The sequence below is a fragment of the Rubrobacter tropicus genome, assembly GCF_011492945.1.
GTDB classification, from domain to species: Bacteria; Actinomycetota; Rubrobacteria; order Rubrobacterales; family Rubrobacteraceae; genus Rubrobacter_D; species Rubrobacter_D tropicus.
On record NZ_CP045119.1, the window covers coordinates 2,339,295 to 2,796,196 of the forward strand.

Sequence of the window (456,902 nt, forward strand, 5' to 3'; positions counted from 1 at the left end):
AACCGTTGGTCGCCCGCCCGAGCCACCTGGCCGCACGGACGAAGGTCGCCCCATAGAGCGCGTCAAAGTACCAACCCTTATCGAGAAACGTGTGTACCGGCGCGAACCTGCGCGCCAGCGCCCCTGATCGCTCGGGTTTCTGGACGTAGAGCGCGTAGGCGAGGCCTATGCCCAGCAACGCCACGAGGACCGACACCCCGCCGAGGGCGAAGCTGAAGGAGTGCTCTTCGAGGTCGAGGGTCCGCGTCGCGAACTCGCTCGGCGTGACGAAGGCGGAGAAGTAGTCCCGGATCGGGAGCCCGAAGCCCTCCGGAATACCGACCCAGCCGCTCACTACGGAGAGGAAGGCCAGGATCAGCATCGGGCCCGTCATGATGCCGGGCGACTCGGTGGCGTTTCGCGCGGCCTCCGTCCGGGGTTCCCCGGTGAAGGCCACGAAGATCGCGCGGAAGATGTAGAACGCCGTAAGGAAGACGGTCAACAATGCCATGGCGAAGAGGACGTAGAGGTGCTCCTCATAAGCTGAAGCGACTATGGCGTCCTTGGACCAGAAGCCCGCGAACGGGAAGATCCCCGAGAGCGAGAGCCCTGCCAGGATCATCGCCCAGAACGTGATCGGCATCCTGCGCCTCAACCCGCCCATCTCGAACATGTTGTACGAGTCCATCGCGTAGATGATGCTGCCCGCGCACAGGAAGAGCAGCGCCTTGAAGAAGGCGTGGTTGTAGAGGTGGAAGACGCCCGCCGTGTACGAGCCGATCCCGAGCCCGAGCATCATGTACCCGAGCTGGGAGACGGTCGAGTAGGCGATGACCCGCTTGATGTCCTTCTTGACCAGCGCCATCGTCCCGGCCATCAAGGCCGTGAACCCACCGATGTACGCCACGACGAGCATCGCCGCCGGGCTCTGCACGAAGATGTCGAAGGTCCGGGCCACCAGGTAGACCCCGGCCGCGACCATCGTCGCCGCGTGGATGAGCGCGGAGACCGGCGTCGGGCCCTCCATGGCGTCGGGCAACCAGACGTGAAGCGGGAACTGGGCGCTCTTGCCGATGGCCCCCACAAAGACCATCACCACGGCCGCCGTGAACAGCGAGCCTCCGATAAAGCCCGCCTGGGCCGCCTGCGAGATGTCCTCGAAGCCGACCGACCCGGTCGTTGCCCAGAAGATGATTATGCCAACGAAAAGCGCAGCATCCCCGACCCTCGTCACAATGAAAGCCTTCTGCGCCGCGTCGCGGGCCGAGGGCTTCTCGTACCAGTGGCCGACCAAAAGGTACGAGCAGACGCCGACAAGCTCCCAGAAGATGTAGAGCTGGATAAAGTTGGGCGCCAAGACCAGGCCGAGCATCGAGGCCGTGAAAAGGTTGAGGACGGCGTAGAACCAGGCGAAGCGCTTGTCGCCCTCCATAAAGGCGCCTGAGTAGAGCTGGATCATGAGGCTGACCAGGCACACCACCACGAGCATCACGGCCGCCAGGCCGTCGATGTAGACACCCATCGAGAACGAGCCGCCCGCGCCCAGGTCTATCCAGGGCTTGGAGAACGCGATGGGGTCGCCGTCGGCGCCACCGGGGAGCCACCCGGCCACCCACGCGAGCGCGAAGGCCGAGAAGACGAGCGAGATCGTCACCCCGAGGATCGCGACGTACTGGGCGTTCTCCTTCAGGACGCGCCCGAAGAGCACGAGCACCAGAAAGACCAGCGCCGGAAGCGCGGGAATCGCGGTGATTATCAGTTGTTGGCCTACCGTCTCCACTAACCTGTCACCTTTCTAACCCCTCATCGAGGTGACTTCGTCCACGTTCACGGTCCTTCTGGACCGAAACACGGCCAGCACTATAGCAAGCCCCACCGCTATTTCCGCCGCGGCGATGGCTATGACGAGAACCGCGTAGCTGACCCCGAGACCTCCGGCGTTCGGCAGAAAATCCGCGAAGGCGACGAGCGTGAGGTTGACGCCGTTTATCATCAACTCGACGCACATGAAGATGACCACGGCGTTCCTGCGCACCAGCGCCCCCCACGCCCCGATGGCGAACATGATCGCCCCGACGATGAGGTAGGCCTCGAGCGCGGGGGAAGCCAGAAGCGCGTCGAGCACGGCCTGGACCTGCGGCGGCACCTGCGGCATTACTCCTCCACCCCCCGGTCAACACCCGTGCCGACCTTCCTGCGGCTCACCACGATGGCGGCGACGATGGCGACCAGCAGCAGCACCGAGACTACCTGGAAGAGCAGCGTGAAGATCTCCGACCCCGGCGCGACCCCGAGAAGCTGACGCCCGAGCTGGCCCACCTGCCGCGGCCCGTTCCCCGGCGCCACTGAACCCCAGTCCTCGATAAACAGCACGTAAGACAGGAACGCCCCGACACCGGCGGCCACGCACAAACCGGCCCAGAACTGGCGGTTGATGATCGTGCGGTAGCGCTTCACCTGCGGCCTCTGGGTGAACATGATGCCGAACAGGATCACCACGGTAACCGCGCCGACGTAGATCAAGACCTGAAACGCCGCGAGCGCCGGCGCGTTCAACATGACGAAGAACCCCGAAACCCCGAGGAAAGACCCCGACATGAACAGCGCCGAGTGGACCACGTTCCGGCTGACGACGACCCCGAAGGCGGAGACGAGCACCATCCCCGCCAAAAACCCGAACGCGATGGTCAAGCCGCCGCCTCTTTCTTCGGCGCCTTCTTCGCGACCTTGGGCTTCTTTTTGACCGCGGGCTTGGGGTCTATCGTCGGGTCCACGGGGCGCTCGCCGAACTGGCGGGCGAGTTCCAGGCGGTTGTAAGCCTGCGCCTCGAACTCCTCTGTGTGGTAGATGCAGTTGACCGGGCAGACCTCGACGCACAGGGAGCAGTACATGCAGCGGGAGTCGTCAATGACGAAGCCGACCGCGTAGGGTTTCGCCTTGCCTGAGCCGTCGGCGTCGCGTTTCTCCTGTTCGATGGAGATGCAGTGGTCCGGGCAGATGCGCATGCACTGGAGGCAGGCTATGCAGCGGTCCATGTCCACCGTGAGCATCCCGCGGCTCCGCTCCGGGAGGTCGCGCTTGTACTCGGGGTACTGGCGGGTGATCTTGTTCTGAAAGAGGTGGCGGATGGTTACCCCCATCCCCTTCAGGATTCCCTGTCCTACCTGCGGCATACCATCACTCCTAGTTGCCCGGGATCACGAGCATCGCGCCGGCCGTGACGAACAGCCAGACGAGGGTTATAGGGACGAGCACCTTCCAGCCGAGGTCCATGAGCTGGTCCATCCTGAGGCGCGGCAGGCTCCAACGGATCCACTGGAACGTGAACATTATGAGCGCCGTCTTGAGCCCGAACCACAACCAGTTGAAGGCCCCGAGGTCGAGGAACGGCAGCGGCGGCTGCCAGCCGCCGAGGAAGAGCGTCACGTTGATGGCGGACATCAGGCCCATCGAGGCGAACTCGGCGGCCTGGATCAGCGCCCACGTCATCCCCGAGTACTCGACCATGAAGCCGCCGACGATCTCGCTCTCGCCCTCCGGCAAGTCGAACGGCACGCGCTTCACCTCGGCGAGCCCTGCGATGTAGAAGGTGAGGAACATCGGCAACTGCGGCAGGAAGTACCACGTCCAGAACGTGCTCCCCTGGGAGTTCACGACGTCCACGAACGAGAGGCTCCCGGTGAGCATGATGACCCCGAGGAGGCTCAGGATCAGGGGCACCTCGTAAGAGATCATCTGCGCGGCACCCCTCAACGCCCCGAGCAACGAGAACGTCGAGCGGCTCCCGTACCCGGCCATAACGACGCCCAAAGCTCCTATCGAGGTGACCGCCACGAAGAAGAGTATCCCTACGTTCAGGTTCGCCACAACCGCGTCGGGCGCGAACGGTACGACCATCCACACGAGCGCTGCGGGCAGGAACATCGCGATCGGCGCCCCGAGAAAGACCCACAAATCGGACCGTCCCGGATGGACGTTTTCCTTCGTGAACAGCTTGAACACGTCCGCCGCCGGCTGCAAGAGCCCGCGCGGCCCAACCCTGTTCGGCCCGTACCTCAGATGAATGTAAGCGGACGCCTTCCGCTCTGCCATCGTCAGGATCGCAGCCAGGTTCAACACCAGGAAGAGCACCGCCCCGAAGGAGACGAAGAGCCGGATCGGCTCCGTTTCGAGCAGGTTCAGAACGGTCTGCATCTACTTGTCCCAGCCGCCGGAGACCGGGTCGACGAGGCCCATGATCGGCATGATGTCGGGCAAATAATGCCCCGGGATGACCTCCTGCAACAACTGCATGTTGCAGAAGCTCGGGTCCCTGTAATGGACCCTGTAAGGGGTGTCCGACCCGTCGGAGACGATGTGGACGGCGAACTCCCCGCGCGGGCTCTCCACCCGCCCGAACCCGTCGCCCTCCTTCGGCCGCAGCCTGCGCCCAAGATCCCCCATCACGGCGCCCTCTGGCATCTTCTCCAGGCACTGCTTTATGAGCCTGATGCTCTGCAGGCACTCCGCGATGCGCACCCGGTACGAGGCCTCGACGTCGCCCGCGGTGTCGGTGATGACGTCGAACTCGAGTTCGGGGTAGATGCTGTACGGGTAGTCGCGGCGGAGGTCGAAGTCGACGCCGGTGCAGCGGAGGGGCGGGCCCGTCAGGCCCATCTCGACGGCCTTCTCCGGGGTCATCTTGCCGACCCCGCGGGTGCGGGAGATAAAGATCTCGTTGCCCTGAATCAGGTCGACGAAGTCGTTCTTAAACCTCGACTCCAGGCCCTCGATGTAGTCCCAGATCTTCTGAGGGATGTCCGGCGGAAGGTCGGCCTTCACACCGCCTATCCTGATGTAGTGGAACATCATCCTGGCCCCGGTTACGGCCTCGAAGATGGTCTGTATCCGCTCCCGCTCCCTGAAGGCGTACAGTATCGGGGTGAAAGCCCCGAGCTCCAGCATCAAAAAACCGATGGAAGGGATGTGGCTCGCCAGGCGCATCAGCTCGCACATCAAAACCCGGATGTACTCGGCCCGGGGTGGGATCTCCACGTCCAGCAAGTCTTCCACCGCCAGGACGTAGCCGTGCTCGTTGTGCATGTTGGCGAAGTAGTCGAGGCGATCCGTCAGTGGAATGACAGCCGGGTACATGCGGTTCTCGGCGATCTTCTCCTGACAGCGGTGCAAATATCCCATCACGGGGTCGCACCTGACGACGGTCTCGCCGTCGAGCTCCAGGATGAGCCGCAGAAGGCCGTGCATGGCCGGGTGCTGCGGGCCCATGTTCATGTCTATGGTTTCGAGGCCGAACTCGTCGCGGACGTCGGGGGTCGCCAGACGGCCGGTTGGCGGCTCTGAGAGCGCGCTCTGCTGCTCGGCGCGGCGTTCTTCGCTAATCATCCTCTACCTCAGTCCCTCGAAGGTGCGCCTGGTCGAGATCTCGAAGCTCTTCAGGAGCGGGTGGTGGTCGAAGTGGTCCTGCCACATGTAAAGCCGCCTCAGGTCCGGATGCCCGGCGAACGCGACCCCGAACATGTCGTAGGCCTCCCGCTCGTGCCAGTTGGCCGTCGGGTAGATCGCCGTGGCCGTCCCTATGACCGGCTCGTCCCCCTCGACGGTGGTCTTCAGGTTCACCCGCGCCCCGCGAAAGTCTATCAGCGCGTAGGTGATCTCGAACGACCCGACCCTGTCCACCACCGTGATGAACGAAAGGTGAGGTATCCCGAGCACCTCCTTCGCGGTGGCGAGCACAGCCGGAACGTCCCCGGGCGCGGCGACGACCCTGACGGCATCCCCAACGATCTCGGACTCCAGCAACCCGTGCCGGCTCCCGAAGCCGTCCAGATAACGCTTGAGCCGGTCTTCCAGCGTCCCCTCCGGCATCGTGAAAGCCATCCTCAGGCCTTCCCGCCGCCGGTCTCGCCGTCGGCCGAGCCCGCCTTTTCCGCCTCGGCCTTCGCGGCGGCCTCCTTCTCGGCGGCCTTGCGGGCCCGCTCTTCTTCCTTCAGTTTCTTCTTGACCTCGTCCGGGACCCAGCCGACGTCCGTCTGGGAGGCGGGCGGCATCCCCTCGCGCTCGAAGACGTAGGTGCGCTTGAGCGGCCTTATGCCCTCCAGGCGCGGGGCCTTGCCCTCGCTGATGCCGGAGTACTCGCGCTCGGGGAGGTACTCGTTGATCGAACCGTCCTCGTTCACCAGCGCCGGACGGACCTTCTCGATACCGACCTGCTGGTCGCGCTCTATCTTCTTCTGGAGCGTCATGATGCCGAAGATAAGGGCTTCGGGTCTTGGCGGACAACCCGGGACGTAGACGTCGACCGGGATAACCCTGTCCGCCCCCATCAGGACGGAGTAGCCGTCCAGAAACGGGCCGCCGGAGATGGCGCAGGCGCCCATCGCTATCACCCACTTGGGCTCGGGCATCTGCTCGTAGAGGCGGGTCATGCGCTCGGCCATCTTGGTCGAGACGGTGCCCGAGACGATCATGACGTCGGCCTGGCGCGGGGAGGCCGTGAAGAACCCCGCCCCGAAGCGGTCGAGGTCGTTGTGGGCCATACCCGTGCTCATCATCTCGATGGCGCAACAGGCGAGGCCGAACTGGAGCGGCCACAGCGAGTTCTTGCGCGCCCAGTTGAAGAGTTTGTCCGTGCTCGTCGTGACGATGTTCGGCTCTTTGAACTGCTGCATTACACCCATTTAAGGGCCCCCTTCTTCCAGGCGTAGGCGAGGCCGACGGTCAGGATGGAGACGAAGATCACCATCTCCACGAAACCGTAGAGCCCGAGGTCCTGGTAGACCACGGCCCACGGATACAAAAACGCCGCCTCCACATCGAAGATGAGGAAGAGCAGCGCGAAGACGTAGTAGCGAACCGGGAAAGGGCGCCAGGGGTCCGTGACGGTGGACTCCCCCGTCTCGTAAGTCTGGGCCTTCGTCCAGGACTTGCGGCTTGGGGAGATCAGGCGCGCCAGGACCAGGACCGTGGCTATAAAACCGGAGATCAAGAGCATAAAGATCCCCACGTACAGGTAGAGCATCCCGTAAGAAGTTCCCTCCTGCAACAGACCTAGACTCAAACCGACCCTTTCTACCCGAGAACTGCCCGCAATATACTCGTGTCGGAAAAAACTTTCAAGGAGGCACTAACGGTAGCAAGCGGATGTTAAAGACCCGGGGCCGCCGCCCGCGCGAACCGGACGAGGATCGCCGTCGCCCTTCTCCGGCGGCGCCCTCTTCTATTGACAGGGTTTCCGCATTGGTTAGACTGCCTGTCGGGGAAGCTGGAGTCAAAAAGGGGAGCCGCCTTGGCCTACGTCATAACCGAAGCGTGTATCGGCACGAAGAACACGGCTTGCGTGGGGGCATGCCCGGTCGACTGCATCTACGATGCCGATGACCACTTCGTGATCAACCCGGCCGAGTGCATCGACTGCTCCATGTGCATGCCGGAATGCCCGGTCGAGGCGATCTACCCCGGCGACGAGGTCCCCGAAGACATGCAGCGTTACGTCACGAGGGCGGCCGAGTTCGACTACTCGACGACCGCGCCGGGCGTCGAGGTCAACTAGCCGATCATGGCCGAGATAAAGCAGCGCAGCCTCGAAGAAGTAAAAGCATTGAGCGTCGAGGAGGCCGTGGAGATCATGCGCCAGGCCGGCATCGTCGGCGCGGGCGGCGGCGGTTTTCCGACCTACTTCAAGTACAAATCCCCGCTGCCGCACCTGATCGTGAACGCCACGGAGAGCGAGCCGGGCTACTGGGGCGACAAGCTCCTACACAAGCAGTACCTCGAGGAGTTCCTCTCGCTCTTCGAGGCGATGAAGGCGATCTTCGGGTTCGAGCAGATCTCGATGGGCGTCCACGAGAAGGACCGGGAATGGTTCGCCGACTACGCCGAGCACGCGGACGACGGCGTCTTCGATATCCGCTACGTGCCGAACACCTACGCCCTGGGCGAGGAGAAGACCCTCGTCAAGCACGCCACCGAAGCGAGGGTGCCCCGGTTCGTGGACACCCCGGACGGCATGAGGCGCCCGGGGATGCCGCCAGACGTCGGCAAGGTCATCAACAACACGGAGACCCTTCTCAACGTCTACAACGCGCTCTTCCTCGGCAGACCCCTGACCACCAAGTTCTTCACGCTCTACGGCGAGGAGATCGAGACGAAGGTTTACGAGACGCCGATAGGCGCGTCGGTGGGCGAGGTGCTCGGGATTGCGGGTCTCGACGTCGAGAACTCGGGCCACCTCTCGGTCCTGGACGGCGGGCCTTACCTGCACGACGTGAGCATCGAGGAGGTGGGAAACGGCGACGCCTACGTGCGCCGGATGACCAACGCGCTCTTCGTTATCCGTCGTGGCAGGAAGGGCAAGGAGTACGCCGGGATAGCGACGGAGGTTCCCGAGGAGGGAACCGTCTCCCTGGTCGGCAAGATCTCGGGCGTCAACCTGCCCCTCGGCGGCGGCCTGTTGAAGCCGGCGACGCCGCTCGTCTCGGAGGGCGAGGAGGTCGAGTACGGGCAGAAGATAGGAGAACCCGTCGACGAGGGCTTCTCCATCGGCGTCTGGGCGAGCGTTGGCGGTGAGATCTCCTCCATAGAGAACGACGTAGTCGCCATCTCCGGCGGCGCGATCCCGCAGGAGGAGGCCGAAGCCGAGGCCGAGCCAACCATGGCCGGCGGCGACTCGCCGAGGGGCGAGGCCGAGCCCTTCTCGGAGGCCGATTCGAGCAGGTAGGAGTAAGGCATCAGGTTTCAGGCTTCAGGGGTGCGGTACACAGCTTAGAGCCCGACATCGCCACCATGATTGGCTTCGGAGAAGGCAGCTTGTGCGCGGCGGCCTCGCCCTACGACCCTTCAAAACCTGATGCCTGTAGCCTGAAACCTGATGCCTCACTCTTGGCGGCTCTTGCCGTTGCGGCCGATTATCTGGACGAACTGCACGATCATCTGCCTGTAGGCTTCTAGGGTCTCGGTGACTACGTACTCGTTCGGGCCGTGATGTCCGCCTCCGACCGGCCCGAACTCGACCCCAGCCACGCCGGCGCGCTGGAAGTAAACGATATCGCTGGCCCCGTGGCGGCCGACGCCGACGGGGTTTCCCCGGAAATGGCGGGCGGCGACCTCGCGGAGGGTCTTGACGTAAGGATTCCTGCGGGAGACGTAGGTCGGTTCGCGGCCGAAGAGGATCTCGACCTCGGCCGGCATGTCTACTGACCGGATCTGACGCGCTATCTCCTTCGGGTCCTGGCCCGGCAGGTAGCGGATGTCCAGGTCGTAGGTGCAGCGGTCGGGGACGCGGTTGAGCACGTCGCCGCCGATGATCCTGGCGAGGTTCACGCTCGGGTACGGGAAGAGGTCCGACCTCTCGGTGGCGAACGGCAGTTCCAAAACCCGCCGGTAGTGCTCGTAGGCCAGGAGCGCCGCGTTCTTGCCGAGCCAGGGCTGGGAGCCGTGGGCGCTCTTGCCCTTGAGCGTGATCCGAAGGTCGAGCACGCCCTTCGCCTGCGTGCCGATGTGGAAGTCCGTGGGCTCGCCCGTGATCAGAAAGTCCCCGACGTGTCCGTGGCCGATCAGGACCTCCGCCCCGTTCGGCCCCCCGTGCTCCTGCTCCTCGTCAGGAACTATTAGGAGCTCGACGGTGGCCTCGCATCCGAGCGACCTCAAATCCTCGACGGCGTACATCATCGCGGCGAGGGCGCCCTTCATGTCGTAGACGCCGCGGCCGTAGAGCTCCTCCTGCTCCTCCCTGGCCTCGAACTGCCCCTCTTCCCCCGGGACGACGTCGACGTGGCCGTGCAGCAGGATCTTCGGCTCCCCCGACCCGACGCGCACGACGAGCGACGTCAGCTCACCCTGGGCACCCGCCCCGCCGTAGCGCATCGTCTCCAGCCCCCGCGCCCCGAACCACCCGTTTATGAAGTCCATGGCGGACTGGGCGACCCCAGGCGTATACGACCTGTAGCGAACGAGCTGCCGCGTCAGCGCGAGCACCTCCGTCTTGTTCTCGACTAGCGCCAGATCCCGCCTCCAAAGTGCCCAGGCCGTTGACAGCGAGAGTCTACACGCTCCGGCTCCTCCCTGCGGTCGTCGCGCACGCTCGCTTCGCGAGCTTGTCAGCCCGCTCCGCGGGCTTCGCTCTCAGCTTGTCAGCTTCTTGCCACGCAATGCCTGACCGGGCAGCGCTTTACGAAGCGGTTCGAGTACCTGGAAGCGTAACTTGTACAGACGACTAGCTGACGGGCTGAAAGTCCCCGAAGGGGACGTGCTGACGAGGCGCGGAGCGCCGGGCTGACAAGCGGAGCCCGTTAGGGCGTGGCGTGCTGCGAGGAGCGAAGCGACGAGCCGGCTTCGAAGGCCACGGTCGCGCCGAGGTGCGTGAGCTTCTCTTCGAAGAGTTCGTAGCCACGCAGGATGTGGTTCGCCCCGTCTACTACGGTGGTGCCGTCGGCGGTGAGGCCCGCCATCACGAGGGCGGCGCCTCCGCGGAGGTCGGGCGCCTGGACGATGGTGCCGGAGAGGCGCCGCGGGCCACGAACCAGCGCCCGGTGGCCGCCGAAGAGGTCTATACCGGCGTCCATCCGGTTGAGCTCTTCGGCGACCTGGAGGCGGTTCTCGTAGACGTTTTCGGTGAGGATTGAGGTCCCTGAGACCTGGGTCAGGAGCACGAGCATCTGGGCCTGGAGGTCCGTGGCGAAGCCGGGGAACGGCAGCGTGGAGAGGTCGACGCCGGAGAGCATCGTCGTATCGCCGACCCGCGCCCGGATGCCGGGTGTGCCGGGAGAGGCCTCTATCTCCACCCCCATCGCGCGGAGCTTGTCGAGCTCCATCTTGAGGTGCTCGGGCATCGCGTTCCTGACGAGCACGTCGCCGCCGGTCGCCGCGGCGGCCATCAGGAAGGTGCCCGCCTCGATCCGGTCGGGCATGACGGTCCATTCGGTCGGGGCCAGCTCGTCGACGCCCTCGACGACGACGCGGCCCGTGCCGGCGCCCATCACGTTCGCGCCCATCGAGTTGAGCATGTCCGCTATGGCCACGATCTCGGGCTCCCTGGCGGCGTTCTCGATGATCGTGATGCCGTCGGCGAGCACGGAGGCCATCATGACGTTCTCCGTCGCCCCCACGCTCGGGTACTCGAAGATGATCTCGGTTCCCCTCAGGCCCCCGTGCGCGGTCGCCTTGATGAAGCCGTGATCCAGCTCCACCTCGGCCCCGAGCTTCCTCAGCCCGTCCACGTGGAAGTTGAACTTCCTGAAGCCCAGGTTGCAGCCGCCCGGCGCCGAGACCTCGGCCTCCCCGAACCTCGCCACGAGCGGCCCGAGCACGACCAGGCTCGCCCGCATCTGGCGCACGAGCTCGTAGGGGGCCGTGTAAGAGTCGAGGCTGGTCGCGTCTATCTCCAGCGTGTGCCCGGAGAACGAGGTCTTGACCCCGAGCTCGTCGAGCAGCGAGATCATGGTCCAGATGTCCTTGATGCGCGGCACGCCGTGGAGCACCGTCTTGCCCGGCGCAAGAAGCGCCGCCGCAACGAACTTCAGGGCCGCGTTCTTGGCCCCCGAGACCTCGACCTCGCCCTCGAGCCGCGCCCCGCCCTCGACGTAAAACCTCTCGGACACTGGTCCCCCCTTGGTGTCTCCCAAACTCGCGGCCCGCAAGGGGCCCTCATCTCGTCACACTATGCCCGCGGAATGTCACAAAACGGCTACAACCGCGTTAAGTCTCTTTAGATGGGCGTTCTAGCCCTGGCCGTACCTGCCGGACACGCGCAGGAGGTTCTCCCCCATCTTGCGTTTGCGGTCGATCTCGGCGCGGACCCTGTCGGCGTCCTCCTCGTCTTCCGGCACTTCGGAGTACTCGCGTTCGGCCTCCTCGACCTGGTTGCCGGCCGCGTCGGTGTCGATCTCCTCCGCCGCCACCGCCTCCTCGACCAGAACCTGGACCAGGTTCTCTGAGACCTTGAAGAAGCCGTCGGAGGTGGCGAAGACGTGCAGCTCCTCGCCCTCCCTGATGCGGACGTCCCCGATCTCGGCCGTCGAGACGAGCGGGGCGTGGTCGACCATCACCCCGACGTCGCCGTCCGCTATGCGAGCGACTACCAGGTCGGCCTCGCCGTCGTAGACCATCTTCTCGGGCGTGATGATCCGGCAAAAAAGCTGCCGGCCCCCGTCCCCCTGCTGGCGCTCTTCCGACACCTAGCTCTCCTCGCCGGACTCGTCGGCCTCCCCCTGGCCATTCTCGGACTCCTCCTCGCCTTCCTCCGAGTCCTCGTCGGAGAGCGTCTTCGCCTTCTCGACGGCCTCGTCGATGCCGCCCACGAGGTAGAAGGCCTGTTCGGGCAACTCGTCGTGGCGGCCCTCGACGACCTCCTTGAACGAGCGCACCGTCTCGTCCAGCTCAACGAACTTGCCCTCCTGGCCCGTGAACTGCTCGGCCACGAAGAACGGCTGGGAGAGGAAGCGCTGCAGGCGCCTCGCCCGGCCCACGATCACCTTGTCCTCCTCGGAGAGCTCGTCGATGCCGAGGATGGCGATGATGTCCTGGAGCTCCTTGTAGCGCTGCAGGATGTTCTGCACCTGCTGGGCCACCTGGTAGTGCTCGTCACCCACGATGGAGGGGTCGAGGATCGTCGAGGAGCTGGTCAGCGGGTCGACCGCAGGATAGATGCCCTGGGCGGCGAGGGACCTCGAGAGCTCCACCGTCGAGTCGAGGTGGGCGAACACCGTGAAGGGGGCCGGGTCGGTGAAGTCGTCGGCGGGGACGTAGACGGCCTGGAAAGAGGTGATCGAGCCCTGCTTGGTCGAGGTGATCCTCTCCTGCAAGGCGCCCATCTCGGTACCCAGGGTGGGCTGGTAGCCGACCTCGGAGGGCATCCTGCCCATCAGCGCCGAGACCTCGTTGCCAGACTGGACGAAGCGGAAGATGTTGTCCACGAAAAAGAGCACGTCCTGGCCGAGCTCCTCGCGGAAGTACTCGGCGAGGGTCACGCCGGTCAGGGCGACCCTGAAGCGGGCGCCGGGCGGCTCGTTCATCTGGCCGAAGACGAGGCCCACGTTCGGGAGGATGCCGGCCTCCTGGAACTCGCCGTAGAGGTCGTTCCCCTCGCGCGTGCGCTCGCCGACGCCCGCGAAGACCGAGGTGCCCTCGTACTGAAGCGCGATGTTGTTGATCAGCTCCTGGATGACGACCGTCTTGCCGACGCCGGCGCCGCCGAACAGGCCGGCCTTGCCGCCGCGGCGGACCGGGCAGAGAAGGTCTATGACCTTGATGCCGGTGACGAACTGCTCCGTCTGGGTCGCGAGGTCCTCGAAGCGGGGCGAAGGGCGGTGGATCGGCCACTGCGCGTCCGGCTCCTCGATTGGGCCCTGCTCGTCCACCGGCTCGCCGAGGACGTCGATCACGCGCCCGAGAACGTTCTTGCCGACGGGTATGGCTATGGGCTGGCCGGTGTCGGTAACGTCGAGGCCCCGCTTGAGGCCGTCGGTCGAGGACATGGCGACCGTGCGGACCATGTCGTCGCCGAGGAGCTGCTGGACCTCGAGGGTGAGCTTGGTCTCCTCGCCGTTCACGTCCAGGGGTACGGTGAGGGCGTTGTAGATCTCGGGTATCGTCTCGGCCGGGAACCGGACGTCGACGACCGGCCCCTTTACCTCGACGACCGTCCCGACGCCGGCCCCGGCTTCACCGCCGCCGTTCCGCTCCTGCCTCTCGGCGGGCCGGCCGTCGGGGGCTCCGTTGCCGGTCTCGCCGGCCTCGACGGCGCCCTCACGGTTTCCGAAGGTTGTGCGGTTGAACTCCTGGCCGCTCTCGCTCATCTTTGCTGCGTCCTCTCTCTAGCCTGCGGCGAGGGCGTCCGCGCCCGCCGCGATCTCGATGATCTCGCCCGTGATCTGGGCCTGCCGCGCCTTGTTCATCTGGAGCGTCAAACTCTTGGCGAGGTCGTTGGCGTTGTCGGTTGCGTTCTTCATGGCCGTCATGCGCGCCCCGTGCTCGCCCGCCGCCCCTTCGAGCAGCGCCTGCCACACCATCGTCTCCACGTAGCGCGGCACGAGCTTCTTGAGCACCGTCTCGGGGTCGGGCACGTACTCCATGTAGGCGAGGTTGTCGTCGCGCTCCTCGTCCTCGCCGTTCTCCTCTTCCTCGGCGACCGGGATCAGGCGCTTGAGCACCGGACGCTGGGAGAGGGCGCTCTCGAAGCGGTTGTAGATCAGGTAGATCTCGTCGGCCTTCTCGTCCTCGAAGAGCCCGGTCAGGGCCCGCCCGATCTCGCGCGCCTGCTCGTAGGTAGGGCTGTCGGTGTAGCCGGTGTACACGTGGTCGAGCTCGACGTTGCGGAACCGGAAGAAGGCGACGGACTTGCGCCCGCTTGCGACCTGCCCGAGCTCCGCCTCCCGCCCCTTTTCGGCCCGAAACTGTGCCGTGCGTCGTAGAACTTGCGCGTTGAAGCCGCCGGCGAGCCCCCGGTCGGCGGTAAGGGTGGCGACGACGATGCGGCGGACCTCCCTGCCGGCGAGCAGCGGGCTGTCCCCGCTCGCGCTGCGGGCGACGTCGCGCATCATCTGCTCGACATTGTCCGCGTAGGGACGGGCCTTCTTCACACGCGCCTCGGCCTTGCGGAACTTCACCGCGGAGACCGTCTGAAGAGCCTCCGTGACCTTGGCTATGTTCTTGACCGAGCCAATCTGCCGTTTGAGATCCCGGAGGCTAGCCAAACCCTAGCTCCCCTCGTCCTCGGAGTCGTCCGACCCGTCGCCCGAAGAGCCGTTCGCGCTCGCGTCGACGATGCTGCTCGTCTGGGGCTCATAGTTCTCGTTGAAACGCTTGGTCGCCTCTTCGAGACCCTCGCGCGTCTCGTCGGTGACCTGCTGCTCGTCGCGGATGGACTGCAGGATCTCGGCGTGGCTGTCGCGCAGGTAGTCGCGGTACTGGCCCTCCCAGTCCGGGACGTCGTTCGAGTCCACGTCGTCGAGGTAGCCGTTGGCGGCGGCGAAGATCACGGCGACCTGCTCCTCCACCGGTATCGGCTCGCGCTCGTCCTGCTTGAGCATGGCCGTGAGGCGCTCGCCGCGGTTGAGGGTCTGCTGGGTCGCCCGGTCGAGGTCGCTCCCGAACTGGGCAAAGCTCGCCAGCTCCTGGTACTGATTCAGGTCGAGGCGCAGGGTCCCGGCGACGCTCTTCATTGCCTTGATCTGGGCCGAAGAACCAACCCGGCTCACCGAGTTGCCCGTGTCGATGGCGGGCCGCTGGCCCGCGTTGAACAGGTCGGAGTCCAGGAAGATCTGGCCGTCCGTGATCGAGATGACGTTGGTCGGGATGTACGCCGAGATGTCCCCCGCTTTGGTCTCGATGACCGGCAGCGCCGTAAGCGAACCTCCACCCGCGTCGTCCGAGAGCTTGGCCGCCCGCTCCAGGAGGCGCGAGTGCAGGTAGAACACGTCCCCCGGGTACGCCTCGCGGCCCGGCGGGCGCCTCAAGAGCAACATCATCTGCCGGTAGGCGACGGCGTGCTTGGAGAGGTCGTCGTAGATCACCAGCGCGTCCTCGCCCCGGTTCATGAAGTACTCGCCGATGGCGCATCCCGCGTACGGGGCCAAATACTGCAGCGTCGCCGACTGGGAAGCGGAGGCGTTGACGACCGTGGTGTAGTCCATGGCGCCCGCCTCTTCGAGCGAGGCGACGATGCCGGCGACCGTCGAGTCCTTCTGGCCGACGGCGACGTAGATGCACTTCACGTCCTGGTCGGCCTGGTTGATGATGGTGTCGACCAGAATCGAGGTCTTGCCCGTCTTGCGGTCCCCGATCACCAGCTCCCGCTGCCCGCGGCCTATCGGGATCATCGAGTCTATCGCCTTCACGCCGGTCTGTAGCGGCTGCTTGACCGGCTGGCGCTTGATGATGCCGGGCGCCACGACCTCGACCGGGACCTGCTCCTCGGCCTCGATCTCGCCCTTCCCGTCCATCGGACGGCCGAGCGCGTCTATGACCCGTCCCAAGACACCCTGGCCGACGGGCACGCTCGCCAGGCGCTCCGTGCGCCGGACCGTGTTGCCCTCCTGGATGTGGGTGTCGTCGCCGGCGATGATGACGCCGACGTTGTCCTCTTCCAGGTTGAGGGCGAGGCCCGTGATCTTGTTCCCGCGGGCATCCTCGAACTCGAGCATCTCCTGGTACATGACGTTGGTCAGGCCGTGGACGCGCGCGATGCCGTCCCCCACCTCCAGGACCTGCCCTACCTCCTCGGTGCGGACCCGGTTCTCGTAATCGGTAATAGCGCCTTTGAGTATGGAGGAGATCTCCTCCGGCCTGAGCCTACCCACTAAACAACACTCCTCTCGAGCATGCCCTCCCGGAGGCTCTCTAGCCGCCCCCGTATGCTTCCATCCATCATCTGTCCGCCGAACCGGAAGACCGCGCCGCCCAACAGATGCGGGTCGACCCGCGTCTCCAGGATGACCTCCCGGCCCTCCAACACCTTGCCCAGCCTCTCCCTCAGGTTGTTCATCGCGTCGTCCGAAAGCTCGACGGCGGTGGTTACCTCCACCTCGACGCGGCCCATGTGCTCCTTGACGAGGTCCTCGTAGCGCCGCGTGACGTCCTCGAAGATCCCCTCCCGCCCGTTGTCCACGAGCACCTTGAGGAAGTTGCGGGTGGAGAGCTGCATACCCTCCGTGAGCGCGTCTATGGCCCGGCGCTTCTCGCGTTCTGGGACCTGCCCGCCGTAGAAGAAGAGCCTGAGCTCCTCGCTACCTTCCAGCGCCTCGGAGAACTCGTTCATGTTCTCGAGGACCTGCTCCAGCTCTTCGCGTTCGCGGGCGGCCTCGAAGAGGGCTTCGGCGTAGGTGGAGGCGGCGCTCAAGCGGTGCTTCTCCCGTTGCCCGTCGAAGAAGCGGCGACCTCGGCTTCGAGGTCGTCGAGGGCCTGGGCGACGAGGCGCTCGTGCTCGTCGTGGTCGACCGTTCGGCCGAGGACCTGCTCAGAGGCCTGGATCACCATCCCGGCGACCTCGCTGCGGACCTCGCGTATGGCGCTCTCGCGCTCGCGGCCGATCTCGTCGCGGGCCCTTTGTATGATCTTGTCGCCCTCCTCGCGGGCCTCCCTCTTCGTCCGCTCGCGCTGGGCGTCGGCCTGCTTGCGGGCGTCTTCCAGGATGCGGCGGCCCTCGCCGCGGGCCTCCTCGATCTGGCGCCGGTACTCGGCCAGGAGTTCCCTGGCCTCCTCGCGCGTCTTCTGGGCCTCGTCGATGGCGCCCTCGATCTCCTTCTGGCGCCTGTCGATCTGCTCCCGGATCGGCGGGTAGACGTAGCGTATGACCAGCACCAGCAAGATCGCGAAAGTGACGATCTCCCAGAAGAGCAGGCTCGTCTTGATCAGGTCAAAGATGCCCGTTGGGTCAAGCATGTGTTCTCCTTACCTAGCCTCGGGCGCCCCGGCCATTAAGCCGGAAGGATCCCGAGCCCGATGAGCAGGGCGAAGGCGAGGCCGAAGAGCGCCTGCGCCTCGACCAGGCCGATGCCGACGAACAGCCACGTCCTCGAAAGCTCGAACGCCTCCGGCTGGCGGTGGATCGACGCGATGGTCTGCCCGAACAGGTAGCCCATCCCGATTCCCGAACCGATCACCGCGGTTCCAGCGGCCACTCCGAACCCTATTGCTTCCATGTTACCTCTCCTCTCTGTTTGTTTTCTTCCTCATCCTGCCGCCGCTAGTGTTCCGTGCGGTACAGGGCGATCTCGATATAAACCTGCGTCAGGATAGCGAAAATGTAGGCCTGCAACACGGCGACGAAGATTTCGAAAGCATACAGCACTATCGCCATCGGAACGGAGACGGCGGCCATGAAGGTTCCGAAGTACAGGATAAAGCTCAGAAAGATGAAGATGAGCAGGTGCCCGGCCAGGATGTTGGCGTAGAGCCGCATGGCGAGCGTCAGCGGCTTGGACAGCTCAGAAATCCACTCGATCACGAACATGAACGGTACGAAGACGATCTTTAGCGGCAGCCCCGGCGGCACGAACGCCGCGACATACCCGCCGAGCCCGTTGCGCCGGATGCCGACGTACTGGGTGATGATGAACGTAAGCAGCGCCAACGCCAGCGTGAACGTGATGCTGGCGGTGACGGGGTAACTGTTCGGGACGAGACCTATAAGGTTGAGCACGAGCAGGAAGACGAAGAGCGTGAGGGTGTATGGGAAGAACTTTCTGCCCTCCTCGCCCATCTGCCCGCCGAGGCTGTTCCGGCCGAAGCCGTAGATCTCCTCGACCAGCACCTGATACGCCCCCGGACGGTTCTTGAGCAACCTGCTCCCGACGAACATGATGAGGAACGTGACCGCGGCCCCGATCCACAAGAACACCACGGCCTTGGTTATGGAGATGTCGATCCCGAAGAGCGACAGCTCGACGAACACGTGCTGCCCCGCCTCGAAGGTGTGGATGATCTCCTTCCGCACCTCTTCCGCGCTTACCTGCGCCAACGTGAGCGTATTGCTCAAACCTCTGTCCTCCGTTCTACTCCCCCGTGCCCGGATCGGACAGCGGAATTCTCGCCGGCCATCTTAGCGGGCGCGCCCACCAAAAGCACGACGTTCTCTATCACGTAAACCCCCGCGAACCCGCAAAGCAGCGGCACCGCGGGCAATGAACCGAGGTATATCGGGACCCCGAGTGCCACCGCCGCAAACGCGAGCCGCCCGAAGTACACGGCGAGCCCGAGCACTATCCTGTCCCCCGAAAGCCCCCCGCCAAGCAGCGCGGCCGTCACGGCTATGGACGTGAAACACACCACGCCGACGCCGACGCCATACAGGTAAGCACCCGCGTGTAATCCACCGAAGTAGTACCAGATCGTCCCGGTTGCGAAAAGCGAGAGCACACCCGCCACTGCCGCCCCCCCGGCGGCCAATCGCCAGTGTGTACTCAACCGCCTCCCACCTGCTTCAAGGCCGTGAAGAGGTAGTAAAGCGCCGCCCCGAAACCGACCAGCATCCCAAGCAGCAAGAAGAGCGGCAACGTCCCAACCAGCCAGTCCAGCCCGTACCCGCCCGCCGTGAAGACCGCGATGATGAACATGAAAGCGAACCCGATATGGAAGAAGCGGGCGTAGTTTTGGTTCGAGTCGTTCCGTTGGGAATCGGTGTTCGGCATCGCCGGAATCATACCCTACGGCCGAAATCGTTGCAAAGAGTTTCAAGCTTTCCGGCACGCGCCCGCCCCCACACCCTTCACCCTCGCCATCGGGACCCGGAAAGGCGAGGAAATCCGCGGTTCCGTCGTCCCATCATCCATCCCAGTCACCCCGATCTCCCTCCAAAACCTGAAGTTGTAACAACATGATACTCCCTTATTGACATTGCGTCAATAGACACTGTGTCAATAAGGGAGTAGATTGTCCATCGTGAGAGGAGAAGGCGAAAGACGGGGCGGGGTTCAGAGAAGGCGGAGGAGTCCCGAGGAGGCCGAGCGGGCCATCCTGGCGGCGGCGAGGTCTTTTCTGTCCGAGCGCCCTTTTCGGGAGATGAAGGTGGAGGACGTCATGGCGCGCACGGGGTTGTCGCGGCCGGCGTTCTACGCGTACTTCAAGGACCGTTACGAGTTGGTGACGCGGCTGTTGGAAGGCATCGGCGGGTTGTTGTTCGCGGTAGACCGGCGGTGGCTGGTCGGCGATCCGGGCGTGGGACGGGAAGAGTCGCGCGAGATCCTGCGGGACGCGTTACGGGGAGGAGCGGAGACCTTCGGGCGTTACGGGCCGGTGTTGCGGGCCATCTCGGAGGCGGCGAGTTACGACGGGCGGGTCGAAGAGATGTACAGGTTCGGGTTGATCCAACGCCTCACCGAGGCGGTCGCGGCCAGGATCTCGCGCGACGTCGAGGCGGGCATCTCGCCGGAGGGCCTCGTCCCGGAGGAGACCGCCAGGGCGCTGGTGCTCATGACCGAGCGGTACCTGATCGACGCTTATGGGCGGCCTTCGGACCGGGACCGCGTCCCCGACGCCACGGTCATCAGGACGCTGGAGACGATCTGGCTCAGCACGCTCTACGGTCCGGAGATGACGCGGCCGTGATGACGAAGATCCGCCTTTCGTCCGGACAAACCCTCGCCCCACTCGAGGGCGGATTGCCGTGAGCCACTACCTTTTCGTCGCCGGTTTTTGCCTGCTGCTGGTCCACGAGATGGACGCGGTACGGCTCGAAGAGTGGAAGATCTTCCCGCTCCTCTGCGGGATGCGGGAGGAGTCGGGTTACGTCACGTTCGCCGCCCTGCACGTCCCTATCTACGCGCTCTTGTTGCTAGGGCTTCTCACAGCGGCTTGCGTAAGGATTGATCCTTCCACAAGCCGGGCTTCAGGCTACAGGTTTCAGGCATCAGGAAGGATTTAGTGGACGGACGGTGGTCGCCAACCGGGGACCTTCGGACGAGGTGGATCAATACTCATGAACTCCGCTATCAGAGATGACGGCGCGAACGATGCCTTGATCCTCGGGCTCGACGCGTTCTTCGTAGTCCACGTCGTCCTACACATGGTCTTTCGCAACCACCCGGAGAACCGGTCCGGGTCGCCCTTTTCGTGGGCCCTCATTTTGGGCGCCGGTGCCTGCGGAACGGCCGATCTGCTCGTCTCACTCGCCATTTGGAGCGGGTTTCGGAAGTTAAAACTTCCGAAACCCGCGCCATCAGCTATCAGGCCGCTCCGGCTTCGCCTCCGCTTTCAGCGGTCGGCTTCTTGCTCCTGTTGATTGGCTGAAAGCTGATGGCTGACCGCTAATAGCTTTCCACGTTGTGGTTCCCCCTATTGGTCGGCGCCTGCCCAAGCCAGGGCGTCCTCCAACCGGTCGTTGCCCCAGAAGAGCTCGCCGCCAACCACGAAGCTCGGCGCCCCGAAGATACCGAGTTCCGAGGCCCTTCGAGTTTGCTCGCGCAGGCGTTGCCTGTTGGCGGGAGCATGGGCTTCATCGAAGATGCGCGCGCCCGGCAACCCCAGCGAGTCGAGTATCGAACGGACCTCGTCGGCCTCCCCGATCTCGCGGTCATCGGCGAAGTTGGCCCGGAAGACCGCCCGCGCGAAGTCGGGAAGCCAGGGTTCCTTCGTCTTCCCCGCGAAGCAGGCGACCCTGGCGGCGGCCACGCCGCTGCGGGGGAAGCGCGAGGGCCTCGCGAACGGTATGCCGTATTTCGAGCACAGGCGCTCCATGTCCCGCCACATGTAGCGGCCCTTTGCGGGATAGACGTTGAACGGCGAGTCGTCCCACCCCTGCTCAGCGAAGATGGGGCCCAGTAGAAACGGCTCCCAGACGACCGGCACGCCTGCGCGGGCGGCTGCCGCCCCGATCCTGGCGGCAGAAACGTACGAGTACGTGCTACCGAACTCGAACCAGAAGTTCAGCTCAACCGCGTCCACGCATCCCCCGACGGGCTCGGACTTCGCTGTCCCGCTAGGACGTGGTCCGGGACTCGAACCTGACCATCCGCAAACCGCCCTCCGCGGCGAGTTCCATCGCGAGTGGGTCGGGGTATCCGCCGGCGTAGCGGACCTCCTCGATGCCGGCGTTCATGATCATCTTCACGCACATCAGGCAGGGCTGGTGGGTGCAGTAGATGGAGGCTCCGGTCACGGAGACGCCGTGGTATGCGGCCTGGATGATGGCGTTCTGCTCGGCGTGGAGGGTGCGCTGGCAGCTCTCGCGGCCGTCCACGATGCGGATGAGGCACCCGACGTCGTCGCAGTGGGGCATTCCGGACGGGGAGCCGTTGTAGCCGGTGGTGAGGATGCGTTTGTCGCGCACGATCACGGCGCCCACGGCGAGCCGCGGGCACGTCGAACGGGTCGCCACCTCATGCGAGATCCTCATGAAGTACTCGTCCCACGACGGACGCGCCCTCTTCAGCGCCTCGTGCTCGTGGGAGGTGTCCACCCGCGGGTCCCTAAAGCGTTCCATAAAGCCTGTCCCCCGCGTCGCCGAGACCGGGAACTATAAAGGAGCGTTCGTCGAGTTCCGGGTCCACGGCCGCGGCGTAGAAGTTGACGTCCGGGTGCTCGCGGGTCACGCGTTCGACGCCCGGTTCGGCGGCGACGGCGTGGAGGCAGGAAATCCAGGCCGCCCCCTCCTCCTTGAGCTTGTCGATGGTCGCCGACAGGCTGCCGCCCGTGGCGAGCATCGGGTCGAGGACGAGGACCAGGTAGTCCTCAAGGTTTCTCGGCAGGTTGACGTAGTACTCGACGGGAAGCGCCGTCTCCTCGTCGCGCCGGAGGCCCATGAAGCCGACGGTCGCGCGCGGCAGCAGGGCCAGGGCGCCGTCGAGCATCCCGAGGCCCGCGCGCAGTACCGGCACGAGGCACACGGGGCCGGAGATCTGCTCGACCTCCGTCTCGACGAGCGGGGTCCTGATCCTCTCCGGGCGGGTCGGCATCCTCCTCGTCGCCTCCGCGACCATTATGAGGGCGAGCTCGCGCATCGCCTGCCTGAAGTCCGTCGTGGGCGTCCGCTCGTCGCGCAGGACGGCGAGCTTGTGGCGGCTTAGAGGACCGTCTACGACGAAGAGGTTCTTGGCTTCACTCATAGAGCGGGAAGGCGTCGGTGAGCTGCGCGACCCGGTCGCGGAGGCCGTCCGTCTCGCCGCGGGCGGTGGCGCAGACTACGGCCGAGATCTCGCGCATCTCATCGGGCCCCATCCCCCGCGTGGTCATGGCGGGGGTCCCGAGCCTGATGCCGCTCGTTACGGTCGGGGGCTCCGGGTCGTTGGGGACCATGTTCTTGTTGCACGTGACCCCAACGGCCTCCAGCGACTGCTCGAGCTCGTGCCCGTTGACCCCGGCGTCCCGGAGGTCCACCAGCACCAGGTGGTTGTCCGTGCCGCCGGAGACGAGGTTCAGGCCGCCTTCGAGGAGGCCCTCCGCCAGCGCGCGGGCGTTCTCGACGACGCGGGCAGAATATTCTTTGAACTCCGGCTGAAGGGCCTCGCCGAAGGCGACGGCCTTGCCGGCGACCGCGTGCATCAGGGGGCCGCCCTGCATTCCCGGGAAGACGCGGCTGTTCACCTTTTTGGCGAACTCTTCGCGGCACAGGATCATGCCTCCCCTCGCGCCCCTCAAGGTCTTGTGCGTGGTCGTGGTGACTATCTCGCAGTGCGGCACGGGAGAAGGGTGGACGCCGGCCGCCACGAGCCCCGCGATGTGGGCCATGTCCGTCAGGAAGTAGGCGCCCACCTCGTCTGCGATGGCGCGGAACTTCTCGAAATCTATGATCCGCGGGTAGGCGCTGGCGCCGGCGAGGACCATTTTGGGCCTCTCCCTGAGCGCGATCTGACGCACCTCGTCGTAGTCTATGTAGCCGTCCTCGCCCACGCCGTAGTGGGAAAAGTCGTAGGTCCTGCCGCTGAAGTTGATCTTCATCCCGTGCGTCAGGTGCCCCCCGTGCGCGAGGTCCATAGAAAGGACCTTGTCGCCGGGATCTATCAGGGCCGCGTAGGCCGCCTCGTTGGCCTGGCTGCCGGAGTGGGGCTGCACGTTGGCGTGCTCGGCCCCGAAGAGCTCCTTCGCCCGCTCTATCGCGAGGACCTCGACCTTGTCGACCTGCTCGCAGCCGCCGTAGTAGCGCTTGCCGGGGTAGCCCTCCGCGTACTTGTTCGTGAGCACGGAACCCTGGGCCGCGAGCACGGCCGGGGAGGCAAAGTTCTCGCTCGCTATAAGCTCTATCGTCGTCCGCTGGCGTTCGAGTTCCCCGTCTAGCGCCTCCTGGACCTGCCGGTCCACGACCTCCGTGTAAGGTCCTGTCATGGTCTACCTCCGCTCGGGGTTGGGGACGTCGAACGCTTCTCGCGGGCTTCGTTCCCCCGGAGTATAGAGGCTGCCCGCTACGCCCTCAAACGGCCGCGGCGGGGCCCGGAGCAAACGGTGGGAACCCCAGGCCCGGCCGAAGAGAGGTTAGCCCGGGACGTAGGCGAACGTGTCGGGGTTCGGGCCGGTTCGGCCGTCCTCACCCCTGTCGAGCGCCGTGATGGCCCCCATGTCGTCGGGGTCGAGCTCGAAGTCGAAGAGCTCGAAGTTCTCCTTCATGCGCGAGGGCGTCACGGATTTCGGGAACACGATGTCGCCCCGCTGGACGTGCCAGCGCAAGACGGCCTGCGCGGGCGTCTTGTCGGCCTTCTCGGCGATCCGGGTGATGGTCGGGTCTTCGAGCACCCCGCCCTGCGCGATCGGGGACCACGCCTCCGTGGCGATCCCGTGCTCCCGACCGTAACCGCGCACCGCGTCGTTGGCAAGGTACGGGTGGACCTCTATCTGGTTCACTGCCGGCACGGTCTCGGTCTCGGCGGCCAGCCGCTCCAGGTGCTCGACCTGGAAGTTGGAGACGCCGATCGAGCGCGCCCGGCCGTCGCCCTTGAACTCCTCCAGGGTCTTCCAGGTAGAGACGTAGTCGCCGTCGTAGAGCGTCGGCAGGGGCCAGTGGATGAGGAACAGGTCCACGTAGTCGAAGCCGAGCTCCGAGAGCGTCCTGTCGAACGCCTCGCGGGCGTCACCGGGCTCGTGGAAGGAGTTGTTCAGCTTGCTGGTTACGAAGACGTCGCCACGGTCGAGGCCCGAGGCCCGGACAGCCTCACCGACTTCCTTCTCGTTGCCGTACATCTCGGCTGTATCGATGTGCCTGTAGCCGATATCGAGCGCCTCGCCGACCGCCCGCGCGGTGTCCTTCGGCTCGATCTGGAAGACCCCGAAACCGAGCTGCGGGATGGTGTTGCCGTCGTTGAGAGTGATGGTGGGAACAGGGTTCACGGTCGTCTAGCTCCTTTGTTGATGATATGTAGCTGTAAACCGAAACGACACAGATTACCCCCATCGGCCCGTCATCAAACGCGGCGGCTCCCGCCTGGGACCATCCAGTCACGCTAACCTGGCAGGCCGCTGATCGCCCCTCGAAGCGTCTCGTCGGTGAACCCCTCCGACGCGCGCAGGAGTCGAGCCCCGCCGCCCGTCAGGTCCACGACGGCCGACGCCTCGCCGCTTCCGGGGCTGCCTTGCAACACGAAATCTACGGCAGCGAGCACCCGCGCGTCCACATCGCCGAGAGAGCGCGGAGCCGGACCACCCGACGGGTTCGCGCTCGTCGCGTGGAGGGGCTCGCCATACGCGCGCAACACGTCAACCACGGCGCCGGCCGGGACCCGGACCCCCACGGCCCCCCCTCCGCGCCGGTCTAGCACCAGCGTGAGCGGGCCGGGCCAGTAACGTTCGGCGAGCGACCGGGCCAGCGGGGGCACGTTCGCCGCGAGCGAGAACGCCTCCCCGGCCGACCCGCAGAGCAGGGCGAGCGGTTTGCCGGGGTCGCTGCCCTTGATCTCGTTCAGCCGCCACGCCTCCGCCGCCACCAGCCCGACCACGGTCTCGGTCGGCGCCAGGACCACCCCGCCGTCACGCAGAACCCGCGCCGCCTCCCCGGCCGAACCCGTCTTCACCCTTCCCACCTCAAGAGCGCCACCCGCGGCGTCCCCGCGAGGTCTTCGCGTAAACCCAGCGGCACGAAACCCGCGTCCCCACCAAGCTCCAGAACGGCTTTTCCCTGCCCGTCCCCCACCTCCAGCACCACGTCAGCACCGTTTCTTAGCAGCGGCGGCGCCTCATCGAAGATGCGCCGGTAGAAGAGAAGGCCGTCCGGCCCGCCATCGAGGGCCACACCGGGGTCCCATTCCCGCACCTCGGGGGCGAGCTCCTCGATGCCGCCCGCCTCGACGTAGGGCGGGTTGGAGACGAGGAGGTCCACCCCGTCCTGCAAGAATTCGAGCCCGTCGAAGAGGTCCGCGCGGTGGAAACTGACGGAGGCGCCGTTTTGATCGGCGTTCCTTCTGGCCGCCTCCAGAGCCTGCGCCGAGAGGTCGGTGGCGTATACGGTCGTCCGCGGCCTCTCCTGAGCTATGGAGATCGCGATGGCGCCGGTGCCCGTGCCGACGTCGAGGACGGCGCCGGCCCCGCCGCGGCCATCGAGGCATTCGAGGGCGACATCCACCACGCTCTCGGTGTCGGGGCGTGGGATCAGGGTCTCTTCGTTCAGTTGGAGTACGAGGTTTCGGAAGTACGCGCGCCCGAGTATCCGCTGAACGGGCTCCCGGTTGGCGCGGCGTTCGATCCAGGCCGCGTAAAGCCGCGCCTGCTCGTCTGTAAGCGGCGGGTCGTGAAAAGGGATCTCACCACGCCGGACGCCGAGTAGCTCAGAGAGCAGAACCTCGGCGGAAGCCCCGGGCTCGGGGACGCCGGCCCGCCGGAGTTCCAGAGCTGCTTCGCGCGAGGCGTCCCTGGCACGGAGGCCGGTCGGCATGGTTCAGCCGGGCGTTCCGGCGGCCTCGGCGGCGAGCTTCTCGGAGCGCTCCTTGGCTGCCAAAGCCCGGGTGAACTCCTCGAGATCCCCGCCCAGGGTGGCCTCCAGGTTGTGGGAGGTTACGCCGACGCGGTGGTCCGTGATGCGCCCCTGCGGGAAGTTGTAGGTTCGGACCTTCGCCGAGCGGTCTCCCGTGCCGACCTGCGCCTGGCGGAGGGCGCCCTCCTGCTGGGCCCGCTCCTGCATCTCCCGTTCGAGCAGACGGCTCTTCAGGATCTTCATCGCCTGCTCCTTGTTCTGGAGCTGGCTCTTCTCGTTCTGGCACGTCACGACGAGCCCCGTGGGCTTGTGCGTGATCCGCACCGCCGAGTCCGTCGTGTTCACGCTCTGGCCGCCGGGCCCGCTGGAGCGGTAGACGTCTATCTCGAGGTCGCCCGAGTTGATCTGAACGTCCACGTCCTCGGCCTCGGGAAGAACCGCCACCGTCGCCGTGGACGTGTGTATTCGTCCCTGGCTCTCGGTCTTGGGGACGCGCTGGACCCGGTGCGTGCCGCCCTCGTGCTTGAAGACGGAGAAGGCCCCGTCGCCCTGGACCTCGAGGGAGACCTCCCGGTAGCCACCGACTTCGGCGGGGCTTGAGGAGAGGGTGTCGTGCTTAAAGCGCAGACGCTCGGCGTAGCGGGAGTACATCTCCATAAGCTCGCCCGCGAAGAGGGCCGCCTCGTCGCCGCCGGCGCCGGCCCGGATCTCGATGATCACGTCCTTATCGTCGTTCGGGTCGCGGTCGATGAGCTCCGTCCGGATCTTCTCGGAGAGCTCCGCTATCTTCTCCTCCGCCTCCCGCGCCTCGGCCGCGTAGAACTCCCGCTCCTCGGCGTCCTCGGCCTGCGGAACCAGCTCCCTGGCCTCCCGCTCGGCCTCGACGGCGTCGAGCAGCTCCTGGCTCATCTCGGCCCCGCGGCGCATCTTCGAGTGCTCCTTGGCGACCTCGGCGTAGTGGCGCTGGTCGTTGAAGATGTTCGGGTCGGAGAGCTCTTTGGTCAGCGCCTCGTAGCGGCCGAGGGTCTCCTCGGCCAGCTTGACGACTTGACCGTCCATCAGATCACCAGCTTGTTCGTCGCCTCGTTCGGCTCTATCTTCGACTGTTCTTCCATCGAAAGCACCTTCTTCAAAGACGCCATCGCCACCTCGACCATGTCGTCCGATGGCTCACGCGTCGTAAGCTTCTGCATCTGCAGCCCCGGCCAGACCAGTATCTTCACCAGCGGGCTCTTCTCGTTGCGCGCGCTCCACATGATGAACTCGAAGGCGATACCCGCCACGAGCGGGATGACCACCACCCGGCTCGCGATCATGTAGAGCCAGCCCTCCACGCCGAGCAGGGAGAACGCCAGGATCGAGAGGACGAGCACGTACAAGACGAAGCTCGTGCCGCAGCGGACGTGGCTCGTGTCGTACTTGTGCGAGTTTTCGGGCACCAGTTCCTCGCCGTTCTCGTAGACCTTTATGGCCTTGTGCTCGGCGCCGTGGTAGGCGAAGAAGCGTTTTATGTCTTTGCTGATCCAGGTGATCCCGACGATGTACAGGATAAAGATCCCGATCCTGATAACGCCCTCGATCAGGTTGAAGACGACCGGGTTCTGAATGTTGGTCCCGAGCAGCGCCCCGAGGCCTTTGGTTCCGAAGACGGGCGCCACGAGGAACAGTCCGAACCCGAGCACGAGCGCGAAGAGCATGGTCCCCGCGATCTCCTTCTTCGAGAGCTCCTCTTCTTCCCCGAGCGCGATGTTCGTGGAGAGCGTCAACGCCTTCATCCCGAGCCAGAGCGTCTCCCCGAGGGAGAGCGCGCCCCGCACTATGGGAAGCCTGAACAGCTTGCTCTTGCGGGTGACGGAGCGGAAGGGTTCGGCCCGAAGCTCCACGTTGCCCTCGGGCGCGCGGACGGCCATCCCCCAGAAGTTGGGGGAGCGCATCAGCACGCCCTCCATTATGGCCTGGCCGCCGACCCTCAAAGGGCCTCCCTACTGATTGCTCTGGCGGGCCCTGCGACGGTTCTCGAACCGCTGCACCCGGCCGCCGGTGTCCACTATGCGCTGCTTGCCGGTGTAAAAGGGGTGGCTGGCGCTGGAGATGTCCAGCTCGACCAGCGGGTACTCGTTGCCGTCCTCCCAGGTGATCGTGCGGCTCGTCTCGATGGTCGAGCGGCTGAGGATCGAGAAGTCGGCGCTGTTGTCGCGGAAGACGACCGGCCTGTACTCCGGGTGGATACCTTTTTTCATGGCAGTTTCCTTTTCTCTTCTTCGTCTCTACGGTCCTACAGTTTAACCACGAAAAAGGGAGAGGTCCGAAAAACCCCGGACCCTCCCCTTGATGCCCCTAGCCGCGGACGCGCTGGATCTCGCGCAGGAACTCGGCGTTGGAGCGGGTCTCCTTGAGCTTCTGGATCAGAAGCTCTATCTTCTGCGCCCCGTCGAGGGCGTTGAGGATGCCCCGCACCTGCCAGACCCGCTGGGCCTCGGCCGGCTCCATGAGCAGCTCTTCCTTACGCGTAGAAGAGTCCTCGATGTTGATGGCCGGGTAGATCCTGCGGTTCGCCAGCCTGCGCTCCAGGTGGATCTCCATGTTGCCCGTGCCCTTGAACTCCTCGTAGATCACCTCGTCCATCCGGCTCCCGGTCTCGACGAGCGCGCTCGCGAGTATCGTCAAAGACCCGCCGTCCTCGATGTTCCGCGCGGCCCCGAAGAACCGCTTGGGCGGATACAGCGCCGCGGAGTCCACGCCACCGGACAGGATGCGTCCGCTAGCCGGGGCGGCCAGGTTGTAGGCCCTGGCGAGCCGGGTGATGGAGTCCAGGATCACGACGACGTCCTCGCCCTCCTCGACCAATCGCCTCACCCGCTCCAGCAGGAGCTCGGCCACGGCTATGTGGTTGTCGGCGGGCTGGTCGAAGGTAGAGGCGACGACGGTCGCCTCCTTGACGCTGCGCTGCCAGTCGGTTACCTCCTCGGGCCGCTCGTCGGCGAGCAGGACGAAAAGCTTCGCCTCCGGGTAGTTGGCGGCGATGGACTGGGCGATCTGCTTGAGGATCGTCGTCTTGCCGGCCTTGGGCGGGGAGACGATAAGCCCGCGCTGTCCCTTGCCTATCGGGGTGATGAGGTCCATGACGCGCGGGGCTATGTCGTTGGGCTTCCACTCCAGGCGCAGGCGCTCCTGCGGGAAGAGCGGGGTCAGGTCGTCGAAGTTCTGGCGGCGGCGTCCCTTCTGGGGCTCCTCGCCGTTTACCGTCTCGATGCGGACCATCGCCGGGTACTTCTCGCCCTCGCGCGCCGGCCGGATCTGGCCGACTACGTGGTCGCCGCGGCGGAGGTTGAAGCGCTTGATCTGGCTGGTCGAGACGTAGACGTCGCCCCTGCTCTGGCTGTACCCGCCGGTCCTGAGGAAACCGAACCCGTCGGGCAACACGTCGAGGATGCCGCTCTGGACGTTCTCCTCGCCGCCGCGCTTCTCCTGCTGGCCGTCCCGGCCCTGCTGCTGCTTCTGCTCGGGGCGCTTGCGGTCCTCCCGGCGCTCCTCGCGCCGGCCTTCCTGACGCTGCGGGCGTCGCTGCTCGGGGGCCGGCTGGGCCTCGTCGGCCGTCTCCTCGGCGGGGGCGAGGGGCGCCTGGGGCTCGGGGAGCGTGGCGGTGGCGGTGTTCCCGTTGCCGGCCGGCGCCTCTGCCACCTCGGGGGCGCCGCCGTTGGTCGTCTCCGTCGTTTGCTGGCCGGCCTGCTCGGTGGCGACCTGGTAGATCATCTCGGCGAGCTCGGGCTTGCGGTACTTGCGGTACTGCTTGATACCGAGCTGGGAGGCGATCTGGTGCAGATCACTCAGGCGCTTGCGCTCCAGGGTTGCTTTTTCGGTCATGCTGATGCTCCACCCTTCTTGTTTTGCGATGCGGGTACGGCTGTTGCGGAATCGGTGCTCGTCTTTTTCAAAGCTGGAATCCCTTGCGCCCGGCTACGGGCTCCAGGGCGTGAATGGTGTCCATAAATCTTACCACACTGGGCTCCGTGGACATCACCACCGTGTGCGTCCTCGCCCCGCCCCGGAAGTACCTGACCCCGTTCAGGATCTCGCCCGAGGTGATGCCCGTGGCGGCGAAGACCACGTCGTCTTCCCGGATCAGGTCGTCGAGGGTGAGCTTTTTCTCCGGGTCGTCGAAGCCGTACTCCCTGAGCTTGTCCACCTGCGAGCGCTGCGTCGGCCACATCCTCGCCTGCATCTCGCCGCCCAGGCACTTCATTATAGCCGCGGCCAGGATGCCTTCCGGTGCGCCGCCTATACCGACTATGGCGTGGACCTCGGCGCCCCTCATTCCTACCGCTATGGCCGGCGTCAGATCCCCTTCGGGCCGGATCTGGATTCTGGCCCCGGTCTCCCGGATCTCGCCGATCAGGTTCTCGTGCCTGTCGCGGTCGAGCACGGCGACCGTGGTCTCCTCGGGCCGGCGGCCGATCGCCTCCGCTACGGCCCTCACGTTCTCGGCGACGGGCGCGTCTATGTCTATGGCCCCCTTCGCCCCCGGCCCCACTATGAGCTTGCTCATGTACATGTCCGGCGTCCTCAGGATGCCGCCCCTCGGGGCCGCCGCGACGGCGGAGATCGAACCCTCCTGTCCCCGGATGAGCAACTGCAGCCCCTCCACGGGCTCGACCGCGAGGTCGACCGGCAAACCGCCGGCCCCCAGCACGTCGCCCACGTTCAGGGCCCCCGGCCCGCTCCGCGGGGCGCTGACCCTGCCCTTCTCGTCCAGGCGCTCCTCGCGCAGGCTCGCGACCTCGCCTTCGTTCGAGACGCCGCTCAAGCCCTCGCCGAAGGTCTCCATGGCGAGGGTGTAAGCGCCCTCCGGATCGCCGGAACCTTCGAGGCGGGCCACCTGCAAGGCCACCATCTCGGTAACGGCCGCGTACTCGACGGCCACGGATGCTATGGACCCCTGGCGGGGATCGACCTCTCTAATGGGTTCTCACCAGACCTCCCGTGCCGGCCAAGGTGTCCCGCCTAAAACGGGCGCCTTTGATGGCAGGATCTGCTCGGAAACGTCGCGGAGCGGCTCTTTACCTCTCGGGGATCGGAACCAGCGTATCGGACTTCAAAAGTATACACGGTCCTTTGCGGTAAGACCACCGGGGCCTTCCCATCATCCCACCGCCCCGCGCGCCAGCCGCAACAACTCCCCGTCGAGCCCCTCCCCGACGGGATCGTTGTCGCAGTACAGCACCGGCCTGCCCTCCTCCGCGCCGCGCCGGGTGATCACGTCGATGGCCGCCGCCTTTATTTCCGTGAGATACGCGTCGACGGGCGGCATGCCGTCGAGGTCCGCGGCGAGCCGCCTCCTGTCCGAGAGGTTGCCCGACGCGGCCGCCACCTCGCACCCGTACCGGGTCTCCAGGTGACGCGCGAGCTTGTTCAGCACGGATTCCGGGGCCGTCGAGACGTAGGCGAGGCGCAACCCCGAAACGTCGCCCACGGGCCTGGGCCTGAAGACCGTCGGAACGACGGGAAGGTCGGGCCGGATCTCCCGCACCCGCTCGATAAGGTCCCGCACCTTCTCCTCGCCCGCCATGGGCTCCTCGCTCATCGTCAAGAGCAGGAGGTCGGAGATCATGAGCCGGTAGGCGCCGAGGTAGCCCGCTACGTACTCGGGGTCCTGGTGGGCTCCCGCGACGAGTATCCTTGCGTCTACCCGGACCGGGGGCATCGCAGCGCCCGATCCGTCGAAGAGAGTAACGCCGGTCCGGAGGTCGTTGGCGATACCGGCTCCTTCTAGCACGTTGGAGACGAACGGCTCCCCGGCGAGCCCGCCGCCGCATCTGCGGCACCCGACGGTCGTAACCCGGCTCAGCGCCGCCGTCTCGTAGTAGTCGCTCGCCGCGTGCGCCCCCCGCTCCAGCGCTTCGAGAAGATAGGCGCTCCCGACCTCCAGCTTGTGGCCTTCGATCACCTCGGGCCGCGGCGGTCCCCCGCGCCCCATCGAGACCACCCCAGGATCGAAGCCCTCCCGCGCCAGAAGGCGCGCCAGATACCCGGAGACGGCGGTCTTCCCTACCCGCTTGCCCGTGCCGACCACGGCAAGAGAGGGTTTCGTCGATACGTCGCGCAGTTTCGGCGGCCTGAGCTCGAAGTCGCTGCCGACGTAGCGGGCGCCCTCCGCCAGGGAGAGGGAGGCTATCCGCATCCTTTCGCGGTAGCCGATGACGGGCTCGTCGGAGAGGTCCACCACGACGTCCACCGCGTGTTCGGAGAGCGCCCGGGCGACGGCGGAGACCGGATCGTCCCCGTGGACGAGGGGCAGGCCGTAGTCCGTGCCCTCTTTCAGCTTCTCCGTGCCGCCGAGAAAGGCCGCCGCCACACCCACAGCACCCATCGATCCTTCGACGCTGCGCATGGCATCCAACACGACGGGCGGGTAGTGCTCGCCGTCGATCAAAAAGAGCGCCCGCACGTAAGAGGCCGGGGCTTACTCGCCGAGGGCGACTTCGGGGTCGGCGCCGACGTCCGCGTCGATCCTGTCTTCGTAGCGGACGTACTCGTGGGTGACCGAGTCGAAGTCGACCGTCAGCTCCCGCTGCTTGAACGGGTACTTGCGAAAGACCTTCACCCGCCCGTCCTCGATCTCGATGATGTTGTAGCAGGGCCGCGTGTTGCCCCGCAGGCGCGTCGTGGAGGCCGTGCCGGCGTTGACTATAAAGAAGTCCTCAAGCTTCCAGGAGTAAGGGACGTGCTTGTGGCCCGAGAGGACCAGGTCGACGCCCACATCGTCCAGAAGTTCGAGCACGTCGCCCGCGTCGAAGATGATGTTCCGTTCGCGGCCGGTGCCGGGGATCGGGATGAGGTGGTGGTGGATCACGAAGATCTTGAGCCGGCCTTCCGCGTTCGCGAACGACTCGTGGATGAACCCGTAATGCTCCCGCCCAACCCGCCCATCGTTCAGATCGGGCTCGGACGAGTCTATGCCCACCATCACCGCGTTGTCGAACTCGATGCAGGAGTACCGCTCCCCGAAGAGCCGCTCGAAGTGCACGTACCCGACGTTGCGCGAGTCGTGGTTGCCCGGGATGACCATCACGTTCGGGCAGTCGAAGCGCTGGATGTACTCGGCCGCGATCTCGAACTCCTGCCTGTAACCCGCGTTCGTCAGGTCGCCAGAGACCACGACGGCCGCCGGTTCGAGGTCGTTTATCTCCAGGATCGAGCGCTCCAGAAGGTCCGGGATAAAATACGGGCTTCCGCAGTGGATGTCGCTGATCTGGCAGATCGTCAACCGGCCGCCTGTGCTCATGGTCTCCCCGTCGCTAGTATTTCCTGGTAACGCCCAAAAAAGTATACAGCTATCAGCAGCCAGCTATCAGCCACCTCGCGAAACTCGTCGCCCGACCTCGCGACCGCCAGTTCCACCAAGGACGGCGCCGGTCGCTGCCGACAACCGCCTCCCCCACACTAGCTGATAGCTGAGGGCTGACAGCTACTAGCTACATCTTCTCCGGGGCCGCGACGCCGACGAGGTCGAGCCCCGTGCGCAGCACGGTCTTCGTCGCGGCGCACAGGGCGAGCCGTCGGGCGCGCAGGTCGGCGTCGTCGACGAGGACTCGATGCACCGTGTAGAACTGGTGGAAGCGGTTGGCTAGCGTCTCCAGGTAGGTCGGGATCGGGTGAACCTCCCGCCGAGCCGCCGCGTTCTCCACCACCCGGGGAAAGTCGAGGAGCTCCAGCACGAGTTGGCGCTCCTCGGGGGCGAGCTCGCCGGCCGGGAAGTCCTCCACGTCTGTCGGGCTTGCCCCGGCCCGCTCGAAGATGCTGGCTATGCGGGCGTGGGCGTACTGGACGTAGAAGACCGGGTTCTCGTCTGACTGGTTCACGGCGAGCTCGAGGTCGAAGTTGATCTCGCTCTTGTGCGAAGACCGGACGTAGAAGTAGCGCGCAACGTCCTCCCCGACTTCGTCGAGCAGCTCGTCCAGCGTCACGACGTTGCCGGCCCGTCGGCTGAACTTGACCTGCCCCCCCTCGCGCACGAGCTTTACGAGCCGGACGAGCTCGACCTCGTAGAAGTCCTCCGGGAGCCCGAGCGCGAGCAGCCCTGCCCTTATGCGGGGCGGGTAGCCAGCGTGGTCCGCGCCAAGCACGTCGACGGCCGTGGCGAAGCCGCGCTCGTGCTTGTTGCGGTGGTAGGCGACGTCCGGGGCCATATAGGTGTAGGAGCCGTCCTGTTTGCGGAGGACCCTGTCCTTGTCGTCCCCGAGCTTGGAGGAGTCGAGCCAGAGGGCGCCTTCGCTCTCGTAGACGTGGCCGGACTTCTCAAGCTCGGAGATCAGGTCCTCTATCTCCCCGGACTCGTAGAGGTCCTTCTCGTTGAAGTAATTGTCGAACCGCACGCGCACCCTGGCGAGGGTACGCTCGATGTCGTCCATGCACCAGCGGGTCGCGAACGCCTGTATCTCAGGCAGCGCCTTCTCCGGCGGCATATCCAGGTAGACCTCGCCCCGCTCGTCCGCGAGGGCCCGGGCTATCTCGCGCACGTACTCGCCGGGGTACAGCGCGTCCGGGTCGGCGACGGACCACTCCCTGCCGTGGATGTCGGCGTACTGGGAGGCCACGGACTCTCCGAGGACGCGGATCTGGTTCCCACCGTCGTTGAAGTAGTACTCCCTGTAAACCGGTCTTCCCGCTGCCTCGAGTATCCTGGCGAGCGAGTCCCCGTAAGCGGCCTGCCGCCCGTGCCCGACGTGCATGGGCCCCGTCGGGTTGGCGCTGACGTACTCCAGCATGAAGGGCCTCCCCTCGGGCTCCCTCCGGCCGTAGCGCTCCCCCGCCGCGAGCAACGCCCCGACCTCCCCGCAGAGGACCTCGTCCGCGAGCCGGAAGTTCACGAACCCGGGCCCCGCGACCCCGGCCTCCCGCACGTAAGGCGCGTCGAGCGCCCCGACCAGGTTCTCCGCGACTTCCCTGGGATTACGCCTGAACACCCTGGCGTTGGCGAGCGCCACGTTGGTCGCGAAGTCTCCGTGCTCGGGGTCGTTCGGCCGCTCGACGTGGACGGTCTCTAAGTCAAGGTCGTAGACCTTCTTCACGGCCGCCCGCACGTCTCCCGCCAGACGCCCCTCGAAACTCACCGGCCGCCCCCGGGAAATCCGTCAACCAACTCGTCTATCTGCAAACGCATATAGGTGATTCTAGCAGTCAGCACGGCGCCTTTGGCGCCTTTCAGCACGCTTCGGCCTTCGGCCTCGCTCTCGGCCCGTCAGCTTCTTGCCGCGCGGGGCGTTACCAGGATGCGCCGTACGCAACGTTTCGGACGACTCGGAGGCGTGACGGATCGAGACGACTTGGCTGAAAGCCGCGAAGCGGCGTGCTGATAGCGACGCCGGAGGCGCCTCACCAATGGTATCTCTCGCCGCGCTCTATCTTGACGGCGCGGTAGAGCTGTTCCAGGAGCACGACCCTTGCGAGGGCGTGGGGGAGCGTGATCTCCCCGAACGACCACACCTCGTCGGCCCCGCCGATTATCCCCTGCGAGAGGCCCAGGGGGCCTCCTACCAGCAACGTCAGGTCGCTTCGGCCCGCGACGCCGAGGGAGGCGAGCCTCTGGGACACCTTCTCGGAGGAGAGGCTCTTGCCGCGTTCGCGGTCGAGCGCGACGACGTGGGACCCGGCCGGGATGCGCCGAAAGATGCGTTCCGCTTCGGTGGCCAGCACCTCGGTTGGCGAGCGGCGGTTCATGTCTTCTTCGGGGACTTCGATCGTTTCGACGGCGAAGTGGCGGCGCAGGCGTTTGGCGTAGTCGGCGCAGCCGTCGGCGGGCCAGCCCTTGAGTTTGCCCACGGCGACGATGGTGGCGCGACGGATCACTCGAAGCCGAAGAGCCGGCCGGCGCCATCTCCGCGCGCGTAGCGGTAGGTGTACTCGGGGATCTCGATCGGTGCTCCTACCTCGATCCAGGGCGTCGGGTGGTTCGCGATGGCGGCCCGCACCCGCACGCCGCCGTAGCCCCCCTCCCTGAGTGCGCCGTGTACGGTCCCGCACGCCCTGGCCGGGGAGTTGTTCGTCTTCGACAGGTGCGCGAGGACCAGGTCTTTTAGCCCGTGCGGGGCGAGCGCCAGGGCGGCCTGGGCCGACTGGCGGTTGGAGAGGTGCCCGTTGGGGGAGGAGATCCTGCGCTTCAGGTGCGCCGAGTACGGACCCCGCGCGAGCCACTCGGGGTCGTGGTTCGCTTCGAGGACGACGGCTTCTGCCCCTCGCAGCCAGCCGAGCGTCTCCGGCCCGACCTCGCCGAGATCCGTCGCCACGGCGAGGTCGCGGCCGTCGCCGGAGATACGGACGCCACAGGTGGTCGAGTCGTGCGGCACGTCGAAGAAGGTGACCGTCATCCCGCCGACCTCGAACGGCTCTCCGGGTCCGACCGGCGCGACGGTCATGGGACCCAGTTTCGAACCCGTCCGTACTTCAGAGGCCGCGAAGACTGGAACGCCGAAGTCCCTCGAAAGCGCCGGCGCGCCGCAGGTGTGGTCCGAATGGTCGTGCGTGAGCAGGACGGCGTCCACGTCGTGGAGCGTCCTGCCGACGCGGGCGAGAAGTTTCTCCAGGCGCCGCCGCGAGAGGCCGGCATCGACCAGCAGGCCGCCCTCTCCGCATTCGACGTACGCGGCGTTGCCGGAGCTACCGCTGGAAAGGACGCTCAACCGCAAGCCCGCACCATGCCCTCCGTCGGGATCAGGACGGACGAAATCTTAGCACGGGCGTGCGGAGGTTCAGGTCTGCGACTCTACCAGCTCGCCCTGCACTATCAGGCGGTCTTCGTAGTCCGGCAGGGTGCAGGTCTGAAGCGTTACGAGAGATTTGCCTTCTACGGCGTTCATCACCCCGACGTCGTTCGGGCCGACTACCGTTCGCTTCGTCACGCGGTAGAGGAACTCCCTGCCTGCGGCGTCGGTCAGCCGGATCTCGTCCCCCTCCTCCAACTCGTCCAGCCGGAAGAAGACGTAATCCGAAGGGGTCCCCGGGTACCCGATTCGGTGCCCCGCGATGAACACGTTCGCCCCGTCCTGCCAGGGATACCCCGAGGCAGGTATGTGCACGGTCCCGTCCCTGAGCTTCTCCTCGGAGACGGTGTCGAAGGCGGGCACGCCCTCCAACCCTATCTTCGGGATGTCGATGGAGAGGGTCTTGTCCTTCGGCCCTCCGGGGTTCCGTCCGAAGTTGAACGGCGTAACCACGGGGATGGCGCCTGCGGATGAGTCGGACGAGATCAGCTTCGGCGGCTTCGGGTCTCCCTCGGAGTAGAAGTCCCTGTATTCGGGCGCCTCGACGCCGTCTGCACCGGCCGTCTCCACGTTCACCGCCGAAGCGACCTTCAAGACGCCCACGTTGAAGGACGCGCCCTCGGGTATCGCCGAGCCATCTTCGTTGTAGATCTCCCACGCTTCGCGCTCCTTGTCGTAGCGGAAGCCCACTTCCCTATCGTTGTAGACGCCTCCCCCGCCGCCGGGGTTCCAGTTCTGGGTGACGGAGAGCCTCGCGTCCGGTTTGCCGTTCACGAGGGGGTCATCGAGGTAGGTTCCGCTCTCCGAGGTGTTGTCGGGCGTGGAGCGGTGGACGAAACGCTCGGGCTCGGGCGGGATGACCACCTGGAACGTCGCCCCGCCGGGCACCGGCGCCAGGTCCTGGTTGAAGATCGCCCACTTCCGGGCTCCGGGCTCGAACCACACGCCGATGTTATGACCGTACTCTTCCCCACCCCCGCGGGCCCCGGTCGGCGTGGCGAAGACGACGGCGTTCGGGTCGCCGTTGAGGGCCGGATCGTCCAGGTACGTGTAGTCGCCCTTGCTGTTCTCTTGCGTGGCGCTGTGTACGAACCTCGTGCTCTCCGAAGGCTTCGAGGCCGCGGTCTCGGTCGTCCCCTTGGCCCCGGTCTCGCCGCTTGCCGCCTTCTCGATCTGCTCCGGGCTCCCGCCCGCGGCGGCCTTCTTCTCCGGCTTCGCGGCCGTGTCCCGCGCCCGGCGGGATCGTCCCCCCGCCGCCGGATGCTTCCGGGCCGCAGGACTGCGCGAGGAGCAGCACGAAGAGGAGCAGGGCGATAGTCGCCCTGCTCCCCCGGTCGGAACGACGGTTCACGAACACCGTGTTCCTTTGCGGCGTCGGGTTAGACCCGGCCGAAGCTGTTCCTGTCACGGTACTCTTCGCCGCCGGTCTCCATCATGCCGCCCATTATGAACGGGGAGACGGCCGCGAGGACCTCGTCCATGGTGAGCGCGGCCGGGAACGCCTCGACGGCGGCCGGAAGACCGCTTATGAGGTTGGTCACGGCGACCACGTGCTCGCCCTCGACGCCCGCGATGCTGCCGGCGGCGGCCAGCAGCTCACCCTCCTGGATCAGCGGGGCGGCGCCAAGGTAGGCGCCGACGCCGACGGGCTCCAGCGTGGCGGCCGTCTCCAGAACGGCGGCCTGGCTGACGAGCGACTCGTCCGGGAAGACGAACTCCGGCTTCGCGACCGGGGTGGCCCCCCGCTCCTCCAGCGCGGCGATTATGGCGTCGACGTGCTGAACCTCGTGGTCGTAGAGCGCCTCGACGACGGCCAAAGCGTCGCCGGAGAGCACGCCGGCGTCCAGCGCCAGGCCGTAGTACTCGGCCTCCAGGTACTCAAGCGTGAGGGCGAAGTTGAAGATCTCCACGTCGCCACCGCCGCCGGCGGAAGCGCTGGCGCTCGCCGAAGCGCTGGCGCTCGCGGAAGCGCTGGCGCTAGAGTAGTCCTGGGCTGACGCTGTGCGCGAAAGGAGCAACGAGCCACCCGCCGCGCCCGCGCCGGCCGCCGCGAGGGTCTTGAAGAAGTCCCTCCGGCTCTTGGGCCGCGACGCGAACTCCTCCGCGCCCGGCACCTTTACAGTATGCTTCTGCATCTTTAGCTATCCTCCCTTAAATCCCGAACGGTGCCACGGCGTCCTGAACGGCGGCCAGAGGCAGCGCCTCTTCGAAGGCGACGTCGTTCGGCGGCACGACCAGGTTCATTATGTTGATAGCGCAGCGGTGCTGGCACTCGGCGTTGTGGATGGAGATCGCCGCGGCAAGTATGTCCTTGCTCTCGAGCGCGACGGCGGCCGACTGGTATGCCCCGATTCCCACAGGCTCGAGCGTCGCCGCGTAGCCCAGGAACGTGGCCGCATCGGCGGTGGCGTCCTCCGGGAACGTGAAGGCGGGCTCGGCTGGCACCTCGGCACCGAGGTCGCCGAGGGTAGCCGCTATGGCCTCCGCGTGGGCGAACTCGTGGTCCCTGATGACCGCGATCTGGTCGAGGAAGGTGTCCACGAACAGGCCCGAGTCGGCGCCTATCGCGTAGAAGTTGCCCTCCAAGAGCTCTAGCTGGTAGGCGAACTGCAGAATCCCCGCGTCCCCCAGGGGCACGTAGCCCTCGTGCGTGGCCTGAGCCTGCCGCACGGCGACACCGAAGCCGCCGATCCCGGCCGCCGACAGCGCGGCACCCGCCCACGCCGCGGTCTTCAAGAAGTTACGCCGCGATGTCTCCCGATCAAGGGCGATCAGGCCGCGACTCTCTACTTCACTCATCTTCCTCCCTTTCCGTCTTCCCTGGCTTGCATCTCTTGCAACTCTCTTTGCGTCGTACGCCCCCTTCTACGGAAGCCTCCGGGCGACGGATCACCGCACCGCAATGTTTTTGCAAGCTTCCCGCAACACTTCTCAATCGAGACCTGTAAGAGCTCTTCCTGGTAATGTGTCGAATTATGCAGCGACGCTACACAATTCGACACATCGGCGCGTGCCCGTTCGTGATCCGTTCGGGCGACAGTCTCGTAGCTCTCGTACAATGTTTTTCGTGGCGAACCAGAACAGGCAGTACACGGTCCTCGCGGACGAGGACCTCATGTCGCTCCTCGAAGACGGGGACGCGGGCGCGTTTGCCGCGCTCTACGACCGCCACAGCCGGGCGGCCTACTCCCTCTCTTACAGGATGATGGGCGACAGGCAGGCGGCAGAGGACCTGACGCAGGACGCCTTTCTCAAGGTGTGGCGGTCTGCGGGCGGTTACAGGTCCGAGCGCGGGAGCGTGCGGACCTGGATCCTCTCCATCGTCCACAACCGCGGCATAGACCAGCTGCGCTCTCTGGCGAGCCGCCGCAGGACCCAGGATAGGGTGGAGCAGTCAGCCCCGAGGTCCCAGCCGAGCGAGGCCTTCGCCGAGACCTGGCGCAATCGCCAGCGCGAGCAGATCCGGGAGGCTCTCGACACGCTCCCGGCCGAACAACTAAAGATCCTGGAGCTGGCGTACTTCTCCGGCTACACGCACGTGGAGATCTCCAACCTCCTGGACATACCGCTCGGAACGGTCAAGGGCCGGATGCGCCTGGGGCTGAAGAAGATAAGGGACTACTTCGGACAGAAAGACATGGCGGTGCCCAGGTGAGCCCCATGGACGACAGGAGCTTCGACGACCTCAAGGAGGCCTACGTTCTCGGCGCGTTGCCGGAAGGTGAGCGGGCGACCGTGGAGGCGTATCTCGCCCTGCACCCAGAGCGCCAGGCGGAGGTCGAGGACCTGATGGGGGTGGCCGGCTTGCTTGCTTTGTCCGCGCCCGAGCACGATCCTCCCGCCGACCTTCGCAGCAGAGTTATGAGCGTGGTCGAATCCGAGGCCACCCCGCGCCGCGCCGACCGGGACCGTCCCGCCTCCTCCTGGCTCGGCCGGTTCGCCGACCTCCGCAACGTCGCCCTCGGGGCGGCGGCCGTGCTGCTGGTGGGCCTGCTGTCCTGGAACGTGCTGCTGCAGGGAGACGTACGCGACTTGCGCGGGGAGGTCGAGGAGGCGCGCAGCGCGGGCCAGGCGCAGGAGGCAAGAGAGATAGAGCTGGGGGAGCCTGGGCCGAGCAGGGTTCGCGCGCCGAGGTTACGGCGCTCAAAGACGACCGGGCCATCCTCGTCGTCGAGGACATGCCCCCATGCCCGAAGGCCGGACGGGACAGGTCTGGGTAATCCACGACGAGGTGCCGGAGCCGGGCGGCCTGCTCGAGCCGTCGGGCAACATGGCGGCGACCGCCATCACGGCCCCCCTCGAAGGTGCCGACGCCATCGCGGTAACCGTCGAGCCCGCCGGCGGCTCCGACGAGCCGACCACGGACCCGGTTCTGATCAAAGAACTGTAAGGCGTTTGCAAAGAGGTTGGGCTTCTTTGCAAGGCTATCAGCTATCAGCTTTCAGCTATCAGCAAGAGCAAGAAAGGCTGATAGCCGAGAGCGGAGGCGAAGCCGGAGCGGGCCGATCGCTGACGGCGCGGATCGCGGTGGCATTGAGCCACCGCGATCCGCTTTAAAACCGCTGGGTCATCGCTTTTCGCAGGACTCTCTGCGGGAGTTTATTTTTGGGCGAGCCGGGTAGACACAGACGTAGGGAGAGAGAGAACAGGTGAAAGGAGCAAAATGTCCGTAGCACGCATAACCGAGCTAAGCGCGACCTCGCAGACCAGCTTTGAGGACGCCATCCAGCAGGCCATCAGCCGCGCCACTTCGACGCTTCGCGGTGTCGAGGGGGCCTGGATCAAGGACCAGAACGTTCTTATCCAGGACGGCAACATAACCGGCTACAAGGTGAACCTCGAGGTCACCTTCGTTCTGGAGGATGGCTCCTAAAGAAGACGCGAGACTGAACCTTCGCCCCGGCCTGGCGGCCGGGGCTTTTTACTGCCCGCCAGAGGATGGGCACGGGGGGTGATCCGGGACGCCGGACGCGGGGATGGTTTTCGCGGCGCCGCTCGCGGCGGTCCTTGGCGCTTACGTCGGCCATCGCCTGCGCTTTCCGGCCGGCTCGTTCACGGGCGCGATGGCCGGTGTCGGGCTCCTGCTCGCCCTTCTCGGGTTCCCTGAGGTCGAGACCCCGCCCCCGCTCAACCAGATGCTGCAGGTTCTGGTCGGCGTCCTGGTCGGGTTGAGGATCTCCCGCGATTCGCTGGCAGCCGGCGCGAGGACGCTCTTCCCGGCGGCCGTCCTGGCCGCGGTCTTCCTGCTCTCCGGCGTGGCCGCGGCGGCCGCCGCGGTCGGCCTGACGGGGATGTCGCCCGTAACGGCGCTCTTCGCCGCCGCCCCGGGCGGCCTCACGGAGATGGCGACCATCGGCGTCGGCCTCGGCGCCGACGGCCCCGCGGTCGCCGCCATCCACCTCTCGCGCCTGCTGCTCGTGATCTTCGCCGCGAACCTGCTCCTCGCCCGCGCAAGGCCCAACCCGGACGAACCGGCGGGGAAAGAAGACGGGCGCGCGCCGGGTCCGCGAACCGGAGGCGCTCTATTCCGGCTCGGCCTGATCGCCGGCGCGGGCCTTACCGGGGGAATTCTCGGCCTCGCGCTGACGCCGTTGCCGGCTGGCGGCGTGCTCGGGGCGCTGCTTGGTTCCGGGCTGGCGCGCGTCTCCGTCCGGGGTTCGTCCCGGAGCGGGGGTATAACCTGCTGGTCCAGGTCTCGGGCGGGGCATCATAGGCCTCGGGTTCTCCGCCGAGTTCTTCGGCACGCTCGTCCAGCTCGCGGGCGTGGCCCTGATCGTGAACGCCGCGCAGATGCTCGTCTGGGCGTTGGCCGCGTACATCCTGGTCAGGGCCTTCCGATTCGACCCCGATACCGCCACCTTCGCGGCGGCCCCGGGCGGCATGGGCACGCTGCTCTCCATAACCGGCGAAACGGACGCGGACCTCGTCAGTGTGGCTTTTACGCACCTCTTCCGCCTCAGCGCGACCATCGTGGTCGTACCGCTCCTGGTCGCGACGATGTTGGCATAGAGACCGCGTCGTCAGCGGCTGCAAGACCGTACGGGATCAGCGCGCGGACGCCATGCGGAGGGCGAGTGCCCGCATGTGGCGGTCGTCGGTTCCGCAGCATCCTCCGAGAACCCGCAGGCCGAATTCTTCGTGGATCTCCCACATCCCGTCGGCGAAGCTCTCCGGGTCGTCGCCTTCGGGGTGATCGAGTCGGACGAGTTCCTGGGTGCTCAGGGGGGAGGCGTTTGCCTTGAACTCGTTGAGCCGGCGGGACACGAGATCCGAGAACACGGCCTCCTCCCGCAAGGCCCCGGCGGCTATGGAAGGGTGAACGCAGCTGATCGAGTAGAAGAGCGGCGCCGGCGAAGCCGCCGCGTCTATCCGCTCGATGGCCGAGTGGAGCGGCGTGCCGTCGAGCACTCTTCCGTCCCGTTCGAGCACGAAGCTGACCACGTAAGGCAGCCCCGTGTCGCCCATCGCCTGGCCGGCGCCGAGGGCCTCCTCGACCTCGGGGAAGGTCGGCGCGTACAGGAAGTCCACGCCGGCGCGGGCCAGCTCGTCGGCCTGAAGGCCATGATATTCGCGGGCTTCCGCTGCGGACAATGACTCCTCGGGACGGTAGGCATCCCCGCTCGGACCTATCACCCCGGCGACGAATACGGGCCGGTATTTCGAGTCGGCCCGGATCCCACGGTGCATCGCGGCGGCGTCGCGGTTGAGGCGGCGGACCGCCTCGGCGCCGCCGAGGCCGGCCCGGCGCGCGAAGTTGAGGCTTGCCCTGAAAGTCGGGGTGCCGATGATGACGGGCAGGCCGCAAGAGCGGGCGGCGTCGACGTAGCCCTCGAAGATCCGGCGCAGCACCGGGCCGCCGGCCGGGTCGTCGACGAGGGCGGCCACCTGGACGTGCGGAGGCAGCTGGATGCCGGTCTCGAACATCACGCGCGTCTCGATCCCACCGTCGGTCAGCATCAGGGCGCCTCTCCGAACCGCCCTCTCGAAATCGCCCATGGCCCGAAATCTACACGCTTCGGGCGCCCGAGGCGACCCGCCTCTTGTTTATCGGCAGCAAAACAGAGTCCGGTGTCACGTCATTGCGTCGGAACGCGGACGGCTCTGTCGGCGCCCGCCTTCGATGTGGGGTTTGATGTCGAGGATGGGCGTGCCGTCCAGCATGTCGAGCCTCCTGACGTCGATGTTCGCGCCCCTGACCCCGAGCACCTCCAGTACCGACATCCCGACCGGGTTGGGCCTGATCGGAGAACAGAGGCTGAACACGCCCATCTCCCTGCCGTCCTGGCCGGACTTCTGCCGGAGAAACCTGGGAGAGAATCCAGGGCTACGGTGGAAGCCGAAGATCACGACTATGCGCTGGCCCGGCTCGACATCTCGAAGCCCCTCAGAATACTCGTCCTCGATAACCAGCGTCCCCTCCACGTCGGAGACGCTCCAGTGGCGGGGGATCTCTTCTGCATCCGTACGGACGAAGCCGATGGGCCTGAATTCGATGCTCATACCACGTCCCTTCGCGTTCGCTTCGACGCTGACCCGCTTTAGCTCAAGGTACAGCACGCGGCAGGATCGTCCAGCCCCGATGCGATCCTCCCGCGCCGGCGTGGTGGCAGACGAGGACGTCGAGACCCCGCCGATAACCTGGCGGAACGCTTTGCTAAGGTCGAGGTCCTTCGGTAACAGGCAAGGTCTCGAACCGGGTAGTTAGCTGGCTACTCGGTTGCGAGCCAGTCCAGCACGACGGCGGCGGTCCAGGACTGGTCGTCGGAGCCGAGGGGTTCGCCGGTGAAGGGCTCGTAGTATTCGGCGAAGTGGCCGGCGGAGAACTCGTCCAGCGCGGTGCTTCTGAGGTCCTCGGCCCGTTCGTGCTCGCCGGCGCGCAGGAGCGACCACCAGATCAACCACACAGCGACGGGCCACACGGGCCCCCGCCAGTAGCTGCGCGGGTGGAAGCCCGGCTGGTTGGGGCTGGTAGAGGGCGGCAGCGCACGCCGCAAGGCAGGATGACCGAGAAAGTCGGGCGAGTAGAGGGTCTCCATCGTCCCGGCCAGCCGTTTTGGGGGCAGGGAGCCGGCTATCAGGGGGGCGAAGCCCGCCACCGTGCGGGCATGAATCGGCGTTCCCGCCAGCACGTCGTGGTCCAGGCACAGGTTCGTCCCGGGGTCCAGGCGGGACTCCAGACCCTTCCGGCCGCGTTCGATCCAGGCCGAAACCTCGTCCCGTTCCGTTACGCATTCTCCAAGGACCTCGCAGATCTCGAGCAGGGCCTCGTTGGCGGCGACGAGGATGGCGCTGAAGAGCACGTCCTTGACCAGGAAGGGGTGGGAACCGTAGATTTTGGCCTCGTCGCAGCGGGTCTCCTTGATCTTCTCGACCAGCCAGATGTAGCGGGCGTACTCGCGGTCCGTGGGACGCTCCGAAGGGTCGTCCACGTGCCCGAGGTCCCTGCGCCTGTACGGCGGAAGGTCGCCGACCTCAACTGCCCTAAGCGGCGCGTCCCAGCGGGGGGAGTTGTCCGTCCCGCTCTCCCAGGGGTGGTAGATCGTGACGAGGCCCGAGCCTTCCGGGTCGCGGGCCGTCGCCAGGTAACGGTGCCAGCGCAGGAGCTTCGGGTAGATCTCGCGCAGAAAAGAGTGCGCCGCGTCCCTATCCCCCCTCGGGGCGGTCTTCCAGATCCTGATCGCCCCGAGGGCCTGGGTCGGGGGCTGGCACAGGGCGCTCGTGTAAGGGGGCGCGGGCGGCGCGTCGGGAAAGAGCCCGGCGCTTACCCAGTGCTCTGGCCCCGGGAAGTAACTCTCCGCCGGGGCGTGCGGGTTGAAGACGATGTGCGGCACCTTGCCGTTCTTCCACTGGTGCTCGAAGAGCCCGAGTAGCTCCCGGGCGGCCCTGCCGGTGTCCAGGTGCGCGAGGCCGACGGCTATAAATCCGGCGTCCCAACTCCACTGGTGCGGGTATAACTGGGGCGCCGCCCGCGTCCACCCACCCATGTCGTTCAGGCGCAACACGTCTGCGGCTTTCCGGAACAGGTTGAGGGAAGCCGCGGCTCGCATGAAGTCTCAATGCTAACAGAACCGCCCCAAAATGGGCGTTCGGATACGGCGAACCGGGTCCAGGCGTTGTATCTTCTTTGCATGATCCGAGTCGGATACCCGGCCCAGAACCTGACGCTCCCGGCGACCACGAACCGCACGCTGCGGCTGGCCGGCCTCGAGGACGCTGAGAAGGTCCGCGCCCTCGTCTGGGAGAACCTGCTCGGGCTCGAAACCATCATCCGCTGGAACGCGGAGCGGGGCTTGCGGTTGTTCAGGATCGGGCAGGGCCTGATCCCCTTCGCCTCCCACCCGGCCTTCCCCTACGACTGGGCGAGGGAGCACGGCGACGACCTGCGCGAACTCGGCGGCCTCGCCCGCACTCTAGGCGTCCGCCTGAGCATGCACCCGGCCCAGTTCATCAACCCCGGCAGCCCGAACCCCCAGACCGCCGAACGCAGCCTGGAAGAGCTGCGCTACGCCTCCCGGGTCTTCGACCTGCTCGGGAGCGAAGACGCCGTGGTGGTGCTGCACCTCGGCGGCGCGTACGATGACAGGCCAGCGGCCGTCAGCAGGTTCGTCGAGGCGCTGCGGCCGGAGCCGGAGATCCTGCGCTACCTGGCACTCGAGAACGACGAGAGGATCTGGACGGTCGCCGAGATCCTGCAGGCGTCCGGACCTCTCGGTATTCCGGCGATCGTGGACAACCTCCACCACCGCTTGAACCCCGGCGGCCTGACGCTCGGGGAGGCCCTGGACCTCGCGCTGCCAACCTGGGAGGCGAGGGGGTCCAGGCCCAAGATACACCTCTCCAGTCAGGACCCGAAGAAACGCCCCGGAGCCCACGCCTACTCTATCGAACCGGATGACTGGGAGACCGTGGTCGGAGCGTTGGACGGAAGGGAGACGGACGTGATGGTGGAGGCCAAGGGCAAGGAGCTCGCCGCTTTGGGCGTCGCGGCGGGCCAGGAGAGGAGAACCGTTGCATCAGAACCCTGACAGCGATGAGATCCGGGACATCCTGTCCACGTCGAGGACGGTCGCGGTCGTCGGGCTCTCGGACAGGCCCTACCGGACGAGCCACGCAATCGCCCGCGCCCTGCAGGCTTTCGGGTTCGAGATCTTCCCGGTGAACCCCCACCTTTCGGGCCCGGTTCTCGGCGAGACGCCGTTCTCGAAGGTGCAGGAGATCCCGGAGAGGGTGGACATCGTCGACGTGTTCCGCAGGAGCGAGGAGGTAATGCCTGTGGCCAGGGACGCCGTGGCCGCGGGCGCCAGGGTCCTCTGGATGCAATCGGGTATCGTCAACGAAGAGGCCGCCGCCTACGCCCGGCAACAAGGCCTGACGGTCGTCATGGACCGCTGCATAAAGGTGGATTACGCCTCGCTGGTAGGACGTTAGCCCCGATTACGCATCGGCCGATCCGGGTAGGTCTACGATGCCGTGCGCGGGCTAGCGCGTCTGATTCGGGAGGAGAGGGTACATGGCCAGTATCTGCGTTTTTGACGTCAACGAGACGCTGCTAGACCTCGGGGCGCTAGACCCGCGCTTCGAGCGGGTCTTCGGCGACGCCGCGGTCCGGCGGGAGTGGTTCCAGCAGGTACTCCAGTCGGCATTCGTCGCGACGATAACGGGGGCGTACTCGGACTTTGGAACCATCGGCGGCGCCGCGCTCCAGATGACGGCCGCGCGGCGCGGAGTGAAGGTTTCGGAGGAGGACCAACAACACATCCTCGCCGGCATGCGCGAGCTGCCGCCCCACCCCGAGGCGCCAGACGCGCTCGACCGCCTGCGCGACGCCGGCATCAGGCTCGCCGCGCTCACCAACTCGACGGAGGAGGTCGCGAACACCCAGCTCTCCAACGCCGGCCTCGCCGACCGCTTCGAGCAGATACTCTCCGCCGACACCGTACAGCGCCTGAAACCCGCGCCCGAACCCTACCGCGCCGCCGCAGAGAGCCTGGGCGTCGGCGTGGAGGACGTCAGACTAGTCGCGGCCCACGCCTGGGACGTGGCCGGCGCCATGAGGGCCGGCTGCGCCGCCGCCTTCGTCGCCAGGCCCGGCATGGTGCTCGACCCGCTCGCCCCGGCGCCAGAGGTCGTGGGATCCGACCTGAACGAGGTCGCCTCCCTCATTATCGCGGCCGACGCGTAAGGGCCAACAGCCGAAGCTCCGGGTATGGATTGCCCCCCTTTCGATATGTTCTTCTACGGCACGCTCATGCGCGGACAACGCAACCACGCTTACTGCCACGGCGCCTTGCGGGCGCGAAACGCGACCGTGCGGGGCTCCCTCTACGACCTGCCCGAGGGATACCCTGCCCTGGTGGTGCTCGAAGAAGACGTCCTGGCCGTCGGAACCGCAAACCCCATACGCGATGCCAGTGAGGCCCGCTTCAGGACGCGGCCGGACGGCATACCGGCCCTCGAACAACCCACCGTCTCCGGGGAGCTGTACACCTTCGACGACGCGGGGGAGCGTCTACGGGCCCTCGACCGGCTAGAAGGGTTCGTGCCGGGGGACCCCACCAGCCCCTACGAACGCGTCCTCATACCCGCCCATGCGGAAGACGGGACGCTCACCTTCGCATGGTCTTACGTCGTGCGGCATCCGACCGGCAGGCACCTACCCGGGGGCCACTGGCCCGCCTGACGAAGCAGGGCGAGCTATCAGCAATTAGCCCTCTTCGGCCTGCTCCGCAGGCCTCCGCTTTCAGCGGTCAGCTTTTTGCCCTCGCTGAAAGCTCTAAGAACTCGTTCCCTGGTCGTCGGCGTCCACCACCTCTTCGCGGATGATGCGGCGTCGGATTTTGGTTCGACCGCCCTCCTGAAAGGTCTCGGTCTCCTCGGTCTGGCGGGTGGTCGATGGCGTCGACCCGGACGAGCTTTCCGACGACGAACCGCCCGTAGCGCCGGACGAACCCGTGTCTCCGTACCGGCTCTCGGTCCCTTCCGAGCTTCCGCGCTCCTCGGTATACCCTTCGGACCTTGAGGAAGATTCACTGGAACCCTGATACGCGGCGGTCCCTGCGCTCCCCGCGGATGCCGCGTCCGAGTCCCGGCGTTCACCGTACTCTGTATCCACGCCGGAAGAACCGCTCGCGTCGTCCCGGGTGTCGTAGTTCGACGACTCGCGGTCCCTATCGCCAGAATCGTACGACGACGAGCCCTGATCCGAGTACCCCCGGTCGCCCTCGTCGCGGTCCGAGGTCCCGGAAGCCGCGCCGCCGTAAGGGCCGCGCTCGGACCCGCTTCCGAGGGATTCGAGGCCGAAATGGCTGCGGATGCGCTCCTCGTATTCCCTGGTCACTTCGTCGTCGTCGCTAAAGTTTGGGGCGTCCTTGACGTGGTCCTTCGACTCGGAGACCTCTATGGTCCTGTCGTTCTCGTTGATTCGGATGATCTCGGTTGGGATCAGGGTGGACTTGGTCCCGAAGAAGCCCATCTTGACGCCGATGTACTCCTCGTTGTCCGACTCGTCCACGAAAAGGTCGTCTACCTTCCCGATCTTGCTTCCCGCGTTGTCGTAGACGGTGTAACCTTCGTACTTCTCCTCGAGCTCCCGCAGACGCTCTTCGCTGGCCACTTTGCTCCTCCTCTATAAACCTCTATCCACCATGTCTTGCGTACCCGCGGCGAGTCCGTGGCTAAACATCTCAAACTCGCCCACCCGGCACCCTTGCTAGACTTTGGCCGGGAGCTCTTCCGGGGGTGTGAACGTGGCTTTTGACGGATCGGAGAACGCGAGGGTCTTGTCGGTTGACGTTGGCTCGTCCTCGGTGCGCGCCGCCCTGCACGACGCCAGGGGCGACGCAATCGAAGAATCGGCCGTCAAGTTCGACCACGAGTTCGACTACACCCCCGACGGCGGCGCCACCGCGGACGCCGACGAACTCCTCGACCTGGTGGCCCGCGCGATAGACGGCGCCCTCTCCCGCGCCGGCGACGCCAGCATCTTGTGCGTGGCAACCGGCACTTTCTGGCACTCGGTGCTCGGCGTCGGCGGAGACGGGGGCCCGACCACCCCCATCCTGACCTGGGCCGACCGCCGGGCGGCCGGCGCCGCCGGAGGCCTGCGCGAACGGCTCGACGAGACCGCCGTGCACCGGCGGACCGGCGCCCCCCTCCACTCCAGTTACTGGCCCGCCAAGCTCCTCTGGCTCCGCCAGGCGGACCCGGCCGCGTTCCGCAGGACGAGGCGGTGGGTCTCCCCCGCCGACTACTTCTACGCGCGCCTCTTCGGCAGATCCCCCACCATCGGCACCTCGATGGCCTCGGCCACGGGCCTTTTCGACCAGAACGCGAAGCGCTGGGATGCCGAGACCCTGGAAGCCCTCCCCGTGTACGAGGCGCAACTCCCCGACCTTTCGGACGAGCCGCTGACAGGGCTCAAAGGCGAATGGGCCGAGCGCTGGCCCGCGCTAAAGGATGTGCCGTGGTTCCAGGCCGCGGGGGACGGCGCTTGCTCGAACATTGGAAGTGGCTGCACCGGCGGCGACCGGCTCGCGTTGATGGTCGGCACGAGCGGCGCTATGAGGGTGCTGTGGCGGGCTGACAGGGTCGAGATACCGCCCGGCCCGTGGTGCTACAGGGCGGACGCGAGCCGCTTCGTCATGGGCGGGGCGCTCTCTGACGGGGGCAACCTCGTCGGCTGGCTCAGGGACACCCTCCGCCTGCCGGATCCCGACGAGACGGAGAAGCTGCTGGCCGAGATGGAACCGGACGCCCACGGCCTAACTTTCCTCCCGATCCTGAACGGCGAACGCGGCCCCTCCTGGGCCGACAAGGCCAACGGGACCATCTCGGGCCTCTCCATGAGCAACACGCCGCTGGAGATCCTGCGCGCCGCCATGGAAGCCGTCGCCCACCGCTTCGCCCTCATAGCCGAGATCCTCCAAGAAGCCTCCCCCACCGACAAACGGGTGATAGCCACGGGAGGCGGCCTCCTCAACTCCCCGACCTGGACCCAGATAATGGCCGACGCCCTGGGCCGCCCCGTGACCATCTCGGCCGTCGAAGAGGCCTCCAGCCGCGGCGCCACCCTTCTCGCCCTCGAAGCCCTCGGCGGTCCCCGCATAGAAGAAACAGAAGCCCCCCTGGGTGAGACCTTCGAGCCGGACCCGGCGAGGCACGAAACCTACAGCAACGCCCTCGAACGCCAACGCCGCCTGTACGAAGCAGTGTTGTCTTAGCTTTCAGCCGTCAGCTTTCAGCGGTCAGCCAGTCGTCTGCGGCGGAGGTCAGCCTGTGACCACGAAGGACAAAGTCAAGCGCATAGAGAGGGCGGTCATCCCTCGGAGAAAGCTGAGGGCTGACCGCTGAAAGCGCGAACGCGCCAGCGTTCGCTAGCGCTCGCCCATCGGCACGTAATCGGTCTGGCGGGGGCCGGTGTAGATCTGACGCGGGCGGGCGATCCTGAACTCCTCGTCGTTCATGAGCTCCATCCACTGGGCCGTCCAGCCGGGGGTCCGTCCGATGGCGAACATGACGGTGAAAGCGTCGGTCGGGATGCCCATCGCCTCGTAGATGATCCCGGACCAGTAGTCCACGTTCGGGTAGAGCTTGCGGTCGGTGAAGTACTCGTCGTCGAGCGCCCGCTTCTCGAGCTCTATGGCGACGTCGAGGAGCGGGCTGCTCTTGCCGGTCGCCTCCAAAACCTCGTCGACGTGGCCGCGGATGATGCGGGCGCGCGGGTCGTAGTTCTTGTAGACCCTGTGCCCGAAGCCCATCAGCCGCTCGTTGCCGTCCTTGACGCTCTGCAGGAAGTCGGGGATGTTGTCCGCGGACTTGATGCGCTCGAGCATCTTTAGGACCGCCACGTTGGCCCCGCCGTGCGAGGGTCCGTAGAGCCCGGCCACGCCCGCGGCTACGGAGGTGAAGGGGTCGTTTATCGCGCTGCCCACCACCCTCACGGCCGCGGCCGAGCAGTTCTGCTCGTGGTCGGCGTGGAGGATGAAGAGGACGTCCAGAGCCTTCTCTATCCTGGGGTCGGGCTCGTAGCGGGGCTCGGCCATCTTGAAGAGCATGGAGAGGAAGTTGCCCGTGTACGTCAGGTCGTTGTCCGGGTAAACGTAGGGCAGGCCGAGGCTGTGGCGGTAGGCGAAGGCGGCGAGGGTGGGCATCTTGGCGATCAGGCGCACGGCCGAGACGTAGCGCTGGAACTCGTCGGAGGTGTCCCTCGCCTCCGGGTAGAAGGTCGAGAGCGCGCCGACGCTCGCGAGCAGCATGCCCATGGGGTTCGCGTCGTGGCGAAAGCCGTCCATGAAGCGCTTGATCATCTCGTGAACGTAGGTGTGGTGGGTGATGTCGTAGACCCACTCGTCGTACTCTTTCTGCGTTGGCAGGTGCCCGTGAAGCACCAGGTACGAGACCTCCAGGAAGTTGGAGTGCTCGGTGAGCTGCTCGATCGGGATGCCCCTGTGCTCCAGGATGCCCTTCTCGCCGTCGATGTAGGTGACCGCACTCCGGCAACTCGCCGTGTTGGTGAAGCCGGGGTCGTAGGTCATCAGGCCGAAGTCCTCGTCGTCGGTCTTGATCTGGCGCAGGTCCATCGCCTTGACGGTCCCGTCCTTGATCTCGACGTCGTAACTCTTGCCCGTCCTGTTGTCCGTGATCGACAGGCTCTCAACACCCGAAGCCGTGCCCGCCCGACCGTTCCCCGTGCTCTGCGACTCTTCGCTCAAGTGAGCCCCTTTCTAAATACCAAGGCCAGATTATATATGTTTACTTCGCATATATGTATGCGCGACCGTTGCCCCTCGCTCCCCGGCATTATCCCCCAACGCGGGGCAAAGGAAAAGGTTGCGCCGCCCGCGGGCCGAAACCCGCCATCGTCCCCGTCGTATACGTGGGTGGCGTTCCGAGAGAAGGAGTAGGCGTGGACAGGGACAACTACGGGATCCAGGAGGAGAGGGACCTTCGCGTCCCCCACTCCCCCGGACTGACGAGCCCGGCCGACGAGCGCTCGTGGTCGGCGCTGGCGCATCTGAGCGCGTACCTGAACATCTTCACCGGTTTTCTGGGTCCGGTGGCGGCGTTCGTGGTGTGGCTCGTCTACAGGGAACGTTCGTCTGTGATCGCCCACCACGCGATGCGGGCCGTGATCTACCAGTCCGTCTGGATCGGCGGCCTCTTCATAGGGTGGTCCGTCACCTTCTTCCTTACGGCATTCGTTATAGGCCTCGTGTTCTGGCCCGTCATGATCCTGCTGACCCTCGGCTTCTTTGCCCACGCGTCCTACGAGGCTTACCGGGCTTACACGGACGTTCGTTCCTACCACTGAAACGGTTCGCAAAGAGGTCGGGCCTCTTTGCGAGCTGTCAGCTTTCAGCAAGAGCAAAAAAGCTGATGGCTGAAAGCGGAGGCGAAGCCGGAGCGCGCTGATAGCTGACCGCGCGGATCGCGGTGGCTCAAGGCCACCGCGATCCGCTTTAGACCCGGCGTTTTCAGGCAGCGGGTGGTGATGCGGCCCTCCGCGGGGTTTAATTGTGGCCGGTCCACGACCCCACGGAGAGCGGCCAGCATGGGCGAGATGCACGAGTACGTCGAAAACCCGGAAGACCAGAAGCGGGAGGACCCGCCCGCGACGGGCGTGGCCTCGCGCCGGGTCGAGCCGGGCAGGGAGGAGGAGTTCGAGGCCTGGATCTCCGGCATCCTCGCCGCGGTCAAGGAGTTCCCCGGCTACCTCGGCTCCGACGTCCTGCGCCCGAGCAACTCCGAGGACGACGAGTACAGCATCATCTACCGCTTCGACCACGCCAGCAACCTCGAACGGTGGGAGGCCTCCGACGAGCGCCGCCGCTGGCTGGACAAGGCCGAGCCCCTGGTGCGGGAGCAGACGGTCCGCAGGCTCACCGGGCTCGAGACCTGGTTCACCCTGCCGTCCAAAGAGGGCCAGCCGGCCCCGCCGCGCTACAAGATGGCCGTCGTTACGTGGCTCGCCGTCTTTCCGACGGTCCTCATCATCTTCACCCTCTTCGGCCCGCTCCTGAACCTGCTGCCGACGGTGCTGCGGACGCTCCTCTTCACGCTAACCATGGTCAGCCTCATGACCTACGTTATCATGCCGCGCATGACCCGCCTCTTCTCGTTCTGGCTCTATCCGAAAGAGTAGCGGCCGTCAGCCTAGAGCGGTCAGCGATCAGCCCGCTCCGGCTTCGCCTCCGCTCTCAGAAGTCAGCTGTTTTGCTCTTGGCTGAGAGCTGATGGCTTTGCAAAGATGTTCATACTCTTTGCAAAGCCACTTTGAATCCGTCAGAACGCGGCGCGACACGGCGGTAAGTACTGCGGCCGGATCGACGCCAGAGCTGGCGTCGATCCGGCGGTTACCTATTCTCTTGCGCTAATCGTTCCCAGACGTGAGCGGGCCGGGGACGGCTAGGGGTTTGATCGCGCCTATGGTGTGGGTGCTGGAGCTGAACCCGGGATCCCTGCCCGGGTAGATCTGGAGCTGGCAGGAGATGGCCTCGACGGGGTACTTGTTCTTGAGTAGGGTGCAGACGCCCCGGCTGAGGGTCTCCCAGTAGACGCCTTCCCTGGCGTTGTCGTGCATGTAGTTTATGGCGTCGGTCCTGAGGCTCCGGAAGTCGGGGATCTCGTCCGTCGCTATCCCCGGGTCGTAGCGGTAGTGAAAGAACATGTTTAGCGTCTGCCCTTCGGCCTCGAACCCGTTGACCTGGAACATAAAATCTCGCTTGACCTGGACGACGGCCGGCGGGGCCTGTTCCCGACCGGAAGGGCCGTCCGTCCCCCCCAGGAAAGCAGGTTCCACAAACCGCACCGTCAGGAGCGCCAGCGCTGCGACGGCCACCAACACTACGACGTTCCGTTCCTTCATAAGGCGCATTCTAATCGTCCAACGAAATTCCCGCCTCCCCGGGGAGTTGCTGCTTCGAGCTCCACCAACGTGTCTGTGGCGCCGGGAGCGAGGCGGCGGCCGGAGCCGCCACGTCCGCCGAAGCCTTCGATGTGGGCGTCCGTCACACCTTGCCGTTTCTGGCGGCGCCGAGCTCACCGGAGAGCCACTCATTGAACTCGCGGCGCGTCTCGGCTATGGCGTGGCGCTGCTCTTCGAGCGGGGGCAGGTCGCCGTGGTCGAAGCCGAGGAGTTCGCCGCGTCCGGCCCGGATCTCCCCCCGCTTCGATTCGGTCGCCGCAGCGTCGACGGAGCCATCGTCCCCGACGACCACGCCGTATTCACGCTCGGCTGATTCGGCACTGACGAGGTCCCAGCGCAGGTCCTTGGCAACGGCATCGGGGTCGCGTTCGAGGGGATCGCCGACCCCGCCCGCGCCGGCCGTCTCGAAGACGAGGCGGTCGCCCTCGTAGACTGGCACGTCGCGCACCTTGGACGGCATCTCTACAGTCTCTCCGCTCGATCGGATCAGGGTCTTCCTGGAAGACGCGCCGGGTTTGCCGCCGGCGACGCCGTAGGGGAAGGTGGCCGCCCGGTCGTCCTGGTAGGTGATCGCACCGTCGGCGAGGAAACGATAGACCTTCTTGATCCCGCACCCGCCCCGGAACTGGCCGGCCCCGCAGGAATCCGGTCGCACCGAGTACTCGTCCACGAGCATCGGGTAGTAGGTCTCCATGTACTCTGCGGGGACTGCCATGAACTCGGGCCACCACGAATGCCCGTCCAGCCCGTCCTTGCCCGGTATAGCGGGTATTCCCCCGTACAGAATCTCCATGGTCTGAAACGGCTCGCCGTCTTTCTTGACACCGGAGTAGACGAAGTTCGGGCTCGTGCCGTAGGAGCCGGAGACGTTGAACCCGATGGCCTTCGCGTAGACCGCCCCGAGCACGTCGAAGAGGCGGGCCATTACAACGAGGCGATTAGAGAGCGGAGCCGGCGCCTTGGGGCGGAGGACGGAGCCTTCGGGGATGTTCACGTGGATCACGTCGGCGTAGCCGTCGTTGAAGAGGATGGTCGGGTCGACGGCGGAGATCAGGAAGACCCCGGCGAACATCTGGAACATCTCCTTGTTGAGGAGGAAGTTCACGGGCCCCGGGACCTGATCGTCGGTGCCCGCCCAGTCGAGGTGCAGGCTGTCTCCCTCGCGCCACATCGCGAGCTTGAGCTTTATGGGACCGTTGCCGAGGCCGTCGTCGTCGGTGAAGTCCTCGAACTCGAAGCGCCGTCCTTCCGGGATTAGCTGCCGGATCAGGCCGATAATGCTCGTCCGAGTCCGCGCCAACAACGCGTCGCACGCCTCGAGGTACGTGCCCTTTCCGAACCGGTCGCAGATGTCCTTTACTCTTTGCGCGCCCGCCGCCGTTCCTGCCGCTATGGCCATGACGTCGGCGCGGGTCTCTCGGGGGTGCGGGAGTTGTGGCAGAAGAAGCGGAGGACCTCCTCGTTGAGCTTGCCGCCGTCGTAGAGCTTGACGGGGGCATGCGGACGCCCTCCTCGAAGATCGAACGCGCGTCGATGGGGATGGAGCCCGCGGTGGACCCCCCAACGTCCATCAGGTTGCCCCACTGCAGGGCGTATCCGATGTGATCGCCCGTGTGGAAGATCGGGCGCACAAGCAGGATGTCGGGCAGGTGCGAGGTGCTCCCCTCCATCATGTACGGATCGTTAAGGGCTATGACATCCCCGTCTTTGAGGTCTTCGGCTTTATACGGAGAATTGTCCAGAACGGTGTCGACGGGGCTGCCGAACTGGCCGACGATCATGCGCCCCTTCTTGTCCGCTATGAGGGGGAACTCGTCGGCCTGTTCCCGGATGACGGGGCTAACCGCGGTGGTTACGAGGACGCGGTCCATCTCGTGGCGGATGTTCTTGAGGGCGTTCTCTATGATGTCGAGCGTTACGTGGTCTATATCGTGGTCGCGGACGAAGTCCGGGAGGGTTCCCTCATGCAGCACCATCTCTTTAAGCCTCCTCGATCAGGATGTTCCCGAAACGGTCCACTTCGCCCTTGTAGCCCGGCTCGATGACGGTCGTCGTGTCGTCCTGCACCACGACGGCGGGGCCGGAGATCTCATGCCCCGGCCTGAGTTTGTTCCGGTCGAGAATGGGCGTGTCGACCCAACCGCCGAAATACCCTTGCTCCGTCCGCATCAGTGCGTCCGAAACGTCGCTACCGGCCCCGTTCTTGCTCTCGGAGAGCGTCACGCCCTTTATGGTGCCCCGCCCGATGACCCGCACGGTGGCTATCTCCAGCGGCGAGTCGGGCAGCTCGAAGTTGTAGCGCTGGGTGTGGGCCTCCTCGAAGCGCGTCCGCAGGAACGTCGAGTCTTCGCCGGAGAGCTCGTCGAGCTCGAAGCGGCAGGGGATCTGGATGTTCTGCAGGTAGTAGCGGCAGTCCGCGTACAGGTCGAAGCGCTTCTGGTCTTCGGGGACGCCCTCGCCGTCTAGCCACTCGTTCGCCTGGGAGACGAGCCCCTCCACGGTGGTCTTCAGCTCTCGGGCCGGCGTCTCTTCCGCGGTGCGCAGGTAGGTCTCGGGGAACTCGTTCTGGATGTCCGAGGAGAGGAAGCCGAAGGCGCTCATGACGCCGGGGGTAGGCGGGACGACGACTGGGTGGGACCGGATCAGGCGCCCCAGCGCGCACGCGTGCATCGGACCGGCACCGCCGAACGCGACGAGCCCGAACTCGCGAGGGTCGTGCCCCCGCTCGACGCTGACGACCCGGAGCGCCGCGTGCATGTTCTCGTTGACGATCTCGAGGATCGCCTCCGCGGCCTCCTCCACGCTCATCTTCAGCGGCTTTGCGACCGTCTGCACGGCCTTCCTGGCCGCCTCCTCGTCCAGCTCCAGCGTTCCTCCGAGGGCGACGCCCGGCGGGATGCGGTGAAGCACCACGTTCGCGTCGGTAACCGTCGGGGCCTCGCCGCCGCGGCCGTAGGCGGCAGGGCCGGGGTCCGCGCCTGCGCTCGCCGGTCCCACCTGCAGGGCGCCGCTCGCGGAGAGGAAGGCTATCGAGCCGCCGCCGGCGCCGACGCTGTGGACGTCCGCCGAGGGGACCTTGAAGCGGAAGTAGCCGAGGGAGATCTCGCGCTGCAGCGGCGTCTGGCCGTCCAGGCACAAGGCCACATCCGTGCTCGTCCCGCCCATGTCCAGGGTGAGGATGTCCGGGACCCCGATCTCACGCGCCAGGTACGCCGAGCCCGTAACGCCACCGGAAGGTCCGGACAGGGCGATCTGTATGGGCCGCTCGGCCACGGCCTCCGTGCTCATCGACCCGCCGTCTGAGCGGACTATGGAGAGCCGTCCCCCGAATCGTTTCTCTTTCATGGACGACTCGAACCCGCGCATGTACGTGATCGTGCGCGGCTGCACGGCCGTGTTGACCACCGTCGTCAGCGTCCGCTCGTACTCACCGTACTCCTGCCCGATGTCCGCCGAGATGGAGACCGGCAGGTCCGGGTACGCTTTTCGGGCGACGTCGCGGGCCTTCCGCTCGTGGGCCGGGTTCACGTAAGAGTTGAGAAAGCCGATGGCGAGCGACTCCACGCCACCGTCCACGAGCCTCTCGACGGCCTCGCGCACCTCGTCCTCGTCGAGTTCTGAGATGGCGGAGCCGTCGGCGGTCATCCGTTCGGAGATGCCGATCGTGTCGGTCGGATCGGCGGGCGGGTCGGGTTTCTGGAGGGCCATCCAGCCGTAGAGGGGCCCCGGCGTCCAGGCGCGGGCGAGGTACAGGATCTGCTCGTGCCCCTTCGTCGTCAGGAGCCCCACACGGGAACCAGTGTTCGTCAGGATCATGTTCGTCACCACGGTCGTCCCATGAAAGAGCAACCGCAGGTCCGAAAACCCTATACCGACCTTCTCGCAAGCCCGCTCCATCCCCTCGACGACCCCCCGCGAAGGGTCGTCCGGCGTCGAGAGGACCTTGCCTTCGGTTAGTTCACCCGTTCCCTCATCGAAGACCAGCACGTCCGTGAAAGTTCCCCCGACGTCTACCGCGACGTTGTACATGATCGCTCCCTTCGGTCGCTTAGCGGTCAGCTATCAGCGCTGATAGCTGACCGCTCAAAAATTCCCCGCTTTGTAGACCTGTCCCGGCAGTTCCTTCCCGAGTCGCTCCGCCAACCACTCGGCCACGCCGATCAACGACTCTAGATCGATCCCCGTCTCGTGCCCCATCCCGTGCAGCAGGTAGACGAGGTCTTCGGTGGCAATGTTGCCCGTCGCGCGTGGGGCGAATGGGCAGCCGCCGGTTCCGCCGACGGAGGCGTCGAGGACCCTCGCCCCGCTCTCGACGGCCGCCGCCGCGTTAGCGATACCCGTGTTGCGGGTGTCGTGGAAGTGGCAGCCGGCGGTTACGCCCATCTGCGCGACCCCGGCGACGAGATCCCGCACCTGGGTCGGAACGCCGACCCCGATGGTGTCGGCCAGGACTACTTCGTCGGGGTGCGCTTCGGAGACCTTTTCGGCTATCTTCAGGACGTGAGCGGGCTCGACCTTTCCCTCGAACGGGTCGCCGAAGGCGGCGGAGAGCGTTATGGAGACCCGGACGCCGTCGAGCCGCGCCCGCTCCACGAGCCTACCCGCGAGGGCCGTGGCTTCTTCCACGGTGGTGTTCTGGTTCTTTCTGGCGAAGGTCTCCGTGACCGGGAAGGCGTAGCGGACCTCGTCAACCCCGGCCTCCACAGCACGCTCGTATCCCCTCTCGTTCAGCACCAGCCCCGCGTAGACGGTGCCCTCGTGGCGGTCGAGGCCGTTCATGACCTCTTCCGCGCCGGCCATCTGCGGGACGCGCTTCGGGTTTACGAAGCTCGCGGCCTCGACGCGCGGGAGGCCTGCGGCGGAGAGCCGGTCGCAGAGTTCGGCCCGGGTCTCGGGCGTCAGGATCTTCTTCTCGTTCTGGAGGCCGTCTCGGGGGCCGACGTCCACGATCTCGACGTACACTAGACGACGCCTCCGGCGCGCAACTTCTCGCGTTCTTCGTCGTTTAGCCCGAGCAGCCCGCCGTAGATTTCGTCGTTGTGCTGGCCGAGGGCCGGGCCCGTCCAGCGGACCTCGCCGGGGGTCTCCGTGAGGCGCGGGACGACGTTCTGCATCGGGAACGGCCCGATCTCGGGGTCCTCCACCTCGACGATGTTCTCCCGCGCGGCGTAGTGCGGGTCCTCGACCATGTCCGCCGCCGTGAAGACCTTGCCCGCCGGAACACCGGCCTCGGCCATCGCTTCCAGGACCTGGTCTCCGCTGCGCTCCTTCGTCCAGGTGGAGATCCTGGCATCCAGCTCCTCCATGTTCTCGCCCCTGGCGTGGTGAGTCGCGTACTTCTCGTCCTCGGCCCACTCGGGATGGCCGACGGCTTTCGCGAGCCGCCTGAAGACGTTGTCCGCGTTGCCGGCTATGAGGACGTAGTCCTCGTCCTTTGTGGGGTAGATGTTCGACGGCGCCACGAAGGGCAGGACGGTGCCGGTGCGACCCCTCGTGTGGCCCGTCAGGACGTGCTCGGGGATGGTGCTCTCCATGAGGGCGAGCACGGCCTCGTAGATCCCGACGTCGACCACCTGCCCCCGCCCCGAATGCGCCTCGCGGTGGTAGAGGGCGGTCAGAGCGCCCAGGGCGCCGAAGGTGGCGGCCAGGGAGTCGCCCAACGACACGCCGGTTCGGGGTGGGCCTGATCCGGGAAACCCGTAACGTGCCGGATCCCCCCATGGCCTCCCCGATAGACCCGAACCCCGCCTGCTCCCTGTACGGCCCCGTCTGCCCGAACCCGGAGACCCTGACCATGACGAGGCCCGGGTTCGTAGCCGCCAGATCTCCGTACCCGAGCCCCCACTTCTCCATGGTGCCCGGCCTGAAGTTCTCGACGAGCACGTCCGCCTCGGCGATTAGCCTGCGCGCGAGCTCCTGCCCCTCTTCTTCCCTGAGGTTCAGCGTGACGCTCTTCTTGTTGCGGGCGATGATGGGCCACCAGAGGGTCCGCCCCTCCTTCCGATGGCGGCCCCACTCGCGCATCGGGTCGCCCTTGCCCGGCGCCTCGACTTTGATCACCTCGGCGCCGAAGTCTCCCAGAAGCTGGCCGCAGAAGGGTCCGGCGAGAAGGCTGCCCATCTCGACGACGCGCAGCCCTTCGAGCGGGCGCCCGCCGTTTGACCCCTCATCCATCCGCGTCCTCCTCCAGCGCCCTTATGACGAAGTCCCGGCCCTCGTAGACGTGCTCGCGCATGACGATCTCGGCCCGCTCGGCGTCGCCGGCCTCCAAAGCGCCCGCGATCTGGCGGTGGTAGTGGTTTGAGATCACGTGCTCGTGGGGCGTGTACCAGTAGAAGGCCTTGAAGACGAGCGGCACCTGAACCGTGCGCTGGATGAGCTGCTCCAGGCGCGGGTTGCGGCCCGCGGCGGCGATGATCCCGTGAAACTCCCCGTTCGCCCCGACGAGCCACCGGATCTCCTCCTCGTGGCTCAGGAACTGCCCGCGATCCTGCCGCTCCATTTGCCCGGCAAGATCCCAGAGTCTGTCTAGCTCTTCCCTGTTTATGCGGCTGGCCGCCCGCCGCGCCGCGTGCCCTTCGAGAACGGCGCGCAGATCGTAGATCTCCCACACGTCCTGCACGCTGAACGAACGGACCGCAGCCCCCTTGTTCGGCTCGATCTCGACGAGCCCCTCCGCCTCCAACATGGTCAAGGCCTGCCGGATGGGCGTCCTGCTTACCCTCAACCTCTCCGCGAGCTGCTCCTCGACCAACCGCTCGTTCGGAGCGTACTCCCCCTCCAGAATAGAACGCCGCAGAGTCTCGAAGACCCGCGAGGGCCCCGAACTCCTCTGGCTCTTCCTCACCACCCCGAAAGCACCATGATCGTCTCGCTCCCTTTTGTATACAATCTAGTGACCTCCGGCTTTTGTGTCAAGTGTTGTTTTCGGAATCTCTGGCATAGTCATTCTTCAAGCCCGACGAGAACGGCGCCGCCCGGCGCGAGCGAGCCCTCTTTGTAGGGGAGGGATTTGACCCGCCCGGCGTGCGGGGCGGTGAAGGGTTGCTCCATCTTCATGGCTTCGAGGACCAGCAGGAGTTGCCCCTCCTCGACCTCGTCGCCGACCGAGACCAGAACCCGTACCACCGTGCCTGGCATGGGGGCGACGAGGCCGGCGGCGGTAGTCCCAGAGGCCGAGTCCTCCACGCCCGGAGGCCCGGGCTTCCCGAAAGGATAGGTCTCTCCGCCGTACGAAACGAAGATCATCCCATCCTCAGCGGAAACGCGGGCGGAGACGGGCGAATCATCGATCACCACGCGCAGGTCCGGCGGCCCGGCGTGACGTACGTCCACGACGGTTTCGTTGCCGTCGAGGCGCAGCAGGAGCCGTTTGCCACCGGCCCGTTCGGCGAGGACTTCGTGGGTGTGTGGTCCCGCCGCGTAGCGCAGGCGGGTCGCGCCGAGGAGGCGCCAGGGTCCGGCCGAGAAGGGATCTGTGGAGGTGGGCGGGCGCGAGAGTTCCGCGGCGGCGGCCAGAAGTAGGGCTTCGCGGGGAATGGGTTTATTGGCCGGCGGTTCTGATAGGCGGTGCCTCTCCAGAAAGCCGGTCGTCGTCTCGCCGGCGGCGAAGGCCGGGTGGGCTGCGATGCGGCGCAGGAGCGGGAGGTTGGTGGTGGGACCGGAGACCTCGTAGTCGGCCAGGGATGAGCGGAGGCGGCGGACGGCCGTGGGACGGTCGGGGGCCCAGACGATCAGCTTCGCGAGCATCGGGTCGTAGTCGAGGGGGACCTCGTCGCCGGGCGCGACGCCCGCGTCGTTGCGGACGCCGGGGCCTTGGGGCGGGTTGAAATCCAGCAGCCGGCCGCCCGACGGGAGGCCGTTCTCGTCTTCGGCGTAGAGGCGGACCTCGATGGCGCTGCCGCGGGGGGAGATCTCCGCCTGCGGGATCGGGAGCTTCTCTCCGGCGGCGACCGCCAGCTGGAGGTGGACGAGATCGAGGCCCGTCACCAGTTCCGTTACCGGGTGCTCCACCTGCAGGCGGGCGTTCATCTCCAGGAAGTAGAAGTCGTCGCCGGCTTCGCCCCTCTGGAGCAGGAACTCGACCGTGCCCGCGTTGCGGTAGCCGGCCTCCCGGGCCAGGCGGACGGCGGCCGCGCAGATCTCGGCCCTGAGTTCCGGGTCGAGGGCCGGGGACGGGGCCTCCTCGACCACCTTCTGATGGCGGCGTTGGATCGAGCACTCCCTCTCGCCGAGGTGGAGGACGTTGCCGTACCCGTCCCCGACCACCTGCACCTCGACGTGCCTGGGGTCCTGTATGAGCTTCTCCAGGAACACTGACCCATCGCCGAAGGCTGCTTCGGCCTCCCTGCTCGCCCCCCGGACGGCCTCCGCGAAGTCCTCCGGCCGGGAGACGGCCCGCATCCCGCGCCCGCCGCCGCCCGCGCTCGCCTTTACGAGGACCGGGTAGCCGATGTTTTCGGCCTCCTCCGCGAGCCTCTGCTCGTCAGCCCCTTCCCCATCGAACCCCGGCACCGTCGGGACGTCGGCCCGGCGCGCGAGCTCCTTTGCCCGAACCTTGTCCCCTACGAGGTCCATCGCCTCCGGAGAGGGCCCGACCCATACGGCGCCCGCCCCCTCTGCGGCCCGCGCGAAGGCGGCGCTCTCGGCGAGAAACCCGTACCCCGGGTGGACGGCCTCGGCCCCGCATTCGCGGATAACGGAGACCATGCTATCGACGTTCAGGTAGCTCTCCGCGGCCGGGGCGGGGCCGACGTGGTGCGCCTCGTCGGCCAGGCGGCGGTGCAGGGCCTCGGCGTCGGCGGTAGAGTAGACGGCCACGCTCCTGACGCCGAGCTCGCGGCAGGCCCGGATTATGCGGACGGCTATCTCGCCCCGGTTGGCGATGAGGAGCTTTCCGAAGCTCACGGCGTCCCTCTCCAGCGTGGTTCGCGCTTCTCCAGGAAGGCGGACAATCCCTCCTGCCCCTCCTCGCCGGTACGAAGTTCGGAGATCACGCGCGACATCAGGCCGGGCGCGTCCATCGGCTCCAGGCTCTCCAGTTGCCGCAAAAGGGCCTTTACGGACGCCTGGGCGTGGGGGCCTCCCGCCAGCAGTTCTCCGACCTTCCCCTCGACGGCGGCGTCGAGCTCTTGTGGTGCGACCGACTCGTGGACGAGCCCGATCTCGCGCGCCCGCGCCGCGTCGAAGCGTTCCCCGGTCAGGAAAAGGGAGCGGGCGTGGGAGGCTCCTATCTTGCGCGCCACGAACGGGGCTATGGTGGCGGGCGCGATCCCAAGCCTCACCTCCGAGAACGCGAACCGCGTCCGCTCCTCGGCCACCACGACGTCGGCGGCCGCCACAAGCCCCGCCCCGCCGCCCATCGCCGCGCCCCGGACCTTCGCGATCACCGGCTTCGGACACTCGTCCACGGCCCGAAACATTGCCCCGAGCATTCGGGCGTCCTCCAGGTTCTCCTCGTATGAGAGGCCGGCCGTGTCCCGCATGTACCCGATATCCGCCCCGGCGCAGAACGAGCGCCCCTCTCCCGACAGGACCACCACGCGCGCTCGCTCGCTCTCGGAGAGGTCATCGAAGCAGCGTGTAAGTTCCCGGATCAGGCCCTTGTTCAGCGCGTTGTGCGAGTCCGGCCTGTTCAGGGATACGGTCGTGACGGCCCCCGCGCTAGTTACCTTCAAGTGCTCGTACTCTCGCATCGTCTCCTCCCTACCAGCTACTCCGTCTGGCGACGTATGTCCGGTTTCACGCGGTCGCCTGGACCTCTCTGATGTAGCGGTGCCAGGGCGTCAGGACCTCGCACCCGCCGGCGGTCACGGCGACCGTGTGCTCGTACTGGGCAGAGAGCGACCCGTCGGCGGTGGCGACGGTCCAGCCGTCTCCGAGGAACCTTATCTCCGGGGACCCTTCGTTCAGCATCGGCTCGATAGTAAAGGTCATGCCTTCCCGCAGGCGAAGGCCGCGCCCGCGGCGCCCGAAATGGTTTACGTGCGGCTCCTCGTGCAGCTTTCTCCCAACGCCGTGCCCGCCGAGTTCCCTCACCACCCCGTACCCGTGCCGCTCCGCCAGCTCTTGAATAGCCGCCCCGACGTCCCCGAGCCGCGCGCCGGGCCTCACCTCGGCGACACCCGCCTCCAGGCACTCCCTGGCGACGCCAAGCAGCCTTCCCGCCCGCGGCGACGCTTCACCGACGGCGTACGTGTAGCAGGCGTCGCCCATCCAGCCGTCGAGCAGGGCCCCGACGTCGATGCCGACGACGTCCCCGTTACGCAGCCGCCTGGGGGACGGGATACCGTGCACCACCTGCTCGTTCACCGAGGCGCAGACGGTACCGGGAAAGGGCGGAACCGAAGGAGACGGCCGGTAGCCCTCGTACGGCGACACGGCGCCGTGCGAAGCCAGGAACTCCCCCACGACCCGGTCGAGTTCATCCAGCCGGACGCCCGTACGGACGAGAGGCCGCAGCATCCCGAGAGCCCGGGCGACCAGGTCCCCCGCGCGCCTCATGCCCTCGATCTCCCGCCCACTACGCAGAGTCACCATATCTTCCGGGCACCTTCCTGAAGCCTGTAGCCTGAAACCTGAAGCCTAAAAACTCACATCCTGAAAATGCCGAACCTGGTCACTTCGGGCGGCGCGTTCGCGGCGGCGGAGAGGCCGAGGGCGAGGACCATGCGGGTGTCGAGCGGGTCAACGACGCCGTCGTCCCAGAGGCGGGCGGTGGAGTGGTAGGGGTTGCCTTCCAGTTCGTACTTTTCGAGGATCGGACGCCGGAACTCGTCGCGCTCCTCATCGGTCATCTCCTTGCCCTCGCGTCTGAAGTTGTCTTCCTGAACCGTAAGGAGCACGTTCGCCGCCTGCTGGCCGCCCATGACGCTGATGCGGGCGTTCGGCCACATCCAGAGGAAGCGGGGCCCGTAGGCCCGGCCGCACATGCCGTAGTTGCCGGCGCCGAAAGAGCCGCCTATCACGACCGTGAACTTCGGGACGCCCGCGTTGGCGACCGCCATAACCAGTTTCGCCCCGTCCTTGGCGATGCCGCCCGCCTCGTACTCCTTACCGACCATGAACCCCGTGATGTTCTGCAAAAAGACGAGCGGTATGCCCCTGGAGCAGCACAGCTCCACAAAGTGTGCGCCTTTCAGCGCGCTCTCGGAGAACAGGATGCCGTTGTTTGCGACGATACCCACCGGGTGGCCCATGATCCTGGCGAAGCCGCAGACGAGCGTCTCGCCGTAGAGCGGCTTGAACTCGTGCAGGCGGCTGCCGTCCACGACGCGGCCTATGACTTCCCGAACGTCGTACCCGCGGCGGTAGTCGACGGGAACCACGCCGTAGAGCTCGGAAGGGTCGTGGGCCGGCTCCTCCGGCTCTTCGACCGTCCAGGGGGTCCTTTTCTCCCGGTTCAGGTTCTCGACGATCTGGCGCACGATGGCTACGGCGTGCTCGTCGTTCTCCGCGAAGTGGTCCGCCACGCCAGAACTTCTGGTGTGCACGTCCGCCCCGCCCAGCTCTTCGGCCGTCACCTCCTCGCCGGTGGCCGCCTTCACGAGCGGGGGTCCGCCCAGGAAGATCGTACCCGTCCCCTTCACTATGACGACCTCGTCGCTCATCGCCGGCACGTAGGCCCCGCCGGCGGTACAGGAGCCCATGACCGCCGAGATCTGGGGTATCCCGGCGGCGCTCATCCTCGCCTGGTTGTAGAAGATGCGCCCGAAGTGGTCCCTGTCGGGGAAGACCTCGTCCTGCAGCGGCAGGAAGGCCCCGCCCGAGTCGACCAGGTACACGCAAGGCAGGTGGTTCTGTTCGGCGACCTCCTGCGCCCTGAGGTGCTTTTTTACCGTGATCGGATAGTACGTCCCGCCCTTCACCGTCGCGTCGTTCGCCACGACGACGACCTCCCGCCCCGAAACGCGCCCCACGCCGGTCACCAGGCCGGCGGCCGGCACCCGGCCGTCGTACATCCCGTGGGCGGCGAGCGGGGAGAGTTCCAGGAAGGCGGTCCCGGGGTCCAGAAGGAGGTCCACGCGATCGCGCACCGGCAGCTTGCCCCGGTCTTCGTGGCGCGACCGGGCTTTCTCTCCGCCTCCTCGGCGAGCTTCGGCGGAACGGTTACGAAGGTCTTCCAGGAGTCCTTCAAAGGCTTCGGCGTTCTCGCGGTAGGCGTCGCCGCGCGGGTCCACGTGAGTCCCGAGCTTCGTCATGCTCCACTTTGCGCGCGGGCGAGGTGCATCCGTCCATGGTATCCGCGCCGGATACCGGGCGCCACCGCGTCTACTGCGCCGTCAGCTTCGTCTTGACCTCTTCGGGGCTCTCGGTCAGGAGGGAGCGGGCTATGATCTGGCGGTTGATCTCGCTGGTTCCCTCACCTATCTCGTTGATCTTGACCTGCCGCCAGTACCTCGCCACCGCGCTCCCCTCCATGAACCCCTCCCCGCCCCAGATCTGCACGGCCTGATCCGCGGCCCGCTTCGCGGTCTCCGAGGCAAAGACCTTCGCCATGCTCGCCTCACGCCCGAAGGGTCTTCCCTGATCCTTCATCCACGCGGCCTTGAGAACCATGTTCCTGGCGATCTCGACCTCCATCGCCATGTCGGCCAGCTTGAACTGGATCGCCTGGAACTCGGCTATCGCCCTGCCGAACTGATGCCGCTCCTTCGCCCGCGACAGCGCCTCGTCGAGGCAAGCCTGCGCCAACCCCACGGACAACGCTCCGACCGCCACCCGGCCCGCGTCGAGGGTCTGGAGAAACTGGGAGAAGCCGCGTCCGCGTTCGCCGAGGGTGTTCTCTTCCGGCACGCGGCAGCCCTCGAAGTAGAGCTGGCGCTGGTCCGAGGCCCGCCAGCCGAGCTTCTCGTAGCCGGGGCCGCGGGAGAAACCGGGGGTGCTTTGGGGGAGGATGATGGCGGTGAGCTCGGGCTTGCCGTTCTCGCGCAGGCCCGTTCTGGCGATGGCCGTGACGCCCGCCGTGATGTCCGTACCGCCGTTCGTGATCCACTTCTTCGACCCGTTCACGACCCACTCGCCGCCCTCGATCTCGGCCGTCGTCTCCGTCCCGCCGGCGTCCGTCCCGGCGTTCTCCTCCGTCAAGCCGAACGCCCAGAGGCTCTCGCCCGAGGCGCAAGGGGCGAGGTACCTCTCCTTCTGCTCGGGCGTTCCGTAGGCCGCGAGCGGGGCGCAGCCCAGGGAGATGTGGGCCTCCATGGTGATGCCGACGGAAGTGTCGGCCCGGGAGATCTCCTCCAGCGCCAGGTTGTACCCCACGAAGTCCCCTCCGGAGCCGCCGTACTCCTCCGGCAGCGTCAGGCCCATGAGGCCGAGCCGGGCCATCTCGGCGACGATGTCGTATGGAAATTTCTGCTCGCGGTCGAGCTGGGCGGCGCGGGGCGCTATCTCGGTCCGGGCGAAATCCCTCGCCAGGTCTCGCCAGCGAAGCTGCCCTTCTGTGGGATCGAAGTTCATGGTCCTCCTCTTCCCTGGTGCGCACCGAATAATAGCAGCGGCTCCTGCGGACCGGCGTAACCAAACGTTAGTCCAGCCGTACTAAAGGGTAGTAACGTCCTGGACCGCAAGTAGTCAAGATACAGGAGGTAGAAGACAATGGGCGCAATCCTAGGCGCTATCATCATAGGCGGCATCGCTGGCGCGCTGGCAAAACTAATTATGCCCGGCGACGATCCGGGTGGCATCATAGTGACCATTTTGATCGGGATAGCGGGGGCATTCGTCGGGAGCTTCATCACGGTCAACCTTCTTGGTATGGGCGGCGGTGGGTTCATCTGGTCGATCATCGTGGCCACCATTGGCGCGATCATTCTCCTAGCGATCTACCGTCTGATCGTGGGCCGCAGAACCGCGAGGTAGTTAAACCGCAGCACTATCTGGGGGCCGGAGCCGAATGGTTCCGGCCCTTGCTGTGCCTGAGACACTTCCGCGCGGCGGACGCTGGTCGCGCTATCTTGACGCTGGGAAGATCGGTCGCGAGAGGGACTGGTGCCGGATGGCTTCGGCTCGTGAGGCCACGTTCGGGTTGCTCCTGTCGCCCGGCATGACCAGGGTCTTCCGCAACCCGGCTCAAGAGTGCCCCTGCGGACGGAAGCCCGTCCCTGGTGAACGTGGTAGTGACTTCGGCGGGTTGAGCCTGCTCGAGTAAGTCGAACGCGCCTCGCGGTTCAGCCTCCTGCCGTCCGGCTCAGAGCATGCTTTTCCACCGCGGCCTCCCGGAGCTTGTATTTCTGGATCTTGCCGCTTGCGGTCATGGGGTAGGCTTCGACGAAGTCTATGTAGCGCGGGATCTTGTGGCGCGAGATCTTACCCTCACAAAACTCCTGCACCCCTTCTACCGTAAGGTCCGAACCGGAACGTTTCTTCACGGCGGCGGCGACCTGCTCGCCGTACTTCTCGTCGGGGACGCCGTAGACCTGGACGTCGCTTATCTCGGGGTGGGTGTAGAGATATTCCTCGACCTCGCGCGGGTAGATGTTCTCGCCGCCGCGGATGATCATGTCCTTCGCCCGGCCCGTGATCTTGACGTACCCGCCCTCGTCCATCTCCGCGAGGTCGCCCGTCCTCAGCCAGCCGTCCTCGTCCAGGACCTCGGCCGTCTTGTCTTCCATCTTGTAGTAGCCGCGCATCACGTGGTACCCGCGCGTCCAGAGCTCGCCCTGCTCGCCTGGCCCGGCGTCTTCGTCGGTCTCTATGCTGACGATGCGGACCTCCACGTCGGGGAGGGCGCGGCCCACGGTGGATACCCGGATCTCGAGCGGGTCGTCGGTGCGGGTCTGGGTGATGACGGGGCTCGACTCGGTCTGGCCGTAGGCTATGGTGATCTCGTCGGCCCCCATCACGTCCACGACCTTCTTCATGACCTCCATCGGACACGGGGACCCGGCCATGATCCCGGTCCGCAACGAGGAGGTCTCGTACTTTTCGAAGTTCGGGTGATCCAGCTCCGCGATGAACATCGTCGGAACACCCAGGAGCGCCGTGCACCGCTCTTCGTGGACCGCCTGCAGGACGGTCTCCGGGTCGAAGCTCTCGACGGGCACCATCGTCCCCTCGTGGGTGACGGTGTTTAGCGTGCCGAGCACGCACCCGAAGCAGTGGAAGAACGGCACGGGTATGCAGACCCTGTCCTCCGGCCCGAGCCTCATGCACTCCCCGATGTAAAAGGCGTTCTTGACTATGTTCGCGTGGGTGAGCTGCACGCCCTTCGGGAAGCCGGTGGTCCCAGAGGTGTACTGCATGTTGATCACCTCGTCCGCCGAAAGCGTCCCCTGCCTCTCCCGCACCTCCTCCACGCCCACAGCCCCCCGCAAAAAGTCCCCGAAACCCATAACGGCCCCCGAGGTCTCCCCGCCCATGAGCACCACGTGCTTCAGAAAGGGCAGCCTCTCCGATGAGACCTCCCCGTCCGCCGCGTCACCCAGCTCGGGCACGGCCTCCCGCAAGACCTGCAGGAAGTCCGCGTCCTTTACGCCCGGGGTCAGGAAGAGAGCGGCGGCGTCGGATTGCTTCAGTACGTACTCGAGCTCCGTCGAACGGTAGGCCGGGTTCACGGTGACGAGGACGGCGCCTATCTTGCCCGTCGCGAACTGGAGCGTCACCCACTCGGGGACGTTCTGCCCCCACACGGCGACGTGGTCTCCCTTGCGGATGCCCAGCGCCATCAAGGCCCCCGCGCACCGCTCCACGGCCTCCCCGAACTCCGCGTAGGAGAGGCGCAAACCCCGGTCGGCGTAGACGAGGGCGTCGTGGTCCGGACGCCTTCCCCTCACAAGGTCGAGCAACCCCCCGACGGTCAAGCCCTCGATCTCCTCCGGCCGCACGCGCCGCTCCTCTCCTCGGTCCCCACCGACACCCCGCAGTGTAGCAACCGCGCGAACAGCCAGTCAGCCCGGCGCTCCGCGCCTCGTCAGCACGCTTTAGCCTTCGGCTTCCGCTTTCAGCCTGTCAGCTAGTCGTCTGTGTACAAGCGCCACACGGCATTCGAACCGTTGCGCAAGGCGCTGCCAGGTAGGACTTTGGGAGGCCGAAAGCTGACCGCTGAAAGCGAGGGCTGCGCAGCAGGCCGAAGCGTGCTGAGAGCGGAGCCCGACAGGGCGGAGCGGGCTGACTGGCTGACATGCTACTCGTGGTCGCGCCTGGCGGCGGTGGAGCTTTGCGGGACTATGACCTTCAGGGCGTTTCCCGCCACCGAGAAGTCCTGTGGGGTCCTGGCTACGAGCTCGCCGTCTATGTTGACGGAGAGTTCGGGGTCAGTCTCGAGGCGCACGCGGGTCGTTCGGTACTGGCTCACGCTCTCGTTGCGGATAAAGTCCCCGCTCTTGAGGTAGCGGGCCACGCCGAACATGTCGCGGTGGCGTCCGAGCTGGATCGCGTACACGTCCAGGCTCTTGTCGTCTATGCCCGAGCCCGGCGCGACGACCATCCCCCCACCGTAAAACTTGCCGTTGCCGACGGCCACCTGCAGGAGCCTGTCGTGCTCGACGGTCTCGTGGTCCCCGTCGGGGAAGACGAGCCTCGCCGAGAAAGGCTCGTGGGTCATGAAGGCCTTTATGGCCGCCACCGGGTACGCCAGCGCCCCGATGGTCTTCTTCGCCCACGGCGTAAGCGCCTGCGTCGCCCCCACGCCGAGGCCCACGGAGGCGACGTTCACGAAATAGTTGTCCCCCGCCAGGCCGAGGTCCACGTCGACGACCTTGCCGTTCGCGACCGTGTCGCAGGCCCCGTCCACCTCCGAGGGTATATCCAGCGTGCGCGCGAAGTCGTTGGCCGTGCCGAGCGGGAGTAGTCCCAGGGTTACGTGGTGGTGGGCCAGAAAGTCCACGACAGAGCTGACCGACCCGTCGCCGCCGCCCAGGATCAGGGTCTCGTAACCCGACCCGTCGCTCAAGACCTCGCGCACCGTCTCGGGCAACCTCACGGGGTCCCTGATCGGGTAGGTCGCCCCGAGCGGCACGTTCAACTCCTGCAGCCGGTCGAGCGCCCGGAAGAAAACCCGCTCCCCACTACGCGACCGGGTATTGACGATGAGGGCGGCCCGCCCGTGCCCCCGCTGTTGCGTAGAACGATCCATAAAACCATCATACGCACCATCATCCACGACGTTTCCGTCGCGGAGCCGGTCAGCCCGCTCCGGCTTCGCCTCCGCTCGTCAGCACGCTTCGGCCTGCTTCGCAGCCCTCGCTCTCAGCCTGTCAGCTTCTTGCTGACTAGCTGAAGTGCTGACCGGCTGACAAGCTCTAAATCCCCGAAACTACTTGCTTTGCGCGTGGGATAGCCGGTGCGCCCATGCTCAGTTCCGTGACCCCGAGCTCGACGAGGCGCGGGATCATGGCGGGCTCGCCAGCGGCCTCCCCGCAAACACCCACCGGGATGCCGGCGGTGCCCGCGGCGTCGCACGTCATCTTTATGAGCTTCAGGACGGCGGGATGGTCGGCGCTCTGGAGGTGGCGGAGCTTTTCGTTGCCGCGGTCGGCGGCCAGGGTGTACTGGACCAGGTCGTTGGTGCCGATGGAGAAGAAGGCGGCCTCGCGGGCGAGCTCCGCGGCGCCGAGGGCGGCCGCGGGCGTCTCGATCATGACCCCCACCTCGACGGGCCCTGTCGGCACGCCTTCCGCTTCGAGTTCCTCCTGGCACGTGCCCAGTATCCTTTTGGCGGCCCGGAACTCCGTCGCGTCGACGACCATCGGGAACATCACCTTCAGGTTGCCGTGGGCGGCGGACCGCAGCGCCGCGCGCAGTTGCGGCCCGAAGAGCTCGGGGACTTCCAGGCTCATGCGGATGCCACGCCAGCCGAGGAAAGGGTTCTCCTCCTCGGGCTGATCTACGCCGGGCAGGCTCTTGTCCCCGCCGACGTCGAGGGTGCGCAGGATCACGGGCCGGTCCCCGAAGGCCCGCGCCACGGCCGAATACGCCTCGTACTGCTCCTCCTCGGAAGGCAACTCGTCCCGCTCCATGAACAGGAACTCCGTCCGAAAGAGCCCGACGCCCTCGGCCCCCCATTCGAGCGCCCCTTCCGCCTCCGACGCGGACCCGAGGTTCGCCGCCACCTCGATGCGCCGGCCGTCGGCCGTGCGGGCCTCGACGTGCCGATACTCGTAGAGCGTGGCCTGCTCTTCCTCTCTTCGCGACCGGAGCTCCTCGAACGCGGCGAGCGTCTCTGGGTCCGGGTTCGCGACGGCGACTCCCGCGCCGCCGTCCACGGCCACCGTCCCGGCGTTTAAAGCCGCTTCCAAAGCGTCGCCGACGCCCACGACGGCGGGGATGCCCATGGAGCGGGCCATGATCGAGACGTGCGAGGTCCGAGACCCGCCGGCGGTTACGAAAGCGAGGGCCATGCCCCTGGGTATTCTCGCGGTATCCGAGGGCGCCAGGTTGCGGGCGAGGATCACGCTCGGCGTCCTCAGCGCTTCCAGGCCCATCGCGCCGCCCCCCATGATCTCGACCGCTATCTGGCGGGCCACGTCGCGCACGTCGTCGGCCCTGGCGGCCAGGTACTCGTCTTCCAGGGCCGCGAGCCCGCCCGCGTACTCCTCGCCGACCGCCAGGACGGCGGCCTCGGGGCTCTCCAGGTTGCGGAGCCTCTCCTCGACGCCTTCCAGGAGCTCGGGGTCGTCGGCCATCTCGGCGTGGACCTCGAAGATGGCGGCCTCTTCCTCACCGATATCGCCCTTCAGGTTCTCGCCCGTCTCCCTGAGCCTCCCTGCCACGGCCTCGACCGCGGCCCGGAAACGGGCGAGTTCTTCGTCAAAAGAACCTTCGGGTATGCGCGTGCGCTCCGGCTCGACCTCGCCTCCAAGGTGCACGTAGGCCGGGCCGAAGGCAACCCCCTCGGACGCTCCCACGCCGGCAAACTCGACGGCCAATCAGTGTCCTTCCGTCGCTATGAGGTTCGCCACCGCTTCCGCGGCCTCGTCGGCGTCATCGCCCTCGGCCCGGACGGTCACCCGCTCCCCCTTCCGGGCGAACCCCGTGACCTTCATTATGCTCTTCGCGTTGACCTCGCGGGTTCCCTTAACCAGTTCTATGCGCGACGAGAACTGCTTGGCGGCCTTCACCAACTGCGCCGCCGGCCTCCCGTGGATACCCGCATCGGCGCCAACCGTGGTCTCTCTTTCGGCCATGCAACCGCTCCTCTCGCCTCCCGAACGTCCGAAGCATCATAACCCACGGCCGGAAGGAGGCGTAAGTAACGCGGCCGGATTCCGGTGTGGCGTTCGTGCTTTACTTCGCGCGAAGCGGCGAGAGGAGATCGGATGCAGAGGGGTACGCACGAAGCGGTGCCGGATAAACGCAACGAGGGCGTGCTCGTGTACATAAACGGCGAGTTCTTCCCGAGGGCGGAGGCCAGGATCTCCGTCTTTGACTCCGGTTTTCTCGTGGGCGACGGCGTCTGGGAGGGCATCCGGCTGCACGAAGGGGACTTCGCCTTTCTGGATCAGCACCTCGACCGACTCTTTCAGGGCGCCAAAGCCATCGGGATCGAGATCGGGCTGACCCGCCAGCAACTGGCCGACGCGCTTCGCGAAACGGTCCGGCGCAACGGCATGACGAACGACGTCCACATACGCCTCATGGTGACCCGCGGGGACAAGAAGACCCCCTCGCAGGACCCGCGCCTGGTGGTCGGCGGCCCGAACGTGGTGATCATCGCGGAGCACAAAAAGGCCGACCCCGAGGTCAAGGAGCAGGGCGTCAGCCTCTTTACTTCGACCGTAAGGCGTCCCCCGCCCGACACCCTCGACCAGAGGCTCAACTGCCACAGCAAGCTGCACGAGGTGGTCGCGCTGCTCCAGGCGCTCGAAGCCGGCGCGGACGAGGCGCTCATGCTCGACCCGACGGGTGCGGTCGCGACCTGCAACGCTACCAACTTCTTCATCGTTCGCCGCGGGGAGGTCTGGACCTCGACGGGCCAATACTCCCTGAACGGCATCACCCGGCGCATGATCGTCGAGCTCTGCAAGGAAGACGAAATCCCCGTCTCGGAGCGCCCCTTCTCCCTGACCGAGGTCTACGACGCCGACGAGGCCTTCGTAACGGGCACCTTCGGCGGCCTCACACCCGTAATAAAGGTGGACGGAAGGACGATAGGCGAGGGAGGACCGGGACCGATGACCCGGCGCCTGCACGGGCTCTACGCCGAAGCCGTCTCCCGCTCGGTCTCGCGGGGTTAGCCCGTGCCGGACTGCCTGAAATTGAGCGTCTGGTCGGGGCCCCGCAACGTCTCTACCGCCCTCATGTACTCGTTCCGGCAAAGACCGGACACGCTGGTGGTGGACGAGCCACTCTACGGGCACTACTTGAAGGTCACACGCGCCGACCATCCCGGAGACGAAGAGGTCCTTGCGGTCATGGATCAAGACGGCGACCGCGTGGTCCAAGAGGTGATCCTCGGTCCCTGCGAGATGTCCGTTCACTTCTTCAAGAACATGGCCCACCACCTGACCGACCTGGACCGCGGGTTTCTTAATAGCACCACGAACGTCCTCCTTACCCGCGACCCGGCCGAGATGCTCCCCTCCCTGGCCCGGCAACTCCCGAACCCGACCATGCGCGACACCGGGTTGCTGCAGCAAGTGGAGATCCTGGACCACGCCTTACGCCACGACGATGTCCCGGTCGTCCTGGACGCGAAGCAGCTCCTACTCGACCCGCCGGGCGTCCTGCGCCGGGTTTGCGGGAGGCTGGGCATACCCTTCTACGAGGAGATGCTCCGCTGGCCCGCCGGCCCCAAGCCCGAGGACGGCGTCTGGGCCAAACACTGGTACGCTAACGTCCACGCCTCGACCGGCTTCTCGTCCTACCAGCCCAAATCGGACGCCTTCCCGCAGAGGCTCGTGCCCCTACTCGAAGAATGCATTCCCCTCTACGAGCGGTTGAGCCGATACGCTGTCCCGGCCGAGACCAGCGTCTAGAGCGGTCAGCTATCAGCCCGCTCCGGCCTTACGGCCTGCGCTCTCAGCCATCGGCTTTTTGTCCCCGGCTGAAAGCTGACCGCTGATAGCTGATAGCTTCGCAAGCAGGTTCACCCTCTCTGCAAACCGCTTCAGGCCAGAACAACCCGGCCTACAGAACCCCCGGCGTATTTTTCCCGGGGTACATCCCCTTCTCCGTGATCACGAGGTCGACCGGCACGTCGTGCCGGTCGACGGGGACTTTCTCCACGACCTGGACCTCGAACGCCACCGAGACGCGCGGGGCTCTCCGCGGCAGCCCGCCCGCGAGCAGACGGTCGTAGAAGCCGCCGCCGTACCCCAGTCGCCCACCCATCCGGTCGAAGGCGACGCCGGGGATCAGGGCAAAATCGACGGAGCCGGCATCTGCAAACGGACAACGCTCCGGCACCGGCTCGCGTATACCCCAAGGTCCGGGTGACAGGTCCCGCGCGGTGTCGCGCACCTGGTAGAGGCCGAGGTCGCCGCGCTCGACCCTGGGGAGCAGCAGGGTCTTTCCGTCGTCGAGGACGCGCCCGAGGAACTCGTCGGTCCCGAGTTCGGTTCCGAAGGAAGCGTAGGCAAGGACGACGCCGGAGCGTTCGTAGGCCGGGAGATCCCGGACGTTCGAAAGGATCGTCCTGCCGAACGCGGCGCGTTCTCTCTCGCACAGAGCCTCGCGGCGGCGCAGGACCGACTGCCTCAGGGCGGCTTTGGCCTCGGTGGTCGCGTGGTTACGCAAGCGTTGCGCGGGCGGCCTGGAGAGCGTTGTGGAGCAACATCGCCCGCGTCATCGGCCCCACGCCGCCCGGGACGGGGGTTATGGCGGAGGCTTTCGGCTCCACCTCGTCGAAGCGCACGTCTCCGGCGAGGCCGCCCTCTTGCTTTCTGTGGATGCCGACGTCGACCACGACCGCGCCTTCCTTGACGTGCTCGGCCCCCACCATCTCTCGTTGGCCCGAGGCTACGATGAGTATGTCAGCCCTCGAAGCTACTTCGGCCAGACCCCGGGTGCGCGAGTGGCAGACGGTCACCGTCGCGTTCTCGCGCAGGAGGAGTTGGGCCATGGGTTTGCCGACGAGGTTGGAGCGGCCCAGCACCACCGCTTCGCGGCCTTCGAGCGGGAGGTCGTGGCGGCGGAGGAGCTGGATGATCCCGTGCGGCGTGCAGGGCATGAGGGATGGCAAGCCCATGGAGAGCCTTCCGGCGCTCTCCGGGTTCAGGCCGTCGACGTCCTTTTCGGGCCTTATCCGGGAGATCAGGGGCAGCGGGTCGAGCCCTTCCGGCAGCGGCAACTGGACTATAAAGCCCGAGACCGCGGGGTCGTGGTTGAGTTCGTCGACCAGGTCGGTGAGCCTCTGCTGGGTGACGCCGGCCGGGAACCTGTGGACCCTGGAGGCCATGCCGACCTGCGAGGCATCGGCCTCCTTGCCGCCCACGTAGGTGGCGGAGGCGGGGTCGTCGCCCACCAGCACGACATCGAGCCGCACCGACCGGCCGGCGGCCTCTAGCTCTTCGATCCCTGCGGCGACCTCGGCCTTTATCTCCGCGGCGGTCGCCTTACCGTCAAGAATCCGGGCCATCATCCTCCGAAATAGTCTCGTATGCCCTGTCCGTTCTGGCCGCCATAACGAAGTCGTTGCGGTGCAGGCCGCCGATCGCGTGCGTCCACCACGCTACCGTCACCCTCCCCCACTCCGTCAGGAGGGCGGGATGATGCCCCGCCTCCTCGGCCAACGCGCCGACCCTGTTCGTGAAGGCGAGCGCGGAGGCGAAATCCGCAAACCGGAACTCCCGCTTCAGGGAGTCGACGCCGCCGCGGTCCACCACGCACCAGCCGGGGACTTCGAGGAGGAGTCGTTCCACTTCTTTTACGTCCAGGGCGGGTACGCCGCCCCGGCACGGGACGCACCTCTCGCCCGCGAGCCCGCCCACGGTTCTTCCTCCGTCGTCGCGATTACGGTCACGTCGAATCTTACAGGTTCGCCCCCCACCCGTTCGGCGGCACGACCGGGCGCGGACCCGGTAGACTATCCGGAAGGACGAAAGTGGGTGGGACGGGATGGCGACGAATGGCCACGGGGAACGTCCGGGTCGCCGCAGGCTCGATAGGGCGCTAGCGCGGGTCAGCGATGCGCCGCTGCGCGAGGGAAACGGGCTTCACCTGCTCAAGAACGGTCCCGACACCTACGAGGACTGGCTCGCGGCCATCGCGCGGGCAGAGCGGTGGGTTCACCTGGACAACTACATCTTCCAGGCCGATGAGATCGGGCACAGGTTCGCCGCGGCGCTCGGGTCCAAAGCGGAATCGGGCGTTCGGGTGCGCGTGCTCTACGACTGGTTCGGCTGCCTGGACGTACCGCGCTCCTTCTGGAAAGGTCTGCGGAGGGCCGGCGCCGAGGTGCGCCCGGTCAACCCGCCCGCCTTCGGGTACCCGCTCGGCGTCATCAGGCGCGACCACCGCAAGCTTCTGGTGGTCGACGGCGAGTACGCCTCGACCGGAGGGGTGTGCATAGCCGACGGCTGGATGGTCCGCTCACCGGAGAACGGCCTGCCCTACAGGGACACCGCCGTGAGCGTCAGGGGGCCTGCCGTGGCCGACCTCGACCTCGCCTTCGCAGGCCTCTGGGACGAGAGCGGCGCGGCACCGCTGCCGGAGGAAGAGAGGCCCGGGGCCGGGGGCATAGCCAGGTCCGGCGACGGGGCGGCGCGGGTGGTCATCCAGGAGCCGCAGAAGCTGCGGACGCTCCGTTTTCTCCAGCTCCTGACCGCGGGTGTCGAGGAGAGGTTGTGGATCACGGACCCCTACTTCCTCTCCATGCCGATCCTCACCCAGTCCCTGATGGCCGCGGCCGGCGACGGGGTGGACGTGCGCGTCCTCACGCCCGCCACGAACGACCTGCCCTGGATCGGCGCCCTCTCCCGGACCGGCTACAGGCAGTTCCTCGAAGCGGGGGTACGCATCTTTGAGTACGCCGGGCCCATGATCCACGCCAAAACCGTCGTAGCCGACGGTTGGTACTCCAAGGTCGGCTCGACCAACCTCAACTTCAGCAGCCTCTCGGCCAACTGGGAGATAGACCTCGTCGTCGAAGACGCGGGCTTCGCGGCCCAGATGGAGGCGCTCTTCGAGCAGGACCTCGCCAACGCCAGGGAGGTCAACCTCGTCCGCTCGGGCCGCACCCGGGAAGTGCAGCCCGAGCGGCCGATGCGGGCCTCGGACCGCCGCGCCCGCCGCGGCGTGGCCGGGACCGGCTCCGGCGCGGGCGCGACCGCCTTCCGCGTCGGCAATGCCGCCCTCAGAAAAGGCAGCGTCCCGCTCCAGACCCACGAACGGACCCTGGCGGGCGCCATCAGCGGCGCCGTCCTGCTCTCCTCCCTCCTCACCCTCCGCTTCCCCCGCATCCTCGCCTGGCCCCTGGCCCTCCTCGGCTCGGTCTTCGGAGGCCTCGGCGTAATACGAGCCCTTCGCGCCAGCCTCTCCCGCGACGGGCGCGAGTAAGCGCTGGACTCAGAGAAGCGCGTGGTGTACGAGATCCCTCAAGGAAGAGTGCCAACCGGACTGCGCCGGTAACCTCCGGCGGGCGTCCCCGAGGTTTTCGGCCAACGGCCTGCAAACCGCGCTGTCAGCCATCAGCACGCTCCGGCCCGCCGCCATCAACGGTCAGCTTTTTTGTTCTGGCTGAAAGCTGGCCGCTGATGGCTGAATGCTCTAATTGACCTCGATAAATCCGTCGGGGCAGATCACGGCGGCGCCGTTCCCGCGCTCGTAGCACCGGGTCCAGTCGCGGGTGGTCGCGTCCGGGGCCGATCCCTCGGCCAGCGCGTCGCCGAGCTCGGGGGTTACTCGCGCGTAGCCGCGCGAACGCGCCCAGGCGCCGAGGTCCGCCGCGGGGCGCAGTCGGCCCGCGCTGGTCAACACGGAGCCGCGGGGCACCAGCTGCAGGCCGGCCTCGAGGCGGGCGAGGGAGGGTGAGATCTGCCCGGCCGCTGAGATGAGGCGGGCGACCGCCGGCCGCTTCCCGGTTGCCGAGGCGGCGTCGGTGGGCGCCACGAGGCCAACGGATACGACGAGCAGGATCAGCAGAGCCAAAACGGCAGCGAGGTGCCTGGTGCGGGTGGTCATAGTTTGCGGTGCTCCTTTCCAGACGCGGACCGTGAAGTTCGTAAGGACGGCCATCTGTCATCCGAAGGACCGTGCCGTCCTTCCCGACACACTTGTCGACGCTTCCGGCCGCGCCCTTAAGCCCCCGACTCACATGTGACGCAGTGGGACAACGCCACGCCGCACCCCGCTTTAGGCACGCCCCGACTTCGCCTCCGCACTCAGCCATCGGCCCTTTTGCTCTTGGCTGAAAGCCGATGGCTCTACAAAGTATCCTTCGTCCCGAGCCCGGCCTCGCGGGCCCGGACGATTGCCTGGGGGCGGTCGGTAACCTGGAGCTTGGTGAAGATGCTCGATACGTAGTTGCGCACGGTCTTTGGGCTCAGGTAGAGGCGGGTGGCTATGGCCGTATTGGTGTAGCCCCCCGCCATGAGAGAGAGGATCTCGCGCTCCCGCTCGGTAAGGTTCGGGAAAGCGTGCGAGGGACCGGTTTTGCGGCCCCTTTCGGGGCTGGCGAAGTATTCCGTCAGGCGGCTTGTGATCGTGGGCCCGAAGATGGCCTCCCCGTCCGCGACTGCGTGGATCGCGCGCAGCGTCTGGGCACCGTCGGAGCCCTTGAGCAGGTAGCCGTGGGCCCCGGCGCGCATGGCGGCCAAGACCGAGTCGTCGTCCTCGAACATCGTGAGCATGAGGATGGCGGTGCCGGGGCTCGTTTCCAAGATGCGGCGCGTCGCCTCTATGCCCGTCGTGTTGGGCATGTTGAGGTCCATCAGGATCACGTCAGGCCGTAACTCCAGCGCCCGAGCGATCGCCTCATCACCATCCGTCGCCTCCCCGACGAGCTCGGTTTCGGGGTCGGCCCCGAGTATGGCGCGCATCCCCCGGCGGAAGACCGGGTGGTCGTCGGCGACGAGAACACGGATGCGTTTGTTTGGTCTATCCATCATCCCTCCTCGGGCAGCGGGAGCCTGGCCCGTACCCTGGTGCCACCCTCGGGGAGCTCCTCCACGTCCAGGCTCCCGCCGAGCTCGGTCGCCCGCTCGCGCATGGACGTCAGGCCCACCCCGGCGTGCCCGGAAGGACCGGCATGCGGGTCGGGCATCCCGACACCGTCGTCGCTGACTTCCACGCGCAGTGCGCCGTCCCCGTCGAGCGCGAGGGAGACGGTGCTCGACCGGGCCCCGGCGTGGCGGGCGACGTTGGTCAGGGCTTCCTGGGCTATGCGGTAGGCGGCGACCTCGACGGCCGCAGACAGGGAGGGTAGTCTCTCCGGCGCCTCTACCGCGACACGCAAGCCCTTCGCGTCGTACTGGGCCGCGGTCTCGCGCAGGGCGCCGAGGAGGCCGAGGTCGTCGAGGGCGGGGGGCCTGAGCCCGTAGACCAGCCGCCTGATGTCCGTGACCGCGTTCTGGGCGTCCGACTTCAGGTCGAGCAGGAGTTCCTCGGCGGCGTCGGGGTCCCGCCTCATGAGCGCCCGGACGGCGTCCACGGTTAGCGCCTGGCTGGAGAGCTGGGGGCCGAGGCCGTCGTGCAGGTCGCGCCTGAGGCGGCGGCGCTCCTCCTCGCGCGCCTCGACGAGCCGCTCGCGCGAGCGCTGGAGGTCGGCGGAGAGGCGCAGCGCCTCGTCGGTCATGATGGCGGCGTGGGCCGGGGCCCCGATCTGGTGCGCCAGGTCCTCCAGAAGCCGGCGCTCCGCGTCGGGGAACCCCTCCTGCCCGGCCCGCGGCCCGAGCACCAGCCGGCCGACCGTCTCTCCCCCGTAGACGAGCGGCAGGCGGAGCGGGTTTTCCACCGGACTACCGGCGACCGCCGCGGTCTCGAACCTGTCTTCTCGCCTGAGTTGTATCTCGGCATACGGAAGCTTCAGGGCATCCCGCACCGTCCGGGTGACGGCGGGCAGCACGGCGTCGGGGGCGAGCCTCGATTCGAGGCGAGATCCCAGTCGCGAGAGTACCGCGTAGGGGTCGTCCCGGTCGCCGTAGAGCAGCCTGTTGACGTCCCGCTGAAGCCGCTCGCGCAACGGCTGGAAGAGCACGGCGACGAGCCCCGCCGCGAGGATAGAGACCAGGAGGTTGCCCCTCACCTGCAGCATCACGCCGAGCCCACCGACCACCAGGACGTAGAGGCCGACCACGCTCGCGGTCAGGGCCCCGTAGACCAGCGTGCGCCTGATGATGAGGTCTATATCGAAGAGGTGGTGGCGCAAGATGGCGATGCCGATGGAGAGCGGGATGAGGAGCAGGGCAGCGTAGATGAAAAGGTACCCGGTCAGGAACGCAGCAAGCGTCCCCGGCGACGTGGGAACAGAGGCGAACGCGCTCACACCCAGGTTCGTGCCTATGAATATGGCAAGCGCCACCGAGATGCCGAAGACAACCCACTTGATCTGCTGCCGCTGCTTCGCGTCGGAGACGCGCCGGTAGCGGTAGGCCTGGGAGTAGAGCGCGGTGCCAAGCGCGGCCGGCCACACCACGGCCTGTGCCCAGAGATACCAGGCGCCCGGGTCCAGGTGCCAGCCGGGGAAGAAATACGGGGGCAACTGCCAGGCGATCCAGGCGAGCGCCACCCAGCGGGTCCATCTGGGCACGAACCGCCCGTCCGGGAAGAGGTACAAAAACAGGCCGAAGGAGGCAGACCCGAAGAAGTGGAGAAAGGCAACAGGTATCCCCCAGGCGGGGTGGCGGACCACAAGCGCCCCCAGGGTGAAGGCGAAGGTCGCCGTCCCGAACGTGAGCAGCGTAAGGGAGACGAACAGCCCCATGCGGCTGTCGGACCTGCGCCAGAAGATGAGGGCCGCGACCGCGAACCACGCCATGGCGAAGACGACGTCCAGCGCGACGAAGTAGGCCGCGAACGAGCCGGGCGAGAGGCCGAGATCCTCCAGGGCGTCAAGACCGGCGGGCGGGAGCTGCCCCGTGGTGCATCGGGCGGTCGGGCACGGCTCGTGCAGCAGCGCGAACTCGACCGGCAAGCCCGCGACGAAGAGCGAGACGGCCAGGGCGGCCACGATCCCCCACGTCGCGCGGGCAAGGACCAGAGAACGCCCGCCGAGGGGCCTGGCCGTGGAGGAGTCGGGGGGCAGAGGACTCGCCCCGGCTCTGCCGGGATGCACGCCCGTCAGCTTCATTCTCCTGTTCATTCCGCCTTCATGGTGCCACGCGGGCCCTCTCCACACCACGTCCCCGCGACGATTCCACGGCACGTTCTCCATAGGTAGCCTTGTAAGAGAGCCGGCCCCGGGTGAAGGTGAGGATCACCACCGCGAGCACCACGAGTACCGCCACCGGGACCAGCATCGCCGCGGGCCCTGAGACCAGCTCGGAGGTAAACCTCGCGTCCCCCGAGCCGGTCGCCGAGTTGAAGGAGCTGTGGAAGAGCGCCACGATGAGCACGCTGCGCCGGGCGCGGTTGTAGATCCACATGATGACCACCCGGAAGAACACCGCGATTATCGTGAGCAACGCCACCTGAACTGCGATGCCAACGACGAAGGGCACGAACCCGCCGCGAGGAACATCCAGCAAGACGAGGGGCAGGTGCATCAGGGCGAAGGCGGGCGCCACCAGCAGGCTCGCAAGCAAAGGTCCGCGGCGCTCTTGCAGCGCGTTCTGCATAAAGCCCGTCCAGCCGGCCTCCTCGAAGAGTTGGATCAGCACCAGCGGTACCAGTATCTCCGGCAGGAACACGGAGACCAGGAGCGGCCACTTCCGCACGAGCGCCTCAAGCGGCGACAGGCCGAGGAACGCGCTCGACACGAGCAGCGTGGCGGCCAGGGGGCCGAGCAGCGCGAGCAAGTACCAGCGGATACCTACCCGCCACCTGAGACACCGGGCCAGCAGGTCCCGCACACCATCCCTACCGCCCGTGGCGACCGTCACCAGGAGAGCCGGCAGGGCGAGCGCCAGGACCGAGGCAGCGGAAGTAACCATCATCAGCGACGGTTCTACCGGTATAGAGATAAGGCCCATCTCCGAAAGGATTACGGGAGAGAAGACGGTCCATCCGATAGCGTAAGCCATGAGCAGGAAGGTCGTCACCGGGTGGCGGGCAACCACGCGCCGGAGCGGAGAGGGTGCGGCGGAAGGTTGGTTGGCGGTGGTCGTGGACATAGTGCGCTGCCTCCCTCGGTCCGGGGGCTGGCTATCGAGCCCTCGGTTGGGTCTTGCCCGTTGTGTCTGCCAGCACTTGCCTGGGTCGGCGCGAGAGGTTGCGCGTCCCGTAGACGAGTACCGCGGCGACGGCGGCAACCCACAGTGCGATGGCTCCCACCAGGTAGACGTGCGTGTTTCGGGCCAAGGCCTCAGCCAGGCTCGCGGGCTCGGCCGAATACTCGGGTATGGTCTTCCACAGCTCCCCAGAGGCGTTCATGACGGCGTGGAAGAAGATGGCCATGAGCACGCTTCCCCCCGTGGAGTTGAACACTCAGGTGATGAGGACCGCGAACGGGACTATGTAGGCCAGGAATAGGACGAAGGGCAGGTTGCTGTAGTGAGTGTCGGGGTTAAAGAACACCGGAAGGTGCCACAGGGTCCACATCACCCCCAGTATCACGCTCGAGATAAGGGCGTTGTAGCGTGCCTGCAGCGCGGGAAGGGCGTAGCCCCTCCAGCCCACCTCCTCGCCCAGCGCGACGGTGATCAGCATGTACACGGACACAAAAAGCACCGTGGGCAGCGCCCCGATCAGCAACCCGAGACTCGGCGGCTGCCCACCCAGGGCCACCTGCAACGCGATCGCGCCCAGCGTGATCACGAGCGGGCCCAGGATGGCGACGCCGTACCAGACGGGCGCCACGCGCCAGCGCACGACCCGGCCGAGCAGGGACCGCAATCCGGCCCGTCCGCCCTCCTGGGCGGTAACCACTATGGCCGCGACCATGGGGCCGAAGGCGCCGAGGAAGGTTGCCGGTACGGGGAGTGACGAGATCAGGCCCCGCGCTTCGAGCGCCGCTGGCACCCACAAGACCCAGGTGCACGCGAAGGCCAACACGAAGTACTTCAGCGGGAAGGCCCTCGTTGCAGCCGCGGCGCGGGCCGGTGTTGCGGTGGTGGTCGCCATCGCTGTCACTCCTTTCCTTCTCGGTTTTCTGATCCAGGATCGCCGCGCCCGGGTTGGATCGCGCGGCGATCCGGAGGAGGTTGGTTATTGCACTCTGGGTTGGGCTCGGACGCCTACCTTCTCAGTCGAGAGTCCGCGCAGGACGCTGTAGGCCATCCACGCCCCGCCCATCACCAGAAGCACCGCCCCCGTGGGCACCGTTGGCGGGGTGCTGTCGGCGCCGATAGGCAGGATTATGTACACCTGTCCCAGCAGGGGAAGGGCGGAGCCAGCGACCCAGAGGGCTCCTGCCCACTTGGGCAGCGTCCTAGAGCGCCAGACCGCCGCGCCCAGCAGCACGTTGCCCACCAACATCAGCAGTACACCCACCCCCATGGTTGGCAGAAGTGCGGTATCTGCGAGGATGTCGGGCAGCTTCTCATACTCCTCTATGCCCGACAGGATCGCCTGCCCCTGCTTCGGCGCGGCGAAGATAGAGACCCCGCCGACCATCAGGAACAAGAGGGTGCCCAGGACAGTGATGACCATCCCCACCAACCCCATGCTTCCGGCGCGGCTTCTGATGAGGTAGGCGCCCAAGGCAAACGTGCCGAAAATCACCAAGATCAGGCCAAGCCCGCTGGCGAAGAGGTGCTTCAGCAAGTAGAAGTCGGTGGTGACGTAGCGAGCCCAGGCCGCGGGGTGGGTGTTGGGGTCGGGCTGGGGGTTCAGGCTCGAAAAGAAGGTAAGCGCCCCGTAGAGGGGCAAGCCAAGCAATCCTACGCCAATCCACCTGGTCGTGTTCGGTGCGCTCATCTGTGGCTCCCTTCCGTGGCTGCCGGCTCTTCGTTTGAGATGCTGGCAGCTTACGGCGAGGAGAGTCCCACCGTCACGAGGCAGGTGTCACAACCAGGGGGACATATTGTCACAACGGCGCCTTGCGCGTGCTTCGAACGCTGGCATCATACCCATGGCGCGCTAACGACGGCGTCCAGGATGGATTCGTGGTCGTAGCCGGTGGTGTTGCCCATCATCACCACGCCGAGCGACTCGCCGGGGTGGATACGCATCACGTTCCAGAACCCGGCCCCGCCGCCCAAGTGCTCGACGTAGAAGGGACGCCGCTCCCCGGCCTCGTGCGCCCGGTACCAGCCAAGCCCGAAGTCCCGCTTGCCTCCCCTGGGCGTGACCCTTTGCATCTCGGCGACCGCGCCCGTTGACAGCAGCCGCGTGCCGCCCACCTCGCCGCCGTTCAGGTGAAGCCGGACGAACCGGGCGGCCTCGGCTACGCCGCCCACCAGCCCGCCGTAGGCCGGTCCCTTGACGTAAAAGGGGTTAAAGGAGACGTATCTTCCCTGCCGGGCTCCCACAATGCCCCCAGGCAGCGCCGCCCTGAAGAGCGGGGTTAGCGGTTTCCAGAGGGGGTGGTAGCCGGTGGCGGCATCACTGGCCGGTTCGGGGTAGGTGAAGCCGGTGCGGTCCATCCCGAGGGGGGTGAGTACCTCCTCCCGCACGTATCTCTCGTAGCCCGCGCCCGAGACCGCGGAGATTACCTCCCCAAGCACCAGATATCCGAGGTTGGAGTAGCCGGCCCGCTCGCCGGGGGCGAACTTCAGCCTGCGGTGCCCGGCGAGAAGGCGGTTGACGAAGGCGCCGTTGTCTGAGGCCGGAGCATCGGCCGGCCTGACCCACCTGATCGGCAGCGGGTTGGCGAGCCCGGAGCTGTGGTTCAGGAGGTGGCGGACGGTCACGGGGACGGGCTGCGACACCACCTTGAAACCCCGGAAGTACTCGTCGGCCGGGGCGTCGAGGTCGAGGTCGCCCGCGTCGGCGAGCCGCATCACCGCCGTCGCGGTCACGATCTTCGTCATCGAGAACCACAGGTAGCTCGTCGATGGGCCGGCCGGGGCCAACGTGGCGAGGTCCGCGAGCCCGAAACCCCTCGCCCAGACGACCCGCCCTGCCTTCACCACCGCGATCGACAATCCCGGCACGCCCTCCGCGCGGATCTTCTCTTCGATAAACGCCTCGAGCGCACCCGTCTCTGCCGGAGATTCGGCTCCTTGTGGTCCATTCTCGGCCATAAGCTCCCACCTCCTCGGGCAACGGGTGCCCGGCTGGCTGGCGTCTGGTAGCGGACCCGAGCTTCATCACTTTACCCCGACCCGGGCGGCCCGTAGCCGGCGGCGACCAGGGGCCGCCCGACCCGTGCGTATCTACCGGGCCGGTTGCGCGTGGCGTTCGGTCGGGGGAAGATTGGAACCGCCGGCGACGGGCCGGCGTCAGACGACGAAAGGATCTCCATGCCCGGAACCGTTGGACCAGGGCGGCAGAACGATTCCTCCGACGCGCGTCGGGAGGAGATCGTGGGCGTGCTCGTCGACGCTTTTTCGGAGCTGATGGACGCCGACCCGGACGCGTTCCGGCAGAAGTTCCGGAAGATGGCGGCAGGTCCTTTCGCGTTCTATCGCGGGAGCGCTTGCCTGTTTTACGCGGACGTGGGGCGCGAGGAGGACCGCTGGGCGGGCGAGCGAACCAGCAGGGTCTGGATCCAGGGCGATCTGCACGCCGAGAACTTCGGCACCTACATGGACGGCGACGGCGTCTTCGTCTTCGACGTCAACGACTTCGACGAGGCATACCTCGGCCACTTCACCTGGGACATCAAGCGCATGGCCGCAAGCGTCGCCCTGCTCGCGTGGATGAAGGCCATCTCCGACGAAGACATCGCGCGGCTCATCGAGACCTACGTCCGGGCCTACGTCGAGCAGGTGCGTTACTTTGTGGACTCCGACCGGGATCACGAGTACTCGCTTAGGCTGGAGACCACGGACGGCGAGGTCAAGGAGATACTGCTAGAGACCCGCCTCAACACCCGCGTGGATTTGCTCGACAAAACAACCCTGATCGACGGCAACTTCGAACGGAAGTTCCGGCGCGGCCCCGGCGTGCGCGACCTCGACGACGCCGAACGGGCCAGAGTGCAGGCCGCCTACGAGGCGTACCTGGAGACGATCCCGGACGCCAAGCGGTTCCGCAGCCTCACTTACGAAGTAAAGGACATCGTCGGCCGCAAGGGCTTCGGCATCGGCTCCGCCGGCCTCCCCGCGTACAACATCCTGGTCGAAGGCCCGACCCAGGCCCTGGAGAACGACGTGGTCCTCTCGATGAAGCAGGGCAACGTCGCGGCGCCGAGCAGGATCGTCGACGACGAACGCACAAGGGGATACTTCAAGCACCACGGCCACCGCACGGCCGTCTCCCAGCGCGCGCTTCAGGCCCACGCCGACCCCTGGCTCGGCTACACCGAGATAGACGGGGTAGGCTTCGTCGTCTCTGAGCTCTCCCCCTACGTCGAGGACCTCGACTGGGCCGACCTCACCGAGCCCGAGCAGATGTCCCCGGTGCTCGACTACCTCGGCCGGGCGACGGCCAAGGTCCACTGCGTCGCGGACAAGGACTCCGACCCCGCCATCGTAGATTTCCAGACCGAGGACGAGATCGTCGAGGCCATCGCCGGCAAGGAGGACGAGTTCGTCAAAGAGATGGTCGACTTCGGCGCCCGCTACTCCGAGACCGCCCGCGACGACCACCGCCTCTTCGTAGACGCCTTCCGCAACGGCCGGATCCCGGGCCTGTAGGGCCGGTGACGCGCCGCGTGGGAAACGAGACGGGCTGGTCCTGAACGCGGTCCACCCTTTGACGCGACTCGGCGAGGTTGCCGGCCACCTTCTCTTCCAGACTCCGGGTCAAGTCCTTATGCAACCCGCTATGACTGTTAAGCGCGACGGTCCATCCCGCTACAGGACGAGGTCGATCAGGTAAGGACCCTGCGAGCGCAGCCCGGCATCGAGCTGGCGGCTGAACTCCTCCGCCGTCGCGGCGCGTCCCGCCTCCACGCCCATGCCGCGGGCCATGGCGACCCAGTCGAGCGCCGGACGGTCGAGCTCCATCATGTCGTGGGCCTTTCGGCCGGCGTCTCCGGCGCCCACGTTCGCGAGCTCCCCCTTGAGGATCGCGTACGATCGGTTGTCGAGGATGACGTTGGTGACGTCGAGCCCTTCGCGAGCCTGGGTCCACAGGGCCTGCACCGTGTACATCGCGCTGCCGTCTGCCTGCAGGCAGACCACCTTCCTGTCCGGGCACGCGATGGCCGCCCCGGTGGCGAGCGGCGGGCCTATCCCGATCGCGCCGCCGGTGACCTGCAGGTAGTCGTGGGGGGCCGCGCCCCGCGTCCCCGAGATGAACGCCGACGCGCCCGTGAGCGCCTCGTCCACCACGACAGCGCTCTCCGGCAACAGGGCCGCCACCGCGGCGGCGGCCGTGTGGAAGTTGACCGGGCCGCCGGGCGAAGGTGTCTCCGGCGCCTGGGGGGGCGTCTCTTTTCGGGCGTCGAGCTCGTCGGCGAGGGCTTCGAGCGCCCCTACCACGTCCTCGGCTGGGGTGGCGAGCGTGCCGACGTCGCACTGCCGCGGGCTCAACTCGCTCGGCTTATCCGGGTAGGCGAAGAACGCCACAGGCGCCGTGGCCCCGACGAGCAGCAGATTACTCGTACCGGCGAGGGTCGCGAGGGCTTCGTCCACGGGGTAGGGCAGGAAATCGACGGCGACGCGTCCCGCGCCGCGCTCGACCCGCGCGTTGAGCGTCTGGGCGACGAGCCGCGCGCCCGTGCCCGCCGCGATCCTCCCCGCCAGCGTCAAGCCCGGCTCGCGCAACGCGGGACCGCCCAAAAAAAGGACCGTGGGCTCGCCGGAACGCAGGGCCCGCGCGGCGGCGGAGATCTTCTCGGGCGCCACCGCGGCGCGCGCCTCGACGGGTGGCAGCGGCGCCGGCCCGTCGGCCTGTTCCCAGGAGACGTCGGCGGGGAGTATTAGCGTCGAGATCCTACCCGGCGGCGTCAAGGCCGCCGCCACGGCAGCCGCCCCGTCACCGGCGACCGAGCGGCTGTCGGTCGAGGTCCGTACCCAGTGCGAGAAGGGCCGCGCCACGCCCTCGACGTCGGAGGTGAGGGGCGCGTCGAACTTTTTGTGGTAGGTCGCGTGGTCGCCGACGATGTTGACCATCGGGGTGTCGGCGCGTCGCGCGTTGTGAACGTTGGCCAGACCGTTGGCGAGCCCCGGACCCAGATGCAGCAGGGTCGAGGCGGGTTTATCCGCCATCCGCGCGTAGCCGTCGGCGGCACCCGTCACCACGCCCTCGAACAGCCCGAGCACGCACCGCAGGCCCCCGACCCGGTCGAGGGCCGCCACGAAGTGCATCTCAGAGGTACCCGGGTTGGCGAAGCACACCTCTACCCCGGCGCCGGTCAACGTCCTTGCCAGGCTCTCAGCACCGTTCATCCCTTTGCTCCTCCCTCGCGTATCTCGGAGGGAAGCATACCAACCTCCGCGGGACTCATAGAAGCCGGCAAAAATCCGCGAGGCGCTCCTCGGCCCAGAAGCGTCCCCCTTCTCGGCCGAGACGAAGGCGACGTGCCCGCCGTGCGCCGGCGTCGCCTTCACGACAAAGGGATTATCCGCGGCCCCCGGACGCAGCAGGAGGCCGCAGGGCACGAGGGGATCGTCCCTGGCGTGGATGATGAGGGCGGGCAACCGTATCTGAGGGACGAGGGGCAGGGCGCTCGCCCGGGCGTAGTAATCATCGGCATCGGCGAAGCCGCCGTGCGGGGCGGTGTACAGCTCGTCGAAGTCGCGGACCGTGCGCAGCCGCTCAAGCCCCCGGGTATCGTAGAGTGCCGGGTACAACATCTTCTTGCGCTCGACGAGCCGGCGCAGGCCGCGCACGAAAGCCCACTGGTACGGGCGATTCTGGGTCCTCCCCAGGTTCTCTACGGTAGCCTTCAAGTCCAACGAAGGCGAGACCGCGCACACGCCCAAAAGCGCCGCCGGGGCTTCCTCGCCCATCTCGCCGGCCATCTTCAGGGCCAGGTTCCCGCCCATCGAGAAGCCCGCGACGACGATGCGCGTACGCCCGTCGCGTTCAACGAGCTCGCGCACCACCGCGGCGAGGTCATGGGACATCCCGCTGTGGTAAAGCGTGGGCGTCAGGGCCTCCGTCCCCCCCCAGTTGCGCTGGTTGAGGCGGACCACGTCGGCGCCGGCCCGGTGGACCAGGCCGGCGGCGCCGAGGACGTAGGGGGCGTCGGCGCTCCCGCCGAGGCCGTGCACGAGTATCACGGTAACCCGGCCCGTCCCCGCCCCGTGCCAGCGGCAGCGGGCGAGGAGTCGCACGCCCGGCTCGACCTCGAACAGGCGCACCTCGTCCGGTTGGGCGCGGTAGCTCCGCGGCCACGCCCAGCGGGCGAGCGTCTGGGCGTGGCCGTTGGCGAGCAGGGGATGCGGCCTGAACGGCTCCGCCGCGAGCACGCGCGCGGCCTCGCGCGGACGGTCTTCTGCGCCCCCGAAGGTCGCCCCTCCGTCGCGGTTCATGCGCGAGCTGTCCCCCGCGCTACCGTTCCCTCTCGACGCGGTTCAGCGCATCTTCGGACACCTGTCCGGGTACGGGCAGGGATACCTCCGGGGGGAGCTCCAGCCGCAGGTCCGCCTCGCGGTCGACGCGGAGCTCGCCGCGGGCGAGCCGGCACGCGAGCACGTGACCGCCGGCGTCCCTCTTTTCGGTTATGAAGTGGAAGTGGTAACCCGGGACGTTCAAGCCCCTGGCATGGTCGGGGAAGCGGAAGCCCACGAGGCTGCCCCGCACGTCGCGCAGTTCGAAGGTGGGCTGGCCCTCGACGACCTCGGCGAGCGGCGGGTAGGGCCTGCGCTGCCGGGGCACGCTGCGCGTCTTGACGCGACCGAAGAGCCCGTCCACCCGAACGGCGCAGCAGGCGGCCGTCCCGCCGACGAGCCCGTCCACGTGGGCGCAGAGATCTGCCAGGTCCATCGGCGCGGGTAGCATTTGGGGCGGTCCCGGCTCGAAGAACGTCACGACCGCGAACGGCGTCCGCGCCCGGCCGTCGATCGGGTACGCCAGCCCGTCGGCCTTTATCTGGTAGAAGGCGCCGTCGAGGGCGACCATCTCGCCGTCCAGCGCGTCGAGCGTTCCGAGGCCGAAATCCCCGCGGTCTTCCAGCTCCGCGAAGCTGACGTCGCCCTCGTAGCTACCATCGAGCAGTGCCTCGATGGTCGAGGTCTGGAAGAGCGAGTGGTGGGGCCGCTCCTCCCCCACCAGGTCCCGCTTCGTGAGGTATTCGACGTGCAGCGCGCCCACAAGCGCGGCGTCTACGGGCATCTGGCTCCCCTCGGGTCGGCGGGCAGGAGCGTAGAAACGTTGGGCACGGGCATCAGCCAAAAGCGGCGACGCCGGCCTCCGCCACCTCGTGGTCCTCGTCAACCGTGCCCCCGCTCACTCCTATCGCGCCGGCCACCTCACCGTCGCGCATCAGCGGGATGCCTCCGGCGAAGATGACGATCCGGCCGCCGTTCGTCGTGTTGATGCCGAAGAGGGGCTGGCCGGGCTGGGCCATCTCGCCGATCTTCCTCGTGGTAAGCCCCCTCCCGGCCGAGGTAAAAGCCTTGTCTATGGCGATGTCGGTGCTCGCCACCCAGGCCCCGTCCATCCTGTGGAAGGCCACGAGGTTCCTTCCGGCGTCCATCACGGCTATATTCATCGGCTGGCCCATCTGCCTGGCCTTGTCCTCGGCGGCAGAAAGGATTCTCTGAGCTTCTTCGAGCGTGATCACCGCGTTGTCTCCTCCCCGAGTACGGACACGTCATCCACTACTCTCTGTAGTCGAACGGATCCATCATAGCCCATCATGCCTTTTCCCTTGTCCGGCAACCTTATCGGACTCACCCGTTCGTCGTCGAGATGGACAACCGCCTGGCTTATCCCATCATCTTGACTGGACAGAAAATACATGCCCGGCAGTTCACCAGTCCAAAGCGACGAGCTTCTTGTGGGCGTTGTGCCACGAGTTCGTCCTCCACGACCCACCTCCTCGTGGCCCGCAACGGCGCCGGCTTGCCCTTACCCGAGATCTCCTACCGCAAGCCCAGATTCGCGAGCCGCTCGTGCGTGGGGTCCGAATCGTAGCCGCGGTCTAGGTAGACGCTAGTCTCTTCGGGCAGCCCGCCGAGCGTCTCGAACACCGCCTCCGGGGTGGGGACCAAGTAGGGAGAGTCGGGTGTGCATTTGTTCTAGAATTTACACATGCTCGCGCCGATCTTGGCCACCAAACTCTATGTGCCCCCGGCGCAGCACGGAGCCGTCCTCCGCCCACGCCTGATCGGGCGCCTCAACGAGGGTCTGCACCGCAGGCTGACCCTCGTCTGTGCCCCCGCCGGCTTCGGTAAGACCACGCTAATCGGCGAGTGGATCGCCGGTTGCGGGCGGCCCGCCGCCTGGCTCTCGCTGGAAGAAGGTGACGGCGACCCCGCGCGCTTTCTGGCCTACCTCGTCGCCGCTTTGCGGGCGGTCGCTGCGGGTATCGGGGAAGGGATCTTAGACGCGCTCCGATCGCCCCAGCCACCGCCGACCGAACCGCTTCTGACGGCCCTGCTCAATGAGATCGCGGCCGTAGAGGACGATTTCTTCCTCGTGCTCGACGACTACCACCTTGTTGATGCCAAAGCGGTAGACGATGCCATCGCCTTCCTGCTCGAGCACGTGCCCCCGGAAATGCACCTCATCATCGCCACCCGGGAGGACCCGCGCCTGCCACTGGCCCGGCTGCGCGCCCGGGGCCAGTTGAGCGAGCTGCGCGCCGGGGACCTGCGTTTTAACCCCTCCGAGGCGGCCGCGTTCCTCAAGGGGGAGATGGGCCTGGACCTCTCGGCGGAGGACATCGCCGCGCTGGAAACCCGCACGGAGGGTTGGATCGCCGGCCTGCAATTGGCGGCGCTCTCGATGCGGGGGCGGGAGGACGTGTCCGGGTTCATCAGGGCTTTCGCCGGAGACAACCGGTTCGTCGTGGATTACCTGGTCGAGGAGGTCCTGCAGCGCCAGCCCGAACGCATCCGGAGCTTCTTGCTCCGGACCTCCATCCTCGAGAGGTTGAGTGGCGCGCTGTGCGATGCCGTCACCGGTCAGGAGGAAGGCAGTGGAATGCTGGAGGTCCTGGAGCGGGGCAACTTCTTTGTCGTTCCGCTGGACGACAAGCGCCACTGGTTTCGCTACCACCACCTCTTTGCCGACGTACTCTTTGCGCATTTAATGGCGGAGCGGCCAGATCAGGTACCCACACTGCACCGGCGGGCGAGCGAGTGGTACGAGCAAAACGGTCTGCGCGCCGATGCTATCCGCCACGCGCTGGCCGCCGAGGATTTCGAGCGGGCGGCGGACCTGGTCGAGCTGGCAGTGCCGGCCATGCGCAGGAGTAGGCAGGAGGCCACGTTGCTCGCCTGGCTCAAGGCGCTCCCCGACGAATTGTTCCACGTCAGGCCCGTGCTCAACGTTCACTATGCCGGGACGTTACTTCAGAGTGGCGAGCTTGATGGCGTTGAGGCCCGATTGCGGGACGCCGAACGGTGGCTGGACGAGAGCGCAGACTTGCGTGGGCGGCCGGAAGCCTCATCGGCCCGGATGGTTGTGATGCACGAAGGGGCGTATCGCCGCCTCCCGGGTTCGATCGCCATGTACCGTGCCGGACTGGCTCTGGTTCTGGGCGATGTGCCAGAGTCCGTGACATACGCCCGGCGGGCGCTCGACCTCGCAACCGAGGATGACCATTTCCGGCGCGGAGCGGCTGCGGCGCTCCTGGGGCTCGCATCCTGGACGAACGGGGACCTCGAAGCAGCCCACCGGTCGTACGCAGATGGCATGGCCCATTTGCAGATGGCCGGGTACATCTCCGACGCGGTCGGGGGCTCGATCGCCCTGGCCGATATACGGATCGCGCAGGGCCGTCTCCGCGAGGCGATGCGCACCTACGAGCACGCGTTGCACCTCGCGGCGGAGCAGGGCGAGCCTGTGATGCGGGGAACGGCGGACATGTACGTGGGAATGGGCGAGATCCACCGTGAGCGGAACGACCTGGAAGCCGCCACGCAGCACCTGCTGAGAAGCAAGGAGCAGGGCGAGCACACCGGGTTCCCCCAAAACCCGTATCGCTGGCACGTCGCGATGGCTCGGATACAGGAGGCCGAAGGAGATCTGGACGGCGCCCTCGACCTGCTCCAGGAGGCAGAGCGCCTGTACGTGAGTGATTTCTACCCAAATGTGCGCCCCATAGCGGCGTTGAAGGCACGGGTGTGGGCCGCGCAGGGTAGGTTGGGTGAAGCCCTCGACTGGGCGCGTGAGAAGGGCCCATCCGTGGAGGACGACCTCAGCTACGTGCGCGAGTTCGAGCACATCACCCTGGCCAGGGTGCTCATCGCCGAGCATAGGTGCGACCGGGCAGACCGCTCCATACTCGAGGCAACGGGACTCCTACAGCGCCTCCTGCAAGCAGCGGAAGAAGGAGAGAGGCCAGGAAGGGTCATCGAAATCCTGGTGCTGCAGGCGCTCGCCCATCATGTGCAAGGCGACACCCCTGCTGCGCTCGTGCCACTGGAACGCGCCCTGACCCTGGCCGAGCCGGAGGGCTACGTCCGGGTCTTCGTGGACGAAGGTAGGCCGATGGCCCGACTGTTGTTTGAAGCAGCCGCCCACGGGATTTTGCCGGACTATGCAGGCAGGTTGCTGGCTGCGCTCGAAGCCGAGGAGGACAGGAGCGAAGACCAATCTCATCCGCCGCCTGCCCTACCTGCCCAGTCTCTTGCCGAACCACTAAGCCAACGCGAGTTAGAAGTGCTGCGACTCATCGCTCAGGGACTCTCGAACCGTGAGATCGGCGAGCGGCTTTTCCTCGCCCTCATTACCGTCAAAGGGCACAACCGGAACATCTTTCGCAAACTCCAGGTTCGGAGGCGCACCGAAGCCGTAGCGCGCGCCCGCGAGCTGGGCCTGTTGTAGCCCGAACCCCGTTCGCCCGCAAACTCGGATCCGGAAAGGCGCGCAAGCGGTTCATAACAGTACCTCCGAACCCTACTTTGGTATCTGTTCGCCAATACCGTGTCGCGGCTACGCTCCTTTACGTGGAACAACGGCCACGGAAGGTGCGGGGTGATGGCAAACGAACTCGATCGCCCGATGGTCTACCAGATCAGGCTCAAGGGCCACCTGGGTCCCAAATGGGCAGACTGGTTCGGGGACGTGACCATCACGCTGGAAGACGACGGCGAGACGCTTTTGACCTGCCCGGTTGTGGATCAGGCCGCGCTGCACGGGTTGCTAAGGAAGATACGTGATCTGGGGATGCCCTTGATCTTTGCCATTCGCGTCAAACCCCCCTAGGCGAATGCCCCCGACGTCAAACAGTAAGTCGAGAGAGGAGAACGAAAATGGCGACCAACGGAAAAATGAGCCCTCAAAAGATCGCAAGAGTTACGGGCGTATTGTTCCTGATCACGTACGTCACCTCGATCCCCGCGGCGCTCGTCCTTTACGTCCCTGTGCTGGACAACCCCAACTACATCGTCGGTGGTGGCGGCGCCGACGACGGCGTGGCCTTGGGCGCGTTCTTGGAGCTGATCCTCATCATCGCGAACATCGGCACCGCCATCGTGCTCTATCCCGTCGTCAAACGGGTGAACGAGATCCTCGCTCTGGGCTATGTCACGGCTCGTGTGGTTGAGTGCGCCTTTATCGCCGTCGGCCTCATAAGCCTCCTTTCGGTGGTGACCTTGCGGAAGGAGGCCGCGGGCGCGGATGCCGGCTCGCTCGTCGCGGTCGGCCAGTCGCTGGTCGCGCTCCACGACTGGACGTTCGTGCTCGGACCGGGCTTCGTCGTAGGCGTGGGGAACGGGCTGATACTGGGCTACCTGATGTACAAGTCCGCCCTGGTGCCACGGGGCATGGCAATGCTGGGGCTCATCGGAGGTCCCCTGATCATCGCTTCGGGGTCGCAATCGTGTTCGGGGTCATCGAGGCAGGCTCTGTGTGGCAGGTCATCTCGACCATCCCGAGTTCTTCTGGGAGCTGTCGCTTGGCATCTGGCTCATCGTCAAAGGATTCAATCCATCTGCGGTTGCTTCCCTGTCTACCGATCCCGATGATGGCGTTTTGACGAGCGTTGACCAGCCCGCCGCCGTCCCTTCCAACGGTCATGTCGCTTCTAAGGTGTAGCGCCACGTAGCGCGAACGAAGGGCCGAGGCTGCTGCGCACCGGCCCTTCTCCTTAACCTCCACCCCTACCCAAAGGAGTGCACTCTCTATGTCCGAAGTATCTACCTTCAGGCTCTACTTGTTGAGGGCCATGTACTTGTTCACGGTCGTCGGTTTGGCGATCGAAAAGTTGCCGGCGCTACTCCATCCCGCGAACCTGTCACCCGGGGACAGCGTGATTCTCAGCGTGCTCGGCGCGACCGCGCTCCTGGCGGTGCTGGGAATCCGTTATCCGATCAAGATGCTGCCACTGCTTCTCTTCGAGTTTGTTTGGAAGTCCATCTGGATCCTGGTTTTCGGGCTGCCCCAATTGCTTTCCGGTGGGCTGGATCCGAACGTAAGCTTCGGGGGGACAGAGACGCTGACCGCCTGTCTCGTGGGCGTCGTGTTAGTTCCGCTCGTGATGCCTTGGGGCTACGCGCTCGAACACTATTTGAGTGCGTCTGGAGATCGGTGGGGCAAGCAGGCGACCGTACGACCGCCGCTCCCGAGGGATAAACCGAAGATCGCGGCCTAATCAAAGAAAGGAGTCCGGATGAATCCTCAAAAGATCGCAAGAGTAACCGGCGTATTGTTCTTGATCACCATCGTCCTCTCGATCCCGGCGCAGTTCGTCCTGTACGGCCCCGTGCTGAACGACCCCGACTACGTCGTCGGCGCCGGCGCCGACGCCCTCGTGCATTGGGGGGCGTTGCTCGAAGTGATTACCGCCCTCGCCTGTATCGGCACCGCCGTCGTGCTGTTTCCGATCGTCAAGCGGCAGAACGAAGCAGTCGCCCTTGGCTACGTCACCGTTCGTGTCCTCGAAGCCGGCGTCATCGTCGCCGGCATCGTCAGCATCGTTTCGGTGGTGACGTTGCGGCAGGACTTTGCGGGGGCCGCGGGCGCGGATGCCGCCTCGCTGCTCGCGGCCGGCAAGACGCTTGTTGCGTTCCATGACGCGACCTTCCTGCTAGGTCCCGGCATCCTTGCCGGCCTCGGAAACGGGGTTTTGTTGGGCTACCTGATGTACAGCTCCAGGCTCGTTCCACGCTACCTTGCCGTGTTGGGGCTCGTCGGCGGCCCCCTGGTCTCCGCTTCGGGGATCGCGATGCTGCTCGGGCTCTACGGGCCAGTCTCCATCTGGGCGGTAATCGCAACGGTCCCTGAGTTCTTTTGGGAGCTATTGCTTGGCATCTGGCTCATCGTGAGAGGATTCGATCCATCGGCCGCGATCCTTTCCGAGCCTGACAAAACAGACCCGAAGGAGACAGGCAAGAAGAGCTTATCAGTAGCGTAGAAGAACCGATCTGGCGCGGCCCCATGAGGCACGCGGGGCCGCGCCGGACCGATCTTGGAGGAAACTCATGACTGCGATGGCAAACACGAGATACGGAGCACCCGATGTTCTTGTATCGACGGAGGTAGAGAAACCTGTACCCAAGGACGACAAGGTGCAAGAGACGAATAGGCACGAACTCCGGTACGACGTCGTGGTGGTAGGCGGAGGCTCTGCGGGTCTGAGCGCCGCGCTGGTCTTGGGCCGCTCGCGCAGGCGGACGCTGGTACTGGACTCTGGTGAGCCACGCAACGCCCCTTCTTCCGGCGTCCACGGCTTTTTCTCCAGAGACGGGATCCCGCCGGAAGAGTTACTCGAGGTAGGTCGGGAGCAGTTGGAGCCGTACCCGAGCGTCGAGGTGTGCTCAACGCGGGTTACCGGCACCAGCGGTGACAACGGCGACTTCGAGGTAACCCTGGAGAACCGGACGGTCGTGAGAGCTCGCAAGCTCCTGCTAGCGACCGGCGTCGTCGATGAGCTGCCCGAGAAGCCGGGTTTCACGGAGCTCTGGGGACGGGGCGTCTACCACTGCCCGTACTGCCACGGCTGGGAGGTCCGCGACAGGCCACTCGCGGTCCTAAACTCCGGCGAGGGGGCGGCGGAACGCGCGGCCTTCATCCGCAACTGGAGCCGCGACCTCGTGCTACTCACCGACGGACCCACGAACCTGAACGAAGAAGGGCGACGGACGCTCCGCGCCCTCGACATACCGGTGAGGGAAGAGAGGATCTCGCACCTGGAAGGCGGAGCGGCCGGAGGCTTGAGGCGCATCCACTTCGAGGACGGTTCCCCACTGGAGCGCGAGGGCCTCTTCTACGTGCCGCCACAGCGCCAGGGCTCCGGGCTGGCCAAGATGCTCGGCTGCGAGATCGTGGCGATGGGCCAGGCGCCGGCCGGCGTGAAGAGTGACCCGGCGACGCGGGAGACGACCGTGGCGGGGGTGTACGTCGCCGGTGACGGGGGCAACGCCGTCCAGAGCGCGCTGCTTGCCGCGGCATCCGGGGCCAAAGCGGCGTTCTTCATGAACCACGCCCTCGTGGCCGACGAGGTTGCCGCAGCGGTCGGCGCAGCGACGTGATCTCCACCGCGGGTCTGGCACCATCTCCCATCCATTGGGACCTCGTGCCCACCGACGCCTTCGCAACAGGTTCCCGTGCTCCTCGCTGGGACAACATCACTTCTCGGTCCGCGAGCGGGACGAGTCGAAACAGATAAGAGAACTCGTCTCACGGAGTCTGCGAGGGCTTCGGGTGTCGGCGTAGGCCGCTAGATGCTCGCCGGTGAGGGTGGAGCGGGCGGCGACGAGGTCGGCGAGTGTGTCCTCGAAGACGACCCGGCCGCCGTCGTGGCCGGCGCCGGGGCCGAGATCGATGATCCAGTCGGCGTGCGCCATGATCGCCTGGTGGTGCTCGATGACGATGACCGACCTGCCGGAGTCGACGAGCAGGCCGAGCAGTTGCTCGACGTCGGCCAGGTGTAGGCCGCTGGTCGGCTCGTCGAGGACGTAGACGCCGCCCTTCGCGGCCATGCGGGTGGCCAGCTTGAGCCGCTGCCGCTCGCCGCCGGACAGCGTGGTTAGCGGCTGGCCGAGGCCGAGGTAGCCCAACCCGCGATCTCCACGAACGAGTCGATGAGGTGTTGCAGGCCGGTGAGCAGCGGGGACACCGACGGCTGGTCGACGCGGCGGACCCATTCGGCCAGGCCGCTGATCACATCCCGTACGCGACCCACCCCGACGACTATGTCGCCACGGTCCTCGCCTTCATCTCGCGCGGGCCGATGTTCTGATTATGGTGGAAGACGTTGTCGGGGTCGTACTTGGCTTTCACGCCCGCCAGCCGGTCGTAGACGGCGTCTCCGTAAGCCTCGCGGACCCGGTCGGGGTCTTCGTCGCCGCCGAGGAAATTGACGTAGACGCCTTCGCGGAAGCGGCCGAGGGCGGCGAAGAATCCCCTCGTCCAAGCGGTGTCCTGGTCGCCGAAGTTCTCGCCGGGCAGCCACACAGCGTCGAGGGTGATCGCGTGCGACGCCTGGCGGTTCCCGAACGCCGTCCCGCCCTCGGCCGCTCGGCTCACCGCTCCCTTTAAATGGAACATCGCCACGTACGACCGCGGCGACGAGCAGGAGAACGCGTGCTCGGCGATCACGTCGATGAGGTCGTCGCGGAGCTCGGGGAGGTGGGTGGCCTTCCAGTAGTAGTTCCAACCGTGGACGACGGCCGAGTCGAGCGAGCTCTGCCATCCCACGTACGGCGTGGGCCCGACCAGGTCGAGGAGGGGAGTCCGGGATGCGCGGAGCGGGCGGAGTACCCGCTCACCGTCCTCGATCGGCCCGGCGTAGCAGGTACCGACCATCACCACCGGGCGCCAGTGCAGGTCCTCGGGGATGCCCGGTAGCGGCGGCGCGGCGCCGAACCTCACGACCGTGCCGAGCTCGTCGGGAGCGTCGCGGACGAAGTCGCGGTAGAAGCGGAGAACCTCCCCGGCGTCGGCCGCGTCCCAGAGGATGGGGCCGGCCAGGACGGCGGGCCCGACGGAGTGGAGGCGGAACTCGAACGAGGTGACCACGCCGAAGTTGCCGCCGCCGCCTCGCAACGCCCAGAACAGGTCGGGGTGCTCGTCCTCGGACGCCCGCAGCAGCTCGCCGTCGGCCGTCACGACCTCGGCGGCGAGTAGGTTGTCGACCGTGAGACCGTACTTGCGCATCAGCCAGCCGATGCCGCCGCCGAGGGTGAGTCCGGCGACGCCGGTGTGGCTCACGATTCCGCCGGTGGTGGCCAGACCGTGCAGCTGCGTCTCGTGATCGACGTCGCCCCACAGCGCACCACCCTGCACCCAGGCCCTGCGGTCGGCGGGATCGACCCGCACGGCCCGCATCGCCGAGAGGTCGATGACGATCCCGTCGTCGCAAACGGCGGTGCCCGCCACGTTGTGGCCCCCGCCTCGTATGGCGATCTCCAGATCGTGGTCGCGGGCGAAACGCACGGCCGCGACCACGTCGGCGGTCCCGATGCATCGGGCGATCAGGCGCGGGCGCCGGTCGATGGCACCGTTCCAGATTGCACGGGCGAGGTCGTAGTCGGCGTGGTCGGCACTGATGAGCCAGCCTCGGAACCCGTCGATCTCCACGACGGGTGGCTCCCTGCTCCCGCGTCCGACTTCCGCGGTTGTCGGTGTCGTCATCGTGTACTCCTCTCGACGGCCACATTAGACTACCGCGGGCCGCGGCTGTATAGTCAAGAATCTGGACTTCACAACCGAAGGCGGGTGCGCAATACTGGCTTCGTGAGGACGTACGGCCAATACTGCCCCATCGCCCGTGGCGCCGAGATCTTCGCCGAGCGCTGGACACCGCTGATCATCCGCAACCTGTACCTTGGCTGCGGAAGCTTCAGTGAGATCCTGGAGGGCGTGCCCGGACTTTCCCGCACGTTGCTCTCAGAGCGGCTCAAGCAACTCGAACGCCTCAGAATCGTCGAGTCGGCACCCAAACCCCGGGGGCGTGGGAGCCACTACCAGCTCACGCCCGCCGGTCATGACCTCTTCAAGGTCTGTGCGTCGCTCGGCGAGTGGGGCGCCCGCTGGCTCGAGATCGCTCCCGAGCACCTGGATCCGTTTGTGGCCCTGTGGTCGATGTGCAACGCGCTCCGCCGGGACGAGCTCCCCGATCGGCGCGTCGTCATCCGCTTCGACTTCACCGGCCGCCCGCGCCGCGAGCGCTATTGGCTACTCATCGACCTCGGAGACACCGAGATCTGCAAGAAGTACCCCGGCCTCGACGAGGATCTCTATATCACGGCGGAAGCCGAAGCCTTCGTCAAATGGCACGCCGGCCAGCTCACCTGGGCCGCGGCCACTCGCGACCGCCGCATCCAACTCCACGGCCCCTCGTGGCTTGTCCGAGCCTTCCCGACCTGGAACGCCCGCAGCATGTTCGCTGACATCAAGCCGATCTCCCTAAGAGCCGCGAGTGGCCCAGGCTGAGCATCTTCGACGAAGTTGCAGCTCGACGACCCGGTTCTGCTCGCCAGCGTGGCGAGAAGGCGGTAGATGACGCGGGCGTGCCGTCCCGAAGCGTTGGGGGCGCGAGTGGATCCCGACCCGACCGTGTTTTCGGCACCCACAGGTTCGATAACTGGGCAACCTCTTTGATGTCAGCGGCTTGCCTGCTGATGCGCCTCTGGTACCCGCCGGACCATCGCCAGGTTAGCTTGCCCTTGGAGGGCCATCGTGAGTGGTGCGGGGTCCGGCGGACCAGGATGTGCCAAGCGGCAACAGGACTGAGCGCCGCAGAGCGCCGATAGGTGAACGACCGACGTGCACGTCCCGGCACCACCGGGTGTAACCCCACTGTCTGCGCCGACTGATGAATTTCGAGTTCTCCCGATCTCTAGGTGAAATGCTCGCTCTTCGTCCGAGCCACTTCAAAGCCGAGGGTGTCGCGGTAGAAGGCCAGACGGTTCTGAGTTGGGTGCGGACCCGTGGCTCGTCGCGGCCGGCGCCCGCAGGAGGGCACCGTAACGGGCAGGCTCCGCGCGGCTTGTGGATGATCGCTGCGATGAAGCCGCGTCGGCCAATCGGTATCGAAGTTGCGACCGTCTAGTATGATACGGCACCATGAAAAACCGAGACGGCATGCTGGCGAAAGGGCTCAGCCTCCTGGAGACATTGGGTGGACACCCCGAAGGTGCGGGCGTCAGCCAGGTGGCCCAAGAAACGTCTTTGCCGGTGAGCACCACTTACAGGTTGTTGAACGAGTTGGTGGATTGGGGCTTCGCGACGTTCGACCGGGAGACCCGACGCTACCATCTGGGCCTGAAGGTTTTCGAGCTGAGCAGCCGGGTGAGCCTGACCAGGAGCCTCTCGGAGACGGCGTTGCCGGTGATGCGGAGGCTGGCCGAATCGACCGGCGAGTCGGCCTTCTTGGGCGTGCGCACGGGGACCGACGCCCTGCTCGTCGAAAGGGTGGCGGGCCCTGGACGGGTCCAAGTCAACGGCGTCATTGGCGGCCGCACGCCCCTCCACCGGCTGGCGCAAGGGAAGGCCATCCTGGCCTTCCTGCCCAAACATGAGCGCGAAGAGGTCATCGACCGGATGACCTTGGAGCCCGAGACACCCAAAACCATCACCGACAAGGAGATTCTGCGCCGGGATCTCGAGACCACCCGAAAGCAGGGATGGGCGATGGTAGACGAGGAGAACGAGGAGGGCGTACGGGCTATCGCGGCCCCGGTGACCGACGCACGAGACCGGCCGCTGGCCGCGATCGCGATCGCGGCCCCCGCGTTCCGCTCCTCGGTGCGGGACCTGAAGGCCCACGTGCCGTTGCTCCTGGAAGCCGTGCGCGAGATAGAGCTGCAACTTCCTCCGAGCAGCGAACTCGTGACGTCCAGTTAGCCCTCCCCCACCTCCGAGGCGTTCGGAGTACCGGCGCGGAGGGCCCCTTGCGACTCGATTCAGGATCCTCACGGCGCACCGCCGGGGCGCCTATCCGGCGATGATCTCAAGAGACCGGGCCGATCGGAGGGCCGCGCCGGGTCTGCGCGCGGTCCTTCGCGCTGGCGCTCCAACCAGCGTAGCATCACGTACGACCGCCTCCTCAAAGCGTACGCAGAAATGGGCCACACGAGCCCCCTCCCGTTTGCGACGACCGCCCGAAAATGCGATAATGCTCACGCAACAGAATGTATTTTCACTAGATGGAAATAAGGGGGTTTCAGTGACTCAGACCGATCCGCTGATGGAGACCGCGGGGGCGGTCAGAACAGGCATCATCGACTGCGATGTGCATCCGTCGCCGCGAAGCATGGACGAGATCCGGGGGTACATGCCGATGCCGTGGAAAGACCGCTACCAGGGCGGTGGACGCGGCTTCTACAGCAACCCCGTGCATGGAAGCAGGCTGGATGCCGTGCCTCCGGGCGGCGGGCCCGCAGGCTCGGATCCCGGCTTTCTGCGGGAGCAGTTGACGGAGGCATACGGCACGGCGCACGCGATCTTGTTGCCTCGTGCCTTCTGCAACATGCACCCCGACCCGGACTACGGTACCGCAATAGCCGCGGCGTTCAACGATTGGCTCGCCGAGACGTGGCTCGGGGAGTACAACCACGACGGGCTGTTCAAGGGTTCGATCACCGTTGCCCACCAGGATCCGCAGGCGGCGGCGCGCGAGATCGATCGTTGGGCGGATCACCCGCACTTCGTGCAGGTGATGACCGACTCCGGCGCCCGGGCGCCGTTCGGCCAGCGGCAGTATTACCCGATCTACGAGGCCTGCGAGCGCAACGGCCTGCCGCTCGCCATTCATCCCGGCACGGACGGCATGGGCGTCAACGTCCAGCCGAGTCCCGGCTACCCGACCCGCTACATCGAGTGGCACACGTGCCTCTCCTTGAGCTTCCAGGCGCACCTCGTTAGCTTTGTGACCGAGGGCGTCTTCGAGCGCTTTCCCGGTTTTCGGGTCGTCCTGGTCGAGGGTGGCGTGTCGTGGCTGCCCGCGCTGACCTGGCGCATGGACGCTGAGTGGAAAGCGTTGCGCTCGGAGGTGCCGTGGCTGACGCGTCCCCCGAGCGAGTACGTGAAGGACCACGTGCGGCTCACGACCCAGCCGCTGGAGCGCCCGGATTCCGACAAGCACCTGCTCAACGTGTTCGAGGCGATGGACGCCGGGAGCGTCCTCATGTTCGCGAGCGACTACCCGCACTGGGACTTCGACTCCCCTACGCACGCCTTCCCCAAGATGCCCGACGAGCTGCGCGAGCGCATCTTTTCCGAGAACGCTCGTTCGTTCTACGGGCTGGGCTAAGTGGGCCGCCACGTCGTCGGACGGGTCGGCGAGTTGCCGCCCGGGGACCGCAAGGTGGTCGAGGTCGAGGGCCGTTCGATAGGCCTCTTCAACGTGAACGGGCGCTTCCACGCACTTAAGAACTCCTGCCCCCACCAGGCCGCGCCCTTGTGTCTGGGCTCCGTGAAGGGCATGACCATGCCGGGTAAGCCCGGCGAGTACGTCTGGGACAGGGAAGGAGAGATCCTGCGCTGCCCCTGGCACGGCTGGGAGTTCGACATCCTCACCGGACGCAGCGTCTTCAACCCGCACAAGACGCGGGTGCGAAGCTACGAGGTGACCGTGGAGCCGCCCGCGGAATTCGGCGATGAGGAGCGCGTGGAGACCTACCCCGTCTCCGTGGAGGACGGGCTCGTCGTCGTTCACCTGTAGCGGAGGGGCGGGACGTGGATTATCTGCGTCCCGCCCCTTGCCTCTCGTGTTACTCGACGACCACGACCTCGTGGTCGGTCACCGACGGGATGTCGATGGTGGCCCAACCGTCTTTGACATGCCCCTCCGTCTCATGGCCCGACACCAGCAAACGCACCCGGCCCGCGTCGACGCCTTCCGGGAGGCGGACGCGTGCCTTCAGGGGGCCCACTGGCACCAGTTCGTCGAGCAGCGCCGGCCAGGCGCCGGCGTTCGTGAGGTTGACCAGGTGGAGTACGAGGCGTCCCGGTTGCCCGTAGGGGTGGCAGTCGATTAGGCCCGGTCCCTCCACGCTCAAGGGGATGGCGTCGCCGGCCGCCCAGCGGACCAGGTTCGCGAGGAGGCGGGCGTGATCCGGGTGGCCGTCGCGACCAAAGCAGCGGTCCAGGTCCGCCGGGGCGTAGGCCACCCGTCCGCCGGCGGATTCGTTGAGGACGAGGCCAGGGACCCCGCTTGTCGGGTGGCGCATCCAGGAGAGCTCGGGCGGAAAGATCGGGAAGGGCGGCACGAAGGCGAGCGACGTCGCGGCGGCCGGGTCGGCGCCGACCACCTCGATCCTGCCTGCGAACGGCAGCAGGTCCGTCTCCTCGAAGCCCGAAAACGCGGGGCGGCGTTTGTCTCGAACCACAGGTTCGTCCCCCGTGGCGGGTCCGTCCACGCCGGCCCGGAGCTCGGGGCTTATACGCAGGTAGCTGTGCTTGGACCAGGTCTCCCAACTCGGGTCGGCCGCCCCCGCGGAACCGTGGTGGGCGCCTGTGGCATGCGCGCCGAAGAGGTCAGATAGGGCGAAGTCTCCCCTCCTGTCGCCCCACTCGTCGTAGAGGCTGCTCTCCCCCGTCGCGACCAGGCCGCCGCCGCCCTCGACGAAGCGGCGTATGTCCGCGCACTGCTCGTCCGAGAGGGAGCCGACGTTCGGGAGGACGAGGACGTCGAGGCGCCCGGCGTCCCGCCCGACGTGGTCGGCGTGGACCGGGACGTACGGGATGCGGGCGCGGATGAGGGCGTTCACGACACCTCGGTAGGGCAGCGTTACGCGATCCTCGACCTCGTCTTGGCCGTAAAAATCCGTGTTGCGCTGGGTCCACACGACGCCGACGTTCGCGAGGGGCTTGCGGTCGATCAGGTGCTCTTCGTTCTCCTCGTGCCACCGGAAGAGGGGCTCCGCCGTCTTGTACTGGCGACGGTCCTCGTGGTAGGCGCCGATGTGGTGCCACCAGGGCTGTATGCCGCCGGCGAAGCCCTCGAGGGCCCACAGGCGGGCCTCCGGTTCAGGCTTGCTGCCGACGCGGAAGGTCGGCTGGCCCTGTCCGTACAGGGCCGTGCTCTCCGGGATCAGCCTGTCCCAGCCGAAGAGGCCGTGGATAAGCTTCCCGGCGTCGGCGTTGCCCTGAAAGCCCCTCGGGTCGCGGCGACCCTGGTAGTCGAGGAAGAAGATCTCCGTTCGCTCGCAGATGGCCTTGTGGTCCCGGAAGCGCTCGCTCTGGACCTCTATTTCGCCGGCGTTCATGCCGATCCAGAGGCAGTCCGGACCACCGGCGGCCTTGGTGACGCGATTGTTGAGCTCCCAGACCTCCACTCTCCGGGCGTAGTTCCAGAGGATCCAGCGCCGGTAGGCGTCGCTGCCCCAGTCCTTCTTCTCGGGCAGGGCGTACCCCGTTGCGTCGCGGAACCCCCTCGCGCAGTTTTCGCAGTGGCAGATGTTCTCGCGCGGCAGGCCGCTCCAGCTGTTGTCCGCGAAGCCTTCGGGGTGGTTCCGCTCTATTACCTCCTCGAGGATGCCCGGCAGGTACTCCTCGTAGTACGGGCTGTTGACGCAGGAGACGTAGAGGTCTCCAGCCCTGTAGGGGCGCCCCTCGGCGTCGACGGTGAACCAGTCCGGGTGCTCGACGTAGAAGCGCTCGTCGGCCCGGTTGGAGTCCATCCGGGCGACGACGACGAGGCCCTCCTCCCTGGCGGCGGCGCAGATCTCGCCGTAGAGGTCGCGGTCGCCGAGGTGCTCGGCGCGGTGGTGGAGCGGGTACCTGCTCGGGTAGTAGGCGACGATGCCGCCGGCGTTTACGATGACGCCCTGGATACGCGTGCGTCTCCAGTATGCTCGCCACCACCCTTCGTCGTAGCGGACGGGGTCTACCTCGGTGAGGTTCGTTTGTCCCCATCGGTAGGTGCTCCTGTACCAGGGGACGCCGCCTTCTCCGCTCATCCGTCGAGCTCCTTGAGCGCTTCCCCGGCGCCCGAGAGGTTCTCCAGCTTCATCTCGGAGTACTTGCGGCTCAAGACCACGCCCTGCGCCCCGCCCTCGAAGGCCGCGAGCACGGCGGCCTTGACCTGCCCGGGGTACTCCTGGTGATGTCGGAGCCCGTCGTCATGTCGGCGTTAATCCCTGGGATCCTTTAGTCTTGAACCCCGGCGGCTCGGCTCGTTGCCCCTTCCGACGGGTATGTCTATGTCTATGCCCGGGTAGATCGCGCACCTACCCCCGACACCGGCCACGGCCCGCGCCGTCTCCCGCCGCACGTACTCGGCCGAGAAGCCGGTCTTGGGGAGATCCTGGCAGGGGGCCTCCTCCAGGTTCAGGAGCTTCATCATCAGGGGTAGACCTCTTCGGGGAGGCGTCCGCGAAGAGGGACTGGCAGATGTTGTGGATCCAGGTGTAGAACCTCGGCCCCGCGCAGTTGTCGTAGGTAACGACCTTGATGAAGTCGGAGAAGCGGGCCATCTCCTCGTAGTCCTGATCCGCCCGGTAGAAGGGGCTGAAGGAGATGTTGTGGTAGACGTGCCAACCCACCTCGACGTCGGGGTCGCAGGCCTTCGCGACGCCGTAGATGTCGCGGTAGAGTTGGCGCTGGCTCTCGGTCCAGAGCGTCTGCCAGCCGAGCAGCTCCGGGTACTGGAGGAGCAGGCGCCAGAAGGTCACGAACGCGCCGTCGGCCGGCCGCTCGCCGCCTGCCACCCGCTCGTTCCACTCGACGACCTTGCGGTAGCCTTCCTGGGCGCGGCCGGGGTCGATGCCGCGCTCCCCGCCTATCTCGCGGCAGTACTTGCAGAAGCAGGTGACGAGCTCCGGGGCGGTCGGGGCCTGCATGAGCATGTTGAGGGGGCCGGGGCGCTCCGAGCACCACGCTATGCCGTCGAGGTCGTAGCTCTTGACGTAGTCCTCGACTATGCTCAAATGCCAGTTGCGGTAGTCGGGGTTGTTGAAGCATGGCCTCAGGGTAGGCCGGTTGTAGGGGTCGACCTCCAGGCACTTCGGGAAGTTGGGGTAGTTCCTCAGCTCCTGGGCGTAGCCGGATTCCTCTATCCAGGCGACGGACTTCATGCCTCGGCGCCTGGCCTCGGGGATCACCTCTTCAAAGATGTCCCACTTGGGGTGTTCGGCGGCTCGTCCCGCCGCCCCGAGGACGGTATTGCCGTAAAACTCGGGGTGGACCGTGGCGTAGTTGCCCCCCTTCCAGTCGGGGTCGTACTCCTGCTCGCCGTGATCGGGAAGCGGGTGGCCCGGTATCTGCCTGCCGCCTGTGCCCCGGGTCCAGGTCGGCGTGGCGAGGAAAAGCGCGTTTACCCCGGCCCGCTCCTGGAAGGCGTCGAGCACGGGCCCCACGCCCTCATCCACGAACGACACGGCCCCTACCTGTATCGCGACGTAACGTTCAGCCAAGACCCTCTCCTTTTCACTAAGGACTACTACTATCGACCCGGCAACATCCCGAACTGCAACTTCCCAGACTGCCCGCCGACGCCCCTTTCGGTTTCGCTCTCGCCGGGGCAGAGCCTATCCAGCCCCGCAGGAGAGCCCTCACTTCCGTCCCATGGCTCCTCGGGCTCTAGGCGGTGACGGCCTAGCCCTTCAGGCCGGTCATGGTGATCCCCTGGACAAAGTACTTCTGGGCGAACAGGTAGACGATCAGGACCGGGATCACGCTGACGGTGGCAGCGGCCATCAGGAGGCTGACCTGGGTGAAGTACTCGCCCTGAAACTGCGCGAGGGCCACGGGAAGCGTTTGGAGGTCCTGGGAGTTGAGGAAGATCAGGGGCCCGAACAGGTCATTCCAGGATTCGAGGAACGTAAACACGCCGATGGCGGCGAGCGCGGGCTTGGTCTGCGGTAGCATTATCCTCCAGTAGATAGCGAACGTCGAGGCCCCGTCGATGCGCGCGGCGTCCTCGAGGTCCTTGGGCATGGTCTTGAAGTACTGCCTCATGAGGAAGGTCGCGAAGACCGGGGTCAGCACCCGCGGCACCCACAAAGGCAGGTGCGTGTCTATCCAGCCGAGCTCCCTGAAGACTATGTACTGCGGGATCAGGTACACGATGCTCGGTATGATGGCCGTCGCCAGCAGGAGGGTGAACACGAGGTCGCGCCCCGCGAACTCCAGGCGTGCGAACGCGTAGCCGGCCAGGGAAGAGGTAAGGAGTATCCCAACTACGTTCAGGAAGGCGAGCTTCGCGCTGTTGTAGAAGAACACCGGTATGATCCCGAACACGTCCACGTAGTTCTGCCACCGGATCTCCGTCGGGAAGAAGCTCGGGGGGATGACCAACACCTCGGACTCGGGCTTGAGCGAGGAGACGAACATCCAGATCAGCGGCAACAGGAAGACCACCGCGAGGACGATCATCAGCGCGTAGTACGCGACGTTCGCGATGGCGACCCCCAGGCTGCTCTTCGCACTCCTCCCTCGCCTTACCGCCGCGGGGTTTACCTTTTGCTGTGGGGTTTCCGTCATCGCTTGATAGCCCCTCTCTTCCGGGCATCCGTCTCTCGCCTACTCATAGAACACCCACCTCTTCTGGAGCTTCCACTGGACGAGCGTGACCGCCGCGATAAGCACGAACAGGAGCCATGCCATCGCCGAGGCGTAGCCCAGGTTGCCGAAGGCGAAGCCCCTCTCGTAGAGGTAGTAGATGTAGACGCTGGTCGCGTGGTTTGGCCCCCCTTCGGTCATGACGTAGATGAGCCCGAACACCTGAAATGAGATGATGAACTGCGTGATGGTGAGGAAGAAGAAGTGCGGCGTGAGCAGCGGCAGGGTCACGTTGCGCACGCGGTGCCAGGCACGCGCGCCGTCGATCTTCGCCGCCTCGTAGAGTTCCTCGGGTATGCCCTGCAGACCGGCAAGAAGTATCACCATCGGGTACCCCACCCCCTGCCACACGCTCACCGTTATCACGGCCGGCATCGCCCACCGCGAGTCCGAAAGCCACGCCGGACCCTCTATCCCCACCGTCTGGAGCAAACCGTTGAGCACCCCCTGGTCCGGGCTGTAAAAGTAGAACCACACGAAGCCTACGGCGACCACGTTCGTCACGAACGGCGCGAAAAACGCTGTGCGGAAGAACGAAACACCCCGTATTTGCCGATTGCAGAGCAGGGCCAGAATGAAAGACACCAGTATTGTGAGCGGCACGTACCCTAGAGTGAAGACGCACGTGTTCACGAACGTCTGGTAGAAGAGCGGATCCTTCGTCAGCATCTCTACGAAGTTCCCCAGCCCGATGAACTCGGGAGGATTAAGACCGTCCCACTGGGTGAAGGACGCGTACATGGAGACCAGAATCGGGAAGAACTGGAAGCCCAACACGCCGACCACGACCGGCGCTATGAAAAGCCATCCTTCCAGATCCCGGGACGACCTGAGCCGCGAGACCGTCCGCGAGAACCGCGACGCGCTCCTTTCTTCCGGGTTGTTCGCGACCGCCATGTTGGCTTCCTTTCGCTCGCGGGCGTGTCGACGCGGGTTCGGACCTAGCCTGTCAGGAGGTCGTCTATCCTCGGCTTCACGGAGGAGAGGACATCTTGGGCCGACGCCTCGCAGTTGTAGACCTCGTCGAGGGCCGGACGGTAGATGTTGCGCGCCTCCCCGGTCGCGTTGGTCTGGTTGGTAGCCGTCAGGTGGTCGGCCGCCTCCGCGAAGAGGTTTATGTTTTGCGGCGGGTCGTCCGTCGCGGTGATCGTGTCCGCGGCCTCCCTATTTATGGGGATGAATGCCCTACCGTCGGCCAGGATCTTGCCGGCCTCTGGACCGCCCAGGAACTTCAACAGCTTCCACGCGCCGTCCGGGTTCTTGGCCCCCTGGGGCACGGAGAAGATGATGACGCTCGCCTCCGTCTTCTGCTCGACCTTAGCGGGCGGGGGCGCCACATCCCAGGCGAAGTCCGTAACCGTCTGCCGCAGGTACGGCACGATGCCGTAGGTGCCGAAAATCATGGCCACCTTGCCCTGCGCGAAGAGCTGGCTGTCTATGGACTCCTGCTGCAACTGCGACCACGGGGGCTGCACCCCATGCTTGCACGTCAGGTCGGTGGCCCATTGCACGGCCTCGACGGCCTTCGGCGAAGAGAGGGTGAACTCCTTGCCGTTCTCAGAGTAGATCCCCGGGGCAAACCCGTTGTTGACCGTGAAGGTCTGCTCGTAGCCGGTGTCGAAGTAGATAAGCGTCCCGTAGTGGTCGTCCTCGACGGTCAACTCCCTGGCCGAGTTCAGGAGGTCGTCCCAGGACCAGTTTTTGCCCGTCCACTCCGACGGGGGCAGCGCCACACCCGCCTCCTCGAACATGTCCACGTTGTAGAAGATCAGGCGGGGTTCGATCCCGACAGTCCACGCGGTGTGGCTGCCGTCCGGCTGCTCGCCGAAGGTGAAGGAGGGTTGAATGTACTCACTCCGGTCGAGGTTATCCTTCTCGATGTACTCGCTGAGGTCGAGCAGGGCCCCGTCGTTGGAGTAGCCCCTGACGAAGTCGTCGTTTATCCGCATCACGTCCGGTCCCGTGCCGCTCGAGAGCATCGTGCGCTGCTTGGTGTCGTAGGCGTCGCCCTGCGGAGCAGGCTGCATGACGACCTTCATGCCGCTCTTCTTCTCGAAAGCTTTCAGAGCCTCCGCCAGCGGGGTGCCTTCAGTCTGCTCCCAGTTCATGAAGGTGACCTCGTTGGCGTTGGATCCCGCGCCCCCGCCGCACCCGGCCAGGGCGAAGGACCCCGCCGCCAACCCCATGCCCTTCAGGAAACGACTCCGCGTGATCTCTTTCCCGTAGATGCTCATCGACCGGCTCCTCCGTCCATCGCGTCTTCCCCTGTCCTCAACGTCCCGTCCCCTTTCCGTACACCAAAAACCTCCCCCAACAAAGGCTTCCCGTTTCTGCCGCCCTCCTCGTTCGTCCCACCCACCGGCGCTCCGTGGCCGAGACGCGCGCTGCACTTTTCGGCCTGCCGGCTCACCCCAGGCCCTAATTCGCTCAAGATGCGCTCGTAACCGATCCTCGTGGAGGGACCCGAGACGCTGATCGCCCCCACGCAGATGCCCACGTAGTTCAAGATGGGTGCCGCCGCGCACCGCACGCCCTCCTCCCTCTCCTCGTCATCCACCGCGAAGCCCCGCTGCCGGGTGACCTCCAGCTCCCGAAGCAAATCCTCCTCCGTGGTCAAGGTGCGGTCCGTCGCAGGCTCAAGCTCCGTCCGGGCCAGGTAGTTCTCCAGCTGCATCTGCGAAAAGTTCGCCAGAATCGCCTTGCCGGCTGCCGTGCAGTAGAGCGGCGCCCTGTGTCCTACCTGGGTAAAGATGCTGACCGTCTGCGGGCTCTTGGACTGCTCGATATAGACGATCTCGTCGGTGCCGTAGGGCAGGATGAGGTTGCTCGTCTCCCCCGTCTTGGCGGTGAGCTTGCGAAGGAGGGGCAGGGCCACGCGCCTCAGGTCGAAGTGGCGGTTGGTGGTAGACCGCGCCGCGACCTCGAGCACTTTGGGACCGGGGCCGTAGCGCCTCGTCTTCGGGTCCTGATCCGCGTACCCCCGACGCACCATCGTCTGCAGCAACCGATGCACCGTCGTCAGCGAGATCCCCAACCCACCGCCCAGCTCGGAGAGGCTCACCGCGTCGTCGGCCCCCGCCAAAGTCTCCAGCAGATCGAAGGTTCGATCCACGGATCTCGTCATTTTTTCATTGTATGGAAACGCATTCCACTCCTCCCTGGCGGCACTGTAAATCCGTTCACGGGCCGTGTCAAGGGGATGAGGGGAAGGCGGCGGGGCCGCCCGGGTGTTAGCGGGAGATCAGGTCCTCAATCTGCTCCATCTGCCCGTCCGTGAGGGGTCCAAACTGCAGGGCGTCGGCGTTCTCCTCGATCTGCTCGACGGTCTTGAAGCCGGGTATGGGCACGGTGTTCTTGCTCCTGGCCCAGAGCCAGCCGAGGGCCCCTTGCGCAAGGGTACGCCCGTCGCTGGTGAGCACGTCTCGGATGTTCTGGAGTCTTTCGAGTCGCTCCGCCGCGTCCCCTTCCCGGAAATCCCAGCCGCTGCGCACGTCGGTCTCGGGCAGGCTAGTGTCGCGGTCGAACTTCCCGGTGAGAAGGCCCATGCCCAGCGGCCCCCGGTTCAGGCTCGCGAGGTCGTGTTGCTCGCAGACGGCGAGCGTCTCCTCGTTTCCTTCGAGCACGTTCAAGCGTTGCTGCATGGCGGCGCAGTGGAACCCTTCGGCGAAAGCGCGTGCGCGGTCCGGGTCGTCGGTGCTCCACCCGTAGGCCCGGATCTTGCCGTCGTCGACGAGCTCCTCGAGGACGCCGAGCACCTCGGGGACGCGCTCCAGGTCGAGGTCGCCGATGTGGAGCTGGTAGAGGTCTATCCTGTCGGTGCCGAGCCGCCTGAGGCTCGCCTCGCATTCTCTCCTCACGGAGTCACGGTCGGCCCGCCGGCCCGACTCTTCTTTCGTCTCCTCGTCGAAGACCATGCCGAACTTCGTGGCGATCACTACCTCGTCACGTTTGCCCTCGAGTGCCCTGGCGAGCACCCGCTCGCTGTGGCCAGCACCGTAGACGGCGGCGGTGTCGACAAAGTTGACGCCCATCTCAAGCGCCTGGTGGACGGCCCGGATCGAGACCCCGTCGTCGACCTCGCCCCACCCCCGCTGCTTGCCGCCCCGGTAGATCGGGCCCCGATGGCCCAGCAGCCGATCCCCATGGCGCTCACCTCGATGCCGCTGCGCCCCAACTTCCGCGTGAACATCCCAGCCTCCTCCCCGCGACGACGTCCCGCAAGACCCCGCGCGCTCGTACTTCCCTTACCCCAACCACAAGCCGAAGAACGACCCACCCCGGCCGACCGCGCAACATCAAGGTCTCCTCCCAACGGCGGCCCGGCCGAACAATAGTGCAATAATAGACTATTTAAGAGTTACAAGCAACGATATTTGTTCATATAATTGACAAATAGCCGTATCGTGTCTAACCTGGGCGTTCGACGAATGATCGGTCTGGGGAAGGACGAGCGCATGAGAATCGCAGGCGAGGACGAGGGGCGCAGCCGCGGACGAATCGTCGAACTGCTCCGCAAGAATGGGCCGCTGACGCGGGCGGATCTAGCCCGTTCGGCGGGCGTGTCGCGGTCGACGGCCTCGACCGTCGTCGGTTCGCTTCTGGCTTCAGGGGTGGCCGTCGAGGTCGGCGGCGGGGCGAAGCGGGGCGGCGGGCAGGCGCACGCGGGGCGTCCCGGCGTGCCGGTCAGTCTCAACCCGGAGGCGGGGGCCGCGGTGGGCGTGGTCTTCGGCCACCGTCACCTGCGCGCCGTCGTGGCGGACCTGTCGCACGCGATACTAGCGGAGGCCGAGGCGAAGCTGCCTGTCGACCACGACGCGGCGGGGGCCCTGGACCGGGCCGGGGACCTCGTCGCCAGGGCGCTCGATGAGGCCGGCACCGCGCGAGACAAGATCGTCGGCGTCGGCGTGGGCTTTCCCGGTCCGCTCGACCGGGCCACCGGCGTGGTGCAGTCGTCGAGCATCTCCCCCAGCTGGGTTGGCCGGCGACCGGCCGAGGAGTTGGGTAGGCGGCTTGGCCTGCCCGTCCACCTGGACAACGACGCGAACCTGGCGGCGCTCGCCGAGCTGCTCTGGGGCGCCGCCAGGGGAACGTCGGACGCCGTTTGCGTGGTGCTCTCCGAGCACATCGGCGCCGGTCTTATACTGGGCGACGGCGTCTACCGGGGGACGCTCGGGGCGGCCGGGGAGATCGGGCACCTCACCGTCGACGAGCGCGGGCCCATATGCCGCTGCGGCAACCGCGGCTGTTTGGAGACCCTCGCCTCCGTCCCGGCCGTGGTGGACCTCTTGCGTCCGGTCCACGGGCCCGACCTGACCATAGAGAACGTACTGGAGCATACCGCCGAAGGCGACGCGGCCTGCCGGCGGGCCGTGGGAGACGCCGGGCGCCTCGTGGGCGCCGCCCTGGCCGGCGTCTGCAACCTGCTAAACCCGGAGCGGGTGATCGTGGGGGGCATGCTCAGCGAGGCGGGCGACGTTCTGCTGGATCCGTTGCGGGCCTCGCTGCGACGGCACGCGCTTCCCGTCGCCGCCACGGCCGAGGTCGTCCGGGCAGGCCTGGGCACCAGGACGCGCGCTCTCGGGGCGGTGGCGCTGGCGCTGCGCGAGACGGACACATTCGTCTCGCTGCCAGAGGCCCCTCCGTCTTCGACCGACGTACTCGCGGATCCCGCGTAAAGCCAAAAGTACAAGAAAATGGAGGAGAACGGCTTGGCAACGGGAGCTGGAACGCGAAGGGACGGCGAGGGAGTCCGCGGCGGGGACAAGTTGAGCCGCCAGGAGTTCTTGAGGCTCACCGGTGTTGGTCTGGCAGGTGCGACCTTGCTCGGAGGCGCGGGATGCGGGAGGGGCGGCGAGCGGGGAGGCGAGCAAAGGATCGTCTTTTCTCACGGTCCCGACGATACCGGGGTCCTGGAGAAGCAGATAGCCCGGTTCAACAGGCAGCACGAGGGCGGGATCCAGGTGGAGTGGAGGCAGATGCCCGCGGACGGCACGGCGCACTTCAACGAGCTGCTCACCGAGCTCCAGGCCGGCGGCGGCAACATAGACGTCATGAGCGGGGACGTGATCTGGCCGGCGCAGTTCGCCGCGAACGGCTGGATCGAGGACCTCTCCGACCGCTTCCCCGAAAGCGAACGCCGGAGGTTTCTCCAGGGGCCGATCGAGGCCAACACCTACGATGGCAAGCTCTACGGCGTACCCTGGTACACGGACGCGGGACTCCTCTACTACCGCAAGGATCTGCTGGAAAACAGCGGGTTCGCAGGTCCCCCGAAGACGTGGAACGAGCTCAAGGAGCAGGCGAGCAAGACGATGGCCGACTCGCGCATCAAGAACGGTTTCGTCTTCCAGGGAGCCAACTACGAGGGCGGCGTGGTCAGCGGCCTGGAGTTCATCTGGAACGCCGGGGGGGACGTCCTGGACCGGAGCGATCCTGGCAGGGTGGTGATCGACAACCCGGACTCTGTCGCGGGCCTTGGTGCCTACCGCGGACTGGTGGAGGACGGCGTCTCCCCCGAGGGCGTGTCGATCTACACGGGTGACGAGACGGACGGCATATTCTTACGGGGCGAGGCCATCTTCCACCGCGAATGGCCCTATATGTACGGGCTGCTCTCCGATCCCGCCACGTCGGAGGTGAGGCCCGGGCAGGTTGGCATCGCGAAGCTGCCGGTGTCCGTCGAAGGGCTGACCAGCTACACGGGGCTGGGCGGGTGGAACCTGTTCATCAACTCGGCCTCCGAGAAGGTGGACGCCGCCTGGACCTTCATTGAGTTCCTGAGCGCGCCAGAGCAGCAGAAGGAGAGGGCCCTGGAGGCGACCCGCCTTCCGGCCATCGCCGAGCTATACGAGGACGAGGAGATCCTGGACAAAGTCCCGGTTATCGCCCTGGGCAGCGAGGCCATCCAGAGTTCCCGTCCGCGCCCGGTCAGCCCCTACTACTCGGACATGTCGCTGGAGATGGCCGAGCAGTTCAACGCCTGCCTGAAGGGCGAGGTCTCCCCGCAAGAGGCCGTGGGGACGCTTCAAGAGCAACTGCAGAACATCGCCGACCAGGCGTCGTAGTCCGCGAGCGGTCCGGGCCTCGGTGCTGGGCACCGCGATCCGCTGCAAAAGTCGGGCGATAGTCGCGCCAATACGAGAAGAGAGGGGCGCGTTGTCCGAACTCGGCAGCTTTTTGGAGGGAGTTCGGCGGCCTCGAGAGGCGGACGGCGTACTGGACGGTGCTGCCGGCGCTCCTGGTCATCTCGATCGTGGCCTTCTTGCCGATCATGGACGCCATAGTCCTGAGCCCGAGGGCGGGCAGGGGCGCCGCCGCACTCGACCGTGGACGCCGGCACCCGCACCTTGATGGCATTCGTTTCCATACGTAAGGAGAAGATCTTGGTCGAAGAGCACGAAATGAAACCCGTTACCGCGAAGGAATACTCGGCACTCGGGGCCGCACGACTTGTGCGTCGGACCCCGTCGGGGGTGCGGCTCGAGGTGGGTCAGAATCGAAGAGACGAGCGACGGGCTGGAGATCTCCACGGGAACCGCGTTCGCTCGCGTCGGATTAGACCCACTGCGCGTGGGCTTCGGAGACGCCCGGTCCTCCCGCAGCTACCGCAGGCGTAGCCCGAACCGTCGTGTGCCGCGAGGTCCTCCAGCTCCTTGCGGTAGATGATGTCTTCGTAGGAGCGGGAGGAGAGGAGCAGGCGGGTCGGCACGTCGCCGCCGGCGGCCTCGCGGTGCCGGATCATGGCCATCAGCGGCACCACGCCGGAACCGCCGCCGACCAGCAACAGCGGCCCGCCGTCAGCGGTCTCCCAGACGAAGTAGCCCCCGACGGGGCCCCTCAGCTCCAGCCTGTCCCCCGCCACGAGCACGTCCGTGAGGTAGGGCGAGACCTCGCCGTCCTCCAGGCGGTCGACCGTCAGCACGAGCCTCCCGCCGTCCTCGGGGGCGGAGGCTATGGAGTAGCTCCTCTGGGCCCGGTAGCCGTCGGGCGCGGTGAGCCTCACGTCCACGTGCTGGCCGGCCCTGTGGCCCTCCCACCCCGGGACCGCGAGCACCAGGCTCTTGGTCCTCGGGGTCTCGGGCACGACGTCGACGACTTCGGCGAGGCGCCAGGAGATCCCGCGCGGCTGGGCGGCCGCCACGCTAGTCCCCCCAGTAGCGCTGCTCGCGCCAGGGGTCGCCGTGGTTGTGGTAGCCCAGGGATTCCCAGAAGCCGGGGACGTCGTGGGCGGTTAGCCGCAACCCCCTCACCCACTTGGCGCTCTTCCAGAAGTACAGGTGAGGGACCAGGAGGCGGGCCGGCCCGCCGTGCTCGGGCTCCAGGGGCTCGCCGTCGTAGGCAAAAGCGACCCACGCCCTGCCCCCCGTCACCTCCTCCAGGGGCAGGTTGGTGGTGTAGTCGCCGTCGCAGTAGGCCGTGACGTACTCGGCGGCCGTCTCCGCCCCTTCCAGCAGCGTGTCCACCGAGACGCCCTCCCAGCGCGTGCCTAGCTTGGACCATTTTGTGACGCAGTGGATGTCCGCGGTGATCCCCTCGGAGGGCAGCGCCCTGAACTCCTCCCACGTCCACCGCTTCGGCTCGTCCACCTCCCCGACGACGGAGAAGTCCCACTCCGAGAGCGGGGTGCGGGGCGTGGGCCCGCGGAGAGGACCGGGAAGCCGCTCTCGAGGTACTGGCCCGGGGGCAGCCTCTCGTCATGTTTCCTGCTACGGCCCAGAAAGCCTCGAAAGAGGCATGGCGAAGGCTAAAGGACGCCCACGCGCCGTGCCTCTCGCACGGCGCGTCCGGCTTCACCTGTCCAGGGCTCACCGTGGCCGGGCAGGAGCGTCACCACGCCCGTGCCAGCCAGGTGCTCGAGTGAAGCCAGCGCCCGCTCGCTGTCGGCGGTCGCCCCCCGCGCGACGATCCTGGGACCCCGGGTGTCGGTGTAGGGGTCGTGCGTTACCAGCGCGTCGCCCGTGATGACCACTTCGCGCTCGGGAAAGTGAAGCGAGACGTGGCCCAAAGTGTGGCCAGGGGTGAACAGGACCCGGGGGGAGCCTGGCACGTCGAGGGTCTCTTCGTCTCCGAAGCGGCGCACCTCGCAGATGGGCCCCACGCGCGGCGCCCCGGCCCGGACCAGCGAGGACACTATCGGCAGGTTGTCGCGGCTCAGATAGGAGAGCGGGCTGCGCTCGGTCATATACATCCACGGCCGCTTGGTCAGAGGCGCGTCGTTCTCGTGGACCCAGACGGGGATGCCGAGTTCCGCCCTGGCCCGCTCTGCGAAGCCGATGTGGTCGAAGTGGGCGTGCGTGAGCACGAGCGCCTCGACGTCGCGGGGAGCGCGGCCGATTTCCTTCAGGGCTCCCAACAAGGAGTGCCAGGATGATGGTAGGCCTGCGTCGACCAAGGTAAGGTGGCCGTCTTCCTCCACGATGTACCAGTTGACGAAGTACTCGCCTACCCGGTGGACGCCGTCGGCTATGTCGCGGTGCAGCATCGTTTCCTCCTCCTGCCACGTGGCTCCCGGGCTATCGGTCTTGTCGGTCGAGCCTCCACCCCCGCGGTGCTGCGGTGGCACCGCGGGGGTCGGTAGTTAGGGAAGCCGCGTCGAGCGCTTCGCTCAAGCCCGCGCGCGAGCTGCAGCGTGCTTAGCGGCCCACTCGATGGCGTGGTCGGCGACCTCCTCCCAGCCCGGGGCTCCGGGGAAGTGCGGGCGGGCGAGGTACTCCTGGAACTCCGTGACGGCCTTAGAGCCCGAGTACTTCTCGGCGTTGTGGCGGCCCACGTTCGGGGGGATGATGTGGTCGTGCTCGAAGGTGATGAACAAGAGCGGCGCGCGGTCGTCGTTCGCGAAGTCGACCGTGGTCGGCGCGTCGCAGTGCAGGCTCGCGAAGGCGGCCTCTCTGAGCACGGTGACGGCGCAGGGGACGTGGTAGCGCTCGTAGATCTCGTCGGACTCCTCCTGCGAGAGCGTGTTGGCGAACGCGTAGTGGAACTCGTTTCGGTTGAGCGGGACTGCGGAGTGGCGCTTGAAGGGGTTGCGCAGCGCCGGCAGCGTCGCCCGAAGCGTCGAGAGGGGCAGGTCGGGCACGCCCTTCACAGTCCCCGCGGCGACGCCGACGCCGGCCGCGCCGAGCCCCCGGTCGAGCAGGACCTGCAGGACCGTGCCGCCAAGGGAGTGGCCCATTATGATCGGCGGCTTGTCTAGCTCGCCGATGATGCGAGTGTAGTGGTCGACGATCTGGTCGATGTCGAGTTCGGCGATCGGGGAAGGATCGGCGTTCAGCGCTTCGACCTCGCCCTCCATGCCCGGCCAGTTCGGGGCGAGGACCTTGTAGCCGCGGCCTTCGAAACGGTCGGCCCACTTCTCCCAGCTGCGGCCCGTCAGCCACAGCCCGTGGATCAGGACAACGGTGTCGGGGACGGCCTTGTCGGGGGCGGTGTTCGCCTGTTGGTCGATGGTCACGCCATCTCCTTTCTGGTGGTCGGTGGACGCGGCGTCCCCGAACCCGCGAGCCGCGGGGACGCGTCACCAAACGACATGTGGTCAGCGTGAGCTCCACGCGGCCGAGTTCACTTGGGAAGCGGCCTTTTCGATGAGCGCAGCCACGGCTGCCGGCTGCGACAGATAAATCGAATGGCTGCCCGCGACCTCCTCGACGGTCGAACCCGCTCGCGCGGACATCGAGCGCTGGGCCTGTGGTGGAATCATCCGGTCTTCGGTAGCGACGAGGTACCAGCTCGGCTTGTTCTGCCACGCCGGCTCGCTGATCGTGCCGCTCAGGGCTTCTACGCCCCACGGCACCTGCGAGTCGGCCATGAACGCGGCTTCTTCGGCACCCAAGTCGCCCGCGAATGAAGCATGGAATTTTTCCCGGTCGAGGAACAGGAAGCCGTCCTGCGGCGGCAGGATCGGCGGCACAGGCGCGCCGGGCGGCGGGTCGGCGATGAGCGTCTCAACCGACTCGCCCGCGTCGGGCGTGAAGGCCGCGATGTAGACCAGTCCCGCCACTTTGGGATCATTACCCGCCTCGGTGACCACCATTCCGCCATACGAATGGCCAACGAGAATCACCGGTTCGCTCTGCGCGCCGACGATCATCTTGGTCGCGGCGACGTCGCCTTCGAGCGAGAGCGTCGGGTTCTGGACGATCCTGACGCTGTAATCGTCCTTCAGGAGGCTATAAACACCCTTCCAACCAGAGCCGTCAACGAAACCGCCGTGGACGAGGACGATGGCGTGGGGAGTAGCCGGACCCGAAGGGTTGGTGTCGGCGGTTTCGGTGGTCATTGTGTCCTCCTTGTGGCGGTGTATCGCCGGTTGGGGCCGGAGTTGATGTCAGCCAGCGGCAGGCCGGGATGCCTGATGGAGAGTTCCTTCCTCCGGCGCCGGCAGATCCTTGCCTTCCATGAATGCCAGCAGGTCTGCGTTAAGCCGGTCCTTGTGCGTGTCGGCAAGGCCGTGGGGCGCGCCTTCATAGATTCTCAGGATCGAGTTCCTGATTAGCTTCGATGAGGCGAGAGCCGAGGCGACAATCGGTACGACCTGGTCGTCGTCGCCGTGGATGATGAGGGTCGGCACATCGAACTTCTTGAGGTCCTCCGTAAAGTTCGTCTCCGAGAACGCCTTAATGCAATCTAGTTCGTTCTTGAGACCACCCGCCATCCCCTGCAACCAGAAGGCGTCGCGGATGCCCTGGGACACACTGGCTCCCGGCCTGTTGGCGCCGTAGAACGGCTCGGTGAGGTCTTTGAAGAACTGCGAGCGGTTGGCGGCCACGCCTGCGCGGATGTCGTCGAATACTTCGATCGGCAGGCCGTCGGGATTGGCCTCCGTCTTGAGCATCAGCGGCGGGACCGCGCCCACCAGCACGACCTTCGCTACGCGTGAGGTACCGTGGCGTCCGATGTAACGGGTCACCTCTCCCCCTCCGGTGGAGTGGCCGATGAGGACGGTGTCTCTCAGGTCGAGCATCTCGATGAGTTCCGCGAGGTCGTCGGCGTAGGTGTCCATCTCATTACCGCCCCAGGGCTGGCCCGAGCGTCCGTGGCCGCGACGGTCGTGGGCGATCGCGCGGAAGTCGTTTGAGGCCAGAAAGACCATCTGCGACTCCCAGGCGTCGGCGCTCAAGGGCCAGCCATGACTGAACACCACGGGCTGTCCCGATCCCCAATCTTTGTAGTAGATCTCGGTGCCATCTTGTGTCGCGATCGTGCTCAATGTCCTGCCTCCTCTCTCACGAGCGGAAGTCCTTCACTTCTTGCCCGCCTGGCTTCCCGCTTCACCGACGTTAGCCTCTACAGGTCTCTCGGTTTGCTCCACCTCCTTTGGATCCAACTTACGTCGGCGCTCAATCTACAGACTGGCTTGCCCCGCGGCCGGGGGCGTCTTGGGCGTCGATGAGATCGGCGCCGGCGGTGGCGTGGGCGGCGGTGTCGATGAGGTCGGCGACCGCGCCGGGCCGGGATACGGCGACGGCGTGGGAGGCGTCGATCTCGACGGTCGTCGAGCCGGCCCGGTCGGCCATGAAGCGCATGGAGTCGGCCGGGATGGCCAGGTCCCGGGTGGTCACCAGGGTCCAGGACGGGATCGCCTTCCAGGCGGCCTTGGTGGCGACGTCCTCCAGCGCGGAGGCGGCGATGGGTCGCTGCGTGGCCGCCATCAGCTCGGCGACCTCCGGGGCGACGTCGGCGGCGAACACCTCGCGGAACCGGTCTCGCCGGATGTACAGGTCCGCGCCGGTCTCGCCGCCGGCGAGGGGGAACGGCACGGGGTCGAGCGCGGGCCCGAGCTCGCCGCCCGGGAACTTGGCGGCCAGCTCGGCGGTGCTCTCGCCGACCTCCAGGTTGAAGCTAGCGATGTACACGAGGGCCGCGACGCCGGGGGCGCCGTCCGCGGCCTCGCTCATGACCGAGCCGCCGTAGGAGTGGCCGGCGACCACGACCGGACCGGACAGGCTGTCCAGGACGCTGCGCAGGTGGGCGGCGTCCTCCTGCAGGCCGCGCAGCGGGTTCGCGACGGCGGTGACCGTGTAACCGCGGCGCTGGAGGTCGGCGATCACGCCGTTCCAGCTCGCCGACTCGGCGAAGGCGCCATGCACGAGGACGACGGTGGGCCGGGATACGTCTCGTGGGATTGTGCTCATGATTTCCTCCGTCTGGGTAGCTTCGTTGTCGCCTCTGAGGGCTGCTCGTTTTGTCTCCTTTTTCTTGGGCGGGGTCATCAACTCGGTCGCCCGCTCGGCCTCCAGCCACAGCTCGAACTCGGGGGAATCCTCGAGCGAGAAGCCCTCCATGAACTCGCCCTGGTAGAGTTTTGGCTCCCCTCGCAGGCTGCCGATCAGATTCTGGTGCCCCGCGACACCGGCATTCCTACCTCCTAGTGAGGTTATCCTTCTCCCCAGTCCTTGTAGTAGATCTCGGTGCCGTATCGCGTAGTGATCGTGCTCAACGTTTCGCCTTCTATCCGGGATGTCGTCTACTTCGTAGTCCGTCTGGCTTCCTACTCCGCCGGTGTGAGCTTCTGTGGATTTCGTGGCTGATCTCGCCTCCTCGGGGCGCAGGTCAGATCATCGCCCAATGTACAGAGCGGCCCACCATGCGGCATCGGACATACGACTCCTACTGCGTCGCTGTAATAGGCGCCATGCAGAGAATGCCTAAGTCAGATGGCTTAGATTAGTGCTTTAGGACAAAGCGTCGAGCGCGTTGCGGAGCTGGCCGCGGGAGGTGATGCCGAGCTTGGGGAAGGCGCGGTAGAGGTGGGCGCCCACGGTGCGGTGAGAGAGGTAGAGCTGCTGGCCGATCTCGCGGTTGGAGAGACCCGAGGCGGCCATGCGCGCGATCTGCAGCTCCTGAGGCGTAAGCTCCTGCAGAGCTCTGGCTACAGATTTGGGCGTCACGACGCCGGCACTGCGTAGCTCGTGGCAAGCCCGCTCGGTCCAGGGTGGCATACCGAGCGCCTCGAAAGCGTCCCGAGCGAGGCGCAGCGGCTCCCGCGACTCTATCACGCGCCGCTGGCGCCTGAGCCACGTGCCGTAAGCGAGTTGCAGCCGCGCGCGGGCGAAGGGCCAGCGCGTCAGGTCAGCGCCCAGAGCAGCCTCAAAGAGAGCTTCCGCCGCTCCGTCCTCGGCCAGCATCGCCCGTGCGTACTCGAGCGAGATCCGCAGACACGGCGAGGGTTTCGGATCGGCGACTGCCTCCGCTTGTTTAAGTACGGCGAGCGCATCGGCCTGGCGCCCGCTGTGGAGTGCGGCCTCCGCCAGGTCCCCGACCGCCCAGAACTTCTTCCGGTAGTGCTCCGCCGGATCGTTCGGGTCGAACATGCGGATCAGGTGTCCGTAGGCGTCTTCGTAACGCCCAATGCCCATCGCCGCGATGCCGCGCGCGAGCTGAACGTCTCTGAACACCGCCCGGGCACGCAGCGGCAGCAATGCACGCTCGGCCTCGGCAGTTAGGGCCTCCGCTTCGTCGAAGTCGCCGCGCAGCCCCGCGAGCAGCGCACTGGTAGCCCGCGCGCTCGCCGCGAACAGCGGTAGACCGCTCTTGGTCGCGAGCCGGAGGCCCTCCTCCGCGTCGGGAACTGCGAGGTCGAGGCGGCCAAGCTGGAGGGCCACCATCGCGCGCGACACGAGGGCCTGCGCCAGCAAAGAGAGCCGTCCCTGCGCGCGCAACCCGGGGATCGCCGCCGTCAGGGCGTCCACGGCGAACTCAAAGTCCCCGACCGCGTACCCGGCGTGCCCGAGCGCGTGTGCGGAGATGGGGTCGCCCCAGCCCGACGCGGGCCGGGACAGGAGTCCCAGGACGCGCTCCGTGTCTGCGGAGGTTCCCACCATGGCGAGGACGGCGAGCCGTTGCGGATCGCCATCGGGGGCGTCCATGCGCCGTGCCTCTGCGGCGAGAAGCTCCCGCTGGTCCTTACTCCGGCCGAGCGCCCAAGATTTGGCCGCGGCACGCCGGAGGAGGTTCAAGGCGAGGTCGGGATCGCGATGCCTGGTCTGCTCTACGATCTCTAGCACCCGATCTACGTTCACAGAGTCCCCGGGTACGCCGAAGTCGAACGACTCGCGGATCAAGATCGCCCGCTGGCGATCTACCGTGTCCAGCGCCAGCGGCTCGGCTTCGCCAACAAAACCAAGCGCGATTCCAGTCCTGCCCATCTCGAAGGCCAGCTCCGCCGCGTCGAGCAGCCGCCGCCCACGAGCCAGAGGATCTACGCTCAACCCGGCGCCGCGCTCAAGCGCGGCGATGGCCGCGTCTATCGCCCCGCGGCGTCGAGCCCGCGTGGCCGTGGCCTCGAGCTCCGCGGAGATCTCTCGGTCGGGACCGAGCAGCGACGCAGCACGATGCCAGACGCTCCGGTCGGGCTGACCGGTGAGCGTTGCGGCCAGTGCAGCGTGCGCGGCCTGGCGCTCGGACGGGGTAGCGGCCTGGCGGATCGCTGTCCGCACCAAAGGGTGGCGGAAGCGCATCCCGCTCCCATCCGAGTCGAGGAGTCGCGTGGACACGGCTGGCGCCATCACCTCGACCGTCACCTCGCGTCCTACAAGGCCGGAAGCAGCTTCCAGCGTCTCGGAGAGGCTTGCGCTGTCATTGAGCGCGGCGACGAGCAGCACCGTCCGGGTAATCTCGGGAAGTCCGACCGTGCGGGCCGCGAACGTCTGCTCCAGACGCTCCGTCAGCGGCAACGGCGCTGGCAGCGGCGATCGTCCATCGAGTTCTTTTGGTCCCAGTGGGACCGGCAGCTCGACCAGCGCGAGCGGGTTGCCGGAGGCTTCATCGCGCAGCCGCTCTCGGACAGCCGGTGCGAGGTGCGGGGCGTGCGCTTCGAGCAGTGCCTCCGCAGCCGCGTCGTCGAGGCCGCCGAGCCGCAACTGGGGCAGCCCTGCCTCGTCGAAAACGCTCTCCACGCCCTCTCGGATGGCTACGAGCACGCCGATCGGCTCGTGCTCGACGCGCCGGGCGACGAAGGCGAGCACCTCGACGGTGGACCGATCTAACCACTGCGCATCATCCACCACGACCAACAGCGGAGACTGCTCGGCAGCGTCGGAGAGCAACTCTAGCACGGCAAGAGCGATCAGGAACCGGTCGGGAGCCGTATCTTCAATGATGCCAAAGGCTGCCAAAAGCGCCTTCTTCTGCGGCGCGGGCAAACGCTCGGAATGATCGAGCACTGGCAGTACGAGTTGATGCAACCCCGCGAACGGCAGGCGCGCCTCGGACTGCACTCCGGTGGTGCGTATCACCTGCATTCCCGCGGCCTTCGCGCGCCGATTCGCCGCCGTCACAAGGGTAGACTTGCCGATGCCCGGCGCGCCACGCACGAGCAGCGTGGCGCCACGCTCGCGAACCCCGTCAACAAGTTCTTCGAGCCGGGCTAGCTCTCGCTCGCGGCCTATCACCGGATCTCCGGCACCACCGCGCGGAGCGATCAAAGACGTTGCCATAGCGATGAAGATTGTAATAGCCCTCACGAAAACGCGCCACACCGAAGTCTCACCCTTGGATGAATAATCTGACTCCATAGATACCTATCTCTGGCCACCCCCACTGCTGCCGTATGGTTCGGATCTGCTACTTCACGAAGCGCCAGTCGTCGTTCGCGGGCCGCAAAACGGAAGACCAGATTGGCGGCCGCGAACCGAGGTCGGAGGAGGGAAACGGCCGCTCGTACAATCCTGGAAAGTAGGTTTCGGGTGTACGGAGACCCGCACGAAAGTCTCATCGACGTGGAGCGCGTAGAGCTCGACCCGCTCTACGGTGGCTTCTCCGGCGTCGTGGTGGAGCTCCTGCGCGAAGGCGCCTTCTCGGAAGGCCGGCTAACGCGTGAGGGCGCCCGCCAAAGTAGCGAAGATCCCCGCATGGCAAGATGGAACCGGCCGCGTTAGGGCGGCCACGATAGGGACAGGAGGTGGACGATGCACGTCTCCGATCAGGGAGGGTTGCTGCGAGCCCGAGGGGAGAACGAGGAGCGGGTCACGCCCCTGGAGCTGTTCTTCGACCTGGTCTTCGTCTTCGCCCTCACCCAGGTGACCGGCTTCCTCGTCGATCACCTCACGTGGTTGGGTATGTTGCAGGCCGCCGCGCTGCTCACGGTGCTGTGGTCGTCGTGGGCGAGTTACTCGTGGCTGACCAACGCCGTACCAGCCGAGGAGGCGATCCCCGCGCGGTTGGTGATCTTTGCCGCGATGGCGGCCATGTTTATGGCCTCGCTCGCCGTCCCCGGAGCCTTCGACGATTACGGGGTGCTCTTCGGCTCAACCTACTTCGTGGTGCAGCTCTTGCACCAGCTCCTGTACGCGCTCGCCACCGGCGGCGATCCTGAACAACATCGGGCCGTCCTACGGCTCGCGCCCGGCCTCTTGGTGGGCCCGACGCTGCTCGTCGTGGCCGGCTTCCTCGACGGCCTCGCCCAGGGAGCGCTCTGGGCCGCGGCGCTCGCTGTAGGCTACGGCGTGGCTTTCGTTCGCAGCGTCTCGGGCTTCAGGGTCCATGCCGGGCACTTCGCCGAGCGCCACGGCCTCATAATCATCATAGCCCTGGGCGAATCCATCGTGGCGGTAGGCGTCGGGGCTTCGGGGGTAGGGCTCGGGGCCGGGGTGCTCCTCGCCTCCGGGCTCGGCATCGTGCTCGCAGCGGCCCTGTGGTGGGCCTACTTCGACCTCGCAAGGCTGTCTGCCGAGCGGAGACTCTCCGCGGCCCGGGGAGAGGGGCGGGTGAGGCTGGCGCGAGACTCCTACAGCTACCTGCACCTGCCGATGGTGGCCGGGATAGTCTTCGCCGCCCTCGGCATCGAGCAGACCCTGGCCCACGTCGGGGACCCGCTGGGTACTATCCCGGCCGTGGCGCTGTGCGGCGGCGTCGCGCTCTACCTCCTCGGGCACAACGCCTTCAGGCTGCGCGCCGAGGGCAGCGTGGGCGTCCCCAGGCTGGTGGTGACGATCCTGTGCTGCGTGCTCATCCTCGTGGCGGTTTCGGTCCCCTCCCTCATCACTTTCGCCGTCCTCACGGTGCTGCTGTGCGGGCTGGCCGCCTTCGAGACGGCGACCTCTCGCGAGTTTCGGCGCGAGCTCCGTGCGCGATAGTTGCCGCAGAACGCGGCTTATCCATCCAACCTCGGATGACACACCCCGTCCTGTGATATTCCCCGCCCTATGTGTCAAATGTTAGCCCTGAGCTCTATGAAATAAGAGTAGTGCCTGTTGGGGGGAGATAGCAGGCGATTCCTTCCTGGGAGCGTACTCCTCCAGCCTGAGCACTTTCAGCCACCCGCCTTCGTCGAGGTCGTCCAGGTCGAAAAGCCTTGGATGCCTTGAGCCCTGGAAGGCGCGCAGGATCGGTTAGCGCCGGCCACCTGGCCCGCGCCTTCCGGGAGCGGGCGGGCCCACGCGACGAGTCTTCACGGCCGTCTCACAAACGAACCAGCATGTTGCGGAACCGCACCCTCTCCTCTGGGTCAAGACCTGCCGTGGGCTCGTCGACGATCAGGAGCCGCGGGTCGTTGAGGAGCGCCCGGGCGATGCCGACCCTCTGGCGCATCCCGCCCGAGTACCTGCCTAGAGGCCGCTTCCGCGCCTCGCTTAAATTGACCAGCTCCAGCAGCTCGTCGATCCGCGCCCGCGCCGCGCGGACGGAGAGCCCCTTCACCGCCGCCAGGTAGGAGAGGAACTCGGGGGCGGTCAGCTTCGGGTAGACCCCGAAGTCCTGGGGCAGATATCCCAAGACCGGTCCGGGGGGCGTCGTTCCATCTCATCGGCCACGGTGCCGTCCAGGAGGCCACCGGCGGCCCGGATCGGCAACGCCGCTCCTCAGCATGGGCGCACGGGTCCGCTCAGCGCCCGGCGGTGCCGAGGTCGTCGAGCGTCTCGCGGTCGGGCCCGTCAGGCGAACGCGGCGAGGGCGACGAGGCTCACCGCCGACAATCCCGCTCGTACGACGTGCGAGTACTCCCAACGGTCGCGCAGGTCAGTCCAATTCATCGGGCGATTTTCGTCCTGATGCGCGCCCGCTGACGCGAACGAGAAGAACCCCGCGCTGAAGCCGCCCAGTCTCTCGTCCTCGAGCCAGAACTTGTTGACCGGGTGTGTCAAGATCCAGTATGCCGCGTGCATGCCGACGAGGCCGAGCAGCGCCACGAGCGTCAGCCAGAAGTCCGCGGTTCCCGATGGAGTCGCGAACAAGAGGATGGCCGTGGAGATGATGGCAAGAGGCTCACAAACACCTGCGATGGTGAAGCCCGGATAATAGATGGGCTGCATCGCGATGTAAGCGTCTCTGGAGAGCCGCAGCTTTCCGGGGAACTCGAGGGCGTGGGCGAGCGCCGGAGTCATCGCGAAAACCACGAGTAGCAAAGTCAAGATTCGCAAAGCGTCGAACATCGAAATAGCCTCCTCTTGTCGGGCCGACGTGGCCTCGAGTCGGATAACGACGTCGTTACACGATCGTCAGATGCGAGGGAAGCTCCAGGGCGTCAAAGACCCCGTAGTGATCACTACCGCGTGCTCGGTCATAGGCACACTCCGTTCGAATTCGTCGCCCACACCACGCGCGTGTCGCTCCTTCCCTGTTCGTTGGTGGCCTTCGCCAGGTGGCCGTCTTGGCCCATGCTCGTCAGCCGACGAGCCTGTAGTGCAACTCGGCCATCCCGTTGGAGAAGGCGCGGGTGCCAAGCAGCGCGAACGAAGCGTTGGGCGGTCGGTCGAACAGCGGCTTGCCGTCGCCGAGCACGACCGGAACGACGGTCAGGATCAGCTCCTCGATCAGGCCCGCGTCGGCGAACTGCGACGCCACGTTTCCGCCGCCGACGAGCCATACCGCGCGATCACCCGCGGAGGCAACAACGTCGCCGTAGATCTCCTCGACGCTCGCATCGACAACCCGGACATCGACGCCCTCACCCCCGGGCACGGGTAGATCTCGCGAGCTCAAGACCCAGTAGGGCTTGCCCGCGTACGGCCAGGCTTCATCACGGAAGTGCTCGACGACAAACTCGTAGGTCGTCGAGCCGCTTATGAGTGCGCCGACGCCGTCGTAGAACTGCTCGTAGCCACCGCCCTCCCCCATCGGTCCGGGTTCCGCGTCCGGCGCGTCGTACGTGCCCTCGAACTGCAGGAGCCACTCGAGACCGTCGTCCGGGTCGGCGAGGTAGCCGTCGAGGCTGGTCGCGCCGTAGTAGAGGGCTCGCTTCACTCGCGCGTTCACGGTGCGCCACCATCCTTTCGGGCGTCGAGCGCGCGGGCGGTCTGCTCCAGGTGCTCCTGCGACGGCTCGGCATCGTAGGCGTCATGGTAGTTCCACCACTCATAGGGCGGCGTCTGCGGGTATCCCTCCGGCGAGTCCTCCCATTCCTCCTGGCGGCCGAGCGCCGTCATGTCGAGGTAGCTCCAGGTCGTGCCCATCGCCTCGTCGCCGCGGCCATTGATGAAGTATGTGCGGAAGATCCTGTCACCCTCTCGGATGAAGGCGTTGTGCCCGTGCCAGTCGCGGACGCCGAAGTCCGAGTCGAAGTCGGAGTCTTCGGGGATCGTGTACCAGGGGATGTGGCCCCATCCGTGGCGCTCCTTGAGGCGCTGGATGTCGGCCTGGGGGGCGCGCGAGGCGAACGCGAGCGTCGTGTCCCGTGCGTTCAGGTGTGCGGGGTGCGGCGTCACCTGGTCGGCGCCGAACGAGCAGCCCACGCAGCCCCGCTCCGGGTAGGAGCCGCCCTCCGCGTAGGTGGTGACCTCCGGCCCGTAGAAGAAGCGGTAGACGACGAGCTGGCGACGCCCTTCGAACAGGTCGAGCAGGCTCGCCGGGCCGTTCGGACCCTCGAAGCGGTAGTCCTTCTCCACGGCCATCCACGGCATCCGACGGCGCTCGGCGGCCAGCGCGTCGCGGGCGCGGGTCAGCTCCTTCTCCTTCACCAGCATCTGCTCCCAGGCGACGTGCCACTCCTGCGGCGAAACGGTCGGTGGTGTATTCATCATGGCGTTCTCCTTCCTGTTCGGGTCCAGGCTCGTGCGGCAGCTCCCGGGTGAGACGTGGATCTTCGAGGCTCTTGGTCTTCCGAAATCGTCCCGTCTTGCGTAGACCCAGTCGTGGAAGTCTGCGACGCACCGTTGGGGCAGCCGTGAGGATCACCCGCCCCATCTCGTCATTGCAGTAAGGGAAGTGCCACTGATCCGGCTACTCCATCACCCCGTCCAGCGACAGGAATTCGGCTGCGATCACCTTCCTCATGGAGATTTCCTTCGTTAGGTTCTGCATCTCGTCTTCTTTCATTGAGCTGCCTTCGATGGTGTCGTCGACCGGGCAAAAAGACATCCACCAAAAGGTAGATTTAGGTGGGTAGAGTGAAACCTCGCCGTAATGTGCGGGACGCATGGCGGGACCCGGGCTGGCCGCGGAGGCCGGCCTGTGGCACAAGCCGGCCGATCGGTCGAGCGCGCCGTTGGAGGTATCAGTCCGGGTCATCGCGGACGCGGCGGTAGCGCTCGTAGATGACGCGCGAGCCGAACGTCCTGGTCTCGACCAGGTCGAGCGGGACGTCCTCGGTGACCGGCGGCAAGAACGGCGTGCCGCCACCGACGACGACCGGATAGCGGAACATGCGCAGCTCATCGACAAGACCGAGCTCGACCGCCTGCGCGGCCAGGCCGGCGCCGCCGATCTCGACGTCCTTGTCGGTCGCGTCGAGCGCCGCGGCGACCTCCTCGGCCAGTGACGCCTTGGAGAGCCGGGCGTTGCCCCGGACGCCGTCGAGCGTGCGGCTGAAGACGACCTTCGGGATCGCGCACCAGACGTCGGCGAACGCGGCCCCGAGCTCGTTGTCGCGCAGCGACGGATCCGTCTCCCACACCAGCATCGTCTCGTAGAGCCTGCGGCCGAGTAGAATCCCGCCGAGCTCGCGTACCTCTGCGAGGTGGAAACGGAACAGCTCGTCGCTGGGCGCCGTCCACCCGAACGCGCCCTCACGGTCGGCGATGAAGCCGTCCACCGAAACGCTCATCGAGTAGATCAGCACGGCTTCAGACCGTCGGGCCGGAGCGACCGAAGATGGTCGGTGGTGAGGTCCACCCTGATGCTCGACATCGGGCTCTCCTTCCTTCTGCGGTGCGGACCCGCCAAGCCCCCGCGGGAGCGGACGCCCGCGATCTCATCGCCGTGGACCCCCAACCGCCCGCCAGCGGGGTACCCGGGGTGTATGATCGCGAGCCTCGCCATGGCCCCATTATCCGCGAAGACCGCGGTTTCGCACCCCCAAAGACCACGCGCGGGTCGGCCAAAGCGCTTCGTCGCCGGCCCCCGCCACCGTTAGTCCCGCCATGCGTCGCAGGGTTCATGGCGGGGTTTGGTGGAGTCTCCCCCTCGAGTCCGAAGCGCAGGGTCCACACCTCACTATGCCGGATGCTTTCCACACGGACGAGTGTACGGTCGGTCCCCGACGCCCGGTAGTGAGATTCGTCGTGAGGTCGGCATGACAAATGTCACCCGAGCCGGCAGACCCTGCCAAACGCCGCCCTTCACCGCGGGCAAAGAAAGGCGCCGTAACCTGGGTCTCCCCGTGGCCTTCCCCGGTCCCGTCATGCGTCTCGCACATTGGTTCTGTCGAAATCGCCGAGGTAGTCTGGCATCAATCCTTCTCCTCTGCTGTTCGACGGTCTTCGGATCGCGTTGCGTCCGCTGCCTCGAAGTGCGCCAGCTGGTCGGCACGCGCTCTCTCGAAAGCGGGGCGGGCGAGGGCGCGCCTCAGATAGCCACGCAGGGCCGGATGGTTTTCCAGCTTGCCGAGATCGTTCGGGATGCGGAGCACGTCCGCCATCAGGATGTCGGCGATGGTGAAGCGCGAAGCGGCAAGCCATTCGCGGCCTTCGAGCACCCGTTCGAGCATATCGAAACGCCGCATCATCCAGTCGTGGAGTGGATTCTCCGGTGCGCCCAACACCTTGACGAACCACCACGGCACGGTGACCATCTCCACCGAGTTGAGCGCCGAGACGAGCCACTGCGTCACCTCCGCCTCGCCCCTGGGGTCGCGCGGCATCAGCGTCTCGCTCTTCCGTCCGAGATGCAGCAGGCCCGCACCGCTCTCGAACATGACTATGTCGCCGTCCTCGAGAAACGGAACCTGTCCGAACGGCTGACGCGCGAGATGCTCGGGACCTCGATCTTCGAAGGGAACGGTGCGCACCGCGTAGTCGAGCCCCGCTTCCTCTAGCGCCCAGCGCAGCCGGATGTCGCGGACGCGGCCGCGCGGGCCCTCCGGCACCCAGTCATAGGTCCAGACCGTTAGATCGTCTCCGGCGATACGCTGATCGGACATCGGCTCGTCCTCCTCTCATCTTCCCCATACGTTTGCTTCTTTGCATTCGAGGTCTCGGTCCCTCGAAGACGTACCCCTTCTCGACCTCGACGGCCGGCAGGCGCTCGCGCTCGCCGGTCAGCCGTGCTGACGCTCCTCCCGCTGCCGGACCAGTTCCTCGACCGCGCTCGGGAGGGTCGTCTCGAAGTCGATCAGCTTCGCCCACGTCGGGGTCACGACGATGCGGACCATGCCGTCGTGGTAGAGCGAACGCACCTCCGCCTCCCACTCGACCCGTTGCTCGGGGGTCATCTCGTAGGTGCTGGTCGCCCCGAGATACTCGTCCGGGATGCCATCGACGAAGTCCAGCTCGGCCCGGCCGCGGATGAGCAAGATCTTGGGCGGGTGCACCTCGGTGTCGATCGTCAGGGCTACCGCCGGGTTTTCGCGCAGGGCCGGGAGCTTCGGCGCGTTCTTCGACGTGCACATGACGATTTGCGAGCCGTTCCAGGTGAACCCGATCGGGACATTGCGGGGCGTGCCGTCCTTGGCGACGTAGGCCAAGCGGGTCAGGTCGCGGGCCAACAGTTCCCGGCCGATCGGTCGGTTCAGGACCTCGGCGATCTCGTTCGGTTGCACGGTTATTCCTCCCGTTGTCGTTCTCGGTCTGTTACACGCCATCGACCACACCCGAATAGGCTACTGGCGCGCCGCGTTTCGGTGTAGTGAGGTTCGTCATGGATTCCACGTGACGGAAGTCATGCGGCCATCGGCGGGGTCGGACGGCACGGTCGGGGCGAATGCCCTCGGTAACCGAGGTATCCGGTGTACCGCAATCCGCTACAACCAGCCCTTCCGCTCGGCGAAGCGGGCGGCCTCCACCCGGTTCCTAACGCCCAGCTTCTTTATGGCGGTCGAAAGGTAGTTGCGCACGGTCCCCTCCGAGAGGTAGAGCCCGTCCGCGATGTCGCCTATCGTCGCTCCGTCGGCCGAGGCCGCGAGTACGTCGCGCTCCCTCTCCGTCAGGGGGTTGCCGCCCTCGCTCAGGGCGGAGGCGGCCAGGCCGGGATCAACCACCCGCTCGTCTTTCACGACGCGGCGGATGGCGGTGGCGAGCTCCGTGGCGGGGGCGTCTTTGAGCAGGAAGCCCACGGCGCCCGCCTCCATCGCCCTTTTCAGGTAGCCGGCCCGCCCGAAGGTCGTCAGGATGATGACGCGGCAAGCCGGAAGCCGCTCTTTGAGTTCCACCGCCGCCGAGAGGCCGTCGCCTCCCGGCATCTCGATGTCCAGCAGGGCCACGTCGGGGAAGGCGTCGAGCGCCGCCGGGAGCACCTCGTCCCCGCGGGCGGCCTCGGCGACTATCTCTATGTCTTCCTCCATCGAGAGGAGGGCCGAGAGAGCCCCGCGCACCATCGCCTGGTCCTCCGCAAGCAGCACCCTGACGTTCATGCTTCGCCGTCCTCCTCCCAGGCGTGTCCGTTGGCCTGAGCCGGCACGCGCCCGCCGTCCTTCTCCCGAACGCCTCTTCCGAGCGGCAGATCGGCGCGGAGGCGGAACCCCCGTCGGGCAACGGCCCGGCTTCGAAGCGCCCGCCGCTTGCCTCCACGCGCTCGTCGAGGCCGGCGAGGCCGTTGCCCCCCGTCCCGCTACCGGCACCACTCGGACCGCGTCCGTTGTCCCTCACCTCCGCGCGGATCAGGTCGCCGTCCTGGGTCAGCCGGATCTCGCACCTCTTGGCGCGGCTGTGGCGGACCACGTTCGTGACCCCTTCGCGCACCGTCCAGGTCAAGATGGCCCGGATATCGGTGGGCAGGGCGCCGACCCCGTTGTGGACCCGGCAAGAGATCCCGGCCGCCTCCAGCATCTCGCGGGCGCCGGCCAGTTCCTCCTCGAGCGAGGGGCTGCGATAACCAGACACCGCCTCCCTGACCTCGCGAAGCGCCCCACGCGCTATGGCCTGGATGTCGCGCACCTCCTTCGCGGCCCCGGACCCCTCCCCGGCGTCGGCGAGGAGCCTGCCCGCGAGTTCGCTCTTGAGCGTGATCGAGGAGAGGCTGTGGCCGAGCAGGTCGTGCAGGTCGCGCGCGAACCGCAGCCGCTCCTCCGAGACGGCCAGGCGTGCGATCTCCTGGCGCGCCTCGTGCAGCTCGCGGACCGTCACCACGAGCCGGCTCACCACGATCATGCCGACCCCGTTCGTCAAGAAGGGGACGAGGTTCACCCAGTTGTCCGCGACCGTCCCCCATCCCGACCGTGCCCCGTAGAAGACGACCGCGAGGGTTGCGGAGAGCAGCACGCCCCACGCCGCGTGCCGCACCGGAAGCGTCACGGCGCACGCGACGACGACGTACATGAAACGCCACGGGATGCCGTGCCCGTACACGATCTCGACGTACAGGGCGAAGATGGTCAAGACCGCGATGAGGCCGAGGCGCGCCCGCAGTTCCCGGAGCGTCAACCCGGGATCGGGACACGGGTAGCGCAACATGAGCCAGACGAAGGGCACCGCGAACACCGCCAGCGAGACCAGGAAAACCAACGTCTGCGTCTGGGAGAGGCCCGCCCCGAGCACCCCGGACACGAAGCCGGCGGAGAAGAACAGCCACAGCGCCGCGAAGAGCAGCCAGGCATAAGGTATCAGCCACCCAAACGTTGGGGTGTCGCGAGAGAGTCCGGTTCTCTGGTTGTTTGCCGTCTGGCTCATTCCGCCCCTTCCGAGGCGCCGACCCCCGAGCGCGCCCACCCGGCGGTTCCCGCGCTATCGTCCTCCCCCAGCGGTAGCATCACGCGCAGACCGAAACCTCCGCCGGGCAGCGGTCCCGCTTCGAACTGCCCACCGCTCGCCCGTACGCGCTCGGCGAGGCCGGCGAGCCCGCTGCCGCCCACCCCGTCGTCCGCGCGCCTCTCGCGGAGACCAGAACCGTCGTCCCTAACCTCGGCCCGAACCCGGCCTCCGGTCCGCGTCAGCCGTATGTCGCATCGCTTCGCGCGACTGTGGCGGACCACGTTCGTCGCCCCTTCCCTTACCACCCAGGTAAGGATACCCTCCGTGTTGCCCGGCAGGGACTCGACCTCCTTGCGCGCGCGACAGGAGATGCCGGCCGCCTCCAGCATCGCGCAGGCCCCCGCGAGCTCTTCGTCCAGGGATGGCCTCCGGTAGCCGGAGACCGCCTCTCGCACCTCCTTGAGCGCTCCCCTCGCCACGCCCTGCAGGCCGCGTACCTCTTCGATGGCTTTCCGGTTCTCGGGGGTCTCGGGCAGCAGGCGCTCCGCGAGCTCGCTCTTCAGGGTTATGAGGGAGAGGCTGTGGCCGAGGAGGTCGTGGAGGTCCCTGGCGAAACGCAGCCGCTCCTCCGAGACGGCCAGGCGTGCCAGCTCTTCCCTGGCGGCCTTGAGCTGGGCGACAGCGGCGACCTGGCCGACGAAGGTGGTGGACCAGAGGCCGATGGCGATCGCCGGGGCCGCGAGCCACCAAAATCCCGTGGAGGCCCCCGCCACCAACGTGAGGATCGCGATTGCGGCGATAGTCACGTAAGCATCCCTCTTCGGTAGCATGATACCGGCGGCGGCGTTTATGTGATAGAAGAAGAGCATCCGCCACTCGGGGCCCACGCCGAAGCCCAGAGCGCCCGCCAGCACGGCGAGGAACGCTATCGCGACGCGAACCTTGAGGACCTCGGAGGGCTCTGCCGTCACGAGCTGCAGCGGCTTACGCGTCAACATCAGCCACAAAAATACGCCCGCGAAGAGCGCGGCTCCGCCGAGGGCGAAAGCGGAGCGAGCCGTCGAGAGGTCCGAGGCGAACAGGACCCTGATCGGGTAGACGAGGATGAACAGCCCCAGGAGAGGGACGACCAGCCACGGTATGACGGGAAGGCCCCGCGGTTTCTTCTTTATGGCGTCGAGAATGCTCACGATGATCCTACGCTCACGAAGCGGTGGACGCGGATCCATTCTAACCCCAGCAACGGTGTGTCGTCCCGGCCTGCGCCGCCCACGCCTCGTCCCCTGGAAGGGAGCATCACTGCGCGTCCCGGACGAACCCGCGGATGAGGCGGGCGAGCTCTTTGGGCTGGTCCTCGGGGATGAGGGTGTAGCTGTCCGGTATCTCGACCAGGCGCCCTTGCGGGAGCAGCCCGGCGAGCCTGCGACCATGATCTGGCGGCATGACCCGATCCTCTTTGGCCCACACCACCAGCGCCGGACGGTCGAAGGACCGCAGCTGCTCGGCCGCCTCAAGCGTGTCGCGTTTGTCCACGGCGCGCAGGTACTTGCGCAGGTCGCGGCGGACCTCCGATCGCGTTAGCGCCGGCCGCAACCAGTCGTCCATGACCTCGTCAGGCACGGGACGCTTGCTCATCCAGCCGAAAGCGAACGGCAGTCGTCGCAGGGGACGCAGGCGAAGCGGTTGGACCATGGCGTTGAGGCCCCCGGGCACCTTCGCCGCGAGCCACACGGCCCGGCCCGGGAGGCCCGGAGGGTAGTTGTCGAACGCCTCGCAGGAGGTGAGGACGAGACGTGCTACCCGCTCACCGCCCCTCTCCGTGACGAGCAGGTGCGCCCCGCCCCAATCGTTCTCCACCAGCGTGACGTCTCGCAAGTCGAGACGCTCCAGGAACTCCGCCACCAGCCGGGAGAGCCCGCGCATCGAAAGGTCGGCGTCGGGGCGCATCGGGCGGCGGTGTCCGCCGAGCGGGAGGGTTGGCACTATGCATCGGTGGTCCTCGCGCAGGTCGGCCACCACGTTGCGCCACAAGGAGCCGTTCTGGGCCAGCCCGTGCAGCAGGACCAAGATAGGACCGTCCCCGCTCGTGTCCTCGTACTCGACGGTTCCCGCCGACAGTTCGACCTCTCGCACCCCTCCAATCTTTCCGTTGCGGGCTTCGGTTGAGTATTGCTCCGGTGATCGGCGGAAGGGGGCGGCCATCGCGTAGAGTATGGAGCGCAAGCCGGCGTTGTGCCGGACGTTTTTGGCTTGCGACCACTGGACCTTCGGGTCCACCAGGACCTTCTCCAGCGTCACCGGCTCGTTCGCGCCGAAGTGGGCGGCCAAAGACTTGAGGACGTGGGTCCAGATCCGCTCCTGCTCTGTCGAGCCGGCGATGCGGAAACCCAGCTCGTAGGTCGGGTCGTTGGCCCGCGCGAGCGACCGGACCTGGGCGACGATGCGCCCGTCGTCATCCCTGTAGGCGGAGAAGGTGTTCCAGCCGCTCTCCGGGTGTCCTTCGGGCGTCATCACGGTGAAGGACTCCTCGTCGGCGTAGATGACGCGAACCCCCGTGTAGACGGGCACACCACGCATGGAGGCGTTGATGAGCAGAACCTCGCCGGGGGCCACCCCCGCCAGCGACGGGTAGAACCGGCTCTGCGGCGGCTGGAACTTGGGGAACCTCTCCTTCCAGACCCTGACCACCTCCGCCGGGGTGGCGTCGGCGCCGGCCAACTCCACCCGGTAGGTCTTCTGCCAGAGCTGGCCGAAGCCCTGTAGGGCGCCGACCTCGCGCCGCGAGCTCACGTTCAGGTTGATTGCTCCCTCCGGCACGCCCGGGACCTCCAACCTCTCGACGCGCCGCGCCCAGTAGGCGGCGTCGCGGGGCTCGCTGCCGGGCTTGCGTCCTTCTCGTTCCGGATCTCGCGGCGTCTCGCCGGCCATCGTTCCTCCCTTCGGGCCTATCTATCGGGCTTCACGCCACGTTCGCCGCCCGGACGGCCTCGTCCTCCGAGTCGAAGGTGGCGATGGCGTCGTCCAGGCGCGTGATACGGAAGATGTTGCGGTAGTGCTCGGAGAGGCCGCAGGTAAGGAGCTTCCGCCCCTCGCGGTTGACCCGGATCAGCAGCGTAACCAGAAGCCCGATGCCGGAACTGTTCATGTACTGAAGGCCCTCGAGGTTCAGAACGATCACGCGTCTCCCTCCGGCGCCGGCCTGATCGTAGGCGTCCATCAAGACGCCCTCGGCGAAAGCCGTGAGCTCACCCCGAACGTCCACGATACTGATCCCATCGTCCACTCTCCGAACGTCCATTGCTACCTGCGTTTGCGGCATGTCTAATCCTCCTTCTTGGCCCTTCAGCTCTTTGCTGCACCGGTAAGGGCGCTCTCCTCGTCCTCGAAGACGCTCACGAAGTCCGAGAGACGGGTGATCCTGAAGATCTCCTCGTAGTGCTCCGAGAGGCCGCAGGCCAGCAGGCGCCGCTTCGAGTGGCGCGCCCTCGCCAGGACGCCCACGATCAGGGCTATGCCGGAGGAGTTGATGTAGTCGACGCCCCCGAAGTCGAGCAGGATTACCCTCGGGTCTCCCTTCTCGGCCTCATCGTAGGCGGCGTTCAGGGCTTCCCGCGCGAAGCCGTCGATCTCGCCGCCAAGATCGATCACGACTGCGCCGCCGGGCCGGTAGCGCACGCTCGTCTCAAGCCGTTTCGCCGGCATCGTCGTCTCCTTTCAGGCGCAGGACCAGCTCGACGGTGTGGCGATCCTCGCCGGTAGTCACGTTCAGCTCGTCCACCATGTTTCGGATCAGGAACAGCCCCCATCCCCGCGGCGGTTCTCCTTCTTCCAGCTTGGCCCTGAGGTCGGGCGCTTCGGCGACCGGGGTGGGGACCGGGCCACTGCACCGGTCGGTGACGAGAACCGAGAGGTCCTCCGCCGAAGCGAGCACCCGCACGGCGACGAGTGCCCCCGGTCGGTATTCGTTGCCGTGCTCCATGGCGTTCATCGTCGCCTCGGCCACGGCGGTCTTGAGTCTCTCCAGGCGCGCCGGCGCCAGGCCCAACCCTCGCACCGCCTCGGCGACTCGCTCCATCGCCTCCCGCTCGTTTCCGGATTCGCTGGGCAGGGCGAAGTCGGCCAGGGTCCGGCGCGCACCCTCGCCTCCCGTCTCGCTCACCTACTCACTCCGATCCCTCTGGAGCGCCACGAGGGTGATGTCGTCCTCCTGCTTCCAGTCGCCCCCGACGAACCTTTTAAGCTCGGCAAGGCACTCGTCGATGAGTTGCTCGCCTCCGCCGCTGTTCCCGACGAGTTTCCGGAGCCGTGGGAAGCCGAACATCTCGCCACTCGGATCGTGCGCTTCGACGAGGCCGTCGCTGTGGAAAAGCACGGCGTCTCCGGGGGCGAGATATGCCTCGTTTTCCTCGTAGGCCATTCCGGGCATGGCGCCGAGCGGCATCCCGACAGCGCGAAGCTCCGCGACCCCATCCGCCGTCGCCACGTAGGGAAGGTTGTGACCCGCGTTCGCGTATACCATACGCCCACTAACGGAGTCCAGCACCGCGCACAGGCACGTCACGAACATGTGAGGCGGGATGTCGGGGTACAGGCGGTCGTTGGCCCGCCCGAGCACCGCGCCGGGGGACACGAGCCCCGGCAGGTCGCCGCGCAGGATGCTGTGAGTCGTAGCCATGACGAGCGCGGCGGGGATGCCCTTGTCCGCGACGTCGCCGGTGAAGATGGCGACCTTTCCGTCGGGCAGTTCGAGGAAATCGTAGAAATCGCCGCCGACCTCGCGAGCCGGCCCGTAGTAGGCCGCAACGCGCCAGCCGGGAAGAGACGGCAACTCTTTGGGGAGCAACTGCTCCTGGATCACCCGCGCCGCGCTCCGCTCTTGCGCCTCCCGCTTCCGGTCTTCCTCGGCCCGCCGCAACCTCTCCGCGGCTTCGGTCATCAGGGCGCGGTGGCTGCGCACCGCGTCACCGAAAAGCAGCACGGCGGCCAGGAGGGAACCGTCCCGCACCAGCTCGTCGAGTATCGGTCCGGGCGGTCCCGGAGACCAAAGGACCGCGTAAAGCAGTAGTCCGACCAGGTAGACGGCGGCGACCCCCAGCGCCCACCGGAGACGCCCTGCGGCCGCGGCCGTGTACAGTGCGGCGGCGAGCGGCACAGCCGCCGATATGCCCGGGTAGCCCGCGAAATGGTAGACCTGAAGCGCGGCGACCGACGCCACCAGCACGCCCACGGGCCAGCGCCTGCGGGCCAGCACGAGAGCGCCGATCGTCGCCCCCAGCGCGTAGGCGAGGGCGTCGGGAGGCCGGGTGTCCGGTCCCGAATAACCGCTCACGCTCATTGCGATCACGACCGCAGCCGCCACCACGACCGCGAGTCCCGCATCTATCGCGTGCGGGCGAACGCGCTCCAGGCGCTCCCTCCACGACTCGACGATGGCGCGATCAGTTCGCCGCACGGAGACCTTCCGGTGAGCTTCGCGCCAACCACAAACAGGTTTGCGCCAGGACTACGCGGTCTCCGACTCGAGAGACGTTGTTGGTCGAATCATGGCTTCCCCGGATCATCCCCCTATCCACCCTCGTACGATGGTCTCGCGCCCGTTTCATGCCGCCTGCCGAGCACCAGCACGATACCCACGGCGATGCACCAGACGAAGCCGAGCATCCTTCCGAGCAGGATGAGGAGTGCGGCCGGGAAGAAGATTAGCGAGGCCAACGACAACACCGCGAGCGTCGCCTGCACCATACCGAGCCAGCAGATCCAGCCCGGCAGCGCCCTGGTCCTGCGGGCGGCCACCGAGGTCGCCCCCTCGAACAGCCCGAGCGAGGCGACGTGCAGCGTTCCTCCGGTCAGGAAGTTCGCCCCTCGCAGGGCGTCCACGAGGCCCAGACTCAACCCCGAGGCCGCAAGGGCCAGCGCCAGGGCGAGGAGGGCGGACACCAGCAAGAAGCCCGCCGAGAGGATGCCACCGCCCAACGTAAGGTCGGGCAGCGAACCCCTCTCGCCCGCCACCCTCCGCACCAGCGTGGCGACGGGCGCGACGAAGACGAGCAGGGACAGGGCCGAGAGGACCTGGGCCACCGACACCGCCAGGGCCGCCGTCCGGCTCTCGGAGAAGTAGCGTACGACCTCCCCGACTGGGGCACCCGGCAGGGGAAGCGCGCCGTTCGCGAGCGCGCCCCCGAGAAAGTCGCCCCCGATGAAGAACGCGGCGAACAGGACGCCGCCAAGCGCCCAAAGGTTCCTTCGCTTGCTCGATACCGTCATTTCGGATCCTCCCTCGTTGCGTCTTTGGGACGAGTGTATGGACCCGCCGGAACGGCCGGTAGTGATGCGCGTCGTGGGTTCGGCATGACAAATGTCAATGGAGGACAGGCGAACCTGGCCATTGGTGCGCAGATCACCAGGAACACCACAGATAGGGTCACGCCCCGTGGTCCCGGCGAAGCTTACGAATTCGGCCCCACGGCTTGAACACCGCCAACACGAACGCGATGAGCAGGGCGGTCGGAGAGACGATCGGTGGATAGATCAGGTCGCCCACCGCCAGCGAGGCAGCTTGGCCGGAGATGAACCGCCGGCCCTGTTCGGCCATCTCCATGACCTGCGGGCGCAACGCCACCAGGACTAGCGCGGTGAGCAGAATGTTCATCGCCAGCTTGATAGCCACCCACCAGTAACGCACGAGGCCCCACTTGGTGCCGAGGCCCAGAACGACGCCGCTTGAGAGGCACACGAGGCCGGTCGTAAGGAGCGGCCACACCACGAATAGCTCAAGCGCCCGGTAGCAGAGCGCCTTGATGCCGTCGTCATCGGTGCCAAGGGCGATGAAGACGAGAACGGCCATGACGACGTCGATCCCGATCCAGGCTCCCGCCGAAACGATATGTACGACCAGCACGCCCTTGCGCGTCCGTGCTCCCAACCGCCACGCTCGAGTATCGCTGGGACCAAGCTCCTCATCATGCCGCCTTCGCGTTCCTCGCCCCGCGGATCCCACGCGGCGGCGCTACGTCAGTGACCATAGACTTATCCGACATGGCTCCGCCCCCGGCTTGATCCTCGGTATCTGCTTCCAGTAGCGTATAAATGGAGTCGAATGTCCGGTAGTGAGGTTCGTCGTGAATTAGATATGACAGATGTCATGAGGGCATGCCTCGAAACCCGCTCCGCATCGGGACTTGCGTCGAGGGATAATCCCGGTTCCGTTGTAGCGTGACGCAGGTCCGCGGCGCCCTCTCGCGATGCGTTCGACGGTCTCGGGGAAGCGGGCGTTGAGGGTCTCAGCGAGATCGTCGTTTACGACGAAGAAGTCGAACTCGCCGCCGGGACCGGCGATGAAGCCGTCCCGGGTGGCGGAGACATGATAGACGAGCCGGCGCACGTATGCTCCTTCCGTTCGTTTTCCGTGTTGCTCTATCTGCCAAGAGCCATGTCCTATCCGCCGTCGGTGCGCGGAGTGTAGGGTGCGCTCAAGGTGGACGTATTCGGCATCGCGGGCAGCGCGACCCGGCGCGGCTGCTCACAACCCGAGGGCGTCGGGGTCGGACGGCCGGGACGGGGAGACCCCGACGCCGCCGAAGAAGCAACTCAGGGCTCCGGCGGTCCGCTCCGGCGCCTCCTCCGAGAAGAAGTGACCGGCGTCCAAAGGGTAGCCCCGAACGTCCTCACCCCACCCCCGCCAAAGCGCAAGCGGCCCGCCCTCCGCTTCGTACCAGGTGCCCAGCGGTCCTTTCGCGCTCCACAGGGCCAGGAGGGGACAAGCTATCCGGCGCCCGTTCGCGCGGTCCTCCCGGTCGTGCTCGCGGTCTACGGTCGCGGCGGCCCGGTACTCCTCGCAGATGGCGTGGGCGTGGAAGGGATTCCGGAGGGCCTCCACGTAGGCGTCGCGGATCTCTGCGGGAAAAGCGGTCGCGGGAGAACCCCACCCACCGAGCGCGTCGTCGACGACGGTCTCAGGGAGCGTGGTCAGGACGCGCTCGGGGAGCGGCTCGGGCTGGGCGAGCAGCGACCACGGCCAGTAGGCCAAGGCGAACCTCCGGTCGGCCCGCTCCCACACCGTCTCCGTCGGTAAGACGTCCAAGACGGCGAGCCTTTCGATACGCTCGGGGTGGTCGAGGGCCATGCGGTACGCGACGCGGCCTCCGCGGTCGTGGCCGGCAACGGAGAAGCGCGCAAAGCCAAGCCGGTCCATCACGCTCACCAGGTCTTCGGCCATGGACCGCTTCGAATACGGCGCGTGGTCGGGGGCTGAGGGCGGGCAGCCGCTCCTCCCATAGCCACGGAGATCGGGGCGGACAACCGTAAAGCGACGGGCGAGCAGCGGCGCAACGTGGCGCCACATCAGGTGCGTCTCGGGGAAGCCGTGCAGGAGGAGGATAGGTGGACCCGAGCCGCCGTGGCGTACGAAGACGGTAGTCTCGCCAGTCCAGATCTCAGAGGTGGTGAAGTCGTCCATCATCTTGGGGTTACCCTGGCGCCGTTGACGCAACCAATGGTGGAGATGCGTACCGGTACGGCGTCGGAGGGGTCCGGGCTCTCCGGCCTCGTCTGCGACGGCGCCAGTCGAAAGGGTACATGTACACAATCCTCCCTATCATCTTAGGAGTACGCGCGGGCGAGTAAGTCGACCACGAACGGCTACTCCCGGCGGTCAAAGTGGTTCGTGTCGCCCGAGACGGGCGAAGACCCATCGAGGGCGTGGTTCCCAGGGTCAAAAGGTACATCATCGCACGCGTGCGCCCCCACTACCGCGCGAGGCGGGCGCGAGCGCCGCGAGCACCAAAGCGGAGGTGAGCGCGAAGGCCATCGGGTAGCCTGTCCCGGCGGCCACCACGCCGAACCCGAAGGCACCCAGCCCGAGACCGGCGTCGTAGGCGACGTACCACAGGGCGCTCGCCGCGCCGTACCCCGAGGGCGCGACGCGTTCCAATATCACCGCGAGCGTGGCGTTCTGGGTGACGCCCCACCCCGCACCGAAGAGGGCCATCCCGGCCAGCACCGCGGCCGGGTTCGCGGCGAACGCCGGGGCAAGGACACCGACCGCCGAGGCCACGACCGCGGGCACGAGCAGGGAGGCGGGGCCGTACCGGTCGCCGAGGCGCCCGGCCCACCAACGGAAGAGGGTGGCAGCGGCGGCCTGGATCAGGAGCGCGGCGGCGGCGAGGTTGCCGGAGTCACCGGGCACGGCCAGGGGCACGAACGTGACGACGATGCCGGCGGACATCGCGACGACGAAGAAGACGGCGAGCGGCCCGAGCAGGGAGGGGTTCCGCGAGGCGTCCAGCACGCCCACCGTCCGCCCGGGCCGCCAAGCCCGTCCCGGCAGGCCCGGGATCGCCGCCAAACCGGCCAGGGCGGCCAGGCCCCCGGCGACAAAGACTGGCGGGTACCCGAAAGTCTCGGCGAGCCACACTCCCAGGGGCAGCGCCACCACGAAAGGCACACCCACAGCGACCCCGTAGAGGCCGAGTCCCTCGCCGCGGCGCTCGGACGGCACCAGTTCCGCCACCAGGGCACCGCCAATGACCAGGACGATCCCGAGGCCGAACCCCCGCGTCAGGCAGACGGCGAGGATACTCACCAAGGTCGGGGCGAACCCGAGCGCGAACGCGGGCGCCCCGAGCAGCACGAGACCCGCGGCGAACACCGCCCGGTAGCCGAAGCGGGAAAGGAGAAGGGGCGTGAAGAGTTCCGCGGCCACCGTCGAGAGCATGAGCGCGCCGGTGGCGAGCCCGGCCCCGGCCTCGCCCGCGCCAACCGAAGCGGCGTAGATCGGCACCACCGAAAGCAGCAGGTAGAAGCTCGTCGAGAAGCCGAAAGACGAGGCGAACACCAGCACGAGCGGACGCGTTAGCATCCGCGGCCGTGCGGTGTCGCGGGAAGCTGCCGGATGTGGGCCTTCGGAAGTCACCCAACTCGCCGCGATCGCCTCAAGAGAAGGCCGCTTCGGTGAGGCCGTCGGGCTGCCCGGGCGGCCACTCCACAAGCTCGATCCTGTAGCCGTCAGGGTCGGTGAGCCACGACGTCTTCGGGCCTTCGGGACCGCCCGGGTACTGGACGGGATCCGGCTCCAGGCCGGCTTCGGTCAGCCTCTTTAGGGTGGCGTCCAGCGCGTCTACCTGGATCGCGACGTGGTCGACACCGCCCGTCTCGACGCCTCCGGGTCGGTGGACGAGCTCGAGCGTGACGACCGGTTCTTCGGGAAACTTCAGTAACGCGAGGCGCGCCCCGTCGTCGAGCGTAACCCTCCCCAACTCGGTGTAGCCCAGGGCCGTGTAGAAATCGAGCGAGCGGTCAAGGTCCGTGACGCGATAGGCGACGAAGAGCGTCTTCATGCGGTCTCCTTCGGGTGGCGCACGCGGTAGCGGAGGTGCGTGACGCCCCGATCCTCCAGCCGGCGGACGAGGTCGAGCTCGATGTGGCCGCCGCCAAGGTGATCGAACAAGCGTCGGCCTTCCCCGAGGAGGACGTGAACCAGGTGGACCTCCATCTCGTCCATGAGCCCGGCCCGCAGGAGCGCTTGGGCCGTGCCCGCCCCGTGGACCATGACCGCCTTCTCCCCGGCAGCCGCGCGGGCCTCGCGGGCGCAGGCCTCCACGTCGGTGACGAACCGCGCGTGGCCGGGCGGCACGTCCCCGTCATCGATGTGGTGCGTGAGGACGAAGATGGGCACGCTGCCGTGGTGGTCGCCCTGCCAACGTCCGGCGAGCTCGAAGGTCCTGCGGCCGGAGATCACCGCTCCGGTAGCCATCAACTCGCGGTAGACCCGCCCGCTCGGGCCGTCGGACCCCCGGTCGTCGAGCCAGTCGAAGAGCCGTCCGCCGTCGCGTCCCATCTCCTGGCCCGGTCGATCGTCCGGTCCGGCGATAAAGCCGTCCAGGGACATCGACATGTAGAGCCGTATCGGGTTGTTCATTTTGACCTCCATTTCTCCTCGGTTTGACGAACCGGCATCACGTCGTCGAGTAGATCGCGGCGATGATGCTGGAACCTCGCCGTTGTGTGCGAGCCCCATGGCGGGACCTGGTCTGGCCGCCAAGACCGATTCATGACATCCCACCCCGCTCGCTGCGAAGGCGCGTAAGGCGATAGGCAAACGAGGATAGGCGGGCGAGATATCCGCCTACCTGGCCCTGCGGTACGTGAGGTCGAAGTCGGTCTCCCACGCGCGCCCGTCCGGCGCCTTCTCCCAGCGGCCGGAGATCGTCTCGCCGTCGTCGCTGATCGTCGCGGTGAAGCGCTGCGAGAACGGCTCGCCCTCGCGCCAGAGCCTCCACTCCCCGTCCCCGATGCTCATCTCGTAGACGCGGCAGACGCCGCGCTCGTCGGAGTAGAGCTGGAAGTATGTGCCGTTCGCGGCGTCGCAGCCCATGATCGAGACGGTGTCGGGCGCCTCGGGATTCTCCGCCGTCGAGCGCTGCACCAGGTGCGCCCCCGAGTCGTGCCACTCGATCGTGGCCCGCGCCTCGCCCGGCCACGGCGGCCCATCCGGCGGCCCGGCCTCGAGGGTCCATTCGCCGAGAAGCGGCTCGAGCCGCTTCAGCGCCTCATTTGCGGTTGGTTGATCCATCACTTCGCTCCTTCCTCATGGTGACGGTTGCACACAGCAAAGAACGTCGGGGATAACGCAGATCGGGCACCAATTGACCCTCCGCGCGATCGCCTCGAGCTTTTCGCCTTCCACCATCACGTCCCCGATAGGCCGGCGAGCGCCTCGTGCAGCGAGCGGACGACGAGCGCGCCGTCCCCCACGGCCGACGCCACCCGTTTCGTCGAACCGCTTCGCACGTCCCCGATGGCGAAGACGTCCGGTCGCGTCGTCTCCAGGAGCAACGGTTGGCCGCCGCTGCCTCCTCGATGCTCGGTGAAGCTCGGGTGGCGCCACGCGTTTTCGCCGGTGGCGATGAACCCCTTCTCGTCGAGTCCTACCAATCCGGAGACGTCCCCCGTCCGCGGGAGGCGCCGATCATCGCGAACACGGCCGCGGCGGGCAGCCGACGCCGGTCGCGGTCGCGATCGCGGCCGACGACCGTGACGGCCTCGAGCTCTTCGTCGCCGTGGAGAGCCTCGATCTCGCAGCCCCCCAAGACCTCCACGTTCTCGGCGGCCTCGACGCGATCCACGAGGTATCGGGACATCGTCGCGGTCAACGGGCGTCGGGCCACCAGGTGGACGCGGCGGGCGTAGGAGGCGAGGTTGACCACCGCCTGTCCGGCCGAGTTGCCGCCGCCTATGACGACCGTGTCCTCGCCCGAGACCTGGAGCGCCTCGAGGTGGGTCGCCGCGTAGTAGAGGCCCAGGCCCTCAAAGCGCTCGGCCCCGTCGGCCAGCAGGCGGCGGTAGTCGGCGCCGACGGCGAGGACGACGCAACGTGCGCCTACCTCCTGGCCGTCGCCGAGCGCCAGGTGACGTGACCCGTCTTCCTTGGACGGGGCGATGGTGCACCCCCGTGGGCGCTTGAGATGACCGCGCCGAACTTTCGCGCCTGCAGCGTCGCCCGCTGGGTCAACTCCGATCCGGACAGGCCGGTCGGGAAGCCGAGGTAGTTCTCGATCCGGGCGCTGGTCCCCGCCTGGCCCCCCGGGGCGAACCGCTCGATGACCAGCGTGGCCAGGCCTTCGGAGGCGGCGTAGACGGCGGCGGCCAGTCCCGCGGGGCCCGCCCCGAGGACGACTACGTCGAAGAGGCGCCCATCGACCCGGGCGCGCAGGCCGAGCTCGTCGGCGACCCGCGCGAGGGTCGGGCGGCGCAGCACGCTGTGGGTGCGGACGAGCACGGGGCATTCCTCGGGGCCGACGCCGAGCCGCTCGAGCAGCGCCCGATTCTCGGCGTCGGCGTCGACGTCGTGCCAGCTGAACGGTACCATGTTGCGCCCCAACAGCTCGCGGATGGCGAAGGCCTCACTCGAGGAGCGCCTCCCGATCAGACGTTCGTAGCCGAGGCCCTGGCCCCGCAGCCACTCGCGACGCGTGATCATGGTGCGCAGGAGGAGGTCCCCCAGCTCGTCGGAGCCGGCGACCAGCGCGCGCAGCGCGCCGGGTGGTACCGCGAGCAGCGTAGTCTCCCCGGCGGCGACGCCGCGGGCGATCGTCGGCTCGCCGGTGAACATGGAGGTGTCGGCGGCGAAGGTGCCGGGCCGGCACTGCGTGAAGTAGCGATCGCCCTCGGGTTGGCGATCTATGACGTCGATGGCCCCCGAGAGAACGACGTACAGGGGCGCCTCGCGCTGGCCCTGCTCGAAGACGACCTCGCCCGGCGCGAGCGACAGGGTCTCGGCGCTCTCGGCCAGCCGCCCGATCTGAGCCTCCGTCAGGCGCGGGAACAGGGTCGGATGGTCCGGGTCCAGAAAGCCATCGGCCGGGGTCGGTGGGGTGTACCCGCTCATTGCGGCCTCGAGCCAGCGCACCCGCCGCACCCGTTCCCGATCACGACCCCCGTCCCGGTTTCCAGACAGCCGCCGGGAGCAGCATCGGGTTCAAGGGCGGGCTCTCCTACGGCTTCGCGCGGGCGAAGCACGCCGACGGCGGTCGCGATCGCGACGATCGCCAGACCGGCGCCGATCAAGTAGGCGAGGTGGTACCCGGAGTTGAGCGCCGATGCGGCCGGCTCGCCTTCGGCCAGCAGCCCGTCGGTGCGCCCGGTCGCGAAGGTGGCTAGCACCGCGAGGCCGATCGCGCCGCCGACCTGCACGCTCGTGTTCACCAGCCCGGAGGCCAGACCGGAGTCGCTCGCCGTGGCACCGGACATCGCGAGGGTCATCAGCGACGGAAAGCCCAGCCCTGCCCCGAGCCCCACCAGGATCATCGCCGGCAGCAGGTCGATCGCGTAGGTCGCCTCGACCGGGGTCCGGGCGAGCAGGAGCAGCCCGGCCACGATGAAAGCCATCGCCGGAACCAGCGTGGCGATCGGGCCGAACCGCAGGATGAGCCGCCCGGTGAAACGGAACGACATCGCCCCCATGACGGCGGTCATAGGCAGGTAGGCGAAGCCGACCCGGAGCGCGTCGTACCCGAGGATCCGCTGCATGTAGAGAGCCCCGAGGAAGAACGTCCCGAACATCCCCACCACGAGCAGGGTCTGGACAAGGTTGGCGCCGGCGACGTTGCGCGAGCGGAACAGGCGAAGCGGCATCAGCGGGTTCGCAACTCGCGCCTGACGGGCGACGAACGCCGCGAGCAGACCGATCGAGACGGCGCCGAGGGCGAGCGTCTGGATGGACCCCCAGCCCTCCTCGGCGACGCCGAGGATCGTGTACACGCCGAGCATCAGGCCCCCGGTGAGCAACGCCGCGCCCAGGAGATCGGCCCCGGCCCTCAGCCCGACCCCTCGCGATGCGGGACCAGTTTGATCGCGAACACCGCGGTCGCGAGCCCGACGGGCAGGTTGACGAAGAAGATCCAATGCCAGTTTATCGCCTGGGTAAGAACCCCGCCCGCCAGCAGCCCGATCGACCCGCCGGCGACGGCGACGAACGTGTAGACGCCGATCGCCTTCGCCTGCTCCCGGGGCTCGGGGAACATCGTCACGATCATCCCGAGGATCACGGCGGAGGTCAGCGCCCCGCCGACGCCCTGGACGAAGCGCGCGCCGATCAGCAAGCCCTGGCCCTGGGCAAGCGCGCAGAGCAGCGACGCCACGGTGAACACGGCGAGCCCGATGAGGAAGATCCGCCGCTGCCCGACCAGGTCGCCGAGACGCCCCGCCAGCAACAACAGGCCGCCGAACGCGATCAGGTAGGAGTTGACAACCCAGGCGAGGTCGCTCTGCGAGAAGCCGAGATCCTCCTGGATGGACGGCAGGGCGACGTTGACGATCGTCGCGTCGAGGACGATCATCAGCATCCCGAGGCACAGCACGTACAGCGCCAACCGCCGCCTGCGGTCTTCGGAAACGGCCTGGATTTCTCGGGCGGTGGCTTGGTCCGTACTCATTCGGGCTCGGTTCCTCCTTTGAATGGGCGATGAGGTGTCCCTTTAGGTGTCCCTTTCACGTGCGTCATGTCGGCCGTCACGTTGCGTACTCTGGGCGCCCGGCCGTGCGGTAGACTTGGATGATCACCCCGCCGGGGGTGACCCGCGATTCGACCAGTTCGAGCGCCCTGTCCGGGCCGGCGTCGGGGAACAGCCGCGTGCCCTGGCCGACGACCACGGGATAGGTGAGCAGGTTCATCTCGTCGACGAGGTCGTTTTCGAGCAGCCACCGGACCAGGGCGCCGCTGCCGTGCACCTGCAGCTCCCCTCCCCCCTTGGCCTTCAGCTCGCCGATGGCCGCCGCAAGATCACCAGAGAGGACGGTCGTGCCCGCCCACCGCGGGTCGGTGAGCGTGGTCGAGGCGACGTACTTGGGCTTCGTGTTCAACGCCACCGAGATCGGGTTGTCGCCCTGATTCGCCCCCCAGGAGCCGGTTCCCCAGGAGCCGGCAAAGATCTCGTAGGTCCGCCGGCCGAACAGGAACGCGTCGGCGCGCTGGAAGACCTCGGCGAGGAAGGTCTCGGCCTCGTTGTCGAAGAGCGGCAAGGCCCATCCGCCGCGCTCGAACCCGCCGCTGCGGTCCTCGTCCGCGCCGCCAAGTCCCTGCATCACCCCGTCGAGGGAGACGTGCGTGGTGGTCGTCAGTTTCATGGTCGCGGTTTCCTTTCTCGTTGGTTGATTTCGTCGGTCACGGCGCGGCCGGTGCCGCGAATCGCGGCGCGTGCCGGTTTGGGGGGGCCTATCGGGTTAGGAAGCCGTCGGCGCGGGTGACCTGCCACATGTGGCCGTCGGGGTCGGCGAAGGCGCCGGCGTATCCCCATTGCTGGTTTCCGGCTTCGATGACGATCTCGGCGCCGGCGTCCTGCGCGCGACGCATCAGCTCGTCGACTGCGGCGTCGGTGGCCAGCCCGATCACGACCAGACACTCGTGCGCATCCCGCGGCGATCGCTTGCGACCACCGATCACCCACCCAAAGCCGCGCAACGGGATCAGCATCACGCGCAATCCGGCGCTGATCTCGAACTGCAGGGGCTCGGGTAGCCCATCGTCCTCCAACTCGTCGCCCACCGCCGCGAACCCGAGGGCGGTGTAGAAGGCGTGTGATACCCGGCGATCCTTGGTGGGTAGGCACACCGTTGCTCGGTCAAGCTTCACGATTCCTCCTCCGGAAAGTGGTCTGCGCCAAACGACCTCGGTTCAGGTCAAGGCGATGTGCTGGTGGTCCAGCAGGATGCGGCCGTCGTCGTCGAGTACGATCACGTCGTAGCCGCTCCCGGCGACGGTCCCGTCGGCGACGGCGACCATCTCCCACCCCAACCCGACGAGACCGGGTGCCAGGAGCACGGCATCGCCTGCCGCCGCTTGGAACGTGTGCACGCCGGGCTCGACGAACATGGCGTACGCTCGGGTCACCCGGCGATAGATCTCGTCGTGGCCGCGCACCTCGAGACGGGGCACCGGGAATGCCAACGCGGTGGCCGCGGCCCGCATCTCCTGGGGCGGGTCCACCAGTACCTGCGCACCGGCGGGCGCCCACAGGTCGGCGACCTGCCTGGACCGCGCTTGCGGGTCGGGTTCGGTCCATAGCGCGAACCATCGCCCGGTGAAGTCCGCCAGGGCCTGGCGATCTAGTTGCTTTGTCATGGGTTCGTCCTTTCTCTCGTCGGTTTGGTCGTTGTTCGGTCGGACCGGAGGCGCACGCCATGGATCAACCCGTTGGGGTCAGGCAAGATCCTCTTCGAATCCGTGTAGGTCAATGGAGGGTGGGCCGGTAGATGAGCTCTTGGGTGTGGCCGTCGAGCGTCCGGCTCTCGATAAGCTCTAGGTCAAAGTCGGCCGCACCCTGGAAGATCGGGTCCACCCCGGTCTGGCCGGTGATCACGGGGAAGATCGTCACCTGGACGAGATCGACCAGGCCGGCGGCCATCAGCGCCCGGTTCAGCGACAGGCTGCCGTGCGAGCGCAACGGTACCTCAGACTCCTCCTTGAGGCGAGCGACGACGTCGACGGCGTCGCCGCTCACTACGGTCGCGTCCGGCCAGTCGAGGGGTCCTTCCAGCGTCGTCGACACCACCGTCGCCGGCAGGTTCCTCATCCGGGTGACCCATGGGTCACGCATTTCGGACTCCTCGGTGCTCGAGGCCAGCATCTGCACCATCGCCCGGAACGTGTTGGCCCCGAAGACCATCCGCTGCTCCTCGCCGTACAGGGCGAGGCGGTGATCCAGCAGCTCGGGGCCTTGCTTGCCCCAGTAGCCGCCCCAGTCGGCGCCGCGGCCGACGGAGCCGAAGCCGTCGAGGCTGGAAAAGACGTCGAAGGTGTAGGTAGCGGTCATGTCGTTCTCCTCGGGTGGTTCGTGTTGGTCGTCGGTCTCATGGGTTCGTCCTTTTTCTCGTGGTGGTCTCTCTCGTCATGACCGCACCGAGGCGCGGATCTCATCGGTTGAGCGTGGCACCGTGCCGCAAGTTCACTCTGCCTCCTTCCCGAACACGGGCCGCACGTCGCCGACGGCGTACTCGGACACCGACGCCGACAGCATCGCCGAGCTCTGCTCGTCGCTTGGGCTGGGAACACCGCCGCGGAAGGCTTCGAGGGCGGCTCGCGTGCCCGTTCGACGACACTCACGCAGTCCGCGAGGCAGGACTCGCGCTGCCGGGGCTCGACGGTGACGTGTGCTGCGACGATGACCATGGGTGCGCTCCTCTTCTGCCGCCTTCGGGTGGGACCGTGCGATTTCGGGCGTCGGGGCTCGCGGGATGTTCTTGCCGGTCGGTCGATACTCGACCGGGAACCCCGGCCGTTCAGGACGCGGCGGTCGACCAGTTCCAGGTCGGCGGGTACCACGTTCGCGTAAGCGCCGATCGCTTGTCACCACCGCGGAGGACCTGCGCGGAGCCGCTCGCGCGTGAGCTGCAGCGGGCCGCGGTCGCTGTGGAAGCGCTCGATCCACCACGTCGCGCCCGCCTGCACGTACGGCTCGACGATCGCGCGGGCGGCGCTTGGATCGTTTACCGGCGTGTCGCCCCCGGCGACCAGGTCGAGGGACAGATCGGCGTCGATCGCGTGGCGCCGCCGCTCCGCGGCGATGAACGAGACGACCTCGCCGAGCTCGGCTGGCGTCACCTGGCCGCCGCGCATGTGCTCCGGAATGACGCCGTCCATCCGAGCCGCCCGGCGGAACGGGCGCTTGTTGGGCCAGTTCCCACCCACCCAGATCGGCACCCGCACCTGCTGCGGCCTCGGTCTGAACGCGACATCGGAGACGGTATAGTGCTCGCCGGCGAAGCGCACGGGCTCCCCGCTCCAGAAGAGGCGAAGCAGCTCCAGGCCCTCGTCCAGCTTCCCGCGTCGCGCGATCGGATCCGCGTCCTCGCCGAAGGCCCCGAACTCTGCGTCGGCAGGAGCTCCCAAACCCGCGCCGAGCACAACCCGGCCCTGAGAGAGCGCGTCGAGCGACGCCACCTCGCGCGCAAGCTTCCAGGGCCGGCGCCGGGCCACGGGCGTAACCAGCGTGCCGAGCCGGATCCGGCGCGTGCGCGAGGCCGCGGCGGCCAGGGCGACCCATGGGTCGCACACGTCGGGGGGGTCGCCTAGATCGAACACGACATGGTCCCAGACAAAGAGGCCGTCCCACCCGCACTCCTCCGCGAGCTCGGCGAGTTCGGCGATCACGCTCGGGTCGCCGTACTCCCACATGTTCGGGATGTGGACACCGAAACGAACTACTTCGCCATGGGAGATCATCGCGAGGCCTTCCGAGCCACGAGCCTGCCCGGCAGGTCCGCGCCGCACGTGCCCTCCGTCCACGGTCCGCCCGTCCACGGTGTCCCGGCCTCGGCGAGTTCGGCCTCGTTGCGGTGGAAGATCCGCACCGGAGCGACCCGGTCGTCGAGGGCAGCGTGGAAGTCGTGGTTGAAGTCGCTGCCCCACGAGGAGTACCAGGGGAACCTCCACCGCACGCGCTCGCGGAACGCGGCGATCTTCTCGTACGGCGCCCGCGTCACCGCGACCAGCGTGGTGTTCCGGACGTGCAGCCGCCTCGGGTTGCCGACGCCGTCGGCGGCGGAGGAGCAGCTCGGGCAGCCGGCGTCGCGGGGGCGCTCGACGCCGTCGGCATCTGTGTCGTAGGTCCACATAAGGTGGGGCATAACCGGCTGCCGCCGGCCCATCGCTACCCGCGGCACCGCTCAGCCCACCGCCCCCGTGCTGCCCGGCGGGCCGTCGAGCACGGTGGGCACGTACTCCAACAACTGGAGCCCGCCGTCGAAGGTGCGGCTCTCCACCAGGTCGAGCCCGACGTCGGGATACCCGTCGTAGATCCGATCCTGGCCGGTCGCGCCGGTGATGACCGGGAAGACGACGACCCGAAAGCGATCCACCAGCCCGGCCGTGATCAGCGATCGGCACAGACTCACACTGCCCAGCGTGCGCATCTCGGTGCGGCCGTCCGCCTTCATCGCCCGCACGGCATCCACCGCGTCTCCGGTCACCAGTCGCGTGTTTGCCCACGCCAGCGGGTCGGCGAGGGTCGAAGAGAAGACCACCTTCGGCCGCCGGGTGAGCTCGTCGACCCCCTCTTCGCCGCCCGCGGCCATGCCCGACATCAGCCGGTAGGTCGTCGCTCCCATCAAAAGCGTGTGCTCGGGCTGTTCGTCTAGCCAGCCGAAATACTCGGCGCTCTCCATACCCCACAAGCCCGGCCAGCCCTCAGCTGCACCGTAGCCGTCGAGCGAGGTGATGAAGTCGATCATGAGTGTTCCCATCAGGTTCCTCCTATCCTGAAGCGGGACGTTCCCGCCCACGTCAACGCGACGGCCGACCGCCACAACGGGCCGGCCACGAAGCTGTCCAGACCGATGTCGCTGAAAGCGACGGAGTTTTTGCAGCCGTCACACGGTGTCTCCTCCGAATTCCAGTTCACCTTGTTCCGCCGGCTGGGCCGCGTTTTGTATCTGCGGCCGTTCGCGCCAGCGGTCAACGGCGGATGCGGTAGCGGAGGTGGGTGGCCTCCGGGGTGTCGATCACCCGGACGATCTCCAGCTCGACGCGCGACGGCAACACGTCGAACAGCCGGCGGCCACCGCCGAACAGCACCGGTATCACGTGGATCTGCAACTCGTCCAGCACCCCGGCCTCGAGCGCCCGCTGCGCCGTATACGCGCCGTGCACGTTCACGTGCCGGTCACCGGCTGCGGCCTTCGCCTGCGCCATCGCGCTCTCGATCCCGTCGGTCACGTACGTCACCAACGGATAATCGGCCACCGATGGACCCGGAGGGCGTTGGCTGAACACGAAGATCGGGCTGCCGTGAATGTCGCCGCCCCAGTGATCGGCCTGCTCCGCGGTGCGCCGTCCCGTCAGCACCGCGCCGGATGCGCCCTCCTCGTCGACCAATTCGCCGGCCGGCCCGGAGGGCCGGAAGAACTCCCCGTCCGGGGTGACGAACCACTCGTGCAGCCGTTCGAAACCGTCGCCGCCGGGGTTGCCCGGTTCGTCGTTCGGACCCGCGATGTACCCGTCGAGGGACATCGAGAAGTTGAGCACCGATACGGACACTGCGTCTCCTTTCCTGGTATGTGGTCTTGGCTCGGGTCTCCCTAACTCGACGGGAGATCCATTCCTTTGCCGGATTTTCTCCGCACGGACGAGTCTAAGGACGCTCCTCGACGCCCGGTAGTGACGACCGTCGTGTGTTCGGCATGACAAGTGTCACTGGAGCAGGTCGCACCTCGCCCCCGGGCGAAGCACTCACGGCGCCAGCCGCTCGACGAACGCCCTGGCTATGGCCTTCTGCCCTTCCAGAGAAGGATGGACGCCGTCGGGACCCTGGAGCCCCGGGTCGGCGGGCATTCCGAAAACCTCCTGGATGTCCACGACGGGCTCTTCCTGCTCGCGAATGTAGTCCCCGATGGCGACGATGTCGTCGTTGCGGAAAACCGATTGGCCCATTTTGAAGGGAGGGAAAGTCGAGGCCCGTTCCTCGTCGTAGGTTGGAGGGGTGATCCAGACCCATTCGGCTCCGGTCTGCTCTTTTGCTATGCGTCGCATCGCCTCCAGGTTTTTGGCCGTCTCCTCGGGGCTTACCTGCGGCTTGTTGGGTTCGGGCCCTACCCTGGTGCCGTCGTTGCCACCTAGGAGGCAGAGGATCCAGTCCGGCTTCGAGGCGACCACGTTCGGGACGAAGCGTCTGAGCACCATCGCCGTCGTATGGGCGGAGAGGCCCACGTTGACGACGCGTATCCCGTCGCGCGGTCGCCGCTCTTGGAGCAAATAGCGCACTATCTCCAGCCAGGACTGCAAATCGTCGGTGATGCTGTCGCCTACGCCCACCACGGTCTGTCCCGCCCGAAACGGCAACCGGTCCACACGCCTGGCGAGGGAGCCGTCCTCCAGGAGCTCCAGGGCGGTATCGCGGGCGTTGGCGTCGAAGCGGTTCTTCACCGCGCGGTACTCTTCCGGGTCCAGACCGAAGAGCCGGGCCTGGAGCGCCTCGTCCATGCCGGGCAGGTAGCCGTAGAACTTCTCCAGGTGCGTGAACTGGACCAGTTTCTCGATCATCATCTTGTTCTGCACGGCATCTCCTTCCGTGGCGGGCTTACGGTCTGCCCAGGATGGGACTCAGTTGGAGGCCGGCCAGGCGCCAGCTTCCGTCCTGCTTCACGAAGATGAGCGTCGCGCGGAAGCTCTCGTCGATGTCGTAGCGGCCGTTCTCGTCCTCGTAGACACCCGCGGCGGTCTGGCGACAGACCATGATCGCCGCGTCCTCGTAAATGCGGACCTCCGCCTCGTCTAGCCCGAAAGACCCGTACTTCAGGTTCCCGGCTTCGTGACGGGAGATCCACTGCTCTTTGGTGAGCACGAAACCGCGCGGCCCAACCGCCACGAAGTCGTCGGCCATAATCCCTTTTAATGACGCGGTGTCACCGCCGAGTTCGGCCGCGGCCCACTCGTCGGCGAGTTCGTTCGGTTTTGGTGTCTGGTGGCTCATTACCCTTCCTCTCTGCTCGTTGCTGCCTGTGGGGTTGGTCGCATCGTGTTCCGACGAGTACTCCTCTCAGCCCATGCCCCTGCCTCCCGCCCCGTCGAGGATCAAGCCTCCATCACTCATAGCGCAGCGCCTCCGCCGGATAGACCCTGGAGGCCCTGCGAGCCGGCAGGTAGGTGGTGAGCAGCGAGGCGGCGTAGCCGGTAAAGATCACTAGCAGCAAGGCGCTCCACGGCACGACGTACTCCATGCCGGGGAAACCCTCGCGGATGTTGTCTATAAGCGTGCCGGAGAAGCCCAGGCCCAAACCCACACCGGCCCCGAGTCCGAGCAGGGCGATGAAGGACGACTCGATCAGGAACGCAAGCCTTACCTGCCCCTTCTGGAAGCCCAAGGCACGCATCATCCCTATCTGCTGGCGCCTCTCGACCACCGAGCGGGCGGCGATCACGCCCAAAGCGCAGATGCCGACCACGAGGCCAAGCCCCATGAAGCCGCGCAGGAGCAGGAAGACTATCCGCCGCGTCGCATCGCTATCGCGGATCATCTCGGCCGTCACCTCCGTCTGGAGGCCGCTCGCGGCGAAGTCCTTTTCGAGCGTCCTCGCCACGGCTGCGGCGTCCGCGCCCTCCCTCAGGCCGAAGTAGTAGGTCTGGGGCGGGACGGCGCGTCCGGCCAACTCGTCGATCGTCTCCTGAGAGGTGACGATCTGCCCGGCGAAGGAGGCGGAGCTTTCGAGCACCCCGATCACGCGCAGCTCTTTCGTCGTGCCCGAGGCGGGGTCCTGGACCCGCAGGGTGAGGTCTTCGGGCAGGTTTGCGTCGTCGCCATAGAATCCCGTGAGCTTCAGCGACGGCTCAACGTCGCCGAAAGTCGACGCGTTGCGCGCGGGGGCAAGGCCCGAAGCGATCACCGCCTTGTCCCCGTCCTTGTGCAGCGCATCCCACACCTCGCGGGAGGAACCGTATTCCTTCGCCGCGGTCTGGAAACCGTAGCCGACGCTCTCGGAGTAGCCTTCGTCCACGCCCTGCACGTAGAGGGATTCGGGTTTGCGGTCCGAGCCAGCCTGCTTGACCTCCGCGGGCAGGTTGGAGACCTCTCCCACGGCCGTGATCGTGCCTTTGTCTATCCCATCGGCTTCCTCGACCGTCGCCTCCATGTCGGAGATGGGGTCGGCGTAGCCGGCGTTGCCCTGGATCTCGTACCCGCCGGAGAGCTCCGGCGCATCCCGAAGGCGGCGCCCATGGCGGCCTGGACGAAGTTCATGGCCGTCAGCGTGAAGACGACGAGCATGAACATCGCCAGCGTCATCCCGGTCCTGAAGAGGCTCTGGGTCGGGTACTTCACCGCAGTCTTGAGGACCGGGGGGAGGCCCCTGATTCGTCCGAACGCCCCCACGACCAGCCACAGGATTACGTCGACGTTGAAGACCACGAGCCACACGCCCGCCACCACGAGGGCGATGCCGGAGACGAAGAACATCTCGGGCCCCCGCGCCATCCCGGCGGGCGTCGTGATCGAGGCCGGGGTCAGCCAGAGGGCGAGCAGGAATATCCCGGACGCGCTGAAAGCGACGCGGTCCGGCAACCCCAGCACCCGCGCCAGGAGGGCGAGCCCGATCAGGATCAGCGAGAGCCCGCCCAGGTAGAGGGCCGCCAACTGGGCCGCGAACGCCTGCCAGAACGCCACGGCGCCCGCGATGGGCGTCAGGACAGCTATGACCACGCCCACCGTGGTGCGGCCCTTCCTGTCCGGCTCGGGTATGTCTCGTATCGCGCGGACCACGTTCAGGCGGCTGACGCGCCAGCTCGAGAGGAGAACGACGGTGAACGTGAGCACCATCCCCATGCAGAAGGCCAGGACGACGTTCTCGGGGCTCGCGGCGAAGACGATCCGAAAGTCCTGGTTGCCGGCTAACCCGCTGCCGAGAAAGCGGACCATGATCCAGCCAACCCCCACCCCGGCGACGCTGCCGACGGCGCTGGCGAAGAGCGCGTACAGGGCGCCCTCGAAAGCGAAGGCGCGCACCAGCGCGGCGCGCTGCATCCCGACGGCGCGGGCGATGCCCAGCTCGTGCTTGCGCTCGGCGGCCAGCATCACGAAGATGAGGAAGATCAGGAGCATCCCCGCGGCCACGGAGAACTGCCCGAAGAGGACGAAGAGGGTGGAGAAGATTTCGCCCCGGCTGTCCGCCTGGTTTATAGCGTCCTTCTTGACCGGGTCGGCCTCAAGGTCGTTCGCGGAGAGGACGGGTTTTATCTCGTCCACCGTCGCGCTCGTGCGCTCGCCGCCTTCCACGGCGGGTCCGCCGTGCGTGACGAGGACCTCGTTGACCCTGCCCTCCTCCCCAACGAGCCTCTGCAGCTCCCCGAGCGGCATCACCATCGAGGTTTCGGAGGCGGGGTTGGCCCCGCTCTCGTAGATACCGGCTATCTCCAACTCGGGAGGACGCGGCTCCCTCGCGGGCTCGGCGGCACGAGGCTCATCCCTCTGTCCGGTGGGCCGGGCTCCACCCTCGAACCCCGCGGCAGGGTTCCCGGCTTCCGGTCTTCCGCGGGGTCTTTGCCGTTCCAGGCGCATCCCGTTCGGTGCCTGCGCTACGGGCCGCGCCAGGGAAGCCTCAACCCTGTCCCCCACGCTGACGTCGAGCCCCTCGGCCGCCTCCCGGCTAACGTAGACCTCGTTCTTTCCGAGATCGTCCACGGAGAGCGTGCGGCCGGAGGCCGTGGTCAGCCTGTCGAATCCCTTCATGGAATCCCCAGCCATGCCCAGCACGTCCACGCGGGGTTCCGAGAGGTCCGTCTTGGGGGCCGTGACGGGTACGGTCTCTTTGGCGAGTGGGACGACGCCAGCGACGTTCCCGCCCGCGAGGCGGTCCCGGATCCTATCCGCCAGCCCCGCATCGAAGTAGCGCTCGCGTGGTTCGGGCGGTTGCGCGATCCCGGCGCCGGGACCGAACGCGACCTCGCCGCCCGACCCGGGCTGCTGCGCCCTCACCACCACGTCCACCGGCCCGATGTTCTCCAGGACCTGGGCGCGCAAGGAGCCCGTCAGGGTGTCGCCCGTGGTGAGAGCCGCCGAGAAGAGCACCGTCGCCAGCATGAGGCCCGTAACGATCAGGGCGCTCTGCGCCTTGCGGCGCGGGATGTTCCTCGCGGCCATCCTCAAGGAGGTCCTGTCGCGCGCGGCCGTGAGGGCGAGGATCAAGGCTCCCGCGATGAAGACGGCGAGGAGGACCAGCGTGAGTTGGCTCGTAGGCAAGCCGAAGAGCTCATCCATCGCGATCACCCGCACCGTTCGGCGCGTCGTCCACGATAACACCGTCGCGCATCCTGACCGTGCGGTGGGCGCGCCTCGCCACCGAGGCGTCGTGTGTGACCAGCACGAACGTCTGCCCACGATCCCGGTTGAGGCCCACGAGCAGGTCCACGATCTCCTCGGAGGTCTCCGAGTCGAGCGCCCCGGTGGGCTCGTCGGCCCACACGATGGCCGGATCGTTCACCAGCGAGCGCGCCACCGTCACCCTCTGCTGCTGGCCGCCGCTCATCTCGTTCGGGCGCTTGTTCGCCTGCTCGGGGACGCCGACCATCTCCAGGGCGTCGAGAGCCCGGCGGCGCGCGTCCTTCGGCTTCGCCCCGGCGACGAGAAGCGGCAACTCCACGTTCTCCGCGCCCGAGAGAACGGGAATGAGGTTGTAGGTCTGGAAGACGAAGCCCATCCTCTCCGCCCTGAAGCGGGTGCGCCTCCTGTCGGACATCCCGGAGATGGGCTCGCCCCCGATCAGGACCTCGCCCGCGTCGAACCCGTCCAGGCCCGAGAGGACGTTGAGGAGGGTGGTCTTGCCGCATCCGGAGGGCCCCATGATGGCCACCATCTCCCCACCCCGGACGGCGAGGTCCACGCCCCGCAGCGCGCGGACCGTCGCTCCGCCAGTTGGGTAGGACTTCTCCAGTCCGCGCGCCTCGACCATGATCGTGCCGGGACCTTCCGTGTTCGACACCGTACTATCCGCTCTCACGGTCAAAATTGCTCCTTAGACGTATAGGTGCCCGTATAGTAGGAACGGGACGGGGCGGCCCGGTAGTGAGGTTCGTCGTGAGTTCCTGGTGACAAATGTCATCGGGGCACGGTCCGGGGCTACGCCAGGACCAGGATGACTACGCCGAGCACGAGATCCAGGACGCCGCAGAACTCCGCGTAAGGGCGCGTTACCACCCTGTCTTTGAGGTAGTGGAAGGTATCCCAGGCGGCGTGTCCGAAGAGGGCAAACGCCACGAGGTAAACCCCGGCTCCGGGGGCCGCGGACAGGGCCGCCAGCGCGATCGCGCCGAAGACGAGGACGCCCGCGGCCTGGAGCGCGAGGCCGCCCGGCTCCGAGAGTCGTTGTCCCCGGACCACGCCCAGGACCAGGAACGCAGCGGCGGCGGCGAGAAGGACCACCAGAGGATTGACCCAGGATGTCTGGGGGAGGAAGAACGCCACCGGCAGCGCGACCAGGAGCACGACCCAGGAGGCGCGGCGCCGTCCCAGGGCCGCGGCCCCCACGTAGACGAGCGCCATGAGCACGATGAGGACCGGAAGGGGCGGGACGAATCCGGCGTCCGCCCCCAGGTCCAGGGCGGTCATGGTCGCGACCGCGACGCCGAGCACGGTCGGCCACCGGTGCATTAGAAGGTCTCTCCAGCGATCGTGGGCGTGTGGGGCTTCGATGCTGGTCATGCTCTCCTCCGTTCTCTGTCGCGCTCCTCATGCCGGCGCGCTCAAACCCCATCCCTTCGTGCCCCGCCACTCGTCCACGCTCAGGTTGTTGGCGCCGCCCGTGACGGCTATGTCGTAGCGGTCCATGGTGTCGTCGTATCCAGGCCCGCACAGGTCCACCCGAGTCCGGTCTTCGCCGTCGCTTGCTAGCCCTAGGACGTCCGACGGCCCTCGTGGGCGCGGCGTTCGTGATCCGCGTGCGCGTAGCGGTCGAAGCGGTAGAGCATCAGGGCGACCATCCCGGCGATCATCGCCGCGTGCGAGAGCATCATGAGTGATCCTTCGGAGAGCCCGGGCACCGCCACGCCCAACTGGACCAACGCCACCGGGGCGAGCATCGGAACGACCATCGCGGCCGTCATCTCCCCGCAATCACGCCATGAGTGGTTCCTGAAACGCATCCACCCCACCATCGGGGCGGCCATGAACGCGCCCATCAGGCCGTACCGGACGAACAGGCTGGCGTAGCCTGGGGGTTCGCCCATCACCGCCAGTGCCAGACCCAAGAGACCCATCCCCAGCATCATCGCGACGATCATCTCCAGGAGGTGGCGCGTAAAGCGCCAGCCCGAGAGGAAGCTATCGCGAAGCCGCCCTCCCGTCTCTAGGGAAGCCGTGCCCGCGAGTTCCGCCGCGCCGCCCGTCGCCGGGGATGCCGTCGGCCCGTCCGTTCCGGTGCCGGGGGTGTCCGTGTTCCTCTCCATTTTCTTGCCTCCTCTTTCGAGTGATTTCGTCTCCGCCAGGTTGGTGGCTTCAAGACCCAGTGCTTCGCCAACCCGTAGAATCCGGTGCCTCGGAAATCGCCGGCTCACGCGCTCGTGCCTTTGGGAGGGCGTCGGAGAAGCTTCGCCGCCGGCTTGAGGACGAGACGGTCCAGCGCCACGAGGACCGCGAGACCCAAGAGCCCCACGGCGAGCGGCCGGAGCAGTCTCGCGAAGGGCCAGCCGCCACCTGAGAGTTCGAGGTGTCCCGTCGGGTACTCGAGAAGCCTCGCCAGGAACTCTGCCACCGGAGCGTTCTCGTACTCGGCAAGGTCGCGGAGCGTCGCGTCGAACGGGAAGCCGGCCGGCGCGTCCGCGTGGACGTACTCGGGCTTCAAGCCGTTCTCCCGCGCCCACGAGCTTACGGCGGGGTCCGTCTCGGAAGCGGCGTCGCGTCCCGGGATGAGCAGCCGGTCGAGAGGCGGTGCGCTCTTGAGGTCGTGGCGGGGCACGAAGTGGAGGCCGTGCTCGCTCCTCACGGGCGAGCGGGAACCGTCGGACGCAAGCGAAGTGGTTTTCGAGGTGAAGGCCGGTCCGGGGTAGGCGTCGAAGACGCTGGCGAGCTCGATCTCCGAGATCCCCTCATCGAGGACCACGCCGACCCTCGGCTTGCCCCACCCGTAGGCGCCCGAGAGCACGTAGAGCGCCCTGTCGCTAACCGTCAGGCGGTCGGCCTCGATCCGCGGCTCGTCGCCGATCCTGCGGTCGGGGTATCCGATCTCCCGGGCAAGGTCGGCCGCGGCCTCCTCGCCGACGTGGCCGCGTACCACGCGCAGGGTGGCGCTCACCCCGGAGGTGACCCCGGCCGCCGTCATGACGTTCCCGTCCTCGACGTAGCGCAGCCCCCGTACCCACTCCACGTCCGGGTAGCGTCGCTCCCACCTGGAGATGTTCGCCCAGTTGGCCGTCGCCCTCTGTCCGTCCAGCAGTCCCGCGTCGGCGAGGACCTCGGCGCCGTCGCACACGGACATCACCGTGCCCGTCCCTTCGGCGTGTTCCTTGAGCCACCCGGCCACGGGGCGATGTTCTGCGGAGCCTACGTCCCACATCGCGGGGACCACGATCACGTCCGGGTCCTCGCCCTTGAGCCTCCTATCGAGCTCTGAGAGGGTGAGCTGGGGCAGGACGTCGAGACCGCCGCTTAGCGTGGCAGGTCGTTGTTCGGGTGCCGCGGCGTAGACGTTGAATGCACCCGACTCGGAGAGCACCTCGTAGGGCGCGAGCGCGTCGGTGACCTCCGAACCCCGGCTGCCGAGCAGCACGACGGCGGTCGGCTTGTCCGGGTCGTGCCCCGGAGGCGCGGGTATCTCCTCCGCCTGGACTTCCGCCGAGGCGGGCGGTCCGTCGTAGCGGTCGGCAAGGCCGGCCTTTACTCCCACGACACCGACCAGCACGGGCGGCACCACGAAGGCCAGCAGGTAGACCGCGGCCCTCGCCAGGATTTGAGTTTTTCCCTGCATCTTCTCCTCCTTGCCCGGGTCCTCCATGACGCCGTCCGGCGCCAACTACTCGGACGCGTTCACCCTTCTCCCGTCGATCGTCCTTTTCGGCGCGGTGCACGGTTTGCTTTGCGTCGGCGGAGCCGGTCCTGGGGCGGAGCAACCGTCGGGGGTGTTGCGGAAGGGCGAGGAGAATGCCGAGCGCGATGAGGACCGTCCCCATCGTCCACCGCAGGGCCTCGGCGCCGCCGCGCCTCTTCGCCAGCAGCTCCCCGATGGTGCCCGCGAAGAAGGCCATGTGGCAGAGCACCCAGACGCCGACGGCCACGAACAGCAGCCCGAGCACCAGCAACTGAGAGGCGGCGCCCTTTGTCGGGTCGAAGAACTGCGGCAGGAACGCCAGGAAAAACAGGGCCACCTTGGGGTTGAGGACGTTCGTGGCAACACCCTGCAAGAAGGTCTTCCTGAGCCCCACCGTCGGCGCGCCTTGCGGCGTGGCGCCAAACCCCCGCTCGTCCAGCAGGGTCTTGACCCCAAGGTACAGCAGGTAGGCCGTACCCGCGTATTTCACGACCTGGAAAGCGACCACCGATCGGGCGAGGAGCGCGGACAACCCGGCCGCCGCGAAAGACGTGTGGACGAGCATGCCGACGCAGACCCCCAATGCCGAGACCAGCGCGGCCCTGCGCCCCTGCGCCACCCCCCGAGCGATTATGTAGATCACATCCGAGCCGGGGCGGCGATGAACAGCGCCGAAGTCCCCAAGAACAGCAACAACGGGTCCGTCCCCGTGAACACGACCACCCCTTCCGAGTCGGGCCTTTCCGCTGCCCGGCAATACGCCGCCTCCCACGACCAGAGGCCGCGTCCTCACCACGGCCCGGGGCCCGCGCCGGTTGCGCCCGGCCGCGCGAACGCCGGGCAACTCGCCCCTGCCGAGATGTCCGGACAGTCCTTGTCCGCCATGGTTTCTGCTCGCCTCCTCGATCGGCTCCCGGCGCGAAACCCGCCGTCGGGCCGTGTGCGGGGGCATCAACCGAAAAGTAGCGCTTCCCGGGCAAAGACCCCGGCGGACCCGCCCACCGGCGCACGGGCGAGTGTACGGCCGCCCGCCGACGCCCGGTAGTGACGAACGTCGTGTTGTGGGCGTGACAAATGTCAGTAGTGCCCGCGGAGTCTTCGTCACACGGGAGTACCGCGAGGTGGGGGCGGTTGAGGCGCCAGGCCAGCACGGCGGGCCAGATGAGTCGTGCTCTCGTTCCGCTCATTGGGGCACGACGGCGATGGCGTCCATCTCCACCAGAAAGTCCGGGTGCGCCAACCCCGCGACGAAAGCCATGGTGATCCCCGGCGGGTTCGGCGCGGCGATCCACGCGCGTTGGAAGGCAGAATACCCCTCCTGTAAGGATGCTCCCTCCACCACGAACAGGTTCCACTTGATTACGTGCTCGGGCCCCGAGCCTCCGGCGGCGAGCGCCGCCCGCACGTTGGCAAGCACCTGCTCCGTCTGGGCGGCGATGTCGCCCTTGCCGACTTTGTTGCCGGAGGAGTCCACGGCGTTCTGCCCGCCGACGTACACCGTCCTGGCGGGCCCTTCGACGACCACCACGTTGGTAAAGGCCGGGTTCTTGTGCAGCCCCTCCGGATCGACGTAGCGCACGGATCCGGTGGGGTTCGCCGGGTCAAATTGGTCTGCCATCGTGTCACTCCTTCTTCGGGAACAGGTTCGTCTCTAGATCGTTGCGGCGCTACGGACGTTCTTCTCCGCCGGCTTCGTCCGACCGCCCGAACTTCTGCCAGACGAATCACTTGTATGTGCAGCGCGGGCCGTGGCTAGGTTTGCTGTGGTGCTCTCACTTCTCGCTCAACTCCTTCCGCCCCGTTCGAACTCTGGCCGTTCCTGGCGCCTAGTCCCCGCATCGGTGTCGACCTCGACGTCCGCCTGACCGACGCCATCTACGCGCCCGCCAGCCAGGGTGGGTTGCCTTTGTGGCTCTTCTGGGCGCTTCTTTATGGCGGTCCACCAGACCATCGCGATGAAGAGGAGCTGCATCGGCGTCCTGAGCCACAGCGGGGTCGGTGGCTCGCCGCCGAGCGGGATGCCGTTGAGCGCCGCGTTCACGTTGGCCGGAAACACCGCGACCATGAGGAGCACCAGACAGATGCCCGCGAGCCTGCGGATTCGGGGCACGAGCAGCCCGATGGCGCCCGCGATCTCGAAGAGCCCGGTCAGGTGGATGATCCGGAGTCCGTCGGACAGGGGCTCGGGCATCATCGCCGCGAGGTCGTGCTTCATCGCGTTGAAATGTGCGGTGCTGGTGACCAGGAACATGATCGCCAGTGCCCCGAGCCCGGCGCTCCTCCAGGAGGAGAGCCATCCGACCCCGAGGTAACCCGCCGCCCGCAGGAGGACGAATGAGGCCAAGAGAACTAACAGAATCTCCACGCGCGTGTATTCCTTTCCGGGCGGGTCGAGCCGCCCCAAGCTATGCCGCCGGCTCCCAATTGATGGTTCGGGAGGGGAAGAACTCGGGAACCTCGGCGTCGATCATCTCCGTCCCCAAGAAGCGTGCCACGCTCACCCGGTGGTTGCCGTCGTGGACGAAGTAGTCCTGACCGATCTTGTACAGGCTCACCGACGGCAGCTCCTCCCCGCGCCGGAACGCGAGGTCCACCCGCTTCCACCGCTCCGCGCTCGCCCGCCTGGGCATGAACCCCGCGTCGAACTCCCGCCACCGGCCCACGCTGCCGACCACCCGGCCGACCTCGACGGTCTTTCTGCCGGGGAAACGCCGGTTCTCCGTCCCGAGCTCACGCCGCGCCTCGTAACGTCGCGTTTCCCACGGGGCTAAGTCGTGAAGAGGACGAAGAGGACGGCCGCGCCGGCGAGGAGGTCTACAACGGCGCACCACTCCGCGTACGAACGCGCGACCACCTTGTCTCGCGCGTAATGAAAAACGTCCCAGGCGGCGTGGCCGAGGAGGGCGAAGGCCACGAGGAACCCGCCCAGGTCCGGATCCACGTAGAGAGCCGCCAGCACGATCGAGCCGAAGGCGAGCACCCCGACGCTCTGGAGCGCGAGACCGCCAGGCTTTCGCAACCCTCCGCGGGCCGCTCCCACGACGAAAAAGACGAGCGCGGCGGCGAGAAAACCAACCGAAAGGGCGACCTCCGAACTCGTAGGGACGAAGGCCAGAACCGCCACCCCGGCGAGGAGGACCACCCAGGCGAACCGCCGCCGATCCAGGGCCGCGGCGCCGAGATACACCACCGACATGAGCATGGTGAGCGCCGCAAGCTCGGTGCCACCTCGCAGGTCGAACACGGTCAGCGCCGCGACCGCGACGCCCAGAGCGGTCGGCCAGCGGTGCGCCAGTAACCCCGTCCAGCCACGGTGGGCCTGCGGCGAGCGGCGGTCTGCGGCCCGATCGCGGCCCTCGTTCACGAAGGTATGCTTGTCGGTCATAATCTTTGCTCCGTTCCTTGTTCTGTGCGGTGGCCGTGCGCCGCATACGCGTAGCGCTCGAAGCGGTAGGTCATCAGGACGACCATGCCGCCGATCATCGCCACGTGGGAGAGCATCATGAGCGAGTCTTCGGAGAGTCCCGGCACGTACTTCGACACGCCCAACTCCACCGGCACAACCAGCGCGAACATCGGGAGGAGCATCGCCGCGGCCATCTCCCCACCGTCCGACCAGGAGTGGCCACGGTAACGCATCCAGGCCACCATCGGCACGGACATGGAGACGCCCATCACGCCGTACTCGATGAGCAGGTTGGCATAGCCGGGTGGTTCGCCCAACGCCGCGAGCGCCACGCCGAGGACCGCCATCCCGGCCATCATCGCGACCACCATCTCCAAGAGGTGGCGCGCGAAGCGCCAGCCCAAAACCAGGCGGCGGCGAGCCCGCCCGGCCTCTCTCGGTGATACCGTGCCCGTAGGCTCCAACGCTTCGCCCATCCCCGCATTGCTCGCCGCTTCGGTCGATTCGGTGCGGTTAAGGTTCATCGCCGTCTCCTTTCTCTCGTCTCCTTGTCCAGACGCTCTCATCTCCGGTTGCTGGCAATCAGCATACCCCCGGGGCGTATGTCACGACGTCGTCCAAAAGGTTGAGCGGGGGGTTGATAATTGCAAAGGAGCGCGGCTTGGCCGCGCCCGATCCCCGTAGTAAGCTTGGGCTCCAGGATCCCCCAGCCGGAGCAACCGCCGTGCCCCAGACGCTCGTGACTACCAAGCTGCGCGTCCCCAGGACGCGCCCGAACCTGGTGCAGCGGCCGCGCCTGCACGAGCTCCTCGACCAGGGCGGGGGGCGTAAGCTGGCGCTGGTCTCCGCCCCGGCGGGCTTCGGGAAGACCACTCTGTTGGCCGAATGGCTCGTGAAGCGTTCGGGCAACGGAAGGTCCGTCGTCTGGCTCTCCCTGGACGAGTCGGACAACGACCCTGCGCGCTTCCTCTCCTACCTGGTGGGCGCGCTCCAGAACGTCGCGGAGGGCATCGGGGAGGGGGTCTTGGCCCTGCTAGGCTTGCCGGAACCACCGCCCCCCGAGACCTTGGTCGAAGCCCTTATCAACGAGCTAGACGGGACTGGGCGAGAGGTCACGGTGTTCCTCGACGATTACCACCTGATCGGCGCGAGGCCCATCCACGAAGCCGTTTCGTTCTTCCTGGAGCATCTGCCCGAGAACGTACGCCTCGTGATCGCTACGCGCACCGATCCTCCCCTCCCCCTCCCGAGACTCAGGGCCAGGGATGAGGTGACCGAGATCAAGGCCGCCGCCCTGCGCTTCACCTCCGACGAAGCCGCCGCCTTCTTGGGAGACGTAATGGGGCTCTCTCTCTCGGCGGAGGACATCGCAGCGCTCGAAGGGATCACGGAGGGTTGGGCCGCCGCCCTCCAGCTCGCCGCGCTCTCGATGAGAGACCGCGAGGACGTCTCGAGATTCGTCGAGTCCTTCTCCGGCAGCAACCGCCACGTGCTGGATTTTCTCTCCGACGAGGTCCTCGAACGCCAGCCGGAGGACGTGAGGGAGTTCTTGCTCGAGACCTCCGTGCTCGAACGCATGAGCGCGCCCTTGTGCAACGCCCTCACCGGCCGCGACGACGGACAGGAGACGCTGGAGGGGCTGGAGCGGGAGAACCTTTTCGTCGTCGCCCTGGACGACGTGCGCGGGTGGTACCGCTACCACCACCTCTTCCGGGACTTCCTGCGAGGCCGCTTGGGCCACGAGAGCGCGGGCGAGCTACACCTGCGGGCCTCCAGCTGGCACGAGGAGAACGGGCACCTTGCCGAGGCGATAGGTCACGCGCTCGCCGCCCCCGACCACGGGCTCGCGGCGAGGCTGCTCGAGGAAGGCGTCGAAGGGGTGGTGGAGCGCGGCGAGGGCGCCACCGCGCTGCGTTGGCTGGAGGCGTTGCCGACCGAAGCCAAGCGTCTGAGGCCCCGGCTGTTCGTCGAGCACGCGGTCGCACTGGTGATCACCGGCCGGCCGGACGACGCCGAACCCCTCCTCAAAGAGGCGGAGCGGGCGGCCAGCGAGGCTACCGACGGGGAGAACGGCCGGTTTCTGTTGGGGTTCGCCTCGACCGTGCGGTCCTGGATCGCCCGCCTCCGGGGGGACGCGCCCGAAGCCGTCGAGCTCGCCCGGCGGGCCCTCTCGCTCCTGCCCGAGGGAGAGGGGCACGTCCGCAACTACGCCGCCGTCCGCCTGGGGGACGCGCTCAGGGCCACGGGCGATCTGGCGGCGGCGGGCGAGGCCTACGTGGAGGCCGCCGAGACCGACCGGGCCGCGCGCCACGCCTACGGCAGGCTCGCGGGCATGGTGATGCACGCCAGGGTGCGGGCGGAGCAGGGCCGCCTGCGGGAAGCGGACCAGGCATTCCGGCGGGTGCTGCGGCTGCTGGCGGAGGGGGGCTTCGAGCTGTCGCCCGCCGCGGGGATCGTCCACGTAGGGATGGGCGCGCTCCTTTACGAATACGACGACCTGGAGGGGGCGGAGCGCGAGGTGGAGAGGGGCGTGGAACTGGCCGAACGCACCGGGGACGTTGGCACCCTGGTCTGGGCCTACGTCACCTCCTCACAGGTGAAGCGGGTGCGGGGGGACGAGGGGGGGGCACTCGAAAGGGCCCGCCAGGCGGAGCGCGTCGCCCGCGACTCCCGCACCGATCTGCAGATCGCCATCGCCTTAGCCTGGATGACGAGGCTACGCCTGGCCCGAGGGGATCTAGCGGAAGCGGTGACCTTCAAGCAAGAGCGAGCCGAAAACGCGGCCGCCGCGGAGGCCGCGCGGGCGGTGGACCGGCTAACCTCGGCGAGGCTATTCCACGCCCAGGGTCGGCACCGCGATGCGCTGCCGCTACTGGAGGAGCTGGCCGAAACGGTGGAGGCGGCGGGGCGAACGGGCGACCTCATAGAGATCCTGGCTTTGCAGGGACTGGCGCTGTGGGCGGGGAGCAAGAAAGAGCGGGCCGTGAGCACCCTGGCAGGAGCCCTCACCCTGGCGGAACCGGAAGGCTACGTCCGAACCTTCGTCGACGAGGGGGCTCCGATGGGAGACCTCCTCTCGGCGACCTTGGAGGCTCGGCAGTGGGGCCGCCTCTGGGCCGTAGGCCGGATCTCGGTCCCATACCTCGCAAGGCTTCTGGCGGCCGTTGCACGAGAGGCCACGGCGCCGTCTGCCGACGAGAAGCTCCCCCAGCCATTGAGCAAGCGAGAGCTGGAAGTGCTCGCCTTGATCTCCGCGGGCAACTCCAACCAAGAGATCGCAGGCAAGCTCTTCGTCTCGAAGGGCACCGTCAAGACGCACATTAACCGCCTCTACCGCAAGCTGGGGGCGCGCAGCCGCACCCAGGCTATAGCCCGCGCCAGAGAGGTGGACCTCCTCTAGCCAGGTTCCGTAGGCTCGAACACCCCGAACCGTCCGGGCGAACGATCTCCACCCCCGATCCACCCTTCGGGGGATACCTAACCACCTGACCTCCCGGTACAATAATTGTGATCTATGAGAACCTCTGCGGAGCGCTCACTCAGACCGCTCCGCAGGGTAATGAAACGCCTGGGCCGAGGGCTTATAACCCGCTTGCCAGGGAGGCGCCAGGATGGAGCTAGTCGGCTCGGTCGTGGACCATCTTGTGTGCTACCTCCAACGGCCGAGGTGTTGGCAACAACACAGCCCCTTCACGATTCCTACTGCTGACACGTTGCGCGCCGACGCCTTCGCCGCGCAACGGACGGCCATCCACAAGACACCTGCAAATAGTCGAAAAAAGAGAGAGCCGACGAGCGGACTCGAACCGCTGACCTGCTCATTACGAGTGAGCTGCTCTACCAGCTGAGCTACGTCGGCCTGCTGCGGTGCGTGAGTATATCGCAGGGAGAGCCGGCTTTCATCTGACTCTCGTTGACGCGGATGGCACGCGGGCGTACCATGTTACTTCTGTTCTTTACGGGTGCGGTGCGTCTGGAGAGGAGAGGGTGTGGAGAGGGTCGCCGGGGTGTTCGAGGGGTCCGTTTTGGGTCGGGAGGCTGTGATCCGCGCCCTCGGCAACTGCTACGACCCGTGTTGCCGGGAGCGTGGGATCAGCGTGGTGGACATGGGCCTCGTCGAGTCTATCGAGATCGGGGACGGTTCGGTGAGAGTGGCCCTGGTCCTGACCTCGGGCTGGTGCCCGTTTGCGGCCCGTTTGTTGGAGATGGTGAAAGAGGAAGTAGGGGCGGTGCCGGGCGTCGGCGAGGTGGACGTCGAAGTCGTGTGGGACCCTGCGTGGACGCCCGAGAGAATGAGCGCCGGGGCCCGCGAGAAGCTGCGGCTGCCGCTGGAGCAGTTGGAGCCGCTGCGCCGGGCGCGGTTGAGAGGAGAGGGCCGATGATCCGGGACGACGTGCTCGTCTTCGACTGCGTTGCACACCCCTTCAACTTCGACCCTTCGAACGTCCTCGGCGACGCTGGCGAGTTGTTCCGCCAGCACCTTTTCGCCTTCCACAACGTCCTGACGCCGGAGGCCGAGCCGAAGCTGCCGCCGGAGGCGTTCCTCAAGGAGTGGAGCACCGCGGAGATCAGCCGCATGGTCTTCGACGAATCGGACACCGACATGCTTGTCGCCATGCCGCTGCCGCTGACGGACCTCTTCCACGACGGCCTCTCCCCCTGGGAGCGGTGCGTGGACCTTACGCGGGAGAACCCCGACAGGACGGTCTTCTGGGGCACCGTAAACCCGCTCGAAGGCAGGAAGGCCCTGGACCAGATGGAGGTACAAGTCAAAGAGTACGGGGCCAGGGCTTTCAAGTTCTATAACGTCCGCTACGACTACGGCAAGCCCTTCCCCTGGCGGATGGACGACCCGCAGGTCGCGTTCCCGGTCTACGAGAAGGCGCGGGAGCTTGGGATAGACCTCATCGGGGTCCACAAGGGCGTGCCTCTGGGTCCACAGCCGATAGAGGCGACGCAGACGTGGGACATGGACGGGGCGGCGGCCAACTTCCCCGACATAAACTTCGTCATCTTCCACGTCGGGCTACCGTTTATAGACGAGACTTGCTGGCAGCTCGTGCGCTACCCGAACCTCTACGCCTCCATCGCGGCCACCGTCAACTTCGTGGTCCGCTCACCGAGGCAGTTCGCCGAGTGGATCGGCAAGCTGATGTTCTGGTGCGGGGAGGACAAGATCATCTACGGCTCGGAGGCCCCGATCTGGCACCCCAAATGGGCGCTCGACGCCTTCTGGAACTTCGAGATCCCCCAGGACATGGTCGACGGCTACGGCTACCCGCAGCTCACCGAGACTGCGAAACGCAAGATCCTCGGCGAAAACCTCCTCCGCCTCTCCGGCATGGACGTCGAAGAGACGAAACAAAGGCTAAACGGATCCGCCTGAAACGCGCGATCGTAGGGGCGTTTCGCGAAACGCCCCTACCAGAACCGCCCATACACCAGCCTCAGTGCGCCACCTCCGGCAGAGCCGCTTCGCCGGCGAGCAACGCCCGGCGTTGATGTCCGTAGGCGTCGGCGGCGATCATGGCGTCGACTACCATCGCCGGGTGGACCTCGAAGGGCATGTTGTGGATCGTCTCGCCCTCGATGCACGCGGCCTCGGCGACTTTTTCGAGGTCCTCGCGGGTCACGTCGTCGAGGCCAATGTCTTCGAGGGTGACGGGGAGGCCGACTTCCAGGCAGAAGTCGACTACCTCGGCCAGGACCTCGGCCGGGCGTTCCTCCAGCATAATCATGGAGATCACCCCGAACGCGACCTTCTCCCCGTGCCAGTAGTGGTGCGTGCCTTCGAGCGCGGTAAGGCCGTTGTGTATAGAATGCGCGGCCCCAAGCCCGCCCGACTCGAAGCCGAGCCCGGAGAGCAGGGTGTTCGCCTCGACCACCTTCTCGACGGCCGGGGTCACGGCCTGCTTCTCGACGGCGAGACGGGCCGCGAGGCCGTGTTCGAGGAGGGTATCGTAGCAGAGGCGGGCTATGGACAGGGCCGCGAGCGTCGGGGCGCCGCCCGCCATCGTCTGCTTGCGGGTACGCGATGAGGCGTCGGCCTCGAAGTAGGTGCTGAGGCCGTCCCCGATGCCGGCCACCAGGAAGCGGACGGGTGCATGGGCTATGACCACGGTGTCTACGACGACCGCCGTCGGGTTCTTGCCGAAGAAGCGGTACTCCTTGAAGGAGCCGTCCGCCTCGTAGACGACGGAGACCGCGCTCGTCGGGGCGTCGGTCGAGGCTATGGTGGGGACGATGACGAGCGGCAAGCCGGCCGGGTGGGCCACCGCCTTCGCCGTATCCATCGTCTTGCCGCCGCCGATGCCGACGACCGCGTCCGCGCCGTTCTCCGAGGCGGCCGCGGCGACCCGGTCTATCTCCTCGGGCGAGCACTCGCCGCCGAACGTGGTTCGCGTGGCGCCGGAAATGTCGTCGAGCGTGCCGCCCATGATCTCATCCACTACCGGGTCGGCCAGGATCAGGGGCTTCTGCGACCCGAGCTGCTCCAGCACCTCCCCGATCTTCCCTACGGCGCCCGCGCCCTGGATGTACTTGCCTGGCGACGCGAAGACCGCAGTCAAAGGCCTTCCACCGTTCTCTTGCATCAGCGTTCTCCTTACTGTTTCGTGGACGTGCCCGTTACTTGCCGCCGTTTCCCTTCGCCTGCTTGGCGTTTTCGAGGTCGATCTGCTTGCGCACCTCGGGCGGCGGCCCCTGCACGTAGAGCACGGCCCCCCAGGACATGAAGATCGTCGGGTCCGTAGGATTGCGCTTCACCTCGATGCCGAGATCCCCGTAATCTTCTAGCAGAAAAGAGGCGGTCACGGCCTCGGGCCTGTCCCTGACCGGCTTGGCCGGCTCGTCGGCGTCCAGGTTCGGGCCCGCCATGTAGGAGACGAAGACCCAGTACCCCACCCACTCCGAGATCACCGGGCTCTTCGCCGGTGCTTGACTGGCGTTGTCCATGTTCTCCTTCCGTAGCCTTGGCTCTGGCACCGCTTTACCGGTTTCTTGCGTCCCTCACGAGGCCGAGAGGACGACCTTCAGCGCGTTGGTCCTGGCGGCGTCGGAGAACACGTCGTAGGCGTCCATGATCCCGTCCAGGCCGAAGCGGTGGGTGGCGAAGGGGGTCGGGTCCAGGCGGCCCTCGGCTACCAGCTTGAGGAGCGTTGGCGTCGAGGCCGCGTCTACAAGCCCCGTCGTTATGGTTACGCTCTTGATCCAGAGCGTCTCCAAGTGCAGCGTCGCCGGTTTGCCGTGGACCCCGATGTTCGCGACCGTGCCCCCGGGGCGCACCAGCTCGCAGCACAACTCGAAGGTCTCGGGGATTCCGACCGCCTCCATCACCACGTCGGCGCCGACCCCGCCGGTGATCTCCTCTACCTCCCCCACCGGCTCCCGCGACGAGCTGTTGATGGTCGCGTCCGCGCCGAACTCCCTGGCGCGCTCCAGCCGCGACTCGTCGAGGTCTATGGCGACGATCCTGCCCGGCCCGTAGAGGCGGGCGGTCATGATGGCAGCGAGCCCAACCGGGCCGGCGCCGACCACGACCACCGTGTCGCCCGGCTTCACGCGTCCGTTCTTCACCCCGATCTCGAACCCCGTGGGCAGTATGTCCGCCAAAAACAGCACCTGCTCGTCGGTGAGGTTCTCCGGCACCTTGTAGAGGCTGGTGTCGGCGAAGGGGGTCCGCGTGTACTGGGCCTGCGTCCCGTCTACGAGGTGGCCCAGGATCCAACCTCCCCCGCTCGTGCACTGGCTCTGCAAGCCCCGCCGGCAGTACTCGCAACGCCCGCAGGCCGAGATGCACGAGACGAGCACCCGGTCTCCCTCCCGGACGTCCACCACGCCCGTCCCGGCCTCGACTATCGTTCCGACCGCCTCGTGGCCCAGAGTACGGCCCTCCGTCACCGTCGGGACGTCGCCCTTGAGGATGTGCAGGTCGGTGCCGCAGATGGTGGTGGTGTCTATCCTCACTACGGCGTCCGTGGGGTGCTCGATCCCGGGGTCCCCCTTCGACTCCCAGCGCTTCTCGGCCGGACCGTGGTAGACCAACGCTTTCACTGCACGCCTCCCTTTCTAGTAAGGCCGCTCGATCCAGACGGGCTCGGGCGTGATCTCCTCTTCCGGCTTTCCTCCCGCGGAGTTGGCCTTGCTACCGCTCACGGTCAATCCCACGCGCAGCTTCATGTCTTCTTCGCAAAGGATCTGGCACGACAGCCGCTGCTTCTCCAGGAGGTCCCGCATCTGCAGGGCCAGCATCTCGGCCTGCGTCATGTCCTCCGGCTCCCCCTCCAGAAACGTCACCCGGCACGTCGTGCAGTGCGCGTAGCTCCCGCACTGGTGCTGGATGTCCACGCCCGCGTCCTCCTCGATGGCGAGGACCAGCCGCTTGCCGTCCTCTACCTCGACCGGCGCGGCGCCTTCGACCTCTAACCTGGGCAAACCGTTCCCCTCTCGTCCCTTGATCCCGTCCCTCTACCGCCCGTTCTGGATCAGCGCCGACGCCTCCCGTCCGGCCCACTGCACCAGCTCGATCAGGTGCCTCTGCCCCTCCTCCCGAATGCGCCGCGGCGTCGTGGATAGCCCGATCGCCCCCTCGACCTTGCCGTTCTCGTCCATCACGGGCGCCGCCACGCAACACAGGTTCAGCGCGAACTCCTCGAAGTCCGTGGCGAGCCCCACCATCCGCGCCTTGTTGAGCTGCGCGTGCAACAGCGCCGGCTGGGTTATGGTCCTCGGCGTAAACGCCTCGAGCCCGTGATCATCGACGTAGTCGTCCACGTACCCCGACCCCTTGCCGGCGAGCAGCACCTTCCCGAGCGCGAGCGCGTGCGTGGCCCCGTGGAACCCAGGCACCACCCCGACCGGAGGCCCGTCGGGCGGCGCCTTGACCTGGGTCACGGTAACCTCACCGTCGGAGAGGACCGCCGCGTAGACGTTCCTGCTAGTCCGCTGGGCGAGCTCCGCCACTACCGGCTCGATCGTGGCGTCGAGGTCGCTGCGCGCGTTCTGCTTGAGCATCGCGACGGCGGGGCCGAGCCTGTAGCCGCCGTTCTTGGGTACTTTCTCCACATACCCCTCTTCCGCGAGGATGTGGAGCAGGTAGTAGCAGTTGGAGAGGCTCGTATCCACCTCGCGCGCCAACTGCTTGGCCGTCAGATCCTCCCCGCGCCTGCCGACGAGGTCTATGATCTTGAAGACCCGCCTGACGCTCCTGAATTTGGGTCCGGTCTCGATCTCCCGCGCCGGCGCTACGCCGCTTGGCGCTACGCCGTTTGTCTTCTCAGAAAAATGCCGCCTCATTGACGGTCACCCCGATCTCGCGCCCCTCTCGTGAGGCGCGGTGGTTGCCTTTCCCGGACCCTGATTTTGTAACATACGCTTCCACGCGCAAGCCCACCAGCGCTTTGCATGTGAATTTTCTCACATTGTTGGAAAAATGGCCCGGCGGCCTTTGCCGGGCCGGACGCCGGGCATATGATGGCCTTGTAAGAAAGGGAGCTTGCGAGGAAATATCGTCGGGAAATCGGAGGAGGTGCCGGGAAGAACACTGCCGGTAAGTACGTTTGGTAGCCGGACTCTAGAAAGGAGTCATTCTACGTGGCCCGAAGAAGCGTAACCAAGGCGCACAAGAAGATCCAGGAGCTCTCCTGGGAGCCGACCTTCGTCGAGAAGGACCCGAAGTACAAGACCGATTACGTGTTGAACAAGGGTTCGCAGAAGGACCCGATGAAGCAGGTAATGCAGTCCTACTTCACCATGCAAGAGGAGAAGGACCACAGGGTATACGGCGCCATCGACGGCGCGGTCCGTGGGAACATGTGGCGCCAGGTGCAGCCCAGGTGGATGGAGTGGCAGAAGCTCTTCCTCTCCATCATCCCCTTCCCCGAGATCTCCGCGGCAAGGGCGATGCCGCTGCTGACGGAGGCCGTGCCGAACCCCGAGATCCACAACGGGCTCGCGTTCCAGATGATCGACGAGGTGCGCCACTCGACGATCCAGATGAACCTCAAGCGCGAGTACATGAAGAATTACATCGACCCCGCCGGCTTCGACATCACCGAGAAGGCCTTCTCCAACAACTACGCCGGCACCATCGGCCGCCAGTTCGGCGAGGGCTTCATAACGGGCGACGCGATCACCGCCTGCAACATATATTTGCAGGTAGTCGCCGAGACCGCGTTCACCAACACCCTCTTCGTCGCCATGCCTTCGGAGGCCGCCGCGAACGGCGACTACCTGCTACCGACCGTGTTCCTCTCGGTCCAGTCCGACGAGTCTAGGCACATGAACAATGGGTACGGGACGCTCTTGATGGCGCTGGCGAACGACGAGAACAAGGATCTTATAGAGCGCGACCTGATCTACTCGCTCTGGAACCAGCACGCCGTCGTCGACGCGGCCATCGGCACGTTTATCGAGTACGGGACGAAGGATAGGCGCAAGGACCGCGAGTCCTACGCCGAGATGTGGCGCCGCTGGTACTATGACGACTACTACCGCAGCTACCTGGTACCGCTCGAGAAGTACGGCCTCAAGGTGCCCCACGACGTGATCGAGGAGTCCTGGGATAGGATCTGGAACAAGGGCTACGTCCACCGCGTCGCCCAGTTCTTCGCGACGGGCTGGCCGGTCAACTACTGGCGCATCGACCCGATGACGGACGAGGACTTCGAGTGGTTCGAGCACAAGTACCCGGGCTGGTACGACGAGTTCGGGGTGTGGTGGGAGCACTACCGGTCCCTCTCCGAGCCAAACGGCCACAAGCCGATAGCCTTCGAGAACACGGGCTACGTCTACCCGCACCGCTGCTGGAGCTGCATGGTGCCGTGCCTGATCCGTGAAGACACGGTGATGGATTACGTCGACGGCCAGTGGCGCACCTACTGCCACGAGTACTGCCACTGGACGGACACGGTCGCCTTCCGCGACGAGTACAAGGGCCGCCCGACGCCGTCGATGGGCAAGATGACCGGCAAGCGCGAGTGGGAGACCCTCTACCACGGCTGGGACCTCGCCGACATCCAGAAGGACCTGGGCTACGTCCGCGACGACGGCAAGACCCTCGTCCCCCAACCCCACGTCCAATTCGACGAGAAGAAGATGTGGACCCTCGACAGGATGAAGGGCATCGAGTTCCAGAGCCCGAACGTCCTCCTAAACCAGATGTCCGACGAAGAGCGCGAGAAGCACATGGCGGAGTACAAGGCAGGCTTCACCATAAACTCGAGCTACTAACCGTCCACGACGTCCCAAAGCAGGGAGCGGCCGGAGGTTCGGCCGCTCCCTTTTTCGCGCCGAAACGGCACTTTCCAACATTGTCGTAAGACCCCGTTTTGCCCCTTCATTGTCCACGCATTCCAACGCGGTAGGAATCGCGGGGCGCAATTTTGACCGGTCCGTGTTGTGCGCTTAGGATCGATATCGAGGAAGGGGTTTTCGGATCATACGGGCGGCGCGGCCGTCCGCTTACCGGAGGAGTTGGTCAGGGCATTATGGGAGAGAAGCACATGGTTCGCTTCGAGCCGGTCGGGGTCGAGATAGAGGTCGACGAGGAGGAGACGATCCTCGACGCGGCCTTCCGCCACGGCGTCATGCTTATGCACGGCTGCAAGGAGGGTCAGTGCTCGGCGTGCAAGTCCTTCCTGCTCGACGGAGACCTCGAGATGGGACGCTTCTCCACGTTCGCCCTCAACGAGACGGAGGAAGAAGAGGGCTACGTGCTGTTGTGCAAGTCCCACGCCTACAGCGACCTCGAGGTCGAGCTCCTCAGCTACCACGAGGACATGCTCAACACGGGCATCCCGATCCAGCTCGTCTTCGCCGAGGTCGGGGAGATAGAGGATCTCACCCACGACATAAAGCGGCTCGTCTTGAAGCTCGTCGACCCGCCCGAGATGAACTTCAAGCCCGGGCAGTACGCCGAGATCTACATCCCCGGCACGGACACGCACCGGGCCTACTCGATGGCGAATACGCCTTCTTCCGACGATCGGGCGGAGTTCATAATCAAGATCTACCCCGGCGGGCGGTTCTCGGGGCTTCTTGACGGGGAGCTGTCGGTCGGGGACAAGATGAAGATAAAGGTGCCGTTCGGGATGTTCATGCTGCACGAGAAGTCCGAGGCGGACATCGTGTTCGTCGGCGGCGGTTCCGGGATGGCCCCGATATGGTCGATCCTCAACCACATGGTCGAGAAGAGCATCGACCGCAAGGCCACCTTCTACTACGGCGCCCGCACCGAAAAGGACCTCTTCTTTCTCGACGAGCTGGCGGCGATGGAGCAGAAGCTGCCCGACTTCCGGTTCGTGCCGGCCCTCTCCGAGCCCGACGAAGACGGGGACTGGGAAGGCGAGACGGGGGTCATCACGGACGTGGTCGGGCGTCTCGAAGGCGACCTCGGCGGGACCGAGGCGTACCTGGCCGGACCGCCGCCGATGATCGACGCGGCGATCCCGGTGTTGCAGATGAAGGGCGTCGACGAGGAGCACATCTACTTCGACAAGTTCACCACCACGGGCGAGTCTGAGGGCTCCGAGCAGAAAGAAGAGGCCGGACCCCGCTTCCCCGGCCCGGCCGGGTAGCGTGGCGCGCGGGGAGAGGAGGACGCCGACGTAGTAGGGGTGGGTATCGGCGTCCGTCCAGAAAGGAGGCGACACACCAGGAGAATTAGGCGCTCGTAGCACACAGCCAAACGGGAAAGGAGGTCGCCACAAGGTGACCGAAGAGAAGGCAATTACCGAGGGCGTTGGCAGGGGAGAGCGTAGCCTGCCCCCCATCCGTCTGACGGACGCCGAGGCCGGCGCGGCCGTGTTCGCGGGGTCCAACAGCCGCAAATACAACTACTTCGAGCCCAAGGGGCGCAGGGCCAGTCACTACGAAGACGTTACGGTGGACGTCCAGCCCGACCCCGAGAAATACCTGACGCAGGGTTGGATCCTTGGCTGGCCCAACGGGGACCTTGGCTACGATCCCAAGTGGACCAAGATAAAGTCGTCCAACTGGCACGAGTTCCGCGACCCCAACGAGGAGTGGGAGAAGACGTTCTATATCAACAACTCCAACTCCATACGCCAGATCCAGCAGAGCATCGAGGACGCCAAGTCCGAGAACATCTTCGAGGACTGGAGCAGGGACTGGCTGAACATCCTCGCCAGGCACGTCAGCACCTGGTCGCACGCCGACCACGGCCTCGGGATGTACGTCTTCATGCCGGCCCAGCGGGCGGCGATGAGCAACATGCTAAACAACGCCATCGCCGTTAACTGCATGCACAAGCTCCGCACGGCCCAGGACATCCTTCTCTACAACCTGGAGCTGACGGAGATCTTCGGCGAGGACGTCTTCGACGGCGCCGCGCACAAAGACACCTGGATGAACGATCCGTCCTGGCAGGGCGTGCGAGAGAACGTCGAACGCATCATGAACGAGAAGGACTGGGCAGAGACGGTCTTCGCCGCCAACATAGTCTTCGAGCCGCTCGTCGGCGAGCTCTTCCGCAGCCAGTTCGTGATGCGCTTCGCGGCCCCCAACGGCGACTTTTTGACGCCCTCGATCATCGGTGTCAGCGAGCGCGAGTTCAACGACAGGGACCTGCGCTACAGCAAGGAGATGTACCGGGTCATGGGCGCGGACGAGGTCCACGGCGAGGCGAACCGCGAGCTCATGCAGGAGTGGCTGGCGAAGTGGACGCCCTACAGCGTCGCCGCCGCCAAGGGCCTGGAGCCGCTGTGGTCCGAGCCGGAGACCAAGCCCGCCGCGGCAAGCTTCGAGACGGCCTACGAGAGAGTCCAGACCCGGTTCGAGGGCATCCTCTCGGACCTCGAACTGCGGATGCCGCAGGAGGTGACGGCGTGACCGGGGGCACCGAACAACGGTTCAAGAACGAGCGCACCGCGTCGGGCAGGTGCGGGGTCACGTTCAGCGCCGGCGTGGAAGGCAACGTTATCGCCGAGCTCATGGGCGAGAAAGAGGGCGTGGAGGTCACCAAGTACCCGGCCATGATCCGGATAGACGCCAACGACAAGCTCGAGTTCGTGATGGAGGACATAGCCGACGCCCTCGGCGAGGAGGAGTTCACCACCAACGACTTCGAGATCGAGACCTCGACCCACTACGGTCGCATGGTCCGCCTCGACGACCGCGTCCTCCTCTTCGCCAACCCCGAGGACGCCGCCGAATACCTGGGCTTCGAGCCCCCGGACGACGACGAACCGCAACTGCCGGCCTGACCGAGGGCCAAAGGTAGAAGGCCTGCGGTCTCCCGCACGGGAGACCGCCGGCCTTTTGCATCCCCCCGAGATGCACCCGGCTACGGCGGTTTGCGCGTGGGACCAGCCCCGGCGTCGTCTTACTTCAGGGCCGGTGAGAGAGCGCCTTGACGACGTTTCGGGGGCTCGGGAGGCGTTCCACGCCCGGCCATCCGCGGCTGAGCAGCCCGCCACCGCGTCCGACGTAGGAGATGATCACGGACGTAGGACCATCGTCCCCGAAGCTGACCATCAGGTAGTACTTGCCGTGCGCCCCGATAACCGCGCCGGACGGCGCGCCCCCCTCCCGAACCTCCCATCCGAGCCGGGCGAGCTCACCGCGCACCTCGGCCCTGCTCTCCCCACGAGAAGCCACGCGTCCTCCCGCTCCGGAAGACTGGACCGTTTCGCCGGCTTCCGGGTTGCCGCCCTTCAGCCGTTGCCCGACCGGGGCGCCAGGTCGCGCTCTTTGAGGCGCAGAATCTCTCTGGTGAACTCTTCGGGGGTGTCGGCCTTCTCGTAGGCGCCGGCGATATCCTCTATATCCCTGCGGTTCATCAAGAGGTACTCCCAGCCGTCCTTGGTGTGAAGGCCCTCGAAGGCGCAGACCGCCATCGCCACGGTGTTCCACGGGTCCTCGGTCCCGTTCTCGTGGCACATGTACAGCATCCTGCCGGCCTTGAGGGTGCGTTCCCCGAACACCCTCGGCTCCGTGCGCCTGTTCGCGTGATCCCCGAGCATCCCGGACTCCTTTCGTGGATGGGCGGCGACAGACGGTCGCGTTCCCCGGTGAACGTCCCCCGCTTGCAACAGTCTATACAGAACGGGTTCCCATGTCCCCACTCCCCGGCGTTTTTCTTACATTGTCGGAAAGCCGGGGGCGTTGTTGCCCCGGGTCGAGGGTTGACCCTATAATCACGTACGTCTCAACTCGGGGAAAGGAGAGAATCGGTTCGAGGATTCGCGCAACCTTTGAGGGCCGGGTAAGCACTGTTCGTTGCCCGGTGTATGCGTATGGATAGGAGATGCGTCTGGCTGGGGAGCGGCGTATCTGATAGGGAGAGGAGATCTTTTGTACGAAAAGGACGGCGAGAAGTATTTCGTGGTGGACGGCCACGTCCACTACTGGGACGCCAGCCCGGAGAACACCTCCAACAGGTACGGTGAGGGCTTCATAAGCTGCTTCTACGATTACCACAAGAACCTCAGCCCCGAAGAGTACGTCTGGGACTACGACAAGTACCGCAAGTACTCCGAAGAGGACATGATGCACGACCTCTTCGAGATCGGTTACGTCGACAAGGCCATCTTCCAGTCCACCTACCTCACGGACTTCTATGGCAAGGGTTTCAACACCACAGAGCGGAACGCGATCCTCAGGGACAAGTACCCGGACAAATTCATCCTGAACGGCTCCTTCGAGCCCAGGCGCGGCGAGGTCGGCCTCAAGGAGTTCGAGGACAAGTTCAACAAGTACAACTTCACGGGCGTCAAGCTCTACACGGCGGAGTGGCACGAGGACTCCCGCGGCTGGAAGCTAGACGACTACTGGTCCATGAAGCACCTCGAAAAGTGCATGGAGCTTGGGATCAGGAACGTCCACGTCCACAAGGGGCCGACGATCTGGCCGCTAAACAAGGACGCCTTCGACGTGGCCGACGTGGACCGCATAGCAAGCGAGTTCCCCGACCTCAACTTCATAGTCGAGCACGTGGGGTTGCCGAGGCTGGAGGACTTCTGCTGGATAGGTACGCAGGAGCCCAACGTCTACGGCGGGCTCGCCGTGGCAATGCCGTTCATCCACGCCAAGCCCAGGTACTTCGCCCAGATCATCGGCGAGCTGTTGTACTGGCTCGGGGAGGACAAGATCCTCTTCGCCAGCGACTACGCGCTCTGGCAGCCGAAGTGGCTCGTCGAGATGTTCGTGGACTTCAAGTACCCGGAGGACGCGGAGTTCGACGACTACGCCGAGATCACGCCCGACATCAAGCGCAAGGTCCTCGGCCTGAACGCCGCGGCCCTCTACGACATCGAGGTCCCCGCGGAGATGCAGGCCGTAACCGCCGACCACGGCACGGGTCCCGTCGCCGCCGAGCCGGTCTCTCCGGCCTGATGCCTAGCCGTCAAGCAGTCCTGGACGCCCTTTCGGGCGTCCGGGACCCGGAGCTCGACGAACCGATAACGGACCTCGACTTCGTCTCATCTTTAGAGATCGAGGACGGCGCCACCACGATCCGGCTTCGCCTGCCCACGTACTTCTGCGCCCCGAACTTCGCGTACCTGATGGTCGCGGACGCGCAGGCCGCGGCGCTTTCGGTACCAGGCGTGGAGCGGGCGACGGTCTTTCTCGACGACCACTACGCCTCGGAGGAGATCAACACCGGCGTCAACGAACAGCACGGCTTCGACGGCGCGTTCCCGAAAGAGACAGAAGGGGCCGACCTCGAAGAGCTGCGCACCACCTTCCGCCGCAAGAGCTTCGTCTCCCGCCAGGAACAGCTCTGCCGGACCCTCAGGGCCGAAGGCCACTCTTCGGAGGAGCTCGCGAACATGAAATTGGAGGACCTGCCTCCTTCCGACGAGTTCGAGAAGTACCTGCAGAGAAGGGCGGAGCTCGGCCTCGACGTCTCGGCGGAGGCCCCGCTCGTCGTCGACCCGGACGGCAAAAAGGTGCCGGAAGAGGCCGTGGTGCAGCACCTGCGGTTCGCGAAGACGGTTAGGGTCAGTATCGAGGGGAACGCGAGCCTCTGCCGCGGGCTCCTATCGACGCGCTACGGCATCCCCGAGAGAGAGGAGAGGACCGCATGAAGGCGGCCCGGCTGCACCGCTACGACGACAGCATCCCGAAGGACAGCCTCAAGGTCGAGGAGATAGACGAACCGAAGATAGTAGAACCCCTGGACGTCATCGTGAGGGTGGGCGCGGCCGGGCTCTGCCGGACGGACATCCACATCGTCGAGGGCCAGTGGGCGCCTATTCAGGACCCCAACGGGACACTCTTGCCTTACGTTCTCGGGCACGAGAACTCCGGGTGGGTCGAGGAAGTAGGGTCGGCGGTTACGAACGTGCAACCGGGGGATACGGTGATCTGCCACCCCCTCATGACGTGCGGCCTGTGCCACTACTGCCGGGCCGGCCGCGACATGCAGTGCGAAAACGGCGCCTTCCCCGGCATAAGCCAGGACGGCGGCTTCGCCCAGCTCTTGAGGACCAACGCCCGCAGCGTCGTCAAGCTCGACCCGATCCTGCAGCCCAAGGACATAGCGGCGCTGGCCGACGCGGGCCTGACGGCCCACCACGCCGTCAGGAAAGCCGTGCCAGAGCTCTACGCGGGCACGAACGCGGTCGTCATCGGCGCCGGCGGTCTCGGTCACATCGGCATCCAGTGCCTCAGGGCGATGACGCCGACGAACATCATCGTCGTGGACCCGAGCGAGGAGGCACTGGCCCTCGCCAAAGACTGGGGCGCGGACGAGACGGTGCAGGTAACGGAGGGCTACGCAGATACGGTCCTGGAGATGACCAACGGCGGCGCGGAGGTGGTCTTCGACTACGTCGGCGAGAGGGGCGCCCAGGACGAGGCGTGGAAGATGACCCGGCCCGCCGGTTTTCACTACGCCATCGGGTACGGCGGGAAGATCGAGATCCCGACCATAGACATCGTCTCGACCGAGCGGAGCGTGATCGGCAACCTCGTCGGCACGTACAACGACCTCGAAGAGCTGATGAACCTCACGGCCCGGGGCCTCGTCACCCTGCACACCTCGACCTACCCGCTCGACGCCGTAAACGACGCGATACAGGACCTCAACTCGGGCAACCTGCGCGGACGCGGCATCCTCGTCCCTGAAGACTCGGCCGCCTGAGGAGCTGGTCAGCCCGTCAGCCAGGAGCACGCGAAACAAAAGCCGGAAGGCGGGAAAGAGAGAAAAGCCCATTGCAGGCCCTGTCACCCGCCGCCGGCTTTCGACTACCCGAAAAAAGCTGACCGGCTGAAATGCTGACTGGCTGACAAGCTGCCGATTAAAAGGAGGCCTTTTGTGGCGCACAAGAAGCTGAAGTTCGATGCCGACGCCCGCCGCTCCCTGGAGAGGGGCGTCGACAAGCTCGCGGGCGCCGTGAGGGTAACGCTGGGTACGAAGGGCCAGTACGTGGTCCTGGGACAGGCGTTCGGCACGCCTACTATTACCAACGACGGCGTAACGATAGCCCGCCAGGTGGAGCTGCAGGACGTCTTCGAGAACCAGGGCGCCCAGCTCGTCCTCGAGGTCGCCACAAAGACCAACGACGTCGCGGGGGACGGGACCACAACGGCGCTCGTGCTGGCCCAGAAGATCGTCAGCGAGGGCCTCAAGAACGTCGCCGCCGGCGCGAACCCGGTCATCCTGCGGGGCGGCATCGACAAGGCGCTGAAGGCCGCGGTCGCGTCCATCAGGGAACAGGCGCGCGAGATCTCCGGCCGCGACGAGATCTCGCGCGTCGGCGCCGTCTCGTCACGCTCCCAGGAGATAGGCTCCGTCCTGGCAGAAGCCATCGATAAGGTGGGCAAGGACGGCGTGGTCAACGTCGAGCAGGGCCAGACTTTGGGCATGGAGCTCGAGTTCACCGAGGGGATGCAGTTCGACAAGGGCTACGTCTCCCCCTACTTCGTCACCGACCAGGAGACCATGGAGGCCGTTCTCGACGAACCGCTCATCCTGCTCGCCAACCAGAAGATAAGCAGCGTCCCCGACCTCTTGCCAATCCTGAACGCGACCGTCCAGGCGGGAAGGCCGCTCCTCATAGTCTCCGATGACCTCGAAGGCGAGGCGCTTGCGGCCCTGATCGTCAACAAGGTGCGCGGGACCTTCTCCGTCGCGGCCGTCCGGGCGCCGAGCTTCGGCGACCGCCGCAAGAGGATGCTGGAGGACCTCGCCATCCTGACCGGCGGAGAAGTGGTCACGGCGGAACTCGGCCTGACGCTCGAGAACACCACGCTCGACCAGCTCGGCAGCGCGAGGCGCGTCGTAATCACGAAAGACGACACCGTGCTCATAGACGGCGGGGGTGATCCCGAGGAAATCTCCGGTCGCGCGCACCAGATCCGCAACGAACTCGAGCACACGCAATCGGACTTCGACCGCGAGAAGCTCCAGGAGCGCCTCGCCAGGCTCGCGGGCGGCGTCGCGATCATCAAGGTCGGCGCCGCCACGGAGACGGAACTGAAGGAGAAGAAGCACCGCGTCGAAGACGCCCTCTCGGCGATCCGGGCCGCCCTCGAGGAGGGCATAGTCCCGGGCGGCGGCGTGGCTTTCCTCCGCGCCCAGGAGGCCGTCGGCGGCGTGCTCGACACCCTCGACGGCGACGAGAAGACGGGGGCAAGGATCGTATACAGGGCCCTCGAAGAGCCGATACGCCAGATCGCCGCCAACGCCGGCGCAGACGGCTCCATAGTCGTCAACAGGGTGAGAGAAAAGGGCGGCGTCGTCGGCTTCAACGCGCTCACCGGGGGGTATGAGGACCTCGTCTCGGCGGGCATAACCGACCCGACGATGGTCTCCCGCTCGGCCCTCGAAAACGCCGCCTCGATAGGCGCCCTGATCCTGACCACCGAAGCGGTCGTGGCCGAGCCACCGCCCGAAGGCGGCGGCGCCGCGGCCGTCTCCCGCGCCGGCCACAATATGGAGTTTATGTAGGCTTCAGGCTACAGGTATCGGGTTTCAGGTTGTTCGGGCGACGCCCCTCACCGGGTTCGGGACCGCGGGCCGTCTCGGGTCACTGAGTGAGGGAGGGTGTTCTTGCTGACGATAGGGCCTGTGGAGATTTTGGTCTTTCTCCTGGCGGGAGCGCTGCTGGTCTTTCTCGCGACCCGTAAGCGGGTAGATCCCCTGATGGTCGTCTTGCTCGTGATCGTGCTGTCGCCCTTCGTGGCTATGGGCCTCGCGTTTTTCACCGGCGCGATCCTTGACGTGTTCGCGCCCGCGTAAGCTGCGTGTTACGGGCTTTGTCGTTTCTGCCCGTTGACCTGGCAGGCGCACCACTTAAAGCGGATCGCGGTGGCATTGAGCCACCGCGATCCGCACCGTCAGCGGTCAGCGCGCTCCGGCTTCGCCTCCGCTCTCAGCCGTCGGCTTTGTTGCTCCTGGCTAAAAGCTGACGGCTGAGAGCCGACGGCTTCGCAAAGAGGTTCGACCTCTCTGCAAGCCGCTTCAGATCTCGGATGCCGCGGGGATGCCTGCCACCCCTTCGGCCGAACGGACGGCCCGTATGATGGCCCGCTGCATGACGCGGGCCCCCCACGACCCCACGACGTCGGGCGCCGCCTCTACGGTGCCTGCGGAGGCGGCGAAGACCACGTCGCCGTCTACGGTCGTGTGAACCGGGTGGACGGCGCGGGCCAGGCCGTCGTGGGCCATCTGGGCGACCTTGACCGCCTGCGGCTTGGTGAGCCGGGCGTTGGTGGCCACGATGCCCAAAGTCGTGTTCTCGCCCCATCGCATCCGGGAGACGGCCTCAGGTAGCAGTATGGCGGTATCTCCCAGGGTGCCGTCGTCCAGACGGGGCGCCGCCAGGGTCTCCCCCGTCTCCGGGTCCCTGACGTCGCCGAAGGCGTTCACCGCGGCGATTGCGGCGACGATCAGGCCCTCCTCGGGCTCCACCGACGCGCTCCCGACACCTCCCTTCATGGCCCGCTCCATGCCGAGCACCTTGCCCACGCTCGCGCCGGTCCCGGCGCCCACGCTGCCCTGCTCGAAGGGGCCGCTTTTGGCGGAGACCGCCGCCTCGTAGCCCATCGCGGCGGAGGGCCTGGCCTTCGCGTCCCCCACGACCAGGTCGAAGAGGACGGCCGCGGAGACGAGCGGTATGCGCGCGACCCCGACGTCGAGGCCCACCCCCCTCTCCTCCAGAAAGCCGACCACGCCCTCCGCGGCGGCGAGGCCGAACGCGCTGCCGCCGGTCAGGAGCAATCCGTGGGTGCCCCTCACGGCCCCGATGGGCCCGAGGCGGTCGGTCTCGCGGGTGCCCGGGGAGGAGCCGCGCACGTCGACGCCGACGACGGCGCCTTCGGGCAGGTCGAAAAGGACGGCGGTGCAGCCGGTCAGGCCCTCGCGGTTGGTGGCGTGGCCGACGAGCACGCCTGGCACGTCGCACAGGTTGTCGCGCACGGGGCTAGTCTTCCCGGGGATGGTCCGGGGTTTCGGGTTCGGGCTGGTCCCAGTCCTCCGGGTCGGCGGGCTCGACGTCCGGGTTGTCGCGGGCGAGGACGCCGAGGGGGATCGTCTCCTGGTCGGAACGCTTGGGGCCCACCTGGACGACGACGGCGTCGCGGACCATCGAGTAGTCGACCACCTTGCCCTGCCTCTCCCCCAGCTTGACTATGGAGTTGCGGAACGGGGCCCGCTCCTTGAACTCCTTGTAGGCGTCGTGCTCGTAGCGCATGCAGCACTTGACCTCGCCGCAACAACCCATGATCTTCTCGTTCGGCGTGACGCCTTGCTGCTTCGCCAGCCTCACGTTGACGGGCCCCATGTCCCTCGCCCCGCTCCACGTCGCGCAACACAGCGGCAGCCCGCAGGTGTCGCATCCCCCCGCGTCCCCCGAACGGTCGAGGAACCCGAACCTGCGGAGCGTAACCTGCACGTTGTAGGCCCTCTGAAGACCGTCCTTTACCGGGCGCAGGTCCAACTGCTTCTCTTCCGCCTGGTACTTGACCTCGACGTACCGGCCGTCGAGGGATACGTCGCAGCCTATAAACTCGACCCTCTCTATGCGGTGGTCGCGGGCGAGCTTGCGGGCCTCCACGCGCATCTCCCGCCCGAGCTCGCGGTTGCGGTCCTCCTCGCGCTCGTCCTCATCGTCCACGACGCGCACGATGTCGTAGGGGTCTGCGTAGGCCTCGCGGCGGCGGGGCGTCAGGGCGACGCGGCCCACGAAATCTCCCACCTCCGTGGCGACGACCACCCGGTAGCCGACTCGAAGGTCGAGGTCGCGGGCGTAGCAGAGCTTGGCTACGCCCCAGCCCGGGATGCGGACGTCGACGAGCCGGGGAAGGGTTCTAGTACTCTCCGCCGTATCCGCGATAGCGCCACCTCCAGGATCGCCTCCGGGGAGACATTATACGCAAGCGCCGCCCTCGCTTCCCCCAATACCTGCGCCGCCCCGGCCCAGTCGGCGTCCGGGTGCTCGTCCACCCATGCCCCGAGCTCGTCGAGCCTGTCCACGTTCGCCGCGAGCTCCCGAGCCCCCGCCGCCACCGCCCCGGCGTCCCGGTACATCAGGGCCAGAAGGTCCAGGGCTTCGCGAACCGCCCCGTCCCGCGCCGCCTTTCCGGCCCTCTTTGCCCCGTCCTTGGCCCGCCGGTCCGGCTCCTCGAACGAGGCGAGCACCTCCTTCTCCCGGGCGGCGCCGAGGGCCTCGGCCCGCGCCACGATCTCCTCCACGGCCCCGTAACGCCCCTCGAAGTCCTCGCCGAAGGAGGATCCGGCCCGGAAGACCGCCCGCCGCAACTCCGCGAGCCCGGGGTCCTCCGCGTAGCGCAACGCCAGCCCGACGCTCCCCCGCCCGAGCGCCGCCGCGAGGGCCGGCTCCTCCACCCCGCGCCCGCGCAGGAACTCTTCGACCTCCGCGGTCGGCACCGGGTTGAACCGGACGGCCTGGGCACGGGAGAGGATCGTCGGCATTACACCCTCGCGCGAGGTGGCGAGCAGCACGAAGACCGCCTCGCCCTCCGGCTCCTCCAGCGTCTTCAACAGGGCGTTTGCCGCCTGCACGTTCAGCGTATCCGCCTCCAGGATAAAGACCCGGCGCGCGCCCTCGAAAGGCCGGCTTGCCGCGAGGCGCAGGATCTCGCGCACCTGCCCTATGGTCGTAAAGGCCCCTTCGGGCCGAATCTCCGCGAGGTCGGGATGAAGCCCGCGCCGAGCCCTATCTTCGGCCCCCGCGTCCCCGCCGGCCACGAGCGCGGCCCCAAACAACCGCGCCACCGTCCTTTTTCCGACCCCGGCGAGCCCGAAAAAGATGTAAGCGTGCGCCGCCTCACCGGTCGAGAGGGCATTCTCGAGCAGCCGAATCGTCGTGGCGTTCCCGAAAACGCCGTTGAACGTCCCTGTTCCGCCCACAGTCATGCCGCCGCCGGTCCGAGATCCACGCCTCTCCTCAAGTAGCCTCTTGGTCACGAGTATATTGCAGCTGGCGCATCTCACCCACGATCTTCTCGGCCATCTCCCCGGGCGAGCGCGACGCGTCGAGAACGACGATTCTCTCGGGCTCCTGACGCGCCAGTTCCTCGAAACCCTCCTCCACCCGGCGCATGAAATCCGCGCCCACGACCTCGATCCTGTCAAGCGCAGCCCCGAGCTCGCGCGCCCGCCGCTCCCGCTCCCCTGATCGGAGGCGCAGGTAGAAAGTCTTATCAGGGATCACGGCGCCGACGGCGTAGGCGTTGAGCCCGCGCACGGCCTCCAACCCGAGCCCCCTCCCGAAGCCCTGGTAGGCGAGGCTCGAGTCCAGGTACCTCTCGCAAACGACGTCCTCGCCCCGCTCCAGACGGGGCAGGACCTCGCCGCGGGCGTGGTCCGCCCGGGCGGCCGCGTAGAGGTACGCCTCGGTCCACGCGTCCATCTCGGCCTCGGGATCTAGCACGATGTCCCGGATCCTCTCGGCGACCGGCGTCCCCCCCGGCTCCCGCGTGAAGTGCGTGCCGGTGCCGGCCAACGAGTCTTTCAAGGCACGCACGAGGGTCGTCTTGCCGGAGAAATCCAGACCTTCGATGGTGAAGAACAGCCCCCTGGCGGGGACGTCTCGCGGGGGTCTCGCGGCGGTCCGCCCTACGCCGCGGCCTGACGGCGGGCGTGGTGCTCGGCCGCCGAGACGTGGGCCTCGAAGAGGGCGCGCTGCTGGCGGCTCGCCCCGCGCATGGCCTCGGCGTGCCACTGCACCCCGACGAGCCAGCGGTCCGAGAGATCCGTGCCCTCTATCCCCTCGACCACCCCATCCTCCGAACGGGCGGAGACGACCAGGCCGTCGGCGAGGTCTTTGATCCCCTGGTGGTGGTAGGAGTTGACCTTCACCACACCCCGCCCCGCCACCTCAGCGAGATAAGAGCCGTCCCTGACCTCTATCTCGTGCGTGGCCTGCCACTTGGGGGTGGTCTGCCGGTGCTTGAGGACCTCTCCCCCGAACTGGGAAGGAAGGTCCTGGTAGAGCGTCCCGCCGAGCACCACGTTCAAAACCTGAAGCCCCCGGCAGATGCCGAAGACGGGGATCCCACGCCGCAACGCAACCTCGAGTAACGCCACCTCGAACGCGTCCCGCTCGGGAATGGTCGGCCCGAGCTCCGGCGACGGTTCTTCGCCGTAGTAGCGCGGGTCGAGGTCGCTGCCGCCGCTCAAGAGCAACCCGTCGAGGCCGCCGATCACGGCCTCCGCCATCCGCCTCTCCCCGACGGGCGGCAACACGACGGGCGCCCCACCGGCCTCGGCCACCCCGGCGACGTAATCCAGATCGGCCCGCACGAAATGACCGAGCGGGCGCTCCGCCACCTGGTCGATGTCCTCTTTTAATGTCGCCGTTACGCCGATTATGGGGGTCAATGCCTACTCACTTTTTAACGCCGTCTTCTTATACCTTAACTATAACGCAGCAGAATAGCAAACCAAGACGGCGATGGCGAGGATAATGAGGTAGCCGCCGACCCGGGTCAGGCGCGACGGCGGTCGGTTGGGATGATCCTGGAGGAATTCGAGGTCGAGTCTCTCCGCTACGTGGTGGACTTCACCGGTTCCTTCGCGCTCTCCTCTGATGGGCTCCCCCCCTCTTGCTGTTCTCTCTTGGCCTTCTCGGCCGCTTCCTTCTGGGCCAGCTTCTTCGGGCAATCCATATTGATGCAGGTCACCCAGGGACGCTTGCCGCCGAGCACCTTTATCTCGGGGGAGCCGCAGGCATCACAGGTGGTTCCGAGGGGTATGATCTCACCCCGCTGCGGCAGCGGGTAGGTCACGTTGCAGTCGGGGTAGCCCGAGCAGCCCACGAACCGTTTGCGGCTCTTGCGGCTGCGGCGGACTATGAGGTCGTGCCCGCTCTCGGGGCACTTGCCCAGAGTCTCGTCCGTGCGGATGCCCTCCCAGACGATGTCGGCGAACTCCGTCTCGACGTTCTGGAGGTGGTCGTAGACGCGGCGCAGCACGTCGCGGGACTCGTCGACCACGGAGTCCTTGGAGATCTTACCCTCCGAGATGGCGTCCATGCTCTTTTCGAGCTCGGCCGTCATCTCGTGGGAGGCTATCTCCGAGGCGAAGTCCGTGAGGGCCTCGGCGACCTTGACGCCCTTCTCGGTCGGCACGAGCGGATCGTCGTGGACGTAGCCGCGGTCGTAGAGGTTCTGGATGATGTTCGGGCGGGTCGCCTTCGTGCCGAGCCCCAAGTCCTCCATCACGTTTATGAGGCGGCCGGCGCCGTAGCGGCCCGGCGGCTGGGTCTCCTTGGCGTGGATCGTCTTCTCGACGACCTTCACCACGTCGCCCTCCTGGAGGTTCGGTATCTCCTCGTCCGCGCGGCGGCTGTACGGGTAGACGCCGAGCCAGCCCTCTTCGGTAACGACCGTGCCGCCCGTGGTGAGCGGCTCGCCGCCGGAGTCGAAGCGCAGGGTGGTGCGCAGGGACTTCGACGGGCCCGAGAGCGTGGCGAGAAAGCGGCGGACTACGAGCTGGTAGATCTTCCACTGGTCGTCCCGCAGCGCGTTCTTGGAGGCGTAGCCGGTAGGGTAGATCGGGGGGTGGTCAGTCGTCTCTTTCTTGCCCCGCGTCGGCGAGAGCTTCCCGCCCGCAAGCAACTTCTCCGCGTACGGCCCGGCCCCCTCGACGCGCTTGAGGTAACCGAGCACCTCGGGCAAATCGAGCGATTTCGGGTAGACGGTGTTGTCCGTCCTCGGGTACGAGACGTACCCGTCCGTGTACAGGTCTTCCGCGAGCCTGGCCGCCCTCGACGGGCTGTAGCCGAGGTTCGAGGCGGCCGTCAGGAAAGCGGTCGTGTTGAAGGGCGTCGGCGGGTTGCGGGTCGCGGATTTCTGCTCGACCCCGGTGACGGTCGCCTCGTCCGCGACGTTCTCGTAGGCCTCTTTGACCTTCGCCTCTTCGTCGAAGCGGGCGGTCTTGTGACGAACCGTGAACGGCTCGCCGTTTCTCAGGTCTACTTCCAGCTCCCAGTAAGGAACGGGGACAAACGCGCGGCGCTCCTTCTCGCGCTCGGCTATGAGGGCGAGGGTCGGGGACTGGACGCGGCCGACCGAGAGGAACGCGGGGCCGTAGCGCTTCGTGGCGCGGGAGACCCACCGGGTAAGGGTGGCGCCCCAGATCAGGTCGATGTCCTGCCTGGCCTCCCCCGCCTCCGCGAGCTCCCTCGAAACCTCGACGAGCTCGTCAAACGCCCGGTTGACCTCCCCCGGCGTAAGCGCCGAGAACCGCGCCCGCTCGACGTGGTCGACCAGCTTCGGGTTCGCCTCGAAGACCAGCGAGAGCGCTTCCACCCCGATCAACTCCCCCTCGCGGTCGAAGTCCGTGGCGATTACCACCTTATCCGCCTTCTTGGAGAGGGACTTGACCGCGTCGGCAACGCCCTTCTCGGATACGGACTTCAGGATCTCGGCGTCGATCAGCTCCCGGGGCTCGACCTTCTGCCAGTTCGAGTACTGCTCGGGGTACTCGGGGTTCAGCACGTGCCCCTTGAGCCCGACCGAGACCGTCTCCTCGCCCTTCCACGTAAAAGTGTGGTGCGGCACGGAGCGGTGCTTCCCCTCCTTCACCGAACCCTCCGCCAGAAACTGGGAAACCTTTTTGGCCGTATTGGCCTTCTCAGAAATGATTAGTCGCATATAGCTCCCGGTTATAACACAGCGCAGCCGACGGATTTGATAGTCGGGGTCCGACCGAGGCTCGATGCCCGAATCGACGATGGTCGTTCGCCAGATTGGCGAGGCGCGCTCGGGGCTACCGGCACCCGGTTTTCGGCACAAAGATCAGAACTGGCGCAACATCTTTTCCAGGCGTCCGATAAGGACGTCGGGCTCCGGAAGAACGAGGGTATCGGTCACCACACCCGTCCCGACCTCGTAGGCCGGGGCGTGCTTCGGCCCGACCACGACGTGCCCATCCTCCGTAAGGGTCCGAAGGTTTCTTTGAACGGCCTCCTTGCTCCACATTTTCTCGTTCAGGTTCGGGCAGAAGATCACGGGAGTCTGGGAGGCCAGTATCGTCGTCGTGAGGAGATTCTGGGCAAGCCCATTTGCAGCTTGGCCGAGGATGTTGGCAGAGGCCGGCAGGATCAAGAACATATCCGCCCAGTTGGCCAGCTCGACATGACCGGGTCTCTTCTGAGATGTAGGCACCTCGTCCAAGAACACCTCGTCGCAGAGCAAGGCGACGGTCGAGGGGGAAAGTAGTTGGGCTGCCGCTCCGGTCATGATGACGCGCACTTCTCTGGCGAACGCGGCCCGGAGGGCCACGAGATAGGTCGGGAGGTTGAGGATGGCTATGGAGCCCGAAACCCCGACTAGAAGATGGTCAATGCTCGACCGTGGCTCGCTCAATAGTCGGAAGGCTCCAGCTTGAGCAAGCGCGCGTAGTCTTCCCGCAAAACCTGGGCTTGCCGCCTGCAGCCGTGCTGGATGGACTCCCAGCGGGGAAGACCCGAGCGGGCGAGTTCAGCGGCACGCGTAAAATGATGCTCGGCGCGCTTGAGCGTCTCGGTGACGATGCCTTCCTTGAGGGCTACCTCGTAGAACTCGTCCGCGTCTCTGGGAGACCGGTCCCCAAAACATCGGAGCGTACGGCCTACGGTCCAGGTCAAGGTACCGCGGCGAAAGTCTTCCTCTACATCCAGGGCGTCGTCGTAGAGTTGGGCTCCAAGCCCCCACGCGTGCCAGGAGTCGGTCGCCCTCGTGTACTGGTCTTCGTCGGCCCTCACCAGGGTCAAGAGCGCGTCCAGGGGTGCGCGCACAGAACTGTGACGCGCCTCCGCATGGACCTCGTAGTCCGCAAGCGCAAGCGGGCGTCCGAACGTCGCCCGCCTCTTACCATCGAGCACCAGCGATATCGAGTGCCGGGCGTAGAGCGTCGCGAGTCGCTGAAAGAAGGAAGCGGCCGTCCCGTCCGGCAGCGCCCTGGCGTAGTAATGGTTTGTCAGGGCAACTATGGCCTCGTTCAAACCCTGCGAAGGCGTCAAGGACACAAAAGTGTCGTGTTCGTCCACCATCTCGTCCAACCAGCGATTTCGTGCGTTCTCGAGCTTCGCGGCCACCGCCAGGGCCCGCAATGACTCGGGCTGTGCTTCCTGTTCAGCCCAAACAGGAAGCAGGTGCGCCGGCATCAGTTGTATGATCGGCTCGTCGACTAGCAGGTATGAGTAAAACCTCTCGAACTCAGCCTCGCGCGTGTAAGACAAACCGCTGGCCGCGTCTATGGCCTCCTGGCACACCTCGGCGTTGTTCAGCCACCCGGACGCAGGAACCACAGGGCAACTTTGAGCATCTTTCCCCATCGTCCTCGAATTTCAGAGAGTCCGAGGGCCGGCAGCCGAGGCGCTCAACATCCCCAAGTGCCGCACCTGCGCATCACTACCGTCATCCCGTTCGGAAGGGCAACGTATGGAGTGTTGCCTGAGATCGCCACTGCATAGGAGGCGGAATTGTTCGAGGACAACGAGTTCAGCTCTTCTGCAGTGCGTTGCCTTGCCCGCGAAACCAACTCCACAGCATCGGCGACAACCCCTCCCGCCTCCGTATTACGGTGCTCTGCCTTCATGTTTCTCCCTCCTCCTGCGCAGTGGTGGATAACCACGATCGTGCAGTCTATGTCCGTCTTGTATCGGCCGTACTACATCGGCGCTTTAGGCAGCCTCTTATAGTGTAGGGGGCTATAAGAACCATCATCCGACGATGACGTTGCGCCGGTATAAGCTTCGAGTGCTTCTCCGTACCCCGCTCTGTCACCGAGCATCGTTCCTACTCGGTAAGCGTCGATGAGTCCTACATCCGAGGCACCCACGGCGGCGAGATAGAACCACAAAGGCCGGTCTTCGTGCCCGTTGCAATCGGTGGGCATGTGATCCGTTAGACACAGAGCCGCTTCGAGTTCAACATGCAACGACGCCGCATGCGTAGCTCCAGAGCGTGGTGTGGTGCCGTGCGACTCGATCCTACCCAACTTGCGGATCAATTCGGCGTCCTCCACGACCTCGGACTGCAGAATATGTAGATCGCGGGCCCTCTCCGGAGTGACCGTGTCCATGTCGCGAATACTATCTCGTATCGCGGCGATGTGCTGCACGGTGCCAACGGCCCGTTCGGTGTCCGACCGTGAAAGGCCCAATCGATCCGCGGCGACTCCAATACGGTATGAAGCGCTAACGACCCCGCGGGTGGCACCGCCGACAACGGAACGCCACCGGTGAGAGTCGAAGCGGTCCTGCTCAGGCAGCCAACGCGTTGCCATGTGCCGAACCAGGGGTAACGCAAAACCGGGCGTGTAACGCAACGCGACTCCGAGTATGAACGCGCCCACGCACGCGATGGCGAGAGACGCCTCTACGGTCATGAGCACGCTTATCACCGTGACGCGGCTGTCGTCTGGTAACCACGCCCGAGCGCCAGCCCAAGCCGCGGACTCAAGCGCGACGAGCGCCAGGCAGAACGTGGCAACCGCGAAAGCGGCATTCTTCGACCGTAGTCTCACGTCCAGAGACCCGGACCCCGCGGCGTTCAGGAAAAGCACGGCGGCGCAAGTGGCAAAAAACGCCGCCGGGATCGTCAGGGTCCACTTGAAGACGACAAACTCTACCGGAGCTGGAGCCAGCGCCTGCACGGCGGGCGAAGGCCACACGAAACCGAAAATTCCCGCCAGCACCCACGCGGCGGGGAGTACCAGCCCTGCGCTAGCAAGCAGCAACCGTAGTCTGGGTCGGGCCACGACTACGGCCAGCGGTGGCGCTCCCATCCGGAGAGGCAAGTAACCCGCCTGTGCCAGGCACAGGCAGGATACGACGGCCCCGAAGGGCAGTTCAGAAATGAGAGCGGCCGCTATCTCGGTACGCTCTCCACCCACGTCTAAAGCAGCGGAGATCCCGAAGATGATGGCGAGCGCCACGAGGTTCATGGCGATAACGGCGCTGAACCACGTGTTTCGCGAAGACAGCATCACCCCGAGGAAGAACAGCGACGCCGCGAAGCACACCAGCGCCAAAACCAGCGATTGCTGCTGGAAGGCGTTCAAAGGATATCGTACATCCGCTGGGCATAAGGATTCTCGCTACCCAAACATCCGGCCACGAAAGCGTAGCCGGCACGAAGATCAGCTTCGTGCTCGCGATCTCCGATCCGCGCGAAGGGCAAGCCCCGGGCCAGACGCTTTTTGTGCGGGACCTCAAGCGTAGGTAGAAACGGCGACGTCACAGACAGCAAATCAACATCGCACGGGTCGACGAACAGGTCGCCTGCCGCCAGGTGTCCGAGCTCGTGCAACAACGTAAAAGCGAGGGCGAACGGTGGCAGGCTTCCGGGAACGATGACGTGAGCCCTGTCGAGATCGGCCCGGTACCGTATCTCGCCCGTGACGCCCTTGCGCGCCAACTCCCGCGAAAGTAATGGATGCGCCGTGTCGGGTATGATGTCCACTGAGATGGTCAAGCCAAGATATCTGCCCAGGGCACCAGCATACTGCATGGGTCCGAAAGGTTGATCGGACAAACCTATAACCACCAGTTCCTCTTGGAATTGCTCTTGAGTCAAGAAACGGCGAGACCCAGGCGGGTCATTTTCGGCAGCACTCCCCCGCCTTAGCCAGCGTCCCATTTTTTGCAGGTTGGCAGGCAGAGTACGAAAAAGACTCGCCGGCGTCTCAACGCTCATGGGTGGCACCCCGCGAGTCCTCGAACTGTTGAATGATGCCCAGGATCATCTCTTTCTCCCGGCCAGGAAGATGAAGGCTCTTGTGCGCTATCGCGCTGACGGTCTCGTCTCGAAATATCTCCATCGCCTCTTGGTCGAGAAGTGGCGGCCTCTTCGCCTGGTTGAGGAAATACGAGGGGGGTACGCCAAAGACGTCCGCGAGCGCCACTATCTGGTCTCCCGATGGATCAGAGAGCGTACCGGTTCTGATCGCCTTCACGTCCTTTTCGCTGAGATCCCCGAGGCTCGCGCGGGCCACATCAGCATCGGTGTATGCCCTGCCGGTCGCCTCGTTCACCGTCATTGCCATGAGATGCGCGACCCTCTCGGCCAGGTCGGCGCCTTCAGGCTCCGGCGCCATACGCGCGCCCGACTCCGCCGTCAGATCCTCCTCGAACCACAACTCAGGCGGGAACCCGACCGCCTTGGCTATCGCCCTGAGCTTTTCGTACCCGGGATTGTCGATCCTGCCCTTGCGGAGGTTGGTCACGTAGGAGCGCGTCACCACCCCACCCGTCGCTTCGTCTATTTCCTGCCCGCTCCAGGTTCGACCATCCGGATGCGGGTGAGCCGCTAGTAACATCTCGAACCGCTCGGCTATGTGCATGGCCTACCCCACTAATGTCCCTACGTTGCAAATACGATACCATGAGCGCCTATGTTTAAGCAATACTACAAGGCGTAGAGACCGGAAATGTCCTCGATGTGTCCCCTTCGGTCGGAAAGTCGGCGGTGTTGAGATGAGCGTGCGAGGTTCCGCGCTCTTGTCGCCGCTGAAGGGCACGGCCTTCAGGCGCTTGTGGGCTGGGGCCAGCCTTTCGATGCTGGCCGATCAGGCTTTCCTCGTGTCCCTGACGTGGCTGGTGCTCAGGATCACCGAATCCGGCGCTTCCCTGGGTGTCGTCCTCGCGGTGGCATCGGTGCCCGGCATCGTCCTCACCCCCCTGGGCGGAGTCCTGAGCGATAAGTTGTCGCCCGTTGTCGTCATGTCCTCTGCCAGTATCGTCCGCGCCGTGCTGATGGGCCTGCTTGCACTACTCGTACTTACGGACGCGGTTCGGATCTGGCACGTTTATTTGCTTGCCGGGGGACTGAGCGCGCTAGACGCCCTGTACTATCCGGCCTCGATGTCCGTAGTACCTACTCTGGTGGACCGTGACCGCCTCAAAGCGGCGAACGCCCTCACACAAGGCGTCGAGCAGATCAGCAGCATCTTGGGACCCGCGCTCGCGGGTCTGGTGCTGGCGCTCTTTGGCCTCTGGATAAACTTGGGAGCCAACGCCGTCCTGTTCCTGATCTCCGCCGCGATCTTCGCCGCGTTGGCGCGCACCGTTGCCCCCGGGGCGAGGACCTTTGATGGAGGCGAGACGGGAGGTGCCGAAGATGGCGCGAACACTCTATCGGCCCTCGCCGAAGGGGTGCGATACGCTTGGGGTGATCCCGTAATCAGGACCATAATGCTGGTACTGGTCGGAATAAACCTTGCCATGGCGGGCCCGATCTACGTCGGCGGATCTCTTTTGTCGGAGGCCAGGCTGGGAGGCGCCGGCGCGTTCGGAACACTGCTTGCCGTAGGCGGTGTTGGATCTTTGATCGGGGCGATGACGGCAGGTTCTATCGAACGTCTCCGGCGACGCGGAATCGTCGAGTTGGTCTCTACCGCCGTGATGGGCGCCGGCGTAGGGGCATTGGCCTTCGCGCCCAATCTTGCCGTCGCATGTTTCCTGGCGGCTTCTATCGGTATGACGGCCAGTTTCCTGGCCGTCGTGAACATTTCCTGGTTACAGGAGCGCTCCGCACCCGGCCTTACGGGGAGGGTCATGAGCCTGGCAATGTTCTCGGCCATCGCCCTGGACCCGATCTCCTACGTGCTCGCAGGGCTACTCGTCGAATTGAGCCTGTCTATAGTTTTCCTGGCAGCCGGAGGCCTGCTGTTATTCACCGCGCTCGTGGGCGCGATGAGTCGCACCATGAGAACGGTGGACTGACGTTACCGAGGCGTCGCCGAGCATCCTTCGCACCAGCAGCAATCCCAACAGACCGACAAGCGTCGCGAACCAGAGGGTCGCGAGCCGGATCACGAGCGTCAGGGCTCCCGCCAGGCCACTCGACATCCCCGCTATCCTGCCGAACTGGAGCACCAGACCGGCCTCGACCGCGCCGATGCCGCCAGGGATCATGCTGAGCACGCCGAGCAGCGAGCTGACAGCGAAGACGAAGACTACCATCAGGAACCCCGCCTCCGCCCCAAGCCCGACGGCGCAGAGGTAGACGGCGAGGCATTCGAGACCCCAGGACAGAAAAGAGATGGCCGTGCCGACGACGAGGGGACGCGTGCCCAGCAGCTCGTTGGAGGCGCCGTGGAAGGCGTGCAGGTGCGGGGCGAGGCGGTCGAGGAGCGGCAGCTTCAGCAGGACGCGTTCCATGAGGAGCGAGAGCTTTTTTGAGCGGAGGACGGCGATGCCGAACGCGGCGACCGCGAGGAAGGCGAGCATGATCCAGGGCGGAAGGTCCAGGGCGAAGGCGCCGAGGAAGCCCCAGGCGACCATGCCGGTGCCGTCGGTGGCCCGCTCGGCGACGACGGCCGGAGCGGTGCGGGCTATTGGGGCGCCCGAGGCCTGGCGGACGAAGACGCTCTTGAGGACCTCCCCGAGCTTGCCCGGGGAGATGGTCATGGACAATCCCGCCGCGAAGATGGCGGCGTTGGTGCCGAGGGGGACGGAGACCTTTAGGACGTTCAGGTAGTAGAGCCAGCGGAAGAAGCGTCCGGCGTAGGAGAGGGAGACGAGGCCGAGGATCACGGGGATCAGGGCCAGGTCGAAGCCGGCAAGCGCTTCGGCGAGCTCCCCGAAGTTCGAGAAGACGGCCAGGACCAGGTAGACGGCGACGCCGAGGGCGACGGCGAGGACGAGGTTTCTGCCGAGCTTCTCCACCCTAGAGGAAGTAGATGGTCACGCCGACGACGACGAGCCAGAGAAAGAGGGAGACCTGCAGGGGCCTGTCGGCGAGCAGGAGCGTATCCGGGTTGCCGCCGCCGTCGCGGTGGACGAGGAGCATGTAGCGGAAGACGCCGTAGACCACGAACGGGATGCTCGCCATCATGAAGATCTCGTCCTGGCGCTCGTAGACGGTGAAAGTGTAGAGGGTGTAGGCGATGATGGTGGCGCTAATCATTATGTTCATCATCTCGTCCAGCATCGGCACCGAATAGTCCCTGAGGTTCTTGCGGTGGACGACCGCGCCGTCGCCCAAAGTGGCGAGCTCGTGGCGGCGCTTGGAGAAGCCGAGAAAGAGGGTGAGAAGTCCCGTGCAGACTATCAGCCACGGGGAGATCGGGGCCGCGACCGCCGCAACCCCCGCCAGCGCCCGGATCACGAACCCCGCCGAGATGCTCATGACGTCCAGGATCGCTATGTGCTTTAGGACAGGCGTGTAGACGGCCTGCAACGCGAGGTAGGCGAGCCCCGTCGCCAGGACCCCGAGGTTCACGTAGAAACTCAGCGCGAGCCCGCCACCTACGAGCAACGCCGAATAGACGACGGCCGCGGGGACCGGCACCTCACCGCTCGCCACGGGCCTCAGCCTCTTGAGCGGGTGCTTGCGGTCTTCTTCGACGTCGAGGACGTCGTTGAAGGCGTAGACGGCGCCCGAGAGCAAACAGAAGGCGACGAACGTGGTGAGAGCGTCTGCGACGTGCGAGATCGAGAGGGCCTTACCCGCGAACAGCACCCCGGCCAGCACGAACCCGTTCTTGGTCCACTGCTTCGGCCGCGCGAGTCGGAGGTAGGACCCCGGAAATCCCTTGGAGCCGCCCGCTTTCACGATTGCCGGTTATACCAGCTTGTCAGCACGCTGGCTACGCCAGCTTGTCAGCACGCTGCGCCCTTCGGGCTCCGCTTGTCAGCTCGTTCCGCCCTTTGGGCTCCACTCTCAGCACGCTTCGGGCCTAAAGGCCCTCGCTATCAGCTTTCGGCTTTCGGTGGTTGGGGGGAAGTTTGTCTTTTCGGAATTGCGGGGGTGGTGCGGGTACACTTGGCCGGGTATGAGTGATGCGCTCGGGGTTGGAGGAGTGGTGCGTGGCTGAGCCGCGGGGGTCGGTGGTGGGCGAGTGGTTCAGGCTCTCGCGGCCTTTTAGCCTTACGGCGGCGGCGGTGCCGGTCTTTTTCGGGACGGCGCTCGCCTCGGACGATGGGTATTTTTCCTGGGGGCCTTTCGCGGCGATGTTGCTGGGGAGCCTTTTGATCCAGGCCGCCACCAACATGTTCAACGAGTTTTACGACGAGCAGCGCGGGCTCGACGTGAGCGGGACCGTCGGGATCGCGGGCTCGATAGTCGCGGGGCGGGTGCGGGCGCAAAGCGTGCTGTTCGGGGCGCTCTTCTGCTACGTGCTCGCGCTTTTTTGCGGGATCTACTTGATAGTGGTCGGTGGGTGGCCGATCCTGGTCCTCGGGTGCGTCTCGGCGCTCGGCGGCTACCTCTACTCGGCAGGCCCCCGCCCCATCGCCTACACCCCGGCGAGCGAGGCGGCGGTCTTCGTCTTTATGGGCGTGCTTATAGTGGTCATAGCCTACGCCGTCCAGGGCGCGGGCTTCCCCCTCTACGTGCCGCTTGCGGCCCTGCCCATCGGCGGGCCCGTGGCGGCCATACTCCTCGCCAACAACCTCCGTGACCTCGTCTCCGACCGCCGCGGCGGGCGCCGCACGCTCCCGATAGTCTTCGGCCGGGAGACCGGCGTCTTCGTCTACAGGCTCCTCCTCCTCGAACCGTACGTGGCGGTCGGCCTCCTGATGGCCTTCGGCGTGGTCCCGCTCGAGTGCGCCCTGGTCTACCCGAGCCTCTTCGCGGCCCTCAGGCTCTGGCGGGACATAGCCGCGTACTCTACGCCGCGCCGCCTCGACCCCGTCGTCAAGCGAACCGCCGGCCTGCACCTGATCTTCGGTCTCCTCTACACGGCCGGCGTCGTCCTCAGTGGCTGATAAGCACAGGCCGTACCGGGCCGGCTACCTCCTCTCGGGCACCTCGCCGGACAGGGTCTTCGCCACCCTCCTGGACATCGACGGCTTTCCAAAGTGGGCCGTGGGCCTCCGCGGCGCCAGAGCGCTCGACGCGCGGGGCAGAAAGACGGGTGAGATCCGAACAGGCGCCACCCTCGAGTTCGTCCTCAGCGCCGCGGGCCTCACCCACGAGGTCACCAGCGAGATCACGGCCGTCCAACCCCCGCACCTGCTCGAATGGCGCTACACCAAAGGCGCCACCGGCACCGGCGGCTGGTACGTAGAAGAAACCGGAACTAACACCGTAAAGATAACCCTCTCGACCGACTACCAGGTAAGACCGGCCTGGCTGAACGCCCTGGCCCACCGCCCCTTCTTCCGGGGCCTCACCGAAGACCTGCTCCGGCGCTCCATCCGCCGCTTCGAGCAAGAGCTGAGATAGCTCTTAGCTATCAGCTGTCAGCTTTTGGTTCGGTGCGAGCCCGACTGTACGAAGACCGCGGAGCGTTTCAGGCAGAATCTCCACGAACGAAAGCGGCGCCCCCGTGGGGAAGCGCCGCCCGCGCCAGTCTTTGGCTGACCGCTGAAAGCTGAAAGCTGATGGCTACCTACAAATCCCTCTCGTTCCCGTTCTCTTCGTGGGGCTCGGGGTCGTAGTCATCGTCGTCCCGGTCGTCCGTGTAGTCCGGTTCGTCTTCGTCGTCGGTGCGGGCCAGTTCGTGGGCCGTGACCTCTGTGGTCGGGTTGACGTAGCGGGCTATGACGATGGAGAGCTCGTACATGATCACCAGGGGGACGGCGAGCATGATCATGGTGAACGGGTCGGGCGAGGGCGTGATCGCCGCCGCCAGTATCGTGTTGCCGACGATGGCGTGCTTGCGGTACTTTTTGAGCAGGTTCGCGTCGATGAGACCGAGCTTCGCGCACACGTAGGTCGCCGCCGGAAGCTCGAAGACCAGCCCGCAAGCCAGGAGAAATCGCGTGGTAAACGAGAGGTAGTACGTTGGCGTGATCATGGTCTCGTACCTGCCCTGGTCCCAGAACAGGAGGAACTGAAGTCCGGCCGGAAGCACGAAGTAGTACCCGAACGCGATGCCTGCCAGGAATAGAGAGGAGGCAAGCGTAATGATTATGTAGGTGGTTATCCGGCCCATATCACCAACGGCCGGGGCCACGAAGGCCCACGCCTGGTAGAGCAACACCGGGATCGCGAGCACGAACGCCGCCCAGAGGGCGAGCTTCATGTCGCTGATGAACTGCTCCCCGACCGCCGTGACGACGAGTTTCTGGTCCTGAAACTGGCCACCCGCGGGCTCCAGGAGAAAGTAGAAGAGCCGCTCGCGAAAAAACCACGTGACGATGGCGGCTAGGACGAAGACCGCGGCGACCTTGATGATCCTGGAGCGCAACTCGCCCAGGTGCTCGATCAGGGTCATCCGCGCCTCGTCGCGCGGGCTCGTGGGGATTCTTAGTCGGCTAGCCATCTAGGCTGAGACGGTCTTTTTTCGGACCTAGCTGCGCTTCTGCTCGGCCTTCTCGGCCCGGACGGTGGCGTCGTCTTCGACCTTGGCCTCGTCGGTCTTATCCTCGGCGACGGGACCTTCCTCGTCCTTTTTCTCCTTGTCCTTCTTGTCCTTGTCCTCTAGCTGGCCCTCTTTGGTTCCGGCCTTGAACTCGCGCACGCCGCTACCCAGGCCGCGGGCGAGCTCGGGGATGCGCTTCGCCCCGAAGAGTAGCAGGATCACGACGAGGGCTATTATCAACTCCGTCGGTCCTAGTGTTGGCAATCCGGGTATTAGGGCGAAACTCATCTTTCCTCCTCACGGCTGACCCACAAAATCGTTCCGTCCATTATACGCCCTCCGGCGCGGCGCGGATCAAGGCTGAACGCCCGTGGTCTCCTCCCCGCCCGCCAGAAGCGCCGAGATGCGCTCTTTTATAGCCTGGGAATCTTGCCCGTTGGGCTCTCGGTCGAGGTAGCCGTTGTAGTACTTGATGGCTTCTGCGGTCTCGCCGGCCTGGTCGTAGTTCTGCCCGGCCGCCGCGTAGAGGTCCTCGTTCTTCGGGTCGAGTTCCGTGGCGGTGGCGAAGGAGTCGCCGGCCTTGCCGTAGAGCTCTCTCTGCTCTTTGGGCTCGACACCGGGCGCCTGCTGCTGGTAGACGGAGCCGAGCAAAGCCGGTATCTCGGCGTTCTTCGGCGCCTTCTCGCGGCCTTCCCGCAACACTTTCGCGGCGTCGTCGTACTGCCCGTTCTGGGCGTAGAGGCCCGCGAGATCTGTTATGGCGTCGGGGTCTTTGGGGTTGTTTTCAAGGTCCTTCTTCGCCTCGTCTATGGCGTCCTGCGTGCTTGGAACCTGGTCTTGCTGCTGGGCCTGGTCCTGGTTGCCGAACACGTCGAACAGGTTGTAGTTGGTGTTCATACCGAAACCGAGAAGGATCGACGAAAGCAGGAAGAAGGCCGCGAGAACGATGGCGACCACGGCCATAACGCGGCCGAGCCTCTTGCGGTTCATCATCATAGCGGGCTACCCCCGGGGACGTTCAGCCTTCCGCGCGATTGTATATCACGTCGCCACCCGCGACCGTCGCCACCACTCCCCCGCCGGCGGCGGCCTCGACGGCTTCGAGTTCGGGGTCCGAACCACCGGGCGCCACCTCGACGACCGCGAGGTCGGCCCACTTGCCCGCCTCCAGGCTACCCGTCTCCCCGCCGACGCCGACGACCCGCGCCCCCTCCAGCGTCGCCAGGCGAAGGGCCGTGGCCCCGTCGAAGCCGTGGAGGCCCAACGCCACCAAAGTCTCCTCGAAGAGGTTCATGCTCGGGCTGCTCCACAGGCCGTCCGTGCCCATCCCAACCCTCACCCCGCGCTCCATCATCAGCGGCACGGGCGAGACGCCGCAGCCGAGGTTCTCGTTTGACCGGGGGCAGTGGGCAGCAGCGACCCCCGTGCGGGCCAGGATCTCGACCTCTTCCTCCCCCACCCCGGTCGCCAGGTGCGCGGCTATCGTCTCGGGCGCGAGCATCTCGATGCCCTCCGCGTAGCGCACGGGAGAGACCCCGACCCCTCCCCACGCGTTACTGCCGAAGATATCGGCCAGGCCGCCCGTTCCTTTCCGGACGAACTCGACCTCCTCGGGGCTCTCCGAGAGGTGGAAGGCGAGCGTCCAGCCCATCTCCCGCGTCCGGCGCGCCGCCAGCCGGGACGACTCCGGATCGACGGTGTAAGGAGAGTGTACGCTCACCCGCGCCGCGACCCGTGGGGGCAGGCCGTCGTTCATCTTCTGGACCCTCTGGATGATCGAGTCGACTATATCCCGAGGTTCGGCGCCGTCGTAGTCGCCGGGGAAGAACTCGGCGTAGACCGTGCCGGCCATGCCGCTCTCGACGAGCTGAGGCAGGCACTCCCCGTAGGGTGAGGACTCGGCCATAAAGGTGGTGCCGGCCTCCACGGCCTCGCGGGCGGAGTCGCGGGCCGCCTCGGCGGTCCAACTCTCTTTCTCCGGCAGCCGCTCTATGAGCTTCGTCAGCCAGCCCGAGAACGTCCCGCCGGGGGGCGCGTCCTTGGTCCTGAAGCCCAGGTGCGCGTGGGCGTTGACGGCGCCCGGGACGATAGTGGAGCGGGGAAAGAAGCGGACGGGGGCCTCCGGGTTGGCGCGGCTGACCTCCGCGAGGGGGCCGACCGCGGAGATCCTGCCGTCCTGGATAAGCACGGCGCCGTCGGGGATCGGTGGGCCCGAGACCGGCATAAGGGTGCCGGCGGCGAAGATCGCGGCCTCAGGCATCCCTTCCGACCACCTCCGAAGCGACGGATTCCAGAAAATCCCGCTCCGGGCAGTCGGGCAGGAGGCTCAGGTCCCGCAAGGCGCCCTCGATCTCACCCCGCGCCCACTCTTCGGTCTTCTCGACGGCCCCCGTCGCAAGCACGGCCTCTATACCAGCTTCGAGAAGCTCGGCCGACGGCCTGGGGTCCGAGAGCACCCGCCGGATGGTCCCGGAATCCCCCTCCCGCAAGGCGAAGATGACCGGCAGCGTGACGGTCCCCTCGACGAGGTCCGTCCCGATGCCCTTGCCCATGAGGCCGGGCTTGCCGACGAGATCCATGATGTCGTCGGACATCTGGAAGGCGATGCCCAGAGCCTGCCCGTAGGTGGCGAGCGCGTCGATCTGCGCGAGCGAGAGCCCGCCTAAAGTTCCGCCCGCCACGCACGCGACCCTGAAGAGGCCCGCGGTCTTCTTCCTTATGTGCTCCAGGTACGCCTCGACCTCGACGGTGGCCCCGTTGGCCCTGTACTGCTCCAACTCACCGACCGCGAGGCCGACGGACGCCTCCGCGAAGGCCCGCACGAGCCTCGGGTCGCCTATGCCGGCAAGACCGGAGAACGTCTCGGCGAAGAGGTAGTCCCCGGTCGCCGCGGCGACCTCGCGCCCGTAACGCGCCGCGGCCGTGGGTATCCCCCGCCGCGTCTTCGCACCATCCACGATGTCGTCGTGGACCAGGGTCGCCGTGTGCAGGACCTCGATGGCCGTCGCGGCCCGTAGCAGGTCGCCCGTGTCGGCATCCCCCATCCGGGCGGCCAGGATCAGGAGCAGAGGCCTCAGGCGCTTGCCCCCGGACGTCAGAGCCTCCAGCGAAGGCCGCACGAGCGGTGCGGGGGCGCGTTCGCCCACGTCCGCGAGGAGGTCCTCGACCTCGTCCACGGTCTCGAAAGCCCCTTCGGGAAGGGCCGAGCGGAGTTTACCGGGGTCCGTCGCGGCTTCCCGTTCCGCTGTGGAGGGTGATGATGCCGCCCCCGAGCCTGCTCCATGTAACATTTTGTAATCCATTACGCTCCATTATGACAGCTAACTCGCCGGGTGCCACGAACTCTTTCACGGATTCCGGCAAATAAGAGTACGCGTGGGCGTCGCCGGAGATCACACCCCCCACCCTTGGCACTATCCTGTCGAACCACAGCCCGTAAAAGGCGCCGGCCAGCTTTCCGGCGGGCCTGGCTATCTCCAGGCAGACGGCCTGCCCGCCCGGCCTGAGCACCCGGTTCATCTCGGCGAAGAGCCCGTCGAGGTCGGGGATGTTGCGGGCCCCGTAGGCGATAGCGGCCGCGTCGAAGCGCCCGGACGGCACGCCCTGAAGGTCGGTGGCGTCGCCCAGCCTGTACTCGACGTTGGGCGCTGGCCTGGCCTCTGCCGCCCGCAGCATCTCGGAGGAGAAATCCACGCCGAGCACGGAGCCCGTCGGGCCGACGGCGTTCGCGAGCGCGCGGGTGAGGCTCCCCGTGCCGCAGGCGAGGTCGAGGGCGGTATCGCCGGGGCGGAGGCCCGTGGCCCTTACCACCTTGCGGTTCCAGAGCTTGTAGAGTCCCGCGGTCATTACGGCGTTCAGCAGCTCGTAGCGGCCTGCTATGCGGTCGAACATGTCCCGCACGAGGCGGGCCCGCTCCTCGCCCGAGGGCAGGTTTCTCGCGGGCGTCCGCCGCGGGTTACTCGAACCCGTCACGAAGCTCCCGCGCGGCCTCTCGCACCCGCTCCTCTGATCTTTGTGCGCCCTCTTCAGAGACTATGTCCAGCAGTTCGGCGAGGTGTGGGGTCCAGGTATCGACTGAGACGGGTTCGCCCGAGGCGATGCGGCCCGCGCCGTCCCGGATCATGCGGCTCGCGACCGCCACGAAGCGGGGCTCGTCTAACCTGGCTATGGTCTCCACGGAGAGCGCGTAGGCGTTGTCCCCGACCAGCACCCCGTCGTCCGTCGCGCCCCCGGGACCGCAGCCGTAGTGAGCGTCGAAGCCCCGCTGCAGGTGCCCGAGCGCCCGCGCCACGACCCCCGCGCGGTCGTGGCCTTCGGGCAGGCCGGCCGCGGCCTTCAGGAACAGGTCTTCCAGCGAGATGCCGGGCGTGCGCCTGGCGGTCTCTTCCATCAACCCTTCCTCCCCGCGAACCACTCGCCCGCGGCCTCGAAGGTCTTGTCCAGGTCCTCGTCCGAGTGGGCGGCGGAGATGAAACCAGCCTCGTACTGGCTCGGCGCCAGGTAGACGCCGCGCGAGAGCATGTGCCAGAAAAAGTCCTTGAAAGCCCCCGTGTCCGACCGGGCGGCCGAGGCGAAGTCCGTCACCGGGCCTTCGGTAAAGAAGAGGCTCACCATCGAGCCGACGCGGTTGACCGAGTAAGCCACGTCCCCCTGCGAGGCGACGGCCTCCATGCCGCTCTGCCAGCGGGCGCCGAGGTCCTCCAGGCGCTCCTGGGTCTCCGGCAAAAGCGCCGTCTTCAGCGTGGCGAGGCCTGCCGCCATCGCCAGCGGGTTGCCCGAGAGGGTGCCGGCCTGGTAGACGGGCCCCGACGGGGCGACCTTCTCCATGATCTCCCGCCTCCCACCGTAGGCGCCCACGGGCAGTCCGCCGCCGATGATCTTGCCGAGGCACGTCATGTCGGGCACCACGCCGTAGCGCTCCTGTGCCCCGCCCCTGGCGACCCTGAACCCGCTCATCACCTCGTCGAAGATCAGAACGATGCCGTGCTCCTGCGTAAGCTCTCTCAAACCCTCCAGGTAGCCTTCGGCCGGCGGCACGCAGCCCATGTTCCCCGCGACGGGCTCCAGGATGACGGCGGCGAACTCCTCGCCCTCCCGCCCGAACAGCTCCCGCACGGCCTCGAGGTCGTTGTACGGGAGGACGGCCGTGTCCTTGGCGGCGCCCTTCGTGACGCCGGGGCTGTCCGGGAGGCCCAAAGTGGCGACGCCCGAGCCGGCGGAGACCAGCAGCGCGTCGCCGTGACCGTGGTAGTTGCCGTCGAACTTCAGGATGCGCTCGCGGCCCGTGTACCCGCGGGCGACCCTGATGGCGCTCATCGTCGCCTCGGTGCCGGAGTTGGTCATGCGGACCATCTCGATGGAGGGAACGGCCTCGCACACCAGCTCGGCCAGCTCGACCTCCATCCCGGTCGGGGCGCCGAAGGTGGTCCCCTTGCGGGCCGTGCGTTCTATGGCTTCGATCACGTCGGGATGGGCGTGCCCGAGCACGAGCGGACCGTAGCTCATTACGTAGTCGACGTAAGAGTTGCCGTCGACGTCGAAGATGGTCGAGCCTTCTCCTCGTTCCATGAAGAGCGGATCTCCGCCGACCGAGCGGAAGGCGCGCACGGGGCTGTTGACCCCGCCGGGCAGGCGCCTGACCGCCCGCTCCATGAGCCGGGCGGAACGGTCCATCTTCAATAAAGTCCTTGCATCCAGGCTCTCGCCGCTACCCTGCAAAACGCGCGAACCCCCTTGTAAGCGCCTGACGGAAGTGTATTATCCCCGGCCCTCGCCGGTGGTGACAGAGCTTACCCGAAGTCGGCGTTCTTTGACGGGCGTTGCGATGGGGCGAGCGGCCGCGGGGAACCTCAAAACCCAAGAACCAGAAGCGGTTTGCGAAGAGGTTGGGCCTCTTCGCAGGGCCATCAGCTTTCAGCCAGGAGCAAAAGCCGACCGCTGAGAGCGGACACGAAGCCGGAGCGGGCCGATCGCTGACGGCGCGGATCGCAGGGGCCTAAGGCCCCTGCGATCCGCTTTAAGACCTCCCAACACCCATCTGCAACGCGGGCTTCTCCGATCCTCTTCAGCGCCGGCCACCCGTCCGAAGCGCGGCGAAGACCAGTATCACGCCGACGGCAAGCAAGACCGCGCCCAGGGCCGCCCAGAAGGCCTGTCCGGTCATGAAGCTGCCGGGCAGAACGCCGATGCCCTGCAGCAACCATACGCCGCCCACGAGGGCCATCAACCCTCCCAACACCAGCAGCACGTAGCGCATCCGGTTTAGTCTTTGTGCCGACCGGTCAGCCAGGAGCACCACTCGTCGACGCCCCGGCCCGTCGCGGCGCTCGTGAGGATGCGTTCGACGCCGGGGTTCACGGCGTCCAGGTTGCGGAGGAACTTTTCGAGGTCGAAGTGCAGGTGCGGGAGGAGGTCCATCTTGTTTACGAGGACGAGGTCGGCCGAGCGGAACATCAGGGGGTACTTGAGAGGCTTCTCCTCACCCTCCGTGATCGCGTACACCATCACCCGGACGTCCTCCCCCACCTTGAACTCCGCCGGGCACACGAGGTTCCCGACGTTCTCTATGACGAGCACGTCGATGTCGTGCAGCGGGAGCTCGGCGAGGCCGGAGCGGACCATGTTCGCGTCCAGGTGGCACTCGCCGCCGAAGCCGGCGCCGGTGTTTACCTGCACTATGGGGGCGTGAAAACGCGCGAGCCTGTCGGCGTCGAGCGTCGTCTGCACGTCGCCTTCGAGCACCCCGATCCTGACCTTTCCGAGCGTCCGGTCCAGCGTGTGCTCCAGGAGCGCGGTCTTTCCGGCGCCGGGCGAGCTCATCATGTTGACCACGAAGTTGCCGGCGTGGTCGAACGCCTGGCGGTTGGCCTGGGCGAGCGCGTCGTTGGCGTCGAGGACACCTTCGAGGACTACTTTTTTGACGGCGGTGCGGTGCATGGGTGGCCTCCCTCTGGTCGGCGCTTTCAGCTATCAGCCTTCGGCTATCAGCTTTTCGTCTTCCTGTCCTTCCATCTCCAATGATTCGACGTAGAGTTCTTCTCCCTGGGTGATCTCCAGGCTCGATGCTCCGCAAGCTTCGCATTGGAAGGGGAAGGTCTTGAGGGCGCTCTCGGCGCCGCATTCGCGGCACCGGCCGGTGGCGGGGACTTCTTCGAGGATCAGGGTTGCGCCTTCTATGGTCGTCCCTTGTGCCACGAGGTCGAAACTGAAGGTGAGGGCGGAGGGGACTACCTGGCGGAGGTGGCCGACTTTGAGGTAGACCTTCGTTACTTTGCGGCCTTCGGCGTGGCGGGCGGCGATGTCGACTACATGGCCGGCTATGGCTAGCTCGTGCATGGGTTATCCGGTCTTCCGAGGCGGGCCGTCTATCAGGCGGCGCAGGGTGTGGTAGATGGAGGCCTGGACCTCCTGGATGCGGGGGATGTAGTCCGAACGGACGACGATGGTGTGGTCGGCGAGGCCTTCGGCGAGGACGCGGCCCCCATCGTAGCCCAGGATCGCGACGGTCAGGAGGCCGCGTTTGCGGGCCTCGGCCAGGGCGGAGAGGATGTTCTTCGAGCCGCCGCTGGTCGAGAAGGCGACGGCCGCGTCTTCGGGCCTGGCGTGGGCTATGAGCTGGCGGGCGAAGATCGCCCCCGGGCCGATGTCGTTGGCGATGGCCGTGACGTTCGCCGGCTCGAACGAGAGCGAGACCGCCGGCACGGGGCGCAGCCCACAAGGCGGGTCCACGCAGTCGGCGGCCAGGTCGTTCGCGTCCGTGGCGGAACCGCCGTTGCCGAAGGCGATGATCTTGCCGCCGGCCCGCAGCCTCTCGGAGATCCCGCCGGCCGCCACCGAAATTCTCTCCGCCTCCGTCTCGGCCGCGAGCGCCCTTAGCCGGTTGGTCTCCCGCATCTTCTGGAGCATCGAACCCTGCACCTCTCCCACCACGGCTTCGAGCGGCTGCTCTCCCCTGCCGAGGAAAGGGTAGAGAAAAGACGAGCCGCCGACGTCGTGCCCCTGCTCCCTGTGCTCGAAGAACACGTGGACCGTCTCCCACAACACGTGGTAGAGGACCTCGAAGATCTCCTGGACTATAAATGGGTCCTCGTCCGGCGCCGCGAACGGGTGCTCCCCCGCCTCCCCCGTCAGGGCGAACGTCAGGGCCCCCGCCTCCCGCGCCGCTTTGAGCGACCTCTCGACCGCTTCGTCTCCCCCCGGGGACGCGAAGCCCATGACCATGTCTTGTGGCCGCAGCAGGACCGGCAGGCGTCTCTCGAAGTCCGGACCAACGTCCAGGGCCGGGAGGGCGCGCTTGCCGACGATCACCGGGTGCACGAACTCGACGGAGACGTGCTCGGCGTCCGTCGCGGCCGATCCGTGGCCGAAGGCCAGTAGACGGCCGCCCGTCAAGAATCGGCGGGACATCTCCTTGCAGGCCTCGGCCAGCCGGGGTGCTTCCGCGTGGAAGAAGGATTCGAAGACCGGGTTGCGCCGGAGCAATTCTTCCCTGCTCCTGGCCGGGTTGGGGTTCGTGCCTGCCTGCCGGCCGTTGCTCATGAGATCCACGATCCGACTTTGCCGAGCTCGGTCCACGAGCCGCCGGTCTTGGAGAACAGCCGGTAGCCGCCCGAGCCGACGTTCCAATCGAACTGCTGTCCGGCGTAGATCAGGGCCTGCGTCACCCGCCGGTCGAGCCCGACCCGCGAGAACCTGAGCGTCCCGTCCGAGCCCGGGAACATCCGGCGAAAACGCTCCCACCCGTCCCCATCCCTGAAGACGCGACGAAATTCCTCGTCGCCAACGCAGGTAAATCGTCCCTCCGGGTCGAAATCTGGTTCGATCGGGCGCCTCTCGCGGTTCTTGACCACAAAATCGGCCAGCGTCTCTTCGCCGAGGCCCTCCAGGTTCTCCCGCAGGTAAGAGAGCATACGCTCCTCGTCAACACCACCCCGCAACCCGCTGGTGGTCAAAGCGCGGACCACCTGGCCGGCGCCGACGTACAGACGGTCGAGGCAGGCATCCAGGACCTCCCGTTCGTCCGAGATGGTCCCGTTGAAGTGCGGGTGGGGCCTGTTCATGGTTCATTCTACCTCCAGGGGTGGTCCGGTGACCTCCATGCCGTGGGAGCGGAACAGGCCGCGGAGTTCTTCGCTTGATGGTGCTCCCTTTACCCCCGACATCGCTTCGAAGAAGGCCTCCATCCCGCCCGCGGGCCGGAAGGCGAGGATCAACCTGCCCGTTCCTTCGCCGACATGGGCCCAAACGTGGGGTATCTCTCTCGGCGCGAAGATGGAATCTCCGGGGTCCAATCGGTAACGTTCGTCGCCGATCTCGACGACGTACTCGCCCTCTACTACGTAGAACCACTCCTCCTGCCCGTGGTGGAGGTGCCGCGGCGGCCCGCCTTTGGAGCCGTTGGTGTTCTCTATGATCAAGAGTTCCCCGCCCGTCTCCGAACCGGACACCTTGCGGTCGATGGACATGGTGCCCAAAACCTTGCGTGGCTTTCGGAACCGGTCCCCGCCCGCCGGGACGAGGGCGCTCCGATCCGTCTGGCGTTCGGCCAAATCGTTTACCTCTCTTTCAACAGATCCTCGGCAACGGGTCTCCGACGAGCATGTCTATCATCCTGGTGCCTCCGAACTGGGTGTGCATCAGGACCATGCGCGCGGGCTCCTCGCGCACCTCGCCGATGATGGACGCCTCCCCCCCGCCCTCGACGGCTCGTAGCGCCTCCAGCGCGGCATCGGCCCGCCCCGGATCGACGACGGCGAGTAGCTTGCCCTCGTTGGCCACGTAGAGCGGGTCCATGCCGAGTATTTCGCACGCCCCGTTGACGACGTCCCGGATCGGGATTCTCTCTTCCCACAACGCCACGCTGTATCCGGAGTCGCGGGCGAGCTCGTTTAGCACGGTCCCCGCGCCGCCGCGCGTCGGGTCGCGCATGAAGCGGAGGCCGGGACCCGCGACGCCCTTCAAGGCGTCTACCAGGGGGGTCAGCGGTCTGGTGTCCGAGGGGACTTCGGCTTCCAGTTCGAGGTCCCCGCGCGCGATCAGGATGGCGGCCCCATGATCCCCCAGAGTGCCGGAGCAGAGGATCCTGTCCCCCGGCCGCACGGACGAGGAAGACAGGTTCAACCCGGGGTCAACTATCCCGATGCCGGTCGTGATCACGTACAGCCCGTCGCCCTTGCCGCGCTCGACGACCTTGGTGTCGCCTGTTGCGACCGGAACCCCGGCCCGTTCGGCGGCCCGGCCCATCGCCCCGACCTCGCGCGCGAGGATCTCCGTATCGAGCCCCTCCTCGACGATCAGGGCCGCCGAGAGTCCGATCGGCGTCGCCCCGGAGACGGCCAGGTCGTTGACGGTACCGTTGACGGCGAGCTCGCCGATGGATCCGCCGGGGAAGACGAGCGGGCGCACGACGTAGGAGTCTGTGGTCAGGGCCAGGCGCGCGTCGCCGTGAGGCAGTATCGCAGCGTCCGAGAGCGGGGCCAACGCCGGGTTGTCCAACGCCGGCAGCAAGAGGCTCTCGATCAGCTTGTGCGTGGCCTTGCCCCCGGCCCCGTGGCTCATGTCTATGCGCGGCGCGTCGAACCTCGGCGGACGGCGCCCCGGTCGCGCGCCGGCGGGTTCGAAACCCGTGCCCACCGTGTCGTTGCCGGTCAATTTCTGGAGCCTATCTCGACCCTTTCGTGGGACTTGCGCCCGAAGTTGTAGTAGGCGGCGCAGGCACCTTCTGAGGAGACCATGAGCGCGCCTAGCGGACGCTCGGGCGTGCAGGCGGTGCCGAAGACCTTGCACTCCGGGGGCTTGAGGACGCCTTTGAGGACCTCGCCGCACTGGCAGGCCTTCGGGTCGGCGACGCGCACGCCCGGCACGGAGAACCGCTTCTCGGCGTCGAAGTCCGCGTACTCCTCCGACAGCTTCAACGCCGACTGGGCTATAAAGCCCAGGCCCCGCCACTCGAAGTACGGCCGGAGCTCGAAGACCTCGGCCATGCTGCGCAGGGCCGCCAGGTTGCCCTCCCAGGGGACGATGCGGCTGTACTGGTTCTCGACCTCGCAGCGCCCCTCTTCGAGCTGCCGCATCAACATCAGGACGGACTGCAAGAGGTCGAGCGGCTCGAACCCGGCGACCACGCAGGGCTTGCCGTAGTCTTCGGGCATAAACTCGTAGGGGCGGCAGCCTATGACGGTGGAGACGTGTCCCGGTCCCACGAATGCGTCGAGCCTCAGGTCGGGCGAGTCGAGGAGCGCCCGCACGGGGGGCACGATGGTGACGTGGTTGCAGAAGACCGAGAAGTTCGGGAGGCCTTCCTTCCTGGCGCGTTGTAGGGTGAGCGCCGTCGAGGGTGCCGTCGTCTCGAAGCCTATGGCGTAGAAGACCACCTCGCGGTCGGGGTTCTCGCGGGCGATGCGCAGGGCGTCCAGCGGGGAGTAGACCATCCTGACGTCGGCGCCTTCGGCCTTCATTTCGAGCAGGTTACCTTTGGAGCCGGGGACGCGCATCATGTCGCCGAAGCAGGTAAAGATGACCTCGGGGCGCTCGGCGACGGAGATGCCCTCGTCGACGCGGCCCATCGGGAGGACGCAGACCGGGCAGCCCGGGCCGTGGACGAGCTCCACCTGATCCGGCAGGAGGTCCTTTATGCCGTGGCGGTAGATGGTGTGGGTGTGGCCGCCGCAGACCTCCATAACCTTGTAGTGGCGGTCGGGTTCGGCGACGGAGGCTATCTCGGCGGCCACCGCGCGGGCGATCTCACCGTCCCTGAACTCGCTTACGTATTTGATGGTCGCTCCCTTCGGTCGCTTAGCTGTCAGCTTTCAGCCGTCAGCTTTTGCTGGCCTACTTTGGCTATAGCTGCCCCGCCGTGGGTTAGTAGGGTTTCGCCTACGCTTACCGGGGAGACCAGTTCTATGGCCACTGTGGTCCGGTTGCCGGAGGCGTCTTCGCAGGTGGCGTCGTCGCCGGCGATGGAGACGACCCTGAGGGGGATGCCGGCGTCGGAGCAGACGATGCAGCCCTCGTGGGTCGTGGTGCAAGAGTTGGTGTAGGTGGAGTTTTCCATGATCACTCTATCTGGGAGGTTCTTAGTTCTTCCAGTTCGGCCTCGTAGGCGTCTCCGAGCTCCCGCAGGGCGTCGAGGGTCGCCCGCGCTTCGGCTTCGTCCAGCTTGGACATCGCGAAGCCCACGTGGATCAGGACCCAGTCCCCGACTTCTAAGCTCTCGTCCTCGTTGTGGACGAGGCCTATGTTTATGTTGCGGCGGACGCCGCTCACCTCCGCCTTGGCGAGGAGAAGGTCTTCGTCCAGGATCTCCACGACCCTCCCCGGTATTCCCAGGCACATGTTGTGCCTCCCTTCGGTCGGCGCTTTCAGACGTCAGCTTTCAGCTATCAGCTTTCAGCTTGTTTGCGAAGGCTCTATCCGCCAGTATTGCCTGGCCCAGCGCCAGGCCTCCGTCGTTGGTTGGGACTCTTCGGTGTGTGTGGATGGCGAACCCTCCTTCTTTTAGAAGCTTCATAGTCTGTCCCGTCAGGAGCGCGTTCTGGAATGTTCCGCCGGAGAGGGCCACGATGCCCACTCCCGTCGACTCGCGAATTGTCTCGCAGCAGGCAGCGACCACCTCGGCCATCGTTCGGTGGAACTTCGCGGAGATTTCGGCCGCCTTTCGGCCCGCCTTGAGGTCTTCGACCGCCCCGGCGATGATGCCGTTCGTCTCGACGACCGAACACGGGTCTTCTGGCCGCAACCAGAAAGGGTACGCCTCGGTCGTGGGGCCTTCGGCGGCCAGCTCCAGCTCGACGGCGGCCCGGCCCTCGTAGGTCGCGCGGGTGCTGCCGGGGACGCCGACGAGCGCGGCTACGGCGTCGAAGAGGCGGCCGGCGCTGGAGGTCGGCGGGGTGTTGAGCTGGCGCTCTATCAGGCGCGAGATGAGCCGCACGTTGGTCTCGCCGGCCCGCCGGACGGTCTTGAGGGGGAGCTTCAGGGTGTCTTCTTCGCCGTAGAGGGCGAGGAGGTGGGCCAGCGCCACGCGCCACGGCTGGCGGATGGCCGCGGCTCCGCCGGGGAGGGGCGCGTACTGGAGGTGGGCCAGGCGTGTGAAGCCCTCCTCCACGCTGCCCCCGAAGAACTCGCCGCCCCAGACGGCGCCGTCGGGTCCGTAGCCGGTGCCGTCGAGGGCTACCCCGATCACGTACTCGCCCGACGGGCGGTCGTTGTCCGCCAGACAACTCGCGACGTGCGCGTGGTGGTGCTGGACGCCCACGGCCGGCATCCCGGCCTCTTCGAGCTCGCGGGCGTACTTGGTCGATAGGTACTCGGGGTGCAGGTCGTGGGCGACGAGATCCGGCCGCACGTCGAAGAGGCCGCAGTAATGTTCGATGCCCTCCCTGAAGGACCGCAGGGTCTCGTAGTTCTCGAGGTCCCCTACGTGGTGGCTCGGGAAGGCGTGGTTTCCCCGGGCAAGGGCGAAGGTGTTCTTCAGCTCCCCTCCGACCGCGAGGACCTGCCTGCCAAAAGGCTCCGTGAGTCGCAACGGGGCCGGGGCGTAGCCGCGGGACCTCCTGAGCGGATAGGGACGTCCGCCGAGAACGCGTACGACGCTGTCGTCGCAGCGCACGTGGACCGGTCTGTCGTGGACCAGGTAGAAGTCGGCTATGTCCCCGAGCTGGCCGAGGGCCTCGTCGTCCCGGTAGGCTATCGGCTCGTCCGAGTTGTTCCCGCTCGTCATGACCAACGGGATGCCGGAACCGTCCAGCAGCAGGTGGTGCAGCGGCGTGTAGGCGAGCATGACGCCGAGCGTCTTCTGGCGGGGGGCGACCCGTTCGCTGATGCCGACATCACTCCGGCGCTCCAGGAGCACTATCGGACGCGTCGGGGAGGTCAGCAAAGTTTCTTCGTCCGGTCCGATGTGACAGAGCAGTCTCGCCTGGTCTATATCCCGGGCCATCAGCGCGAAGGGTTTGTCCCGGCGCGCCTTGCGGCCCCTCAGGGTCCTCACGGCGCGGTCGTCGAAGGGGTCGCAGGCGAGGTGGTAGCCGCCGAGGCCCTTGACCGCCAGGATCGCCCGCCCCCGCAGCATCCGCGCCGCGCTCGCGATGGGATCCCCCGCTGCCAACTCGTGGCCGAACCTGTCGAGCAGCCTCACCCGCGGGCCGCAGGTCGGGCAGGCGTTTGGCTGGGCGTGGAAGCGCCGGTCGGCGGGGTCGTGGTACTCGCGGTCGCAGTCGGGGCACATCCCGAAGGAGGACATGGTGGTCGTGGCGCGGTCGTAGGGGACCTGGCGCGTTATGGTGAAGCGCGGGCCGCAGCTAGTGCAGTTGATGAAGGGGTATCGGTGGCGCCGGTCGGAGGGGTCGAAAAGCTCCGCCAGGCAGTCGCCGCAGGTGGCGACGTCGGGAGAGACGAGGGCGCTGCGGCTCGTTGCCTCCCTGCTCTCCTCGATCCTGAACCCGTCCTCACCGACGAGCGGGAGAGGGCTCCAAGAGACCGATTCGACCACGGCCAGCGGCGGGGGGTCTTTCTCTATGGCTCGGGTGAAGAGTTCGAGACCCTCAGAATGGCCCTCCGCCTCGATGCGAACGCCGTCTGCGTCGTTGCGGACAAGACCGGCGATTCCGTGCCGGCGCGCGAGGGCGTAGACGAACGGGCGGAAGCCGACCCCTTGCACGATGCCGCGCACGGAGATCACGCGTCGCTCTAGCGTGGGCGTTCCTATAGGGCGCCCTCCCCTCTCGCCGGAGAGGCGTTCGGTCTTTGCGCGCGTGCGAAAGATCCCGCGCCGCCCCTCCTCATCGGTTTGCCCAAGCTCATACCCGGTCCCGTGCCCCCTGAACGGTACGTCCGGCCAAGGTCGGCCCTACATGGTCCTCATCTTCATGTACCTCTTGAGCCCCGGCCATTGCACGACCATGGCGGCCACGGCCCACAGGACCAACCCGTAGAAGCCCAAGCGTAGCAGTGCCGTCGCCTTCAAGCTGAACCACTTCCTTACATGGACGAGGCTCATCGCCCCGGCCCGACCTTGTCGCCCTCTTTGCCGATCTCCTCCACCAGCTTCGCCGCCTCTTCCACCGCCGCGCGCACCGGCCAGATCAACCCCATCAGCATGTCGTCGTAGGGGTGGATCTCAGGCCCACCCCTACCCGGGATAACCCGCGGCTCGCAGCCCACCACGAGGATGCGTGCAGGGCCGGCGCCCGGGGCGCGGGACAGCTTGATCACCTTGACGGGGTCCATACCGTGGGTATCGAGCGCCGCCTCCCCGTCGTCCTCGATCTCCGGTTCGATGAGGTAGACCGTGCCGGGCTTCCCGCCCCGCGGGACGGCGTCCACGAGGACGACGAGCTCGTAATCGTCCAGCAGGGCGTAGGCGAGGTCCATCCCCCGGATCCCGAAGTCCCTGACCTCGACGCCCTCGGGCAACCCGCGACCGGCGAGCCGCGCCGGGACGGACACTTCAAGCCGGCGGCAGGTTCGGGCTGTTCGGGTCCACCGGGTTCCTGTCTCAGGCGTTGATGCTCGTGGATTTCCGGGCGTTGGACCTGGCGGTGTACTCGCCGGCCTTTTCGAGGCCCGGGTCCTTCCGGATGCCGCCTGGCGCGTTTCCCCGGCGCACCCCCTTCACGTGCGAGGGTGCGTCCATCTTCGTGTCCGGCCCGCCTACCCTTATCCCCATCCAAGAGCGACACCCGCCTTTCCCCTGCCGGATCGTGGCCCGCACTCCACAAGGCCTTCGACGAGACCCCACTCGCATTCCGTATTGCTCCTGCATCATACGTTATTATGTTTTTGGCACAAGGCGTGACGGCAGGAATCGGGGGGCGGCGTGGAGAGTCCTTCAACCCAGATACAACTCTATACTTCGGCGGGCTGTCCCCACAGCGAGGCGGCCCGCGAGGACCTCGAATGGCGCGGAGTCGATTTCGTCGAGTTCGACGTGGAGAAAGACGCCGGGGCGCGCGAACGGATGCTTGAGATCACGGGCGGAAACCGGACGGTGCCGGTCATGGTCGAGGAGGGCAAGCCGCCCCAGATCGGCTGGATGGGCCGCGGCTGCGTCGTCTGAAGCGGTTCGCAAAGAGGTCGAACCTCTTTGCGAAGCCGTCAGCTCTCAGCCATCAGCCAAGAACAATAGAGCTGATGGCTGAAAGCGGAGGCGAAGCCGGAGCGCGCTGATAGCTGACCGCGCGGATCGCGACGTTACGGGCCGGCCGTCACGACAACCAGCGGGCGGCGTCGGGGGCGAAGTACGTGACGATGATGTCCGCTCCGGCGCGCTTGATACCGGTCAGGGCCTCCAGGACCGCCGTCTTCTCGTCCAGCCAGCCGTTCTGGGCAGCGGCCTTGATCATGGCGTACTCCCCGCTCACGCTGTACGCGGCGACTGGCAGGTCCGTCGTTTCGCGCACGCGGCGCAGGACATCGAGGTAGGGCAAGGCGGGCTTTACCATGACCATGTCGGCGCCCTCCCCCACGTCGAGCTCGACCTCTAACAGGGCTTCGCGGGCGTTGGCCGGGTCCATCTGGTAGGAGCGGCGGTCGCCGAACTGGGGGGCGCTGTCGGCGGCCTCGCGGAACGGGCCGTAGAAGGCCGAGGCGTACTTGGCGGCGTAGGCCATGATCGGGGTGTTCTCGAAGCCTTCGTTGTCCAGCTCGCTCCTTATGGCGGCGACCCGCCCGTCCATCATGTCCGACGGGGCCACGATGTCCGCCCCCGCCTCCGCGTGGCTCGCCGCCGTGCGGGAGATCAGCTCCAGGCTGACGTCGTTGAGGACCTGGCCCGTGTCCTTCTCGACGACCCCACAGTGTCCGTGGCTCGTGTACTCGCAGAGGCACACGTCGGTGACGACGAGCAGTTCGGGGACGGCGTCCTTTATGGCGCGGGTGGCGAGCTGGACTATGCCCTCGGGGTCGTAGGCGCCGCTTGCCGCCTCGTCCTTCTCGCCCGGGAGCCCGAAGAGCAGGACGCCCGGGATGCCGAGGTCGTGGACGCGCTTCGCCTCCTCGACGGCGCGGTTGATCGAGAGCTGGAAGACGCCCGGCATGGACCCGACCGGGTTCCTGGCGTCCTCGCCGACCGTCACGAACATCGGGTAGATAAAGTCCTGCGGCGAGAGCCGCGTCTCGCGCACGAGGCCGCGAAGGGCGGCGGTGCGGCGCGTGCGGCGGAGGCGTTGTACGGGGAATGCCATCTACTATCTCCTTACCGAGACGAACTGGTGCGCTGCTTCGAGGCACCGCTATCGTACTACGAAGCGCCGGCTTTCCGAAGGAGCCGCGACAGGGAGTAGTCGAAGGTGGTCAGGCAGATCATGGAGACCAGCCCACCACGCGCGCGGGTTCGCGGGGGCGTCTCTTCGGCCAGTGCCAGCGCGTAGACCGCGGCGAGCGCGGCGTTCAAGACCGCCCGCGCCAACATCCACCCGGACCGGCGCCGGTCTAGCAGCAATCCCGCGCCGACGATCAGGTCCGCCAGGCCGATGACGCGCGCCGGCACCTCCCGGTCGCCCCACCCGAGGAACGCGGCGCTCCTGAGCGGCGCCAGCGTCAGGGCCACCCCGAAACCGAGGCTGACCCAGCCTATCGCCAGGGCCAGCCTCTGGAGCGGGCCACCCGTTTCGCCGGGCAAGCCCCCTACCTCGCCTCCCGGGCGGGGTCGGCGGCGAACAGGTCCACTACTGCCCCGACCAGGCCCGGGATGGTGTACTCGGACGCCTCGGCGTCCACGCGGAGACCGTGGCCGCGGACCGTGTCGGCGGTGATCGGGCCTATGCACACGACGCGGGTCCCCGAGAGCAGCCGCGCCGACTCGTCGGGGCCGAAGGCCGTTACGAAATTGTCCACCGTGGAGCTGGCCGTGAAGGTTACGCAGTCGATCCTGCCCGATTCCAGATCCCGAACGAGTCGATCCTTGCCTTCGGCGGAAGGTACGGTCTCGTACGCGGGCGGCACCACGACATCCGCGCCGGCTTCGCGCAGCTTTTCGGGCAGGATCTCACGCGCCACCTTCGCCCGGGGAATCAGGACGCGTTTGCCCGCCAGGGATTCGTCGGCGACGGCGTCGATCAGGGCCTCCGCCCTGAACTCCCGCGGCACCACGTCCACCCGTAGCCCGAACCTTTCTAGCGCCTCCGCCGTCGCGGGCCCGATGGCCGCGACCTTTGCCCCGCGCGGGATGGCCCGCAGGTCCGATCCGTGATGCCGGAGCCGGTCGACGAACGCCTCGACGCCGTTCGCGCTCGTAAAGACCAGCCAGTCGAACGAGTCGAGAGAGGCGATCGCCCCGTCCAGCGGCCCGAAGTCCTCGGGCCGCCTCACCTCTATCGTCGGGAACTCCCGCACCTCGGCCCCGAGCCCTTCGAGCTCCGCGGAGAGCTCCCCGGCCTGCGCCCGCGCGCGGGTTACCACGACGCGCCGCCCGAAAAGGGGCCTTTTTTCGTACCAGCCGAGGCCCGAATCCCGAAGGTCCACCACGCTGCCGACTACGGTGATGGCCGGGGGCTTCAGCTTCGCTTCGGCGACGCGGTCTGCGATGTCTCGCAGGGTGCCGGTAACGGTCCGTTGCTCGGGGAGGGTTCCCCACCGCACGACGGCGACGGGGGTCTCCGGGCCCCTGCCCGCGGCGATGAGTTCGGAGGAGATCTCGCGCAGCCGGCCCACGCCCATGTACAGGACGAGCGTGTCGGCGCCGTTGGCGATGCCCTTCCAGTCCACGTCCGAGCGGCCCTTGGTCGGGTCTTCGTGCCCCGTGATGAACGCCACGCTCGTCGAGACGTTGCGGTGCGTAACGGGGATGCCGGCGTAGGCCGGGGCCGCGACGCCGCTGGTTACGCCGGGAACGACCTCGAATGGGATGCCGGCTTCTATCAGCTCCAGCGCCTCCTCGCCGCCGCGCCCGAAGATGTAAGGGTCGCCACCCTTCAGCCGGACCACCGTTTTGCCGGCGCGGCCCAGCTCGACCAGGACACGGTTGATCTCGTCCTGCTTCATCGCCTGGTCGTCGCCCGGCTTTTTGCCGACGTAGATCCTCTCCGCGTCGGACCTCGCGTACGACAACAGCGCCTCAGGGGCGAGCCGGTCGTAGACGACGGCGTCGGCCTGCTCCATGCAGCGGACGCCCTTCACCGTAAACAGCCCGGGTCGCCGGGCCGGAGCCAACCAGGTAGATCACGTACTCCTCACCTGCCGGATCTCACCGAGCACGATCTCGGCCCCCTGCTCCAGAAGGTCCCGAGCCAGCCGCCCCCCGACGTCGCCCGGCTCCCGCCCCTCCGCCTCACCTTCGTACACCAGGGCCCCGTCCGGCGACGCCACGAGGCCCTTCAGCCGGATCTCACCCTCCCGCGTCAGGGCGAGGGCGCCGACGGGGACCCGGCAGCCGCCTTCGAGCGCCCGCAGCATGGCGCGCTCGGCGAGGGCCGCCCTCTCCCCCGCATCGTCGTTGAGGGCCCGGCGAATGGCCTCCCTGTGGGGATAGTCTTCGAGGGTCGCGACCGCCAGGAACCCCTGGCCCACGGCGGGAAGCATCACGTTCGGCGGGAGAACCGTGTGCGGGACCTGCGACGTAAGCCCGAGGCGTTCGAGGCCCGCGCGGGCGAGGACTATTGCGTCGGCGTCGCCCTCGCGCATCTTGCGCACCCTGGTCTCGACGTTGCCCCGGATCTCGACCACGTTCAGATCCGGTCGGCGGTGCAAAAGCTGCGCCCGGCGCCTGAGGCTGCCCGTCGCGACGGTCGCGCCGGCCGGGAGGCCGTCCACATCCCAACCCGCCTCGGAGACGAGGGCGTCTGAAGGATCGTGGCGCTCTGAGATCGCGGCGAGGACCGTGCCTTCTGGAAGCTCCGTCGGCACGTCCTTTAGAGAATGGACGGCGAGGTCTATCTCGCCGGAGATCAGGGCCTCGTCCAGTTGGCGGGTGAAGACGTCGCGCCGGTCTATCACCGAGAGCGGCGTCTCGGGGCGATGGTCGCTCGTGGTTCGGACGACGCGGACCTCGACGTCGAAGCCCCGCGCGCGCAGCTCTTCGGCGCAAGTCTCCGACTGGGTGAGGGCGAGCCTGGAGCCGCGGGTGCCGAGTACGAGGGTGCCGGTCGTGCTCACGGGGTGGTCTTGGGGCCGGAGCGGTGGAGCTCCACCTCCAGCCCTTCCAGGGCCAGGAGACGGCGCCGCACCTCGGCGCTCCCGAGCGGGTGTCCGGCCTCGGCGAGGGCCTTTATCTCGGAGATCGGGCCGTGGAGCAGCTTGTTTACGAGGGAGTGGCTCATGCGCTCGACGGCCTCGGCCTCTCCGGGCGAGAGGTCCATCCGCCTGAGGGCGCGCGAGAGCTCGTGGCGCCGGATCTGCTCGGCGCCGTCCCTGAGTTCCTTGATAAGCGGGACGGCGTGGAGGGAGCTGATCCAACCCATAAACTCCTCGACGGCAGGACCTATCATCGCTTCGCCCGCTTCCGCGGCCTCCCTGCGCCCGTCCGCGTTGCGCTCCACCACGGCCTGCAGGTCGTCTATGTCGTACACGAACACCGGCTCCAGCGTCTGGACCGTCGGGTCCACGTCCCTCGGCACGGCGATGTCCACGAAGAAGATCGGGTCCGTCCTGTCCCGCAGGGCCCCGGCGACCATCTCCCGGCCGATGACCCACTCCCCGGATCCCGTCGAGCTCACAACCACGTCGGCCCGCGACAGCTCCGAAGGCAACTCCTCGAACCCCACAGCCACGCCCCCGACGCGTTCGGCCAGCCGCCGCGCCCGCTCCGGCGTGCGGTTGGCGATCCTGAGGTCCGTCACCCCCCGGCTCTTTAGCTGCTTGACGACGAGCTCGCTCATCTCGCCCGCCCCAACGACCAGGGCGTGCCGGCCCCGCAATCTCCCGAAGACCCCTTCCGCCAGCTTGACGGCCACGTTGGGAACGGAGAGGGAGCTGTCCCCGACACCCGTCTCCGTGCGGACTTTCTTACCGACGCGCAGGGAGGTGTGAAAGAGCCGGTTGAGGACCGGGCCGGTGCAGTGCTCCTCGGTCGCGGACCGGTACGCCTCGCGGACCTGGCCCAGGATCTGGGCCTCCCCCACGACCATCGAGTCGAGCGAAGACGCCACCCTGTAGAGGTGGTGCGCCGCCTCCTCGTCTGTAAACCAGTAGGTGTCTTCGTCGAGCGAACCGCGCTCGACGCCGCGGTCCTCGGCGAGCATATCCAGGAGCCCGGACCGCGCCCCCTCGTCCTCCGCTACGAGGTAGACCTCCGTCCTGTTGCACGTCGAGAGCAGGACCGCCTCCGACGCCACGCCTTCTTCGAGGAGCCGCCTCAGGAAAGGCCTGCCGGCGCAAGGAGGGAAGGCCACCCGCTCACGGACCTCTATGGGGGCCGAACGGTGGCTTATGCCCGCAACCGCGACAAGCACCCGACCACCTCCCCTTCCAGCTCCGCGTCCGGCGCGACCCCGGCGCGTCGGGCCGCGCCGTACCTCTCGACGATCCCGGCCCACTCCGGCGCGAAAGACGCCTCGAGGCCGTCGCGCACCCTTCGGGCCAGCGTGGGCGAGGCCCCGCCCGTCGAGACCGCGACCTGCAACCCGCCCCGGCGCAGCACCGAGGGCAGCGCGAAGTCACCCTCGGCGGGCCTGTCCGCCACGTTTACCGGCACGCCGTTCTCACGCGCCTCGCGGGTCACCGCGGCGTTCGCCTCGCGGGAATCCGTGGCGGCGAAAGCCAGGGAAGCCCCCGCCAGGTCGCCCGGGGCGTAGGGACGGTGGTGGACCTCGACGTCCATCTCCAGGATCTCGGGCCTGACGTCCGGCGAGATCACGACTACCCTAGCCCCCGACTCGAGCAGGCCCCGCGCCTTCCTGGCCGCGACCCCCCCGCCGCCGACGACCACGCAGCGCCTGCCGGAGACGTCCATGAAAAGAGGATAAAGGACCGCGTTTTCGACCCCGATTCTCGTCTCCTGACCTAACTGTCGGGTGGTGGATCAGCCCGGAAGTCTAGCATAGCCGACCCGCCGTTATCATTGTGGATCAAAGTGTGTCATACGCCGTTTTCACGGGCCGTATAAGCCTTCACGATGGGGCGCTCTCCTTCGTCTTCTCGACGAGCCTGATCCCCTCGATGGTCATGCCTTTGTCCACCGCCTTGCACATGTCGTAGACCGTGAGCGCCGCCACGCCGACGGCGGTGAGCGCCTCCATCTCGACCCCCGTGCGGTCGCTGGCGCGGGCCGTCGCCGTGATCCCGACGCGGTCCTCCCCCACCTCGAACTCGACGTCGACCGAGGTCAGATCCAGGCCGTGGCACAGCGGTATTAGCTCCGGCGTCTTCTTCGCCGCCATGACCCCCGCGATCCTGGCCGTGTTCAACACGTCCCCCTTGGGCAGAGCCTTCTCCCGCAACAGCCCAACCGTCTCGGGCGACATCCCGACGAACCCGGCCGCAACGGCCGTCCGCCGCACGACGTCCTTCTCGCCAACATCCACCATCCTGGCCGCGCCCGTATCGTCGATGTGGGAGAAAGTCATGTACGAAACCTCCGGTTTCTTAGCTATCAGCCGTCAGCTATCAGCTTTTCGCCTGGCGGACGTTCCGTGGTCGAAGGTGATTCTCCCAGCCTGAGGCCGCTCCTCCGACCGGAAGCGTAGCCCCGGCCTTTGGCTGACCGCTGAAAGCTGACCGCTCTAAAAGCGGAATGCGGGGGAATCGAACCGCCACGGTCGCGCCGCGACCGCAAACCGGTTTTGAAGACCGGACGGGCCACCAGGCCCACGCATTCCGGGGTGTGCGTCACGCGACGGATTCTATTACATCGGCCCGCGGTGGCGGCGGGTGAGGACGCGGACGTCGCCGGTGCGGCTGGTGACGCCGGAGGCGTCGGAGAACTCGAGCCAGGCCTGGGCGTACCTGCGGCTCGTGCCGAGGCGGTCGCGCAGGCCGGAGAGCGAGATCTCGCCCTCCTCCCGGCATACCGTCTTTATGTCCTCCAGGATGAGGTCCGCCGTATCGCGGGACGCGAAGAGCCCGCCCCCGAGATCCACGGCTTCGTCCCTTTTCAGTAGCAGCCGGAGCTCGGGAGAGGGTCCCGGCGCCGGCGGCTCCGCGCCGGACGCATCTAGCTCCGCCAGAAGCCTGCGCGCCGCTTCTTCCAGCTCCGCCGAGACTTCTCCCGCGCCCGGCAGGCTCACGCCGGTTCCCGTAACCCGGACCTCCGCGCCCGCCAGGTCTTCGAGCAGGGCGTCGGCGAGAGGGCTCTCCAATTGCATCGCCGAACGGGCCTCGGCGACGCTGACCTCGGGCGACTCGGGATGTTCCTTCGCCCGCGAACGGAGTGCTTGGTGGAGCCGGTCCTTCGCCGCGCTCACGGCCTCCGCGGACGCGTAGACGCTCCCCACCTTCGAAATTTCGGGCGCCCCGTCGGAGACCTCCTGCGCCCGCTTTGGGGAGACGGAGACGGCCAGGGCGAGCTCTTCGGCGCTCATGCCCCTGGCGGGGTAGCGGGCGAGGACAAGAGGAATGGTCCGTGAGACGTCGCCGCGCTCCAGGGCCTCCAGCCAGCCCGGCTCGGGGCGGCGGCCGGCGGGCGCCGGGTCGAGGACCGTGCCGCCGCCGATGGTCACCTGCGGGGACATAGCACGGAGGACGAAGCGGTCACCGGGGAGCAGGATCAGGGGCTCTTCGGGCCTCAGCCGGGCGAAGGCGCTCTCGCCGGGTTGCAGCCCGTCGGTGCCGGATAGCCGGACCCTGGCGTTCGTCGCGCGGGTGCCGTGGTGAAGTCGGACCCTCGCGCCGTGGGCTAGCGGTCGCGCGCCTTCGAGGAGCCTGAGGCGGGCGTCGAAGGCGCGGCTCTCGGGGATGGGCCTCGAGAGCAAGACGTCACCGGCCTCCAGCTGCGAGGCGTCGATGCCCGTCAGGTCGAGGGCCGTGCGGGCGCCGGGGTGGGCGACCTCGGCCGGGTGGCCGTGGTTCTGGATGCTCCGCACGCGGGGACGGTGGCCGCGGGAGGTGTAAAGGGTGTCGCCGGTCCGGATCTCCCCGCTCCACAGCGTCCCCGTCGCGACCACCCCGATCCCCTTCAGCACGAAGACCCTGTCCACCGGCAGCCGCGCGAGCCGTCCCCCGACGTGATCCTCGTGCCCCTGCGCGGCCAGGCCGTCGAGCGCTCGCAACAGCTCTTCGACGCCCTCGCCGGTCTTGCCGCTGGCCGGGATGACGGGGGCGGAGATCCCGACGGACTCCAGCAGATCTTCGGCGTCCAGCGCGGCGAGCTCGGCCGTCTCCTCGTCCACGGCGTCCGTCTTGGTGAGCGCCACGACCCCCCGCTCGACGCCGAGAACCCGCAAGACGTCGAGGTGCTCGCGGGTCTGGGGCATGACGCCGTCGTCGGCGGCGACCACGAGCAAGAACGCGTCCACTCCCGTCGCCCCGGAGACCATGTTCTTGACGAACCGCTCGTGGCCGGGCACGTCCACCAGGCTCGCCCGGCGCCCTCCGGGCAGCACTAGCTCGGCGTAGCCGGGGACTATGGAGATGCCGCGCCGGTGCTCTTCTTCCAACCTGTCGGTGTCCGTGCCCGTCATGCGCCGGACCAGCGTCGTCTTGCCGTGGTCCACGTGCCCGGCCGTCCCGATGGTGAGCGCTATCCGCCCGTCCGCCGGCTCACCCAAGCGCGCCCCTCACCGCCGCGACGACGGCCTCCTCGTCCCCGGGAAGCAAGGTCCGCGCGTCGAGCCACACCCTGCCCTCGTGTACGCGTCCCACCACGGGAGGATCCGACGCCCGCATCTTCTCCGCGAGTGTTTTCGCCTCCACACCCCCGAGGCGAACGGCGAAGGAAGGGATCTCGTACAGCGGCAACGTCCCCCCTCCGCTGCGCGCGACGGACGGCGCAACGTCGACCTCCAGGCCGAAATCCTCCCGCGACAGGGCCAGCGCGAGGCCTTCGGCCACACCCCTGGCCTCATATTCTGGAGCGCGGAGCATCCGGAGCGTCGGCAGCTCTTGAGTTGCGGTGTCCTCGAGGTAGGAAGTCAGGGTCGCCTCCAGCGCGGCCAGGCAGAGTTTGTCGGCGCGGAGGGCGCGGGCCAGGGGATGGCGGCGCATCGCGGAAACTAGTGACGAATCGCCCACGACGATGCCGGCTTGGGGCCCGCCGAGCAGCTTGTCCCCGGAGAAGATGGTGAGCGCGGCGCCATCTTTGACAGCGTCGCCGACCAGTGGTTCGTCGCCAAAGGGGATCAGGGCCCCGCTGCCGACGTCGGCTATGACCGGAAGGCCGAGGGGGGCGAGTTCCGCCACGCCGACGGACTCGGTGAAGCCCTGGATCTCGAAGTTGCTCGGATGGACCCAGAGGATCGCGCGGGTGTTCTCGTTTATGGCCTCCTCGTAATCCGAGAGGCGGGTCCGGTTCGTGGTGCCCACCTCGCGGAGCCTCGCGCCGGAGAGCGCGAGCACCTCGGGGATGCGGAAGCCGCCTCCTATCTCGATGAGTTGCCCGCGCGAGACGATCACCTCGGGCTCCCCACCCCCTTCGCCGACCACGGCGGCCAGGGCGAGCAGCGTGGCCCCCGCGCAGTTGTTCACGACGAGCGCGTCCTCCGTCCCGGTAAGCTCCGTGAGCAGCGGCACCGCCCGGTCGTAGCGAGACCCCCTCTTGCCCAGGGCCACGTCGTACTCCAGGTTCGAGTAGCGGGTCGCCGCCTCCACGACGGCCGCCACGGCCGCCTCGGACAGCACCGACCGGCCCAGGTTCGTGTGCAGAACGACGCCGGTGGCGTTCACGACCCGCCGCAGGCTCCTGCCAGATAGAAGCTTCGAAGCGAGCGCAACGACGCCGCTCTCGGTGACCGCCGGTTCCTCTCCGGCGGAGATCCTGGCCCGCAGATCCTCCAAAACGCCGCGGACGGCCGACGTGGCCGCCGCGCGGCCGTGGCGGTCCGCGAGCGCGGCCCCCGCCTGGTCCCGCATCACCGCATCCACGGCCGGCAGGCTCCTGAGCCTCTCACTCTTCCCCGTCTCCAACATACGGCTTAGAGTATACCCTTGCCGGTAAATACGGGGCTCGCGAGCAGGCCGCTGTGCTAAACTTGCGCCGTCTTATCCCGGGAGGATCTTTTGGGCGAGGGGACGACAAAATTCTTTCTTGGCGCGTCCATAGGCGCGGCCTGCGGTTTCGCGGCCGGCGCGTTCGCCGCGACCCCAACCGCGCGCTCCGCCGGGCAATCGGCCGTCGGCGGCGTTGGCACCTCGTTCCGCTTCCTGGGCCGCGGCGCCATACGGACCGCAAAGAGCCTCGGCCCCATCCTCGAATTCGGCTACACCCGCGTAAGGGGCAGAGAGAAGTACCTGGAGCACGAGATAGAACAGCTCAGAACCCAGATCACACGCCTAGAACAGAAGATAGATTAGCTCCGCTATGCGGAGCTAATCAGCACGCTGGCTTCGCCAGCTTGTCAGCCCGGCGCTTCGCGCCTCGTCAGCACGCCCCCTCCGGGGACTCTCAGCCCGTCAGCCAGTCGTCTCTATTTGACGCACCGTCCGTCACCCGAAACGCGGCGAACGGCGCTGCCCGGTGGGGCTTTGGGCGGCCAAAAGCTGACGGGCTGAAAGCGAGGGCCTGCCAAGGCCCGAAGCGTGCTGAGAGCGGAGGCGAAGCCGCAGCGTGCTGAAAGCTGCCCGAAGGGCGGCGTGCTGACTAGCTTCCGAACAGGCGCCTGACCCAGCCGGGGAGTCCTCCGCCTTCCTGCGTCGCTTTCTTGTAGTCGGCGAGGTCGTCCGGGTGGACCGGGGCGCCGGACTCGCCGAGCAGCGCTCTGGCGTCCTGGAGGCGGGGTTCGGGGGTGGATCTGGGGAAGGCGGCCTCGACTATGAAGTCGTTGTTCCAGCGGACGCGGTAGATGCGTAGGCCGACGAGCTCGGCTTCGTCGAAGCGCCGGTCCAGGTCCGAGGCGGCGGCGCGGGCTTCTTCCTCCCGGGCGAACTCGTAGCCCAGAAAGACGGGGTCTTCGCTTCGCCCTTGCATTACGGGCCGTCCATCCTGGACATCCAGAGGCCGGGGTCGCGAACCTCGGCGAGGTCGGGGAGGTTCTCGGGCCTCTCCCAGACGCGGTTGAGGCCCTCCATCCCCTGCCGGCGGGCGACGGCGTCGGCGAACCGCTCGCCGAGGCGGTACTGCTCGAGCTTCACGTCGAGACCCGTTATGCGGAAGACGGCGGTCTCGAAAGGCGGGCGGTGGGCCCGGCTTTTGGACATCCGCTCCTTGAGGTGCTCGTAGTGGGGTACGAGGCCCTTGCCGACGTTGTGCATCACAAAGTCCGAGTAGCCCTCTATGACGGACATCGCGGCCTGCATCCTGTCGAACGAGGCACGCTGCTCTGGGCTCATCACGAGCTCCATCGAACGGCCGCCGGTCTTCAGGTTGGTCGAGAGGCGGCTGATGGTTTCGCGGACGCCGAGCTTCTCGGCCAGCGGGCCGACCAGGCCCTCCAGGAGGCCCCCGAGGTGGCCCCGAAGCCAGGGGTAGCCCTCGAACTGGAGGGCGTGGGTCATCTCGTGGAGCACGATCCAGAGCCGCAGGCCATCGAGGGGGACCCCGATTCTGCCCGCCGCCGCGGTAATGTTCCCGTCGAGGAAAAAGACCTTGCCGGGCCCGTTCGCGGCCTCCTTGGAGAGCAGCGGCCCCGTGTCGTACTGGCCGAGCACCCTGGAGGAGAGGAACCCGAGCAAGAGCCCCATCTGCGCCGTGAGCGTGGCCCCGCCGATCGCCCAGGTGACGTTCCCGGCGCCCTCGGTCGCGCGCTTGAGGACCGGCTCCATGAGCCCCCCGAAACCGTCGATGTTAAAGTCTATCCACTCGGCCCGGTTCGCAACCAGTAGCTGGCGGCCCGCTGCAGGCCCGCGCGGCAGCACTATGCCCGTAAAGTCCGAGAGGGGCGTCAGGGTCTCCTCCACTGCGCCGGGGTAGTCGAAATCCGTCGTCGGGGGACTCTCGGAGCGGGAGGCGAGCGCCACCGCTATCGCGCGGGCCGCACTCCAGGAGATCATAGGCAAATCCTTACTCTAGATGACATGGGGTGAGTATATACGCTGCCCCGGCCACACCAACTCGGATTGTCCCGGTGGTCTCCGCGGGTTATATTAAGCCCATGCTAGGAGTCGGAGGCAGCGAGATCGTCTTTATCGCCCTGATCTTCCTGATCATCTTCGGCCCCGGTTCCCTCCCGAAGATGGCCAGGGACGTGGGCCGCTTCGTGACCGAAGCCCGCCGCGCCGTGGACGAGTTCAAGGAAGAGATCACCTCGGCCGCCGACGACGACGAGGACGATCACCGCAAAAAGCGGTGAGATAGCCGGTCAGCACTTCAGCCGGTCAGCTCCTTGACTCCGATCCTTTCCCGGTAGTACTCCGAGAACCACTCGTACCGCCTCGCCGGATGCATCCAACGAAATCGGTACACGGCTGGCCTGACCAGCTGAAATGCTGACCGGCTCTGATTGCTAGAATCGGCGCTGTTTATGGACGCGGGACGCTCATGGTGGCAGGTTGGGGTGATCTACCAGGTCTACCCGCGCAGCTTCGCCGACGCCAGCGGCGACGGCGTGGGCGATCTTCGCGGGATCATCTCGAAGCTGGATTACCTGGAGTGGCTCGGGGTGGACGCCGTCTGGCTCTCCCCTTTCTTCCCCTCGCCGATGGCAGACTTCGGCTACGACGTCTCCGACTATTGCGACGTGGACCCCCTGTTCGGAGACCTCCCTGACTTCGACGAAATGCTGGAGGGGATGCACCGGCGCGGCATCCGCGTGATCGTGGACCTCGTGCCGAACCACACCTCATCCGAACATCCCTGGTTTAAGGAGTCCCGCTCCTCGCCGGTCAACCCGAAGAGGGACTGGTACATCTGGCGCGACCCCGCCCCGGACGGCGGACCGCCGAACAACTGGGAGAGCATCCACGGGGGCGGCACCTGCTGGGAGTGGGACGGGCGAACCGGCCAGTACTACCTCCACACTTTTCAGGTCGAGCAGCCCGACCTGAACTGGCGAAAACCCGAAGTTCGGGAGGCGATCTACGACGTCATGCGCTTCTGGCTCGACCGCGGCGTGGACGGCTTCAGGCTCGACGCGCTCTCCTTCTGCATCAAGGACGACCGGTTCCGGGACAACCCGTCCAACCCGGACTGGCGCCCGGGAGACCCGCCGTGGGCCCGCCAGCTGCGGGTCTACACGGACGACAGGCCAGAGGTTCTCGGCATAGTGGGCGAGATGCGCGCCGTCACGGACGCCTACGCCGGCGACCGCGCCCTGATCGGGGAGCTCTACCTGCCCCTAAAACGCCTGGTCGCTTACTACGGGGTGGATCTGAAAGGCGTCCACCTGCCGCTCAACTTCGGTCTCCTCGGGCTCCAGGAGTGGAAGCCCTCGGCCATCGGACAGCTCATCGAGCAATACGAGACATCTCTGCCAGAGGGCGCCTGGCCGAACTGGGTCCTCGGCAACCACGACAACCCCAGGATCGCGAGCCGCCTGGGCCCGGCCCACGCCCGGGCGGCCCAGATGCTCCTGCTCACCCTCCGGGGAACCCCGACCTGCTACTACGGGGACGAGATCGGGATGCGCGACGTGGAGGTGCCCCCGAGATAATCAAGGACCCGCAGGGCAGATCCAACCCCGAATACGGCCGTGACCCCGCCCGAACCCCCATGCAATGGAACGCGACGAGGAACGCCGGTTTCTCCCCCGAGGGCACCGAGCCCTGGTTGCCCGTCGCCGGAGACCACGAGACAGTCAACGTGAAGGCCCAACAGGCAGACCCGCGCTCCATGCTAGCCCTGTTTCGCCGCCTCGCCTCGCTACGACGCACCTGCCCGGCGCTGTCAAACGGCTCGTACCGCCCCATGTACACCGGAGACGACCTCGCGCAAGCTTACCTGCGCGAGCACGAAGACCAGCGCCTGCTCGTCGCCCTCAACTTCGGCCCCGAACCCCGCAGGCTGGACCTCTCGAAAGCCGGTGGCAAAGCTAACCTGCTCCTCTCCACGCACCTCGACCGAACCGGACACCCCGACCTGAGAGAACTGCCATTGCGGCCGGGCGAAGGCGTCCTCCTCTCGCTGGAACACTAGAGCGGTCAGCCACCCGCCGTACGATGCGCTACCGCGCCGCGCCACCCGCGACGATTCGGGCGACGGGAAGCGTCGCGTATCGAGTCGACTGGCTGAAAGCTGAAAGCGAGGGTCTGCGAAGCAGACCCGATGCGCGCCGAAAGCGGAGCCCATAGGGCGAAGCGTGCTGACAGCTACTCGGGCACGTACAGGGCGCGTCTCAGGGGGTTCTCGTGGTGGCTCCAGCCGCCGGGGCTCACGTTCTGGGTCGACTCTATGTACATGGCAGCCCTCGCGTCGAGGTTGTCTATGAGGTGGACGAGGAGGGCTTCCATGGTCTTGGGGCGTTCGGGGGAGCCGTACTCGGTCTCGCCCTGGTGCGAGATCAGGACGTGCGAGAGCTTGAGGCGTAGCTCCTCGGGGAACGCCGGTAACATTCTGATGTAGGAGGAGACGAGGCGTTCGCCGAGGACGACGTGGCCGAGGAGGCGTCCTTCGGTGGTGTAGGCGAAGCCGCCGGAGTCCCACGAGAGCTCGCGGACCTTGCCGACGTCGTGGAAGATCGCCCCGAAAAACAACAGGTCGCGGTCCACGGGGTAGATCTCGGCCAGAGCGCGAGCGATCCGCAGACAACCAACCGAGTGCTCCAGCAGGCCGCCGATCCTGGCGTGGTGCATCCCCTTGGCCGCGGGAGCCTCGCAGAACGCCTCCCAGAAATCCTCGTCCGAGACCATCAGCTCGAAGAGCTGGCGGAGGTCCTCGCTTTCGAGCGTCCGTCCGGCTTCTTCGAGTTCGGCGGCGAGAGCCCGGCGGTCCTGCTCGGTGGCCGGAAGGTAGTCCTCTTCGTCGACCTCGTCGCGGCGCATCACCCGCAGGCGGTCGAGCTTCACCTGCAGCGTGCCGCGGTACTCGTGGGCGTTGCCCTCCACGTCCACGTAGGCAGGGCCCGGGATCTCCTGCACCAGGTCCTCCGGCAGGCGGCCCCACATGCGGGCGTCCACGGAGCCCGTGCGGTCCACCAACTTCAGGGAGAGGTAGGGGGCGCCGCGGCTATCCTTGCGAACCGCGGCGTCCACCGCCAGGAAGCTGGAGTGCAGCCTCCGCCCGGCCTCGATATCCCGGGCCCAGAGCTTCTCCTTTTGGCGGTCGGCTCCCAGGTTAACCCTTAACCGCCCCGGCTGTCAGGCCCGAGACGATCCGGCGCTGGAAGATCAGGACCATTATGACCAGCGGCACCGTGACGACGACGGCCGCCGCCGCCTGCGCCCCGTAGTCCGTCGTGTACTGGCTGGCGAAGTTCGGGATCACGACCGTCACCGGCTGCGTGTCCGGCGTGAGGAGGAACGTGGTCGCGAACAAGAACTCGTTCCAGGCGAAGATGAAGGTGAGGATGGCCGTCGTGAAGACGCCCGGCGCCGCGAGCGGCACTATCACCTTGCGGAAAGCCTGGATCGTCGTCGCCCCGTCAACCTTCGCAGCCTCCTCCAGGTCGCGCGGCAACTCACGGAAGAACGCCACAAGGAGCCACACCGTCAACGGCAGGGCGAAGACGACGTCCGTGATGATGACGGAGGCCAGGGTGTCGATGATGCCGACGCTACTGAACTGGATGAACAGGGGGGCTATGATCGCCACGCCGGGGAAGAAGCTGATCGCGAGAATCAGCGTCATGATGAGCCCCTTGAAGCCGAACTTGAGCCTCGCTATCGCGTAGGCCGCTATCGCCCCGAAGAACAGGCAGATCACGGTCGTGGCCCCGGAGATGATCACGCTGTTTATGAGCGCCTGCTGGAAGGCCGGGTCGCCGAAGATCTGGCCGTACTCGCTGGCTATGGGGTTGTTCGGGAGTATCGTCGGGGGCGACTGGAAGAGCTCGCTTCTCGTGATGATGCTCATCTTGAAGATCCAGAGCAGCGGGAAGACGCTGACCAGGACGAAGAGGGTCAGGAACACGTAGAACAGGACGGCGCTCAGGGCGCCCCTGCCCCCTCCCCTCGATGCTGTTGCGCTAGCCATGGCTACTCCTCCGTGGAGGTCTGCATTCCCAGACCGTAGATGAAGAACAGGGCCAACAGGAACGACGTGACGAAGATGAACACCGAGGCCGCGTTGCCCTGCGCGAACAGGAGCTGGCTGACCCTCACCGACTTGTAGACGAAGGTCGAGAGCGACTCGAGCTCGCGGTTGGAGAGCGCCCAGAAGAGGTCGAAGATCCTGTAAGAGTCGAGCGTGCGGAAGAGCACCGCGACCAGGATCGTGCCCTTGAGGAGCGGCAGGGTGATCCTGAAGAACCGCTGCAGGACGTTCGCCCCGTCCACCCTCGCGGCCTCGTAGACGTCGGAGGAAATGGTCTGCAGGCCCGCGAGCAAAAGCAGCGCCATGAAGGGCGTCGTCTTCCACACGTCCACGCCTATAGACCCGATCAGGAGCAGCGTCCTATCGGAGAGTATCGGCTGGCTAATGATGCCGAGGGCGTTCACCACGTAGTTGATGATGCCGACCTGGTCCTGGAACATCAGGCGCCACATCACGGCCGAGATCACGGTCGGGAAGGCCCACGGCACGAGGATGGCCGCCCTGACGAGCCCGCGGCCCTTGAAGGCCTGGTTGATGGCAAGGGCTATGCCGAGCCCGATCAGAAACTCGAGCGTCACGCTTATCACCGTGAAGAGCGTGGTGTTTACGAGCCCTTCCCTGAAGTCCTCGTTGGCGAACATCTCCGTGTAGTTCTGGAAGCCGACAAACGAGCCCGGCGCCGCGACGGTCGCGCTCGTGAAGCTCAGGTAGGTCGCGTAGGCGATCGGGAAGAAGGCGACGACCAGGATGATGACCAGCGCCGGCAGGACCATGTAGTAGGCGGTCCTGCGTTCCGGGTCGCCGAACTCTCTCTTGAGGAAGCCACCCCTCCGCTTCTTCTCCGTGTTGACGGTCACAACGCTTTACCCCTTTCTAAATGGAGACCCGGCGGCGCTCTCGCGCCGCCGGACTCCGGAAGACGTTAGCCGGCCTGATCCGCGATGCCCTGGAGTTGCTTCTGGAGCGTGCTCGCCGCCTCTTCGGGCGGGACGTCGCCCTTGAGGGTGGCGTTGAACTGCTCGCCCAGCTCCAAAGACATATCCGAGTAGACCGGGGAGACCGGCCGCGGCTCGGTCATCTCAAGGGCCGTGGGGGCCAGCCTTACGGTCGGCACCTGCTCGGCTACCTCCGGGTCGTCGTACAGCGAGGCGAACGCGGGCAGGTAGGTGCCCACGGTGGCCCACTCTTTCTGCGACTCCTCGCTGACCATGAACTTGACGAACTCCCACGCGGCGTCCTGCGCCTCCTGGTCGGCGAAGGCGTTGATAAAGAAGTTCCACCCGCCGAGGGTGGCGGTGCTCTGGCCGCCCTCCCCCGCAGGCAGCGGGGCTATGTCTATCTGCTCGGGCTTAACCTTGAAGCCCTCGCTGCCGGCCAGGGAATACATGTAGGGCCAGTTGCGGCAGAACACGGCGTCGCCGTTCTGCAAGAACGGGGCCTCGGTGGTGGGCTCGTCGTAGGTGCTGACGGCCTGCGGCGCGACGCCGGTCTCTACCATGCTCCGGTAAGTCTCCAGGCCGGCCACCGTCTCCGGGCTGTCGATGGTGACCTTGCTGGCGTCGTTGGGGTCGAGCACCGACCCGCCGTGGCTGTTGACGTACTCCAGCCCGTTGCAGACGCCGCCCTCGTAGTTGGCGCCCTGGAAGACGAACCCGTACTTCACCCCCTCGTCCTGCTGTATCTTCTGCGCCATATCCTGGAGCTCCGTCCAGGTCTTCGGCGGTTCGGAGAAGCCTGCCTTCTCCAGCAGGTCCTTGCGGTAGTAGAGCAGCCCCGCGTCGGTGTACCAGGGGACGCCGTACCGCTTGCCCTCGTAGGTGTTCGCCGCCACAGGGCCGTCCAGGTACTTGGACGCCATGCTGTCCGTGAAGCGGTCCGTGAGGTCGAGGATGTAGCCGTTGGCGGCGAACTGGGCAGGCCAGATCACGTCTCCCGCCATCACGTGGATGTCCCCGCTCTGGGCCTGGAACTGCGTGCGCAACTCGTCGAAGTACTGCTCGCTCTGGGAGGGGGCCTGCCGCCACTTGACGGTGATGTCCTGGTTCTGCTGGTTGAACTTCTTTATCAGCGACTCCAGAGCACCCGAGGTCTCGCGCCCGTTGCTGAAGACAAGCGTCCCGTCGAAGCTGCTGCCCCCACCCCCGCAACCCGCGGCCCCCAACAGTGCCGCCCCGGCAAGCCCGGCGCCCCCCATCTTCAGGAAGTCGCGCCGGTTAAACCTTCGCTCTCCGGGCACGGTCGTCTTTACGTAGAATTCTTGGGTCATATCTTGTTTTTCCTTTCTAGGGTCTGCTTCGGCGGGCGAACGCCCGCGTAACGCGCGCCGGACGCGGCCCAACAACGCGTGGTCGTCGCGAACCGCGTCCGGCAAAGATTCATTCGGCCCTAGAAGATAGCCTTCTCGGACTCGGGGTCAAAGAGTTGGACCTTGCTGCTATCGATGACCAGGCGCATCCTCTGGCCCTCTTTCGCCGTGCTCTCGGCCGCCACGCGGGCGACCATCATCTCGCCGCCGGAGTCGGCGGAGCCGCCGTCGCCGCCGTCGTCCTCGGTCATGCCTTCGAGGCTCGCCAGGTGGGCGGCCTGCTCGCCGGCAACCTCGAAATACACGTACTTCTCGGAGCCCATGCTCTCTATGACCTGCGGCTCGACCTCCATCGTGTTCGAGCCCCCCGACCCGCCGACGGCCTCGGCCGCCTCGGTACCTGCGTCCTCGATGTGCTCGGGCCTGACGCCAAGGATCACTTCCTTGCCGGTAAAGGACTCCGGATCGTACCCCTTGTCCCTGGCCCCGCCCATCGCCTCGCGGCCGATCGGGATGCGCGTCCTGCCGAAGACGACGACGTGCGCGTCGCCCTCTTTCTCCAGGCGCGCCCTGATGAAGTTCATGGCGGGCGACCCTATAAAGCCGGCCACGAAGACGTTGTCGGGCTGGTCGTACATGATCTGGGGCGTGGCGACCTGCTGCACGAGGCCGTCCTTGAGGACCACGATCCTGTCGGCCATCGTCATGGCTTCGGTCTGGTCGTGGGTGACGTAGATCGTCGTGGTCCCGATGCGGTTGTGGAGCTTGGCGATCTCCGTCCTCATCTGCACCCTGAGCTTGGCGTCGAGGTTACTGAGGGGTTCGTCCATGAGGAAGGCCTTCGGCTCCCGGACTATCGCCCGCCCGAGCGCCACGCGCTGGCGCTGGCCGCCGGAGAGGGCTTTCGGCTTGCGGTCCAGGAAGTGCTCGATGGAGAGGATGCGGGCGGCCTCCTCGACCCTCTGGTTGATCTGGGACTTGTCCATCTTGCGGAGCTTGAGGGCGAAGCCCATGTTCTCGCGCACGTTCATGTGCGGGTAGAGCGCGTAGTTCTGGAAGACCATCGCTATGTCGCGCTGGCGGGGCGGCAGGTCGTTGACCACCTGATCCCCTATGAAGACCTTGCCCCCGCTGATGTCTTCGAGGCCCGCGATCATGCGCAGCGCCGTCGACTTGCCGCACCCGGAGGGCCCCACGAACACCACGAATTCCCCGTCGGGGATGTCGAGGTTCATCTTGTCTACGGCTTTTACGTCTTCGCCGTAGATCTTGGTGACCTCTTCCATGGTCACTTCGGCCATGCCACTTCCTCCTTCCGTTCCCAAGAACGGTTTCTGCCCGGAGCCCCCAGTGCCCGCGGGTTTATTTCACCCTGTCTATGACCGGCATTCTACCTAATGCGCGCACGCGACGCGAAACCGTATGTTTCCTTTACCAGGAGCAGCCGCCGAACGGACTCCCGTAGCCTCCGCTCCGGTATCTCCCCGACTCCACGGCGGCCACCACGGCGTCGTAGGCGTCGGCCTGCTGCTGCGGCGGGCTTGAGACCACGAGCAGATCGGCCCCGGCCTTGACGGCCTCCACCGCGGCCCGCTCGGGCGTTCCCCACCCGACGCCCCGGCCATCGCGAGGTCGTCCGTGACGACCACCCCCCGAACCCGAGTTCCTCCCTCAACATGCTTATCCACCGCGGGGAGAGGCTTGCCGGCCTCCTTGCGTCCACGGCCGGGTAGAGCAGGTGACCTGCCATCACCATGGGAACGCCCGCCTCCACCGCCGCCCGGAACGGCGGCAGGTCGAAGGATTCGATCGTGTTCATGTCGTGGTCGACGACCGGCAGGTCTTTGTGCGAATCCGCGGTCGCCGGACCGTGGTTGGGGAAGTGCTTGGCGGACGAGGCGATGCCGGCGCTCTCGTAGCCCTCGACCGCCGCGGCCCCCATCCCGGAGACGAGATCCGGGTCCTCCCCGTAGGAGCGGTTGCCGATGGCGGCCCCGAAGCCCGTGTCCACGACAGGGGCGAAGTTCGTGTTGACCCCGGCCCGCAAAAGCTCCGCGCCGATCTCCTCCGAGACCGCGCGGGCCCGCGCGGGGTCCCCCCCGCTCCCGACCTCCGCCGCGGAAGGCTGGGGCGTTACCCACGGCGTGGAGGCGATGTCTCCCCCTTCCTGGTCGACGGCCACGAAGAGCGGCACCGCCGGCTCCGTACGCATGGACAGTCGTTGGAGAGAAAGAGTCAAAGCCTTGACCTGCTCCTCGCTTCGCATGTTGTGGCCGAAGAGGATCACGCCCCCTATGTTCCTCTCGCGCACCATCTTCTCGATGTAGTAGTCGGGCTCGGTCCCGCCCACGCTGACCACGAACATCTGCCCAACCATCTCACGAACGTCCATTCGGTCCGCCTCCGATAATCTCTGCGTGGTCTTTTCGGTCCGGACGGCCTTCTCTCGACGATCCTCGTTCACACCGGCTCCGTTATCGTTGCCGGCGCAGGCCGGCAGCAGGATGAGGGCGGCGAAGCCTAGCGCGAGCGAGATCCCGCGAAGTCTCTTTCGTGGTGCCACCACTAGACGCTACACCCTCCTTACGCCGGACGCGGCCAGTCTACCGGTGAGAGGGGACGAATTCTCGGGTATGCTTCGTCCGACGTGATCGAGCTTTCCTACGAGTCGGGCACCCTCGTCGCGACGGGCGCCTCCTCCGGCCTTCCGGAGCCTTTCGTCTGGGACGGCCGCACCCGCCAGTGGCGGGCCCCCGCCGGCGCCTACCGCGAGGTGGTCCTAAAACTCCGCGAATCGGGAGCGGCGCACGCGGACCGCGCGGCCGCCTTCGACAGGGTGGCGCTCGAGTCGCGCGTCGCTATGGAGCCCCGGCCTTACCAGCGGGAGGCGCTCGCGGCGTGGGGCAGGGAAGGTTTGCGCGGGGTGGTCGTGCTGCCGACCGGGGCGGGCAAGACCGCGGTTGCGGTGAGCGCGATCGAGAAGGTCGGGCGGAGCACGCTCGTCGTCGTGCCGACGCTCGCGCTGCTCAAGCAGTGGTACTCGGTGCTCTCGGACGCGTTCGGCGGCTCGGTGACGGTCGGGCTGCTCGGCGGCGGTTACCACGAGATCACACCGATAACCGTAACGACCTACGACTCGGCCTACATCCACGCCGAGCGCTACGGCGACCGCTTCGCCCTCGCCGTCTACGACGAGGTCCACCACCTCCCGGCCCCCAAGAACGCCATCATCCCGAAGATGCTCCTAGCACCCTACTCTTTGGGCCTCACCGCCACCCCGGAACGTCCGGACGGCGGCCACGACCTGTTACCGGAGCTGGCCGGGCGCGTCGTCTACCGGCGCTCGCCCGAAGACTTGGCCGGTACGTACCTGGCCCCGTTTGAGCTGGTCAGGATGCCGATAGAGCTGACCGCCCAGGAGCGCTTCGACTACGCCCAGGCAGAGGCGGTCTACAGGGACTTTCTGGAGAAACACAGGTTGCCGATGCGCTCGCCGGAGGACTGGCAGCGGTTCATCATGGTCGCCTCGACCAGCCATTCCGGGGGGAGGGAGGCCCTGCTGGCGGCGCGACGGCGGCGTGAGATCCGGGAAGGAGCCATGCGAAAAGGCGTGACGCTCGAAGCCCTGCTGCGCCAGCACTGGGAAGACAGGTGCATAGTCTTCACGAAGAGCGTCGAGGAGGTCTACGCGCTCTCCCGAAGGTTCCTGATCCCTGGCATAACCTACGAGACGCCGGCCAGGGAACGCAAGGAGATCCTGGACAGGTTCCGAGAGGGACGCTACCGGGCGATCATCGCCTCCGACGTCCTGAACGAAGGCGTCGACGTCCCCGACGCGAACGTCGCCATCATCCTCGCCGGCAGCGCCTCCCAACGGGAGTACGTTCAACGCCTCGGGCGCATCCTCCGCCCGAAAGACGGCAAACAGGCCATCCTCTACGAACTCGTCACCGCCGCCACGGGCGAGGAGGCGGCGTCTCGCCGCCGCAGGGAATCCTTCAAGGGGGCGACGGCCTAGTGCTGCGCGGCGAGCACGTGATCGCCCGCCTCGCCCGCGGCCGTCTCGTCCCCCACCGCCTCTCACCCGAAGACGGGCGCGTCGTGGAGGTGTCCCAGGAGCTTTGCGACCTCTACGCGGCCCACCTGCACGGGCCGAGGGCGGATCTGGAGGGACGGCTGGCCGCGCTAGAAGAAGAGCTCGGACCACGGCTCGACGCGCGGCGGGGGTTCAAGATCGTGCGGGCGCTCGCCAAACTGCTCGAAGAACTGGCGACCTGGGAGGCACCTACGAAGGCCGACCCGTACACCATCAGGACCCGCGTCTTCGAGCTCGCCGCCGCCCTGCCGGAACCTCCCGCCTCCGAGCCGGGCCTCCTCGAAGTCCCGACCCGCGACGACGTGCTCTCGCGGGTGGCTTCGGAGACTGGCCTGGAAGATGTCGTCAACCTGATGTACGCCGACAGGCAGGGGGCGCAGGTTCTTACCGGGTTCGAGAAACCTTCGCCACGGGCCTTGATCGAGCGTTACAACGTCGCCCAGATCCAGGGCGTACTCTACGCCGCGAAGGAACTGGTGGTCGATCTCGACGAGGGGGCCGACGCCAGGCTCGTCTTCCACTACGTCAAGAAGATGGCCCTGATCTACCGCCTCGAGCCAACGCGCCGCGGCTACCGCCTCCACCTCGACGGCCCCCTCTCCATCTTCGGCGGGACCAGAAAGTACGGCCTCCGCCTCGCCAAGTTCCTCCCCGGCCTACTCCTCACCTCACCCTGGCGCCTCTTGGCGAACGTCGAATGGAAGGGCCGAGACGCCCTCCTCGAGCTCGACTCCGGGAAGAACGACCTGAAGAGCCACTACCTCGGACCCAGAGACGCCAACGAGGGCGACGACGTGCGCGAGGCTTTCGTCCGGGCGTGGGAGCGGGCGAAGGACACGGACGGCTGGGAGCTTGTGGCGGGCCCGGGCGTCCTGCCCTTCCCGGAACTCAAGACGGCCCTCGTGCCCGACTTCACCCTGAAGAACGCCGCCGGCGGGAGGGTGCACCTCGAGATCCTTGGCTTCTGGTCCGGGCGGAACCTGATCGAACGCGCGGCATTGCTCAGGGAGGCCAACGCGCGGGGGTATTCCGTGCTCGTGGCGGCTTCGGAGAAGCTCGGCGCCTCTCCAGAGGCACTTTCGGAGGCCGTCGCGGGTGGTGTGATCCCCTTCAAAGAACGCCTGGCCGTCAAAGATGTGCTGGCCGCGTTGGCCCGGGAATAGACGCCCGATTCGCCGCAGGCCCGGATACCAATATAATCCGGCGCATGAACAAGGGTATGAGATCCCTGATCTACCTCACGCTCGCGTGCACGTTCGCTGCCACGCTCTACGGCTTCGGGGCGAGCGTCTACTCCTGGCAGAGCGTCTACGAAGAGACGGGCCGCGAACCGCTGATACAGGCCACCCGCATCTTCGTCTACGTGGCGCTCGGCGTCCTGCTCGCCTTCCGCGGCGCGTGGCCCGGCGTCGCGGCGGCCGTGGTGATGGCCCTCGCCGCCACCTCGGCCGAGTGGGCGCTCTTCCCGCTCTCCTACGGTTGGGCGGCGCTGGGGGAGGAGGCCGCATACGCGAAGGAATTCGGGACCGTCACCCGTCCCCCCTACAACGCCTGGATCTCATTCGACCTCTTCGCCGTCGCCATCTCCTCGGCCCTGGCCCAGGGCCTGCGCATGATGGCCCACGCTAACCCCAGGGGCTTCGGGGACGGATAACCTCCACGGGCTCGTCCTCGTCGAAATCGAGCAGAAAGACCTCGCCGAGCGCGTTGAAGTCGTAGCGGGAGGCCGGAAGCAACCCGTCGACGGAGTCCTCGACCTCCACGGCCGTCACGAGCTTTCCGTGCCCCTTGCAGCGCTTGCACCCGATCGGCCGCCAGGCGGCGCCGTCGTCACCCCGCCCCTCACAGTTGGGGCAAGTACGAAAGCCGGTGTACCTGATCTCCAGCGTCCTCATGGCCCAGATAATAGCTGACAGCTGTCAGCTTTCAGCCAGTGGACTCGCGGCGGAGGTTTCCCTCGGAGTCGTCTCCTCGCCGCCGACGGCAACGGGCTGCGGTCTACGCGCTATCGAAACGTCTGTAGAGTAGAAGCCGAAGGCTGACAGCTGATGGCTGACGGCTCATTCAGCGATTCGGGAGGGGAAGACATGAACATCGGAGCGATCCTGGCGGCCCTGGCGGGGCTGGCGATAGCGGCGCAGGTCGTGGTCAACACGCTCGGCATCAGGTACCTCGGCGTGGGAGCCCTGATCGGGGTCTCCGGCGTTGCAACCGCCATAGCCGGCTTCGCCGTGGCCCTCTTCTCCCATCCCGAGTTCACAGCCCGAGCCACACTGTGGGCGATCGTCTCGGGAGTCCTCGGGGCCTTCATACTGGGTGCCATAGTCCTTGCGGCGGGCCGGGCCGGGCTCGCCCAGACGCTCTCGCTCGTGATCGCCTCCCAGCTCATCGCCGGCCTACTAATCGACCGCACGGGCCTCTTCGGCCCCGCCGCCGCGGACTTCGGCCTCCTGAAAGTATTCGGCGTCGCCCTAATCCTGGCCGGCGGCCTCCTCGTCGTCCGCTCCTAAAACGCCCTCCCCGGCACGCCGTGTACCGGGGAGGGCGCCACAATTCTTCTAAAGCCAAGAGCTGAAAGCTGACGGCTGATAGCTGACAGCTCTCAACGCCAACTCTGCTGGTACCGGATCTGCTCCTCCGTCAGCTTCTCGGGCTCGACGCCCAAGGACGCGAGCTTGTGGCGGGCGACGAGGTCGTCGATGTCGTCCGGGATTGGCTGAATTCCTGGTCCGAAGTCCGCCGCGTGGCTGGCGAGGCGGTGGGCGGCGAGCGCCTGCACGGCGAAGGTGAGGTCCATGATCTCGACCGGGTGACCGTCGGCGGCCGCGATGTTGACGAGCCTCCCCCGCGCCAAGACGTGAAGCCTGCGACCGTCGGCCAGCTCGTACTCGACCACGTTGCGCCTGGCGTCCCTCGATTTCACCGCCATCTCCTGCAGCCCGGCCAGGTCGAACTCGTGGTCGTAGTGGCCGGCGTTGGCGAGCAGGGCGCCGTCCTTCATGCGCTCGAAGTGCTCACGCCCGAGCACCTTTATGTTGCCCGTGCCGGTGATAAAGACATCGCCCTCCTCGGCGGCCTGCAGGGAGTTCATAACCTGGTAGCCCTCTGAGTAGGCTTCTAGCAGCTTCACGGGGTCGGGCTCGCAGACGATCACGCGCGCGCCCATGCCGTCGGCGTACTTGGCGAGGCCGCGGCTGACCCAGCCGAAGCCCATCACCACCACGGCCTTGCCGCTGAGGAAGAGGTTCGTGTTGGAGAGTATGGCGGCGATCGAGGAGATGCCGGTGCCGTAGCGGTTGTCGAAGAGGTGCTTCATCTTCGCGTCGTTGGCCGCGAGGACCGGGAACGGCAGGACGCCCTCGCCGGTCATCGCCGTCAGCTTCATGATGCCGGTGGTCGTCTCTTCGGAGGCCCCGATGACGTTGCCCACGAGGTCCGGGTGGTGCTCTATAAGGCGCCCGACTAGCTCGGCGCCGTCGTCGACGATCAGGTCTGGGCCGGTCTCTATGGTCTGGTGGAGGTAGCGCTCGAAGTCCTCGTCCGAGGGGTCATGGGTGGCGTAGACGCGAACCCCGCGCTCAGCGAGGGCGGCGCAGACATCGTCCTGGGTCGAGAGCGGGTTGCTACCGGAGACCGTAACGTCGGCCCCGGCGTCCGAGAGCAGGGTGGCGAGGTAGGCGGTCTTCGCCTCGAGGTGGATGGTCATCGCGATCTTCTTGCCCCGCAAAGAACCGTCCGCCAACTGCTCTTTGGCTATGGCGTTCAGGACCGGCGCGTGCTGGGCCACCCAGTCGATCTTGCGGTGCCCTTCGGGTGCGAGCGCGGGATCCTTGATGACGGAGTCACCGGGCGTGCTGGACGCGTGTTGCATGTTGCCACTCCTCCGGAGTGATCCCCGGGGCCGGTCTGGCGCCGACCGGTAAGGCGCCACCGGGCCATCTCCGGCGGCACGGAGAAACTAGCAAATCGCCCCTCGCCGTTCAAGCCGGGACGCCGGTATCCGTTCCCGCTCCCTTCAACCCGGCGCCCATGCTCCCAAGACCTTCGCCAACACCTCCGGCCGGTCCGTAATGATGCAGTCCACCCCGAGATCCAACAGCGTCCGCATCTGCCCCGGGTCGTTGATCGTCCAGGCGTCGACCCGAACCCCCAGCGAATGGGCGGCCTTTATAAGACGCGGCGTCACCAGGCGCAGCGGCCCGTAGTCGACGGGCACCTGCAGCGCGGCGTAGGCGGGCCGCGCGAGCCGTTCGAGCCGCAGCAGGCTCAGGCCGTAGAACACCCCGATCTCCAAACGCGAAGCCCCCGTGTCGCACTTGTCGCCGGCCGCCCGCCGAAACCGCCGCAGGACGCGGTAGCTCGCGGAGGCGACGAGCACGCGCCCCGTCGCGCCAGCCCCCCGCAGCACCCCGAACACGGCCTCCTCGGCGCCCGGCACCCGCCTGTCCTTTATATCTATGTTGACGCGGGCATCAGGGAACGCCTGGAGCACCTCCCTCAGCGTCGGGACGCGCTCGTCGGGCCTGCCGGCCCCTCCGGCGTGGAGGCGGCGCACCTCCGCGAGCGTCTTGCCGGCCACGGCCCCGAAGCCGTCCGTCGTCCGGTCGACCCTCGCGTCGTGCATGACGACCGGGTGCCCATCGCGCGTCAGGCGGACGTCCAACTCGAGCCCCCCGGCGCCGGCCTCGACGGCCGCGCGAAAGGACGCCAGGGTGTTCTCGGGCAGGCGTACCGGGGCCCCGCGGTGCCCGACGTTGACCGGCCAGCCCGCCGGTACCGGCCGCGTCTTCCGCCCGCGCATCGCCAGGACGACCAGCCCCGCGAGCGTCCCCAGCAACAACGTCGTCTTCCACCTACCAAACACGCGCACAACTTAGCACACCGACGGCCGGCAACCGGTATTCCACGTTGACCACTTCACGCGCTTCTCGTATACTCTGCCGGCTGCTTTGTCGGAGTGGCGGAATTGGTAGACGCGCTAGGTTGAGGGCCTAGTCCCCGATAAGGGGGTGGGGGTTCGAGTCCCCCCTCCGACACTTCTATGGTGCCGTAACGGGATAATACGGCCCGTAACTGTAACCGGCTACACCCCAGCACCCACGCGCGGGTGTATAATTTTGTCAGGACTCGCCTGTTCTCCCCATCCTCCCCGGGCGAGTCCTCTTTTGTTCCCAAACTCTGGCCCGGGTCGGCTTTCCCGCTGCCGCGGACGCTGTCCTGCTTCGCCTAGCCCCTGTCTACGATCTCGCAGTCGGGCGCGACGACGTCGTTGGGGCCGATGAGCACGTAGTCCCGGCCGGAACCGCAGTAGAAATAGTCGCGCTCGCCGTCGAGGCTGCCGTGCATGTCGTCGTTGCCGGACCCGCCGTGGAGGCGGTCGTTGCCGCTCTTGCCCCGCAGCTTGTCGTTGCCGGCGTTGCCGAAGACCTCGTCGTCGCCGGGACCGCCGCGCATGAAGTCCTGGCCGTCGCCGCCGCTGGCCCAGTCCCTGCCGTATCCGGGGTAGATGGTGTCAGGCCCGCCGCGGCCGTAGATCCTGTCCACCCCATTAGTGCCGATCAAGAAATCCTCGCCGTTGGTCCCGGAACAAGGCCCCCCGTCGCACCTCTTGTCCACCGCGAAGGCCAGCCCGCCCAAAGAGAGCGTCAAAGCCGCCACCGCCACGAGCACCAGAGCGTACCTCTTGATCATGTTTTCCTTCCTGTGGTCGATGTCCGGTACCTACCGGACCGGTTGCAAGACCTCGCAGTTGCGAATCGTGTCTTGCCCGGGCGTGTAGTACACGGTGTCGGTGCCGCCGCCGCAATCGACGTCGTCGGACGCCAGGTCGTTATCCTGCCCCACCGCGCCGGCGCGGATGGTCTCGTCTCCGGGGCCGCCACGGATCACGTCGCGGCCGAGACCGCCTTTGATGGTGTTGTTGCCTCCCCCGTCCTTGACGAAGTCCATCCCGTACCCGCCCTTGAGCACGTCCGCGCCGCCGGCGCCGTAGATCTTGTCGTTGCCCGAGAGGCCGTAGATGGTCTCGCCCATGTTGGACCCGTACAGGGTGTCCATCCCGTCGGTGCCCCTGCACTCGCCGCCGTTGCACGTCCGGGTCACGGCGAAAGCCGTGCCGGCGATGAGCAACATGGCTCCTAGCATAAACGCCAGCGAAAACGCGGTTCTTCTCACGAATGCCTCCCGGGAACGGTTCCGTCTTCCCGGAGTTTACGCCACGGCGAACGGTCCGGCGTAAACGCTAACCCAAAAAGAACAAAACTATGCCCGTAAGCGTGAAGAGGCCGACCACGATCAGGGTGAGCCGCGTCAGGTTCTTCTCCATGATGGTGGTCCCGGAGAAGGTGCCACCCATGCCGCCCCCGAACGTCGAGGAGAGGCCGCCGCCCTTGCCCGAGTGAAGCAGGATCATGCCGACCAGGGCGACGCAGAAGACTATGTGGAAGAAAGCGACGAGATAAAAAATCATAGCGCCGCTACTTTACCACAGGCCCAGTCACGACCCTACCCGTCCTCAGAATCGCCTGGCCGGGCCGCCTCGATGAGCTCCACGAACGAGTCCACTTCCAGGCTCGCCCCGCCGACGAGGGCGCCGTCCACGTCGTTCTGGCCCATGATCTCCGCCACGTTCGCCGGCTTGACGGACCCGCCGTAGAGGATGCGCACGCCGTCCGCGAAGTCTTCGCCCCTCTCTTCCCTCAGAAGTTCCCTGATCCTGCCGATGGCGTCCTGGGCGTCGTCGGGCGTGGCGGTGTCGCCGGTGCCGATGGCCCAGATGGGCTCGTAGGCGAAGACGATGCCGTCGCCGCCGACTTCGTCCAACTCCTCGAGAACCCGGCTGACCTGGCCCGAAACCTTTTCCCACATGCCGCCTGAGTCCCGCTCTTCCTTCGTCTCGCCGACGCAGACTACCGGGAGGAGATCCGCCTCCACGGCGCGCTTCGTCTTGCGGGCGACGAGCGTGTCCGTCTCGCCGAAGATCTCACGCCGCTCGGAGTGCCCCACCAGCACCGCCCGCGCCAGCACGTCCTTTAGCATCGGAACCGAGACCTCGCCGGTGTACGCGCCCGAGTCCTCGTAGTAGAAGTTCTGTGCCCCGGCGATGACGGGCGAGTCCTCGGCCATCCTGCCGACCTCGTGCAGGCAGGTGAATGGAACGAAGACCGCCACGTCCACCCCCTCCGCGTCCGCGGCGCGCGGCAGCAGGGCCGCCGTGTAGTTCTGGGCCTCTGTTACGGTCTTGTTCATCTTCCAGTTCGCGGCCATCATCGGGCGTCGCGCCATTGGTTAAGCTCCCCTCTCTAGGGTGTTGTCCGTATCCTATCTGTCCGGCAGGACGGCGACGCCGGGTAGCTCCTTGCCCTCGACGTACTCCAGGGAGGCCCCGCCGCCGGTCGAGATGTGGCCCATCTGGTCGTCGAGGCCGAGCTTGTTGACGGCGGCCACGGAGTCGCCGCCCCCGATCACGCTGGTGGCGCCCCCCCCGCTCGCCTCCGCCACCGCTTTCGCGACGCCCTCGGTCCCCTTGGCGAACGCGTCGATCTCGAAGACGCCCATCGGACCGTTCCAGAAGATAGTCTTCGCACCGGAAATCTTGTCCCGGAAGACCTCCACGCTCTCGGGCCCGATGTCCAGTCCCATCTTGCCGGACGGGATGCCGCTTACCGGTACGGTCTGCGTCCCGGCGTCCTCCTCCATGGCGTCGGCCACCACGACGTCCGTGGGAAGAACCAGCCTCTCCCCCGCCTCGTCCGTGAGGCGCTTCGCCTCCTGCATGTAATCTTCCTCGACGAGCGAGTTCCCGATCTCGTACCCTTGCGCCTTGAAGAACGTGAAGCACATCGCCCCGCCGATCAGCAGGGAATCGGCGACGCCGAGCAGGCTCTCTATGACGCCGAGCTTGTCCGAGACCTTGACCCCGCCCAGTATGGCGACGAAGGGCCGCTCCGGGTCCTGCAGAACGCCGTCCAAGTAGTCGATCTCCGCCTCCATCAACAACCCGGCCGCCGCCGGCAGCCTCTCGGCCACCCCGACCGTAGTGGCGTGCGCCCTGTGCGCCGCCCCGAAAGCGTCGTTGACGTACAGGTCGAAAGGTCCGGCGAGCTCCTCCGAGAAGCCGGCGTCGTTCTTCGTCTCTCCGGCATAGAAGCGGGAGTTTTCCAGAAGCACCACGCCCCCGCCCGTCCCTTCCAGCGCCTCCCCGACCTCCGGGCCGACCGCAGTGTCCAGCTTCTTCACGGGCTCGCCGAGCAGCTCTTCGAGCCTCCTGGCGACGGGGTCCATCGAGTACTTCGGATCGGGTTCGCCCTTCGGGCGCCCGAGGTGCGAGATCAGGGCCGGGCGGGCCCCCTCCGAGAGCAGGTGTTGAATGGTGGGCAGCGCCCGCCGGATGCGCGTGTCGTCGGTGACCTCACCGTCCTTTACAGGCACGTTGAAATCTACCCGTACGAGCACGCGTTTGTCTCCAACGTCCAGATCCCTCACGCTCTTCTTGTTCACGCCACTCTCCTAGTAGGAGCTTTCAAATGACAACCGTTGATAATCTAAGGCTTCAAGGTAGATTCGAACGCGTTTTCGAGCACGCCGGGCAGGACTTGCCAGAGGATAAGCACCAGCATGATCCCCACTCCTATACGGACCAAATACCCAATCAGCCACCGTTGATTGGATCGTCGCTTCCCCATAAACCTCCTGGACTGATGTGGGGGCGACGCAATTCGCCCCCGCATCTCATCAGTCCCTTCGCCTGACACCTACCTGACTAGCCGAAAGCCGCCGTCTAGGCGGCGTGCTGACCGGCTGACAAGCTGGCGAAGCCAGCGTGCTCTAGAGCTTCTCCCCCATGAACTGCACCAGGTCCACCGTGCGGTTCGAGTAGCCCCACTCGTTGTCATACCAGCCGAGGACCTTGACGGTGCGGCCGTTGGACATGGTGAGGGGGGAGTCGAAGACGCAGGAGGCCGGGTTGCCGACGATGTCGCTGGAGACAAGCGGGGCCTCGGAGTAGTGGAGGACGCCGGAGAGCTCGCCTTCGGCGGACTTCTTGAAGGCGGCGTTCACGTCGTCCGCGCTCGCCTCGTTTGAGATCTGGGCCACGAAGTCCGTTATGGAGCCGTCGGGGACGGGGACGCGCATCGCCATGCCGTCGACCTTGCCTTTGAGGTCGGGGTAGATCTCACCGGCCGTCCGCGCGGCACCGGTCGAGGTCGGCACGATGTTCATGGGCGCCGAGCGGGCCCGCCTCGGGTCCTTGTGGGCAGCGTCGAGCAGGCTCTGGTCGTTGGTGAAGGCGTGGACGGTGGTCATGTAGCCCGACTCGATGCCGAAGTTGTCCTGCAGCACCTTCACGAGCGGGATGATGCAGTTGGTGGTGCAGGAGGCGTTGGAGACTACCTGGTGGTTCTCGGGGTCGTAGTCCTCGTGGTTGACCTTGTAGACGAAGGTTGCGTCCACACCCTTGGCCGGGGCGGAGATTACGACCTTCTTCGCGCCGCCGTCGAGGTGCTTGGCCGCGCCGTCGCGGCTGGTAAAGACGCCCGTGGACTCGACCACGATGTCAGCGCCGACGTCGCCCCAGGGGATCTGGGCCGGGTCGCGCTCGGCGAAGGTCTTGATCTCCCGGTCCCCCACCCGCAGGATGTTCCCATCCAGGCTGACGTCATCGGGCCAGATGCCGTGTACGGTGTCGCGCTTGAAGAGCAACGCGAGCGACTCCATCGGCATGAGGTCGTTGATCGCGACGATCTCGATGTCGTCGTCGCTGCGCTCTATGGCCGCCTTGGCCGTGAGCATCCCGATCCGGCCGAAGCCGTTGATCCCAACTCGAACTGCCAAAACCTTCTCCTCTCGTCGTTTCCGGGTTTCTTCTATTGTTACCGAAAGAAGCACCTATTAAAAGCACGCTGGCTGCGCCAGCTTTCAGCCCGGCGCTTCGCGCCTGTCAGCTTCTTTCCGCCCGTAGCCCAACAGGGCGGCGCATAAAGCGGCGGTTAGAGCGTCGTAGGGCGTGCCCGCACACAAACGACCGGCTGACAAGCTGAAAGCCCTCGAAGAGGGCGTGCTGACAAGCGGAGGCGTTAGCCGGAGCGTGCTGACAGGCTGACAAGCCGCCGCAGCCGGTGGTTGACGGCGCTCTTGGAGAGACCGCCCATCTGGGCCAGTTCGGCTAGCGAGGCGTCGGGGTGTTCGAGACGTAGTTCGAGCATGTCGCGCAGAGCCTGGGGGAGCCGCGCCGGGTCCAGGCTTTCGAGGGCCCTCTGCTGGCGGGCGGCGGCCGTGGCGGTTCGACCCGCGTTGGCCGAGTCGAAGTTGGTTACCCGGTTGGCGTTGGCCTTGACCTCGCCGAGGACGGCCCTGGCCTCGTACTCCAAAACGGCCTCGTTGAGGCCCATCTGGGCGAGCAGGGAGGTGACGCCGTCGGCGCTCTTGGTGTACGCGACCCACCTGCCCCGCCGCCGCGCGAGCTTGAGCGGCACGCGGGAGAACGCGGCCACCCGCTTCGCGAACTCCTCGTCCCTGTGGACAATTTCGAGATGATAGCCGCCGCGTCCGCCGGGCCGGGTGACCGAGCCCGCCCCCTGGAACGCGCCCCGCAGGTACGCGGCCCGGTCGGCCACGGAGCGCGAACCCCGGGCGAACCTGAGCTCGTCCGCCGCCTGTATGGCCCCGTTTCCCTCCGTGCGGACGGCGTACCTGGTCCGGCCGAAGCGGTCCGGCCGCGTGGGCGAGAGCCCGGAGTCGAGGCCGAACTCAGAGCGCCACAGCCGCACGGCGGACCTGGCGACCGCCGCGCTCGACGTGCGAAGCGTCACACCGTTTTCGTCCCAGTCGCCGGCGGCGTCGACGAGGCCGGCGAGCTCTGCACGGGTCCCGGCGCGCTGGCCGACCGCGGCGCCGGCGGCCAATTGGCGGCGCACCTCAGAGGCGAACGAGGGCAGCCTTGCACACCTCCCTCGCGAGCCGGCCCGGGTCGTGGCGAAGCCCGGCCTCATCGTCGCTGGAGAGCACGTCCGTCTCCCGCACCCCGAGGCCCATCCCGCGCAGGACCTCGCCGTCCACCTCTACCCGGGCCGCCGCCTCGGCCTCGTAACGGGCGAGGACGCCGGGGGACAACGGCCCGGCGTGGACCAGCACGTCGGTCACGACGGGCCCGAGGTGGTCCGAGATCGCCCTTACGTGGTCGGAGACCGCGAACCCGTCGGTCTCGCCGGGCTGGGTCATGACGTTCGAGACGTAGACGACGGGCCCGCCGAAGCGCGCGAGCGCCTCGCGGACGCCGCAGCCCAGGAGCGCCGGGATCGTGCTCGTAAACAGGCTGCCGGGGCCGAGCACGATCACGTCCGCCCCCTCGATCGACTCGATCACGCCGGGCGGCGCGGGAACCCCTTCGGGCTCGACGGAGACGCGCGCGACTGTCTTGCCCACCCCATGCACCACCGACTCACCACGGGTTACCGTGCCGTCCGCGTGCCGGACGACGAGCGTCAGGCTCTCCTCCGCCGCCGGAAAGACGCGGCCTTTGATCCTCAAAAACCGGGCCGCCTGCTCCACGCCCTCGCAGAAGCCGCCGGCCATGTCCGAGAGCGCGGCGATGATGATATTCCCGACGCTGTGGTCGTTTAGATCACCCGGCGCCTCGAAGCGGTAGTTGAAGACCTCGGCGAGCCTCTTGCGGCCGGCCAGCGCCACCAGGCAGTTCCTGACGTCCCCCGGCGGCGCCACCCCGAGCTCCTGGCGAAGCCTCCCGCTGGACCCGCCATCGTCGGCGACCGTCACGACCGCCGTCAGGTCCTTCACACGGTCGCGAAGACCGCGCAGGAGGACCGGCAACCCGGTCCCCCCGCCGAACGCCACGACCCTGAGATCCTCGACCCTGTCCATCACCGGCCAGTATACCCGCTGCCCCGTGGCCCTTAGCCGGAGGACCTTTCCCGGCCGTGCGGCCCCGAGAAGTCGAGGACCGGCCCCCTGGGCACTATGCGCGTCGGGTTGACGGACTCGTGGCTACGGTAGTAGTGCCTCTTTATGTGATCCATGTTGATCGTCTCGGCGACGCCGGGATACTGGTAGAGATCCCTCAGGTATCCCCAGAGGTTCGGGTAGTCGACGACGCGCCTGAGGTTGCACTTGAAATGGCCGTGGTAGACGGCGTCGAAGCGCACGAGCGTCGGGAAGAGGCACCAGTCCGCCTCCGTGACGCGGTCGCCGCACAGGTAGCGGCGCGTGGAGAGGACGTCCTCCCAGTGGTCCAGGGCGTCGAAGAGCTCCGTAACGGCCTCCTCGTAGGCCTCCTGGGTGGTGGCGAACCCGGAGCGGTAGACGCCGTTGTTGATCGGCTCGTAAATGGCGTCTATGGTCGCGTCGATCTCACCCCGCAGGTCCTCCGGGTAAAAGTCCGGGCCCGGGGCGATGCCGCCGAACTCCGTGTCCATCATGCGGATGATCTCACGGGACTCGTTGTTGACTATCGTCCCCTGTTCTTTGTCCCAGAGCACGGGCGTCGTTACCCGCCCCGTGTACCCCGGGTCGGCCTTCGCGTAGACCTCGCGCAAAAAATGCGCGCCGTTGACCGCATCCGGTATGACTCCAGGTTCGTCGTAGAAAGCCCAGCCGTCGTCGCCCATGAACGAGCCGACCGCTGAGAGGCCGATGGCGTCCTCCAGGCCCTTCAGCCTGCGCAGGATCGCGGTCCTGTGCGCCCACGGGCAGGCCCACGCGACGTACAGATGGTAGCGGCCCGCCTCCGCGGGGAAGTCCGTGCTGCCGTCGGGGGAGATCCAACCCCGAAAACTCGTCGTGGACCGCCTGAAGCGTCCGTTCTCCCTCGGAATATCCGCCTCGGTCTTCCAGGTTCCATCGACCATCATGCCCATAGGCCTCCCTTCGGTCGGCCGCGGTCAGCTATCAGCTTTCAGCGGTCAGCTTTTTGGCTCACGGCGCTTCTTGCTCTCGACAACCGAGTGTATCTGGTTCCAGGAGAGGACATGGTGCCGTAGTAATCCCACGATCGGGCTTACACAATTCTTGGCTGAAAGCTGATAGCTGACCGCTAAAAGCTATCTCTCCACGTCCCTGTGCCGGACGAAGAGGTCCACGCCTATGTCCCGGACGCGGAGGCGTTTGGCGAGCTCCTCTACGATGGCCACGGAGCGGTGGCGGCCACCCGTGCAGCCGATGCCCAGCGTGAAGTAGGTCTTGCCTTCGGCGTCGTAGCGGGGGACGAGGAAGGAGAGGAGGTCGGACGCTTTCTGGAGGAACTCCTGGCAGTCCGCGAGGCCTAGGACGGCGTCGCGGACGGGGGGGTCGTGGCCCGTGAGGGGTCGGAGGTTCGGGTCGTAGTGGGGGTTTGGGAGAAAGCGGACGTCGAGGAGGGTGTCCACGTCCATCGGGGTTCCGTGCTTGAAGCCGAAGGAGATCAGGGAGACCGTCAGCCTGCTGGAGAAGGATTCGGCGAGTTTCTTGAACCTGAGGCGGGCGTCGAGCGCCGAGTAGCCCGAGGTGTCGACTATGAGGTCGGCCATCTCCCGCAGCGTCGAGAGGTCCCGCCGCTCCCGGCGGATCGCCTCCAGCACGTCCCCGTTTTTGGCGGCCGGGTGCGGCCTGCGACTCTCCTTGTAGCGCCTGACGAGGCTAGGGTCGTCCGACTCGATGAACAGGATGCGGTGGTCCCACCCTTTCTCCCGCTCGACGGCCTCCAGGCTCCGCTCCAACTCCTCGCCGAAATACCGGCGTCCCCTCATGTCCATCACCGCCACCACGCCGTCGGGGCCGCCAACGCCCTCGCCTGTTGCCTCCATCACCGCCGGCACCATGCGCGGCGGGAGGTTGTCCACGCAGAAGTACCCGGCGTCCTCGAAAGCTTGCAAAGCATTAGACTTTCCGGCCCCCGAGAGCCCGGTAATGATGACGATCCGGCGCCTGCCCGCGGCCCGTGTCCCCTCGACCGTCGGCGCCCCGTCAGTCACGCCGCCCCGATCCGCCTGTCCTGATACGCGCAAACCATCTAAGGGACGCAGCCTAGCACCACCGGCGCAGGCTTACAACGAGTCAGCCCGCTACGCCCTTGCGGGCTCCGCTTGTCAGCCCGGCGCTTCGCGCCTCGTCAGCGCGCTCCGGCTTCGCCTCCGCTTGTCAGCCTGTCAGCCGGTCGTTTGTGTGCGACGCGCCTTCCGGCACTCGAACCGCCGCTTTATACGCAGCCCTGTTGGGCTACGGGCGGAAAGAAGCTGACAGGCTGAGAGGGAGGCCCGCAAGGGCGTAGCGGGCTGAAAGCGGAAGCCGGAGGCTGGAGCGCGCTACCTATGCACCTTCGCGTGGACTTCACGGGCGACGCGGCCCGGGAGGCCGGGAACGGCTTCGAGGTCCTTTAGGGAGGCTTTCAGGAAGGCGTCGGGGGTGCCGAAGTGGTCGAGTATCTGCTTGCGGCGGGCTGGGCCTATGCCGGGAAGGTCGTCGAGGACGGACTGGGTCATGGACCGGCTCCGGACCTTTCGGTGGTAGGTGTTGGCGAAGCGGTGGGCCTCGTCTCGGACCCGCTGGAGCAGGTGTAGTTCGGGGGAGTTGCGTTTGAGCAGGACGGGCTCGGGACGGCCGGGCTCGAAGACCTCTTCGTCCCTCTTGGCGAGGGAGCGGAGGGGGATGTCCGGGAGGTCTTCGGCGACACCCATCTCGGCGAAGACCGGGACGACGGCCGAGAGCTGACCCTTGCCGCCGTCCAGCAGGATCAGGTCGGGCGCCGGCTGGAATTTCTCGTCCCCCTCTTTCAATCGCTCCAGGCGGCGCTTAATGACCTCGGACATGCTGGCGAAGTCGTCCGCGCCCTCGACGGTCTTGATCTTGAACCGGCGGTACTGGTCCTTGGCCGGACGCCCTCCCTGGAAGACGACCATCGAGGCGACGGAGTTGGTGCCCATGGTGTTGGAGATGTCGTAGCACTCGATGCGCATGGGGAGCGCAGGGAGCGCGAGCTCCTCGCGCAGAGCGTCGAGCGTCGAGGCTACCTGGTTGCGCCTCGCCTCATCCAGCATCTTCTCGTGGGCGAGGCCCAACTCCGCGTTGCGGACGGCGTTCTCGAGCACGCGGCGCTTGTCCCCCCGTTGCGGCCGGTGGACGTTCACCCTCGTGCCGCGCACCTGCGAGAGGTGCTCTCGCAAGGGCGCCAGGGTCTCTTCCGGCTCTTCGGATTGGATCAGCACCTCACGGGGCACGGCGGCGTTGTCGTAGTACTGGGGGACGAACTTGAGCGCGACGCTCTCGGCGCCCTCCTCGCCGTAGTTGTCGAGCAAAAACGAGTCGCGGTTGACGACCTGGCCGCCGCGCACGGCGAAGACCTGAACGCAGGCAGACCCGTTCTCGGCGTAGGCCCCGACGGCGTCGAAGGAGTCCTCTGAGGTTATGGTCGCCTGCTGGCGGTCGCGGACGTGGTTCAGGGCGGCGAGCTCGTCGCGCAGCGAAGCTGCCCGTTCGAAGTCCATCTCGCGGGCCGCGTTCTTCATGGCCTCCTGGCGGGTCCGGATCAGGCCGTCCACCCGCCCTTCGAGGAAGGAGACGACGTCGGCGATGATCCCGTCGTACTCCTCCTTGGTCACAGCCCCGACGCAGGGCGCCGCCGACCTGCCGATGTGGTAGTTCAAACAGGGCACCCCGCTCCTGCGGCCCGGCTCGGGGCCCCGGCACTTGCGAAACGGGAAGGTCTTGTTCAGCACGTCCAGCGTGGCGTGGACGGACCCCGCGCTCGGGAACGGCCCGAAATAGCGGTGCCGCGGGTCGTGCGCGGAGCGCGTGGCGAAGACGCGCGGGTACTCGTCGCCCGTGGTCACGACGACGTAGGGGTAGCTCTTGTCGTCTTTGAGGGAGGCGTTGAAGCGCGGCCTGTGGCGCTTTATGAGGTTCGCTTCGAGCACGAGCGCCTCGGTCTCGGTGCGGGTCGCTATGAAGTCTATCTGCGAGACCCGCTCCCGGAGCTCCGCTATCTTGGGCCGCCCGTCCCCGCCCTTCGTGAAGTAGTTCGCAACGCGGGAGCGGATGTTCTTCGCCTTGCCGACGTAGATGACCCTGTCGGCGGCGTCCTTGAAGATGTAGACGCCGGGCGAGGTTGGGAGGTGGGATCTGTCCGGGTAACCGTTACGAGACATCGCCCGAATTATACCGCGCCGCGGTATCCGGGCCCCGGCCTAGCGGGGCTTGCGGCGGGGTTCGCGGGGGCGGATCGTGGCCCCCGGCGGGATCATGTCGTCTCCCCCGGCCCTGGCGTATCCCCCCGCGCCGCCGACCCACCCGGCAAGTGCCCCGGAGACGGCGGAGATCAGGGCGGCGACGATGCCGACCGGGTCCGGGTCGGAGAGGACAAGGCCGAGGCCCGCGACCACCGCGAGGCCGGCCCCTACCAGGCCAAGACGGCGCCGCCCGGCGTCGTCCGCCTTCCTCGAGTAGAGGGCGTAGACGACGAGGGCGGTGGCGGCGATGGTCAGGGGCGGGAAGAGGTAGAAGGCGACGCCGCCGATGTCGGCGAAGGTCTCGGTCCTGAAGGCCTGGTCCCGCTCCCCGAAGCCGAGGGCCGCGGAGAGCCAGACGATGGAGAACAGGCCTGACCACCCTATAAGCGCCCCCACGCCCGCCCCGACCCTTCCGGCGATGCGCCGCGGCGCGCGGTAAGTCCTCGCCCCGAGGACCGCCGCGAAGACCATCCCGGGCACGAGCACCACGGTACCCAGGTACGCGAGCGTGGGCGGGACGTAGTTGTAGACGGCGTCCGCCCCGAAGTACCGGAACGGCAGCGCGATGAAGAAGTTGGCCGCCAAAAACGTCAGCATCCCCATGTACAACCACGTCACGCACCCGAAAGCCCGCCGGGTGCGCGGCCGGAGGCCGCCCTGCTCCCCTTGCTCCACCCGTCGGCCGTTCTGCCTAGAGGACACGTTCCTCCGCGGGCCGGCCGGCCCCGAAGTGAGAAAGCAGCATCGGGGCGACGTCCGTGATCCTGCGAGGCGCGGCCTCTCCTACGGTAAACCCCGCGGCCAGCACGAAAACGTTCGAGTCTTCCGCGTGCAGCGAGCCGTGGTCGCTCGCCTTGTGGTACCCCCCCGAGACCTCCCCAAAGGTGTACCCGGGCGTCGCCGAGAGAACGACGTCGCCGCACCGGGGCGTGTGCAAGCACCCCCACAACCGCTCCAGCGCGTCCGGGTAATCCCCGTACTCGAACATCCCGCCCGCGAGGTCGAGGTCGAGCGCGCGCGGGTCGCCTTCGAGCTCCCACGAACGGCCGAAGGGGTCGCGCGGGCCGTCCCCGGGGCGGAACCGGAGCCCGCCCGTGCTGGAGAGCGCGTTCGCCCAGCCGCCGCCCGACCAGGCGGCGAGGTCCACGCCGCGGCGGCCGACGAGGCTCTCCGCCACGCCCTCCCGCGCGATGCCGTCTGCCAGGTAGAGGAGCGCGGAGCGTCCGTTCGGCACGACCACGGCGTCGTCGTTCCGGCCGAACCGGGCCTTGATGCCGGAGGAGACCTTCAGATCGGGGATGCGGCGCAGATCGACGTGGCGGCGGCCGGGCAAGAGCGGGGCGTGGCCGTGGTCCGAGAGGGCGAGCACGGCGTAGTCCTCCAGCAGCCCGTCCACGCCGCCCGCGGCGGCGAAGATCCTGCCGGCGTACCCGTCGGCCGTCCGGAGCCACTCCCGCTGCGCTTCCAGGCCGTGGTGGTGGGCTATGGAGTCGCCCTTGAAGAAGTACACGAGGTTGAAAGGCGCGGACCGTTCTCTTACGAGCATGGCCCCGATCCTTGCCGCGTACTCGTCGTTGATGCCGGCCGACCTGAAGACGCCGCCGCTAGCCTTGCGCCCGTTGAAGCCCGTCTCCTGGCTGTAGAACAGATCGCCCATGAAGTACTGTTTCGGCCCCTCCACGGAAGGCCCCAGGTAGCGGCTGCCTTTCAGGTAACCTCCTACGGTCTTCAGCCGTACCGGGTGGGTGTGCGGCCCGCGCCTGACGGGGAAATTGACGCACGCCCCGTCGAAGCCCCTGTCGTGCAGGGTCTCGAAGAGCGTCGCCGCGTGCAGGTCGTCGCGGTTCATCCGCCAGACGTTGTTGTGGAAGACCTTTATGGGTCCGGTCGCCATCACCGTCTCCGTCATGGCGCCGTAGATGACGACCCGACGCTCGCGCTCGTCGTACCAGGCGTGCCCGACTATGCCGCTTTTCGCCGGGGCTTCCCCCGTCGCTATGGCCGCGGTCGCGGCGGGCGTGATGCTCGGGAAGACCGAGACCGCGTCCCAGACAGCCTCGCCCCTATCCGCGAGCGCGCCGAGGTTCGGGGTCTCGCCCGCCTCCATAGCGGAGCGCAGAACGTCCGGCCTGATGCCGTCGAGGACCAGGAGCAGAACGGGTTTGCGGGTGTCGGTCGGGGTCGTCAAGGCCCGCCTATTCTATCCCTTCGGCGACCGAAAAACGTGAAGCTGACGTTACCGGATCAGGACCTGGAACGCGACCATGGCGATGATGGAAAGAGTGGTTACCACGGCGACGAGGTTGTGGGAGGTCTCCTCAAGGGCGTCGGGCATCAGCTCGGAGAAGACCATCCAGATCATGGCCCCGGCCGCGAAACCTAACCCGTACGGCAACAGCGGCTTGAACGTCGCCACAAAGAGGAAGGCCGGCACCGCCATGATCGGCTGCGGCAGGCTCGAAAAGATGCTCCACAAACCCGCCTTGATGGGTCCGACCCCGCGCGGCACCAGGACGAGGCTTATCGCGAGCCCCTCCGGGATGTTGTGGACGGCGATGGCGACGGTGATGAACAGCCCGAGCGCCTCGCCCCCGCCGAAGGAGACGCCCACGCCGACGCCCTCGGTGAACGAGTGGGCGGTCATGACGCCCACGATGAGGAGCGCCTTGCGCGCGTCGAAGGCGCCCATCTCCGAGAAGGCGACGGCCCCGCCGTGGTCCTCGATCAGGTGGTGGGCCAGAACTATCGCCGCGAGCCCGAGCAGGGCGCCCGCGACCGTCTGGAGGACGCCGTACCTGACGCCCTCGTACACGAGCCCGAAGCTCGCGGCGAGCATCAACCCGGAGGCGATAGAGTTGGAGACCCCGAGCCACCGTCGGGTCATGCTCTTCACGAACAGGAACGGTATAGCCCCAAGCCCCGTCGCCACCGCGGTTATGGTGGCGAAGAGCAGGACCTGTAGAACGCCGGTCGACCCCATGCCCCTAGTCTACAGGGCAGGGCGCCGAATCAGTCCTCCGAGGACCCCTCCCTGCCGAGCCGGCTGTGGCCGCGACTGTAGGCGAAGTAGATCACGACGCCGAGGGCCATCCAGGCGAGGAACCGTATCCAGGTTCCGATGGTCAAGAACCCCATGACGAAGAGGCAGAGCGAGGCCGCCGCTATCGGGACCGCGGGGACCAGGGGCGTCCTGAAAGCCCGCGGAAGATCGGGCCGGGTGCGCCTCAAGACCAGCACGCCTATCGAGACGAGCACGAAGGCCGAGAGCGTCCCGATGTTGACCAGTTCCCCGAGCGTGGTGAGCGGCAGGAAGAACGCCAGGACCGAGGCGACGATGCCGGTGATGATCGTGATCCTGTACGGCGTGCGGAAGCTCGGGTGCACCCGGGCCAGGCCCCGCGGCAACAAATTGTCCCGGCTCATGGCGAACGCGACCCGGCTCTGGCCGAGCATCAGGATCATGACGACAACGGTGAGCCCGACGAGTATCGCCGCGGAGACGACCAGCTGCGCGGCCGGGAAGGGCGTGTTCTCCAAAGCCGTCGCCGCCGGGGCGGCGGTTGCGAGCTCCTTGTAGGGCCTGAGCCCGGTAAAGACCACGGAGGCCAGGATATACAGGACCGTGCAGATCCCGAGCGACGCGAAGATCCCGATGGGTATGTCCCTCTGCGGGTTGCGCGCCTCCTCCGAGGTGGTTGCCACGATGTCGAAACCGATGTAGGCGAAAAACACGAGCGCGGCCCCGGTAAAGATGCCCGTGATCCCGTAGATGGTGTCTATTCCGAGGATGCTCGGCAGCAGGTAGGCGTCGAGCGCGGTGCCGTAAGCCTCTTCGCCCGGCGCCGGCGCCGGGATAAAGGGCGTGAGGTTCGCCGCGTCTATGAACCACACGCCGAAGCCAATGATAAAGAGCGTAACCAGGACCTTGATCGCCGTGATCACCTGGTTGAACTGCGAGCTCAGCTTGATCCCGATTACCAGAATAACCGTCATGCCCAGGATCACGAGCACCGCCAGCCAGTCGTGCGAGATGGCGCTGTCCGGCTCCGCCGCGTATAACCCCGGCGGCACGGTTATCCCGAGACCCTTGAAGACGCTCACGAAGTAGCCGGACCAGCCCTTGGCGACGGTGGCGGCCCCGAGGGTGAACTCCAGTATGAGGTCCCAGCCGATCAACCACGCCACGAACTCGCCCAGGGCCGCGTACGAGAACGTGTACGCGCTACCCGCGACCGGCACGGTGCTCGCGAACTCCGCGTAGCAGAGCGCCGCAAGCGCGCAGGCGAGCCCCGCGACGACGTAGGAGAGCGCGATGGCCGGTCCGGCGTACCCGGCCGCGGCCTCGCCGGTCAGGACGAAGAGCCCGGTTCCGATGATGACGCCTATGCCGAAGACCGTCAGGTCGAGGGGTCCCAGGGACTTGCTAAGCCTGAACTCGGGCTCTTCCGTGTCCCTGATAGATTGCTCGATGGACTTGGTGCGCATGATCCCCACGGCGGCCTCCCTCCAGCTTTCACCCGTCACCCGCGTCTTCGCGTTGCGCGCATTCTAAAGGGTTGAGGCGGCGTACGCTGCCGCCCGTGGCGGACGCGGCGGCCCCGGCCTTACTGGGCCGCGGGAGAGGCGCTGGCGTCGGGGTTGTTCTTGCCCCCGGCCGCGGGCGAAGCGCTCGCGGGAGGTTCTTCGGGGGCGGGTTCCTCGGCGGCCGGAGACGCGCTGGATGGGGCCTCCTCCGCGGCGGGCGAGGCGCTGGAGCCGCCCGCGGGGTCTTCGCCGCCCGGCACGGCCGGGATGTCCTGCACGCGGTCGATGACCCCTCCTCCGCCGCCGCCGCCAAGGTCCACGTCCCCACCGGAGAGCGTGGAGCCCGCGCCGGAGTCGTCGAACCCGGCCACGTGGATGCCGGGCGCGGCGCCGTAGGGGCACTCGGCCCAGAGCCCGCACGAGAGGCTGTTGCCAATGACTTTCTCTACGCCCCAGATGGCGACCAGGCAGATGACCAGCGCCACGGCGGCGGCGGCGAGGGCTTTTATGAGGATCGGGCGCCTCGCAGGCGTCGGCAGCCCGCGGAACCACTCCACGGCGGCCCTCATGCGGCCCGCGAAGTTGTTGCGCAGGTCGGGGCGTCCCGGGGGGTTGGCCGCCTCCGCCGTGACCGCTTGTTCGGCCGGAGCGGCAGCCGCGCCCGCTTCCCGGCGCTCGCGGAGCCTCGTCGCGCCGCCGCGCACGCGGCCCGCGGCGTTCTCGATGTACGCCTTGAGAACGGCCGAGCCGCCGGTGATGATCATGGCCGTGACGGCCGCGCCGAGAAGCGTGCCCGCCACGCCGAAGCGGGACGTCACGAAAGCCGCCCCGGTGGCGGCGAGCCCGGCGGCCATGACCTGATGGGTATCTATGCCTGGGTTTGCGTTCCTGGTGCTCACGGGCCTTGAATCTATCAGCCGGCCAAAGCGGTTTCAAAGACGATTTTCGGTGTGTATTCGCTCCCCGGCCGCCGCCACCCGTAGCGGCGGGGACCCACCCGCGGTTAGAATCCTCCCTATTCTGCGACAAAGAAAGGGGGAGAATGTCCTCCACGAATAACGGAAAATTCTCCGAGCTGTTCGGGGTCATAGAAGACTATGCCCAGAGGGAGTACCACTACCAGGACAAGGCGCTCCAGGTCATAGCCGGGTCATACGTCTTCATGTTCGAGAGCGAGGACATGCCGGACGCCAGGCCCGTGCTCGACAACATCCTCGAACAGTACGACTACGTCTTCACGACCATCGAGCGCGGCAACCTGGATCCCCTCATCGTGGACGCCATCGTAAAGGTGGCCCTCTACCGCGAGGAGCACATGGAATGGGGCATCAACCGCCTCGGCAGGATCCTCGAAGCCCTCTTCCGTCGCTCCCGCACCGACGAGACCTACGAGGACTACGTGACGGACACCAACCTCGTCATCCGGGGCCTCGAAAGGATGGTAACGGGCTCGGTTCTGGAAGAGTTCGTGGAGGCGAGCAACGGGGGATAGAGCTTTCGGCTGTCAGCCCTCGGCTATCAGCTTTTTGGTCCTGTTGATTGGCCTTTCTCGCCGGGTCTGCGGGCCGTTCTCCCGCAACGCAGCCCGTAGCCTGGCCGCGTTGCCACACAAAACGGTCGGCCACCCGCCAAGAAGCTGAGGGCTGAAAGCTGGAGGCTGATACTAAGACGCCGCCATCACTTCCGGCATGAGGTCGCGGAGGAAGCGGCCCGTGTGCGAGGCTTCGGCGTGCGCTATCTCCTCGGGGGTGCCCGTGGCGACTATCTCGCCGCCCCCGTCGCCGCCCTCGGGGCCGAGGTCTATCACGTGGTCGGCGGAGCGGATCACGTCGAGGTTGTGCTCGATGACGATGACGGTGTTGCCGGCGTCGACGAGCCTGTGCAGTATGTGCAGCAGCTTCTCCACGTCCGCGAAGTGCAGGCCCGTCGTCGGCTCGTCGAGGATGTAGACGGTCTTTCCGGTCGCCCTCTTCCCGAGCTCACTGGCGAGCTTGACCCTCTGCGCCTCACCGCCCGAGAGCGTCGTCGCGGGCTGGCCGAGCCGGACGTAGCCGAGGCCCACGTCCCTCAAGGTCTCCATGCGGCGGGCGATGGCCGGAACCGGCGCGAAGAAGCCGCAGGCCTCTTCGACGGTCATGTCCAGAACGTCCGAGATGGACTTGCCCTTGTAGGTGGCGCGGAGGGTCTCGGTGTTGTAGCGGCGGCCCTTGCAGACCTCGCAAGGGACGTAGACGTCCGGGAGGAAGTGCATCTCTATCCGGATCTGGCCGTCCCCCTTGCACGCCTCGCACCGCCCGCCCTTCACGTTGAAGGAGAAGCGCCCCGGCTTGTAGCCCCGGATCTTGGCCTCCGCCGTCGAGGCGAAGAGCTGGCGGATGTGGTCGAAGACCTTGGTGTAGGTGGCCGGGTTGGAGCGCGGGGTCCTTCCTATCGGGCTCTGGTCTATGTCTATGACCTTGTCGACGTTCTCGATCCCCTTGAGGCCGGCGTGCCTCCCCGGGCGGTGCTTGCCGCGGCTCACGGCGTTGGCGAGCGCCTTGTACAGGATCTCGTTGACGAGCGTGCTCTTCCCGGAACCCGAGACCCCCGTTATGCACGTCAACACCGACAGCGGAAACTCCACGTCGACGCTTTTCAGGTTGTGCTCGGTCGCGCCGATCAGGCCTATCGTCCCGGTCGGCTCGCGCCGCTCCTCGGGGGGCTCTATGCGCCGGCGGCCGGAGAGGAAGTCGCCCGTTATCGAGCGCTCCTCCGCTTCGACGTCCCCGACGGAGCCGGTGGCGATGATCTCGCCGCCGTGGACCCCGGCACCCGGGCCGACGTCCACGACGTAATCGGCGGCCCGGATCGTGTCCTCGTCGTGCTCGACGACTATGAGCGTGTTGCCAAGGTCCCTGAGCTTCTCGAGCGTGGTCAGGAGCCTGCGGTTGTCCCGCTGGTGCAGCCCGATCGAAGGCTCGTCTAGCACGTAGAGCACGCCGACGAGCCCGCTGCCTACCTGAGAGGCCAGCCTGATCCTCTGCGCCTCCCCACCCGAAAGCGTCCCAGCCGAGCGGGCGAGGGTCAGGTAGCCCAAGCCCACGTCGACCAGGAAGCCGAGCCTCTCCCGGATCTCCTTGACGACCCGCTCCCCGATCAGCCACTCCCTGGTCGTGAAATCGACCTCCTGGAAGAAGTCCTGCGCTTTCCAGACGGAGAGCTCGGTGAACTCGGAGATGCTCTTCTCCCCCACCGTGACGGCGAGCGCCTCCGGACGGAGCCTCGCGCCCTTGCACTTGGGGCAGGGGACGTGGCTCATGAACTCCTCGATCTTCTCCCGCCGATACTCGGAGTCCGTCTCGACGTATCGCCGCTGCAGGTTGCTCACGACGCCGTCGAACTGGGTCATGTACTGGCGCCTGCGGTTGTAGCGGTTCCTGTAGGAGACGTAGATGCGCTCCCCGTCCGTCCCGTAAAGGATGAGGTTCTTGTGCTCCTCCGGGAGGTCCCGCCACGCCACGTCCAGATCTATGTCGTACTTCTCGGAGAGCGCCCCGAGCACGCTCCTGTGGTACTCCGTCTGCGAGTTGGCCCACGGCACGACCGCGCCCTCGTTGACGCTCAGATCCTCGTTCGGCACCACGAGCGCCGGGTCTATCTCAAGCCTGCTCCCGAGCCCGTCGCACCTGTCGCAGGCCCCGTGCGGGCTGTTGAACGAGAACGTCCGCGGCTGTATCTCCGCTATGGACGCCCCGCAGTTCGTGCAGGTGAACGACTCCGAGAAGAGCATCGACTCGCCGGCCCCGCCGCCGTCCTTCTCGACCGTCTCTATCTGGACCAGTCCGTCGGCCAGTTTCAGCGCGGTCTCGATCGAGTCGGTCAGGCGGCGCTCCATGCCGTCCCGGATCACGAGCCGGTCGACCACCACCTCGATGTCGTGCTTGTAGTTCTTGTCGAGCCCGAGGTCAACCGGCAACTCGTGGGTCTCCCCGTCGACGCGGACCCTCGCGAAGCCCTGCTCGGCGAAGTCCTTGAACATCTTGGAATGCTCGCCCTTGCGCCCGCGCACGACGGGCGCGAGCACCATAAAGCGCGTCTTCTCCGGCAACGTCAGCACCTTCTCGACCATCTGCTGCGGGGTCGACGAGGCGACCGGGTAGCCGCAGACGTGGCAGTGCGGGCGTCCGGCGCGGGCGTAGAGGAGGCGCAGGTAGTCGTAGATCTCGGTGACCGTAGCAACCGTCGAACGCGGGTTGTTGGAGGTAGTCTTCTGGTCGATGGAAACGGCCGGCGACAGCCCGTCTATGTGGTCGACGTCCGGCTTGTCCATCTGCCCGAGGAACTGGCGGGCGTAGGCCGAGAGGCTCTCGACGTAGCGGCGCTGCCCCTCGGCGTAGATGGTGTCGAAGGCAAGCGACGACTTGCCGCTCCCGGAGAGGCCCGTGACGACGACCATCACGTCGCGGGGCAGGGAGACGGTAACGTCCTTCAGGTTATGCTCGCGCGCTCCCCGCACGACGATCTGATTATCGGCGATGGGCCATCACCCCTTCTCTAAAGAACGCTACCGGCAAGTATACGGCCCCCTCTAGGGAGGCCAAAGAACCAGATTACTCTCCGCGAAATTTTAGCACCAGAAAGCTCGCCAGCTAGTCAGCATTTCAGCCTGTCAGCTTCCTGGTCTCGCTGACCGACAGGTCTCGACTACGCCACCAGGCGCCGTCAACAACCACAGAAGCTGACGAGCTGAAAGCGAGGGCCGCAAGGCCCTATGCGTGCCGAGAGCGGAGGCGAAGCCGCAGCGCGCTGACAAGCGTAGCCCGGAGGGCGAAGCGAGCGCGACGACCGAAGGGAGGAGCCCGCCGTTTGCCAAAGTTCCTCGCGGGCTTCACAATGATACGGGCCGGTTACAGCGTGTTGCGAACGGAGACGGCCGTGATCCTTAAAGACTTCTCCCGGGTGCTCTTGGAAGAATTGGACGCCGACTGCCCGCTGCCCGGCGACCCCTCCCGCCCCGTCGCCGGCCTCGCCGTGGACGAACCTCTGAAGGGTTGGATCGGCAGGGACGAGGCGGTCTTCACGGCGAGGGAGGCCCTGGACGAGGACTTTTTGGAGAACGTCGCCTCCTTCGGTTCCCCCGTCGTGGTCTGGCGCTCGGACGCCGCGGTCGCGTCCGCCGCAACGGAGAAGATGTCGGCCCTCGGCCTCGCGCTTCTCGTGCTCCCCCCGACGTGCCGCTGCGGCGGTTGCAGGTGACGCTCTCGGGGGCAACGACCTGCTCCTGCTCTCCCACAGCGCGGGGAGGACGCTGCTCGAGGGCGCCGGGGGCGAGACCTCCTTGGCCGGGACCGTCGCGCGCGTCGCGGGGCTACTGGGCCGCTCCGTGGTGGTCGAGGACCCGGTGGGGCGTCTGATCTCCGGCTCACCCGAAGCCCGCGGGGAGAACAGCCTGTGGGGTTTGCTCGAGGATCTGTCGCTGCGGGCGTCCAGGGCGTCGGGCGTAGACGAGACCCGCCGCGAGCGCAGGGACCGCTACGCGAGGCTGCCCGACGGTTACCTCTCCGTCCCCGTCGAACGCTGGCGCGTCGAGGACCGCGAGTTTTTCTGGACCCCGATCGGCACCGGCGCCCCCGCCGGATACCTCTGGGTCGACCTCGAAGGCGAGACCCTGCGCCCCGAAGACGTGGTCCACCTGTACTGGGCCAGGCGCGTCCTCGAATCCGAGCTCGCCAAAGACCGCGTCCGCCTCGAAACCGAGCTCGGCGTCCGTGGGGACTTCGTCGACGACCTGGTAAACGGCCACTACGGGTCGGTCGACTTGCTCCTGCAACGCGCCGGCTACCTCGGGGCCGATCTCGCCAACGGGGCGCTCGTCCTGATCGTGGACATCGACGACTTCGCCCGCTACCTGGAACGCCGCAAACCAAAGGAACCGGCCATCCAGGAGCTGAAGCGCCGTCTGGCCGAGGCCGTGAGGATGCAGACCCGCCAGCTCTTCTCCAACTTCCTCCTCGGCCCTCGCTCGGACAACGTAATCGTCTTCCTGGGCTCCTCCGAGGACACCCCGCCGGAAGACCTGCCCGAGAAGGCGCAGCTTTTGGCAAAGGGCGTTCAGCGTTACGTAAAAGGCCTCCTCCCCGACCTGACGATCTCCGTCGGCATCGGGCGCAACAAGAGGAACCCGGCGCTCCTTCCCGACGCCTACTCGGAGGCCGAGGTGGCCCTGGAGATCGGTCACCGCATCCACGGCCCATCCTCCGTCTCCACGTTCGAAGGCACCGGCACCTACAAGCTCCTCTTCCGCGTCTTCCAGGAGAACCCGGAGGAACTAATAGCCTTCTACGAGGAGACCCTGGAGCCCGTCGTCCGCTACGACTCCCGCTACAGCACGGAGCTCGTCCAGACCCTCGTAACCTACCTCGGCAACGACGCCTCCACCGTCAGAACCGCCTCCGACCTCTACGCCCACCGCCACACCATCCGCTACCGCCTCGACCGCGTGAGCGAGCTGACCGGCCTCGACGTCGACAAGAGCGAAGACCGCGAACGTCTCACCCTCGGCATAAAAGCCATGCAACTCCTCGGCCGCGTCCCCGAACGCCCGACCAGCTTCGCTGATCGGTAGCCCGCCGCCCTTCGGGCAGCTTTCAGCCCGCTCCGCCCTGTCGGGCTCCGCTCTCAGCGCGCTTCGGCCCGCTTCGCAGTCTTAGCTCTCAGCCAGTCAGCTTCCCGCCGCGCAGGCCACGACCGGGCCGCGCCCCGCGCGATGGTTCCTCCGACGCGTGGCGCAACAGTACCTGACAACTTGCTGATAGCTGATGGCTGAAAGGCGCGAAGCGCCGGGCTGACAAGCGGAGGCGAAGCCGGAGCGCGCTGATGCCCGCCCCCTTGGACATTCGCCTCAACAAACAAGTCCCGCGGGGTGGGCATCTTTGTCCAGACGGCCAAAGATCCTCCCGGGGGCGACACATAGACTAGGTTCCGAGAGAATATACTCCCGTTTCCTAAGGAGGGACTTTGCGGCGGTTAACCATTTTCATGCTCACGACGATGATGCTCGTCCTGGCGTTGCCGGCCCTGGCTTTCGCGCAGGACGCGCCCTCGACGGCGGACCTATCGCTCGCCATGGACACCATGTGGGTAGTTATAGCGGCCGTCCTCGTCCTGTTCATGCAGGCGGGGTTCGCGATGCTCGAGGTCGGGTTCTCGAGCATGAAGAACGTCGGCAGCGTGGTGGCCAAGATCCTGGTGAACCTCGCGATAGCGGCCCTGCTCTTCTGGGCGGTCGGCTTCGCAATCACGTTCGGCACCGGCAACGCCATCTTCGGGACCCAGGGCTGGTTCCTGGCGGTGCCGGCGGGCCAGGTAAACGACGTCTACGCGGGGCTTTCGTGGACACAAGTTCCGCTCTCGGCCAAGTTCCTGTTCCAGGTCGCCTTCTGCGCCGTCTCGCTGGCGATCGTGTGGGGCACGATGCTGGAGCGGACCAAGTTCGCCGTCTACGTCGTCTTCGCCGTGGTCTTCGCGGGGCTGCTCTACCCGCTGGTGGGGCATTGGATCTGGGGCGGCGGCTGGCTTACCGAACTCGGTATGCAGGACTTCGCCGGCTCCACGGTCGTCCACCTCTCGGGCGCCATGGCCGCGCTCGCCGGGACGCTGCTTCTCGGCCCCAGGCTCGGCAAGTACGACGACGAGGGCCGTCCGGTGAACATACCCGGCCACAACATGCCGCTCGCGGTTCTGGGCGTCCTGATCCTGTGGGTCGGCTGGTACGGCTTCAACCCGGGCTCCACGATGGCGGCGAGCACCCAGGTCGCCGACATCGCCCTGACCACCACCCTCGCCGCCGCCGCCGGCGTGCTCGGCGCCATGAGCATGAGCTACATGTATCGGAGGAACATCGACGTCGGCATGGGCGGCAACGGCGCCATCGCGGCACTCGTCGCCATCACCGCCCCCTGCGCCTTCGTCGCGCCCTGGGCCTCCATCGTGATCGGCTTCCTGGCGGGCGTCATCATGTACGCGACGCTGGTCTTCGTGGACAGGATCGGCGTCGACGACCCGCTCGGCGCCATCGCGGCGCACGGCATGGGCGGCATCTGGGGCACGCTTTCCTGCGGCCTCTTCACGACCCCGGCGCTCGCGGCGGTCGGCGAGCCCGGCCTCTTCTACGGCGGCGGCTTCTACCAACTCGGCATCCAGGCCCTCGGCATCGTGGCCTGCGGCGGCTTCGTCTTTATAGCCTCGCTCGCGGTCTTCGCGGCCCTAAAGGCAACCATCGGCATCAGGGTCAAGCCAGACCAGGAGCTCGACGGCCTCGACATCCACGAGCACGGGGTCTTCGGCTACCCCGACCTCGTCGCCACGGACTACCAGAACGGCAACGGTCACACCAGGAGAGCCCCCGAGCCGGTGAGCGACACCGCGGAAGGCACCGCGTAAAGACAGGGTTTCGGCACCGGCCGGGAATTCCCGGCCGGTGCTTTTTCGCGCCCGCCCTTCCGCGGGTAGAGTTCTGTATGCTGAAACGAAACACGAACCCGAGTAGGCACGGAGGGCAGTTTGGAGGCACCCATAACCCAGGCCACGGCCCACAACAACACGATAGTCGCGGTCTTCGAAGACCGCGTCGAGGTCAAGAGCGGCTGGCAGTCGCAGAACGTGGAGGCTTTGGACCTGAAGCAGGTCGCGACGGTCGCGATCCGGGGCCTCGTCAACGCAACGCTGACGCTCGAAACGAACACCGGCCGCGTCCTCCGACTCAACCGCATGGCCCTCCCCGACGCCCGCAAGGTCAAGAAGGCAATCGAACGGCAGAAGCAGAGGGCGGGACTGTACGATTGAAGCTAATGGCTGTCGGCCTTCGGCTTTCAGCCAGAAGCGCCGGGCGACGCGGTAGCGACCGGAGCCAGGCCTGTCGGTTCTCCGTGGAGGAGCCGAACGACAAGCGCCACCTCTAGAGCGGTTTGCGGAGGTATCGAGCCTACCGCGAGCAGGCATCCGGGTTCTCGGGTTCTCAGGGGTGGAAGGTCGGGGCCCGCCCGCGGCCTCGGGGCGCACCCCTAAGAGCCTCGGCGCCCACGGGGCGCCGAGGGTCGGTCCTTCCGCAAACCGCTGTAGAACCCCGGATCCAACCAAACCGGCGCCGGCCAGCCTCGGACGGCGCGCATCACCGGTCGCGACCCCTCTCGCCGCGCAGATTTCTTACTCGGACCGTCTCTCCGATGTCGCCCTTACATCGTACACTTACGATGTAATCATGCCGTGAATCCTGTAAGCTGTCGGCAAAGGCGTGGGAGGGCTACTGTTGGTCGAGGCGAAGAGGCGGCCGTTGAGCCGTCGGCGGGTGTTGGAGGCGGCGGTAAGGTTCGTGGACCGGGAGGGGCTCGGGGCCCTCAGCATGAGGAAGCTCGGGGCGGATCTTGGCGTTGAGGCGATGTCCCTCTACAACCACGTCCCGAACAAGGACGCGTTGCTCGACGGGATGGTCGAGGTATTGCTCGGGGAGTTGGAGGTCCCTTCCGAGGGTGGGGATTGGGAGGAGCGGGTTCGGGAGGCGTACAGGGGGTTTCGGAGGCTGGCGCGGGAGCATCCCAACGTCTTTCCGCTGCTGGTCGTCCGTCCGGCGAACACCATGGACGGGGTCTGGCTCGTGGAGGAGTTTCTGAAGACGTTGCGGGAGGCCGGCTTCGACGCGGTTACTGCCTTGTACGCTTTCAGGACGCTCTCCGGGTACGCGATGGGTTACGCGATGGCCGAGATCCGGGGCTTCGCCATGGAACCGGGCGGCGACCGCGCGGGCGTCCGGGCCCTTCCGGCGGATGAGTTTCCGCGCATCTCGGAGCTCGAAGGACGGCTGGGCGAGGTCGACCGGGACGCGGAGTTCGAGTTCGGGCTGGGCCTCATCCTGGGTGGGTTGAGGGAGAAACTCTGAGAAACGAGGAGATCCGGCAGGCAGGGCGCAGATGAGGCGCTTCCCCGAGAGGCGTCCGGTGGTCTTCTGCCTGCTGGTGACGCTGGCGCTCTTCGCGCTCACGGCCTTGAGCCGGTTCTCGTTCCCGAGGGCGCCGGTCGGCAACATCAAGCGGCTGCCGCAGAAGGCCTTCGAGACGCCCACGGGCCTCGACCGGGTAATCGAAGACCTCAAGAGCCCGGAAGTGCTGTTCTGGGGACTGGCCATACTGCTGGCCCTCGCCCTGCTCCTCTGGACCGGCCTGTGGCGCGAGGCCGGCTTCAACCGGCCCATCGTGAAGAACCTGCGCCTGCTGTGGTTCCCGCTCTTCGTCGGTGCCCTCACGCTCTCGGGGGGCGTGTTCGTGTCGGGCATCGACGCCTTCGTCTCGGCGTTCCTGGTGGTGCTCGTGGCGGCCTTCGGGCAGGAGTTGCTTTTCCGCGGCCTCCTGTGGCGGGCGCTCGCGCCCGTGGGGCCCGTGGGGGCAACGATCCTGACCTCCCTGCTCGCCGGGGCCCTGATCTTCGGCAGGACCTTCACCGACGGTCCCTGGCCCGAGGCCGTCCGGCTCACCTCCCTCGCCGTCTGCAGCGGCTTCACCTACGGCGCCCTCCGCTGGCGGACCGCCTCCATCTGGCCCGTCATCCTCGTCCACACCGTCTTTGCCCTCGCCGTCGACGTGGCCGCCCTCGGTACGGTCACCTACCAGATCCTCATAATCCTGAGCACCGTTGGCTTCGTCCTCTACGGCCTCTTCCTCCTGCGAAACCGCGCCGTCCGAGCCGACGGCGGTCTCGCGGGGCCTAAATCCCCCCGCGTCAGGTAACCACAGCGTAGAAACGTCTACCCCAAAAGGACCAGAAAAAGATCATGCACAAATGCCATGCGAAGCACAAGCGTTCCGAGAGATACTGCTGCAGGACGGAGAGGCCAGAAGCGGAGGAGATACCATGACCCAGGAAGAGATCATTCGGTTCGCGCTGGTGCTCAGGGAGGCCGACAAAGTCCGCGCCAGGATCGCCGAAGACGAGGCCGCCGAAGCAGGAGCGTTCGAGGACGATTTACTCCCCGAGGTCCCGCTCGGTATCGCCGCTTGAGCTCCCGTGGCATCGGCCGGCCGCGCCGGCGGCCACGTTCCTACGAGATGACCTCCTGTAGCTGACGCTCCAGGTCCTTGACCTCGTCGCGGAGCTTGGCCGCGTACTCGAACTTGAGCTCTTCGGCGGCTTCCAGCATCTCGGCTTCGAGGTCGGCGATGAGGGCGCGAAGCTCGTCCGGGTCGCGGGGGGCCTCGCGACCGCTCTTTTTGTTTGCCTTGTAGAGGCCCTTGGCTTCGGCGGCTACCAGGATGTCGGAGACGCCCTTCACTATGGTGCGCGGCTCGATGTTGTGGCGCTCGTTGTAGGCGGTCTGGATCTCTCGCCTGCGGTTCGTCTCCCCGAGCGCGACCCGCATCGAGTCCGTCTCCCGGTCCGCGTACATGATGACCCGCCCCTTGACGTTACGGGCGGCACGGCCGATGGTCTGGATGAGAGCCCGCTCCCCGCGCAGGAAGCCCTCCTTGTCCGCGTCCAGGATGGCGACCAGCGTTACTTCCGGCAGGTCCAACCCTTCTCGCAGGAGGTTGATGCCAACCAGCACGTCGAACTCGCCGGTTCTCAATCCCCTTATGATCTGGATCCGGTCCAGCGTCTCGATGTTGGCGTGCATGTAGCGGGCCTTGACGTTGTGCTCCAGCAGGTAGTCCGTCAGGTCCTCGGCCATCTTTATGGTGAGGGTGGTGATGAGGACTCGTTCGCCGTGCTCGACGCGCACGGCGACCTCGTTGAGGAGGTCGTCGATCTGGTTCTTCGTGGGCCTGACCTCGACCTCCGGGTCGATGAGACCGGTCGGGCGGATGATCTGCTCGACTATCTGCCCCGAGTTCTCGAGCTCGTACGGCCCCGGCGTTGCCGAGACGAAGACCATCTGCTCGGTCTTTAGCAGGAACTCCTCGAAGGTGAGCGGCCTGTTGTCGAGTGCTGAGGGAAGCCTGAAGCCGAAGTCGACGAGGGTCGTCTTGCGGCTCCGGTCGCCCTTGTACATGCCCCGGATCTGGGGCAGCGTGATGTGCGACTCGTCCACGAAGGTTACGTAGTCTTCCGGGAAGTAGTCGAGCAGGGTGTAGGGCGTCGAGCCGGGCGGCCGCCCGTCCATGTGGCGGGAGTAGTTCTCGATCCCGCTCGTGAACCCGAGCTCGCGCATCATCTCCAGGTCGTACTGGGTCCGCTGCTTGAGCCGGTACGCCTCCAGCACCTTGCCCTCGCCTTCGAGCTCGGCGACGCGCTCTTCGGCCTCTATCTCGATGTTCTTGATGGCCGTCGCCATCCGGTCCTCGCCGGTGACGAAGTGGGTGGCCGGGTAGACGGTCAGGACGTCTAGCTCGCGCAGGACCTCACCGGTCAAGGGGTCGGCCTCGACCATGCTCTCGACCTCGTCCCCGAAGAAGGAGACCCGGTAGATCGTGTCCTGGTAAGCCGGGTGGACCTCGAGAACGTCGCCGCGTACCCTGAACGTGCCGCGGTTCAGCTGAAAATCGTTGCGGGTGTACTGGATCTTGACGAGGTCCCGCAGGATGTGGTCCACGTCGTAGAAGCCGCCTTGCTCCAAGAGCACCATCTTGTTGCGGTACTCCTCGGGGCTACCGAGGCCGTAGATGGCCGAGACGCTGGCGACCACTATGACGTCGCGGCGCGTGAACAGGCTGCTCGTGGCCGAGTGCCTGAGCCTGTCTATGTCCTCGTTGATCTGGGCGTCCTTCTCGATGAAGGTGTCCGTGCGCGGGACGTAGGCCTCGGGCTGGTAGTAGTCGTAGTAGGAGACAAAGTACTCTACGGCGTTGTTCGGGAAGAACTCGGCGAACTCGCTGGCGAGCTGCGCCGCGAGCGTCTTGTTGTGCGCGATGACCAGCGACGGACGCCCGACCTTCTCGATGACCCGGGCCATCGTGTGCGTCTTGCCGGAGCCCGTAACACCGAGCAGGGTCTGCGCCCTTAGCCCCGAGTCGAGGCCGGAGGCAAGTTTCTCTATGGCCTGGGGCTGATCTCCGGTCGGCCTGTACTCGCTGTTTACCTGAAAGCTGCTGCGGGTCTCGATGCGGGTCCCTCCCCTACGCGGATTGCGCGGGCCCCGAAAAGGCCATCACCATCGGCCCCGACCCGCCCGTAAATTATACGGCAGTAACCCCGTTTTTCCTCTCTTTTATTGGCGGGAAGACCGGCTCTTTACTGCCCGCCGCCTGCCTTCTCCTCCGCCTGCTTCTGGGCGTTCCTGGCGCCTTCCTCGACCTGTTTTTGGGCCTTCTTGGCCTCTTTTTCGAGTCTATCTTTGCCTTTCTGGATCTCCTCGTTGGCCCGCTTCTTGCCCTTGTCTACCTGCTTGTTGACCTCGTCGCGCACCTGGTCTTCGACCGCCTGGCCGCACGCCACCGCGCCGGTGGACGGGATCAGGGCGACCATCAACAGTATTGCCAGCCTTCTTCTCATGCGTCTCCTATCTGACGACCCATTCTGTTACGAGTCGCCGAACCTGCGGGTTTCGTCGTAGATGTTCGTGAACGGGATCGACCAACCGGGGTCCCGCCGCAAATCCTCACCGTAGAGGTCCCCGTAGACCTCCCTGGCTTCGAGCGAGTTCTCGACGTAGTCCCTGGTCTCTTTAAAGGGTATGTCCTTTGCTATGTCGAAGCCTTCTTCGGAGATCCAACCATCCACCCTGCCCTCTCCGGAGTTGTAAGCCGCGAGCATGAGCCGCTCGTCGCCCCTGTACCGCTCGTCGAGGTAGCCCAGGTACCACGCGCCCAACCTGATGTTCGTCCGCGGCTCCCTGTAGTCGCCCCGGATACCGCTGCGCTGCTGGACGAACTCGGCGGTCTCCGGGAGCATCTGCATGAGGCCGTAGGCCGTCTGGTGGGATTCCGCGTCGGGCCTGAAGCGGCTCTCGGTGTAGATCACGCCGGCCACGAACGCGGGCTCCAGCCCGTTCTCCCGGCTGGCCTGGCGGATGGTCTCCTCGTAGCGCAAGGGGTAGACGGTCTTCCTGACGGTCTCGGGCGCCCCGAGGACGAAGGGGAGCGCGAAGAGCGCGGCGACGCCGGCGAGTGCGGCCGCCAGCAACAGCAAGACCCCCCGCCGGCGGCGTGCCCGCGACTTGCCGTACCTACGCCTCTTGTCCGCCACCGCCTTCAGAGCTCTTCTCCCCCAGGATCTCCGCCCACAATTCCTCGGCCTGCTCCTTGAGTCTATCCGGGCCTCCGTCGTTTTGTACCACGACGTTGGCCCGCCGGGCCTTCTCCTCGGACGGCAACTGCCGCCCCTCTATCGCCCGCAACGCCGCCTCGTCCACGCCCCGCTCGGCGGCCCACTCCTTCCGCCGATCTTCCGGTACGACCACGGCCACGGTACGGTCGAAGTCCTCCCCGCGCCCCGCCTCGAACAGGAGCGGGATCTCTACCACGAACACCTCGGAGCAGGAGTAGCTCACGAGCCTGTCCGTCTCGTCGTGGACCAGGGGGTGGAGTATTTTTTCTAGCTCAGCGAGCTTGGCCGGGTCCGCGAAGACGACGCGGCCGAGGGCCTTGCGGTCCACGCCCTCGTCTCCAAGCACTTCTGCACCGAAGCGCTCCGAGATGTCCGAGATGGCCTCTTCGTTCTGGCGGAGCAGGCTGTGGACTATCTCGTCGGCCGAGTGGGTCTCGGCGCCAAGATCTCCGAGCATCCGGACGAAGGTGCTCTTGCCGGACGCGAAAGGGCCGGTGACCGCGATGGTCACCGGCCCCTCCCTTTCGGGGCAGCCCTCTTTGGGGGGCCCGGTTATCTCTCCTCGAGGTCCAGGTCGGAGAGCGAGTCGAAGGCGCCCGTGCGCAGGCCGCTACCTTCGGTGCCGCCCCGGCCCCGGTCGGTGCCGCGGTCGGAACGCTCGTCGCGGCGCGGAGGACGGTCGTCGCGCTGGCGCGGCGGGCGGTCGGCCCGCTCTTCACGCTCCTCGCGCTTCGGACGCAGGGAGAGCGAGAGGCGGCGGCGCTTCGCGTCGACGTCGATGATGCGGGCGTCGACCTCGTCGCCGGAGCGTACGATCTCGTCCGGCGTCTCGACGTGGTGCTCCGCGAGCTCGGAGATGTGGATCAGGCCCTCGACCCCCTCCGCGACCTCGACGAAGGCGCCGAAGGAGACCAGCTTGGTGACGCGGCCCTGGATCTGCTCGCCGACGTTCACCTTCTCGACGATCTCCTGCCACGGGTCCTTGCGGGTCTGCTTGAGCCCGAGCGAGATCCTCTCCCGGTCCCTGTCCACTTCGAGGACCTTGACCTCGACCTCCTCGCCCACCTCGACGACCTCGGACGGGTGGTCGACGTGCTGCCAGGAGAGCTCGCTTATGTGGATCAGGCCGTCGATGCCCTCGAGGTCGACGAACGCGCCGAAGTCCACGAGGTTCGAGACGGTGCCCTTGATGATCTGGCCCTCTTCGAGGGAGGTGAGGATCTTCTCCCGCTCCTCCTTGCGCTCCTCTTCGAGCACGGCGCGGCGCGAGAGCACCACGTTGTTGCGGCTGCGGTTGAGCTCGATGACCTTGCACTCCAGCTTCTGGCCGAGGAAGGACTCGAGGTTCCTGACGCGCCGGATGTCCACCAGGCTCGCCGGCAGGAAGCCGCGCAGGCCGATGTCCAGGATCAGGCCGCCCTTGACGACCTCGATGACCGGGCCCTCGACGGTCCGCTGCTCGTTGTAGGACTCCTCGATCCGGTTCCACGCCCGCTCGAAGGCGGCACGCTTGGCCGAGAGTATGAGCCTGCCGTCGGCGTCCTCTTTCTGAAGCACCAGTGCTTCGAGGCGCTGGCCGAGGTCGACCACGTCGTGCGGGTCGGCGCCCTTGCGGATGGTCAGCTCGTTGGACGGGACGAGCCCTTCGGACTTGTACCCGATGTCGACGAGCACCTCGTCCCGGTCGATGCGGACTACCTCGCCCTCGACTATGTCGCCGTCCTTGAAATCTATGAGGACGCTCTCGTCGACGGGAACGACCTCTCCGTTCTCTTCCCGGAAGAAGTCCTTCATCGTCAACTCGCGGGTGGTCTTTTCGGTGGTGTCAGTCATCTAACCGGTTGCTTCCTTTTTGCCTAGTTTGCCGAACAGGGATTATAACAATGAACCGTTACCGGATCGTTGCGAAATCTTCTCTAGTTTACCTCATTCACCGCCAGAGGTCGCACCCGCCCCCAGCGCTCCCCCACCTTGGCTTCTACCTCCAGCGGCGGGTGCAGGTCGTAGGCGGCGACCATCCTGTCGATGGCGAGCGCGGCGACCGTCTCTTCCCGGCCGCGGTCCACGTCGAAGACCAGCTCGTCGTGGACCTGCATGATCATGTCCGCCCCGAAAGACCGTAACCTGGCCTGCAAGTCCACCATGGCCACCTTGATGATGTCGGCCGCCGTCCCCTGGACCTTCGCGTTGAACGCGAGCCTCTCCCCGAGCTTCCTGACGTTCTTGTTCGAGTTCTTCAGCTCCGGCACGTACCGCCGCCGCCCGAACAGCGTCGTCGAGTACCCGAGCTCCTCGGCCTCCTCCAGAGTCTCCTTCATAAACTCCGTTACCCGCGGGTAACGCTCGAAGTACCGCTTGATGTAGCGCTCGGCCTCCGCCGGGTGCACGTTTCCGAGCCGTGTGGCTAGGCCAAAACCGGAGATCCCGTACAGGATCCCGAAGTTGACCATCTTCGCCCGCCGGCGCAACTCCGGCGTAACGCTCTCCATCCGCGTGTCGAAGACCTCCGAGGCCGTCCTCGTATGTATATCCTCGCCGTTCTCGAACGACTCGACGAGCGACGGTTCGCCGGTCATGTGGGCGAGTATCCTGAGCTCTATCTGCGAGTAGTCCGCGACGACGAGGCGCCTACCCGGGGAGGCCGTGAAAGCGTCCCGGATGCGCGCGCCGGTCTCGGTCCTGATGGGGATGTTCTGGAGGTTCGGCTTGTCGCTCGAGATGCGCCCGGTCGACGTCGCCGCCTGTCTCAGCGTGGTGTGGATGCGGCCGTCTTCGGTGATGAGGTCGCGCAGCCCGTCTATGTAGGTGCCCTTTAGCTTGGCGTACTCCCGGTACTCGACTACGAGCTCGGCTATGGTGTGGCCCTGGATGCGCAACTGCTCGAGCACCTTCGCGTCGGTCGAGTAGCCCGTCTTCGTCTTTCGGATCGGCGGAAGGCCCATCTCCTCGAAGAGGACCTCGCCGAGCTGCTTCGGCGAGCCGATGTTGAACTCGTGGCCGACCTCCTCGTAGATGCGGGTCTCGAGGTCGCTTATCCGCCCGACGAGATCCTCGCCGATCTCTTCGAGGGCGGCCCGGTCGACGGGCATCCCGACGTCCTCGACCTCCCCGAGCACGTCCGCCAGCGGCAACTCGACGTCGTAGTAGAGACGGGCGAGCCCCATCTCTTCGAGTTCGGACTGCAGCTTCGGGTAAAGCGCGAAGATGAGGGCCGCCCTACGCGCCGCCGCCTCGACCTCGGGGTCCTCCTGCCCCACTTCGACCTCGGCCAGCCCCCGCTCCCCGGCAAGCGCCTCCAGCTCGTAGCTCCCGAGACCCGGCTTGACGAGGTACGCCGCGAGAAACGTGTCGAAGGCCGCCCCCCGCACCCCGAGCTGCTTCGCGTCGTGGACCTTCAAGGGGACGTCGGGCACGCCATCGACGAGCCGCACCTCCCCCTCGGAGACGGCCACGCACCACCGGCCGCCCTCCCCGACCGGCGCCGCCGCGACTGGCTCGAAGGACAGCTCCACCGGCTCCTCCGAGACGCTCACTTCCAGCCTCTCGGGGGGCGGTGGCGCCTCACCACCGATGACGGGAAGCGTCGCGAAGCGCGGCTGGAGGGTTCGGAACTCGTAGCGGCGCAGGACGACGTCGTGGCTCTCCGGGGAGACGCCCTCGAAACGCAGCGCCTCCGGGTCGAACCGGACCGGCGCGTCGAAACGCATCTTCGCCAGCTCCAGCGACATGAAGGCGCTGTCCTTGCCCTCCTCCAGCTTCTTGCGGGTGCCTTTTGCGGAGATATCGTCCAGGTTCTCGTAGATCTCCGCCACCGTGCCGAACCTCTGGAGCAGGTTCGAAGCTCCCTTCGGGCCGATGCCGCGGACGCCGGGGATGTTGTCGGACGGGTCGCCGATGAGGGCCTTGTAGTCCGGGATCTGCTCCGGCGTAACCCCGTACTCCTCGACGACCTCGTCCCGCCCATAAGTCTTGGTCTCCGAGACGCCGCGCGTCGTCCGCAGCACCTTCACGTTTCCGTCGACCAACTGCATCGCGTCCTGGTCGCCCGTGACTATGAACAGCTCGGTGCCCTCCGGGATCTGGCGCGACATCGTCGCCAAGGCGTCGTCGGCCTCGAAGCCTTCGGCACGCACGGCGGGGATGTTCATGGCGTCCAGGATCTCGTCCAGGTGGTCGAGCTGGACCTTGAGCTCCTCCGGCATCGCCGAGCGTTGGGCCTTGTAATCCGGGAAGACGTCCATGCGGAACTGGGGCTTGCCCGCGTCCCAGACCACGCCGAGGCCCACCTCTTCTTCCGATTCCAAAAGCTTCAGGATCATGCTCGTAAAGCCGTACAGCGCGTTCGTGGGCAATCCGCTGCTCGTCGAGATGCTCTGCGGCAGCGCGTAGAACGCCCGGTAGAGCAGGGAGAAACCGTCGATGAGATAGACACGCATTCCGAAGGATTATACCGAAGAAGCTTCGATCAAACCCCGCCGAAATCGTAAGGAGAGGGCCCGGCGTACGAATCTTCGCCGGGCCACTCCGTCTCTTTCCGCTGTTCTACGAATCCCTTCAGAGGCGGCGGAAGTGCAGCCTACCGCCTTCTTCCCCGGGCGTGAGCTCGTAGCGCTCCAGGTCGTAGGAGACGTACATTCTGGACGTGATGCTGGCGGCCTGCTCGTGCTTTTTGCCGCCCGAGGCCCCGAGCGCCGCTTCGCGGCTCTCCCAGAGGCAGAAGGAGAGGCAGCGGCGTCTCTCGTCGGCGTCGCCCTTGAAGTAGCGGAGGAGGCCGCCGGACCTCAACGCTTCCGCGTATGCCAGGTCGTCGAACCAGCGGAGCAGGTCCAGGTCGGCGTCGGGGCGGCGCACGGAGCGGAAGACGACCAGGTAGAGCCGATCGAAGTCGTATCCGGCGATAACGGGCCAGTCGAAGCCCTGTTCTATGGGTAGGTTCTGGTAGTCCGAACGGACGGGAGAAATTCTTTGGGCTGCCTCTTGCAGGCCAACCCGAAGGGAGAGCGTCATTGTTCACCTCTCTGGGTTCTGTTCTCTAGGCTTCACCTCCTCTTGCATGGACGGCACGGTACCTTCCCTTGCGCCCGATCACGGTCCCGCGCAGATCGCCGGGCTGCCTCACGTTCGTGTGGCCGAACCCGTAGGAGCCGAAAGCGAGACGCCTGTACCTGTGGGACGGCGCGTAGAACGACGGTAGTGACAGAACGAATGGCCTTATACCAGACACGCTATTACTATACGCTTTTGGTCCGCTAAAGTCTACTTAGCCTGTGCAGAAAGCCATTACATCTCACCGAGGTACGCCTCGCGGACCTTCGGGTCCTGGCGCAGCTTCTCGGCCGGGGCCGAGTTGACGATGGAGCCTGACTCCAGGACGTAGCCACGGGTGGCTATCTCGAGGGCCACGTTCGCGTTCTGCTCGACGAGGAGGATGGTCGTGCCCTGCTTGTTGATCTCCTCGATTATGTCGAAGATGCGCTCCACGAGCACGGGCGCCAGGCCCATCGAGGGCTCGTCCAGGAGAAGGAGCTTTGGGCTGCTCATCAGGGCGCGGCCGATGGCGAGCATCTGCTGCTCGCCGCCGCTCATCGTGCCGGCCTCCTGCTTGATGCGCTCCTGCAGGCGGGGGAAGAGCTCGAAGACGCGGTCCATGTCCCGGCGGATGCCGTCGCGGTCGTTGCGGTGGTAGGCGCCCATCTCCAGGTTCTCGCGGACCGTCATGCGGGAGAAGATCTTGCGCCCCTCGGGACTCTGGGCGATGCCCTTCTTGATCATGCCGTGGGCGGGTACTTCCTGTATCTCCTCGCCGTCGAAGATTATCTTCCCCTGTCGGGGCGGCAAGACGCCGTTAATGGAGCGCAGCGTCGTAGTCTTGCCCGCGCCGTTCGAGCCGATCAGGGTGACGACCTCCCCCTCCTCGACCGTTAGAGAGACCCCGCGCAGGGCGTGGATGTTCCCGTAGTAGCTGTGCATGTCCTGGACCTCTAGGAGCGGCACGGCTAACCCGTCTTCGCCGTTCCGAGGTAGGCCTCGATCACCCTCGGGTCCTGGCGGACCTCCGAGGGCAGGCCCTCGGAGATCTTCTCCCCGTGGTCGAGAACCGTCACCCTATCGGAGATGCTCATCACCACGCGCATCTCGTGCTCGATGAGCAGGATGGAGATCCCACGCTCCTCCCGCAGCCTGCGGATGAGGTCCGTCAGCCGCGCGGTCTCCTGCGGGTTCATGCCCGCCGTCGGCTCGTCGAGCAGGAGGAGGGTAGGCTCCGAAGCGAGCGCCCGCGCTATCTCGAGCCTCCGCTGGTCGCCGTAGGAGAGGTTCTTCGCGAAGGTCTGCCGGTTGCTGATGCCCACGAAATCGAGCAGCTCGCTCGCCCGCTCGGCGGACTCCTTCTCTTCGCGCCGGGTGGCGGGGGTGCGGAGGATGGCGCCGAGGATGCCGCTCTTGAGGCGCGTGTGCATGCCGGAGAGCACGTTGTCCACGGCGCTCATCGTGCCGAAGAGCCGGATGTTCTGGAACGTGCGCCCGATCCCCATCTGCGCCCGCTGGTGGGCCTTGAGACGCGTGATGTTCTTGTCCTTGAAGACGAAGGACCCCGAGGTCGGCCCGAAGAGGCCGCTCACCATGTTGAAGAACGTCGTCTTGCCGGCGCCGTTCGGCCCGATCAGGCTGACGATGGACCGCTCCGGGATGTCGAAGTTCACGGAGTTGACGGCCACGAGGCCGCCGAAGACCTTGGTTATGCCGCGCGCCTCCAGCAGGGGCGTCTCCTTCTGGCCGTTCCCCTCAGGCACGGGCGCCCCCCATCGCGTCGCCGGTGCCGGGGTCCTCGTCGCGCAACTCCTCCTGGCGCTGGCGGTTGGGGATGATGCCCTCGGGTCTCAGGAGCATCATCAGCACGAGGACCACGCCGAAGATAAAGAAGTTGTAGCGGGCCAGGTCCACGTTGCTCATCGCCGCGCTGCCCACCGTGTCGCCGATGGCGTGAACGACGGTGCTCAGCTGCGGCAGTACGTAGAAGTTGATGCCCTGGAGTGCTATGGCGCCCAGGATCACGCCGTAGATGTTCCCCATCCCCCCGAGCACGACCATGCAGAGTATCAGAATGGAGATGTTGAACGAGAAGGCGTCGGGGAAGATGTTCTTGATGAACGCCCCGTAGAACGCGCCGGCGAACCCGCCGAACAGCGCGCCCAGGGCGTAGGCCCACAGCTTCGTCGTTACGGGGTTTATGCCCATGGCGGCGGCGGCCGTCTCGTCCTCGCGCACCGAGATCCAGGCCCGCCCGAGCCTGGAGTTCTGCAGGCGCACGTTTACGTAGACCGTGACGAGGACCATCGCGAGGATGGTGTAGTACCAGGGGTTGAGATCGAGGGTGCTGAACCGCTGCCACGTGTCGAGCGAGTCGGGCAGAAACGGGAAGCCCGGCGAGTCTATGGCCTTGATGCCGATGGTCCCGTTCGTGAGGTTGAAGCCGCCGAGGTCGTCCCCGTTCTGGAAGAACCGGGGGATGATCTCACCGAACCCGAGCGTGACTATGGCGAGGTAGTCCCCCCGCAGCCTGAGGGTCGGGAAGCCGATGATCATGCCGCAGACCGCGGAGAAGGCCCCCGCAAGTAGGAGCAATATCCAGAACGAGACGTGTATCCCCGGCAGGGCCTCGCCGCTCAAGGACGTCGCCGTCGAGCCGAAGGAGAAGCTCACCCCGTTGAAGTGGCTCGACGCGAACCACCCGACCACGTAGGCCCCGAGCGCGTAGAACGCCACGAAGCCCAGGTCGAGAAGGCCCGCGAAACCGACCACGATGTTCAGGCCCAGGGCCAGCATCACGAAGATGGCGATGGTGATGGCGGTAAACAGGGCGTCAGTGCCGAGCGCCGCGTCAATAAACGGGAGCAAGACGGCGAGCACGATCAGGACCGCCGGCAGCACGAACCTCCTGTAGCGGGCCAAGCTACTCGCCCCCGCCCTGCACGGCCGATCGGTCCCCGAGAAGGCCCCGCGGCCTGAAGACGAGAACCGCGATCAGGACGGCGAAGATCACCACGGACGTCCACCTCACGCCGATGTACTGGTCCGCCATCGAGCCGATGATCCCGATCAAGAACCCGCCGACAACCGCCCCGCTCAGGTTCCCGATGCCGCCGAGCACCGCCGCCGTGAAGGCGAAGAGGCCCTGGGTGAAGCCGACGTTGAAGACGGTGATGCCGTTGAAGAGCCCGTACATGACGCCGGAGGCGCCGGCGAGGATACCGCCGAGCATGAAGGTGATGGAGATGGTGCGGTTCACGTTGATGCCCATCATGGAGGCCGCCTCCTTGTCCTGGGCGACCGCCCGCATCGCCTTGCCCTGGCGGGTGTTGGAGATAAAGTAGGAGAGGGCGACGAGCAGGGGAACCGTCACCGCGATCACGAACAGGTCCTTCCAGCGGAAGATCACGGCCTCCCCGGGCAGGATGTTGGCGCTGGAGATCAGCTCGGGGAACGGGACCTGGGCCGGTCCCTTCCAGATAAGCCCGACGTTCTGCAGGATAAAGGACATGCCTATGGCCGTGATGAGCACGGCCAGCCGCGGCGAGTTCCTCAAGGGCTTGTACGCCACCCGCTCGATGCCGACGCCGAGCAGGCCGCAGACCACCATCGCGACCACGAGCGCGATCACGACGCCCAGGATCTTCAGCAGGGTCCCGCCGTCGCCGGTGATCGGGGCGAAGAACTGCAAGCCCACGAACGTCCCCGACAACACCGTGATGCCGACGAAGGAGCCGATCATGAAGTTGTCGCCGTGGGCGAAGTTGATGAGCTCGATGATGCCGTAGACGAGCGTGTAGCCGAGCGCGATGAGCGCGATGATGGCCCCATTTGTAACTCCGATAACGAGCTGGGATGCGAACTGCCCCGGCTCCTGGACGGCCTGGGAGAAGAGCAACACCAGCACGACCGCGAGAACGACCGCGGACAGGCGCGTGCTCCAGCTGGACGCCCTGACGCTCTGCAGCAGGGCCTCCGACCTGCTCTTGGCCGCTCCACCCGTCGTCATAGGACCCCTCTTCTAGCGGTGGGGACCGGCCCGAAAGGCCGGCCCCCAGGCGAACTGTACGTGGCTCCTCCTAGAGGTCCGCTACGTCGACTACCCGGTCGAGCGTGAACTCGCCGCCGTCGACGGTCTGGACCGAGAGCTCGGTGAGGCTCGTGTCGCCGTCCTCGTCGAAGCTCCAGGTTCCGAGCACGCCCTCGAAGTCCTCCGTTGCGAAGACCTCCTCGATGACGGCCTGGCGCTCGGGCACGCCGCCGGCGTCTTCCGCGGCGCGCTCGATGGCGTCGAGCATCACGTTGGCGGCCTCGTAGGCGTAGGCGGTGTAGGGCTGGATCTGATCGTCGTACTTGCTCTCGTAGGTCTCGACGAACTCCTGGCCCTCGGCGGAGAGCTCGCTCTCCGGCAGGCCGCCGAAGGTGACGTAGATGCCGTTGGCGGCGTCCCCGGCCTGGCCGAGAAGCTCGTCGACGAAGATGCCGTCGGGGCCGACGAAGAGAACCTCGTCGTTGGGCATACCGGCGCCGACCTTGTCCTTTATGAGCTGGGCGGCGTTGTTCTCGATGATGCCGCCGAAGTAGACGGCGTCGGGCTCGGCCTGGGCGACCTTGTTCATCAGGGAACGGTAGTTGGAGGCCGAGCCGTCGATGCCCTCACGGCCCAATACCTCGATGCCCTGCTCCTCGGCGGCCTTCTGGAACTGGTCGGCGAGGCCCTTGCCGTAGGTCTCCTTGTCGTCGAGGATGTAGACGGACTGCACATCCTCCTGCTGCATCAGCGCGGCACCCGCCTGGCCCTGCTTGTCGTCGGCCACGATCACGCGGGCATAGTTGCGCTCGCCCGTCGGGTAGTACTTGTCCGGCTCGTCCGGCTCGCCGCCGGGCTTGGTGAGGCCGATGTAGGTGTTGGCCGGGCTGACCATCGCGAGGCCGGCCTCGTTGAGGGTCGGGATCTGGGTGGCGGCGCACCCGGAGTTGAACGGGCCGATCCAGCCGATGACCGCCTCGTCCTGCGCGGCCTGCTGCGCGTTCTCGGCGCACTTGGCCGGGTCCCACTGACCGGCCTGGGCGGTCGCGTCGTCGAGGGACTCGTAATCTATCTGAAGGCCCGCGACCTCGCCGTCGCGCTGCTGGATGGCGAGCTTGATCGCGTTGACCATCGTCGTCGTCTGGGCGCGGTTCGCGCCCTGCAGCGGCAGGTCGCTGACTATCTTGACAGACTCCCCGCCGCCGGAGCCGCCGCCGCCGTTGCTCGCCCCGCCGCATCCCACTACTAACAGGGCCGACAATAGCCCCGCGACCACCAAGGTCGTTACTCGACGCGCTTTCCTCAATTCTCCTCCTCGATTCCCATCTACCCGAGTTCGCCGCCGCGGCGGCCCGAAAAAGTCTTGTTGAAACGGCATTATGGGTATGCATACTCCGGTTTGTCAAGCAGCGTGTGCCCGCGCCCGGAACACCTTTTATACGTTGGTATAATGCTCCCCGTTCCGCACGCCGGAGTGGCGGAATCGGTAGACGCGCCGGACTCAAAATTCGGTGAGGGAAACCTCGTGTGGGTTCGAGTCCCACCTCCGGTACTTGGTGTACGAAGGGCCACGGCCCTTCGTACACGCTTTCAGCTTTTAGCTATCAGCCGTCAGCTTTTGTTTGGGTTATTGGTCGGTTGGATCAGGTTTCTATGTTGATGGTCAATAGGCCGGAGAGGCCGTTTTCGTCCACGCCCACGAAGTAGATCGGGACTTCGGCGGTGCCGGTCTCGCAGCGGTAGACAGCAAGTTCTTCATAACGGCGGTGGAAGAGCTTCCCCAGCCTGCGGAAGCCGCGGGCGCTCTTTTTCTGGCCCGCGTCCATCCAGGGCTGGACGTCACCCAGGCGGTCGAAGGTGGCCTCGAAGCCAGAGCGGGACACACCACCCGCGGGGCAGCCGGTGAGCCCGGAGAAACGTTCGGCCGAGGGTAGTTCGTCCTCGCCCGGGTAGGAGACGAACCACCAGCGGCTGTCCGCCTCGGAACCAGGCATCTGGAGGCCTTCGGATGCTTTTAGAAGCCGCCCCTCCTCGTCCTGCGCGTTGGCGGCGGTCGCGAGCAGGAGGCCGGCCAGGAGCGCCGCCGTTCCTACCAGTACGCCCTTCCATCTGTTCATCTTCCTCTCCCTCGCCGGTTGCGGAACCATGCGCGGGGTATCGGCGGGGCCGGGGGTCTTGTTTAGCGTTGCGGAGGACGGAGTAAGATGGGCGCGGGACCGGCGACGGGGCCGTCCCGGGTTATCGGAGAGGAGTCGGGATGCCGCATCCCTGGCACGACGTGGAGATAGGGGAAGACGCCCCCCGGGAATTTCAGGCGCTGGTCGAGATCCCCAAGGGCTCCAAGGTCAAGTACGAGTTGGACAAGGAGACGGGCCTTCTAAAAGTGGATAGGGTGCTTTACGCCTCGATCCATTACCCCGCCAACTACGGCTTCATCCCGCGCACTTTGGGCGACGACGACGACCCGCTCGACGTCCTGGTGCTCATGCAGGAGCCGGTCCATCCCCTGAGCCTGCTCGTCGTAAGGCCCATAGGGATGATGCACATGGTCGACGACGGCGAGAACGACGAGAAGATCATCTGCGTCCCCCTGGAGGACCCGGAGTACCGCTCCTACGAGAGCTACGACCAGCTGCCCAAACATCGCCTGGACGAGCTGCGCAGCTTTTTCGAGGACTACAAGAAGCTCGAAAACAAGGAGGTGGACGTCGAGGACTTCGCCGACGCCGGAGAGGCCGTGGAGGCCGTCAGGCACGCCATGAAACTCTACGACGAACAATTCCCCGCAAACGGCTGACCGTTGCAGTCCGCCATCCGCACGCAAGAAGGGCCGGCGTCTCGTAGACGCCGGCCCTTCTCTACAACTGACTGCTGAAAGCTAATCGCTGACAGCTAGTACGCTAAAACTCGAAAATTATGCGCGACTTGCCCCTGCCGCCCGAAGAACCACCCCGGCGGAGCAAGAGCCACAGCACCACGACGCCACCTATGACGAGGAGACCGGTGCCCGAGGTGAGCGTGGCTATGGCGCCGCTGTGCGCGTCGGCTGCGGCGGGACGCTGCTGGACTTCTTCGGGGGTCGCCTTGCCCTCTATGATGTCCTTGAAGTTGCGCAGGTCCTGCTCCATGATCGCCTTGGGGCCCGAGGTCAGCCTCGAGGCCGCCTCCCCGAGCTTGCCGGCGGGCGGGTCCGCGTACTTCATCTGGACCTCTAGCCTCGTGCGGTTCGGGGTGACTTCCTGGAAGCGCACCTGCCCGGAGGTCTGGACGTCGCCGTCCAGGGTGTTCCACCCGATGGCACTGTTCGGCTCGTCCTGGGTGGTCCTGGCGTCGAACTCGGCCCTGTAGCCGAGGGGTCCCTTGACGACCCAGTGGGTGGTGTCCGGCCCCGTGGAGCGCACCTCTTCGATGTTCTTCATGAAGCTCGGCAGGTTCTCCAGGTCGCGCCAGTACTCGTAGACCTTCGCTACCGGGGCTTCTACCTCTATGCTTCCAGTGATCGGCTCCGCCATCCTTAACGACCTCCAGTGTCTGGGAATCCTGCAAGACTTCGATGAGCCCTCTGTGTACCCCCCCAGACCGGACGGGTAAACCTTGACCCGGCCCCCGCTCTCAAGTTACTGGACCATGCCCGGCTCCCGCCGGCGGAAGGGACCTTTTCCAGACGCCCTGACGGAGGTCCATGTACGCCACGAGGGAGGCGTGCGGGAGCGTTAGCGCCGAGACGAGCACGAGGTAGAGGGCGAGCAGGGAACCGGGGTCTTGCGCCGCCCTCGGAACCGCGAAGTAGAGCCCGGCGAGCAGCGCCAGGGCCAGGCCCGTCAGCGGCGCCGCGTCCTTCGCGAACCGGGACACGGCGCGTCCCGGACGCCCAGCGAGAAAGTCGGTAGAAGCCCCGGGGTCGAGCAGAACGAGCCTTGCTATGTGCCTGGGGGCGTGCCAGATCGTGAAGTACAGTCCGACCGCGAGGATCGGCGGCACTACGGCGAAGAACGCGAAGAGCAGCAGCGTCTCCAGCGCCAGGGGCGGAAAGACCGCGCGCCGCGCGACCCCGTCGCGGACCGCGCGGGAAACCAGGACCAGGGCCACCACCGACAGCGCCGCCCCAGCCGCGAGCCGGAAGGCCGGCCCGAACGCCCACGATGGGGCCGCGCCAGGGCCAAACAACCCGGCGGCGTCGGCCGCAACCCCCTCGTACGCGTCCGGGAAGAAGAGGAGGGGGACGAGCATGGGTATGCCGCCGCGCAGCAGAACCAAGAAGACCCGGCCCGTTGGTCCCAAACCGCCGAGCCCGTCCGGACCGAAGAAGAGCGCGGCGTGCAATTCCCCGGCTCCCCAGTGAAAGACCGTAACGCAGATGAAGAGGGCAAAGGCGATGGCCGGGGCGACGAACCACAGGATGAGGCAGAGCCCCGAAAGGAATATATAGAGGAGCACGACGGCGAGGATGCCCCGCCCATCCGCCTTGCGGCCCGAGAAGCGGGATGGCACCAGATGGTCCACCGCGCCGTGCGGCAGCCCGAAGAGCACGAGGCTCGCGGCGAACGGCAGGTACTGGGCCCAGGCCGGCGCGTGAAGCCCCGCGGCGAAGGCGACCGTCAGGGCAAGGACGATGAGTAGGGAAGGCCAGACCACGGCGCCCCGGACGGCCGGGGGCGCGGGCCTCGGATCCGAATCAGAGGATTTCGCGGACACCGTCGATACTCTCCCCGGCGGCCAGGCGCAGGAACGGGAGCTTCGGGAGAGCCCGGATCAGGCCAGCCTCGTCGGAGGGCGAGCTCCTTTCGGTCAGGAAGCGCACGAGCGCGTCGGGGCGCGTACCGGCGAACATGCGGGCGTAGATCCCCGGGCACCTCTCCGGCTGCTCGCGCAGGAGGCGCAGGAAGACCCGGTCAAGAAGCCCGTAACGCCGGGGGTGGACCCTCTCCGGGTCTCCCCCGCCGCCGGTCACGCTCGCCGCGAGCGCGCGGCAGTAGCGCTGGACGCGGAGGAAGGTGTAGCCGGTGGATGGGCGGGTCTCGCCGCCGAGCGTCCCGATGGCCCGGATGCGGGTTCCGGGTTTCCGCGGGAAGCGGCGGGACGTCATGGGTATGTCACCCCACTCTTCTCCCTCCGCCTCGTAGTCCCCTTCGGCGAGCCCGTAACGGTCGCGCAGGTAGGCCGAGAGCTCGGCCCGGTGGGTTTCGGGTGGGGCGCCGGTTCGGGACAGGTAGACGTTCTCGACCAGCGCCTCGCGCTCGTCGAAGGGCAGCACGTAGGCAAAACGTAGACCGCGGCCCTGGTCGACCGTGAAATCCATAAGGGTGCAGGTATCCGGGTCGAAGGTGGGGCGGCTCGCGCGGAGGCGAAGGCCGAGGAACTGTTGGGAGATCCAGGCCGGTTCCCGCCGCGCCTCTTTCAGGACCGGGGAGTCGGGCGGCAGGCCGCGCCCGTCGAACACGTTGCCGGCGAGGTAGGACCCCGCGGGGGTGCCGATCAGGACGCCGTCGTCCAACTCTTCGAGGGTCTCCACACTCTCTCCCAACCGGACCGTTACGTTGCCGCGGGCGGAGATCTTCTCTAGCGCGTCCTCGTAGAAGTCCGCGCCCGTCAGGCAGAGGTAAGGATACCGGGCGCTGGTGTGGACGATCTCCCTCTCTCCGGCGCGGACGGCCCAGGAGTCCCAGCGGCGGGTGGCGCGGCCGGAGAAGGGCGTCTCCTCGACGTCCCAGAAGCACCAGGTCCTGTCGTCGGTGAAGGTCTCTTTGCGGTCCAAGATCAGGATGGGCTCGTCCACGCCCCGTTCGAGGAGGTAATGACAGAGGCTCAAACCCGCACACCCGGCGCCCAGAATCACGTACCTCTCGGGGCCGGCGCCGCGGGGCCGCAGACGATCCGGCAGCGGCACCGACCTTCCCCGCCGCATCCGGGCAGTCACGGCCCCGCCTGATCTCTGTTCCCCAACATCCCAGCGATCATAGCGGATACCGGCAGTTCGGCCCGTCTGTTGAATCGCAAACGGGGGATCAGAGATCCTGGCGGAGATAAACGACCCTGCGGGGTGTCCTTGCAGGTTGGGTGTGCCGCCTCCGCGGCGCAGGCGTTCCAGGAACGGCGAGGACCTTCCCTTACTCCGGGCTCACCACCTCGGCCCCGGCCGCGGGCGAGAACTCGTAGAACTCCGGTCTCTCGAACCCGCGCCTGGCAAACGACTTCAGACAGGCCTCGGCAAGTGTCTCGGTGTTGCCCGCGGGCATGAGGGCTATGGCGCAGCCCCCAAAGCCGGCGCCCGTCAGCCGCGCGCCGGGGGCGCCGTTGTCCCTGGCGACCTCGACGAAGGCGTCGAGCTCGGGGGTTGAGATCTCGTAATCGTCGCGCATGGACCGGTGCGAGGCGTACATCAGGTGACCGAACGCCTCGAAGTCCCCGGCCCGCAGGGACCGGACGGCCCGGATCACACGCGCGTTCTCCGTGACGATGTGGCGGGCCCGCCGCAACTCCTCGCCCGAGAGCCGGTCAAGATCGTCCTCCGTGGCGTCGCGAAGCTGCTCGACGCCGAGGGTCTTGGCGGCCCGTTCGCAGGAAGCCCGGCGGTCGTTGTAGCCGGTGTCGGCGAGGCCGCGCTCGACGCGGGTGTCGCAGACTACCAAGGAGAGGCCCGCGCCTTCGAGGTCGAGGGGGACGGTCTCGGCTTCGAGCGAGCGGCAGTCGATCAGGAGCGCCGAGCCCGCCTCGCAGAGCAGGGAGGCGTACTGGTCCATGATGCCGCTCTGCACGCCGACGTACTCGTTCTCGGCCCTCTGGCAGATCCTGGCCAGGGACTTCTTGTCGAGGCCGAACCCGAAGAGTCGGTCGATGGCGAGGGACGTGGCCGCCTCGATGGCCGCCGAGGAGGAGAGGCCCGAGGCGCGGGGCACGTCACCGGCTAGAGCCGCCTGGAAGCCGCCCGCCTCGTGGCCGGCCTCCCGCAGCGCCCAGGCCACGCCGCGCGGGTACTTCGCCCAGGAGTCGTCCTCGCGGCGCAAGGGAAGGGCGCGGTCGAAGTCCGCGGAGTAGAGGAGTTCCTCGCCGTCCTGGGCTGCGGCGACGGCGATGCGGCGGTCGATCGCGCACGGGAGGACGAAGCCGCCGTTGTAGTCCGTGTGCTCCCCGATCAGGTTGACCCGACCCGGCGCGCTGGCGACGATCCCGGGCTCGCCGCCGAACTTCTCGGCGTACGCTTCGTATGCCCTGCGCTCGGTCTCGCGCATCCAGCTACTCGTATCCGCCTGGGTGGTCTTGCATCCAGGCCCAGGCGTCGGAGATCATGGCTTCGAGGGAAGGTTTCTCGGGTTTCCAGCCGAGCTCGGTCTTTATCTTGTCGCTGGAGGCAACGAGCTCGGGCGGGTCCCCCGTCCTGCGCGGCGCCTCTTTGGCCCTGATGTCTACCCCCGCAACCTTTCTGGCGACCTCTATCACCTGGAGCACGGAGAAGCCCGAGCCGTTGCCGAGGTTGTAGACGCGGTGCTCGCCCGGCTCCGAGGCTTCGAGCGCCAGCAGGTGGGCTCGTCCGAGGTCCTCTATGTGGATGTAGTCGCGGACGGCCGTGCCGTCGCGGGTCGGGTAGTCGGTGCCAAAGATCTTGACCGACTCGCGCGTCCCGGCGGCGGCCTGGAGGACTATCGGAATCAGGTGCGTCTCGGGCTCGTGGTCCTCGCCGAACCGCCCACTGGCGCCGGCCACGTTGAAGTACCGCAAACTCGTCGCGCAGAGTCCCCGCGCCCGCGCTACGTCCCGGATCAGCCCGTCCACCGCGAGCTTGGATGACCCGTAGGGGTTGGTCGGCCTCGTCGGGGCCGTCTCGGGAATCGGAACCTCCTCGGGCTCACCGTAGACGGCCGCCGTGGACGAGAACACGAGCCGCCGAACGCCGGTCTCCACCATCGCCTCCAGAAGGTTGAGGGTGCCGACGACGTTGTTGCGGTAGTAGCGCTCGGGCTGCTCCACGGACTCGGCCACGAGAGAGAGCGCCGCGAAGTGGAGGACCCCGTCGAAGCCGCCCGAGAGCGTCTCGCGCAAGAAACCCTCATCTAGCAGGGAGCCTTCGACGAGCAAAGCCCCCTCCGGAACGGCGTTCGCGTGGCCCTTCGAGAGGTCGTCCAGGACGACCGTCTCGTGCCCGGCCTCCACGAGTTGGGAGGCGACGACGCTACCCACGTACCCGGCCCCGCCCGTAACGAGGAGCTTCAACGCGCCGCCCCGACGGCCTCCCGAAGCTTACCCGCCGTCTCTTCGGGGAGGGCATCCACTATGTAGGCGCCGGCGCCCGTCTCGCTGCCGGCGAGGTACTTCAGCTTGTCCGCGGTCCGGTTCGGGGGGTAAAACTCCACGTGGAAGTGGGCGACGCCGGCGTGGTCCCCGCCGTCGGTTGGGGCCTGGTGCATCACCATCATGTAAGGCAGGGAGAAGCCGAAGAGTTTGTCGTAGCCGACTAAAAGCCGCTTCAGGACGCGGGCGAGGTCGCGGCGCTCCGGGGCTTCGAGGTCGGCTATGGACGGGGCGCAACGGCGGGCGTAGACGTGCGCTTCGTAGGGGAAGTGGGCGTGGTACGGGACGAAGGCGGCGAAGTGTTCGCCCTCGACGACGACGCGGCGCCCGTCGTCGAGTTCCCCGGCGAGGAGGTCGCAGTGGAGGCAGGAGCCTCCGTTTTCGGCCCTGTAGTCGCGGGCCGCCTCAAGCTCTTTCTTGGGGCGGGGCGGGACGAATGGGTAGGCGTAGATCTGGCCGTGCGGGTGGTGAAGCGTCACCCCGATTGCCTCGCCTTTGTTCTCGAAGATGAACACGTACTCGACAAAGTCCAGGGCGCCGAGCTCCTCGTAGCGGTCGGCCCACACGTGGACGAGGTTGCGGATGCGTCCCTCGGGCATACCAGCCAGGGTGGAGTCGTGGTCCTGGGAGTAGAGGACGACCTCGCAGACCCCCCGCCCCGGGGCGACGGTCATCTGCGGATCGCCGACCCCGCCGGCCTCCGCGGCGTTCGGGGAGAAAGACGGGAACTTGTTCTCGAAGACGACGATGTCGTAGGACTCGCGGGGGACCTCGGTCGGGAAGCCGCCCGGCTTCGTGGGGTCCAGGGGGCAGTATTCGGCAGGCGGGAGGAAGGTTCGGTCCTGGCGGTGCGTCGCGTAGGCCACCCACTCGCGGAGCGTCGGGTCCCAGCGGAGCTGGTTCATTTCTCCCCGTCCGCGTCGCGCTCCTCCGGCATCTCTTCCTCCTCGAACGTGTAGAAGATTATGTAGCGGCCGTCGTCCTTGGCCTCTCGCTCCTTCTGGACGCCTGTCTGCTCCTGCAAAAGCCCTCCCCGGCTCCTATGCTTTCGGCTCTTCCGGCAGTCTAGCTAAGGTCTCCGTCCCGCACAGGCTGATTCCATTATGACCTCTGTTTACGTGTCAGGTAAGCCTGGACGAGGACGACGGCGATCAGGAAGACGCCGCTTACGAGTTGCTGGATGTAGGAGCCGAGGGTCCCTAGATCCCCAGCAGCAAAACCCTGGCCAGGGTCCCGCTCAAAGTCCCAGCCCCGCCCGTCAGCAACGTCCCGCCGACGACGGCGGAGATCGCGTCCAGCTCCCCGGCCGGAGGTGTGGGGCTCTCGGTCCTCTGGGGGTTGATGGGCGCGAGGACCGGGTTCGGACTATGCTGATCGCGCGAGGGCTGTTTGTTTGAGCCTGGTGGCGTAGGGGAGGAGAACCGGCGTTGTTGGCGTTGAACCGGCGCGAGTCACGGACGGCGGCGGCGCTCTTCGAGCGCCTGTTTCCAAACGACGAGAACGGGCCGGGGGCGGGTGGGATCGGGGTGCTCGCTTATCTGGATCGGGCGCTGGCGGGCGCGTACCGGGAAGAGGCCGAGACCTACCGCCGCGGCCTCGCGGCCTTGGATGGGGCTTCCGTGGAGAGGTACGGAGAAACCTTCGCAGGCTGCAAGATCGATCAGCAGGATGCCCTGATCTCCGCCCTCGAAAGGGGCGAGCTGACCGGCTTTGCGGTCCCTGACGGGCGCTCGTTCTTCGCGCTGGCGCGGGCGCACCTGCAGGAAGGCCTCTTCGCGGACCCCATCCACGGCGGCAACCGCGACAAGCTGGGCTGGAGGTTCCTGGACCATCCCGGAATAAACTTCGAGAACCCCGTCGAGGCGAGCTTCTCCGACGAGCCTGCGACCAGGAACGGCATACAGGCCCTCGAAGACCTGAACCCGGACGAGGGGGCGGCCGGGGAGATCCCGGGCCACGACCCGCAACGCGGAGCCGAACCTCCCTCCGGCCCCGCCGACGTCGTGCTGGTCGGGGTCGGCGCGGTCGGCGCCCTCGTCGCCCCAATACTCGCCCGCGCCGGCCTGCGCGTGGTCGGGCTGGAGGCCGGCCCCTGGCGCCGGACGGGCGACTACGTGCCCGACGAGCTAACCTCGGCCTTCTACTGCCGGGGCGACATGGGCCGGAAGTTCCTGGACGAGACGCCCCGCTGGCGGCGCAACGAGGGCGAACCCACGCGCGAGGCGACCTTCTCGCTGGGGCGCATGATGAACGGCGTCGGCGGCTCCGTCGTCCACTGGGGCGGCGCGCTTCGGCGCTGCCACCCGCACCACTTCAGGTACCTCACGCACGTGCGCGAGCGCTTCGGCGAGGGGGCGCTGCCGGAGGGTCACACCCTCGCCGACTGGCCCGTCACCTACGAGGACCTGGAACCGTACTACGCGGCGATCGAACACCACGTCGGGGTCTCCGGCGACGCCGGCGCAAACCCCTTCGTCCCGCGCGACGATCCCTACCCCATGCCGCCGCTGCGAGGCTCCCGCACGAGCGAGGCCTTCCGCGAGGCGGCCGAGGCGATGGGACTCCACCCTTATCCCACGCCGGTCGCCGTCAACAGCGTGCCGTACAACGGGCATCAGGCGACGGGCTACGGGGGTTGGATGGCCGGTTTCGGGCCTTTCAGGGACGACCGCTGGACCCCGGGTCTGACCTCGGTCCCTGAGGCCCTGGCCACCGGAAACCTCGACCTGAGGACCGGCTGCCGGGTCGTGAAGGTCCTGACCGACGGCGGCGGACGCGCGACCGGCGTCGAGTACGTGGACGCGGGCGGGGAGGCGCGCGTGCAGATGGCGCGCACGGTCATCCTGTGCGGCTACACCTTCGAGAACGTGAGGCTGCTGTTGCTCTCGGGCGACGGTCGTCACCAGCACGGCCTCGGCAACGACGAGGGACAGGTAGGCAGGCACTTCATGACCAAGATGTGGGCGGACGTCTACGGGCACTTCCCCGACACCGCTTTCAACCGCCACGCCGGGCCGTCGGCCCAGATGTGGGGCCTCGACGACTTTATAGCCGAGGACTTCGATTCGCCGGCGCACGGCTTCGTGGGCGGGGCCACGCCGAACGTCGAGAACCAGCAGTTGCCCATCCAGATCTCCCGCGAAGGACTCCCGCCCGGCGTGCGGGCCTGGGGAAAAGAATACAAAGACCACCTCAGAAGGTGGCAGCACGTCTGCCCGATCCGGATTCAGCCCGAGTCTCTCTCCTACGAGACGGACTTCCTGGACCTGGACCCCCGCCACCGCGACAGGAGCGGGCGCGGGCTGCCCGTGGTCCGTATCACCTGCGACCTGCGCGAGAACGAGCGGCGCTTGGCCGAGTTCATGGAAGGCAAGGCCGAGGAGATACTGCGCGAAATGGGCGCGGAGAAGACCTGGCGCGGCCCGCGCTTTCGGGGCGTCTGCAGCAGCCACGACCTCGGCGGGGCGAGGACGGGCGAGGACCCCGCATCGTCCGTGGTGAACCCCGACCTGCGCGTCCACGACACGCCTGGCCTCTACGTCTTCGGCGGGGCCGTCTTCCCGACCTGCCCGGGCGTCAACCCGACGCTCACCATGTGGGCGCTCTGCTGCCGGGCGGCGGAGCAATTGGTCGGGCGTCTGAAAGCCGGGGAAGAGCGATGACGAGACACGCACGAGGGAGGCTTCGATGAAGATAGATCGCATAGAGACCGCCTACTACCGGCTGCCGCTCGAGCCCTTCGGGGACGCGGGGCACGGGGCGATCGACTCGGAGGAGTTGATCACCGTCAAGCTCCACTCGGAAGGCCTCGTGGGCCACGGCTACTCCTACACCATCGGCCGCGGCGGTCGCGCCGTCAAGGCCCTCCTCGACCACGACATAGTCCCCCTGCTGGAAGGAAGGGACGCGGAGGACATCGAAGGCCTGTGGGACCTCATGTGGCAACGACTGCTCTACGTGGGACGTGGCGGCCTCGCCTCGTTCGCCATCGCCGCGGCGGACATCGCGCTGTGGGACCTGCGCGGCGTTCGTGAGGGACGACCCCTGTACGCGCTGCTCGGCGCGGGGGCGCGCGAGATCCCGGCCTACGGCTCGGGCGTCGACCTGCCGAAGCCGCTGGACGAACTACTGAAACAGACGGAAGGCTTCCTGGAACGGGGCTTTCCTGGCGTGAAGGTGAAGGTCGGTCGGGAGGACCCGAAAGAAGACGAAAAACGGGTCGGGGCGGTCCGAGAGCTGGCCGGCGACGGCGTGGATTTGATGATCGACGCCAACATGGCCTGGGGCGCGGAGGAGGCCCTGGAGCGCGGGCGGCGGATGGAGGAGTTCGGGCTCTACTGGTACGAGGAGCCGACGATACCCGAGGACGTGGCGGGCCACTCGCGGCTCGCGCGCGAGATGGCGACGCCCATAGCGGTCGGGGAGAGCCTGCACTCGCCGCACGAGTTCCGGCGTTACGTGGAGGAGAAAGCCCTGCACGTGCTCCAGATAGATCCCGTAACCAACGGCGGCATCACCGCCTCGCTGGCGGCGCTGAAGACGGCCGACGAGGCAGGCCTGAAGACCAGCAGCCACTACACCGACGAGCTGAGCGCCCACCTCCTCTGCGCCTCCAAAGAGCCCATCTACCTGGAGAAGCACGCCTTTGCGCTAGACCCCTACCTGGAAGAACCGCAGAAGGTCACCAACGGCCGCGTCAGACCTACCGAGTCACCTGGTACCGGCCTTCGCTTCGACGAGCGGGCGCTGGATCCCCACCGCGTCGCGTAGCGCGGGGATCCGGCACGAGTAGTGCGCCTTCCAACGCGATAGCGGCTTGCGTAGGGAATGAACCTCGATGTTCGTAAGGTTTTGAGGCATCGAGGTTCTGACAGCGGCTTGCGGAAGGATCGATCCTCCGCCGGCGGGGCTACAGGTATCAGGCTTCGGGCATCAACAAGGGATTGCCGGACGTGCGGCCTCCCGGTAGGGGATCAATACTCACGAACGCCGCTATGAGGCATCAGCTTTCGGCCAAGAACAATAGAGCTGATGGCTGATAGCGGAGGCGAAGCCGCAGCGGGCTGACGGCTGACCGCGCGGATTGCGGTGGCTCAAGGCCACCGCAATCCGCTTTAGGTCACTACGGGATCAGCGCGACCTGATCCAGACGCGCATGGGACCCGGCTCGCGGTTGGCCCAGGCAAGGTACGGGACCGCCCTTAGCCGCGTGGTTCCGATCGGCTTCTCGCCCTGCCGCGTCGCCGTGCGGTAGAGACGCCCGTCCCAACCTTCGCCTGGGGGAGATACTTCGGCCTCCCCCGCCAACACGACCACGCCGCCCAGCTGTTCAGGCTGAAAATCCTCCGAGAGTCGAACTTCGTTGGGCAGCACGAGGTCGCGCGGGTCGAGGCCGGGGTTGTCCGCTCCCTCGACGCAGAAGAGGATCGGGCCCCGCATCAACGCGACGCGGCCGACGTTCTCCGCCGCGTAAGGGTGGGCCTCCACCCGACGCACCGGCATCGGAAGGCGCAGCCGCACGGCGTCGCCGGGCCGCCAGACGCGCCTGACCTCGGCGTAAGCGCCGGGCGAAGCCTGCTCTGGGAACGGCTCCCCGTTCACCTCGATGGAGGCACCACCCTCGCACCAGGAGGGAACGCGGAGCATAACGGCGAACTCGCCCTCGCCGTCTAGCTGGATCTCCACGTCCCCTTCCCACGGGTAGTTCGTGCGCTGGCCCAGGCGGAAGGCACGGCCTCCGTTCAGCCTGACCTCCGCGCTTCCCTCCGCGTAGAGGTGGACCCAGACGGCGTCGTCGGAAGCGCTGTAGAAGTAGCCCGGGATCGAGGCGAGCATACGGGCCACGTTCGGCGGGCAACACGCGCACCCGAACCAGGGCTGGCGGCGGTGCGTGCCTTCGTCTTCTAAGGGGTTCTCGTAGAAGTAGTGGCCGCCGTCGAGGGAGAAGCCCGGCAGGACGGCGTTGTAGAGGGTGTGCTCGATCAGATCCGCGTAGCGGGCGTCCCCCTCCAGCACCAGCATCCGCCAGTTCCACATGACGCTGCCTATCGCGGCGCAGGTCTCCGTGTAGGCCCGCCCGTTGGGAAGCTCGAAATCTTCCCCGAAAGCCTCGCCCTCATGACGGGACCCGAGGCCGCCGCTAACGTACATCCTGCGCGTGGTCATGTTGTTCCACAGACGACGGAGGGCTTTGAGAAGCTCCGGTTCTCCCGTCTCGGCGTAGACGTCCGTCGCCCCGGAATACAGGTAGAGGGCGCGCACGGCGTGGCCGACGACCTCGTCCTGTTCGCGAAGGGGACTGTGGTCCTGGCTGTATGACGGGTCGTGCAGCCCGTAGGGCCTGCCGAGTAGGCCACGGCCGCGCGCGTCCACGAAGAATTCAGCCTGTTCGAGGTAGCGCCGGTCCCCCGTCACCCTGAAAAGCTCGACGAGGGCCATCTCGACCTCCTCGTGCCCGTCAACGGCCCGACGCTTGCCTTCCTCCTCGGGGCCGAAGGTGTCGCAAATGTGGTCGGCGAAGCGGGTGGCGACGCCCAGGAGGCGCGTAGAGCCCGTTGCCTGGAAGTGGGCGACGGCGGCCTGGAAGAGGTGCCCGGCGCAGTACATCTCGTGCAGGTCGAAGTTTGTCCAGCGTTTGTCGGCGCGCTCGAAGGTAAAGTACGTGTTCAGGTAGCCGTCGGGCTCCTGGGCGTCCTCGATCTCCGTGATGGCGGCGTCCACCATCTTCGTTAGTTCCGGATCTGGATCAGTGGCGAGCGACCACGCGGCGGCCTCAAGCCACTTGTACACGTCGGAGTCGTTGAAGTAGATGCCCTCGAACCTGCCCTCCATCTTGCCCGAGGCTTTACGGAAGTTGTCCAGGCGGCCGGTCTCTTCGAGGTGACGGTACTGAGAGGGCAGCGTCTCCTCGCGGTTGGCGCGCCGCCGCGGCCCCCAAAACCCGTCCGAGAGCCGGACGTCGGTCAGGGGCAGCGGCCTGAGCCTGGCGTGCGGGCTCTTCGACGTGTCGACCACGACCGGGCGCCGCGTCGAATCGAGCACGTCTTCAGCCGCGGAGGCCGGCGCGCAGGACCGTGACCGAACACGCGGGAAAGGTGTGCTCGAAGTCGGCCCCGCCAGCGTCCACGGTCCGCTCGCTTGCGTCTACCCGCTCCTTGCCGAAGTCGTTGGTGGCGGTCGGGTCGTCTCCCGTGACCTCGTGGACGGTGACGGTCCCGTCGAAGGCCGCGTCGGTGAGCTGGACGGTGGTCTGGACCGAGTTGTCCGGGTCGCGGTTGACCACGACTAGGGTGAGATCCCGGCCCGACCCGTCGCAAGTCGCTGAGACGTCGAGGACGTCGAAGGGCCCCATGTCGGCCACGCGGTGCGGCCAGGTCGACTCTTCTACGGTCAGGTCGTGTTTTTCGCAGACGACGTGGGCGTCGAGGACCACCTCCTGCATGTGCTCGGCGCAGAGCTTGAGGGGGTGGTAGATGGTCTGGAGGAAGAGGTCTTCTTTGTTTGTGAAGATCGGGGCTATGACGTTTACCATCTGCGCGAGGTTGGCGATCTTGACGGTCTCGCAGTGGCGCGCGAAGACGTTGAGGTAGGTGGCGACGGCGAGGGCGTCGGAGAGGTTGTAGCGCTCCTCCAGCTTCGTCTCCGCGGTGCGCGCCCGGAACCAGACGTTCCACTCGTCGTAGGCGACGTGTATGGGGTGCTCTATCCCCTGCTCGTAACGGGCGCGCTCTATCATCGACCGCACGGTCCGGAGCGCCCGGTCGGCGGCGTGCGGGGCGAGCACGTTCGACCAGTGGTCGTCGCTGCCGGTGTAGATGTGGACGCTGTGGTAGTCGACGAAGGGCGCTAGGCCCTCGACGACCACGCGGTCCCAGTCCGTGACGCCGCTCAGGCCGCAGCCGATGAGCTCTATGGACGGGTCCGTCCAGCGCATCACCTTGGCGAACTCGCGGGCCTTCTTTACGTACTCCTCGGCCGAGAGCGCCCCGATCTGCCAGTCACCGTACATCTCGTTGCCAAGACCCCAGTACTTGACGTTGAAAGGCTCCTCCTGCCCGTTGGCGCGCCTGAGGTTCGCCCAGTACGTGTCGCCCGTCCCGTTGCAGTACTCGACCCAGCCTTGCGCCTCGTCCATAGTACCCGTGCCCATGTTGACGCAGATGTACGGCTCGACGTCGAGGGTCCGGCAGTACTCGATGAACTCGTGCGTGCCGAAGCGGTTCGACTCCTCGCTGAACCACGCGAGCTCGGTCTTGCGGGGCCGCTCTTCGCGCGGGCCGATGCCGTCCGTCCAGTGGTAGCCGGAGACGAAGTTGCCGCCGGGCCAGCGCAGGATCGGCATACGAAGTCCCTTCGCGGCCTCCAGCACGTCCCGGCGGAAGCCCCGCTCATCGCTAAGGGGCGATCCCTCGTCGAAGACGCCGCCGTAGATGCAGCGGCCCAGGTGCTCGATAAAGCCGCCGAAGACCCTCCGGTCGAGTTCGCCCACCTTGCGCTCGGGATCTATCTTGATCTTCGCCAATTTCTATTCCTTTCCGAAAGGCATCTCGTTCACGACCTTGTTGCCGCCGCACGACTCGCGCACGACGAGCCTCACCGGCAGCAGCACGCGCTCGGGCTCTTTCACTTCCCCCGCGATGGTATCCAGCAGCAGGCGCACGGCGGTCTTCCCGGTCTCGTAGAAAGGCACGTGGACCGTGGTTAGCGGGGGCGCCGCGTGCGCGGCTAGCGGGATGTCGTCGCACCCGACCACGGCGCGGTCGTCGGGAACCGCGAGCCCCTTCTCGCGCAAGGCGCTCAGGACGCCGAGCGCCATGACGTCGTTCTGGGCGAAGAAGGCGGAAGCGTCTGGCGCCCGGTCGAGCAGCCGCAGCGTGGCCTCGTAGGCCCCGTCCGCGTCCCAGTTCCCGCTCTCGACCAGCGCGGGATCGAACGGGACTTCGGCGTCGTCGAGGGCTTTCTTGTAGCCCTCGAGCCTGTGGGCCGTGACCTGGCGGTTCTCGGAGCCCGTCACTGTCGCGATGCGGCGGTGGCCGAGGCGGAGGAGGTGTTCGGTTGCGAGGCGGCCGGTGCGGCGGTGGTCGGAGCCCACGAGCGAGATGCCGCGTCCCGGGATGCGGTGGATGCTTACGGCCGGCGTCGGGCCGCGCAGGAGCTCGCCCACGCGCTCGTCGTGCTCCATCTGCGGGGCCGCGGTCAGGATGCCGTCGACCCGGCGCTCCAGGAGCATCCCCAAGTAGCGTTCGGCGTCCGTGCCCTCGCGGTTCACGTTGCCGATGAGGACGCCGTGGCCCCGGCGCCTGGCCTCGCGCTCGGCGCCGACCACGAAGCGGGCGAGCTCGGCGTCGCCCAGGTCGCTGGCGACGATGCCTATGGTAAAGGTCTTCCTGGTGACGAGGCCCCTGGCGACGGCGTTCGGGACGTAGTTCAGGTCGCGGGCGGCGAGCAGGATGCGCTGCCTCGTGGCCTCCGAGACCGAGCCCTTGCCGTTGAGCACCTTGCCGGCGGTCTGGAAGCTCACGCCCGCCTTCGAGGCGACGTCCCGCAGGGATGCGCGGATCATGGCGACTCCTGCGGGATCAACCCTTAAGGCCCGTACCGGCGACGCCCTGGACGATCTGGCGCTGGAAGAAAAGGAACACGATTATGAGCGGCAGGCCGGCGAGCACGGCCGAGGCCATGATGTCGGCGTAGCGGACGCCGTAAGAGCTCTGCACCGTGGCGATGCCGACCGGTATCGTCATCATGTCCGTGTTCGTCACTATGATGAAGGGCCAGAGGAAGTTGTTCCAGGAGATCACGAACGTAAAGATGGCGACCGCCGCGATGGCGGGCCTCGCCAGGGGCATCCAGATCTGCCAGTAGATCCTGAACCGGCTGGCCCCGTCCACCCTCGCGGCGTCCTCGAGCTCGTGCGGTATCCCGTCGAAGAACTGCTTGAAGATGAAGACCGAGAGCGGCGCCGCTATCTGGGGCAGGATTATTCCCCAGTACGTGTCGACGAAGCCCAAAGCGTCCATCTCCGCGAAGAGCGGAACTATGAGGATCTGCGGCGGGATGATGAGCCCCGCGATGATGACGAGGAACAGCAAACGCCGCCCCCGAAACGCCACCCGCGAGAACCCGAAGGCCGCCAGGCTGCCCAGCAGCACTACGAGCAGGGTGATGATGGACGACGTGAGGAAGCTGTTGAAGTACCAGCGCAGCATGTTGCCCGCGGACAGTATCTGCCAGAAGGATTCCAGCGTGAAGCCCGACGGCGGTATCCAGGTCACGGGGACGGTGGTGGTATCGGCCTCCGTCTTCAGGGCGGTGTCCAGGGCCCAGAGGAGGGGTATGAGCCACACTATCGCGGCGAGGGTCAGCACGGCGAAGGCGATCCAGCCCATCACCCTGTCCTGGAGGGGTTTGCCCGTGGCTTCGGAGCGCTCCGGGGCGCTCGGGGTATCGAGGGCCATCAGGCGTCCCTCCTTCTACGGCTGCTTACCGCGAACTGCGCGAGCCCCACGACGAGGACGAGCATGAAGAAGACGTAGGACATGGCGGAGGCGAAGCCCACCCGGTAGGAGGTGAAGCCCTGCTCGTAGATATACTGGATGATCGGGCGGGTCGCCGTGTAGTTGAGGCCGCCCGAGGTGTTCATTATGTAGATCTGGTCGAACACGTTCAGGGAGGCGAAGATCTGGAGCGTGAGCACCAGGAGGGTAGTCCGCGTCAACAGCGGGATAGTGATCCAACGAACCTGGGCGAAAGGCCCGGCCCCGTCGGTGGCCGCGGCGTCGTAGACGTCCTGCGGTATCTCCTGCAATCCCGCGAGGTAGAGAATAAAGTTGAACCCGAGCGTCCACCATACGGTGGCTATGACCACCGAGAACATCGCCACGCTCTCGTCAGGCAGCCAGGCCACCTCGGGCAACCCCAGCATCACGAGGTAACTGTTTATGAGCCCGAACCCCGGCTGGTAGAGCCACACCCAGATGAGCGCCACGACGGAAGAGGGCAAGACCCAAGGCGCGAAGAACGAGAGCCTGAAGAACCACCGCGCGGGGATGGCCCGGTTGGCGAGCAGCGCGAAGACGAGGGCCAGTATCACCAGCGGCGGCGTACTCAGCAGGGTGAAGAGGACCGTGTGCCACAACGAACCCCAGAAGTCCGAGTCGCCCAATAGCTCCCGGTAGTTGGCGAGACCCAGGAATTGCGAGTCCGTCCCTACGAGGCTCGCGTTGAAGAAGCTCATCCTCAAGCCCAGCAGGACCGGGAAGATCAGGAACGCCGCGTACGCCAGCAAGAAGGGCGCTACGAAAAGGTATCCCGCGAGGTCGGTCCGTCCCCGCGAACCCTCTTTCTTGCTCTGCGCCACCCCCGCGGTCTCCGCCCGTGCCGCCATATGCTAGACCTCCCCTTCCAGCTCTTCCGTGGTACCTAAAGCGGTGATGGCGTGTCCACGAGCTCCTGCATCGAGGCCCGCATCGTGTCTACCGCCTCTTTCGGTTTGATCCCCCCGGCCATCGCCTGCTGCAGCGGGATGGCAGCCTGCGTCTCCATGTCCGACCCCGACCCGCTGAACCACGCGTTCGGGTCGAGCACCACGTTGTCGGCCACCCCCGCGTAGTTGGACTGCGGCGTCAGGTCCTTGTACCTCTGGCTCTCCAGGATGGGCCTGTAGGCCGGGATGTGCCCGCCCTGCGCCCAGATAAAGCTGTTCTTCATCATCGAGGAGACGAACGTGAGCGCCGCGTCCATCCTTCGCCGGTCCTTCGCGACGCCCTTCGGGATGACGAAGGTGTGCCTGTCGGCCTGGACCCTGTTGCCGAAGATGTTAGGAAACGGGACGATGCTGAACGGCATCCCCGCGTCCTCGAAGGTCGTCACCTCCCACTCCCCGTTCCAGTGGAACCCCGCGTTGCCGCTCTGGAACTGTGCGACCGCGGCGGGATAGTCCTGGTTGGCCGACGTTAGCTCCTCCCCCACCGTGAGCTCGACCATGTACTCGACGGCGGTCTCGGCCTTCTCCTGGTCGAGGATCACCTCTTTCGCATCCGGCGAGAGGACCTCGCCGCCGAGCTGCCCGTAGAGCGTGTAGAAGATGCGCCAAGGCACGGCCGCGTCCGCGGGGGCGAACGAGACGCCCTGCTCCTTGGTGACCTCCTTGGCCTTCTTGAACGCCTCTATGACGGCGTCGGGACCCTCTATTGGCTTGAGCTCCCCGTTTGGGTCCAGGAGCCCGGCTTTTTTGGCGATGTCGGTGTTGTAGAACATGACCTGGGGGTGCGTATCGAGGGGGACCGTGAAGATCTCACCCTCGAACTTGGCGCTCTCCAATACCTCGGGCAGGAACTTGTCCGGCCCGATGTCGTACTCCGCGAGCATGTCGGGATCCAGCGCCTCCAGCAACCCCGCGGGCGCGTACGCCCCGAGCCTGGTCTGGTGCATGACGGCGACCTCGGGGGGACGCCCGCCGACCGTGGACATCGAGAGCTTGGTGTAGTACGGGGCGCCCCACGTAAGGGTGGTCGACTCTAGCTCTATGCCAGGGTTGGAATCGACGAAGTTGCTCTGCATGTCGGTCAACCGCGCGCCGTCACCCCCGCCGAAGAGGTTCCAGAAGTGGACGATCCGGCCAGATCCACCCAGCGGAGCCCCCGAACACGACGACAGAGCGAGCCCGCCAAGGGCCGCCCCCGCCCCGTACAGGAACCGCCTCCGGCTTACGCGCCGCACGCGACGGCCGACGCCGTTCCCGAACCCCTCGCCCATGCCCTTTCCCCTTTCGAGCGAACGTTCGCTTTCCCTGCCGGGCATCGTAGCAGCGGACACAAGACCGGTCAACAGCCCCTGGGGTTTGCCGGCCTGATCCACGGTGACGCCGTCAGGGACGGTCATCGGGCGGGTTTGGAACTCGTCCCTACGGCCTCGGGCGTTGCGTTACGCTCTTGGTCTCTCTCGCGCCGTGACGTCGTGTACGCGGCCGAGGTCGGCTTTGGGTTTCCGGTCGTAGGTGAGGAGGCCGTTTACCTCCTGCTCGACGTCGGTGAGTTGCGTGTAGCAGAAGCCCTGGACGGGCTCGCAGGCGAGGAGGGCTTCGATCATGGCCTCGTACCGGGTCAGGAACTCCTCGGCGTCGGCGACGGTGCTGTAGCCCCACCCCCCTCTTCCCCGGCGAAGGCGATCCCCCGAACTCCGTGACGAGAATCGGCTCTCCCCCGTAGCCGTGACCGGGGACGTAGATGGACCGGTTCGCGGGCTCCGCCGCGACGGCCGATTCCGGTGTCGAGTAGGCCTTGGCCAGCGCCTTTGCGTCGCGGTAGTCGTGGATGGCGCAGAGGTCGGTCACGGCGTGTTCCCACCCGTCGTTGGAGACGACGGGGCGGGTCCCGTCCAGGGAGCGCGTAAGGTGGTAGAGGGCCAGGAGGTGCTCGACCTGCGCCGGGTCGGACTCGAGGTTGGGGACGCCCCAGCTCTCGTTCATGGGAACCCAGGCGACGATGGAAGGGTGGTTGTAGTCGCGCATGACGGCCTCCTGCCACTCGGCCGTCATGCGCCCGACGTACTCGGGGCTGTACTGGTAGGCGTTCGCCATCTCGCCCCAGACCAGGAAGCCCAGAGTGTCGGCCCAGAAGAGCCAGCGCGGGTCCTCGACCTTCTGGTGTTTGCGGGCGCCGTTGAAGCCCATCTCCCTGGCGAGCTCGATGTCCCGGCGCAGGTCGTCGTCCGTGGGGGCGGTGAGGACCCCCTCGGGGAAGTAGCCCTGATCCAGGACGAGCCGCTGGTAGTAAGGGTTGCCGTTCAGGAAGACCTTGCCGTCTCTGGTTTCCACTTTTCTCATCCCGAAGTAGCTGTGGGCGGCGTCCAGGATCTTGCCAGCTCCGTCCAGGAGTTCGAGGCGCAGATCGTAGAGGTTCGGCTCTTCCGGGCTCCAGAGGGCGAGGCCGGTCCAGGCGGAGAGGCGGGATTCGTCCGGGGCCTCGCCGCGGCGCACGAGCGGGAGGCGGCGTTCGAGGAGCGCCGACCGGACCGCGAAAGCGTCGTCGAGCACCGTCTCCCCGTCTAACTCGACGACGACGCGCAGGGACGTGCCGGGTTCGGCGCTTTCGATCTCGACCTCGACGTCCACGCAGGCTGCGTCGACGTTCGGGGTCAGGCGGAGGCGGTTTATCCTGGTGCGGTTTACGGGTTCGAGCCAGACGGACTGCCAGATGCCGGTGGTCCGAGTGTAGAAGATACCCTCGGACTCTTCCCGCCAGTACTGCTTGCCCCTCGGTATCGTGACGTCCCGGCTTGGGTCCTCGGCCCGCACGACGAGCACGTTCTCCGGGCCGCCGAGCGCGTGCGTCACGTCGGCCGAGAAGGGCGTGTGGCCGCCCTCGTGCGAGGCGACGTGCACCCCGTTGACCCAGACCTCGGCCCTGTAATCCACGGCGCCGAAGTGGAGCAGCAGGCGCTCGTCGTTTGAGACGGCGTAGTCGAACGTCCGCGCGTACCAGACCACGTCGTGAAAGGAAGTCTCGCCGATACCGGAGAGTCTGGACTGGTAGCAGAAAGGTACGGTTATCGTCCGGTCGAAGGCCGAGGATCCGTCGCGCAGGGAGCCGCCGAAGACGTTCTGCCAGCCTTCGCGGCGTCCCCGGTCTTCGTCGTCGAAGGCGAAGCGCCACTCGCCGTTCAGGTTCGTCCAGTCCTTACGTCGAAACTGCGGGCGCGGGTACTCGGGACGCGGCACGGTGCTCACGGATGCTCTCCCCTCCTGCGAAGCGGACGCTGGGCGTCCGGGCAATATAGCAGCCGGCGCCGGGTCAGTCCTCGAAGACGTAATCGACGTCCTCGAAGGAGTCCGCGGCCAGGACGTAGGCGACCCGCAACTCCGATGCGCCGGTGTTCTCGCACGAATGCGCGGCGTCGCCCGGTATAAAGACGGCGGAGCCCGCTTCGATAGGCGCCTCCTCGCCGTCCACCCGGACGCACCCGCTGCCCGAGAGCACCAGGTAGACCTCGGCCTGCCGGTGGCGGTGTTCGCCTAGAGTTCCGCCCGGCGGCATCTTCGCGACGCCCAGGTCGCGCGCCACGACGGGTTTGGGGCTCACGCTCCCTCCCGCGGCGCTCCGGGCGCCGGCAGCCCGGCCGCGCGGGTTCGCCCCCGACCGCGGGGGCGCTTCATGCCCGGCTTCCGAGGCCCTGCTCCCGGAGGTCGAGGTCCAGGAACCTGTCCCAGTTCTCGGCGATGCGGGCCGCCATCGCCTCCTCCTCGGCGCGGTTCACGCGGGCGACCTCGGCGGTCTCCCGGTCACCGGCCCGCTCGGCCAGGCGGCCGAGCAGTTCGTAGGCGGCTATCTCCGCGTGCTCGGTGACGAACGCGTCGCGGGCGTTCTGCACGCCCTTGTCCGGGCGCAGGACGTCGCCCACGCCCTTGACCTGGGCCGCGGCGATGGCCGCGAGGTCCTTGCGCGCGGACGAGAGTCCCAGCCCGCGACCGAGGGCCGTCCGGCGCTCGCGCAGGCGACGCTGCTGGTCCCTGGTCTCCTCTTTGTGCTGGCGGAAGATCCCGGCAAGCTCCGGGTCGCGGGTGTTCAGGATCAGGGAATCCAACTGGAGCAGGACGTTCTGCTCCAGAGCGCGGACGTACTCCACGTATTCGACGAGCTTCCTGCGAAGCCCCTGGGTGTCGGACATGCTCTCTCCCTTCGGTTTTCGGATCTACTTGCGGTGTTCCGTCCGGCGCATCCGAAACCGGCCGAGCGCGCGCCCGGCGAGCACGGTGCGCCCGATCCAGGAACCCCCAGGCTCGGCCCGCACCTCGTCGACGAGCGACGAGAAAGGCGGCCGGTAGACCAGCGCGAACCCCTCCTCACGCCTCTGGACGCAAAAGGGCCAGCCGGGCAAGGGTCCCACGCGGGTCGTACCCTCCTTGCCCCCGATGCGCTTCCGAACACCGGCCATAGGCGGTAGGAGGCCGTCCACGCGTTCCACGCGCCACTCGCCTTCGAGGTCGGCCAGGGCCACGTTCGGGAGAGCGCCGGGGTCGGCGCGCGGCCCGCTCCTGCTATCCGGTTCCATGAGAACCGTGTACCACCGCGGGGAGGCGGGCAAACTTCCGGCGCGCAAACCAAGGGGGGCGCCGCTCGTGCGCGGGCGCCCCCCTGGTTGCTAGTTTCGGAACGTTACGGCAGGATGCGGGAAATAGCGCTCCATTTCGTGGACTCGCCGGCCTTCATGGAGAGGATCGTCGACACCGCGATAATCGAGCCGAGGAGCCCGAGGGTTACGGTACCCAGGGTGTTGACCGTGCGCAGCAGGGAGGCGGCCTCCTCGGGCGTCTGGGCCGAGGGCTCGCTCCCGGTCGCGATGGGCACGGCCCCGTCGGGCGCCAGGCGCGAGAGCCTCAGCCCGCTGACCATGCTGGCGAGACCGGTGAGGATCGAGGCCACGAACAGCGCGTCCTTGGTGAGCACGAGGCCGCGGGCCTCCTCGTCGATCGCCTCGCCCGAGATACCGGCCCTGCCGACGAACCAGGTGGCGGCGGCCGTGCCGACCGAAACGGCGTTGACGACGTTGAAACGGTTCCAGGTCTTGTTGAGTACCTTGCCACGCTCGGCCTCGGAGCTTATGGCGTCGAGGTTGGGATTCAGGGCGGCCCTGCCAAAGAGTTGTCCCCCGAAGGAGGCGGCCAGGCCCAACTCGTGGGCGACCCATGCGGCCGTAGTGAGCTTCGTCATGCGGGTTCCTCCGGTTCGCTTGGCTTTTGCGGTCTCTTCCCCGCTAAGACAGTTCCGAAACCGGCCGGCTTCCTCAAGGGCCCGGTCTCTTGGTTCTTCTGCATGCCGTGGGCGCAAACGCGGGTCGGTGCCGACGGAGCGGTGTCGAGGGGGTAGGCCGGTACCTCGCCTTCGGGTAGCGCGCGAACGTAGGCCGAGATGGCTGGATGATCCGGCGTCCGTCGGTGTGGCGGTTCGAAAACAGGGACTGTCGAAGATCTACTCCTTCAGGGAGCCGCCGAAGACGCCGGAGACTATGTACTTCTGGAAGAAAAAGAACAGGAGGACCAGCGGTACGAGTCCTATCACGGCGGCCACCATGATCGGGCCGTACTCGACGGCCCCGCCCTGGCGTACCAGGCTCGACAGCATCAACGGGTACGTAAACTTCTCGGGCGTGCTTATGACCACGAGCGGCCACAAAAAGTTCCCCCACTGGCTCATGAACGTGACGATGCCCAGGGCCGCGCACGCGGCCTTCATGTTGGGCAACACTACCCGGAAAAACACCCCCAGCTCGCCGTTGCCGTCGATGCGGGCGGCGTCGATCAGGTCGTTCGGGAAGCCCATCATCTGCTGGCGCATCAGAAAGACGCCGAAGCCGGTGACGAGGTACGGGACTATGAGGGCCGCGTAGCTGTCCACCCACCCCAGTTGCAGCATGATAATGAAGAGGGGGACTATCATGATCTCCGTCGGCAACATCAGCGTGCCGAGCACCACGGCGAACAGGACCTTGCGCCCCCTGAAGGCGAACTTGGCGAACGCGTACCCGGCAAGCGCCGAGAGGAGAACCGTCGTCACGGTCGTAACGGTCGAGACGAAGATGCTGTTCAGGAGCGCCCGCATGAACGGAACGGACCGGGAGAGGGCCTCCAGGTTGTCGGCGAAGTTGCCACCGGGAAAGAGGCGGGGCGGGGACTTGAAGATCTCGGACTCCGTCAGAGTGGCCGCCGTGAGCGTCCAGTAAAAAGGGTAGAGCGTCACGAGCGCACCGACGCCCAGGAAAATGTACATGATTAGTCGCATCGGCTGGCTCATCGCGCGCTTCTCGTCCTTCACCCTAGACCTCCCCCCACCGGGCGAGCCGGATCTGGGCGTAGGCCATCACCGCCACTATGGCGGACAGAACGTACGTCCCCGCGGCGGCCAGCCCGAAGTCGAAGCGGGCGAAGCCGGTGTCGTAGATGTAGAAGAAGCTCGTGAGCGTCGCGTTGTTCGGGCCGCCGCCGGTGAGGATGTACGGCTCCGTGAAGAGCTGGAGGGTGCCTATGGTCCCGAGGACCGTGCAGAACAGGATCACGGGCCGAAGAAGGGGGACGGTTATTCGCAGGAACCGCGTGACGCTGCCCGCCCCGTCGACGCTGGCGGCGTCGTACAGATCCTTCGGGATGTTCTGCAGGCCCGAGAGCAGGATCACGGCGTTGTACCCAGTCCACCGCCAAGTCACCGCGAGGATTATGAGCACCCGCGCCCACACGGGGTCGGAGCGCCACGCTATTCCGTCGAACCCTACCAATCCGAGCGCCTGGTTCACGACGCCGTAGGTCTCCGAGAAGATCAGGGAGAAGACAACGGAGTAGGTAACGAGGTCTATCGCCACGGGCAAAAAGAACGCGAGCCTGAAAGCCGCCTTCCTCCTCTTCCCGAGTAGGTCCGAGTCGATGACGGAGGCGATTACCGTGGCGAGCCCGATCATGAGCGGCACCTGAACCACCAATATGAGCCCCGTGTTCAACAGCGACTTCAGGAACAGCCCGTCGGAGAGCAGCCTCCTGTAGTTCTCCAGCCCGACGAACGAGATGCTCCCCCCGCTGAACTGACCGAAACTCAGGGCCGCAGAGTACAGGATCGGGTACAGGATAAACCCCGCGAAGAGCAGAAAAAACGGCACTATGAACAGGTAGGGGGCCAGGGTAGACCACCCGCCTCGCGGCCCCCTCTTGCGCTCTCCCGCCAAGCCGCTACGCCTCTCTAGGCGATGCCGAGGCCGGACGCGGAGGCCGCCCGTTCCTCGGCCTGGGCCATGGCTTCCTGCGGCGCCGTGTCCCCCGTCAGGACAGCCGCGTAGGCGTCCATGAGCGGCTTCTGGAAGTCGAGGAAGTGCGGGCCGTAGTCGAGCGCTGGTACGTTACGGGCGATGTCGGCGAACTTCGGGGCGATGGGGAAGCCGAAGTACGAGTCGGCCTCGTTGAAGGCTTCGGTCTCCCAGTACGGCTCCCACGAGGGGAACAGGCCCTGCGCCCAGGACTCGGCCTGGCCCTCCTTCGTGAGCAGCGCCTGCTCTATGAAGTCCCACGCCGCGTCCTCGTTCTGGGTCTGGGAGGAGATGACGAGGACCGAACCGCTCAGGGTCGCCTCGCGCGGCCCGCCCCGCATGAAAGCCGGAAGCGGCATCACGTCCCATTTCTCTTTCTGGTCCTTGCCGCCCGCGTTCTTTATGGTGCCCACGTCCCAGGCGGCGCCCATCGAGGTGGCGGTGTCGCCGTTGGAGATGGCGCGGCTGCTCTCGTCGTAGGTCGGGGTGTCTATGACGATGTCCTCGTTCACGAAGCGGTCGAGGAGGTCCATCGCCGCGTAGCTCTTCTCGTTGGTGAAGTCGATCTTGCCGCCCGAACCGTAGAAAGATCCGCCCTGCTGGTTGAGCAGGATGTGGTAGTGGGAAGGGTTCGTGCCGCCGCCGGACGCGTCGAACGCCGTCATCTTCGTCCCCCCGCCGACCTTCTGCTCCAGTTCCTTGCCGGCCTGGATAAAGCCGTCGTAGGTAGACACGTCTTCAGGCACGATGCCGGCCCTCTCGAAGAGGTCCTTGCGGTACCAGAGGCCGACCGGGCCCATGTCCCACGGCACGCCGAAGTACTTGCCGTCCTTGCGGGCGTGGGAGAGGGGGGCCTCGGCGAACTGGCTGGCGTACTTCTCCATCCTGTCGGTAACGTCGACGAACTCGCCGGGGAAACGCATCAGGAAGTTCTGGAAGTCCTGCTGGGCCAGGGAGAAGACGTCGGGCGCCCCGCTGCCGGCCTGCAGGCGCGGGACGAGCTGCTGGTAGTCGATGGTGATCGACTGCATGGACACGTCCGTGCCGGGTCGCTTCTTCTTGAAGAGCGGGATCGTGTTCCTCAAGGCGTCGCTCGCTATGTCCCACGAGGCGACCGTGAGTCCCCCGCCCCCGGACGACCCGCCGCACCCGGCCAGCGCCCCGCTCCCGAGCAGGGCCGTTCCGGCCAGGCCCGCGCCACCGAGCCTCAAGAACTCCCTGCGGTTCATGCCGCCCCGGGCCAACGTCCTACTCCTGCGCGCCATAGACAAGCGAGTTCCCTTCCGTTCGACTGCGAGAGGTTGGCCCATTCTCATCCAGCCTGGGGGGAACTTATGTGTTAGAGGCTACTCGGATCGGGAGGGTCTGAAGCTTTGAGACTTTCGCGGCGGCTTGCAGAACGACTGGTCCTCGATGCCGGCGAGGTTCTGAGGTTTTGAGGGGCGGGAAGCCGGCGCCCGACCCCGCGAAGCACGCACGAAAACCCGAAAGCCTCACAGCGGTTTGCAGAATCATCGAGCCCGTTGGGAATAGGCTTACGGGTTTTTGGCTTTCGGGTTCCGAGGGGTGGAGGGTCGGGGCCTGCCCGCGGCCTCGTGGCGCACCCCTCAAGACCTCTATGCCTCAAAACCTAAAAACCTTACCAACACCAGGGTTCAGTCCTTACGCAACCCGCTAGCAGAACCTATCCACCGGCCCGGTCTTTCTGCGAATCGCTATAGGTTGTCAGGTTCTTAGGTTCTTAGGGGCGCGGCGCGGGCCGGGTTTCGGAGTCGCCCCCCTCAATACCTCAACAACTCAATGCCTTCTCGCTACCAGAGGTGGTGGACCTGGGGCCTGACCGAGGCGTCGTAGATCTCGCGCGCGCGTTTCATCACCTCGTCGGAGAGCGGCGCCATCTCCGCCGCGGCGACGTTGTCCTCGACCTGCGAGGGGTTCTTGCCGCCCGGGATGGCGCACGAGACCGCCGGGTGCATCAAGATCCAACGCAGAGCGAACTGCGCCAGCGTGGCGCCATCGGGAACCAACTCCTTGAGTTCCTCCGCAGCCCGCAACCCCGTCTCGAAGTCGACGCCGGAGAAGGTCTCGCCCTTGTCGAAGGCCTCCCCGTTGCGGTTGAAATTTCTGTGGTCGCCCTCGTCGAACCGGCGGTCGGCGCTCATCTTGCCCGAGAGCAGGCCGCTGGCGAGAGGGACGCGGGCGAGGATGCCGACGTCGCGCTCTTCGGCCAACGGTAAGAACTCCTCGGCCGGCTTCTGGCGGAAGACGTTGAATATGATCTGGACGGTCTTTACGCTGGGGTACTCCAGCGCCATCCTGGCCTCTTCGACCTTCTCCACGCTCACGCCGTGGTTTTTGATCTTGCCGGCCTCTTGCAACTCATCCAGAGCCCCAAAAGTCTCGTCCTGGCGGTACGCCTCCGTCGGCGGGCAGTGGAGCTGGAGCAGGTCGAGCGCTTCGACCCCGAGGTTGTTCAGGCTACGCTCGACGAAAGCCGTGAGGTTCTCGGCGTTGTACCCCTCTGCGGTGTGGGGGTCGAGGCGTCGGCCGGCTTTGGTGGCGACGAAGATCTCATCGTTCGTCCGGTCCTTGAGCAGCCTCCCGATCAGCCTCTCGCTGCGGCCGTCGCCGTAGACGTCGGCGGTGTCGAGGAAATTGACGCCGAGGTCAACAGCGCGGTTCAGGGCCGCGTAGGCGTCGTCTTCGCTGACGGAGCCCCAGTCGCCGCCGAAGGCCCAGGTGCCGAGGCTGATCTCGGACACGCGCATTCCCGTCTCTCCAAGGTTGCGGTAGTTCAAAGTACTCTCCTAGATATCGATCGTTTGGGCTTTCTTACTCTACGGGATCTCCGCCCGTCGCGGCCTCCTCGTCGGGGTCTGCCGAGAGGTGTCCGACTTCGTTGGTGTAGAGGAACTTCGTGGGTCCGTCCCCGTTCGGGGCTATTGCGGCCTCCGTGATGGAGCAGTTATCGAGCCTGGTGTAGTCGTGGGGCCACTCCCCATCTGGCTCCTTGAGGAGGTGCGCGATGATCCAGGCGAGCGTCCCCCCGTGCGACACGAGCAAGACGGCACCCGACTTATGCCTGTGAGATCTCAAGATGCGGTCCATCTCCCTCTCGGCGCGCGCCGACAGGTCCCGCCCGCTCTCCCCGCCGGGCCAGGCGTAGTCGACGCCCTCTTGCCTGAACCGCTCCGCCTCCTCCGGGAACTCCTCGACCCAGGCCTCGAAGCGGTACCCGGCGGCCCGGCCGACGTCCAACTCCGCGAGCGCGGGGCGCGGCTCGGGCTGGAAGCCTAGAGCGTCGCCGATGGCCCGCGCCGTGTCGAAGGCCCGCCGGTACGGGCTCGCGTACAGCGCCGAGACGTCGCTTCTGTCCGAGAGGTGAGCCGCGAGCTCCCGCGCCTGCCGCCGCCCGCGTTCCGTGAGCGGGTCCTCGGCCCCCTGGAGCCTCCGGCTCACGTTGCCCTCGGTCTCCCCGTGCCGTACGAGGAGCAGTCTCAACGGGACGGATCCCCCAGCCCGTTACGCCGGATGACCCCCGAGTACCAGCGGGCGCTCGCCTTCGGAATGCGCTTCTGGGTACCGTAATCCACGAAGACGAGGCCGAAACGCATCGAGTACCCCTCGCCCCACTCGAAGTTGTCCAAAAAAGACCAGACCATGTATCCCCGCAGGTCCACGCCAAGATCCATCGCCTCGCGCGCGGCCCGGAAGTGGGCGTCGAGGTAGGAGACGCGCTCCTCGTCCTTCACCTCCCCCCCCGGGTCCACGTAATCGTGGACGGCGCGGCCGTTCTCCGTGACGTAGAGGGGGATTTGCGTGTACTCCTCGTGCAGCCGGACGAGGAGGTCGGTCAGGCCGTCTGCCTCGGCCGGCCAGCCCATCGCGGTGGTCTCGACCCCCGCCGGGATGACGGTTACGGCGTTCAGGTCGCGGAAGTTCATCGCCGGCTGGAGGTCGGTCTTCGTGCCGGGGTCGACGACGGTGTGGCGCATGTAGTAGTTGACGCCCAGAAAGTCAACGGGGGCCGAGATCTTCTCCAGGTCCCCATCCCGCACGAAACCGAAGCCGCCCGCCTCGCGGTAGTCTTCGGCGTCCTCCGGGTAGGAGCCGCGGAACAGGGGGTCCAGGTACAGGCGGTTCGCGTTCAGGTCGACCCTGCGCGCGGCCTCGACGTCCGCGGGATCTTCGGTCGCTGGCCGCACGGGAGAGAGGCTGAGGGTAACGCCGAGGCGGTTGTCGTCGCCGGGGTTTCCCATCTCGCGCATCCTCTCCAGCGCGAGGCCGTGGCCGAGGAGCAGGTGGTGCGTCGCGGAGAGGGCGTCGCCCACGTCTTTCTTGCCCGGGGCGTGGAGCCCGAGGCCGTAGCCGAGCCACGCGGCGACCCAGGGCTCGTTCAGGGTGATCCAGTACGAGACAGTGTCGGAGAGCGCCTCGTAGACGATCCCGGTGTATTCGGCGAACCGCTCGCTCGTCTCCCGGCTCGTCCAGCCGCCCCGGTCCTCCAGAGCCTGCGGCAAATCCCAGTGATAGAGCGTAAGCATCGGCTCGATGTCCCTCCGCCTCAACCCGTCGACCAACCGCCGGTAGAAGTCCAGGCCCTTCTGGTTGGCCGCGCCAACCCCGTCCGGCTGGATACGGGGCCAGGCCACGGAGAAGCGGTAGGCCCGTAGTCCGAGGTCGGCCATGAGGTCGAGGTCCTGTTCCAGGCGGTGGTAGTGGTCGCAGGCTATATCGCCCGTGTCGCCGTGGTATGTCTTGCCCGGCGTGTGGGAGAACGTGTCCCAGATGGAGGTGCCGCGGCCGTCCTCGTGTACGGCGCCCTCTATCTGGTACGAGGCGGTCGCCGTGCCCCACAGGAAACCTTCCGGGAAATCCATCTCTCCTCCGATCGATAGCGTCGACTCTACTTGTAGATAACGCGAAACCGCTCGCACACGAGCGGCATGTCTTCGGCGAACGTGCGTCCAATCGTCGGGAGCGTTCGACCAAAGAAGCGCCGGTGCGCCCCGCGCCAGTACTCCAACGAGAGGTCGCCTTCTCCTTCTTCGCGGGCGAACCGCCCATCGACCTCGTCGAAGCGACGGATCGCGACTTCCGTCGTCTCTATGATGCAGAGAGGGTTGCCCCCGCCGTCGAGCACCACGGACTTTTCGCCGGGTCGGACGGGCGTCTCGCCCTCGGCCTCCCACTCCCAGAGCGCCGAACACGTGGCGGTCTTCTTGCCGGCCAGGATCAGGGCCCCCAGCTCGTCGGCCAACTCCGGCCCGTCCCCGAACGGTTCGGCCTCGTACCGCTCCTCCCGCACGGGCGAGCCGGGCGGCAGCGTCTCCAGATATTCCCGCCAGTACGCCCCAACCGCGTTCTCGTCCACCCTCTCCCCCATCGTCGGCCGTCGATCAAGATACTAACCCTTCACGGCCCCGGCGGTGAGGGCTTCGATGAACCGGCGTTGGGCGATAAGGAAGACGATGATGATCGGGAGCGTGCTCAGGAAAGCCCCGGCCATGACCGCGCCGTACTCCTGGCTGTAGGGGCCGAGCAGGGTCGGAAGCCCCAGGGCGACCGGGAACTTGTTGTCCTCGGTCATCACGACCAGCGGCCAGATAAAGTCGTTCCAGGCGGTCGTGAAGAAGAGGATGCCCAGCACGGCCATGACGGGCGTGGAGAGGGGCAGGACCACGCGCCAGAAGACGCCCCACTCAGTCGCCCCATCGACGCGGGCTGCGTCCAGGATCTCGTCCGGGATCGAGAGGAGGTACTGCCGCGCCAGGAATACGCCGATAGCCTGGGCCGCGAACGGCAGGATCAGGGCGACGTACCGGTCCGTCCAGCCGAGCGTGACCATCATGTCGTAGAGCGGGACTATGAGGACGTAGATCGGGAGGGTAAGCGTCGCGAGCACGAAGACGAACAGGAGGTTCTTGAACCGGAACTCGAACTTGGCGAAGGCGTAGCCGGCCATTACGGAGACGATCACGGCGATAGCCATGCGCGAGAGGCCGACGAAGACGCTGTTCAGGAACCAGCGCGGGAAGTTCGTCTCCTCAAAAAGGATCCGGTAGTTCCCGAGGTGAAGCCCCTGGGGCAGGACCTCGATCGGGATCGAGAAGATCTCGTTCCCCTCCTTGAAGGAGGCGCTTATCATGTACAGGTAGGGCATGATCAATAGGAAGACCGCGAAGAGCAGCACCCCGTTCACCGCCACCTGCAAGATCCGCGTCTGCGCCCTGTTGCCGACCATCTCCCCTCCCCCTTACCTGTCGAACCTGCGGGCCGCGAGGAGCTGGACCGCGGCCAGGACTATCGCGATGATCGCCATCGAGTACCCGATGGCCGCCGCGTAGCCCCGGTCGAACTGCCTGAAACCGACCTCGTACAGGTAGATCGCGAGCGTCAGCGTCGAGTCCGACGGCCCGCCGCCGGTGAGCAGGAACGGTATCTCGAAGATCTGGTACGAAAAGATGGTCGCCTGGACCACCACGAAGAGGATGACCGGCCGCAGCAGCGGCAACGTCACCCTCCAGAAGGTCTGCAGGCGTCCGGCCCCGTCCACCGCCGCCGCCTCGATGACCTCCACCGGCACGTTCTGCAACCCGGCCAGAAAGTAGAGCGCGTTGATCCCGAGGTAAGTCCAGATACCGACGAGGATGATCGCCGGCAGCGCCACCCGCTCGTTGCGCAGCCAGTCGAGCGTCGGCAGCCCGAGCGACGAGAGCGCGTTGTTGAGCAACCCGAACTCGTTGTTGAAGACCAGGTTGAACATCAGCGCGATCACCACGAAAGAGGTGATGAACGGCAGGAAGAAGACGACGCGGTAGAAGCTCTTGAAGGTCGCCGTCGGCACCACGAAGGACCGGATCGAGATCGCGACGAGCAACGCCAGCGGGCTCAGGATAAAGACGCTCGCAAGCGCGTAGAGCGTCGTGTTCCTGAGCGCCTCAAGGTAGCGCGGGTCCCGCAACAACCTGGTGTAGTTGGCGAGACCCGCGAACGTGTCGCCGCCGAAGCCGGACGACTCGTAGAAGCTCAGGCGGAACGCGGCGAGGACGGGGTAGATCAGGAATACCGCGTAGATCAGGAAGAAGGGCAGCACGAACAGGTACGGGGCCATTCCCCCCCTGCCCCCGGGCCGCCCCCTGCGGGGCTTGGGCGCCGTTCCCCCCTGTCGCTCCGTCGCCAGGTTCTCCCCGGATCGGGTCTCCACCCTCGCCTCCTCCCGGACGAAATGGCGGGGTCTGGCCCCGCCCTGAAACGCCTCACCCCTGCTTCATACCCTCCACGGTCGCACGCAGGTCCGTGAGCGCGGTTTGGGCGTCCTTCTTGTCCTGCATGACAGGGGTGATGACCTCCCTGTTGAGCGCCTCCGTGGCCTGCCCCCAGACGGTCGACTGGTTGAACGGCGGCAGTCCCGGCGCGAGATCCGAGTAGACCTGGCCGAGCTTCTGCCCCCCGAAGTACTCCGTCGGCTTCTGCAGGGCCGGGTCCTCGTAGGCTGGCTTGTAGGCCGGGTAGGCGGTGCGGGCCTTGAAGTCCGCCACGACGCCCTCGGTGGTGAGGTTGGCGATGCGGACGAGGTCGTAGGCGGCGTCGGGGTTCTGGCTCTGCGTGGTGACGCACTGGCCGGTGCCGCCAAAGTTGGCCGTGGGCAGGCCCTCCCCGAGCCCGGACGGCAGTTCCTGAACGGTCCAGTCGCCGGACTGGTCGGGGACGTCCGTGAGCAGGAAGCTCAGGTGCCACGGCGGCCCGAAGAGCGCCACGAACTTCTCGGCCCGGAAGGCCGCCCGGTACTGCGGCGGGTACCAGTTGTCGCTGGCGACGGCTGGCGCGATCCCGGCGATGCCGGTGTCGTGGACCATGTCGCGGAGGAACTGCATGGCCTCGACGCTCCGGTCGTTGTCCCCGATGTAGTTGCCCTCATCATCGAAGTACGCGGTGCCGGCGCTCTGTGAGAGCATGTAGTGGTCCCCGAAGGCGAGGTCGTGCAGGGCGAACATCTTTCGGTCGTTGTTGGAGATCTCCTCTCCCGCGGCCACGACGTCGTCCCACGTCTCGAAGGGCGTGCTTATGCCGGCGTCCTCCATAAGGTCCCTGCGGTAGGCGAGGACGCAGGTGTTGAGCTCGTTGCCGACGCCGTAGATCTTGCCCTGCCACGTCCACGGGTCGGTCGCCGCCGGCTTGTAGACGTCGTTTATATCGTCCCCGATCCTGTCGCTCAGGTCGATGAAGGGCAGCTCGTCGCCCTTTATGAAGTTGGAGAAGCGCGAGATCTCGACGTCCGCCACATCAGGCGCCCCCTTGCCGGAGACGAGCGAGGTCAGAAGCTTGTCGTGCATCTGCTCGTAGGGGAAGATCCTGAAGTTGACCTTCATCTTCCCGTGGGCCCCTTTCCACGCGTCGGTCTCTATCGCAGCCCGCGCCAGGTTGGCCCGCCCCTCATCGAAAGCCCAGAACTCGAGAGTGTTTCCCCCGAACCACCCTGCCCCCCACCACCGCACCCGGCGATCCCCAACGCGGAAGCGCCAAGCAAGGCACCCCCTCCGGCGCGCAAAAAGTCGCGCCGCGACAGACCTCTCGCCATACGCTCTCCTCCTCGATTTCCCTACAGCCCCGGCCCACCCGCCGAAACCGGTTTCCTCATCCCTCTGGCACGGTAGCACATTTCGGAACAATCCGTCAAGCGGGTACCCCTGTTGACAGGAGGCAGTCGTCGTATCATTATGGCAATAGTTGCGAAACCGGTTTTGAAAGGCTGGCATGTCGGGACGGCGTACGGCCAACGGCAAGACGAGGATGGCCGAGATCGCGGCGCTCGCGGGCGTCTCCAAGCCGACGGTCTCGAAGGTGATGAACGGGCAGCCCGGGGTGGCCGCGGCGACGCGGGAGCGGGTGGAGCGCGTGATCGCCGAGCGCGGGTACGTCAGGCACAGCGCCGCGCGGGCGTTGAGCGCGGGGCGGGCTGGTTCGGTCAACCTGGTCGTCAAGGAGATAGACAACGCGTACTTCTCGGAGATCATCCGCGGCGTCGAGGAGACGTTGGAGCGGGCCGGGCTCTCGATGGTCCTGACGGCGACGCACGACGAGGCGAGGCGTCACCGGCGCTGGTTGGCGCGGGTGGTCGAGCACGGGACGGACGGCGCGATCCTGGTCCTCCCCGACGAGCACTTCGCCCACCTGGGGGAGTTGCGGCGCCACGGCGTCCCCGTTGCGCTCGTGGACGACCGGGGGGAGAGCCCGCCGGACGTGCCTTCCGTGGGGGCTACGAATTTCGCCGGCGGCTTCGCGGCGACGGAGCACCTGCTCTCCCTCGGGCACCGGCGCATCGCCATGATCTCAGGCCCGGCCTTCAAGTCCACGCGGGAGAGGGCCGCCGGATACCGCACGGCCTTGCAGGAGGCCGGCATCCAGCCCGAACCGCTCCTCGAAAAGCCTGGCGGGTTCGTGGCCGAGACCGGTCATGGGGCGACGCGCGAGTTGCTCCGTTTGCCTGATCCGCCGACCGCCATCTTCACCGGCAACGACCTGCAGGCGATGGGCGTCTACCGGGCGCTGTACGAGGCGGGCCTGCGCGCCCCGGACGACGTGAGCGTCGTCGGGTTCGACGACCTGCCCTTCGCCCGCCTCCTGACGCCAGCCCTGACCACCGTCCGCCAGCCCGTGCGCGAGATGGGCGCGCTCGCGACCAGGATGCTGCTCAGGGTCATAGCCGGGGAGAAGCTCGAAAGCGCCCGCGTCGAGCTCGCGACCTCCCTGATCGTGCGCGAGTCCTCGGCCCCACCTCGCCCCTGACGGGCGATACGGACCGTGGCCCGGTGGCCGGACCGGCGCCGTCAACCCTCCAGCAGCACCGCCGCGCCGAAGGGTTCTAGGGGGAGCGAGCGCTCGTGTTCGGAGCCGGTGAGGAGATCCTTGGCCGGACCTCTCAGCCCGACCTCGACGGCTTCCTCGTTGTGGTTCAAGACGAACAGGAACGAGGCGTCCCCGGTCCACCGGCGCACGACCTCGACGCCAGGCGGGGCGTCGGCGTTGACCTCTATACCGGCCTCCCGGCAGAGCCGCCTCAAGAGTTGGTCCGTGTAGTCACCGGAGGGGCGAGCTCCGAGATAGTAGGCAAGGCCGTTCCCGAAGGCGTTGCGCGTCACGGCAGTGCAGTCCGCGTAAAAACCGCTGGCGAATCGGGCCAGGGTCTCCGCCCCTTCGGGGTGGATCAGGTCGGCCCAGGTGTCGCAGGGGTAACCGGCCCCGTCCCCGGCGACGATCCTGTTCTCCTCCCCCTCTGACATCGGTACGAAGTCCTCGACGCGCAGGCCAAGAAGCTCCCTGAACGGCGCCGGGTAGCCGCCCAGCCTGACGTGGTCGTTTTCGTCGGAGATGCCGGAGAAGAAGTTCATGAGCAGCGTGCCGCCCTCCCGCACGAAGCCTTTGATGTTCTCGGCCGCCTCGTCCGTTACCAGGTACAGGTTCGGGGCGATGACGAGCCCGTAGGACGAGAGGTCGGCTTCGGGATGGGCGAAGTCCACGGGCACGTTCGCCTCGAAGAGGGGCTTGTAGAACGAGTAGATCGCGTCATACGGAGGTCTGTCCGGTGAGTGGGATCCCGCGACCATCCGCACGTCCATCGACGGTTTCGAGTCGAGCTCCAGCGCCCACCAGTTGTTCCAGTCGAGCAGGATGGCGACCCTGGCTTCGCCCCTCGCCCCGAGCAACGAGTCGAGCTTCGTGAGGTCCTCGCCAAGCCTCTTCACCTCGTGCCAACTGCGCGATTCTTTGGGCTCGACGTGCGGGACCATGGCGCTGTGGAACTTCTCGGCCCCGGCCTTAGACTGGCGCCACTGGAAGAACATGATCCCCTCGGCGCCGCGGGCCACGGACTGCAGGCTCCACAGGCGCATCTGGCCCGGCCTCTTGGGGGCGTTGCGCCGGCGCCAGTTCACCCTGACCGTGGTCTGTTCCATGAGGACCCAGGGATCTCCCCCGCCGAGAGACCTCATCAGGTCGCGGCTCGCGGCCGCCCGAACGTGGGCCTCGGGGTCGGCGGGGTCGGGGTAGGAGTCGTCGGAGACCACGTCCTCGCGCGCGGCCCACTTCCAGTAGTCGACGGGCTTGAAGAAACCCATGAAGTTCGTGGTGATGGGAACGTCGGGCGTTGCTCCCCTGAGTATCCCTTTCTCCATCTCGTACAGCTCCAGCAGGGCGTCGGAGGAGAAGCGGCGGAAGTCCAACTGCTGGGTAGGGTTGGCGAAGGTAGGGGCGCTCCGCGGGGGCAGTATCTCGCCCCAGTCGCCGTAGCCCTGGCTCCAGAACGCCGTCCCCCACGCCTCGTTGAGCGTTTCGAGGTCGCCGTAGCGGTCCCGCAGCCAGCCGCGGAAGTGAACGGCGGAGGCGTCACAGTAGCACTCGGCAACGTGGCAACCGTACTCGTTGTTGACGTGCCACATCGCTAGCGCCGGGTGGTCCCCGTAGCGCCCGGCCATGCGCCCGACCAGGTCCGCGGCACGCTCTTTGTAGGCGGCGCTGCTCGGGCAGTAGTGCTGGCGGGCGCCGGGATAGAGGATCGTCCCGTCCTCCGTGACGGGCAGGCTCTCGGGGTGGAGTACGCTGAGCCAGGGCGGCGGGGAGGCGGTCGCCGTCGCGAGGTTCGCCATGATGCCGTTGTCGTGCAACAGGTCGAGGATCCGGTCCAGCCAGCCGAAGTCGTGCTCGCCGGGGCGCGGCTCCAACTTCGCCCAGGAGAAGATGCCGACGGAGACCAGGTTGACGTTCGCCTCGCGCATCAGGCGGACGTCTTCGCGCCAGACTTCTTCCGGCCACTGCTCGGGGTTGTAGTCGCCGCCGTAGATGACGTGCGGGACTTTCGGGGAGATCAAGGGCGTGCCTCCTCTGTGTTCGGCGTGCAGGTGGTCCCCGTCCTCAGTCCTTCAGGGCGCCGAAGGTGAGGCCGCCCTGCCAGAACCGTTGCAAAAACAGGAAGGAGACGACGATGGGCAGGATGGAGACCAGCGCCCCCGTGATGACGAGCGGGAAGAGCGGTTGGGCGCCGCCGCCGGCGCTCGCTATGGAGTTCCACGAGGCGAGGCCGACGGTTAGCGGGTACAGCTCCGGCGTGCTCAGGACGACCAGGGGCAGGAAGTAGTTGTTCCACGTCGCCACGAAGGAGAGAAGCAGCACCGTCACGAAGCCGGGCATGAGCACGCGAAGGGCGACGCTCCAGAAGATGCGAAGTTCTCCGGCGCCGTCTACCCTGGCCGCGTTCAGGAGGTCGTCGGGAACGGACTGTTCCGCGTAGACCCGCATCAGGTAGACGCCGAAAGGCGAGACGAGGGAGGGCAGGATCACGGCGAGCGGGGTGTCGATGAGCCCGATCTTGCTCAGCAGCAAGTAGGTGGGTATCACGAGCGCTGTCTGCGGGATCATGATGGAGCCCAGGATGACGGCGAAGAGCGGTATGCGCCCCGGAAACCGGTACTTGGCGAAGGCGTAGCCCGCTATGGTCGAGATGAAGGCCGCCCCGACCGCGCTGGTAACGGAGTAGTAGGCGGTGTTCCAGAGCCAGTTCAAGTAGACGCCGTCGTCGCGGGTGAAGGTCTCGCGCAGGTTGGCCGGCAGGTCGAAGGAGGAGAACCAGAGGCCGAAGGACGTGAACAGCTCGTCGTTGTCCTTCGTGGCCGAGACCACTAGGTAGAAGAGCGGGAGCAGCGAGTAGACCAGGAAGACGCCGAGCAGGGCGGTCGTGATGACGCGGGTGGAGAGCCCGGCCCCGGGCCCGCCCCCCTTGTTCGTGGTCGGGGCCATCAGCCGCGCGCCTCCCCCCTGTTGGTCACGAGCATGAAGACGTAAGAGCAGACGACAACGACGGCTCCGAGGGCGAACGAGATAGCCGCTGAGTACTCGTACTGCTGGTTGGTGAACGCGAGCGAGTAGGCGTAGAGGTTCGGGGAGAAGGCCTGCCCGATGGCGCCGGGCGCCAGCGGCTGCAAGAGCTGGGGCTCGTTAAAGAGCTGCAACGTGCCGATGATCGAGAAGACCACCGTCAGGAAAAGGGCGGGCAGGATCAGGGGGATCTTGATGTACAGCGCGATCTGCCACCCTTTGGCCCCGTCCACGGCCCCGGCGTCCCTGAGCTCCCCCGGCACCGCCTGGAGCGCGGCGTAGAGGATGATCATGTTGTACCCCGTGAACTCCCAGGTCACGATGTTGGCTATGGAAGGCAAGATCCAGTTCTCCGAGAGAAAGTCCGGCGCGGGAAGACCCAGATAACCCGCTAGCTGGGCGAACGGCCCGAAGTCCTGCCCGTACAGATACCCCCAGATGAGCGCGGCCACCACGCTAGGCACCGCGTACGGAAGAAAAAACCCTAGCCGGAAGAGCGTCCGAAACCAAGTCACGCCGCTGTCCAGCACGAGCGCCAGGACGAGGGCGAACCCGAGCATGATCGGCACCTGGAAGACCCCGTATACCAGAAGCCGCCTCACGCCCCCCAGAAAAGCCGGGTCGGTGAAAGCCCTGACGTAGTTCTCGGCGCCCACGAACACGGTCCCCCCGACGAGCCTGTCCGCGAAGACGCTGATCCCAAGCGCGTACCCGAGCGGCAAGACGAGGAACAACAAGAACAGCACCAGGAACGGCAAGAGGAAGAGGTAGGGGATGATCAACTGCCGCCTGCGCCTCTCCCGCGCCGCCACGCCTGGACGTTTCGGCTCGGGGGAGGGCCGCCCCTCCCCAGTCTGGACCGTCAACCCCTACCTCCCGCCCTCGGGGACACCACCGACCGGCTCCTTTTATTGGACTTTGAAGCCCTGCTGCTTGGCGAAGCCGGAGACTTTCTCCTGGAGGTTGGCCGGCACGTCCGCGAACTCGACGCTGCCGCCGGCCGCGTCGCCGAACTGCTCGCCCATCTGCGTGTAGACGTAGTCCTGGAAGGGGCTGAACTCGAATCCGGTGTCGACCCTGTTCGAGGCCTCGACGAAGACGGAGTTGACGGCCTGGCCGCCGTAGAAGTCGTTCTTGAGGTTCTTGAAGTCCGGGCTCTCGAGCAGCTCGTTGAGCACCGGGAATAGGAACTGCTTGGTCGTGTAGAGCTTCGTCGGCTCCGGGGCGTTGGTTAGCCACTTGGCGAGCGTGGCCGCCTCTTCCGGGTACTCGCTCTGGGTGGTGACGGCCAGCGTGGAGCCGCCCCAGTTGGAGGAGGCCTGCGCCCCGGACTCCCACTGCGGGAGCGGCGCGGCCCGCCACTTGCCCTTGGATTCCCCGGCCACGCCTTCCAGGAAGACCGGGCCCCAGGCCGCGGTGGGCCAGGTCGCGTAGGTGCCCTTCGCGAAGGACCTGTACCAGTCGTTCGTGAAGCCCGGCTTCGTCGCGATCAGGTCCCGCTCCACCAGGTCGCCCCAGAACTCAGAGAGCCGCCGGAACTCGGGACTGTCGAGGTCTATCGACACCGTGGTGCCATCTACGCTGAACGGACGCGCGCCGGCCTGCCACATGAGGCCCGTGATCCAACCCCCATCCTCAGGCGTGAAGTCCGCGAGGAAGGTTTCGGGGCTTGCCTGCTTGAGCTTCTCGGCCTGCTGCGCGAACTGCTCCCAGGTCTCCGGCACCCGGAGCCCGAACTCGTCGAAGACGTCCTTGCGGTAGAGGAGCCCCATCGGCCCGCTGTCCCACGGCATCGCGAAGACGGCGTCGCCATCCGATACTTGCTCCCACGTCCACTCGGCGTAGTCCCCCTTGAGGTCGTTTGCCCCGTACTCGGAGATGTCGGCGAGGCCCTCGATCTGCCGAAACGTCGGCACGAACTGGAACTCCATGTGGACCACGTCGGGGGCGCCGGAACCGGCCTTCAACGCCGTCCTTAATTTCTGGTACTCGTCGGCGCCCTGCCCGGCGTTGACCAGCTTGACCTTTATGTTCGGGTGGGCCTTCTCGAACATGTCTACCTGCTCCTGAAAGTCCGGCAGCCAAGCCCACAACGTCAGCTCCGTCTTCCCACCAGACGAACCGCCGCCGCACCCGGCAAGCCCCCCAAGCACGGAAGCACCCATCACGGCGCCCCCGCCCAGCCTCAAGAAATCCCCCCGCGTCAGACCCCTGCGCCGAAGCTCTCCGTTCACTCCAACTCCTTCCGAAACCCGGTGCCCGGATTCCCGTCGGAAACGCGCCGAACGACTAACGAACACGAACCCCGAACAGGCGTAACCGGTACGCCGCCACAGGCCCGCGGACAGAACGCCCCACCCCGTTTCCTCTCCCCTCAAACACCGATCCTCACAAACCGTTCCCTACCAAGCATTGTCGTACCAATTTTTCCGCGTGTCAAGCGGGCGCCGCCGAAGGCGGCGCGCACGCTACGCCTCCGCTCTCAGCGCGCTTCAGCCCGCTCCGCGGGCCTCGCTCTCAGCCTGTCAGCTTCTCGTTTAGGCTGACTGGCTGACAAGCTAATCAACATATCCGTCCGCGTTTGCCGGCGGGTCCGTGGCCTACCGGGGCTTCGCCGATCCAGCGCTCGTCTATAGGCTCGGAGGCGAGTTGGTAGCGGGAGTCGGAGGAGAGCCGGATGCGGTCGGAGCGGTTGTCGAGGCTGGCGTGGATGGTGTAGGCGCTGAAGACGAGGAGGTCGCCGGCGCGGTACTCGGCCGTGAGCCAGCGTCCCCCGAGTCGCTCACGCAGGTCGGCCGGGTCGGAGGAGATCCTGCCGTCCCACCGCCACCCGTAGAGGTTCGAGTTGTGTCTTGCGTGCTCCTCCTCGCCCTCGACGTTCTGGCAGTAGGTATCGACGTCGCGCGTGAGGTAGCCTTCGCGGAGGCTTTGGAGGCGGTGGGAGCCTTCGAGGACCATGAGGCCGCCGAGAACGTAGTCCACGTCGCCGAGCGGGGTCCAGGCCGTGTAGAGGTCATGGGTGCCGCGTCCCATGAACACCACGTCCCCGTGCGGGTGCGTCCCGAGGCCCGGGGCTACGGCCCGCATCCAGGTAAAGTCGTAGTGTCGCACGGGCCCGCCGAGGAAACGTCCGAAGAACTCCATCATGCGGCCGGAGTAGAGTAGGCGGTGCAGTGGTTCGTTGTCGTGGGCGAGGTCGGGCTTGAACCTGAGCCCCGAATCGGGCCGGGCCACGGCGTCGCCGGGGGGACGGTCCGGGTCGGTCAGGCCCTCCTTTGCGAGCCTGTCGGTTACGCTCTTTCGCGCCTCGAGGACCAGGGCCCGGTCCAAGAGGCCGGGCAGGTAGAGGTAGCCGTCCAGGGCCATGCGCCCCCGCAGGGCTTCGGCGTCGCCGCGAACGTCCGTCGAATCCCGGAGCGGGCCGAAGCTCGCCGGCGAAAGGTCGAGCTCGACGCCCTGTGACGCCAGGCCCGAGAGTCTCGCGTTCACCACGGTCGTTACCCCCGTTCGTCTCTCTTACCAGTACGACCCGTGCAAATCCATCAGGCGCTGCGGCGGCCGACCTCCGCGGTTCGGATGCCTTCCGGAAGCGTGTCGCCGTGGGCGTCTATCAGCTCGTCCACCATCGCGGCTATCTCGTCCAGGGAGAGCACGCTCGGGGCGTGGCGGTCCAACATGGCGGCGTGGTGGACGTGGTCGCGGCGGCCTTCGAGCGCGGCCCTCACCGTCAGGTTCTGGACGGCGGTGTGCGGGGCGCAGGTCGCGGCGCACTGGGGCGGGAGGTCGCCGACGTGGCAGGGGCGCAGGCCCGTGTCGTCGACCAGGACGGGGACCTCGACGCAGCGGCCTTCGGGGAGGTTCGTTATGAGGCCCGTGTTCTTCACGTTGCCGTAGATGGCGCGGGCCTGGCCGGTGGTCATCGAGTGGATTATGAGAGAGCCGTACTCGACGCTGCGCTCCAGCGGGAACTCCTCGCCGGCGAGCAGCTTGCGGCGGGTCTCGGCGTAAGAGACCAGGTTCTCCTCGCTGCGGCGGACGTACTCGTCCACGGGTATGTCGTAGCGTTCGACGAGATCTTCGTCCTTGAGAAAGTAGGGCAGGTACTCGGCGTTGTGCTCGCTCGACTCCGTGACGAAGAAGCCGAAGCGGCGCATCAACTCGAAGCGGACCTTGTCCTTCTTGTACACGTCGGGGTCGTCCATCGCGGCGAAGAGGCGCGGGTAGGCGTCCTCGCCGCCCGCTTCGAGGCGCGTCATCCAGGCGATGTGGTTAATGCCGGCGCACTCGTAGAGGAGGTCCTCGTGGTCGATGCCGATGTAGGAGGAGATCTGGCGCGCCGTGCCCTGCACGCTGTGGCAGAGCCCCACGCTCTTGACCTCGGGATGGGCCGTGTAGAGGGCCTCCATCAAGATGCCCATCGGGTTCGTGTAGTTCAGGAGCAGGGCCTCCGGGCAGACCTCCCTCATGTCACGGGCCAGATCCAGCAAGAACGGGATGGTTCTGAGGCCCCGGAAAATGCCGCCTATGCCCATCGAGTCGGCGATCGTCTGCTTCAGGCCGTACTTGCGGGGGATATCGAAGTCGAGGAGGGTTGCCTCGTGCATCCCGATCTGGACGGCGTTTATTACGAAGTCGGCCCCGTCCAGGGCGGCCCTGCGATCCGCGTGCTCCTCGACCTTCGCTTCGGCCCCGAGTCGGTCAGAGGTCCACCGGGCCATCATGCCCGCGGTCTCCAGGCGCTCGGGGGCTATGTCGTGGAGGGCGACCGTCGCCCCGCGAAGTTCAGGGAACGAGAAGGTGTCCGTAAGCAGGTTCTTTGTGAAGACCACGCTCCCCGCACCGATAAAAGCTATCTTCAAAACGTTTCCTCTCTTCTCCGTGTGCCCGTGCCGGTTCAGGCCGCAATCATCTCACGGGGACAACCCCGGCGGAAAGCCCGTGGCTAGCGTCGCCAGGCTCCCACCTTCCGAAACTGCGGCAGCCATCGCTCCTCCGCTCCAAGCATCTCTTCTACCATCGTCCGTATCCGGGGCAGGGTGCAGACCGCGGCGGTCAGCGGGTCCAGCATCACCGCGTGGTGTACGGCCTCCTCGTCCCCCGTCAAGGCGGCCTCGACTACGAGCTCCTGCACGTTTACGTTGGTCCGGTTGAGGGCCGCGAGTTGGGTCGGGTAGAAGTCTACCGTCGTGGGTTGTACGCCGTTCGCGTCAACGAGGCAGGGGACCTCCACGCAACACCCGTTTGGAAGGGCCGGGATCTTGCCGCGATTCGGCACGTTGCCGTTTATCTTGATCGGCCCGTCCGTCTCCATCGCCTCGATGATGTAAGACCCGTACTCGTGCGTTCGTCTCGTGGGAGTAAGCTCCTGAGCGTCCGGCGACCCTTCGAGCACGTCGAGGCAGTGGCGCAGGTATCCGCCTGTCCGGCCGAAATCGAACCAGTGGTCGCCCTCGTCTCTGAAGCGCGGCACGAGCTCTTCCTCGACCATCCGGGCGCTCTTGCGGAAGTACGGGGCGTACTCGCTGGCGTGGCCGCTCGATTCCGTGACGAAGAAACCGAAGTGCTCCATAAGCTCGACGCGCACCGGCTCCCGCCCCCTGACGTCTTCGCGCCGGATGGCGGAACGGATCTCCGGGTACAGATCCTCCCCGCCCCGCCGAAAGTCCAGGAAGAAGGCCTGGTGGTTGATCCCGGCGCAAAGGTAATTGACCTCCTCATGGGGCGCCCCGGCCCACCCGGCCAGCATCTCGCTCGTCCCCTGAACGCTGTGGCAGAGCCCGACGTGGGGCCGTCCCGTGGCCACGTCGACGGCCCAGCAGTTCGCCGCCATCGGGTTCACGTAGTTGAGGAGCAGGGCTTCAGGAGCCAGCTCATCCATCTCGTCGCACAGGTCCAGAAGCACCGGGATGGTCCTCAAAGACCGGAAGACACCCCCAGGACCCAGAGTATCTCCCACGCACTGCTCCACGCCGTAGCGCTGCGGGATCTCGATGTCGAGCGCGTAGGCGTCGAGTCCGCCCTGCTGGAACGTCGTCACGACGTAGTCAGCCCCGCGCAAGGCCTCCCGGCGGTCGGTCGTCGCCTCCACCGTGGCGCCGAGCTTCCGGCTGTCCACGATGTTCTGCACGAGGTCCCTGGACCTGCGAAGCCTCCCGGCGTCTATGTCCATGAGGGAGATCTTGCAGCCCCGCAAAGCCGGGGCGAGAAGGATGTCGCTGCACAGGTTGCGCGTGAAGACGGAGCTTCCGGCGCCGATGAGGGCTATCTTGGGCACAGGGGTACCTTCCATAATCTGGCGTCTCCGCGTTCGACCTTACATCCCTGCGAAGTTCCGCGCGACCGAAGGGCCGGCGCGCGTGGCGGGAGGTCGGCGCGAACTCCCTTCGAGTCCTTGCAACGAGGCTCTTTGGCAGGCATGCTCCTACCCTTCTATGCTTCGATTGTCGGCCATGATGGCTTCCGCCACCTCCCAAAGCCGCGGGAGAAACGCCTCGACCCGTTCGCCGCGCCGCTCGAGATCGCCAAACGAGGTTATCCCGAGGTCGGCCAGCAGGCACCGAAATCCGGGGTCGAACGCCTCCTTCGTCTCCGGTGGCGCGTCGTGGTGGAGGACTTTTTGGCACCGCGCGTAGGTGGCGACGATCCAGAACACGGCCTCCCGATGAAGGCCGTGCTCGATCAGCTCCCGGCTCCCGTCGATGGCGACCGGGCGTCCGACGTCGCTGATGTCGGCGGCGAAAAAGAAGGGCGTCTCCACAACCGTCTTTGCCGCGTCGAACGCATCGGCGAGCGAGGCGAGGTGACGCCCTGTCCGCTCCCGGCTCATTCGGGCGCAGCCCAGAAGATCCAGTAGTGACTCGTGGAAGTCCGGGCGGCCGTATTCCGCGAGGAGCTCCCGCACCGCCTCGTACCTCCGCCGCACGGTCGGGTTCTTCAGGCCGGCCGCGAGCAGCACGTTGGCCGTGTTGCCCGTTGCGAACAGCCAGGCGGTTACCCCGTCGTGGAAGGGAGCGCGCCCGTCCAGCGACCGAAGGTGCCTGAATATCTTGCCCCGGACGCCCTCGCAGCGCTTTCTTACCCACCGGCGTTGGGCGTACTCCCCGGACACTGCCCTCTGGAGCTCGGCCAACCGGCCCGACGGGTCCGAGATGATACCCGGAGTCCTGAAGCTCCCCGCCAACTCGGGAAGCCCCAGGATCGTCTCCGGCGACCGGAACTGCTCGTCCGGAAGGTAAGACACTTCTAGCAGCGCCCCCAGGTAGCGGAACTTCCCGGGCCTGGCACTCGATTCGGGGTCCTCGAGGACCACCATCACGTCCACGTCGGAGGTCGCGGGCAGCACCGCGCCCTCGGGCAGCCAGTTGGTCGAGCCGTGGAGGAAGGCGCCGCGGAAGCCCGGAAGCCCGGCGGCTTCCTCGACCACCCACCTCCGCGCCGCGTCCCTGGCATCACCGACGATCATGGGCCAGGATCTCCCCTAGTGCACCCCTGCGTCTTCCGTCCCGCAAGGCCCGCCGCCGACGCTCTCGCCGAGCTTCACCTCTTCTCCGCCCATCGTGAGGATCGGGCGGTACCACTTCGAGATCCTCTCGGAAGACCTCCCAACGTAGTGGCAGATGAAGGAGCGGCGGAAACGGTCCTCCGTCCTGTTTGGCTGCGAGCCGTGAACGAGCTGCCCGTTGAAGAAGAGCACATCCCCCGGTTCCATAACGACCGGCACGGCTTCCAGACCTTCCGGGACGGGGACGAAGTCGCGGGTGAAGGAGACGCCGGTATCGGCCTCCTCGGGGCAGAAGAGGTCGATGTCGTGGGTACCCGGGACGACTTCGAGGCAACCGTTCTCCTCGTCGGCTCGGTCGAGGGCGACCCAGGCGGCGATGCAGGTGCCGGGCTCCACCTTGAGGTAGAAGTTGTCCTGGTGGAGCGCCTGCCCCTTCGCGCCGGCGGGCTTGAAGTACATCATGCTCTGCGCCGCGAGCGGCTCCTCGCCGAAGAGCCCGGTAAGCACTTCACCGATCCGGTCGTCGAGCAGGTAACGGAGCGCCGTCTCGTTTACCCGGTGCGGGTGCATCATGCGCGGGTAGAGCTTGAGCACGTCACCGTCTGCCTCTTCGGGGCTCGCCGGCTCGAAACAGCCGGGGATCGGGCCTCCCGCGTGCATCCGCATGAAGTCGTCCAACAACCCCCGCACCTCTTCCGGCGCGAATAGACCCCTCGACACGAGGTAGCCGTTCTCGTGGAAGCTCCGGGCCTGCTCCGGCTCTGAACGCTGCCTGGTCTCCATGAATCCCTCTCTCCCGCCTTCGTTGCCCGAAATGCTAGCGTCGGAGCCTCCGGGGTTGAATAGTCCCAACGGCTGCAAAGATGTACTATCCTGCTATGAATTCCGACACGGAGCCGGCCCCTGGTCCCTATCCCCCGCCCGGAGTGCTGGTCGCCGGGCACTTCCGGGAGGAGTTTGGCTACAGGGTGCGCCGCCCCGGCGGTTCGGGCAACTGGCTGCTGACTTACACGCTCGGCGGGCGGGGTCTCTTCCGCCAGCCGGGGGCGAGCCTCTCCGCCGGTCCGGGGGACGTGGTCCTGCTGGAGCCCGGCGCCGCGCAGGACTACTCGGTGCCGGAGGGCAATCACTGGGAGTTCGTGTGGGCCCACTTCCAGCCTCGGATGGGGTGGTCGGAGTGGCTGCGGTTACCGGCGGCCGGGGAGGGCCTGTACCTCTCGCGGCTGGAGGACCCGCGGTCCCGCGGGCGCGTGAGGGGCGCGTTCTTCGGGCTGCTCGCCGACGCCCTCCCGGGACGCGGGCTGCAGGAAGAGCTGGCGCTCAACGGTCTCGAAGAGGTGTTGCTCGTCGCCGTGCGGGAGGCGGATAGCGCCGGAGAGCGCGGGATGGACGGGCGCGTGCGGCGGGTCCTGGCCTTGATCTCCGCGGACCCGGCCTCGCGCCACGACGTCCCCTCCCTCGCGCGGGCGGTCGCGCTCTCCCCCTCGCGCCTCGCGCACCTCTTCAAAGAGGAGACAGGCGGCTCGGTGATGGGCACCGTGCTTGCACTCAGGCTGCGTCAGGCGGCGCGGCTGCTCGAGCACACGGCCGGGAGCGTCAAAGACGTCTCGGAGCAGACCGGCTTCGAGTCCCCCTACTACTTTAGCCGCCGGTTCAGGCAGCACTACGGGGTGAGCCCGCGCCAGTACAGGCAGCAGAGGGTGTAGGTTTCGGGCATCAGGTTCTTCTGATATCTGTAGACCGGTGCGTAAGGCCCCTCGATTCGCTGACGACCGAGCTTCCTACGCAGGTGGCTCGGGGTTACCGGGGGCTGCGCCGAGCTTCAGGGTCTTCTTCTCGTTTTGCCACCTGACCGTGATCTCCAGGGGGATGGACGAGTCTGCTTCTATTCGGGGCTCTTCGGCGGTAGAGGTTCTGGGGGCGCAGGAGAGGTTCAGGGAGGCTTGGGGGCCGAACGGGTAGCGCCGGACGCCGTGCCTTTCGAGGAGCCTGACGTCCCAGATCAGGCGGGAGTTCGGAACGTCGGCCCGCAGCCCGAAGACGTACTCGAGGAGGCCCGCGACGGGCGCGAGGCCGCTCCAGCCGACGAAGTCGGGCCTCGCGGGTTCGCCCGGCGCCGCGTCCTCGGGCGCGTAGTTCTCCCAGACGGTGCCGGTCTCACCGAAGACGCGGACCACGTTGTCCAGGTGGTTGCTGGCTATGTCGTGGGTGAGGGCGTGGCAGCCCACACGTTCGAGGCCACGTAAAACCATGTAGTTCGTCGGCGGCCACACGCCGCCGAGCCAGTATCCGCCGTCGGGACGGTACTCTGGGTGATCCGCAGAGATGGAGGGTACCCGGTGCGCGCGACGGAACTCGTCCTTCCTCTCCAGGTGGGCGACGAACCGTTCCAGCCGCTCCTCGGGGACCACGCCGGCGAGGAGCGCCCAGTAGCCGCCGACGGTTTTGAGCTCGGAGAGCGTTCCGTCGGGGAAGGCGTCGTGGTAGAAGGCGGTCTCCTCGTTCCAGAGCCGGTCGTTCGCCGCGCGGGTCAGCCGGTCCCGTTCGTCGCGCAGGTCTCCTACTGCTTCTTCGTGGCCCAGTACCCCGCCCATCTTCACCAGCAAGTCCGCGGAGAGCGTCTGTTGGAGGCAGGCGTCGATCCAGACGAGGTGGGCGTGGTGGAGGATGCGCTCCGGCCAGCCTCGTTCGTCTTCGATCTCCCTCTCGGGGAAGCGGGGCTGGTTGTCCATGCCCGATCCGAGGCCCGTCGTCCAGTACGTGCCGTCGGGCCAGGTGCGGTACCGCCTGAGCCAGCGGTGGTAGGCGACCAGGACGGGGAAAACGCTGGCGAGGCGTTCGCGGTCACCACTCGTCGCGTAATGTTCCCACTCCGTCCAGGGCATCACGTTCGGGCCCGTGCCCGCCGGGTCGAAGCGCTGGAAGCGGTCGCGGCCGTCCTCGACCCCGATCTCCCGGCAGATAAAGCCGTCGGGGTGCTGCTTCGCGTACAGGTTGTCCAGCGTGCGCTGGAAATCGAAGGCGCGGGAGCCGTAGCGGGCGAAGAGCAGGATAAACGCCGAGTCCCACATAAAGAGACAGTCGTTAAAGGCCGTGTCTATGAAGTTCGCGACGAAACCGCTACCGGGCGCGGGCCGGCGGAGGTTCCCGAAAGCCAGCTCCCACGCCTTCCAGTAGCAGGCTATCGAGCGGTCGTGGCCCTCCCAGAAAGGCGCGGGGAGGAGGTCCTTCGCGCCTTCGAACGTTGGCGGGGGAACGTCCTCCGGTTCCATCTCGCGGAAGACGTTCTCCCTGGCAAGCGGCTCCTCCAGGTGCGTGTCGTAGTAGCCGTCGGGGCCTCGCACCGGGAAGGTCGGGCTACTGCTTCATGCCGGTCGTGGCTATGCCTTCGATAATCTGGCGCTGGCCGATGATGTACACGATCAGGACCGGGATTATCGAGATCGCCGACCCGGCCATGAGCAGAGCGAAGTCCGTGGTGTACTGGCCCCGGAAGAAGTTGATGGCGAGCGGCACCGTGTAGTTCTCGACGCTGTTCAGGAAGATAAGCGGCCTGAAGAAGTTGTTCCACTGGAAGAGGAACGTGAAGATCCCGAACGCGGCGAGGGCTGGCCTTATCAGCGGCATGATTATCCGCCAGTAGATAGTCCAGCGGTTCGCCCCGTCCACGATCGCCGCCTCCTCGAGGTCTATCGGTAGGCCTTTTATGAACTGCCGCAGCAGGAAGACGCCGAAGGCGTTGAACAGGGCGTAGGGGATGATGAGCGAGAAGAGCGTGTCTATCAGGCCGAGGTTGCGCATGATTATGTAGAGCGGGATGATCGTCACCTGCTCTGGGACCATAAGCGTGGCCAGGAAGAGCATGAAGAGCGTCTTGCGGAAAGGGAACTCTATGCGGGCGAACGCGTAGGCGGCCATCGAGCACGTGAGCAGGTTCGCCAGCACCACGGTGACGGTCACGATGGCGCTGTTCATGTAGCCGGTGGAGAACGGCACGGAGTTCCAGGCGTTGACGTAGTTCTGGAACACGAACGGGTTGGGGATCCAGTTCGGCGGTATCTGGTAGAGCTGGCCGAGGTCCTTGACCGAGCCAAGGAGCATCCACGCGAAGGGCAGGATCATTATGATCGAGCCCAACGTCACGGCGAGGTACAGCAGCGCCGTCCCGACGAGGCGGGCGCCCCGCCCAGTCTCCACGGGGCCGGAGGCGCTCGCTGGCGGTGAGTTCCGCTCTTCTGCCAGGTTTTCCGGTGTCGTCACGCTTGCCACGGTCTACCTCCTCTCTCGTCTCGGACTCAGTCGTAGTGGACCCAGCGGCGTTGGATCCTGAATTGCAGAAGGGTGAACATCAGGATCAGGGCGAACAGGATCACGGCGACCGCTGAGCTCCTGCCGTAGACGAAGTCCACGAAGGCGAGGTCGCGCAGGTAGGTGACCATCGTGACGGCGGAGTTGGCAGGCCCCCCGTCGAACGTCATGATGAAGACCTGGTCGAAGACCTGGAAAGAGTTGATGATGGCGATGACGAAGATAAAGAACGTGGTCGGGGAGAGGAGCGGCAGCGTGATGCTCCAGAAGATCTGCCACCGGTTCGCCCCGTCTATCTTGGCCGCCTCGTAGAAGACGGCGGGGATGCCCTGCAACCCGGCCAAGAAGATGACTATGTTGAACCCCATGCCGAGCCAGACGCTCATGATCGCTATGGACGGCATGACGTAGTTGGGGTCGAGCATCCACTGCGGGCCCGTCACGCCGAACCACACCTGCAGGTAGGTGTTGATGAGGCCGAAGTCCGGGTTGTACACCCACAGCCACACGACGCCGGCGGAGACGGCGCTGGTGACGACGGGCGCGAAGTAGAGCACGCGGAAGAAGTTCTTGAACCGCAGCTTGTTGAGCGCCAGCGCGGCCATCAGGGAGAGGATGACGGTCGTCGGCACCGTCATGGCCGTGTAGTAGACGGTGTTTGACAGGGCGTTCAAAAAGTCCGGGTTCGTGAGCTCGGTGGCGTAGTTGGAGAGGCCCACGAACGTCCTGTCCCCGAGGCCGTCCCACTCGAGCAGGCTGAGCACCAGCACGTAGCCCAGCGGGTAGAGCACGAACACGAGCACCCCGAAAAGCTGCGGCAGGATAAAGAAATACCCCCACCCGATGTCGCCCCTGCGTTGCCTGCTGAGCTTGCCCGTTGTCTTTACCGCGCTACTCACTTGCGCTCCCCTTCTTCGAGATCCGCCGGTTCAGGAACGTGGGGAGACCCGCGCCTCCCCACCCCAAAGGACCATCCTCGGCTATCCGTTCCTGTTCTCCTCGATCCTCTGGTTGATGGTCTGGGCCGCGCCGTCGAGCGTCGCCTGCACGTCGCCCGGCGCGTTCTTGAGCCAGAGTTCTTTCTCGAAGAGGTCCTGGATGTCCTCGGGGAGGCCGGGCACGGTGAGGTCCGCGTAACCGACGATGCCGGAGTCGCGGACGTCGAGGAAGTACTGGGAGCCTTCGGGATCGCTCCCCTTGGTCACCAGGTCGTCGGCGCCCTGAAGGACGGAGGGAACGGCGTTGCCCGACTCCTGCAGCCTGAAGCTCTGGCCCTCCGGGCCCGTGAAGTTGGTCAGGAACTCGAAGGCCGCCTTCTCGTTCTCGGTCTGGTTGTTCATGACCATGTAAGCCGTGGCGACCCACCCGGGCTCCATGTCGTTGTCCGTGTTCGTCGGGAAAGGAACCACGTCGTACTCGAGGCTTGTGTTCTGCTTGAAGACGGGCAAGACCCACCGGCCCGCCTGCACGAACGCGGCCCGGTTCGAGTTGAACTGGGCGTCCGAGGTCTGCCCCGTCGGCAGGTTCCCGGCGTAGGTGAAGGCCCCGCTCTCGATGTTGTCGTACATCCACTGGAAGGCCTCGACGGACTTCGCATCCTCGTTGAAGACACACGTTTCGCCGTCGAACGGCTTCCCGCCGTTCTGGCGGCACCAGGAGTAGAACCAGTTGATGCCGTTCTCGAACATGAGGCCGTTGGTGTTTCCGGAGGAGGCGACCTGCTCGGACATCTGGAGCAGGACGTCCCACTTCCACTCGCCGCTCTCGTAGATCTGGCGCGGATCGTCGCTGATCCCGGCTTCCTCGAGAACGCCCTTGTTGTACCAGAGGACCGTCGGGTTACAGTCGACGGTGACGCCGTAGATGGTCCCGTCGTCGAGCCTCGCCGGTCCCCACAACCCGTCCGCGAAATCCTCCGGTTTCGCCGCGCTGTTCGGGCCGTTCATGAGCTTGTTGAGCGGCTTTATGGTCTCGTTCTTTATGAACTGGGCGACCCAGATGTCGCCGGCGTAGAACGCGTCGGGGGCGGTCCCGCCGTTGAGCTGGGTCAGGATCTTTGGGTGGTAGTCGTCGTAGATGGGCGTCGGCGTGTAGGTGACCTGGATGTCGGGGTGGTCCTGCATAAACTTGTCGGTGTACTCGCGAAAGCGCGTGGCCTCACCGGAGTTGGCCCACGAGGCCCAGTCGATCTGCGCGCCCGAAGACCCCCCTCCCCCGCACCCGTAGAGGCCAAGCAAGCTTGCCCCGGCAACGCCGGCGCCACCCAACCTCAGGAAATCGCGCCGGGTAAACCGGCCACCCGCTCTTTCCATCGCTATTTGCCCTTTCCCCAGGGGTTGTGTCGAATCCGATTCAATCCTAGCATTATCGTGCATAAACAATCAATTGGGCGTCCCTTCGAAGGGACGAAGACGCATTCGCAGATGGATCTTGTGCCGATAGTACCTTCTCTCTACGAAATCCCCCGAAGACCGGCGGTGGTGCGAGAGACGGCCCGCACGAAGTCTCGACGTGTTCATCAGCACCCATGCCCCCGTTCGCCCTCCTCTCCCCTTACTAGCAGACTACGGTACACGTGCTCTTTCCATAACACTTCCGCGAATCGGGCAACGCGTTCCTGTATCCTAAGATCCCGATGAGGTACGGGAGCGTCGTCGCGGATTTTGGGGAGACGCCCGGGTTCAGGGTGTGGCGCGGGGAGCCGCTGGCGACGATGCCGTTTCACTGGCACGACCAGGTCGAGATCAACTACGCCGTCGGGGGGAGCCTGACTTATCTGCTGGCTGGTTCGCTGGTGCGGGTCCCGCCCGGGAGGCTTGCGGTGTTCTGGGCGGGGACGCCGCACAGCGTCGTTAACAGGACACAAGTCGACGATTTTTACTGGGTCTACGTGCCGCTCGCGTGGGCGCTGCGGCTCGGGTTGCCGAACGCCTTCACCCGGCGCGTGATGTCCGGCGAGTTGGTGGTCGACGCCGATCCGCTCGGGACGGACCCGCCGATGCTCAGCCGCTGGAGCGAGGAGTTGCCCGGCGCCGACGAAGCCCGCACGCGCCTGATCGTCCGCGAGGTCGAGAACCGGCTGATGCGCCTCGCGCTCTCCCAGCCCGGGGCCGCCGAAGACGGGTGCGTCCCCGCCGGAGCCGGCCCGGTGCGCAAGGTCACCGAGATGGCCCGCTTCGTGGCCGAGAACCACGAGGGTCCGCTGCGCCTGTCCGACGTGGCCCGCCACGTCGGGCTTCACCCCAACTACGCGATGGCGCTCTTTCGCAAGCATTACGGGATCACGTTGAGCGCTTACCTGACGCGGCTGCGCGTCTGTCAGGCCCAGTACCTGCTCCTCTCCACCGACCACGACGCCTCGCGCATCGCCTTCGAGGCCGGCTTCGGCTCGATCAGCCGCTTCTACGAGGCCTTCAAGACCGTGAGCGGGACGACCCCGGGAGAATACAGGCTGCTGCCGAAACTCCAGTAGGGGGCATCACGAGGTCCGACAAGGGGCCCGATGGGCCGCGGGGGACTTTCCCGATGCCCGAAACCTGATGCCTGATAACCTTTGATCGAGATGTTCGGCGAATTAGAGCTTTCGCGGCCCAAACTGACCGGCGTCGCCACGTATCCGGCGGGCGCGACCTTCGGGCCGCGGGTGACGCGAGACTACGAGTTCGTGTGGGTGATCGAGGGCGACGTCGAGTACAGCCGCGACGGAACCATCGTACCCGCGGGTCCGGGCTCGATCATCCTCTGCCGCCCCGGCGGAACCGACTCTTTCCGGTGGGACCAGAGCAACCGCACCCGCCACGGCTTCTTCCACTTCGAGGTCCTCTCCCTGCCTGAGGCCTGGCCGCCGCCCGAAGAGTGGCCGCTCGTTAGGCCGCCCGTCGAGGGGGACGTGCTGCGGCCCCTCTTCCGGCACCTGCTCACCTGGGCCGGCAGCGGCGACCCGCTGCTGCTGCGCGCCACGATGGCTCACATGCTGGCGAGCTTCGTGACGGGGGAGATCGCCGGCAACGACGTACCCCGCGAGCCGCTCCCCGACGCCGTCGAACGCGCCCACGCCCACCTCCAGGAACGTCTCGAAGCGGACCCCTCCGCGCCCCTGAGCCTCCCGGATCTCGCCCGCGCGGCCCTCGTCAGCCCCGAACACCTCTGCCGGCTCTTCAAGTCCTCGACCGGCCTCTCCCCCATCGAGACCGTGCGCCTGGCCCGCCTCGACCGGGCGGCCGTCCTGCTGGCCCGCACCAACTTCTCCGTGGCCGAGGTCGGCGCCGCCTGCGGGTTCCCGAACCCCTTCCACTTCTCCCGCCGCTTCAAAGAGGCCTACGGCCAATCCCCCAGTGACCTGCGAAAGAGCATCCAAAACGGCGCGACGCCCCCGACGCCGAGGCTCTCGAGGAGCGTCCCCGAGATCCGGTAAGGTCAAATCCGGGCATGTTTCGGTCAATCCGAACCATTCCCCCTTTGTGCCCGACCTGCCATAGTTTCGGGGTGGGAACCGCAGAAACGGCGGTCGGAGCGAGGAGCAAAGGAGTTTGTTTTGGTCACGGCGGCGAGTGGGTCGAGGGTCGGCACGGAGGGTCAGGACCGTTACCGGGTATCCGTGGAGGAGTACAAGGCGTTCAGGCAGCAGGGTTTCCTCGTGGTTCGGGGGCTCCTCTCTAGAGCGGAGGTCTCGGAATTGAGGGAGCACACGGAGCTCTTAATGGAGGGGCGGCTGCCGGAGCAGACGCGGACCATGGCCGAGAGGGACCCGGGGACCGACACGGGCACGACGGGCCAGTTGCTCGAGGCGCCGCCCGGGCACCTTTCGCCCGAGGAGAAGGCCCAGTACTTCTTGCGGGTCCACATGCTGCACAGGAAGCTGGAGTTGCACGAACGGTACATGCTCCACCCGCGGGTGCTCGACGTGCTCGAAGCATTGATCGGGCCGGACGTGCTGGCGCTCCAGACGATGCTCTTTCTCAAACCGCCCGGCAAGCCGGGGCAGGGCTGGCACCAGGACTCGTACTACATCCCGACCCACCCGGACACCCTCTGCGGCGCGTGGTTCGCCGTCGACGACGCGGACGAGATCAACGGCGCCATGTGGATGGCCTCGGGCAGCCAGCACGAGCCCGTCTATCCGCCCAAGGAGGGCTACGGCCACGGCGACGAGGACCTGATCGGCATCGAGCGGATAAGCGGCGCCAGCGACCCCGACGACGCCCGCAACGACCTCAGCAGGATCGCGGACCGCTACCCGCAACTACTGGCGCCCGTGGAGGCCGGCGACGTGGTCTTTTTCGGCGGCCACGTCCTGCACAGGAGCAAGAAGAATTTCAGCGACGACCGTTTCCGCCGCGCCTTCGTCGGCCACTACTGCAACGCCCGCTCCTTCACCCAGTGGGGCGCGGACCACGGCGACTCGGACCCGCACGCGGCATCCACCGTGGACGACAAGACCGGCATGACCAACGGCTCCCACATCCTCGCCCGCGGCGACACACACCTCCCCTTCGCGAAACCCGCCTTCGGCACCCCCTGCGCCGCCCTCCTGCCCGAAGAGGAACGCCGCCGGGAGAGCCGCTTCGCCGCCGCCATGATGGCCGACATGGACACGGGCGACATGGGCGTAATGCCGAGCGATCCCGAGATCGAACACTAGCGGCTAGCCTGCGGCGAGCCACGCTGTCAGCTATCAGCCGTCAGCTCCTGGTTTGGTGTGCGCGATGGCGGTGGCGTCGGCGGAGAGCGTGTCACGGCCCCTTGATGGGTGCCGATCTCAGCGCCAGGCTCCCACCCGAGCCGAAAAAGCTGATGGCTGACGGCTGATCGCTATAATCGTGGCCATGAACATTCTGGACACCAGGATCTACAGGTGGGCTCAGGCCGCCACGGACTTCTTCCTGCTGAACCTGCTGTGGCTGCTGGCGTGTTTGCCCGTGGTGACGGCCTTCCCCGCCACGGCCGCCATGTTCGGCGTGGTCAGGGACTGGGTGAGGGGGAAAGAGACCGGTGTCTTCGCGACGTTCGTGCAGCGTTTCAGGCAGAACTTCGTCCAGAGCCTGGTGGTGGGCGTTCTGTGGACGCTCTTTGGAGGGGCGCTTTTTCTGGACTTTCTCCTGGCGAACCAGTTGTCCGGCGGGGCGCAGGTCGTAATGCGGTCCCTGCTCGTGCTGGCGACAGTCCTCTACGCCTTTGCCTCCGTCTTTCTCTTCCCCGTCATGGTCCATTACGAGACGAGGTGGACCGCGGTGCCCAAGAACGCTTTGCTGCTCTCCGTCGGCCGGCTCCCGACGACGCTGATATGCCTGGTGACGGTCGCGGCGGCGGCGACGCTGACCTTCATCGTGCCGTTTCTCCTGGTCGTAACCCCCAGCGCCACCGCCTACGCCATCTACCGCCTCTGCGACCGGGAGTTCAGGAGGATAGACGGCTTGTAGGTATCGGAGGTTTGCGGGCGGGGGTTGACCCCGCGTCGCGGATTACCGTTTGTCGGGTAGGAGTGTTACCGGCTTTTGGAGAGCCCTGCGCGGGCCGAGATCCGGGGCTTCGCGCCCGTGTCGGGTTGCTCCGGCAGGCGGCCGAGGATCGCCAACCGCTCCACGGGCCGCAGGCGCCGGGGCGCGGGTTTCGGATGCTCCCAGAGCTCCGCGCGGACCTCGGTATCTTGAAGGTAGACCCGCGCATGGGTCTGCACGAACTTTGGGACGAAGACCGGCGGCCCCCCCAAGCGCGCCGGGATCGGCCGCAGTTGCCTCAGCCAGCAGCCGGAGTTGACGACCACCGCCCCGCTCCCGTTCTCGCGCCGGAGTTCCGACAGCGAGGGGACGTGGGTGTGTCCGGAGACGAAGACGTCTATCTCCCGCCCGCGGATACCGCGTCCCATCGGAGGATGAACCTCAGATAACAGGACGGTCCGGGTCTTTTCCACGGAGTCCCTCACTTCTCCGGGTCGTTCTTCGGCAGGCGGCGCGGTGAACGAGGACCCGAGCCGCGCCGCCGTCCTCCGGATGGCGAGGAAGAAGAGGACGAAGACGGTGGCGAGTAGTAGCGCGTCCCAGGCGATCTCCCCGAACACGACCTGCACCCCGGGCAGCGTACGGTAGCTCTTCCAGAAGGAGAGGGAGCCTTCGCTCGAGACCGCCAGCAGGTAGGCGAGGATCCTGTACACCGCGTACCCCGCGAGCAGCGGCAACAACAGGCGCGTCGCCATCCGGCCGAGCAGGTCGTAGAAGACGCGGCCGGCTATCCACTCGGGAATCGTAGCGAGCGGGAAGACCTTGTTGACTTCCCGCAGATCGAAGCTCCTCGTGATGCGCCCGCCCGTCACGACCCGGCGGACCACGTCGGTTACGACGTGGTCGCCGAAAGGCGTGTCGAGCGGGTCGCCGTAGTCTTTTATGGTGTTCGCGGGGTCGAACTGGTTGCCGTGTTCGCAGTAGACGAGCCGGTCCGGGACGGACTCGAAGCGGGCGGCGTAGGAGAAGGCGAACTCGTCCACCAGCCCTTCCCCGCGCAAGGTGCGCCGGATCTCCCCGTTCCACCAGACCTCGGCGTCGTGGTTGCCCGGCAGGTACACGACGCGCCGGTCCTCACCACCGGCGAAGCTTCGCAGGGCGGAGAAGAGCCCCCGGTACTCGGGGCGCGAGATCGTCGCCGAAGCCCTGTTCTCCCCGCTCGGCGCCTCGCCTATCTGGAGAAAGTCGAAGAAGTCCCCGGCCAGCACCAGATCCACCGGGCCGTCGTGGGCCGCGAGCTCTTCGAGCAGCATCGTAAGCTCTTCCGGCGACTCGAAGATGTCGCGCCCCGGGTCGCCGCCGATGTGGGTATCCGAGAGAAAGACCACCAGCGCGTCGCTGGGGAGCGTCCTGACACGGGCGGGAAGCGAGGCTGTGTCCCGGATAATGGCCTCGGGTTCGGGCCTCTCTTCCACCTGTCTCAACTCCTCACCCGCGGGCTAGATTCGACCAAGGTAATCGTGGACCTGTTGGATGGCGATGGAGCCCTCCCCGACGGCCGAGGCCACCCGCTTGACCGAGCGGTACCTCACATCGCCGGCGGCGAACACGCCCGGCATGCTCGTCTCCAGCAGCAGGGGCGGGCGCTCCAGCGGCCAGCATCCGGGGGACCCCCTCTCGCGCGTCAGGTCGCCGCCGGTGGCGACGAAGCCCTTCTCGCCGCGCTCGATCTCCGCGGGCAGCCAACCCGTCCGCGGTTCGGCCCCGATGAGGACGAAGAGGGCCGAGGCCGGCACGGTCTCCGTCGACCCTGAGGAGACGTCCCCGATGGTGAGGCGTTCGAGCCGCCCCGAACCGCCCCCGCCCGTAACCCTGGACTCCAGGCGCACCCGGACGTTGACGGTCTCTTCTATCTCCCTTACCAGGTAGTCGGACATGCCCTTCTTCAGGGAGCCGCCGCGCACGAGCAGGGTGACGCACGAGGCGTACTTTGAGAGGTACAACGCCGCCTGCCCGGCGGAGTTCGCGCCGCCGACCACGTACACCTCCCTACCCCGCATCGCCGGGGCCTCCGTCGTCGCGGCCCCGTAGAAGACGCCGGCACCGGTCAACGCCTCGAGCTCAGGCACGCCTAGCCGCCGGTAGGAGGCGCCCGTGGCCAGGATGACGGCCTGGCCCGAGACTTCCGTGCCGTCCGAGATGGAGACCACCAGCCGTTCTTGCTTCCGGCATAGACCCGTGGCGCTGCGCAGGAGGCTAAAACTCGCGCCGAAGAGGGACGCCTGGGAGAAGGCCTCCCTGGCCAGCCTCTGGCCGCTGACGCCCCGCGCGAAGCCGAGGTAGTTGCGGATCAGGGAACTGGTCCCCGCCTGCCCCCCACGGCCTCTCCCTCCACTACGAGGGTCGAGAGCCCCTCGGACGCCGCGTAGACCGCCGCGGCCAGCCCCGCGGGCCCCCGCCGACCACGATCAAATCGAAGCTCCGTTCGCTGGGAGGGCCTCGGCGCCCGCGTAGGCGTCGGCGGCCTCCTCGTTGGTGGGGTCGACCAGCACAGTTCCGTCGGGCATAACGAGCACCGGGAGGCTCTGTGCAGCCTGTCCCGTCTCGCGGAGGAGCTCCCCGCCCTCGTCCGAGTCGACGGGGAGGAAGGCGCAGGGGATCAGGTACCGTCCGAAAAGGTCCCTGAGCTCGTGCGTGCGCGGGGACCACCTCTCGCCGACGAGGTGGACCGACGGTTGCGTCCGGGAGCGGCGAGGCCTGCTCCACTCTTCGAGGAGGCCCGTGACTATCTCGTGAAAGGTCTCGTTGGGGGGCGGCCCCGGCTTCGGCTCGAAAAAGTCGATCCGGCCGAGCGCTATGGCCTGCGGGAGCACCGCCCCGCCGCTCCTCTCCGTCCGGGTGGTCAGCAACAACCGTTTGGCCGTCGGGTGACCCTCCCCGACGCGGGTCAGAAACCCCACCCCGTCCGTCCCCCGCAGGTGCTGGTCCGCGAGCACGAGGGCGAGCTCTTCCTCGGCCTCTTCGAGGTGCTCCAAGGCCTCCAACCCGGCCCCGGCGGAATCCCGGAGCACGACGTGGTAGTCCGCGTCGTAGCGTGTGAGGAGTTCGCGCTCGATCCTGCGCATGTCCCCGGGATCGTCACAGACGGCGAGGATCACCGGCCGGCCGGCGCGAGGGATCACCGGCCGCGCCCCCGCAGCCGGCGCACCAGGGGGCCACCGTAGACCTGCCAGAGCGCCCCCAGAAACATGGCGTCGAACCGGCCGATGGCCCGGATCCGGCCGGCCAGGGTGGACCCGGAGGCGCGGAAGGTGGCGAGCTGCCTCAGAAAGTCCTGCGGGAGGATGCGCAGCACGCCCGAGACGACGGTCTCCGCGCCGGGCTCGTCCTCCCCGACGTGCCCGCGCACCACCCTGGTGTACAGGGTCGTGGTGTCGTGCCAGACGTGAAACCCCCGGTCCTTGCGCACGACCTTGAAGCCCGCCAGCGTGAGCGGGTGCCCAACGCCGTCGCGGAAGAAGAGCCGGTAGAGCATCCTCTTGCGTCCGGGTTCGCGGTCGTCCACGAACAGGTTGAAGACGCCCCGCTCCACCGGCAGCCGGCGGCCCCCGAGCGCCTCGCAGCCCACCCAGCCTTCGGCCCGCGCCTCGCGCCGGACGTCCGCCTCGAACCGGTCCAGGTCCTCGATCTGGATGGTGAGACGGAACATGAGGCGCGTCCCACTCTCGCGTCCCCAGCGCGCGCCCAGCCCGTAGTCGTCCTCCCCGAACGAGACGTAACCTTTCATCTCCTCGGTAAAGCTGACGCCGGTGCGGCCGTTCATGCGGCGCCCTTGACGCTTCTATGGATGATGCGGTCCGCGAAGCGGTCCGACACGGCGGCGATGGTCAGACTCGGGTTGGCGCCGACGGGGCCCGGCATCACCGAGCCGTCGGCGACGTAGAGGCCCGGGTAGCCGAAGACCTCGCCGTGGGGGTCCACCACGCCCTCCTCTTCGTGGCGGCCCATCGGGCAGCCGCCCAAGGGATGGACCGTGATCAGGCGGTTGAGGTCCGTGACGATTCGGCCCAGGGATCGTAGCGGGTCGTGCACGAAGCGGGCACCCAAAGCGTCGGAGATCTCCCTGGACGCCTCGCGCACGCGGTCGAAGTAGAGCCCCGATTTGCGGTGCTTCCAGTCTATGTCGAGCCTGCCCGAGCGGAGTTTCATGCGCCCATTGGGCAGGTCCCGGCCCATGCCGAGCAGGGGGAGCACCCCGCGGAGAGCCCCGTGTTGCCGAGCACGTCGGAGAGTTCGACGTTCAGGCGCGGGTCGGCGCTCTCCCGAGATAGTCCCAGATAAAGCGCCGCCTGGTGAGCCGCCAGAGCGAGGCCGGGAGGTTCAGCGTCTGCACCATCCAGGCCAGGTGGTTCGGGAACCCGGCGTCCTCGAGGTAGAAGCCGCGGCCCTCGCCGCCGTCGAGATCGTCGCTCCCCCTGACCGCGCTCGTGATGACGGGCCCGTAGCTCGGGTCGATCACGCGCGGCACCCTCTTTCCCCCGCTCTCCTCGGAGGCCTTGACGGCGAGGGTGAGGTAGTCCCCGTTGCCGCAGAAGCGCGTGCCGAGCAGTTTGCTGACGCGCGGGAAGGCGCTCCGGTTCTTCAGGAGCAGGTAGGTGGAACCTAAAGTGCCGGCAGAGAGGATCAGGCGGTCCGCCGTAAGCTTGCGCGACTCCCCCGGGCCGTCGGAGCCAGGGGAGATCCGGTGCTCCGCGTAGCGCACCGCGTAGCCGCCGGCCCCGCCCCCGCGCGGCTCCATCGACTTGACCTCGCAGCCGGTTCTGAGGTCGGCGCCGAGGCGCTTGGCCTCGGAGAGGTAGTTGTAGTCGAGGGTGTTCTTGGACCCGTAGTTGCACCCGACGTCGCACTCGCCGACGAGCCTGCACGTCTGGCGCGTCCTGCCGTGGAGGTTGGGGCGCTCCTCCCGGATCGGCTCGCCCGGCACCGGCTCCTCGCCCTCGGCGGGGGCGAACGTGACGGCCAAATCGGGAAAGAACGGCTCCATCCCGGCCCTTCTGGCCGCCTCCCTGAACGCCCCGGTCTTCGACGTGCCGCTGTACGGCTCCCTGTCGAAGGGGTACTTCTGGGGCCTGAGCATCCCCTCGACCCGGTCGTAGTGGGGGTCGAGGTCGGCGCGCGTGATAGGCCAGTACTCGTGGCCGCCGCGCCGGAGGTCCTCCCTGACGAACCACCTCTCGTCCTTACGCATCAGGACGTTGGCGTAGATCAAGGAGCCCCCGCCGAGGCCGCTGGCGACGAGGGCGTGGACCCTGTGGAACGACCAGAAGTCGTAGAGGCCGTGCAGGCCCTCGCTCGGGTCCCAGAAGTTCTCGTGCATCTTGTAGGGGCTGCGGGGAAAAGAGCCCGGCGGATACGCCTTGCCCCGCTCCAGCAGGCACACCCGCAAACCCGCCTCGGCCAGCCGGTAGGCCATCACCGATCCGCCGAAGCCGCTTCCCACGATGATGGCGTCGAAATGGGTGTCTTCCATTGAATCCCCCCGCTGGTCTTCTATTGACGTCGGCTCCGGCTACGCCTGGGCCGTGCGGCGTGCGATCTGCATTGCAGTTTACCGGGAGGCGTAGCCCGCTCCTACCCGCCGCCGTCCCGGCCTCGGACCACCAACTCAAGCGTTTGCACAGGCGTCTTACGCGGGCCTGCTGCAACGTCCTCACCCCGGTAAGGACGGCAGCGGGAACAAAGACGACCTGCATGAGCGAGACGAACGCTTCGTCACCGCGCATCGAAGTATAGACGAATACGCCGATCAGCCAACCGCCCAGAGGGTGCTTCTATCGCAAGAAGACCCGCGTCGTCTTGCTCCCGCTCCTCATCGCTTTCGTCTCTCCTCGTGGTCCGGGCTACGGGCGCCCCGACTTCGTCACTCGCTCCGGACCGCGACGATCGTGCCTAGCCCCGGGCGTCTGAGATATCTCTGACGGCGGCCGTCTGGAGGTGCCCCAGCCAGGCCACCAGCGACCCGTCGAGGGCGGCCTGCATCGCCCCAGCGTCCGCCTCGATAGGCTCCCCGCTCCAGGACTCGGCGGTCTCCACGCGGGTGCCGCCCTCGACGGGCGTGAACGTCCATTTGTGGATGCCCACGATGCCGTGCGCGGGACCGCCCCAGAGCGTGCGGCGCTCGGGCTCGACCTCGTAGACCGTCGATTCGATGTCCAGGCCGCTGGTGTGCCACGAGAAGGTCGAGCCGGGGGCGAAGGGACCGTCTAGGCGCGCGGCCGTTATGTCCGGCTGCCAGGTCGGCCAGGCGTCCACGTCGGTGTGCAGCCGCCACAGCACCTCGACGGGGGCCTCTATCACGACGCCGTGGCGCGAGACCACCGGCGCCTGCGTGTCGATGTCGTTCGGGATCACGTTATTCCCCTCTCCTCGTACTGGTCGTGTCTGATACGCTTGTCTTGCTGCTCGGTTTCGAGACCGAAGCGGCCGCTTGCGTTGCTCCGGAGCCCCGCCGGCAGCCCGCGTCCCATCCACGCGGGCCGCCGCGACGCCCGCGAGCCCGCCGGTCTCGACCGTACCCTTAGCCATCTCCGTACCCCTCCCCGTCGTCGCACTCAACGTCTCTTCTCCTAACTAAGTTATGTGGTGGTCAAAGGACCGGCGTGTGCCGGCGCGTCTTCTCCGGTGGCTCAGGCCCGTTCGTTTCGTCGGCTCGGGTATTGCGGCGGAGCCGGCGGTAGAGGCGACGGATGCGGGCCTGCTGCCACATCCACAGCCCGGTGAGGACGACGGCGGGGACGACGGCGGCCTGCATGAGCAGGACGAACGTCTCGCTCTCTCGCGCCGGGGTGTAGACGAAGACGCCTATCAGCCAGCCGGCCAAAAGGTGCGTCCACCGCAGCGCGGTCCGGGTCAGCTTGTTCGGGTTGCTCATGGCTCTGACCTCCGGGTCCGGGCTTCGGCTACCGCGCGCTCTGCCGCGCTTCGGTCTCCGCGACGAGCACCACCTTGCCGCTCGCCTGGCCGGAGGCCAGGCACCCGAGCGCCTCGGCCGCCTTTTCGAGCGGCATCCGGGTGGTGGCGTGGGCCTCGATCTTGCCGCCTTCGAGCAGCGAGAGGACCGTTGCGAGGTCCTCCCGGAAGAACCTGGGCCAACGCTTCACGTAGTAGAACGTTGCCTTCCTGCCGTCCGGCGTGGCGTTCCAGCGGAGGACGCGGGCGAAGATCGGGAGGTAGGGCTTGATCCAGTGCCCCGTGCTGCTGTCGAGCGTGGAGGCCGAGCCGTAGGTGACGAGCGTACCACCCCTGCGCAGCATCCGGTAGGAATCGACCAACCCCGGACCACCGACGTGGTCGAAGACGGCGTCCACGCCGTCCGGCGAGATCTCGCGCACCCGGGAAGGTACGTCGTTCCTGTAATCGACCGGCGTGGCGCCCAGAGCCCGCACGTAATCGTGCTTGCGGGCCGAAGCGGTCCCTATGACCTCGGCTCCGGCGAGCCGCGCGAGTTGCACGAGCAGCGTCCCCACGCCGCCCGAGGCCCCGTGCACGAGCACGGTCTGCCCCGGCCTCACCTTCGCCGCCCGGTGGAGCATCTGCCAGGCCGTTACCCCGTTGGTGACGGCCGCGACCGCGTCGGCGGGGTCGAGGCCCGCGGGGACGGGCGTCACGTCGTCCGCGTCGAGAACGACGCGGTCGGCCCACGCCCCCGTCTCCGTCAGGGCGGCGATTCGGGTGCCGACCATGTTCTGATCGACGCCCTCGCCGATTTCTTCCACCTCACCCACCAGGTCGTAGCCGGGGACGAAGGGGAATTTCGGCTGGCTGAAGTAGCGGCCCTTGAGCATCTGCACCTCGGAGAAGGCGACCCCCGCCGCCTCGACCCGGACGATCACCTGTCCGGGTTCGGGAGAGGGAAGTTCCCGCCGGTGCGTCTCCAGCACCTCCGGCCCGCCCTCGCGCGGCATCACTATCTCGGTCCTCGTGGTCGTCGTGGTCTCTGTGGTCTTCATGATCTCTCCTCTAGATTGCGTTGTTTGTTTGTCTACTTGACCGCCGTCTGCGCCAGGAGCTCCCCGGCGTCGTCCGGGACGGGCTCCGGGATAATTTGCGGTCGCAGGGCGAGCAGCGCGGGCACCGCGACGGCGACGGCGACGGTGTTGAGAGTGGCGCCGACGGCGAAGGCGGTGAAGGTGCCGCCGGAGATCAGGCCCAAGACGGGTATAGCCATAAACGCCACGTAGAACCCCGCAGCCGGCGCGAGGAACTTCACGAGCGCCCGTGGGTCGTATTTTCTGTAGGACATGTAGAAGCCTAAAGTGTTGCCCAGCACCGCAGGGACGGTCGCCATCAGCACCTTCACGAAGCCGAACTGGGAGACCTCCCCCGGCGCCCCGAAAGCCGGCGGGGCCACGCCCGCGATCAGCGTGTTGACGGCGAAAGCTATCGCCGACAACAGCAGGCCCACCCCGACCACGGCGGCCGGCCGGATCCCACCCTCCCGACTAAACACGATACGGTTCATCTCTATCTCCTCTCCTCAACCTGTCTTCTAACGTTGTCTTTGTATTTAACTTAGTTAAGTAGTGGGCAAAAAGGGGGCTCCTCTCTCTATGCGGCGAGCCACGCGGTTACGAGGTCGCGGGCGGCCTGGTCCGTCAATTTCTCGGCCTCTTCGTTGCCGCCCCGGAGCCGGCCGGCCATAGCGAGTGCCACGAGGCCGTGGAAGGCGCCCCACGCCAGCGTCACTTTCGTCCAGACGTCGTTCGTCTCCTTTCCGTTCTCGACGAGTATCTCCTCCAATACTTCGGCCATGGTTCCGGCTATCTTCTCTCCTTCCTTCTGCAACTCCATCACGGGGAACGAGACCCCCCCGAGGCCGTACATGACCTGGTAGAGGTCGGGGGAATCGAAAGCGAAGCGGCACCAGGCGCGGGCCATGGCAAGCAGGGCCTCTTCCGGGTCGTTCGAGGAGTTCCGGGCCTTCTCGATGGCCCGAAGCTGACCGGCGTAGCCCTCTCGCACGAGCTCGAGGAGCAGGTCCTCTTTGGAGTCGAAGTACTCGTAGATCACGGGCGGGCTGTACTCGACGCGCGCGGCGATCTTGCGGATCGTCACCGACCGCCAACCCTCCGCGGAGGCGATCTCGCGCGCCGCGGCCAATATCCCGCTCCTCAATGTCTCCCTCTGCCTCTGCCTGCGCTCCTTGATGCCCATAATCCCCTCGTCTCTGATCTATGATCGCGATAATAACTTAGTTAAGTGGGTGTGTCAATAGAGTATTTCGAGGGAATCTGGTTCGCCATTGGAGGGACCGTAATTCTGGTCTCGTCGTCAGAGCATTAGCCAGAGAGGTTGTGGGACCCATGAGCGGGGTTGTCGGCTTTCGGCAAGGGCTGATCGCTGATGGCGCGTTGCGGCGGCGCGGTGTAGTCGTCAGGAGTTTGCGGGCATCTGGAAGATCACGCGCGTTCCCTCGCCGGGGGCGCTCTCGACCACGAGGGTCCCGCCGAGGGCGGCGGCCCGCTCTCTCATGGAGGTTTGGCCCAGCCCTCCCCTGATCGTGCCCGGGTCGAAGCCCTCGCCGTCGTCGGTCACCTTGGCCCGGATCCCGTCCCCTTCGGCTTCCAGATAGACGCACACGCGGCCGGCTTCCGAGTGCCTGCGGGCGTTGTTTACGGCCTCCTTCAGGATGCGCAGGAGCTCCGCGCCCACGGCGTCGGGCAACGTGTCGGGGAAGCCCCTATCCACCGAAAGCTCTGTCTCCAGTTTGGGAGACATCCGGCGGGTGGCGGCCAGAACCTCTTCCACGGCTTCGCCGAAAGGGCGCCCCTGGGCCTCCGCCGGATGAAGGTCGTAGACGGCCTCGCGCAGCCCCCGCGCAGACCGCAGCAGCGCTTCGGCGGCTTTCCCCAGGCGTCCGTCCGCCTTCCCCAATCGGTCGCCGGCCCCGGGGTTCTCGGAGATGACCTCGACGAGCTGCACCTCGGTCAGGGCGTAGGTGATGTCCTGCAGGGCGCCGTCGTGGAGGTCGCGCGCCATACGCCGCCTCTCGGCCTCCCTGACGTCGTGCAGGGCCTGATCCGCCCGCTCCCGCTCGATGGAGGCGGCGAGCACGTTCGCGACGGACCGCAGGAAGTGCACGTCGTCTTCAGTGAAGGTTTTAGATTCTCCGTGGTGGACGCCGAGGACGCCGAAGGGCCCCCGTCGACCGCGGATGATGGTGCTCATCCCGCTCACCACGCCGTGCTCCAAGAGGAGCGGCGGCCCGGAGAAGCGTCGCTCAGAACTCAGGTCCTCGACGACGACCGGCTTGTCGGAGAGCAGCGTGTAGCCGGCCTGCGAATAGCGGTCCGAGCTTACCGTGGCCCGCCCGACGAGGCCCTCGTCCCAGCCAACCCCAGCGCGTAGCAGCAGTTCGTCGCCCTCAGGCAGCAGCTCGAGAACCTTGCAGTACCTGACGCCGAGGGTCTGTGCGACCCGGGCGACCGCCTCTTCCATGAGCGACGATACGTCCGCGGACAGGGCGCGCCGACCGAGGTCCGCGACCGACCGTTGCTGGCGGACCCTTACCCTGAGCTCCCCCTCTACTCGTCTCTGCTCGGTGACGTCACGAGCGGCGGCGTGTATCAGGCCCTCCCCGACATCCGGGACGGCGTTCCACGAGAGCCGCACCGCGGAACCGTCTTTTCTCACCCAGCGGTTCTCGAAGTCGAAAGTCGGCCTGCCGTCGGCCAGGCTCGCGAGCACCGCGAGGGTCCGCGCGCGGTCGTCCGGGTGGACCAGATCGAGGAACGGCTTGGCGAGGAGCTCCTTTTCGGTGTAGCCGAAAGCCTCCTCGAAGGCGGGGTTCACGCGCCTGAAGAAGCCGTCGAGTCCGGCGACGCAGATCGGCTCCGGCGAAAGCACGAAGAAGCGGTCACGCTCCTCTTCGGCGGCCTTGCGCTCGGTGAGGTCGCGCGCGATGGTGGAGAGGTACTCGGTCTGGCCGTCCTCTCCCTTGTGGGCGATGATGACCTGTGAGACCGGTATCTCGCGACCCTCGCGGGAGAGCAGGGCCGTCTCGCCCTCCCAGGCGCCGTCGCGCATGGCGGTCGGAATACCCTCCCGGAAGACCAGGGCTTGAGCCCATCCCGGATGGTAGCCGGAAACGTGTACCCCCGAGAGCTCCTCGCGCTCGCCGATGCCGAGCATTCGCCGTCCGGCCGGGTTGATCGAGAGCGTGTTCCCGCGGGCGTCGGCGGTGCCGACGAAGTCCGTGGTCGCGTCGAGAATCTCGGCATAACGGTTCATAATTCGTTTACCGGATCCGAAGGTCTCAAAAAGCCTGCCCCCGGACACCTCCTCTCCTTGCACCTACCACGCCCTCCTGCGCCCTGCGACGGGGCACGTGTACGATCCGATCTTCACCAACGGTATCCCCGCGGCCAACCTGTCAGGCATTGTACTATGCTTGTCCCTCCCGGGTATTGCCCAAGGTGAAGGCTCGCCTTGCGAATTTCGTGTCCGCACGCCGGATACATCTCTCTTGCTCTCGCCACGATCCACCGTAGCCAGCACTTTGATCCTACGGTTCTTCGAGTTACGGTTTCACGCCTGCGGGGCAATACCGGATCGATATTCACGCTACCCGTTGTGAGTACGATCGCAGACTCGGACCTTCAAAGAATCCGTGCGATCTGTAGGGCGGGAACAACTTGTCTTACCACGCGGGAAATGAAGGGTACTCGGTATCGTGGGTCGACCTGATCGTCGAGTACACGGCCGGGTTCGCCTTTGGCCTCTTCATCTTCCAGTCGCTCTTCATGAAGGACATGGCCGGAGGCTCCTACCTCGGGGCCGTCAAGAACTCCTTCATGCCCGAGTGGCTCTCGATGAACATGATGGCGGCCGGGATGTTCCCGGTGATGATCTTCCTGATGATGGGCCGCGACATGCGGGCCATGGAGCCCACCGAACCCCTCTTCTGGGCCGTGATGGCCTTGGGCGTGATCGTCGGCTTTTTTGTCGCGTACCCGGTCAACGTCTGGATGGTCTCCAGGAACCTCAAGCACGGGTTGATGCATGTACCCCCTGCCGGGGAGATCACCCACCACGTCGAGCCATCTCCCAACGGAGCAATGCCGTCTCGGCACGCAACGATGATCCGTGCCGGCACCGACGGACACGAAGGAGCGTGATTATGGTGCAAGAACATCTCACAGGGACGGGGCGAGAGCACGCCGGTATTCACCACGAGATGAAGCCGAACGTAACGCGCCCCCAACTCGTCGTGGTCACGGTCCTGACCGTGTTGGCGCTGGTCCTCAGCGTTGCGATCCCGGCCCAGTTCGTCAACCTCTCTTTGAGCGCCGAGGACGTGGGCGGCGCCATCATGCCCCCGGCATGGTAATGGCCCGCGACACTCCCGGAGCCGCCATGCGCGAGATGGCCGCCGTGGACCCGGACGAGGTCTCCTACACGGCCCCCGCCGACGCCCGCGGCGACCAGACTCTGGAGCCCAGGACCGGGGGCGCAACGAAGGTCTTCGACCTCACGGTTTCCGTGATCGACTGGAACATCCTGCCCGGCGAGCAGGTCCAGGCCTACGCTTTCAACCGCCAGGTGCCCGGGCCGCGCATCCGGGTGACCGAGGGAGACCGCGTACGTGTCAACGTGAAGCGAGCCCGGGACCGTAGTCAGCACCCTTCGAGGAGCACATAGTTCATGCCGGGCGTCGTGGGCGTCCCACTCGTCTTTTGACTTCTTTGCAAACCGCTCTAATCCCTGCTCAACCGTTGCATGGCTTTGAGGCTGATCTCGACGTTCTCCATCGCATCCCTCGGGTTGTCCTGCTCCGCCACGAACCACTCGACGTCGACCTCGTCGGCCGTTTTGACGAGATCAGGCCACGGCATGGTGCCTTCGCCGACGGGGAGATCAGAGCGGGTGTCGTCCGGGGCCATGTCTTTGAGGTGGACGAGGGAGACGCGGTCGCCCACGTCGCGCAGGACGGCCTCGGGGTCCGAGCCGCCGTACTTGATCCAGTACAGGTCGAGCTCGAAGTGGACGAGGTCCGGGTCGGTCTCCCGCACGAGGAGCTCCCACATCGTGGTCCCGCCGAGGCGGGCGAACTCGAAGTCGTGGTTGTGATAGGAGAAGGTCAAGCCTTCCGCGCGGCAAAGCTCGCCCCAGCGGTTGAAGTCTTCGGCGAGGCGGGAGACCGAATCCGCGTCGGGGCGGCGTTCGGGCGGGGCCATCGGGACTGTGGCGTGGGAGGAGCCGATGGCGTGCATGTCGGCCACAACGGAGGCGGGGTCCGAGTCCCAGGCGTCGATCGGGACGTGGGCGCCCGAGGCGCGGAGGCCGAGGTCGTCCATCACGCGGCGCAGCTCCCGCGGCGTGAGGCCGCCGAAGCCTGCCGGCTCGACGGCGCTGTAGCCGATATCGGCCAGCCGGCGCAGGGTGCCTGGCATGTCCCGGGCCGTGTGCTCGCGGACCGTGTAGAGCTGGAGCGATATCTGGTCTCTCCTCATGCGGTACCCCCAAAAACCTTCTCCCCCGCCGGCAGCGGCTCCGGACGCTCGAACGCGCTCTTCACCTCAACGTGCCGGCCATTCTCAGAAGAATCGAGGAAAGCGTGTATGACGTCCAGGACGTGACCGCCGAGCTCGCCGCTGGCGCGGTGCTTTCTGCCGGAACGAAGGGCCTGGGCCATGTCCGCGAGCCCGAGCCCCCGGCTGTCCCTGGTATAAGGATGCGTGAGCGGCACGTCCGTCCAGGAGTCCTCGCCGGAGCGCCAGACGCGCACGGGGCCGCCGAAGGTGTTCGGGTCCGGGACGCTCAACGTTCCCTCGGTGCCGTAGATGTCGATTCGGGAGTGCTCCTCGGACCAGACGTCGAAGCTGGTGACGAGCGTGCCGACGGCGCCGCCCTCGAAGTCCATCACGCCGGCGACGTGGGTTGGCGTGTTCACCGTGATGGTAGTCCCCGAAAGCGGCTGGCTCGTGATCCGGCGCTCCGGGAAGGTGGCCCGCGCGGAGCCCGTAACACGCCGTACCGGACCGAGGAGGGTCGTGAGCGCGGTCAGGTAGTAGGGGCCCATGTCGAACATAGGTCCGGCCCCGGGTTGGTAGAAGAAGTCCGGGTTGGGGTGCCAGTCCTCGGGACCGTGGGTCATCATGACCGCGGTCGTGGCGACGGGCTCGCCGATTATGCCCTCGTCCATCACCTTGCGGCAGGTCTGGAGGCCCCCGCCGAGGAACGTGTCGGGGGCGCAGCCGATCAGGAGCCCCCTCTCGGTCGCGACCTCGAGCATCCTCAGCCCGTCCTCGCGGCCCACGGCGAGCGGCTTCTCCGTGTAGACGTGCTTGCCGGCCTCCAGCGCCGCCAGCGAGACCTCCGCGTGGACAGCGGGGACCGTCAGGTTCAGCACGACCTCGACCTCGGGGTCCGCGAGCAACTCCCCGGGGCTACAGGCCTTAGGCACGCCGTACTCCCGCGCCTGCTCCTCGGCCCGCTCCACCAAAAGGTCCGCGCAGGCGACGATCTCCAAATCGTCGAACGCCGCCCCGTTTTGCAGGTAGATGCCGCTGATCTTGCCGGCACCCATAACGCCAATCTTTACGGCTCCATTCTCGATGATGGCTCCTCCCTTCGGCCGTCGCAGCACGCTGGCTGCGCCAGCTTGTCAGCCCGCTCCGGCTTCGCCTCCGCTCTCAGCACGCTTCGGCCCGTCAGCTTCTTGCCGCGCAGAGCCCGACCGGGCAGCGCCATCCGCGACGGTTCGGCTGTCGCTTGGCGTGACGGACACAGACAACTGGCTGACGGGCTGAAAGCGGAGCCCTGCAAAGCAGGGCGAAGCGTGCGCGACGACCGAAGGGAGGAGCCCGCTAGCGGCTTGCCCACAGCATTCCTCGCTCGACTATCGTCTTTGCTTCGGGTACTTCGAAGTCTTTGGCCACGTGGCCGAGGGAGGAGTAGAAGACGCGTCCCTTGCCCCACCGGCGTTTCCAGACTACGGGGATGACCGCTCCTTCTATCCAGGGGGTGTGCTCGCCCGAGAAGGTGGTGGTGGCGAGGACTTTGTTCGAGGGGTCCACGTGCATGTAGTACTGCTCGGAGTGCATCTTGAAGTCCTCGAGGCCCTCGGTAATTGGGTCTTCGTGGTCCGCGATGTTGACCTCGTAGTCGATGATGTCGCCCGGGTGGGCGACCCACTGGCCTCCTACCATGAACTGGTAGTCGATGTTCTCCCGGAACGAGTCGGCCATGCCGCCGTGCCAGCCGGCGAGGCCGGTTCCGGCTTCGACGGCGACGATCAGGCCCTGGGCCTGATCGGCGGTTATGGTACCCATGGTCCAGATCGGGACTATCAGGTCCAGGGAGCGCATTTTTTCTTCGTCGAGGTAGGAGTCGAGGGTCGTCGAGATCTCGGCTTCGTAGCCGTTCTCTTCGAGGAAGGGGGCGAAGATCCGGGCGCACTTCTCGGGCTCGTGGCCCTCCCAACCGCCGCAGACGAAGAGCGCCTTTTTCACACGGCCTCTTCTTCGGCGACCTCGCGCAGGGAGACCTCCCGGTTTTCGAGGGCCGAGGCGTAGCAGGCGTCGATTATGCGGGCCCGGTCGAGGCCGTCGTCGCCGTTCTGCCCCTCCCAGGCGCCGGCCCGGATGGTCTCGACGAAGCGGCGGACCACGGCGAAGTGCCCTTCGCGGGGTTGGATCTCGGGCGTCACCACGGCCGGGACGCCGGCGACGTCGGTGAAGATCCGGACGGTGTCGGCCGTGCCGTAGTTCTTGACCTTCATCTCGGCCCCCCCTTCGGTCCCGTAGAGGGTGACCCCGAAGTCGTCGCTCGACTCCCTGTAGGCAGCCCAGCCGGCCTCCAGGTTGAGCGTCGCCCCACCCGAGAGTCGTATAAACGCCGTCGCCAGGTCCTCGACCTCGTATGGGTCCTCGCCCTGCATGAGCCCGAAGTCCGCCCGGCCGCCCCTGCCGCGGGGCCCGAGCTCGGCGTAGGTGGCGCAGCTCACGGTCTCCACCTCGGGATCGCCCATCAGGAAGAGGGCCATATCGACCATGTGGACGCCGAGGTCTATGAGCGGGCCGCCGCCGGCCATCTCCTTGCTGGTAAACCAGCCGCCCATGCCGGGGATGCCGTTGCGGCGCATCCAGGTCGCCTTGGCGTGGTAGATCCTGCCCAGGTTCCCCTCCTCGACGTGCCGCTTGAGCGCCTGCACGTCCCCCCGCTCCCGCTGTGTAAAAGCAATATGAACCGCCCTGTCGGCCTCCCTGGCGGCCCGCACGATCCCTTCGGCCTCGGCCCCCGTGCGCGCGAGCGGCTTCTCGCAGAGCACGTGCTTGCCACTCTTGAGCGCCGCGATGGCGATGGGCGCGTGCAAATGGTTCGGAGCCCCGATGCCGATGGCGTTGAGGTCTTCGCGGGCGACGAGGTCCTCCCAGTTCGTGTAAAGGTTCGGAACCCCATACTGCCCGCCAAGCTCCTTCAGCCGCTCCTCCTCCAGCCCGGCCAGCGCCACGGCCTCGACGTTCGGCATCTTCACGAAGTTCTTCAGGTGCTGCCCGCCGGCATAACCAAGCCCGACCACCCCAACGCGCAAGGGTTTCGTATCCGAGTTCTGCAAAGTGTCCTCCTTTAGTAGGTTTCAGGTTTCAGGTCGCCTCCTTCGGAGGCTCTCAGGTTTCAGGGCTGCGACACCGGGAACCCATAACGTCAATCACCCCTGAAGCCTGATGCCTGTAGCCTGAAACCTCTATCCCAGCGGCTCCGTGTTGCCGTAGACCGGCGCCGCGCCCTTCGTCGGGGCGGCCCAGCGGGCGGCGTTCTCGATGACGCGCAGGACGTCCGGGTTGTGGTACGAGGGGTTCTCCTCGTGGCCGGGGCGGAAGTAGAAGATCCTGCCCGAGCCGCGCCTGTAGCAGAGGCCGCTGCGGAAGACCTCCCCGCCGCCGAACCAGCTCACGAAGACGAGCTCGTCCGGCTGCGGCACGTCGAAGTGCTCGCCGTACATCTCCTCTTCGAGCTCTATGTACTCGCCGATGCCCTCTGCTATGGGGTGGCCCGGCGCCACGACCCAGAGGCGCTCCGTGTCGTCGTGGCGCCACTTCAGATCGCAGGTGGTTCCCATGAGCTTTTTGAAGATCTTCGAGAAGTGGCCGGAGTGGAGCACGATCAGGCCCATCCCCCCAAGCACCCGCTCGTGGACCCGCTCGACGGTCTCGTCGGAGACCTCGTCGTGGGCTATGTGACCCCACCACAAGAGCACGTCCGTCGAGCCGAGGATCTCCTCCGTTAGCCCGTGCTCGGGCTCGTCGAGGGTCGCTGTGCGGACGTCGAAGCCGCCCTCCTTGAGCGCGGCGCCGAGGGTGGCGTGGATGCCCTCGGGGTAGATCTTCGCGACCTCGTCGTTGTTCCTCTCGTGCCTGAACTCGTTCCAGACCGTTACCCGCAAGCTCTCCGCCAACTAGATCCCCCCTACTTCTGGTCTCGTCCATCCGCCACCCTCGGCGCTCCGCTCCACGGCGTCTAGCACAGCCTGGACACGATAGGCGTCCTCGAAGGTCGGCGCCGGGCTCTTCCCCGCCTTTATACCGTCCATGAGGTCCTTCATGGTGTGCACGAACGTGTGCTCGTAGCCGATGATGTGCCCCGGCGGCCACCACGCCCCGACGTAGGGGTGCCCGGGCTCCGTCACGTTGACGGTCCTGAAACCCTGCACGTCCGCGTCGTCGTCCACGAAGAAGACGTCGAGCTCGTTCATCCGCTCCATGTCGAAGGCGACGCTGCCCTTGGAGCCGTTGATCTCGAACCCGTTCTGGTTTCTGCGCCCCGCCGCGAACCGCGTGGCCTCGAAGGTCCCAATCGCCCCGTTCTCGAAACGCGCCAGAAACGCCGCGGCGTCATCGACCGTCACCTCTCCGGTCTCGACGCCCCCGCTCGCCGAGAGGCCACCGCCCGCGCCCGCCTCTTCGAGAGGGCGCTCCTTGATGAACGTCTCCATCATGCCGACGACCTCCGAGACGTCGCCGACGAGGAAACGGGCGAGGTCGACGCTGTGGGCCGCGATGTCGCCGAGGGCGCCAGATCCCGCGAGCTCTTTTTGCAAGCGCCAGATCAGGGGGAACTGGGGGTCCATTATGAAGTCCTGCAGGTAAGTCGAACGCCAGTGCCGGATGGTCCCGAGCCTGCCCTCGTCTATGAGTTTTTTGGCTAGCTGCACCGCGGGGGCGCGCCTGTAGTTGAAGCAGACCGTGTTCACGGTCCCCGCGTCGCGCGCGGCAGCGAGCATCTCCTTTGCCTCGTCGAGCGTGTTTGCGAGAGGCTTCTCGCAGATCACGTGTTTGCCGGCTTCCAGCGCCGCGATCACGACGTCGCGGTGCGTGTTCCCCGGCGTCGACACGTCCACGAGACCTATGTCGTCCCGATCTATGAGCCTGCGGTAGTCCGTCTCGTAGGATTCCCAGCCTAAAGTGTTCGCGGCGTCCCTGACGCCGGCCTCGTCCCGGCCGCAGATGGCAGTCATGCGTGGGGCCGGGTCGACGTCGAAGAAGCGGGGGAGTTGGCGGTAGGCGTTCGAGTGGGTGCGGCCCATAAACTTGTAGCCGACGAGGCCGACCCCGATCTCGGCCATCACTCTCCCCTCGCGAAAGCGGCGTCGAAGGCCTGGCTAGACGGTGCGAAGTCCGTGCGCCTGGCGAACGCCAGCGCGTCCTGCGCCCCGTACTCGCGGTCCATCCCCGAGTCCTCCCACTCTATCGAGAGCGGCCCCTCGTAGCCGATCCTGTTCAGGGCCCTCACGCACTCCTCCAGGTCGACGTCCCCGTGCCCGGGCGAGACGAAGTCCCAGCCGCGCCCGGCCTCGCCGAAGTCCAGGTGGGAGCCCAGGATGCTCCTGCGGCCGTCGAGGCGCTTGCGGGAGTCCTTGATGTGGAAGTGGTAGATGCGCTCGGCGAAGTCCTCTATAAACGCGGCGGAGTCCAGGAACTGGTGGGCGAAGTGGCTCGGGTCGAAGTTGATGCCGAAGCCCGTTCGGTTGTCTATTGCGTCGAGGGCTTTTCTGGTGGTTACGAAGTCGTAGGCGATCTCCGTCGGGTGGACTTCGAGGCCCCACTTCACGCCTTCTTCGTCGAAGACGTCGATTATCGGGTTCCAGCGTTCGGCGAAGTCCTCGTAGCCGCGCTCTATCTCGGCCGGGTCGTTCGGCGGGAACGAGTAGAGTTTGCTCCAGATAGAAGATCCCGTAAAGCCGTTTACCTGCGTGACCCCGAACTTCGCCGCGGCCCTCGCGGTGTCCTTTATCTTCTCGGCGGCGCGCTGCCTCACCCCTTCAGGGTCCCCGTCGCCCCAGACGTCGGGGGGGACCGTGGCCTTGTGGCGGTCATCTATAGGGTCGCAGACCGCCTGGCCTACGAGGTGGTTGGAGATCGCCCAGCAGTTCAGGCCGTTCCGGCGCAGGATCTCCCACCGCCCCTCGACGTAGCCGTCTTCTGAGAGCGCCCGGTCCACGTCGAAGTGGTCGCCCCAGCAGGCGAGCTCCAGCCCGTCGAAGCCCCACTCGCCGCATTTTTTCGCCAGCTCTTCGAGCGGCAGGTCGGCCCACTGGCCGGTGAAGAGCGTTACCGGTCTACCCACGATACAACCTCCGATTCCCCTGTGCCGTGCCCCGCCGGACGCCGCGCCCGGCCCTGCTCCATAGCTTAACGCCCCGCCGGCCGCGCTTCTCGCCGCGCCCCGACGATCATTTGCTCTATGTCCACCGTTTCGCTTTTCTCTACCGAACGCACGCAGCCCAGCGTGACCGCGAGGCTCCTGACGTTGTCCGCGGCGGACGTCTCGGGGACCTCGCCGGTCTCGACGGCGGCCCGCAGCGCCTGAAGCGTCGCCGCCCGCTCCGTGAACTCGGGCTCCGGGGTTGCCAGCGCGCGGGGCGCCTCGCCCCAGCGTTCCAACAGGACCTCGCCGACGCCCCGGTCGTCCCTGTCTCCGCGCCACAGCAGGCGGCCCTCCTCGCCGACCACCTCCCAATCCCCGTTCCAACTAGTTTCGGGCTCTCGGGTGGCCCAGTCGCCCTCGTAGAGAACGGGTACGCCGCCTTCGAGGTCGAGCAGCGCCGAGACGGCCGGGTGGTGGGCGAAGGGGCTGTCGGGGACGCGCCGGCCGCGGGCGTGGACGCGCGCGACCTCCCGACCGGTGGCCGCCCGGATCAGGTCGAAGTGGTGAATCGACATGTCCAGCACGTAAGGATGACGCATCGAGTACCGGAAGTCGTCTGTCCCGAAGAGTGTCCTCGTGTCGCGCCGGCAGCTTATCTTGATGGAGACGAGGTCCCCGATCCCCCCTTCCCCCACGGCCCGCCGCAAGGCTCGGAAAGGACCGTTGTAGCGGTAGTTCTGGCTGACCATGAGGAAGCGCCCCGCCTCCTCGGCGACCTCTATCAGGTCGAAGGCGCCGGCGAGGTCGGTCGCGAGCGGCTTCTCTACGAGCACGTGCCGGCCCGCCTCTAGCGAGGCCTTCGCGACCGCGTGATGGGTTCCCGGCGGGGTCGCGACGAGGACCGCGTCGCACGCCACCTCCGCGAGCGCCGCCTCCACACTCTCGTAAACCGGTGTTCCGGCAACTTCCCTGGTCTTCGGGGCCGGGTCGGCGAGGGCGGCGAGCTCGACGTTCGGGGCCTCGCGGACAACGTCGGCCCAGCTCTGGCCCCAGATCCCGAGCCCCGCCTGCACTACGCGGAGGATGGCCGAGGTCCTTCCCCGGAGGCATCCGTACCGTCGTCCCCTTCGAGCCACGCGAGCTCTTCCGGCGTCAACCCCACCCCGGCGGCCTCGACGTTCGCCCGGAACTCCTCCCCGCTGTTGCAGCCGACGAGGGCGAAGACCTCTACCGGCTGGTTCAGGACGTAAGCGAGTGCCACCTGCGGCACGGAGAGGCCGCGTTCTTCGGCCAGAACCCTGGCGCGGTCGAGGCGCCTGAAGTTGTCCTCGTGGCAATACGTCTCGACGCACAGGCGGTCGAAGTAGCCGTCGAAGGAGCCGAGGTTCTCGCGCGTGAAGCGCCCGGAGAAGAAGCCGCCGGCCAGGCTCGACCAGGTAAGGAGCGGCATCCCTTCTTCCGCGTACCACCGGCGGTCGGCCTCCCCCGCCTCGCCGCTGACGCTCACGCAACCGGGCCAGGGTTCCTTCGCCTGGACCGCGAGGCTCAGGTTGGGACTACTGGCGACGAACGGGCGCAGGCCCCTCTCCTCCGCGTAGGCGTTTGCCTCGCGGATGCGTCCTGCGGACCAGTTCGAGCCGCCGAAGGCGTTGATGCGGCCCGCCTCGGCGTGCTCGTTCAGGGTCTCCACTATGGGGCCGACGGGGACGGAGGGGTCGTCGCGGTGGAGCAGGTAGAGGTCTACGTGGTCGAAGCCGAAGCGGGCCAGGGAGTCGTGGAGGTCGGCGGTTATGTCGAAGGGGGTCACGCGGTTCCGGTCCCGGCTGTGGTGGGCGCCCTTGCCGATCACGACGACGTCGTCACGCACGCCCCGACCGCGGACCCACCGACCAAAGACGCGCTCGGCCTCGCCGCTCCCGTACTGGTGGGCCGTGTCGAAGGCGGTGCCGCCCGCCTCGAAAACCTCGTCGAGCAGGGTGAAGGCCCTCTCTTCCTCGTCGGCGCGGACCATGGCGGTCCCCTGGACGACGCGGGCTACGGGTTTCCGGACCCCGGGTACCTGGCCGTAGATCACGCCCCGGCCTCCTCGCCGGGGTACCGGAGTCCCCACGCCTCCCGTATTCGGTCCATGGCGTCGAGCACGGAGATAGTCTCGTCAAGCGGCATGACTTCGCTCTCCTTTTTCCCGGCCCTCAAGCAACGCATCACCTCGGCGGCCTCGTAGACGAAGCCGTTTTCCTCCGTCGGCTCCCGGACTAGAACGTCCCCCGTGCCCGGCTTCGAGATCGTCATCGCCTCGGGCCTCCACCAGGGACTGTGTATCCTGAGGTATCCCTCGGTGCCGAAGACCGTCGCCTCGTGCGGCGTGGCGGTGCGGGTGCCGGCGGTTACGGAAGAGAGTCGTCCGCCGCCGTGGTCCAACGCGGCCGCGAACTGCTCGTCCACCCCGGTCTCCCCGAGGTGCGACAGGCCCGTTCCCCGGACCGGTGGGCCGAGCGCCATCGAGGCGAAGGAGACGCAGTAGACGCCGACATCCAGCATGGCTCCCCCGCCGAGATTCGGGTCGAAGAGCCGGGAGGCGGGGTCGAAGGGCGCCCTGAAGCCGAAGTCGACCGTAAGCATCCGCGGCTCCCCGATGGCGCCGCCGGCGAGGACCTTGCGCAGCCGTTCCATCAGGGGGAAGAAGCGGGTCCACATGCCCTCCATCAAGAACAGGCCGCGTCTCCTGGCGAGTTCCACCACCCGTCTGGCCTCGGCGGCGTTGACGGTGAACGGTTTCTCGCAGACGACGGCCTTGCCCTCGTTCAGGCAGAGCTCCACGTTTTCGGCGTGGAAGGGGTGGGGCGTGGCGACGTAGACGACGTCCACGTCGGGGTCCGCGGCGAGGTCCTCGTAGCTTCCGTGGGCGCGGAAGAAGCCGTTGGCCCTGGCGAAGCGGTCGGCAGAATCCTGGGAGCGGGAGCCTACGGCCAGCGTCTCGGCGTCCGGAAGGGCGGCCAGGGCCTCGGAGAACCGGGAGGCGATGGAGCCAGCCCCGATTATCCCCCAGCGGACCCTGCTCACGGACGTTCCCGGTGCAGGAGCGGCGGAACGCGGACCTCAAAAAGATTGCAGTATCTGCGGAAGGGCGTGGTCTTCCCCCTCTAAGCCCCCACCGGGCTCCCTGGTTCAGGGCGCGATGCTACACACTTCGCCCCACCGGGTCAAACCGGAGCGGTTGCGTCGGCCACCTTTGCGCTGTTGAATAGGTTGGGGACAGACCGATCACAGGAGGGGAAAGTGGAGTACCGGAACCTCGGCAGGACGGGCGTGCGGGTAAGCGAGCTCTGCCTCGGGTGCATGATGTTCGGCGGCAGGACCGGCGAGGAGGACTCGTTCGGGATCATCGACCGGGCCATAGACGCCGGCATCAACTTCGTAGACACGGCCAACGTCTACAGCACGGGTGCCAGCGAGGAGGTGGTCGGCAAGGCGCTGAGGAAGAACGGCAAGCGCGACTCCGTCGTGCTCGCCACCAAGGTCCACGGGCCCATGGGCGACGACCCGAACGCCAGGGGCAACCATCGCAGGCACATCATCGAGCAGTGCGAGGCTTCGCTTCGGCGGCTCCAGGTCGAGCATTTCGACCTGTACCAGATCCACCGCCCCGACTCCCACATCCCCATAGACGAGACGCTGCGCGCCCTGGACGACCTGATCCGGGCCGGCAAGGTCCGCTACGCGGGCACGAGCACCTACGCGGCGTGGCAACTGGTGGAAGCCCTCTGGGCGGCAAAGGAGCTCGGCCTCAACCGCTTCGTCTGCGAGCAGCCCCCGTACCACCTGCTCGACCGGCGCATCGAGCGCGAGCTGGTGCCCTTCGCCCAGACCTACGGGACGGCCCTGATCCCCTGGTCCCCCCTCGCGGGCGGCTTCCTGACGGGCAAGTACTCCCGCGACGAGAGCCAGTCCCCCGAGGACAGCCGCTACGGCCTCGAACCCCGCCGCCTCGGCCGCAACCACTTCACGGATGAGGCGTTCGACGTCCTCGAAACCGTCCAGGCCATAGCCGAGGAGAAAGGTTGCAACCCGGGCCAGCTCGCCCTCGCCTGGTGCAAGGACAAACCCGGCGTCACGAGCGCCATCATCGGCCCGCGCACCATGGAGCAACTCGAAGACAACCTCGGCGCCCTGGAGGTCTCCCTGGACGAAGGCGACCACGAACGCCTCGACGCCGTCGCCCCGCCGGGAAGGGCCACCGTCCCCTACTACGACGCCGACTTCGGCCCGCACCCGTTTCGCTGGTAGGCCGCGCCCGAGACCAAAGCCCGACGCCTGCGGCGACCGATATTTGATGGTTGCGTGATCCTAGAAAGGGGTCTTCGCGTAGTATAGTTTCGCGGTGCGGACGCGACGCTTTGCGCCATCAGAAACCGGAGACCGGGCGCCGCGGCCTGGCGGGAGGGGGAACGAGACATGCAGCGGACCTGTCGGGCGCGTGGGAGGACCACCGCCGTGCTATTCGCCCTGTTGCTGGCGGTCGTTCTGGCCGTCGCGGCGGCCGTGGGCGTCTCGGACGAGGCGGAGGCGCACCGGGCGTCGGCAAGGGAGCAGCTCGCGGAGCTGCGGGTAAAACCGGCCGGTTCGATGGTGGGGTACTCGCGGGAGAAGTTCCCCCACTGGTCAGACGCCAGGGAGTACAACTGGACCCTCCCTTCCGGCACCCCCGACCCAGGAAGTTGCGACGCCAGGGACGCGGCCCTGATCCGGGACGGGCGCGACGAGGTGGTCGGGAGCGGCTGCTACGTGGAGCGGGGCCGCTGGTTCGATCCCTACACCGGAAAAACCTACTACATGCCCTCAGACATAGACGTCGACCACGTCGTCCCGTTGGCGAACGCCTGGAGAAGCGGGGCCTCCTCGTGGACGACGGTCAAGAGGGAGCGCTTCGCGAACGTCCCGATGGACGTACTCTCCGTGGAGGACAACGCCAACGCCTCCAAGGGAGACAAGGGACCAGAGGCGTGGAAACCGCCCAGGGCCGCCTACCACTGCACGTACGCGCGGAAGTGGATCGGGATAAAGCACAACTGGACGCTCTCCGTCACGGGCGCCGAGAAGACGGCCCTCTCAAGCATGCTCTCGACTTGCTAGACGAGCTATCAGCTTTCAGCAAGGGCAAAAGGGTGACAGCTGAAAGCGGAGGCCGTAAGGCCGAAGCGGGCTGATGGCTGACGGCGCGGGTCGGGGAGGCATTGCCTCCCCGACCCGCATCAGGGCGTTGGGCCGTTCTCGGCTGTTCTGCACCCCGGTCCGGCGCAGGTTCGCAGGGCTTCGAGGGCGTCCTTGAGCGCCTGGGGGGCTGCCTCGGGCCTCGACTCCAGCTCGTGGGGGTCCGTGCGGAGGTCGTAGTACTCCTGCTCGCCGCTGGCGTAACGGATGTACTTCTCCCCTTCCTGGCTCAGGACGCCCGCGTAGTCCGGCATGCCGAAGCCGTTGCCGTCGGGCGTGCGGCCTTCCAAAAGTACGTACCGGCGCCAGGTGGCGGGGTCCGTCCGCGCGTCCAGCAGGGCCTCCATGGGCCTGCCGTCGGTCCAGGGCTGTTGCGGTACGTTCGCCCAGGCCAGGAACGTCGGGGCGAGGTCGGTGTTGAGGACGAGGCGGTCGTCCTCGACGCCCTGACGGATGCCGGGGCCGCGCACGATCATCGGGAAGTTGGTGTCCGTCTCGTACGGCGTCAGCTTCCCGGTCGAGAGGCGATGTTCGCCCATGTGGTAGCCGTTGTCCGTCCAGAGGACGATGTACGTGTCGTTCAACTCGTTGTGGTTCTGCAGGATGCCCACGATCTCCGCGATGCTCTCGTCCACCGTCTGGAGCGCGCGCAGCCGGTCGCGGTAGTCCCGGGCGTACTCCAGATCTTTTGCTTCGGAGACGCGAGGTTTGGACCTGACGTACGCCGGCTTGTCCGAGACGTCTGCCTCGTCGTAGGCGGGGGGGCGGGGGAACGGCGCGTTCGCGAAGGCGCCCTCGTAGGCCGACTGATGGTCGTAGGGCGCGTGCGGCGCGAAGAAAGAGGCCTGCAGAAAGAACGGCCTGTGGGTGGACGCCTTCAGGCGGACGTAGTCCGAGATCTCCCTCTTTCGCACCGAGTCCATGTGCGTCCCGGAGCCGTACTCTCGGATTTCCCCGTCGTCGTTTACCGTGCGGGAGTTGCCGCCACCCTGGCTGAACCACCTGTCCCAGCCGGGCGGGACGTATTTCTGGTCGTGGCCGTTGAGGTACTTGCCGATAAGGGCCGTGTCGTAGCCGGCCCGGTCGAGCCAGACGGCAACGGTGGAGCGATCGAGACCCCGGTTGCGGAAGTAGCCCGAGCCGTTCTCGTTGGCGAAGAGGCCCGTGTTGTGCGGGTACTGCCCCCTCAGGATGGAGGCGCGGCTGGGGCAACAGCGCGGGAAGGCGAATCGGGCGTTCGTCAGCTTCGTGCCCCGGTTCAGGAGGTGGGCACGTACCCTGTTCATGCTCCAGAGCGTATCCGCGCTCTGGTCGTCGGTCATTATGAGGATGATGTTGGGGCGCTGCACCGCGTCCGCGTCGGGGGAAACGGCCACCGTCAGAACGAGGGCGCAGAATACCGCAACGGCCACCGAGGTCAGCAGGCGGATCGCTTTTTTGGTCATTGGCATGTTGTCATTGGCATCGTCTCCCCAGAGTAACGCCAACTCGGCCGCATCCGGCCCCATCGGAGTGAGGGGGCCACTGTTATCGGGGGATCGCGGCCTCTATCTCGTCGATCTCGTCCTCAGAGAGGCGGAAGTTTGCGGCGCCGACGATGCCGTCTACCTGATCCGGCCTGCGGCCACCGACGATGGCGGCCGAGACAGCGGGATGCCCGAGGGTCCACGCTATCGCCACCTCGGCCGGGGACCGGTCGTGACGCCCGCCGACCTCGCGCAGCTTCTCGACGAGCTCCAGGTTCTGCGAGAGCTTCGGGTCGTTGAACTGCTCGTTGTTGCGCCGCCAGTCGTCCGAAGGCATGTTCTCGACCCGCTCGCGGGTCATCTTGCCCGTTAGCAGCCCGCTCGCCATCGGCGAGTAGACGATGACGCCGACGTCGTTCTCCCCGGCGTAAGGCAGGATCTCGTCCTCGACCTCCCGCCTGAGCATGTTGTACGGCGGCTGCAACGTCTCGACCGGGGCGATGCCGTTCGCCCGCTCCATCTGCCGCGCATCGAAGTTCGAGACCCCGATGTGGCGAACCTTGCCCTCCTCCTTTAGCTCGGCCAGCGCCTGCCAGCCCTCCTCAACATCTTCGTCGGGGCGGGGCCAGTGGATCTGGTACAGGTCGATAACGTCCGTCTGCAACCGCCTGAGGCTGTCCTCGCACTCCTTCTTCACGGAGTCTTTCTTGAGGACGTTAGAGACATTCCCACCCTCGTCCCAGACAAGCGAGCACTTGGTGAAGACGTAAGGCCTGTCGGCGTCCGAGAAGCCCTTCAACGCCTGCGCCACGAGCTCCTCCGAGTGGCCGAGGCCGTAGACGGCGGCCGTGTCGACCCAGTTGATCTCCGACTCGACGGCGCGCCTGATGGCCCCGACCGCCTCGTCGTCGTCCTGCGAGCCCCACGCGCCGGCCCAGCCGGTCCCGCCTATGGCCCACGCCCCGAAACCGACGGGCGTGATCTCCAGATCGGTCTTGCCGAAACGGACTTTGTGCAAAGGAGAATCCTTTCTTTGTAGGTTTCAGGAAAACCCGATATCTGCTGCCTAAAAAGGCACCGAGATAAATGGCGAAGAGTAATCCGGGGCCTGAGCGAGGACCCTCTCGGCCTCTTCGCGGGGCATCTCGCGACCGATGGATTCGAGCATGTTCGGGACCAGGGTGACGTCGCCGACCATTGCTATGCCCGTGATCTCCTCGTAAGAGAGCACGAAGGAGACGGCCGCGTCTATGTGCTCTTGCCGGTCGAAGGGCTCGTACCAGGTCGTGTACCTCTGGTCACCCGTCGGGTCGCCCTCGGGCCAGTTGCGCCGGGAGATGGTCTTGATGGTCATGAGGCCGGCGTCCTGGCGCTTTATCTCATCGACCAGCGCCTCGAAGTCCCGCCTGTAGTCCTCGTCGGTCGAGAGGATGAAGTTCCACGGGGTGAGGACGGTCTCGAACGGGTAGCGCCTCAGGGCTTCGAGGTGGACCGCGGGGGCCTCGTGGCCGTGGCCGGTGATGCCAACGGCGCCGACTAGGCCCTCTTCCTTCGCCTCGATGGCGGCCTCCAGGGCGCCGCCCGGGCCGGTTGCGCGGTCGAGGTCCTCGAGGTCGCAGACGGCGTGCAGCTGGATCAGGTCCACGGAGTCGACGCGCAGACGCTCCAGAGAACGCTCTATGGAGCGGCGGGCCGCGTCTTTCTCGCGGTCGCCGGTCTTGGTGGAGAGGAAGATCCTGTCCCGGATCTCCGGCATCCAGCGCCCGTACTGGAGCTCGGAGTCCCCGTAATCCGCCGCGGTGTCGAAGTGGTCGACCCCGGCGTCGAGCGCCTGCCGAATGGCGAGGTCCGAAGCCTCTTCCGTGGCCTCCCCGAGCGCCGCCCCGCCGAAGATGAGCACGGAGTTCTCACGCCCGATCCGTCCAAGCCGCCGATGTTCCATACTTCCGCCCTTCTCTCGCCTGCCCCGGACCATCTTACCCTCTTCCGGCCTCCAGCCGCAGGCTGACAACCTCGAAGGGCCGCAATTCGAGGGAGAGCCCGTCTTCTCGAACCTCCAGGCTCTCTCCCCCATCTTCCAGCAGGTTCGTCTTCTCGGCGCTTTGCAGGCCGCCGGGGAAGTTGAGGCGGCATTCGCCGCGGGCGCCGTGGGGTTCGTAGAGGCGTAGGATCTCACCCCTCCCGTCCTCGGCCGCCTTGAGTGCCGCGAGCGCGACCTCCAGCCCTTCCGCCACGACGAACGAGTATTCGGACGGCTCCCCTTCCTTCGCCTTGACGGGTATCAGGGGGCTGTTGAGCGCGAAGGCCTCGCGGGCGACACCGGCCTCCGTCCAGTCGCCGGCGTGGGGGTAGATGGAATAGGTGAAGCGGTGCTCGCCCTGGTCGGCGAGAGGATCCGGGTAGACGGGGCCCCGGAGCAGCGTGAGGCCGAGGACGTTGCCCCTGGCGCTGTGGCCGTACTTCCCGTCGTTCAGGAGGGCGACGCCGTAGCCGGGCTCGGATATATCCAGGAAACGGTGGGCCGAGGTCTCGAAACGGGTGGCGTCCCAGGTCGTGTTCTGGTGGGTGGGGCGGCGCTGGGCGCCGAACATCGTCTCCGAGGTCGCCTCGTGGGAGCGGACGTTCACGGGAAAGAGCGCGCGGAGCAGGACCCGCCGCTCGCGCCAGTCCACGCGCGTCTCCACGTCCAGGCGCCGCGAGCCCGAGAGGAGCCGGTAGGTCTGCGAGATCTCCGACCCCCGCCACAGCCGGGTGACCCGGACGGAGGCCCGGAGCGGGCCGTCCTCGGTCACCTCGACGCCCTCTACCGCGAGGATCTCCTCGGCCTCGCCCTCGTACCCCTCCTCGATGTCCCAGGCCTCCCAGTTGCGCGGCCTGTCCGTGTACGCCCACAACCCGTTGCCGCGCCCCGAGAGTACCTCCCTTCCCGCCTCCTCGTCGAAGACGCGATGGAGCGTGCCGTCGGCCCCGACCTCCACCCGGAGTAGACCGTTCTCGATCACGGTGGTTTCGCCGGAGACCTCGACCCCAACCCTCGGGACGTTCGGCGACGCGGGTTCTCCCCCATCCCGCGGCGAAGTCCACCCGAGGCCGGGGACCTCGCGTTCGGGGACGTGGACGAGCAGGCCGCCGTCGTCCGTCTTCTGCGCCGGCAACGAACCGCCCTCCATCCCGCCCCGCAGGTATACGGTGAGCGGGCGCGGGTGCAACGAGGCGTTGGCGACGAGGAGGCCCGCGCCCGCGCCGTCTGGGCCGTCGAGGGAGCCGTCGCGGAGGTTCTTTGCGGTCTCCACGACGTTCTCCAGCTCTTTGCGGGTAACGTCGTAGACCTCGCGGATGGAGGTGCCGGGAAGGATGTCGTGGAACTGGTTGAGGAGTAGCGTCTTCCAGGCCGACTCCAGCTCCGCTTCCGGGTAAGCCGCGCCGCGAAGCGCCGCCAACGTCAGGAGGACCTCGGCCTCGAGCAGGCGGTGTTCTGCCTCCCGGTTCAGCTTCTTTACGCGGGCCTGGGTGGTCAGGGTGCCCCGGTGGAGCTCGAGGTAGAGCTCCCCAACCCACTTCGGGAGGCCCTCCGCAGGGAGCGAGTCGAAGAAGTCTTCGACCATCGCCATGCGGAGGCGGGGCATGGCCGGGAAGCTCTTGAGGCGGTCGAAGTTCTCGAGCATCTCCTCCGTCGGGCCGCCGCCGCCGTCGCCCCAGCCGAAGGAGAAGAGGGTCTCCGGGTGGCGGCGCTTGCCCTCGAAGTTCTTCCAGGTGCCGTAGAGGTCGAGGGGCCTGAGGTTGCCGTTGTAATCCTGGCCTGGGTTGTCGAAGTCGTGGGCGACGACGGTGCTGCCGTCGAGGCCCTCCCACTCGTAGAGGTCGTGGGGGAACTTGTTTGCCTCGCTCCAGTTGAGCTTGTAGGTGAAGAAGCCCTCGATGCCGGCGCCTTTTAGGATCTGGGGCAGGGCCGGGGAGAAGCCGAAGGTGTCGGGGAGCCAGGCGACCTTCGAGCGGCGGCCGAAGCGGGACTCGAAGTACCTCTGGCCGTGGAGAAGCTGGCGGGCTATGGACTCGCCGGATGGGATTTGGCAGTCCGGCTCGACCCACATCCCCCCCACAGGCTCCCAACGCCCCTCCTCGACGCGCTTTCGCACCCCCTCGAAAAGGTCGGGGGCCTCCGACTCGATCCAGTCGTAGAGCTGCGCGGAGGACTGGTTGAAGACGAAGTCCTCGTAGCGGTCCATCAAGGAGAGGACGCTCGCGAAGGTCCTGCGCCCCTTGCGCAACGTCTCGGAGACGGGCCAGAGCCACGCGAGATCCAGGTGGGCGTGGCCCGTCAGCGCGACCCGCCCGACCGGAGGATACTCGGCCTTCAACCCCTCCAGCCGCGCCGCCAACTTCTCGCGCGCCCCCCGCACCGCCCGCCGCGTCTCCTCCGGCAACGGCTCGACCTCCTGCGGGGCCGGCGGCAGGCTCCACGGTCCGCCGTCGGTGGTCTCGGCGAACGATTGCAGGTGGCGCGTGAGGGCGACGTCGGTGCCCGTAGGCCAGCTGGGGGCGAGGCCCGCGAAAGCCTCCTCGATCGCGTCGAGCAGGTGCGGCACGGCCTCGTGGCCGCCGAGTTGGCCGCAGACCTCCGCGATGAGCGCGAGGTCCCGGTGGAGGGCGCGCAGATCCGTCTCCGGCACGACGAGGGCCGCGCGGCCGATGCGGGGTTCGGCGACGTTGGTCCCGAATGGACCGCGCGGCACCACCTCGGCCTCGACGCCGATCCGCTCGCCCCCCCTGGCCTTCTCCGCGACCGGAAAGCTCTTGTGGTAGGGGTTCAGGCCGCCGGAGAGGCCCGTGGAGAGGCGGACGAAGCCCTCTCCCCCAAGCCAGAGCTCCAGCTCGACGGGCGAGCCGACCCAGGCTTCGGGGACGGTCGCCTCCGCGGATAGGTTGGCCGGAAGCGCGGCCTCGGGCCAGAAATCTCCGACGGCCAGCTTGGTGACCTTCCCGTTCTCCGCGACGAAGCGCCACGCCCCGACCGGGCTCTCCAGGGCGTTGCGCCAGAGGTTCAACTCCTCGATCCGGCGCCCGTGGCGCTCCAGCCGCCTGGCGTCCACCTCGTCCATCTCTCCCCCTCGGGCCGGCTTCTCATCGGTCTGGCGTCGCATTCTACGTTACCCGACCGTGGCGGCGTTTGCCCGGCGGCCTTTATACTCCCTCCACAGGGGAAGCGATGAGAGGAGCGAAATGGCGGACAAGGTCTACCGCAGCGAGCTTACACCGGTGCATTTCTTGAGGCGCAGCGCGTACATGTTCCCCGACAAGACGGCGGTCGTCTACGGCGAGCGCCGCTACTCGTACCGGGACCTCGAAGAACGCGTGGACAGGCTCGCCTCGCGCCTGCGGGACTCCGGGCTCGAGAAGGGCGACCGCGTCGCCTTCCTGTGCCCGAACACGCCGCCGATGCTCGAGGCCCACTTCGGCGTCCCGGCGGCGGGCCTCGTCCTCGTCGCCATCAACACCCGCCTCGGCAAGGACGAGGTCAAGTACATAGTCGAGCACTCGGGCGCCAGGATGGTCTTCGCCGACGCCGAGCTGGAGAAGCTTCTGGCCGACGTCGAGGTCGAGACGGTGCGCATCGACGATACCGGCGAGGCCGGGGACCCGTACGAGGACTTTCTGGCCGAAGGGTCGCCCGAACCCGTCGATTTCGTGCTAGAGGACGAAGAAGAGACCATCTCCATAAACTACACGTCCGGCACCACGGGCAAACCGAAGGGCGTGATGTACACGCACCGGGGCGGGTACCTGAGCGCCCTTGGCAACGTCATAGAGACGGGGATGGGCTACTCGACCAAGTACCTTTGGACCCTGCCGATGTTCCACTGCAACGGGTGGACCTTCCCGTGGGCCGTCACGGCGGCCGCGGCCACGCACGTTTGTCTGAGGAGGGTCGAGCCTGACAGGATCTGGGAGCTCTTCGAGTCCGAGGGGATCACCCACTACTGCGCCGCCCCGACCGTCCAGATCGGCATAGTCAACGAAGACGCCGCCCACGCCCTCGACACCCCGGTCACGGCGGCGATAGCCGGCGCCCCGCCCTCCCCCACCCTGCTCGGCGGCCTCTTGGAGCTCAACATCAACCCCATGCACATCTACGGCCTCACGGAGACCTACGGCCCGCTCACGACGAGCGGCGTCCACCCCGAATGGGAGGACCTGGACATGGAGGAGCGGTCCAGGGTCATGGCCCGCCAGGGCCAGGGCTACGTCACCTCAGACCTCGTGCGCGTCGTGGACGAGAACATAAACGACGTACCCCAAGACGCCGAGACGATGGGCGAGATAGTCATGCACGGCAACATGGTCGCCAAGGGCTACTTCGAAAACGAGGAGGCGACGGAAGAGGCCTTCGAGGGCGGCTGGTACCACTCGGGGGACATGGCCGTCTGGCACCCGGATGGGTACGTCGAGATCCGGGACAGGAACAAGGACATAATCATCTCCGGCGGCGAGAACATCTCCACCATAGAAGTCGAACAGGCCGTCATGGGCCACCCGGCTGTAATGGAGGCCGCCGTCGTCGCCATCCCCGACGAAAAATGGGGCGAACGCCCCAAAGCCTTCGTGGTCCTCAAGAAGGGCCAGGAGGCCACGGAACAAGAGATAATAGACTACTGTAAAGAGCACATCGCCCGCTTCAAGGCCCCCGCCGCCGTCGAGTTCACCGAACTGCCAAAAACGTCCACGGGCAAGGTCCAGAAGTTCGTCCTGCGCGACAAGGAGTGGGCGAACAGCGAGAAGAAGGTGAATTAGAGGTTTCAGGTTACAGGCATCAGGTTTCAGGTGTTGCGGAGGAACGGCACCGCGGATGCGCGGCTTCCGGGAAGCACCGGTCGCGTGGTCCGGCCGGAGTCTCGCCCGCTTTGCCTGATGCCTGTAACCTGAAGCCTGATACCTTCTAGGCATGATCTTGACCATTACCAACGAGCTTGCGCCCGCGACGGACCTCGGCTACCTGCTGCATAAGAACCCGGGGCGGGCGCAGGTGTTCGACCTGCCTTTCGGCAGGGCCCACGTGTTTTATCCGGAGAGTTCTCCGGAACGGTGTACGGCGGCGCTGCTGTTGGAGGTCGACCCTGTCGGGTTGGTGCGGGGGCGGGGTAGCACGTTGGGGCAGTACGTGAACGACAGGCCTTACGCCGCATCTTCGTTTTTGAGCGTGGCGATCTCGCGGGTGTTCGGGTCGGCGCTCTCGGGGAAGAGCCGGGACCGGCCGGAGCTGGCGACGACGGCTTTGCCGCTTCGGGCCAGGCTCGCGGTAGTACCGTGCAGGAGCGGGGAGGACTTTCTGCGGCGGCTGTTCGAGCCGCTCGGGTATGAGGTTTCGGTAGAAGCCCACGCGTTGGATGAGACGGTCCCCGATTGGGGGGAGAGCCCGTATTTTACGGTCGAGATCTCGGGCCTGGTCAGGCTGCGGGACCTCTTGAGCCACCTGTACGTCCTCGTGCCCGTGCTGGACGACGACAAGCACTACTGGGTGGGCGACGACGAGGTCGAGAAACTCCTGCGCCGCGGCGAGGGATGGCTGACGGGCCACCCGGAGAAAGAGGCCATCACGGCCCGTTATCTCAAGCACCAGCGGAGCCTCGCCCGCGACGCCCTGGAGAGGCTCGTGGAAGACGAAGATCCCGAGGTCCACGATCGTGAAGAGGAGGCCGTGGAGGAGAAGGCGCGGCTCTCCGGTCAGCGCGTTGGAGCGGTGCTGGCCGCGCTCAAGGGCGCCGGGGCCCGGCGGGTGATCGACCTCGGGTGCGGGGAGGGGAAGCTTTTGCGCGCGCTCTTCGAGGACAGGGGCTTCGGGGAGATCGTCGGGATGGACGTGTCGCACCGCCTGCTCGAGGCCGCCCGTCGCAGGCTGCGCCTGGACGAGTTGCCGGACAACCAGAGGGGGAGACTTGGTTTGTTCCAGGGTTCCCTCACCTACCGCGACGAACGCCTCTCCGGCTTCGACGCCGCCACGCTCGTCGAGGTCGTAGAACACCTCGACCCGCACCGCCTGGCCGCCTTCGAGCGGGTGGTCTTCGAGTTTGCCCGCCCGCGTACCGTGGTCCTGACGACGCCGAACGCGGAATACAACCCCCTGTTCGAAGGGCTACCGGCAGGCGAGTTCCGCCACAGGGACCACAGCTTCGAATGGACCAGGGAAGAGTTCCGCGCCTGGGCCGGGGGCGTGTGCGGGCGTCACGGGTACGCCGTGCGGTTCGTGCCCGTCGGGCCAGAAGATCCCAGGCTCGGCGCCCCGACCCAGATGGGGGTTTTCGAGGTTGCCTGAGAGAATATCCATCCCCAACCTCTGCCTGGTAGTCCTCGTCGGCGCCTCGGGCTCGGGCAAGTCGAGCTTCGCCAGAGAACACTTCAAACCGACGGAGGTCCTCTCCTCGGACTTCTGCCGCGGCCTCGTCTCCGATGACGAAAACGACCAGACGGTCACCAGGGACGCCTTCGAGGTGCTTCGTTTCATAGCCGCCAAACGCCTCGCCGCAGGCAAGCTCGTAGTCGTGGACGCCACGAACGTCCAGAGGGAGGCCCGCAAACCCCTGGTCGCGCTCGCCCGCGAGCACGACGTGTTGCCCGTCGCCGTCGTGCTCGACCTGCCGGAGAAGCTCTGCCACGAGCGGAACCGCTCCCGCCCGGACAGGAACTTCGGCCCCCACGTCGTCCGCAACCAGACGCGACAGCTCCACCGCTCGCTCAAGGGCCTCAAGCGCGAGGGTTTCCGCCACGTCACCGTCCTCTCCTCGGCGGAGGAGGTCGAAGCGGCGACCGTCGAGCGCAGGAGGTTGTGGACCGATCGCAGGGACGAGACGGGTCCCTTCGATATCATCGGGGACGTCCACGGGTGCCTCGACGAGCTGGTCGAGCTATTGGAGAAGCTCGGGTACGAAGTCAGGGGCAACGAAGGCGAGTTCGAGGTCACGCCCCCTGCGGGGCGGCGCGCGATCTTCCTCGGAGACCTCGTGGATCGCGGCCCGAAGACCCCCGATGTGCTGCGGCTGGTCATGGGCATGGTCGAATCCGGCGCGGCCCTCTGCGTCCCGGGCAACCACGACGCAAAACTCGTCCGCGCCCTCCGGGGCAAGAACGTCCAGCTGAAATACGGCCTCGCGGAGACGCTGGAACAACTCGGGGGCGAACCGCCGGAGTTCGCGGAAAGGGTCGACTCGTTCCTCGACAGGCTCGTCAGCCACTACGTCCTCGACGGCGGAGACCTCGTGGTCGCCCACGCCGGGTTAAAGGAGAAGTTCCAGGGGAGGGCGTCTGGGAGGGTCAGGGACTTCGCCCTCTTCGGCGAGACGACCGGCGAGACGGACGAGTTCGGCCTGCCGGTCCGCTTCGACTGGGCCTCCGGGTACAGGGGGAAGGCCAACGTCGTCTACGGTCACACGCCGGTCCCGGAGGCCGAATGGGTCAACCGCACCATCAACATAGACACCGGTTGCGCGTTCGGCGGCAGCTTGACCGCCCTGCGCTACCCCGAGAGGGAGCTCGTCTCCGTCCCGGCCTGCAGGACCTACTACGAGCCCGCGAAACCGTTCCTGCCGGACGACCGGGACGCCGCGCCGCGTCCCTACGAGGACCTCCTGGACATCCAGGACGTCCTCGGCAAGCGCATAATCGGCACGAAGCTCCAGCGGAACGTCACGATCCGGGAGGAGAACGCCGCCGCGGCCCTGGAGGTGATGGGCCGTTACGCGGCCGACCCGCGCTGGCTCGTCTACCTGCCCCCGACCATGTCCCCGTCCGATACCAGCAAGAAGGAAGGCCTGCTCGAGCACCCATCCGAGGCCCTCGCCTACTACCGACGCGAGGGGGTCTCGCGCGTGGTCTGCCAGGAGAAGCACATGGGCTCGCGCGCGATCGCCGTCGTCTGCCGCGACGGGGAGGCCGCCGCCCGCCGCTTCGGCGCCACCGACGGCGCCGGCATCCTCTACACCCGCACAGGAAGACGCTTCTTCGACGACAGGGCGATGGAGGAGGCCGTCCTCGAAAGGCTGCGGGGGGCGTTCACCTCTGCCGGCATGTGGGAGGAGTTCGGGACGGACTGGTTCTGCCTGGACTGTGAGATCATGCCCTGGTCCGTCAAGGCGGGGGACCTGATCCGGGACCAGTACGCCGCCGTCGGAACCGCGGCCCGCGCCTCCCTCTCGGAGACCATAAGGTCCCTCGAAACGGCGGCCGACCGCGGCCTGGACGTAACCGGCCTTGCGGAACGTCAGCGTGGACGCCGGGACGCCGCGGAACGCTACGTCGAGGCCTACGGGCGCTACGCCTGGCCGGTTCGTTCCGTGGGGGACGTGAGGCTCGCCCCGTTCCACCTGCTCGCCTCGGAGGGCAGGGTACACCTTGACCGGGATCACGGCTGGCACATCGAGACGCTCGGAAAGCTCTGCCGGGAGAACGACGGGATACTCGTAAAGACCCCCCATCTGACGGCCGATACCAATAACCCGGAGGACGAAGAGAAGGCGATCCGCTGGTGGGAGGAGTTGACGGGTTCCGCCCGCGGCGGCGAGGGCATGGTCGTCAAGCCGTTCGACTTCGTGGCGAAGGGCAGGCGCGGCATCGCCCAGCCGGGTGTCAAGTGCCGCGGACGCGAGTACCTCCGCATCATCTACGGCCCCGAATACACGGCTCCGGAGAACCTGAATAGGCTGAGGGAGCGCAACCTGTCCGCCAAGCGTTCGCTGGCCCTCAGGGAGTTCGCCCTCGGTGTCGAGGCTCTGGAGCGTTTCGTCGAGCGGGAGCCGCTCTACCGCGTCCACGAGTGCGTCTTCGGCGTACTCGCCCTCGAAAGCGAGCCCGTGGACCCGAGGCTTTGAGGCTTCAGGCCACAGGCATCAGGTTTCAGGTGTTGCGGAGGAACGGCGCCGCGGATGCGCGGCTTTCGGGAAGCACCGGTCGCGTGGTCCGGCAAGAGCTTCCCTGGCTTTGCCTCCAGCGGTCTGCGGAAGGACCGACCCTCGCCGCCCACGGGGCACCGAGGCTTTGAGGGGTGCGCCCCGAGGCCGCGGGCGGGCCCCGACCTTTTACACCTGAAAACCTGAGAACCCGGATGCCTGCTCGCGGTAGGCCCGATACCTCCGCAAACCGCTCTAATGGCTGTAACCTGAAACCTGATGCCTACCAATCTTGCCAGGCCGAGGCTTATGATGCGGGTGCGGCGTTGTATTCCTCGTCGGTGACGTGCTCGCCCCAGGTGACGGGGCTGCCGGAGTCGTCTGCCTCCTGCATCGCTGTGTGGGTCATGAAGCGGTTCGGGGCGGCGCCGTGCCAGTGGTCTTCGCCCGGCTCGAAGAACACGCGGTCGCCCGGGCGGATCGTCTCGACGGGCCCGCCGCGGCGCTGGCAGAGGCCTAAGCCCTGGGTGACGTAGATGGTCTGCCCGAGGGGGTGCGTGTGCCAGGCGGTGCGGGCGCCCGGGGCGAAGTTGACGCTGGCGGCCGCGAGGCGGGATGGCTCTGATGGTGTCGCGATGGTGTCAATGTAGACCGCGCCGGTGAACCACTCGCTCGGCCCGGGAGTGGTTTCGAGGGAGTTCTTGGTGATCTTCATAGCGTCCTCCCGAAGGTCGTTCGATTCGTTGGTACGACTAATATGCCGCTGGTCTGTCGTAGATAAACCGCCGACGCGTAGGACGGGGGCGCGAAGTTCCGGAACCCGAGGGACAGAGCAAATAGGAGCCGATCGAGGGCTATCAGGGGTGGCCTGGTGCATGGAGCTAGCGCAAACGGTAGATGCGCGCTTCGAACGGCCTCAGCGTCAGGTCCCGAAGTTTCTCGGTGGCATCGACCGGATAGTTGCCGAGGAGGAGTTCAGCGTCCTGCCAACGGCCGGCGTCCGGGACTTCGATGGTGGCGGGGTCTCCAAAGAAGTTGGCGAGTACGAGAAGCCCGGTGCTGCCGTAGCGGCGGGTGAACGCGTAGACCTGGTCGTGGTCGGCGAGTAGCATGTGGAAGTCGCCGTGCGCGACGGCGGGCTCGGTGTGACGCAGTTCGATCAGGCGCCGGTAGTGGTGAAACACCGAGTCGTCGTCGGCGAACGCGGCCTGCGCGTTGATCCCCTTGTGGTTGGGGTTGACCGCGATCCATGGTGTGCCGGTGGTGAAGCCGGCGTTCTCGGTATCGTCCCACTGCATCGGGGTGCGGGCGTTGTCGCGGCTGCGGATGCGCAGCGCGGCCAGGACGGTTTCGGGGTCGGCGCCCATGCCGACGGCCTCGGCGTAGTGGTTGAGCGACTGGATGTCGCGAAAGTCTTCGATGGAGTCGAAGGGCGCGTTGGTCATGCCGAGCTCCTCGCCCTGGTAGACGTAGGGCGTCCCGCGGTGCAGATGCAGCAGGGTGCCGAGCATCTTCGCGGCGTGCACCCGGTGCGCTCCGTCGTCGCCGAAGCGCGAGACGACGCGCGGCTGGTCGTGGTTGTTCCAGTACAGGCTGTTCCAGCCAACCTCGGCCAGCCCGGCCTGCCAGCGTCCGAGGATCGCCTTGAGGTCGCGCAGGCGCAGCGGACGGATATCCCAGAACGAGGGACCGTGATCGACCTGGACGTGCTCGAACTGGAAGACCATGTCCACCTCGCGGCGGGCGGGGTCGGTGTAGAGCTTGGCCTCTTCGACCGTCACGCCAGGCATCTCGCCGACGGAGATCAGGCCTTCACGCCCGGCGAAGACTTCGCGGTGCATCTCCTGCAGGAACTCGTGCATGCGGGGTCCGTCGACGAAGAACGGCATGCCGTCGCCGTAGAGGCCGCCGTCGTGCGCGTGGCCGTCGGGCAGGCTGGCGTCTTTGGAGATGAAGTTGATGACGTCCATGCGGAAGCCGTCGATGCCGCGGTCCAGCCACCAGCGCATCATCGAGTAGACCGCCTGGCGGACTTCGGGGTTCTCCCAGTTGAGGTCGGGCTGCTTGCGCGAGAACAGGTGCAGGTAGTACTCGCCCGTAGTCTCGTCGAGCTCCCACGCCGGGCCGGAGAAGATGGAGCCCCAGTTGTTCGGCTCGGCGCCCGGGTCGCCCGCGCTCATGCCCTCGCGCGCGGACCGCCACCAGTACCAGTCGCGCTTCGGGTTGTCCTTCGAGGCGCGCGACTCGACGAACCACGGGTGCTCGTCGGAGGTGTGGTTGACGACGAGGTCCATAACGAGCTTCATCCCGCGCTCGTGGACGGCCGCCAGCAGCGCGTCGAACTCTTCCATGGATCCGAACGTCGGGTCGATGTCCCGGTAGTCGCTGATGTCGTAGCCGGCGTCGTCCTGCGGTGAGGGGTAGATAGGCGACAGCCACAACACGTCCACGCCCAAGGTCGCGAGGTGGTCCAGCCGCGAGGCGATCCCGGCGAGATCCCCGATCCCGTCTCCGTCGCCGTCCGCGAAGCTGCGCGGCCAGATCTGGTAAACGACGCTCTCTTTCCACCACTGCTGCTGCGTAGTAGTGATTGGTATCTCCCTTACGATAGTGGGTCTGAGCCGTAGGGTTTTAACGCACCGCCTTCATTATTCCGCGCGTCTGATCGTGACGCTGAAGTCGCCGCCTTGGTGCTCGATCGCGTCCATCCCGCCGTCGAACTCGCCGATCCGCACGATGCCGTCGAAGAACGGGGCCTCGCTGTCGTAGTAGAAGACGAGGTCGCCACCCGGAGAGTAGTAGCCGATGTCTCCAGCGGCGGGGTCGTGCCCTTCGGGCGCACCGTCCAGCGACAACTCGCGGGGTAGCGGGGCGGTCTTCTCCACGTTGCTGAGGTCGCTGAAAGTGAGCGTCAGCGGCAGCTGAGATGCGAGATCTCGCGCCGTGGCGTTGTCGTGCAGCCGGGCGGTGAGGCCCGTACCGCCGAAGGCGATCCGGATCGGCGTGCCCTCCGAGGAGTCGGGGTCGCCGGAGGCCGGGCTCGGCGACGTATCCGGAGCGCTCGCCCCGGGGGCGCCGATGGCCCTGTCGCCTCCCCCGTCTCCCCCGCCGCAAGCCGAGAGCGAGATGGCCGCCAGGAGCGCGAGCGCGAGCGGGTAGCAGCGGCTCCGCGGCCAACGCGACCACCGAGGGCTAAAGACGTTCATTGCGATCATAGTTCTCCTCTGTCGGGCGTTCAGCGGGCGGTGTAGCCGCCGTCGACGGGGAGCGCGACGCCGAGCACGAAGCTGGATGCCGGGCTGCAGAGCCAGAGCACGGCCGCGGCGATCTCGTCCGGGCGTCCCAGCCGGCCGATAGGCTGGTTGGCGACGGCCTCGGGCACGTCGAGCTCGCCCTTGGCGATCATGTCCTCGACCATCGGGGTCTCGATGGTTCCCGGGCAGATCGCGTTGATGCGGACGCCGCGGGGCGCGTACTCGAGGGCCGCGCTCCTGGTGAGGCCGATGACGCCGTGTTTGGAGGCGTGGTAGGCGGCGCGGCCCGGGAGCCCGACCAGCCCGCCGAGCGAGGAGCAATTGACGATGGCGCCGCTGCCTTGGGCGCGCATCGGCCGCAGCTCGTGTTTCATGCAGGCCCAAACGCCGCGCAGGTTGACCGCGTTCACGCGGTCGAAGAGCTCGGCCGGTTCGTCGGCGGCGTCGGTCGGCGGGGCCTGGATGCCGGCGTTGTTGAACGCGAAGTCGAGCCGGCCGAAGCTCGCCACGGCGCGTTCCACGAGCGCGGCGACCTGCTCCTCGTCGGACACGTCGCAGGCGACGCCGAGCGCCTGGTGGCCCGCGGAGGTCAGCCCGTCCGTCGCGGTCCTGAGGGTCTGCTCGTCGCGGTCGGAGAGCACGACGGCGGCCCCGGACTCGGCGAACGCTTGGGCCGTGGCGAGCCCCATGCCGGAGCCGGCGCCTGTGACGACGGCGACGCGGTCGTGGAAGTCGTAGGTGGGGTCCATTTCGTTACCTCCTTCTCTTTAGGGATGGCTTGACCCAGACGTCACATGCGCCGGGGCAAGGCGACATGTTCCGGGTCGGTTCCATGACCAATCGCAGCAGGAACGCAAAGCCCCTTACGGGTGCAGCAGCGTCTTGATAGCGCGGCGCTCGTCCATCGCGCGGTAGCCCTCCGCCGCCTGCTCGAGCGGCAGGGTCAGGTCGAAAACCTTGCCGGGTTCGATCTTCCGGTCCCAGATCAGGTCGATAAGCTCGGGCAAAAAGCGCCGGACCGGGGCGGGACCGCCGTGCAGGTGCACGTGCGAGAAGAAGAACTCCTCACCCAGGATCTCCACGCCGTGGAGCACGCCGACGAACCCGACGTGACCGCCCGGCCGCGCGGAGCGGATGGCCTGCATCATCGACTCCTGCGTGCCGACGGCCTCGACGACCGAGTGCGCGCCGAGCCCGCCGGTGAGCTCCTTGATCCGTGCCGCGCCCGCGTCGCCGCGCTCGGTCACGATCTCGGTCGCGCCGAACTCCCGGGCGAGGCGCTGGCGGGACTCGTGGCGGCTCATCGCGATGATCCTATCGGCGCCGAGCTGCCTGGCGGCGAGCACCGCGAGCAGGCCGACGGCGCCGTCGCCGACGACCGCCACCGTCTTGCCCGGACCGGCCTCGGCCGCCACGGCGCCGAACCAGCCGGTGCCGAGCACGTCGGAGGCCGCGAGCAGGCTGGGGATCATGTCCTCCGGCGGCAGGCCCGGCGTCGCCACGAGGGTGCCGTCGGCGAGCGGGATGCGGGCGTACTCCGCCTGCGCGCCGGTGGGGGCGCCGGGCTGCCGGTGAACGCAGGACGACTGGTAGCCGGCCCGGCAGATCTCGCAGGTGTTGTCCGACGCGAAGAACGAGCCCACGACGAACTGGCCCGGCTCGATCAGACGCACCTCGCTGCCGACCTCCTCGACGATACCGACGTACTCGTGGCCCATCGGTGTCGGCTGCGTCACCGGGTCGGCGCCGCGGTAGGGCCAGAGGTCCGAGCCGCACACGCAGGCCGCCGAGAGCCTGATGACCGCGTCGGTCGACTCGACGATCGTCGGGTCGGGGCGCTCCTCGGAACGCACGTCCCGGGGGCCGTAAAGCATAGTTCCTCGCATGGTCATCTCCTTAATCGACTCTGGTTGGTCACGGAGTGCGCGACGGGAGAGCGCATCTTCCCCCGTCGCTCAGCGATCGACCCGCTGCTGCAGGTGCGCCGGATACCGATCCCCCTGCACCGTGACCCCTGAGACGGCGTCTTCGATCTCGTGAAGGTCATCGGACGCGAGCTCGACGTCGGCAGCGCCGACGTTCTCCTCGAGGCGGTTCAGCTTCGTCGTGCCCGGGATCGGGACGATCCACGGCTTTTGGGCGAGCAGCCAGGCCAGCGCGATCTGGGCGCGCGTGGCCCCCTGCTTGTCCGCGATCCCGCCGAGCACCTCGACCAGGGCCCGGTTCGCCCTGCGGTTCTCCTCCGAGAAGCGCGGCACCGTGTTGCGGAAGTCGGCGCTGTCGAACTCGGTGTTCTCATCGATGGTGCCCGTGAGGAAGCCCTTGCCCAGCGGGCTGAAGGGGACGAAGCCGATCCCGAGATCCTCGAGGGTGGGCAGGATCTCCTCCTCGGGCTCCCGCCACCACAGCGAGTACTCGCTCTGGAGCGCGGCGACCGGCTGGACCGCGTGCGCGCGACGAATCGTCTGTGCCCCTGCTTCGGAGAGGCCGAGGTGCCCGACCTTGCCCTCCCCAATCAGGTCCTTCACCGCGCCCGCCACCTCTTCGATCGGCACGTCCGGGTCGACGCGGTGCTGGTAGAGGAGGTCGATCCGGTCGGTCTTGAGACGACTCAGCGAGGCCTCGGCGACCCCCCTTATGCGCTCCGGGCGACTGTCGAGGCCCGCCTGCGCGTCCCCGTCCCTGAAGCCGAACTTGGTGGCGATCACCACCCGGTCACGGACGGGCGCGAGGGCTTCGCCGACCAACTCCTCGTTGGTGTGGGGGCCGTACGCCTCGGCGGTGTCGAAGAAGGTGACGCCGCGTTCGACAGCCGACCGGATCAGCGCGATGCCCTCCCGCTTACCGGTCGCCGGACCGTAGGCGAAGCTCAGTCCCATGCAACCGAGCCCGATGGCCGACACTTCCAGATTGTCTCCGAGTTTGCGCTTCTGCACCTTCTACTCCTTTCGGGAACGCGGCACGAGCCTGATCGTCACGGCCTCGGCATCGGGGCCGACGACGGTGCCCACGATCTCGGGTCCGTACCGATCGTACTTGGCGTGATAGGCGGCGTCGATGGCGGCGTGCGCGCCCGGATCGGCTTCGGCGAAGGCCACGTCCCGCTCCAGTCCGCCGGCCCGGATGCGGCCGGCGCCGCTGGCCTTCGCGCGGCGGAACCACGGGTTGTCCGGGCCGTAGGCGGACCGCACGTAGAGGTCGTCGCCGGCCCGGACGACCCACATCGTCACGTAAGGGCGCGGCGTGCCGTCGGGCCGCAGCGACGCGAGCCGCAGCTCCTCCGCCGCCCCGATCCCGTCGAGCTCGTCGCCCGTCCACGCGCTCATCGGCCGGCTCCACCCATGACGCGGTACGGCCGGTCCGCGCCGCGGTGCCTGTTCGGAGGGAGGCGCCTCACGGCCGGACCATGACCTTAATCGCCTCGCGGTCGTCCATCGCCCGGTAGCCGTCGGGCACCCCGTCGAGGCCCACCGTCCGGTCGAGGACGCGGCCAGGCTCGATGCGGCCCTCCAGCACGTCCGGCAGCAGTTCCTCGACGTACGCCCGGACCGGGGCGGGCCCGCCGCCCACGGTGACGTTCCCGAAGAACGCCGGCAGCGAGGCGGGGATCGTCTCGTCCTGGGGCACGCCGACCCGGCCGACCGCGCCGCCCGGACGCGCGACGCCGATGGCCGTCTCCATCGCCTGGGCGTAGCCGACGCACTCCAGCACGGAGTGGACGCCGAAGCCGCCGGTGAGCCCGCGCACGCGCTCGACCGCCTCCTCGCCGCGTTCCCTGACGACGTCCGTCGCGCCGAACTCTCTCGCCAGCGCGATGCGGTCGTCGTGGCGGCCCATGATGATTATCTGCTCGGCGCCGAGGCGCCTGGCGGCGATCACGCCGCACAGGCCGACGGCCCCGTCTCCGACGACGGCCACGCTCTTGCCCGGGCCGACCTTCGCGGCGACTGCCGCGTGACGTCCGGTCCCCATCACGTCCGAGAGGGTCAGCAGGGAAGGCATGAGCGCGTCGTCCTCGCCGACCGGCAGCTTGAAGAGCGTCCCGTCGGCGTAAGGGACGCGCACCGCCTCGGCCTGCGCCCCGTCGGTGCCCGGGTTGCCGAAGAACCCGACGTGCACGCATGCCGTCGGAAGCCCCTCCCGGCAGAACTCGCAGGTGCCGTCGGAGTAGGCGAACGGCATGACGACGAGGTCGCCGGGCTTCAGGCTCTGGACATCGGCGCCGATGTCCTCCACGACGCCTATAGCCTCGTGGCCCATGCGGGTTCCGGTCTCGCTGCGCTCCATCTGGTGGTACGGATGGAGGTCGCTGCCGCAGATGCAGGCGCGGGTGACGCGGATCAGCGCGTCGGTCGGCTCGACGATCGCGGCGTCGGGGACGTCCTCGATGCGGACGTCCCCGGCGCCGAACATGACGGTTGCGCGCATGATGTGGCTTACCTCCCGTTGTTGATGGAACGCGGTTCGTCTCGACTGCCGGGCATGGCTTTCCGCCTCCAAGATCGGGCGCAAGACGCCCGCCCTCCGTTGAACAAAAGTCCGGATTGCCCCCGGACGTCGGGGCCGACTCTCTCTGTCCGGTCGTGATTGTAGGAGCGTAGGGGGCGGGGCGTTATGATGATTCTCCAGAAGTCTTGTACCATCCTGCAAATCTCCAGAGATCAGGGACGAGCGAAGAGGTTGCCATGGATTCGATGGACCGCCCGCGATCGGAACGGGAGGCTGACAGGGCGCAAACCCGGCGCGACGAGCTGGTCGAGCGCGTCGCCCGGGCCGTCCGCGAGGACGGGACCGTCGAGGCGCCGGGGGGGCTCCGGCTGCTCCGCCGGTCCTCGCCCACCCCGAAGGACCACGGCGTCTCCTCCCACGCCTTGTGCGTGATCGCGCAGGGCTCCAAGGAGGTCTTGCTGGGCGACGATTGCTACCGCTACGACGCCGACCGCTACCTCATCACCGCCGCGGCTCTTCCCACGGCGAGCCGGGTCACGGAGGCGTCGGGGGGGCGGCCGTACCTGGGCGTCGTCCTCGGGCTTGACCCCGCCCTCGTCGGCTCGGTCATGGTCGAGGCCGGCCACCCCGCGTCCGGGGACCGGGCCGCCGTGCGGGCCTTCGACGTGGGCCCGCTGGACGCGGGCCTGCTGGACGCCGTCGTGAGGCTCGTCGGGCTCCTGGACGCCCCCGCCGAGGAGGCGCGCTTCCTCCGGCCGCTTATCACCCGCGAGATCGTCTTCCGGCTCCTCAAGGGGGAGCAGGGCGGCAGGCTGCGACAGATCGCGGTCCTGGGCGGCCACGCCCACCGCATTGCCGGGGCCCTGGAGCGGCTGCGCGAGGACTTCGACCGGCCGCTGCGGGTCGAGGACGTCGCGCGGGAGGCCGGGATGAGCGTCTCGGGCTTCCACCACCACTTCAAGGCCGTCACCGCGATGAGCCCCCTGCAGTTCCAGAAGCGCATGCGCCTCCAGGAGGCCCGGAATCTTATGCTCGGCGAGCACCTCGACGCCGCGGGCGCCGGCCACCGGGTGGGCTACGGCGACGCCTCGCAGTTCACCCGGGAGTACAAGAGGCTCTTCGGCGCGCCGCCTTTGCGCGACGTTGAGCGGTTGCGGGAAGCGGCGGGCCAGGAAACCGCCGTGGAAGGCGCCGGCCCGTGAGCCGACGGCTTCGCCAACGAGGCTCCTCCCGTCCGGCCTGAGGGGGAGACGAGGCCCGAGCAACAACCGACCCCGGCAGGGTCAGACCCCGCCACCGCCCGGCCTACCGTTCGTGCGGCGCGCTGCCCGGGTCGGTGGCGGTCGTCATCTCCCGGGACGGGGGCGTGCGCCTCGTGTGCCAGAGAGACGGCCGCGTCACGTACTGGGAGCAGGAGTGAACCGCCCCCGTCGATCCAAGGGGTAGAGAGGCAAACCCGGCCGCGGATGGCGCGACGGCGCGCAGCCCCGCCTTCGCCACCCGACCGGCAAGACGGGTATCATGGGTCCGGTGGCGAAAAGCCGAGGAGGACCACATGCTTGAAGCGGAGAAGACCTACGAGCACGTGCTGGTGGAGCGGGACGGCCCGGTCGCCCGCGTGACCATGAACCGGCCCAAGAAGCGCAACGCGCTCTCCCTGGATCACATGCTGGAGTTGATCGACTGCTTCGAGTCCGTAGCCCAGGCCAGGGAAGCGTCGGTTGTCGTGCTCCGCGGCGAGGGCCCCGCTTTCTGCGCCGGCCACGACCTCTCGGAGATGGTCGGCCGCGACCCGGACTTCTACCGGCACGTCTTCGACGTCTGTTGCAGGCTCATGCAGACCATTCAGGGGATACCGCAGCCCGTCATAGCCCAGGTGCATGGCGTCGCGACCGCGGCGGGCTGCCAGCTCGCCGCCACCTGCGACCTCGTGGTTGCCGCCGAGGAGGCGCGGTTCGCGACGCCGGGCGTGCGGATAGGGCTCTTCTGCTCCACCCCGATGGTCGCCCTCAGCCGCGCCGTGGGCCAGAAAAAGAGCATGGAGATGCTCCTGACGGGCGACTTCATCTCCGCGGAGGAAGCGAAGGCGGAGGGGCTGGTTAACCGGGTGGTCGCGGCGAAGGACCTGGAGGCGGAGGCGCGCACTTTGGCAGACAAGATAGCCGAGGCGAGCCCGCTCGTGGTCGGCGTGGGCAAGCAGGCCTTCTACCGCCAGCTTGAGATGCCGACAGAGCAGGCCTACGGTTACACCAGAGAGGTGATGTCCTTCAACGCCACCTTCGCCGACGCCCAGGAGGGCATGTGCGCCTTCCTGGAGAAGCGAAAGCCCGAGTGGCAAAACCGCTGACGCCACCATGACCGATACCATCGCGCGGCCCATCGAGGAGCAGAAGACCGAGGGGATGCCGCCCTACAACGTCGTGTTGCACGACGACGAGGACCACAGCTACGAGTACGTCATCCTGATGCTCAAGAAAGTCTTCGGCCATTCCGTCAACAAGGGCTACGAGATGGCCGTCGAGGTGGATACGAAGGGCCGCGTCGTGGTCCTCACCACCCACCTCGAAGAGGCCGAGCTAAAGCGGGACCAGATCCACGCCTTCGGCCCCGACCCCCTCATCCCGCGCAGCAAAGGCTCCATGTCCGCCACCGTGGAACCGGCGGGCGCCTGACCTCAGCCACGGTCCGGCGCGAGCCGGAAGATGCGGTCGTCGTCCTCGCTGACGGGGTTTCCGTACGAGTCGTGGTTGCTGGTCGAGACCCAGAGCGAGCCGTCGGGGGCCTGGGCGACGTCCCTGACGCGGCCGACCTCGCCGTCCAGCAGGCGTTCGCGGCCGGTCACGTTGCCCCGGTCGTCCAGTTCCAGTCGCCAGAGGCTTTCGCCCCTCAGGGCCGTCACGAAGAGGTCGCCCTCCCACTGCGGGATGGCGCCGTCGACCAGGATCTCGGCCCCGCTCGGCGAGGCTTCGCTCGTGGGCCAGACCGTGATCGGGTCGACGAACCCCCGGTCTTCTCCCCCTTCCCCCTCTACCTCCGGCCAGCCGTAGTTATCGCCCGCCTCGATTCGGTTCGCCTCGTCCCAGGTGTCCTGCCCGAACTCGCTGGCGAAGAGTTGTCCGTCGGCGTCCCAGGCCAGGCCCTGCACGTTCCTGTGGCCGTAAGAGTAGACCGGGCTGCCGGGGAACGGGTTGTCGCCGGGGACCGAGCCGTCCGGGTTCACGCGCAGGATCTTGCCTCCCAGAGAGCTTTGGTCTTGCGAGTTGGAGGTGTCGCCGGCGTCGCCCGTGGTGACGTAGAGCTTGTCGTCTGGCCCGAACTCTATCCTGCCGCCGTTGTGGTACGAGTTGACGGGGATGCCGGTGAGGATGGGTTCGGGCTCCTCTCCGATCCTGAACCGCACCACCCGGTTGTCCGTCTCGGTAGTCGTGTAGGCGTAGACGTAACGATCCCTCTCGTACTCCGGCGAGACGGCGACGCCGAGCAGCCCGCCTTCCCCGTCGCCTCCCTCGGGCAACGTCTGGATCTCCCGAACATCCCCCGAAGGGCTCACCCTGAGAAGCCGTCCTGAGTCCCGCTCCGTGACGAGCGCGTCACCGTCAGGCAGAAAAGCGAAGGACCACGGCACTCGCAGGCCCGTTGCCAGCGTGCCCACCTCTACCCTCGTCGAGGCGGGACGCACCTCCCCCGTCGTCTCGGGGCCAGGGGTCGTCCCGGAAGCTGTGTTCTCCGTATCCTCGGTCTGGCCCGTGTCTATCGGCCGGGGGTCCTGTCCTTCGGCACCCGAGTCTCCGGTAGGAACGCCGCACCCGGCGCAGGCTATCGTCAACGCCGCGACGGACATCAGCACCGCGCCTCGAAACCCGCCCACGTACCCGGTGTCGCGCATCGAACCAACCCTCTTCCCGCCGATAGGACCAAGCCGATTATATTGTGCCCCGCCGGGTTAGGGTTTCAGTGACGTGAGCGAGACGACTTCCTCGTCGGTCAAGCGCAGCTTGGCGGCGGCAAGGTTCTGCTCGAGGTGCTCCACCGAGGAGGTGCCGGGGATCGGGAGCATCGCGGGCGACTTCGCCAGCAGCCACGCGAGGGCCACCTGCGGGACGGTAGCCCCGTGGCGGGAGGCGGCCCCGGCCAACACCCCGCCCGGACGCGCCAGCCTTCCGGTCCCGAGCGGCAGCCACGGGATAAAGGTGATGCCCGCGCGCTCGCAGGCCCGAAGGACCCCTTCGGAGCGGCGGTCGTTCAGGTTGTAGCGGTTCTGTACGGAGGCGATGGGCACCACCCGCGCCGCCCGCTCCAGCTCCTCGGCCGTCACGTTCGAGAGGCCCACGTGGCGCACCTTGCCCTCCTCGCGCAGCCTGGCGAGGGTCTCCATGGACCTCTCGAAGGGTATTCGCCTGTCGGGGCGGTGGAGCTGGTAGAGGTCTATCTTGTCGAGCTTCAGGCGGCGAAGGCTGCCTTCGCAGGCTTCGCGCAGGTGTTTCGGGCGGCCGTTAGTCCGCCACCGGCCCGGGCCCTGCCGCGTGTAGCCGCCCTTCGTGGCGATCACGAGGTTGACGGGGTACGGGTGGAGGGCTGAGGAGATCTGGCGCTCGGAGACCTCGGGTCCGTAGGCGTCGGCGGTGTCTATGAAGTCCACGCCGAGTTCGACGGCCCGGCGCAGCACGCGCCTGGCGTTCTCGGGGTCGTCCGGCTCGCCCCACACGCCGGGCCCGCAGAGCCGCATCGCCCCGAAACCCAGACGCCCGACCCTGAGGTCGCCGCCTAGCACAAGCTCTTCGGCGCCTCTGGCCTGATCCTTCCGCATCGTACCCCCTGGTCGTCTTTCCCCGGCCAGCATACCGCGACGGGGCCGGGTGCGGCCGCGTCCATGCTCTAGACTTACGGGCTGTAGAAGAAGAGAGGCGGCACCGGTAAACGAGAACGCGAAAAACACATCAGAGCGCGGCCTGAGGGCGCTCCTCGACGGGCGGCGGCCGGTGCTCGGCGCGGTCTTTCTGGGCGGGTACGCGTGGTCCACGTTCGCGCCGGGGTCGTTCGGGACGGCGCTCTTTCTGGGCGTGGGGGCCGTGCTGTTCGCGATCTCCGTGCCGTGGTCGAGCTCGTTTCACCGGGCCTTCGCCCTGGTGGCCTTCGCGGCGCTCGCGGCGACCGTGCTCTCGGGGCGGTTCGTCGTCGGGGATTTTCTCGACGGGATGCCCACTTATTTCGGGATCGTGGCCGTGTTGCTCGTCTTGAGCATCGCGGGGTATCCGATCCGGGCGGCTCGCTACGGCGTGCAGATCCGGGCGCTGGTGGCCGCCCTGACGCGCCGCGGCGTCGGCATCAAGGCGACGAGCGGGGTGCTGGGTCACGTTCTGGGCGCGGTGCTCGACGTGGGGGCTTTCGTGCTCATAGACGTGATCACGGCCCGGGCGGCCCCAAAGTCCCGCCCCGACGCCCTGACCTGGGCCGGACGCGCCTTCTCCTTCGCCCCCCTCTGGACGAACCTGAACGTCTTCACGGCCACCACGATAGTCCTGACCGGCGTCTCCTACCCGGGCCTCCTGGCCGCCACCTTCCCCTTTATCGTCCTCGGCCTGGCTGGCACGATCTTCACCGCCCAGTGGGAGGAGAAAGATGCGGCCGACGTCCCCGGCGCCCCGCTCGACCGGGGGGCGGCGGCGGTCCTGCTCTACCCCGTCCTGCTCGTCGCGGCGGTGGCCCTCGTGAACGTCCTCTTCCCCGGCCTGGCGCTCACGGCCGCCATAGCCGTGACGGTGGCCGTCATAGTCCTCCTCATCGCCGCCCTGGCAACCGCCCTGACCCGCCGCACGTCGCCCCTCTACAGGCTGGCCGGCGAGACGCGCGGCTCGCTCGCCTCCTCCCACGCCGAGTTCGCCCTCTTCGGCTCGGCCGGCATCCTGGTCATCTCACTGCAGGCCCTGGGGGTGCTCGCGCCGCTCGGAGACCTCCTCTCCGCGCTGCCCGTGGCACTCGTCGCCCCGGCGCTCCTCGTCCTAATGGCGGTGGGCTTCGTCTCCGGCATACACGTCATCCCCATGGTCTTGCTCCTGGACGCCGCCTTCCCCCTCGACGCCGGCCCGGCCCCCGTCCTGTGGGCCGTCGCCATCCTGCTCGGCGCCCAGTCCACCATCCTGCTCACCCCGTTCTCCAGCGCCGTCACCATGCTCTCCCGCCTAACGGACCTGCACCCGCTCGAGATCGGCCCGAAGAGAAACTGGCGCTTCGAACTGTCCGTCATGCTGGCCGCCGCGCTCTACCTGGCACTTCTCACCGCGATACTGTTATGAGCAGCACGCTCGCTTCGCGAGCTAGTCAGCACGCTACGCCCTTCGGGCTCCGCTCTCAGCGCGGCGCTTCGCGCCTTTCAGCACGCTTCGGGCCTGCGGCCCTCGCTCTCAGCCCGTCAGCAAAAGCAAGAAGCTGAAGTGCTGACAAGCGAAGGCCGTAGCGCGCTACATCACACCAGAACGTAGAGAGCTATGGCCACAAAATGACACACGCTGCCGAGCAGAACGAAGACGTGCCAGAGGGCGTGCGAGTAGGGGATTTTGCGGTGGTAGAACAGGGTGCCGGCGGTGTAGGAGATGCCGCCGGCGAGCAGCCAGACGAGGGCGCCCGGGGAGAGGGCTTCGATCAGGGGCTTGAGGGCGACGACGCCGAGCCAGCCCATGGCGACGTAGGCCACGGTGGACATCACGGCGAAGCGGCCCGTGGCGAAGACCTTGAAGACGATGCCCGCTACGGCCATCGCCCAGACGAGACCGAAGAGGGTCCAGCCCCATCCCCCGCCGAGGCCGACGAGAACGAAAGGCGTGTAGGTGCCCGCGATCAACAGGTAGATGGCGCAATGGTCGAGCACCCGCAACACGCGCTTTACCCCGGGCCTCCGAAACGCGTGGTACAGCGTGGAAGCCGCGTAGAGCGCCACGAGCGTCGCCCCGTAGACCCCGGCGGTCGCCACGTGCAACGCCTCGTCCCGGACCACCCCGAGGTACACGAGGACCCCGACCCCGACGACGCTCGCCAGCAACCCGACGGCGTGGGTAACGACGTTGGCGACCTCCTCCCCGCCCGAGTAACGCGCCTCCAACCCTACGCGGCCTCGTAGGTGACCGGCTCGTCCTCCCGCGCCCGCGCCCGGCCTTCGAGGGCGAGCTGGTCGAGGTGGGCCAGCGTCTCGGCGAGGGCGAAGCACCGCTGGTAGACCGACAGGGTACCCCGGAAGACGATCCTGGAGACCTCGTAAGGCGTTCTGGGTCCGGCGCCCAGGGTGGCGCGCATGGCGTTCAGCCGTTCGGCGTGGTGGCCCGAGATCTCCGCGACGCGGCCTTGGAGGTCGTGGAAGACGGGGCCGTGCCCCGGCAGCACGAGGTCGGCCCCGAGGCCGCGCATCTCCTCCAACGAGGCAAGGTAGCGGGCGAGCGGGTGGGGGTCCGTCTCCGGCCAGATGCCTACGTTTGGCGTGATCCCGAGCATCAGGTGGTCCGCGGCGTACAGGATCCCACGCCCCTCGTCGTGCAGGACGAGCTGATGGTCGGCGTGCCCGGGCGCGTGCAGGACGCGCGCGGCCCCGTCCCCGAGCGGCACCTTCTCCCCGGCGGAGAGCGGCGACAACTCCTCCGGCAACGCAAGCCCCGACCTCATCCCCGCGGCACCCTTCTCTGCCATCTCGGGCGGCATCCCGTGCCGGACGAGCAGGTCCACGAAAGGACCCGCGTCGGGCGAGCCCCAGAGCCTCCTCGCGAACGGAATCTCGGCCTCCAGCATGAAGACCGGCGCCGCCGAGACCTCCTGCAACCACCGCGCCGCCCCTATGTGGTCCGGATGAAAGTGCGTCACCACAATCCTCGATACGTCCCGCGAAAGGTCGCAGCCGGCCACGTAGGCGCCGGCCTTCCAGGCCTCGCGGGCCGGCGGGTAATCGTAGCCGGCGTCCACCAGGGTCCAACCATCCGTACCCTCGATCAGGTAGACGGCAACGAACCCCAAGGGGAAGGGCACCGGCAGCTTGATCTGCCACACCCCCTCGACGACCTCGGCCGCCTCGCCGACACTTTGCGTGGCAAGGCCGGCGGGAAGCACGCTCAACGAAGCGCCTCGAAGAACGCGGAGATCTCACGGTTGGCGAGATCCGGCCTCTCATAGTGGACGTAGTGCCCCGCATCTTGCGCCGCCTCGAACGAGTAGTTCGCGAAGTAGTCCCCGAGCCTGTCGGCCCACCGAACCTTCAGTATGGGATCGCTCTCGCCCCACAGGAAACGGGCCGGCGTCTCTATCTTCGGCGACCCGGGCGCGCCTTCGCGGATCAGCCGAATCCGGGCCTCGTTCGTGGCGACGTACCAGTTGAAGCCGCCCTGCAGGTTTCCCGGCTTCATGAAGTTGTCCACCCAGGCCTCCATATCCCCGTCGAAGAGGCCGGGTTCGTGGGCCCAGTGATTCAGGAAATGCTGGAAATAGGCCCCGCAAGTCTTCCTGCTCTCGCCGACGAGGGAGGCGGCCCAGGGCTTCTGGTGGAAGGACTGGTACCAGATCTCGTTGACCGAATCCGGCTCCACCCACCGGCCACCGATCCCCGGGTAGGGGCAGTCGAAGAAGAAGAGACCCGCGAGACGCTCCGGATACTTGCGCGCGAACCCCTGCGCCACGTACGCGCCCACGTCGTGGCTGACGACCCCGAACTTCTCGAACCCCAAAGCGTCCACGAGCCCGCGCAGGTCTTCGACGAGGTCACCGAGCAAATCGGACGGAGGGTCCGGCAAGGGCGGCTTCTCCGTCTCCCCGAAACCCCGGAGATCCGGCACGACCACGTCGAAATCCTCCGCCAGGACGGGAATATTCTTGCGGTAGACGTACCAGAACTCGGGCCACCCGTGCAAGAGTACGAGCGGAAACCCGGCGCCGTGGCGGACGTAGTGGACCCGGATACCATTGACGTCCAGGTACTCGTGGTTCCACCCTTGACGGCTCACCAGGCCCTCCCCGGGCTGAACGGCTGAGATGCTGACAAGCTTACCGGCTAACCCTGCAGGTTCTCGAAGATGCCGGCAGCGCCCATCCCGCCGCCGATGCACATGGTAACCATGCCGTACTTCGAGCCGCGCCGCTTCATCTCGTTCAGGAGCTGGACGGTGAGCTTCGTGCCGGTCGCGCCCATCGGATGTCCGAGGGCGATGGCGCCGCCGTTCACGTTCGTCTTCTCGATATCCATCCCCACTTCCCGGATCACGGCCAGCGCCTGCGCCGCGAACGCCTCGTTGAACTCGATGAGGTCGATGTCCTCGAGGGAGAGCCCGGTCTGCTCCAGCACCTTCGGGATGGCGACGGTGGGCCCGATCCCCATGACCTCGGGCCTCACCCCCCCGACGGCGAACCCGAGGAACCGCGCCATCGGCGCCAGCCCCCGCCTCTCGGCCTCCCCCCGCTCCATGACGACCACGGCGGCGGCCCCGTCGCTCCGCTGCGAAGAGTTCCCGGCCGTCACCGTCCCGCCCTGCTGGAAGGCGGGGCGCAACTTGGCGAGCTGCTCAGCCGACGTGTCTCGCGGCCCCTCGTCCCGCCCGAAAGTCGTCTCGAAGTGCTGGGGCCGGCCGTCCTCGTCCACGAAGTCGTAGGCGACGTCGAGCGGCACGATCTCACCGTCGAACCGGCCCGACTCCACGGCCTCTTTCGCCCGCGTGTGGCTGCGAAGGGCGAACTCGTCCTGGTCCTCGCGCGAGACGTCGAACTCCCTGGCGACCTGCTCGGCCGTGAAACCCATCCCCATGTACACGGCCGGGTTGGTCTCCACCAGCCCAGGGTCCGGCGCGAAGTTCGGCATCTCCAGCGTCGAGGACATGTGCTCCGTGCCCCCCGCGACGATAGTGGAGGCGTGCCCGACCATGATCCTCTCGGCCGCCATCGCGATAGTCTGAAGCCCCGACGAGCAGAACCTGTTCACCGTCTGGGCCGGCACCGTGTCCGGCATCCCGGCCCTAACCGAGGAGAGCCGGGCCATGTTGTACCCTTGCGTCCCCTCCGGCATCGCGCACCCCAGGATCACGTCTTCCACGTCCGAGGGATCGAGGCCATCGGCCCGCCCCACGGCCTCCCGAATAGCCGACGCCCCCAGGTCCACCGGATGCACCCCGCGCAAAGTCCCCCGCGGCGCCCGCCCCACAGCGGTCCGGGCCCCGGATACGATAACCGCTTCGTTCATTGGTTCTCCTTTCGGTCGAACGCTGTCAGCTCTCAGCTATCAGCGGTCAGCTCTCAGCTTTCAGCCAATAAGCTGACCGCTGATAGCTATTCAATTCCTCACCGGCTTTCCGGTCTTCAGCATCCCCTCGATTCTCTCGTGGGTCTTCTCGTTTTTCAGCAGTTTTAGGAACGCCTCTTTCTCAAGGCCGAGCAGGTACTCCTCGCTTACCCACTGGGGGAGCGTCAGGTCGCCGCCGGTCAGGATTTTCGCGGTGTGGCCGGCTATGACGCCGTCGTATTCGCTGGCGTAGCGGCCCCACTGGAGGGTTCTTATGCCCATGACGAGGGCGGAGCGGGCGGAGGCGCCCGAGGCGTAGACGTTGGCGTTTCGCTCGGGCGGGTTGTAACCGTCCGCCAGGTCGAGGACCTCGCGCTTGGCGGCGGATATGAGGTGGTCCGCGTTCATTACCATGCGGTCGTCCTCTTCGAGGAAGCCGAGGTCGCGGGCCTCGACGGCGCTTGCGGAGACCTTCGCCATGGCTATGGTCTCGAAGGCCTTCTGGAGGAAGGGGAGCGCGGGGCTGCCCGGGGCCGTGGACATGGGGCGTGAGACGAGGCGGCGGGCCATCTCCTTGGTGCCGCCTCCTGCCGGTATCAGGCCGACGCCCGCCTCGACGAGGCCCATGTAGGACTCTCCGGCGGCGACTACGCGGTCTGAGTGGAGGCAGATCTCGAGCCCCCCGCCGAGCGTCTGCCCCTTCGGAGCCGAGACGACGGGCTTCGGCGCGAACCGGAAGCCCATGAGCAGCTTCTGAAGCGCCTCGATGCTCTTGCCGACCTCGTCGAGCATCCCGTTCCGGACGGCGTGCGCCACCTCGCCGAGGTTCGCCCCGACGCAGAAGTTGCGGCCCTCGTTCCCGATGACGAGGCCGACCCACTCGTCGCTCTTCAACGCTTCGAGCGCCTTGTAGCCCATCTCCGTTACGCCGGCGTCTATGCTATTGCCCTTGGAGTGGAACTCCAGGCAGAGCACGCCGTCCCCGAGGTCGAGCAGGCTCGCCGAGTCGTTGCGCTCCAGCTCTTTGCCCGCCTCGCGCAACCCGTCGAGCGACACGTACATCGGGTCCTCGCGGACCGGCTCGTACTGCTTCGTAACCGGGCTGAACTGGAGCTCCCGGCCGTCCTCGGTCTTATAGAAGCTCTCGTTGCCCGCGTCGAGCATCTCCTTTACCCAGGGCCCGACCTCGATGCCTAAAGAGTCCATGCCCTCGACCGTCTCGCGGACGCCGAGGAGGTCCCAGGTCCTAAACGGGCCCGTCTGGTGGGCGAAGCCCCACTCCATCGCGTGGTCGGCGTCCTCCAGGGTGTCGGAGATCTCGGGTAGCCGCCGCGAGGAGTACGCCATGTACGGGTACAGCGTGTCCCTGATGTACTTCGCGTGCCGGTCCTCTTCGGCTTTCTCGATGAGAAAACGTAACCTGGCGCCGAGGTCACCCCGCTTCTGCGCTTCGGTGACTATCGGCACGTCCGGGTCTTCGGCGGGGCGGTGCTCGAACGTTTCGAGGTCGAGCACGTCGAAGACGGTCTTTCCTTCGCGCTTGTCGCGCTTGTAGAAGCCCGCGCCCGTCTTGTTGCCGAGGAGGTTCTTATCCTGCATCTCCAGTAGCTTCGGGTGGGGTTTCAGGTCCTCGCGGGATTCGTCCTCGGGGACGGCCTCGTAGAGGTTCTCGGCGACGCCGACGGCGATGTCCAGGCCCACGGTGTCGTTCAGGCGGAAGGTGGCGGTCTTTGGGTGCCCGATCAGGGGCCCCGTTATGGCGTCCACCTCTTCTATGGAGTATCCGTTCTCGAAGGCGTAGGTGACGGCCTGCATCCCGGCGAAGGAGCCGAGCCTGTTCCCTATGAAGTTCGGGGTATCCTTGGCGATCACACCCCCCTTGCCGAGCACCCGCTCGCCGAAGTTGCGTACCGCCTCGACTATCTCCCCGTCGGTATCTTCGGTCGGGATGATCTCGAGCAGCTTGAGGTAGCGCGGCGGGTTGAAGAAGTGCGTCCCGAGGAAACGCCTTTTGAAAGATTCGGACCGTCCCTCCGCTATCTGATGCAGGGGAATGCCGCTGGTGTTGGACGAGATGATGGCGTCCTCTTTGGCGAGCGCCTCGACCCTCTCGGCGAGCTCGCGCTTGGGCTCCAATCTCTCCAGGATCGCTTCGAGTACCCAGTCCGCCTCGGCGACGCGATCGAAGTCGTCGTCGAAGTTTCCGGTGCGGATGCGTTTGGCGACGTCCTTGGCCATGAGCGCCGGCGGGCGGGCCTTTAGCATCCTGTCGTAGCCGCCCTGGACGACGGCGTTCTTGTCCTCGCCGTCTTTGGGGGCGATGTCGAGCAGGTCCACCTGCAGGCCGGCGTTGGCGCAGTGGGCCGCTATGGCGGCCCCCATCGTGCCGGCGCCGAGGACGGCGACCCTCCTTATGCCATGCGTCATGCTGCCTCCCTTTCCCTGTTACCCGTAGATCTCTCCGTGGAGCGAATCCAGGGCTTCCCTTACCCGAAGTAGGTGCCCCTCGAATCGTCCCTTCATCTCCTGGTACTTCTCCTCGCCTTCCGGGGTGATCGTGTAGAAGCGCCGGCTCCTGGTGTCGGGGTGCTCCCACTTGCCCTCGACGTAGCCCTTCTCCTCCAGGCGCCGCAGGAGCGGGTAGACGGCGTTCGGCGAGACGCTCATAACGCCCGAGCTCTTGGCCCGGATCTTGTGGATCAGGCTGTTCCCGTACTCGGGCCCCTGCCTGACGAGGTGCAGGATCAGGATGGGAAACACGTCCCTGCTCTTGACCTCGCTGAGGAAGATGTCCTTGGGCGTCGTCCGGTCCACGGGCCCGGCAGGGTTCTCGGCCTTCAAGAGTACAACCCCTGTATCTCCTCCGCGTACCGCTCCGCGACCACCCGCGACTTGACCTTGAGAGTCGGCGTCAACTCGCCCGCCTCGTGCGTCAACTCCCGCCCGAGAAGCGAGATTTTCTTCGGACGCTCGTACCCCGCGAACCGCCCGCACGTCCTCTCGACTTCAGCCTCTATCAGCCGCCGGCACCGCCCGTCGTCCGCGAGCTCTTCGTTCGGCGCCTCCGTGCCGAGCTCGCGGCGCACGGCGTCGTAGTCGGGGACGATCAGGGCGGAGACGTACTTCCTGCCGTCCCCGAGCACGACGGCCTGGGAGACGAGCGGCGAGGCCACGATGGCCGACTCCACCGGCTGGGGTGCCACGTTCTTGCCGGTCGAGAGCACGATCAGGTTCTTCAGCCGGTCCGTTATCTTCAGGAACCCCTCCCCGTCCAACTCGCCAAGATCCCCGGTACGGTACCAGCCGTCGGGCGTGAACGCACCACGCGCCGCCTCGGGCGCGTTCCAGTAACCGCGCATCACGCCCGGCCCCCTTACCTGAACCTCGCCCTCGCCGGAGACACGGACCTCCGTATGGTCGAGCACGGTGCCCACGGTCCCGAACTTCGGCACCGGCAGCCGGTTGCAGGCGACGACCGGCGAGGTCTCCGTCAGCCCGTAGCCCTCGATAATGGTGACGCCGGCGGCGTAGAAGAATTCCCCGATCTCACCCTCCAGCTTCGCCCCGCCCGAGACGAAGAACCGCAGCCTACCCCCGAACGCCTCCCTGACCTTCCGGAACACGAGCCGGTCGCAGGCCCGCAACAGCGCCCGCTCGCCTGCGCCCAAACGCCGACCCTCACGCCCGGCCGCGTACCGTTTCCTGCCGGCGGCGATTGCCCTCTCGAAGAGCCTGCGCCGCGGCGCGGACGCCTCGGCCACCTGGGCCAGGATGCGGTCGCGCATCTTCTCGTAGAGCCGGGGGACGCTGAGGACGACCGTCGGCCGCACCTCCCGCAAATTTTCCGGCACCTGCTGGATAGACTCGGCGTAGTACGTCGCGGCCCCCAGCGAGAGGGCCAGGTACTGCCCGCACCGCTCGAAGACGTGCGAGAGCGGGAGCAGCGAGAGAAAGACGTCGTCTGGCCGGAACGGGAGCGCCCGCCGGATGCCCTCGACGTTGGAGAGGAAGTTGCCGTGCGTGAGGACCACACCCTTGGGACGTCCCGTCGTGCCCGAGGTGTAGATGATCGTGGCGATGTCGTCCCGGTCGAGCGCGCGCCAGCCGTCGGGGTCAAGGAGGGGCTCATCCGCGCCGCGCTCCTCCACGTCGCGGAAGGCGACCGCCCGGTCTCCGGGATCCCCCTCGATGATCAGGACGTGGCGCAGGCCCGGCAGAACGTCGCGCAGACCGGCCACCCTCTCCAGTAGTTCTTCGTCCTCGACGACGGCCACGACCGCGCCGGAGTCGGCGAGGATGTGCCCGATCTGGTCCGTCCCGAGCGTCGGGTAGACGGGAACCGTCGCGGCCCCGAGCCCCTGCGCGGCCAGATCCGCTACCGCCCACTCCGGCCGGTTACCGCAAATTATCGCCACCTTCGCCCCGCTCCCGACGCCGAGAGAACTCAAACCGGCCGCGAAGTCCCCGACGCGCCTCCAGAGGTCGGCGTAGGAGATCCCGCGCCACTCATCCCCGACTTTGCTCGCCAACGCGACCTCGTCCCCCCGCGCCTCCACGTTCCGGTAAAGAGCCCCCATCAGGCTGCGCGCCTCCCCCACACCCGCGCCACGCGCGACCCTCTCCGCCACCCGCTGCATCCCGCTCCTCTCCGCAGATTTGTCAAAATTGATAATAACACGGATAATAAGTTTGCGTTGAGTCGTGGGCCCGGTTAGAGTTGGGTCCGGGAAGTCAGGAGAAGGAGGAGCCTTTGATCGCCGACGTGACCCGTTCTTTGGGTACCGACTACTACATGATCGACGAGTTGTTGACGGACGAGGAGCGCGAGGTCCGGGACCGGGTAAGGGCGTTCGCCGACGCCGAGGTCATCCCCATCATCAACGAGTACTGGGAGAAGGCGGAGTTCCCGTTCGAGCTTGTGCCGAAGGTCGCGGAGTTGAGCATCGCCGGCGGTTCCATCCAGGGGTATGGCTGTCCCGGTATGAGCCACGTGGCGGCCGGGCTCTGCGCGATAGAGATGTCGCGCGGGGACGGGAGCCTCAACACCTTCTTCGGGGTCCATTCGGGGCTTGCGATGGGGACCATAGACATCTGCGGGTCCGAGGAGCAGAAACAGCGCTGGTTGCCGGCGATGGCGCGGCTGGAGAAGATCGGGGCCTGGGGCCTCACCGAGCCCGACCACGGCTCCGATTCCGTAATGCTGGAGACGACGGCCCGCCGCGACGGGGACGGGTGGGTCTTGAACGGCAAGAAGCGCTGGATCGGCAACGCCACTTTCGCCGACATAGTAATCATCTGGGCCCGCGACGTCGAAGACGGCCAGGTAAAAGGCTTCGTCCTCGAAAAAGACGAGAACGGCGAGCACCACCCCGGCTACACCACCGAGCTCATAAAAGGCAAGATGGGCAAGAGGGCCGTCTGGCAGCCGGACATCTACCTCGAAGACGTGTACGTCCCCGCCGGGAACAAGCTCGAAGGCGCCAACTCGTTCAAGGACACGAACAAGGTGCTCACCGCGACGCGGGGCGGGGTCGCGTGGGAGGCCATCGGGCACGCCATCGCCGCCTACGAGGCGGCGCTGCAGTACGCCAAGGAGCGGGTGCAGTTCGGCAAGCCCATCGCGTCATTCCAGCTCATCCAGAACAAGCTAGCCAACATGCTCGCGGAGATCACCAACATGCAGCTGATGGTCTACCGGCTCTCCCAGCTCCAGGAGCAGGGCAAGATGACGGGCCCCATGGCCTCCCTCGCCAAGATGAACAACGCCAAAAAAGCGAAGCAGGTCTGCTCCGACGCCCGCGACATCATGGGCGGCAACGGCGTCCTGTTGGAGTACCACGTGGCCAGGCACCTCTCGGACATGGAGATCGTGTACACGTACGAGGGGACCGATACCATACAGTCGCTCATAGTCGGGCGTGATGTGACGGGGATAAGCGCGTTCGTATAGGTTTCAGGCTACAGGTTTCAGGTATCAGGTAGAAGCGAGCAGCACGGCCCGCCACCCCGGCAGACGACCGGGCGCGGCGGGCCCCTTCGTTTGCCCGAGAGCGCGAAGCGTGTATCCGTACTAAGCTGACAGCTGAAACCCGATGCCTGATGCCTGAGCGACCGAAGGGAGCGACATTGAAAGCTATCCGACTGCACGAACTCGGCGGACCGGAGAACCTCGTCTACGAGGACGTGCCGGACCCGGAGCCGGGGAGCGGAGAGGTCGTCGTCAAGGTACGCGCGGCGGCTTTGAACCGGCGGGACGTGTTCGTCACGCGCGGGATGTACCCTGGGGCGAAGCCGGAGGCGCTGCCCGCCACGCTCGGGTCGGATGGCTCGGGCGAGGTGGTGGCCCGCGGCGAGGGGGCCGATGGGCCCGATGAGGGGACGGAGGTCGTCATAAACCCGGCGCTGTACTGGGGCGACGACCCGGCGGTACCGGGCAAGGAGTACCGGATACTCGGGTTGCCCGACGAGGGGACGTTCGCGCAGTTCGTGAAGGTGCCGGGGGACCACGTCCTTCCGAAGCCCTCGCACCTCTCGCACGAGGAGGCCGCCGCGGTGCCGCTCGCTGGGCTGACGGCGTACCGGGCGCTCGTGACCCGCGGACAGGTCCGGGAAGGCGAGACCGTCGTGGTACCGGGCGTCGGGGGCGGGGTGGCGACCTTTCTGGTCCAGATCGCCTCGGCGCTCGGCGCGCGGGTCTTCGTGACCAGCGGGGACGACGAAAAGATCGAGGCCGCAAAGAAGCTCGGCGCAGAGGGCGGCGTCAACTACAACGCCGAGAACTGGTCCAAGGAGTTGAAGGGCATGGCCGGGGGCGTGGACCTTTCGGTCGATTCCGTCGGCGGGCCCACCTTCGACGCGCTGCTCTCGCTGGCGAAGCCGGGCGGGCGCATCGTCTCGTTCGGGGCGACCGCGGGCCCCGTCGAGAAGCTGGTGCTGCCGAAGATCTTCTTGAAGCACCTGACGGTCCTGGGCACCGCGATGGGGACGGCGGAGGAGTTCGGGGCGATGCTCGACCTCTACGCGGAGCGCGGCCTTCGCCCGACGATCAACGAGACGTTTCCCCTCGAAGAAGCGACGGCGGCCATGGGCCTCATGGAAAAAGGCTCGGGGGTAGGCAAGATCGTGCTCGACGTGCCCGCATGACGGACTACAGGCTGGAGTTCGGTTGGGAGGGCGACGGCGGGCTCGGGGAGCGCCTGATCCGGGAGATCATAGACGGCGAGAAGACGGCCACCTGCGCCCCGCGGTCGGACTACACGGAAGACGAACTCGCCGAGGTGGCCGCGAGCCAGGGGCAGATCGTGGACGTCGTCGACGAGCACGACAACCCCCGGTGCCGCGTCCGGATGGTGGCCGTCTACGAGACGACCCTCGGCCTGCCGGCCCCCGGCGTCGTCCGGGGCGAGGGCTTCGAGGACGCCGAGGCTTTCCGTCGGGACCACCGCGAGGCCTGGACCGCGGAGATGGAGGTGGAGGGCAACCCCCTCTCCGACGAGACGGTCCTGGTCGTCGAGGAGTTCGAGCTCGTGGAAGTGCTGGACGCCTAGCCGCGCAAAAGGAGGGCCGCGTGAGGAACGTCAGGATCGTCTCCGAGCCCCGGGCGAACCCTGGCGACGCCGAGGTCGTCCGCCAGGGAATAGACCTCTTCAACGTGGCCGCGACCGGCGACGCCGACTACAGCCCCCTCGCCATCTTCCTCAAAGACGACCGCGGCGCCGTTCTAGGCGGCGCCCTGGGCGACGTCTGGGGAGGATGGCTCGACCTGTCTACCCTCTGGGTCGCCGGACCCCTCCGCGGCCAAGGCCACGGCACGAAGCTCCTCCAGGCGGCCGAAGAGGAGGCGAGGGAACAGGGGTGCACGGGGGTCTTCCTGACCACCTTCAGCTTCCAGGCGCGTCCATTTTACGAAAGCCTCGGGTACGAGGTGGTGGCCGACATCCCGGGCTACCCCGTCGGCCACACCTACCACGTGCTGAAAAAGACGCTGGCCTAGAGCAGTTTGCAGAGAGATTAGATCTCTCTGCAAAGCTGTCAGCCATCAGCGGTCGGCTTTCAGCAAGGGCAAAAAAGCCGACCGCTGAAAGCAAAGGCGAAGCCGCAGCGGGCTGACAAGCTGACCGCTCCGGCCTATCTAGCGGCGGGCACCTCGAACTCGTAGGTCTCCCCGTGCGCCAGGTAACGGACCTTCTCGTCGAGGCCGGCGTCGGTGACGGCCCTTTCGAAGTCCACCAGCGGCGACTCGAACCTGGTGTAGTCGTTGTAGTGGATGGGGATGGTGGTGCGGGCGTCCATGATCCTCATGGCCTCCAACCCCTGCTCCGCGTCCATGGTCACGAAGACACCGAGCACCCGCGTCCCGCCGAGATGCAGCATCGCCAGGTCAATGCCCGGGAAGCGGCGCGGTATTTCCCTCAAACGGTCGTGCACGAGGGTGTCCCCGCTTATGTACATTCGCAGCCGGGCCGCCTCGCCCACCCGCCCGAACTCCAGCATGCTCCCCATCACCGGCGGCAGCACCGCGCCGAGCGGGCCCGGCCCGTGCGTCCCCGGCAGCGCGGTCACCCGCAGGTTCGCCTCACCCTTCGCCACGACGAGCGGCTCCCAGGTCTTTAGCGTCCGGGTCTTCGTAAACCCGACCTTCTTTAGGTAAGAGGTGGCGTGTTTGTTCGAAACGATGGGCGTCGCCTTGTTCAACCGGCGCTGGACGACACGGTCGAAGTGGTCGCCGTGCAGGTGCGAGAGCAGCACGAAGTCCAGCGGCGGGAGGTCTTCCATCTCAACGGCGGGGTTCGTCAGCCGCTTCGCCGTCAGGCCGTAGCCCAGGTGGACGTGGTCGCCGGCGTGCAGGAAGTTCGGGTCGGTAAGTATCGTAAAGCCGGCGTACCGGATGATAACGGTCGCCGTGCCGACGAAGAAGACCGAACCTCGACCGAAGTCCGGGTCTGCGTTCCTGCGGGGCAGCACAAGCGTCTCATCCAAGGCATCACCCCGAGGTCGGCGAGGCTTCGAGCTCCGCGACGACCTCGTCGGCGCTGTCGAAGGTCGGCTGTCCGAGCGTCCCGATCCTCTCCACCAATTCCCCCGGCGCGCCGTTTCCTTCCGCGGCCGAGATCAGATCCTCCTTGCTCGCCGGGTACTCCACGCCTTCCAGGTACTGCGGCACATCATTCGGGTCGAAGTCCACACTCGCCTCCAACAAACGGTCTCGTCATTGCCGAAGACGATTGTTCCCCACCGCCGCAACCTCAATCACCTTCGAGACCCCACATCCTTCGGTACTCCTCAAGGACCCTCCCGCGCACGCCCTCCGGCAGGTCCTCGAAGGCGACCTCGTCCCGGATCCTCTCGGCCGGCGGCTTCCCCCGAAGGACCTCGCCCCTCCCGAACACATCCATCGCCAGGTACGGATACTCCCCGGGCTTTTTCAGATCGAAGAGCCCCGTAAACACGACCGTGTAACCCGCGCCGGACCCGCCGCCGCCCCCATACAGTCAGACGTACAGCGGCTTGCCGCCCGGCAACAACCTCTCTTCTCTGCTCTTCAAACCCACGCCCCACATTATCCACACGAGGCAAGGCGCAACCGAACTTCGAGGAGCAGCTTCTCGGAGCTACCGCGGGAGCGTGGCGCTCACTTCGCGTCGGAAGGCTTGATGAAGAAGGCCGGATCTTCGGTCCCCGACGAAGCCCAGTCGTCCTCTGCCTTCCTACCCGGTTCGCCGGCACCTGCCCCTACCATTTCTTCTTCCGATACTCGCCCCACCTCGCGCGGCTCTTCTCCGTCCCTGTGGTTCTCCCTCTTCATCCCGTACCCCTTCCTGTCGAACGAAGGGAGCCGGAAAACCCGGCCCCCTCCTGAAACCTGATGCCTGAAGCCCGAAACCTACTTCACAAACTGCTCGTTCTCCGTCGACCCCGGCAGCCCCGTGTTCGGGTCTTCGGGCGTGTCGAACTGGGCCTCCTCCGTCGAGCCGGTGAGGGCGGTGGTGGAGGCGGCGCCGCCGGCGACGATCTGTGCGACCTCGTCGAAGTAGCCGGCCCCGACCTCGCGCTGGTGCTTGGTGGCGGTGTAGCCGTACTTCTCCGCGTCGAACTCCTTCTGCTGGAGCTCGGAGTAGGCGGCCATGCCCCGGTCCTTGTAGTCGCGGGCGAGCTCGAACATGGAGAAGTTGAGCGCGTGGAAGCCGGCGAGCGTGATGAACTGGAACTTGTAGCCCATCTCCCCGAGCTGGCGCTGGAAGGTGGCTATCTCCTCGTCGGAGAGCTTGGCCTTCCAGTTGAACGAAGGCGAGCAGTTGTAGGCGAGCATCTTGCCCGGGAACTCGGCGTGGATGGCCTCGGCGAAGACGCGGGCCTGGTCGAGGTCCGGCGTCGAGGTCTCGCACCACACGACGTCGGCGTACGGCGCGTAGGCGAGGCCGCGGGCTATGGCCTGGTCAATGCCGGCGTTGACCCTGTAGAAGCCCTCCATCGTCCTCTCGCCGGTGAGGAACCTCTGGTCTGCCGGATCTATGTCCGAGGTGACGAGGTTGGCCGCATCGGCGTCGGTCCTGGCGACGATGACGGTCGGCACACCCATGACGTCGGCGGCGAGGCGGGCGGAGATGAGGTTACGGACGGCCTGCCCGGTCGGGATCAGGACCTTGCCGCCCATGTGGCCGCACTTCTTCTCGCTGGCGAGCTGATCCTCGAAGTGAACACCCGCAGCGCCGGCCTCGATCATGCCCTTCATCAACTCGAAGACGTTCAGGGCACCCCCGAAACCGGCCTCGGCGTCGGCGACGATGGGCGCGAACCAGTTGGCGCCGTTCTTGCCCTCGGCGTGGTGGATCTGGTCGGCCCGCTGCAGGGCCTGGTTGATCCTCTTGACGACGTGCGGCACGCTGTTGGCCGGGTACAAGCTCTGGTCGGGGTACATGTGCCCCGCCAGGTTCGCGTCAGCGGCGACCTGCCACCCGGAAAGGTAAATGGCCTTCAGCCCGGCCTTGACCTGCTGCACGGCCTGGTTTCCGGTGAGCGCCCCGAGCGCGTTGACGTAGTCCTCGGTGTGCATCAGATCCCACAAACGCTCCGCGCCCATCCGCGCCAGCGTGTGCTCGACCACGACCGATCCCCGCAGCCGCGCCACGTCGTCGGCCGTGTAGGGCCGCTCGACCCCGGCCCAGCGCTCGCCCTCCCACTCCTGCGCTATCTGCGTCGTCCCGTTCTTTCCGTTCTCCATCTCTTCCTCCTGTGCTCTCCGTTTTCGATCCCTGCATGATACAGCACGCACTTATGTGCGCATATATGTGCAACGCGGGCGCGGTAGTCGCCCGTCGCCCTGGTGCGTGGGTACGTGTCCGACGCACCTGGGGAGGAGGACCGGGGTCGGGCGGAAGGCGTTGCCCTCCGCCCGGGGTCCGTTGGTGTGGTCAGTGGTGATCCTAGCCCCCTTCTAGTCCAGGTACTCGTAGCCGGGGAGGGTCAAGAACTCGACGAAGTCGTCCTGGGTGGAGATGCGGTCGAAGAGCTCGGCGGCGGTGCCGAACTCGTCCTTCTCCCACCGCTCGGGGCCGACTATGTCGTTCTTTATCTTGTCGAGCTCCTCGTCGAGCACTTCGCGGAACAGCTCCACCGTCACCTCGGTGCCGTCCTCGAGGATGCCCTTGGGGTGGTGGATCCACTGCCACACCTGGGCGCGGCTGATCTCCGCCGTAGCCGCGTCCTCCATCAGGTTGAAGACGGGGACGGCGCCGCGGCCCGCGAGCCAGGCCGCGAGGTACTGGACGCCCACGGAGATGTTGCTGCGAAAACCGTCCATCGTGATGGGGCCCTCGGGCTTCTCCAGCAGGTCGGCGGCGCTCGGGTTCACGTCCGGGCGCTGCTTGTCGATCTGGTTGGGTTGGGGCATGTACTCGTCGAAGGCCTGCTTGGCGAGCCCGACCATCCCGGGGTGGGCGACCCAGGTTCCGTCGTGGCCGTCCTGCGCCTCGCGCTCCTTGTCCTCCAGCACCTTGTTGTTGGCGAACTCGGTCCACTCCGGGTCGTCGCTGCGCGGGATTTGGGCGGCCATCCCCCCCATCGCGTGCGCGCCGCGCTCGTGGCAGGTCTTGATGGTCAGCAGGGAGTATGCCCGCATGAACGGGACGGTCATGGTGATCAGGTTCCGGTCGGGGAGGAGCATGTCGTGCTCGCGGAACTTCTTGATGTAGGAGAAGATGTAGTCCCACCGGCCGCAGTTCAGACCCGAGGAGTGCTCGCGCAGCTCGTAGAGGATCTCGTGCATCTCGAAGGTCGCCATGATGGTCTCTATGAGGACCGTGGCCTTGATGGTGCCCTGAGGTATCCCGAGTTCGTCCTGGGCCATGACGAAGATGTCGTTCCACAGCCTCGCCTCGAGGTGGCTCTCCATCTTCGGCAGGTAGAAGTACGGGCCGTGCCCGAGGTCCAGGAGTCCCCGGACGTTGTGGAAGAAATACAGGCCGAAGTCGAAGATGCCGGCCGGGACCTGTTTGTCGTCGACGAGCATGTGTTTTTCCCAGAGGTGCCAGCCGCGGGGGCGCGCTATCAGGACGGCGACCTCGTCGTTGAGCGTGTAGTGCTTGCCGGTCTTCGGGTCGTCGAAGGTGATGGTGCGCTGGATCGCGTCTCGGAGGTTGAGCTGGCTGTCCAGCATGTTGTGCCAGGTAGGGCAGTTGGCGTCCTCGAAGTCGGTCATGTACGTCGGGGCGCCGCAGTTGAGCGCGTTGATGAGCATCTTCCGGTCCGGGGGGCCGGTGATCTCCACCCGCCTGTCCTGCAACGCGTCCGGGATCGGCGCGATCTTCCAGTCCCCCTGCCTGACATCCTTCGTCTCGGGCAGGAAATCAGGCATCTCGCCGGCGTTGATCCGGGCCTGCCGGTCCTGCCGCGCCTGCAAGCGCTCCTCGACCGTTGGGGTGAACTCCCTGGCGAGCTTCGCCACGAAGGCGACAGCCTCGGGGCTCATAATCCCCCGAAACTCCTCGGGAACCTCCTTGGTGACCTCTATGCCTTCGCCGTACACGTTTCTCTCGACCATACTCGGTCCGGGCTCCTCTCTAACGTTTGCCAGAGCAGCAACTCTAGCAAGCGCAAGGATTCCACGCTCGAAGCCCGCGAACGCCGCTAAGCGGCAACCCGCTCCCGCCGCATGGCCGGGGCCCGCCGCACGTAAACGATGCAAGAAGTCGGCACGCAACGCCACCGGTACAGAACCTCGAACTCGCCGAACCCGATCTTCACCCGAGTCCCGATGGACGGAGCCCCGTCCTCGTAGCGCCGCTCCAGGATCTCCTCCGTCTCTGGATCCCTGTACTGAACCGGTATCATCGCCTCTCCTCTCAACGCTTCCGCCGTGAACCACACGTTAAACGGCCACCCGCTATAAGTCCAATCGTTTGCACGTATCGCAGATATAGGAGAAACTTATGGAAAAGCTTTCAGCCGTCGGCTTTCAGCGAGTCGTGCCGGTGCGCCGCCAAGAGCGTATGGCTGACCGTGGCGGACGGCAGCACTGCGTTTCGGTCGGGCGGCCGAGATCGGAAAGAGGCTGACAGCTGAGAGCGGAGGCCGCTAGGCCGAAGCGGGCTGAAAGCTGAAAGCGCGACCGAAGGGAGCAGCGTGCTCTTCAGACAACTCGAGTGTTTTCTGGCGGTGGCCCGGCTCGGGAATTTGAGCCGGGCGGCGGAGGAGATGTTTTTGACGCAGCCTACTTTGACGGCGCGGTTGAAGGCATTGGAGGAGGAGGTTGGGGACGAGTTGTTCGTCAGGACCAGCCGGGGGATGCGGCTGACCGACGCGGGCAGGGAGTTCGTGCCCTACGCGGAGAGGGTGGTCGGGGGGTTCGAGGAGGGGCGGCGGCGGCTGGAGGAGTTACGGGGGGCTACGGGGGACGACTTTTGATCGGGGCTTCCCCGGGCGTTGGGACTTACGCTTTGCCCGGGTTGTTGGAGAGGTTCGTGGCGGCCTATCCGGGGGTCTCCATCTCGGTCAGGACGGGGCATTCCGAGGAGATCCTGGAGATGACGCTCAAGGAGGAGGTGCAGCTCGGGTTGACGCGGTCGATCCGGCACCCGGAGATAGAGAGCCTGCACCTGTACGAGGACGAGCTGGTGCTCGTGGTTGACCCGGGGCACAGGTTCACCAGGAGGGGGACGGCCAGCCTGGCGGAGGTCGGGGAGGAGCAGCTCATCTTTTTCGACCAATCTTCGAGCTATTTCGAGCAGACGCACGCCCTGCTCAGGGACGCCGGCATTCGGGAGCTCAGGACGATGGAGGTGGACAACATCGAGGCGGCCAAGAGGATGGTCGAGCACCGCCTCGGGGTCGCTTTCCTGCCCAGGACGGCGGTCGTCAGGTCGGTCTCGTCGGGGAATTTGTCGCTTATATCCGTGGAGGAAAACCCAGAGATGAGGCGCTCCATCGCCGCCCTCCGCCGCCGCGACGCCCCGATGAGCGGCCCCGTAGCCGCCTTTTTGGAGGTGGCGAGCGACCTGGCCGAGAGGGAGGACCGCGCCAAGCTCTCCCCCACCCTCGCCGCCGACTTCGAGAACCTGCAGCTTATAGACCTGTTTACTTAGAGCGGATTGCAGAGAGGTTGAACCTCTTTGCAAGGCTTTCAGCAAGAGCAAAAAAGCTGATCGCCGTGAGCTGAGGCGAGGCCGTAGCGCGCTGACTGCTGACGGCGCGGGTCAGGTGGCTACGAGGCTGCCTAAGGACTCCGGTCCCGTGCCGTACAAAGCGGGAGGGAGGGGGCGCAGGCTCCCCCTCCCGGGACATCCGGGCTTACGAAGCCCTGCGCCGCAGGACGGCGAACGTCACCAGTGACGAGCCCGCCAGCAGAAGGATCGCCGCCAGCGCGGGAGAGGGACCGCCCGTGTCGGCGAGCGTCTCGGCGCCGGCCGAAGCGCTGGCCGTGGCCGAGGCGCTCGCTGAGGCGCTGGCCGATCCGGCGCTCACGGTGACCGTGCCCACCATGCCCATATCCTCGTGGGGGCCGCAGAAGTACTCGTAGGTGCCCGGCTCATCGAACGTGTAAGAGTAGGTTCCGTCGGTGCCGCCCTCGATCAGGCCGGAGTCCCACAGCCCGTCGTAGGAGGTCGTCGTATGTCCGTACTGGCCGCGCTGGACCCAGGTTACCGTGGTGCCCGGTTCGACGGTTATGTTGGCCTGGTCAAAGAAGTTGTCCTCCATGCCTACCGTGACTTCCTGGCCCTGCGCCCACGCCGCTGGCGCGAAAGCGGACAGTATCAGGAGCGACAACGCCGCCAACCACGACAATCTCTTCATCCGGCTTCCTCCTTGCCTTCTTGGTCTGTCCTCCCCAGCACGCCCGGAAAGGACCGCCTCCCGGACCGCGACCCCCATCTCGGGCGGCCTGCGTAGCGCGGTCCCGCGAAGATGCAATAGAAACTCTAGTACCAAGAAGGCGCGTCGCGCTATACCACGAATGGGCTAATTCGGAACCGGCGTACGGCCTTCTTCCGTGACAGTGGAGTACCCGGGTGTGTGCCCGTGAGGCCGGATAAGGGGACGAACCTACAGATAGGGTTCCTGCGTCGTTCGGGTGCTGCTGGCAGTACGGCCTGCCTAGCTGCCTCCGCCGCCGTCTCCCCCGCCACCCCGCCGCCGTCGCCCCAGCCGCCCCGCCGCCGTCGAACCAGCCTCCGCCGCCATCGTTGCCGTGGCCGCCGCCGGAGTCTCCTCCTCCGTGGCCGCCAAAGAAGCCGTAGTAGCCGGCGCCGGCTCCTACGCCCGCGTCGGCGCCGGCCCTACGACGGCGGCGGCGATCGCTTCGCCGGCGTAGAAAGTCGGCTATGAGCCCAAAGACGACGCCGACCGCTATAACAAACGCGAAGACCAAGAACAGTTCCACGGCACGATCCTCTCTCTGGATGCCACCCGGATGCGGGATTAAGTGTACCCGTATGCGTCCATTAGTTACAACCCGGGCGAGATCCTGTACGTCCGCGCGCGGATCGTATACTAGCCTCGAAACCCTAACTGACTCTAGTTGCGAGGTGCTATTAGTGGACCGGAAGACGATCGTGGTGATGGAGGGCGACCAGACCGGGCAGGAACTCCTGGAGGAGGCGCTACGGGTCCTGGACCCGTCCGTGACCGGCGTGGACGTGGATTTCCAGCGGTACGACCTCTCGCTGGAGAACCGCCGGGCGACGGACAACGGGGTCGTACACGAGGCGGCGGCGGCCATGAAGGAGTGCGGCTTCGGCATAAAGGCCGCCACCGTGACGCCAGAGACACCGGGGGATGTCGGCTCGCCCAACGCCATCCTGAGAAAGGGCATAGACGGGACCGTCATCGTGCGCACCGGCAGGCGCATCCCCGGCGTAAACCCGGTAACCGGCGTGCACAGTCCCGTCTCCGTCATACGGATGGCCGTGGACGACGCCTACGGGGCCGAGGAGTGGCGCGAGGGCGAGGGGCTCGACGAGGTGGCGTACAGGACCGAGAAGATCAGCCGTAGGGTGTGCCGCGGCGTCTCGGAGTTCGCCTTCATACAGGCGCGCAAGATGCGGGCCAAAGTCTTCGGCGGCCCGAAGTACACCGTATCGCCCGTCTACGAGGGGATGCTCAAGGAGGAGATGGACCGGGCCGCGGAGAACAGCCGCGACGTCCGCTACGACCCGCAGCTCATCGACGCGACCTACGCCCTGCTGCTCACCACCTTCGGCGAACCGCTCGTCATACCGACCCTCAACAGGGACGGCGATTGCATCTCGGACCTCGTGATGCAGATGTTCGGCTCCATCGCGGGCGCCGAGTCGCTCTTGATCTCCCTCGACGAAGACGAGAACCCCGAGACGGTGATGGCCGAGGCGCCGCACGGGACCGCGCCGTCCCTGGAGGGCAAGAACGTGGCGAACCCGATGGCCATGATCCTGGCCGGGGCGGCACTCCTCACGTTCTTCCACGACGAGGAGGCAAGCCGCGCTTCCAGGGCCATCTACGAGGCAACCTTCGAGTCCATCCTCGACGGCGTCAGGACGGCGGACCTCGGCGGCCCAACCGGAACCACGGAGTTCACGGACGAGGTGATCCGTCACATCAGGACCAAACTGGAAGTCTGGAGCGCACTTGCCTAAGCACAAGAACGACCTGGTTATAGAAGTTACGCCCGAAGCCCTGAAGGCCGCAGCCCTGGCCGCCATCTCGGGCCTGCGATCGATGGCGGGCCCGGCGCTGCTGTCTCGCGCCGCCACGCGCGGAGAGGTCCCGGGCATCGGGAACACCCCGTTCGCGGGCCTGGGCTCCGACGGCGTCTCGGCCGCGCTCCAGGCGCTGATGCTCGGCGAGATGGCCGGCGACAAGACGCCGTTCGTGCCGTCGCGCGTCTCCGCCGGCCCACTCTTCGGCCGCGCGCTCTCGGGCGCCCTCGTGGGCTCGGCGCTCTTCGTCTCCGGCGGGCGCCGGGGCGTCCCCGGCGCGTTGCTCGGCGCCGCCTCGGCCCTCGGCGGCGTCTACGCGGCCGACCGTCTGCGCTCGGCGACCACGCAGGGCCTCGGCCTGCCGGACCCCGTGTTCGGTCTGATCGAAGACGGGCTCATCCTTCTCGGCGGCAGCCGCCTGTTCCGCAGGTAGCCCGTAGGTGCGCGACGCTTGACGGCCGAGAGGGAACGGCTGAGATCCACGTTCGACCGGGCGGCCCTGCTCTACGACGAGGTAAGGCCGGGCTACCCGGAAGGGCTGTTCGAAGAAGTCGTCTCGCTCTCGGGCGTGCCGTCCGGGGGCCGAATACTCGAAATCGGGTGCGGGACCGGTCAGGCGACGCTCCCGCTCGCCCGCAGGGGTACGAAATCCTGTGCGTCGAGCTCGGCGGGAACCTGGCCGCCGTGGCCCGCCAGAACCTGGCCGGGTATCCGCGCGTGAAGATCCTGACCGGAGACTTCGAGAAGATACGACTCCCCACGGAAGCGTTCGACCTCGTCGTTTCGGCCACGGCTTTCCACTGGCTCGACCCGCGAATCGCCTACCCGAAGGCGGCCCGCGCCTTGCGGCGGACGGGTGCGATCGCGCTGTTCTGGAACGAGCACGTCCACAGCGAGGCGGACGACGGCTTCTTCGAGGCCGCGCAGAGGGTCTACGAGCGCGAGGCGCCCGAGAGCTGGGACGACAGCTACGCCGGTCCGCCCCGGCCCGAAGACCTCCAGGACAGGACGAAAGAGATCGAGGACTCCGGGCTGTTCGGGTCCGTAAGCAGGCGCTCTTTCCGGTGGGACCAGGCCTACGACGCCGCGGGCTACCTTCGGGTCCTCGACACATACTCGGGGCACCTGGATCTGGACGAGGAAGCGAGGAAACGTCTCTACGGCGGCATCTCCCGCCTGATCGAAGACGAGCACGGCGGGCGCATAGTGAAGGGCTACCAGACGACCCTCTACGTCGCCCGCAAGAAGTAGGAGCCGCCGCGCTTCAAATAAACTGCGGACCCGCCGACAACAGGGACATGCTCCGAAGGCCGTACAAACGATCGGCGGAGACGCTCGCGCGATACAGAACCGCAGCCCCCCAGCGCCGAAGCATCCGGCTGGAGGGCCACGATTGCGCGTTGTCGGGCGCGTACTTCCTGACCGTTTGTACGGCGGGTCGAAAGCCCCTATTCGGCCACGTATCGGGCGGCCGGATGGTCGAGAACCGGGATGCGGGCATCGTGTGGGGATGTTGGGAGGGTTTGCCGGACCATTACCCTCACGTCTCGTTGGACGCGTTCCTGGTGATGCCGGACCACGTTCATGGGGTCGTGATTTTCGGCGGCGCGTGTCCGGTGGGCGTGTGCGAGGCGGATGTAGCGCGGGCGGGTTTGAGACCCGCCCCCCACCCCACGAAAACCCACCCTACACCCCGAACCGCCCCAGGACACCCCGAACCCTCTCCAAATACCCGCCGCCGAAAAAATACGTGTGGACCAGCAAAGGGTACAGGCTGTACAGGTCCCGGCGTGATTCGAAGAAGCCGTCCCGGATGGGGCGTATCTCGGCGTAACGCTTGAAGAACGGGTCACCGAACGAGTTAAAGAGGCTTATGAAGGAGAGTTCGATCTCGGGGTCCGCGTGGTAGATGGCCGGGTCCAGAAAGGCCGTGATCCTGCCGTCCCGCGCCAACACGTTCGCGCTCCACACGTCGCCGTGGATCAGGGCCGGCGGGTTCGCCTCGCCGATGAGATCCTCCAGCCTCTCCGCCAGCCGCTCCACCCGTTTGAGGTCCGAAACCGGCAATCGGCCGGCCTCGTACGCCACGCGGGCGAAGTGGATCAGGCGCCGGTCGCGGAAGAAATCTACCCAGTTCTCCGTCCACGGGTTCGGCTGGTCGAGGCTCCCGATGAGCGTGTCCCGCTCGTGGCCGTAGGCGTCGGCGGTGATACCGTGCAGGGCCGCCAAAAGCTCTGCGGCGTGATGCTCGGCCTCGGCCGGGAACCGGCTCGCGCCCTCGACGAACTCCATCAATAGCAGCGTCTCGGTCCCGTGGAAGACCCGTGGGACGGGGAGGTCCGTTCTCTGTCGCAGGTAACGGAGCATGTACGCCTCGCGGTCCAGGTTGGAGTCGCCATCCCGGTCCACCTTCGCCACGAGCGGCGTGCCGTCCTGAAGATCCACCTTGTAGACCTCGCCGATGCAGCCGCCGCCGAGGGGCCGCGCGCTCTTGAGTCGCTCACCGAGATGGACCTCGACGCCCTCGGCGACGATCCTCTCAGCCATGGCCGTTCGGGTGCCGCTTCCGAATATCCTCGACGAGCCCCTCTGAGGCGGCTTCCACGAGGTCTATGACGCGCTCGAAACCGTCCGCCTCGCCGAAGTAAGGGTCCGGGACTTCCCGCTCCGGTCCTTCCGGGTCGAAGTCCAGAAAAGGTCGGACCACGGCGCTGCCGGAGCACATGGCGGAGACGTGGCGGTAGTTCTCTTCATCCATCGTGAGGACGTAGTCGAAGCGGCGACAGTCTTCCGTTGAGAACTTACGCGCCCGCTGGCCGCCGATGTCCAGGCCGCGTCTCGCGGCGCTCTCGACGGCCCGGCCGTCGGGCGGGGAGCCGACGTGCCAGCCGCCGGTCCCGGCGGAGTCCACCTCGACCTCGTCTTCGAGGCCCTCGCGCCGCAGCACGTTCTCGAAGACGCCCTGGGCTATCGGGCTCCGGCAGATGTTTCCCATGCAGACGAACAAGACTCTTGTGGTCATGGGGACGAATATACCGGCGGAGGCGGGCGTTGTCAGCGCCCCGTCAAGCGGGTTGCAGGAGGTTGGACCTCTGGGCAAAGCTTTCAGCTCTCAGCGGTCAGCTTTCGGCCAAGAGCAAAAAGCTGAAAGCGGAGGCGAAGCCGCAGCGCGCTGACGGCCGTCAACCTCCCAAGCCCGCCTCGCGGGCGCGGATGGCGGCCTGGACGCGGTCTGCGACCTGGAGCTTGCGGAAGATGTTGGAGACGTGGTTCTGGACTGTCTTGAGGCTGAGGAAGAGTTCGGCCGAGATCTCGGCGTTGCTAGCCCCGCGCGCGATGCGGGCCAGGATCTCCTCTTCCCGCTCGGTCAACTCGGGGAACGCCCGCGCGTTCTGGGGCCGCCCGGCGGAGAACAGCCCCATCACCCGCCGGGCGATGCCGGGACCGAAGATTGCCTCCCCGTTGGCGACGGCGCGGATGGCGCGCAGGACCTCGTCCTGGTGCGCCCCCTTCAACAAGTAGCCCAAAGCGCCGGCCCGCACGGCGGCGAAGACCGAGTCGTCGTCCTCGAGCATGGTAACGACGAGTACGCTGGCGTCGGGATTGAATCTCAGTATGTCGCGCGTCGCCTCGATGCCGTTCTTGTTCGGCATGTTGAGGTCCATCAGGATCACGTCGGGCCGCAGCTCGGCGGCCAGCCTGACGGCCTCCTCCCCGTCGGCGGCCTCCCCGACGACCTCGGTCTCCTCCACCGAGTCGAGCAGCCCGTGCATCCCGTCCCTGAAGAGGGGATGGTCGTCGGCGAGGAGCACGCGGAAGGGGCTCACGCGCCGCCCTCGGGGGAAAACGGCAGTTCCGCCCGCACGAGGGTGCCGCCGTCCGGGTGCGCCCCCACGGCCAGCGTGCCGCCGAGCTCTTCCGCCCGCTCCCGCATGGAGGAGAGGCCCACGCCGAGACCGCCGTCCGGGTTTAGCCCGCGCCCGTCGTCCCGAACCTCGAGGAGGAGCACACCGGCCCCCTCGTCGGGCCCCACCGTTACCCTGCACGAGCGCGCGTCCGAGTGGCGGACGACGTTGGTCATCGCCTCCTGCGCTATGTGGTAGGCCGCGACCTCCACGGCCGCCGGGAGCGACGGCAGCGGGCCGCCGTTCAGGCTCTCGACCTCGACCTCTAGCCCGTTGTGGCTGTACTGGGCTGCCGTCTCGAGGAGGGCCGGGATCAGGCCAAGCTCGTCGAGCGTGGGCGGACGGAGGGCGTGGACGGAGCGCCGGACGTCGGATACGGCATCCCGGGCGCGCTCGGCCAGATCCGAGAGCAGGTCCGCTGCGTCGGGGTCGCGGGCGAGCTTGTTACGGGCCGTCTCTATCTTCAGGGTGAGGGCGGCGAGCCGCGGCCCCACGCCGTCGTGCAGGTCGCGCCTGAGGCGCCGGCGCTCCTCCTCGCGGGCCGTGACGAGGCGCTCGCGCGAGTTCTGCAGGTCCGCGGTCAGGCGCGAGGCGCGCACGGCGACCCCGATCTGGCGCGCCAGGTCCCCCAGGAGCCGGCGGTCGGCCGGCGCGAAATCCGTCTCGCCCGCGCGCCGTCCGAGGACCAGCCACCCGACCCGCTCTCCCCCGTAGAGGAGCGGGAGCCTGACGATGTCGGCCACGGGTGCGCCGGTCTCGGCGGCGACCTCGCCCGGCCCGCCGACCTCGATGGCGACGTAGGGGAGCCTCAGGGCCTCGGCGACCGTGCGGGTGACGGCAGGCAGCATGACGTTGGGGGTAAGCGTGGTCTCCAGGCGCTCCCCGAGCTTGCTTAGCGCCGCGTAGGGGTCGTCGCGCTCGCCGTAGAGCAGGCGGTTGACCCCGCGTTGCAGACGGTCCCTCAGTGGCGCGAAGAGGACCGCGACGAGCCCCGTGGCGAAGAGCGAGACCAGGAAGTTGCCGCCCGAGTGGAAGATCATGCCCGTCACGCCCACGATAAGCACGTAGAGGGCGAGGACGCAGGCCGTCAGGGCCCCGTAGACGAGCGCGCGGTTGATGATGAGGTCGGCCTTGAACAGGTGGTAGCGCTGCATCGCGATGCCGAAGGCCACGGGCATCGGAAGGGCGAAGAGCCAGAACGCCGGGACGCCGTAGAGTTCGTAGAGACCGCGGGCGTGACCCGAGTCGGGCAGGAGCACGTCGGGCAGGTACACGAGCCCGTAACCGACGCACGCGCCGGCCACGATCAGAACCACCCACTTGGTCATCAGGCGCTGCCTCATATCCGCCCGGCGGTAACGCACGGCCTGCGCCGCCAGGCCCAGGCCCCAGCCGAGCAGCAGGAGGACCAGGAACGCGGCGAACGACGCCTCGAACGGGTCTATCAGGCTGAACCACGATCCCGGAAAGATCCCCCACGCCAAACAATAGAAGAACCAGGCAACGGCGCTGAACTTTGTCCAACCGGGCACGAAGCGGCCGTCCGGAAAGAGCAAGAAGAACATTACCGCCAGCAGCACCCCTGCGGCCTGCGTCAGGTCCGCGAGCGGTTGCAGTACGGGGGGAAGGGCGAGCGCGTCCAGGGTCGGCGTCACCCACACGGCGTAGGCTATAAAGACAGAGGAGAAGAAGAGCGAAGACCAGTCTCGCTTGTTGCGCCAGGCTATGGCAAGCGAGATCAGCGTAAAGGTCAGCACGAAGAGGACCTCGAGCGACAACACGGCGAGGGCGTAATGGCCGGCCCCTGGCACCAGGTACCCGAGCGGGCCGTCCACGGCCCCGAGATGGCCCGACACGCGGCGGGCCACCCCCGCGAGCTCCCCGTACCTGGCGGGTACGGCGAGGACGAACAGGATCAGGGACAACCCCACGAGCGTCCGCGCCGCGACCCGCGCGATCAGGGGGGCGCGCGGCGCGTTGGACGGCGCCGCGTCAGGCTTCATCGCCGCCCACACGGACAAGGCGTCCGGCGGGATGAGCCCCTCGACCGCCCCTCTCACTCGCGACTCCCACCACGAGTAAATAATGGCACAAGCACGGGCCCGTTACACCTTTCGGGAACCGTCATCCTTCCGGGCGCGTGCCTCGACATCACCTGACCGTGAACGACCAGGACCTCGCGCCGACGTTGCCGGCCTCATCGGTGGCGACCAGCCTGACGTTCTTCTTTCCGGCCGAGAGACTCGGGGAGTTGTAGACGAGGACGTCCGTCGAGGAACCGTAAGTGTACTTGGCCGCGGGGATCAAAGCCCCGTTCACGTAGAGCTTTATGTCGCCCTCGACGAGGTTCGTCAGGTTGTCCTTGACGGTCGCCCTGATCGTGGGCGTGCGGTCGCTCGTGGTCGATCCCGAAAGGGGGCGCATGGCGCTGATAGTCGGCTTTATGGTGTCGACGGTCCACGTGCGGACCGCCGGGGTCGCGTCCGCGTTGCCCGCCACGTCTGTGGCCCGCACCCTGAAAGTGTGGGTCCCGTTCGCAACGGTATAGGTCTTCGGCGAGGCGCAGCCTGCGAAGGCGGCCCCGTCCAGGCTGCACTCGAAGGCCGATCCCGTTTCGGAGGAGACGAAGCCGAGGCTCGCCGCGGCGTTCCTGGTCGGGTTCGGGGGGCCCGAGGTGATCGTGGTCTGGGGCGGGATGGAGTCCTGCTGCCAGTCAGGCTTCTCGTCCTTACGCAGGGTGGTATCAACGCCCTTCTTGTTGGCACCGCTTTCGTCCATCATCCATATGTCCCCACCCCTCACGTACGCGATGCTGTTGCCATCAGGCGACCATGTGGGCTGCGAGCCCCCACCATCACCCGTGGTCAGGTTCACCTTGCCGCTGCCATTGCTCGCGTTCATCGTCCACACGTCTGCTTTTGTCGAGTAGGCAATCCGCGTGCCGTCGGGCGACCAGGTTGGGTCTTCGTCGTTGTACTGGTATACGGGGGTCATTGTGCTGTCGTCGTCCGTGAGGTTGAGTGCGTCGTTGGTAGCGGGGTTGGCATCCATCACGTAGATATTGCTGTTGGTGTCGCCAGGGCGTCCTTCGCTGAGGAAGGCGAAACGGCTTCCGTCGGGCGACCACGCGGGCTGCGTGTCGCGCACGCCTTGCGGGGTATTGGTCATCTGCACGAGGTCGCTACCGTCAGCGTCCATCACCCATATCTCAAGGTCCGTGGTCGTGTCGGTATCAGACTTGCCTGCCACGAAGGCAATCCGCGTGCCATCGGGCGACCAGGTGGGCTCCTGTTCCGCTATCGTGTCCGTCGAGGTGAGCTGCTGCCGCCCGCTGCCGTCGGCGTTCATGACGGATATCTCTTTGCTGTTCCTGCTCGTGCTCTGGAAGACTATCCGCGTGCCATCGGGCGACCAGGTAGGCTGGCTCTCGCCAGGGCTGGTGCCGGGCACCTTGGCGGCGGTGCTGTTGCCAGGGAAGGTCGTGTAGAGTCCAGGTCCGGTAGAGCGGTCGCTCCAGAAGATGATCTTGCCGTTCTTCCCCGGGAACGCCGCCTCCGCCGGTTTCGTCGCGAGCAGCGCGAGAAGCGCCAGGGACACCGCCGCGATCAGCATGAAAAGTTTGATCTGGCCTGTCTTGGTCATCTGCAAGGTTCCTTTCTCCGAACCGGGTTTTTCCGTTACCTGATCGTGAAGTACCAGGACTTCGTCCCGGCGTTCCTCGCCCCGTCCATCGCCACTATCTTCACGGTCTTCTTGCCTTTCGCGAGACTCGGCGAGTTGTAGACGAGGAGGCCCGTGGAAGCGGCGTACCTGAACTTGGCCGGAGGGATCGCTTTCCCCGCCACGTAGAGCTTTATGTTGCCCGTGCTCAGGGGTCTGTTGTCCTTGACGGTCGCCCTGATGGTCGGGGTCGTGTCCCGGATTACCGAACCGTGCCCGGGGGACATCCCGCTGATGGTCGGCTTTATTGTGTCGACGGTCCACGTGCGAACGGCGGGAGTAGTGTCCGCGTTGCCGGCCACGTCCTTCGCCCGCACGGAGAAGGTGTGGGGGCCGTTGGAGAGCCCGGTGTAGCCCTTCGGGGAGGAGCAGGCCGCGAATGCGCCGCCGTCCAGCCTGCACTCGAAGGTCGAACCGGTCTCGCTGGAGGCAAGGCCAAAGCTGGCGGAGGGGAGGTTGACCACGCCCGTCGGGCCCGAGGTTATGGTCGTGTCGGGGGCGTTGGTATCGAGCTGGCTGTCCAGCAAGATCCCGTCTTCTATCGCCGCCGTCGAGACGTTGCCCGCGTTGTCCCGGTACTGGACGTGGACGGTCTTGGTCCCGTCGCCGCCGCTCAAAAGCCACGAACGGCCCGTAGAGTAGGGTTCCCACGCGGACCACGTTTCGGTGTTCTCGTTGCGGAACCGCATGTGGCCCACCCCGGAGCCGGGCAGCGGGTCTGTGGCCGAGAGGTCGAGCCTCACCGTCGCGTTGTTCGTGGCGGCGGCGTCGCCGTTTATCCTGACCGTGCCCGTGGGCGCCACGTTGTTTACGGAGACGGTCCTCGCATACTCGTTCGTGCCGCCGTCCTTGTCCGTCACCCTGCCTCTGACCGTCATGTTTGGCTGGTCGAGGGCGGTGCAGGTTTTGCTCGGGGCACCCGACGAAACAAAGCCGGGTCCGTCACCGCAGTCGAAGGCGTAGGAGAGCGCAGCCCCGTCGGCGCCCGACGGATCGGCGACGTTCGAGAGTGAGATCTGGAAGTTTCCGCCCTGGTCCACCTCTGCCGGGGCCTCGAAGGCTGCCGTCGGCGCCACGTTGTTCACCGTGATCGTCCTGGTGTACTCGGTAAAGCCGCCGTCCTTATCGATGATCCGGGCGCGTACGGACCTGGCACCATTATCGTCGAAGGTGCAATTAGTAGACGCAGCAGTACCGCTGCTTGCGTAGGTGGCCCCGTCGAGCGGGCCGCCGTTGCAGTCGAAGGCGTAGTGGAACCCGGCGGTCGTGTCGGCCTGTCCGTCTTGAGTATTGAAGTTGCCTTTGGCCAGGGAGATCGTCGCCGTGCCGCCCTCGTTGATCGAAGCCGGAGCGTCGAGCACCGCGACCGGGTCGCGGTTGGTGATAGTAACGTTCACGGTAGCGGTGCGGGAAGCCCCGTCGCTGTCAGTCGCAGTCGCGCTCACGCTACCCGTCGCCGGACCGTCGAAGAAACCGCACCAGACGGTGAACGAGCTTTCCTGCCACTCGGAACCGTTGGTGCCGCAACCAGTGTTCAGGGTCCACGTGTCGTTGCCCGGATCGCTTACCGAGAGGTTGTAGCCATGGGATGCGTAACCCAGCGCGAAACTGCCACCCTCCTGTACGCTGGGAAAGCCATTCTGCAGGGTAACCGCCGGGGCCACGTTGTTGACGCCGAGCGAGAAGGTGGTGTCCACAGAATCCGTGCCGTCGGAAGCGGTGATCGTGACGGTCCGGCTCTCGTCGGGGCCGTCGCTGGTACGGAACGTCCAGCTCCAGGTGCCGTTCGCGTCGTCTTTCGTCACGGTCCCGACGGAGGCGGAGAGGGTAACGGTGGCGTTGCCGTCAGGGTCCGAGAACGTGCCCGTGTTGGAAGCCGTCTGCCCCTCGTTGACGACCACGGAACCGTTGTTCGCGTTCACCGCGGGGGGCGTGTGCTCGTCGGGGATGCAGACCCGCACGCCGTCGACAAACTCGCAGGTTTGCGTGTGGTTGGCCCAGGCTGGTCCTGCCATGAGTACGGACAACAGCACCACCGCCAAAGCGGTGGCCGCCGCGTAAGACATCCGTCCCGTTCTCTCGACTATGCTTCTCATGTCTCTGCTCCCCGGGCGCGTTCCAGTGCGGATACCCTAAAGCCGGGGGCTTTCCCGCCGCATCGGGCGGTCTCCCGAACCTGCCGGGAACTTTGTCCCGGGCAACTGGGTCCGCGGCCCGGCGAGAGCGGGTTTTGTTAGACTGGCCTTTCCCGTAACAACGGCGAAGGAGGAGACGGATGGCAGAGGTAAAGAGGGTAGGGATGCTCACCGGCGGCGGAGACGCGCCGGGCCTCAACGGCGTCATAAGGGCCGTAACCATGAAATGCATCGAGGACTACGGCCACGAGGTGGTCGGCCTCAAGCGCGGCTGGAAGAGCCTGCTGGATCCGGAGCAGGACACCGTCATGCCCCTCGGCGTCGAAGACGTCCGCTACATCCTGCAGGAAGGCGGTACCATCCTCGGCTCCTCCCGCACCAACCCGTACAAGAAAGAGGGCGACCCCGAGAAGGTGGTCAAGCAACTAGAAGAGTTCGGCGTAGACGCCCTCGTCGCCATCGGCGGGGACGACACTTTGGGCGTCGCCAAGCGCCTGCACGACGACTTCGGCACGCAGGTAATAGGTTGCCCCAAGACCATAGACAACGACCTCTCGGCGACGGACACCACCTTCGGCTACGACACCGCCGTCTCGATAGCCACCGACGCCATAGACAAGCTAAGGACCACGGCCAAGAGCCACGAGCGGGTAGTGGTCGTCGAGGTCATGGGGCGTCACGCGGGTTGGATCACCTGGGGCGCGGGCCTCGCGAGCGCGGCCAACGTCACCCTCATCCCCGAGGTCGAACCCGACCTCGACCAGATCGCCTCCATCTTCGAGAAACGCGCCAAGAGCGGCGAGAAGTGGGGCCTGGTGGCCGTCTCCGAAGGCGTAACCCTCTCCGAAGAGTTCATGACCCAGAACGCCGAAACCGACGAGTTCGGCCACGTCCGCCTCGGCGGCATAGCCGAAACGCTCGCCAAAGAGATAGAGTCCCGCACCGGCATCGAGACCCGCCACGTGGTCCTCGGCCACCTCCAGCGAGGAGGCACCCCTACGGCCTACGACCGCATCCTCTCCACGCGCTACGGCCTGCGCGCCGCCGAAGCCGTCAACAACGGCGAGTGGGGCAAGATGGTCGCATTGCGTGGCAACGAAATAGTCACCGTAGACCTCTCCGAGGCCACGGACGAGACCAAGACGGTCCCGAACGACCTCTACAAAGCGGCCGAGACGTTCTTTGGGTAGAGAGCTGAGGCGAAGCCGCAGCGGGCTGATCGCTGACGGCGCGGTCCGCTTCGCGGACCGCTACTGTATGGCGCGTTCGCCGATGCGGCGGTAGCGGTCGTGGCGGGAGGCGATGAGGGTCTCGGGGTCGGTGCCCGTGAGGCCTGAGACCACGCGGCCCAAAGCGTTCCCGACGGTCTCTATGGCGTCTTCGGGTTCGTTGTGGGCGCCGCCCAAGGGTTCGGGGAGGACTTCGTCCACTATGCCGTGGTCTTTGAGGTCGCGGGCGGTCAGCTTGAGGGCCTCGGCCGCTTCGGCGGCCCGGCTCGGGTCGCGGAAGATTATAGAGGCGCAGGCCTCGGGGGCTATGACGGAGAGGTACGAGTTCTCGAGCATCCCGACGTAGTCGGCGAGGCACATGGCGAGGGCGCCGCCGGAGCCTCCTTCGCCGATCACGAACGAGACTACCGGCACGGGCGCCCGCGAGAGCGCCATCAGGTCGTCCGAGATCGCCCACGCCTGGCCCCGCTCCTCGGCCTGCCGCCCGGCGAAGGCCCCCGGCGTGTCCACCAGAAGGACTATGGGGAGGCCGAAGCGGGCGGCGAGCTCGTAGAACCGTTTCACCTTGCGGTAGCCCTCGGGGTGGGCCATCCCGAAGTTTCCGGCGACCCTGGTCTTCACGTCGGCGCCCTTGTCGTGCCCGATCAGGACGATGGGATGGCCGCCGAGCGAGGGCTTGAGGCGCGCAAAACCGCCGCGCACCGCCGCGTCTTCGCCGTGCAGCCTGTCCCCCGAGAGCTCGTAGAAATCGTCCGTCAGGGCGTCCCGGTAGGCCCGGAGGTTCGGGCGGGCCGGGTGGCGGGCCACCTGAACGCGCTGGTAGGGGGAGAGGTTCGAGTAGACGCGGCGCTTGGCGGCTTCCAGGGCCTCTTCGAGGCGCGAGATCTCCGCCTGCAGCCCCTCGCTCTCGCCGGCCAGCCGGTGCAGGCCCGCGATGCGCTCCTCGAGCTCTTTGATCGGCCGCTCGAACTCGAGGATCACGCCACGAACCCCAGCAGCCGCTCTATGTCGCCCCTGAGGGCGAGCCGGTGCACGATCCTGTCGACCATCCCATGATCCCTCTGGAACTCGGCAGTCTGGAAACCCTCGGGCAGCCTCTCCTTTGTGGTCTGCTCTATGACCCTTGCCCCGGCGAACCCTATCCTCGCCCCGGGCTCGGCGATCACCACGTCGGCCGCCGTCGCGAAGGAGGCCGTAACCCCCCCGAACGTCGGGTCCGTAAGCACGGAGATGTAGGGCCACGAACCGTCGACGTACCTGGAGAGGGCGACGCTGGTCTTCGCGAGCTGCATCAGCGAGTAGACGCCCTCGAACATCCTGGCCCCGCCGGAGGCCGAGACTATGATCAGGGGCAGCTCCTCCGCGTACGCGTGCTCGACGGTCCTGGCTACCTTCTCCCCGACCACGCTCCCCATCGACCCCCCAATAAACCGGAAGTCCATGACCGCGAGCGCGACCCGCCGCCCGCCCAGAGCTCCCACGCCGCTCACAACCGCGTCGTCGAGGCCGGTCTTGCGGCGCGCTTTCTCGAGCCTCTCCCCGTAACCCTCGAAGCCCAGAGGGTCGCCCGCCAGGAGGCCGGTGTCGCGCTCCTCGAAGGAGTTGCGGTCGAGGAGGAGCCTTATGCGGGCCGGGGCGGAGAGCGGGTAGTGAAACTCGCAGTGCGGGCAGACGTTGAACCTCGCGCCCAGATCCTTCTCGTAGATCGGCTGCCCGCACCGCTCGCACTTGGTGAAGACGGCGTCCATGGGCCCGATGCCGCTCTCGGTCTCGGGCGCGGTCCGGGAGTACTCCCTGCGCTTGCTAAGCCAGTTTCTGATGCCCGTCCCCGCCTTCTCGACCGCGGAGAGCGCCTCGTGGACCTCCCGCAGCCACGCCCCGGCCCCTCGGCCCCGTCCTCGGCGACCAGGCGCATCAGCTTGCTCCCGATTATGACCCCGTCGGCCTCCGCGGCCGCCTCGGCAGCCGCCTCGGGCGACCCGATGCCGAACCCGAGCGCCACAGGCACGTCCGTCCCGGCCCTGACCCGCCGCAGAAGATCCGCGGCCTTCGGGGGCAGCCCGTCCCGCACCCCCGTCACGCCGGCCACGGAGACGCAGTAGACGAACCCCGTCGCGAGGGCCACCGCTTCCTTCACCCGCTCCTCCGAAGAAGTGGGCGCGACGAGCGGGCAGAAGCCGACGCCGCGCTCGGCGCACATTTCCGCAAAAGCGGCGGCCTCGTCCACGGGAAGGTCCGGGATCACGAGCCCCGAGACCCCCGCCTCGGCCGCCTCGTCCAGGAAACGTTCGGGACCTCTCGCAAAGATGGTGTTGTAGTAGAGCAGGAACACGACGGGCACCCGGCCTGAAAAGCGGCGGGCGAGGTCGAGGCAGTAGCGAAGGTCCGCGCCGTTCTCGATGGCGCGGGTCGTCGTGTCCTGGATCGTCGGCCCGTCTGCCAAGGGATCTGAGAAGGGCACGCCTATCTCCAACACGTCGGCCCCGGCCTCGAGGTACGCCTCCCCCACCTCGACCGCCCCCTCAAGCGTCGGATAGCCGCCGGTCAGGTACGGGATGAGGGCAGCCCGGTCCCTCGGGAAAGCCTCTCTAAGTCTCTCGGCGCCGCTCACGAGGGGTCTTCGCCCGCCTCGCGGGCGTCCATGCCGATGGCCTCGGCCACGACGCCGATGTCCTTGTCGCCGCGGCCGGAGAGGTTGATGACGAGGTTCTTGCCGGGTCCGAGCTCGCGGGCGACCTTCTCGGCGTAGTGGATCGCGTGCGACGTCTCGAGCGCCGGGATGATCCCCTCGAGCCTGGAGGTGGAGACGAACGCCGCGAGCGCCTCGTCGTCCGTGACGCTCGCGTACTCGACGAGCCCCTCGTCCTTGAGGTAGGCGTGCTCGGGGCCGACCGAAGGGTAGTCCAGGCCCGCGCTGATGGAGTGGGCCTCCCGGATCTGGCCCTCATCCGTCTGCAGGACGTAGCTCAAGTTGCCGTGCAGAACGCCGGGCCGTCCCCCCGTCAGCGAAGCGCCGTGCTCCCCCGTCTCGATGCCCCTTCCTGCGGCCTCCACCCCGACGAGCCGCACGTTCTCCCTTCCCACGAAAGGGTGGAAAGCGCCGATGGCGTTCGAGCCGCCGCCGACGCAGGCGACGATCGCGTCGGGGTCTGCGCCGAACCTTTCGCGGCTCTGCGCCTCCAACTCGCGGCCTATGACGGCCTGCAAATCCCTGACCAGGCGAGGGTACGGGGCGGGGCCCGCGACCGTCCCGATGATGTAGTGGGTGTCCTCGACGTTCGTTACCCAGTCCCGGATCGCCTCGTTCAGCGCCGCCTTGAGCGTGCCGGAACCCGTCGTTACCGGAACCACCTCCGTCCCGAGCAGCTTCATGCGCAGGACGTTCGGGGCCTGGCGGCGGGTGTCTTCCTCGCCCATGTAGACCACGCATTCGCGGCCGTAGAGGGCCGCCACGGTGGCGGTGGCCACGCCGTGCTGGCCGGCTCCGGTCTCGGCGATGATGCGGGTCTTGCCCATCCGTTCGGCCAGGAGCATCTGGCCGAGGGCGTTGTTGATCTTGTGCGCCCCCGTGTGCGCCAGGTCCTCCCTCTTGAACCACACGTTCGCCCCGCCCCACTTACGGGTAAGGCGCTCGGCGAACATCAACGGGGTTGGGCGGCCGACGAAGTCGCGGGCCAGGCGGTCGAGCTCTTCGTTGAACTCGGGGTCGTTCCGGTAGCGTTCGTAGGCCTCTTGCAGCTCTTCGAGGGCGTGGATCAGGGTCTCGGGTACGAACCTGCCGCCGAAGGCGCCAAAGTACCCCTCGCGGTTATCAACCTTTTGCCGCAACGATGAACCTCCGAACGGACTCTTCGTTCTTCTTTCCGGGCGCGTCTTCTAGGGATGAGGAGGCGTCCACGCCGTAGGGCTCGAAAAAGTCGATGGCCTCACGCACGTTCTCCGGCGCCAGCCCCCCGGAGACGACGATGTTACCACGCCCCTTCAGCGATTTCGCCACCCCCCAGTCGAACCTCTTCCCCGTCCCGCCCCGCGCCTCTTCGCTGTACGCGTCGAGCAACAGCAGGTCGGCGTCAAACCTTTCGACACCCGCGAGCGCCTCCGCGTTACGCACCCGCACGGCCTTCATCACCGGCAGCCCTCCGGCCCTGACCGCGGCCACCGTCTCGGGCGTCTCGTCCCCGTGGAGTTGGGCCATGTCGAGGCCGGCCTCCGCTGCCACGCGCAGCACCTCTTCCGGCGGCGCGTTCACGAAGACGCCGACCTTCAGGACGTTCTCGGGGAGGGCTATGGAGATCCTGCGTGCCTCCTCCGAGCCGATCTTGCGCGGGCTCTCCGCGAAAATGAAGCCTACGGCGTCCGCCCCGGCGTCCGCCGCCGCGCGGGCGTCCGCGACGTTCGTCATGCCGCATACCTTCACCATCATCATGGTACGAAGTTTACTCCTTGGGCCCGGCGCCATCTCGGCGGGCCGTGAGGTGTGATCGGGCCCGGACAATCGTTTCGTAAGAGAAGCACGAGGTTCGCGTAAGAACGGCCGCATAGACTAGGGGCCGCAGGAAGACAGGAGGAGCAGAAGTTTTGGCGTCGAACTACGATCTGGTAGTGATAGGCGGCGGGACCGCGGGTCTGGTCTCGGCCGCGGGGGCCGCCTCGCTCGGCGCCCGCGTGGCCCTCGTCGAGCGGGACAGGCTCGGCGGCGACTGCCTGTACACGGGCTGCGTCCCCACGAAAGCCCTCGTCAAGAGCGCCCGCGTAGCCCACCTGGTAAAGAATTCGGGGGAGTACGGCGTGAGGAACCTCGGCTACGAAGTAGACTTCCCGGCCGTCATGGGCAGGATGCGCCGCGTCATAGAGGAGGCGGGCGAGCACGACAGCCCCGAGCGCTTCCGCAAACTCGGCGTGGACGTCTTTCTCGAAGAGGCCCGCTTTGAGTCTCCGTACCGGATCTCCGTAGACGGAAGGTTCCTCGAGACGCAGAGCGTCATAGTCGCCACCGGCTCCCACTCGACGACGCCCCCCGTGGAAGGTCTGGAAGAAGCCGGATACGTAGACCACGTGGGGGCGCTGGCCCTCAAGAATCTACCGCGGTCCTTGATAGTCGTAGGCTCCGGGCCCATCGGCAGCGAGTTCGCCCAGGTCTTCGCCCGCTTCGGCTCGGACGTGAGCCTCGTCTCGACCTCTCCGCTCCCGCTCCCGAAAGAAGACCCCGAGATCGGGGAGATCCTGCGCGGCGTCCTCGTCTCCGGCGGCGTGGAGTTCCACGGTGGCTACCGCGCCGAGAGGGTCAGGATGGAGGGCGGCGAGAAGGTCATGACCATAATAAACGAGGCGGGGCACGAGAGGGAGGTGCGGGGCGAGGAGATCCTGGTTGCGGCGGGCAGGGCCCCGACGGCCGGAAGCCTGGCGCTGGAGAACGCCGGCGTCGAGATCGAAGAGAAGGGCCTGACGGTCGACGAACATCTCCGGACCACCGCGCCGAACGTCTACGCGGCGGGCGACATCACGGGCAAGTACCTCTTCACCCACGTCGCCGAGTACCAGGCCCGCAACGCCCTGAGAAACGCCCTCTTCCCCGTCAAAGCGAAGGTCGATCACCGCGTCGTCCCCTGGACCACCTTCACCGACCCCGAGGTGGCCAGGGTCGGCCTCACCGAGGAGCAGGCCCGTCGGGAGCACGACGGCGTCCAGGTCTTCCGCCAGCCTTTCGGTGGGGTGGACCGGGCGATGGCGGACGGGGAGACGACGGGGCTCGTCAAGATCGTCACCGGGAAGCGGGGCAGAATCCTCGGCGGCCACATCATAGGGCCGGACGCGGGGAACCTGATTCACGAGGTAGTCCTCGCCATGCAGAAGAACATCCCCGTGGGCACCCTCTCCACGACCATCCACGTCTACCCCACCCTCGCCCAGGCGAACCAGCGGGCCGCGGACAATTACTACCGCGAGAAGCTCTTCGACGCCCGCAACCAGAGAATCTTCTCGGCCTTCTTCGGGGCGCGGCGCGGGATCTACCGGCTGAGGGAGAAAGCGCGAAGGTGGGCGTGAACAAACCCCGAAACAGGCGACGCGACCTCTTCAAGCCGGCCTGCATCGTCGCCGCTCTTGCAGTGGTAGCAACGGCCGCGCACCTGACGGACCTTACAGAGTACGTGAGCCTCGACGGCCTGGGCAGGTTGCGGGCCTGGATCCTCGGCTTCGGACCCGTTGCCCCGGTCGTCTTTATAGTCCTCTACGCCTTCGCGACGGTCTTGTTTTTGCCCGGTACGCCGCTCTCGCTGCTTGCGGGACTCGTCTTCGGGCCGGTTTTCGGCACGCTCTGGGTGGTGATCGGGGCGACCATAGGCGCGACGCTGGCTTTCCTGATAGGCCGGTACGCGGCCCGGGGGCTCGTCGAGGGCTGGACGGTACAAAACGAACGCATAAAGAGGCTGGACGAGGGCGTCGAGAAGCAGGGCTGGCGGATGCTGCTCATCACCCGGCTCGTGCCGGTGTTCCCCTTCAACCTGCAGAACTACGCGTACGGGATCACGAAGATCGGGCCCGGCACCTACGTCCTGCTCACCGCGGTCTGCATTATCCCCGGCGCGGCCGTCTTCACCTTCGCCGGGGGCTCCCTCGCGAGCGCCCAGCAGAACCTGACCAGGACCTTTATCTACCTTGGCGTAGCGGCGGTCTTCTTCGTGGCGGTCTCCCTGATCCCCGGCTGGGTCCAGAGAAGGAACCGGGGCAAGCAGTAACGAAGTGATCTTCAGCTTCACGGCCATCCCGGGAAAGTTCGAGGTCGTGAACCACCGGACCGTCCCGACGGCCCGCAGGACCCCCGCCCCCGCGCCGTGGCTCTTCGTTGTGGGCATGAAGACGTTGCTGCCGATACACTTGGCGTAGCCGCTGGCGCGGCAAGAGACAGCGGCGCCGGTATCCGGGCCTCCGTCGACGGTCGGATCACCCATACAACAACTCGTCCAGAACCCTGCCTTGCGCGTCGGCCAGCGGGCGGATGCCCAGCAGGGCGGCGATGGTCGGCGCCACGTCGACGAGGCGGGCGTTTTCGGGGACGGCGCCCGCTTTGACGCCTGAACCCGAGATCAGGAGCGGCACCCGCATCTCCCGGGTGCTCCCATGACCGCCCCGCGAAGCCCCTTCTTCCGGCTCCGCGAAACCGAAGCCCCACGGCGCCCTGGCCTCGACCACGAAGTCGCCAATCTTCTCGCCGGCGCCCAGGTCATCCAGATCTCCCGCGTCTAATACGCGGGAGATCTGGGGCAATTCTTCGAGAGCCCTCTGAACATCCGCCCGCCTCTCGGGCGTGGCCGCCCGCCCGCGCAGGGTGACGTCCATTATCAGGCCGGCGCTCTTGACGAGGATTACCTCGGTTTCGGGGGAGGGCGCGCGTCCGGGGGGCACGATCTCGACGCCGCGACCGAGGTCGGGCGTCGCGGCGAGCCCCTCCACGAAAGAACGCTCCCAGGAGGTCATGCCGTGATCCGAAGTCAGGATAAAGGCTGTCCTCTCGTAGACGCCGACCTCTTTCGTCGTCCGGACTATCCGGCCGAGTTGCCGGTCGAGCTCGGCGAGCAGCGGCCCCATGTTCGGGCTCTCGGCGCCCTCCTCGTGGCCGAAGGCGTCGAGGTCGGGGCCGTAGACGGCGAGAAAGTCCGGGATTTTGGGCACGGTTGTCATCTCGCCGCCGGAGTCCACCGGCCTCAGGTTGAGGATCTCGACGGCAGCGTCCACCCGCTGCTCGAAGAGCCCGTCCGGCCGGACGTAGAGATGCTCGGGATCCCCGTAAGAGGCGCCGTGGTCCTGAACCATGTACCACTGCACCGCCGCGGTCGTCTTGCCCCCGGCGGCGAGGGCCTCGGAGATGGTCTCGGCGGCCAGGAACCGCGTCTCCCCCACGGCCTTGCCGGTCTCTTCGTCGAAGTAGTAGGCGGCGTTGCCGTGCTTCTCCGGGTAGGCGCCGGTTGACATGGAGGCCCGCGCGGGGTTCGAGATGGTCGGGTAGACGCCGTCTGCCACGGAGAGACTTCCCCGGCCAGCCAAAGCGTCGATGTTCGGGGTCGGCGCCAGGTCTAGATAGTCCGGGTCGAAGCCGTCCCAGTCCACCAGGATCACGTGCTCCGGCCGCCCGGTCTGGGGTCCGGCCCCTGTCCCGCGCGAGAGCAACCACGCGGGCACGGAGGCCGCCACGACCGCGGCCCCGGCCCCCGCGAGCAATCCGCGCCTGGAGATGTTCATGGGCGCACCTTGGCCGGCCAGAACCCCGCCGGCCCGACGAGGAGCACCAGGGCAGGGACGAGGAGCGTCCGGATGACGAACGCGTCCAAGAGCACGCCAAGGGCCACCGCCACCCCGACCTGGAAGAAGTCCTGCAGCGGGATGAGGGTCAGCGCGAGAAAGGAGGCCGCGAGCGCGAGCCCCGCGGCGTTGATGGTCGGCCCGGTCCGCGCAAGCGCCGCGGGCACGGCTTCTTTCAGGGGCCTCCCCTCGGCCTCCTCCCTGACGGCGGCCATGATGAAGATGTTGTAGTCGCTCCCGAGGGCGACCAGGAGCAGGAAAAGGGTGAAGGGCACGTAGTACACGACCCCGTCCTGCCCGAAGACGTTCTGGAAGAGCAAGGCGCAGACGCCCATGGTGGCGGTGAAGCTGAGGGCGGTCGAGATCAGCAGGTAGACCGGGGCGACGGGGGTCCGCAGGAGCAACGCGAGCACGACGAACGAGACGGCGAAGAGCAGCGGCGCCACTTTCTTGAGGTCGTCCTCCGAGGTGTCCCTGGCCGCCGCGGAGAGGGCCGTCTGCCCCCCGACCACCCCGGTCGCGTCCTCGAGCCCTGCCTCGTCGAGCAACACCGGCAGCCTCTCCTGCAGGCCCCTTGCCTGGTCCAGCGCCTCGGGGGAGAAAGGGGGACCGTAGAAGACCAGCAGTACCCGGGCCGCCGAGCCGTCCGGGCTCACGAAGTCTATCTCGGGGACGCGCCCGGCGTACTGGGGCCCGAAGGTCAACGCAGACCCGCCGGCGTCCAGGAGTTCTGACTGCATCCCGGTCTGGAGCCGGAGCAGTTCCTCGTTCTTCTCGTCCAGGTCCTCCCCCCGCACCAGCACGTTCACCGGCGCCAGGACGCCGCCCGGGAACTCCCCGGTCAGCTCCTCGTAGCCCCGCACGGAAGTGGCCGATTCGGGCAGGTTCGCCAGCTGGTCGAAGCCGACCTTCAGGCCGAGGTTGCCCGCCGAGGCCACCACCAGGCCGGCGACGAGAACTACCGAGATCGGGCCCGCGCGCCGGAACGCGGGCCGCCGCGACGGGTCTCGCCTCGGGGCAAGGCTTCTTCTCCCGAAGGCCGCGGGGCCGAGGACGGCCAGGAGGGCGGGGACCAGCGTCAGGGTGACGGCGAAGACTATGCACAGGGCGAGGGCCAGGCCCGGACCCAGCGCCCGGTAGAGACCCAGGTCGGCCAGGACCAGCAAGGCGAAAGCGGCGATCAGGACCGCCGCCGAGGAGAGGAGTATCCCCCCAACCTTCTCGACCCCGACCCTGGCGGCTTCGAGGCGCCCGGTCCCCTCCTCCAGCGCCTGACGGGTGCGGGAGAGCAGGAACAGGGCGTAGTCCGTCCCGACGCCGAAGAGCAGGACGACGATTATCGGCTCGATCTGCGCGGGGATGCTCACCCCTTGCACCGCGGCGACCCAGCCAAGGACGCGCAGCGTGAGGAAGGTCGCGAGCCCGATGCTCGCCAGCGGGATCAGGGGTGCCACGAGCGAGCGGTAGGCGAGGGCGACGACCAGGAAGATGGCGAGCGTCGTGACGACCGTGACGAGGACCAGGTTACCCTCGATGGCGATTTTTGTGTCGTGCTGGACGAGCCTGATGCCCGTCGCCGAGGTGCGCAGCGGGCCCGGGCTCCCCAGATCCTCCCGGATCTCCCCCACACCCGTCGCGATCTCCGTCAGGCGCGTCCCGGGCTCGAAGTAGAGCAGTACGGGCAGCGCCTCGTCGCCCAGCAGGTCCCGGTCCACCCGCGTCGGGTTCGAGGGGTTCTGGGCGGCGAGGGGCACGGCCCGCCGCAGGCCGTAGAGCCGTCCCGGTCCTTCGTTGAGGCGTTGGACCCCGTACGCCATCTGGTCCAGATCCGGCCCGCTAAACCCTTCGGGGTTCGAGTACACGAGTATGGCCGGCGCCTCGACCGACCCGGCCAAACCCTCGGCTTGGGCCTCGGCCCTGGCCGCCGGGGCGGACTCCGGCACCACGTCGGCGAGGCTGCTGCTCGTGCTGTCGCCGAGCGCCGGCAGGTAGAGGTACGCGGCGAGAGCGACCGCCGCCCAGAAGAGCACCACCGCGAAGCGGAGCCTGACCAGGAGCCACCCGAGCGCGCCGAAGAAGCCTCTGGAACGCATCAGCGAAGTCTACACCGCTGGTGCGGACGAAAGGGGAGACCGGCAGGATCGGCGCGCTCGACACCGGCGGGTTCAAGGTCCTCAGCGGCTCGCAGCCCTGGATCAGGGTACGGCACTGGAACGGCACCTACTACCAGTAAGCCGTCTGCGAGAAGCGGCGCCCGTGAGCCCGAAGACGCGGTCCGCCTTTCGTCTGCCGGTACGGGCGAAGGCTGTCGCTTAGGCTGATGGCGCCCCTGCCCCGCGAACGGTTATCGCCAACTCTGCACCTGTCCGCGGGTGGGAATCAGGCCCGCTTGACCGAAGAGTAGGACGCTGTCATGGTGCCCGCGGAGGTGAAGGACGGTGCGGAGACCGGCGAGGGGTGTCCCTCGTGGGCGGGGGAGGGCCAACTGAAACCCTGGTTTTACAGGTTTGCCGGGATCTTTGTCAGCGTCTTTTTCGTTTATCTGGCCGCGCGGCAGGTAGACTTTTCGGAGTCCCTGCGCGCTCTCGGGGCCGTCCGTCCGGCGAGGCTGGTGGCGGCAACGCTGGTTTATCTCTCGAGCTTTCCCATCCGGGCGCTGCGCTGGCGGCTCATACTCCGGGTACAAAAAGCGATCCCTCTAAAGGAGTTGATGGCCGCGGTCTTTATCGGGTACATGGCCAACAACGTCCTTCCGGCGCGGGCCGGCGAGGTCTACCGGGCCCACTACCTGGGACGGCGCGCCGGCGTAAGCAGGAGCGGCGTGGCGGCGAGCATCGTGGTGGAGCGAACCCTCGACGGCCTGATGCTGGTCTGCGCGATCCTGTTCGTCTTCGTCGCGTTCCCGCAGGAGGACTACCTCGGCGGCGCGGCCATCGTCACCGGCCTGGTCTTCCTGGCCCTGGCGACCGGCATCCTCTTCTACGGCCTCAGGGCGGACCGGACCCACCGGGCCATCGGGCGAACGCTCGGACTCGTGCCCGAGGGCTTCCGCAAACGCCTAGTCGGCCGTCTGGGCTCTTTTTCGCGGGGAATCCGGGGAATCTCGACGGCAAGAGAGCTTCTGGAGGCCGGCGCGTACACGGTTCTCGTCTGGGTGCTGGACGCCTGCGCCGTGGCCCTGGTGGTGGCCTCTTTCGGGGTGACCTTGCCGGCGGCCGGGTACGTGCTGGTCTTCGCCCTGGTCGCTTTGAGCACCACCCTCCCGTCGGGGCCGGGCTTCGTGGGGCCTTTCCAGTACGCGTTCGTCCTCTCTCTCGGAGCCTTCGCGGTCTCGCGCGAGACGGCGCTGGCCGTCTCCGTCGTGGCCCAGCTCTCCCTGCTCGGCTCCGTGACCCTTATAGGGCTCGCGCTTCTCTGGAGGGAACAGTTGCGCGCGTCGGGGCGCTGACCCGCCGCTCCGCCGGGGCGCCACCGACGGCCCCGTATTATTATTGGCCCGTGCGAGTTGAGGGTCTACTGATCGATCTGGACGGGACCCTCTACACCAACGACGGCCCCATAGAGGGCGCCCGCGGGGCGCTGGAACGCCTCGACCGGGCCGGTATCCCCTACCGTTTCGTGACCAACGCCACCCACAGGCCCAGACGAGAGCTCGCCGCCCACCTCGAAACCCTGGGGTTTCCCGCGGCCGAAGGCCGGATCTTCACCCCCGCCATCGCCGTGTCGGAGAAGCTGAGGGCCGAGGGGCTGAGTTGCTTTCCGCTGGTCGAAGACGCCCTTCTGGAAGATTTGGAGGGCGTCAAGATAACCGACGACTCTCCGGGCTGCGTGCTCGTCGGGAACCTGGGGGCGGGCTTTACCTACCGTTTGCTGGACACCGCCTTCCGGCACCTGAGGGCGGGCGCCAGGCTTATCGCCCTCTCGAAGAACCGCTACTGGCAGAGGGCCGGCGGAGAACTCGCCCTGGATGCGGGCCCGTTCGTGGCCGCCCTGGAGTACGCCAGCGGCAAGAGCGCCATCGGCGTCGGCAAGCCCGAACGCGCCTTCTTCGAGCTCGCGCTACGGAACCTGGGTTTGCCCCCCGGCACGGTCGCCGTGGTCGGGGACGAGCCGGAGCTGGACATCGGTGGAGCCCAGGCCGCGGGCCTGCATGGAATTCTCGTCGAGACCGGCAGATACCGGCCCGGAGCGGAGCTACCCACCCGACCAGACCTCATCCTGGCGAGTGTGGCGCGGTTGCCGGAAGCCCTGGGCATATAGCGCGGGTTTCGGAAGCGATCAGCTTCCGAAACCCGCGCCGTCGGCAATCAGCCCGCTTCGGCCTGCTCCGCAAGCCTGCGCGCTCAGCCTTCAGCTTTTTGCTCTTGCTGATAGCTAATTGCTGATAGCTTCGCAAGCAGGTTCGCTCTCTTTGCAAACCGCTTTAGAGGAAGGTCGCTGGTACCGGGGCGCGCCTCGCAGGGCGGCCGTCCTGCAGCCGGGTCGCTGGTCGGTCTCCGGGGGTGGATCTGGTTTATCGTGGTTCGAGGATCTGTAGTTGCCCACCCGTCTTGCCCGTGACGAAGACGCGCCCGCTGGCCGGGTCAACGGCAACGGTGTTCGGCTGGCGGACGGTGGGGTGGCGGGCGATCTCGCGCAGCGAGTCTCCTTCGAGCGCGAACTGGACGACGCTCTGCTCGGCGGTGAGCGTCACCCAGAGTTGGTCGCGCCGGGGGTCTATGGCTATCCCGTACGGTGAGCCGGGCAGGGGTACGCGGCCGAGGCGCACGGGCTCCGGGCGCGCGCCGTAGATAAGGACGGCGTCGCCGCGCGTGTCCGTCACGTAGAAGCGGTCCCCGGGGCCAGCCCTCACGTGGGTCGGTCCCTCGCCGGCGCCTATCCGGCCCAGCGACTCCAGGGTGTCCGCCTCGAAGACCTCGAGCGTGAGGCCCCGGACGCCGATGATGCCAACCAGGCCGTCGTCGGTCACCGCGACCCCGCCGGGTTTGAACGAGGTCTTTATAGTCTCCAATTCACGCCCATCTTCGATTATCGACGCTGTGCTCGCCATCTCGTTGACCACGAAGATCCGGCCGCTCGGGGCCGCGGCGGCGGCGTGCGGGAAGTCCCCGACCGACGTCTCGTCCGAGATCTCCCCGTCCGGCAGGCCGACCTGGACGAGTGAATCGGACCCTTCGGCCGGCACGAGCACAGGTCCGCCGGGTGCGGAGATGTCGAGGTGCCGGGCCGACTCGGGCAACCCTATTCTTTTCGAGATCTCCCCGCTTTCGCCGTCGACCAGCGCCAGCTCGTTTGGGTTGCGCAGGGCCACCGCGACCAGCCCCGTCTCGGGGTCGGCCGCTATCCCTTCCGGCGCGGGGCCGACCCCGACGACCCTGCCGGCGGGCTCCTCCTCGAGCGGCGGCGCCTCGGCGGGCTCCGGAGCCGGGGGCGGCTTTCTCTGTGTGGTGTCCCCTCCCGTACCACAGCCCGCGAGCATGAGCGCCGCAAGCAACGCGAACCACAGGAAACCCACCAACGGCTTTGTCTTCATCACCGTGCCTCCGCCCACCTCTTCGGGGTCCGGACGATAAAGCGCTGTGTCGAGATCGTCACGGATCGATCGAGCCTACCCCGTGAACGATGCGCTTCTTTCTGAGCACCTTCTCGGCTTCGGCGAAGTAGTCGCGCACGTCTCCCTGCTCCCCGATCCAGCCAATGTACCGCTCGATGCCTTGCATCAGGTCCACGCCCGGCTCGTAGCCGGCCTTGCGGGCGCGAGAGATGTCGGAGGTCAGGTGGCGCATCTCGCCGGGCCTGAACTCGCCCCTGGCGAGCGGCTCTATCTGCACGCGCAGGGCCTCGGAGACCATCTCGGCGACCTCGCGGATCGTCGTCGCCCGGCCGCTGCCGACGTTGACCGGCAGGCCGTCGAGCGCGTCTCCCTCGGCGGCGAGAAGGTTGGCGCGGGCGACGTCGCCAACGAAGCAGAGGTCGCGGGTCTGCTCGCCGTCCTCGTAGAGCACGGGAGGGCGGCCGTTCAGGAGGCGCGTGGCGAAGATCGCGATCACCCCCGTGTAGGGGTTGAAGATGGACTGGCGCGGCCCGTAGGTGCAGGAGTACCGGAGCGCCACCGTGGGGACCCCGGTCTGCCGCCCCCAGGCGAGGGCCAGCCGCTCCTGGTCGGACTTGGTGATCGCGTACACCGTCTCGCCGCCCATCGGGGCCTCCTCCGGGGTTGGCACCGAACCCGAAGGCTCCCCGCATACGGGGCAGCGGACGGCGTAGTCTCCCCTCGCGAGCTGATCCGCACCACGCGTGTCGGGGAAGACGAGGCCGTGCTGTGGGCAATCCGCCGCGCCCTCGCGGTAGACGGCCTGCGAGGAGGCGACCACCACTTTCTCGACCGGCAGGTTCTCGTCGCGGATGATCTCGAGCATCTGGGCGGTGCCGAAGCTGTTGACGTCTACGTACTTGGCCATCTGTGGCATGTAGCCGCCGTAAGCCGCCTGATGAAAGACGACGTCTATGCCCTCCAGCGCCGACCTGACGGCCTTCCGGTCCCGGATGTCGGCGTGGACAAACTCGGCCTCGGCCGGTATCCAGGGCGGACGGCCGTTGCGGTGGGTGTTTGGTTCGAGGTTGTCGAGGATGCGCACCCCGTAGCCCTCCTCCAGGAGCAGGTCCGAGAGGTGAGAGCCGATCAGGCCAGCCCCGCCGGTCACCAGGGCGCGACGGCCGCCCGCGCGTCGCATCACCTTCGGCCGCCGGGGCGGCTTGCCGCTATCGCGACGGTCCGTTGTTCGTGCGGGTGACGCAAGACGCCTCCTGTCTTGTCATGGTCTCTCGCTCTGCTGTTCTCGCGTTCCATCGTCCCCGTTCGGCGGGCGGGTGTTTGCATTCGCGGGATTGACCACGATGACGATGACGAGGGTGAACACGACCGCCGCTACTACCCCACCGAGCAAGACCAGCAGGGCCACTATCTCGGGCGACAACTCGACCTCCTACTCTGCACGGGGCGCGTCCTCACCTTCAGGTGAACAGCAGCAGCAGGCGTCCCACGCGGCTACCGCGTTCGCCCATCGCCCTGAACCGGGGACGCAGCAGCCGGTCCAGGCCGAAGTAGCGGCCCGGCGCGAGCCCGAACATGGCGACCGAGAGAAGCACCATGAGTATGTAGCTCCACTCCCACTCGTTCGGGGTGTGGGCGAGCCCGATCATCAGCTGCATGGACATACCAATGGCCGCCAACGCGCCCAGGCGGCTGAAGAACCCCAGGCACATGCTCAGGAAGATCCAAGCCTCCGTGCCCCAGATCACGTACCCGAACCAGCGGATGTTGGGCTGCACGACGTTCTCGATGAACGCCGCGTTCAACTGCGTCGCCCACCCTATCGGAACGCTTACCTCGGCCCCGGGCCTCGACTCGAGGATGTTGGCCTTGAGCAACGTGTTGGACGCGTCCGCCTCATCGACCGAGTGCTGGAGGAAGAAGCACAGCCCGCCGCGCGTGAAGTCGTCCCGGCACCCGAAGTCTGGCGGCAGTTTCCACCACAGCTGCGTGAAGAACAGGTACCCCAGCCCGATGCTCGCCAAGGCGATGGTGAGCACGATGAGGCCCCGTTCCAGGCGCGAAGACGAGTAGATGCCTTCCCTCGGTTCCTGCTTCTCTGCGGGGTTCGTCCCGGCCACCTTAATTCTCCTCTCGGTTCCGACGGGCTCCGCGACCCTGGCCGATCGCCACCCGCCGTCGTGCCTGACCTACTGTAGCGGAACGGCTCAACGTCGCCCCTGAGCGGCGGCGAGGTCGTCCTCGCCGGCCGGTTGCGGGTCCTGCTCCATAAGCCCGAGCGATTCGAGGGCTTCCCTGGTCGCCCGGAGGTCGGCTCGTTGTAGGGCCAGCGGCCGCAGGCGCCGGAGGTCTTCCACCACGTCTACGTCGAAGGTGGGCTCCAGCAGGCCCACCGACAGACCCGAGAGCCTGGCCCTGGCCATGATGCCGCCGAGCTCCGTCCCCACGCTCATCGGAATGCCATCCAGCACGTCGTGGTAGCCGCGCATCCCGATCAGGTAGTAGCCCCCGTCGAAGGTCGGCCCGAAGACGAGGTCGTCGCCGTCGAGGCGGCGGAAGGCCTCTTCTACGACCCCGACGCCGAGGTGCGGCGAGTCCGAGGCGATCAGGACGGTCCGCCCCTCCCCGCGGGCTTCGGCCCCCCGAAACAGCTCCCTCTGGCGCTCGGTCAGGTCGCCGTCCCCCTGAAAGAGTACCCGCCCGGTCTCGCCGGTGAGGGCGGATACCTCAGGCCACGCGTCGGGCGGCGTGACGTACCAGCCGGGCGGAAAAGGGGAGTCGGAGAAACGCGCGGCCAGGTCCTGCAAAAAGGCTCGGTATAGGATGATCGCCCGCTCGTGGCCGATGGTCCGGCCGAGGCGCGTCTTCGCGAACCCCGCCCTGGGCGCCCGGGCGATCACGTACAGTGCGTCCCTCACCGGCCCACCCTGGCCGTCTTACGGGGCTTCCAGCGGGAGTAACGGAGTATCGTCGAGATGATGCGCCAGCCTACCTTGAGGCTTCCGACCAGCGTATCTCCGACCTTCGAGACCCCGATCCGACGGTGGTACCGTACCGGCACCTCGCGGTAACGGTAGCCCGCCCTGGCGGATTTCACGATCATCTCGGACGGCCAGCCGTAGGTCATCTCCCGCATCTGCAGCGCGAGCAAGTCTTCCCGGCGTATCGCCCGGAACGGCCCCACGTCGCTAACACGCACCCCGTAGAGGGCGAGCATCAAGAAGGCGGCCAGCCGGTTGCCGAAGATCTGCTGCCAGGTCATCGAGCCCCGGGCCCGCGAGCCTAAAGTGCGGGACCCCACGACCAGGTCGGCCTCTCCCCTAAGAAGCGGCTCAAGCACCCGCGGGAGGTCGTCCGGCTCGTCGGCGGCGTCCCCGTCTAGAAGGACGATCACGTCGGCGTCCCGGGCCGCGAGGACCCCGGCCAGGCACGCGTACCCGTAGCCGCACCGCCCCTCGCGCACGACCCTTGCCCCGGCCGCGCGGGCGATCTCCCCGGTCCCGTCTACCGAGCCGTTGTCAACGACGAAGATCCCGCCCGGGGCCAGGAGCGTCTGACCGCGCAACCCCTCCACTACCCGCGCAATGGATAGCGCCTCGTCGAGGGCGGGAATGACGGCGGCGATGCGTGGTCCGGGGCGCCGCCCGGAACCCGTATTGTCTCCCGCGTGATGGCCGGCGAGCGTCATGCCGGCAAGCCCTCCGCGGTCTTGATGACGGTCGTGCAGGCGTTGCCAGCCTTCGGGACATCCTCCGGGTTGCTCAGGGTGTAGCGGAGCATCTCCTGAATACGACGGACCTCCCCTTCCCCGCCGCGCACCACCGGGCAGTACTCGTCCGGCTCGTCCAGCCTGTCGCGCAGCGCCCGGCGGCTCGCGCAGCCCCCGGCGCAGCTCTCGGCGAACCGGCACGGCCCGCACGCCTGCGGCAGGTGCCTGGACTTCTCGAACTCGCGCTGGTCCCAGATGTTCTTCTCGGAGTCCGCCAGGTGCGATACGCGGCCCGCGGCGGCCGGCCAGTAGGGGCAGGGGGAGATCGTGCCGGCAGGCAGGGCCCGGATGCTCCGCTGCCCGCAAGGGTTGCCCCGGGTCGTCCCGAGACCCATGATCGCGTTCACCAGCGGCTCGCTGCACACGACGACGGGCCCGGCGGCGAACAGGCTGGCGAACCCTTCCCAGAACTGGTCGTAGGAGAGCGTGAACTCCTCGCCCGTCACGGGCTGGTAGACGTTGACCCGCAGGTCGGAGCCGAGCCCGAAGGCGAACCGCGCCACCTCCCCCATCCGGTCGTAGTTGGTGCTCATCATCACCGCCGCGACGGAGGTTGGGATGCCGAGTCGCTGGCATCTATCCAGCGACTCTATGGCCATCTCCCACGCCCCCGCGCCCCTGAACTCGTCCATCTCCTCCTTGGTCGGGAAGTCGAAGGAGAGCTCCACGGAGTGAAAGCCCGCGAGCTCCTCGTCGGTGAGCATGGCCAGGCTGAAGCCGTTCGAGGTGATCGCGGTCTTGACCTCCCTCTCACGGAAGAGGCCGAGCATCTCCCGGTACTCTGGGTGCACCCCGTTCTCGCCGACCCCGAGGTTGACCGACCCCACCTCCAGATTGTCCAGGATGGTCTCGACCTGCGGCACCGAGAGGCGCTGCTGCGTGAGGGTCGGCCTGTAGCAGTGCGGGCACGCCAAGTTGCACTCGTTGGTGAGCCCAATGCCAACGGCAACAGACAATCTTGCTCCTCTCCCGCGTCTTGTGTGTCGCAACACGTCTAACATATACCGTGGCCACAAATCTTGCCATTTTCTTAACGTTTCGGGAAGGGCGCCGGATCACACCCCCGGCCCGCTCGCGGTCGACACCGGGTCACCGATAGGATGCCTCTCGGGCGAAGACCGGGCGTTCAAAGCCGGGTAGCGACCACCTCGAGGTAGTCGCTAGGCACCACCATCGCCCCGTCGCCCGAGCGGTTGAAGCGGCCTACGAGGCCCACGACGTCGTCCGTGAGGTTCCCCCGCTCCGCCGGGTCGAGCGCAAGAAGGGCCTCCCTGGTGGGACCCAGCTGGGTCTGCAGGACCTCCAGGTAGTGCCGGACCGAGCGGTAGCGAAACACGAAGCTTCGCCGGACGATCCTCAAGTCTCTTACGCCACCGCCCAGGAGTTCCCGCAGTCGCTCTGACGTGCCCCAGAGTACGGGCGGTTTCAGGCCGGGAGAGAAGGGCAGGTACGAGCCGAAGAGGCTTCCCAGCTCCCCGGCGAAGCCGTCCGGCGTCCAGTTCGACAGGCCGATCCTCCCCCCCGGCCGGCAGATCCGGAGCAGCTCACCGGCCGCCCTCTCCTGGTCGGGCGCGAACATCACCCCGACGGTCGAGAGCACGACGTCGAACGAGGCGTCCGGGTAAGGGAGGTCCTCCGCGTCGCCCTCCCGGAAGGCGACCTTCAGCCGCTCGGCGGCGGCCCGCTCCCGTCCCCGCTCCAGCAGGGCAGGGACGTAGTCGATGCCGGTCGTCTCCCCGAAGCGACGGGCGGAGGCAAGCGCCGTGTTGCCGCTGCCGGTCGCCACGTCGAGAACCTTCTGGCCGGGCCGGAGGTCCACGGCCTCGCACAGAAGCTCGCTCATGATCTGCAACACCGCCCCGAACTCCGAGTAGTCGCCGGAAGCCCACGCCGATCGTTGGCGCTCCTTGGTCTTCACCAGGTCGGGTCTCGGTCGCTCCATGCCCCCGCCTTTCTCTTGTCGCGTGTCGGGCTTGAGACGGATGAGCCGGCTCATCCGTCTCAAGCCTTCCGTTTCACCACGCCTTTCGGCCGTCGTGGATCAGCCTTCGCGCGGGCCCACTCCTCCCTCGACCCGGTAGACGTACCCGTGGTCGAAGATCAGGTCCTCCCCTTCCAGCATCTCTACCGTCCGGAGCACCACCCGGGGAAGTACTTCGGCCGAGAGCGCGAGCAGCCGGTCCAGCTCGTCCCTGCGGGAGTGCGAGATTCCGGTCGCGTAGTTCACCGGGAAGCCCACAAGCGCGTAGGGGAGCTCAAGTTCCCCGGCCAGGACCGCCTCGGGACCGCACGTCTGGCTCACCGCCGTTACCCCGGCCGTGCCGAGCCAGCGGATCTCCGCCCGGCTCTCGAACCGCGGCCCGTTCGTGTGCCCGTAGACACCCCCAACCGTGGCCCCCAGTCCCAGGTCCCCGGTCGCGAGCTCCAGCTTCCGCCGAAGACGCGGGGCGAAAGGTTCGTCCCAGATGAGGTGCCCGCGCCCCGGGTCGCCAGGCTCCGTAAAGATGGTGCATTCGGCGCCGGTGGGAAGGAGGTTGGTCGGGAAGAAGAGGTCGTCGAACAGGACGGGCCGCCCCAGACGAACGCCGGGGTCTACCGCGCCCACGACCGTCGTCGCGAGAACCACCCGCGCCCCGAGTTGCTTGAGGGCCGCGAGGTTCGCCTGGTGGGGGATCGCGTGTGGCAGGTGCAGGTGGTTCTTCTGGTGGCGGGAGATGCTCCCGACGGTCCACGACCCGGCCCGAAAGATCGACACCTCCGCCTCCCCGAAGCGGCTCTCGACCACGCGCGTCTCCTTCTCCCCGGGCAGTTCGTAGATGCCAGATCCGGTGATGATGCCTACGTCTATCATGGCCCTCCCGGGGCTAACGTCCTCGTCGTCCCACAACACCCGCCGTGGCGCGAAAGCCATCATCCCCGGCCTCCCGCCACACCGAGCGTCTGAGCCCTACGCACCCGCGAGGTCGAGGTGGCTTCGGCGGTCTAAACCTCACCGTCCGCCCGGTCGATGGTCCGTACCGGGGCCCCTTCCCGCGCGTAAACGTATCGGCGGAATGTAGCACCGGCGCTTGCCCTCGGGCAACCAAAGGGGATGGAGGACGCCAAATCGCCAAGCTCCGCTTCGCCGCGCCGGCCGCGTCCAATTGATCACCATGTAAGGTTTTCTTATCGCTTCCATAAATCTTCTGTGATAACTTGCGCCGATGGGCCTTAGCGTACATGGATTGCGCGTCTATCTTTGCATACTGGAGTGTGGTTCGCTCTCGGCGGCGGGCAGGGAGTTGGGCATGACGCAGCCGGCTGTCTCGAACCATCTGCACGCGCTGGAAGAGCGTTTCGGGGTCGCGTTGCTAACGCGCGGGCGGCCTCTTCGGGCAACCCCCGCGGGGGAGTGCCTCGCCGAACACGCGCGGCGGATTTTGGATGGAGTATCCGTCCTTGAGGCCGAGATGGCCCGCCACACCGCCCCTCACGGAGCGCTCGTGGTTGGCGCGTCCTCGACCCCCGGGGAGCTCTTGATGCCGGGACTCGCCACGGAGTTCTCGGCGCGCTACCCGGACGTCGCGCTCGAGCTGCGGGTGTACGACACCGACGAGGCCATCGCGGCCCTGCTTGGGCGTGAGATCGAGGCGGCCGTCGTGGGCCACGAGGTCGACGACCCCAGGCTGGCCGGAACCGTCATCGGACACGACGCCCTGGTGGCGGTGGTCGCGGCCGACGACCGGCTCGCCGGGGCGGAGGTCTCCCCCGGGGACCTCGCCGATCGGCCTTTCGTGCTGCGGGAGCAGGGTTCGGGGACGCGCCGGACCGCGGAGGAGGGGCTGGCGGCGGCGGGCGTGAGGCCCAGGGTTGCGATGGAGCTGGGGTCAAACGCCGCGGTCGCGGGCGCGGTCGCGGCGGGCGCGGGCGTCGGCGTCGTCCCGCTTCGCACGGCGGGGGCCCTGGAGAGGGTCGGACGAATCGAAGTTCGCGGGCTCTCGCTCTCGCGCCCCTTCGTCTTGCTGACCGAACGGGGCCGCAGGCTATCGCCGGCGGCCGAGGCTTTCGTTGCCACTTGCGCCAGAAAGGAACGTCCATGATCCACCGCCTGTCTACGCCCATCCTCGTCGCCGTCGCCGCGATAGTATTCGCGGGTTGCGGCGGAAGCGGTTCGGCCTCCGGCGACGAACCTTTGCGGGTCGGCCTGATCCCGAACGAGAACCCCGAAGAGGTCGAGGCACAATACCAGCCCCTGGAGGATTACCTGAAGAAGGAGACCGGAGGCGAGGTCGAGCTCTCGGTGCCGACTACCTACAACGCCGTCGTCGAGGCGATGGTTTCGGGGGAGCTGGATCTCGCCTACTTTGGCGGCCTGACCTACGTCCAGGCGCGCCAGCGCGCGGACGTCCATCCCCTCTTTACCGAAGTCAACCCCAGGACGGGGACGACGAAGTACCGCTCCGTCATTATCGTCCCGTCCGGTAGCGACGTAGAGAAGGTCGAGGACCTGGAGGGCGAAGACTTCGCTTTCGGGAGCGTCTCCTCCACCTCGGGGTCGCTCTACCCTTCCATCATGCTGAACCAGGCCGGGATCGACTATCGCACGGACCTCGGAGAGGTCGTGTACACCGGCGGCCACGACACCACGGCGCAGGCCGTGGCCAACGGGCGGGTCGCGGCCGGCGGCCTGGAGGACCGCATCCTGTACGACCTGCGGGAGGAGGGGATTATCGAGAAGGGCAGCGTCAGGGTAATAGAGAAGTCAGACCCGATAGAGGGCTACCCCTGGGTGGTCCGCGACGCCCTCCCGGACAAGGACGAGCAGGAGCTCACCGACGCGTTCCTCGGGATAGAGGACCCCGAGCTCCTGGACCTGCTCCGCGCCGAGGACTACCAGAGAGTCCGGGCCGGCGACTACGACTACGTGGAGGAGCAGGCCCGCAAGCTCGACCTCATCGCGGAGGAGCAATAGCAACGTGAGGGGGGTCCTGCTCGAAGACGTCTCCGTCGGCTTCGATGGCGTGGCGGCCCTGAGCGACGTAACGCTCCACATAGAGGCGGGGGAGCAGCTCGCCGTGATCGGGGCCTCCGGCGCGGGCAAGTCCACGCTCTTTCGCGCGCTCACCCGGAGCGTGGCCCTGGGGAGAGGTCGGGTCGTCGTCGACGGGCAAGACCTCTACTCTCTCCCGCGGCGCAGGCTCGGCGAGTTGCGGCGGCGCATCGGGACCATCTACCAGGCGTACAACCTCGTCCCCCAGCTCTCGGCGGGCGTCAACGTCTCCCTCGGCGAGGTCGGCGAGATGGGCAGGCTTGGGACGTTGCGGGCCTTCTTTGCGGGCCCCGACGCGGGCCTCTCCAAAAAAGCCAGGGCCGCGCTCGAACAGATCGGACTTGGGGACAAGGCCGGCGTGCGGACGGCGGACCTCTCGGGGGGCCAGCAGCAGCGGGTTGCCGTCGCGCGGTTGCTGGTGCAGAGGCCCGACCTGATCCTGGCCGACGAGCCCTTCGCCGCCGTGGACCCCGTAACGACCGAGCGCGTCCTGCAGACGCTCCTTCACCTGAACCGCGAGGGCGCGACCCTGCTGGCAAACCTCCACGACGTCGAGGTCGCGCGCCGCTTTCCGCGCGTCGTCGCGTTGCGCGCAGGCCGCGTGGCCTTCGATGGCCCGCCGGGGCGGCTTACCGAAGACGAGCTGGCAAAGATCTACGAAGGCGACCCGGGCGGGGACCCCGGTGGGTCGGAGAACGGAGAAGGCTCCGATCTCCCGTATGCCGGGTACGGCGCCGAAGGATCGTTCCGTCTAACGGAGGGCAGAGATGGCGTCTCCTCGCACTGAACGTCCGGGGATCGGGGGCGCGCTCCCGCGCTTCTCGTGGAAGAGTAGCCTGGCCGTCCTCGCCGTCCTCGGCCTGACGGGCTACAGCGTAGCGGGCACCAACTTCAACCTCGTCGAGCTGCTCAGGGGCAGCGGCGCCGCGGAGAGGTTCGTCTCCGAGATGTTCCCTCCGGACCTCTCGGCCGCCACGCTCCGGGCGATGGGCACCGGCATCCTGGAGACCTTCCAGATGTCGTTTCTCGGCGCGCTTATCGGCGCGGTCGTGGCCTTCCCCCTGTCGGCCCTCGGAACGCGGGAGATCTCCACCGTAGGCGCCTCGCGCGGCGAACGCCTGCTGCTCGCCGTGCCGTACCACCTCTCGCGCACGCTCCTGAACGTCTTCCGCTCCGTCCCCGACATCCTCTGGGCGCTCGTCTTCGTCGTCGCCCTCGGCCTCGGACCCTTCCCCGGCACGCTCGCCCTGGCGGTCCACTCCGCGGGCGTGCTCGGCAAGCTCTACAGCGAGACGCTGGAGGCCGTCCCCTCCCGCCCCGTGCAGGCGCTCACGGCGACGGGAGCCAGCGACTTTCAGGCCTTCCTCTTCGGGCGGCTGCCGCAGGCGATGAACGGCTTCGCCTCTCTCACGCTCTACCAGTGGGAGTGCAACATCCGCTCGGCGACGATACTCGGCTTCGTCGGCGCCGGGGGCATAGGGCAGCAGATCCTGATCTCCATGAACCTCTTCGACTACCCGAAGGTCGCAACGCTCGTCGGGGCAACGATAGTGGTGGTCTTGGCCGTGGACCGCTTCTCGGCCGCGATCCGGCGCAGGCTCGCGTACTAGCGCGGATTGCAGTGGCTCAATGCCACCGCAATCCGCGCTGTCGGCTTTCAGCCCGCTCCGGCTTCGCCTCCGCTTTCAGCTATCAGCTTTTTTGTTCTTGCTGAAAGCTGATAGCTCTAATCGAGGGCGCACGTTCTGAAACCCGCGAAGAGGTCCCGCCGCTCGGGCAGGGCGAAGTTGCGCCAGGTGTTGCGGAGCATGCGGCTTCGCGTCGCCCAGGATCCACCGCGTTGCACCTTGTGGTCGCCGAACCACGGCTCCGAGTACTCCTTGTAGGGATCGCGGACAAAGCCGGGGTAAGGCCCGAAGTCGTCGGCGCACCACTCCCAGACGTTGCCCATCATCTGCCGGCAGCCGAACGCGCTGTCTCCCTCCGGGAACGCGGCGACGTCCACCGGCCCGAGCAGGCGCCCGTCCAGGTTGGCGTGGCGCGTCCCCGGCGGCGTCTCCCCCCACGGGTAGGGGCGCTTGCGCCCGGTCGTCGTGCCCGCCTCACCGGGTTCGGCGGAGGCGGCCATCTCCCACTCGGCCTCGGTGGGCAGGCGACGTCCGGCCCACCGGCAGTAGGCCTCTGCCTCGTACCAGCTGACGTGGATGACCGGCGCGTGGGGGTTCAGGGGAAGCGTCTCGTCGAAGTGCCTGTGGTGCCACCCGTCGCCGAACCGGGACCAGTAGACGGGGTGCCCGGCCCCGGTCTCGTCCAGCCACCGCCTTCCCTCCTCGCTCCAGAGTTCCCGCCTCCGGTAGCCGCCGTCGTCCACGAAGGATTCAAATTGTTCGTTTGTAACCGGGGCGCGCGAGATCCCGAACGGGGAGATTTCCACGGGGTGCGCCCACTTCTCGTTGTCGAAGACGAAACCCGTCCCTTCGGTGGCCCCGAGCATGAACTCGCCTCCGGGCACCTCTACATCGCCCGCCAGCGGACCACGGGGTTGGTCTTCCAGAATCCTGGGGTCGTGCTCCGAAATCGGGGGCGCGGGGAGGCCGTGCGTCTGGCGGGTGTAGGTGAACGCCTCGCCGTGCATGTCCTCGTGAAAGGCGGCGAGGCGCGCGAAGTAGTCCGCCTCGGGGGTCGGTCCTTCGGTACGCAGTTTGCGCAGGGTCTCGTCCAGGACCCGCCGCATGTAGGAGAGGGTCTCCCCCGGGGAGCAGGGAGAGGTCCCAGCGGGTGTCGTGGGCCACCTCCATGGAGTCGTAGAGTTCGTCGCCGCGCTCCAGGATGCCGGAGGGGGCGAACTCGTCGTCCGTAACGCGGCGCAGGTTCCAGCGCTCCTGGAACCAGGCGAGGTGCCCGATCTCCCACAGCGGCGGGTTGACGATGCGGAGCTGGGGTCCGATCATCTGCCCGTCCGAGAGGTCGCTTACAAGCTCCAGGGTCCGCTTCCGGCTGTCGACCAGCATCTCCGTGAGATACCCGATCTGTTCCCGTGAGTCCTGCATCAAAGTCCTTCCGTCTTCGCCGGTCCCGCTCCTTAGGGCGGATGTTAGCGCAATAGCCCGCAAGCTGTAGTGCGCCGCGAAAGGCTGTATAAATGCGTATCCATGAAGCAGGGGTACGCGGCATGAAGATCAGCCTCGTCACGCCGGCCGGGGCGGGGTCGCGCAGCGGCAACAGGGCCACCGCCGAGCGCTGGGCGCGTTTCCTGCGCCAGGAAGGCCACGAGGTGCTCGTCGAAGTGGCCTGGGGCGGGGAGGTCTCCGACCTGATGATCGCCCTGCACACCCGGCGCAGCCGCCACTCCATAAAGCGCTACGCCGCCGCCCACCCCGACCACCCCCTCATCGTCGTCCTCACAGGGACCGACCTCTACCGGGATATCCGGGTCGATGAGGGCGCCCGGGAGTCCCTGGGTCTCGCCACCCGGGTGGTCGTCCTGCAGGAAGCGGGTCTTGCGGAGCTCGAACCGCACCACCGCGCGAAGGCGCGGGTGATCTACCAGTCGGCCGA

Annotated in this window: 450 protein-coding genes, 4 tRNA genes and 13 pseudogenes (2 of these 467 cut by a window edge); 112 read left to right on the plus strand and 355 right to left on the minus strand. The window is 66.9% G+C overall.

Annotated elements, in window-relative coordinates:
* The 9 genes and pseudogenes from nuoL to GBA63_RS11685 form a co-directional block, all read right to left on the minus strand.
* A protein-coding gene (gene nuoL / locus GBA63_RS11645; RefSeq protein ID WP_166176247.1) for an NADH-quinone oxidoreductase subunit L crosses the window boundary here: on the minus strand, positions 1–1,759 show its 5' portion. 233 nt of this gene lie to the left of the window's left edge; 1,759 of the gene's 1,992 nt are visible here — the first part of the coding sequence; it begins with the start codon at positions 1,757–1,759; the stop codon falls past the left edge of the window.
* A 15-nt stretch (positions 1,760–1,774) separates the two neighbouring features.
* Positions 1,775–2,134 (minus strand): NADH-quinone oxidoreductase subunit NuoK, encoded by a 360-nt coding sequence (gene nuoK / locus GBA63_RS11650; RefSeq protein ID WP_166176249.1) that lies wholly within the window; start codon positions 2,132–2,134, stop codon positions 1,775–1,777.
* Positions 2,134–2,670 (minus strand): NADH-quinone oxidoreductase subunit J family protein, encoded by a 537-nt coding sequence (locus tag GBA63_RS11655; RefSeq protein ID WP_166176251.1) that lies wholly within the window; start codon positions 2,668–2,670, stop codon positions 2,134–2,136. The genes nuoK and GBA63_RS11655 overlap by 1 nt, the downstream gene beginning before the upstream one ends.
* Complete coding sequence (locus GBA63_RS11660) at positions 2,667–3,152, minus strand: NuoI/complex I 23 kDa subunit family protein (protein ID WP_166176253.1); 486 nt, start codon at positions 3,150–3,152, stop codon at positions 2,667–2,669. Before GBA63_RS11660 ends, GBA63_RS11655 begins: the two co-directional genes overlap by 4 nt.
* A gap of 10 nt (positions 3,153–3,162) precedes the next feature.
* A complete protein-coding gene (gene nuoH / locus GBA63_RS11665) occupies positions 3,163–4,173 on the minus strand; it encodes an NADH-quinone oxidoreductase subunit NuoH (protein ID WP_166176255.1) in 1,011 nt (336 codons plus the stop codon).
* Complete coding sequence (locus GBA63_RS11670; RefSeq protein WP_166176257.1) at positions 4,174–5,361, minus strand: NADH-quinone oxidoreductase subunit D; 1,188 nt, start codon at positions 5,359–5,361, stop codon at positions 4,174–4,176.
* A gap of 3 nt (positions 5,362–5,364) precedes the next feature.
* The gene (locus GBA63_RS11675; protein ID WP_166176259.1) at positions 5,365–5,856 is read right to left on the minus strand and encodes an NADH-quinone oxidoreductase subunit C; all 492 of its coding nucleotides are present in this window, start codon (positions 5,854–5,856) and stop codon (positions 5,365–5,367) included.
* A gap of 326 nt (positions 5,857–6,182) precedes the next feature.
* Positions 6,183–6,647 (minus strand): annotated as a pseudogene (locus GBA63_RS24385) (NADH-quinone oxidoreductase subunit B); the annotation flags it as partial.
* Positions 6,647–7,036 (minus strand): NADH-quinone oxidoreductase subunit A, encoded by a 390-nt coding sequence (locus tag GBA63_RS11685; protein WP_323127012.1) that lies wholly within the window; start codon positions 7,034–7,036, stop codon positions 6,647–6,649. The pseudogene GBA63_RS24385 and the gene GBA63_RS11685, both read right to left, overlap by 1 nt.
* Before the next feature lie 228 nt (positions 7,037–7,264).
* Here GBA63_RS11685 and GBA63_RS11690 point away from each other — a divergent pair, with 228 nt between their 5' ends.
* Entirely contained in the window at positions 7,265–7,528 is a 264-nt protein-coding gene (locus tag GBA63_RS11690; protein WP_166176261.1) for an indolepyruvate ferredoxin oxidoreductase subunit alpha, read from the plus strand.
* A 6-nt stretch (positions 7,529–7,534) separates the two neighbouring features.
* Positions 7,535–8,695, plus strand: coding sequence for a proton-conducting membrane transporter (locus GBA63_RS11695; protein ID WP_166176263.1), 1,161 nt, complete (start codon positions 7,535–7,537; stop codon positions 8,693–8,695).
* Between the two features lie 155 nt (positions 8,696–8,850).
* Here the strand turns inward: GBA63_RS11695 and GBA63_RS11700 are convergent, their stop codons facing one another.
* From GBA63_RS11700 to GBA63_RS11755, 12 genes are all read right to left on the minus strand, one after another.
* Positions 8,851–9,951 carry a M20 family metallopeptidase gene (locus GBA63_RS11700; protein ID WP_166176265.1) on the minus strand — a complete coding sequence of 367 codons (1,101 nt, stop codon included), beginning with the start codon at positions 9,949–9,951 and terminating at the stop codon, positions 8,851–8,853.
* Positions 9,952–10,265: 314 nt separating this feature from the next.
* Positions 10,266–11,573 carry a UDP-N-acetylglucosamine 1-carboxyvinyltransferase gene (gene murA, locus GBA63_RS11705; RefSeq protein ID WP_166176267.1) on the minus strand — a complete coding sequence of 436 codons (1,308 nt, stop codon included), beginning with the start codon at positions 11,571–11,573 and terminating at the stop codon, positions 10,266–10,268.
* Positions 11,574–11,693: 120 nt separating this feature from the next.
* Positions 11,694–12,149, minus strand: coding sequence for an ATP synthase F1 subunit epsilon (gene atpC / locus GBA63_RS11710; protein ID WP_166176269.1), 456 nt, complete (start codon positions 12,147–12,149; stop codon positions 11,694–11,696).
* The gene (atpD, locus tag GBA63_RS11715) at positions 12,150–13,769 is read right to left on the minus strand and encodes a F0F1 ATP synthase subunit beta (protein ID WP_166176271.1); all 1,620 of its coding nucleotides are present in this window, start codon (positions 13,767–13,769) and stop codon (positions 12,150–12,152) included. It lies immediately after the preceding gene.
* Positions 13,770–13,787: 18 nt separating this feature from the next.
* Positions 13,788–14,666, minus strand: coding sequence for an ATP synthase F1 subunit gamma (atpG, locus tag GBA63_RS11720; RefSeq protein ID WP_166176273.1), 879 nt, complete (start codon positions 14,664–14,666; stop codon positions 13,788–13,790).
* A 3-nt stretch (positions 14,667–14,669) separates the two neighbouring features.
* Positions 14,670–16,271, minus strand: coding sequence for a F0F1 ATP synthase subunit alpha (gene atpA / locus GBA63_RS11725; RefSeq protein WP_166176275.1), 1,602 nt, complete (start codon positions 16,269–16,271; stop codon positions 14,670–14,672).
* Positions 16,271–16,810: an ATP synthase F1 subunit delta gene (atpH, locus tag GBA63_RS11730; RefSeq protein ID WP_166176277.1), complete on the minus strand. Its 540-nt coding sequence runs from the start codon at positions 16,808–16,810 to the stop codon at positions 16,271–16,273. Before atpH ends, atpA begins: the two co-directional genes overlap by 1 nt.
* Positions 16,807–17,352, minus strand: a complete 546-nt coding sequence (atpF, locus tag GBA63_RS11735) for a F0F1 ATP synthase subunit B (protein WP_166176279.1) — start codon at positions 17,350–17,352, stop codon at positions 16,807–16,809. Before atpF ends, atpH begins: the two co-directional genes overlap by 4 nt.
* A 35-nt stretch (positions 17,353–17,387) precedes the next feature.
* A complete protein-coding gene (gene atpE / locus GBA63_RS11740; protein ID WP_166176281.1) occupies positions 17,388–17,612 on the minus strand; it encodes an ATP synthase F0 subunit C in 225 nt (74 codons plus the stop codon).
* A gap of 44 nt (positions 17,613–17,656) precedes the next feature.
* A complete protein-coding gene (gene atpB / locus GBA63_RS11745) occupies positions 17,657–18,448 on the minus strand; it encodes a F0F1 ATP synthase subunit A (protein ID WP_166176283.1) in 792 nt (263 codons plus the stop codon).
* A complete protein-coding gene (locus GBA63_RS11750; RefSeq protein WP_166176285.1) occupies positions 18,445–18,837 on the minus strand; it encodes a hypothetical protein in 393 nt (130 codons plus the stop codon). The genes atpB and GBA63_RS11750 overlap by 4 nt, the downstream gene beginning before the upstream one ends.
* A gap of 35 nt (positions 18,838–18,872) precedes the next feature.
* Positions 18,873–19,100, minus strand: coding sequence for an AtpZ/AtpI family protein (locus tag GBA63_RS11755; RefSeq protein WP_166176287.1), 228 nt, complete (start codon positions 19,098–19,100; stop codon positions 18,873–18,875).
* Between the two features lie 250 nt (positions 19,101–19,350).
* Between GBA63_RS11755 and GBA63_RS11760 the strand changes: the two genes are divergently transcribed.
* From GBA63_RS11760 to GBA63_RS24390, 3 genes are read left to right on the plus strand one after another with little or no spacing between them, the layout of a single operon-like run.
* Entirely contained in the window at positions 19,351–20,016 is a 666-nt protein-coding gene (locus GBA63_RS11760; protein WP_166176289.1) for a TetR/AcrR family transcriptional regulator, read from the plus strand.
* Between the two features lie 58 nt (positions 20,017–20,074).
* The gene (locus GBA63_RS11765; RefSeq protein ID WP_166176291.1) at positions 20,075–20,332 is read left to right on the plus strand and encodes a DUF6713 family protein; all 258 of its coding nucleotides are present in this window, start codon (positions 20,075–20,077) and stop codon (positions 20,330–20,332) included.
* Positions 20,333–20,386: 54 nt separating this feature from the next.
* A complete protein-coding gene (locus GBA63_RS24390; protein WP_407690817.1) occupies positions 20,387–20,689 on the plus strand; it encodes a DUF6713 family protein in 303 nt (100 codons plus the stop codon).
* 53 nt (positions 20,690–20,742) lie between these two features.
* On the opposite strand, the gene GBA63_RS11770 is transcribed toward GBA63_RS24390, so the two are convergent.
* From GBA63_RS11770 to GBA63_RS11865, 20 genes are all read right to left on the minus strand, one after another.
* Entirely contained in the window at positions 20,743–21,351 is a 609-nt protein-coding gene (locus tag GBA63_RS11770) for a 2-hydroxychromene-2-carboxylate isomerase (RefSeq protein WP_166176293.1), read from the minus strand.
* A gap of 34 nt (positions 21,352–21,385) precedes the next feature.
* Entirely contained in the window at positions 21,386–21,889 is a 504-nt protein-coding gene (locus tag GBA63_RS11775; RefSeq protein ID WP_166176295.1) for a deoxycytidylate deaminase, read from the minus strand.
* Positions 21,876–22,511, minus strand: a complete 636-nt coding sequence (upp, locus tag GBA63_RS11780; RefSeq protein ID WP_166176297.1) for a uracil phosphoribosyltransferase — start codon at positions 22,509–22,511, stop codon at positions 21,876–21,878. The genes GBA63_RS11775 and upp overlap by 14 nt, the downstream gene beginning before the upstream one ends.
* Positions 22,504–23,727: a serine hydroxymethyltransferase gene (locus tag GBA63_RS11785; protein ID WP_166176299.1), complete on the minus strand. Its 1,224-nt coding sequence runs from the start codon at positions 23,725–23,727 to the stop codon at positions 22,504–22,506. The genes upp and GBA63_RS11785 overlap by 8 nt, the downstream gene beginning before the upstream one ends.
* 147 nt (positions 23,728–23,874) lie before the next feature.
* Entirely contained in the window at positions 23,875–24,723 is an 849-nt protein-coding gene (locus GBA63_RS11790) for an aldo/keto reductase (protein ID WP_166176301.1), read from the minus strand.
* 113 nt (positions 24,724–24,836) lie between these two features.
* Positions 24,837–25,403 carry an L-threonylcarbamoyladenylate synthase gene (locus GBA63_RS11795; protein ID WP_166176303.1) on the minus strand — a complete coding sequence of 189 codons (567 nt, stop codon included), beginning with the start codon at positions 25,401–25,403 and terminating at the stop codon, positions 24,837–24,839.
* A complete protein-coding gene (prmC, locus tag GBA63_RS11800) occupies positions 25,400–26,260 on the minus strand; it encodes a peptide chain release factor N(5)-glutamine methyltransferase (protein ID WP_166176305.1) in 861 nt (286 codons plus the stop codon). The genes GBA63_RS11795 and prmC overlap by 4 nt, the downstream gene beginning before the upstream one ends.
* A 3-nt stretch (positions 26,261–26,263) precedes the next feature.
* The gene (gene prfA, locus GBA63_RS11805; protein ID WP_166176307.1) at positions 26,264–27,358 is read right to left on the minus strand and encodes a peptide chain release factor 1; all 1,095 of its coding nucleotides are present in this window, start codon (positions 27,356–27,358) and stop codon (positions 26,264–26,266) included.
* Positions 27,358–28,272 carry a DUF1385 domain-containing protein gene (locus GBA63_RS11810; protein WP_207956734.1) on the minus strand — a complete coding sequence of 305 codons (915 nt, stop codon included), beginning with the start codon at positions 28,270–28,272 and terminating at the stop codon, positions 27,358–27,360. The genes prfA and GBA63_RS11810 overlap by 1 nt, the downstream gene beginning before the upstream one ends.
* A gap of 9 nt (positions 28,273–28,281) precedes the next feature.
* A complete protein-coding gene (locus tag GBA63_RS11815) occupies positions 28,282–28,539 on the minus strand; it encodes a type B 50S ribosomal protein L31 (RefSeq protein WP_166176309.1) in 258 nt (85 codons plus the stop codon).
* Positions 28,540–28,636: 97 nt separating this feature from the next.
* Positions 28,637–30,163 carry a transcription termination factor Rho gene (gene rho / locus GBA63_RS11820; protein WP_166176311.1) on the minus strand — a complete coding sequence of 509 codons (1,527 nt, stop codon included), beginning with the start codon at positions 30,161–30,163 and terminating at the stop codon, positions 28,637–28,639.
* A gap of 67 nt (positions 30,164–30,230) precedes the next feature.
* Entirely contained in the window at positions 30,231–31,220 is a 990-nt protein-coding gene (locus GBA63_RS11825; RefSeq protein ID WP_207956735.1) for a fructose-bisphosphatase class II, read from the minus strand.
* Positions 31,221–31,439: 219 nt separating this feature from the next.
* Positions 31,440–32,729 (minus strand): 2,3-diphosphoglycerate synthetase, encoded by a 1,290-nt coding sequence (locus GBA63_RS11830; RefSeq protein WP_166176313.1) that lies wholly within the window; start codon positions 32,727–32,729, stop codon positions 31,440–31,442.
* 30 nt (positions 32,730–32,759) lie between these two features.
* The gene (locus GBA63_RS11835) at positions 32,760–33,581 is read right to left on the minus strand and encodes a metallophosphoesterase family protein (protein ID WP_166176315.1); all 822 of its coding nucleotides are present in this window, start codon (positions 33,579–33,581) and stop codon (positions 32,760–32,762) included.
* A 190-nt stretch (positions 33,582–33,771) separates the two neighbouring features.
* Entirely contained in the window at positions 33,772–35,409 is a 1,638-nt protein-coding gene (gene argS / locus GBA63_RS11840; RefSeq protein WP_166176317.1) for an arginine--tRNA ligase, read from the minus strand.
* Between the two features lie 262 nt (positions 35,410–35,671).
* Positions 35,672–36,145 carry a 23S rRNA (pseudouridine(1915)-N(3))-methyltransferase RlmH gene (locus GBA63_RS11845; RefSeq protein ID WP_207956736.1) on the minus strand — a complete coding sequence of 158 codons (474 nt, stop codon included), beginning with the start codon at positions 36,143–36,145 and terminating at the stop codon, positions 35,672–35,674.
* Positions 36,142–36,981, minus strand: a complete 840-nt coding sequence (locus GBA63_RS11850; protein ID WP_166176319.1) for an MBL fold metallo-hydrolase — start codon at positions 36,979–36,981, stop codon at positions 36,142–36,144. Before GBA63_RS11850 ends, GBA63_RS11845 begins: the two co-directional genes overlap by 4 nt.
* A gap of 63 nt (positions 36,982–37,044) precedes the next feature.
* The gene (locus GBA63_RS11855) at positions 37,045–38,229 is read right to left on the minus strand and encodes a class D sortase (protein WP_456115165.1); all 1,185 of its coding nucleotides are present in this window, start codon (positions 38,227–38,229) and stop codon (positions 37,045–37,047) included.
* 206 nt (positions 38,230–38,435) lie between these two features.
* Complete coding sequence (locus tag GBA63_RS11860) at positions 38,436–39,191, minus strand: ferritin-like domain-containing protein (protein ID WP_166176323.1); 756 nt, start codon at positions 39,189–39,191, stop codon at positions 38,436–38,438.
* 16 nt (positions 39,192–39,207) lie between these two features.
* Positions 39,208–39,855, minus strand: a complete 648-nt coding sequence (locus GBA63_RS11865; RefSeq protein ID WP_166176325.1) for a ferritin-like domain-containing protein — start codon at positions 39,853–39,855, stop codon at positions 39,208–39,210.
* A 268-nt stretch (positions 39,856–40,123) separates the two neighbouring features.
* Here GBA63_RS11865 and GBA63_RS11870 point away from each other — a divergent pair, with 268 nt between their 5' ends.
* From GBA63_RS11870 to GBA63_RS11890, 5 genes and pseudogenes are all read left to right on the plus strand, one after another.
* Positions 40,124–40,711, plus strand: a complete 588-nt coding sequence (locus GBA63_RS11870) for an RNA polymerase sigma factor (protein ID WP_228282104.1) — start codon at positions 40,124–40,126, stop codon at positions 40,709–40,711.
* Positions 40,712–41,242: 531 nt separating this feature from the next.
* Complete coding sequence (locus tag GBA63_RS11875; RefSeq protein WP_166176329.1) at positions 41,243–41,446, plus strand: anti-sigma factor; 204 nt, start codon at positions 41,243–41,245, stop codon at positions 41,444–41,446.
* Between the two features lie 273 nt (positions 41,447–41,719).
* The gene (locus tag GBA63_RS11880) at positions 41,720–41,929 is read left to right on the plus strand and encodes a dodecin family protein (protein ID WP_166176331.1); all 210 of its coding nucleotides are present in this window, start codon (positions 41,720–41,722) and stop codon (positions 41,927–41,929) included.
* Between the two features lie 103 nt (positions 41,930–42,032).
* Positions 42,033–42,440, plus strand: a pseudogene (locus GBA63_RS24395) (AbrB family transcriptional regulator); the annotation flags it as partial.
* Between the two features lie 325 nt (positions 42,441–42,765).
* A complete protein-coding gene (locus GBA63_RS11890) occupies positions 42,766–43,065 on the plus strand; it encodes an AbrB family transcriptional regulator (protein WP_228282554.1) in 300 nt (99 codons plus the stop codon).
* A gap of 36 nt (positions 43,066–43,101) precedes the next feature.
* Here the strand turns inward: GBA63_RS11890 and GBA63_RS11895 are convergent, their stop codons facing one another.
* The 3 genes from GBA63_RS11895 to ggh form a co-directional block, all read right to left on the minus strand.
* Entirely contained in the window at positions 43,102–44,052 is a 951-nt protein-coding gene (locus tag GBA63_RS11895) for a homocysteine S-methyltransferase family protein (protein ID WP_166176332.1), read from the minus strand.
* A 75-nt stretch (positions 44,053–44,127) separates the two neighbouring features.
* Positions 44,128–44,556 (minus strand): tRNA (N6-threonylcarbamoyladenosine(37)-N6)-methyltransferase TrmO, encoded by a 429-nt coding sequence (tsaA, locus tag GBA63_RS11900; protein ID WP_166176334.1) that lies wholly within the window; start codon positions 44,554–44,556, stop codon positions 44,128–44,130.
* A 209-nt stretch (positions 44,557–44,765) separates the two neighbouring features.
* Entirely contained in the window at positions 44,766–46,103 is a 1,338-nt protein-coding gene (gene ggh / locus GBA63_RS11905; protein ID WP_166176336.1) for a glucosylglycerate hydrolase, read from the minus strand.
* Positions 46,104–46,184: 81 nt separating this feature from the next.
* Here ggh and uvsE point away from each other — a divergent pair, with 81 nt between their 5' ends.
* The 4 genes from uvsE to GBA63_RS11925 all read left to right on the plus strand — a co-directional run bounded on the left by uvsE (position 46,185) and on the right by GBA63_RS11925 (position 48,736).
* Complete coding sequence (uvsE, locus tag GBA63_RS11910; protein WP_166176338.1) at positions 46,185–47,081, plus strand: UV DNA damage repair endonuclease UvsE; 897 nt, start codon at positions 46,185–46,187, stop codon at positions 47,079–47,081.
* The gene (locus tag GBA63_RS11915) at positions 47,065–47,484 is read left to right on the plus strand and encodes a CoA-binding protein (RefSeq protein WP_166176340.1); all 420 of its coding nucleotides are present in this window, start codon (positions 47,065–47,067) and stop codon (positions 47,482–47,484) included. The genes uvsE and GBA63_RS11915 overlap by 17 nt, the downstream gene beginning before the upstream one ends.
* Positions 47,485–47,566: 82 nt before the next feature.
* Positions 47,567–48,238, plus strand: a complete 672-nt coding sequence (locus GBA63_RS11920; RefSeq protein WP_166176342.1) for a haloacid dehalogenase type II — start codon at positions 47,567–47,569, stop codon at positions 48,236–48,238.
* Positions 48,239–48,262: 24 nt separating this feature from the next.
* A complete protein-coding gene (locus GBA63_RS11925; protein WP_166176344.1) occupies positions 48,263–48,736 on the plus strand; it encodes a gamma-glutamylcyclotransferase family protein in 474 nt (157 codons plus the stop codon).
* Between the two features lie 93 nt (positions 48,737–48,829).
* On the opposite strand, the gene GBA63_RS11930 is transcribed toward GBA63_RS11925, so the two are convergent.
* A complete protein-coding gene (locus tag GBA63_RS11930; RefSeq protein WP_166176346.1) occupies positions 48,830–49,669 on the minus strand; it encodes a PRC-barrel domain-containing protein in 840 nt (279 codons plus the stop codon).
* Positions 49,670–49,835: 166 nt separating this feature from the next.
* Between GBA63_RS11930 and GBA63_RS11935 the strand changes: the two genes are divergently transcribed.
* A complete protein-coding gene (locus GBA63_RS11935) occupies positions 49,836–51,275 on the plus strand; it encodes a gluconokinase (RefSeq protein ID WP_266096266.1) in 1,440 nt (479 codons plus the stop codon).
* A 153-nt stretch (positions 51,276–51,428) separates the two neighbouring features.
* Here GBA63_RS11935 and GBA63_RS11940 read toward each other — a convergent pair whose 3' ends face one another.
* Entirely contained in the window at positions 51,429–52,766 is a 1,338-nt protein-coding gene (locus tag GBA63_RS11940) for a citrate synthase (RefSeq protein WP_228282106.1), read from the minus strand.
* Positions 52,767–52,960: 194 nt separating this feature from the next.
* Between GBA63_RS11940 and GBA63_RS11945 the strand changes: the two genes are divergently transcribed.
* Both GBA63_RS11945 and GBA63_RS11950 read left to right on the plus strand, forming a co-directional pair.
* Entirely contained in the window at positions 52,961–53,365 is a 405-nt protein-coding gene (locus GBA63_RS11945; protein WP_166176350.1) for a DUF4870 domain-containing protein, read from the plus strand.
* A gap of 240 nt (positions 53,366–53,605) precedes the next feature.
* Positions 53,606–54,196, plus strand: coding sequence for an antibiotic biosynthesis monooxygenase (locus tag GBA63_RS11950; RefSeq protein WP_207956738.1), 591 nt, complete (start codon positions 53,606–53,608; stop codon positions 54,194–54,196).
* Positions 54,197–54,424: 228 nt separating this feature from the next.
* On the opposite strand, the gene GBA63_RS11955 is transcribed toward GBA63_RS11950, so the two are convergent.
* The 11 genes and pseudogenes from GBA63_RS11955 to GBA63_RS12005 all read right to left on the minus strand — a co-directional run bounded on the left by GBA63_RS11955 (position 54,425) and on the right by GBA63_RS12005 (position 68,437).
* Positions 54,425–54,919, minus strand: coding sequence for a hypothetical protein (locus GBA63_RS11955; protein ID WP_166176352.1), 495 nt, complete (start codon positions 54,917–54,919; stop codon positions 54,425–54,427).
* Between the two features lie 142 nt (positions 54,920–55,061).
* Positions 55,062–56,955: pseudogene (locus tag GBA63_RS11960) on the minus strand (hydantoinase B/oxoprolinase family protein).
* Positions 56,956–56,959: 4 nt separating this feature from the next.
* Positions 56,960–59,011, minus strand: a complete 2,052-nt coding sequence (locus tag GBA63_RS11965; RefSeq protein WP_166180115.1) for a hydantoinase/oxoprolinase family protein — start codon at positions 59,009–59,011, stop codon at positions 56,960–56,962.
* Positions 59,012–59,062: 51 nt separating this feature from the next.
* Positions 59,063–59,941, minus strand: coding sequence for a hydroxymethylglutaryl-CoA lyase (locus GBA63_RS11970; protein WP_166176354.1), 879 nt, complete (start codon positions 59,939–59,941; stop codon positions 59,063–59,065).
* Positions 59,941–61,153: pseudogene (locus tag GBA63_RS24400) on the minus strand (CaiB/BaiF CoA transferase family protein). The gene GBA63_RS11970 and the pseudogene GBA63_RS24400 overlap by 1 nt, the downstream one beginning before the upstream one ends.
* On the minus strand, positions 61,146–61,829 hold the full coding sequence (locus tag GBA63_RS11980) for a GntR family transcriptional regulator (protein ID WP_207956741.1): 684 nt from the start codon (positions 61,827–61,829) through the stop codon (positions 61,146–61,148). The pseudogene GBA63_RS24400 and the gene GBA63_RS11980 overlap by 8 nt, the downstream one beginning before the upstream one ends.
* 95 nt (positions 61,830–61,924) lie before the next feature.
* Complete coding sequence (locus GBA63_RS11985; RefSeq protein ID WP_166176358.1) at positions 61,925–63,886, minus strand: ATP-binding protein; 1,962 nt, start codon at positions 63,884–63,886, stop codon at positions 61,925–61,927.
* Positions 63,883–64,674 (minus strand): enoyl-CoA hydratase-related protein, encoded by a 792-nt coding sequence (locus tag GBA63_RS11990; protein WP_166176360.1) that lies wholly within the window; start codon positions 64,672–64,674, stop codon positions 63,883–63,885. The genes GBA63_RS11985 and GBA63_RS11990 overlap by 4 nt, the downstream gene beginning before the upstream one ends.
* Before the next feature lie 46 nt (positions 64,675–64,720).
* A complete protein-coding gene (gene map, locus GBA63_RS11995; protein ID WP_166176362.1) occupies positions 64,721–65,518 on the minus strand; it encodes a type I methionyl aminopeptidase in 798 nt (265 codons plus the stop codon).
* 53 nt (positions 65,519–65,571) lie between these two features.
* Positions 65,572–67,179, minus strand: a complete 1,608-nt coding sequence (locus tag GBA63_RS12000; RefSeq protein ID WP_166176364.1) for a carboxyl transferase domain-containing protein — start codon at positions 67,177–67,179, stop codon at positions 65,572–65,574.
* 70 nt (positions 67,180–67,249) lie between these two features.
* Positions 67,250–68,437 carry an acyl-CoA dehydrogenase family protein gene (locus GBA63_RS12005; RefSeq protein WP_166176366.1) on the minus strand — a complete coding sequence of 396 codons (1,188 nt, stop codon included), beginning with the start codon at positions 68,435–68,437 and terminating at the stop codon, positions 67,250–67,252.
* Between the two features lie 138 nt (positions 68,438–68,575).
* Here GBA63_RS12005 and GBA63_RS12010 point away from each other — a divergent pair, with 138 nt between their 5' ends.
* Positions 68,576–68,839, plus strand: coding sequence for a GlsB/YeaQ/YmgE family stress response membrane protein (locus GBA63_RS12010; protein WP_166176368.1), 264 nt, complete (start codon positions 68,576–68,578; stop codon positions 68,837–68,839).
* 308 nt (positions 68,840–69,147) lie between these two features.
* On the opposite strand, the gene GBA63_RS12015 is transcribed toward GBA63_RS12010, so the two are convergent.
* The 4 genes from GBA63_RS12015 to GBA63_RS12030 form a co-directional block, all read right to left on the minus strand.
* Positions 69,148–70,803, minus strand: a complete 1,656-nt coding sequence (locus GBA63_RS12015; protein WP_207956742.1) for an AMP-binding protein — start codon at positions 70,801–70,803, stop codon at positions 69,148–69,150.
* A 299-nt stretch (positions 70,804–71,102) separates the two neighbouring features.
* Entirely contained in the window at positions 71,103–72,053 is a 951-nt protein-coding gene (locus tag GBA63_RS12020; protein WP_166176370.1) for a lipid kinase, read from the minus strand.
* 166 nt (positions 72,054–72,219) lie between these two features.
* Entirely contained in the window at positions 72,220–73,845 is a 1,626-nt protein-coding gene (gene ptsP, locus GBA63_RS12025) for a phosphoenolpyruvate--protein phosphotransferase (protein WP_166176372.1), read from the minus strand.
* The gene (locus tag GBA63_RS12030) at positions 73,846–74,103 is read right to left on the minus strand and encodes an HPr family phosphocarrier protein (protein WP_166176374.1); all 258 of its coding nucleotides are present in this window, start codon (positions 74,101–74,103) and stop codon (positions 73,846–73,848) included. It lies immediately after the preceding gene.
* 132 nt (positions 74,104–74,235) lie between these two features.
* On the opposite strand from GBA63_RS12030, the gene GBA63_RS12035 reads away from it, so the two are divergent.
* Positions 74,236–75,153 (plus strand): aminotransferase class IV, encoded by a 918-nt coding sequence (locus tag GBA63_RS12035; protein WP_166176376.1) that lies wholly within the window; start codon positions 74,236–74,238, stop codon positions 75,151–75,153.
* A gap of 21 nt (positions 75,154–75,174) precedes the next feature.
* Positions 75,175–75,894, plus strand: coding sequence for a sulfotransferase-like domain-containing protein (locus GBA63_RS12040; protein WP_207956743.1), 720 nt, complete (start codon positions 75,175–75,177; stop codon positions 75,892–75,894).
* A 151-nt stretch (positions 75,895–76,045) separates the two neighbouring features.
* Here GBA63_RS12040 and GBA63_RS12045 read toward each other — a convergent pair whose 3' ends face one another.
* From GBA63_RS12045 to GBA63_RS12055, 3 genes are read right to left on the minus strand one after another with little or no spacing between them, the layout of a single operon-like run.
* Positions 76,046–76,654, minus strand: coding sequence for a 5-formyltetrahydrofolate cyclo-ligase (locus tag GBA63_RS12045; RefSeq protein ID WP_166176378.1), 609 nt, complete (start codon positions 76,652–76,654; stop codon positions 76,046–76,048).
* The gene (gene folD / locus GBA63_RS12050; protein WP_166176380.1) at positions 76,647–77,495 is read right to left on the minus strand and encodes a bifunctional methylenetetrahydrofolate dehydrogenase/methenyltetrahydrofolate cyclohydrolase FolD; all 849 of its coding nucleotides are present in this window, start codon (positions 77,493–77,495) and stop codon (positions 76,647–76,649) included. The genes GBA63_RS12045 and folD overlap by 8 nt, the downstream gene beginning before the upstream one ends.
* Entirely contained in the window at positions 77,479–77,847 is a 369-nt protein-coding gene (locus tag GBA63_RS12055) for a 4a-hydroxytetrahydrobiopterin dehydratase (RefSeq protein WP_166176382.1), read from the minus strand. The genes folD and GBA63_RS12055 overlap by 17 nt, the downstream gene beginning before the upstream one ends.
* 127 nt (positions 77,848–77,974) lie before the next feature.
* Between GBA63_RS12055 and GBA63_RS12060 the strand changes: the two genes are divergently transcribed.
* Positions 77,975–79,414, plus strand: coding sequence for a phospholipase D-like domain-containing protein (locus GBA63_RS12060; protein ID WP_166176384.1), 1,440 nt, complete (start codon positions 77,975–77,977; stop codon positions 79,412–79,414).
* Between the two features lie 210 nt (positions 79,415–79,624).
* Here the strand turns inward: GBA63_RS12060 and GBA63_RS12065 are convergent, their stop codons facing one another.
* From GBA63_RS12065 to GBA63_RS12100, 8 genes are all read right to left on the minus strand, one after another.
* Positions 79,625–80,038 (minus strand): hypothetical protein, encoded by a 414-nt coding sequence (locus tag GBA63_RS12065; protein WP_166176386.1) that lies wholly within the window; start codon positions 80,036–80,038, stop codon positions 79,625–79,627.
* Between the two features lie 242 nt (positions 80,039–80,280).
* Positions 80,281–80,961 (minus strand): response regulator, encoded by a 681-nt coding sequence (locus GBA63_RS12070; RefSeq protein ID WP_207956744.1) that lies wholly within the window; start codon positions 80,959–80,961, stop codon positions 80,281–80,283.
* Positions 80,961–83,156 (minus strand): sensor histidine kinase, encoded by a 2,196-nt coding sequence (locus tag GBA63_RS12075; RefSeq protein WP_166176388.1) that lies wholly within the window; start codon positions 83,154–83,156, stop codon positions 80,961–80,963. The genes GBA63_RS12070 and GBA63_RS12075 overlap by 1 nt, the downstream gene beginning before the upstream one ends.
* 7 nt (positions 83,157–83,163) lie before the next feature.
* Positions 83,164–84,126 carry a CPBP family intramembrane glutamic endopeptidase gene (locus tag GBA63_RS12080; RefSeq protein WP_166176390.1) on the minus strand — a complete coding sequence of 321 codons (963 nt, stop codon included), beginning with the start codon at positions 84,124–84,126 and terminating at the stop codon, positions 83,164–83,166.
* A 31-nt stretch (positions 84,127–84,157) separates the two neighbouring features.
* On the minus strand, positions 84,158–84,409 hold the full coding sequence (locus GBA63_RS12085) for a hypothetical protein (protein WP_166176392.1): 252 nt from the start codon (positions 84,407–84,409) through the stop codon (positions 84,158–84,160).
* A gap of 30 nt (positions 84,410–84,439) precedes the next feature.
* Entirely contained in the window at positions 84,440–85,075 is a 636-nt protein-coding gene (locus tag GBA63_RS12090; protein ID WP_228282555.1) for a type II CAAX endopeptidase family protein, read from the minus strand.
* Between the two features lie 84 nt (positions 85,076–85,159).
* The gene (locus GBA63_RS12095) at positions 85,160–85,870 is read right to left on the minus strand and encodes a hypothetical protein (RefSeq protein WP_166176396.1); all 711 of its coding nucleotides are present in this window, start codon (positions 85,868–85,870) and stop codon (positions 85,160–85,162) included.
* A gap of 146 nt (positions 85,871–86,016) precedes the next feature.
* Entirely contained in the window at positions 86,017–87,138 is a 1,122-nt protein-coding gene (locus GBA63_RS12100; RefSeq protein WP_166176398.1) for a serine hydrolase domain-containing protein, read from the minus strand.
* A gap of 219 nt (positions 87,139–87,357) precedes the next feature.
* On the opposite strand from GBA63_RS12100, the gene GBA63_RS12105 reads away from it, so the two are divergent.
* Positions 87,358–88,695, plus strand: coding sequence for a DUF2252 domain-containing protein (locus tag GBA63_RS12105; protein ID WP_166176400.1), 1,338 nt, complete (start codon positions 87,358–87,360; stop codon positions 88,693–88,695).
* Between the two features lie 159 nt (positions 88,696–88,854).
* Here the strand turns inward: GBA63_RS12105 and GBA63_RS24405 are convergent, their stop codons facing one another.
* The 4 genes and pseudogenes from GBA63_RS24405 to GBA63_RS12120 all read right to left on the minus strand — a co-directional run bounded on the left by GBA63_RS24405 (position 88,855) and on the right by GBA63_RS12120 (position 92,735).
* The gene (locus GBA63_RS24405; RefSeq protein WP_407690842.1) at positions 88,855–90,393 is read right to left on the minus strand and encodes an acetolactate synthase large subunit; all 1,539 of its coding nucleotides are present in this window, start codon (positions 90,391–90,393) and stop codon (positions 88,855–88,857) included.
* A gap of 135 nt (positions 90,394–90,528) precedes the next feature.
* Positions 90,529–91,482, minus strand: a pseudogene (locus GBA63_RS24410) (YheT family hydrolase); the annotation flags it as partial.
* A gap of 19 nt (positions 91,483–91,501) precedes the next feature.
* Complete coding sequence (budA, locus tag GBA63_RS12115; protein WP_166176404.1) at positions 91,502–92,284, minus strand: acetolactate decarboxylase; 783 nt, start codon at positions 92,282–92,284, stop codon at positions 91,502–91,504.
* A 52-nt stretch (positions 92,285–92,336) separates the two neighbouring features.
* Complete coding sequence (locus tag GBA63_RS12120; protein ID WP_166176406.1) at positions 92,337–92,735, minus strand: GlcG/HbpS family heme-binding protein; 399 nt, start codon at positions 92,733–92,735, stop codon at positions 92,337–92,339.
* Between the two features lie 470 nt (positions 92,736–93,205).
* Between GBA63_RS12120 and GBA63_RS24185 the strand changes: the two genes are divergently transcribed.
* The 6 genes from GBA63_RS24185 to GBA63_RS12150 all read left to right on the plus strand — a co-directional run bounded on the left by GBA63_RS24185 (position 93,206) and on the right by GBA63_RS12150 (position 99,594).
* Positions 93,206–95,947, plus strand: coding sequence for a LuxR C-terminal-related transcriptional regulator (locus tag GBA63_RS24185; protein ID WP_166176408.1), 2,742 nt, complete (start codon positions 93,206–93,208; stop codon positions 95,945–95,947).
* A 153-nt stretch (positions 95,948–96,100) separates the two neighbouring features.
* On the plus strand, positions 96,101–96,328 hold the full coding sequence (locus GBA63_RS12130; RefSeq protein ID WP_407690843.1) for a hypothetical protein: 228 nt from the start codon (positions 96,101–96,103) through the stop codon (positions 96,326–96,328).
* Between the two features lie 47 nt (positions 96,329–96,375).
* Positions 96,376–97,089: a DUF4386 domain-containing protein gene (locus tag GBA63_RS12135; protein ID WP_207956746.1), complete on the plus strand. Its 714-nt coding sequence runs from the start codon at positions 96,376–96,378 to the stop codon at positions 97,087–97,089.
* Positions 97,090–97,247: 158 nt separating this feature from the next.
* Positions 97,248–97,715 carry a hypothetical protein gene (locus tag GBA63_RS12140; RefSeq protein WP_166176410.1) on the plus strand — a complete coding sequence of 156 codons (468 nt, stop codon included), beginning with the start codon at positions 97,248–97,250 and terminating at the stop codon, positions 97,713–97,715.
* An 18-nt stretch (positions 97,716–97,733) separates the two neighbouring features.
* Positions 97,734–98,477 carry a DUF4386 domain-containing protein gene (locus GBA63_RS12145; protein WP_166176412.1) on the plus strand — a complete coding sequence of 248 codons (744 nt, stop codon included), beginning with the start codon at positions 97,734–97,736 and terminating at the stop codon, positions 98,475–98,477.
* A gap of 154 nt (positions 98,478–98,631) precedes the next feature.
* Positions 98,632–99,594 (plus strand): NAD(P)/FAD-dependent oxidoreductase, encoded by a 963-nt coding sequence (locus GBA63_RS12150; protein ID WP_166176414.1) that lies wholly within the window; start codon positions 98,632–98,634, stop codon positions 99,592–99,594.
* A 96-nt stretch (positions 99,595–99,690) separates the two neighbouring features.
* Here the strand turns inward: GBA63_RS12150 and GBA63_RS12155 are convergent.
* Positions 99,691–100,179 (minus strand): annotated as a pseudogene (locus GBA63_RS12155) (ATP-binding cassette domain-containing protein); the annotation flags it as partial.
* Between the two features lie 76 nt (positions 100,180–100,255).
* Positions 100,256–101,698 carry an FAD-binding oxidoreductase gene (locus GBA63_RS12160; protein WP_166176416.1) on the minus strand — a complete coding sequence of 481 codons (1,443 nt, stop codon included), beginning with the start codon at positions 101,696–101,698 and terminating at the stop codon, positions 100,256–100,258.
* An 84-nt stretch (positions 101,699–101,782) separates the two neighbouring features.
* Between GBA63_RS12160 and GBA63_RS12165 the strand changes: the two genes are divergently transcribed.
* The 4 genes from GBA63_RS12165 (at position 101,783) to GBA63_RS12180 (ending at position 105,731) form a co-directional block, all read left to right on the plus strand.
* Positions 101,783–102,499, plus strand: coding sequence for a winged helix-turn-helix transcriptional regulator (locus GBA63_RS12165; RefSeq protein WP_207956747.1), 717 nt, complete (start codon positions 101,783–101,785; stop codon positions 102,497–102,499).
* 633 nt (positions 102,500–103,132) lie between these two features.
* Complete coding sequence (locus tag GBA63_RS12170) at positions 103,133–103,912, plus strand: IclR family transcriptional regulator (protein ID WP_166176418.1); 780 nt, start codon at positions 103,133–103,135, stop codon at positions 103,910–103,912.
* 322 nt (positions 103,913–104,234) lie between these two features.
* A complete protein-coding gene (locus GBA63_RS12175) occupies positions 104,235–105,320 on the plus strand; it encodes an amidohydrolase family protein (protein WP_207956748.1) in 1,086 nt (361 codons plus the stop codon).
* Entirely contained in the window at positions 105,321–105,731 is a 411-nt protein-coding gene (locus GBA63_RS12180) for a Rieske (2Fe-2S) protein (protein WP_166176420.1), read from the plus strand. It abuts the gene before it with no gap.
* 49 nt (positions 105,732–105,780) lie between these two features.
* Here the strand turns inward: GBA63_RS12180 and GBA63_RS12185 are convergent, their stop codons facing one another.
* The 7 genes from GBA63_RS12185 to GBA63_RS12215 form a co-directional block, all read right to left on the minus strand.
* Positions 105,781–107,970: a beta-galactosidase gene (locus GBA63_RS12185; protein WP_166176422.1), complete on the minus strand. Its 2,190-nt coding sequence runs from the start codon at positions 107,968–107,970 to the stop codon at positions 105,781–105,783.
* A gap of 270 nt (positions 107,971–108,240) precedes the next feature.
* Positions 108,241–109,425, minus strand: a complete 1,185-nt coding sequence (locus GBA63_RS12190) for an alpha-amylase family protein (protein ID WP_166176424.1) — start codon at positions 109,423–109,425, stop codon at positions 108,241–108,243.
* Positions 109,426–109,606: 181 nt separating this feature from the next.
* Entirely contained in the window at positions 109,607–110,494 is an 888-nt protein-coding gene (locus GBA63_RS12195) for a carbohydrate ABC transporter permease (RefSeq protein WP_166176426.1), read from the minus strand.
* A 39-nt stretch (positions 110,495–110,533) separates the two neighbouring features.
* Positions 110,534–111,469, minus strand: a complete 936-nt coding sequence (locus tag GBA63_RS12200; protein WP_166176428.1) for a carbohydrate ABC transporter permease — start codon at positions 111,467–111,469, stop codon at positions 110,534–110,536.
* 44 nt (positions 111,470–111,513) lie between these two features.
* Entirely contained in the window at positions 111,514–112,806 is a 1,293-nt protein-coding gene (locus GBA63_RS12205) for an ABC transporter substrate-binding protein (RefSeq protein ID WP_166176430.1), read from the minus strand.
* Positions 112,803–113,684 (minus strand): IclR family transcriptional regulator, encoded by an 882-nt coding sequence (locus GBA63_RS12210; RefSeq protein WP_207956749.1) that lies wholly within the window; start codon positions 113,682–113,684, stop codon positions 112,803–112,805. The genes GBA63_RS12205 and GBA63_RS12210 overlap by 4 nt, the downstream gene beginning before the upstream one ends.
* Before the next feature lie 118 nt (positions 113,685–113,802).
* On the minus strand, positions 113,803–114,705 hold the full coding sequence (locus GBA63_RS12215) for an aldo/keto reductase (RefSeq protein ID WP_323127043.1): 903 nt from the start codon (positions 114,703–114,705) through the stop codon (positions 113,803–113,805).
* Between the two features lie 321 nt (positions 114,706–115,026).
* Between GBA63_RS12215 and GBA63_RS12220 the strand changes: the two genes are divergently transcribed.
* Entirely contained in the window at positions 115,027–116,247 is a 1,221-nt protein-coding gene (locus tag GBA63_RS12220; protein WP_166176434.1) for an ROK family transcriptional regulator, read from the plus strand.
* 33 nt (positions 116,248–116,280) lie between these two features.
* Positions 116,281–117,636: an ABC transporter substrate-binding protein gene (locus GBA63_RS12225; RefSeq protein WP_228282111.1), complete on the plus strand. Its 1,356-nt coding sequence runs from the start codon at positions 116,281–116,283 to the stop codon at positions 117,634–117,636.
* Positions 117,637–118,061: 425 nt separating this feature from the next.
* Here the strand turns inward: GBA63_RS12225 and GBA63_RS12235 are convergent, their stop codons facing one another.
* The 8 genes and pseudogenes from GBA63_RS12235 to GBA63_RS12270 form a co-directional block, all read right to left on the minus strand.
* A complete protein-coding gene (locus GBA63_RS12235) occupies positions 118,062–118,712 on the minus strand; it encodes an FAD-binding oxidoreductase (RefSeq protein ID WP_166176440.1) in 651 nt (216 codons plus the stop codon).
* Position 118,713: 1 nt separating this feature from the next.
* A pseudogene (locus tag GBA63_RS12240) lies at positions 118,714–119,288 on the minus strand (sulfite oxidase-like oxidoreductase).
* A gap of 27 nt (positions 119,289–119,315) precedes the next feature.
* Positions 119,316–120,053: an MBL fold metallo-hydrolase gene (locus GBA63_RS12245; protein WP_166176442.1), complete on the minus strand. Its 738-nt coding sequence runs from the start codon at positions 120,051–120,053 to the stop codon at positions 119,316–119,318.
* A gap of 123 nt (positions 120,054–120,176) precedes the next feature.
* The gene (locus GBA63_RS12250) at positions 120,177–121,022 is read right to left on the minus strand and encodes an alpha/beta fold hydrolase (RefSeq protein ID WP_207956750.1); all 846 of its coding nucleotides are present in this window, start codon (positions 121,020–121,022) and stop codon (positions 120,177–120,179) included.
* Between the two features lie 81 nt (positions 121,023–121,103).
* Positions 121,104–121,847 carry an alpha/beta hydrolase gene (locus GBA63_RS12255; protein WP_166176444.1) on the minus strand — a complete coding sequence of 248 codons (744 nt, stop codon included), beginning with the start codon at positions 121,845–121,847 and terminating at the stop codon, positions 121,104–121,106.
* 48 nt (positions 121,848–121,895) lie between these two features.
* Positions 121,896–122,777, minus strand: a complete 882-nt coding sequence (locus GBA63_RS12260) for an alpha/beta fold hydrolase (RefSeq protein ID WP_166176446.1) — start codon at positions 122,775–122,777, stop codon at positions 121,896–121,898.
* Between the two features lie 130 nt (positions 122,778–122,907).
* Entirely contained in the window at positions 122,908–123,702 is a 795-nt protein-coding gene (locus tag GBA63_RS12265; RefSeq protein ID WP_166176448.1) for an alpha/beta fold hydrolase, read from the minus strand.
* Between the two features lie 540 nt (positions 123,703–124,242).
* Positions 124,243–126,960: an ATP-binding protein gene (locus tag GBA63_RS12270; protein ID WP_207956752.1), complete on the minus strand. Its 2,718-nt coding sequence runs from the start codon at positions 126,958–126,960 to the stop codon at positions 124,243–124,245.
* 294 nt (positions 126,961–127,254) lie between these two features.
* On the opposite strand from GBA63_RS12270, the gene GBA63_RS12275 reads away from it, so the two are divergent.
* Positions 127,255–127,446, plus strand: coding sequence for a hypothetical protein (locus tag GBA63_RS12275; RefSeq protein WP_166176450.1), 192 nt, complete (start codon positions 127,255–127,257; stop codon positions 127,444–127,446).
* A gap of 30 nt (positions 127,447–127,476) precedes the next feature.
* Positions 127,477–128,643, plus strand: a complete 1,167-nt coding sequence (locus tag GBA63_RS12280; RefSeq protein ID WP_166176452.1) for a low temperature requirement protein A — start codon at positions 127,477–127,479, stop codon at positions 128,641–128,643.
* Between the two features lie 328 nt (positions 128,644–128,971).
* On the opposite strand, the pseudogene GBA63_RS12285 reads toward GBA63_RS12280, so the two are convergent.
* From GBA63_RS12285 to GBA63_RS24415, 9 genes and pseudogenes are all read right to left on the minus strand, one after another.
* Positions 128,972–129,280: pseudogene (locus GBA63_RS12285) on the minus strand (ATP-binding cassette domain-containing protein); the annotation flags it as partial.
* A gap of 158 nt (positions 129,281–129,438) precedes the next feature.
* Positions 129,439–129,936 (minus strand): anthrone oxygenase family protein, encoded by a 498-nt coding sequence (locus tag GBA63_RS12290; protein WP_166176454.1) that lies wholly within the window; start codon positions 129,934–129,936, stop codon positions 129,439–129,441.
* Between the two features lie 232 nt (positions 129,937–130,168).
* Entirely contained in the window at positions 130,169–130,759 is a 591-nt protein-coding gene (locus GBA63_RS12295; protein WP_166176456.1) for a dihydrofolate reductase family protein, read from the minus strand.
* The gene (locus tag GBA63_RS12300) at positions 130,756–131,520 is read right to left on the minus strand and encodes a DUF899 domain-containing protein (RefSeq protein ID WP_166180132.1); all 765 of its coding nucleotides are present in this window, start codon (positions 131,518–131,520) and stop codon (positions 130,756–130,758) included. Before GBA63_RS12300 ends, GBA63_RS12295 begins: the two co-directional genes overlap by 4 nt.
* A 476-nt stretch (positions 131,521–131,996) precedes the next feature.
* A complete protein-coding gene (locus GBA63_RS12305) occupies positions 131,997–132,560 on the minus strand; it encodes a dihydrofolate reductase family protein (protein ID WP_166176458.1) in 564 nt (187 codons plus the stop codon).
* Positions 132,561–133,169: 609 nt separating this feature from the next.
* Complete coding sequence (locus GBA63_RS12310) at positions 133,170–133,859, minus strand: glutathione S-transferase family protein (protein WP_166176460.1); 690 nt, start codon at positions 133,857–133,859, stop codon at positions 133,170–133,172.
* A gap of 117 nt (positions 133,860–133,976) precedes the next feature.
* Positions 133,977–134,477 (minus strand): pyridoxamine 5'-phosphate oxidase family protein, encoded by a 501-nt coding sequence (locus tag GBA63_RS12315; RefSeq protein ID WP_166176462.1) that lies wholly within the window; start codon positions 134,475–134,477, stop codon positions 133,977–133,979.
* Between the two features lie 201 nt (positions 134,478–134,678).
* Positions 134,679–135,287 (minus strand): response regulator transcription factor, encoded by a 609-nt coding sequence (locus GBA63_RS12320; protein WP_166176464.1) that lies wholly within the window; start codon positions 135,285–135,287, stop codon positions 134,679–134,681.
* A 505-nt stretch (positions 135,288–135,792) separates the two neighbouring features.
* Positions 135,793–136,326 (minus strand): annotated as a pseudogene (locus GBA63_RS24415) (histidine kinase); the annotation flags it as partial.
* On the opposite strand from GBA63_RS24415, the gene GBA63_RS12330 reads away from it, so the two are divergent.
* Complete coding sequence (locus GBA63_RS12330) at positions 136,325–136,471, plus strand: hypothetical protein (protein ID WP_166172267.1); 147 nt, start codon at positions 136,325–136,327, stop codon at positions 136,469–136,471. The pseudogene GBA63_RS24415 and the gene GBA63_RS12330 sit on opposite strands and share 2 nt — an antisense overlap.
* Positions 136,472–136,538: 67 nt before the next feature.
* Here GBA63_RS12330 and GBA63_RS12335 read toward each other — a convergent pair whose 3' ends face one another.
* From GBA63_RS12335 to GBA63_RS12535, 43 genes and pseudogenes are all read right to left on the minus strand, one after another.
* Positions 136,539–137,753, minus strand: coding sequence for an ATP-binding protein (locus tag GBA63_RS12335; RefSeq protein WP_166176466.1), 1,215 nt, complete (start codon positions 137,751–137,753; stop codon positions 136,539–136,541).
* Between the two features lie 106 nt (positions 137,754–137,859).
* Positions 137,860–138,696 (minus strand): alpha/beta fold hydrolase, encoded by an 837-nt coding sequence (locus GBA63_RS24420; protein WP_407690844.1) that lies wholly within the window; start codon positions 138,694–138,696, stop codon positions 137,860–137,862.
* A 246-nt stretch (positions 138,697–138,942) separates the two neighbouring features.
* Positions 138,943–139,491: pseudogene (locus tag GBA63_RS24425) on the minus strand (DUF1990 family protein); the annotation flags it as partial.
* A gap of 31 nt (positions 139,492–139,522) precedes the next feature.
* The gene (locus GBA63_RS12345; RefSeq protein WP_166176470.1) at positions 139,523–139,882 is read right to left on the minus strand and encodes an STAS domain-containing protein; all 360 of its coding nucleotides are present in this window, start codon (positions 139,880–139,882) and stop codon (positions 139,523–139,525) included.
* Positions 139,883–139,905: 23 nt separating this feature from the next.
* The gene (locus GBA63_RS12350; RefSeq protein ID WP_166176472.1) at positions 139,906–140,265 is read right to left on the minus strand and encodes an STAS domain-containing protein; all 360 of its coding nucleotides are present in this window, start codon (positions 140,263–140,265) and stop codon (positions 139,906–139,908) included.
* On the minus strand, positions 140,246–140,722 hold the full coding sequence (locus GBA63_RS12355; protein WP_166176474.1) for an ATP-binding protein: 477 nt from the start codon (positions 140,720–140,722) through the stop codon (positions 140,246–140,248). Before GBA63_RS12355 ends, GBA63_RS12350 begins: the two co-directional genes overlap by 20 nt.
* The gene (locus tag GBA63_RS12360) at positions 140,723–142,015 is read right to left on the minus strand and encodes a PP2C family protein-serine/threonine phosphatase (RefSeq protein WP_166176476.1); all 1,293 of its coding nucleotides are present in this window, start codon (positions 142,013–142,015) and stop codon (positions 140,723–140,725) included.
* A 113-nt stretch (positions 142,016–142,128) separates the two neighbouring features.
* Complete coding sequence (locus GBA63_RS12365) at positions 142,129–142,827, minus strand: hypothetical protein (protein ID WP_166176478.1); 699 nt, start codon at positions 142,825–142,827, stop codon at positions 142,129–142,131.
* 157 nt (positions 142,828–142,984) lie between these two features.
* Positions 142,985–143,461 (minus strand): hypothetical protein, encoded by a 477-nt coding sequence (locus GBA63_RS12370; RefSeq protein ID WP_207956755.1) that lies wholly within the window; start codon positions 143,459–143,461, stop codon positions 142,985–142,987.
* A 225-nt stretch (positions 143,462–143,686) separates the two neighbouring features.
* Positions 143,687–143,944 (minus strand): hypothetical protein, encoded by a 258-nt coding sequence (locus GBA63_RS12375; RefSeq protein ID WP_166176482.1) that lies wholly within the window; start codon positions 143,942–143,944, stop codon positions 143,687–143,689.
* A gap of 138 nt (positions 143,945–144,082) precedes the next feature.
* On the minus strand, positions 144,083–145,021 hold the full coding sequence (locus GBA63_RS12380; protein ID WP_166176484.1) for an alpha/beta fold hydrolase: 939 nt from the start codon (positions 145,019–145,021) through the stop codon (positions 144,083–144,085).
* Positions 145,022–145,285: 264 nt separating this feature from the next.
* Positions 145,286–146,419: an MFS transporter gene (locus tag GBA63_RS12385; protein ID WP_166176486.1), complete on the minus strand. Its 1,134-nt coding sequence runs from the start codon at positions 146,417–146,419 to the stop codon at positions 145,286–145,288.
* Positions 146,420–146,492: 73 nt separating this feature from the next.
* The gene (locus GBA63_RS12390; RefSeq protein WP_166176488.1) at positions 146,493–146,897 is read right to left on the minus strand and encodes a VOC family protein; all 405 of its coding nucleotides are present in this window, start codon (positions 146,895–146,897) and stop codon (positions 146,493–146,495) included.
* Positions 146,894–147,478, minus strand: a complete 585-nt coding sequence (locus GBA63_RS12395) for a dihydrofolate reductase family protein (RefSeq protein ID WP_166176490.1) — start codon at positions 147,476–147,478, stop codon at positions 146,894–146,896. The genes GBA63_RS12390 and GBA63_RS12395 overlap by 4 nt, the downstream gene beginning before the upstream one ends.
* A 207-nt stretch (positions 147,479–147,685) precedes the next feature.
* Positions 147,686–148,132: a hypothetical protein gene (locus GBA63_RS12400; protein ID WP_166176492.1), complete on the minus strand. Its 447-nt coding sequence runs from the start codon at positions 148,130–148,132 to the stop codon at positions 147,686–147,688.
* A 116-nt stretch (positions 148,133–148,248) separates the two neighbouring features.
* The gene (locus GBA63_RS12405) at positions 148,249–148,494 is read right to left on the minus strand and encodes a hypothetical protein (protein ID WP_166176494.1); all 246 of its coding nucleotides are present in this window, start codon (positions 148,492–148,494) and stop codon (positions 148,249–148,251) included.
* Positions 148,488–149,000, minus strand: a complete 513-nt coding sequence (locus GBA63_RS23670; RefSeq protein WP_228282557.1) for an NAD(P)/FAD-dependent oxidoreductase — start codon at positions 148,998–149,000, stop codon at positions 148,488–148,490. The genes GBA63_RS12405 and GBA63_RS23670 overlap by 7 nt, the downstream gene beginning before the upstream one ends.
* Positions 148,940–149,947: a Crp/Fnr family transcriptional regulator gene (locus GBA63_RS12420; protein WP_166176496.1), complete on the minus strand. Its 1,008-nt coding sequence runs from the start codon at positions 149,945–149,947 to the stop codon at positions 148,940–148,942. The genes GBA63_RS23670 and GBA63_RS12420 overlap by 61 nt, the downstream gene beginning before the upstream one ends.
* A complete protein-coding gene (locus GBA63_RS23675; RefSeq protein WP_207956756.1) occupies positions 149,944–150,828 on the minus strand; it encodes an MFS transporter in 885 nt (294 codons plus the stop codon). The genes GBA63_RS12420 and GBA63_RS23675 overlap by 4 nt, the downstream gene beginning before the upstream one ends.
* 47 nt (positions 150,829–150,875) lie before the next feature.
* Positions 150,876–151,430: an MFS transporter gene (locus GBA63_RS24015; RefSeq protein ID WP_207956757.1), complete on the minus strand. Its 555-nt coding sequence runs from the start codon at positions 151,428–151,430 to the stop codon at positions 150,876–150,878.
* Between the two features lie 139 nt (positions 151,431–151,569).
* Positions 151,570–152,184 carry a dihydrofolate reductase family protein gene (locus GBA63_RS12430; protein WP_166176498.1) on the minus strand — a complete coding sequence of 205 codons (615 nt, stop codon included), beginning with the start codon at positions 152,182–152,184 and terminating at the stop codon, positions 151,570–151,572.
* An 88-nt stretch (positions 152,185–152,272) separates the two neighbouring features.
* Positions 152,273–152,689, minus strand: a complete 417-nt coding sequence (locus GBA63_RS12435; protein ID WP_166176500.1) for a VOC family protein — start codon at positions 152,687–152,689, stop codon at positions 152,273–152,275.
* A gap of 42 nt (positions 152,690–152,731) precedes the next feature.
* The gene (locus tag GBA63_RS12440; RefSeq protein ID WP_166176502.1) at positions 152,732–153,178 is read right to left on the minus strand and encodes a hypothetical protein; all 447 of its coding nucleotides are present in this window, start codon (positions 153,176–153,178) and stop codon (positions 152,732–152,734) included.
* A gap of 109 nt (positions 153,179–153,287) precedes the next feature.
* On the minus strand, positions 153,288–153,869 hold the full coding sequence (locus GBA63_RS12445) for a dihydrofolate reductase family protein (protein WP_166176504.1): 582 nt from the start codon (positions 153,867–153,869) through the stop codon (positions 153,288–153,290).
* Positions 153,870–154,402: 533 nt separating this feature from the next.
* Positions 154,403–155,278, minus strand: coding sequence for an LLM class flavin-dependent oxidoreductase (locus GBA63_RS12450; RefSeq protein WP_166176506.1), 876 nt, complete (start codon positions 155,276–155,278; stop codon positions 154,403–154,405).
* Positions 155,275–155,718, minus strand: a complete 444-nt coding sequence (locus tag GBA63_RS12455; protein WP_207956758.1) for a DUF899 family protein — start codon at positions 155,716–155,718, stop codon at positions 155,275–155,277. Before GBA63_RS12455 ends, GBA63_RS12450 begins: the two co-directional genes overlap by 4 nt.
* Before the next feature lie 3 nt (positions 155,719–155,721).
* Positions 155,722–156,297, minus strand: coding sequence for a dihydrofolate reductase family protein (locus GBA63_RS12460; protein ID WP_166176508.1), 576 nt, complete (start codon positions 156,295–156,297; stop codon positions 155,722–155,724).
* Between the two features lie 211 nt (positions 156,298–156,508).
* Positions 156,509–157,063, minus strand: coding sequence for a dihydrofolate reductase family protein (locus tag GBA63_RS12465; RefSeq protein ID WP_407690845.1), 555 nt, complete (start codon positions 157,061–157,063; stop codon positions 156,509–156,511).
* 219 nt (positions 157,064–157,282) lie between these two features.
* Positions 157,283–158,107: an SGNH/GDSL hydrolase family protein gene (locus GBA63_RS12470; protein WP_166176512.1), complete on the minus strand. Its 825-nt coding sequence runs from the start codon at positions 158,105–158,107 to the stop codon at positions 157,283–157,285.
* A gap of 22 nt (positions 158,108–158,129) precedes the next feature.
* Positions 158,130–158,522 (minus strand): nuclear transport factor 2 family protein, encoded by a 393-nt coding sequence (locus GBA63_RS12475; RefSeq protein WP_166176514.1) that lies wholly within the window; start codon positions 158,520–158,522, stop codon positions 158,130–158,132.
* A gap of 112 nt (positions 158,523–158,634) precedes the next feature.
* Positions 158,635–159,678 (minus strand): ABC transporter permease, encoded by a 1,044-nt coding sequence (locus GBA63_RS12480; RefSeq protein WP_166176516.1) that lies wholly within the window; start codon positions 159,676–159,678, stop codon positions 158,635–158,637.
* A complete protein-coding gene (locus GBA63_RS12485) occupies positions 159,645–161,798 on the minus strand; it encodes an FtsX-like permease family protein (protein ID WP_228282558.1) in 2,154 nt (717 codons plus the stop codon). Before GBA63_RS12485 ends, GBA63_RS12480 begins: the two co-directional genes overlap by 34 nt.
* Positions 161,791–162,519, minus strand: coding sequence for an ABC transporter ATP-binding protein (locus GBA63_RS12490; RefSeq protein ID WP_228282113.1), 729 nt, complete (start codon positions 162,517–162,519; stop codon positions 161,791–161,793). The genes GBA63_RS12485 and GBA63_RS12490 overlap by 8 nt, the downstream gene beginning before the upstream one ends.
* Before the next feature lie 137 nt (positions 162,520–162,656).
* Positions 162,657–163,238, minus strand: coding sequence for a hypothetical protein (locus GBA63_RS12495; protein WP_166176520.1), 582 nt, complete (start codon positions 163,236–163,238; stop codon positions 162,657–162,659).
* Between the two features lie 27 nt (positions 163,239–163,265).
* Positions 163,266–163,397, minus strand: coding sequence for a hypothetical protein (locus GBA63_RS24020; protein ID WP_266096270.1), 132 nt, complete (start codon positions 163,395–163,397; stop codon positions 163,266–163,268).
* A gap of 32 nt (positions 163,398–163,429) precedes the next feature.
* Positions 163,430–163,981 carry a hypothetical protein gene (locus GBA63_RS12500; RefSeq protein ID WP_166176522.1) on the minus strand — a complete coding sequence of 184 codons (552 nt, stop codon included), beginning with the start codon at positions 163,979–163,981 and terminating at the stop codon, positions 163,430–163,432.
* Between the two features lie 104 nt (positions 163,982–164,085).
* Positions 164,086–165,543 (minus strand): DJ-1/PfpI family protein, encoded by a 1,458-nt coding sequence (locus tag GBA63_RS12505; RefSeq protein WP_228282114.1) that lies wholly within the window; start codon positions 165,541–165,543, stop codon positions 164,086–164,088.
* Positions 165,544–165,718: 175 nt separating this feature from the next.
* Positions 165,719–166,510 (minus strand): annotated as a pseudogene (locus tag GBA63_RS24430) (LysE family translocator); the annotation flags it as partial.
* Between the two features lie 231 nt (positions 166,511–166,741).
* Positions 166,742–167,176: a RidA family protein gene (locus tag GBA63_RS12515; protein WP_166176526.1), complete on the minus strand. Its 435-nt coding sequence runs from the start codon at positions 167,174–167,176 to the stop codon at positions 166,742–166,744.
* Positions 167,177–167,341: 165 nt separating this feature from the next.
* Positions 167,342–167,923: a DoxX family protein gene (locus GBA63_RS12520; protein ID WP_166176528.1), complete on the minus strand. Its 582-nt coding sequence runs from the start codon at positions 167,921–167,923 to the stop codon at positions 167,342–167,344.
* Between the two features lie 40 nt (positions 167,924–167,963).
* Positions 167,964–168,233, minus strand: coding sequence for a hypothetical protein (locus GBA63_RS12525; RefSeq protein ID WP_166176530.1), 270 nt, complete (start codon positions 168,231–168,233; stop codon positions 167,964–167,966).
* Between the two features lie 92 nt (positions 168,234–168,325).
* Positions 168,326–168,943 carry a hypothetical protein gene (locus GBA63_RS12530; protein WP_166176532.1) on the minus strand — a complete coding sequence of 206 codons (618 nt, stop codon included), beginning with the start codon at positions 168,941–168,943 and terminating at the stop codon, positions 168,326–168,328.
* Positions 168,940–169,488 carry a hypothetical protein gene (locus GBA63_RS12535; RefSeq protein WP_166176534.1) on the minus strand — a complete coding sequence of 183 codons (549 nt, stop codon included), beginning with the start codon at positions 169,486–169,488 and terminating at the stop codon, positions 168,940–168,942. The genes GBA63_RS12530 and GBA63_RS12535 overlap by 4 nt, the downstream gene beginning before the upstream one ends.
* Before the next feature lie 200 nt (positions 169,489–169,688).
* Between GBA63_RS12535 and GBA63_RS12540 the strand changes: the two genes are divergently transcribed.
* Entirely contained in the window at positions 169,689–172,364 is a 2,676-nt protein-coding gene (locus tag GBA63_RS12540; protein WP_166176536.1) for a LuxR C-terminal-related transcriptional regulator, read from the plus strand.
* Between the two features lie 386 nt (positions 172,365–172,750).
* Here the strand turns inward: GBA63_RS12540 and GBA63_RS12545 are convergent.
* Positions 172,751–172,823 (minus strand) — tRNA-Thr (locus GBA63_RS12545).
* 130 nt (positions 172,824–172,953) lie between these two features.
* Here GBA63_RS12545 and GBA63_RS12550 point away from each other — a divergent pair.
* Entirely contained in the window at positions 172,954–173,346 is a 393-nt protein-coding gene (locus tag GBA63_RS12550; protein WP_228282115.1) for a metal-sulfur cluster assembly factor, read from the plus strand.
* Positions 173,346–174,350, plus strand: coding sequence for an amidohydrolase family protein (locus GBA63_RS12555; protein ID WP_166180140.1), 1,005 nt, complete (start codon positions 173,346–173,348; stop codon positions 174,348–174,350). The genes GBA63_RS12550 and GBA63_RS12555 overlap by 1 nt, the downstream gene beginning before the upstream one ends.
* 61 nt (positions 174,351–174,411) lie before the next feature.
* Here the strand turns inward: GBA63_RS12555 and GBA63_RS12560 are convergent, their stop codons facing one another.
* The 5 genes from GBA63_RS12560 to GBA63_RS12580 are packed head-to-tail and all read right to left on the minus strand — an operon-like array spanning position 174,412 to position 178,258.
* Positions 174,412–175,533: a glycerol dehydrogenase gene (locus GBA63_RS12560; protein ID WP_407690846.1), complete on the minus strand. Its 1,122-nt coding sequence runs from the start codon at positions 175,531–175,533 to the stop codon at positions 174,412–174,414.
* Between the two features lie 58 nt (positions 175,534–175,591).
* A complete protein-coding gene (locus GBA63_RS12565; protein WP_166176540.1) occupies positions 175,592–175,918 on the minus strand; it encodes a hypothetical protein in 327 nt (108 codons plus the stop codon).
* Positions 175,919–175,972: 54 nt separating this feature from the next.
* The gene (locus GBA63_RS12570) at positions 175,973–177,016 is read right to left on the minus strand and encodes a zinc-dependent alcohol dehydrogenase family protein (RefSeq protein WP_166176542.1); all 1,044 of its coding nucleotides are present in this window, start codon (positions 177,014–177,016) and stop codon (positions 175,973–175,975) included.
* 15 nt (positions 177,017–177,031) lie between these two features.
* The gene (locus GBA63_RS12575; protein ID WP_166176544.1) at positions 177,032–177,397 is read right to left on the minus strand and encodes a 2Fe-2S iron-sulfur cluster-binding protein; all 366 of its coding nucleotides are present in this window, start codon (positions 177,395–177,397) and stop codon (positions 177,032–177,034) included.
* 33 nt (positions 177,398–177,430) lie between these two features.
* Positions 177,431–178,258 carry an IclR family transcriptional regulator gene (locus tag GBA63_RS12580; protein WP_166176546.1) on the minus strand — a complete coding sequence of 276 codons (828 nt, stop codon included), beginning with the start codon at positions 178,256–178,258 and terminating at the stop codon, positions 177,431–177,433.
* Positions 178,259–178,555: 297 nt separating this feature from the next.
* On the opposite strand from GBA63_RS12580, the gene GBA63_RS12585 reads away from it, so the two are divergent.
* The 4 genes from GBA63_RS12585 to mimD all read left to right on the plus strand — a co-directional run bounded on the left by GBA63_RS12585 (position 178,556) and on the right by mimD (position 183,186).
* Entirely contained in the window at positions 178,556–180,193 is a 1,638-nt protein-coding gene (locus GBA63_RS12585; RefSeq protein ID WP_166176548.1) for a ferritin family protein, read from the plus strand.
* A gap of 257 nt (positions 180,194–180,450) precedes the next feature.
* Positions 180,451–181,539 carry an NADH:ubiquinone reductase (Na(+)-transporting) subunit F gene (locus tag GBA63_RS12590; protein WP_166176550.1) on the plus strand — a complete coding sequence of 363 codons (1,089 nt, stop codon included), beginning with the start codon at positions 180,451–180,453 and terminating at the stop codon, positions 181,537–181,539.
* A gap of 133 nt (positions 181,540–181,672) precedes the next feature.
* Positions 181,673–182,812 carry an aromatic/alkene monooxygenase hydroxylase subunit beta gene (locus GBA63_RS12595; RefSeq protein ID WP_207956760.1) on the plus strand — a complete coding sequence of 380 codons (1,140 nt, stop codon included), beginning with the start codon at positions 181,673–181,675 and terminating at the stop codon, positions 182,810–182,812.
* Positions 182,809–183,186: a propane 2-monooxygenase effector subunit MimD gene (gene mimD / locus GBA63_RS12600; protein WP_166176552.1), complete on the plus strand. Its 378-nt coding sequence runs from the start codon at positions 182,809–182,811 to the stop codon at positions 183,184–183,186. Before GBA63_RS12595 ends, mimD begins: the two co-directional genes overlap by 4 nt.
* Positions 183,187–183,310: 124 nt before the next feature.
* On the opposite strand, the gene GBA63_RS12605 is transcribed toward mimD, so the two are convergent.
* Both GBA63_RS12605 and GBA63_RS12610 read right to left on the minus strand, forming a co-directional pair.
* Positions 183,311–183,580, minus strand: a complete 270-nt coding sequence (locus tag GBA63_RS12605; RefSeq protein ID WP_166176554.1) for a hypothetical protein — start codon at positions 183,578–183,580, stop codon at positions 183,311–183,313.
* Between the two features lie 56 nt (positions 183,581–183,636).
* Complete coding sequence (locus GBA63_RS12610; RefSeq protein WP_166176556.1) at positions 183,637–183,945, minus strand: hypothetical protein; 309 nt, start codon at positions 183,943–183,945, stop codon at positions 183,637–183,639.
* 331 nt (positions 183,946–184,276) lie between these two features.
* Between GBA63_RS12610 and GBA63_RS12615 the strand changes: the two genes are divergently transcribed.
* The 5 genes from GBA63_RS12615 (at position 184,277) to GBA63_RS12635 (ending at position 189,170) form a co-directional block, all read left to right on the plus strand.
* Positions 184,277–185,317 (plus strand): amidohydrolase family protein, encoded by a 1,041-nt coding sequence (locus GBA63_RS12615; RefSeq protein WP_166176558.1) that lies wholly within the window; start codon positions 184,277–184,279, stop codon positions 185,315–185,317.
* Positions 185,317–186,012, plus strand: coding sequence for an iron-sulfur cluster assembly protein (locus GBA63_RS12620; RefSeq protein ID WP_166176560.1), 696 nt, complete (start codon positions 185,317–185,319; stop codon positions 186,010–186,012). The genes GBA63_RS12615 and GBA63_RS12620 overlap by 1 nt, the downstream gene beginning before the upstream one ends.
* A complete protein-coding gene (locus GBA63_RS12625; protein WP_166176562.1) occupies positions 186,009–187,070 on the plus strand; it encodes an NAD(P)-dependent alcohol dehydrogenase in 1,062 nt (353 codons plus the stop codon). Before GBA63_RS12620 ends, GBA63_RS12625 begins: the two co-directional genes overlap by 4 nt.
* A gap of 174 nt (positions 187,071–187,244) precedes the next feature.
* Positions 187,245–188,879 carry a chaperonin GroEL gene (gene groL, locus GBA63_RS12630; protein WP_166176565.1) on the plus strand — a complete coding sequence of 545 codons (1,635 nt, stop codon included), beginning with the start codon at positions 187,245–187,247 and terminating at the stop codon, positions 188,877–188,879.
* Between the two features lie 120 nt (positions 188,880–188,999).
* Entirely contained in the window at positions 189,000–189,170 is a 171-nt protein-coding gene (locus GBA63_RS12635) for a hypothetical protein (protein ID WP_166176567.1), read from the plus strand.
* Between the two features lie 222 nt (positions 189,171–189,392).
* On the opposite strand, the gene GBA63_RS12640 is transcribed toward GBA63_RS12635, so the two are convergent.
* From GBA63_RS12640 to GBA63_RS12690, 11 genes are all read right to left on the minus strand, one after another.
* Complete coding sequence (locus GBA63_RS12640) at positions 189,393–190,349, minus strand: P1 family peptidase (RefSeq protein ID WP_166176569.1); 957 nt, start codon at positions 190,347–190,349, stop codon at positions 189,393–189,395.
* Between the two features lie 4 nt (positions 190,350–190,353).
* The gene (gene ricT / locus GBA63_RS12645) at positions 190,354–191,145 is read right to left on the minus strand and encodes a regulatory iron-sulfur-containing complex subunit RicT (RefSeq protein WP_166176571.1); all 792 of its coding nucleotides are present in this window, start codon (positions 191,143–191,145) and stop codon (positions 190,354–190,356) included.
* Positions 191,146–191,192: 47 nt separating this feature from the next.
* Positions 191,193–192,359: a DNA polymerase III subunit gene (locus tag GBA63_RS12650; protein WP_166176573.1), complete on the minus strand. Its 1,167-nt coding sequence runs from the start codon at positions 192,357–192,359 to the stop codon at positions 191,193–191,195.
* Positions 192,340–193,116: a dTMP kinase gene (gene tmk, locus GBA63_RS12655; RefSeq protein WP_166176575.1), complete on the minus strand. Its 777-nt coding sequence runs from the start codon at positions 193,114–193,116 to the stop codon at positions 192,340–192,342. Before tmk ends, GBA63_RS12650 begins: the two co-directional genes overlap by 20 nt.
* Positions 193,011–193,775: a gamma-glutamyl-gamma-aminobutyrate hydrolase family protein gene (locus GBA63_RS12660; protein WP_207956761.1), complete on the minus strand. Its 765-nt coding sequence runs from the start codon at positions 193,773–193,775 to the stop codon at positions 193,011–193,013. The genes tmk and GBA63_RS12660 overlap by 106 nt, the downstream gene beginning before the upstream one ends.
* Positions 193,776–193,942: 167 nt before the next feature.
* Complete coding sequence (locus GBA63_RS12665) at positions 193,943–196,051, minus strand: DNA topoisomerase I (protein ID WP_166176577.1); 2,109 nt, start codon at positions 196,049–196,051, stop codon at positions 193,943–193,945.
* A gap of 144 nt (positions 196,052–196,195) precedes the next feature.
* Positions 196,196–196,765, minus strand: a complete 570-nt coding sequence (locus GBA63_RS12670; protein ID WP_166176579.1) for a flavoprotein — start codon at positions 196,763–196,765, stop codon at positions 196,196–196,198.
* The gene (locus tag GBA63_RS12675) at positions 196,762–197,688 is read right to left on the minus strand and encodes a hypothetical protein (protein WP_166176581.1); all 927 of its coding nucleotides are present in this window, start codon (positions 197,686–197,688) and stop codon (positions 196,762–196,764) included. The genes GBA63_RS12670 and GBA63_RS12675 overlap by 4 nt, the downstream gene beginning before the upstream one ends.
* A gap of 362 nt (positions 197,689–198,050) precedes the next feature.
* A complete protein-coding gene (locus GBA63_RS12680) occupies positions 198,051–199,445 on the minus strand; it encodes a hypothetical protein (protein WP_166176583.1) in 1,395 nt (464 codons plus the stop codon).
* Entirely contained in the window at positions 199,442–200,080 is a 639-nt protein-coding gene (locus GBA63_RS12685) for a hypothetical protein (protein ID WP_166176585.1), read from the minus strand. Before GBA63_RS12685 ends, GBA63_RS12680 begins: the two co-directional genes overlap by 4 nt.
* Positions 200,070–200,726, minus strand: a complete 657-nt coding sequence (locus tag GBA63_RS12690) for a hypothetical protein (protein WP_166176587.1) — start codon at positions 200,724–200,726, stop codon at positions 200,070–200,072. Before GBA63_RS12690 ends, GBA63_RS12685 begins: the two co-directional genes overlap by 11 nt.
* Positions 200,727–200,859: 133 nt before the next feature.
* Between GBA63_RS12690 and GBA63_RS12695 the strand changes: the two genes are divergently transcribed.
* Entirely contained in the window at positions 200,860–202,107 is a 1,248-nt protein-coding gene (locus GBA63_RS12695) for an MFS transporter (RefSeq protein ID WP_166176589.1), read from the plus strand.
* On the opposite strand, the gene GBA63_RS12700 is transcribed toward GBA63_RS12695, so the two are convergent.
* Positions 202,054–203,052 carry a lysylphosphatidylglycerol synthase transmembrane domain-containing protein gene (locus tag GBA63_RS12700; RefSeq protein WP_166176591.1) on the minus strand — a complete coding sequence of 333 codons (999 nt, stop codon included), beginning with the start codon at positions 203,050–203,052 and terminating at the stop codon, positions 202,054–202,056. The genes GBA63_RS12695 and GBA63_RS12700 overlap by 54 nt on opposite strands.
* Before the next feature lies 1 nt (position 203,053).
* A complete protein-coding gene (locus GBA63_RS12705; RefSeq protein WP_166176593.1) occupies positions 203,054–203,941 on the minus strand; it encodes a decaprenyl-phosphate phosphoribosyltransferase in 888 nt (295 codons plus the stop codon).
* Positions 203,942–204,195: 254 nt separating this feature from the next.
* Between GBA63_RS12705 and menA the strand changes: the two genes are divergently transcribed.
* Positions 204,196–205,095, plus strand: coding sequence for a 1,4-dihydroxy-2-naphthoate octaprenyltransferase (gene menA / locus GBA63_RS12710; protein WP_166176595.1), 900 nt, complete (start codon positions 204,196–204,198; stop codon positions 205,093–205,095).
* Positions 205,088–205,555 carry an SRPBCC family protein gene (locus GBA63_RS12715; protein WP_166176597.1) on the plus strand — a complete coding sequence of 156 codons (468 nt, stop codon included), beginning with the start codon at positions 205,088–205,090 and terminating at the stop codon, positions 205,553–205,555. Before menA ends, GBA63_RS12715 begins: the two co-directional genes overlap by 8 nt.
* A 166-nt stretch (positions 205,556–205,721) precedes the next feature.
* On the opposite strand, the gene tatC is transcribed toward GBA63_RS12715, so the two are convergent.
* The 22 genes from tatC to GBA63_RS12825 form a co-directional block, all read right to left on the minus strand.
* Complete coding sequence (tatC, locus tag GBA63_RS12720; RefSeq protein ID WP_166176599.1) at positions 205,722–206,597, minus strand: twin-arginine translocase subunit TatC; 876 nt, start codon at positions 206,595–206,597, stop codon at positions 205,722–205,724.
* A gap of 27 nt (positions 206,598–206,624) precedes the next feature.
* The gene (locus GBA63_RS12725; RefSeq protein ID WP_166176601.1) at positions 206,625–206,924 is read right to left on the minus strand and encodes a twin-arginine translocase TatA/TatE family subunit; all 300 of its coding nucleotides are present in this window, start codon (positions 206,922–206,924) and stop codon (positions 206,625–206,627) included.
* 66 nt (positions 206,925–206,990) lie between these two features.
* Positions 206,991–207,626, minus strand: a complete 636-nt coding sequence (locus GBA63_RS12730; protein ID WP_166176603.1) for a tetratricopeptide repeat protein — start codon at positions 207,624–207,626, stop codon at positions 206,991–206,993.
* A gap of 28 nt (positions 207,627–207,654) precedes the next feature.
* A complete protein-coding gene (locus GBA63_RS12735) occupies positions 207,655–208,896 on the minus strand; it encodes an amidohydrolase family protein (RefSeq protein ID WP_166176605.1) in 1,242 nt (413 codons plus the stop codon).
* Positions 208,889–209,812, minus strand: coding sequence for a polyprenyl synthetase family protein (locus tag GBA63_RS12740; RefSeq protein WP_166176607.1), 924 nt, complete (start codon positions 209,810–209,812; stop codon positions 208,889–208,891). Before GBA63_RS12740 ends, GBA63_RS12735 begins: the two co-directional genes overlap by 8 nt.
* 37 nt (positions 209,813–209,849) lie before the next feature.
* Entirely contained in the window at positions 209,850–210,608 is a 759-nt protein-coding gene (locus GBA63_RS12745; protein WP_166176609.1) for a class I SAM-dependent methyltransferase, read from the minus strand.
* Positions 210,592–211,029, minus strand: coding sequence for a hypothetical protein (locus GBA63_RS12750; protein WP_166176611.1), 438 nt, complete (start codon positions 211,027–211,029; stop codon positions 210,592–210,594). Before GBA63_RS12750 ends, GBA63_RS12745 begins: the two co-directional genes overlap by 17 nt.
* The gene (gene hemL / locus GBA63_RS12755; protein ID WP_166180146.1) at positions 211,026–212,309 is read right to left on the minus strand and encodes a glutamate-1-semialdehyde 2,1-aminomutase; all 1,284 of its coding nucleotides are present in this window, start codon (positions 212,307–212,309) and stop codon (positions 211,026–211,028) included. The genes GBA63_RS12750 and hemL overlap by 4 nt, the downstream gene beginning before the upstream one ends.
* A gap of 391 nt (positions 212,310–212,700) precedes the next feature.
* A complete protein-coding gene (locus tag GBA63_RS12760; RefSeq protein ID WP_166176613.1) occupies positions 212,701–212,892 on the minus strand; it encodes a hypothetical protein in 192 nt (63 codons plus the stop codon).
* A 5-nt stretch (positions 212,893–212,897) separates the two neighbouring features.
* On the minus strand, positions 212,898–213,572 hold the full coding sequence (gene hypB, locus GBA63_RS12765) for a hydrogenase nickel incorporation protein HypB (protein ID WP_166176615.1): 675 nt from the start codon (positions 213,570–213,572) through the stop codon (positions 212,898–212,900).
* 33 nt (positions 213,573–213,605) lie between these two features.
* On the minus strand, positions 213,606–213,971 hold the full coding sequence (locus GBA63_RS12770; protein ID WP_166176617.1) for a hydrogenase maturation nickel metallochaperone HypA/HybF: 366 nt from the start codon (positions 213,969–213,971) through the stop codon (positions 213,606–213,608).
* 3 nt (positions 213,972–213,974) lie between these two features.
* Entirely contained in the window at positions 213,975–215,174 is a 1,200-nt protein-coding gene (locus GBA63_RS12775; protein ID WP_166180148.1) for an SIS domain-containing protein, read from the minus strand.
* Positions 215,171–215,695, minus strand: coding sequence for a hypothetical protein (locus tag GBA63_RS12780; protein ID WP_166176619.1), 525 nt, complete (start codon positions 215,693–215,695; stop codon positions 215,171–215,173). The genes GBA63_RS12775 and GBA63_RS12780 overlap by 4 nt, the downstream gene beginning before the upstream one ends.
* Before the next feature lie 3 nt (positions 215,696–215,698).
* The gene (locus GBA63_RS12785) at positions 215,699–216,184 is read right to left on the minus strand and encodes a cupin domain-containing protein (RefSeq protein WP_166176621.1); all 486 of its coding nucleotides are present in this window, start codon (positions 216,182–216,184) and stop codon (positions 215,699–215,701) included.
* A 16-nt stretch (positions 216,185–216,200) separates the two neighbouring features.
* On the minus strand, positions 216,201–217,193 hold the full coding sequence (gene hypE, locus GBA63_RS12790; protein ID WP_166180150.1) for a hydrogenase expression/formation protein HypE: 993 nt from the start codon (positions 217,191–217,193) through the stop codon (positions 216,201–216,203).
* Between the two features lie 89 nt (positions 217,194–217,282).
* Complete coding sequence (gene hypD, locus GBA63_RS12795; RefSeq protein WP_166180152.1) at positions 217,283–218,410, minus strand: hydrogenase formation protein HypD; 1,128 nt, start codon at positions 218,408–218,410, stop codon at positions 217,283–217,285.
* A gap of 26 nt (positions 218,411–218,436) precedes the next feature.
* Complete coding sequence (locus GBA63_RS12800) at positions 218,437–218,688, minus strand: HypC/HybG/HupF family hydrogenase formation chaperone (protein ID WP_166176623.1); 252 nt, start codon at positions 218,686–218,688, stop codon at positions 218,437–218,439.
* A gap of 2 nt (positions 218,689–218,690) precedes the next feature.
* Complete coding sequence (locus GBA63_RS12805; protein WP_166176625.1) at positions 218,691–218,969, minus strand: HypC/HybG/HupF family hydrogenase formation chaperone; 279 nt, start codon at positions 218,967–218,969, stop codon at positions 218,691–218,693.
* 40 nt (positions 218,970–219,009) lie between these two features.
* Positions 219,010–221,313, minus strand: coding sequence for a carbamoyltransferase HypF (gene hypF / locus GBA63_RS12810; protein WP_207956763.1), 2,304 nt, complete (start codon positions 221,311–221,313; stop codon positions 219,010–219,012).
* Positions 221,314–221,481: 168 nt separating this feature from the next.
* Complete coding sequence (locus tag GBA63_RS12815) at positions 221,482–221,631, minus strand: DUF6893 family small protein (RefSeq protein ID WP_166176627.1); 150 nt, start codon at positions 221,629–221,631, stop codon at positions 221,482–221,484.
* On the minus strand, positions 221,628–222,080 hold the full coding sequence (locus GBA63_RS12820) for a hydrogenase maturation protease (protein ID WP_166176629.1): 453 nt from the start codon (positions 222,078–222,080) through the stop codon (positions 221,628–221,630). The genes GBA63_RS12815 and GBA63_RS12820 overlap by 4 nt, the downstream gene beginning before the upstream one ends.
* A 49-nt stretch (positions 222,081–222,129) precedes the next feature.
* Positions 222,130–222,300: a hypothetical protein gene (locus GBA63_RS12825; RefSeq protein ID WP_166176631.1), complete on the minus strand. Its 171-nt coding sequence runs from the start codon at positions 222,298–222,300 to the stop codon at positions 222,130–222,132.
* 150 nt (positions 222,301–222,450) lie between these two features.
* On the opposite strand from GBA63_RS12825, the gene GBA63_RS12830 reads away from it, so the two are divergent.
* The gene (locus tag GBA63_RS12830) at positions 222,451–222,690 is read left to right on the plus strand and encodes a Uxx-star family glutaredoxin-like (seleno)protein (protein WP_166176633.1); all 240 of its coding nucleotides are present in this window, start codon (positions 222,451–222,453) and stop codon (positions 222,688–222,690) included.
* A 148-nt stretch (positions 222,691–222,838) separates the two neighbouring features.
* On the opposite strand, the gene hemB is transcribed toward GBA63_RS12830, so the two are convergent.
* From hemB to selA, 10 genes are all read right to left on the minus strand, one after another.
* Entirely contained in the window at positions 222,839–223,816 is a 978-nt protein-coding gene (gene hemB, locus GBA63_RS12835) for a porphobilinogen synthase (protein WP_166176635.1), read from the minus strand.
* Positions 223,817–223,872: 56 nt separating this feature from the next.
* Positions 223,873–224,253, minus strand: coding sequence for a hypothetical protein (locus GBA63_RS12840; RefSeq protein WP_166176637.1), 381 nt, complete (start codon positions 224,251–224,253; stop codon positions 223,873–223,875).
* A gap of 5 nt (positions 224,254–224,258) precedes the next feature.
* The gene (gene cobA / locus GBA63_RS12845; RefSeq protein ID WP_207956764.1) at positions 224,259–225,749 is read right to left on the minus strand and encodes a uroporphyrinogen-III C-methyltransferase; all 1,491 of its coding nucleotides are present in this window, start codon (positions 225,747–225,749) and stop codon (positions 224,259–224,261) included.
* A 42-nt stretch (positions 225,750–225,791) separates the two neighbouring features.
* Positions 225,792–226,724: a hydroxymethylbilane synthase gene (gene hemC, locus GBA63_RS12850; protein ID WP_166176639.1), complete on the minus strand. Its 933-nt coding sequence runs from the start codon at positions 226,722–226,724 to the stop codon at positions 225,792–225,794.
* Positions 226,721–228,019, minus strand: a complete 1,299-nt coding sequence (gene hemA / locus GBA63_RS12855; RefSeq protein WP_166176641.1) for a glutamyl-tRNA reductase — start codon at positions 228,017–228,019, stop codon at positions 226,721–226,723. Before hemA ends, hemC begins: the two co-directional genes overlap by 4 nt.
* Entirely contained in the window at positions 227,995–228,519 is a 525-nt protein-coding gene (locus GBA63_RS12860; RefSeq protein ID WP_166176643.1) for a precorrin-2 dehydrogenase/sirohydrochlorin ferrochelatase family protein, read from the minus strand. The genes hemA and GBA63_RS12860 overlap by 25 nt, the downstream gene beginning before the upstream one ends.
* Positions 228,520–228,676: 157 nt before the next feature.
* On the minus strand, positions 228,677–229,132 hold the full coding sequence (gene moaC / locus GBA63_RS12865) for a cyclic pyranopterin monophosphate synthase MoaC (RefSeq protein WP_166176645.1): 456 nt from the start codon (positions 229,130–229,132) through the stop codon (positions 228,677–228,679).
* Between the two features lie 162 nt (positions 229,133–229,294).
* Positions 229,295–229,384 (minus strand) — tRNA-Sec (locus tag GBA63_RS12870).
* A 27-nt stretch (positions 229,385–229,411) separates the two neighbouring features.
* Positions 229,412–231,271 carry a selenocysteine-specific translation elongation factor gene (gene selB / locus GBA63_RS12875; RefSeq protein ID WP_166176647.1) on the minus strand — a complete coding sequence of 620 codons (1,860 nt, stop codon included), beginning with the start codon at positions 231,269–231,271 and terminating at the stop codon, positions 229,412–229,414.
* Entirely contained in the window at positions 231,264–232,628 is a 1,365-nt protein-coding gene (gene selA / locus GBA63_RS12880; RefSeq protein WP_207956765.1) for an L-seryl-tRNA(Sec) selenium transferase, read from the minus strand. Before selA ends, selB begins: the two co-directional genes overlap by 8 nt.
* Before the next feature lie 90 nt (positions 232,629–232,718).
* Here selA and GBA63_RS12885 point away from each other — a divergent pair, with 90 nt between their 5' ends.
* A complete protein-coding gene (locus GBA63_RS12885; protein WP_166176649.1) occupies positions 232,719–233,012 on the plus strand; it encodes a hypothetical protein in 294 nt (97 codons plus the stop codon).
* 286 nt (positions 233,013–233,298) lie between these two features.
* On the opposite strand, the gene GBA63_RS12890 is transcribed toward GBA63_RS12885, so the two are convergent.
* Positions 233,299–233,625 (minus strand): hypothetical protein, encoded by a 327-nt coding sequence (locus GBA63_RS12890; RefSeq protein WP_166176651.1) that lies wholly within the window; start codon positions 233,623–233,625, stop codon positions 233,299–233,301.
* A complete protein-coding gene (locus GBA63_RS12895) occupies positions 233,625–234,647 on the minus strand; it encodes a zinc-dependent metalloprotease (RefSeq protein WP_166176653.1) in 1,023 nt (340 codons plus the stop codon). Before GBA63_RS12895 ends, GBA63_RS12890 begins: the two co-directional genes overlap by 1 nt.
* 101 nt (positions 234,648–234,748) lie before the next feature.
* On the opposite strand from GBA63_RS12895, the gene GBA63_RS12900 reads away from it, so the two are divergent.
* Positions 234,749–234,946: a Sec-independent protein translocase subunit TatA/TatB gene (locus GBA63_RS12900; protein ID WP_166176655.1), complete on the plus strand. Its 198-nt coding sequence runs from the start codon at positions 234,749–234,751 to the stop codon at positions 234,944–234,946.
* 171 nt (positions 234,947–235,117) lie between these two features.
* Positions 235,118–236,727 (plus strand): annotated as a pseudogene (locus GBA63_RS12905) (alpha-amylase family glycosyl hydrolase).
* A 173-nt stretch (positions 236,728–236,900) separates the two neighbouring features.
* On the opposite strand, the gene GBA63_RS12910 reads toward GBA63_RS12905, so the two are convergent.
* The 6 genes from GBA63_RS12910 to GBA63_RS12935 all read right to left on the minus strand — a co-directional run bounded on the left by GBA63_RS12910 (position 236,901) and on the right by GBA63_RS12935 (position 243,653).
* Positions 236,901–237,782 carry a 3'-5' exoribonuclease YhaM family protein gene (locus tag GBA63_RS12910; protein ID WP_166176657.1) on the minus strand — a complete coding sequence of 294 codons (882 nt, stop codon included), beginning with the start codon at positions 237,780–237,782 and terminating at the stop codon, positions 236,901–236,903.
* A gap of 82 nt (positions 237,783–237,864) precedes the next feature.
* A complete protein-coding gene (locus GBA63_RS12915; RefSeq protein WP_166176659.1) occupies positions 237,865–238,722 on the minus strand; it encodes a carbohydrate ABC transporter permease in 858 nt (285 codons plus the stop codon).
* Positions 238,723–238,724: 2 nt separating this feature from the next.
* Positions 238,725–239,639, minus strand: a complete 915-nt coding sequence (locus GBA63_RS12920) for a carbohydrate ABC transporter permease (protein ID WP_207956768.1) — start codon at positions 239,637–239,639, stop codon at positions 238,725–238,727.
* Between the two features lie 65 nt (positions 239,640–239,704).
* A complete protein-coding gene (locus GBA63_RS12925) occupies positions 239,705–241,048 on the minus strand; it encodes an ABC transporter substrate-binding protein (protein ID WP_166176661.1) in 1,344 nt (447 codons plus the stop codon).
* 119 nt (positions 241,049–241,167) lie between these two features.
* A complete protein-coding gene (locus tag GBA63_RS12930) occupies positions 241,168–242,388 on the minus strand; it encodes an ABC transporter ATP-binding protein (RefSeq protein WP_166176663.1) in 1,221 nt (406 codons plus the stop codon).
* Positions 242,389–242,477: 89 nt separating this feature from the next.
* Positions 242,478–243,653 carry a glycoside hydrolase family 3 N-terminal domain-containing protein gene (locus GBA63_RS12935; RefSeq protein ID WP_166176665.1) on the minus strand — a complete coding sequence of 392 codons (1,176 nt, stop codon included), beginning with the start codon at positions 243,651–243,653 and terminating at the stop codon, positions 242,478–242,480.
* Between the two features lie 81 nt (positions 243,654–243,734).
* Here GBA63_RS12935 and GBA63_RS12940 point away from each other — a divergent pair, with 81 nt between their 5' ends.
* Genes GBA63_RS12940 through GBA63_RS12950 form a run of 3 tightly spaced genes read left to right on the plus strand, consistent with a single transcriptional unit; the run spans position 243,735 to position 246,837 of the window.
* The gene (locus tag GBA63_RS12940; protein WP_166176667.1) at positions 243,735–245,105 is read left to right on the plus strand and encodes a DEAD/DEAH box helicase family protein; all 1,371 of its coding nucleotides are present in this window, start codon (positions 243,735–243,737) and stop codon (positions 245,103–245,105) included.
* The gene (locus tag GBA63_RS12945; RefSeq protein WP_166176669.1) at positions 245,105–246,346 is read left to right on the plus strand and encodes a DUF790 family protein; all 1,242 of its coding nucleotides are present in this window, start codon (positions 245,105–245,107) and stop codon (positions 246,344–246,346) included. Before GBA63_RS12940 ends, GBA63_RS12945 begins: the two co-directional genes overlap by 1 nt.
* Before the next feature lie 44 nt (positions 246,347–246,390).
* The gene (locus GBA63_RS12950) at positions 246,391–246,837 is read left to right on the plus strand and encodes a hypothetical protein (RefSeq protein WP_166176671.1); all 447 of its coding nucleotides are present in this window, start codon (positions 246,391–246,393) and stop codon (positions 246,835–246,837) included.
* Here GBA63_RS12950 and GBA63_RS12955 read toward each other — a convergent pair.
* Positions 246,809–247,078 (minus strand): J domain-containing protein, encoded by a 270-nt coding sequence (locus GBA63_RS12955; protein WP_166176673.1) that lies wholly within the window; start codon positions 247,076–247,078, stop codon positions 246,809–246,811. The genes GBA63_RS12950 and GBA63_RS12955 overlap by 29 nt on opposite strands.
* Positions 247,079–247,270: 192 nt before the next feature.
* Here GBA63_RS12955 and GBA63_RS12960 point away from each other — a divergent pair, with 192 nt between their 5' ends.
* Positions 247,271–247,693, plus strand: coding sequence for a DMT family transporter (locus GBA63_RS12960; RefSeq protein WP_166176675.1), 423 nt, complete (start codon positions 247,271–247,273; stop codon positions 247,691–247,693).
* A gap of 92 nt (positions 247,694–247,785) precedes the next feature.
* Here GBA63_RS12960 and GBA63_RS12965 read toward each other — a convergent pair whose 3' ends face one another.
* Together GBA63_RS12965 and GBA63_RS12970 are read right to left on the minus strand one after the other, a co-directional pair.
* Complete coding sequence (locus GBA63_RS12965; protein ID WP_166176677.1) at positions 247,786–249,054, minus strand: adenosylhomocysteinase; 1,269 nt, start codon at positions 249,052–249,054, stop codon at positions 247,786–247,788.
* A 144-nt stretch (positions 249,055–249,198) separates the two neighbouring features.
* Positions 249,199–250,023, minus strand: a complete 825-nt coding sequence (locus tag GBA63_RS12970; protein WP_166176679.1) for a glycerophosphodiester phosphodiesterase — start codon at positions 250,021–250,023, stop codon at positions 249,199–249,201.
* A gap of 111 nt (positions 250,024–250,134) precedes the next feature.
* On the opposite strand from GBA63_RS12970, the gene GBA63_RS12975 reads away from it, so the two are divergent.
* A tRNA-Leu gene (locus GBA63_RS12975) sits at positions 250,135–250,219 on the plus strand.
* A 190-nt stretch (positions 250,220–250,409) separates the two neighbouring features.
* Here GBA63_RS12975 and GBA63_RS12980 read toward each other — a convergent pair.
* From GBA63_RS12980 to GBA63_RS13055, 16 genes are all read right to left on the minus strand, one after another.
* On the minus strand, positions 250,410–250,874 hold the full coding sequence (locus tag GBA63_RS12980) for a calcium-binding protein (RefSeq protein WP_166176681.1): 465 nt from the start codon (positions 250,872–250,874) through the stop codon (positions 250,410–250,412).
* A gap of 30 nt (positions 250,875–250,904) precedes the next feature.
* The gene (locus GBA63_RS12985) at positions 250,905–251,357 is read right to left on the minus strand and encodes a calcium-binding protein (RefSeq protein WP_166176683.1); all 453 of its coding nucleotides are present in this window, start codon (positions 251,355–251,357) and stop codon (positions 250,905–250,907) included.
* A gap of 67 nt (positions 251,358–251,424) precedes the next feature.
* Positions 251,425–251,652, minus strand: coding sequence for a preprotein translocase subunit SecG (gene secG, locus GBA63_RS12990; RefSeq protein WP_166176685.1), 228 nt, complete (start codon positions 251,650–251,652; stop codon positions 251,425–251,427).
* 35 nt (positions 251,653–251,687) lie between these two features.
* On the minus strand, positions 251,688–252,467 hold the full coding sequence (gene tpiA, locus GBA63_RS12995) for a triose-phosphate isomerase (RefSeq protein WP_166176687.1): 780 nt from the start codon (positions 252,465–252,467) through the stop codon (positions 251,688–251,690).
* Positions 252,468–252,503: 36 nt separating this feature from the next.
* Positions 252,504–253,682 carry a phosphoglycerate kinase gene (locus GBA63_RS13000; protein WP_166176689.1) on the minus strand — a complete coding sequence of 393 codons (1,179 nt, stop codon included), beginning with the start codon at positions 253,680–253,682 and terminating at the stop codon, positions 252,504–252,506.
* A gap of 327 nt (positions 253,683–254,009) precedes the next feature.
* Positions 254,010–255,017: a type I glyceraldehyde-3-phosphate dehydrogenase gene (gene gap, locus GBA63_RS13005; RefSeq protein WP_166176691.1), complete on the minus strand. Its 1,008-nt coding sequence runs from the start codon at positions 255,015–255,017 to the stop codon at positions 254,010–254,012.
* Between the two features lie 242 nt (positions 255,018–255,259).
* Positions 255,260–256,087, minus strand: a complete 828-nt coding sequence (gene whiA, locus GBA63_RS13010; RefSeq protein ID WP_166176693.1) for a DNA-binding protein WhiA — start codon at positions 256,085–256,087, stop codon at positions 255,260–255,262.
* Positions 256,088–256,100: 13 nt separating this feature from the next.
* On the minus strand, positions 256,101–257,063 hold the full coding sequence (locus GBA63_RS13015) for a gluconeogenesis factor YvcK family protein (protein WP_228282560.1): 963 nt from the start codon (positions 257,061–257,063) through the stop codon (positions 256,101–256,103).
* 32 nt (positions 257,064–257,095) lie between these two features.
* The gene (locus GBA63_RS13020; protein WP_166176697.1) at positions 257,096–258,055 is read right to left on the minus strand and encodes a glutathione S-transferase family protein; all 960 of its coding nucleotides are present in this window, start codon (positions 258,053–258,055) and stop codon (positions 257,096–257,098) included.
* 183 nt (positions 258,056–258,238) lie between these two features.
* The gene (rapZ, locus tag GBA63_RS13025) at positions 258,239–259,147 is read right to left on the minus strand and encodes an RNase adapter RapZ (protein ID WP_166176699.1); all 909 of its coding nucleotides are present in this window, start codon (positions 259,145–259,147) and stop codon (positions 258,239–258,241) included.
* 330 nt (positions 259,148–259,477) lie between these two features.
* Entirely contained in the window at positions 259,478–261,316 is a 1,839-nt protein-coding gene (gene uvrC / locus GBA63_RS13030) for an excinuclease ABC subunit UvrC (protein WP_166176701.1), read from the minus strand.
* Between the two features lie 39 nt (positions 261,317–261,355).
* Positions 261,356–262,099, minus strand: coding sequence for a hypothetical protein (locus tag GBA63_RS13035; protein WP_166176703.1), 744 nt, complete (start codon positions 262,097–262,099; stop codon positions 261,356–261,358).
* Entirely contained in the window at positions 262,089–263,585 is a 1,497-nt protein-coding gene (locus GBA63_RS13040; RefSeq protein WP_166176705.1) for an alkaline phosphatase family protein, read from the minus strand. Before GBA63_RS13040 ends, GBA63_RS13035 begins: the two co-directional genes overlap by 11 nt.
* A 48-nt stretch (positions 263,586–263,633) precedes the next feature.
* Positions 263,634–264,377, minus strand: coding sequence for a ZIP family metal transporter (locus tag GBA63_RS13045; RefSeq protein WP_166176707.1), 744 nt, complete (start codon positions 264,375–264,377; stop codon positions 263,634–263,636).
* A gap of 29 nt (positions 264,378–264,406) precedes the next feature.
* Positions 264,407–265,921 (minus strand): amino acid permease, encoded by a 1,515-nt coding sequence (locus GBA63_RS13050; protein ID WP_228282120.1) that lies wholly within the window; start codon positions 265,919–265,921, stop codon positions 264,407–264,409.
* Between the two features lie 80 nt (positions 265,922–266,001).
* Positions 266,002–266,820, minus strand: coding sequence for a hypothetical protein (locus GBA63_RS13055; protein WP_166176709.1), 819 nt, complete (start codon positions 266,818–266,820; stop codon positions 266,002–266,004).
* Positions 266,821–266,963: 143 nt separating this feature from the next.
* On the opposite strand from GBA63_RS13055, the gene GBA63_RS13060 reads away from it, so the two are divergent.
* A complete protein-coding gene (locus GBA63_RS13060) occupies positions 266,964–267,413 on the plus strand; it encodes a hypothetical protein (protein WP_166176711.1) in 450 nt (149 codons plus the stop codon).
* Between the two features lie 171 nt (positions 267,414–267,584).
* On the opposite strand, the gene uvrA is transcribed toward GBA63_RS13060, so the two are convergent.
* On the minus strand, positions 267,585–270,437 hold the full coding sequence (uvrA, locus tag GBA63_RS13065) for an excinuclease ABC subunit UvrA (RefSeq protein WP_166180163.1): 2,853 nt from the start codon (positions 270,435–270,437) through the stop codon (positions 267,585–267,587).
* Positions 270,438–270,835: 398 nt separating this feature from the next.
* Between uvrA and GBA63_RS13070 the strand changes: the two genes are divergently transcribed.
* From GBA63_RS13070 to GBA63_RS13100, 7 genes are all read left to right on the plus strand, one after another.
* On the plus strand, positions 270,836–271,156 hold the full coding sequence (locus GBA63_RS13070) for a hypothetical protein (protein ID WP_207956769.1): 321 nt from the start codon (positions 270,836–270,838) through the stop codon (positions 271,154–271,156).
* An 82-nt stretch (positions 271,157–271,238) separates the two neighbouring features.
* Positions 271,239–272,525, plus strand: a complete 1,287-nt coding sequence (locus tag GBA63_RS13075; protein WP_166176715.1) for a PucR family transcriptional regulator — start codon at positions 271,239–271,241, stop codon at positions 272,523–272,525.
* A 392-nt stretch (positions 272,526–272,917) separates the two neighbouring features.
* Positions 272,918–274,342: an ammonium transporter gene (locus tag GBA63_RS13080; protein WP_228282122.1), complete on the plus strand. Its 1,425-nt coding sequence runs from the start codon at positions 272,918–272,920 to the stop codon at positions 274,340–274,342.
* Between the two features lie 120 nt (positions 274,343–274,462).
* Positions 274,463–274,744, plus strand: coding sequence for a PH domain-containing protein (locus GBA63_RS13085; RefSeq protein WP_166176717.1), 282 nt, complete (start codon positions 274,463–274,465; stop codon positions 274,742–274,744).
* 487 nt (positions 274,745–275,231) lie between these two features.
* Positions 275,232–275,834, plus strand: coding sequence for a TetR/AcrR family transcriptional regulator C-terminal domain-containing protein (locus tag GBA63_RS13090; RefSeq protein ID WP_207956770.1), 603 nt, complete (start codon positions 275,232–275,234; stop codon positions 275,832–275,834).
* A 31-nt stretch (positions 275,835–275,865) separates the two neighbouring features.
* Positions 275,866–276,678 (plus strand): CPBP family intramembrane glutamic endopeptidase, encoded by an 813-nt coding sequence (locus tag GBA63_RS13095; RefSeq protein WP_166176721.1) that lies wholly within the window; start codon positions 275,866–275,868, stop codon positions 276,676–276,678.
* Between the two features lie 124 nt (positions 276,679–276,802).
* Positions 276,803–276,949, plus strand: coding sequence for a hypothetical protein (locus GBA63_RS13100; RefSeq protein ID WP_166176723.1), 147 nt, complete (start codon positions 276,803–276,805; stop codon positions 276,947–276,949).
* Between the two features lie 40 nt (positions 276,950–276,989).
* Here the strand turns inward: GBA63_RS13100 and uvrB are convergent, their stop codons facing one another.
* From uvrB to GBA63_RS13160, 12 genes are all read right to left on the minus strand, one after another.
* Complete coding sequence (uvrB, locus tag GBA63_RS13105; protein WP_166180167.1) at positions 276,990–278,987, minus strand: excinuclease ABC subunit UvrB; 1,998 nt, start codon at positions 278,985–278,987, stop codon at positions 276,990–276,992.
* A 128-nt stretch (positions 278,988–279,115) separates the two neighbouring features.
* Positions 279,116–279,376, minus strand: a complete 261-nt coding sequence (locus tag GBA63_RS13110) for a hypothetical protein (RefSeq protein ID WP_166176725.1) — start codon at positions 279,374–279,376, stop codon at positions 279,116–279,118.
* 27 nt (positions 279,377–279,403) lie between these two features.
* A complete protein-coding gene (locus tag GBA63_RS13115; RefSeq protein ID WP_166176727.1) occupies positions 279,404–280,069 on the minus strand; it encodes a lytic transglycosylase domain-containing protein in 666 nt (221 codons plus the stop codon).
* The gene (coaE, locus tag GBA63_RS13120) at positions 280,050–280,661 is read right to left on the minus strand and encodes a dephospho-CoA kinase (RefSeq protein WP_166176729.1); all 612 of its coding nucleotides are present in this window, start codon (positions 280,659–280,661) and stop codon (positions 280,050–280,052) included. Before coaE ends, GBA63_RS13115 begins: the two co-directional genes overlap by 20 nt.
* Before the next feature lie 41 nt (positions 280,662–280,702).
* Positions 280,703–281,983 (minus strand): 30S ribosomal protein S1, encoded by a 1,281-nt coding sequence (rpsA, locus tag GBA63_RS13125; RefSeq protein WP_166176731.1) that lies wholly within the window; start codon positions 281,981–281,983, stop codon positions 280,703–280,705.
* Between the two features lie 83 nt (positions 281,984–282,066).
* Positions 282,067–284,586: a DNA polymerase I gene (locus GBA63_RS13130; protein WP_166176733.1), complete on the minus strand. Its 2,520-nt coding sequence runs from the start codon at positions 284,584–284,586 to the stop codon at positions 282,067–282,069.
* A 118-nt stretch (positions 284,587–284,704) separates the two neighbouring features.
* Positions 284,705–285,157: a hypothetical protein gene (locus GBA63_RS13135; RefSeq protein ID WP_166176735.1), complete on the minus strand. Its 453-nt coding sequence runs from the start codon at positions 285,155–285,157 to the stop codon at positions 284,705–284,707.
* Positions 285,158–285,430: 273 nt separating this feature from the next.
* The gene (locus tag GBA63_RS13140) at positions 285,431–286,144 is read right to left on the minus strand and encodes an ABC transporter ATP-binding protein (RefSeq protein ID WP_228282123.1); all 714 of its coding nucleotides are present in this window, start codon (positions 286,142–286,144) and stop codon (positions 285,431–285,433) included.
* A gap of 2 nt (positions 286,145–286,146) precedes the next feature.
* The gene (locus GBA63_RS13145) at positions 286,147–286,941 is read right to left on the minus strand and encodes an ABC transporter ATP-binding protein (RefSeq protein ID WP_166176737.1); all 795 of its coding nucleotides are present in this window, start codon (positions 286,939–286,941) and stop codon (positions 286,147–286,149) included.
* The gene (locus GBA63_RS13150) at positions 286,934–288,100 is read right to left on the minus strand and encodes a branched-chain amino acid ABC transporter permease (RefSeq protein ID WP_166176739.1); all 1,167 of its coding nucleotides are present in this window, start codon (positions 288,098–288,100) and stop codon (positions 286,934–286,936) included. Before GBA63_RS13150 ends, GBA63_RS13145 begins: the two co-directional genes overlap by 8 nt.
* 1 nt (position 288,101) lies before the next feature.
* On the minus strand, positions 288,102–289,187 hold the full coding sequence (locus tag GBA63_RS13155) for a branched-chain amino acid ABC transporter permease (protein WP_166176741.1): 1,086 nt from the start codon (positions 289,185–289,187) through the stop codon (positions 288,102–288,104).
* 70 nt (positions 289,188–289,257) lie between these two features.
* Positions 289,258–290,514, minus strand: coding sequence for a branched-chain amino acid ABC transporter substrate-binding protein (locus GBA63_RS13160; protein ID WP_228282124.1), 1,257 nt, complete (start codon positions 290,512–290,514; stop codon positions 289,258–289,260).
* Positions 290,515–290,676: 162 nt separating this feature from the next.
* On the opposite strand from GBA63_RS13160, the gene GBA63_RS13165 reads away from it, so the two are divergent.
* Positions 290,677–290,760, plus strand: a tRNA-Leu gene (locus GBA63_RS13165).
* Between the two features lie 91 nt (positions 290,761–290,851).
* Here GBA63_RS13165 and GBA63_RS13170 read toward each other — a convergent pair.
* Positions 290,852–291,325, minus strand: a complete 474-nt coding sequence (locus GBA63_RS13170) for a nuclease A inhibitor family protein (RefSeq protein WP_166176745.1) — start codon at positions 291,323–291,325, stop codon at positions 290,852–290,854.
* 140 nt (positions 291,326–291,465) lie between these two features.
* On the opposite strand from GBA63_RS13170, the gene GBA63_RS13175 reads away from it, so the two are divergent.
* Positions 291,466–292,005: an inorganic diphosphatase gene (locus GBA63_RS13175; protein ID WP_166176747.1), complete on the plus strand. Its 540-nt coding sequence runs from the start codon at positions 291,466–291,468 to the stop codon at positions 292,003–292,005.
* Positions 292,006–292,108: 103 nt separating this feature from the next.
* Here GBA63_RS13175 and GBA63_RS13180 read toward each other — a convergent pair whose 3' ends face one another.
* The 7 genes from GBA63_RS13180 to GBA63_RS24025 form a co-directional block, all read right to left on the minus strand.
* Positions 292,109–292,720 carry an SRPBCC family protein gene (locus tag GBA63_RS13180; RefSeq protein ID WP_166176749.1) on the minus strand — a complete coding sequence of 204 codons (612 nt, stop codon included), beginning with the start codon at positions 292,718–292,720 and terminating at the stop codon, positions 292,109–292,111.
* A gap of 100 nt (positions 292,721–292,820) precedes the next feature.
* Positions 292,821–293,903, minus strand: a complete 1,083-nt coding sequence (locus GBA63_RS13185; protein WP_166176751.1) for a Brp/Blh family beta-carotene 15,15'-dioxygenase — start codon at positions 293,901–293,903, stop codon at positions 292,821–292,823.
* Entirely contained in the window at positions 293,884–295,125 is a 1,242-nt protein-coding gene (locus GBA63_RS13190) for a lycopene cyclase family protein (RefSeq protein ID WP_207956771.1), read from the minus strand. Before GBA63_RS13190 ends, GBA63_RS13185 begins: the two co-directional genes overlap by 20 nt.
* Positions 295,126–295,315: 190 nt before the next feature.
* Positions 295,316–296,437 carry a galactokinase gene (gene galK, locus GBA63_RS13195; protein WP_166176755.1) on the minus strand — a complete coding sequence of 374 codons (1,122 nt, stop codon included), beginning with the start codon at positions 296,435–296,437 and terminating at the stop codon, positions 295,316–295,318.
* Positions 296,438–296,441: 4 nt separating this feature from the next.
* A complete protein-coding gene (gene galE / locus GBA63_RS13200) occupies positions 296,442–297,416 on the minus strand; it encodes a UDP-glucose 4-epimerase GalE (RefSeq protein WP_166176757.1) in 975 nt (324 codons plus the stop codon).
* The gene (gene galT, locus GBA63_RS13205; protein ID WP_166176759.1) at positions 297,413–298,399 is read right to left on the minus strand and encodes a galactose-1-phosphate uridylyltransferase; all 987 of its coding nucleotides are present in this window, start codon (positions 298,397–298,399) and stop codon (positions 297,413–297,415) included. Before galT ends, galE begins: the two co-directional genes overlap by 4 nt.
* A complete protein-coding gene (locus GBA63_RS24025; protein ID WP_266096271.1) occupies positions 298,396–298,518 on the minus strand; it encodes a hypothetical protein in 123 nt (40 codons plus the stop codon). The genes galT and GBA63_RS24025 overlap by 4 nt, the downstream gene beginning before the upstream one ends.
* 403 nt (positions 298,519–298,921) lie before the next feature.
* Between GBA63_RS24025 and GBA63_RS13210 the strand changes: the two genes are divergently transcribed.
* Positions 298,922–301,156 carry a GMC family oxidoreductase gene (locus GBA63_RS13210; protein WP_166176761.1) on the plus strand — a complete coding sequence of 745 codons (2,235 nt, stop codon included), beginning with the start codon at positions 298,922–298,924 and terminating at the stop codon, positions 301,154–301,156.
* A 25-nt stretch (positions 301,157–301,181) separates the two neighbouring features.
* Positions 301,182–302,264, plus strand: coding sequence for a mandelate racemase/muconate lactonizing enzyme family protein (locus GBA63_RS13215; RefSeq protein WP_166176763.1), 1,083 nt, complete (start codon positions 301,182–301,184; stop codon positions 302,262–302,264).
* A 360-nt stretch (positions 302,265–302,624) separates the two neighbouring features.
* On the opposite strand, the gene GBA63_RS13220 is transcribed toward GBA63_RS13215, so the two are convergent.
* From GBA63_RS13220 to GBA63_RS13320, 21 genes are all read right to left on the minus strand, one after another.
* Entirely contained in the window at positions 302,625–304,535 is a 1,911-nt protein-coding gene (locus GBA63_RS13220) for a glycoside hydrolase family 127 protein (protein ID WP_166176765.1), read from the minus strand.
* A 4-nt stretch (positions 304,536–304,539) separates the two neighbouring features.
* Positions 304,540–306,015, minus strand: a complete 1,476-nt coding sequence (locus tag GBA63_RS13225; protein ID WP_166176767.1) for an alpha-N-arabinofuranosidase — start codon at positions 306,013–306,015, stop codon at positions 304,540–304,542.
* 3 nt (positions 306,016–306,018) lie between these two features.
* Positions 306,019–307,056 (minus strand): LacI family DNA-binding transcriptional regulator, encoded by a 1,038-nt coding sequence (locus GBA63_RS13230; RefSeq protein ID WP_166176769.1) that lies wholly within the window; start codon positions 307,054–307,056, stop codon positions 306,019–306,021.
* A 16-nt stretch (positions 307,057–307,072) separates the two neighbouring features.
* Positions 307,073–307,951 (minus strand): carbohydrate ABC transporter permease, encoded by an 879-nt coding sequence (locus tag GBA63_RS13235; protein ID WP_166176771.1) that lies wholly within the window; start codon positions 307,949–307,951, stop codon positions 307,073–307,075.
* Positions 307,951–308,880, minus strand: coding sequence for a carbohydrate ABC transporter permease (locus GBA63_RS13240; protein WP_166176773.1), 930 nt, complete (start codon positions 308,878–308,880; stop codon positions 307,951–307,953). Before GBA63_RS13240 ends, GBA63_RS13235 begins: the two co-directional genes overlap by 1 nt.
* A gap of 35 nt (positions 308,881–308,915) precedes the next feature.
* Entirely contained in the window at positions 308,916–310,250 is a 1,335-nt protein-coding gene (locus GBA63_RS13245) for an extracellular solute-binding protein (RefSeq protein ID WP_166176776.1), read from the minus strand.
* Between the two features lie 148 nt (positions 310,251–310,398).
* Complete coding sequence (locus GBA63_RS13250; RefSeq protein WP_207956772.1) at positions 310,399–312,222, minus strand: glycoside hydrolase family 2 protein; 1,824 nt, start codon at positions 312,220–312,222, stop codon at positions 310,399–310,401.
* Positions 312,223–312,286: 64 nt separating this feature from the next.
* Positions 312,287–312,574 (minus strand): cupin domain-containing protein, encoded by a 288-nt coding sequence (locus GBA63_RS13255; protein ID WP_166176778.1) that lies wholly within the window; start codon positions 312,572–312,574, stop codon positions 312,287–312,289.
* Positions 312,575–312,644: 70 nt separating this feature from the next.
* Complete coding sequence (locus GBA63_RS13260; protein ID WP_166176780.1) at positions 312,645–313,160, minus strand: DUF892 family protein; 516 nt, start codon at positions 313,158–313,160, stop codon at positions 312,645–312,647.
* A gap of 24 nt (positions 313,161–313,184) precedes the next feature.
* Complete coding sequence (locus tag GBA63_RS13265) at positions 313,185–313,544, minus strand: hypothetical protein (protein ID WP_166176781.1); 360 nt, start codon at positions 313,542–313,544, stop codon at positions 313,185–313,187.
* 104 nt (positions 313,545–313,648) lie between these two features.
* Positions 313,649–314,203, minus strand: a complete 555-nt coding sequence (locus GBA63_RS13270; RefSeq protein ID WP_166176783.1) for a hypothetical protein — start codon at positions 314,201–314,203, stop codon at positions 313,649–313,651.
* Positions 314,204–314,461: 258 nt separating this feature from the next.
* Positions 314,462–315,304 carry a carbohydrate ABC transporter permease gene (locus tag GBA63_RS13275; protein ID WP_207956773.1) on the minus strand — a complete coding sequence of 281 codons (843 nt, stop codon included), beginning with the start codon at positions 315,302–315,304 and terminating at the stop codon, positions 314,462–314,464.
* A 1-nt stretch (position 315,305) separates the two neighbouring features.
* Positions 315,306–316,202: a carbohydrate ABC transporter permease gene (locus GBA63_RS13280; protein ID WP_166176785.1), complete on the minus strand. Its 897-nt coding sequence runs from the start codon at positions 316,200–316,202 to the stop codon at positions 315,306–315,308.
* Between the two features lie 14 nt (positions 316,203–316,216).
* Positions 316,217–317,545 (minus strand): ABC transporter substrate-binding protein, encoded by a 1,329-nt coding sequence (locus GBA63_RS13285; RefSeq protein ID WP_166176787.1) that lies wholly within the window; start codon positions 317,543–317,545, stop codon positions 316,217–316,219.
* A gap of 546 nt (positions 317,546–318,091) precedes the next feature.
* Entirely contained in the window at positions 318,092–319,078 is a 987-nt protein-coding gene (locus GBA63_RS13290) for an aldo/keto reductase (RefSeq protein WP_166176789.1), read from the minus strand.
* 34 nt (positions 319,079–319,112) lie between these two features.
* Positions 319,113–319,781, minus strand: a complete 669-nt coding sequence (locus GBA63_RS13295; protein WP_166176791.1) for a histidine phosphatase family protein — start codon at positions 319,779–319,781, stop codon at positions 319,113–319,115.
* The gene (locus tag GBA63_RS13300) at positions 319,778–321,160 is read right to left on the minus strand and encodes a GH1 family beta-glucosidase (protein ID WP_166176793.1); all 1,383 of its coding nucleotides are present in this window, start codon (positions 321,158–321,160) and stop codon (positions 319,778–319,780) included. Before GBA63_RS13300 ends, GBA63_RS13295 begins: the two co-directional genes overlap by 4 nt.
* Positions 321,161–321,186: 26 nt before the next feature.
* Complete coding sequence (locus GBA63_RS13305; RefSeq protein WP_166176795.1) at positions 321,187–321,666, minus strand: ASCH domain-containing protein; 480 nt, start codon at positions 321,664–321,666, stop codon at positions 321,187–321,189.
* Positions 321,667–321,687: 21 nt separating this feature from the next.
* Entirely contained in the window at positions 321,688–322,524 is an 837-nt protein-coding gene (locus GBA63_RS13310) for a carbohydrate ABC transporter permease (RefSeq protein ID WP_166176797.1), read from the minus strand.
* A 12-nt stretch (positions 322,525–322,536) separates the two neighbouring features.
* Complete coding sequence (locus GBA63_RS13315; RefSeq protein ID WP_166176799.1) at positions 322,537–323,487, minus strand: carbohydrate ABC transporter permease; 951 nt, start codon at positions 323,485–323,487, stop codon at positions 322,537–322,539.
* Between the two features lie 52 nt (positions 323,488–323,539).
* On the minus strand, positions 323,540–324,778 hold the full coding sequence (locus tag GBA63_RS13320; protein ID WP_166176801.1) for an ABC transporter substrate-binding protein: 1,239 nt from the start codon (positions 324,776–324,778) through the stop codon (positions 323,540–323,542).
* Between the two features lie 259 nt (positions 324,779–325,037).
* Between GBA63_RS13320 and GBA63_RS13325 the strand changes: the two genes are divergently transcribed.
* Positions 325,038–326,069 carry a LacI family DNA-binding transcriptional regulator gene (locus tag GBA63_RS13325; RefSeq protein ID WP_207956774.1) on the plus strand — a complete coding sequence of 344 codons (1,032 nt, stop codon included), beginning with the start codon at positions 325,038–325,040 and terminating at the stop codon, positions 326,067–326,069.
* Positions 326,070–326,110: 41 nt separating this feature from the next.
* On the opposite strand, the gene GBA63_RS13330 is transcribed toward GBA63_RS13325, so the two are convergent.
* From GBA63_RS13330 to GBA63_RS13370, 9 genes are all read right to left on the minus strand, one after another.
* Positions 326,111–328,147: a beta-galactosidase gene (locus GBA63_RS13330; RefSeq protein WP_166176803.1), complete on the minus strand. Its 2,037-nt coding sequence runs from the start codon at positions 328,145–328,147 to the stop codon at positions 326,111–326,113.
* Positions 328,148–328,190: 43 nt separating this feature from the next.
* Positions 328,191–329,072 carry a carbohydrate ABC transporter permease gene (locus GBA63_RS13335; RefSeq protein WP_166176805.1) on the minus strand — a complete coding sequence of 294 codons (882 nt, stop codon included), beginning with the start codon at positions 329,070–329,072 and terminating at the stop codon, positions 328,191–328,193.
* Complete coding sequence (locus GBA63_RS13340; protein WP_207956775.1) at positions 329,072–330,016, minus strand: carbohydrate ABC transporter permease; 945 nt, start codon at positions 330,014–330,016, stop codon at positions 329,072–329,074. Before GBA63_RS13340 ends, GBA63_RS13335 begins: the two co-directional genes overlap by 1 nt.
* A gap of 42 nt (positions 330,017–330,058) precedes the next feature.
* The gene (locus tag GBA63_RS13345) at positions 330,059–331,384 is read right to left on the minus strand and encodes an ABC transporter substrate-binding protein (RefSeq protein ID WP_166176808.1); all 1,326 of its coding nucleotides are present in this window, start codon (positions 331,382–331,384) and stop codon (positions 330,059–330,061) included.
* A gap of 328 nt (positions 331,385–331,712) precedes the next feature.
* On the minus strand, positions 331,713–332,642 hold the full coding sequence (locus GBA63_RS13350; RefSeq protein ID WP_207956776.1) for a phytanoyl-CoA dioxygenase family protein: 930 nt from the start codon (positions 332,640–332,642) through the stop codon (positions 331,713–331,715).
* A gap of 50 nt (positions 332,643–332,692) precedes the next feature.
* Positions 332,693–334,009, minus strand: coding sequence for an alpha-glucosidase/alpha-galactosidase (melA, locus tag GBA63_RS13355; protein ID WP_207956777.1), 1,317 nt, complete (start codon positions 334,007–334,009; stop codon positions 332,693–332,695).
* Between the two features lie 83 nt (positions 334,010–334,092).
* Positions 334,093–335,424 carry an alpha-glucosidase/alpha-galactosidase gene (gene melA, locus GBA63_RS13360; RefSeq protein WP_166180181.1) on the minus strand — a complete coding sequence of 444 codons (1,332 nt, stop codon included), beginning with the start codon at positions 335,422–335,424 and terminating at the stop codon, positions 334,093–334,095.
* Between the two features lie 147 nt (positions 335,425–335,571).
* On the minus strand, positions 335,572–336,612 hold the full coding sequence (locus GBA63_RS13365; protein ID WP_166176810.1) for a hypothetical protein: 1,041 nt from the start codon (positions 336,610–336,612) through the stop codon (positions 335,572–335,574).
* Between the two features lie 15 nt (positions 336,613–336,627).
* Positions 336,628–337,434, minus strand: coding sequence for a phytanoyl-CoA dioxygenase family protein (locus GBA63_RS13370; RefSeq protein ID WP_166176812.1), 807 nt, complete (start codon positions 337,432–337,434; stop codon positions 336,628–336,630).
* Between the two features lie 95 nt (positions 337,435–337,529).
* On the opposite strand from GBA63_RS13370, the gene GBA63_RS13375 reads away from it, so the two are divergent.
* Complete coding sequence (locus GBA63_RS13375) at positions 337,530–338,357, plus strand: helix-turn-helix domain-containing protein (RefSeq protein ID WP_166176814.1); 828 nt, start codon at positions 337,530–337,532, stop codon at positions 338,355–338,357.
* A 75-nt stretch (positions 338,358–338,432) separates the two neighbouring features.
* On the opposite strand, the gene GBA63_RS13380 is transcribed toward GBA63_RS13375, so the two are convergent.
* From GBA63_RS13380 to GBA63_RS13395, 4 genes are all read right to left on the minus strand, one after another.
* Complete coding sequence (locus GBA63_RS13380; RefSeq protein WP_166176816.1) at positions 338,433–339,995, minus strand: MGH1-like glycoside hydrolase domain-containing protein; 1,563 nt, start codon at positions 339,993–339,995, stop codon at positions 338,433–338,435.
* Between the two features lie 13 nt (positions 339,996–340,008).
* Positions 340,009–340,848 carry a carbohydrate ABC transporter permease gene (locus tag GBA63_RS13385; protein ID WP_407690847.1) on the minus strand — a complete coding sequence of 280 codons (840 nt, stop codon included), beginning with the start codon at positions 340,846–340,848 and terminating at the stop codon, positions 340,009–340,011.
* 98 nt (positions 340,849–340,946) lie between these two features.
* A complete protein-coding gene (locus tag GBA63_RS13390) occupies positions 340,947–341,858 on the minus strand; it encodes a carbohydrate ABC transporter permease (protein ID WP_207956780.1) in 912 nt (303 codons plus the stop codon).
* An 81-nt stretch (positions 341,859–341,939) separates the two neighbouring features.
* Positions 341,940–343,271, minus strand: coding sequence for an ABC transporter substrate-binding protein (locus tag GBA63_RS13395; RefSeq protein ID WP_166176818.1), 1,332 nt, complete (start codon positions 343,269–343,271; stop codon positions 341,940–341,942).
* Positions 343,272–343,594: 323 nt separating this feature from the next.
* On the opposite strand from GBA63_RS13395, the gene GBA63_RS13400 reads away from it, so the two are divergent.
* The 4 genes from GBA63_RS13400 (at position 343,595) to GBA63_RS13415 (ending at position 347,378) form a co-directional block, all read left to right on the plus strand.
* Entirely contained in the window at positions 343,595–344,431 is an 837-nt protein-coding gene (locus tag GBA63_RS13400; protein WP_166176820.1) for a helix-turn-helix domain-containing protein, read from the plus strand.
* A gap of 90 nt (positions 344,432–344,521) precedes the next feature.
* Entirely contained in the window at positions 344,522–345,373 is an 852-nt protein-coding gene (locus GBA63_RS13405) for a helix-turn-helix transcriptional regulator (RefSeq protein ID WP_228282562.1), read from the plus strand.
* A 120-nt stretch (positions 345,374–345,493) separates the two neighbouring features.
* Positions 345,494–346,600, plus strand: a complete 1,107-nt coding sequence (locus tag GBA63_RS13410) for a phytanoyl-CoA dioxygenase family protein (RefSeq protein WP_166176824.1) — start codon at positions 345,494–345,496, stop codon at positions 346,598–346,600.
* A gap of 184 nt (positions 346,601–346,784) precedes the next feature.
* On the plus strand, positions 346,785–347,378 hold the full coding sequence (locus tag GBA63_RS13415; protein ID WP_166176826.1) for a YesL family protein: 594 nt from the start codon (positions 346,785–346,787) through the stop codon (positions 347,376–347,378).
* 65 nt (positions 347,379–347,443) lie between these two features.
* Here GBA63_RS13415 and GBA63_RS13420 read toward each other — a convergent pair whose 3' ends face one another.
* The 12 genes from GBA63_RS13420 to GBA63_RS13475 form a co-directional block, all read right to left on the minus strand.
* Entirely contained in the window at positions 347,444–348,871 is a 1,428-nt protein-coding gene (locus tag GBA63_RS13420; RefSeq protein WP_166176828.1) for a metallophosphoesterase, read from the minus strand.
* Between the two features lie 24 nt (positions 348,872–348,895).
* Positions 348,896–349,750, minus strand: a complete 855-nt coding sequence (locus tag GBA63_RS13425; RefSeq protein WP_323127044.1) for an NAD(P)/FAD-dependent oxidoreductase — start codon at positions 349,748–349,750, stop codon at positions 348,896–348,898.
* Between the two features lie 114 nt (positions 349,751–349,864).
* A complete protein-coding gene (locus GBA63_RS13430) occupies positions 349,865–350,578 on the minus strand; it encodes a response regulator (RefSeq protein ID WP_166176832.1) in 714 nt (237 codons plus the stop codon).
* Positions 350,575–351,219: a hypothetical protein gene (locus tag GBA63_RS13435; protein ID WP_166176834.1), complete on the minus strand. Its 645-nt coding sequence runs from the start codon at positions 351,217–351,219 to the stop codon at positions 350,575–350,577. The genes GBA63_RS13430 and GBA63_RS13435 overlap by 4 nt, the downstream gene beginning before the upstream one ends.
* On the minus strand, positions 351,216–351,650 hold the full coding sequence (locus tag GBA63_RS13440) for a GMC family oxidoreductase (protein WP_207956781.1): 435 nt from the start codon (positions 351,648–351,650) through the stop codon (positions 351,216–351,218). The genes GBA63_RS13435 and GBA63_RS13440 overlap by 4 nt, the downstream gene beginning before the upstream one ends.
* 46 nt (positions 351,651–351,696) lie before the next feature.
* Positions 351,697–352,926: a GMC family oxidoreductase N-terminal domain-containing protein gene (locus tag GBA63_RS13445; protein ID WP_166176836.1), complete on the minus strand. Its 1,230-nt coding sequence runs from the start codon at positions 352,924–352,926 to the stop codon at positions 351,697–351,699.
* 419 nt (positions 352,927–353,345) lie between these two features.
* The gene (locus tag GBA63_RS13450) at positions 353,346–353,807 is read right to left on the minus strand and encodes an SRPBCC family protein (protein WP_207956782.1); all 462 of its coding nucleotides are present in this window, start codon (positions 353,805–353,807) and stop codon (positions 353,346–353,348) included.
* A 235-nt stretch (positions 353,808–354,042) separates the two neighbouring features.
* Entirely contained in the window at positions 354,043–354,327 is a 285-nt protein-coding gene (locus tag GBA63_RS13455; protein ID WP_166176840.1) for a hypothetical protein, read from the minus strand.
* Between the two features lie 28 nt (positions 354,328–354,355).
* On the minus strand, positions 354,356–355,405 hold the full coding sequence (locus GBA63_RS13460; protein WP_207956783.1) for a medium chain dehydrogenase/reductase family protein: 1,050 nt from the start codon (positions 355,403–355,405) through the stop codon (positions 354,356–354,358).
* Positions 355,406–355,437: 32 nt separating this feature from the next.
* On the minus strand, positions 355,438–355,917 hold the full coding sequence (locus tag GBA63_RS13465) for a hypothetical protein (RefSeq protein WP_166176842.1): 480 nt from the start codon (positions 355,915–355,917) through the stop codon (positions 355,438–355,440).
* Between the two features lie 86 nt (positions 355,918–356,003).
* Positions 356,004–356,609, minus strand: a complete 606-nt coding sequence (locus tag GBA63_RS13470) for a TetR/AcrR family transcriptional regulator (RefSeq protein WP_166176844.1) — start codon at positions 356,607–356,609, stop codon at positions 356,004–356,006.
* Between the two features lie 219 nt (positions 356,610–356,828).
* On the minus strand, positions 356,829–358,685 hold the full coding sequence (locus GBA63_RS13475) for a PAS domain S-box protein (protein WP_166176846.1): 1,857 nt from the start codon (positions 358,683–358,685) through the stop codon (positions 356,829–356,831).
* 404 nt (positions 358,686–359,089) lie between these two features.
* On the opposite strand from GBA63_RS13475, the gene GBA63_RS13480 reads away from it, so the two are divergent.
* Genes GBA63_RS13480 through GBA63_RS13490 form a run of 3 tightly spaced genes read left to right on the plus strand, consistent with a single transcriptional unit; the run spans position 359,090 to position 360,095 of the window.
* Positions 359,090–359,572 (plus strand): DUF4396 domain-containing protein, encoded by a 483-nt coding sequence (locus tag GBA63_RS13480; RefSeq protein ID WP_166176847.1) that lies wholly within the window; start codon positions 359,090–359,092, stop codon positions 359,570–359,572.
* A gap of 2 nt (positions 359,573–359,574) precedes the next feature.
* A complete protein-coding gene (locus GBA63_RS13485; RefSeq protein WP_166176849.1) occupies positions 359,575–359,784 on the plus strand; it encodes a hypothetical protein in 210 nt (69 codons plus the stop codon).
* Between the two features lie 26 nt (positions 359,785–359,810).
* A complete protein-coding gene (locus GBA63_RS13490; RefSeq protein WP_207956784.1) occupies positions 359,811–360,095 on the plus strand; it encodes a multicopper oxidase domain-containing protein in 285 nt (94 codons plus the stop codon).
* 56 nt (positions 360,096–360,151) lie between these two features.
* Here the strand turns inward: GBA63_RS13490 and GBA63_RS13495 are convergent, their stop codons facing one another.
* From GBA63_RS13495 to GBA63_RS13540, 10 genes are all read right to left on the minus strand, one after another.
* On the minus strand, positions 360,152–360,907 hold the full coding sequence (locus tag GBA63_RS13495) for a sugar phosphate isomerase/epimerase family protein (protein ID WP_166176853.1): 756 nt from the start codon (positions 360,905–360,907) through the stop codon (positions 360,152–360,154).
* Positions 360,904–362,013 carry a Gfo/Idh/MocA family protein gene (locus GBA63_RS13500; protein ID WP_407690848.1) on the minus strand — a complete coding sequence of 370 codons (1,110 nt, stop codon included), beginning with the start codon at positions 362,011–362,013 and terminating at the stop codon, positions 360,904–360,906. The genes GBA63_RS13495 and GBA63_RS13500 overlap by 4 nt, the downstream gene beginning before the upstream one ends.
* A 250-nt stretch (positions 362,014–362,263) precedes the next feature.
* On the minus strand, positions 362,264–362,908 hold the full coding sequence (locus tag GBA63_RS13505) for a ThuA domain-containing protein (RefSeq protein ID WP_166176857.1): 645 nt from the start codon (positions 362,906–362,908) through the stop codon (positions 362,264–362,266).
* Positions 362,905–364,014, minus strand: coding sequence for a Gfo/Idh/MocA family protein (locus tag GBA63_RS13510; protein WP_207956785.1), 1,110 nt, complete (start codon positions 364,012–364,014; stop codon positions 362,905–362,907). Before GBA63_RS13510 ends, GBA63_RS13505 begins: the two co-directional genes overlap by 4 nt.
* A 129-nt stretch (positions 364,015–364,143) precedes the next feature.
* The gene (locus GBA63_RS13515; protein WP_166176859.1) at positions 364,144–364,854 is read right to left on the minus strand and encodes a ThuA domain-containing protein; all 711 of its coding nucleotides are present in this window, start codon (positions 364,852–364,854) and stop codon (positions 364,144–364,146) included.
* The gene (locus GBA63_RS13520; RefSeq protein WP_166176861.1) at positions 364,855–366,021 is read right to left on the minus strand and encodes a Gfo/Idh/MocA family protein; all 1,167 of its coding nucleotides are present in this window, start codon (positions 366,019–366,021) and stop codon (positions 364,855–364,857) included.
* Positions 366,021–367,022: a sugar phosphate isomerase/epimerase family protein gene (locus GBA63_RS13525; RefSeq protein ID WP_166176863.1), complete on the minus strand. Its 1,002-nt coding sequence runs from the start codon at positions 367,020–367,022 to the stop codon at positions 366,021–366,023. The genes GBA63_RS13520 and GBA63_RS13525 overlap by 1 nt, the downstream gene beginning before the upstream one ends.
* 65 nt (positions 367,023–367,087) lie before the next feature.
* Entirely contained in the window at positions 367,088–368,179 is a 1,092-nt protein-coding gene (locus tag GBA63_RS13530) for a Gfo/Idh/MocA family protein (RefSeq protein ID WP_166176865.1), read from the minus strand.
* Positions 368,116–369,117: an aldo/keto reductase gene (locus GBA63_RS13535; protein ID WP_166176867.1), complete on the minus strand. Its 1,002-nt coding sequence runs from the start codon at positions 369,115–369,117 to the stop codon at positions 368,116–368,118. The genes GBA63_RS13530 and GBA63_RS13535 overlap by 64 nt, the downstream gene beginning before the upstream one ends.
* Entirely contained in the window at positions 369,114–370,106 is a 993-nt protein-coding gene (locus tag GBA63_RS13540) for a Gfo/Idh/MocA family protein (RefSeq protein WP_166176869.1), read from the minus strand. The genes GBA63_RS13535 and GBA63_RS13540 overlap by 4 nt, the downstream gene beginning before the upstream one ends.
* Positions 370,107–370,322: 216 nt before the next feature.
* On the opposite strand from GBA63_RS13540, the gene GBA63_RS13545 reads away from it, so the two are divergent.
* Entirely contained in the window at positions 370,323–371,330 is a 1,008-nt protein-coding gene (locus tag GBA63_RS13545; protein WP_166176871.1) for an aldo/keto reductase, read from the plus strand.
* 168 nt (positions 371,331–371,498) lie between these two features.
* Positions 371,499–372,176, plus strand: coding sequence for an HNH endonuclease family protein (locus GBA63_RS13550; RefSeq protein ID WP_166176873.1), 678 nt, complete (start codon positions 371,499–371,501; stop codon positions 372,174–372,176).
* A gap of 119 nt (positions 372,177–372,295) precedes the next feature.
* On the opposite strand, the gene GBA63_RS13555 is transcribed toward GBA63_RS13550, so the two are convergent.
* The 4 genes from GBA63_RS13555 to GBA63_RS13570 form a co-directional block, all read right to left on the minus strand.
* Positions 372,296–373,699: a sulfatase family protein gene (locus GBA63_RS13555; protein ID WP_166176875.1), complete on the minus strand. Its 1,404-nt coding sequence runs from the start codon at positions 373,697–373,699 to the stop codon at positions 372,296–372,298.
* A gap of 82 nt (positions 373,700–373,781) precedes the next feature.
* Positions 373,782–374,738: an aldo/keto reductase gene (locus GBA63_RS13560; protein ID WP_166176877.1), complete on the minus strand. Its 957-nt coding sequence runs from the start codon at positions 374,736–374,738 to the stop codon at positions 373,782–373,784.
* A 48-nt stretch (positions 374,739–374,786) separates the two neighbouring features.
* Positions 374,787–375,662, minus strand: a complete 876-nt coding sequence (locus tag GBA63_RS13565; protein ID WP_166176879.1) for an aldo/keto reductase — start codon at positions 375,660–375,662, stop codon at positions 374,787–374,789.
* 34 nt (positions 375,663–375,696) lie between these two features.
* The gene (locus tag GBA63_RS13570; RefSeq protein WP_166176881.1) at positions 375,697–378,819 is read right to left on the minus strand and encodes an alpha-mannosidase; all 3,123 of its coding nucleotides are present in this window, start codon (positions 378,817–378,819) and stop codon (positions 375,697–375,699) included.
* 121 nt (positions 378,820–378,940) lie between these two features.
* On the opposite strand from GBA63_RS13570, the gene GBA63_RS13575 reads away from it, so the two are divergent.
* From GBA63_RS13575 to GBA63_RS13585, 3 genes are all read left to right on the plus strand, one after another.
* Positions 378,941–380,509 carry an acyl--CoA ligase family protein gene (locus tag GBA63_RS13575; RefSeq protein WP_166176883.1) on the plus strand — a complete coding sequence of 523 codons (1,569 nt, stop codon included), beginning with the start codon at positions 378,941–378,943 and terminating at the stop codon, positions 380,507–380,509.
* A gap of 151 nt (positions 380,510–380,660) precedes the next feature.
* Complete coding sequence (locus tag GBA63_RS13580; RefSeq protein ID WP_166176885.1) at positions 380,661–382,028, plus strand: 3' terminal RNA ribose 2'-O-methyltransferase Hen1; 1,368 nt, start codon at positions 380,661–380,663, stop codon at positions 382,026–382,028.
* The gene (locus GBA63_RS13585) at positions 382,021–384,576 is read left to right on the plus strand and encodes a polynucleotide kinase-phosphatase (RefSeq protein WP_166176887.1); all 2,556 of its coding nucleotides are present in this window, start codon (positions 382,021–382,023) and stop codon (positions 384,574–384,576) included. The genes GBA63_RS13580 and GBA63_RS13585 overlap by 8 nt, the downstream gene beginning before the upstream one ends.
* A 325-nt stretch (positions 384,577–384,901) precedes the next feature.
* On the opposite strand, the gene GBA63_RS13590 is transcribed toward GBA63_RS13585, so the two are convergent.
* The 8 genes from GBA63_RS13590 to GBA63_RS13625 all read right to left on the minus strand — a co-directional run bounded on the left by GBA63_RS13590 (position 384,902) and on the right by GBA63_RS13625 (position 392,276).
* Positions 384,902–385,309, minus strand: coding sequence for a (R)-mandelonitrile lyase (locus GBA63_RS13590; RefSeq protein WP_166176889.1), 408 nt, complete (start codon positions 385,307–385,309; stop codon positions 384,902–384,904).
* Positions 385,310–385,475: 166 nt separating this feature from the next.
* A complete protein-coding gene (locus GBA63_RS13595; protein ID WP_407690849.1) occupies positions 385,476–387,191 on the minus strand; it encodes a glycoside hydrolase family 13 protein in 1,716 nt (571 codons plus the stop codon).
* 51 nt (positions 387,192–387,242) lie between these two features.
* Entirely contained in the window at positions 387,243–387,809 is a 567-nt protein-coding gene (locus GBA63_RS13600) for a cyclophilin-like fold protein (protein WP_166176891.1), read from the minus strand.
* A 20-nt stretch (positions 387,810–387,829) separates the two neighbouring features.
* Positions 387,830–388,597 (minus strand): SDR family NAD(P)-dependent oxidoreductase, encoded by a 768-nt coding sequence (locus tag GBA63_RS13605; protein ID WP_166176893.1) that lies wholly within the window; start codon positions 388,595–388,597, stop codon positions 387,830–387,832.
* A 114-nt stretch (positions 388,598–388,711) separates the two neighbouring features.
* Positions 388,712–389,734 (minus strand): zinc-dependent alcohol dehydrogenase family protein, encoded by a 1,023-nt coding sequence (locus GBA63_RS13610; protein ID WP_166176895.1) that lies wholly within the window; start codon positions 389,732–389,734, stop codon positions 388,712–388,714.
* Positions 389,735–389,803: 69 nt separating this feature from the next.
* Complete coding sequence (locus GBA63_RS13615) at positions 389,804–390,784, minus strand: aldo/keto reductase (RefSeq protein ID WP_166176897.1); 981 nt, start codon at positions 390,782–390,784, stop codon at positions 389,804–389,806.
* A gap of 3 nt (positions 390,785–390,787) precedes the next feature.
* On the minus strand, positions 390,788–391,174 hold the full coding sequence (locus tag GBA63_RS13620; RefSeq protein WP_166176899.1) for a DUF2255 family protein: 387 nt from the start codon (positions 391,172–391,174) through the stop codon (positions 390,788–390,790).
* A gap of 67 nt (positions 391,175–391,241) precedes the next feature.
* A complete protein-coding gene (locus tag GBA63_RS13625) occupies positions 391,242–392,276 on the minus strand; it encodes a zinc-dependent alcohol dehydrogenase family protein (RefSeq protein WP_207956786.1) in 1,035 nt (344 codons plus the stop codon).
* Between the two features lie 257 nt (positions 392,277–392,533).
* Between GBA63_RS13625 and GBA63_RS13630 the strand changes: the two genes are divergently transcribed.
* The 3 genes from GBA63_RS13630 (at position 392,534) to GBA63_RS13640 (ending at position 394,969) form a co-directional block, all read left to right on the plus strand.
* Positions 392,534–393,499: an AraC family transcriptional regulator gene (locus tag GBA63_RS13630; RefSeq protein ID WP_166176901.1), complete on the plus strand. Its 966-nt coding sequence runs from the start codon at positions 392,534–392,536 to the stop codon at positions 393,497–393,499.
* A 353-nt stretch (positions 393,500–393,852) separates the two neighbouring features.
* On the plus strand, positions 393,853–394,644 hold the full coding sequence (locus tag GBA63_RS13635) for an enoyl-CoA hydratase (RefSeq protein WP_166176903.1): 792 nt from the start codon (positions 393,853–393,855) through the stop codon (positions 394,642–394,644).
* Positions 394,645–394,651: 7 nt separating this feature from the next.
* A complete protein-coding gene (locus tag GBA63_RS13640) occupies positions 394,652–394,969 on the plus strand; it encodes an ATP-dependent Clp protease adaptor ClpS (RefSeq protein ID WP_166176905.1) in 318 nt (105 codons plus the stop codon).
* Positions 394,970–394,971: 2 nt separating this feature from the next.
* Here GBA63_RS13640 and GBA63_RS13645 read toward each other — a convergent pair whose 3' ends face one another.
* Entirely contained in the window at positions 394,972–396,183 is a 1,212-nt protein-coding gene (locus GBA63_RS13645; protein ID WP_166176907.1) for a PQQ-dependent sugar dehydrogenase, read from the minus strand.
* Between the two features lie 57 nt (positions 396,184–396,240).
* A complete protein-coding gene (locus GBA63_RS13650; RefSeq protein ID WP_166176909.1) occupies positions 396,241–397,104 on the minus strand; it encodes an aldo/keto reductase in 864 nt (287 codons plus the stop codon).
* Positions 397,105–397,276: 172 nt separating this feature from the next.
* Between GBA63_RS13650 and GBA63_RS13655 the strand changes: the two genes are divergently transcribed.
* Entirely contained in the window at positions 397,277–398,590 is a 1,314-nt protein-coding gene (locus GBA63_RS13655) for a hypothetical protein (protein WP_166176911.1), read from the plus strand.
* Positions 398,591–398,760: 170 nt separating this feature from the next.
* Here GBA63_RS13655 and trhA read toward each other — a convergent pair whose 3' ends face one another.
* The 7 genes from trhA to GBA63_RS13690 form a co-directional block, all read right to left on the minus strand.
* Positions 398,761–399,393, minus strand: coding sequence for a PAQR family membrane homeostasis protein TrhA (trhA, locus tag GBA63_RS13660; RefSeq protein WP_166176913.1), 633 nt, complete (start codon positions 399,391–399,393; stop codon positions 398,761–398,763).
* Positions 399,394–399,395: 2 nt separating this feature from the next.
* On the minus strand, positions 399,396–400,385 hold the full coding sequence (locus GBA63_RS13665; protein WP_228282566.1) for an MBL fold metallo-hydrolase: 990 nt from the start codon (positions 400,383–400,385) through the stop codon (positions 399,396–399,398).
* A 2-nt stretch (positions 400,386–400,387) separates the two neighbouring features.
* Entirely contained in the window at positions 400,388–401,272 is an 885-nt protein-coding gene (locus GBA63_RS13670) for an alpha/beta fold hydrolase (RefSeq protein WP_166176917.1), read from the minus strand.
* Positions 401,273–401,319: 47 nt separating this feature from the next.
* Positions 401,320–402,498, minus strand: a complete 1,179-nt coding sequence (locus GBA63_RS13675) for an acetyl-CoA C-acyltransferase (protein ID WP_166176918.1) — start codon at positions 402,496–402,498, stop codon at positions 401,320–401,322.
* Between the two features lie 90 nt (positions 402,499–402,588).
* Positions 402,589–404,964, minus strand: a complete 2,376-nt coding sequence (locus GBA63_RS13680; protein ID WP_166176920.1) for a 3-hydroxyacyl-CoA dehydrogenase/enoyl-CoA hydratase family protein — start codon at positions 404,962–404,964, stop codon at positions 402,589–402,591.
* An 18-nt stretch (positions 404,965–404,982) separates the two neighbouring features.
* Positions 404,983–405,378 (minus strand): PadR family transcriptional regulator, encoded by a 396-nt coding sequence (locus tag GBA63_RS13685; RefSeq protein ID WP_166176922.1) that lies wholly within the window; start codon positions 405,376–405,378, stop codon positions 404,983–404,985.
* Positions 405,375–407,174: an AMP-dependent synthetase/ligase gene (locus GBA63_RS13690; RefSeq protein WP_166176924.1), complete on the minus strand. Its 1,800-nt coding sequence runs from the start codon at positions 407,172–407,174 to the stop codon at positions 405,375–405,377. Before GBA63_RS13690 ends, GBA63_RS13685 begins: the two co-directional genes overlap by 4 nt.
* Positions 407,175–407,329: 155 nt before the next feature.
* Here GBA63_RS13690 and GBA63_RS13695 point away from each other — a divergent pair, with 155 nt between their 5' ends.
* The 4 genes from GBA63_RS13695 to GBA63_RS13710 all read left to right on the plus strand — a co-directional run bounded on the left by GBA63_RS13695 (position 407,330) and on the right by GBA63_RS13710 (position 410,530).
* The gene (locus tag GBA63_RS13695; RefSeq protein WP_166180197.1) at positions 407,330–408,487 is read left to right on the plus strand and encodes an acyl-CoA dehydrogenase family protein; all 1,158 of its coding nucleotides are present in this window, start codon (positions 407,330–407,332) and stop codon (positions 408,485–408,487) included.
* Positions 408,488–408,663: 176 nt separating this feature from the next.
* Entirely contained in the window at positions 408,664–409,680 is a 1,017-nt protein-coding gene (locus GBA63_RS13700; RefSeq protein WP_207956787.1) for a zinc-binding dehydrogenase, read from the plus strand.
* Positions 409,677–410,084 carry an ASCH domain-containing protein gene (locus GBA63_RS13705; protein WP_166176928.1) on the plus strand — a complete coding sequence of 136 codons (408 nt, stop codon included), beginning with the start codon at positions 409,677–409,679 and terminating at the stop codon, positions 410,082–410,084. The genes GBA63_RS13700 and GBA63_RS13705 overlap by 4 nt, the downstream gene beginning before the upstream one ends.
* Positions 410,085–410,104: 20 nt before the next feature.
* Positions 410,105–410,530, plus strand: a complete 426-nt coding sequence (locus tag GBA63_RS13710) for a GNAT family N-acetyltransferase (RefSeq protein ID WP_166176930.1) — start codon at positions 410,105–410,107, stop codon at positions 410,528–410,530.
* Positions 410,531–410,664: 134 nt separating this feature from the next.
* On the opposite strand, the gene GBA63_RS13715 is transcribed toward GBA63_RS13710, so the two are convergent.
* From GBA63_RS13715 to GBA63_RS13745, 7 genes are all read right to left on the minus strand, one after another.
* A complete protein-coding gene (locus tag GBA63_RS13715; protein ID WP_166176932.1) occupies positions 410,665–411,516 on the minus strand; it encodes an MBL fold metallo-hydrolase in 852 nt (283 codons plus the stop codon).
* Positions 411,517–411,520: 4 nt separating this feature from the next.
* Positions 411,521–411,736, minus strand: a complete 216-nt coding sequence (locus GBA63_RS13720; RefSeq protein ID WP_166176934.1) for a DUF2795 domain-containing protein — start codon at positions 411,734–411,736, stop codon at positions 411,521–411,523.
* A 46-nt stretch (positions 411,737–411,782) separates the two neighbouring features.
* Positions 411,783–411,932 carry a hypothetical protein gene (locus tag GBA63_RS13725; RefSeq protein ID WP_166176935.1) on the minus strand — a complete coding sequence of 50 codons (150 nt, stop codon included), beginning with the start codon at positions 411,930–411,932 and terminating at the stop codon, positions 411,783–411,785.
* 236 nt (positions 411,933–412,168) lie between these two features.
* Complete coding sequence (locus GBA63_RS13730; RefSeq protein WP_166176937.1) at positions 412,169–412,342, minus strand: hypothetical protein; 174 nt, start codon at positions 412,340–412,342, stop codon at positions 412,169–412,171.
* 78 nt (positions 412,343–412,420) lie between these two features.
* Positions 412,421–413,758 (minus strand): isocitrate lyase, encoded by a 1,338-nt coding sequence (gene aceA, locus GBA63_RS13735; RefSeq protein WP_166176939.1) that lies wholly within the window; start codon positions 413,756–413,758, stop codon positions 412,421–412,423.
* Positions 413,759–413,971: 213 nt separating this feature from the next.
* The gene (aceB, locus tag GBA63_RS13740) at positions 413,972–415,576 is read right to left on the minus strand and encodes a malate synthase A (protein WP_166176941.1); all 1,605 of its coding nucleotides are present in this window, start codon (positions 415,574–415,576) and stop codon (positions 413,972–413,974) included.
* A gap of 86 nt (positions 415,577–415,662) precedes the next feature.
* Positions 415,663–415,866 (minus strand): hypothetical protein, encoded by a 204-nt coding sequence (locus tag GBA63_RS13745; protein WP_166176943.1) that lies wholly within the window; start codon positions 415,864–415,866, stop codon positions 415,663–415,665.
* A gap of 291 nt (positions 415,867–416,157) precedes the next feature.
* On the opposite strand from GBA63_RS13745, the gene GBA63_RS13750 reads away from it, so the two are divergent.
* Together GBA63_RS13750 and GBA63_RS13755 are read left to right on the plus strand one after the other, a co-directional pair.
* Positions 416,158–416,439, plus strand: a complete 282-nt coding sequence (locus GBA63_RS13750) for a LysR family transcriptional regulator (protein WP_166176945.1) — start codon at positions 416,158–416,160, stop codon at positions 416,437–416,439.
* Positions 416,436–417,116, plus strand: coding sequence for a LysR family transcriptional regulator substrate-binding protein (locus GBA63_RS13755; RefSeq protein WP_166176947.1), 681 nt, complete (start codon positions 416,436–416,438; stop codon positions 417,114–417,116). Before GBA63_RS13750 ends, GBA63_RS13755 begins: the two co-directional genes overlap by 4 nt.
* Before the next feature lie 205 nt (positions 417,117–417,321).
* Here GBA63_RS13755 and GBA63_RS13760 read toward each other — a convergent pair whose 3' ends face one another.
* On the minus strand, positions 417,322–417,825 hold the full coding sequence (locus GBA63_RS13760) for a plastocyanin/azurin family copper-binding protein (RefSeq protein WP_207956788.1): 504 nt from the start codon (positions 417,823–417,825) through the stop codon (positions 417,322–417,324).
* Between the two features lie 764 nt (positions 417,826–418,589).
* On the opposite strand from GBA63_RS13760, the gene GBA63_RS13765 reads away from it, so the two are divergent.
* From GBA63_RS13765 to GBA63_RS13775, 4 genes are read left to right on the plus strand one after another with little or no spacing between them, the layout of a single operon-like run.
* Positions 418,590–419,642, plus strand: coding sequence for an isocitrate/isopropylmalate family dehydrogenase (locus GBA63_RS13765; protein ID WP_407690851.1), 1,053 nt, complete (start codon positions 418,590–418,592; stop codon positions 419,640–419,642).
* Positions 419,635–420,138: a DUF4126 family protein gene (locus GBA63_RS13770; RefSeq protein WP_166176953.1), complete on the plus strand. Its 504-nt coding sequence runs from the start codon at positions 419,635–419,637 to the stop codon at positions 420,136–420,138. Before GBA63_RS13765 ends, GBA63_RS13770 begins: the two co-directional genes overlap by 8 nt.
* 18 nt (positions 420,139–420,156) lie before the next feature.
* On the plus strand, positions 420,157–420,426 hold the full coding sequence (locus GBA63_RS23680; protein ID WP_228282645.1) for a class I SAM-dependent methyltransferase: 270 nt from the start codon (positions 420,157–420,159) through the stop codon (positions 420,424–420,426).
* Positions 420,390–420,956: a class I SAM-dependent methyltransferase gene (locus tag GBA63_RS13775; RefSeq protein ID WP_266096273.1), complete on the plus strand. Its 567-nt coding sequence runs from the start codon at positions 420,390–420,392 to the stop codon at positions 420,954–420,956. Before GBA63_RS23680 ends, GBA63_RS13775 begins: the two co-directional genes overlap by 37 nt.
* Positions 420,957–421,391: 435 nt before the next feature.
* On the opposite strand, the gene GBA63_RS13780 is transcribed toward GBA63_RS13775, so the two are convergent.
* The 6 genes from GBA63_RS13780 to GBA63_RS13805 all read right to left on the minus strand — a co-directional run bounded on the left by GBA63_RS13780 (position 421,392) and on the right by GBA63_RS13805 (position 429,426).
* Positions 421,392–422,252, minus strand: a complete 861-nt coding sequence (locus GBA63_RS13780) for a fructosamine kinase family protein (RefSeq protein ID WP_166176957.1) — start codon at positions 422,250–422,252, stop codon at positions 421,392–421,394.
* Positions 422,245–422,727 (minus strand): low molecular weight protein-tyrosine-phosphatase, encoded by a 483-nt coding sequence (locus GBA63_RS13785; RefSeq protein WP_166176959.1) that lies wholly within the window; start codon positions 422,725–422,727, stop codon positions 422,245–422,247. The genes GBA63_RS13780 and GBA63_RS13785 overlap by 8 nt, the downstream gene beginning before the upstream one ends.
* A gap of 160 nt (positions 422,728–422,887) precedes the next feature.
* Positions 422,888–423,532: a response regulator gene (locus GBA63_RS13790; RefSeq protein ID WP_166176961.1), complete on the minus strand. Its 645-nt coding sequence runs from the start codon at positions 423,530–423,532 to the stop codon at positions 422,888–422,890.
* Complete coding sequence (locus tag GBA63_RS13795) at positions 423,529–425,670, minus strand: sensor histidine kinase (RefSeq protein WP_166176963.1); 2,142 nt, start codon at positions 425,668–425,670, stop codon at positions 423,529–423,531. The genes GBA63_RS13790 and GBA63_RS13795 overlap by 4 nt, the downstream gene beginning before the upstream one ends.
* A gap of 91 nt (positions 425,671–425,761) precedes the next feature.
* Positions 425,762–427,252, minus strand: coding sequence for a PD40 domain-containing protein (locus tag GBA63_RS13800; RefSeq protein WP_166176965.1), 1,491 nt, complete (start codon positions 427,250–427,252; stop codon positions 425,762–425,764).
* Positions 427,253–427,287: 35 nt separating this feature from the next.
* Positions 427,288–429,426, minus strand: a complete 2,139-nt coding sequence (locus GBA63_RS13805) for a hypothetical protein (RefSeq protein WP_166176967.1) — start codon at positions 429,424–429,426, stop codon at positions 427,288–427,290.
* A gap of 179 nt (positions 429,427–429,605) precedes the next feature.
* Here GBA63_RS13805 and GBA63_RS13810 point away from each other — a divergent pair, with 179 nt between their 5' ends.
* Positions 429,606–430,655 (plus strand): 6-phosphofructokinase, encoded by a 1,050-nt coding sequence (locus tag GBA63_RS13810; RefSeq protein ID WP_166176969.1) that lies wholly within the window; start codon positions 429,606–429,608, stop codon positions 430,653–430,655.
* Between the two features lie 60 nt (positions 430,656–430,715).
* Here GBA63_RS13810 and GBA63_RS13815 read toward each other — a convergent pair whose 3' ends face one another.
* From GBA63_RS13815 to GBA63_RS13835, 5 genes are read right to left on the minus strand one after another with little or no spacing between them, the layout of a single operon-like run.
* Positions 430,716–431,675 carry an acetyl-CoA carboxylase carboxyltransferase subunit alpha gene (locus GBA63_RS13815; protein ID WP_166176971.1) on the minus strand — a complete coding sequence of 320 codons (960 nt, stop codon included), beginning with the start codon at positions 431,673–431,675 and terminating at the stop codon, positions 430,716–430,718.
* Positions 431,672–432,400 (minus strand): acetyl-CoA carboxylase carboxyltransferase subunit beta, encoded by a 729-nt coding sequence (locus GBA63_RS13820; RefSeq protein WP_228282570.1) that lies wholly within the window; start codon positions 432,398–432,400, stop codon positions 431,672–431,674. Before GBA63_RS13820 ends, GBA63_RS13815 begins: the two co-directional genes overlap by 4 nt.
* The gene (trpA, locus tag GBA63_RS23685; RefSeq protein WP_228282126.1) at positions 432,316–433,305 is read right to left on the minus strand and encodes a tryptophan synthase subunit alpha; all 990 of its coding nucleotides are present in this window, start codon (positions 433,303–433,305) and stop codon (positions 432,316–432,318) included. Before trpA ends, GBA63_RS13820 begins: the two co-directional genes overlap by 85 nt.
* Positions 433,302–434,522, minus strand: a complete 1,221-nt coding sequence (gene trpB, locus GBA63_RS13830; RefSeq protein ID WP_166176975.1) for a tryptophan synthase subunit beta — start codon at positions 434,520–434,522, stop codon at positions 433,302–433,304. Before trpB ends, trpA begins: the two co-directional genes overlap by 4 nt.
* Positions 434,506–435,096, minus strand: coding sequence for a phosphoribosylanthranilate isomerase (locus GBA63_RS13835; protein WP_207956789.1), 591 nt, complete (start codon positions 435,094–435,096; stop codon positions 434,506–434,508). Before GBA63_RS13835 ends, trpB begins: the two co-directional genes overlap by 17 nt.
* Before the next feature lie 176 nt (positions 435,097–435,272).
* Between GBA63_RS13835 and GBA63_RS13840 the strand changes: the two genes are divergently transcribed.
* The 3 genes from GBA63_RS13840 to GBA63_RS13850 are packed head-to-tail and all read left to right on the plus strand — an operon-like array spanning position 435,273 to position 437,579.
* Positions 435,273–436,739, plus strand: coding sequence for a dihydrolipoyl dehydrogenase family protein (locus GBA63_RS13840; protein WP_166176979.1), 1,467 nt, complete (start codon positions 435,273–435,275; stop codon positions 436,737–436,739).
* Positions 436,730–437,431 carry a TVP38/TMEM64 family protein gene (locus GBA63_RS13845; protein WP_166176981.1) on the plus strand — a complete coding sequence of 234 codons (702 nt, stop codon included), beginning with the start codon at positions 436,730–436,732 and terminating at the stop codon, positions 437,429–437,431. Before GBA63_RS13840 ends, GBA63_RS13845 begins: the two co-directional genes overlap by 10 nt.
* Positions 437,432–437,435: 4 nt before the next feature.
* Positions 437,436–437,579, plus strand: coding sequence for a hypothetical protein (locus GBA63_RS13850; protein ID WP_166176983.1), 144 nt, complete (start codon positions 437,436–437,438; stop codon positions 437,577–437,579).
* Between the two features lie 57 nt (positions 437,580–437,636).
* Here GBA63_RS13850 and GBA63_RS13855 read toward each other — a convergent pair whose 3' ends face one another.
* Both GBA63_RS13855 and GBA63_RS13860 read right to left on the minus strand, forming a co-directional pair.
* Positions 437,637–438,932: an alkaline phosphatase family protein gene (locus tag GBA63_RS13855; protein WP_166176985.1), complete on the minus strand. Its 1,296-nt coding sequence runs from the start codon at positions 438,930–438,932 to the stop codon at positions 437,637–437,639.
* On the minus strand, positions 438,929–441,085 hold the full coding sequence (locus tag GBA63_RS13860) for an MMPL family transporter (protein WP_166176987.1): 2,157 nt from the start codon (positions 441,083–441,085) through the stop codon (positions 438,929–438,931). Before GBA63_RS13860 ends, GBA63_RS13855 begins: the two co-directional genes overlap by 4 nt.
* Positions 441,086–441,405: 320 nt before the next feature.
* Between GBA63_RS13860 and GBA63_RS13865 the strand changes: the two genes are divergently transcribed.
* Positions 441,406–442,440, plus strand: a complete 1,035-nt coding sequence (locus GBA63_RS13865; RefSeq protein WP_166176989.1) for a lysylphosphatidylglycerol synthase transmembrane domain-containing protein — start codon at positions 441,406–441,408, stop codon at positions 442,438–442,440.
* Positions 442,441–442,490: 50 nt separating this feature from the next.
* Positions 442,491–443,252 carry a TIGR01458 family HAD-type hydrolase gene (locus GBA63_RS13870; protein ID WP_166176991.1) on the plus strand — a complete coding sequence of 254 codons (762 nt, stop codon included), beginning with the start codon at positions 442,491–442,493 and terminating at the stop codon, positions 443,250–443,252.
* Positions 443,253–443,505: 253 nt separating this feature from the next.
* Here GBA63_RS13870 and GBA63_RS13875 read toward each other — a convergent pair whose 3' ends face one another.
* The 9 genes from GBA63_RS13875 to GBA63_RS13915 all read right to left on the minus strand — a co-directional run bounded on the left by GBA63_RS13875 (position 443,506) and on the right by GBA63_RS13915 (position 451,229).
* Positions 443,506–444,525, minus strand: coding sequence for a YncE family protein (locus GBA63_RS13875; protein WP_166176993.1), 1,020 nt, complete (start codon positions 444,523–444,525; stop codon positions 443,506–443,508).
* Between the two features lie 58 nt (positions 444,526–444,583).
* Entirely contained in the window at positions 444,584–445,726 is a 1,143-nt protein-coding gene (locus GBA63_RS13880) for an NAD-dependent epimerase/dehydratase family protein (RefSeq protein ID WP_166180199.1), read from the minus strand.
* A gap of 81 nt (positions 445,727–445,807) precedes the next feature.
* The gene (locus GBA63_RS13885; RefSeq protein WP_166176995.1) at positions 445,808–445,969 is read right to left on the minus strand and encodes a hypothetical protein; all 162 of its coding nucleotides are present in this window, start codon (positions 445,967–445,969) and stop codon (positions 445,808–445,810) included.
* A gap of 37 nt (positions 445,970–446,006) precedes the next feature.
* The gene (locus GBA63_RS13890; protein WP_166176997.1) at positions 446,007–446,666 is read right to left on the minus strand and encodes a TQO small subunit DoxD; all 660 of its coding nucleotides are present in this window, start codon (positions 446,664–446,666) and stop codon (positions 446,007–446,009) included.
* Between the two features lie 87 nt (positions 446,667–446,753).
* On the minus strand, positions 446,754–447,464 hold the full coding sequence (locus GBA63_RS13895; protein WP_166176999.1) for a TIGR04282 family arsenosugar biosynthesis glycosyltransferase: 711 nt from the start codon (positions 447,462–447,464) through the stop codon (positions 446,754–446,756).
* Entirely contained in the window at positions 447,461–448,234 is a 774-nt protein-coding gene (locus tag GBA63_RS13900) for a glycosyltransferase family 2 protein (protein WP_166177001.1), read from the minus strand. Before GBA63_RS13900 ends, GBA63_RS13895 begins: the two co-directional genes overlap by 4 nt.
* Positions 448,231–449,271 carry a radical SAM/SPASM domain-containing protein gene (locus GBA63_RS13905; RefSeq protein WP_166177003.1) on the minus strand — a complete coding sequence of 347 codons (1,041 nt, stop codon included), beginning with the start codon at positions 449,269–449,271 and terminating at the stop codon, positions 448,231–448,233. The genes GBA63_RS13900 and GBA63_RS13905 overlap by 4 nt, the downstream gene beginning before the upstream one ends.
* A gap of 170 nt (positions 449,272–449,441) precedes the next feature.
* Positions 449,442–450,257 carry a class I SAM-dependent methyltransferase gene (locus tag GBA63_RS13910; protein WP_166177005.1) on the minus strand — a complete coding sequence of 272 codons (816 nt, stop codon included), beginning with the start codon at positions 450,255–450,257 and terminating at the stop codon, positions 449,442–449,444.
* A gap of 99 nt (positions 450,258–450,356) precedes the next feature.
* A complete protein-coding gene (locus tag GBA63_RS13915) occupies positions 450,357–451,229 on the minus strand; it encodes an MTAP family purine nucleoside phosphorylase (protein ID WP_166177007.1) in 873 nt (290 codons plus the stop codon).
* A 289-nt stretch (positions 451,230–451,518) separates the two neighbouring features.
* Between GBA63_RS13915 and GBA63_RS13920 the strand changes: the two genes are divergently transcribed.
* Genes GBA63_RS13920 through phnE form a run of 4 tightly spaced genes read left to right on the plus strand, consistent with a single transcriptional unit; the run spans position 451,519 to position 454,954 of the window.
* Complete coding sequence (locus GBA63_RS13920; protein ID WP_166177009.1) at positions 451,519–452,394, plus strand: LysR substrate-binding domain-containing protein; 876 nt, start codon at positions 451,519–451,521, stop codon at positions 452,392–452,394.
* On the plus strand, positions 452,391–453,266 hold the full coding sequence (gene phnD / locus GBA63_RS13925; RefSeq protein ID WP_166177011.1) for a phosphate/phosphite/phosphonate ABC transporter substrate-binding protein: 876 nt from the start codon (positions 452,391–452,393) through the stop codon (positions 453,264–453,266). The genes GBA63_RS13920 and phnD overlap by 4 nt, the downstream gene beginning before the upstream one ends.
* Before the next feature lie 4 nt (positions 453,267–453,270).
* Positions 453,271–454,131, plus strand: a complete 861-nt coding sequence (locus GBA63_RS13930; protein ID WP_166177013.1) for a phosphonate ABC transporter ATP-binding protein — start codon at positions 453,271–453,273, stop codon at positions 454,129–454,131.
* A complete protein-coding gene (gene phnE / locus GBA63_RS13935) occupies positions 454,112–454,954 on the plus strand; it encodes a phosphonate ABC transporter, permease protein PhnE (protein WP_166177015.1) in 843 nt (280 codons plus the stop codon). Before GBA63_RS13930 ends, phnE begins: the two co-directional genes overlap by 20 nt.
* Before the next feature lie 116 nt (positions 454,955–455,070).
* Here phnE and GBA63_RS13940 read toward each other — a convergent pair whose 3' ends face one another.
* Both GBA63_RS13940 and GBA63_RS24435 read right to left on the minus strand, forming a co-directional pair.
* Positions 455,071–456,078 carry an SUMF1/EgtB/PvdO family nonheme iron enzyme gene (locus GBA63_RS13940; RefSeq protein WP_166177017.1) on the minus strand — a complete coding sequence of 336 codons (1,008 nt, stop codon included), beginning with the start codon at positions 456,076–456,078 and terminating at the stop codon, positions 455,071–455,073.
* 1 nt (position 456,079) lies between these two features.
* Positions 456,080–456,394, minus strand: a pseudogene (locus GBA63_RS24435) (DinB family protein); the annotation flags it as partial.
* 92 nt (positions 456,395–456,486) lie between these two features.
* Between GBA63_RS24435 and senB the strand changes: the two are divergent.
* Positions 456,487–456,902, plus strand: partial view of a selenoneine biosynthesis selenosugar synthase SenB gene (gene senB, locus GBA63_RS13950; protein ID WP_207956791.1) — the 5' end (the start) only. It continues 637 nt past the right edge of the window; 416 of the gene's 1,053 nt are visible here — the first part of the coding sequence; the start codon lies at positions 456,487–456,489; its stop codon lies off the right edge, out of view.

Excerpts from the sequence above, each read along its gene's own strand:
- nuoK (WP_166176249.1), bottom strand. The coding sequence starts at position 2,134 with ATGCCGCAGGTGCCGCCGCAGGTCCAGGCCGTGCTCGACGCGCTTCTG.
- GBA63_RS11660 (WP_166176253.1), bottom strand. The coding sequence starts at position 3,152 with ATGCCGCAGGTAGGACAGGGAATCCTGAAGGGGATGGGGGTAACCATC.
- nuoH (WP_166176255.1), bottom strand. The coding sequence starts at position 4,173 with ATGCAGACCGTTCTGAACCTGCTCGAAACGGAGCCGATCCGGCTCTTC.
- GBA63_RS11670 (WP_166176257.1), bottom strand. The coding sequence starts at position 5,361 with ATGATTAGCGAAGAACGCCGCGCCGAGCAGCAGAGCGCGCTCTCAGAG.
- GBA63_RS11675 (WP_166176259.1), bottom strand. The coding sequence starts at position 5,856 with ATGGCTTTCACGATGCCGGAGGGGACGCTGGAAGACCGGCTCAAGCGT.
- GBA63_RS11695 (WP_166176263.1), top strand. The coding sequence starts at position 7,535 with ATGGCCGAGATAAAGCAGCGCAGCCTCGAAGAAGTAAAAGCATTGAGC.
- atpD (WP_166176271.1), bottom strand. The coding sequence starts at position 13,769 with ATGAGCGAGAGCGGCCAGGAGTTCAACCGCACAACCTTCGGAAACCGT.
- atpF (WP_166176279.1), bottom strand. The coding sequence starts at position 17,352 with ATGCTTGACCCAACGGGCATCTTTGACCTGATCAAGACGAGCCTGCTC.
- atpE (WP_166176281.1), bottom strand. The coding sequence starts at position 17,612 with ATGGAAGCAATAGGGTTCGGAGTGGCCGCTGGAACCGCGGTGATCGGT.
- GBA63_RS11755 (WP_166176287.1), bottom strand. The coding sequence starts at position 19,100 with ATGCCGAACACCGATTCCCAACGGAACGACTCGAACCAAAACTACGCC.
- GBA63_RS24390 (WP_407690817.1), top strand. The coding sequence starts at position 20,387 with ATGAACTCCGCTATCAGAGATGACGGCGCGAACGATGCCTTGATCCTC.
- GBA63_RS11775 (WP_166176295.1), bottom strand. The coding sequence starts at position 21,889 with ATGGAACGCTTTAGGGACCCGCGGGTGGACACCTCCCACGAGCACGAG.
- upp (WP_166176297.1), bottom strand. The coding sequence starts at position 22,511 with ATGAGTGAAGCCAAGAACCTCTTCGTCGTAGACGGTCCTCTAAGCCGC.
- GBA63_RS11785 (WP_166176299.1), bottom strand. The coding sequence starts at position 23,727 with ATGACAGGACCTTACACGGAGGTCGTGGACCGGCAGGTCCAGGAGGCG.
- prmC (WP_166176305.1), bottom strand. The coding sequence starts at position 26,260 with ATGCCGACCGGCCTCCGTGCCAGGGACGCCTCGCGCGAAGCAGCTCTG.
- prfA (WP_166176307.1), bottom strand. The coding sequence starts at position 27,358 with ATGGACGGTCAAGTCGTCAAGCTGGCCGAGGAGACCCTCGGCCGCTAC.
- GBA63_RS11815 (WP_166176309.1), bottom strand. The coding sequence starts at position 28,539 with ATGAAAAAAGGTATCCACCCGGAGTACAGGCCGGTCGTCTTCCGCGAC.
- rho (WP_166176311.1), bottom strand. The coding sequence starts at position 30,163 with ATGACCGAAAAAGCAACCCTGGAGCGCAAGCGCCTGAGTGATCTGCAC.
- GBA63_RS11835 (WP_166176315.1), bottom strand. The coding sequence starts at position 33,581 with ATGAGCACAGGCGGCCGGTTGACGATCTGCCAGATCAGCGACATCCAC.
- GBA63_RS11860 (WP_166176323.1), bottom strand. The coding sequence starts at position 39,191 with ATGCAGAAGCATACTGTAAAGGTGCCGGGCGCGGAGGAGTTCGCGTCG.
- GBA63_RS11865 (WP_166176325.1), bottom strand. The coding sequence starts at position 39,855 with ATGAGTGAAGTAGAGAGTCGCGGCCTGATCGCCCTTGATCGGGAGACA.
- GBA63_RS11875 (WP_166176329.1), top strand. The coding sequence starts at position 41,243 with ATGCCCGAAGGCCGGACGGGACAGGTCTGGGTAATCCACGACGAGGTG.
- GBA63_RS11880 (WP_166176331.1), top strand. The coding sequence starts at position 41,720 with ATGTCCGTAGCACGCATAACCGAGCTAAGCGCGACCTCGCAGACCAGC.
- GBA63_RS11895 (WP_166176332.1), bottom strand. The coding sequence starts at position 44,052 with ATGGGCGATTTCGAGAGGGCGGTTCGGAGAGGCGCCCTGATGCTGACC.
- tsaA (WP_166176334.1), bottom strand. The coding sequence starts at position 44,556 with ATGAGCATCGAATTCAGGCCCATCGGCTTCGTCCGTACGGATGCAGAA.
- ggh (WP_166176336.1), bottom strand. The coding sequence starts at position 46,103 with ATGCGAGCCGCGGCTTCCCTCAACCTGTTCCGGAAAGCCGCAGACGTG.
- uvsE (WP_166176338.1), top strand. The coding sequence starts at position 46,185 with ATGATCCGAGTCGGATACCCGGCCCAGAACCTGACGCTCCCGGCGACC.
- GBA63_RS11920 (WP_166176342.1), top strand. The coding sequence starts at position 47,567 with ATGGCCAGTATCTGCGTTTTTGACGTCAACGAGACGCTGCTAGACCTC.
- GBA63_RS11925 (WP_166176344.1), top strand. The coding sequence starts at position 48,263 with ATGGATTGCCCCCCTTTCGATATGTTCTTCTACGGCACGCTCATGCGC.
- GBA63_RS11950 (WP_207956738.1), top strand. The coding sequence starts at position 53,606 with ATGGGCGAGATGCACGAGTACGTCGAAAACCCGGAAGACCAGAAGCGG.
- GBA63_RS11955 (WP_166176352.1), bottom strand. The coding sequence starts at position 54,919 with ATGAAGGAACGGAACGTCGTAGTGTTGGTGGCCGTCGCAGCGCTGGCG.
- GBA63_RS11990 (WP_166176360.1), bottom strand. The coding sequence starts at position 64,674 with ATGCGAGAGTACGAGCACTTGAAGGTAACTAGCGCGGGGGCCGTCACG.
- map (WP_166176362.1), bottom strand. The coding sequence starts at position 65,518 with ATGGTGACTCTGCGTAGTGGGCGGGAGATCGAGGGCATGAGGCGCGCG.
- GBA63_RS12000 (WP_166176364.1), bottom strand. The coding sequence starts at position 67,179 with ATGACGAAGCTCGGGACTCACGTGGACCCGCGCGGCGACGCCTACCGC.
- GBA63_RS12005 (WP_166176366.1), bottom strand. The coding sequence starts at position 68,437 with ATGAACTTCGATCCCACAGAAGGGCAGCTTCGCTGGCGAGACCTGGCG.
- GBA63_RS12010 (WP_166176368.1), top strand. The coding sequence starts at position 68,576 with ATGGGCGCAATCCTAGGCGCTATCATCATAGGCGGCATCGCTGGCGCG.
- GBA63_RS12020 (WP_166176370.1), bottom strand. The coding sequence starts at position 72,053 with ATGGATCGTTCTACGCAACAGCGGGGGCACGGGCGGGCCGCCCTCATC.
- GBA63_RS12030 (WP_166176374.1), bottom strand. The coding sequence starts at position 74,103 with ATGGCCGAAAGAGAGACCACGGTTGGCGCCGATGCGGGTATCCACGGG.
- GBA63_RS12035 (WP_166176376.1), top strand. The coding sequence starts at position 74,236 with ATGCAGAGGGGTACGCACGAAGCGGTGCCGGATAAACGCAACGAGGGC.
- folD (WP_166176380.1), bottom strand. The coding sequence starts at position 77,495 with ATGGCCCGGATTCTTGACGGTAAGGCGACCGCCGCGGAGATAAAGGCC.
- GBA63_RS12060 (WP_166176384.1), top strand. The coding sequence starts at position 77,975 with ATGGCGACGAATGGCCACGGGGAACGTCCGGGTCGCCGCAGGCTCGAT.
- GBA63_RS12065 (WP_166176386.1), bottom strand. The coding sequence starts at position 80,038 with ATGACCACCCGCACCAGGCACCTCGCTGCCGTTTTGGCTCTGCTGATC.
- GBA63_RS12070 (WP_207956744.1), bottom strand. The coding sequence starts at position 80,961 with ATGGATAGACCAAACAAACGCATCCGTGTTCTCGTCGCCGACGACCAC.
- GBA63_RS12075 (WP_166176388.1), bottom strand. The coding sequence starts at position 83,156 with ATGAACAGGAGAATGAAGCTGACGGGCGTGCATCCCGGCAGAGCCGGG.
- GBA63_RS12080 (WP_166176390.1), bottom strand. The coding sequence starts at position 84,126 with ATGTCCACGACCACCGCCAACCAACCTTCCGCCGCACCCTCTCCGCTC.
- GBA63_RS12085 (WP_166176392.1), bottom strand. The coding sequence starts at position 84,409 with ATGGCCATCTTCTTCCACGCCGTCATGAACGCCTCTGGGGAGCTGTGG.
- GBA63_RS12090 (WP_228282555.1), bottom strand. The coding sequence starts at position 85,075 with ATGGCGACCACCACCGCAACACCGGCCCGCGCCGCGGCTGCAACGAGG.
- GBA63_RS12095 (WP_166176396.1), bottom strand. The coding sequence starts at position 85,870 with ATGAGCGCACCGAACACGACCAGGTGGATTGGCGTAGGATTGCTTGGC.
- GBA63_RS12100 (WP_166176398.1), bottom strand. The coding sequence starts at position 87,138 with ATGGCCGAGAATGGACCACAAGGAGCCGAATCTCCGGCAGAGACGGGT.
- GBA63_RS12105 (WP_166176400.1), top strand. The coding sequence starts at position 87,358 with ATGCCCGGAACCGTTGGACCAGGGCGGCAGAACGATTCCTCCGACGCG.
- GBA63_RS24405 (WP_407690842.1), bottom strand. The coding sequence starts at position 90,393 with ATGAACGGTGCTGAGAGCCTGGCAAGGACGTTGACCGGCGCCGGGGTA.
- budA (WP_166176404.1), bottom strand. The coding sequence starts at position 92,284 with ATGCCCGTAGACGCCGCGCTTGTGGGCGCGCTGCACGTCGAATACCTC.
- GBA63_RS24185 (WP_166176408.1), top strand. The coding sequence starts at position 93,206 with ATGCTCGCGCCGATCTTGGCCACCAAACTCTATGTGCCCCCGGCGCAG.
- GBA63_RS12130 (WP_407690843.1), top strand. The coding sequence starts at position 96,101 with ATGGCAAACGAACTCGATCGCCCGATGGTCTACCAGATCAGGCTCAAG.
- GBA63_RS12135 (WP_207956746.1), top strand. The coding sequence starts at position 96,376 with ATGGCGACCAACGGAAAAATGAGCCCTCAAAAGATCGCAAGAGTTACG.
- GBA63_RS12140 (WP_166176410.1), top strand. The coding sequence starts at position 97,248 with ATGTCCGAAGTATCTACCTTCAGGCTCTACTTGTTGAGGGCCATGTAC.
- GBA63_RS12145 (WP_166176412.1), top strand. The coding sequence starts at position 97,734 with ATGAATCCTCAAAAGATCGCAAGAGTAACCGGCGTATTGTTCTTGATC.
- GBA63_RS12160 (WP_166176416.1), bottom strand. The coding sequence starts at position 101,698 with ATGACGACACCGACAACCGCGGAAGTCGGACGCGGGAGCAGGGAGCCA.
- GBA63_RS12170 (WP_166176418.1), top strand. The coding sequence starts at position 103,133 with ATGAAAAACCGAGACGGCATGCTGGCGAAAGGGCTCAGCCTCCTGGAG.
- GBA63_RS12185 (WP_166176422.1), bottom strand. The coding sequence starts at position 107,970 with ATGAGCGGAGAAGGCGGCGTCCCCTGGTACAGGAGCACCTACCGATGG.
- GBA63_RS12195 (WP_166176426.1), bottom strand. The coding sequence starts at position 110,494 with ATGACGGAAACCCCACAGCAAAAGGTAAACCCCGCGGCGGTAAGGCGA.
- GBA63_RS12200 (WP_166176428.1), bottom strand. The coding sequence starts at position 111,469 with ATGGCGGTCGCGAACAACCCGGAAGAAAGGAGCGCGTCGCGGTTCTCG.
- GBA63_RS12205 (WP_166176430.1), bottom strand. The coding sequence starts at position 112,806 with ATGAGCATCTACGGGAAAGAGATCACGCGGAGTCGTTTCCTGAAGGGC.
- GBA63_RS12220 (WP_166176434.1), top strand. The coding sequence starts at position 115,027 with ATGAGAATCGCAGGCGAGGACGAGGGGCGCAGCCGCGGACGAATCGTC.
- GBA63_RS12245 (WP_166176442.1), bottom strand. The coding sequence starts at position 120,053 with ATGCTGCACCGCGACATAGCCGACGGCGTCCACCGGGTAGGCGAGTAC.
- GBA63_RS12255 (WP_166176444.1), bottom strand. The coding sequence starts at position 121,847 with ATGACCACCGAAACCGCCGACACCAACCCTTCGGGTCCGGCTACTCCC.
- GBA63_RS12265 (WP_166176448.1), bottom strand. The coding sequence starts at position 123,702 with ATGAGCACAATCCCACGAGACGTATCCCGGCCCACCGTCGTCCTCGTG.
- GBA63_RS12280 (WP_166176452.1), top strand. The coding sequence starts at position 127,477 with ATGCACGTCTCCGATCAGGGAGGGTTGCTGCGAGCCCGAGGGGAGAAC.
- GBA63_RS12290 (WP_166176454.1), bottom strand. The coding sequence starts at position 129,936 with ATGTTCGACGCTTTGCGAATCTTGACTTTGCTACTCGTGGTTTTCGCG.
- GBA63_RS12300 (WP_166180132.1), bottom strand. The coding sequence starts at position 131,520 with ATGAATACACCACCGACCGTTTCGCCGCAGGAGTGGCACGTCGCCTGG.
- GBA63_RS12310 (WP_166176460.1), bottom strand. The coding sequence starts at position 133,859 with ATGTCCGATCAGCGTATCGCCGGAGACGATCTAACGGTCTGGACCTAT.
- GBA63_RS12320 (WP_166176464.1), bottom strand. The coding sequence starts at position 135,287 with ATGAACGTCAGGGTGCTGCTTGCGGAGGACCAGGCGATGGTGCGCGGG.
- GBA63_RS12330 (WP_166172267.1), top strand. The coding sequence starts at position 136,325 with ATGAGCCAGACGAAGGGCACCGCGAACACCGCCAGCGAGACCAGGAAA.
- GBA63_RS12345 (WP_166176470.1), bottom strand. The coding sequence starts at position 139,882 with ATGCCGCAAACGCAGGTAGCAATGGACGTTCGGAGAGTGGACGATGGG.
- GBA63_RS12350 (WP_166176472.1), bottom strand. The coding sequence starts at position 140,265 with ATGCCGGCGAAACGGCTTGAGACGAGCGTGCGCTACCGGCCCGGCGGC.
- GBA63_RS12365 (WP_166176478.1), bottom strand. The coding sequence starts at position 142,827 with ATGACGGTATCGAGCAAGCGAAGGAACCTTTGGGCGCTTGGCGGCGTC.
- GBA63_RS12380 (WP_166176484.1), bottom strand. The coding sequence starts at position 145,021 with ATGATGGACGACTTCACCACCTCTGAGATCTGGACTGGCGAGACTACC.
- GBA63_RS12385 (WP_166176486.1), bottom strand. The coding sequence starts at position 146,419 with ATGCTAACGCGTCCGCTCGTGCTGGTGTTCGCCTCGTCTTTCGGCTTC.
- GBA63_RS12390 (WP_166176488.1), bottom strand. The coding sequence starts at position 146,897 with ATGAAGACGCTCTTCGTCGCCTATCGCGTCACGGACCTTGACCGCTCG.
- GBA63_RS12395 (WP_166176490.1), bottom strand. The coding sequence starts at position 147,478 with ATGAACAACCCGATACGGCTCTACATGTCGATGTCCCTGGACGGCTTT.
- GBA63_RS12400 (WP_166176492.1), bottom strand. The coding sequence starts at position 148,132 with ATGGATCAACCAACCGCAAATGAGGCGCTGAAGCGGCTCGAGCCGCTT.
- GBA63_RS12420 (WP_166176496.1), bottom strand. The coding sequence starts at position 149,947 with ATGAGCGGGTACACCCCACCGACCCCGGCCGATGGCTTTCTGGACCCG.
- GBA63_RS23675 (WP_207956756.1), bottom strand. The coding sequence starts at position 150,828 with ATGCTCGGCGTGTACACGATCCTCGGCGTCGCCGAGGAGGGCTGGGGG.
- GBA63_RS12430 (WP_166176498.1), bottom strand. The coding sequence starts at position 152,184 with ATGAAACTGACGACCACCACGCACGTCTCCCTCGACGGGGTGATGCAG.
- GBA63_RS12440 (WP_166176502.1), bottom strand. The coding sequence starts at position 153,178 with ATGACAAAGCAACTAGATCGCCAGGCCCTGGCGGACTTCACCGGGCGA.
- GBA63_RS12445 (WP_166176504.1), bottom strand. The coding sequence starts at position 153,869 with ATGACCGCTACCTACACCTTCGACGTCTTTTCCAGCCTCGACGGCTTC.
- GBA63_RS12450 (WP_166176506.1), bottom strand. The coding sequence starts at position 155,278 with ATGATCTCCCATGGCGAAGTAGTTCGTTTCGGTGTCCACATCCCGAAC.
- GBA63_RS12460 (WP_166176508.1), bottom strand. The coding sequence starts at position 156,297 with ATGGGAACACTCATGATCGACTTCATCACCTCGCTCGACGGCTACGGT.
- GBA63_RS12465 (WP_407690845.1), bottom strand. The coding sequence starts at position 157,063 with ATGTCCCTCGACGGGTACATCGCGGGTCCGAACGACGAACCGGGCAAC.
- GBA63_RS12475 (WP_166176514.1), bottom strand. The coding sequence starts at position 158,522 with ATGAGCCACCAGACACCAAAACCGAACGAACTCGCCGACGAGTGGGCC.
- GBA63_RS12480 (WP_166176516.1), bottom strand. The coding sequence starts at position 159,678 with ATGGAGGCGACGGTCGAGGAAGCCGATGGGATAGACAAAGGCACGATC.
- GBA63_RS12485 (WP_228282558.1), bottom strand. The coding sequence starts at position 161,798 with ATGGATGAGCTCTTCGGCTTGCCTACGAGCCAACTCACGCTGGTCCTC.
- GBA63_RS12495 (WP_166176520.1), bottom strand. The coding sequence starts at position 163,238 with ATGACCAGCATCGAAGCCCCACACGCCCACGATCGCTGGAGAGACCTT.
- GBA63_RS12500 (WP_166176522.1), bottom strand. The coding sequence starts at position 163,981 with ATGGAGAGGAACACGGACACCCCCGGCACCGGAACGGACGGGCCGACG.
- GBA63_RS12515 (WP_166176526.1), bottom strand. The coding sequence starts at position 167,176 with ATGGCAGACCAATTTGACCCGGCGAACCCCACCGGATCCGTGCGCTAC.
- GBA63_RS12530 (WP_166176532.1), bottom strand. The coding sequence starts at position 168,943 with ATGACCGACAAGCATACCTTCGTGAACGAGGGCCGCGATCGGGCCGCA.
- GBA63_RS12535 (WP_166176534.1), bottom strand. The coding sequence starts at position 169,488 with ATGAACCTTAACCGCACCGAATCGACCGAAGCGGCGAGCAATGCGGGG.
- GBA63_RS12565 (WP_166176540.1), bottom strand. The coding sequence starts at position 175,918 with ATGGACAACGCCAGTCAAGCACCGGCGAAGAGCCCGGTGATCTCGGAG.
- GBA63_RS12580 (WP_166176546.1), bottom strand. The coding sequence starts at position 178,258 with ATGAGGCGGCATTTTTCTGAGAAGACAAACGGCGTAGCGCCAAGCGGC.
- GBA63_RS12590 (WP_166176550.1), top strand. The coding sequence starts at position 180,451 with ATGGGAGAGAAGCACATGGTTCGCTTCGAGCCGGTCGGGGTCGAGATA.
- GBA63_RS12610 (WP_166176556.1), bottom strand. The coding sequence starts at position 183,945 with ATGCTCGGGGATCACGCGAACAGGCGCACGGAGCCGAGGGTGTTCGGG.
- GBA63_RS12620 (WP_166176560.1), top strand. The coding sequence starts at position 185,317 with ATGCCTAGCCGTCAAGCAGTCCTGGACGCCCTTTCGGGCGTCCGGGAC.
- GBA63_RS12625 (WP_166176562.1), top strand. The coding sequence starts at position 186,009 with ATGAAGGCGGCCCGGCTGCACCGCTACGACGACAGCATCCCGAAGGAC.
- GBA63_RS12665 (WP_166176577.1), bottom strand. The coding sequence starts at position 196,051 with ATGCGACTAATCATTTCTGAGAAGGCCAATACGGCCAAAAAGGTTTCC.
- GBA63_RS12685 (WP_166176585.1), bottom strand. The coding sequence starts at position 200,080 with ATGAGCGTTGAGACGCCGGCGAGTCTTTTTCGTACTCTGCCTGCCAAC.
- GBA63_RS12690 (WP_166176587.1), bottom strand. The coding sequence starts at position 200,726 with ATGCACATAGCCGAGCGGTTCGAGATGTTACTAGCGGCTCACCCGCAT.
- GBA63_RS12695 (WP_166176589.1), top strand. The coding sequence starts at position 200,860 with ATGAGCGTGCGAGGTTCCGCGCTCTTGTCGCCGCTGAAGGGCACGGCC.
- tatC (WP_166176599.1), bottom strand. The coding sequence starts at position 206,597 with ATGGCTAGCCGACTAAGAATCCCCACGAGCCCGCGCGACGAGGCGCGG.
- GBA63_RS12725 (WP_166176601.1), bottom strand. The coding sequence starts at position 206,924 with ATGAGTTTCGCCCTAATACCCGGATTGCCAACACTAGGACCGACGGAG.
- GBA63_RS12730 (WP_166176603.1), bottom strand. The coding sequence starts at position 207,626 with ATGAACCGCAAGAGGCTCGGCCGCGTTATGGCCGTGGTCGCCATCGTT.
- GBA63_RS12735 (WP_166176605.1), bottom strand. The coding sequence starts at position 208,896 with ATGCCTGAGGCCGCGATCTTCGCCGCCGGCACCCTTATGCCGGTCTCG.
- hemL (WP_166180146.1), bottom strand. The coding sequence starts at position 212,309 with ATGGACCGTTCCGCCCGGCTCATGGAGCGGGCGGTCAGGCGCCTGCCC.
- GBA63_RS12760 (WP_166176613.1), bottom strand. The coding sequence starts at position 212,892 with ATGCGCTACGTGCTGCTGGTGTTGGGAGGGTTGATGGCCCTCGTGGGC.
- hypB (WP_166176615.1), bottom strand. The coding sequence starts at position 213,572 with ATGCACCGCACCGCCGTCAAAAAAGTAGTCCTCGAAGGTGTCCTCGAC.
- GBA63_RS12770 (WP_166176617.1), bottom strand. The coding sequence starts at position 213,971 with ATGCACGAGCTAGCCATAGCCGGCCATGTAGTCGACATCGCCGCCCGC.
- GBA63_RS12775 (WP_166180148.1), bottom strand. The coding sequence starts at position 215,174 with ATGAGCAACGGCCGGCAGGCAGGCACGAACCCCAACCCGGCCAGGAGC.
- GBA63_RS12780 (WP_166176619.1), bottom strand. The coding sequence starts at position 215,695 with ATGAACAGGCCCCACCCGCACTTCAACGGGACCATCTCGGACGAACGG.
- hypE (WP_166180150.1), bottom strand. The coding sequence starts at position 217,193 with ATGAGCCACGGGGCCGGGGGCAAGGCCACGCACAAGCTGATCGAGAGC.
- GBA63_RS12800 (WP_166176623.1), bottom strand. The coding sequence starts at position 218,688 with ATGGAAAACTCCACCTACACCAACTCTTGCACCACGACCCACGAGGGC.
- GBA63_RS12805 (WP_166176625.1), bottom strand. The coding sequence starts at position 218,969 with ATGTGCCTGGGAATACCGGGGAGGGTCGTGGAGATCCTGGACGAAGAC.
- GBA63_RS12815 (WP_166176627.1), bottom strand. The coding sequence starts at position 221,631 with ATGAGCCTCGTCCATGTAAGGAAGTGGTTCAGCTTGAAGGCGACGGCA.
- GBA63_RS12825 (WP_166176631.1), bottom strand. The coding sequence starts at position 222,300 with ATGGGGATAAGGGTAGGCGGGCCGGACACGAAGATGGACGCACCCTCG.
- hemB (WP_166176635.1), bottom strand. The coding sequence starts at position 223,816 with ATGGCATTCCCCGTACAACGCCTCCGCCGCACGCGCCGCACCGCCGCC.
- GBA63_RS12860 (WP_166176643.1), bottom strand. The coding sequence starts at position 228,519 with ATGGACGTCTCCGGCAGGCGCTGCGTGGTCGTCGGCGGCGGGGGGGTC.
- moaC (WP_166176645.1), bottom strand. The coding sequence starts at position 229,132 with ATGACTTTCTCCCACATCGACGATACGGGCGCGGCCAGGATGGTGGAT.
- selA (WP_207956765.1), bottom strand. The coding sequence starts at position 232,628 with ATGTTGGAGACGGGGAAGAGTGAGAGGCTCAGGAGCCTGCCGGCCGTG.
- GBA63_RS12890 (WP_166176651.1), bottom strand. The coding sequence starts at position 233,625 with ATGCAAGGGCGAAGCGAAGACCCCGTCTTTCTGGGCTACGAGTTCGCC.
- GBA63_RS12895 (WP_166176653.1), bottom strand. The coding sequence starts at position 234,647 with ATGATCTCCTGGAGTGCGGCCCGCGCGATAGCGGTGGCGCTCGCCTCC.
- GBA63_RS12900 (WP_166176655.1), top strand. The coding sequence starts at position 234,749 with ATGCTAGGAGTCGGAGGCAGCGAGATCGTCTTTATCGCCCTGATCTTC.
- GBA63_RS12915 (WP_166176659.1), bottom strand. The coding sequence starts at position 238,722 with ATGGCTAGCGCAACAGCATCGAGGGGAGGGGGCAGGGGCGCCCTGAGC.
- GBA63_RS12925 (WP_166176661.1), bottom strand. The coding sequence starts at position 241,048 with ATGACCCAAGAATTCTACGTAAAGACGACCGTGCCCGGAGAGCGAAGG.
- GBA63_RS12930 (WP_166176663.1), bottom strand. The coding sequence starts at position 242,388 with ATGGCCGAAGTGACCATGGAAGAGGTCACCAAGATCTACGGCGAAGAC.
- GBA63_RS12950 (WP_166176671.1), top strand. The coding sequence starts at position 246,391 with ATGAACAAGGGTATGAGATCCCTGATCTACCTCACGCTCGCGTGCACG.
- GBA63_RS12955 (WP_166176673.1), bottom strand. The coding sequence starts at position 247,078 with ATGAGGACGCTGGAGATCAGGTACACCGGCTTTCGTACTTGCCCCAAC.
- GBA63_RS12960 (WP_166176675.1), top strand. The coding sequence starts at position 247,271 with ATGAACATCGGAGCGATCCTGGCGGCCCTGGCGGGGCTGGCGATAGCG.
- GBA63_RS12965 (WP_166176677.1), bottom strand. The coding sequence starts at position 249,054 with ATGCAACACGCGTCCAGCACGCCCGGTGACTCCGTCATCAAGGATCCC.
- GBA63_RS12980 (WP_166176681.1), bottom strand. The coding sequence starts at position 250,874 with ATGATCAAGAGGTACGCTCTGGTGCTCGTGGCGGTGGCGGCTTTGACG.
- secG (WP_166176685.1), bottom strand. The coding sequence starts at position 251,652 with ATGATTTTTTATCTCGTCGCTTTCTTCCACATAGTCTTCTGCGTCGCC.
- tpiA (WP_166176687.1), bottom strand. The coding sequence starts at position 252,467 with ATGGCGCGACGCCCGATGATGGCCGCGAACTGGAAGATGAACAAGACC.
- GBA63_RS13015 (WP_228282560.1), bottom strand. The coding sequence starts at position 257,063 with ATGGACAGGGTCGAGGATCTCAGGGTCGTGGCGTTCGGCGGGGGGACC.
- GBA63_RS13020 (WP_166176697.1), bottom strand. The coding sequence starts at position 258,055 with ATGGGCATGATGGTCGATGGAACCTGGAAGACCGAGGCGGATATTCCG.
- uvrC (WP_166176701.1), bottom strand. The coding sequence starts at position 261,316 with ATGTCTCGTAACGGTTACCCGGACAGATCCCACCTCCCAACCTCGCCC.
- GBA63_RS13045 (WP_166176707.1), bottom strand. The coding sequence starts at position 264,377 with ATGGGGTCGACCGGCGTTCTACAGGTCCTGCTCTTCGCCACCATAACC.
- GBA63_RS13060 (WP_166176711.1), top strand. The coding sequence starts at position 266,964 with ATGTCCTCCACGAATAACGGAAAATTCTCCGAGCTGTTCGGGGTCATA.
- GBA63_RS13095 (WP_166176721.1), top strand. The coding sequence starts at position 275,866 with ATGAGGCGCTTCCCCGAGAGGCGTCCGGTGGTCTTCTGCCTGCTGGTG.
- GBA63_RS13100 (WP_166176723.1), top strand. The coding sequence starts at position 276,803 with ATGACCCAGGAAGAGATCATTCGGTTCGCGCTGGTGCTCAGGGAGGCC.
- GBA63_RS13110 (WP_166176725.1), bottom strand. The coding sequence starts at position 279,376 with ATGAGAAGAAGGCTGGCAATACTGTTGATGGTCGCCCTGATCCCGTCC.
- rpsA (WP_166176731.1), bottom strand. The coding sequence starts at position 281,983 with ATGACTGACACCACCGAAAAGACCACCCGCGAGTTGACGATGAAGGAC.
- GBA63_RS13130 (WP_166176733.1), bottom strand. The coding sequence starts at position 284,586 with ATGCGTGTCTATCTCATCGACGGTTTCTCCCTGCTCTACCGGGCGTTC.
- GBA63_RS13135 (WP_166176735.1), bottom strand. The coding sequence starts at position 285,157 with ATGACGCTCTCCCTTCGGGTTGGCCTGCAAGAGGCAGCCCAAAGAATT.
- GBA63_RS13155 (WP_166176741.1), bottom strand. The coding sequence starts at position 289,187 with ATGACGACGGGTGGAGCGGCCAAGAGCAGGTCGGAGGCCCTGCTGCAG.
- GBA63_RS13170 (WP_166176745.1), bottom strand. The coding sequence starts at position 291,325 with ATGAACAGATGGAAGGGCGTACTGGTAGGAACGGCGGCGCTCCTGGCC.
- GBA63_RS13175 (WP_166176747.1), top strand. The coding sequence starts at position 291,466 with ATGCCGCATCCCTGGCACGACGTGGAGATAGGGGAAGACGCCCCCCGG.
- GBA63_RS13180 (WP_166176749.1), bottom strand. The coding sequence starts at position 292,720 with ATGGCGGAGCCGATCACTGGAAGCATAGAGGTAGAAGCCCCGGTAGCG.
- galK (WP_166176755.1), bottom strand. The coding sequence starts at position 296,437 with ATGCGCGAGACCGAGCGCAGGGCATACGAAGCGTACGCCGAGAAGTTC.
- galT (WP_166176759.1), bottom strand. The coding sequence starts at position 298,399 with ATGAACCAGCTCCGCTGGGACCCGACGCTCCGCGAGTGGGTGGCCTAC.
- GBA63_RS13215 (WP_166176763.1), top strand. The coding sequence starts at position 301,182 with ATGAAGATAGATCGCATAGAGACCGCCTACTACCGGCTGCCGCTCGAG.
- GBA63_RS13230 (WP_166176769.1), bottom strand. The coding sequence starts at position 307,056 with ATGATCCGCGCATCCCTGCGGGACGTCGCCTCGAAGGCGGGCGTGAGC.
- GBA63_RS13235 (WP_166176771.1), bottom strand. The coding sequence starts at position 307,951 with ATGGCCCTCGATACCCCGAGCGCCCCGGAGCGCTCCGAAGCCACGGGC.
- GBA63_RS13240 (WP_166176773.1), bottom strand. The coding sequence starts at position 308,880 with ATGGCGGCACGGGCGGAGACCGCGGGGGTGGCGCAGAGCAAGAAAGAG.
- GBA63_RS13245 (WP_166176776.1), bottom strand. The coding sequence starts at position 310,250 with ATGGGCGAGGGGTTCGGGAACGGCGTCGGCCGTCGCGTGCGGCGCGTA.
- GBA63_RS13260 (WP_166176780.1), bottom strand. The coding sequence starts at position 313,160 with ATGTCCGACACCCAGGGGCTTCGCAGGAAGCTCGTCGAATACGTGGAG.
- GBA63_RS13265 (WP_166176781.1), bottom strand. The coding sequence starts at position 313,544 with ATGGAACCGGATAGCAGGAGCGGGCCGCGCGCCGACCCCGGCGCTCTC.
- GBA63_RS13270 (WP_166176783.1), bottom strand. The coding sequence starts at position 314,203 with ATGACGAAGCTCACTACGGCCGCATGGGTCGCCCACGAGTTGGGCCTG.
- GBA63_RS13285 (WP_166176787.1), bottom strand. The coding sequence starts at position 317,545 with ATGGCGCGCAGGAGTAGGACGTTGGCCCGGGGCGGCATGAACCGCAGG.
- GBA63_RS13300 (WP_166176793.1), bottom strand. The coding sequence starts at position 321,160 with ATGGATTTCCCGGAAGGTTTCCTGTGGGGCACGGCGACCGCCTCGTAC.
- GBA63_RS13305 (WP_166176795.1), bottom strand. The coding sequence starts at position 321,666 with ATGGGGGAGAGGGTGGACGAGAACGCGGTTGGGGCGTACTGGCGGGAA.
- GBA63_RS13310 (WP_166176797.1), bottom strand. The coding sequence starts at position 322,524 with ATGGTCGGCAACAGGGCGCAGACGCGGATCTTGCAGGTGGCGGTGAAC.
- GBA63_RS13325 (WP_207956774.1), top strand. The coding sequence starts at position 325,038 with ATGTCGGGACGGCGTACGGCCAACGGCAAGACGAGGATGGCCGAGATC.
- GBA63_RS13335 (WP_166176805.1), bottom strand. The coding sequence starts at position 329,072 with ATGGCCCCGACCACGAACAAGGGGGGCGGGCCCGGGGCCGGGCTCTCC.
- GBA63_RS13365 (WP_166176810.1), bottom strand. The coding sequence starts at position 336,612 with ATGATCGTCGGTGATGCCAGGGACGCGGCGCGGAGGTGGGTGGTCGAG.
- GBA63_RS13370 (WP_166176812.1), bottom strand. The coding sequence starts at position 337,434 with ATGGAGACCAGGCAGCGTTCAGAGCCGGAGCAGGCCCGGAGCTTCCAC.
- GBA63_RS13375 (WP_166176814.1), top strand. The coding sequence starts at position 337,530 with ATGAATTCCGACACGGAGCCGGCCCCTGGTCCCTATCCCCCGCCCGGA.
- GBA63_RS13395 (WP_166176818.1), bottom strand. The coding sequence starts at position 343,271 with ATGGAAAGAGCGGGTGGCCGGTTTACCCGGCGCGATTTCCTGAGGTTG.
- GBA63_RS13400 (WP_166176820.1), top strand. The coding sequence starts at position 343,595 with ATGAGGTACGGGAGCGTCGTCGCGGATTTTGGGGAGACGCCCGGGTTC.
- GBA63_RS13405 (WP_228282562.1), top strand. The coding sequence starts at position 344,522 with ATGTTCGGCGAATTAGAGCTTTCGCGGCCCAAACTGACCGGCGTCGCC.
- GBA63_RS13415 (WP_166176826.1), top strand. The coding sequence starts at position 346,785 with ATGAACATTCTGGACACCAGGATCTACAGGTGGGCTCAGGCCGCCACG.
- GBA63_RS13435 (WP_166176834.1), bottom strand. The coding sequence starts at position 351,219 with ATGAACGGCCGCACCGGCGTCAGCTTTACCGAGGAGATGAAAGGTTAC.
- GBA63_RS13445 (WP_166176836.1), bottom strand. The coding sequence starts at position 352,926 with ATGGAAGACACCCATTTCGACGCCATCATCGTGGGAAGCGGCTTCGGC.
- GBA63_RS13455 (WP_166176840.1), bottom strand. The coding sequence starts at position 354,327 with ATGAGCAACCCGAACAAGCTGACCCGGACCGCGCTGCGGTGGACGCAC.
- GBA63_RS13460 (WP_207956783.1), bottom strand. The coding sequence starts at position 355,405 with ATGAAGACCACAGAGACCACGACGACCACGAGGACCGAGATAGTGATG.
- GBA63_RS13465 (WP_166176842.1), bottom strand. The coding sequence starts at position 355,917 with ATGAACCGTATCGTGTTTAGTCGGGAGGGTGGGATCCGGCCGGCCGCC.
- GBA63_RS13470 (WP_166176844.1), bottom strand. The coding sequence starts at position 356,609 with ATGGGCATCAAGGAGCGCAGGCAGAGGCAGAGGGAGACATTGAGGAGC.
- GBA63_RS13475 (WP_166176846.1), bottom strand. The coding sequence starts at position 358,685 with ATGAACCGTTATGCCGAGATTCTCGACGCGACCACGGACTTCGTCGGC.
- GBA63_RS13485 (WP_166176849.1), top strand. The coding sequence starts at position 359,575 with ATGGTGCAAGAACATCTCACAGGGACGGGGCGAGAGCACGCCGGTATT.
- GBA63_RS13490 (WP_207956784.1), top strand. The coding sequence starts at position 359,811 with ATGCGCGAGATGGCCGCCGTGGACCCGGACGAGGTCTCCTACACGGCC.
- GBA63_RS13495 (WP_166176853.1), bottom strand. The coding sequence starts at position 360,907 with ATGAGGAGAGACCAGATATCGCTCCAGCTCTACACGGTCCGCGAGCAC.
- GBA63_RS13520 (WP_166176861.1), bottom strand. The coding sequence starts at position 366,021 with ATGGCCGAGATCGGGGTCGGCCTCGTCGGCTACAAGTTTATGGGCCGC.
- GBA63_RS13550 (WP_166176873.1), top strand. The coding sequence starts at position 371,499 with ATGCAGCGGACCTGTCGGGCGCGTGGGAGGACCACCGCCGTGCTATTC.
- GBA63_RS13555 (WP_166176875.1), bottom strand. The coding sequence starts at position 373,699 with ATGACCAAAAAAGCGATCCGCCTGCTGACCTCGGTGGCCGTTGCGGTA.
- GBA63_RS13565 (WP_166176879.1), bottom strand. The coding sequence starts at position 375,662 with ATGGAACATCGGCGGCTTGGACGGATCGGGCGTGAGAACTCCGTGCTC.
- GBA63_RS13570 (WP_166176881.1), bottom strand. The coding sequence starts at position 378,819 with ATGGACGAGGTGGACGCCAGGCGGCTGGAGCGCCACGGGCGCCGGATC.
- GBA63_RS13575 (WP_166176883.1), top strand. The coding sequence starts at position 378,941 with ATGGCGGACAAGGTCTACCGCAGCGAGCTTACACCGGTGCATTTCTTG.
- GBA63_RS13580 (WP_166176885.1), top strand. The coding sequence starts at position 380,661 with ATGATCTTGACCATTACCAACGAGCTTGCGCCCGCGACGGACCTCGGC.
- GBA63_RS13590 (WP_166176889.1), bottom strand. The coding sequence starts at position 385,309 with ATGAAGATCACCAAGAACTCCCTCGAAACCACTCCCGGGCCGAGCGAG.
- GBA63_RS13600 (WP_166176891.1), bottom strand. The coding sequence starts at position 387,809 with ATGATCGCAATGAACGTCTTTAGCCCTCGGTGGTCGCGTTGGCCGCGG.
- GBA63_RS13605 (WP_166176893.1), bottom strand. The coding sequence starts at position 388,597 with ATGGACCCCACCTACGACTTCCACGACCGCGTCGCCGTCGTCACAGGC.
- GBA63_RS13610 (WP_166176895.1), bottom strand. The coding sequence starts at position 389,734 with ATGCGAGGAACTATGCTTTACGGCCCCCGGGACGTGCGTTCCGAGGAG.
- GBA63_RS13620 (WP_166176899.1), bottom strand. The coding sequence starts at position 391,174 with ATGAGCGCGTGGACGGGCGACGAGCTCGACGGGATCGGGGCGGCGGAG.
- GBA63_RS13625 (WP_207956786.1), bottom strand. The coding sequence starts at position 392,276 with ATGCGCGCAACCGTCATGTTCGGCGCCGGGGACGTCCGCATCGAGGAC.
- GBA63_RS13630 (WP_166176901.1), top strand. The coding sequence starts at position 392,534 with ATGGATTCGATGGACCGCCCGCGATCGGAACGGGAGGCTGACAGGGCG.
- GBA63_RS13635 (WP_166176903.1), top strand. The coding sequence starts at position 393,853 with ATGCTTGAAGCGGAGAAGACCTACGAGCACGTGCTGGTGGAGCGGGAC.
- GBA63_RS13640 (WP_166176905.1), top strand. The coding sequence starts at position 394,652 with ATGACCGATACCATCGCGCGGCCCATCGAGGAGCAGAAGACCGAGGGG.
- GBA63_RS13645 (WP_166176907.1), bottom strand. The coding sequence starts at position 396,183 with ATGCGCGACACCGGGTACGTGGGCGGGTTTCGAGGCGCGGTGCTGATG.
- GBA63_RS13650 (WP_166176909.1), bottom strand. The coding sequence starts at position 397,104 with ATGCGGAAGGATCAGGCCAGAGGCGCCGAAGAGCTTGTGCTAGGCGGC.
- GBA63_RS13675 (WP_166176918.1), bottom strand. The coding sequence starts at position 402,498 with ATGAACGAAGCGGTTATCGTATCCGGGGCCCGGACCGCTGTGGGGCGG.
- GBA63_RS13680 (WP_166176920.1), bottom strand. The coding sequence starts at position 404,964 with ATGACGCATGGCATAAGGAGGGTCGCCGTCCTCGGCGCCGGCACGATG.
- GBA63_RS13690 (WP_166176924.1), bottom strand. The coding sequence starts at position 407,174 with ATGCAGCGGGTGGCGGAGAGGGTCGCGCGTGGCGCGGGTGTGGGGGAG.
- GBA63_RS13695 (WP_166180197.1), top strand. The coding sequence starts at position 407,330 with ATGATCGACGAGTTGTTGACGGACGAGGAGCGCGAGGTCCGGGACCGG.
- GBA63_RS13705 (WP_166176928.1), top strand. The coding sequence starts at position 409,677 with ATGACGGACTACAGGCTGGAGTTCGGTTGGGAGGGCGACGGCGGGCTC.
- GBA63_RS13725 (WP_166176935.1), bottom strand. The coding sequence starts at position 411,932 with ATGGATGTGTTCGGGAGGGGCGAGGTCCTTCGGGGGAAGCCGCCGGCC.
- GBA63_RS13730 (WP_166176937.1), bottom strand. The coding sequence starts at position 412,342 with ATGAAGAGGGAGAACCACAGGGACGGAGAAGAGCCGCGCGAGGTGGGG.
- aceA (WP_166176939.1), bottom strand. The coding sequence starts at position 413,758 with ATGGAGAACGGAAAGAACGGGACGACGCAGATAGCGCAGGAGTGGGAG.
- aceB (WP_166176941.1), bottom strand. The coding sequence starts at position 415,576 with ATGGTCGAGAGAAACGTGTACGGCGAAGGCATAGAGGTCACCAAGGAG.
- GBA63_RS13745 (WP_166176943.1), bottom strand. The coding sequence starts at position 415,866 with ATGATACCGGTTCAGTACAGGGATCCAGAGACGGAGGAGATCCTGGAG.
- GBA63_RS13760 (WP_207956788.1), bottom strand. The coding sequence starts at position 417,825 with ATGAAGAGATTGTCGTGGTTGGCGGCGTTGTCGCTCCTGATACTGTCC.
- GBA63_RS13765 (WP_407690851.1), top strand. The coding sequence starts at position 418,590 with ATGGAGGGCGACCAGACCGGGCAGGAACTCCTGGAGGAGGCGCTACGG.
- GBA63_RS13780 (WP_166176957.1), bottom strand. The coding sequence starts at position 422,252 with ATGGCTGAGAGGATCGTCGCCGAGGGCGTCGAGGTCCATCTCGGTGAG.
- GBA63_RS13785 (WP_166176959.1), bottom strand. The coding sequence starts at position 422,727 with ATGACCACAAGAGTCTTGTTCGTCTGCATGGGAAACATCTGCCGGAGC.
- GBA63_RS13800 (WP_166176965.1), bottom strand. The coding sequence starts at position 427,252 with ATGACCAAGACAGGCCAGATCAAACTTTTCATGCTGATCGCGGCGGTG.
- GBA63_RS13805 (WP_166176967.1), bottom strand. The coding sequence starts at position 429,426 with ATGAGAAGCATAGTCGAGAGAACGGGACGGATGTCTTACGCGGCGGCC.
- GBA63_RS13810 (WP_166176969.1), top strand. The coding sequence starts at position 429,606 with ATGGCAGAGGTAAAGAGGGTAGGGATGCTCACCGGCGGCGGAGACGCG.
- GBA63_RS13835 (WP_207956789.1), bottom strand. The coding sequence starts at position 435,096 with ATGACGAACGTCGCGGACGCCCGCGCGGCGGCGGACGCCGGGGCGGAC.
- GBA63_RS13855 (WP_166176985.1), bottom strand. The coding sequence starts at position 438,932 with ATGAACATCTCCAGGCGCGGATTGCTCGCGGGGGCCGGGGCCGCGGTC.
- GBA63_RS13860 (WP_166176987.1), bottom strand. The coding sequence starts at position 441,085 with ATGCGTTCCAGAGGCTTCTTCGGCGCGCTCGGGTGGCTCCTGGTCAGG.
- GBA63_RS13865 (WP_166176989.1), top strand. The coding sequence starts at position 441,406 with ATGGTGCCCGCGGAGGTGAAGGACGGTGCGGAGACCGGCGAGGGGTGT.
- GBA63_RS13875 (WP_166176993.1), bottom strand. The coding sequence starts at position 444,525 with ATGAAGACAAAGCCGTTGGTGGGTTTCCTGTGGTTCGCGTTGCTTGCG.
- GBA63_RS13880 (WP_166180199.1), bottom strand. The coding sequence starts at position 445,726 with ATGCGACGCGCGGGCGGCCGTCGCGCCCTGGTGACCGGCGGGGCTGGC.
- GBA63_RS13900 (WP_166177001.1), bottom strand. The coding sequence starts at position 448,234 with ATGACGCTCGCCGGCCATCACGCGGGAGACAATACGGGTTCCGGGCGG.
- GBA63_RS13910 (WP_166177005.1), bottom strand. The coding sequence starts at position 450,257 with ATGGAGCGACCGAGACCCGACCTGGTGAAGACCAAGGAGCGCCAACGA.
- GBA63_RS13915 (WP_166177007.1), bottom strand. The coding sequence starts at position 451,229 with ATGATGGCTTTCGCGCCACGGCGGGTGTTGTGGGACGACGAGGACGTT.
- GBA63_RS13920 (WP_166177009.1), top strand. The coding sequence starts at position 451,519 with ATGGGCCTTAGCGTACATGGATTGCGCGTCTATCTTTGCATACTGGAG.
- phnD (WP_166177011.1), top strand. The coding sequence starts at position 452,391 with ATGATCCACCGCCTGTCTACGCCCATCCTCGTCGCCGTCGCCGCGATA.
- phnE (WP_166177015.1), top strand. The coding sequence starts at position 454,112 with ATGGCGTCTCCTCGCACTGAACGTCCGGGGATCGGGGGCGCGCTCCCG.
- GBA63_RS13940 (WP_166177017.1), bottom strand. The coding sequence starts at position 456,078 with ATGCGGCGGGTCCTGGACGAGACCCTGCGCAAACTGCGTACCGAAGGA.